We start from the raw sequence: 460,066 nt of genomic DNA, 5'->3' as shown, positions 1-460,066 counted from the left end.
ACGTTTATTATACGGATAAATTCGCCCGCGGCGATGAAGCCAAGCACGGGATCCGCTTGTTTTCCGGCAACGTCAGGGCCTTGTTGCCGGAGTTGTTCGCCCGCTATGACGGACTCATTTGCATCATTTCGCTCGGCGCTGTCGTACGGATGATCGCTCCGCTGTTAAAAGACAAAAAGACCGATCCTGCGGTCGTGGTGATCGATGATAAGGCTGAACATGTGATCAGTGTTCTTTCCGGCCATTTGGGCGGAGCGAACGAACTGACGCGGCGCGTTGCTGCCATTTTAAGCGCCCGCCCGGTCATTACGACCGCTTCTGACGTGCAGCAGACAATCGCCGTCGATCTGTTCGGTCGCCAGTTCGGCTGGGAATGGGAATCAGCTGACAAGCTGACGCCGGTGAGCGCCGCGGTCGTGAATGAAGAGCCTGTCGCGATCGTGCAAGAGTCGGGGGAAACCGGCTGGTGGCCGGAAGGGCGGCCATTGCCCAAAAACATTGCCGTGTACGGCTCGATCGCGGAAGCGCTCGCTGCCCGCCCGGCGGCCGCGCTTGTGGTCACTCATCGCTTGCTTGCGCCGGAAGAAGAGGCCATTTTGCAAAACGGCGTTTTGTATCGCCCGAAAGTAATCGCGCTTGGCATCGGCTGCAACCGCGGCACATCGGCTGACGAAATCGAAGCGGTCATCCATGAGACGCTCAATGAGCTACGCTTTTCGATGAAAAGCGTCAAAGCGGTGTGCACCATTGATTTGAAAAAGGATGAACAAGGACTTTTGGAGGTAGTCAACAAATATAGATGGGAATTGGTTGCGTATACGCCAGAAGAGCTGAACACGGTGTCGATCGAAGCGCCGTCGGAAACGGTGTACCGCTACACCGGCGCGTATGGGGTGAGCGAGCCGGCGGCGAAATTGTACAGCGGGGCCGATCGGCTGGCGCTGGTGAAAAAGAAGTCCGGCAATGTGACGATTTCCGTGGCGCTCATCGATCATCAAAAGAAAGCGACCATGCAGGGAAAGGGGAAAGAGGCATGCGACGGCTTGTCATCGCCGCACCGGGAAGCGGCGCCGGCAAAACGACCGTGACGCTTGGATTGATGGCGGCCATGAGGCAGCAAGGATATACGGTGCAAGGGTTTAAATGCGGCCCGGACTACATCGACCCGACTTACCATACGGCTGTGACCGGCCGGCCGGCGCGCAACTTGGACAGTTGGATGATGGGAAGCGAAGCGGTCAAAACGGTGCTCGCCAACGGTTGTCAAGGGGCTGATATCGCCATCATCGAGGGGGTGATGGGGCTGTTTGACGGGAAACAGCCGCTTTCTGACGAGGGGGCGACGGCTGAAATCGCCGTATTGACCGAAAGCCCGGTGCTGCTTGTCGTCGATTGTTCCGGCATGGCCCGCAGCGCCGCCGCCATCGTCCATGGGTTTCAAACGTTTCGCCCCGATGTGCGCCTCGCCGGCGTATTTGCCAACCGCGTCGGCAGCGAAGGGCATTTTCGGCTCGTCAAAGCGGCAGTCGAGCAAACGTGCGGGGTGCCGGTCGTCGGGTTTCTCACGCAAGACGAAGCGTTGGCGCTGCCAGAGCGCCATTTAGGGCTCGTGCCGTCGGTGGAGCGCGGCGAACTGGATTCGTTTTTTGCCGATCTGGGGAGAAAGGTGGCGCGCACGATCGATTGGGAGACGCTCCTTTCGATTGCAGAAGCGCCAGCCCTTTGTTCTCCGGCGCCGCTCATTCGCCCTTCGCGGCCGTATCGCGTGCGCGTGGCGGTTGCCAAAGATGCCGCCTTTCATTTTTACTATCCGGAGAATCTGGAGATGCTTTCTGCCTGCGGCGCGGAGCTTGTCTACTTTTCTCCGCTCGCCGGCGAGCCGCTTCCGGATGGGGTGAACGGATTGTATATCGGCGGCGGGTTTCCGGAAGAGTTTGCCGCCGAGCTCGCCAGGCAAGCCGCTGTCAAACAGTCGATCCGCGCCGCCATCGAACACGGGTTGCCGACGTTGGCCGAGTGCGGCGGGTTTATGTTTCTCACCGAACAGCTTGTTGCGACGGACGGTTCGGCCTATGAGATGGCGGGCGTCATTCCGGGGAAGGTCGTGATGAAGACGAAGCTCGCGGCGCTTGGCTACCGCGAAGTGCGCGGTCGAAATGGAAATTTTCTATTGCCGGAAGGAGAAACAGCGCGCGGCCATGAGTTTCACTACTCCGTTTATGAGCCGCGCGGTGAGACGCCGTTTGCCTACGAAACGAGCGGCCGGAAAGGAACGAAGCCTGACGGTTATTTGGCGCACCGGCTTGTCGCTGGCTATGTCCATTTTCATTTCGCGTCCGCCCCGGCGATGGTTGAGCGGTGGCTCGCCGAATGCGAGAAGGTGACCATCAATGGCTAAGGCGCTGCCGATTATGTTTCAAGGCACCCATTCTGATGCCGGCAAAAGCGTCATCGCCACCGCGTTTTGCCGCATGTTCGCCCAAGACGGCTGGAAGACGGCGCCGTTCAAGTCGCAAAACATGTCGTTAAACTCCTACGTGACGCCGGACGGAAACGAAATCGGGCGGGCGCAAGGAATTCAGGCCGAAGCGGCCGGAGTGGCGGCGCGCGCTGAGATGAATCCGATTTTGATTAAGCCAAGCCGCGAGCATGAATCGCAAATCGTTGTGCTTGGCAAACCGTACGGCAATATGCAGGCGTTCGCTTACCGGAACGAGTTTTTCCACCAAGGGCTGGCCGTCATCCGTCAGTCGCTCGAAACGTTGATGAACGAGTATGACCGGATTGTCATTGAAGGAGCGGGAAGCCCGGCGGAAGTAAACTTAAACGACCGCGAGTTGGTCAACATGCGCATCGCCCGTCTCGCCAACGCCCCGGTCGTGTTGATCGGCGATATTGAGCGGGGCGGGGTGTTCGCGAGCCTCGTTGGAACGCTGTCGCTGCTTGAGCCTGAGGACCGAAAGCGGGTCATTGGGGTCATCATTAACAAGTTTCGCGGCGATGTGGCGCTGCTTAAGCCGGGGCTCGATTGGTTTGAGCAGCACACCGGCGTGCCGGTGCTTGGCGTCGTTCCATATTTGCCTGATTTGGCGATCGATGCTGAAGATTCGCTGTCGCTTGAGCGGTTTGCTTCATCTGTCGGGGGAGAGGAAGCGATTGATGTCGCTGTCATCCGCTGTCCGAAAATCGCCAATTTCACCGACATCGACCCGCTGCTGGCAGAACCGGACTGCCGCGTCCGGTTGGTGACGCACGTCGACGAGCTTGGAGCGCCGGATGTGATCGTGCTTCCCGGCAGCAAAAACACGATCGAAGACTTGATTTATATGAAGAAAAGAGGACTCGCTTCCCGCATTGTGTCGCTTGTCAATGAAGGAAAAGCGAGAGTCGTCGGCTTATGCGGCGGCTACCAAATGCTTGGCGCTGTCATCCGCGATCCGTATGGAGTCGAGACGCCGCTCCCCGAAGTAAAAGGACTTGGTTTGCTGCCGATTGAAACGACGCTTGAGCGGACGAAAATCACGATCCGTACGGAAGGGATGCTTACGTGGGCGGGCGAGCGGTTTTCGGTGCAAGGATACGAGATTCATATGGGCCGCTCGGCGCCGCTTCCTGGCTATGCGCCGCTTATTGAGGCGGACGGCCGCCATGAAGGGGCGAAGCACAGTGATGAGCGGGTGCTGGGCACGTACATGCACGATTTGTTTCATAACGATGCGTTCCGCACCGCGTTTTTCAACAACATTCGCCGCCAAAAAGGAATCGCTCCTTCTGGCGTCCGACTCTTTCGCTCGCTCAAAGAAAAGGCGTTCGACCGGCTTGCCGCTCATGTCCGCCAGCACGTGGCGGTCGAGCGGATCGAACAGATGATGCGTCAATTTGGCTGTCGCGATCACAGTTGAAGTCCAACAACGGGAAGACACCAAGGCAATGGGCGTTGATTTGGGACTTCGTTATATCGCCGTTGCCAGCATTGGAACGAAATCGTTGTTTTTCAAGGACAGCCAATGCGCTTTCATTCGCCGACGATATGCGGCTTTGCGGCGAACGTTGGGCAAAGCGAAGAAGCTCCATATGATTCGCACAATCGGCCGTAAAGAGTCCTGCTGGATGAAGGATATAAACCATAAAATCAGCCGTCAAATCGTCCGTTTTGCCCTCGCCAACGGTGTTGGCATGATTCGGATGGAAAAGTTGACGCGTTCCCTCAATCATAGACGAGAAAGGAGGAAGCGCATATTCCCGCTTGATGGGGGATATTGTGCGCCCATGATGAATGTTTCCATCCCACCGATCCACCGTGAAATGGTTGAACAAGCGCGTGCCTATATCGATCAATTGACCAAACCGCCCGGCAGCCTCGGCCGTCTTGAAGAAGTGGCGACAACGCTTGCCGGCATGACCGGGGAGCTGCTTCCACGCGTCACTCCGCCCGGAGTGCTCGTGTTTGCGGCCGATCATGGCGTCACGGAAGAAGGGGTGTCTGCCTATCCGGCCGAAGTGACGGCGCAAATGGTGTACAACTTTGCCAACGGCGGAGCGGCGATCAACGCCTTCAGCCGTCAAATCGGCGCGTTGCTTCAGGTGATTGATGTCGGTGTCGCCGTGCCGATTGCTGATGAGCGCGTCATTCAGAAAAAGGTGCGCCCGGGAACGAACAATTTCGCGGAAACGGAAGCGATGACGCCGTCCGAGGCCGAACAGGCGCTTCATGTCGGTTACGAACAGGCGGCGTCCATCATTGAACAAGGCGTCCGCACGCTCATTGTCGGCGAAATGGGCATCGGCAATACGACCGCCGCGAGCGCCTTATTGGCCACGTTGACCGATGAGCCGCTTGAGCGCATCGTTGGCAAAGGAAGCGGCATTAAGGAGGAAATGCTTGCCCATAAACAGGACGTGATCCGACGGGCGCTCTTGCTTCATCGGCCGGATCCGGCGAAGCCGCTTGAATGGCTTTCGAAAATCGGCGGGTTGGAGATCGCTGCTATGGCCGGGGCGATGCTGGCAGCCGCCGAACGGCGCATCCCGATTTTGCTTGACGGTTTTATTTGCACGGTGGCTGCCCTTGTGGCCCGCCAGTTTGCCGTGAACGTCACAGACTATATGATTGCCGGCCATCGTTCGCAAGAGCCGGGGCACAGTATAGCCCTTCGTTTGCTAGAGAAGGATCCGCTTTTGGATCTCGGCATGCGCCTTGGCGAAGGAAGCGGCGCGGCGGTAGCGTTTCCGCTCTTGATTTCAGCAATGGCGATGGTGAACGAAATGGCGACGTTCGCCTCGGCGGGCATTTCCACGGCCAATGCGAAAGGGGAGAAGGGGCGATGACCGTCGGCAAAGTGTATTTAGTCGGCGCTGGGCCGGGTGATGAAAAGCTCATCACGGTTTACGGCCGCGAATGCCTAGAACGGGCGGATGTCATTATTTACGACCGGCTCATCAACCGTAAGCTGCTGCGCTACGCGAAGCCGGACGCTGAGCTTCTTTACTGCGGCAAAGAGCCGGGAAAACATGACACGGTTCAAGAACAAATTCATGAGCTGCTCGTTTGGCATGCGCAACAAGGAAAAACGGTCGTCCGCTTAAAAGGCGGCGATCCGTGCATTTTTGGCCGCGTTGGTGAAGAGGCGGAAGTGTTGGTGAAAGCCGGAATTCCGTTTGAAATCGTTCCAGGGGTGACATCCGGCATCGCTGTGCCGGCGTACGCCGGCATTCCGGTCACCCACCGTGATTACGCCGCCTCGGTGGCGATGGTCAGCGGGCATCGGAGTGAGCGGATCGATTGGGAGGCGCTGACTCGAGGATGCGATACGATCATTGTCTACATGGGAGCGGCCAACTTGTCGGATATTTGCGGCCGTTTGATGGCGGCCGGAAAGCCGTCGGATACGCCGGCGGCCATCATTGAATGGGGGACGACCGAGCGGCAGCGCACGGTGGCGGCGACGCTTTCGACGCTGTCAGACGAGGCGGAACAGGCGGGCATTTCCCATCCGGCCATCATCATCATCGGCGATGTCGTTCGTCTGCGTGAGACGCTCCAATGGTTTCCGGAGCGGCAAGGGGGCGTGGTCGATGCCGACGCCTCGTCGTAGCGGGCGTGTCATCGTTTATACGGGCGACGGAAAAGGAAAAACGACGGCCGCATTGGGGCTTGCCCTGCGTGCCGTCGGCCGGGGAATGAACGTCGCGGTTTTGCAGTTTTTGAAATCGCCGGAACGAACATACGGCGAGCAGTTGGCCCTAGAGCGCCTTGGCGTCGACGTCCGTCAGCTCGGCGCCGGCTTCACATGGACGAAAACGCCGGACATCCACCGGGAAACATTGAAGCGTGCCTGGGCGGTGGCCAAAGAATATGTGTATTCCGGACGGTATGATATGATTGTGCTCGATGAACTGAACAATGTGTTGGTCATTGACCGCTTTCCCGTTGAAGATATCGTATCAGTCAGCGAGGTGCTCGAGCTGATCCGCACGCGCCCGCCGTCGCTCCATCTTGTCATCACGGGGCGCGCGGCGCGCCCTGAGCTGATGGCGGCTGCCGATATCGTTACGGAAATGAAGCTCATCAAGCATGACTATGAACAAGGAAGGACCGCGATGAAAGGGATTGAATTTTAGAAGCAAAAAAGCGGCTAAAAAACGGCCGCTTTTTTGCAGGTTAGGCATTTTCATCGGTTTTGTCATTTTGGATTTTGTTTTGCCGACGTCCTTTGCTGTTATCGCCGGAAACCGGGCCGCGAAGCAAGGCCATCGGATCTTGCGTTGGCGCGTTTTGATTGCGGCTGCCGTTGTTTGGGCGTTTCGTCATGAGCTCCACCTCCTTTGGCTGCCGTTGTCATACGTTTAGCATGGACGATGCCTTCATTCCTATGCATGGTTGTCTACAGCCCAGCATAAAAAAAGCGGGAAGCGTTCGTGTTCCCGCTTTCCCGCTGCAAGCCGGCCGGATGCTGGCAAACACGGCGGCCGGATGAAGGCAATCAGTGATTTCGGTTAGTAGGCATATCCGCCCAAGCAGGCACATCCAACAATAATCAACAAAATAAACAGAACGACAATCAACGCAAAGCTGTTTCCATGCCAAGCGCCCATCATGTTCACCTCCTGGTGGAATCTATCGTATTGTATGTCAAAAAAAACTAAAAGAACAGGGCGATTGTCGAAACACGAAAACAATCGGCCAAAATGAGAAAAACGCCTTGCATATGTTTCAGCAAGGCGTTTTTTCGGGATGGTTCAAGTGAAATGATTGCATATATTGATTTCATTCCCATTCATAAGGCGTTTCTTGATACACGTAATAGTTCAGCCAGTTGACAAACAGTAAATTGGCATGCGAGCGCCATGTGTTCAGCGGCGGCTGGCTTGGGTCATCATTGGGAAAGTATGATTCTGGGATGTGAATCGGCAGCCCTTTCGCCAAGTCGCGTTCATATTCTTCTTTGAGCGTTGTCGCATCATATTCTGGATGACCCGTTAAGAAAATGCGGCGCCCGTCGTTCGATGCAACGAGGCAAACGCCGGCTTTGTCGGACATGGACAAAATTGTGAGATCTGGCACTTTTTCGATGTCTTCGCGCTTGACGTCGGTATGGCGGGAGTGCGGCATGCGGAACACATCGTCAAAACCGCGCAATAGTTTCACGTTTTTCGCTTCCACCGTATGGTTGAACACACCGAAGCATTTTTCCGGCAATGGGTATTTCGGAATGCCGTAGTGATAGTATAAGCCAGCTTGTGCTCCCCAACAAATGTGCAACGTTGACGTGACGTTCGTTTTCGTCCATTCCATGATATCGGTCAGCTCATCCCAATACGTAACTTCTTCGAACGGCAATTGCTCGACCGGGGCTCCGGTGATGATCATTCCGTCGAACTTGCGATGGCGGATGTGCGGGAAAATCGTGTAAAATTGTTCTAAATGATGTTTGCTTGTCGTTTTCGGCTCATGGGTCGCCGGGCGCAAAAAGGTGACGTTCACTTGCAGCGGCGAGTTGCCAAGCAGCCGCAGCAACTGTGTCTCTGCTTTTTCTTTTTCGGGCATCAAGTTTAAAATGATGATGTTGAGCGGCCGGATGTCTTGGGAGTAAGCCCGTTCTTCGTCCATCACGAAAATGTTTTCCTGTTCGAGTATTTCTTTCGCCGGCAAGTCTTTTGGAATGTTGATTGGCAATGGTGTCCCCTCCGTTTCTGTCTCGTTACTAAATACCTTAATTATAAAAACTTTGTCAACATTCTTCAATTGATTTTTTTGACCTTAAACAGCTGGTGAACAAAAAGGGGGAATTCCGATTGGATCCGACAGCCTTTGACAATTTAAAAACGGTGTTGGAAGGGGCGGTATATGACGCGGATTTGCAAGGGCGCATTGCCGTGGTCGAGCGCCGCGACCTTGTCGATTTGGCCCGTTTGTTTCGGGAGTACGCCATTTCATTTCGGCTGAATGATGCGCCCGATCCGCTCGTCGTCTGCACCGCGCGGCTTTCGCTTGATTTTGCTGAGCTGGTCAATGAGCGGCTCTATCACGGCCGGGCCGGCTGTCGGCTCGCTCTTCTGTTTACCCTTCCGGTTCGCCGCTCGTCCGTTTGTGCGCTCATTGAAGGAACGCTGCGGACGATTTGGGGGGAGGAGCGAATCATCCGGCAAACGCTCCGCTTTCCATTTCCACATGAACGCGGCCCGTATGAAAATGAAGCCGTGGTCGAATTTGCACGCCTCATTTATGAGGAAAACGCCGCCGATTTGCCGGAGATGGTGCCGTATATGGTTTCATCACTTGAACAATTGCAGCTGTTCGCCGGGCAGTAACGATGCAAAAAGTAGAAACAAACCATGAAATCCGCTATGATGGAGATGAGGTGAAAAATCATGAGTGTATATGAATTCAGCGCCAAAACCATTCGCGGAGAGGAACAACCGCTTTCCGTCTATCGAGGCAACGTGCTGTTGATTGTCAACACGGCGAGCCGTTGCGGCTTCACCCCGCAGTATAAAGAACTGCAGGAGCTGTATGACGAATATCGCGATCGCGGGTTTGTTGTGCTCGGCTTTCCGTGCAACCAGTTCGGCGGCCAAGAGCCGGGGACGGAAGAGGAAATCGAGCAATTTTGCCAGTTGAATTATGGTGTGACGTTCCCGCTGTTTGCGAAAGTGGATGTGAATGGCGATCACGCCCATCCGCTGTTTCAATATTTGAAAGAAGAGGCGCCGGGGGCATTGGGAACAAAGGCGATCAAATGGAATTTCACGAAGTTTTTGGTCGACCGCAACGGCAAGGTTGTAGCTCGTTTCGCACCGCAAACAAAGCCAAGCGAGCTGAGAAAGGAAATTGAAAAGCTGCTGTAAGGCAAGGAGGGGTAACGCTTGCGCATTCAAGCGATTGAGCCGACGCCAAGCCCGAACACGATGAAAATATTGCTTGATGAAGAATTGCCTTCCGGCACGCGCCATAACTACAAACCGGACAACATCAGCGAAGCGCCGCCGCTTATTCAAGCATTGATGCGCATTGACGGAGTGAAAGGCATTTACCATGTCGCTGATTTTTTGGCTATTGAACGCCATCCGAAATACGACTGGCGCGACATTTTGGCGAAAGTGCGCGAAGTGTTCGGCGAGAAAGTGGATGACGGCGCCGAGACAAAGCCGAAAGGAAACGAACATTTCGGCGAAGTGAAAGTGTTCGTGCAAATGCTGTACGGTCTGCCGATGCAAGTGAAGCTTGTCGATGGGGAGCGCGAACACCGCGTCGGGCTGCCGAAACCGTTTATGGACGCGGTCATTGAGGCGCAAAAATACGCAGGAAATGTTGTGCTTGAGCGCAAATGGGTCGAAAAAGGAGTGCGCTACGGCACGTTTGAGGAAATCGGCCGCGAAATAGTCGATGAGCTGTCGGCAGCCTATCCGCCCGAGCGGCTGGAGCGGATCGTCAACATGTTCCGCCGCGGCGAGCAGGAAAAAACGGTGCAAAAGCGTCCAAGCCTCAAAGTGACGAGCGAGATGCTCGATGACCCGGATTGGCGCAAACGGTATGCCGCGCTCGAACAGATGGCCGAGCCGACCGAGGACGATATCCCGGTGTTGGCCAAGGCGCTCAAGGATGAAAAAATGGCGATTCGCCGCCTGGCGACGGCGTATCTCGGCATGATCGGCGGCAAAAAGGTGCTTCCGTATTTGTATGAAGCGTTAAAAGATCCTGCTGTCGCTGTCCGCCGCACCGCCGGCGACTGTTTGTCCGACATCGGCGATCCGGAGGCCATTCCGGCCATGATCGAAGCGCTAAAGGACGAAAGCAAGCTCGTCCGTTGGCGCGCGGCCATGTTTTTGTACGAAGTCGGCGACGAATCGGCGCTGCCAGCGTTGAAAGCGGCGGAAAACGATCCGGAGTTTGAAGTGAGCTTGCAAGTGAAAATGGCCATTGAACGGATCGAAGGCGGCGAAGAAGCGAAAGGGTCTGTGTGGAAGCAAATGACGGAGAGCCGGAAGAAAGAAAACGAAACAGAACAGTAAACCAGGCGCGCCCATCGGTGCGCCTGTTTTTATGATCGAAAAGAGTACGGCTGTTACGTCGTCACAGTAGTGTTGGAGCTTGGAGCGAATTGGACAATTTCGAGCACAACCGGGGTGTTAGCTGGAATCGAGCCGCTTCCGGTCGGGACGGTAATGGACAGTGACCCGACGCCGGTAGCTCCTGGGGTGTACGTCGATATCCCTTCCATTTGCAAAACGCCGTTAATGTACACGTTAAAGTAGCTATTGTTAGTTGCCAATGCTGGCAGCTGTGTCGCTTGGCTGCCGTCGTCTTGCAAAAAGCTGGCTGCGTCGATCGTTAAGGTTGCTCCTTCTGCTGTTTCAGCTGTTGTGATGTAAAAAAATCTTGCGACGTCTGGTGCAACCTCTGTCGTGGTAGTAGCGGCGACAAACAATTTAATTAATTGCAAAGCCATACAATCTCCCCTTCTCCATTTTGTGTTTAACATGCTGTGGCCCCGAAGCTGAGCCAATTATCATCCGTTCTTTTTAGTATCTGGAACTCTGTTGGCAATCAGCCGGTGCCATAGGTTCATTTTATTGTATGGATTAATTACAGAGGATGGCTCGGCGATTGCCGTAATGGGAGAAAAATGATGTTTTTGCCCTGCTATACCAGCCTGTTTTACCAGTGAATTTGAATTATGAAACAAACATTTTAAACGAATTTGGTCGTTTTATGATCCTGTTATAATAGACGGAATTAAGTGGAATATAGTGATTTTTTACTACCGTTCATTAACCTGCCATTTTGTTTGCTATTCACTTTGAAGATGGGAGGTGAATATACTAATGCAAAATATCTTGCGGAGTGAAATGATCACGAAACAATATGGTGTGTTTGGGTGAGCAAACGAATGAAACGGACATCTTCAACAGCAAAACATGTGATTGCTGCTTCCAAAGTATACGATTGGACCCATGCTGTACTGACCATTCCCCTCCGTGTGGCGCTCCACTTCCCTCCGCGTGTCTTGCAGGCGGAAACGTACCAGTATAACACCATATCAGACGGAGTGAAAACCGTCTATACAGACGGCGATGAACTGAGAGAGTACGGCGACCGCGGTATTTTAGATCCGAAACATGTATCATGGATCAACTTGTTTATTAATGGGGTGCTGCAACCGGAAAAACTGTATGAGGTGGAAAAGGGGAAACTGACGTTGAAAACAGCCGAGCCGCCGCCAAAAGGTGCGCCGATTATTCTTCAATTTATTACCATTAAAATGGGCTTCTAAATTTTTTTGCCCCTCCAGCTGCGGATTTGGTTCTTAGAAAAGAGTGTTTTCAACAATGGTGAAGCCTTGGAGAGAGCTCCAAGGCTTGGCTCGTCATCCCCTGAAATATTGTTCGATAAAATCTTTAACAAGAGGAGAGAGTTCGTTTGGCAATTCATGAAAAGGGAAGAATTTCACTTCCAGCGATTCTTCCCCGTCTTCTTTCAGTTCTCCACCGCGGATATCACGGGTGAGATAAACAACAGTGACTGGGTAATATTGATCTCCATTAGGCAGCCGAACAAAATATTTTTTTCCAGAAAACACATCGACTAGTTCCAGTTTGCCGATTTCCAGCCCTGTTTCTTCCCACACTTCCCGCCGGGCTGCTTCTTCTGCGGACTCCCCCAACTCCAACAAACCGCCGGGCAGTCCCCATAAGCCGTCGCGGCGTTTCTGCAATAAAATCCGCCCGCATTCATCGGTGACAGCGACCCCGGCTCCCGCCAAGATGATCGGCCGGGTTCCAATGATTTTTCGCAGTTCTTCAATGTATCCCATGTGCACGCTCCTTTCATGGCCATCGATGGCATAGTATATGTTTGGTCGCTGACAATGGCCGCGGCGGTTGATAGAAAGCGAAACGAAATCGCTCGTTTGATGGCGGCCAAACGGGTGCGTTTAGCCCCGTTTGTTCTGAATGATGCCGTTTAGAGACATGCGGCCGTGGACGGTTCTCTTCATTGATTTTTCAAACGAAAATATAGTATGCTGATAGCGCAGCGATGATGAATGTGGAGGGATGAGGGCAATGTCAATGGCTTACGAAGACTATATGCGCCAACTCGTGCAGCCGATGCGCGATGAACTTGTCCGCGCCGGTTTCCGCGAATTGCGCACAAGCGAAGAAGTCGAGCAGTTTATGAAACAAGTGGAAGGAACGACGTTTGTTTTTGTCAACTCAGTGTGCGGCTGCGCCGCTGGATTGGCGCGCCCCGCGGCGACGCAGGCGGTGTTGCGGAGCGAGAAAAAGCCGGACCATTTGGTGACGGTGTTCGCTGGCCAGGATAAGGAAGCGACAGCGAAAATGCGCGAGTACTTTGTCGGTTATCCGCCGTCTTCGCCGTCGATGGCGCTCTTAAAGGGGAAAGAAGTCGTTCACTTCATTCCGCGCGAAGACATCGAGTTTCACTCGATGGAGGACGTGATGGAAAATATTTTGGCTGCGTTTGACAAATATTGCGGCTGATGCGGTGCGAGCGAGGAGCGAACCGCTTGCGTTGATTCGCTTTCGTTCCGCATACAACGGCGCGTTGGCGGGAACGATAAGGGCGGAGGTGATCGGGCGTGCCGAAGCGGAAAAAAGATCGTTCGAAAACGGGCGTCAGCGCCCCAGATGTTCGAGGGCAAGGCACGACGGAGACGGAGACAGGCGCGTTCGAGCTTGACTCTGCCCGCAAAAAAACAAAAATCGATTAAAAAGGAGCTCCCGATGCGGGGCTCCTTTTGTCGTTTTCATGCGCAAACTCCCTTCGCATCCAACAGAATGCCAAGGGAGCTGGATGGATCGCCAAGAGCGTTTAGGCGTTGGCGATACAACTATAAATAAAGTAAAGCAATGTAATGAGGCTGGCCGCAAAAAAGATCGTGTTCATGTTTCATTTTTCCCGCCTTTCTGTCTATATTTTCGCTGAGAATCTATGATACACTATTCATGTGAACTACCCCCACTTCGCTTTGCTTGAAGTGGGAGCTTCTCAGTTCCACGACGAAAGCATTCTTTCGTCTCCCTGAGCGTGACTTCGGGTCGTCCCAACCCTAGGCATCCGACGATTCGGAGTTCTTTCGCGCCTTGGATATTTTACGCATGGAAGGCTTTGCTTGGTTTTCGCATTGGATATTCTCCATGCAACCCCCTATATCCAGTTCACAAAGAACATGATATACCTTGATTTTATCATGTGTTTTGGCTGACGCCAACCGACATCCATTTGTCGCTGATCGCTGGGCTGCAACCTTCACGCGGTTGAAGCGGGTGTCTTCTTTCGGAACTATGATAAAAGTATATACCAACAAAAGCAAAAAGAAAATGCAGTTTTTGTCTTGTCAAGGGAGAGGAAGACGAAATGAAAAAAGCGAAACGAATGAACGCGTTTTCGGCATCGATTTTCGCCGAGTTGACGGCGTATCGTCAAAAGCAGCGCCACCTTCATGACGAGTGGATCGACTTGAGCGTTGGCAGCCCGGATTTGCCCCCGGCGCCGTTTGTGCGTGAGGCGATCGCCCGCTACGCCAACGAGCCGAATGCGTACGGCTACACATTAAAGGGCATTCGCGAGTTTCATGAAGCGGTCGCCGATTATTATCGGACGGCGCATGGCGTTGTGCTCGATCCAGAGACGGAAGTGACGTACGTGATCGGGTCACAAGACGGGCTCGTTCATTTGCCGATGGTGTTCGCTGACCCGGGGGATGTCATTCTATTGCCGGATCCCGGGTACCCGGCGTATGCGGCGGGGGTGGCGATGGCGGAAGCGATGCCGTATTTTCTGCCGCTGAGGGAGGAAAACAGCTTTTTGCCGGATTTGCGTGCGATCCCGGAGGACATCGCCAAACGGGCGGCGATCATGTTTCTTAACTTTCCAGGGAATCCGGTGCCCGCCGTAGCGACAGAATCATTTTATCGCGAAGTGGTTGAGTTTGCGAAGCGGTACGATATCCTCGTTGTTTCCGATTTTGCTTACGGCGAGCTGTATTATGACGGAAACAAACCGGTGAGTTTTCTTTCTGTTCCAGGCGCAAAGGACGTTGGCGTGGAGATCAATTCGTTGTCAAAAAGCTACAACATGGCCGGCTGCCGGGTCGGCTACTTATGCGGAAATGCCGAGGTGATTCGTGCGTTTGCCGAGTTTAAGTCCAATTTGGATTACGGCATTTTTTGGCCGCTGCAAAAAGCGGCCGCGGAAGTGCTCCGCCATGGCGCCGGCTTTTGCGCCCAGAGCCGCATGATGTATCAAGCGCGCCGCGATGTGCTCGTGGATGGACTCGCTGACATCGGTTGGACGGTTGACCGTCCGCAAGCCGGCATGTTCGTGTGGGCGAAAATTCCGGACGGATGGACGTCGCTTTCGTTTGCGAAGGCGCTCATCGACCAAGCCGGCGTCGTTGTGACGCCTGGGCACGCGTTTGGGCCGAGCGGCGAAGGGTATGTGCGCATCGCCCTTGTCCAGCCGGAAGAAGTGTTGCGCCGGGCGGTCGCAAAATTAAAAGCGACCGGCTTGTTCGCGTCTCCGGCCGCTGATCGGCGGTAGCGGGAGGTGAAGGCGATGAAGCTGCCGTCTTGGCTTCGAAAAACGCTTGTTGCCGCCATTACCGTCTGCACGTTTGGACTCGTCACACCGCCCGCTTCGCTGCTCGCGGCCAAAGATCCGCCGTCAGATGATGCATCGTCTTCCGACTGGCAGCACAGTCCAACAAGTCGTGCCGAGGAAGCGGTTTCGTTGACGCGAGCTCAATTCATTGAGCGGACGATGGAAAAGGCCGTTGCCCAGTCCCATGAAAAATTCGGCCGCAAAATCGCTCCGGTCATTGAAGATGAGTTTCGCGCCGTCATTTTGCCGCGCATGGAAGAAGTGATCGCCGAGCTTGCCGATCGTTATCCGGAAGAGGAGCTCCGCTATTTGGCTGTTTCGGAAAATCCGTCTGGCGGGCAAGGAGAACGCATTTTTCATTTGTATCGGGCGGATACGGGAGAGGATTTGATCCGCTTTCACGTCCGCCGCGAACATCCGCCGCAAGACGGATATTGGTTTCAGTTTCACTATCATACATGCGATGATGGGTTTCAAGCCCATCATGAACTCGGGAAAATCTACTGGTCAAAAAATACGCCGCCGAACTGGCGGACGTAGCAGGCCGCGGTTCTTTCCTTATTTTGCGCGTTTTTTCCCGCTTCGTTCTATGATATGATTTTCATAGATTGAAAGAAGCGGGGGAACCACGATGAAACGGCTGTTCACTAGTTTGTTGGCGGCGCTGTTCGCCGTTCCGCTTCTATCGTTCTCACCGTATCCGGCTGCCCATGGCGTGCTGCTTGAAGAAAGCAGCCTTGGTCTTAGGGGTGTTCCGTCTCATGATGTGCTTGGCCGCATCATCATCGTGCCGGAGACGGAGTTTTCCGCCTCTGAAGCGAATGAAATGATCCGGACGCTCGCCCGCATTGATCGCACGATTTTAGAGCAGGCGGCGGACCACCATATTTACATCCAACTGTTGACCGGCCCGATCACCGATGAGCCGACGGCCCGCCATTTGCGCGGAAAAACGCCGCGCGGTTATATGCCGGGTTCGAAAACATGGGATGACGTGCCGGGCATCGGTGGGTCGCATTTAGTGCTTGTCCGCCTCGGCCATAGCGAAAAAGGAAAAGGGCATGGCTCGGTCAATTTGGAGCTGCATGAGTTTGCTCATTCGCTCGATTACATCGTATTTGACCGCATTCATGAAACGGACGAATTTCAAGCGATTTGGCGGGAGGAGGCGCCGCGGCTCTTTCCTGGCGAATATTATTTTTTGACTTATCCGGAAGAGTATTTTGCCGAGTCGTTTGCCTATTATTATGCAAGCGACAAGACGCGGCAAACGTTGCGGGCGGCAGCGCCGAGAACATATGCGTTGATCCGCGGATTGGCGGAACGGGCCTCGTAAAAGGCTCGTTTTTTTATGGACAAGTGGTTCACCATGCGTTGCTTTATGGTATGATAGAGCGTGAGGTGAGAACATTGCGGCAATATTTGCAGCTTTTGGAGGATATTTTGGAAAACGGCGTCGAAAAAGAAGACCGCACGGGCGTCGGCACGCTGTCGGTGTTCGGCCGCCAGCTCCGCTTCAACTTGCAAGATGGATTTCCGCTCGTGACAACGAAAAAATTGCATATCCGCTCCATCATTTATGAACTGCTTTGGTTTTTAAAAGGCGATACGAACGTCCGCTATTTGCAGGAGAATGGCGTGACGATTTGGGACGAGTGGGCGGACGAAAACGGCGATCTCGGCCCGATTTACGGCGCGCAATGGCGCTCATGGAAAGGGGCGGACGGGAAAACAATCGACCAGATCGCGTGGGTCGTCGAGGAGATCAAACGAAATCCGAATTCACGCCGGTTGCTTGTGAGCGCTTGGAACGTAGCGGAATTAGACGAGATGAAGCTGCCGCCGTGCCATTATGCCTTTCAGTTTTATGTCGCGAACGGTCGGTTGTCGTGCATGTGGCAGCAGCGCTCCGTTGATACGTTTTTAGGGCTGCCGTTTAACATTGCCAGCTACGCGCTGTTGACGCATATGATCGCCCAGCAATGCGATCTCGATGTCGGCGAACTCATTTTCACCGGCGGTGATGTCCATTTGTACAAAAACCATCTCGAACAGGCGAAACTGCAGCTGACGCGCGAGCCGCGCCCGCTGCCGAAGCTCGTGATCAAACGGAAGCCGCCGTCCATTTTCGATTACGAATACGACGATTTTGAAATTGTCGGCTACAACCCGCATCCGACGATTAAAGCACCGGTGGCTGTGTAAAGGAGAGGACGCGATGATTTCGCACATTGTGGCAATGGATGAAAACCGGGTGATCGGCAAAGACAACCGCTTGCCTTGGCATTTGCCGGCCGATTTGGCGTATTTTAAACGGGTGACAATGGGCCATGCCATCGTGATGGGGCGCAAGACGTTTGAAGCGATCGGCCGGCCGCTTCCCGGCCGCGATAACGTCGTTGTCACGCGCAACCGCTCGTTTCGTCCGGAAGGCTGCCTTGTGCTTCATTCGCTCGAGGAAGTCAAGCAATGGATCGCATCGCGCGCTGATGAAGTGTTTATCATCGGCGGGGCCGAACTGTTTCGGGCGACGATGCCGATTGTCGACCGGCTGTATGTGACAAAAATTTTTGCTTCCTTCCCCGGCGATACGTTTTATCCGCCCATTTCTGACGATGAATGGGAAATCGTTTCCTATACGCCAGGAGGGAAAGATGAAAAGAATCCGTATGAACACGCCTTTATCATTTATGAGCGGAAAAAGGCGAAATAGATGGGACACGGGCATGGATATGCGTTTGTCGTTGGCGTACGAAACGTTTGCGAGACGCCCCCAAAAACGGGGCGTCTTTTTGTTTGAGATCGGAACATTTTGAAAACGTGTTTCTGCATAGAAGCGGGGCGAAAAAGGAACGATAATCAATAGAACCACAATGGAAATGGAGGAAGACGATGAAACATATCGTTCCGTTTGTCGTCAAGCTCGCTGCTTGGAGCGTCGTCTTGTTTTCGATGTTTACGATCTTCGATGCCCCGCTTTCCTTGATTTCACTCATGACGATCGTGACGGCGCTTGTTTCTTATATGATCGGCGATCTGTTCGTGTTGCCGCGCGTCGGCCATTTTGTCGCTGCCGCTCTTGACGTGCCGCTTTCCTTTTTGCTTATTTGGCCGGTCAGCTTTGCCCTCATTGCCCCGTCCGTCAACATGGCATACGGCGCGTTTTTCAGCGCCTTGGCGATCGGGGCGGTTGAAGCGTTTTTCCATTTGTATATGGAAAACCATGTGCACGAAGAAGCAAGACGGGAAGAAGCGCACCGCTGGTATGATGAAGGAAGATGGGCGACGGAATTTGCCGAGGAAGAAGAGTTCAAAAAAGAGGACGACCGGGCATAGCGCCGGTCGTTTTTTCTGTCCGCTTGCGCATGAAGAAGTAGTTCGCTGTACATATGCTGCACAATTCGCCGCGTTGCCGTCTGGCAGGACGGCTAGGGAGAGGTTTCGAGCAGGAAGGATGACGCTCATCGGATGGCGTCAGGCCAAAAGCGTGAATCCGGCCGGCGGAAGCGTCCAGTATCCGGTAAAGCGGGGCCATCGCGATGTTCACGAGCCCGCTTCCCTTCATCCTCATAAAACTTTTCGAAAATTCCCTTTTCTTTTTGCGAATTTGTGATATAATCTACAAATCAAAGACAACTTAGAAAAGAAAGGGAACGAGAACATGGAACAACAGCTGAAACGGAAGCAAGGGGCAGTATACGTCGAGGACATTTTGATCGCGTATCATACGCTGAAGGATGTTGTTTTCCATACGCCACTGCAAAAAAATCCGCTGTTATCCGAACGCTACGAGTGCAATGTCTACTTAAAGCGCGAGGATTTGCAAGTCGTGCGTTCGTTTAAGCTGCGCGGGGCGTACAACCGGATGAAGCATTTAACCGATGAGGAGCGGAGAAACGGGGTGGTATGCGCCAGCGCCGGCAACCATGCCCAAGGGGTGGCCTATTCATGCCGGGCGCTTGGCGTGCATGGGAAAATTTATATGCCGGCGACGACGCCTCGGCAAAAAGTGTCGCAAGTGCAGCTGTTTGGCAAAGACATGGTCGAGATCGTGCTTGTCGGCGACACGTTTGACGATTCCTACAACGAAGCGGTGAAGTGCGCCGAGGCGGAAGGGCGGACGTTCATCCATCCGTTTGATGATGAATACGTCATCGCCGGACAGGGGACGATTGGCGTCGAGGTGCTCAACGACTGCGATGAACCGATCGACTTTTTGTTCGCCAGCATCGGCGGCGGCGGATTGATGGCTGGGCTGGGGACGTATGTGAAAAGCATTTCTCCGTCCACCAAAGTCATCGGGGTTGAGCCGGCCGGCGCCCCATCGATGAAAGCGGCGCTCGAGCACGGACATGTGGTGACGCTCGATGAAATCGACAAGTTCGTTGACGGCGCTGCCGTCAAGACGGTCGGGGAAAAGACATTCGCCTTATGCCGCGGGGTGCTTGATGACATCGTCGTCGTTCCAGAAGGAAAAGTATGCACGACGATTTTGGAGCTGTACAACGAAAACGCCATTGTCGCTGAACCGGCAGGGGCGCTGCCGATCGCTGCGCTTGATTTTTACAAGGAACAAATCCGCGGCAAGACGGTCGTTTGCGTGGTGAGCGGCGGCAACAACGACATTGACCGGATGCAGGAAATCAAGGAGCGCTCGATGATTTACGAAGGACTGCAGCACTATTTCATCGTCAACTTCCCGCAGCGGGCTGGGGCGTTGCGTGAGTTTTTGGATGAAGTGCTTGGGCCGACGGATGACATCACCCGGTTTGAATACACGAAGAAAAACAACAAAGAAAGCGGACCGGCGCTTGTGGGCATCGAGCTGAAACGGCGCGAAGACTACGCGCCGCTCATCGAGCGGATGAAGAAAAAAGGCTTCCCGTTCCAAGAGGTCAACAAAGACCCGAACTTGTTCCATCTATTGATTTGACGAAAAAAGTCGGAACAAATTCGCCGCATTCCGACATACTTTTTCACCGGATTGGTGTATAATAAAAGTAAATCGGTGAAAAAGAGGATTGATATTTTGCTATTCAAAAGCCTCGAGTTCAAAAACGCATATGGACAGAAGGTCAAGATTATCGAAATTCCTGTATTGGAGGAAGAGAACACATACCGATTCATGATCCAACTGCGCTTGGAGGCGTTTATTGCAAAGGTGTACCGATCGAGAACGAGCCGTTCTGTGTATTCGTTCCGCGAACATTTGAAGAAAGTGCTGAAATGGCCTGTATATGAACAGATCTTTAAAGAAACGGCGTTAAAGCATAATGCATGACTGTTGTTGTTTTGCCCTTGGCGGCAAAACAACTTTTTTTTGGTGGGATTTTCGCCGGTTTCATTATATAATGGAAACGAGATCATCAGTATTAGGAGTGAACGAATGAAATCAATCAAAATTGTAACCGACTCAACGGTCGATGTGCCGGCGGCGGTGCTTGCCGAGCACGGCGTTGAAGTCGTTCCGCTTCATTTGACAGTGGATGGGGAGGCGTTTATCGACCGGGTGACGATCACCCCGGAACAATTTATGGCGAAAATGAAAGCGGCGCGCGAACTGCCGAAAAGTTCGCAGCCATCGGTGGGAGAATTTCTCGCCGTTTACGACCGGCTCGGAGCGGACGGCAGCGAGATTGTGTCGATCCATATGGCTGGCGAGCTGAGCGGTACGGTCCGTGCGGCTGAACATGCGGCCGCTTTGACAGAGGCAGCGGTCACCGTCGTGGATTCACAATTTATTTCCTGTGCGTTGGGGTTTCAAGTGCTCGAAGCAGCACGTTTGGCCAAGGCGGGCAGAAGCGTCGCCGATATCATCCGGCGGCTTGACGAAATACGCCGTTGCACGCGGCTGTATGTTGTGCTTGATACGCTTGAGCATTTGGTGAAAGGCGGCCGCATCGGCCGCGGCAAAGCGCTCATCGGTTCGCTTTTGCGTATTAAGCCGATCGCCGCTCTGGTTGACGGGCTGTATACGCCGGTTGCCCAGGTTCGCAGCTTTTCGCAAGCGGTGTCCCATTTGGCGGGCCGTCTTGTCGAGGAACAAGGGGCCAAACGGGTAGAGAAAATCGCCATCGCCCATGCCGATGCTCCTCGGTGGGCGGAGCGGCTCAAGGAAGCGGTGACAGACATCATCGGCTATTCGCCGATTGACATCGTTGAAACAACGCCGGTCATTTCCATTCACACCGGTCCCGGGGCGCTGGCGCTCATGTACTACGCCGAGGAAGCGCCGCTTGATGAATAAACGCCGTTATTGGCGGCATCAACATATTTTGGTCGAAAAGGAAGGACCTATCGATGTGGAAACGAATCGCACTTTTTCTCGTTGTTCTTTTGCTGGCGGCGTGCGGAAAAACGATTCCGGACGCCAAAAACTGGCCGGTTGAGGACTTTACGTTTGTCGATCAGTCTGGTCAGCCGTTTGGACTTCGCGACTTGAAAGGAAAAGTGTGGGTCGCCGATTTTATTTTTACAAATTGCGAAACGGTTTGTCCGCCGATGACGGCCCATATGGCCAAGCTAAAGCAAATGGCAAAGAAAGAAGGACTGGATGTCGAGTTTGTCTCCTTCAGCGTCGACCCGGAAGTCGACACGCCGGAAAAACTGGCGGCGTATGCGAAGCAATTTACAGATGATCTAGCAAACTGGCATTTGCTGACTGGATACAGCCCGGCCGAGATCAGCGAGTTGGCGCAAAAAAGCTTTAAAACGATCGTGCAAAAGCCGGCCAATGACGACCAAGTCGTGCATGGCACCAGTTTTTATTTGGTCGGGCCAGACGGAAAAGTGGTTCAGACGTACAGCGGCGTGCAAGATGTGCCATACGAAACAATTTTAGAGCATATCAAAATCGTGCAGTCGTCGCAATGAGGCAAAAACGGCTACCGCCTTTTTGCCTTCTTTTCGTCTTTCCCCTTGTTGCGGCAAAAGGCAGGTGTCAAACAATGAGACGGTGGGGATGGTTGTTGTGCTGCTGGCTGCTCGCCGGATGCGTGTCGCTTTCGGCGGGCGGAAAGCCGGAGCGCCCGCATGAAGCCGCCGTCAAGCAGACGGAAGCAAAGCCGCTTCCGAAAGATATACATTTGGTCGCTTTAGGCGATTCGTTGACGGAAGGAGTGGGGGACGGCGAAAGGAAAGGCGGGTATGTCGGCCGCCTTGTCCCGCTCCTTTCGGCAGAAGACGGGGTGCGGACAGTCACCGTAGCGAATTTCGGGAAACGCGGCCGGCGCATCGCTGAATTGGAACCAGTCATTCACGCCCATCAAGCGGAGCTCGGGCGGGCTGATATGATCTTGATCACCATTGGCGGCAACGATGTGATGAATGTCGTCCGCTCGCACTTTTTAGACTTGTCGCGCCAGCGGTTTCAGCAAGCCACGGAAATATTTGCCGACCGACTGGATCATCTATTGATCTCGCTTCGCACGATCAATCCGGATGCGGTCATTGTGCTTGTGGGTCTATACAATCCGTTTTCCACGACGTTGCCGAATATTCCGGAAATCAATGATGTCATTACCGAGTGGAACAAGGCAAGCCAGGCGGTGCTTTCCCGTTATGACCGAACGATTTTCGTTGATATTCAAGACATCTTCATCGACCGCGACGAATTGCTTCATCGCGACGAATTTCATCCGAATGCCGCAGGATACGAACAGATGGCCATGCGAGTGCATGAAGCGTTAGATCAACAAAAAGAGTGGTGGGTAGGGAGCTTATTGCAATGAATTGGAAACGAGCGTTTTGGATGTTGGCGGCTGTCAACGCCGCGGTTCTTGTTTGGACTGTCGCCTGGCTGTTCGAACCCACTTCACCGGTGAAGCGGCCGGCGCGCCCAAATGTGGAGGGAGCTTCGTTTACAGTATACTCGAAGAAGGAGCATTTGAACGCCGTCATGAACGACTATTTGGCAGAAAAAACGAAAGGCCATCCGCTGCAATACCGCGTTTGGCTCGCCGATCGCGTCTATGTTTCAAGCGAAATCCCCATTTTAGGCCGCTCGGTCGAACTTGTCGTCTCGTTTGTGCCCAAAGTAATCAAAGGAGGGAATGTCGAGCTCACGGAGCCGACGATTTCGCTCGGCGACTGGAAGCTGCCAGTGACGTATGTGCTTCGCTACTTGCAAAAGCACGCCCCGCTGCCGGATGAAGTGGCGATTGACCCGGAGCACACCCGCGTCTACGTCGCGCTCACGGACATTCGCTTTGGCAACGGCTATCAAGTGGCGGCAAAAAAAATCGATTTGGCCGCCGATGAGATCGTGTTTACCTTAACAATTCCGACGAAGCAGCACCAGTAAAAAAGACTGTCCGCGTGTGCAGGACAGTCTTTTTTGCGGTTAGGAGCTTCTTTGTCACCCGCTTTTCCGATGCTTCAGATGAGACGGAGCCCTTTTGGATAAAAGTTTTTCACCGTTCCTTTCACTTCTTTCCCCCAGGCGAACGGAAATCCATCCACGGTCACAAGCAGCCAACCGCGGTCGCCGCCGGTGGAAAGCGTCTCGCCGCGCCAATATTGGACGATTTCGCGGCTTGCGCTCGATAGGTCAAGCACATGTTTCGCTTCCTCTGTCCGCAGCGCCAAGGCAAGGGCATGGTTCGGCTCAAACCGCTCTTTTTTCACATCCCCTAAGTGCAACCCGGCGCGGACGATTTTCAAACCGGACAAATCCGGGCAACGCTCGGGCAACACAGTCAAATGGGCGCCAAATGACACGAACGTGCCGTCTCGCTCTGTCCGCAATGCCTCTTGTTCAAACTGGCGATACAGGCGGATAGCGGCTTTTGGCGCGCTCGATTTCGCCCACCGCCCTCGCCAAGGTGAGGTGGGCCGCTGTTTTTGGAGTTTGGCGACAAAATGCCCTTCCCCTTTCAGACGGTGCGGCCAAAGGCGGGCGGCGTGGACGAGATCGGATCGATTGGTTTTCGTCCATTCCGGCCGCCCTGGCTCAAGCCCTCCCGCTTTGGCGATCGGCAACAGCCGCAAGTCATCGTGCGCCTCAAGCAGCCATTCAATCGTTTGCTCGTTTTCCTCCGGAGAGAACGTGCACGTGGAATAGACGAGAATGCCGCCTTCTTTCAGCATCGCATAGGCGCTTTCCAAAATGCGCCGCTGTCTGGCCGCACATTCTTCCACATAAGCCGGGCTCCAAAACGAAGCGGCCTCTTCATCCTTGCGAAACATGCCTTCGCCGGAACAGGGGGCGTCGACTAAAATTTTGTCAAAAAAGCCCGGAAACCGCTCGGCAAGCGCCTCGGGAGTTTCATTGACGACAACGGTGTTCGTCAAGCCGAACCGTTCGACGTTCTCTGCGAGCGCTTTGACCCGTTTCGGGTGGATTTCGTTGGCGACAAGCAGCCCTTTGTTTTCCATCATCGCTCCAAGCTGGGTCGTTTTCCCACCAGGGGCGGCGCACAAGTCGAGCACTGTCTCCCCAGGGGCGGGACGCAGCGCTTCGGCGACCGCCATCGCGCTCGGTTCTTGAATGTAATACAGGCCGGCCGCATGGTACGGATGCTTTCCCGGCTGTTGGTCCGGCTCATAATAAAACCCGGTCGGGCAAAACGGCACCGGGGAAAGGGAAAAGGGCGCCGTTTTTGCCCATGCGCCCGGGTCGGTTTTCAACGGATTGACGCGCAAGCCGTTGATTTTTTCGTTTTCATAAACAGCGAAAAACTCGTCTGCTTCTTCATCAAGCAGCTTCTTCATTTTCGCGACAAATGCTTCCGGCAATCTCAACGCAGCAAATCTCCTTTCTCCGTCCGTTGTCATGAGCGTTTGCCTGGCCATTTCACTTTTGGCTCCGTTTTGTTCAAGATGCGCTTGATGTTGGCGCGATGACGATAAAAGATAAACGAAGCCAGCAACAACACTGCCACCGTCAATGGAATGTCGTCCGTGAAAAAGACGGTGTACACGACCGCGTACAGCGCCGCGGCCATCGATGACAGGGAGACGTAGCGTGAAACAGCCAAGACGACAAGAAACACGGCGATGAGCGACAAAAAGAACAACGGCGAATAAAACAGCATCACCCCGCCCGATGTCGCCACCGCCTTGCCGCCGCGGAACTTGGCGAACACCGGATACATATGGCCGACAACTGCCACCGCCCCGGCCAAAAGCGGATGCACGGGGACGGAAAAAAGCATCGGCAAGCTCGCCGCCAGCGTCCCTTTTAGCATATCGCCGACAATGACGATCGTTCCCGCTTTCGCCCCAAGCACGCGGAACGTGTTTGTTCCCCCAAGATTGCCGCTTCCATGTTCGCGGATGTCGATCCCGTAGCCGATTTTCCCGACAAGAAGGCCAAACGGAATCGAGCCGAGAAGATAAGCAAGAAGCAAAATGAGTGCGGTCATCGAATCAAACACCCTTTACTCAACAAGTTTGTGCATGTTTCTATTTTAACATGCATGAGCGAAAACGGTAGACAGGAATTTTGCATTTCAAGGACATAGCCGCTAAACTGAAAAGAAGAAACGGGCTGTCGGAACGTCCGTCCGACCCCGGACCGATGAGAAAGGAGCGACCATGATGAAAACGACGGTTGTATGGAACGGAAACATGTCATTCAGCGGCCAAAGCGCTTCCGGTGTCACCATTCCGATCGACGCGGCCAAAGACGTCGGCGGCAACGATTCAGGCGCTCGGCCGATGGAGCTTTTGCTTCACGCCTTAGCCGGCTGCACCGGCATTGACATCGTTTTGATCTTGCGGAAAATGCGGCTTGATGTCCGCGCGTTTTCGATGGAAGTCGAAGGAACGCGCGCCGATGACCACCCAAAGCGGTTTACAGAGATTCATATTCATTACGCGCTCGAAGGCGATTTGCCGGAAGACAAGGTCGTCCGCGCCATTCGGTTGTCAAAAGAAAAATATTGTTCCGTTTCCCATTCGTTAAATGCCGCCATTACAGCGAGCTATTCGATCAACGGCGTGCGCGGGAAGGAGACGATCTAACAAGGAGAAGGGCTTGACGTTCATGGCCGTTTCGCGTGGCATAGCGCCGAATGACGCTGGCTGTCCACCGAGCTAAAAGGGAAAGACTGTCCGATCAACAGACTCTATCGGGCGGTCTTTTTTTGTTTCTGTTGTTCTCAACAGTCAGTTGTGAATTTACAAAATATTTACGAAAAATCATCCTTTCTTCTCTATCATTGTATGGACTCGCAAGGATATAATGGGAGTGAACGAGAAGGCGAGAGAAAGGGGAACCGGGAATGAAGAATTCCAAACGATGGGGAAGACGGGTGCTATCCGCATTGGCTGCTGCAGCGGTGCTGGCCGCAGTTCCAGTTGGGGCGGCAGGGAACGGGAAAAGCAAGGGGAAGCCGCCTGCTTCCTCGCACCGTTATATTGAGGTGCAGCTGTTAGGCATTAACGACTTCCACGGTCAGTTGAATGTGACGAGAAAAGTCGGCGGGCGGGAAGTCGGACGGGCTGATTATTTGGCCGCTTATTTGAAACAGCGGGAGGCGGAAAACAAAAATACGCTGCTCGTCCATGCCGGCGATGCGGTTGGCGCCAGCCCGCCGGTATCGGCGTTGCTGCAGGACGAGCCGACGATCGAAGTGCTCAATAAGCTCGGCTTTGACGTCGGCACCCTTGGCAACCATGAGTTTGATGAAGGAGTAGCGGAAATGCTCCGCTTGATCCATGGCGGCTACCACCCGGCGACCGGTGACTTTGCTGGAGCGGATTTTCCGTACGTGAGCGCCAACGTCGTTGATGCGCAAACAGGAAAGCCGATTCTCCCGCCATATGTGATTAAGCGGGTCAACGGCATGCCGATCGGATTGATCGGCGTCACGCTCACGGAAACACCAACGATTGTGACGCCAAGCGGCGTCGCGGGAGTCAAGTTCATCGATGAAGCAACAGCGATTAACAAAGCGGTCCGGGAACTGAAGAAAAAAGGAGTGCAAACGATCGTCGTTCTCGCCCATAACCCAGGCGTATCCAATCCGGATGGGACAAACGCAAGCGGGGAAATTGTCGATATCGCCAAAAATGTCGATGATGAAGTCGATGTGATTTTCGCCGGTCATAACCATGCCTATTTAAATGCGGTTGTGGACGGCAAGCTGCTCGTTCAGTCGTATTCGTACGGCACGGCGTTTTCTGATGTCGATTTGAAAATCGACCCGCGCACGAAAGACGTCGTCGCCAAAAAAGCGGAGATCGTGACGACCTATCATGACGGCATCACTCCGGACCCGGAAATCCGTGCCCTCGTCGAAAAATATGAAGCGAAAGTGGCGCCGCTTGTCAATCAAGTCGTCGGCACAGCAGTCGAAACGATCACCGATGAACAAAACGAAAGCGGCGAGTCCGCCTTGGGCAATTTGATCGCCGATGCCCAGCGGGCGGCGATGAAAACCGATTTTGCCTTTATGAACCCGGGCGGCATTCGCGCCGATATTGAACAAGGCGAAGTGACGTGGGGCGAATTGTACAACGTTCAGCCGTTCAACAACCAGCTCGTGAAAATGACGCTCACCGGCGCGCAAATCCGCCAGCTTTTGAATCAACAATGGCAGCCAACCCAAACGCGCATGCTGCAAATCTCCGGCCTCCGCTATACATGGAGCGCCAGCAGGCCGGTCGGAGAAAAAGTCATTGACATTCAGCTTCCTGATGGGACACCGCTAAAACCGGACGCCGAGTACACGGTGACGGTCAACAGCTTTCTCGCCGACGGCGGCGATGGGTTCACGGTGTTGACGCATGGGACAAACCGCGAGGTCGGCCCGGTCGATTTGGATGCACTTGTCACTTACATCCGCCAGTTGTCACAGCCGTTTTCGGCACAAATCGAAGGGCGGATCACAAAACTGCAATAGGCGGAACAATTATGATGTTTTTAGAAGCGAAAAAGGGATGCCGAAAACCATCGGCTCCCTTTTGGCTTTAGGAAGTTTTTTGCTCGAACAGCTTGATGATCTCCACGATCACTTCGGCCGCTTTCACCATATTGTCGGCGGAAATGTATTCGTAGCGGCCGTGGAAGTTTTCGCCGCCGGCGAAAAGGTTCGGCGTCGGCAGCCCCATGTAGGAGAGCTGCGACCCGTCTGTACCGCCGCGGATCGGTTTCACCTTTGGTTCAATGCCCAAGTTCGTCATCGCTTCGTGGGCGATGTCAACAATGTGGCGCACCGGCTCGATTTTTTCGCGCATGTTGTAGTATTGATCGTTGATTTCGAGCGTGATTCGGTCGTTTCCATATTTTTGCGCAAGCGAAGCCGCGATCTCTTTCATTTTCGCTTTGCGAGCCTCGAACTGTTCGCGGTCAAAGTCGCGGATGATGTAGTGAAGCTTCGTTTCCTCTACACTGCCTTGGAACGAAAGCAAATGGTAAAACCCTTCATATCCTTCCGTATGCTCAGGCGCCTCATCGGCTGGCAACTGCTGCTCGAACTCCATGGCGATTTTGATCGAGTTGATCATTTTTCCTTTCGCTGTGCCCGGATGGACGTTTTTTCCTTTGATCGTGATTTTCGCTTCGGCAGCGTTAAAGCTTTCATACTCCAATTCGCCCAGCGGCCCGCCGTCGACCGTGTAGGCAAATTGGGCGCCGAATTTGGCAACGTCAAATTTATGCGGCCCGCGGCCAATTTCCTCATCCGGCGTAAAGGCGACGCGCACTTTGCCGTGCTTGATTTCCGGGTGTTGAATGAGATAGTTCATCGCGGTCATAATTTCGGCGATTCCGGCTTTATCATCGGCGCCAAGCAGCGTCGTCCCATCGGTCGTGATGAGCGTATGCCCTTGGTAGTGAGCGAGCTCCGGGAAATCGTTTGGCGACAAGATGATGCCTTGTTCTTTGTTTAACACGATGTCCCCGCCGTCGTACTGTTCGATGATTTGCGGGTTGACGTTGGCTCCCGTAAACTCCGGAGCGGTGTCCATATGAGCCAAAAAGCCAATCACTGGCACGTTTTTGTCCGTATTGGCCGGCAACGTCGCCATCACGTAGCCGTTGTCATCGATCGTCACATCTTCCATGCCGATCGACTTCAGCTCTTCGACGAGCATTCTCGCCAGCTCCCACTGTCCCGAAGTCGATGGGCACGTATGGCTGTTTGGGTCGGATTGAGTGTTGACTTTCGCGTAGCAGATGAAGCGTTCGATGAGTTCCTGTTTCATTGGTTCATCTCCTTATGTATAAGTTTTTCTGGATCAACGAATCATTCCGCCGATGCAGTGAGAAAAAAGAGGCGGTTTCCGTTTTATTTTACCATATGCGGCTTCAAACGGTAAAAAAGAGGGGGGACCATTTCCTACTTGGCGCTATGATGCCCCAAAGTTGGCGTACGGACGCTGCCATTACAGGCGCCGGTGGCAGAGGACGGTTATGGTATAATGAAAAGGCCAGTGCCTCGTCCAAAACGCGAAAGTAGGTGCTTCCTGCCTCGTGCGGATGAAACAAATGGAAAGGAGAAGCCAAACCATGTCATTCAGCTACGTGTCTCATCTGTATTGTCCGAAGTGTGAACGTACATACGATGTCGACCAAATCCATCAACTTTGCGAATGCGGTTCGCCGCTTCTGGTCGCGTACGATTTGGAGTTGATGCGCCAAGAAGTGAAGCGGGAGGCACTTGCGGAGCGAGAACCGAGTTTATGGCGGTATCATGAGCTATTGCCGGTGAAACATCCTGAACATATTGTCTCTTTAGGGGAAGGAATGACTCCGCTTGTGCGAATGCCGCGCCTTGGCCGGAATATCGGCATTGACTCACTCTATATGAAAGACGAAGGCGTCATTCCGACCGGGACGTTTAAAGCCCGCGGCGCGGCGGTTGGGATTTCGAAAGCAAAGGAATTGGGCGTCAAACGACTCGCCATGCCGACAAACGGCAACGCCGGCGCGGCATGGTCGCTATACGCGGCGCGGGCGGGCATTCAGGCGACAGTCGTCATGCCGGTTGATGCACCGGAACTGACGCGAAAGGAATGCGCCATCGCTGGGGCGGAACTGTATTTAGTCAACGGCCTCATTAGCGATGCCGGGCAAATCGTCGCCAAAGCGATCCGCGAATACGGATGGTACGATGCGTCGACGTTGAAAGAACCGTACCGGATTGAAGGGAAGAAAACGATGGGACTGGAGATCGCCGAACAGTTCTCGTGGCAGCTCCCGGATGTCATTTTGTATCCGACCGGCGGCGGCGTCGGGTTGATCGGCATTTACAAGGCGATCAAAGAACTGCAGGCGCTCGGCTGGGTGGACGGCCGCATGCCGCGGCTTGTCGCTGTGCAGGCCGAGCATTGCGCGCCGATCGTCAAGGCGTGGAAGGAGAAAAAACGTGAATCGGAGTTTTGGCCGAACGCCCATACAGTGGCGTTTGGCATCAATGTGCCGAAAGCGCTTGGCGACTTTCTTGTTCTTGAGGCGGTGTATGAGACGGACGGTTGCGCGGTTGCCATTGGCGATGAAGCGATTTTGGCTGAACAGCGGACGGCAGCCGAACTCGAAGGGGCGTTCATTTGCCCGGAAGGAGCGGCGGCGTTTGCGGCGGCACGAACGTTGCGCGAGAGCGGTTGGATTCGCGACGGGGAGACGGTCGTCGTATTAAATACCGGAACCGGGCTGAAATACGCCGATACGGTGGACGTCCATCCGCCGGTGCTCGAGCCGGGGGATATGCTTCCAAAGGAGAATTGACAAGTTGGCGGAGTAGGCGCCAAACATAAAACATATGGGAAAAAATGATAGACAAACGAAAAGAGGTATTGTATACTAAATTCATCGGAATAATAAAAATGTATAAGCGATTCATCTTCGGGGTAGGGTGAAATTCCCGACCGGCGGTGATGAGGCGCTTGGCCTCTCAGCCCGCGAGCCGCAAGGCAGGATCCGGTGCGAGTCCGGAGCCGACAGTATAGTCTGGATGGGAGAAGATGAAGGTTTGCCGGCGTTCGTTTTGGCGCATGCGAACGTCTAGTTGCGCACACCCTTTTTCTCCCTTAAGCCTCGTTCGGTTTAAGGGAGTTTTTGTTGGCGCTCGCGGCGGCAGCCTTCTTCTTGTGAGGATGAATCACGAGAAGGGGAGGAGAACAAGCATGAAACGCATTTCCATCCGCGCCTTTGTCGGCATCGGAGTGTTGGGCGCCATGGCGCATGTGCTCATGATGCTCAACTTTCCGCTGCCGCCGTTTCCGAACTTTTTGCTTGTCGACTTCAGCGACATCCCGGCGCTTGTCGCCGCGCTGTTGTACGGCCCGCTCGCCGGCGTGGCGGTCGAACTCTTGAAAAACGTGTTGAACTACGTTTTTGTCGGCAGTGCGACCGGCGTTCCGATCGGCCAAATCGCCAACTTTACCGCTGGGGCGGCGTTTATTTTGCCGGTTTCCTATATTTATGGGAAAGCCGCATCGAAAAAAGGCTTGCTGCTGGGGTTGGCGGCGGGAACAGTGACGATGGCGCTCGTCATGAGCGTGCTCAACTACTACGTCTTTCTGCCGGCGTACACGCTTTTCCTCGGCGCTCCGCAGATGAGCGCGCCGGAAGCGAAGGCGTTGGTGGTATCGGCGATTTTGCCGTTTAACGCCGTCAAAGGAGCGATGGCGGCCATCGTATTTCAGCTTCTCTTTTGGCGCCTTCGTGCTTGGCTTGAGAAACAAGCGGCATCCCGCCAAGCCGCTTGATGAACAAAAAGCGAGGGTTTTTCCCTCGCTTTTTTGCGTTTGTCAAAAGCGAATCCGCGGCACCCACTCGGCAAACCGCTCCTCTTTAAACGGATTGGCGGTCATCGAATAACCGCGCTCCTCCCAATAGCCCGGCTCATCTTCCTTCATAAAGCGGATGCCCGACGCCCATTTCGCCCCTTTCCATAAGTAAAACGTCGCTGGCGGGATGAACCGGAGCGGATAGCCGTGCTTCGGCGAGATGTCCTGCCAGTCGTGATGCTTGTCTTTCCATCGATAGACAAACAAGGCATCGTCGCCCATGAGCGCCTCAAGCGGCAAGTTCGCCGAATAACCGAACCGGTCGCCGTTTAAATATCCGTAAATTTTCACGTATTTCACATCAGGATCTAGCTCCACAAAGCGCAAAAACTCGCGGAAGGCGATGCCTTCAAACGTCGTGTCGAATTTTGACCATGTTGTGACACAATGCATATCGATGGTTGAAACCGTCTTCGGCAGCTGCATCACTTCTTGATACGAAAGCGACACTTCCTCTTTCACATCGCCGAACAATCGGAAATTCCACGTCGCTTCATCGAATTGGTACACATCTCCTTCATGCAAAATCGGCCATTTTTCCGTTTCGAATTGGCCGGGAGGGAGTTGTTTCGGCATGGTGTGCTCCCCTTTCTATGTATTCGTTTATGTATACCATGATAAGGGGAAAATAAAGCGTGTGCAACTTGGCTATGGTTTTAATGCATCACAATATTGAGGACAGTCATGTAAGAATGGAATAATTTTCTTCTTATTGCACATCGTATTCAATAGGGATTTCATGGCCAAGAACAGCTATGGCGGGAGCGTGATGCCGATGGCCGAACAAAGAGAACGATGGCTCTTCCTTTTGGCACTTTGCCTCATCGCCCTTTACGTGTCCCCGCTCTTTCTCCTTGGCGAGAACGCCCATATTCGCGTCCACGATAATTTGGATTCCAATATCGCTTGGTATAAGGTGCTCTCCGAAAGCGGAAAAATCACCGGGCCGCTTGACGCGAAGATTCCGCAAATCGCCAACGGCAAGTTGTCAAGAAATGCCCTCGGTTCGGAGTTGACCGGCATCGTCTGGCTGCACGCGTTATTTCCCACGATGACTGCTTATGCGCTCAGCCAAACGATCACAAGGGTGGTGGCATTTTTGGGCATGTATTTGTTGTTGAAAACGCATTTCCTGCCCGAGCCGCGTTGGATGGCTGTTCGCATCGGCGTGGCGCTCGCATTTGCGCTGACGCTGTTTTGGCCGTCGGGGATGTTAAGCACGCTCGGCATGCCGCTTGCGCTCTGGGCGTTTTTGAGCATCCGGAAAGGCGAGGGGGAGTGGAAACATTACGTCGCGCTCACGCTTCTCCCGTTTTATTCCAGCTTTGTGCTCGGGTTCTTTTTCTTTCTTGCCGCCATGGGCACTCTTTGGCTTTTGGATGTGCTGCGCGGGAAGGGGTGGAACATCCGCTTTTTGACTTCCATCGCTTACATGACGCTGTTGTATTTGCTTGTCGAGTACCGGCTTGTGTACTCGTTTTTATGGGAAGACGAGCCGACAAGCCGGGATGAGTACTTCCATGCCCGGTTGTCGTTTTGGCATTGCGTCCGCTTGACGTGGAAAAACTTTATCCTCGGCCACCATCACGTCATGACCGAGCATACCTTTTTTATTTTGCCGGCCTGGTTGATGGCCTTGTATCTTGTTTTCATGAAAAAACGATGGAAGCAAGAACGGTTATTTCTTTTCCTATTCGGACTGAATTTCGCCCTGTCGGCGTGGTATGCATTTTGGTTTTATAAAGGGTGGCTGCCGCTTACCGAGCGGTTTCATTTTTTGGACACGTTTAACTTTGCCCGCTTTCATTTTTTGCGCCCGCTTGTCATTTATGTGCAGTTTGCGCTGGCGCTGAAAATCGTATGGCAATACAGCGAAAAAGGAGAAAAGTGGGCGAAGCGGCTGCTAGCGGCCCAAGTGATCTTGGTGTTTTTGATTAACGAAGAAATCGTCTTCCGCTACGAGCCGACGGTGAAGCAATTTTACGCGGAAAAACAGTTCCAAGAAATCAAGCAATACATCGGGCTCCCGGTGTCCGACTACCGCGTCGTCAGCATCGGCATTCACCCCGCCATCGCCCAATACAACGGGTTTTACACGCTCGATACGTACAACAACTTTTATCCGCTGTCATACAAATACGAGTTCCGCAAAATCATTGAACGTGAACTGGAAAAAAGCAAAACGATCCGCACATATTTTGACGAATGGGGCGGGCGTTGCTATATTTTTACAGCAGAACTTGGAAAACGGTATATGTTTACAAAACAGTCGAAAAAACGGCTGAAGAACTTGCAGCTGAATACAGAACAGTTGAAAAAAATGGGCGGCCGCTATATTTTCTCGGCGGTTCCGATTGACAATGCGGCGGAAAATGGACTCGTGTTGGACCGTGTATTCACGTCCGATGAGTCGGCGTGGACGATTTATTTGTATAAGGTGAATTGAAAACAGCGGCTTCTCTTGAAAAGAGAAGCCGCTGTTTTACGAGCCTAGCTATGGGGCTGATCCAACCGCGCAAGTTGCCGGTCGTGCCACCTTGAGAGCAGCCATAGGGCAATCAGTGTCCCAATCAATGTGCATACCATATCCCATTGGGTGTCCCAAATATCGCCTTGTGTGCCCAAAAAGTCTTTCGATGCCTTTCCTCCTTTGGAGATGATGGAGACGAGCCATTCGATGATTTCATACAGGGCGGCGATGGCGAGCGACATGCTTGTGACGATCGTGAAAAGCCAAGGGCCGCGCGACAGCGGCGTTTTCCGCAGCGCAATCTCCCTTAGGACGATGGCGAACGTCCCTTTGAGGAAATGGCCAAACCGGTCGTAATGGTTGCGTTCGAAATGGAACGCATCTTTGATCCAGTTAAAAAAAGGAACTTTGGAGTAAATATAATGGCCGCCGATCAACATGAGGACCGCCAGCATGGCGATGATGACATACGACATCGTTGTCAGCCGGAAGCGTTGATACAGGGCCATCACGATCACAAGCCCCACAAGCGCTGGGGCGACCTCAAGCGCCCACACCGCATAGCTGGTTGGACGAATGGCCGACCAAACGAACACAGCAGCGACGATCAGCAACAACAGCCCATGAATGCGGGTTTGCCTTGCTTGTTCCACCTTTTTTCCTCCTTGGAACAGCGAGATTCGTCTATGATCATTATTCGGAAAAACGCGGATTTTATGCGCTTGATGAAAACGTCGGAGTTTCAGCGGGCTATAAGAACCAGAGAGGAAGGGGCCGTGAAGATGCGGCGCGAAGTAACAGGCAAGGTGGGGGGATACCTCGGGTAGGGAAACATTCCTAATTTTCAACGAGGACGCGAATGTATATTCGCATTTGTTTGATTTGATGGTATAATGAAACATGCACAGCCATATGCAGGGTGGGCAGTGGCCACTCCCTGAACGAAAGGGGGTGGTGCTGATGATGTCGATTGCCGACGCGCTGACGCTCATGATTGCGTTTGCGTCACTCATCGTCGCGGTGATCGCCGTATCCAAAGACAAAAAGTAACCCACCCTGCTAGGCCGAGGCGAGGGTAGGTTACGATGCCCGAGGCTTGGGCCACTGCGCTTCTTGCAGCGGCTGTGTATGGACAGGGCATTGGTGGCCGCCAATGCCCTGCTTTATTGTACGTTCCTTCTTCTTTATTATACGCGTATAAAGAAGGGGATGACAAGAACTTTAGAGAAAGGGACAGTGAAGATCGAAAAAAATGAAAAAGAGGGTTGACTCTTTCATTTTTTTATAGTAAATTTTACATTGTCGTTCCGATTCTGAAGGAACTGAAATATAAAGATACAAAAAAACTTGACAAACTTTTGGATTGCTTTATAATAGAAATCGTCGCCATTGCCTAGTGGTGATAGCGGAGGGGAAACACCCGTTCCCATCCCGAACACGGAAGTTAAGCCCTCCAGCGCCGATGGTAGTTGGGGCCAGCGCCCCTGCAAGAGTAGGTCGCTGCTAGGCAAACAACGTGGAGTATTAGCTCAGCGGGAGAGCACCACGTTGACAGCGTGGGGGTCACTGGTTCGATCCCAGTATACTCCACCATCATGGGGCGTTAGTTCAGGGGGAGAACGCTTCGCTGGCAGCGAAGAGGTCAGGGGTTCAAATCCCCTACGCTCCATTGTATGCGGTCGTGGCGGAATGGCAGACGCGCTAGGTTGAGGGCCTAGTGGGGGCAACCCCGTGGAGGTTCAAGTCCTCTCGACCGCATCGCTCCAAACAGCTATGGAGGAGTACCCAAGTCTGGCTGAAGGGGTCGGTTTCGAAAACCGATAGGGGTGTCACAGCCCGCGGGGGTTCGAATCCCTCCTCCTCCGCCATAAATATTGACTTAGCTCAATTGGTAGAGACGAGCACCTGCTTCGTCGAGTCGGCTTCGAGTTGCCTCGACGCATCCTGCTTCCTCGAAACAGCTTGTAGAGGAAGAGGCACAGAGCACAACAATGAGCCACCTTCTTGCATTTATTTTATGCCGACTTAGCTCAATTGGTAGAGACGAGCATCTGCATCGTCGAATTTGCTTCGAGTTGTCCCGACGCATCCCGCTTCCTCGAATCCGCTGGGAGAGGAAGGGACACAACAAATGAACAATGAGCCACGATTTATATCATAATTATGCCGACTTAGCTCAATTGGTAGAGCAACTGAATCGTAATCAGTAGGTTGCGGGTTCGAGTCCTGCAGTCGGCATCACGATTACGGAGGGGTAGCGAAGTGGCTAAACGCGGCGGACTGTAAATCCGCTCCCTTTGGGTTCGGCGGTTCGAATCCGTCCCCCTCCATTTTTATTTCTTATAAGCGGGCCTATAGCTCAGCTGGTTAGAGCGCACGCCTGATAAGCGTGAGGTCGGTGGTTCAAGTCCACTTAGGCCCATCACTTATGATGGACGACAAGAATGATTCTTGTCGTCTTTTTTGCGTTGTCGCTAAAGGCATAATGTGCTCTACCATCTCCATGGAGAATCCTCTGACTTTCACATGTCAACGAAAGGGTGCCCCCGTTCAGACACCCTCCCTTGGTTTTTACTTGAAAGTGGTTTTAGCAGAGAAACTTCCGCTTCAAACAAAACTAGAAGCCGTTCACGGAACGATAGTCCGTTTGCCTAATGGACGTACTTCCCATAATCAGGGGTAGCGATACGGTCAAAATTACGGGCGAGTTTTGTCAACCCTTCACGCAGCTCTTTGCCGGCGACAGGAGCACCGTGTCCGGTGATGGCGACTGACGGAAAGAGTGCGGCTAACTTGCGCACCGACTCGCGGGCGGCGCGCCAATCGATGGTATAATAGCGCGGCGGGCCGCTGATTTCGATTTGTTGGGTCAACACTTTATACAGTGAATCTTGGCGGACGGTGACGAACACGTCGCCGGCGATTAAAGCGGCGTCGCGCGGCCGAAATAACGAAATGTGGCCTGGCGTGTGCCCCGGTGTGTGGATCCAGCGGAACTCCGGCAAGTGCGGAACGGTGCCGTCCTCTGGCAGCGGATGAACGCGATCGCCCAGTTGAATCGGTTCATTTGGGAAAAACGGTGATATTTTGGCGATGAAGCCGCCCTCGACGGAAGCGTCAGGTTCAGGATAGCTCGCCTTTCCAGTCAAATACGGCAGTTCAGCCGGATGGGCATACACCGGGACATTCCAATGCTTGACAAGCTCAACAATCGCTCCAACGTGGTCAAAATGGCCGTGGGTTAAAACAATGGCTTGCGGGCGGCTGCCGCTGCCAAAGCGGTCTTCCACGACTGAAACAATGTCATCGGCTGATCCCGGCATGCCAGCGTCGACCAATACAAACGCGCGGTCGTCCGGGCGGCCGACAAGACAAATGTTCACGATTTGGATCGTATGGCAGTACAAATCGGGCAGCATGCTGACTCCGAGGCCGCTCGCTGCTGACGTCGCAGGTATGAAACGATAGTCTTCTCCGTAGTGCAGTTGTTCCTCTGCCATGGGAACTCCCTCCTTGCACGAATGGATAGCCCATCGATAGGATTCCTTATCGAGAAGCGGGATATGCAACGCTAGGTTCGAACGGAAAACACCTTCCGCTTTTTCCTCTTTGGCCGCTTGCTCGACATGCCCCGCCAAATAATGGTACTATAAAGGAAAGGAGGAAAGGAGGAAAACAGGATGAGCATTTTGAAAAAAGGATTGGCGTTCGGGCTTGGGCTTGCGATCGCCAGCAAAGAACAAGTGGAAAAAATCATTGACGAGTTAGTCAAAAAAGGGGAATTGTCGCTTGACGAATCGAAGGAAGTGATCGATCAATGGAAACAGCAGACCGAAGCGCGGAAAACGGAAGTGCAGCGGCTTGTACGCGAGCAAATCAAGCAGGTGATCGATAAACTCGACTTGGCGACGAAAGAAGACGTGCGGCAGCTCGAGGAGCGAATCCGCCGTCTTGAAGAAAAGGAACAAAGCGGGCAGTAAACCGATGCGGCCTGTCCGCTCGCTTTTTGCCGCCTTAGGAGAGATGTCTCGATGATCGGAAAACGGATGCGCCATATCGGAAGGTATCACGAAATCGCCGCCTCCTTGCTTCGGCACGGATTCGGGATGATCGTCGATGAACTCGGCTTTTCGTCGTTTCTTTCGTTGCCGCCGCGATGGAAAGCGGAGCAAGGGAAAAAGGAAGGAAAAACGGTTGGGGAGCGGCTCCGCCTTGTGCTTGAGGAGCTCGGCCCGACGTTCGTGAAGCTCGGGCAAATTGCCAGCACACGGCCGGATTTGATTCCCGCTCCGATCATCAGTGAGCTCGAAAAGCTGCAAGACCAAGTTCCGCCGTTTCCGTTTGCCGATGTCCGCCGGATTGTCGAAGCGGAGTTTGGAAGTTCGCTGGAAACACTCTTTCGTTCATTTGAGGAAATGCCGCTCGCTGCCGCTTCGCTTGGACAAGTGCACCGGGCGGTTCTTCCTTCCGGACAGGCCGTGGCGGTGAAAGTGCAGCGCCCGCACATCGCTGCGCGGGTGGAGACGGATCTGGAAATTTTGCAAGATTTGGCCGTGCTGGCGGAACGCCGTCTCGATTGGGCGGCAACCTACCAATTGTCTGAGATTGTCGATGAACTGGCGCGTTCATTACGGCAGGAGCTGGATTATACAGTCGAGGCGCGCCATGCGGAACGGTTTGCACGGCAGTTTGCCGGCGATTCGTCGGTGTATGTCCCGAAGGTGTTTTGGGATTATACGACGAAAACAGTGCTCACGATGGAATATGTCGAAGGGATCAAACTCGGGGAGATCGAGCGGTTGAAAGCGAACGGCCACTCCTTAAAAACGATCGCCGAGCGTTTGGCTGAAGCAACCTTTCAACAAATGTTTGAGCATGGATTTTTTCATGGCGACCCTCATCCTGGCAATGTATTTGTTCTTGACGATGGAACGCTTTCCTTCATTGACTTTGGCTTGATGGGCCGCCTTCGACCTCATGTCAAACATCATCTTTCTTCACTCATCATCGCCTTAATGCGGCAAAACACGGATGGGGTGTTGGGTGCGATTTACGGTTTAGGAATTGTTCCTGACGGAGTCGATGAAGGAAAATTGCGCGATGATATTGACGAGTTGCGGGAGAAATACTACCGCGTCCCGCTCGGTGAGATCAGTCTTGGGGAAGCCGTCGAGGATTTGCTTTCGGTGGCATTTCGCCATGGCATTCGCATCCCAAGCGATTTGACGCTGTTAGGGAAAGCGCTGTTGACGGTCGAAGGGGTCGTGGAGACGCTTGATCCGCAGTTTCGCATCATGGATGTGGCCGAACCGTTTGGGAGAAAGCTGATGAAAGAGCGTCTTCGGCCTGACCGTGTAGCGGAAACGGCGTGGAAACGGATTTTCGACTACGGTGAATGGCTGCTTCGCTTGCCGGACAGCGTAAAGGAATGGACGAAAATGATGCGGCACGGCAAGCTTCGGCTGGAAATCACGGCGCCTGATTTGGAAACGCTGCTAAAGAAGCTCGATCAGATTACGAACCGGCTGTCGTTTAGCATCGTTCTTCTTTCGCTGAGCATCGTCCTTGCCGGGCTGATGATCGCTTCCTCGCTCGGGCGGCCGTCGACGCTGCTGTGGAAGATTCCCGCTGTTGAAATCGGATTAGGCGCGTCCGCTTTTCTGTTCGGTTGGCTGCTTTACTCGATTTTTCGTTCGGGAAAATTTTAGCGTTTGTTGCGCAATGATTTCTTTTTTCGGAGATTCTTGAAAGTTTGATGCAGTCCGATCCATGAAAGGGGCTGACCCAAAAGGCGATATATAGTGTGACAGAGAAGCGGCTGGTGCTTATATATAGCGATGAGAGAGGGTGTCCCAGTCCTTTTGGGACACCCCCTTTTTTCATCAATAATAATAAATTTGCACGAAGCACGTTTGTTAAGCCATGCTAGACAGCTTGATGGGGTGGAAAGCCGGTGGGGGCGCCGGAATAAATTCCACACTTTGAATTATACTAACAGTGCTGTCTGAGACTGCGTTTAGGGAGTGGGAAATGGGTTAGGGAGGATCGATGATGACGGTTTCTCTTCCTGTTGTTTGGATGGTGGAATTGGCAGCGGTCATGTTGAGTATAGCGGGAAGTTTTTGGATCGCCAAACGGCATATACGGAGATATGCGGTTTTGTATGCATTCAGTGCGGTGACAGGCATCGTTCTTTGCCTTGCGTTTGTCTATGCAGGCTTTTACTCCTTCCCTGTTAAGCTCGTTCCTTATACACCGATTCCGCTCGTTGAAATGGCAACCGTCATTCCGTTTTTCGTTTTGTTTGGAGTCAAGTACAGTCCGGAAAGCTGGGCATGGAAGTTGCCGTTTTACTTTGCGATGGTGCAGTTGATTATGTTGTTCGAGTTGGTTGCTCTTGTATCGCCGCTCCCTCTGATTGATTATAAGGAACAGTGGGATGTGTGGGATTCATACACCGCCTGGTGGCTGTATTTGCTTTTCTTTGAGTGGATGGGCGGAAAAATCGTCCCCCAAAAAGCGCGCTCCCCGCTTGCGGCTTCCTCTTTCCGCTACGGCCGGTGGGGATGGATGATCGTCCATGCGATTGCCATGACTACCGTTTTTTTAGCTGGAGTGTACGCCGGGTGGAACATAAAATAACTGGCAGCAGGCCATCCATGTTCGGACAGCCAGCAAACAGAATGTCTGGATGCGGACGAGAAAGCGGATCGATGCGTAGGCGATGAATATGATGTTCAAGTTTGCGTCTGTTGTGGCCGGCCTAGGGTGTGTGGGCGCTGTGCAAAAAAGATCGATGATTTTTTCCTTTTTCTATTGGCTGGGCAGGATTTTGATCTGGCTGGAGCGAAACTATATAGATGCAACGAAATCGTTTCACATATCCTTGACGGAAAAGTGGCTCATCCATTTTTGACTGTCGAAGGCAAGCCATAGGCTTGCCTCCGTCACGCTAAGGCGTGACGGAAGACCGAACAACGACTCGCTTAAAGACCCATTCATGGGTCTTTAAGCGGTGTTGTTCGGTCACTCGACAGTCGGATGAAATGATCGGTAAAAACGAAAAATGTTAAAGCTTTAAATTGCATCTATATAGTACAGCAAAAAGGAGAATAAAGGAGGGAGAGACCTCGATGTCCATTGTCAACCCAAGCCGGGAAGAAATCGGTGAAATTTTGCGCAAGGCGAAACGGATTGCCGTCGTTGGGTTGTCCAACAATCCGGAGCGCGAGTCGTATATGGTGGCGAAAGCGATGAAAGACGCTGGATACGAAATCATTCCGGTCAATCCGATGATCGATGAGTGGGAAGGCATTCCGGCGGTTGATCAACTAACCGATATCGAAGGCCATGTCGACATCGTCGATGTGTTCCGCCGCTCTGAGCATTTGCCCGAGCTGGCCCGCGAGTTTGTGCAAATCGATGCCGACGTGTTTTGGGCGCAGCTTGGCGTCGTCAATGAGGAGGCGTATCGCTTTTTGAAAGAAAAAGGCTACACGGTCATTATGGACCGCTGCATTAAAGTGGAACATGCGCTCACCAAGCGTGCTTAATCTTAATCCATGAAACGGCCATCTTGTTCGAGATGGTCCTTTCGTTTTTTTGTCGCACTTGTCCGAATTTGTCGGGGGATGTCAAAAGGCAATGGACAGTCGGGAAGTTTGTGGTACAATAGAAACAGGTGTTCTTGTTTTTGTAGGAAGGGGTGGCCTTGTGGCAAAGCATGCGACATACGAATATAACGAAGATGCCATTCAAGTGTTGGAAGGGCTCGAGGCAGTCAGGAAGCGGCCGGGGATGTACATTGGCAGCACCGACAGCCGCGGCTTGCATCATCTTGTCTATGAAATTGTTGACAATTCGGTCGATGAGGCGTTGGCTGGATACGGAAACTACATTTTCGTGCAAATACATAAAGACAACAGCATCACGGTTTTGGATGAGGGGCGCGGCATGCCGGTCGGGATGCATAAGCTCGGCAAGCCGACGCCGGAAGTCATTTTGACCGTGCTTCATGCCGGCGGCAAATTCGGCCAAGGCGGCTATAAAACGAGCGGCGGCCTGCACGGAGTCGGGGCGTCGGTTGTCAACGCCTTATCAGAATGGCTGGTCGTCACGATTCATCGCGACGGCTTCATTTACCGGCAGCGGTTTGAGCATGGAGGCAAACCGGTGACGACGCTAGAGAAAATCGGCACAACGAACAAAACCGGAACCATCATTCAATTTAAGCCGGACCCAACGATTTTCAGCACGACAGTCTTCGATTATGAAACATTGAGTGAACGGCTGCGCGAATCGGCGTTTTTGTTAAAAGGGCTGAAAATCGAACTCGTTGACGAACGGACCGGCATGCGCGAGGTGTTCCACTATGAAAACGGAATTGAAGCGTTTGTCGCCTATTTGAATGAGGAGAAAGATGTGCTCCACCCGGTCGTTTATTTTGCTGGCGAGCAAAACGGCATTGAAGTCGAGTTTGCGTTCCAGTTTCATGACGGTTATTCGGAAAACGTGCTGTCGTTTGTCAACAACGTGCGCACAAAAGACGGCGGCACGCATGAGGCGGGTGCGAAAACGGCGATGACGCGCGTTTTTAACGAATACGCCCGCCGTGTCGGTTTGCTCAAGGAAAAAGATAAAAATTTGGAAGGAACCGATATTCGCGAAGGGTTGTCCGCGGTCGTTTCGGTGCGCATCCCAGAGCACTTGCTGCAGTTTGAAGGGCAGACGAAAGGAAAGCTCGGAACGAGCGAAGCGCGTTCGGCCGTCGATGCGGTGGTGTCCGAGCAGCTGATGTACTTTCTGCAAGAAAACCCGGACGTAAGCGCGATGCTCATTAAGAAAGCGATCCGGGCCTATCAGGCGCGTGAAGCGGCCCGCAAAGCGCGCGAAGAGGCGAGAAGCGGCAAAAAGCGGAAAGGGAAAGAGGCGCTCTTAAGCGGCAAGCTGACGCCGGCGCAAGGGCGCAATCCGCAAAAAAATGAGCTCTATCTCGTTGAAGGCGATTCGGCGGGCGGTTCGGCGAAACAAGGGCGCGACCGTCGATTCCAGGCGGTGCTTCCGCTGCGCGGAAAAGTCATCAACACGGAAAAGGCGAAACTTGGCGATATTTTGAAAAACGAGGAAATCAATACGATCATCCACGCCATCGGCGGCGGCGTCGGGGCTGACTTTTCGCTCGATGATGTCAACTACGACAAAGTGATCATTATGACCGATGCCGACACGGACGGCGCCCATATTCAAGTGCTGCTTTTGACGTTTTTTTACCGCTACATGCGTCCGCTGATTGAAGCGGGAAAAGTGTACATCGCCTTGCCGCCGCTTTACAAAATCAGCAAAAAAAGCGGCAAAAACGAAATCGTCGAATATGCGTGGACGGACGAGCAGCTGAAAGAAATTACGAAAAAAATGGGCCGCGGCTATACGATTCAGCGCTATAAAGGGCTCGGCGAAATGAACGCCGATCAATTATGGGAAACGACGATGAACCCACAGACGCGTACGCTCATCCGCGTGCGCATTGAAGATGCGGCCCGCGCCGAACGGAGGGTGACGACGCTCATGGGCGACAAAGTCGAGCCGCGCCGCAAATGGATCGAAACGCACGTCGCCTTCGGGCTCGAAGAGGAACCGGGATGGATCGGCTGATGGCGGCGTGAAAAGGCGCCGCCTTTTTGGCGCTGATGTGTTAGGAAAGGAGAATGACGATGGCAGAACGATTGCTGGAAATGCCGTTAGAGGACGTGCTTGGCGACCGCTTTGGCCGCTACAGCAAATACATTATCCAAGACCGGGCGCTCCCGGATGCGCGCGACGGGCTGAAGCCCGTGCAGCGCCGCATTTTGTATGCGATGTACATGGATGGCAACACGGCTGATAAACCGTTTCGCAAGGCGGCGAAAACGGTTGGAAACGTGATCGGCAACTTTCATCCGCACGGCGACTCATCGGTGTATGAAGCGATGGTGCGGATGAGCCAAGAGTGGAAGCTGCGCAACGTGCTGGTGGAGATGCACGGCAACAACGGCAGCATCGACGGCGACCCGCCGGCGGCGATGCGCTACACGGAAGCGCGCCTGTCGGCGATTGCCGCCGAATTGCTTCGCGATATTGACAAAGAAACTGTTCCGTTTGTGCCGAACTTTGACGATACGACCGATGAGCCGACCGTCCTGCCGGCGATGTTTCCGAATTTGTTGGTGAACGGCTCGACCGGGATTTCGGCCGGCTATGCGACCGACATTCCGCCGCATGCGCTTGGCGAGGTGATCGACGCCGTCTTGATGCGGATCGACCGGCCGGATTGCACTGTTGACGAGCTGATGACGGTTCTTCCTGGCCCCGATTTTCCGACCGGCGGCATCATCCAAGGGAAAGACGGCATCCGCAAGGCGTATGAGACCGGCCGCGGGAAAATCATCATCCGCGCCAAAGCCGCCATCGAGCAGGGAAAAGGCGGGAAAAAGCACATTGTCATCACGGAACTGCCGTATGAAGTGAACAAAGCGAATTTAGTGAAAAAAATTGACGAGCTTCGCCTCGACAAAAAGCTCGACGGCATCGCCGATGTGCGCGATGAAACGGACCGGAACGGGCTGTCGATCGTCATCGAATTGAAAAAAGACGCCGATGCGGAAGCGATTCTCAACTACTTGTACAAAAATACGGATTTGCAAGTGCCGTACAGCTTCAACATGGTGGCGATCCATGAACGCCGGCCGAAGCTGATGAGCTTGCCGGAGCTGTTGGATGCCTACATCGCCCACCGGAAAGAGGTCGTCACCAACCGCTCGCATTTTGAGCTGAAAAAAGCGAATGAGCGGAAGCACATCGTCGACGGCTTGATTCGGGCGCTTTCCATTTTGGATGAGGTGATTGCGACGATTCGTGCTTCAAGCGACAAGCGCGACGCCAAAGAACGGCTGATGGCTCATTACGGATTCACCGAAGCGCAGGCCGAGGCGATCGTGACGCTCCAGCTGTATCGGTTGACGAACACCGACATCACGGCGCTGCGTCAAGAAGCGGAAGAACTGGATCAAGCGATTGCGGAACTTACGGGGATTCTCGCAGATGAAAAGAAGCTGCTTGGCGTCATCAAAAAAGAGCTGAAGGCGATGAAAAAGCAATATGCCGATGAGCGGCGGACGGTGATTGAAGAGGAGATTGAAGAGCTGAAAGTGAAGGTGGAGGCGCTCATTCCGGCGGAAGACGTGATCGTCACCGTGACAAAAGAAGGATATGTGAAGAGGACGAGCTATCGTTCATACAGCGCCTCAAACGGTCAAGACATGGGCATGAAGGAAACGGATCGGCTGCTCGCCCAGCTCGAGATGAATACGACCGATGTGCTCTTGCTTTTCACCCGCCGCGGTTATTATTTATACTGCCCGGTGCATACGCTCCCTGATATCCGTTGGAAAGAGGTCGGCCAGCACATTTCCCATCTCATTCCGCTTGAACGCGACGATGAACTCGTCGCCGCTGTTCCAGTCTCTTCCTTTGACACCGGGGAGCAGCTCATCTTTGTGACGAAACAAGGGCTCGTAAAGCGAACGGAGCTCGCTCAATACCAAGTGCAGCGCTACACCCGCCCGCTTGTGGCCGTCAATGTGAAAGAGGATGATGACGTCATCGCCGTCTACGCGACGGATGGATGCGGCCATCTTTGGCTTGCGACGCATGATGGACATGCGCTCTTGTTTGCCGAGGAGGAGATCAGCCTTGTTGGCGTGCGCGCGGCTGGCGTGAAAGGGATTCAATTGAAGGAAGGGGACTTTGTCGCCGCTGCGTGCCCCGTTCGCCTAGAAAAGGGGGGCTCGTTCGTCGTCGTGACGCAGCGCGGAGCGGTGAAAAAAGTGGCGATGAGCGAGTTTGAGCCGTCCTCACGAGCGAAGCGCGGCGTTGTGATCGTACGTGAAGTGAAATCCAACCCGCACCGAGTTGTCGGCGCCGTCTTTGTCAGCAACGATGAGGAAATGGTCGGATTGCGGACGGAAAAAGGGGTGGTCGAGACGATCGAAGCCGCTTCCCTTCGTCTCTCCGACCGCTACAGCACGGGTTCGTTTGTCGTTGACACTGACGAAGCCGGGATGGTGGTGGATGTCTGGAAAGAACCGACGAAGCTGCTTGGAAAAGGGGAGGAAGGATGAGGTTTAAGCGTCAAGAACCGTTCCGGTATCAGTTTGGCCGGCCGCTCCCGGCTGAACTGCGCACAGCCGATGGTGAGCGCAGCGTCTACATTCACGATCTAAGTCCGCACGGGATGAAAATCGAAACGGAAGGCCGCCTTCCCTTTTCAACAGGGGGAACGCTGGTTGACATCTCGTTTTGGCTAAACGCTGCCCCCTTTACGCTGCGGGGGCAGCTTGTCTGGGAAAGACCGTTTGTCCACGCCTACTATTATGGCGTCCGCCTCCATGTCACCAAACAAGAAGAAGCGCACTTGATCGAAGCCATCAAACGACATGCGGCCGAGAGCCGCCGAATATGACGCAAAAAGGGGCCCGAGTTTTGGCGGGGCCCTTTTTTGATTTTTGACGGAGGTATGGCGCATCCAAAACGGGTGCCCTTGTCACATGGATGCCAAAATCGTCTTCACCAAAACTTCCACCATTTATTTGCCCGTGTTCGAGCAGCGCTGGTGCTGGCAGCGGTTTGCCGAAACGACAACACGAGCTCGCGAAACGCTTTTTCCCGTTCTAAAATGCGCAGTTCGAGCTGTTTTCGCTCCTCTTCCTGCCTTGCCTTTTCCTCGTGACAGAACGCGACGACCGTTTCCAAATGTTCATGCAGCTGTTCCGTTTTTTGCTGCCATGCGTCCTCGTAATCGCGGAGTGAACGGCGCACCGTTTCGGCAGCTGCCGTCGTTTGCTCCTCGATGTAGTCAAGGCGGCCTTTCACCTCATCCATCGCTTGCCGGACCGTGGCTGTCGTTTCCTGTTTCAAGGCGTCGACGATATCGTCTTTTAAGCGGGCCGCCAACTGCTCGGCTATGTATGGCATCCCTTGATGCAGCAGGCGGGGCACATCGATGATTTCCCCTTCCATGACGGCTGTTTCCACTTGAGCGGCTGTCTCGTTGGCTCGCTCTGCCGGTTGTCCGTCCATTTGCCTGATCATTTCAGCCACTTCGCGCGGATGGCGGCCGTCCTCAAGCCAAGTGCGGATATGGCGAAACCGGTCGATCAGCTCGTCGGTGTACATGCGTGCCCCCTCGGTTGTGCGTGGGACGGCAATCGATCCGGCGAACTGCTTTTCCCATTGTTTCAAATCGCGGGCGGTGACCCCGATTTTTTTCGCTGCTTCGCGGAGTGTATAGGTTTTCATCGCATTCCCTCATCCTTTCTCGTCTTTTGGCATTGATTTGCGTTATGTTTTATTTTCCTACTTGGTCGTTGATTTTCCTGCCGCTTGACAAAACATAACAAAAGAAGTGGAAGTTAGCAAAAAAAAAACAACAACTATTGTCGAAAAATGAAGGCGGTCATCGAAAGATGTTGACAAACTTGTATATACAAGATAAAATGAATTCAGGTTGTATATACAAGTTTGTTTGCAACCGGTTGCTGAAAGCGATTTAACGCTATAGCGGTCGTTAAGGAAAGAAAAGGGAGGCGTTCATCATGGGGGCATACCAACAAGCAGCCGCGCAAATCGTTGAAGCCATCGGCGGCAAAGAAAACATCGTCGCCGCCACGCATTGTGTGACCCGGCTTCGGTTTGCGCTCAAAGAGGAAGGAAAAGTCAATAAGGAAGCGCTTGAGCGCATCGATGTCGTCAAAGGGTCGTTTTCCGCAAACGGCCAGTTTCAAGTCGTCATCGGCCAAGGGCTTGTCGATAAAGTGTATGACGACCTCATCGAGCTGACGAGCATCGGCCGGGCGACAAAGCAGGAGATGAAAGACGCTGCGGAAGCGAAGCTCAATCCGCTGCAACGCGCGATTAAGACGCTGGCTGATATTTTCATTCCCATCTTGCCGGCGATCGTGACGGCCGGTTTGTTAATGGGGATTAACAACGTCTTGACAGGCCCAGGCATTTTTTACGAAGGGAAATCGTTTGTCGAGGTGCACAAAGAATGGGCCGATTTGGCGAACATGATCAACTTGATCGCCAATACGGCGTTCGTCTTCCTGCCCGGTTTGATCGGCTGGTCAGCAGTGACGAAATTCGGCGGCAGCCCGCTCTTAGGGATTGTCCTTGGTTTGATGCTCGTCCACCCAGATTTGCTCAACGCTTGGGGCTGGGGAGCGGCGAAAGAAAAAGGAGAGATTCCGGTTTGGAACTTGTTCGGCTTTGAAGTGCAAAAAGTCGGCTACCAAGGGCAAGTGCTGCCGGTGTTGGTGGCTTCCTACGTGCTGGCGAAGCTTGAGCTGTTTTTGCGCAAGCGCATTCCGGATGCGTTTCAGCTGTTGCTTGTCGCGCCGCTTGCGTTGCTCATTACGGGCTTTTTGGCGTTCATCGCTATTGGGCCGGTCACATTTGCGATCGGCAATGCCATTACCCACTTGTTTGTCACGATTTTTGACACGGTTCCGGCTCTTGGAGGATTGTTGTATGGAGCGCTGTATGCGCCGCTTGTCGTCACCGGGATGCACCATACGTTCTTGCCGGTTGACTTGCAGCTGATTGCCAATACCGGCGGCACATTCTTATGGCCGATTTTGGTCATGTCCAACATCGCCCAAGGTTCGGCAGCGTTGGCGATGATGTTTGTCGCGAAGGAGGAAAAGCTGCGCGGTTTGTCGTTTACGTCGGCTGTTTCCGCGTATTTAGGCATCACAGAACCGGCGATGTTCGGGGTCAACTTGCGCTTTCGTTTCCCGTTTATCGCAGCGATGACCGGAGCGGCGATCGCCGGCATGTTTATTACGCTCAATAAAGTCATCGCTCCGTCGATCGGTGTCGGCGGCCTGCCGGGTTTCTTGTCGATCGTACCGCAAAAGTGGACGCCGTTCTTTATCGGCATGGCGATCGCGATTGTGGTGCCGTTTGCGCTGACGTTTGTCTTTGGGAAAGTGCGTAAAGCCGCCCGCTCATGATTGCCGTGTGTTGACGCAAGAGAACGATGTGCGAAATCATCCATTTACCACCATACCATTGGCCGCCGATGCCAATGGTATGTTTTTATCCTGACGAACGAGGTGAAGAGAGATGCGAGCAACCCCTTGGTGGAAAAAAGCGGTCGTTTATCAAATTTATCCGAAAAGCTTCTACGACACGAATGGAGACGGCATCGGCGATTTGCCGGGCGTGATCGAGAAGCTCGATTATCTACAAGAACTGGGCGTCGATGTCATTTGGCTGACGCCGATCTACGCGTCGCCGCAGCGCGACAACGGTTATGACATCAGCGATTATTTCCGCATCCATCACGAATACGGAACGATGGACGATTTTGACCGTCTGCTTCACGAAGTGCATGCGCGCGGCATGAAGCTGGTGATGGACATGGTCGTCAACCATACCTCAACCGACCATGAATGGTTTAAGCAGGCGCGCTCCTCGAAAACGAACCCATACCGCTCGTTTTACATTTGGCGCGACCCGAAGCCGGACGGCGGAGCGCCGAACAACTGGCAATCGAAATTCGGCGGCTCGGCGTGGGAATACGACGAACAAACCGGCCAATATTACTTGCATTTGTTCGATGTGACACAAGCGGACTTGAACTGGGAAAACGAAGAGCTGCGCCGCCGCATTTATGACATGATGCATTTTTGGCTCCAAAAAGGAGTGGACGGCTTTCGGCTTGACGTCATCAACTTGTTGTCAAAAGATCAGCGCTTCCCGGATGACGACGGTTCGGTGCCGCCGGGGGACGGGCGCAGCTTTTATACGGACGGACCGCGCATTCATGAGTTTTTGCAGGAAATGAATCGAGAGGTGTTTTCAAAATACGACATCATGACAGTGGGGGAAATGTCGTCGACGACGATCGATCATTGCATCCGCTACACGAACCCGGAAAACCACGAGCTCAATATGACGTTTAACTTCCATCACTTGAAGGTCGATTACCCGAATGGGGAAAAATGGGCGGTCGCCCCGTTTGACTTTCTAGCTTTAAAACGCATTTTGTCCGAATGGCAAGTCCGGATGTATGAAGGTGGGGGCTGGAATGCGCTCTTTTGGTGCAACCACGATCAGCCGCGCATCGTGTCGCGCTATGGCGATGACGGGACGTATTGGAAAGAATCAGCCAAAATGTTGGCGACGACGATCCATTTAATGCAAGGGACACCATACATTTACCAAGGCGAAGAAATCGGCATGACCGACCCGAAATTCACCGATATTCGCGACTACCGCGACGTTGAGTCGCTCAACATGTACCGGATTTTGCGAGAACAAGGCAAAAGCGAGCAAGAAGTGATGGAAATTTTGCAGCGAAAATCGCGCGACAATTCCCGCACGCCGATGCAATGGGACGACAGCCCGCATGCCGGTTTCACGTCTGGGACGCCGTGGATTCGCGTCGCCGACAACTACCGGCGCATTAACGTGAAACAGGCGCTCGCCGACCGCGACTCGATTTTCTACCATTATAAGCGGCTGATTGAGCTGCGCAAACAGTATGATCTCATTACGACCGGGCGCTATGAGCTGTTGCTTGCGGACGATCCGCATATTTTCGCCTATATGCGTCATGGCGATGGAGAAAAGCTGCTTGTTGTCAACAATTTTTATCCAGTCGAAACGACGTTCACGCTGCCGAAAGAAGCGGGAGCCGATGGCTATACGGGAGAACTGCTGCTTGCCAATTATTCGGACGCGCCGGCCGATTTTCGCCGCATGCAACTGCGCCCATACGAATCGGTTGTTTATCTTTTGCGCCGGCCGTGATACAATACAAGCGGTGATTCTTATGCATGAAAACAAATATTTAACCATTTACCATGACCTCATTTCCCGCATCCGCCGCGGAGAATGGAAGGCGTACGACAAGCTGCCATCGGAACACGAGCTGGCCGCCCGATATGAGACATCGCGCGAGACGATTCGCAAAGCGCTCCATTTGTTGTCCGAGCACGGCTATATCCAAAAAATGAAAGGAAAAGGATCTATCGTCCTTGACGTCGGCAAATATGACTTTCCCGTATCCGGATTGGTCAGCTTTAAAGAACTGGCGCAGACGATGAAGCAGCCGGTGCGGACGATCGTGCATGAACTGGCGATCATCAAGCCGGATCGCGAGCTCAGGCAGCATCTGCGCGCCTCAAGCAAAGACGAAGTCTGGAAAGTCGTGCGCGTCCGTGAAATCGGCGGAGAGCGGATTATTTTGGATAAAGACTTTTTTCTGAAAAAGCATGTGCCGCTATTGACGAAAGAGATTTGTGAAGACTCGATCTATGAATACTTGGAAACGAAGCTGCATTTGCCGATCAGCTTTGCGAAAAAAGAAATATCGGTCGACGAAGCGACGGACGAAGACCGGCGCTATTTGGATTTGCATGGCGATGACCGCGTCGTTGTCGTCAAAAACTACGTGTATTTAAGCGATGCTGCATTGTTTCAATACACGGAATCGCGTCACCGGCTCGACAAGTTCCGATTTGTCGATTTTGCGCGCCGGAAATGACAACGCCTTCTGTGCCCCAGATTGTTTGGGAGCCAGCCCGGGGCGGATGGAAGTGTGGGCCACGCTGCAAACTGCAGCGCGGCTTTTTTTGTTTGCGCGGGCAACATAAATTTTATAAATAAAACTATGTTCTAAATCTTCAATGAAAATCATAAAAAAACTGCATTATGGCTATCCTTCTTGGTAACAACATCATCGCAAAGGAGGCGCCGACGTGGAAGGAACATGGTGGTCGCTGTTGCCTTTTCTGCTCATCATTCCGTTGGCGGTATGGCTGAAAGAAATTTTGCCCGGCCTCGTGGCCGGATTGCTCGTCGGAGCGTTTTGCCTTGAGTGGTCGGCTGTCGGCGCGATTGAGCGCGCTGTTTCCGCTGTTCTTCACGCCCTGACCGATCCGGAGCATATGAAGGTGGCCGCGTTTTTGTATTTGTTCGGTTCGCTTGTCGGCATGATGCAAATTACCGGCGGGATCAAAGGGTTTGTCGAGAGACTCTCCGGCCGCATCCGCTCGAAGCGGGGGATTTTGTTGTTCGTTTGGCTGACGGTGCCGGTGACGTTTTTTATGCCGATGTTTCGCATTATGCTCCTTGGACCAGTGATGAAAGCAGTCCTTCGCCAGTTTCGCATCGACCGCCGCCGCATGGCGTACATGATCGACGTCTCGACCGAGCCGATCATCGTGCTTTTGCCAGCGGCGACAGCGTTCGTCGGCTTTATGACTTCTGTTGTCGCCGCGGCGCTTGAGCAAAACGACATTCACGAATCGCCGTATGACGTGTTTTTGCGCAGCCTGCCGTACAACTTGTTTGCGATTGTCGCTCTGGCCGTCGGGGTGTTGACGACGATGTTGAACATCCGGATCGGCAAACCGCGGGCGAAAAAAGGAGAAGGGGAAACGAATACACTGCACGGGCTCGGATTGCGCAAGGAGCTGGCGCTGATCAACGGGGAGCCGTTGCACTTGTTTGTCCCGCTGGCGCTGTTAATCGCGCTGACGTTTGCCTTTTTCGTGTACGACGGCAGGAAACGCGGGGCAGAGAATTGGTGGGAGGCGTTTTCCGCGGCCGATGCGACATGGGCGATGCTGTTGGCGTTGTTTGTGACCATCCTTTTGTCGATGGCGTTTTATTTATGGCGCCGACAATCACTTTCAGAGCTGACGTACCATTTTTTTGCTGGGGGTAACGAAATGATGGCGCCGATCGGCATGCTCGTTCTCGTATGGGCGGTCTCGGCGGTGGCAGGGGAACTCGGATTTGCGGAGTACGTGTCGTCGACGTTCGGCACATGGCTGCCGGGGGCATTCGTGCCAGCGGCCGTGTTTTTGGTCGGATCGTTTTTATCATACTTTATCGGTTCTTCATGGGGAACGTGGGGCATTTTGATGCCGCTTGGCGTCACGCTTTCCCATGCGACCGGGGCGCCGCTCGAGGTGACAGTCGGCGCCGTGTTTGCGAGCGGGACGTTTGGCGCCTTTGCTTCGCCGCTTGGCGATACGACGATTACAACCGCAGCCATTATGGATATGGACTTGATGAGCTATGCGAAATATAAACTGCGCATCTCTCTCCTTTGCGCCGGCGTGTCGCTCGTTGGATACGTTCTTTTGCCGCTTTGGGCCGGTTGACCGCAGACGCCCCGTCTGCCCTCGCCGGGCTTTTTTTATCTACCCTGAAAATGTCAAAACTATATAGGTTCCAATAAAGAATTTCCAATTTGTTCGTTACCATTTGCACTTCGATACATGCGGATGCAATCTAATGTGTTAGGCAATCGGCGAAGTGTAAACCAAAAATTCAACTTAATTGAAGGAGATTTTCATCCTTTCGCGGCGACGTACTGGATTCGTCACAACATTTTATATCACAAACAATGTTCTAAATAATCAATAATCCAAAACAAAACAATTGCATATCTAAATCAACCGGAGTATGATAAAAACAACATACTGACTAGTTGGTAGCTACAAATCGAACTCAGTCACGCCCCATGCTCACCCAAACGAATATTGTGGGCGAAAGGGGCAAAAAAAAGGCAAGAAAGGAAGAGGGAGAAATGAAGACGCACATCATTACCGTCAACCCACGCTTTTGTGAAACTGATGCGCTCGGACATTTAAGCAACATTAGCTATTTTATTTATTTAGAAGAAGCGCGCACCCGCCTGTTTGATGAATTGCGTTACGTCGGGCGAACGGAGGACTGGCATTTTATTTTAGCTTCCACCAAGTGCGATTTTATCAACCAAGGATTCTTCGGACGACGATTGCGCGTGGAAACCAATGTCTCCCGGATCGGCAATAAAAGCTTTCAATGCATTCATCGCATCATGGAAGAGGAAACAGGAAGACTGATCGCCATCGGAGAGGCAGCGGTCGTCCATTTCAATTTCCAAACCCAAACGAGCGAACCGTTGCCTGATGACTTGCGGACCATGCTTGCCGAATACCTTGTGCCGTCCGTGGGGGAAACGATTTCGCCGTTATCGTGCAAAAAAAGGGAGTGAATACCATCCGCCTGTACGGCGGATTTTTCATTTTCAACTTTCCCACGTTTTTTGGACCGAACCACCGAAGGCGACATACTTTGTAAATAGACGAAATGGCGGAAAGGGGGAATCAACATGGCCATTCACGCTGTGATCGGCAATGCGGTGTATACATGCCGCGGGGAGCTTGAGACGTATTTTCAGCCGTTTCGCGATGGAACGATCGGCCGCTTTCATCCGTTTTCTACGCCGTTTGGCAAACAGCGGCTTATTTACGCCGACTGGACAGCAAGCGGGCGGCTGTACCGGCCGATTGAAGAGAAGCTGACGCATGAGCTCGGTCCATTTGTCGGCAACACGCATACGGAATCGAATGTGACCGGAACGAAAACGACGCTTGCCTATCGCTATGCAAAAGAAATCATCAAACAGCACGTTCATGCCGGGAAAAACGATGTCTTGATTATGCAAGGCGCCGGGACCACAAGCGCCGTCAACAAGCTGCAGCGTCTGCTTGGCTTGCGCGTACCGGAACGGTGGAAGCGCCGCTTGTCCCTTCATGATGAGGAGCGGCCAGTCGTTTTTGTCACCCATATGGAGCACCATTCAAATTTATTGCCATGGGTGGAAACCATCGCGGAAGTCGTGGCGGTCCGTCCGACAGAAAACGGGGATGTCGATCTTGACCATTTGCGCGAGCTGCTGGAGCGCTACCGAGATCGACCGCAAAAAATCGGTGCCTTTACTGCTTGCTCGAACGTCACGGGGTTGGAAACCCCATATCATAAGCTGGCGAAAATCATGCACGAGCATGGCGGCCTTTGCTTTGTTGATTTTGCTGCTTCCGCTCCGTACGTCCGCATCGATATGCATCCGGACGACCCAATGGAGCAGCTTGATGCCATTTATTTCTCCCCCCATAAGTTTCTCGGGGGGCCGGGAAGCGCCGGCGTGCTCATCTTTGACAGCCGGCTTTATCATCAGCACGCTCCGGATCACCCCGGCGGCGGGACGGTGTACTGGACTGACCCGTGGGGGAACTATGAATACATCCAAGCCATTGAGGAACGCGAAGATGGCGGAACACCGCCGTTTTGGCAAACCATCAAGGCAGCGTTGGCCATCCAGCTGAAAGAGCAAATGAACGTAAAACAGATGCGCGCCCGCGAAAAGGAACTTGTTTCCCTTCTTTTGCCGGCGCTAAAAAGCACTCCCGGCGTTCGCGTGCTTGAAGGACATCGGGACGACCGTCTTGGCATCATCTCATTTGTCATAGATGGATTGCATTACAACCTTGTTGTCAAACTGCTGAATGATCGCTTCGGCATTCAAGCGCGCGGCGGCTGTTCCTGCGCCGGACCATACGGCCACTATTTGCTTGGCATCGACAAGGAACAATCCGCTATGTTGCTTCAAGAAGTCAAAAACGGCAATCCTCTCGCCAAACCAGGATGGGTGCGTCTGTCGCTCCATCCTACGATGACGAACGAAGAAGTGTATGCGATCATCCGCGCCGTCCGTCAAATCGCCCGCTATGGCCGCCGCTGGCAGGAGGAATACGAGTACGATGCTGGGAAAAATGAGTTCGTCCACCGTGACGATGATCGGTACATTCGGCATTTCTTTCTCTTTTAAGCTTCCGAGAGCAAGGACGGTCATTTTCCCGTGCGTTTTTGTTTTCAGTCCTAGCCAGAACTCGGTACAATAAAGGCATCTTGACCAAAAGAAGGGGAGAACCGATGAACGAATTGTACCATTTGCTTGTGCGGACCGATCGGGAGCAACAATTGTACAACCAAGCGCGTCGCCTTGCGGAACGGTTTGCGGAAAGGGCGGCGCATGATGACGAACAGGCAACGTTTCCATTTGCCGATTTTGCCGATTTAAAAGAGGCTGGATTCCTTTCCTTGACCGTCCCGACTGAATACGGCGGCCAAGGGGCGTCGCTTTATGAGCTCGTGCTCGTGCAAGAGACGATTGCCCAAGGTTCTGGGGCAACGGCATTGTCGTTTGGTTGGCACGCCAGCATTCTCATGCGGCTGTTTTTGCTTCGCCGCTGGCCGGAGCCCGTTCTCACCCGTTTGGCGAATGAAGTCGTTTGCCGCCACGTGCTCATCAACAGCGCCCACTCTGAACGGACAACTGGCAGCCCGGCGCGCGGCGGTAAACCGGAAACGACGGCCGTCTTTCGCCATGGCCGCTTTGTGCTTCGGGGGCGAAAGACATTTGCATCGTTAGCCCCTGCGCTCGATTACGTCTTAATTTCCGCCACGATGGAAGACGGTCGGGTCGGTGAATTTCTCGTGCCGATGTCTGCTTCAGGCATTCGCATCGAACCGACGTGGAACACGCTTGGCATGCGGGCGACGCGCAGCGATGATCTTGTTCTTGAAGAAGTCGAAGTCGACCAAGAGGCGCTCGTAGAGACGCTTGGAGAAGCGAACGAAGCTGCTCCGGCGCAAGGATGGCTGTTGCACGTGCCGGCTTGTTACTTAGGCATCGCCATTGCGGCGCGCAATGAGGCGCTTCGCTTTGCCAAGACGTACCAGCCTAATACCCTGCCTCACCCAATCGCCTCGACGCCCGAAGTACAGCGGAAAATCGCTGAAATGGAATGGCGCCTCACCCATGCGCGCCATTTCCTGTACGCGGTCGCCGATTTATGGGATCGCTATCCGGAAAAACGGATGGAAATGAAAGAGGAGTTGGCAACAGCCAAATTGGTCGCCACCAATACCGCGCTTGAAGTCGTCGATTGGGCGATGCGCATTGTCGGCGGACAAAGCTTGTTTGCTGACAATCCGCTTCAGCGGCATTACCGTGACGTCCGCGCTGGGCTCTACAACCCGCCTGCTGACGACTTGACGCTTCAATGGCTTGCTAAGCGGGCATTGTCTCACAACCCACCTGCTCCATAAAACAGAACGGATTCAAGCAACACGAAAAAGCTGTCCCTGCTTTGTGGGGGACAGCTTTTTTGATGCCAAGCGGTTATTCCACCTCAAGCGCCGAACGCAAAAATGCCGGCAACGCGAAACATTGGCGAAAGATCCCATCGTTCACATATTTCGTGTCATTTGGAATGGTAGTCTGCACCGGAAAATCGAGCGGCCGTTTCGAGCCGATCGTAAAGCTCCACAACCCTCCTGGATACGTCGGCACCACGGCGGTGTACACAAGCACATGCGGGAACAGTTCGCGAATATTGCGGTACGTCCGCTTCAAAATATCCAGATGGAAAATCGGCGACTGGCTTTGGCAGACCATCAGCCCATCCGCTTTCAACGCGCGATGGACGTTGGCGTAAAACTCCGGTGAAAACAAGGCTTCCGCCGGGCCGACTGGGTCGGACGAGTCGATCATAATGACGTCGTAGACGCTTTCCTTCCCTTGCACAAACTTGACGCCATCATCATAAACAAACCGCACGCGCGGATCCGATAAGTTGCCGGAGACGGCTGGCAAATGCTCTTTGCACGCCCGGACGACTTTTTCGTCGATTTCCACCATGTCGATGGCTTCAAGATGAGCGTATTTCGCCGTCTCACGAGCTGCGCCGCAGTCGCCGCCGCCGATGATGAGCACCCGCTTCGCTTCCGGATGAAACTGCAGCGGCACGTGCGAAATCATTTCGTTATAAATATGGCCGTCAATCGAGGTCGTTTGCACGACGCCATCGAGTACGAGCATGCGGCCAAAATCGTACGAATCCAAAATCATCACATGCTGGTACTCGGACGGCTCGGCAAAAATCACCTCTTTGATTCGATAGCTGATTTTTAAGTTGTCGCGATCATCTTCGGTGAGCCAAAGCTCTCCATTGTCCATATGCAAGTAAGGTGGCAAAGCGTTTCCTTCGTGTTTCATTGTGACCTCCTTTAGTCATGCAGATGTTTTCACACCTTTCTAATCTTAATATATTCTTCGTCTTGTGGCAAACAAAGGGGATGTGATCGGCCGGTGCCGGACGTATTCATCCCGCCGCCCATGTTTGACGACTGGTTTCGTTTTTCCAACTGATGATCGTTCTTGCCGCCACATCCCGCGCAAAGGCCGAGCGCCAAGGTGCCAATCGCCGCAAAGGCCGCCATCGGTTTCGCATCATCCCGCGTCTTCCTTCCGTAGAGCGATGCTTAGTGATCGTGTGCCTGCCAAACGCCAAAAAACTCTCCAGCTTATAGCCAGAAAGTTTCCTCAACCGCGCCGCTCTTTCAATAAAGAACGAAGCGACGCTCGGTCTTCAAGCAAGTCGGCGAGCGTATACGCATCCAGCACACGCAAAAACGCCTCTAACGCCTCGTGAAGTGCGAAGCGAAGCCGACATACCGGCGTTAAGACGCACTCATTGCCGTGGGCGGCAAAACACTCGACAAGCGACAAGTTTTCCTCCGTTTCGCGAACAACCGCGCCGATGACAATCTCCGCGGGGCGTTTCGCAAGGCGGATTCCACCGTTGCGCCCACGGATCGTTTCAATGTAGCCGAGTTTGCCAAGCTCATAGACGATTTTGCTTAAATGATGCTCTGAAATGGAAAAGGCAGCGGCAATGTCTTTGATGTTTGTTTTTTCTTCTTCATCAAGCGCGCCTAAAAACAAGAGGACGCGCAAGGCGTATTCCGTATAGTTCGTCAACTGCATCGTGATTCACAACCTTTAAGCGACATTCTTGATCCCATTGTACCACACCTGATTCGAACGGAGAATTGTGAACAATTTATTAAAGATGTATTTGAAATATTGCTTTTTTCGCAGTGCTCATGGTTGAATAAAAGATGTATTAAAAATACATGTTTTACAAGGGGATGAAATCATGACAACGACAACGAAATTGCATCCAAAAACGATTGAAATTGTGAAATCAACGGTGCCTGTCTTGGAAACACATGGCGAACAAATTACGAAGCGGTTTTATGAACTCATGTTTTCCAATCATCCGGAACTGCTCCATATTTTCAACCACGCCAACCAAAAGCAAGGGCGGCAGCAACGCGCCTTGGCCGCAGCCGTGTATGCGGCAGCGCGCTATATCGACCAGCTTGATGCGATTTTGCCGGTTGTGCGGCAAATCGGCCATAAACACCGCAGCTTAGGAATCAAACCAGAACAATACCCGATCGTCGGAAAGCATTTGTTGCTGGCGATCAAAGACGTGCTCGGCGACGCCGCCACCGACGAAGTGATCACGGCTTGGGCGGAAGCATATGAAGCCATTGCGTCCGTTTTCATTCAAGTGGAAAAAGAGCTCTACGATGAGGCAGCGGCCAAACACGGAGGCTGGCGTGACTTTCGCCGATTTGTCGTCGTGAAAAAGGTGAAAGAAAGCGGCGTCATTACTTCGTTTTATTTGGAGCCGGAAGACGGCAAGGCCATCAGTGATTATTTGCCGGGTCAATACGTGAGCGTCAAACTGTCGATTCCGGGCGAGACGTATACGCATATTCGCCAATACAGCTTATCGGATGCACCTGGAAAAGGGTATTACCGCATCAGCGTCAAACGGGAAGCAGCTACAGCGGACAAGCCGGCCGGCATTGTTTCCAACTATTTGCATGATCATGTCCAAGAGGGCGACGTGCTCGAGCTTAGCGCTCCAGCCGGCGATTTTACGCTTGATTTGTCCAAAACGACGCCGGTTGTGTTCATCAGCGGCGGCGTCGGCATCACTCCGCTTTTGAGCATGGCGCATACGTTGGCCATCCGCCAACCGACCCGCCCAGCGGCGTTTTTGCATGCTGCTTTGAATGGCCGCGTGCACGCGTTTGACGAGGAGCTTCGGATGTTGGCGGAACGCCCGTCATTTTCTTATCATATTTGTTATGAGTCGCCATCCGACGAGGACCGCCTCCATCCACATTTTGGAAAAGAAGGGCGGATTGACCTTGCATGGATGCAATCCGTGATCCCGACGAAAGACGCAGACTTTTATTTCTGCGGCCCGGTGCCGTTTATGAAAACCGTCTATCGCGCTCTAAAACAATGGGGTGTGCCAGAGGAGCACATCCATTACGAATTTTTCGGCCCGGCCGGCGATTTGACGAAAGACTGAGAGAGGTTTTTCGCTTGCCAGGGGGCTGACCCCAAAGGGTCATTTTCCTTAACAAAACACAACATATTGTTTCTTAATGATTGTTTTATACCTATATACGGTAATAAGAAAGGGTGTCCCGATCCTTTTGGGACACCCTCCTTTTGTTATCTTCCCTGTTGGCAAGTTCATGAATTTTTTGTATGATGAATGGCAAGGAAAAGCAAGAAAAGGGAGAGACAACGCATGACGACATTTCGCCAACATCGCTGGCAATCATTTTTGCAAGGTTACGAGCAACGCGCTCGAATCCTTATTTCCTGCCCAGATCGCCCGGGCATCGTCGCGGCGGTGACGTCGTTTCTGTACGAACAAGGGGCGAATATCGTTGAATCGAGCCAATACTCGACTGACCCTGAGGGAGGGACGTTTTTTCTCCGCTTGGAGTTCGACTGTCCGAACATCGCCGAGCGAAAAGAAGAGATCGAAGCGGCGTTCGCCCCGATCGCTGCTGAATTTCAGATGCGTTGGCAGCTTCGGCTGCACAACGATATTCGGCGAATCGCGATTTTTGTCTCCAAAGCCGAGCATTGTCTGCTTGAACTTCTTTGGCAATGGCAGGCGGGAGAGCTGATCGCCGACATCGCCCTTGTCATCAGCAACCACCCCGACTTGCGCGAGACGGTCGAGTCGTTTGGCATCCCGTATGTGCATATTCCGGTGACGAAGGAAACGAAAGCGGACGCCGAAGCCGAACAAATCCGTCTGCTTCGTGACTATCAGATCGACACCATCGTGCTTGCCCGCTACATGCAAATTTTGTCGCCGGCGTTTGTCGCTGAATTCCCGGGACGGATCATCAACATCCACCACTCATTTTTGCCCGCCTTTATCGGCGCGCGTCCGTATGAGCGGGCGTATGAGCGCGGCGTCAAATTGATCGGCGCCACATCGCACTACGTCACCGACGATTTGGATGAAGGGCCGATCATTGAGCAGGACGTCGCCCGCGTGGATCACCGCCACCATCCGGACGACTTAAAGCGGATCGGCCGACTGATTGAAAAAACGGTGCTCGCCCGGGCGCTTCGGTGGCATTTGGAAGACCGGGTCATCATCCACGGAAACAAAACGATCGTGTTTTATTGAAACCAAGCGGGAGAGGATTTTTCCTTTCCCGCATGGTATAATGAAGACAAGCAGGATTTCGCCGCCCAAAGAGCGAAATTTCATCCGTAGGGAAGGAGGGAAAAAGCCTGCCTATGGGAGAAAAACGGACGCCCAGCGGTTTTCTGTTAAAACAACGTGCGTTTTTAAAATTGTATTTGATTACGCTCACCGAACAGGAGCGGCTCTACGGGCTGAAGCTGCTTGATGTATTGCGCCAAGAGTTCAAGCCGTTCGGCTACCGGCCGAACCACTCCGAAGTGTATAAGGCGCTGCACGATTTGATCGAAGACGGCATTTTAAAACAAGTGAAACAGAAAAAAGAGGGAATGAAGTACCAAGAAGTCGTCTACTATCGGTTCGCCGAGGGCGGACAGGAAAAGGCGAAGCTGTACAAACGCCAGCTCAAGGCGGAGCTTGATCGGTGCGCGGCGCTCATTCGCAAGGCGATTGAGGACAACTTCGGTTGAGAGCGCCTCGTTTTTTCTTTGTTATATTTACATAATATATTTATGGTCTAGTTCTTTTGTTTTGCGTCCCGCCGGGCGATCTAGTAGAATGAGAGGGGAAGATCGCCACAGAGAGGAAGTCAGAAGATGGGAACATGGCCGTTGACGGTCACGAAAGAAATGGAAAAGCGAAAAGAACTGTTCCGCCGCGATCCGGATCGCGCGTTGATTGGAGCGGGCGGGTACAAGGCGGCAGATGAGGCGATCGTGCACGATGCCGCCATTGCGCTCGCGCTTGGGAAAAACGTGCTCTTAAAAGGCCCGACCGGATCGGGAAAAACGCGGCTTGCTGAAACGTTGTCCGCTTTGTTTGGTCAACCGATGCACAGCATCAACTGTTCCGTGGACTTAGACGCCGAAGCATTGCTCGGTTTTAAGACGATCGTGCACAAAAACAGCCAGGCGGTGATCGAGTACGTGCCCGGACCCGTCATCCAGGCGATGACAAAAGGGCATTTGCTATACATTGACGAAATTAATATGGCGAAACCGGAAACGCTGCCGATTTTAAACAGCGTCCTTGACTACCGGCGGCGGCTCACCAATCCGCTGACTGGCGATGTCGTACAGGCGAAACCGACATTTGGCGTCATCGCCGCGATCAATGAAGGCTATATTGGCACCGTACCGCTCAATGAGGCGCTCAAAAACCGGTTTGTCGTCATCAATGTGCCGTATGTGCAAGGAGAAACATTAAAATCGGTATTGTTGGCGCAAACTACATTAACGGATGAAACGTTGATCGATCGTTTCGTCGCCCTGTCGGCGGATCTGCTTGCGCAGGTGCGAAACGGACAAATCGCCGAGGAAGCGGCTTCGGTGCGCGCTTTGTTGGATGCGTGCGATTTGGCGGCATACATGCCGCCATTGCGGGCCATTGAGCGAAGCATCGTCGATAAGCTTGACGATGAACGGGAACGGGCGGCGGTGCGCAACATCGCCGAAACGTGGTTTGACGAATAGGAGGCTCGGCATGGAGCGGTTTATGATGTTCAATGACCGAACGGTCGACTCGAGTTTGGTCATGCAGCTTTCTGACCTCGCCCAAACGCTCATGCGCCGCCGCGACGTTGCCATCCAGTTCGCCGCCCATTCCGGCGTGCATTGTGTCAAGCCGGTCGTTTACGTCAGCCATTTTTGGGATGGGTATCCACCATTGGAGCGAGAAACGGCAATGAAAAGCGACGTCGGCTTGCGCATCATCGGCACGTATCGGCACACCGACCGATTGGCGGTTCGCGCCTTCCGACATGCGGTGGAATCCCGACCGCTCTCCAAGCTTTCCAAACAGCTGTTTACATTCGCTGAAGATCTTCGCTTGGAAGCCGTCTGCGAGCGGGAACGTCCCGGGATGAAGCGATGGTTCCGCACGCGCCGCCGCATGTACCGCCGCTACTTCACTCAGCAATGGCAAGCAAACAGGACGCGCGGCGCTTGGGCTGATCAGTTTTTGGCGGGGATGTATTTGCGGCTCACGGCCGATTCGCCGCTTGATGATGCGCCGCTGGCTCCGATGGCGGATGAAGCGGTGCAGGCGCGCCTTGAAACGTTATGGCCGCAATTTTTTGATGCTTCCTCGACAGCCGAGGTGGCGGACTGGGCGTTCGCCGTTGTGGAACTGATGGAGGACGTGCTGCCTCATGATATGGTCAATGCCTATACATCGCTGCCAATCGTTGAGGATGGTGCGGACGAGAAAACGATGACGCTTCAAGATCTCAAACGGACCAACCCATTGGAAAACCGCGATGCCCTTCAAGAGTCGGATGGAGAGGCCAAGCGGCAAGTGCTGCCAACATGGCATCGGGAAACGAGCCGGGCGGGTGGAAGCTTTCTCCGCTTTGAGCTCGAACGAGGCAGCCGCACCGAGATCATCAGCGATGAGGCGAGGCCGGGTGAAGACGGCGATCAGGCTCTGGCCGTCGTGAAAGGAACGTCTCGGCCGACGGCGCGAAACGAGTATGGCCTGGAAGCGCAAGCATCCTTCAGCGAACAGCCGCCGATTGGAAACCGTGCGCCGTATGGCGAGGCCAACCGCCAAGCCGATCTTGTGCTTCTTCCTTCGTCGTCCAACCTCGCGCATCTTGAGCAATACCGCGCCAAACAGGCGGCGGTGGCGCCGTACCGAAAACGGCTTGTGCGCATCATGGAACAATGGCTTGAACACAAGCGCTCCGCTTGGCGCACGAACTTGCCCGTCGGTCGGCTGCGCAAACAATTGGTGTCGTTTTTCACGGATGAGCGGCCGCGCTTGTTTTACAAAAAAGGCGAGCCGACGCGGCGGTTTGATGCGGTCTTCGGCCTGCTTGTCGATTGCTCAGCTTCCATGCATGACAAAATGGAAGAGACGAAAACCGGGCTCGTTCTTTGCCATGAGGTGCTGAAAACGTTGCGCGTGCCGCACCAAATTGTCGGATTTTGGGAAGATGCGAACGAAGCAACCGCTTCGCGTCAGCCGAACTATTTGCAGATGGCGGTCTCATTCCATCGCTCGCTTGAGCCGTCGAGCGGCCCGGCGATCCTGCAGCTCGAGCCGCATGAAGATAATCGCGATGGATTGGCGATTCGCTGGATGACCGAACAGCTCCTCAAGCGCCCGGAAGCACAAAAAGTGCTGCTCGTCTTCTCTGACGGCGAACCCGCCGCGTACGGATATGAACAAAACGGCATCATCGATACGCACGAAGCAGTCGCCGAAGCGCGCCGCCGCGGCATTGAGGTCGTCAATCTCTTTTTAGGCCACGGGGCCGACGATGAGTCAACGCGGCGGACGATTGAAAACATCTATGGTCGCTTCCGCGTCTTTGTTCCGCATGTGAGCGAGTTGCCGGATCGGCTGTTGCCGCTCTTGAAAACGTGGTTGCAAAAAAGTTTGTGACAAAAAGGTGGGACCCCATGATCAAATTATTCACTGACAGCGATCTAGACGGCATCGGCTGCGGATTGCTCGCGAAGCTGGCGTTTGCCGAGGTGAACATTTCGTTTTGTTCCTATCGCAATTTGGATGAACGGGTCGTCCAATTCTTGCAAAGCGACGAGGCCAACGGCGCCATGTTGTTTATCACCGACTTGGCCGTCGGCAAGGAAGTGGAACAGCAACTCGCTGAACGGGCGGCGCGCGGCGGCCATGTGCAAGTGATCGACCACCACGTGACGGCGCTTCATTTCAATGACTACCCGTGGGGACAGGTGGTGCCGGTGAGGGATGATGGCAAAAAGACGTGCGCCACCTCGCTCTTTTACGACTATCTCGTCCGCGAGGGAAAACTCGCACCTAATGAAACGCTAGATGGGTTCGTCGAGCTCGTCCGCCAATACGACACGTGGGAATGGGAAGAGAATGGGAATTTGCAAGCGAAGCGGCTGAATGATTTGTTGACGATTTTCGGGCTTGACGGCTTTTGGGAGACGATGAGCGAGCGGCTCGCCTCCAGAGAACCGTTCTCCTTGACCGAGACGGAAGAGCTGCTTCTCGATATGGAAGAGAAGAAAATTCAGCGTTACATTCGGCAAAAGCAAAAACAGCTTGTTCAGCGCTGGCTTGGTGACTATTGCATCGGCGTCGTCTTTGCCGAGCGCCATTTGTCGGAATTGGGCAATGCGTTATCCAAGCGTTATCCTCATCTTGACTTGATCGCTTTAGTCAACATGGGGACGAAACATATTGGCTTTCGCACCATTCATGATGACGTCAACGTCGCTGAGTTTGCCCAGCAATTCGGTGGCGGCGGCCATCCCAAGGCGTCCGGCTGTTTGATCGATGATACAACATTTCCGCTGTTTGTCGTCGAGACGTTCCCGCTTCTGCCGGTATACGGTGATGCGGAACAAAACCAATTGAACAAAAAAGACGAGGCCGAAGGAGTGTTTTGGACAAATCACCATGGCCAATGGTGGCTGAGTCGCAAAACCGCTCAAGGTTGGAGCGTGTATGCCGATGGGGGAGAGACCCATACGTTCCCAGAGGAAATCGCCGGCGAACGCTGGCTGAAGCGGCAGTTTGCCGCTGGCCTTGCCCATGATGCAGCTGTGCTCGACTTTTTAAGCGTTCGGCTCGGACGAGACAAAGATGCCATTCAAGCCGACTATAAAGCGGCCGTCAAACAATACAAGCAACAAACCGGCATTGAATCATGATGCCGCCGCTGTGGACGGCACGGTCGTTCGGTATGGGTGGAGTGAACTCGGTGGCTGGCGGCTGACCATTCGGACAAAGATGCGCAAAAAGAAAAAAGGTGTTCCGATCTCTTTTAGGAAGGATTGGGACACCTTTATTTGTTGCGGAAACGCCGAAGAGAAAATGTTAACATAATTGTAACAGTTTTTGTGTTTAGGAAAAACAGTCTTTGATTATAATAATAATAGGGAGGTGAAGACGGTGAAACAGTATGTCTTTTCCTTCTACACAGTCCAAGGGAAAACGATTGTGTGGGAAGAGGCCATTCCGGCATCTGGGATGATGGAAGCCTTTTCAAAAGCCCAACGGCTTCTGGTGAAGCATAAGCAAGAAAAAGGCGTGCCAGTTCGCGTTCGGTATAAAGGCGTCCGCTATCGTCAAACGGATATTGCCTAAACGAAAGGAGAAAGGATGAGATCATGCGGTCCCTGCAGCTGCCGACGCGCAGTGGGTAACGTGCAGCTTCTTGAATGAGAATCAAGAGGCTGCGCGTTTTTATTTTATTTTAGGTGGCGTGTCGATGGGCGTTTTTTTGTTTTGTCTCACTATTATGAGATTACTTGTTATCGAAACAGACTCTTTCATAACTTCTTATAATTTATATTATGTCGACTAGATAATTTCCGCCTGAATTGAGGGTTTCTTCCCTCAAGTGCCCATAAAATCAATTATCCGGAACTTGTTAACCTAAGTTCCTCATAATTTTTTGTGTCTACGAATTATCATTTTTTAAACGAATTATCATTATTTTTTTACCGATTATCATCGATCGTTGATTATCAACTGGAGGTGTTTTTTATGTTGTTTCGACAAGCCATTGATGAATTTCTTTTGTACTTGCAAATTGAAAAAAACTATTCACTTAACACCGTTGATGGTTATGCGTATGATTTGAGATGTTTCGAAAACTTCTTAGTTCAACATGGTTATTCTGTACAACTTAATGACATTACAAAAACACATGTTCGTCGCTTCATCCAGCATCAGATTACAAAAGAAAATGTCAAGCCTAGAACGATCTATCGGAGAATTTCTTGCTTAAAATCGTTCAGTAAATACTGTGTCAAAGAAAATCTAATCGACAGCGATTTTATGATCGGAATTGATACTCCTAAAACGGATAGCAAATTACCGACTTATATGTCTTTGTCTGAACTACGAAAACTGTTTCATTTTTTAGAGCAAGACAATAGCCGAATGGCGATGCGAAACCATCTTCTGTTTAAACTGTTAGCCACTACGGGTATGCGAAGATCTGAAATTGTTGAACTAACTTGGGAACAAATTGATTTATCTAACAACACGATACGTATTTATGGGAAAGGAAAAAAAGAGCGCTTACTCCCCCTTCATCCTATGGTTGTCCCTTTAATAAAAAGCTATATGGAAAGTTTAGAGGAATATCAGCTCCATCCTTCCCAACCGGTATTTTTAAATAAAAACGGCAAAAAACTGAATCCGCGTGGTTTACATAAGATATTTAAAGAAATCTTACAAAAAGCTGGTCTGCCACCTCAACGGTTCTCACTCCATCATTTGCGGCATACGTTTGCTACCTTGTTGATACAAGAAAATAAAGAAAATGTTGATTTGCGTACCGTACAAGAACTACTCGGTCATGAAAGTTTAGTCACGACGCAAGTATATACGCATGTTGACTTTGAGCAAAAGAAAAAAGCGATTGAAACATTTAACATATTTTGAAACCTGCTTAGTACGGAAATAACTACCCTAGCCGGGTAGTTATTTCCCCATGTGAATATGAGTTGGCGGATACAAAGGCACTGAATGCGTGAGATCGTATGGCATTGGGTTCATTCCATGAGTTTGCTGATAAGGCATTGGAGCATGTGCAAAATACCCCTGCTGCGCCATCACAATCTGATTATAAAGTTCTGGTGCTTTAAATGTGAAATAATCAGAATAATTATTCCCTGATTCCCTAAGTATTTTTTGCTGTAATGCTGTAAATGCATACTTTACGAGATGTTCTTTAAACAGATTGATGTAATTTTTGTTTTTCAATTGATTCCTAAATACATTAGGAATTTCATCATAAATTTCTTCTAAGTTTAGAGTGATATTATAAATTTAGCACACATAAAAATATTAATCTTGCGTTATACTACCCGTTAGCGAACCAAGAAGCGAGCTTCACCACAGATGATGGAAGTTAATTCGTTCTTCCATCGAAGTTGAACAAGAACATTTTTTATATTTTCTTATCTTGCAAAAAAGCTTGTGGAATTTTTCCTCAAACTTTTAAAGTCATTGCCACTATTCAACTACAGAACCCCATTAGCGGAATAAACATACTTTCACAAAAGATGACTAAATCCACTTTTCCATGAATATTAATTCATCCGTTTTAAAACCCAACTTTTCATAAAATCCTTGAACTTTACAATTATCCTTCTCAATCAATAGATTTACTTTCTCACACCCAAGTTTCTTAAACCGTTTTTCAAGTTCCATCATGATTTCCTTGCCTATATTTCGTCCTTGATATTCTGGGTCAACAGCTAAATGATTTATCCATCCTCTTCTACCATCGTAACAACCCATTACTGCACCTATAATTCGTCCATCTTCCTCTACCACAAAAAACAATTCAGGATCTCTTTTTAATTTTTTTTCAAATCCTTCTATCGTATCAGAACGCGATAAAATTAAACCTGCTCTTTTCCATAAATCAATTACTGAATCAAAATCATTCAATGTAAAGTCACGATATTTCATAAAACATTCATCCCCCTTTTTAGATAAATGTACAAAATAATACAAAATAGGTATATAAGCTTTTTATGAGTTACAATGTACTGATATCGAAGAGGCATGCCGCATTCGCAGCGAAACGGCCGATTTCCGCGCCCTCCACTAATATTTCAACTAAAATCCAATCGTCCACTGCTTCTACCAGTTGTTCGGTATCCATATCTTCAGTCACGATGACTCCTTTTTTAATGCTAAAACTTCTAACCACTTGCTTTTTTTGCTTCGTTTTGTAAAATCATCCATATATTTGCGCTGTTTCGGTGTCAATAACTGATAAATCTCATCTACTTCTGCTTCAGTTAAAGGTGTATGGAAATTCCTCAAACTCATATTTACACCTTCCTTAAAACAAGGTAAATCAGACATCCATTAACCAAAATTCGACATTTACATCTAAAAACCTTCAACAAATTCCAAAAAACAGAAAAAGCCTCCATTCAATCTTTGCTAAGTAAACTGGTTGAAAAAATATTAGAAAAATATTAAACAGGCTATCTGAATATGAACAGAGATAGTTTGTTTACTATGTTAACTAGTCAGAATTTTTTGGTTCATCACTCTCAATTATCTCGCCTTTTCACCAAAAAAAGAACGTAAGAACCATTTTTTTCTTTGCCGAAAATACCGATAACACTAATTTACATTTTTATCACCCATTAAGAAGGAACGAAGCCGGTTCCCCTCGAAATCAATCAGTAAGACAAATGAAGGAAAAGGAAGCAAATAATGGTGTCCATTCAAATCCAAGAGAGGTGTTGTAAATGGATTTCGCACTAACCATGTCCTTTTTAGGAGTGGCGATATTGCTGACGTTAATGCCCGGGCCAGATATTCTGTTTGTGATTACTCAAAGTATTTCACAGGACAAAAAAGCGGGAATCGCAACAGCGCTGGGACTTTGTTCAGGTCTTATTGTACATATCACGGCTGCAACGCTTGGGATTTCCACAATCATTTATCAATCCGCTCTGGCTTTTACCGTCATAAAATATACGGGTGCGGCCTATTTGCTGTATTTAGCATGGCAATCATTTAAGGAAAAAGAAACAGGCTTTACGATTAACCATAACAAGCCTTTAAAGTATCCATCATTGTATAAAAAAGGAATTCTCATGAATCTGCTTAATCCAAAAGTATCATTGTTCTTTTTAGCATTGTTGCCTCAATTTGTAAATAAATCGATGGGACACATTACGTTGCAGATGTTTATTTTGGGGATTATTTTTCTGGTTCAGGCTTTAGTGATTTTTATCGCTGTCAGCGTGTTTTCAGAGAAACTGCGCCATGTCCTGCTTACCAATTCGTTCATAGCGAAGCGAATGAACATTGTAAAAGGTTTGTTATTAGGGCTGATTGGTATACAGATTGCGTTTAGTGAAAAGTGAAATCGTTAGAGTGTTATCTTTTAATAAATGTCTCTGTTAATTTTAATGTTGATTTTAGGCCACAGAAAAAGACCGAAATTGATCGGTCTTTTTTGTATGTCCTGTTCAACAGGCGCCAACCGTTAGTTGAACAAGCTCATCATTAAATTAACCTCTTCACAAATAAAACTCTATCTTGATTTGGTCCATCATAATCAGTATGTACAGAAACTCCGTCTACTTTTTTATCTCCGTTTTTTTCGATTTCAAATCCCATTTTCGTATGAAATGCAATGGAAACTTTGTTCACTGGTGAAGTTACACAACGGACAATATTCCGACCATTCTTTTTAACAATATTAAAAAATTCATTGTACAGTCGTTTTCCAATACCGTGTTTCCTATAATCCGGATGAACTCCAACAAAGTGTATATATGCTTCTTCTGGATACGCTTGGGATAGAAAACCTATCAAAAATCCAACGATTTTTCCATCTTTTTCGGCAATGAAACTTGTATTTTGAAAATGGTCGAAGAATAATTTTGGCAATTTATCAGACATTTGTCTTCCGCCCCACCACTCATTGATTAGTGGAGAGATGACATAGTAATCTGACCCTTTCACTGAACGAATTTCCATCTTAATCCCCCTTCATTTGTAAAAGTATGACTATCATAAAAGCAAATTTAGTGCTATTCTTCAACTAACTCGTTAGCCAACCATGAAGCAGGCTTCTCCACAGATGATGGAAGTTAATTCTTTCTTTCATGGAAGTTGAACAAGAACATTTTTTATATTTTCTCATCTTGCAAAAAAGCTTGTAGAATTTTTCCTCAAACTTTTAAAGTCATTGCCACTATTCAACTACAGAACCCCATTAGCGGAATAAACATACTTTCACAAAAGATGACTAAATCCACTTTTCCATGAATATTAATTCATCCGTTTTAAAACCCAATTTTTCATAAAATCCTTGAACTTTACAATTTTGACGGTCCATTCAGGTTCTTTAACACGATTTAATAAATCCCAAGGCAAAAACACATCAATATCGGTAAAATCATCAAAAGCTACAATTGCAATTTCCATTAAATATCCTCCCCAAAATCTTAGCCCTTTTACTTAATATACTCTTCTTCAATCTGTCCTGTTATCCAGCCATAAAGCGAGCTTCCCCACAGATTATGCAAGAAGTTCTATCCTTCCACGGGAGCTTAGTAGAGTTGACATTTGGTTTGATGATGATTTAGCAAAATATCATTCAAGAAGAAAGACTTCATCGCCTACATGAATTTCACCTGTTTTTATAACAGAAGCATAAACGCCAAAATGATTATTTCTTTGTTGTACAAGAGTTTTAAGCAAAGACGAATCTTGTTCTGCATTATCAGGATTAACAGTAATAATCATGCACCGTTCACAATGTCTTTTTAATTGAATCTCCACTTCTCGTCCTATTTTAATCCTTCTGCCAAACCACGTTTCTTCAATAAATGGGACTTTCTCTTTTAATGATATAAGCAAATTAGGGCGAAAACGTTGATAATTGACCTCTTTTCCCCATATTTCTTTTAATTTAAGCAAAGAAGCATCCGTTACCAATTGAATGTGTTCTTCTTCAATTGCCCCTAAAGGTACATAAGAGGGAGTATATTTTACAAGAGAAACTTTCCGTTTCGATTTGTTTTCTATTTCTCTAATTAGGTCTTCATCCCCCCAATCAACAACCTTACCTTCAGGTGTCGTTATTTCGACTCTGGGGTATTCTTCCATTAACTCTTCCCCAACAAATCTTGCTTTATATCGAACCATTTCTGGGAATTGTGTTATTGTTAAAAACTTCCCTGATCTTGTTTCATCTAAAAAATAAAAAAGCATGACTACGGTCGCCATACAAACCATATTCCATTACTTTAGTTTTTTGTACACTCTCTCCACGGAAAGATTTCACAGGGTAACGGACAATTTCCTTGATATGGCCGATTAACATTTCATTCTCTCACCCGTGGTGCTAGATAAACTTGATCAAGCATAAAAATAGCCCTTGCTGGCGGATCTCCAGTAGAATGAAAGTGTCACCCAACATTCGAAAGGAGAGATCCCCCATGCAAGAGCACTTTCATTTTACTACAGATCCAGCCAAACTTCAAAAACAATATGCCGCTATTTTCTGTTTTGTTTCTGCCCAACTGTCGTTGATTCAAATGTATCTTCATCGCCGCAACCGTCACTTGGTCAAGCAAGAAGACGAAGTGGTCATGGCGGTTCACCTTTTGGGGAAGCTGCTGGGCTTTTCTTCCGAACGAGCCTGGCATCGTTTTGTCACGGGAAATTTGTTCACAAACGGCTCGTTTCTTGAACGCTCCCGATACAACCGCCGCTGCCGGGCGCTTGGTTTCGCCATCAAATGGATCCGTCATGAGCTGGCGAAACGCGGCCAACACCATGCTTATGCGGTCGTCGACAGCTTGCCTCTTCCGTTGTGCCATCCCGCAAGAATGCAGCGCGTCAAGCGGTTTCGAGGGATCGCGGATATGGGGTATTGTGCTTCCAAAAAGCAATGGTACTACGGTTTCAAGCTGCATCTTCAAGTGACCAATCAAGGGCTGGCCATGGGCTATGTCGTGACGGAAGCGTCCTGCCACGACGTCAAAGCCGCTGAAACGGTGATGACTCAAATCCCTCATCCCTACAACTTTGGGGACAAAGGGTACATCAGCCACGCTCTTCGAGAAAAGCTGTACGAAGAACACCAAGCCGCGTTCTGGACACCGTCTCGACACAATCAAAAGCACGGCCCATCCAAGGCATGGGAAGAATGGATCCAAAAAAAACGCAAAGTCATCGAGACGGTGTTTTCGATTCTCGTAGACCAATACCGGATCACCGACATTCGAGCGAATTCCATGGCCGGGTTTGAAGTGGCACTCGATGGCATCTTGTTGGCTTATTCCTTGGTCACACTAGGGCTGGTTGAGCGCTGACACTCAACTAGCACCACGGGTTTCATTCTCTCCTTAAATTTTAAATTAATTTTTGTCTACCAAAATTATACAAAAATCTACTCATTCATCACTTCCGTGACACCACAGATGATAGAAGTTAACTTGTTCTTCCATGAGAGTTGAATAAAGGATTATTCTTTTTAAACTCATTCCATTCCTCACGAAGAATACCCATCCGAATCGAATCATAGTATTCGCCATTATAGTAGCGGCATTTTCTCATTCTCCCTTCTAATCGCATTCCTAATTTTTCCGCACATCTGATCATTCGTGGATTTCCAGACCAAGTTGTAAGCCCTACTCTCTCGATGGTTAGATTTTCAAAGAGATAGTCAATCCATAAAGATAATGCTTCCGTTCCAAATCCACCATTCCAATGTTCAGGAGAATATATGACGATCCCAATTTCAAGCCATCGTGTACGCTTATCCTCCCAATAATAGCTAACCATACCTATAATTTGACCTTGATATTCTATAATCATTTGACTTGGTACATCCCTAAAATTCATTTTTTCTTCCATTCTCTTAGAAAACTTTTCAAAGGTGCAAAATTCAAGCGGATAATAAGGAGCATCGTATTTTTTCCATTCTGGATTCTCCACACCATATATCAGGTTATATAGAATTGGCAAATCATCCTGCGTTGGTGTCCGCAGAGATATTCTTTTTCCTGTCAGCAACAACTTTTGTCTCACATTTCGCACCCTAACAAGGTCAAAACAAAGGATTTTTTATTTAGTTTTTCAGAATAACTTTTTGACCAACACGACGAGCGATGGCTATCCTTTTTTTACCATCGCTGGTCGTTCCGTATGACGTTACACGTAAATGCTCTCATCCAGCCCCAACCCCTGCAGAATCCTTCGTTGTTCAGGGGTGAGGGAGCGATCCAGTGAGCGTTGGATGCGTCCATCCGGCAGCTCCAGGAGGACGACGTTCACATATTGAAACAGCTGGAAAATCGCCTGCCCCGTCGGTCGGGTCAGCTTGCGGCCTCCGGCGCCCTTTAATGGGTGTTCGGGTGTGATGAACTGGCGCACCCGGCGCTGAAAGACGCGGTAAATGGCCAAGGCCAAGAGAAACAAATAGCCCAATACCGCAACTCGTTCTGGCTTTTTGACATAGATCTCATCCGTGAAAAAAGGGTCTTTCAAAAAAGCGAAGTTCATTTCCACCGAGATCTGCCCTTTATACAGCTTCAAGATCTCTTGGGCATCCATTTGTTGGCCCTTCCATTCCTCCGGAACGGTCGTGACGAGGACAAACCGGGACGCTTTCCGTCTTGCCTGTTCCCACGCGTTTTGGTCGAATTCGACGTCAAGGCGCAAGAGATACCGCGTCTCCATCTCGGGTTCCGCCCCTTTTTTCGGCCGTCCGCGCCGTTTTTTCGGGCGTACGATCTCTTCGACCGCGGCCTCAACCCGATGAAACCGTGGGCGAAGGGACGTCTTGAGGGACGCCAAGGCTTGTTCAGCGTCTTCCCGGCACGAGAAAGGGTGGCGCTCCCAATGGGCTTGTTCCTCGCGAAGAAGCTCCGCTTCTTTGGTTCGTTCTTTTTCAAGCGTCTTTCCTTTTCGCTGGTCGAGCGCGCTCGATTCAACAACGATCAGCCGAACGGGGTGGCCTTCATAGGTGGAGGATGTTTCCCATACCCGGTACGTGGCGCCGTTTCTCTCCGCCAACGTAAAGGGATCGCTCCACGTCGTGTCCTCAGCATCCGCTTCGGCCAGCGCGGTTTTCACGATCCGGAGCGACGAAGGGCCTCTGGTGATCAAAAAGGCGTTGGCCGCTTTGGTTTGCGCCAGGGTCTCTTTCGTCATCGCGGCGGAATCGGCCACGTAAATCCATTCGTCTTCGATTTTGGCCTGCTTCAGCTGTTCATGGACACGAGACAGCACCTCGGGATTCCATGTTTTATCGGGCAGGTTGCCGTCGTGCACATCGCCGTAAAACGGGATGCCGTCCTCGTTGCCGACCAGTCCGAAGCCGATCTGTTTTTGCCAACGATGATGGCGGTTATAGCCATGTGTGATCTGCAAAGCCTCTAATGAGGCCGATTCATACGCGCCGTAAACCGTCTTGTCCGTCGTATCGGCGTGAAAGGCTCGGAGGGAAAGGCCTTCTTTGCGATAAATGTGAATCAAGCAAGTGCTGATCACCTTGTGAATGTCGGCCTCATACAAGCGGTCGAGATGACGAGCCAAGGCATCGTCGTTCAACCAGGAAGGATGGAGACCGGGACGGATGAGTTTCTCTAGATCGATCTCCTGAGCCCATCGTTCCACGTGAACGAGGGCTTGCCGGCCGTCAAACAGATTGTAGATGATGGCCTGAACGGCATCGCTGACTCGAGTCTGGCACTGTGGATCAACGGGAACGAGATGGTCAATCAATTGGGGCAGGCCCAGTTTCTTGAATAGGGCACTTATTATATTCAAATAATCATTACGATAGACCTTTTTGACTTGAACGTTCATGAGAGAAAAACTCCTTCACTTTCCTTGTGTGTCAAGGATTCATTCGACGATGGACACAAAAAATCCTCCCGATTTTCGTTGGGAGGGTGCGAAATGTGAGTTTTGTAACATATATCCACCCCCTATCTTACAGAATTCAACAACCCGTGCTATTATTCCTTTTCTAAAAGGCTCTATTATCGTTAATGGTTGGTTTTCGACCAAATGAAAAGCCACCTTATGATGATAAGGCAGCTTTTTTGTACATATTTTTTTATTTAACTATCGCACCATTCGTTCAATATAACCCTTCGTTACCTTCTTTAACCCCCGAGTAAATATAATGGTTCTTACCGAAAATAAATACTTCTTTTTCCTTAGTGAAACCAATCTTCTCTGCCACACGAATGGATGGAACATTTCTTGGATCAATAATACTGATCAGCTTATTTAAACCCAATTTATCAAACGCATATTCCTTGCACGCTTTAGCCGCTTCTGTTGCAAACCCCTTGGACCAATATTTTTTATTCATGTGGTATCCAATCTCTACTTCTATACTGCCATTTATTTTTTGTTTAACCAGACCACAATCACCGATCAATTCATTCGTTTCTTTCAAACAAACCGCCCATAATCCATAACCATCATTCCGATATCTATCTTGATTTCGTTTAATCCAGTCTTGAGTTTGCTCAAAACTAAAGGGAGCCGGATAAAACTTCATGGTTTCTGGGTCAGAAAAAATATAATGTAGAGAAGTAATATCTTCATCTTTATACTGTCTTAATATCAACCTTTGTGTTTCAAGAACAACCATTCCCCCATACCCTTCCTCTTTTGTTTAATATCACGTTTAATATTATTTGATTTAAGATTGAATTCCTTGCTCCTTCAATCTTTTCTGCCCCCTTAGCCAACCATGAAGCAGGATTCAGCACAGATGATGGAGGGGAACTCGTTCTTCCATGGGAGACAACCATGCCGCATAATTGCGATACCATCAAATGAAAAAGGATAGCTTAACAAAAAACTACTGGATACACTAACTGATTTCATAAACTAACCATTCAGACAATTGACCACCCATTTTGTTGTAAAGAGATTGAGCAATGAAATTATCCTTTGCAGTTTCCCATGTCATGTAGGCAAAATCATTCTCTCTTATATAAGACAAGCATGTTTGAAACAGTTTCTCGCCTAGTTTTTGCCCTCTTGCTTCTGGTATCACAAACAAGTCATTTAAAATAGCCATTTTTTTCACCTGAAGAGTGCTAAAGGAGAAATACAAGGTTGCAAAACCTAATAATTTCCCATCTTGTTCTGCAACAAATTGTATTCCACTGGCGGGGTTATTCAGTAGAAACTGTATCAATCCTTTAAGTGACTTTTCCGTTGGTTTAGGTCTTTTATAAAAATCCACAATGTATTGATACATTAAATTTAAAAGTTGCGGAATATCTTCTTGATTAGCTGTTCTTATCGCTAAATCCTCCATCCCTTTCCCCCATTGTACTTTATGTATAAAGGAATTTAATCTTAAAAAATTGATTTTGCATCCTGTGGCAATTCTTTTACGTGTTTTAGAAACTCTAGTGCTCTTTTACATTCTTCTTCAGGAAAGTGAAAACCATATACTTGTCCGACATGTTCAGCCGTTTTTTTGAATAAGTCATGAAATATGAATAACGAATTCCAAATATTATCATAATTAGCATCTGTATACGTCTTCTCAAATTCATTCCAAATTTCAGGTTCCAAGAACTTTTTCAAATGTCTTCCTCCTTTGCCAATCGAGTATTTATAATCTGTTTTAATCCCTATATGCCATTCAAGCATTTGAATTAATGGCTCACGTAAAACAATATCTATTAAACGCATTAACAATGGTAATTCTTGTCTCCAAATGGTTTTTGGAATATGAGATCCTAATCCCCATATAAAACTATTACAACAATCGTTATATAATTTTTCCGTTGGTTTTTTTATAAGATAACTTTGTTCACTTGGAGGTGGGATATCTGGAATATTGTGGTCTTTGTCTAATAAAACCTTTGTCAAACTATCCTTAATTAGTTCATCCACTTTACTTATGTGAATAAATTGCATATCAATTCGGTTTCCATCCATAAATTGCATTAAATATGTATACCGACCATCGCCAATGGGAGGTGGAAAAATTTTATCTTCGGGTTTTTCCATAAGCATTACTTCCCCAAAGTGAGACAAAATATAGTTTTCATCTTTAAATGGTTCAACACTTGTAACTAAATATACAATATCATAGTCTTGAAATATATCTTTTTTTATGTTTGGATTTACACGAGAACCGTTCATTAGCACTCCACGTATACGATGATCTTGCTTAGCAAATGTAATGATTAAATCCAACATTTCTTGTTCTGTTCTCATTTTCACATATGTCACCCTTTCCTACTTTTATCCTCAATACGAGTGGTGAATGACTCTCCCCGTCGGTTGTTCGATGTTGAGAACTCTTTGTAAGGCTTTGATGACCAACTTCTCCTCACTTATAATTTTTGGTTAATATTACCGTGGGATATTTTACGATGAAAGTTGTTTCTTTATTGGAATAAACTGTCCCGTTCCCATAAAGCGAGTTTCACTACAGATGTTGAAGTTAATTCGTTCTTCCATATCGGCTTAACAGGAACCTAAAAAATTCGTCTGAAGCTCTTCTTCTATCACCTTCATCACCTTGTTATCCAAATAAACTTTATAAGCCTTTGCCTTTGGTCTAGAACTAACTATATTACTTATGTTTTGTTCGATATAATGGATGGCAACTCCGTCATCCGCTGCAATACCAGCTTGTATGTCTCCAGAATAAATTAGTTTATGATACGAAGGTCTTCTATCTGACTCTCCATCATAATGCGGACAATTACTGCCCTTTAGAAAGCCTAAGCATTTAATTGGTTCTAATCCCTCTCCAAATGAATCTGTGACGCCTTCCTCGAACCAACATATAGAACCAGCACTAATGCCAGCTAAAACAATCCCTTGGTTCCAAGCTTTTCTCAAAATATTATCTAACCCCCACTCTTTCCATAAAACTAATAAGTTTCTTGTATTTCCCCCACCAACATATATAATATCCTTCTCCAGTATAAATCCTTCTAAATCCCTTGTTGGCGGTTTAAATAAAGATAAATGAGAAGGTTTGCAATTTTGTTTATTAAAGAAGTTATAATACCTTGATATATAATGATCTGAATCTCCGCTAGCAGTGGGGATAAAACAAATCTTTGGAGTAGTTTTCTTGGCTTGTTTCAATATGTAAAGATCTAATAACGGGTTATCCGGTTCCATTGAGAACCCTCCACCGCCTAGAGCAATGATTTGTCGCATCTTATTACTTCCTTTCTAAAAAGAACTTTTTCCACATCGATAATTTCTACAAATTAAAATCAAATCCTTTTTCAACTAACCTTCCCCATTAGCCACCCATGTCGCATTTCACAGCACCACAGATGATGCAAGAAATTCTATTCTTCCACGGAAGACAACTGTACCGCATAATTGCGACACCATCAGCAAGGTTGAAAATATTCACTTTCAGGATAGACTTCCATGCCGCATTGCGTCACCAACAAATGATGAAAATGCTAATTTTCGGGATAGTTAAAAAATGGTTGTAAACAAAACACCCGCGCATTTTGCGGGTGTTTTGTTTAAATAGCCATATCAATAATTCCATTTATCCATTCAAGATTTTCTTCGATTCCGAGCTTATTACAAAGATTTTTATGGACTCTTTTAAATTCTGGAACTATACTTTTCATCACATTCATAATTTCAAGGGGATTTCTGCCACATTCCCAACTTTCAAGGAGGGATAGTTGCCAAGCTTGTAGTTTGCTTCTTTCACCTTCGTATTTTGCCCAATCGCCAAACGTATTTGGTTGAATTCCTGCTTCCATATACCAAGCTGTTGCCATTGATAAACGTAAGCTGTCAATACATTTCAAAGCATAATAATACTCTTTTCTCATTACTCTGCGATAAGCTTCATGAAAATACGCAAAAAATTTTGTTCGCCAAAGCTCAAATGATGATGTATAAAATTTTGTGTAAAGCATTTTGCTAGACCAAAAGAAAAAAGGTAGGGTATTCTCTGATTGGACCAAAAATCTTAGAGAAAGGAGAACCCTACCTATGTCTAAAAGTATACCGAATGTAGACTGGGCAAATCAACTGGAAAGTGTTATTCGTCAGTTTGTAAAGGAAAAATTAGAACTGATCATGCGGGAAGAAATTAAAAATTTCCTCGAAATTGAACAGGCTGGAACGTCGAATATGAGAAACGGCTACTATCAGCGAAATCTATATACATGCAACATAAAGAGTTAACTTCTCATCCTGCACACCCTAAGCGTTGCAGCACTTCCTCCGGACGTTCGTGGATGTAGTGGACAAACCGAGTAATGGCTTGAATGATATCGTTGCGATCCTTGTGAAAGACATTGGCAATCACCATATCTTTCAACCATTTCCATAAGCGTTCAATCGGGTTCAGCTGTGGCGAATAGGGAGGAAGGTAAATAAAGTGAAAACACTGCCCTTCTTCCCGCAAAAACTCCTTGACCATCTTGGCATGGTGAATGCGGGCGTTATCCAACACCAAGACCATGAGACGGTCTGGATAGCGCTCTTTGAGCATTCTCAAGAAATCCAAGAACGTCGCAGCATTGGCGGCAGTCGTTTGATGAAGCACCGTTTCACCATCATGGACGTTGACCGCGCCAAACAGCGATACGTGGGCATGATGGCCAAACGTCGGCACTTGTTTTTGGCGGCCGACTTCCGACCATGTGGACCGCAAGACATGGTAAGAGCGGATATGGGTTTCATCGATGTACAGAAGAACAGCATCTTCTGTCTCCTTGGTGATCAAGTTTTTTTTTATCAGATCCATTTGTTTTTCAAATTGCTTTTGCTCATCCGGATTTCCTTTCGCCAGTGTGTACGTCGGTCGTGTCCACGACAGCCCTTTGCGGTGCAGGAGTTTTCGCAACGCTTCGCGGGAAATGGAAACACCGAATTGCTTTGCGACATAGGATTGCAGGAGTTTGGTGTTCCACGCCGAAGCGACGTCCCAGCCCAGTTCCGCGGGAGTGGTGGTCAATACAAGCTGTTTGATCTTTTCTTGCTGTTCTTCCGTGAGAAACGGCTCCCGCCCGGGGGCGAAATCCCGATGAAGCAGGAGTTCAAGGCCGCCTTCGTTGAACAGCGACACATAATGGGAAACGGTTTGTCGGCACACGTTGACCATGGAAGCCGCCTCTTTGCCCAAATAGCCTTCCATGACCAGGCGGACGGCCATCACACGTTGGCGGAGATGAGCGTTTTTGATCTTCCGTTCCTGCTTGCGGAGTTTCCGGGGCGTCCATCCATGGTTGTCGGTGATTTTGAGGCGTTTCATGCAGAATTCCGCTCCTTTTCCATGTTTTTCATTAGGAGCAGTATAACCAGAGTGGGCACCGCTTATGCGAAGGTTAACTTTTCAATGAGCATGTATATAGATACGCAATACGGTCGGATTGAAGGTCTTTTGGTCCCTAGAGACCGAAACGGAGAATTTCAAACGCAGCTGTTTGCCCCTTACCAACGCCACACGGGCTGGCTTGAGGAAGCCATCATCAGGATGTATCAAAGTGGCATGAGCACACGTGAAATTGGCAAGTTTATTGAACGAATTTTAGGCAATGCTTATTCTCCTGCAACGATCAGTCGTATTACCGATGTAGTGAAGGAAGACATCGAGAAATGGCACACTCGTCCACTGCACAAGCGTTATTCCGTCTTATATTTGGATGGTTTATACGTAAAACTTCGTCGCGACACCGTGGAGAAAGAAGCCATTTATGTGGTGTTAGGGGTGAATGAAGAAGGATATCGCGAAATTCTTGATTTCTTTGTGGGGGGACAGGAAAGCGCCTATGTATGGCAGGAGATTCTTCAACAACTATACAACAGGGGCGTAAAGGAAGTGCTTCTGGGCGTATTCGATGGACTACCGGGGTTGGAGGAAGCCTTTAAGGCGGTTTATCCGAAAGCCGATGTGCAACGTTGTGTCGTTCACAAAGTCCGCAACACGCTCCATCGTGTTCGGAAAAAAGACCAATTCGAAGTGGCCGAGGATCTCAAGCTGATTTATCGCGCGCCGAATAAGGAGATGGCGTTACAAATGTTTCAACAGTTTGAGTCGAAATGGTCCAGCAAATATCCAAGAGAAGTTCAATCGTGGGCCAATGAGTTGGATGTCCTCCTTACATTTATGGATTATCCAAGCAGTATTCGAAGTGTGATTTACACGACCAATGCCATCGAACGAACGATCAAGGAGATTCGGAAACGCCTAAAACCGATGAACAGTTTGAATAGTTTAGAAGCCGCTGAAAAAATCGTGTATTTGACCATTCAAGATTTTAATGAGAAATGGGCAGGGCGAAAGTTGCGAGGATTTGCCGAAGCGCATGAAGCCCTCGAACGAATGTTTGAAGAACGTTATCATTAACCAAATACTGTAAATAAACAAAATAGGGGGATTCTCCCTTTCCACACAGGAGACTGAATATTCAGTCTCCTGTGTGGAGAAAATCAGTCCCCTATCAATTCAAATCCATTTCAGAGAAACCCTACCCCATTACATTACACAAAATTCTTGACGGTACCGCTCAAATTCCTCAATTGTTGGTTCATAGGATAAAGCCATTGATTTATCTAAAATATCCGCCAACATTCCATCCGTATCTTTTATAATTTTTATATTTTTCAACCATACAGAAGGCTGAATGTCTTCAGGTTTATAATAAAATGTATCCACTTTAACAAAACAATCATAGTGAGCGATTGAATAAGTTACAAACGGACCTAAATCCTCAAAATAAAGAACATTTCCCCATTTTTTAGGGCGATTTTTTTTGTTCGAGATAAATTCTTGAAATTTTTCCGGTAATACAACGATGCGGAGGTCAATATCGGAATATAAATCCATGTTTTCATTTCCGATTGAACCACCATAAAAAGCCGCTAATACATCATCGTCATTGAACAAATCTTTTTCAATTGCAGTCATTAAATCTTGACGGTGCTTTGGAATTTCTAAATCTCTTTCTTTGTGTCTAGTTACAAATCCCACACATTGAATAACAACTCCTCTAAAATATATTTTTAGAATATAAATCCATATTGATTTTATAGGCTCTTCACCACAAGTTGTACTTGATCATTGAAGATCGGTGTGCATAGAGAAAATAGAGGGTACAAAAAATGCGAATTTTCCTGTATGGTAAAGGTGTCCAAACCAAACCATTGGAGGAAAATTCGCATGTACGCTCAGTTTATCAAAGAACTCATCGATTTACCAGATGTTTTGATTCAAAAGGTGCGAAAAGAAGAAGAACGTTGGATTTTCGAACTTTCTCTTCCCGAACAATGCCCGTTATGTCCTGTTTGCTTGAAACGCACGATCAAAATGACAGGAAAAAAGAAGCAATGGATGCATGGGTATGCTCAACGGATCGGCATCTTTTGGGTGGAACTCCCTGTGGAGCGTAGACGTTGTTGTACATGTGGCATGACATTCAGCACGTCTTATCCCGGAATTTCCCCTCGAAGTGCAGCGACGGATGCGTTTCAGCAATGGGTGGCGCAATCTTGCATCGGAACATCCATTCAGGCGGTGGCTCGTATGCTCAAGCTTCCGTACACGACCGTTGAACGCTGGTTTTATACCCATGCCCCTTCCTTCCTATCGAATGACATCCAACCAAAGGCAGTTTGTGTCGATGAGTTTGCGTTTCGAAAAGGACATGATTACGGAGTGGCAGTCATGGAGGCCGAAACGGGAGAAGTGTATGCCGTTGAAGCAGGAAAGAACGAGGAAGCCATTGGACGTGTGTTGGCTCCTGTGTCTGGTTCTGTTCAGTATGTCGTGAGTGATTTGGCTCCAGCCTCACATTTCGCACCCTCTCGACGAAAATCGGGAGGATTTTTTCGTTCCGATGTCGAATGAATCCTTGACACACAAGGAACGTAAAGGAGTTTTTCTCTTATGAACGTTCAAGTCAAAAAGGTCTATCGCAATTCTTATTTGAATATAATAAGTGCCCTATTCAAGAAACTGGGTCTGCCTCAATTGATTGACCATCTCGTGCCCGTCGATCCGCAGTGCCAAACGCGAGTCAGCGATGCCGTTCAGGCCATCCTCTACAATGTGTTTGACGGCCGGCAAGCCCTTGTTCACTTGGAACATTGGGCTCAGGAGGTCGATTGTGAGAAACTCATCCGTCCCGATCTCCATCCTTCCTGGTTGAACGACGATGCGTTGGCCCGTCATCTCGATCGCCTGTATGAGGCTGGCATTCACAACGTCATCAGCACTTGCTTGATTCATATTTATCGCAAAGAAGGCCTTTCCCTCCGAGCCTTCCACGCCGATACGACGGACAAGACCGTTTACGGCGCGTATGAATCGGCCTCGTTAGAGGCCTTACAAATCACACATGGCTACAACCGCCATCATCGTTGGCAAAAACAGATCGGTTTCGGACTGGTCGGCAACGAGGACGGCATCCCGTTTTACGGCGATGTGCACGATGGCAACCTGCCCGATAAAACATGGAATCCCGAGGTGCTGTCTCGTGTCCATGAACAGCTGAAGCAGGCCAAAATCGAAGACGAATGGATTTACGTGGCCGATTCCGCCGCGATGACGAAAGAGATCCTGGCGCAAACCAAAGCGGCCAACGCCTTTTTGATCACCAGAGGCCCTTCGTCGCTCCGGATCGTGAAAACCGCGCTGGCCGAAGCGGATGCTGAGGACACGACGTGGAGCGATCCCTTTACGTTGGCGGAGAGAAACGGCGCCACGTACCGGGTATGGGAAACGGCCTCGACGTATGAAGGTCACCCCGTTCGGCTGATCGTTGTTGAATCGAGCGCGCTCGACCAGCGAAAAGGAAAGACGCTTGAAAAAGAACGAACCAAAGAAGCGGAGCTTCTTCGCGAGGAACAAGCCCGTTGGGAGCGTCACCCCTTCTCCTGCCGGGAAGATGCCGAACAAGCCTTGGCGTCCCTCAAGGCGTCCCTTCGCCCCCGGTTTCATCGGGTTGAGGCCGCGGTCGAAGAGATCGTACGCCTGAAAAAACGGCGCGGACGGCCGAAAAAAGGGGCGGAACCCGAGGTGGAGACGCTGTATTTCTTGCACCTTGACGTCGAATTCGACCAAGACGCGTGGGAACAGGCGAGACGGAAAGCGTCCCGGTTTGTCCTTGTCACGACCGTTCCGAAGGAATGGAAGGGCCAACAAATGGATGCCCAAGAGATCTTGAAGCTGTATAAAGGGCAGATCTCGGTGGAAATGAACTTCGCTTTTTTGAAAGATCCGTTTTTCACGGATGAGATTTACGTCAAAAAACCAGAACGGGTCGCAGTATTAGGCTATTTGTTTCTGTTGGCCTTGGCTATTTACCGCGTTTTTCAGCGCCGAGTGCGTCAGTTTATTACTCCAGAACACCCGTTGAAGGGTCCTGGAAGCCGCAAGCTGACCCGGCCGACGGGACAGGCGATTTTTCAGCTGTTTCAATATGTGAACGTCGTCCTGTTCAAGCTGCCGGATGGGCGCATCCAACGCTCACTGGATCGCTCCCTTACCCCTGATCAGCGAAGGATTCTGCAGGGATTGGGCATGGATGAGAGCATCTACGTGTAACGTGATACGGAACGACCAGCGATGGTAAAAAAAGGGATTGCCATCGCTCGTTGTGTTGGTCAAAAAGTTATTCTGAAAAACTAAATAAAAAATCCTTTGTTTTGACCTTGTTAGGGTGCGAAATGTGAGTCCAGCGATGAAAAAAGCCATTCAAGGGGTGTGTCCGGAAACGAAGCATGTGGTCGATTATTTTCATGTGATTCAATTGTTTACGGAAGCGTTGGATCGATGCCGCCAATCCTTCGGAAAAGGGAACAAGAAACACGGGCATGTTCGGTATGTTTGCCGCTTATTGACCCAGTGTCCCGAGAAACTCACCGAGGAGGAGCGCCAAACGGTGCGGGAGTGGCAGAAAGAGAGCGATTCCTTGCAGGCTGTCTATCAATCCCTTCAACATTTTCGTTATGTATCCAAAAGCCAAAGCGAGCGACAAGCGAAACGTCGTTTGAACGCCTGGGTTCATCGGTATTTGTTTTGTCCTTGTTCTGCTGTTCGCGCCATCGCAAAATCACTCGTCAAACGAACAGACGAAATCATATCGTGCATTTTATCCCCTTATTCAAATGGGAAAATGGAGGGAACAAATAACAAGATCAAGCTGATGAAACGTCGGGGATACGGATACAGAAATATCCAGCGTTTTGCATTGCGGGTTCGGCTAGAAACAGCTAACATACTTTCATGACAGGTGCAAGTACAACTTTTGGTGATGAACCATTTTATATATTAGATATTTAACATTTGATTCCTTCTTTTCTATTTTTTATCTAGACAAATAAGAGCACATGCGCTAATATTTACATATATTAACTCAATTATTTTTTGAATACAATTATCATTTTTTTATACGATTTATCAAAGTTTATACTCTATTATTAAGTTAATTTACTGTTTTATCATTTTTTTATCCTTCACTTTATATTATGTTAACTTAAGATGGGAAAAAGAGAGAAAGGAACGTCACGATTCCCTCTACTCCCCCCTCGACTCGCTGCAACCGCAGCGCAGTGAAAAGCAGAAAACTATATGTAGTTCAATATTTCACGAGGCGCAAAGTTGTCGATTTTCTGCAATTCGTCTTTGCTCCACCATTTGAGTCCTTTCAGTGTGTCTTTTTCGTTCTTTGTCATATGTTCGATAGACAACACCGTATCGGATTGGATCGTAACGTGATAATAAATTTCCCGGCTAATAAAAGAACCTTGTTTTCCTTCAATCCATACATCCAGTTGGAATATGGGGCCACCGAGAAGATCAACCACTATGCCTAGTTCTTCGTATAATTCCCTTTTTAAAGCTTCAGCTGGGGTCTCGTTTTCTTCAATGCCCCCTCCTGGAGTAACCCATAACACTTTGTTCCCTACTACATCCCGAAATTCAAATTGCTGAAGAAGAATTTCGTTTCGCTCATTGATGATCACTGCTCTAGCACATTTGCGTATCCTCATCGGGCGCTCCTTTCCAGATCTATTTTACAGATGCAGCCGGCCATGACTGCCGAACTCGGGTTTCATAAATGGCCCGAATTCGAACGTCCATGATGGGAAAACTCCTTCTTTTCTTTGTGTGTCAAAGATTCATATTTATTGACTGTAGATGAGCATTTTTCATTACAATAATTTCCATGGTTAGAGAGACAAACAGGGTCCCCCTTAGGCGACATGGAGCTGTTTTTTGATCACATCAATGGGAATCTCTTGCTTCGCGGCGTTATAAATGAACTCGACGACGCTGTGGCCTTTCCGTGATCGAAGAAGCTCCAGTCCAGCGGAAAGGTTTTGTTGGGATTCGGCGATGCTGTACACGCAGGCCAAGAGCACCACCGCCCAATACCGTTTCACCGCCCGAATGTGGCGAACGCGGTATCCATCCAGCTTCAGTTGATCTTTCGCCTGCCGGAAAAAGCATTCGATTGTCCAACGCTGGGCATAGTAACGCAAGATGTCTTCGTCCCCGAGCTCCCGGTCGGTGCTCAAGACGCAATGGAGATGTTCCGGTGTCATCGGCTGATCCGCCTTCCAAGCCAGCAGCACCACCGCGTCATCGAGGCCATGGATCGCCCCCTCATAGCGATACACGCGGTAACGCTCCTGACCCACCGTGACGAGGCGGGTGTCTTGGGGCTCGATATAGCGGGCGAACTGCTTGGCTTGGACGGCGATGCCTTTCGGATAAAGAATCCGGTTCGCCTTGAGCATGGCGATGACATGGAATCCCTTGCTCAAGCAGGTTTCGATGAGCGTTTTGGACGGGTACCACGAATCCATGAGCACATACACCGGCTGAGTCAGCTTCACCTTGATCGAGGAAAGCATCTCCATCGCCAGGTCGATTTTGCTTCTTCCGGCCTTCTTGTCATACAAGCGGAACGCGAACGGAAACGCCTGCGTGAAGGTGTGCACCATCAGCCAAACGAGCGAATGCCCCCAAACCGATTGATGATCTTTATGCGAGTAGTGCCAATCACACCCTTGAATGGCGTGTGCAGCCCGTGACGAAGGCTTCGTTTTTTGGCAAATCGTATCATCAATTGAAACAAAAAGGGGTTGATGTTTCCGTTTGGCCAGTCGTTCGACCTGGGAAAGGATCCACTCTTGAAGCTTTCCAAGCAGCCTTTCCTCATCCCAAGGGCTTTTCGTGAAAAAGTGACGGAGTGTCGTTCGATGATTCGGATGAAAGCTCCAGTGATGGACATCGGTCAACGTTCCCGAGAATCCCTTGGTGGTCAAGGCATCGACAAGGTGAACGAGGTGCTTCAAGACCGGTTTGGAAAGCTGCAGCGTCAACCCCAGCGTGAAGAAAAACTTGTCGATTCCTTGGTGATGTGCTAATCTATTCATGAGACATGAACCTCCTTGTGGGTAGTTGTGAGCACATCTATTTTATCCAAGGAGTCCGGTTCATGTCTCCTTTTTTGTTTGGTTGTCAATTTATGTTAGTGAATTTGCTCATCTACAGTTATTGATAAAAAAAACTAACTAAGAGAATCATAAAATAGAATAATTCCTACCCCGCCCTTCAATCTGATCCTTGTATCCGATCAGTGTGTTCTTCATGGTATTCGGATAGCCTGTCTTGAGTCTAAGCTCTTTTAGAGGCATCGCTGGATTCTCAACCATGATCTTTTGAATTCGTATTATTTCTTGTGAATCATATGCTGCTTTATAAGCCATAAAAGGTGATACATAGTCGCTGATATTGACAAAGGTGAGTTCTTCGTGTCCCGTCCATTTATATAGTTTGATTTGCTGTTGAAACTTCATTAAGTTATTTCCTTCAATAAGGAACCGGTATATTAAATCACTTTTTATCTTGGCAGTATTGGACGATTCAAGATAATTTTGTTCCAACAAAAATATAACCATCCCCATAAATGTATCCACTATTTGCAAAGGTATTGATTTAACAGAGTTTTGAGAAAGGACATTAACAACGCGGTAATTTTTATTGCGATAAGCCGAATGTGCATTCATCTGTTCAATGATTTTCGTTTCAAGAAAAAGCTTATCATACTCATCATTCTGGTCTACCTTAATCTTCACCTTAATCGTTCCAGATTCTTGACTTGATAAATCCCGAGTCATTCCATAAAATAATCTTTCCGGTATTTTGATATAGAATAAGTTTCTTAGTTCAGTCGCCGTTAATCCGATTTTCTGTGCCGCATACAAAGCATCCCTATTATTAACGGTTAGAATATTAATCTGTACATTCTCATTAATAACCGTATGAAGAGTTTGAAAATATTTCTTGACAAGGTTGTCTTTCGTATACTCTCGAAAATGAAGTTCACTAAAAGAATTACACTGTTTAAAGATGTTTCGAACTTGCTTAACAACCCTTGCCATTGCGGCATCGGTTCCTCCGTAAGCCCCATAGTAAGAATAGTTAGCGTTAAACTGGTCGAGTTTATTGCTCTCATCAAAATAGATTAAGTAGTGCATATTTAAAGTAAACTCCTTTACTTTCCATACATAAATTCATTTTGTGTTGACTAAAACACGTTTATACCTTACAATCATAAAAAGAAGGTGTTGTTTTCCCCGCCGCCGTTGGGCAGGGCTGATAACATCTCAACGTACGGAAGGATAGCTTTTCCCCGCCACCGTTGGGCAGGGCTGAGCTGTCTTTTTATTTTGACGTGAATGTTTGTCCTGTCCCTTTCCCTATGCTATTTGATCTTGATTTGATTCTGCCGCAATCATACTGAAAAACACATAATTTGTCAATAAAATACATACTATTCTCAAAGATTCTCCGAAGGCTCTTTTCTTTCTGCAAATCTCTGACACATAAGCATAAAAACAGGTAATTGAGCGCTCTAGTTTCCTTTCAACGAATCTTTCCCTTTTGATCCACAACAAGTCTAAGAAAGAATCCCTGGATATGAATATAAAAAAGCAGCTTGCCCCTTAAACGGACAAGCTGCTTTTTTTGTTGGTTAAACTGTGACCGACTCTTTGGCTTGTTTCAAATGAATGTCAAAGCGGTCGGCGTTCATCACTTTCACCCATGCGTTGATAAAGTCGCGGACGAATTTTTCGCGGTTGTCGTCTTGGGCGTAAAATTCGGCGTACGAACGAAGGATCGAGTTGGCTCCGAAAATAAGGTCAACCCGGGTGGCCGTCCACCGCACTTCGCCCGTTTTCCGGTCGCGGATTTCATAAATGCCGCTGTCTGTCGGCACCCATTCATAGTTCATGTCGACTAAGTTGACAAAGAAGTCGTTCGTCAGCACCCCGATGCGGTCGGTGAAGACGCCGTGCGGCAGATCGCGGTAGTTGGCGCCCAACACCCGCAAGCCGCCGATGAGCACGGTCATTTCTGGAGCGGTCAATCCAAGAAGCTGCGCTTTGTCGATGAGCAGCTCTTCCGGACCGACGCTGTACTCTTTCTTTTGATAGTTGCGGAACCCATCAGCGAATGGTTCGAGCACTGAGAAGCTCTCGACATCGGTTTGCTCTTGCGTCGCATCGCCCCGTCCCGGAATAAACGGCACTTTGACATCAAAACCAGCGTCGCGCGCCGCCTTTTCGACCGCTGCGCTGCCGCCAAGAACGATGAGATCGGCGATGCTGACTTTCTTCGGCAGCTCGCGCTGGATGTCTTCATAGACGGAAAGCACTTTAGCGAGCCGCTCCGGTTCGTTCACTTCCCAATCTTTTTGCGGCGCGAGGCGGATGCGGGCGCCGTTGGCTCCGCCGCGCTTGTCGGAGTTGCGGAACGTGCTGGCTGCCGCCCATGCCGTCTTGACGAGTTCACTGACGGTCAGACCCGAGTTCAAAATTTTCGCTTTGATTTCTTCGATTTCGGCATCGCTCAATTCATAGTCGACCGTCGGAATCGGGTCTTGCCAGATGAAGTCTTCTTTCGGCACTTCTGGACCTAAGTATCTCGTTTTCGGCCCCATATCGCGATGCGTCAGTTTGAACCAGGCACGGGCGAACGCATCCGCAAACTCTTCAGGATTTTCATAGAAACGGCGGGCGATTTTTTCATATTCCGGGTCAAAACGCAACGCTAAATCTGTCGTCATCATCATCGGCGGCACTTTGACATTAGGGTCTTCTGCATCAGGCGCTAAATCTTCTTCTCTCAGATTTACCGCTTCCCATTGATAGGCCCCAGCGGGACTCTTGGTCAGCTTCCATTCATATTCGAAGAGCAATCGGAAATAACTGTTGTCCCACTGCGTCGGCGTCGGCGTCCATGCGCCTTCGATGCCGCTCGTAATCGTGTCGCGGCCTTTCCCTTTTCCGTACGAGCTGACCCAGCCCAATCCTTGCGCTTCAATCGGGGCGGCTTCCGGTTCGGGCCCGACGTGCGAGGCAGGGCCTGCGCCGTGCGCCTTGCCGAACGTGTGGCCGCCGGCGATCAAGGCGACGGTTTCTTCGTCGTTCATTCCCATGCGGCGGAATGTTTCGCGAATGTCGCGCGCCGCCGCTTTCGGATCCGGCTTGCCGTCAGGGCCTTCCGGGTTGACGTAAATGAGCCCCATCTGCACAGCCGCAAGCGGATTCTCAAGTTCGCGATCCCCGCTGTAGCGTTCCGAAGCGAGCCACTCTTTTTCCGCGCCCCAATAAATGTCTTCTTCTGGATGCCAGACATCTTCCCGGCCGCCGCCAAAGCCGATCGTTTTGCCGCCCATCGATTCGATGGCGACATTGCCGGCCAAAATCATCAAGTCAGCCCAAGAAATTTTGTTGCCGTATTTTTTCTTGATCGGCCACAATAGCCGCCGCGCTTTATCCAAGTTGGCGTTATCCGGCCAGCTGTTTAACGGGGCAAAGCGCTGCGTGCCGGTCGAACCGCCGCCGCGGCCGTCGCCGATGCGGTACGTCCCTGCCGAATGCCACGCCATGCGGATGAACAGCGGACCGTAATGGCCATAATCGGCCGGCCACCAGTCTTGGCTTTCGGTCATCAGTTTGCGCAAATCTTCTTTTAACGCCCAGTAGTCGAGTTTTTGAAACTCCTCAGCGTAGTTGAACTCTTCATCATGAGGATTCGTTTTTCGGTCGTGTTGATGGAGAATGCTTAAGTTCAGCTGGTTCGGCCACCAGTCTTTATTGGTTGTTCGGTTTGAGTTGTAGCTTGTGACGCTGCCGTGATACGGGCATTTGGAAGCGTTGTGTTGGTTTTGGTTTTTCATTTCCTCTTCCCCTTTCCATATTCAAATGTCACCATTATCTTTCTAGTTGCTTTTTCTGGCAACTAGAATTGATAATGATTCGTACATTAAAATTATAATAAATTAATATTTAGTAGTAAAGGATAAAAAATATTTTTTTACATACAATATTTCTTTCTATACTTCGATCACATCACCGTATCCAATCAAGACACACCATTCCAATCGTATAGAACAAGACTTCTCCTACTAATCTTGACAAAATTCTCCTGATCAAAGATAATACAAAAGACAGGAACGTACATTCGTTTTTTGTTGGTTTGCGGCTGGCGCTTGGCCAACGAAAAAGGAGCAGAGGTCAAATAAGCATGGAAACGGGTTCATTTCATAAAAAGGAGGATATACAACTGCCATGACAGCAACCAGTCCATCCATGGGTTCGCTTTTGCGAAACGGCTTTATTCAAACGATTATGACGGCCGGATTATTCATTCAAATCGGCATTTGGATTCGCAACTTTGCGATTTTATTGTTTGTGACGGAGAAAACAAACGGTAATGTAAAAAAATATCAGAGGTGATGTTATGACGGATTATTCTAAAAAGTCTAATTATGAATTGGAGGAATTATACAAATCAGGAGAGTACTCGGACAGTCTGGAAAGTGAATTGATAAGACGAGGATACGAACAAGATAAAAATGGTTATTGGGAATTTGAAGAAAAATATAATCCTTCTGAAGCTTATGGGGATTTTGAATTTGGCCTTGATGTGTTTAAGGTAGTATTAATTATCGCTTTGGTCGTGGCACTTTTATGGGGTGGTATTACCATAGCCCATATATTTATTGGATATGCAGATCGTTATGCTACATTAATTTATTCAGGTTTTGGTCTTTCATTTTTATTGATGTATTATTTCAAAGGAAAGTCTAAATTCGCTAATTTTATCTTTTATTTAGGGAACTTTGCATTAGCAACCAGAATGTTTACTTTTATAATATGTAATATAGAAAATAAAAAAGACTTCGCAACATACTTCTTTGACGCAGATCTTGGAACATTAACGAAATATACAATTATTTATATAATTTATATTTTGATTGTTCCTAAAATATCAACGTCGATAATAACAGGTATTACTAGAAAAATAATAGAATCAAAGTATGGGAATGGGAATTTAACCATAAATAGTTAAAGAAAAAATTTGAAATAAAAAACATCCATGAGTAAGCTTTTACTCGCCACCCAAGCATGAAAATAACCGCTCATGGATTCATTATTTTCACAGAAAATGGTGAAGAACCTTTTTATATTTTTATCAAAGTAAAAGATGATAATAAGATTATCTCAGACTGGAAAGCTCGGCAAATAGCCGAGCTTTTTGTCATTGTCATTTTTATTGTCAAAATAACAAAAATTCTTATCTTATTACTCACATTTCGCACCCTTCCGACGAAAATCGGGAGGATTTTTTTGCATCGATGTGGAATGAATCCTTGACACACAAGGAATGCAAAGGAGTTTGTCCACCATGGATGTTCAAATTTGTGAGATTTATGACAGTTCCTATTTGAATATAATAAGTGCCCTTTTCCAAGATCTTGACCTTCCCCAGCTCATCGATCGGCTGGTTCCGGTGGATCCCCAATGCCAAACCCGAACCAGCGATGCGGTCAAGCTGATCCTTCTGGATATCTTGAGCGGACGACAAGCACTCGTCCATTTGGAGCGATGGGCGCATGAGATCGATTTGTCGAAGCTGATCCGGCCGGGGCTGAAGCCTTCTTGGTTCAATGATGATGCGTTGGCTCGTCATCTCGACCGCCTGTATGAGGCGGATATTCACAAGGTGATCAGCACTTGCTTGATTCACATTTATCGGAAAGAAGGCCTTCCTCTCCAGGCCTTCCACGCCGATACGACGGACAAGACCGTTTACGGCGCGTATGAATCGGTCTCGTCAGAGGCCCTGCGGATCACGCATGGCTACAACCGGCATCATCGCTGGCAAAAACAGATCGGTTTCGGGCTGATCGGCAACGAGGATGGCATCCCGTTTTACGGCGATGTGCACGACGGCAACCTGCCGGACAAAACGTGGAATCCGGAGGTGCTGTCCCGTGTCCACGAACAGCTCAAACAAGCCAAGATTGAAGACGAATGGATTTACGTGGCCGATTCCGCCGCCATGACGAAAGACACTCTGGCGCAGACGAAAGCCGCCAACGCCTTTTTGATCACGAGAGGCCCATCGTCGCTCCGAATCGTCAAAGCTGCTCTGGCGGAAGCGGATGTCCAACCCGATCCAGCGTGGAGCGACTCCTTTTCGTTGGCCGAGAAAAACGGCGCGGCGTACCGGGTATGGGAAACGGCCTCGACGTATGAAGGCCACCCCGTTCGGCTGATCGTCGTCGAATCGAGCGCACTCGACCAGCGCAAAGGAAAAACGCTCGAAAAAGAGCGGGTCAAAGAAGCGGAGCTTCTTCGCGAGGAACAAGCCCGTTGGGAGCGTCACCCCTTCTCCTGCCGCGAAGACGCCGAACAAGCCTTGGCGTCCCTCAAGGCGTCCCTTCGCCCCCGGTTTCATCGGGTCAAGGCCGCGGTCGAAGAGATCGTGCGCCCGAAAAAACGGCGCGGCCGGCCGAAAAAAGGGGTGGAACCCGAGGTGGAGACGCTGTATCTTTTGCGCCTGGACGTCGAATTCCACCAACAGGCATGGGAACAGGCAAGACGGAAAGCGTCCCGGTTTGTCCTCGTCACGACCGTTCCGAAGGAATGGAAAGGCCGAACGATGGATGCTCGAGAAATCTTGAAGTTGTATAAAGGGCAAATCTCGGTGGAAATGAACTTCTCCTTTCTCAAAGATCCGTTCTTCACCGACGAGATTTACGTCAAAAAGCCAGAACGGGTGGCGGTGTTGGGCTATTTATTTCTCTTGGCCTTGGCGATTTACCGCGTCTTTCAGCGCCGGGTGCGTCAGTTCATCACACCAGAACGCCCGTTAAAGGGCGCCGGAGGCCGCAAGCTGACCCGACCGACCGGGCAAGCGATTTTTCAGTTGTTTGAGTATGTGAAAGTCGTCCTCCTCAAGCTGCCGGATGGACGCATCCAACGCGCGCTAGGAAAACCGCTCACCTACGAGCAGCGAAGGATTCTGCAAGGATTGGGAATGGATGAGAGCATTTACGTGTAACGTCATATGGAACGACTAGCGATGGTAAAAAAAGGATTGCCATCGCTTGTCGTGTTGGTCAAAAAGTTATTCTGAAAAACTAAATAAAAAATCCTTTGTTTTGACCTTGTTAGGGTGCGAAATGTGAGTTATTATGTTACTATTGACTCCCGTTAGCCACCCATGCATCGCTTCGCGACATCACAGATGATGGAAGTTCATTCGTTCTTCCATGGGTGTTGATTAAAGAAATATCTTTATCATGAAAAAAGGATAACCAAATGGCATCCCTTACATTTTTTGAACACAAAGTTTATTCTTTAACTTTTAGCAATCGCATGCTGTTTAATGTTACGATTAATGTTGCTCCCATATCGGCAAATATCGCTAACCATAGCGTTAACCAACCAGGCACAATTAACAGTAATGCCAATGCCTTAATCCCTAAAGAGAAAGTAATGTTTTGCTTAATAATCGCTAAAGCTTTGCGGCTCAATTTAATCGTATATGGCAATTTGCTTAAATCATCAGACATTAAGACAATATCGGCTGTTTCTAGGGCTGTATCGGTTCCAGCACCGCCCATCGCCACACCAACGGTTGAAGCTGCAAGAGCTGGTGCATCGTTCACACCATCTCCAACCATCGCCACGCTTTGATGCTTGTCACGAAGCTCTTTGATGAAATTCAGTTTATCTTCTGGAAGTAAATCGGCTTTAATATCGGAAACGCCGACTTGTTTTCCGATGGCTTCGGCTGTTCTTTGGTTATCCCCTGTCAACATTACCGTTTTTTCAATACCGACTTGATGAAGTTTTCGAATAACCTCTTTGGATGATTCTCTTATTTCGTCTGCCACGGCAATTAACGCCAGAATTTCTTTTTCCGTCCCTAATATCATGACCGTTTTCCCTTGTGTTTGAAGGGTTGTAATTTGTTCTTTTATTTCTGATTGGATGCCATTTGGAAGAAGTTCTTCAAAAAGACCTGGACTTCCGACATAATACATTGCGTTATTTACTTTGGCTTTGACCCCTTTACCTGTAATGGATTGGAATTCTTCAACCGATACATCATTAAAATTCAATCCATCTTCTTCTGCTTTTCTTATAATGGCGGAAGCAAGTGGATGTTGTGAGCCTTTTTCAATGGCTGCTGTAATGGTCATTAGTTCATTTTCATCGCCATTATAAGTGACCACATCGGTGACGGAAGGAACACCTTTTGTTAATGTTCCTGTTTTATCAAAAGCGATGACTTTTAGAGATCCTGCTTCCTCTAAATAAATACCACCTTTAATTAACACACCGTTTTTCGCTGCATTTCCAATGGCAGTTACAATCGAAACAGGCGTGGAAATAACCAACGCACACGGACAACCAACCACTAATACAGCTAGACCTCGATAAATCCATTCGCTCCAATCAGCACCCATAAATAATGGAGGAATAACGGCTAGTAAAAGAGCAAAAATGATAATGGCTGGTGTATAGTATTTGGCAAAACGATCTACAAACGCTTGAGAAGGCGCTCGTTCTGCTTGAGCTTCTTCCACTAAATGGATGATTTTCGAAAGAGTTGTATCTTCCACTCGTTTTGTCACTTTTACTTCCAATAACCCTTCTTCATTCAATGTTCCTGCAAAGACTTCATCACCGACTGTTTTGGTTACTGGAACACTTTCTCCCGTAATGGCAGCCTGATTTAATGTAGATGTACCCTTGATGACGATTCCATCCATCGCTAATTTCTGACCAGGCTTTACGATCATAATATCTCCGACTTGAATATCGTCAACAGGGACCATCATTTCTTCATTTCCGCGACGAATTAATGCTTCTTTTGGAGCAATATCCATCAACGATTCAATGGATTGACGAGCTTTATCCATGGAATAACGCTCTAAGGCTTCGCTAATGGCGAATAGAATAACAACCGTTGCACCTTCTCCCCATTCACCAATCGCTGCAGCTCCTAAAATCGCCACTGTCATCAGCGTATTCATATCAAAATTCAATCGAACTAGGTTTTTGAAACCTTTTATAAATAACGAATATCCACCGATTAAAATTGCTGCAGCATATCCAATTGTCGCAAAGATATGCTCTTCTCCGTATTGCTTCCCTAAAAACCAACTAATCACAAGCAAAACGGCGGAAATATACACTCTAATGTTCTCTTTTTGCTTCCAAAAAGGTTCACGCTTGACTGATTTTTCTTTATCTTCCCGAACCTTTAAGTTTTCAAAAGCTCCTGCTTTTTCTAATTCTTCGATGGTTGTTGTACCCCAAACGGTAATTTTAGATGCTCCAAAGTTTACTTTAGCATCTTGAACACCTGGCAATGCTTTTACGTTATTTTCAAACTTTGCCGCACAGTTTGCACAAGTAAATCCTTGAACACGGTAGGTTTTCGCTTCTGATTTAGATAATTTTGCTTGTTGTTCAGACACGGACTTTCACCTCTTTCTCATGTGCTAACGCAGTCATGATTAACTGCTTAATATGGTCATCATCCAGCGAATAAAATGCTAGCTTTCCTTCTTTTCGATACTTTACAATCCCTTGTTTATAAAGGGTGCGTAAATGATGGGAAGTTGTTGCAACAGAAGCCCCGATGATATTAGCAATATCACATACACATAACTCTTCATCTTGGCAAAGTGAATAGACAATTTTTGCCCTATTTTCATCTGCCAGTGCTTTAAACAACAGGACAACACTGGATATATCTTCTTTTTGCAATTCCCCTTGTATTCGATTGACTTTTTCTTCGTCATAACAATAAATTTCACATGTATCTTTCTTACTCATTCATTATCCCCCTTTCATATTCAAATTTCCGTTCGAATATATTATACCCCATTTCTTTTATTATTCAAGTATTTATTTGAATTAAAAACAAAAAACATCCATGAGTAAGCTTTTACTCGCCACCCAAGCATGAAAATAACCGCTCATGGATTCATTATTTTCACAGAAAACATCCATGAGTAAATTTTACTCCCCACCCAGGCATGAAAATCCATCTCTCCTTCCATAATGGAGGATGAACGCAAACAGTTTGGAAAGACGTGCTTTTTAATGGTGGTTCGACCCTGTACAAAAAACTGTTTGAGTCCATTTGGTGTTCCACCCATTGTAAGCCCTTTTCATTTGGAAAAGGTGACTACGAACAGAAAAATGCCTAACGAACAAGTGGACTCACTGTTTGCGAATTCATCAATGGAAGGAGTCCGGATCATGGATGTGCTTTATCATCGTTGCGCAGGTTTAGATGTTCATGCCAAAACGATTGTCGTTTGTGCGCTTTGTGTAAATTAGCACATTATTTCAGAATCACTTTTTCAAATTATTTCAGGCGGATTCGGAAATAATGTGCAAAATTTTTGCGGATTGTTCCGGATTTTGCACATTCTTTCGGAACGTTTGCACGCTCTTTCAGATAAAGATTTCCAGCGCGCCTGATGGACCGATGGAAAAGAAAAAGCACAAAAGAGGCCGATTCGGCCCCTTTCATGCTAATACCCCATTTCCTCTGCGGCCATGCGCACCACTTCTTCGTCAATGGCGTCCTTTTTCAGCTGATACCCGTATAACAGGCACGTCGTGGCCAACGTGTTGATCACCCGAGGCCATCCCCGCGAATGCAGGGCAATCGCCTCTAACGCCGATGGGGTGAAGATCGGGTGCTTCGCCCCGGCCTGTTTCATCCGATGCTTGATGTAGCCCGCCACCTCTTCCTTCTCCAGCGGCCCCATCCGGTATCGCATGATGATCCGCTGGTCGAGAGGGCGGTGCTGATTGAGCCGCAGCTTCCCCTGTAAATGGGGCAGCCCGGCCAAAATCAAGACAAATGGGTTGGTCGAATCCATCTCAAAGTTGAACAAGATCGCGATGTCCTGTAAAAATGCATCCTTCGCTAAATGCATCTCGTCCAAAATGAACACCGGCGTGATCCGCCGTTCATGATACAATCGCTCGATCGCCTGCTGGATTTGGCGGAAGAGGTCTACCTTGCGGTACTTCGGTTCCTCTCCTAATCCCAAGGCCAAACCACGGTAAAAATCCATCACGCCTCCGGTGGATAACGGAAAGTAGACGACATGATACAATGATGGATTCAATGATTCTTTCAGCGCCCGAAGGGCGAACGTCTTGCCCGCCCCCGGCTCTCCGATCAACAGCCCGATCCCCCGGGTTCGTTTCACGTACTCCAGCGCCCGCAACGCTTCCTGAAACGGCGCCCCTTGATACGCCTCGGACGGGTCTGTTTCTTTCGCAAACGGCTCCCGCGAAAGGGAGTAAAACGATTTATACACCGTGTTCTCCCTCCTTCGCCGGAATCGCCGCAAACGGGGACCGATGGCGTTTTACATAGGCGTTGTCCTCCAAACGAACCCGAACGGCCTCCGCCACCTTCCTTCCATCTTCGTACACATAGACGCCCCGTTCGTCATAGCGGAGTTCAATCGATTGCCCAATGAACCGGGGCGGCACTTCATACAGCTGCTTGTTCAAGGTGATCGTTCCATCGGCTTTGACCTTGCGGTACTCCCGCTTCAGAAAAATCGCATCCAGCCAATCGCTATCTTCGATGAACGACACGAGATGCACTTGCGATTGAAACACCTCATGCGGCGTTTTTCCGTCCAGCGAGGCGTGCGGTTTTCGATGATACTCCTCTTCAAGCCACCTCCAAAAGCGCTCGTTCAGCTCTTCGAGCGACTTCGGGGGATCCAACTCCAGCAGCGGATAAAACCGCGTCTGTACGGTGCGGAAGAACCGTTCGATTTTCCCTTTGCTTTGCGGATCATACGGCTGGGTGTGGATGAGCGTAATTCCCATCTCGGCGCACGCATACTGCAGCACCTCGGATCGATAAATTTTCCCGTTGTCCGAGTAAATGCGCTTCGGCTTCCCGCAACGAAGCACCGCTTCCTTCGTGACGATCCGCAGCCCGTCAAACTTCTCCGAAGGGAAACTATACGTACGGCACAAACCGCGAGCAGTCATCGATATAGGCGATCAAAAACGTTTTCTGGGCTTTCCCATTGACTCGAATCGTTGGTCCATGGGATAAGTCCCCTTGCCAAAGCTCATTGATCTGGTCATACGCAAAGCGCTTTCGCTCCGGCATGGGCAAGATTTCTTTCCCGACAAGGTTGTGTTTTTTCAACAATCGGTATATAGTAAAGTAAGAGGTATGATTTTCTGGGATTTCCCCCTGCTCGATCAGGTGTTCGTAGAACACCGTCACGGGCATGGTGGGATGTTCTTTTCTTAGGGCTAAAATATGATCCTCATCATCGGGCGACAGACGCCTTGAGTGGCCGCGGTCCGAACGGCGCTTCGGCTTTAAGGCGTCAAAGCCCCCTTTTTTGTATCGGGTGCACCAATCGAGGATCGTCTTGGCTGCGATTCGTTTGTCGCCCTGGTGGGGAACATGGTGCACTCGCTCGCTCACCTCTTTCAGATACGTCTTCGGTTCCACCTGCCCATTCACCAACGGAGCGATTAGCCCGTACCGAAACAGGGCAATGTCGTGTCTCATCGACTCATCCATTCGAATCTCCTCCTTGTCTCACTTGGAATCAGGACCGTTCCGGTCCGTCTGCCCTTATCGTACCGGATCGCTTTTTCTCCGTCGATAGGAAAGGTTTGTGGGAACCTCAACTATTTCCAATTTAGGATATGTATGTAAAATCAGGATCCCATTTGATTCGCAAAAGGGTGTCGGAATCCGTCCTCCCACATGTCTCTGATGACCGAATAGAGACCGTGTTTCTCCAACGTCCGGATCCACCAGGAAGCCCGTTCCTTTTCTTTTTTCACGATAGGGCCTATGATCCTCCACCGCCTCGCAAAAAAGCTGTGAAGGCTTGATAGGTTTCGGCAGAACCGTCGGACATAAAAGATGATGCCGTCCTTTGTCGGGAGAAACGGAGCCCGGTTCGTCCCCTCGGTCAATCCCAACTGCTCTTTCACGACTTGCCATATGGCGGACAACGTATACTGAAAATACGGGAGGAGAAAGGAAGGCAGCACACTCACCGTCTTCAAGCATTCCCGACAGCGATACCGGACAATCCAAATGCGATCATCACCATGTGGGGTCAATGCGTTTCGCTCATAGTAACCGTGGCGGTGCAACGGGCGCTTGGCCCGGCAATGCGGACACTTTTTCAGAAGAGGGAAGTCGTTTTCTTTTCCACGCTCTGCATACGTTTGGACGTCAATGCCAAAGTCATGAAATTGAATCACGTCCTCCTCCCCCTCCTCTGAACCGATGGATTTTCTCTTCCGAAATAATTCACAAAAAATTTAGCACATTCTTTCAGAAAAGGGGAGAGGGCTTTCTGAAGGAATGTGCAAAAAAATGGCTCTTTTGTTCCGAAATAAAGTGATAATTTACAATACCCGTTCTATCTCGCGGCGAAGCCCAAACAGCCATTGGCCAAACCTTGTTTTCAAAAAGACAGGGAGAACACGGCTATAGGCGTCTTTTCGTTCCTGGCTATTGCGGCGGTTGATAGGGGGGGACTCAATAGAATTCCTGACTGCTCTACTGTTTGGCGAACCGTTTCGCTGTCATAGCGAGTCAATATACCGAAATAATGCTTCTAAAATTGGATTCATTTCGTAAGACCATGCATGTTCGTTGTTTAAATTGGAAATCATGATCGTGTCCACCCCTTGGAAGTTTTTTGTGGTAATTATATATAATTTCCAAGATGGTGGATTTTTTATGTGCATTTATGCATTCGTTATGCGTTTTGTATCACGTTCTAGGGATTTTATTATCGACTTCAACACAAAGTAATATTTTCCTGATGATAATAAGTCTAATTATTTGACTATAAAAATTTATCGTGATAGTATTGGCATTGATCAAATTGAAATATATATTTGTAACCCAATGCGCAAAAAAGTCTCATATATTCTAAGGGGGTCTTTTTTATGCCACAAGAACCAATTGTTGTCAATGCAATTATTGACGGCGAAAAAATTGAATCAGAAAAAATGGCACCGCGAGAAAATCCGGCTCATCCGGATGAGATTGTCGGTTATTATCCAATTAACACACGTGAGGAAGCAGCCAGAGCCATTGATTCCGCTTATAATGCTTTTTCTGGTTGGGCTAAAACTTCCATAGATGAACGTATTGAACGGATGAGAAAAGCCATTCAAAAGATTAAGGACGCGACGCCGGAAATCGTAAAATTGCTCTCTAGAGAACATGGGAAACCCTTATATGATGCAGAGGGAGAAATCGCTGTTTCATTAATGTGGATGGAATATGCTTGTGACAATGCCAAAGAAGTTCTAAGAGATGAGGTTATCGAACATAATAATGGAAAAACTATTATTACAAGAGATCCAAAGGGAGTTATTTCAGCGATAACACCATGGAATTATCCGTTGTCACTCTCCACGATCAAAATAGCGCCTGCGCTTTTGGCAGGTAATACAATGGTTTTGAAACCAAGTCCATTTGCACCGTTAGCTGTAAGTAAGGTTGTTGAAATGATCGCCGATGAGTTTCCTAAAGGAGTGTTAAACCTTGTTAATGGCGACAGTGACATCGGTGTTGAATTAACAACGAATCCAAAAGTTGCAAAAATTGCCTTCACTGGAGGAACTCGAACAGCTACACATATTATGAAATCTGCAGCAGATACTATAAAAGACTTGACATTAGAATTAGGAGGAAATGATGCGGCTATTATCTTAAAGGATTTTGATGTGAATGATGAAAGAGCCATGCGTCGCCTCGTAATTTCTAATTTCTTAACGTCTGGTCAAATATGCATGATCGCTAAACGGGTATATGTGGATCGCTCGATTTATGACCAATTTGTAGAAAAATATATTGAAGTAGCAAACAAATGGATTAGAGTTGGCGATCCATTTAATAAAGATGTCACGATTGGTCCTGTAAACAACAGAAAACAAATGGAATATGTACAAAGTTTAATTGACGATGCAGCAAGTAAGGGAGCAAAGGTCATTAAATTAGGTAAAGTGTTGGATGAGGACATCTTTGAAACTGGATACTTCTTACAACCGACAGTAGTTTTAGGGGCCAATTATGATGACCCGATTGTTGTGGAAGAACAGTTCGGTCCGACCGTGCCTATCCTGCCTTTTGATGATGATAACCATGCCATTAAGCTGGCGAATGACAGTATTTATGGACTGACCAGTTCTGTTTGGGGAGAAGAGCAACATGCTTTAGAAGTTGCTAAACAAATTCAAGCCGGAACAACTATGATTAACACGGCAGCCGTACAGGGGTTAGATGTGCGTTTCCCGTTTGGGGGAGTTAAACAATCGGGAATTGGTCGTGAATATGGCAAAGAGGGCATTCTTGCCTATACCGATACACACGTTATTAATATACCTAAAGTTGGGGAGTTAGCTTACATTCCGGAGTAATTGTTTGAATAAATGAATCAGCAAAATCCATAACTAGCTGAAACTTAATAATAAATGAATTAAAGAGAATCCGGACAGCCATAAAAGTGATTGAAATATCTTTTATGGCTGTCTTTTATGTATGGCTAATGAAATGATGAAATTTATATTTTTAAGTAGTCATATAATATACATTATATGACTAACAATCTATTCTTTTTTATGGTATACTCGTCATATAATGTTATTTTTAAAAGCGATTATTTGCTCTTTGAATCGATTTAAACTCGTCGTATAAGTAAAAGGGTGAAAAAGATGTTAAATGAGTATGTTACCTATCTTCAGGAAAAAGGAGCTTCCCCAAACACCATCATCTCCTACACCAATGACTTAAATATCTTTTTCAATGATTTACATATCCGTCCGGGCGATTACGTCACGTCGGCTGATATCCGCAAATGGATCCAGCAAATGTTGAGCCCGGCCGAAGGAAAACCATTGGCCATCTCCACGATCAATCGCCGGCTCAATTCGCTGCGAAGCTTTTATGCGTGGGCGGTCGAACATCATAAGATCGAACAGAACCCAATGAAAGACATCCAGGATTTAAAATCAGCCGATGAAGAGAACGAAAAAATTATGTGGCTCACAGAAGAAGAATTTGAGGACTTATTGCATCGGATGCGGAAAAAACCGGTCCACAGCAGAGGGGTCGATCCAGAGGAAAAGTATCGCCGAGATCGCGCGGTAGTGTACTTGCTTACCTATGCAGGATTGCGGGTGGAAGAGTTATCAAATTTAAAATTAACAGACTTGGATTTAGAGATGAAACGAATTCGGATCGTGGGAAAAGGGATGAAGGTCCGGACCGTGCCGATTTCGAATATCTTGCTGGCAGAACTCGAGGATTGGCTTAAGTTTCGTGCGGAAATGGCGAAAAAGAAACCGCATGTCGCTCAATCGCCATACGTCTTTTACAGCCAACGCTCGCCGAAGTTTTCGGTCCGAGGCATTCAGCGAATGATCGAAAGCTACAGCCTGCCAAATAAAAAACTTACGCCCCATATGTTCCGGCATACGTTTTGTAAGTGGGTGTTAAAGGCGACGAACAACGATATCGAGAAAGTGCGGAGGCTTGCTGGTCATAGCAATATCGCTACAACGTCTCGATATTTAAAGGATAGCTATAGTGATCTTGCTGATGCCATGGAGGCGTTGCCGAAGTTCTAACCCAAATCACTTTATTCTGGAAAGGGGAAAACCAACCGAGATAGATCAATTGAAAGTCATTGACGGGTATTTTGTCGACTTATGCCGGATTTCCATTTGAAGGACGTTTTAAAGTCGCGGGTCTTCGTCCAATGGCAAGATTGATTGGTGACGATGTGCCTCTTTCGTTCATCATGGTGTAAATTAGCACATTATTTCAGAATCCCTTTTTCAAATTATTTCAGGCGGATTCGGAAATAATGTGCAAAATTTTTGCGGATTGTTCCGGATTTTGCACATTCTTTCGGAACGTTTGCACGCTCTTTCAGATGAAGATTTCCAGCGCGCCTGATGGACCGATGGAAAAGAGAAAGCACAAAAGAGGCCGATTCGGCCCCTTTCGTGCTAATACCCCATTTCCTCTGCGGCCATGCGCACCACTTCTTCGTCAATGGCGTCCTTTTTCAGCTGATACCCGTATAACAGGCACGTCGTGGCCAACGTGTTGATCACCCGAGGCCATCCCCGCGACTGCAGGGCAATCGCCTCTAACGCCGATGGAGTGAAGATCGGATGCTTCGCCCCGGCCTGTTTCATCCGATGCTCGATGTAGCCCGCCACCTCTTCCCTCTCCAGCGGCCCCATCCGGTATCGCATGATGATCCGTTGGTCGAGAGGGTGGTGCTGATTGAGCCGCAGCTTCCCCTGTAAATGGGGCAGCCCGGCCAAAATCAAGACAAATGGGTTGGTCGAATCCATCTCAAAGTTGAACAGGATGGCGATGTCCTGTAAAAATGCATCCTTTGCTAAATGCATCTCGTCCAAAATGAACACCGGCGTGATCCGCCGTTCATGATACAATCGCTCGATCGCCTGCTGGATTTGGCGGAAGAGATCTACCTTGCGGTACTTCGGTTCCTCTCCTAATCCCAAGGCCAGTCCACGGTAAAAATCCATCACGCCTCCGGTGGATAACGGAAAGTAGACGACATGATACAATGATGGATTCAATGATTCTTTCAGCGCCCGAAGGGCGAACGTCTTGCCCGCCCCCGGCTCTCCGATCAACAGCCCGATCCCCCGGGTTCGTTTCACGTACTCCAGCGCCCGCAACGCTTCCTGAAACGGCGCCCCTTGATACGCCTCGGACGGGTCTGTTTCTTTCGCAAACGGCTCCCGCGAAAGGGAGTAAAACGATTTATACACCGTGTTCTCCCTCCTTCGCCGGAATCGCCGCAAACGGGGACCGATGGCGTTTTACATAGGCGTTGTCCTCCAAACGAACCCGAACGGCCTCCGCCACCTTCCTTCCATCTTCGTACACATAGACGCCCCGTTCGTCATAGCGGAGTTCAATCGATTGCCCAATGAACCGGGGCGGCACTTCATACAGCTGCTTGTTCAAGGTGATCGTTCCATCGGCTTTGACCTTGCGGTGCTCCCGCTTCAGAAAAATCGCATCCAGCCAATCGCCATCTTCGATGAACGACACGAGATGCACTTGCGATTGAAACACCTCATGCGGCGTTTTTCCGTCCAGCGAGGCGTGCGGTTTTCGATGATACTCTTCTTCAAGCCACCTCCAAAAACGCTCGTTCAGCTCTTCGAGCGACTTCGGGGGATCCAACTCCAGCAGCGGATAAAACCGCGTCTGTACGGTGCGGAAGAACCGTTCGATTTTCCCTTTGCTTTGCGGATCATACGGCTGGGTGTGGATGAGCGTAATTCCCATCTCGGCGCACGCATACTGCAGCACCTTGGACCGATAAATTTTCCCGTTGTCCGAGTAAATGCGTTTCGGCTTCCCGCAACGAAGCACCGCTTCCTTCGTGACGATCCGCAGCCCGTCAAATTTCTCCGAAGGGAAAAATTGGGCATATGGCACTAACCGCGAGCAGTCATCGATATACGCGATCAAAAACGTTTTCTGGGCTTTCCCATGGACGCGAATCGTGGGTCCATGGGATAAGTCCCCTTGCCATAGCTCATTGATCTGGTCATACGCAAAACGCTTTCGCTCCGGCATCGGCAAGATTTCTTTTCCCACCAGGTTGTGTTTTTTCAACAATCGGTATATAGTAAAGTATGAGAGGGTGGTGGGAATGTCCCCCTGCTTGGTGAGTTGTTCGTAGAATAGGGTCACGGGCATGGTGGGATGTTCCTTCCTCAATGCTAGAATATGATCCTCATCATCGGGGGACAGACGTCTGGAGCGGCCGCGGTCCGAACGGCGCTTCGGCTTCAAGGCGTCGAAGCCCCCTTTTTTGTATCGGGCGCACCAATCCAGAATCGTCTTCGCCGCAATGGGTTTGTCCCCTTGATGAGGAATCGAATGCACTCGCCCGCCCACCTCATTCAAATACGCCTTGGGCTCCACCTGGCCATTCACCAACGGAGCGATCAGCCCGTACCGAAACAGCGCGATGTCGTGTCTCATCGATTCATCCATCCGGATCTCCTCCCTGTCTCCCTGTGATGTTGGACCGTTCCAGTCCCCTCTGCCTCCTATCTTACGAAACGGCTCGAGATTCGTCGAGAGGAAGGGTTTGTGGGAACATCAACCATCTCCATTTTTGGTGTTAAGTAGAAAATCAGGAAGCAATTTGATCCGCAAACAGATGCCACCTCTCGTTTGTCCATAGGTCTTGGATGATCGAGCCCACCCCCCGTCCCTCCAAGGTCTGCATCCACCAAACCGCCCGTTCTGTTCTTGCGTTCCCCACAGGGCCGATGATCCCCCACCTTCTCGCCGCCGCGTGATGCAAGCGGGAGAGATTCCGTCAAAATCGTCGGACATAAAATAAGATGACCTCCTTGGTGGGAAAACCAACCTGTTTGGTCTTCGCTCCTCGCCTTGGCGTTTCGAGCCACGTTTTGACCGCTTGCCAAATAACCGATCGTGTATATTGAACATACGGGAGGAGAAAAGAAGGCAGCACACTCACGGTTTTACGGCATTCTTGACAGCGATATCGTGCGATCCAAAGGTGATACTCCCCCTCTGTCGTCAACGCATAGCGTTGGTAGTATCCATGACGATGCAAGGGGCGGCGGGATGGACAGTGGGGGCATTGGTTCACGTCAGGAAAATCGTTCCCTTTCCCACGATCCGTATACGTTTGAATGTCAATGCCAAAGTCGTGAAACTGGATCACACTTCCTCCCCCCCTGAAACGAAAGGAAATCTTCGTCCGAAACAATTCACAAAAAACATCCATGAGTAAGCTTTTACTCGCCACCCAAGCATGAAAATAACCGCTCATGGATTCATTATTTTCACAGAAAAATTAGCACATTCCTTCAGAAAAGGGGAGAGGGCTTTCTGAAAGAATGTGCAAAAAAATGGGTGTTTTGTGCTGAAATAAAATGATAATTTACAGCAAACTGTCCTTTCCGAATATCAGCATTAAATTCTTCTTCAAGTTCCCGTATGACGTTATCCTCATTACTTGTTTGTTGTGTTTGTTCCTCTTTTTTCTTAGTTTCTTTCTTGTCTTTATCCCTGTTCATTAGAAACCTCCGTATGAATGCAGTTTATCGATCGATTCAAAATGACCACTTTTTATTGTTCGTTTTCGATTTCATTTTTAGCATCCTTCTTGTTACGTTCTGTATACCATATCATCTTCACATTTTAATTGTGTCACATCCGCTTTCATACTTTTAGTGATGTCTTGAGTTCTGATGAAATAACATCGTTTTTGATAAAAAACTCCCGAAAGAACCATTTTTGGATTATTTTCTCTACACATCCGCTAGATTATTCTTTGGGATAACATACAAAAAGGCACAATTTAACATAACGGGTTCGGTTGTTGAGTATAAACTTGAAAAAAGTAATACAAAAAGGAGTTCAATTCGCATATGAATTGGACTCCTTTTATTTGTTGATATATCAATGTTTTATTGAATTTATCACCATTAATCGCATTATAATTAGCAAGTGACTGCTGACCAACAGACAGTATTCCAAATATGTGTTAAAATTGATGCTAATTGGACATAAATTCATTGATGACTTCCCTTTATCGTGTATTTGCCAAAGAAATTCGCTTATCTAATGCCCACCATTTTCTTTGTCAAACGGATAAAACAAAATCTCGGAAACAAGCTCGTGAGGAATTTATTCAAGCAGGAGTGGATTTAATCAACTGGGGAATTAACTTTGGTTATGATTACAAGTTCTTTGCAGAAATTGGATTTTCTGAAACTGGAAGAATTATTTCATACACACCAATTTCATAAGAAAGTCATTTCAGGTGGCAGCAGTCATTATGAATACGCTGATAATTCGCTTGAACATCCACTTGCGACAATTGACAGAGGATTTCGATGAATTGATTGTACAACCAATCTTTCATCATTCGAACCAAAGGACATTGCTAATCGTGAATGACAACACCACGAATACCTTTATCCAGCACATTCGAAGACGGCTATCTATTTTAGAAAGACCATTGATAACAACTCGTGGTGACGGAAAAAGCTATATCTATTCAAACTTTAACTCAAAGTATGCTCAAATGGCTCTTACCATACTTCGGACTTACTACAATTTTTGTTTAGCATACAAAACAAAGGAGACAGTAGGAACACCTGCTCAACGATTAGGCATTGCAAAAAAACAATTTGATTTAAAAGAAATAATCTATATGCAATAACCTTAAGGGATTTGATATTTTATAAGACCAAATCAGTATACGATTTGTTTTTTTATTTTTCGCTGAAATATCAATATTTTTTGACTAAATCCTTTTTAATGATTTTGGTATTTTATGTTAAACCTCACATTTCGCACCCTCTCGACCAAAATCGGGAGGATTTTTTCATCCCGGTGTCGAATAGGTCCTTGACACACAAGGAATGCAAAGGAGTTTTTCCATCATGGACGTTCGAATTCGGGCGATTTATGAAAGTTCCTATTTGAATATAATAAGTACCATTTTCAAAGATCTTGGCCTCCCTCAGCTGATTGACCGGCTGGTTCCGGTGGATCCTCAATGCCAAACCCGAGCCAGTGATGTGGTCGGGCTGCTTCTCTTGGATATCTTGAGCGGCCGGCAAGCCCTCGTTCATTTGGAACGGTGGGCGCATGACATCGACTTGCCCAAGCTGATCCGGCCAGGATTGGATCCGTCTTGGTTCAACGACGATGCCATTGCTCGCCATTTGGACCGGCTGTATGAGGCCAATATCCATCAAGTCCTTTCGTCTTGCCTGGTGCAAATCTACAAGAAAGAAGGCCTCCCTCTCCGTGTCTTTCACGCGGATACGACGGACAAGACGGTTTACGGTGCGTATGAATCCGATTCGTCGGATGGGTTGCACATCACCTATGGCTATAACCGCCATCATCGCTGGCAAAAGCAGATCGGATTCGGCCTGATCGGCAACGAGGACGGCATCCCGTTTTACGGCGACGTGCACGACGGCAACGCGCCGGACAAAACGTGGAATCCCGAGGTGCTCTCCCGTGTCCATGAGCAGCTGAGGGAAGCGAAGATCGAAGACGAATGGATTTACGTGGCAGATTCCGCTGCGATGACGAAGGACACGCTGGCGCAAACGAAAGCCGCCAACGCCTTTTTGATCACGAGAGGGCCGTCGTCGCTCCGGATTGTCAAAACGGCGCTTTCGGAGGCGGATGCCCAACCCGATTCGGCGTGGAGCGCCCCCTTTGCGCTGGCCGAGAAAAACGGCGCCACGTACCGGGTATGGGAAACGGCCTCGACATATGAAGGCCAGCCCGTACGACTGATCGTCGTCGAATCGAGTGCGCTCGACCAGCGAAAAGGAAAGACGCTCGAAACAGAACGAACCAAAGAAGCGGAGCTTCTTCGCGAGGAACAAGCCCGTTGGGAGCGTCATCCTTTCTCTTGCCGGGAAGACGCCGAACAAGCCTTGGCCTCCTTGAAGGCATCCCTTCGTCCCCGGTTCCATCGAGTGGAGGCCGTCGTCGAAGAGATCGTGCGTCCGAAAAAACGGCGTGGACGGCCGAAAAAAGGGGCGGAACCGGAAATGGAGACGCTGTACACCCTTCGGCTGAGCGTGGAATTCAACCAAGACGCGTGGGAGCAGGCGAGACGGAAAGCGTCCCGGTTTGTTCTCGTCACGACCGTTCCGAAGGAATGGAAGGGCCAACCCATGGATGCCCAAGAGATCTTGAAGCTGTATAAAGGGCAGATCTCGGTGGAAATGAACTTCTCCTTCCTAAAAGATCCGTTCTTTACGGACGAAATTTACGTCAAAAAACCCGAACGAGTGGCGGTATTGGGCTATTTGTTTTTGCTGGCCTTGGCCATTTACCGCGTCTTCCAGCGCCGAGTGCGTCAGTTCATCACACCTGAACGCCCGTTAAAGGGCGCAGGAGGCCGGAAATTGACCCGGCCAACCGGACAAGCGATTTTTCAATTGTTTTGGTATGTCAGAGTCGTCCTGTTGGAACTGCCGGATGGGCAAATCCAACGCAGGCTGGGGAAACCGCTCACCCCTGATCAGCGAAGGATTCTGCAAGGATTAGGGATGGATGAGAGCATTTACTTGTAAAGGTTATACGGAACGACTAGCGATGGTAAAAAAAGGATTGCCATCGCTTGTTGTGTTGGTCAAAAAGTTATTCCGAAAAACTAAATAAAAAATCCTTTGTTTCTACCTTGTTAGGGTGCGAAATGTGAGTTAAACTGAATATATAGATTACTCAGAAAGTTATCAAAGGGAAAATTAACCCACGAGGGGGAAGTGTATGAAAAAGTTTTTAATTACATTATTAGTATTAATTGCGTTAGGCATTGGGGGGGATTTTGTTACTGGACTATTTAGTGCTAAACCACCTTTACCAATCATAACTGTTGGAGAAAAAAAGGTAGAAGTGGCACAAGGTTCGTATTGTTGGAATGGATTACTTAATTCTGTTTGTGCCGATACAAGTTCTCCGCCAGAACTCATTAAAAATCAAGAACTAAAACCTGTGATTGTACCACCAGATTCCCAATTGAAAATAGAATTCAAAGATGAGCCTAAAGAAAATACATTAGTAGTAAATAGATGGCTTACAAATGAAAAAACAGAAAATGTTCCAATAAATGATAATGTGATACTATTACCAAAAGAAAAAGGTGTATATGTGTATGATGTTTCAGCGAGATGGGAAAAGGGAGATTCAAGTTATGCCTTTGTAATTGAAGTACGGTAGTAACCTTTTAGTAACAGTCTTAATTGAACAAGTCAATATAATTTTAGTTTAAAACGCTTGGAATAAACCCAAGCGTTTTAATGTGCTTTTTACTTTGTTAAATTTGGTTCGAATTTTGTGCTAATTACGCTGTTATTTGTACTGTTTTTCTTGATTTTGTACTTCTGAACCGAACCCGTTAACTTAACATGCACCTTTTTAGTAAAGTCTTTTATAGAAAAAACAAGTAAAATGAAACCAATACAAAACCGATTACAGCCATGATAACGCAGTATATTTTGGTAGATGTGCGTAAAGCTGTTCCAAAAATTTCTTTTCCCGTCACGGAAAGCATTACCCCCATCGCCAATGCGATAATCATTGCTACTAGCCAAGGGACACCCATCCCATAATTACTTCCGATGAAGGCTCCAACTCCTATGGGGGCGGAGGCTATGGTTGCCCCAAGTATGATGCTGATAATTCCAAACCCAGCCATCAGCAAGGGAGTAAAAACAGCAATCCCTTCTGGAATATTGTGAAGCATGATCGCAGTCATCATTGGTTTAGTCAATGAATCGTGAGTATTGGCTCCAAGTGCGATGCCTGTTGGAAAATTGTGTAGGGCAATACTGAATGTTAAAAATAGACCAGAATGTACAAATAAGTCTTTTTTAGCGTCATTGGTAATAATGATCACATGATGGGAAACCTTTTCTAGATGCTTATAAATAAAATAACCAAAAATCAATCCGACAATAGCAATAAACCAACCTCCAATTTCTATGCTTTCAGGCAAAATTTCCATCGCGACCAGTCCAAATATCATACCACTACATACTGAAAAAATGGTTGGCGTTCCTTTTTGCCAGCCTTTAAACAACCAAGCAATCACTCCGCCAGATAACATTCCAATAGCAGAAGCAGAAAACCCTAAAAGCCAAAGTGAGTTCATCCATCATCCCCCTTGTATGTTTTTTGCAAGCAAAAAATGCAGAGAAGTGCAAGAAAAAATACATAGGCTTGCCAGCTCAAGACTTAAGGTTCCAGACCGGGGGCAGAGGACGGCTGGATCGCGGAGAGAGCGTTCCGCAGTCGATAGCTCTCTCCCGTGAAGGCCAAGATGTGGGCATGGTGAACCAAGCGATCCACTAACGCTGCCGTCAAACGGTTGTCCCCAAACACCCGATTCCACTGTCCAAATTCTAGATTCGATGTCACCATGACGCTTTTTCGCTCGTAACAGTCGGCGATAATATGAAACAACAGTTCCGATCCTTGCTTTTGAAACGGCACATAGCCGAGTTCATCCAAAATCAACAGTTCGCATGGGTCGAGGCTTCGTTTCAGCCGTCCGAGCGTGCCGTTTTTCAACGCCTCTTCCAGCTGGGCGACAAGATCCGCGACGCGGAAAAACCGAACCTCATGGCCTTGTTGGCACGCCTGAATGCCAAGTGCTGTGGCGATATGGGTTTTCCCCGTTCCAGGTGAACCTAAAAGCAGAACGTTTTGCTTTCGCTCCAAAAAGCGAAGGTCACACAGTTCCTCCCTCGATGTCGTGGCTGGCCAATGGATATGACCCGACCATTCGTAATCCTTCAGCCATTTCAACTCCCGAAACTTGGCTTTCTTGATCAGCCGAGCCTGTTTCGCTTCTTGGCGGCACGACAGTTCCAGCGCCAATACATCCCGCAAAAACTGTTCTTTCGTTTCGAATCTCACCTCCTCGAATCGATCTGCGATATAGGCCAAATGCAGCGCTTTACAAATCTCTTTCACCTCTGCTCTCATTTCTGGACACTCCCTTCCCGAGCGGGATGAAGACGTTGATCATACACCGTTAAATCCGTTTCATAGTCGATTAGAACGGAAGGGGTGTATGATTCTTCCCACTTGTCCGGGTAATAGGAGTGCTTCGCTTCCATCAACACGCCGATTTCATGAGGAGTCAAGTCCCATCGCTGACTCTCCTCGAGCCACTGGGCGATTTCGTAAAGCGTGTGCCGATCCAACAGCGCTCGCAGTCCTTTTAAACGGGCCACCACCTGGGGCGGGGGGCCAGCCAGATACATTCGGATCGCCTCCGGCAAGTACGTCCGGTAGCGGGAATGTCCGACAACCCGGGGTTTGGTCTCCCACTCAGCGAAAATCTCTTTCCAAGGGATTTCGCGTTTCACGTTCGTATACGGCCTTGGCGCTTCAAGATGGACGTCTCCATCGGAAGAGAACACAACGAAACGATTCCATTCTTTCTTCACCAACACCCGGTTGGGGACGGACAGGCCATGGACGACGAACGCCTTCCCATCCACCATTACTTCTCCGTATTTATTCACGTAAGCGTGATCGAGGGAGAAGATCGGAAGATCTTGTTCCGGCAACGCCAACAGCTCTGGTTGCTCTTCCTGCCATAGTTCCTCGATCCACCGCCCCTTTTCATAATGAGGACGGTTTCGGTCCTCGACCATCTTGCGATGCAGCCACTCCACCAGCTCCGGATCCGACTCCATCAATGGAGCGGGGATGAAACAAAGGTTGCGAGTGTAATAGACTTTTCGCTCCGCATTTCCTTTCTCATGTCCGCTGTATGGATTGCACACTTGTACATCAAACCGATAGTAGAGTTGGAATTTCTCAAAAGCCTCGGTGAATCGGCGTTCTCCCCCTTTTCGAATCGACACAATGGCCGCGGACAAATTGTCAATGCGCAATGCCTTTGGCACTCCCCCAGCCTGACGAAACAGCTGCGTCAACCCGTGGAGGAAGCATTCACTGTTTTCCGCCGGCAGCGGATAAGCAAACGCAGCGTTGCTATAGGGAAAGCTCATGATCAAAACCGATCGCTCTTCTTCCTTCCCCTCCTTCGTCACCACCGTCATCTTCCCGAAATCCACCTGCGCCTCGCCTGGCGGGTGCTCCAGTCGTTCATAGCGCTGTTCTTTCTCGAGCTTGAGCTGCGGTCTTCGTTTTTGCACGTACGCGCAAACGGTGCGATACGAGCCTTGAAATCCATGGTCACGACAAAGCGCTTCAAACATCGTCTTGTTCGTTCGCCGTTGTTTTCTCGGCAGCTTGGCATCCTCCTCCAACCAGTCATCAATGATTTGCCCGTACCCTTCTTCCTCCATCATCCCCTTTTTGCGTTTGATGGTTGGTTGGACAGAAATGTCTTCATCTGCGTATTTCTTGACCGTTCTCCAGTTATATCCCGTTTCACGGGAAATTTCCGCAATCGATAACCCTTTCTTTTCACGCAGTTTTCTGATACGATTAATTTCGGGCATTGCCAGCATCCTTTCGCTCCTCCACTGTTTGGTTATGTGTTCACAACTTCCACAGTAGAGGAAATGTTAGAGGCTGGCAAGCCTTTTTTTCTTTGCCTTCAGCTCTGCACTTTTCGTTGCAGAACTCTGTATTTTTATTTTGCAATAAACACTTGTACTAAGTTGTCTTTACAGGCGTGTTGATTATCCAATAAAATCCAAAGGGTATAGAAAAAAGAGCACCTTTCCTGTAGAATGTGAGTAGCGACACAAACAAACCCAGGAGGTGCTCTCTATGAACAAGCATACCACACTCCCGAATTTGATGCAAAAACTTGTTTCGGATGAAGAGATTCAACGGATTGCCGAAGCGGTTGGGTATCGTGATTCGTCTCGAACCTTTCCGTTGCGCGAGTTGATTCACTTCTTCCTGCTGGCCGCCATGCATCAATGGAAAAGCTTTCGCCACGGAGCCGATGTGGGGCCTCTGTATGGATTGCCGCGATTCCATTATTCAACTGTATCCAAGAAAGCGAAAGAAGTTCCCTATGACATCATGAAACGCTTGTTGGCGTTGATCATTTCCAAGTGCAACCGCCAAACCCGCCGTTCGCTTCGGTTTCCCAAACCGCTTCGGGTGGTGGATTCGACGACCGTCACGGTCGGGAAAAACCGCCTGCCATGGGCGCCGTATCACGGCGAACGCGCCGGAGTGAAGCTGCACGTCGCGTATTCGCCGGAATCCTCGTTGCCGGCAGACGTGGTGGAAACCATCGGACTGCGTCATGATGGCCCGGTGGGAGAACAGTTGACGAACGCTCAACAAGTGCTGGTGGAAGACCGGGCGTATTTCAAAATCGAACGCCTCGATCGATTTGTGGAGCAGCATCAGCTCTTTGTCATTCGGATGAAGGACAACATCGAACTTCATCAGAAAAAAGCTTGAAACGCCTTTCCAGCACATCCTCATCGGTTCAAGCCGACTTCACGTGCCAGTTGGGGACGAAACAATGCCGCTCCACCAAGCGTCACCGGGTGGTGATCTTTCGAGATGCGAATGGCCGCGACATTCGGGTCGTGACGAACCTCTTCCATGCGTCTGCGGAAACCATTGCCGACATGTACCAACAACGTTGGACTGTTGAGGTCTTTTTTCCGTTGGGTGAAGCAATATCTGAATGTCCCGACCTTGTTTGGCACGACGGAAAATGCGGTATACAACCAACTGTTTGCGGCGTTCATCGCGTATGTGTTGCTGCGATGGCTGTATGATCAAACCAAAAAACAGACGAACGTCTCTCTTTCCTTCATTTCGTTCGTTCGCCGTTTTTTCTCTGGGCAACTTCCTCTCGATTGGAAATCCGGGATGGCCGCTGCTTTGTTTGAGTATGCCCAAATTTATGGAAGGCGTATGTATAATTTTGGATAATCAACACTCGTGAATATATATATTGAATTATGTAATATATATTGTTTAAAATGTAATATATAAATTACATTCAGGGAGGGGTCGTTGGAATTGTGAGAAACAATCTTAAAGTTGCCCGTATCCAAGCAAACCTGACCCAACAACAACTGGCAGAAAAAGTCGGGGTAACTCGACAAACGATCAGTTTAATCGAAAAAGGAAAATACAATCCTACTTTAAAATTGTGCCTCGAAATTTGTTATGCGCTTAATAAAACGTTAGATGAAATTTTTTGGGTAAAAAAGGGAGAGTGGTGAAATTGCAAAAAATAAAAGACGAACGATTACTATTAAAAAATCTGCAAAATTTACGAATCGCCTACATGTTACAGACGATTGGCATCATCGGAATCTTGGGCTATGACTTCATCACAAAAGGACTAGATGGAATGAGGAAAAATCCGTTATGGTTTGTGTTTATCCTGACAACCGTTGTATCGGCTTTTTTATCAATGAACATTAGTGTAGAATATGAAAGTCGGAAAAGGTCATCTAAACAAAGCTTCCTAATATCACTTGTTGTATTAACATTGATTTCAACTATAATAGGAATCCTTACATCATTCACTGAAGGATTTACTGCAATGAATGGTGTTTTCATTGCCGGAATCGTTTTTCTATGCGGAGTCGTTCCGATTTCTTATGTATATTATTTGAGAAAGAAAATAGATAATCAGGCAGACTGACGGAGCAACCAATTAGGAAAGCTTGTAAAAAACTTCAGTGACATATAGAGGATTCGTTATTTTCGGGAATACAGTGATGAACTGGATTATTGGGATCGCAAACCGTTTTCTCAACCAAAAAATAGTAACCAGTAAGTTCTGTCGAAAAAAGAACAAGCAATGTGCTGATATTGATCAACACATTGCTTGTTCGCGCACTCCATCTTAGACATGCTGCTTCATCCCCTGTTCACTCCAACTAAAATATCCAAATCCACGGTGATCTTCGCAAAATCCCGATGAAGAAACGCATCAATGTGTGCTTGATCCGCAGACCAAGCAAGCGGCGTCATTTGGACTAAATGTTCAAGTTCGGCATTATTAAGTTCTTTTGTATAACATAAATGGAATACATCCAGTAAATGGAGCTGTTTTTGAAAAAGCGACACGATTTCATCATTCTTATAGACCTTTTTCTCCTTGTCATCAAAGAGTGCTTCTCGTAGCTCTCTTAGATAATTCGGGCGAGGAATCACTTTAATCACGAGTCCATCTTTAACTAAAATCCTCTTGAATTCCTTATAATTGGAAGGAGATAAAATATTAAGAATCACATGAAACGATTGATCCGCCAGCGGCGATTTTGCCAAGTCACCGACTAGCCAAATTTGGTCTTCGTATCTTTTAGCAGCCATAGCGATGCCTTCTTTTGAAATATCGAGGCCAACGCCAGTCATTGACGGAATCATACATTCGTCCAAAATCCTTTGTAAGTGAGAACCTTCTCCGCATCCTAAATCTATAACCATAAAAGGGTTAAGCGAAACATCCATATACTCCTTTATTACTTTCGCAATCGTTTCATGCATGGAAGTGTATACGTTGCTTTCCATAATGATTTTGTGTCTTGCTTCAAACAATTCCTTCTTGTAATGGCTATGAGCGGGACGAGTCATCAAGTTGACATATCCTTGTTTTGAGAAATCAAACGTATGGTTTTTAGCGCATACGAGGCTTTTCAGCTCCTCAACCCTCATCGCGCTTTTACAGAGTGGACATTGAAATGCCGCTACAAATTGACTAACCCGTTCTGCACTTTTGGTTTTTTTGGTCATGTGCTTTCTTCCTTTCGATATAAAAAATCACAGCGGAGGAGGAAACGTTCGTGACAGTCTTTTGGCTTAACCAGTTGCGCCATTTGCTGTTATGATTTCTGAAAAACATATCAACCCCTTTCTCCTTTATAACGAGAATTCTCTCTGATAAAAGGCTCCTCGACATGTTCAGAAATTAGGAGCTTGTATTTCTGCGGACAGCGGTATGCGTTGCCATGTATTTCCCGACTTCGATATTCTCTCATTTCTTGAATCGGAAAATCAGCTATATAAATTCCTTCTCGCTCTCCCGCTTCAATAATCAGTGTATCTCTTGAACCCTTTTCTGAAGGTCTGTATGCCATCCCATCAAATGCAGTAGAATGTCCATTGCAGTTGGGATGACCAATCGGATAATTGACCGTGGCAATACCGACCATATTTTCATAAGCCCGCGCTCGCAGCTGTGAGATTCGGTTGATCTCCATCGGGCAGGCGTTTGGCACCAAAATAATCTCAGCGCCTTTCAGCATCAAAACCCTGGCGCTTTCCGGAAACTCTCTATCATAACAAATCATCGCCCCGACTTTTACATTGCCTTGCAAGGTGTTTAAATCTGCCACGAAAAAGTCATCCCCAGGCGTCAAATTACATTCAACATCAAAATCACAAGTATGTACTTTTGCGTATGTAAAGATCTTGTTGCCAAAGCGGTCAAAGAGGCAGAGCGTGTTCCTTGGCAATGGATCGTATTTTTCAAGAAAAGTGATTCCTATTGTTGCTTGTCGCCGTTTTTCCACTCTATTTAACCGTTGTTTACCGAATGACCATTGGGCGGGTGAAGTATTCATGGAAAGTGTGCGTGAGCGTGGCTGCATCTGGGCTCGGTATCTTGTATTGGATCATTCCCGCTCCGCTTCGCGAGCAATACAAGGTGATCAAATATGTTTTTTTCGTAATGGAAGGCGGGATCATTCTAATCGAATTATGGATCGCTTGGTATATCGTTCGAAACCTCGGGGCACTCATTCGCACCTTTCGCGCTGAAAAAACGAACCATTTTTATTTTTTAAGCACCTATGCGCATACCATTGAAGCCGTGTTCAAGCGTCCGGTCTTTTTGCTGCGCCTCCTCACAACAGAGGCCGCTGCTTTGTATTACTTAACATATCGCAAAAAAACACGCCAATTGTCATTGCCATATCCCACCTATTCCTATCATGAGAAAACGGAATATTTTGGTTTCTTTTTAATGCTCGTGCATGCGATGCTGATTGAAATTATTGCTGTTCATATTTTAGTGATGAGATGGAGTGAAATCGCTGCTTGGGTGGTCACGTTTTTTGATGTGTACTTCCTGCTCCTTCTTATTGCCGATTATCGAGCGATTACCCTATCCCCGGTCGTGTTGGCGCCTGATAAACTCCATATCCAATTGGGCATCCGCAGTTTTGTCGAAGTGGAATACACCAACATTGAGCAGATCACAAGGGAAGTGACCGCGAAACAAAAACGAAAAAAAGAAACTGATGCTTATTCAGTGACATTGCCTAGTTTTTTTGAAGAAGAACCAAAACTAGAAATCCGCTTGAAGCAGCCGGTGGAAGTGACAGAACTGTTCGGCCGAAAAAAAACGGTGCGAAAGCTATATGTTACAGTTGATGACATCCATGGCTTTTATGACAATTTGTTGGAAAACACCAAGCGATTGCTTCACATGAATAAAGAAATCGGCTCCGCGAATCCGCGATGAGCCGATTTTTTTGATTCGACTAACCTTTTTTCATCATGTAGTGCTCCATGGCCTGCTGCAGCCATTGTCCCTCTTTCTTTGTGAAAGGAGACGGCATCCAGTTGAGCACTTCGGCATCTCGCCCCATCTCCTCCACACGTTCAAGTTGTCCAAGCGTTTGCGTCATATCGGGACCAACAAACGTCAATCATATACTGTTCGATTCATGTTTTCACCTCTGGATGACCCACAGGAATGCCTGGCAACTGCTTTGTTTTTTGGATCAGGTGAACCCATTCTTGATCTATAGCCCTCATCTCTGCCTCGGACTGATGACATAACGACTGGATCAGTTCTTTCGGCACATATTGTTCGAGCCACTGCCGCTGTTCTTTCACCGTTTGCAGGTTATGGATGAGGTCCATCATCATCCCAACGAGAAGAACCCCATCGTTTTATATGTAGTTCAATAGTTCACGCGGCGCAAAATCATTGCTGTTCTGCAATTCTTCCTTACTCCACCATTTTACCTGTTGCCATGCCTCCTTTTCCTCTTTCGTCATATTTTCGAACGATAATCTAGTGTCCGATGGAATCACAATTTTGTAATAAATCTCACGACTAATAAAAGGACCTTGTTTCCCTTCGATCCATACATCCAGTTGGAATAGGGGCTCGCCGAGAAGGTCGACAACAATGCCTAGTTCTTCGTATAACTCCCTTTTTAACGCTTCCCCCGGCGTCTCGTTTTCTTCAATCCCTCCCCCTGGAGTCACCCATAACACTTTGTTTCCTACCACATCCCGAAATTCAAATCTCTGAAGAAGAATTTCATTCCGTTCATTGATGATTACGGCTCTAGAACATTTGCGTATGTTCATGAAACGCTGCCCCCTATATCAATGATCATTTTCAGCTAGACAAAGTCATCAGTCTCATGGTGAGAGAATCGTAGCATGGCACTCGCGATGCATAGAATTCCATCGTATTCTCCATTGTCCTTCATTATTGTTCTCGCAACAAGACACGAATGGCCCAAACCGCGACATCCTGATTCACTCGTGAGTGTTGATTCCGTTTTGATTTCCTCATCCCCAGCTTTATGTTATCTCCTTTTGATCTAGTACTATTTTATCCTATTTAGTAATATTTCCCCTAGCTCTTCGCAAAATCAGTTTTTACGGTGAAGATTTTCTTTGCCTATGCAGCCGTTTGGTATTCTACAAAAACGAGGCAGAGGGAATCTTCTCCCTCTGCCTTGTTTTTCTTCCCTTTATTAAGCGGTGACCGATTCCCTTGCTTTTTTCACCAGATCAAAGCGGTCGGCGTTCATGACTTTCACCCAAGCGTTGATGAAATCACGGACAAATTTTTCTTGGTTGTCGTCTTGGGCGTAAAATTCCGCGTAGGAACGAAGAATGGAGTTGGATCCGAAAATGAGATCCACCCGGGTCGCCGTCCACCGCACTTCGCCCGTTTTCCGGTCGCGGATTTCATAAATGCCGCTGTCTGTCGGCACCCATTCATAGTTCATATCCAACAAGTTGACAAAGAAGTCGTTGGTCAGCACCCCGATGCGGTCAGTGAAGACGCCGTGCGGCAGATCGCGATAGTTCGCGCCCAATACCCTCAGACCGCCGATGAGCACGGTCATCTCAGGTGCGGTCAACCCTAGAAGCTGCGCTTTGTCGATGAGCAGCTCTTCCGGACCGACGCTGTACTCTTTCTTTTGATAGTTGCGGAAGCCATCGGCGAACGGTTCGAGCACCGCAAAGCTCTGGACATCGGTTTGCTCTTGCGTCGCATCGCCCCGTCCTGGAATAAACGGCACTTTGACATCAAAACCAGCGTCGCGGGCTGCCTTTTCCACCGCAGCGCTGCCGCCAAGGACGATCAAGTCGGCGATGCTGACTTTCTTCGGCAGTTCGCGCTGGATGTCCTCGTAGACGGACAGCACTTTGGCGAGCCGCTCCGGTTCGTTCACTTCCCAGTCTTTTTGCGGCGCGAGACGAATGCGGGCGCCGTTGGCTCCGCCGCGCTTATCCGAGTTGCGGAACGTGCTGGCCGAGGCCCAAGCTGTTTTCACAAGTTCACTGACCGTCAGTCCGGAGTTCAAAATTTTGGCTTTGATTTCTTCAATTTCCGCTTCTGTCAATTCGTAATCGACTTCTGGAATCGGATCTTGCCAGATGAAATCTTCTTTCGGAACTTCCGGACCGAGATATCTCGTTTTCGGTCCCATATCCCTATGGGTAAGCTTGAACCATGCCCGGGCAAACGCCTCCGCAAATTCTTCTGGATTTTGATGGAATCGGCGGGCGATTTTTTCGTATTCCGGGTCAAACCGAAGCGCCAAATCGGTCGTCATCATCATCGTCGGAACTTTTTTCGACGGATCCTCGGCATCCGGAGCCAAGTCTTTTTCATCCGGGTCGACCGCCATCCATTGCCATGCCCCGGCTGGGCTTTTCGTCAGCCACCAGTCATAGCCAAACAGCATGTCAAAGTACGACGTATCCCACTGGGTTGGCGTCGGCGTCCAAGCGCCTTCAATGCCGCTTGTGATCGTATCGCTCCCTTTCCCTTTTCCGTAAGAGCTGATCCATCCCAGCCCTTGCGCTTCAATCGGGGCGGCTTCCGGCTCGGGACCGACGTGCGTGGCAGGGCCGGCGCCGTGCGCTTTTCCGAACGTATGACCGCCGGCGATCAAGGCGACCGTTTCTTCATCGTTCATCCCCATACGGCGGAACGTCTCGCGAATATCGCGCGCCGCTGCTTTTGGATCCGGCTTGCCGTCCGGCCCTTCTGGGTTGACGTAGATTAACCCCATTTGCACCGCGGCGAGCGGGTTTTCGAGCTCGCGATCACCGGAATAGCGTTCAGAGGCGAGCCACTCTTTTTCCGATCCCCAATAAACGTCTTCTTCCGGATGCCAGACGTCAACGCGGCCGCCGCCGAATCCAATCGTTTTTCCACCCATCGATTCAATAGCGACATTGCCCGCCAAAATGAACAAATCGGCCCAAGAGATTTTGTTCCCGTATTTCTTTTTGATCGGCCATAACAACCGCCGCGCTTTATCCAAGTTGGCGTTGTCCGGCCAGCTGTTTAACGGGGCAAAGCGCTGCGTGCCGGTCGAAGCGCCGCCGCGGCCGTCGCCGATGCGGTACGTGCCAGCTGAATGCCAGGCCATGCGGATAAACAACGGCCCGTAATGGCCATAGTCGGCCGGCCACCAGTCTTGGCTTTCCGTCATCAGTTTGCGCAAATCTTCTTTGAGCGCCCAATAGTCTAGTTTTTGAAACTCCTCAGCATAGTTGAACTCTTCATCATGAGGATTCGTTTTTCGGTCATGTTGATGGAGAATGCTTAAGTTCAGCTGGTTCGGCCACCAGTCTTTGTTCGTCGTTCGATTCGAAGACTGATTCGTTACGCTTCCGTGAAACGGACATTGGGCTGCATTCTGACGATTTTGATTTTCCATTCTCCTGTTCTCCTTTCCCTTAATTAACAAAAAATAGAAATTCAATCATTACCATTTCTAACTGTTTTGTTTCCAGTCAAAAATGATAATGATTTGTACATTAGAATTATACTAAATTTATATTTGATAGTAAATAATAAAAGATACCTTTTATTATTTTTATTTGTGTTGCTATACCAGTCCAAGGTATGCCACTATTAATTTATGTTTCAATTGATTTAGAATTCAGTTATTTTTTAATATAAAGACGATGGCTTGTTTCATGAAAAACGCCGCTAGCTGAAAAAGGCAAACGCCGCACTAAGAACATCGTTGACGATTCAATTGACGCTAAAAGATGCCGCTCTCCGCCCGGCGTTAGCCGTGCTTGATCCGGAGCTGACGTTTACGATGCGGAAGCCAGTGACTGCAGCAACGGGGGTGGATGCCTTGCGTCAGAAATAGCTTGATCATACGCTATTTTCTTATGAAAGTACCGCTCAACGGACAACCACTGCCTGCCGGAAAGAATATACGATGCCCTGGTATAATCGTAATAAGTATAAAAACATTTCAACCACTTACATGATATATAGTCAAAAACCGGTCATTCATCTCCTCATGAAAATGAGGGGGATTCTGACCGGTTTCTCCTAAAGCGGACACCGTTAAGAAGGGAAATAGAGCTCTACAGCCCGATGCTGGCCATAAAACCGATAACGCCTCGGGAAATCGTGTACGATCTCATAGCTTGGGTAGTCATCCAACCGAATGGACCAGCGAATGCGCCCATCTTTGATGAAAGATAGCAGACCGTCTGATCGTTCGATGCCATCAAAGAAAAACCCGTCACGCGCCACCAGCTCGTCTTCTTCATAGAAGTTGACGACAACTTGGCGATGGCGGTATTCCGTCAGCAAAGAAAGCAAGTCACCCACGTTTTCTCTCTCCCTTACACGTGATTAGATCGGCCAAAATAGATGAAGGAGAAACAAACCGGCAAACAGCAAGGCAGAGACAAGATGAAACGTTCTTCTCCACCCTGACGCTTTTTGCCGCCGAAGGACACCTGCAAACAAGGTGATGGCCAACATCGCGAGGCTTGCATAACCGGTCACCAGTTTCCCATGGCCAAAACCGATCACCGCTCCGAGTTTCCATGCCATCACCACTCCGTGAAAGACAATCAAACTCGTTCCGACAACCGCGAGCGGGATGTGGGCTTTCATCATGCTTCTTGCTATCCGCGCTAACGTGACTTTGACCTTCCGGATTTTTGTTTTGCGGATGACAAGGAAGATAAAATACATATTGACATTGACCAAAAACAGCAGCACCGCCACTTGTGCCAGCCATTTTCCTGCCAGCACCGCAGCTGAGTCGTTCGGGCGAAACAGCCAGATATAAACCGCCGTGCCGATCACCAACAGCGCATTAATGATCATCCAAACATAGTGGGCCATACATCCTCCATGGTTGTTCCGTTTACCATCCATTTTACCCCAAAAAACCATCCCGTCGGAGTGAGGATCATCACACCACAAACGCAGGGGCACTTCCAATACCTAGGTGCTTCCCCTCATTGACGGAAAGCCGTAGGCCGACTTTTTCACTCAACCAAAGCCAATCGGTTCATCCCATGTCGAAGAGAGCGACGCTCTGCCTGAGATGAACCGATGGCTACTTTGTCACCAGGGCTCGATTGTCCATAACCGTTTGTCTCTAAATGGTGCCGCGGCATCTAAACTCGACGGCGGGCATCGTCTTTCGCTTGTTATAACACTAGATATACCCCGATTCCCGCCGCTAGCACAAGGGACAACCCGGCATAAATCAACACTAGGCGGGTGAGATTGCCTTTGGTTGCTGATGTGTACTGTTCGTCCCCCCGCCCCGACAGCGCGAGCGTGCCGATGAGGCCTGCAAGCATCACGACAGCCGCGGCAATCATTGAGATCGTCAACGTTCTTCCCCCTCTTTCGTTTGCCTGTCGGATGAAAGCGGCTCAACACCTATCTGCAAGGCACGGGCGCCAAACTTCGCCTGCAGCTGTTCAACCGTTTTCCAAAGCGCTTCCAATTTCGCGTCCTCTTCATAGTGAAACAAATCGAGCTGCTTTCCTTCTTCCCGCTCATCAAACACATGAAGCGCAGCAACGCCAAGAAGCCGCACTGGACGACCATCCCAATGCTTTTGGAACAACCGTACAGCATAGGAAAAGATGTCTTCCGCATCCCATAACGGATCCATTCCGGTTTGGCTACGAGTGATGGTTTGAAAATCGTAGTAGCGAATGGTCAGTTGAACGGTCCGCGAGACAACCCGCTTTTCGTTCATCCTTGCACTGACAGACTCAGCCAACTGGCGCAAGACAACGAGCAAGTTCTGTTCCTCATCCATATCGTACGGCAACGTTGTTGAGTGTCCGATCGATTTTCTCTTTTCCGCCGCCACTGGATCAACCGGACGCAGGTCGATGCCGTTCGCTTTCTCTTGAAGGCGCAAACCATAGATGCCAAACGTCTGACGAAGACGCTCGCGGTCAGCTTTGGCAAGATCGCCGATCGTATGGAGGCCAAGCGCATGCAGCTTCTTCGCTGTTTTGTCGCCGACGCCATGCATGTGTTCGACCGGAAGCGGCCATAGCACGCGCGGGACATCGCGTTTGCGCAGCACGGTGATGCCAAGCGGCTTTTTCATGTCGCTTGCCATTTTCGCCAAAAACTTATTCGGGGCGATGCCAATACTCACCGGAATCGACAACCGCTCAAGCAGTTCTTGTTGGATATGGTGCGCCAAAGCGAGCGGGTGAACCGTTGGCGTCCGCCCGGTCATGTCCAAATAGCCTTCATCAATGGAGGCGCGCTCCAATACGGGCGAGAAACGCTGTAAGCATTGAAACAAGCGACGGCTTACTTCGCGGTATAACGCGAAATCCGGCGGCCGCACGACGAGCGATGGACAGCGTTTTTTCGCTTCCCAAAGCGGCATCGTCGTATAGATGCCAAACTGTTGTTTCGCTACATAGCTGGCCGCCAGCACAATTCCTTTCCGCTCTTTCGGGTCTCCTGCCACAACGACCGGTTTTTTCTGAAGCGATGGATCACGGACGATCTCACAGCTAGCGAAAAACGAATTGGCGTCTACATGAAAAATGATCCGCCCATGCGATTCGCGCTCCGTTTGCATCTTTCTTCCCTTCTTTTCTTTCGTTGTTTCCTATTTTAGCAGATCATTTGTTCGTTGAGAACAACTCAGGTCGCTTTCAAGGCGGCAAAAGCGATTTGTTTGCGGGGCGGAAACCGTTCCGCCGCTTCGCTTTCGCCTGTTGCAGGCTCGCTCTTCCATGTACTCCAGCCCATATACAGCCAAAAAAGAATGCCAGCCCCCATCACGGCTGTTCTCAGCCAAGCGGAACCAAGCCAAACGAGCGAGACGCCCAAAATGGCGAGGAAAATCAACAACGTATCACACAACGACGCCGTCAGCACCGCCGGCAAGGCATGCCGCCAACGCCGCTGGACTGCTCCTTGGGTCAAAATGAACACGTTTTGCATCCCCAATGGCAAAATGAGTCCAAACGCAAGGATAAGCCCGTGAAGAAAGGCCTTCATCATGTTTGGTCCCCCTTTTCCCCTTGCAGCCAGCGATAGATCGAAGCGGCATCTTCTTCATCCACATCCACGACACGGGAGCGGGTGCCGACCGGCATGACGGAAGCCGAGATCGTCACCAACTGTTTTTTTCTTTGCCACCATGTCGTTGCGATTTCCAACGATTGGACGTGACGCTTTAACAAATGCGCGGTCGTTCGCCGAAACCAGCCGTTGCGGAGCGACAGCTGCTTCGAGGAAAGCGCCCAGCCGGCCGCTTGATAGCGCCGCGCCCCGATCCACAGAGCAAGCGGCAACACAAACAAAAGCCCTGCTCCCCATGGACGCTCCATATACGCGGCAACTCCAACCGGAATCGTCAACCAATAAAGCGGGCGAAGCATATATCGACTTTTTGCACGCTGAGGAAGCGGACAAAATGGCACATCGAGGCGATACTCGGGCAAACAAGCCTGAACAATGGGGACGATGCGATGCTTTTTGACCAGCGGGCAAAGAACGACTTCCCCTGACGGTCCGCCATCGAGCGCTCCGCCGGCATGAATAATGGATACAGAGGCGTATCCGAAAAAACGGCGCAGCCAATTCTCATGAATCACGATGCCTTGGACGCGGGCAACTGGGACGGACACCGCTTTTCGTTCCAACCATCCGCGAGCAATCACAATCGTGTCTTCTTGTTTCCGCACGACAAACGAAGCGTACCGGATCATATTTTGCACGATGGCCACTCCATAGGCGGCCAAGAGAATCGACAAGATCAATAGAGCAATATACCATCGTCCATGTCCGTTCCATGTCGACTGAATATCACGGACAAGCGCCTCATACGGAATGAAGTCGCTAAATTGCGACAAAAACGCACATAAAGCGGCGACCACGCCAAGCGCCCCACCGCTTGTCAACGAAGCGACCCATACTTCTTTCATCGATAAGGTAAACAGAACAGGATGTGGGCGGTTCGCGAGTGGCTCCGGATGGGAAGCGTTTTCCGCCTTGTGTTTCGCCTGTTCCACGCATCGTTGCAGGCGGCGGGCTTCTTCCCTTGATATGGCCCGAAGCGTCACTTCTGCTTCACCGAGGGCATCGCCCGCCGTCTCAATATGCACTTGGACGACCCCCGCCATCCGCTGCCAGATTCCCTCTGTCACCGAAATCCCATGAATGCGCTCCAACGGAATGGAACGTTTTTTGCGAACAAACACCCCTTCTTCAACGACCAAGCAAGTGTCATCCCACTCATATGTAAAACGAAGCCAAGAAAGAACGCCCATGACCAGCGTGTAAATGAGGGCGGCCAACGGCACAAGAATATCGGTCCATGAAAACCCATGGCGACTGCCGGCTGCCATGATGACTAGAAGAGGAACGACCATATTTTTTAATTCTTTTCCTAGCCCGGCCATAATGGCAATCGGATGGAGGCGGCGTCTTGCTTTACGCGTCATTGTCATCCGCCACCTTCGCCCACTCCGCAATCAAGCAGCAAAGCCGTTCTGCTTCTTCCATCGGAAGAGCGGGAATTTCATGAGCGGCCGCCGCCGTGAACACCGCAATGGAAGCCAACCCGTACCGCTTGAGAAGCGGACCTTGCCGCACATCGACATACTGAACGCGAGCCATCGGGATCAAAGTCCGTCTCGTAGACCAGACTCCTCGCTGAATGTCAATCTCTTCTTCACGAATGTCATAGCGCCAACGTCTTTGGCGCAACGGCGGGAGCCAGACGACCCATACAATGGCTTGCACCATCCAAACGCCGGCCAACACTATCAATAGCCAAGGAGGAGCATGGAACTGCGAGAGCAGCCATATGATTCCCCCGATCGCCACACCGGAAGCCAATGCCACAAGCGCCCCCGTGAGACGCCACACGGTGACCGCTTTTGATGAAATGGGTTTGCCTCTATGAGGAAGCATTCTCTTAATCTCCTTTTTGCACATCATTTCTGTTTCCAGTATAACAAAACATTTCCATGTTGGCGATGCCTTTTTTCGACAATCGTTGACAGAACAACTGAACTATTATATTCTGAAATTATCTTTTTTGCTTAACCGCATAAAAGCAAAAAAGCACATCTATGAATCAACATTAGAGCAGAAAGGTTGTTGTCAACATGGAACAATCCCGTCCTCAGCTGCAAAAAGGACTATTGCCCCGCCACGTTCAGCTGATCGCGTTAGGAGGGATGATCGGCACCGGCATTTTTAAAGGAAGCGCCGAGGCCATTCATATCGCCGGACCAAGCGTCGTGCTCACGTACTTGATCGGCGGCGTGCTGTTGTTTTGGATTATGGCTGCACTGGCCGAGATGGCGATCGCGTATCCGGGTTCGAACGTTCAACATTTGATCCGCCGGGCGTTTGGCTTTCGCCTGTCATGGATCGTCGGCTGGCTGTATTGGATCAATTGGACGTTGGTCACTGTTGTCGAACTGCTGGCTGCCGGCAGTTTCCTGAGCTATTGGTTTCCGTCTGCGCCGTTATGGCTGCTTGCCCTCCTGTGCGCGTGTCTGATCATGGGGTTGAATCTTTTCCCTGTGAAGTATTACGGGGAAGCGGAATTTTGGCTGGCCGGCCTGAAAGTGGCGGCGCTAGTGGTGTTTATCGTGCTCGGGGCGGGCGTATGGGCTGGCGTGATCCCAAGCGGCATAAGCGGCTCGTTTCCGTCTGCCGGCGACGGCGGATGGTTTCCGCACGGGTTTGCCGGAACGCTCAGCGCCTTGCTTATCGTGATGTTTTCCTATGGCGGAGCGGAGCTGATCGGGGTGGCGGTGACGGAGATGAAAGACGCCGAGCAGGTGCTGCCGCGCGTCATTCGCACCACAATCTGGCGGGTTGTCGGCTTTTATCTTTTGCCAATGGCCATCATTTGCGGCATTATGCCATGGAACACCGTTTCGGAAACGAACAGCCCCTTTGTCCAAGTGTTGGAAGCGATCGGGTTGCCCGGCGCGGCCCATGTCATGAACGCGGTGTTGCTCATTGCCGTCTTATCGGCGGCCAATACAGGCGTCTATGCGACTTCTCGGTTGCTGTACACCATGGCTGAACAAGGAGAAGCAAGCCGCCGCTTGCAGCGGACGACGAAACACGGGGTTCCGCTGTACGGGATGGGCATGGTCGCCATCTGCATCGCCGCTGGCGTGATCGGCGCCTACTTGGCGCCCGGGCGGATCATCGGGGAATTGATGACGATTCCTGGGTTTACCGTGCTCATCGTTTGGATGATGATCGGCGCCGCTCAGCTGAAGCTGCGGCCGCACTACAAAACGAAGCCGTTTTTCCGAACGAAAGGGTTTCCGTACACAACGATGGCGGCGGTCGGGGCGCTCGGGGCGATTTGGCTTGGCTTTTTGCTTCAAAGAGAGCATCGAATCGGTTCGCTTCTCTGCGTGGCCGTCTTGGTTCTCTTATTCATCTATTCCACTGTCAAAGAAAAGCAGCATCAAGCAACAAAAGCGCCCGGGCGAACGGCGTAACCAAACCGCCTCTTTTCGCTCGGGCGACAGCTAGAGACGGGCGTCCTTTCATCATAGACGGCGCCCGTCTTCCTTTTTTCGTGTCCAACCGTTCCCACGATATTCGTCCCATGCCCGCCAGGCCATGGTCGCCATGCCGAGCGCGAGAATCAGCGCCTGTCCGTCCATCCGGTGTTCCGTCCATAAGTGATGCCCTGCCGCTCCGATGCCGTAAAGCACCCAAACTACTGAAAACCACATAACTCCCAACCAAAATCTCCGCATCGTTTCTCCCTTTCTTTCTCCCGTTTTCCCGATCGCTCCGTAAGACTCAGGCGAAGCCGCCTATATTGTCTATTTTTTGAAAAAATAGGGGATTTTCGTATAATTATACCACAATTTTCACTAATGAGCCGAAAAAAACAAGCCATTCCCCTATGCTCCAAGGGAAATGGCTGCGCGTTTTGCGGAAACACCGATGATGATTCGTTAGTTGGCCGGCGACAGCTCGTCTTCGGTCACCCATTTGTGGTTGGTCACTTTTTGACCAGTTTCCGTATCGATGTAATCGACCATATACACCGTCGTTTGTTTCGCCGAATCAATGACTGCTTTGGCCCCTTTCATCCCTTCCATGTGATCGGCATTCAAGACGACTTCATCGCCCGGCTGGAACGGTTTGTCTCCGGCGTTTTCGATTTCTTCGTGAATGACCCATTTATGGTTTTTCACTGGGTCCCCGCCTGTAGTTGGGGTGTATGTGACCGTATAGACGATCGTGTCAAAGGCACCGGTGACAGTCGCCTTGGCTCCATCCATTCCCGGCATATGGTCGGCATGGATGATGACTTGGCTTCCAACCGGATACTTTGGTTGTTTCGCCTCCTTCAATCCGGCCGGCACCTCTTTGGAGCCCGAGTGATTCATTCCTTCATGCCCGGTGTGAGAAGCTGTATGTTCCTTTGGCGCTTTGTTGTCGTTGGCACCGGTGCAGGCCGATAACAAGAGCGCTGCCATAACTGAAGTTGTTCCCAATAACATTTTCCAGTTTTTCATCGTTTTCACCCTCCTTGCCTTGTTAGCATACCGGACATTTGTGCAGATTTTGTGGAGATGGCCTTGGATTTGCCGCTAAAGGCCGTATGGCGCCTAGGCTGACTGTCCTTTTGGGCGGGGGCTGTTTCACCCCGCTGCTTTTTGCCCTATCTTTCGCCAGACGAACCACAAAAGAACGATCGATGCAACAGCGAGCATCAGTTTGCCCGCCCAGGCGGCCTCGAGGAATTGATGGACGGCATACGCTTCCATCCATAAAGCCGGGAGCTTGCCGAGCGAGCTAGCCGTTGCAAACACAGAAAGAGACGTGCGGCCGATGGCAGCAACGAACGTCACCGCCCCGGATGGCACAAACGGCAACAGTCGAAGCGCGAAAATAAGCCCAAACGCCTCCTTGCCACTTGCATGAAGCAACGGCTTCACCTTGGGATGGGAAAGCCATGTCGTCTCGCTCCATCGGCGAAGTCCTTTTCGATACAAGACAAACGAGACGACCGCTCCGATCGCCTCGCCGGCAAACGACACCCAAAAGCCGGGCCAAAATCCGAAAACGGTCAAATTGGCGGCAGTTAAAAAGGCGCTTGGGACGACTCCGAGCACGCTGATCACCACATTGCAGGCTAGACTCAAGAAGTACGCCGCTCCGCCGTATGCTTGAAGGAACTCAATCATCCGTTCTTCCATTTGACCCAAACGCCTCTCTTTCCGAAAATGGTTATGACTTGCGCCCTTCCCATTTGTAGCCGACGCCCCAGACCGTCTGCAAATATTCGTCCACTGGGAACCCCGCTTTCCGCAATTTTTCGCGGATGTTTTTCATGTGGGAGTCAACGGTCCTCTCTTCCGTATCAGCGAGATAGCCCCATAGCGATGCGATGATTTGCCCGCGGCTGAACACCTGATTCGGGTGCTTTAACAGCAGCCCCAAAATGGCAAATTCTTTCGGCGTCAACGCAATCGGCTTATCTTCGTAGCGGACCGTATGTTCCTCTTCGTCCCATACAAGCCCGGCCGCGCGAATGGCGGAACGACCGCCAGCTGTACGGCGCAGCACCGCTTCAATGCGAGCAAGCAGTTCCGCCTCGTCAAACGGTTTCGTCACATAATCGTCCGCTCCGATTTTCAATCCTTGGACAATATCCGCCGTCTCGTCGCGGGCGGTGACCATCATAATCGGAACATCAGAAAACGAGCGGATGCGGCGGCACGTTTCCCATCCGTCGAGTTCTGGCATCATCACATCGAGCAGCACCAAATCGACGTGATGACGCCGCAAATAATCAATAGCTTCCGCACCGGAACGCCGTTTCACGCAGCGGTAGCCGTTCGGCGCTAAATACAATTCCAATAAATCAAGCATCCGTTCTTCATCATCGACCAACAACAACGTATACATCGTCATCCCTCCGGCAGCGTAATGAGGATAGTCGTTCCTTTTCCTTGTTCGCTTCGAGCGGCGATCGTTCCCCCGTGCGCCTCGACGATTTCTTTGGCAATGGCCAAGCCGAGTCCGGTCCCGCCGCTTGTCCGCGATCGCGATTTATCAACCCGGTAAAACCGCTCGAAAATCCGGGGCACGTCTTCCGGCGGAATGCCGATTCCTTGATTGGACACGGTAATGACGATTCCCTGCTTTTGCGAGTGAACAGCGACGGCCACCGTCGTGCCGGAAAACGCGTACTTTCGTGCATTATCCAGCACATTGACCATCACTTGCTCGAACCGCTGCCGATCGATCGCCGCTGTGACCGAACCGGGGCACTGACACACAAGCGACAGCGATTTTTCCTGAAACGCGGGGCGCAGTTTTTCACACAATTTCGCCAAAAACGAACAAAGATTTGTTGGCTGCTTTTCAATCTGGAACGAGTGTTGCTCCAGTTTAGCTAATTCAAACAAATCTTTGACCATCTTTTCGATCTTTTCCGCTTCTTCGTAAATGATCGCCATATAGTTCGCCCGTTGCTCCTCAGACAGATGCGGACGCCTAGCAATGTCGGCGTATCCTTTCACATACGTCAGCGGCGTGCGCAATTCATGAGAGATGCTCGCTAAAAATTCGCTCCGCTCTTGTTTCAAATACGCCAAATCGTTGGCCAGCGTTTGAATCGCTCTCCCGAGTTGCGCCAGCTCGTCGTTGCCTTTCATCTCGAGGCGGACGGAAAAATCCCCCCGGCTGAGCGCCTCGGTCGCCTGTTTCATGCGAAGGAGCGGCATCGTGATGGCGCGGGAGAAAAAGGCGATGGTCAACACGGTGATCGCCACCGACAGCACGCCAACGACGATAAAATGATGCTTCAGTTTATACACCATCGTCCGGATCGAGCGGGTGTCTTGAAACATATACACATATCCCCTTGTTTCACCCCTGATTTGAATCGGGCTGACGGCAGCGATATGCGACGCCCGCTTCCAGTCGGTTTCGACCATCATTCCCCGGCGGGGAATATGGCGGCCGTTCGTTAAAGGAATGATGCGCTTGGCAAACGGAACAATGCCGCTAGACGCCGATACAATCCGGCGCCGGGCGTCAGTGATGGCGACATCGGTTTCCGCCTCCGATTCCATCATCACGACATGCGCCAATGTCGTTCGATCGTTATTTTTCTCCAAGACGTTGCGGTGGCTGTTTCCCCGCGCTATAAGTTGCGCGAATTCTTCCTCAATGCGCGCATGGACGAGCGTAGCGTAGAGGGAAACGAACAGCGCCATTTCAATGGCCAAGACAAAGGCAAAAAACAGCATGCCGAGTTTCCATGACAGTTTTCTCACAGAATTCCTCTCCTCATTCATCCAGCCCGAATGTCATTTCAATTTTACTATTTTATTTGGCAAATGTGCAGAAAGTGTGGAGATGCGGCTTTGCGCCGCGCCAAGGCGTTTTGTCCTGTCAAGGAGACAACCCTTGGCGGATGCTTCTTTCCCATTCTTCCATTATACTAAGAAACAGACTGTACTCATTTGGAGACGACAGAAAGGAGTTTGTTTATGAAATCGCTCGTGTTAGCGGAAAAGCCGAGCGTCGCCCGCGACATTGCCCGCGTGCTCGGCTGCAAAGAAACGCATCAATCGTATATGGAAGGACCGCGCTACATCGTCACCTGGGCGCTCGGCCATTTAGTTGAGCTGAAGATGCCGGAAGACTACGACCGGAAATACGAAACATGGCGGCTGGAGGACTTGCCGATCATCCCAAAGAAAATGGGCTTGAAAGTCATCCGGCAAACGAGCCACCAGTTTCGCGCCATTGAACGGTTGGCGAAACGACCGGATGTGAAAGATGTCATCATCGCGACCGACGCGGGCCGCGAGGGGGAACTGGTGGCGCGCTGGATTTTAGAGATGATCGGTTGGACGAAGCCGATTTGGCGGCTATGGATCTCCTCGCAAACCGACCGCGCCATCCGCGACGGCTTCCGCCAACTCAAGCCCGGGGCGCAGTTTGACCGGCTGTATCAATCGGCCGTCTGCCGCGCCGAAGCCGACTGGCTGATCGGGTTAAACGTCTCGCGCGCCTTGACGACCAAATACAACGATCCGCTTTCCGCCGGGCGCGTGCAGACGCCAACGCTCGCGATGATCATCGAGCGCGAACGCGAGATCCAATCGTTCGTTCCCGTGCCATATTGGACGATTCGGGCCAAGATCGGTTCCATCACGGCCGTATGGGAGCGGCATGGAGGACATCGTCTGTTTGACCAAGACGAAGCGAAGCAGCTGCTCGCCCGCCTTGACGGTCAGCCGGCGCGCGTCGTGTCCGTCAAGCGGAAACGAAAAAGCGAGCCCGCCCCGCTGCCGTATGATTTAACCGAGCTGCAGCGGGACGCGAACAAGCGGTTTGGCTTTTCGGCGAAAAAGACGCTCTCGGTGTTGCAGCGGCTGTATGAACAACACAAACTCGTCACGTACCCGCGCACCGATTCGCGTTATTTGCCAAGCGATATGGAAGCGACGATGACCGAGCGGTTGTTGGCGATGAAATCCGGTTATGAGGACGTCATCGCTCCGCTCCTTGCCAAAGGCAAAGCCAAAGCAGCCAAGCGGGTATTTAACGATGACAAAGTGACCGATCATCACGCCATCGTTCCAACGGATGAGCGGCTCAACCTTAGCAGGCTGTCGACTGATGAGCGCAAGCTGTATGATCTCATCGCCCGTCGCTTTTTGGCGCTGTTTTTCCCGCCGTATGAATCCGAAACAACGACAGCTGTCTTTGACATCGGCGGCGAAATGTTTGTCGCCAAGGAGACGGCGGTTGTCAACGCCGGATTTCAAGCCGTTCTCAGCAAAGAAGACAACAAGGCCCAACCAACGTTGTTGCATCTCGCGGAAGGCCAGACGCTCCCATCAGTGCAACTTGAGCTGGAACAATCGTTCACGGAACCGCCTGCCCGTTATTCGGAAGCTGACTTGCTCGCGCAAATGGAGAAATACGGGCTCGGCACGCCGGCGACAAGAGCGGACATCATCGAACGGCTGGTTGAAACCGAAGTGGTCGAGCGAAAAGACGGACGGTTTTATCCGACAAAAAAAGGGAAACAGCTGATTGAGCTCGTCAATGAAGAGCTGAAATCGCCGGAATTGACCGCCCGCTGGGAGCGGGAGCTGGAGGCGATCGCCCGCGGGAAAGGAAATCCACAACAATTTTTGGCCAACATCCGCCGGCAAACGCAGCAGCTCGTTGCCGAAATTAAGCAAAGCGAGCAGGTATACAAAGCGCCAAACCTCACGAATCTGACGTGTCCAGAATGCGGCGCGCTTTTAAAAGAGCGGAAAACGAAAGACGGACGGATGCTTGTCTGCTCGAACTTACAATGCCGCTACCGCCGCCGGCGCGACCCGAAACTGTCGAACCGCCGCTGTCCGCAATGCCACCGGCGCATGGAAATGCATGAAGGAAAGGCAGGACTTTATTTCCAATGCCGCCCGTGCAATATTGTCGAAAAAGCGGACGAGACCAAACGCATCGCCGCCAAAGGCAGCGAACGGGCGCTTCTCAAAAAATACAGCGCGTCGAACGAATCGTTTGGAGTCAGTTTAGGAGAGCTGCTCAAGCAGGCATTGAGCCAAAAAGAGGAATGAGACTACTGCACGGCGCTGGGGGCTCATGCCCCTGGCGGTTTCTTTTTCATCTTTGAATCTGAAACCTCCCTCTCATTGCCTCGTATATATAGATAAATCTATCGCAAAGGAGCGATCACGATGTTGAAAAAATGGCTAAAATCCCTTTTCGGCCATCCCCATCATCCGTCGCACTACCATAAACATTACAGCAGCAGCGACCACCATTATTACAACCCGACGTATCACTCGCATCACCACCCGTCCCAGTATGGGCACCATCACTACAAAAAGAAACATCATAGCGGCAGCTTCTTCTCAAGCTTTTTCGGCAGCTGATGAAACGGTTTTTTGAACGCCATCCGTTCGTCTCCCGCTGGGTTGATCGGCCGCATCGGGGCGGGAAGGTGCTTTTGGGCCGCTATGAAATCATCGAAGAGCTTGGGATGGGAAGCTACGGCATCGCCTATAAAGGGCGCGACCTCCATACCAAGCGGTTTGTCGTCGTCAAGCAGGCGCGGCGGACAAAAGGAGAAGACGGCCGCCGCTTGCTTCAGCGCGAAGCGGATCTGCTTGCCCGTTTGCGCCACCCGCAAATTCCGAGGCTGTATGATCGGTTTGTGGAGCGCGGACAGCCGCATCTCGTGATGGAGTACATCGAAGGAGAAACCGTGGAAGACTTGATCTTCAAACGGGGAGTCACGTATACGGAACAGGCAGCGTTCCAGCTGCTGCGCGACGTGTTGATGGTCGTGTGCCACCTGCATACTTTGGGGATTGTCCACCGCGATTTGCGCATCCCGAACATCATCTGGCGCAATGGAACGGTGTTTGTCATCGACTTCGGCTTGGCCTGCCGCATCGGGGAATCGGTGGATGTGCGCGATGACGATCCAGTGGAAAAGCGACTGCGGCGCGAACCGCATCCACGAAGCGATTTCTATGCCCTTGGACACTTTACCTTATTTTTATTGTACTCGTCTTATGAACCGACAAGCGATGAGGAAAAAAGCTGGGAAGAAGAGCTTGCATTGTCGCCGCACGCCTGTCGGATATTGAGAAGAATGCTGCAGCTGGAGAGGCCATATGAAACGGCCGACCAACTGATGATCGATATCAGCCGGCTGCTTGACGGCCACCAACCGCTCTCCTCTGTCGTTCCAAAAGCGAAATAATCAAAAGGTGTCCCGCATCAATCAGGACACCTTTTCCATTCATTCGTCCATTGGCCGTACTGCCCGTTACTTTCCCTTGAACACCGGCTCCCGTTTTTCCTGAAACGCCGCCACGCCTTCCCGGTGGTCAGCTGTTTCCACCATCAGCCCCTGAACGAGCCGCTCTTCTTCGAGTATCTCCTCAAGGGAAGCGGTCATGGCATGGGTGATGAGCCGTTTTTGATGGCCGATCGCCTTCGTCGGTCCTTGGGCGAGCTTGACCGCGATCGTTTCGGCCGCCTCACGCAGTGTTTCCGCCGGAACGACGTCGCTTAAGACGCCAAGTTCATGCAAACGGCGGGCCGAAATGGGCTCAGCGGTAAAGAACAGTTGTTTGGCCAAATGTGGGCCGACAAGCCGCGGCAGCCAATACGATCCGCCGCCATCAGACACCAGCCCGACTTTGGCAAAGCTTAAAATGAATTGAGTGTCATCCGCCGCAATGATGAAATCGCAGGCCAGCGCGAGGTTAAACCCCGCCCCGGCGGCAAATCCGTGCACGGCGGCGATGATCGGTTTTTCGCATCGCTGCATGGCCAGAATAAGACGATTGAGTCGGCCGATATGATCGTAGGCTTGCTGGGCGTTGGACTGTCCCATCGTTTTCACATCCCCGCCGGCGCAAAACGCTCTCCCAGCGCCGGATAAGACGATGGCCCGCACACCGTCATCCACAGCGGCGCGTTCGATCTCTTCTGTTAATCCGGCCACCATATCGGGGCTGAACGCGTTAAGCCGCTCTGGGCGGTTCAATGTCAGCCATAACACTGAATGGGATCGTTCAACAAGCAAATGCGGAGATTCCGCCATGTTCCTTCTCCCCTTTCCACGTTTTCATTAACACCGCAAAACCGGCAAGGCTATGTAATCAGCCACCCTCCATCGACAAGCACATCAGAGCCAGTCATATACGACGCTTCCGCCGAGGCAAGAAAGGCGATGACATTGGCAATTTCCTCCGGCGCCCCCACCCGCCTTAAGGCGGTGTTGCGTTCGATGGCTTTCACAAACCGTTCGTTTTGCAGTCCGCGCTCGGTAAGCGGCGTCTCGACAAAGCCAGGTGAGACAGAGTTGACTCGAATGCCGTACGGAGCCAGCTCCAAGGCGAGCGATTTCGTCAAACTGATCACTCCCGCTTTCGCCGCACTGTAGTGCGGAATGTGCGCTCCAGCCTGATAACCCGACAGCGAGGCGACGTTGACGACCGCCCGGTTGGCGCGCTCTCGCTTTGCTCCCTCAATCATCAGGGGAGCGAGCGTTTGGGAAACAAGAAACACGCTTTTCATGTTCACTTGTTGCACGTCGTCCCATTCCTGTTCGGTCAGCTCAAGCCATTTCGTATGGGTCGAAATGCCGGCATTGTTGACCAGCACATGCAGATCGCCATGCTGGCGGCGCACATAGTCGGCCAGTCCTTTCACTTGCTCCCGGTTGGTGACATCCGCGACAAACACCTCTGCCTTTCCGGCTCCTTCCATCCGTTCGATCGTTTGAGCGGTTGTTTCGAGTTTCGCCGCCGTGCGGCCGACAAGAATGACCGTCGCCCCTTCCTGCGCCAGCCGAATGGCCGTCGCTCGGCCGATGCCGCTGCCCCCGCCGGTGACAACTGCCACTGCATTGGAAAAGCGCATCGCGTCCCCTCCCTCTTTGTTTTTGTTTTTATCACATCAAGCAAGCTAAAACGTCAGTCCGCCGCCGTCGACCGACAACGTTGCCCCGGTGATAAACGATGCCTCGTCGGACACCAAAAACAACACCGCATTCGCTACTTCCTCCGGCGTGCCGATGCGGCCGAGGGCGTTCGCTTTCGAGATGATCGGCCACTTGCGCGCGTCTTGTTTCCATGGCGTGATGATGTTCGTATCAATGACGCCCGGCGCGATGGCGTTGACGCGAATATTGAACTTGCCGTATTCAAGCGCCGCATTTTTCGTTAACAAAATGACTCCGGCTTTCGAAGCGTTGTACGCCGACTCGTATTTTTTTCCTTTAATCCCAAGCAAGCTCGATGTATTGACAATCGCACCGCCACCGGATTCCTTCAACGCTGGCACGGCATATTTGATGCCTAAAAACACTCCTTTTAAGTTGACATCGATGACCCGGTCCCACTCTTCCTCGGACAAGTCGGTGCTCCGCACTTCCGAATGGCCGATGCCGGCATTGTTAAAGAGAATATGCAGGCCGCCGAACGCCTCCACGGCCGTTTGCACGAGCTGCTTTACTTGCCCCGAGTCGGAAACATCGGCCTTGACAAAAATCGCCTCACCTCCTTTTTCCCGAATCCGCCGAACCGTTTCTTCCCCTCCTGCCTCATCGATGTCGCTTACCGCCACTTTTGCGCCTTCCTCTGCAAACCGCACCGCTGTCGCTCGGCCGATGCCGCTGCCCCCGCCGGTGACAATCGCAGATTTTCCGTTCAGCCTCACGTTCTCCCGCCTTTCCTTTTCTTCCGGATGAATCCGTTTTCAAAACACTGTATACCAACCGGTTGGTATGTCATTACTTTTATTATACAATGTATTTCGAATATTTGAAACATTTTTATTGACTTGATCAAGAAGTTTCTCCTGTTGCGGCGGAAGGGAAAGGAGGCTTTTTCCATTTGTATCGCCTCTCCAAACGGCCATACTGAGAATACGGAGGTGTTTGTTCATGAGAGAACCTTGGGAAGAACGCAGCGCCGCTTCCAACCTGCCGCGCTATACCCCGGGAATCGGCGTTCCCGATGAAATGAGTCCGATTCGCGATATCGCCCACGGCTTTGAAAACGGACGGCCGCCGGTCATTGAAATCACGCCCGCTGACGGCCGCCAACAAGTGGACGATATCGATTTTCCGCCCGTTGACCGGGCGTTTTGAAACGTCGAGCCACAAAAGAGGATGTCACGCTGTTTGGCGGACATCCTCTATGCGTTGATGGCGCTATGCGGGTTGAAAATTGAGAAACAGGTGGAGCTAGCATTATTTTGTATTAAATCACCAACCTCCTAGCGGCGGAGGAATCGGCCGGCTCAGCGGCGCACGGACGCCCACGGCCGCCCGTTCTCCCAATGAACGCGCATATGGAGGCGAAACGCCGCTGAAAGCCGCTCATCGGTCAGCACATCCTCTTTTCGCCCAGCGGCGGCAATGCGTCCGTCTTGCAAGAGCAGCACATGGGTGATCGATCCCACAATCTCTTCAATATAGTGGGTGACGTATAATACATGGCACGGACGGGACACGACCTGTTCGATCAAGGAAAGCACTTCTTCACGCGCCAATAAGTCTAGGCCAACGGTCGGCTCATCCAAGATCAGCAGCTTCGGATTTGCCATCAGCGCCCGGGCGATCAACGTTTTTCGCTTTTCCCCTTGCGACAGCGTCGCGTATCGCTTCCCTTTTACCGCTTGCAGGCGGAACGATTCCATCAATGCCTCCGCTTGATCCCGATCCTCGCTAGTTACTGCATCATACAGGCCAATCGTCGCAAACTTGCCGCTGATGATGACATCTTCAACCGTTTCCGTTTGCAGCGTGTCGTGAAATTGATCAAGGAGCGCGCTGCTGACAAACCCGATGTGCCGGCGCAACTCCGGCAGACTCGCCTGTCCAAACCGATAGCCTAATACTTCCACCTCACCGCGCGTCGGGTACTGATAGCCGGTGACGATATTGAGAAGCGATGTTTTCCCGGAGCCGTTTAGTCCAAGAATCGCCCATTGCTCGCCTTCTTTTACTTCCCAGTTTATATCGCGCAAAATCGTGCGCTCTCCTCTTGCCCATGACACATCGCGCATGCGGATGATGACGGTCATTGTTCCCCTCCCCTTTGTGGTTCGTATGGACGGTCCTGATAGAAAAAGTTGGGCAGCATCATCGTGTTGTCATACGACCGATGAAAAATGTGCGTTGTTGCTGGAGAAAGAGGCGGAATCAGCCATGTCCAATCGCCGGTGACATGGCGGCCGGCTGCTTTCTCTTGCTGTTCAAACAACTGAAATTGGCGCGCGGCGGTATGATGGTCCACGATGCTGACGCCCGCCTTTTTGTAGGAATACAAAACCGCGATATTCAATTCGACCAACGCCTTGTCTTTCCATAATGATGCGTTGGAGTTAGTGTCAAGCCCCATACAAGAGGCCACTTTCGGAAGCATGTTGTAGCGATAGTCGTCCGCCAAGTTGCGGGCTCCAATCTCCGTACCCATGTACCACCCATTAAATGGTGCTGCCATATAACGAATGCCGCCGATTTCGAGGCACATATCGGAAATAATCGGGACCGCGTACCATTTTACCTGCAGATCGCGAAACCACGGAAACGCCGGATGTTCAATCGGCACCTCAAGCACCAATTCTTTAGGGATCGGCGTCCAAACAGGCTTCTGGCCGCCTACCTGAATCACCAAGGGCAACACGTCAAAAGGCGTTTTCTCCCCCTTCCACCCAAGCTGTTCACAGGCGCGAGTGAATGTGAGGGAGGAGGAGTCGCCGATGATCCCTTCTTCGGTTTCATAACCGGCATAACGAATCAGTTGATGATTCCAAATGCGCACTTCCCCATTGGGACGGAAGATCGTGATCGTCGGCCGGATTTTCCCGCCATTGGTCGCAACCTCAATATGATGGAATAGATAAGAAAAAACCTCGTCTACGGTAACCGCCTCTCTCGCATCGATGACATGGAGCGATTGCCAAAACAAGCGGCCGATGCAACGGTTGCTGTGGCGCCAAGCCATCTTCGCCCCATAGCTTAACTCTTCGTACGTATGGCGGTACGTGCCGGTTTGTTCCACTTCCCAACGGATTTCGTTCAACCGCCGCCTCATTTCTTGCTCACTTTTTCCAAGCTCCCGATAGCTGGCCATGATAAACTGTTTCGCTTTTGTCATCAACTGCTCATCGTGCTGTCTGAGCTTATCGCTCTCGATCGTTACCATATATGCTTCTTTTTCCTCCACTTCGCCGTCATTCCAATTCCAATCAAGAGGCAAATGCCCCCGACCCACCACATTTGCTCGATAAACATCGAAATCGCCAAAAAAAGGAATGCAACACCAAGCAGTCGACGGATCGACACAATTCTCTCCCCTTTTCCCCGCCATTCGTTCTCTCATCTCGCAAAACGAGAAGCATGCATCCTACGGGGCCATTGAACAGGAAGCAACGCTCTCGTCCTTATTGTAGCAGATGCTTCCAAAAGAAAATAGAGAAAATGTTTCAATGAAACAACCCGCTTAGGGCGGCTTTCTCTTTCAGCACGCGCATCCATGGGCTTAACGGGCCTTTCAACACAAGCCCGGCCAAAAGGGCGGAAACGGCAAACAAGAGAAGCCGCTTGACATCATGCTCAACATTTTCCCATACGATCCCGCCGACTGCCTCGCGCATGATGTCAATGGCGTAGGTAAACGGCAGCCAAGGGTTTAATTGCTGAAAGAACGGAGGAATCAGCTCAATCGGATACGTGCCTCCCGCTCCGGCAATTTGCAAGACGAGCAACACAATCGCCATCGCTTTTCCCACATTGCCGAACAAGGAAACAAGCGAAAAAACCACCGCCATAAAGACAAAGCTGCACAAAAGGCCGAACGTCATGAACCATCCCGGCTCACGGACGAAAATATTCGGCAAGATGAAAGCCGCTCCAGCCGTCACGACCATCGCCTGCAAAGCATTCAGCGTCCAAAAGGTCAACAACCGTCCGGCATATCTTTCCCGCTCATTCGCTTCCGAAAACGAAGAAGGATCGGTCGACAAGACGGAAACAAGCAACAAACATCCTACCCATATGGCCAGCACCGTGTAAAATGGATTCATGCCTGAACCATAGTTCGGCAGCGGGAAAAGGCGGAACGTTTTGACGTCAATCGGGTGGGCCAAAAAGGCGCCTTTCGCCTGTGGATCTTGTTTCAACAAGCGAATCAGTTCGTCGATGTTGGTTTCTCTTTTGATTTTCGATAGGAAGGCGGCCAGCTCGCGGACCTGGCGGGAGAGAAATGGATATTGAGCCTGTGCGGTCTTTAGCGCTTGTTGCGCGGCCGCTAAATCACGATCTGTGTTTGACAACCATTGCTCTGCCTCATTTAACGCTTGATCCATGCGAAGAAGCGTTTGTTTCGCTTGTCGCACCTGTTCCCCTGTTTGATTCCATTTTGCCCGCAGCATAGGCAGCAGCCGTTGGCGATATGCTTGATCAAGTTGCTGCGCCTGTGCGTCCAATAAGGCCATTTGTTCACGCAGGTGAGTGATCTTCCCTTCGACGCCTGTTGGATGTTGTTTCACTAGCGCCGCTGTTTCTTGAATAGACGCTAGCGTCTGCTCGATACGGCTGATGGTGCGCTGCACAGGTTGAAGCGAAGAGGAATCAATCGTCCCCTCCCATGTTCTCAACGTTCGGCGCAATTGCTGAACCAATGGGCTCGCGTCTGTTGCAGCCTGTTGGATGAGAGTCGCCCAACGCGCTTGCTTTTCCGGTGTATCGAGGGACTGTGGCATCTGCTCCGCAACGGAATAGAGTACATGAACCACCATTTCCACCGGCTTTTCCCATAAGTGCGATGAAGCATTGACTTGCATGAACAACTTCTCAACGCGGCCTGTCCATTCTAAACCGCGCCGCACCGTTGCTCTGGCAGCCGGCAGAAGCTCGCGGCCTGTACGAACTAGTGATCTTGCCTCTCCCACATCGCGATCTAGGGCTTTCAATTGTCGTTGAATCGTTGGCAATTCGTTTTCCAAACGAAACACAAACGCTTCAACGCGGCGAATGGTGGGAAGCTGCTGTTCGAGCGTCACTCCCGCTTGGTGGAACAAGGAAAACAATGCGGTATTGACCACCCTCACAAACTCATCGCTGACTCGCGCTGACAATGTACTTGCTCCGCGCTCCGTGATTTTGGGAGCGATGGCGTTCCGTTTGTCGTTTTCATAATAGTAAATAACCGCCCTTTTCGGACGTTTCTGCACTACAGTGGCTAATTTAGCCGAGAAATCAGCCGGAATGACGATCGTCGCAAAGTAGTCTCCCCTCCGAACGCCTTCCATTCCTTTTTTCCGCGTGACAAATCGCCATCCCAACTGGTGGTTGTTTTTTAAGGTCTTGACGATCTCATCGCCGGCGCGAAACCGGTGACCGGTCAACTCCGCCCCTCGGTCTTCGTTCACGACGCCGACCGGTAAATCCTCTGTATGGGCATAAGGGTCAATCGAAGCCTCTACATTGATCCAAGCGTAAAGCGATGGAAGAACGATCAGACCGAGAGCCAATATGGATGCGGCCCAGTTGGTCGTGAGATGTTTCAAATCGCTCATATAAATGCGCCATGCCTGTTTCACTTTGATCCGCTTCCTTTCAAGTCGATCATGCTGTTGTTAGTATGAGCGGATCACGGAAAACTAAACCAACTTGGCCGGTCCTGTTGTTCATTTGCGGAAAAAAAGCCAAAGCGCCAAAAACAAACAGGCTATAGCAACGAGGCGCGTCATGTCAAACGGAATGCGCTGTCCCCCGAATAACCCGAAGTGATCAATGATCGAGCTCATGACGAGCTGGCCGGCGATCACGGCTGCCAGAGAGTTGGCGACGCCGACTTTCGGAACGATCAGCACCATGACAAACACATAAAAAGCGCCGAGAATGCCGCCCGTCAGCTGCCATTTCGGCACAGAAAACATGGCCAGCAATTCTCCTTTTCCGAAAAACAATTGCACTAAAAATAAGACGATCGTTCCGATTAAAAACGACACGAACGCCCCTTCCAACACACCAATCCGCTTGCCGAGGCGCCGTTCACTCCTGCCTGTACGGAGACAGCCATCCCGGCCGTTAGAGCGAGCAGCATCCATACCCACTTCATCGGCTCCCCCTCCTTTTGCCTTTATACGCCTGCGGATCAGGCGGCGAGCTTTCCTTTCAGCGCACAGCCCTATGCCATGCCGGCGCTCTTTTGTTTCTGCCGCCTCGGTATCGCTTTCACGCAAACGAAAACCATTTGATCAAGCCATCTATTTGCATCTGCCGGCTATTGCAACGGCAAAGCCAAACACGTCGTTGTCCATTTTCGGACGATCATGAAAAGCCGCCATCATGGTGCTTAGGGCGATCAGCTGAGCCAAGCGCGCAGCCATCCGCCGACGAATGAAACAAGGACGACCGCCCATGCTGGCCACTTCCACACAACAAGAAGAAGAAAAGCCCCAAGGGAAAGCGCCAAATCGGCCGGTCCCTTCACCGCTTTCGTCCAAATCGGGTCATACAGCGCTGCAAGCAAAATCCCGACCACAGCGGCGTTAATGCCGGCAAGCGCCGCTTGAAAGCGTGGATGACGGCGAAGCCAGTGCCAAAACGGAAACGCGCCAAGAACGAGCAAAAAGGATGGAAGAAAAATGGCTGTGGTAGCCACTAGCGCTCCCTTCCAGCCCAACGCCGCCATTCCAATATACGCGGCAAACGTAAACAGCGGCCCAGGGACGGCTTGGGCGGCGCTGTAGCCGGCTAAAAACTGATTGGCGGTGACCCACCCTTGCGGCACCACTTCCGCCTCCAAGAGCGGCAACACCACATGACCGCCGCCAAACACGAGCGCCCCAGCGCGGTAAAAGCTGTCAAACAGCGCCAAAAGCGGTGAATGGATCCAAGTGCGAATGAGCGGCAGCGCAACAAGCAACACGGCAAACAATGAAAGCAACGCCAAACCGGTGGAACGACGAATGGAAGGCGGGATGCCTGCCGCAGACGAAGAAGGTGCGACGTTTTTTCGCAATCCAACAGCGCCAATGCCCCCCGCTGCGGCGATGACGGCTACTTGGCTCCACGCGCCCGGCGCAAGAAGCACGGCGGCCGCCGCTATGATGGCGACCGTTGCCTCGAGGCGGCTAGAGGCGAATTTGCGCGCCATCTCCCATACGGCTTGTGCCACGACCGCCACGGCCGCCAACAGCAAGCCGTGCATCCAGCCGGCGTCACCCCAAGAATGGTGTTGCAGCCAAACAGCAACCAGGCTGAGGGCGACCGCCGACGGCAACGTAAACCCAAGCCACGCTGCCAACGCCCCCCAGACGCCGGCGCGCATCAGTCCGATGCCGATGCCGACCTGGCTGCTTGCCGGACCAGGGAGAAATTGGCATAAAGCGACCAAATCGGCATACGTTTTCTCGTCAATCCATTTCTTTCGTTTGACGTATTCTTCGTAAAAATAGCCAAGATGGGCCACCGGTCCGCCAAATGACGTTAAACCGAGGAGAAGCGCTGTTTTTCCGACTTCCCAAACCGATCGCCGCCGGCTTGTTGCTTGTTGATCCGTCAAGGTCAACGAGATTCACTTCCTTTCGTTCACTCGTTTGTCATGCTACAATCATATTATCACATCAATGCGAGGAGAGAACGTTATGAACATTCGGATCATAGCGGCAAATGGCTTGATCGCCGCCGTGTATATCGCTGTGACGGCGCTCATTCAGCCGTTTGGCTTTACGAACATTCAGTTTCGCGTCTCAGAAATGTTAAACCACCTAGTCGTATTCCGCCGAACATACGCCGTGGGCATCGTGCTCGGCGTCTTTTTGGCCAATTTGTTTTTCTCGCCGATCGTCGCGTATGACCTCGTATTTGGCGTCGGCCAGTCGGTGTTGGCGCTGCTCATCACGACCGTCTCTATGCGGTATGTCCGAAACGTTTGGGCGCGCATGACCGTCAATACGCTGTCATTTACTGTGACTATGGCCATTATCGCCTTCGAATTGAAACTGGCGCTCGGCTTTCCGTTTTGGCTCACATGGCTGACGACGGCCATTGGCGAGTTTGTTGTCATGGCGATCGGCGCACCGATCATGTATGCGGTTGGCCGCCGCTTGGCGCCGAAGATGTTCGATTCCGCCCATCGAAGCCGTTAGCAGCCCTCTTTCGCCTTAGGCAAGGGGTTCGCTTCATTCTAAAGGCGCATTCCCCGTACGCCCACACGGGAAGTTCTTGATCAATCGTACGGGCTTTCAACATCTATTTTGACTACGGCATCGAACAAACCGCCCATTCAATGATCAGCGACATCACAGCAAGCAAGATGACTCCCGCCGTCGTCATCTTCAGCGCCCTCCGCCATCTTGGCGATAGGTACCGCCCCGTCCGAAGAACAACAAGGCCGACTGCGATTCCGCCCACCCACATGCAAAGGCCCACCGGGGTGACAAGCTGACGCCAATCGCTGATCCAATAGTAGATGACGAACGTCTGGCAGGCAAGCAGGATGCACACGATGATTCTCATCGTTCCCCCCCTATGCGTTTGAGGCGCCGATCTGTGGAAATGGGCAGCGATGAGTGTTTCACTGTTCTTGTCGATTCGAAGCTATGCCAGCAAATCCCGATGATGATGACGGCCAAGCCAACGAATGCCCATCCGTTCGGAAGCGGAGCGGACAAGAACAGCACTTCGCCGATAACGGCAAAAATCACTTCCCCGGATTGCGTCGCTTCCACAGCGGCGAGTTTCCGTTCGTTCCCTTTTGCCCGATCGGTCGCGATAAAAAACAACGTCGTTGCGATGACCCCGGAACTAATGGCCACGATGAACGACTGCATCATTTGCCCCGCGGACGGCGCACCTGCTGTCAGCCAGCCAATCAACGCGACAATCAGCCAAAACGGCAGGCTGGCCATCGTCATTCCCCATACGCGTTGAAACGCATCAAGGCGCCCGGCGCAATGTTCGATCATTTTCCGGTTGCCAAGCGGGTACGCAAACGCGGCCATCAGCACGGGAAAGATCCCCAACCCGATTTCTTTCCAAGTGAGGTGGCTTGCTTGCTGGAACTGGATAAGCACGACGCCGGACAAAATCAACATGGAAATCAAGAGCGCCCGCTTTTCAATCGGACGGCGCACCAATACCGTTCCGTTTTTCGTTTCTCTTCGTTCTGTAAAGAGCGGGCTAAGCAGAACGCCGGCCACAATCGTGCACTGCCATGTCCCGGCCACCAGCCATCCGGGTCCGTAGGCGGCCGCGTAGGTGAGCGGCGCGTAAAACAAGCCGAACCCGACCGTCCCCCAGGTGATCCATGTCCACGGATGGCATTTCATGTCATGCCAAACCGGACCGAGGTTGCGGCGTGCCAAAAGAATGGCAAACAACAGCGGAACCATAAAGAAAAAACGAAGCGACGAACTCCACGCCCAGCTTCCACCCGCCAGCTCCATTGAGCGGTTCAATATGAATGTAACAGCAAAGAAGAATGAGGCGGCAAGGCCGAGGGCCATTTCCCTCATAATTCCCATCCCCTTTCCAATGTCACAGAACAGTTCTATTGTATCTTATTATTCGAAATTTTTCTATTTGTTTTATTGATTATTTAGAACATAGTTTTATTTAATAGAATAACGGTTATTTTGCTCATTTTTCTCAGCAGCAAGCCATAAAAAAGGCGCCCACGCAAGAAAGTGGGCGCGCGTTGATTATAGTTTGTTGGCAAACACCAGCGGGACGCCGTCATTTTAGCTCCAAATCGCCGGGAAGTATTTGAGCGGCACCGGACGCTCACCGACATACGGCGCAACTCCGATCGTAAATCCCGGCCGTTTGAAGCGCAGGACAAACCAGTCTTTATCGCTGCCGCCGCTCGGATTTTTTTTGCGGTTTGGCCAGCGCATACCGTGTCATTTTCGAAACAAGGAGCGCCAGCTGATAGTCGCACTTCGTCCGTGCGGCGTCCTGACGGAAATGCCAGTAAATAGATCGACTTATTTCTTTAGCTCGATCGGCACAACTTTGCCATTTTCCACTGCTGCAACGATAATTTTTGATTCAAAGCCGCCGTCCTCACCAACCTTCGGAACGACATACACTTGCTTGTCTTTCGGGATGTTTTTCAACCCTTCATTCATATGTTCGCGAATGGCGGCCGGATCATCAACCGTTCCGGCTGCCTTCATCGCTTCGACAAAGGCGTAAAGAGCCAAGTAGTTATAGGCAGACTCCGAGCTCGCTTCGGCATTGTACTTCGCCCGATAGTTTTCCACAAACTGCGGGGCTCCCGGCTCTTTGGACTCGACGAGCGGCATGACGCCGATCGCGCCCTCAAGCATCTCGTAAGAGCCGACGACCCGCTTCATTTCATCCAACTTCGCCTGGTCCATGACAATAAAGCCACCTTTAAAGCCGAGTTCGCGCGCCTGTTTCGCCACTTTCGCCGTCGGCTCCGACGGTCCGCCGATAAACAAGACATCCGGCTTTTCTTTTAACGCGTTCGTGATGATCGTGAAGAAATCGGTGTCTTTAGTGAAATCAATCGATGTGTTATAGACAACTTCTCCGCCTTGCTTTTCCCAATATGGCAACAGTTTTTCCGTCCAGTCTTTCCCGTATTGCGTCGCCGTCGGCAAGGCAGCCAGCTTTTTGCCAAACCGCTTCATCACATAATAGGTAAATGTCGGAATGTAGCCATCATAACGCGGCGGGATGCGGATTGTCAGCTTGTTTCCCGCCTGCGTGATTTTCGGCTCACTCGTATAGGCCGCGATAAGGAAATTGTCCGTTTGGTTGAACACTTGCAACGCCATGACCCCACCGCTGTGCGGAGTGAAAATGATCGGCGTATGATGTTCTTGGACAAGCCGTTTCGCATTGGCGGCTGTTTCATTTGGCAAATATTTATCATCTAACGACACAACATTGATTTGATAGGTCTTTCCATTGACTTCAAACCCGCCGTTTTTATTGATTTCGTCCGCCGCCATCTTCACGCCGTTTAACGTCCGTTCCCCGTAGTAGGCGGCCGGACCGCTTAGCGGTCCGCTGTAACCGATATTGACGACGTTGTCGCCTCCACCTCCATTATCGCTTTTGGCATTATTGTTTGTTGTCGGGCTGTTGCATGCCGCAAGCATCAACGCCATGACGGCCGTCATCATGGCCGCGATCGGCCATTTTCTTTTTTTCATTCCGCTCCCCCCTATTTTTATTCTAAAATATATTTGGATGAATAAGTGCCGCGACCGTGGTTCACCTCCTTTCAATGCAGGCGCATCGCTTGCTTTCGCCCGCGAAATACGCCATTCGCGGCAATCGCTTGTCATGTTCCAATGTACGCCTTGCGGACATCGTCGTTGGCGAGCAGCTCCTCCGCTGTTCCTGAAGCAACGATCGTTCCATTTTCAAACACATAGCCGTGATGAGCGATGGACAACGCCGCATGGGCATTTTGTTCGGCGAGCAAAATCGTCGTCCCTTCCTGATTGATTTGTTTAATCGTCGCAAACATTTGCTCGACAATGAGCGGAGCGAGTCCAACCGACGGTTCATCAAGCAAGAGCACCGCGGGACGCGACATTAAGGCGCGGCCGATGGCGAGCATTTGCTGCTGGCCGCCGCTTAGCGATCCGGCCGGCTCATTGCGCTTTTCCCGCAGGATGGGAAATAATTCATATACGTGTTCCAACGATCGGCGGATGCCATCTTTATCCTTTCGATGAACGTAAGCGCCCATCAGCAAATTTTCGTATACGCTCATGCGCGGAAACAGTTTGCGCCCTTCCGCGCATTGCACGACGCCGCGCCCGACGATGCGATCAGGCGGAAGTGAGTCGATGCGCTCACCGTTGAGGCGGATTTCCCCTTGCACAGGTTTGTGCAGTCCGCTGATCGTGCGGAACAATGTACTTTTTCCTGCTCCATTGGCACCGAGCAAAACCGCAATCTCTCCTCGCTTGACGGAAAACGTCACATCGCGAATGGCGGCAAAACTCCCATAGCGGACCGATACGTTCGCAACTTCAAGCAATGGCGCTCCCTCCTAAGTACGCTTGAATGACCGCCTCGTTGTTTTTCACTTCCTCCGGCGTTCCTTCTGCAATTTTCTCTCCATAGTTCAACACCATAATGCGGTCGGCGATTTTCATAATCATCGACATTTTGTGCTCAATCAAGCAAACAGTCAGGCCCCTTTGCACCATGTTGACGATCAATTCCTCAAGCCCTTCCGTTTCATCCGGGTTGATGCCGGCTGCTGGTTCATCAAGCAAAACGAGCTCCGGATCGGTCGCCAAGGCCAGCGCAAACGCCGCCCGCTTTTTCTGTTCCTGCGACAAATTGGCCACCACCCGATCCGCCACATGGGTTAGACCGACAAAGTCAAGCACTTCCATCGCCTTTTCTTTGCATGCCTGTTCCTCGCGGCGGTGCCGTTTCGTGCGCAAAATGGCATCAAATAAGTTGGATGACGTGCGGAGGCGATGACCGATGATAACGTTGTCCATCACCGTCGCCTGTTCAAACAAGTGAGTCGTTTGAAACGTGCGGGCGATGCCGAGCTTCGCCCGTTCGTTCGCTGGCAGGCGGGTAATATCGCGCCCTTTGAACGCAATCGTCCCCGACGTCGGCCGATGCAAGCCGCTGATGAGATTGAAAAACGTCGACTTGCCGGCGCCGTTCGGGCCAATGATTGCGTTGATTTTCCCTTGTTCAACAGAAAACGTGACATCGTTGACCGCCAGAAGCCCGCCAAATCGTTTCGTCAATCGCTCGACATGCAAAAACATGTTCAGCCCTCCTTGGCATATCGTTCGCTCCGCTCTTGGCGCGAGGCAGCGGCCAGTTCCGCGGACGCTTGTGTTGCTTCCAGCTGAAGACGGCGCGCTTCGCTCCGCTTCGCTTTCAAACGGATGATCCCCCCAGCAATGCCATGAGGGTAAAAAATGATGAGCAGCGTCAAGACAGGTCCGAAAATCAACATCCGATAATCTTGCAAAAACTGCAGCTGCTGGGACAAAAATGTAACCAAGAGCGTGCCGACGACCGGTCCGGCGAGCGTGCCGATCCCGCCGACAAGCAAATACGTTAAAAAGTCAAACATGACGCTGACGTACGCAATGTCTGGGCCGAGAAAACGGATGAACGACGCATACAGCGCCCCGGCCAGCGATGTAAAAAAGACCGAGAGAACAAATGAGGCGAGCTTGTTTTTCATCGTCGAAATGCCAAGCGTCAAGGCGAGCTCCTCGCTGTTGCGAATGGCAATGTACGTCCTCCCCGTCAGCGAATAAACAAGGCGATGCATGATCCAAACAACGACAAGCAAGAAAAACAACACCAAATAATATTGGGCGACAGGTGTTTGAAACGAGAGCGGACCGATGTCAGCCGGCGCCGGAATGCCGATAAACCCGCGCACTCCGCCGGTTAAACTGTCCCATTTGTCAATGATCAAATAGATGATGTAGCCGACGCAAAGTGTATAAATGGCGAAAAAGTGTTCTTTCGTTCGCAAGGCGACAAGTCCGACGAAAACGCCGATCAACGTCGTCAGCAAACACGCTGCGGCAAAAGCAAGCCAAAACGGCCAGCCGGCTTTTACCGTCAAAATGCCGAGCGTATACGCGCCGATCGCAAAAAATCCAGCGTGGGCAAGCGACAAATACCCCGTATAGCCGGCAAACAAGTTCAATCCGTACACCGCAATCATCCAAATAAAGGAAATAGTCATCATATGCACGTAATAGCCGTTGGCGACGAAAAGCGGAAAGAGAATCGCCGCAGCGATGAGGGCAGCGAGCCATAGGCGCCGTTTTTCCAAAATGGCCATCAACGTCCCTCCTTGGCAAACAGTCCGTTCGGTTTGACTGTTAAAATGATGACGAGAATGGCGAAGGCGATAATGTCCTTGTAGTCATTCGACACATATGTCGCCCCCAAGCTCTCGCTGAATCCTAAAATATAGCCGCCGACAATGGCGCCGGGAATGCTTCCCATGCCGCCGAGAATAATGATGACAAACGCTTTCAAGATGACGAGATGCCCCATGCCGGGAAACACGAGGTTGATCGGCGAAGCGAGCGACGCGGCAAGCGCAGCCAGGCTGCCGGAGAGGAAAAACGTCAACATGGCCACTTTGTTCGTATTGATGCCGACCAAATTCGCCCCTTCGCGGTTTTGCGCCATCGCGATGATCGAAGCGCCGATGAACGTTTTTTTCAAGAAGAGGTAAAGCAAGATCATGATGATGACAGCGGATGCGATGATGAGGATGCGTTGAATGGTCAATGTGAATCCGAACAACGTGACGACATCGCCATACGGAGTCGGCATCGTCTGATAGTCCGCCCCCCAGACAAACTGGGCAAACGCTTCCAAAAAGAGCAAGATGCCGATCGCCGCGATTTTATCATGGAGCGGCGGCGCATTGCGAAGCGGATAAAACACGAGCCGCTCCATCAAGACGCCAAGCAGCCCGACCGCCGCCATCGATGCGACGATCGCGATCCCATACGGCATCCCGAGCTTCGTCATGGCCGTCAATGTAACATAACCGCCCATCATATACAGCGCGCCGTGGGCGAAGTTTGGAATGTGCAAAATGCCGTAAACAAGCGTCAACCCTAACGCCACGAGGCTGTAAACGCTTCCAACAGTCAGCCCGTTTAACAGCTGTTGGATGAATAGCTCCATCCCGATCCCCCTTTTTGTGTGCCATTTGGCCAGACCATCAAAGCGGCCGATCTTTCATTCGGTCTGACCGTCCGAATTGCCTGGCTCCTCCTCATTTCGACCGCTTTCTCCAGCTCTTGGCGCCTTTATGCCGTGCAAAATGAAATCAACGAAAATATCCGTCAGTTCTTCTTCAGAGATGCCTTCGTCAGGCCGGAACCAATAATAGCTCCAGTTGGTGATGCCAAGCAGGCCAAACGTAATCATTTCTGCATGAAGCGACGGCTTGAATTCCCCGCGGGCGATCCCTTCTCGAACCAGCTGTTCATACCGCTTGCGAAACAACCGCCGCTTGGCGCGGATTTCCTCTAAATGGTCGTCCGCCAAATGCCGCATCTCACGGAAGAAAATGCGGGCGCTTTTCTTCCGTGTGCGGATATTGCAGATGACCATATGGACGATGGCCCGCAATTTCTCCGTGCAGCTTTTCTCAAGATCTTGGACAATGCAAGCTTGCTGCCGAAGCAAATCGTCCAGATAGGAAACACAAATATCACATAGCAACTCCTCTTTGCTTTTGTAATAGTAGTAAAAGGCCCCCTTCGTTGCCCCAACCGCTTCGACGATTTCCTGCACCGACGTTTCTTTGAACCCTTTCCGTTCGAACAACTCAATGGCGGCTTCTCTTAGCTTGTCTTTCATTCCCTATAGTCTCCGTTGCCTCATTCTCGTTCAATAATCGTCGCAATGCCTTGGCCGCCGCCGATGCACGCGGTAATGAGCGCGTATTTCCCTCCACGGCGCTTCAGTTCATACACCGCTTTTGTGATCAAAATCGCTCCCGTCGCGCCAAGCGGATGGCCGTGGGCAATGGCGCCGCCGTTGACATTCACTTTTTCCGGGTCCATCTCGAGCTCGCGGTCGCAGGCGATCACCTGGGCGGCGAAAGCTTCATTGATTTCGATGATGTCCATATCATCGAGCGTAAGCCCGACTTTTTCGAGCACTTTTCTTGTCGCCGGCACCGGGCCGATGCCCATGATGTTCGGGTCGACCCCGGCAACCGCATGGGCGCGGATGACGGCAAGCGGCTTTACGCCAAGCTCCTCTGCTTTTTCCCGCGACATGATGACGAGCGCAGAAGCGGCATCGTTCAGCCCTGAGCTGTTTCCGGCCGTCACCGTTCCCCCTTCCAAAAACGCCGGCGGCAGCTTCGACAGCGCTTCCATCGTCGTATTCGGGCGCGGATGTTCATCCGTATCGAAGACGAACGGCTCGCCTTTTTTCACCGGGACGGTGATCGGCACGATTTGTTCGTCAAACCGCCCTTCCTGCATGGCGCGCGCCATGCGCTGTTGGCTGCGCAAGGCGAATGCGTCTTGTTCTTCACGGCTGATGCCATACTTTTTCGCCAAGTTTTCCGCCGTAATCCCCATCGGCGGATCGCCGATTTCTTTCGGCGATAGCTGCGATTTGCGGAAGCTTGGCGGTGTTGAGCTGTACGGTTTTTCCGGGCGGTCCATCAAATACGGCGCGCGGCTCATGCTTTCCACGCCGCCGGCGATATACACGTCTCCGTCGCCGGCCCAAATGGCTTGCGCCGCTAAATTGACGGCGTTAATGCCCGAACCGCATTGGCGGTCAACGGTCAAACCTGTCAACTCTAGAGATAAGCCGGTTTGCAGCGCCGTCAGTCGGGCGATGTTGCCGCCGCCGCTTAGGACGTTGCCCATAATGACATCATCGACATGCTCCGGGCCGATATTCGCCCGCCGCATCGCTTCTTTGATCACTTCCGCGCCGTAAATATGCGCCGGCATCGTCGCCAAAGCGCCTCCTTGGCGGGCGATGGCTGTTCGTACGGCCGACACAATGACGGCATCCCGTTTCATCGTCATTCCCCCTTGTTCGTTGTGAACACATCCCCGCAAACGGGCTGGCCCCTCGCCCCGCTTACGGCTTCAGCTTTGGGGCCGCCCGTCTTTTTCACTCGTAAAGCGCAAAGACCGCTTCACCTTTGACGACTTCTTTGCCATGCTGATTGACGGCCGCGACGTCAAACCGAATCGTCTTGTCGCCTTTTTCCTTCACCGTTGCCTTTAAGGTGATGATATCATTTAAAAACACCATCGATTGAAAGCGGACAAAATAGTCCTGTACGAACCCTTCTTCGTAATACGGCGTAAACAGCTTGGCCAAGTTCCCCATCGTCCACATGCCGTGGGCGATAATGCCTGGAAGCCCTGCCTTTTTCGCCTCGTCGTCGATCGTATGAATCGGGTTGTAGTCGCCTGATGCGCCGGCGTATTTGATTAAATCGAGCCGGGACACCGGTGCGAGCGTTACTTCAGGAAGCGACTCTCCGACTTGCCATTTGCGGATGCTCGTCATACGCTCATCGCCTTTCTAACCGCCTCGTTGATAATGATCGTCGAGGTGGAAGTGAAAATGAGATTTCCGTCAGCGTCCTCGCCGTTGTTGGCGATTACTAAAAAACCGAGCAGGCCCATGCTGCTTTGTTTTTCGTAATAATCTTTCACTTCCGCATAGCAGTACAGTTCTTCACCGACAAACAGCGGACGCTCATAATGGAAGCGCTGCTCGCCGTGAATGAGCCCTTTGGCCGGCAATTTCAATCCTTCAATGACGCCGTAGTCAAACACGCGCGGAAACGTCGGCGGGGCGATGTTGCGCCCGTAGCGCGACCGCTTCCCCGTCTCCTCATCCCAATAAATCGGATGAGGGTCGCCGATCGCCTCCGCAAACTTTTTCACCGCTCCGTGTTCAACGGTGTTTTTCACTTTCGCCGACCGTTTTCCGATGTCATGCTGGTACATCCCCGTCCCCCCTTAACATTTCGGGCCGCCGGCCACATACAGCACTTGGCCGTTGACAAACGACGACCGTTCGTCGGCGAAAAACGCGACTGCATGGGCGATGTCTTCCGGACGGCCGCTGCGTCCGACCGGGATGTTGGCGACGCTCGCCTGAATGAGCTGCTCAAACGAAATGCCAAGCCGCTCAGCGGTTGCCTTTGTCATATCGGTTTCAATGAATCCTGGAGCGATGGCGTTCGTCGTAATGCCGAACTTGCCGAGCTCGATCGCCAGCGTTTTCGTAAACCCTTGAATGCCGGCTTTCGCCGCCGAATAGTTCGCCTGACCGCGGTTTCCGAGCGCGGAGGTCGACGAAATGTTGATGATGCGCCCGTACCCTTTTTCGACCATATATTTTTGCGCGGCGCGGGCGCAGTAAAACGCCCCTTTCAAATGAACGTCCATGACCGTTTGCCAGTCGTCGTCCGTCATTTTAAAGAGCAAGTTGTCGCGGATGACGCCGGCGTTGTTGACGAGAATATCGAGCGAGCCGAATCGTTCGACCACTTCTTGCATCGTCGTTTCCACTTGTTCGCGGTCTGTGACGCTCGCCACTTTGGCGTACACCTCATACCCTTTCTCCCGCAGCTCGGCAGCCGTCGCTTCAAGGGCTTCTGCATTTAAATCGATGAACGCCACTTTCGCCCCTTCTTCTGCGAAGCGGGTGACAATCGCCTTGCCAATGCCGCGGCTTCCTCCGGTCACAAACGCCACTCTTCCTGCAAACCGTTGACTCATCGTGTTCTCCTCCCTTTCGACAACGCTTTCATTTTTTAGATGAACTGTCCAAGCTTGACGTGCCCTTTGATCAAATTGCGGGCGATAATGAGGCGCTGAATTTCATCCGTGCCGTCGTAAATGCGCCACAATCTCGCTTCACGATACCAGCGCTCGATCGGCATTTCTTTCGTGTAGCCCATGCCGCCGTGGATTTGCATGACGCGGTCGACGACGCGGTTGCCCATGTTCGCGCCAAACAGTTTCGCCATCGAGGCTAAATGGCGGTTGTCCTCCCCTTGGTCAAGCGTAAACGCCGCGTTTAACACAAGCCATTTCGCCGCTTCGATTTCCACCGCTGAATCGGCGATCATCCATTGGATTGCTTGCCGCTCGGCGATCGGTTTGCCGAATGTGACGCGCTCCTTCGCATAGTCAATGGCCATTTGCAAAAGCCGCTCGGCCGCTCCGACCGCACGGGCGCCGACGACCCAGCGGGCGTAGCCGATCCACTCAAGCCCAAGCTTATAGCCGTGATGCAGCTCGCCTAAAATGTTTTCTTCCGGCACGCGCACGTTTTCGAAAATCAAGCTGGCTGGCGTCGACGGCCCCATCGTATAAATCGGTTCGGAGCGCCAGCCCATCTCGCGGTCGACGATAAAACACGTCACCCCTTCACGCCCGTTCGAAGCTTGGTGACGCTCTTTGTCGGTGATGGCGATGACCATGACGAAATCGGCTTCATTGCCGCCGGTGATGAACGTTTTTTCCCCGTTCAACACCCATTCATCGCCATCTTTGACCGCCGTCATTTTGATGTTGCGCGTATCGGACCCCGCCCCTGGCTCGGTCATGGCGAAACACGATTTTTTCTCGCCATTGATCGTCGGGATCAAGTATTTTTTCTTCTGCTCCTCATTCGCATAATACAAAATGTTGTCCGCCGACCCGCCGAACTGGAACGGAACGAGCGTTTTCGACACTTCCATTAGGACGATCGCCTGCATGACGTGGCCCAAGTTCGCGCCGCCGTATTCCTCCGGCGTGTTGATCCCCCAAAAACCCGCTTCTTTCGCTTTTAATTGCAATTCTTTCAATTTCTCCGGCGCAAGCCCGGGCTTTCCTTCCCGCTCATTGCGCAACACTTCGTTTTCAAGCGGCATTAACTCTTTTTCCACAAACTTGCGGATCGCTTTTTGCACCATGCGCTGCTCGTCCGTTAAGCGCAAATACATGATGGTCCCCTCCGTTTTCCGTTACGCCTTTATGCTCGGCTCCACTCATCAAAATACCAACCGGTTGGTATGTTATCTTTATTATATTCGAATGTTCTGAAAAGTACAATACCTTTTTTGATTTTTTGTCCAACGGGAAAACGCCATATGCGTTCTCCCGTTGGCATGGAATCTATCGATCTATTCCGCCTGTATTTGCTTGCGCACGCTAGCGACCGTTTCCCCGATTCCGCCATAAATGACAAGGTCAAACATCCCGTCCATTCTTGTCGCTGTTTTGTTGATCAATACTTTCCTTGTTGCCGGCGATTCGGCGGCAACATAAAACGGGATTTGATTCACGGGCGCCACTTCCAAACTTGTTCCCATGGCCAGAAGCAAGTCGCTCTCCGCCGCTCTAGCGAACGCTTCTTCGATACGAGGAACAAGCCCGCCAAACAAGACGACATCCGGTTTGACAATCGTCTGGCACTTTTCGCAGCGCGGCACCTCGTGGCGGTTGATAAACGACAGATCATACTTGTTGCCGCATGACGGGCATGTCGCCGTCTGCAACGTGCCGTGCAGCTCAATGACATTCGTGCTCCCTGCTTTTGTATGCAGCCCGTCAATATTTTGCGTCAAAATCGTCACCGTCTTGCCCATCTCCTCAAGCCAACGGAGAAACCGATGCCCATCATTCGGGGCAAAGCCGCCCATCATTTTTAATGAAAACATCCGCTTGAATCGACGCCAAAAATCAGCCGGATCTTTTTTGTAATAATGCTCTGACAAATAATATTCGACATGGTCCTCTTGGGCGTAAAGGCCGTTTTCGCTGCGAAAATCAGGAATGCCGGACTCCGTGCTCATCCCGGCCCCGGTCAGGACGGCGATTGTATTCGCCTCTTTGATCCATTGCGCCAGTTGCCGGATTTTGTCCACTCTCGTTCTCTCCTTTCTTACGAACCTCTTGGACTTCGGGAATGGGAGCTGGGGGCTCCCGCCTGCAGCGAGGCTACCGTAAATTGAACCCTTTCCCTTCCACAAACTCCTTCATGTACATCCGGACTTGGCGGCTGAGCATATCGGCCATCTGCCCGGTCCATGTGTCGCGGCGGCGGCCGTTTGTCCGTTGTTCATAATAGGTAGAAACGGTTTCATTGTAGCGCTGCAGCTGCGCGATGAATCGCGCCCGGTCTTGGTCGTATTCGTCCTCGTGATAAACGTGTTCAAACGGCAACCGCGGCTTTTGATCCGGCGTTTGTGCAGGATAGCCGACGGCAAGCCCAAACAGCGGAATGACCCGCTTCGGCACATTTAGCAGCGCACATACTTCCGGCAAGTTGTTGCGCAGCCCGCCGATATAGCAAATGCCAAGCCCCATCGACTCCGCGGCAATGGCGGCATTTTGCGCCGCAAGCGCCGTGTCAATCAGCGCAACCATAAACTTTTCCGTGCTCTCAAGCGATGGAAGCACGTCTTTTCCTTCTAGCTCGCCAATGAGCTCATGGCGGTGAAAATCAGCGCAAAAGACAAAGAAATGGCCGTTATGCTCGACGTACGATTGATTCCCGGCCAGTTCAGCGAGCTTCCGTTTTTTCTCCGGATCTTTCACGCCGATGATGGAGTACGCTTGAACGTAGCTTGATGTCGACGCCGCTTGGGCGCATTCAACGATCGTGCGGATTTGTTCGTCCGTGAGCGGCTGGTCTTCAAAACGGCGGATCGAACGGTGCTGGAGAATCGTTTCGATGACTTGGTTCATGACTATGTCCTCCTTGAACAGCCCAACGGCTTCTTTTTGTGAACATGATAACAAAAAAGAAAGAGCCATACAACGAATCGGCTCTTTCCCTTCCGTTATCGCCCAAACCGCCCTTCCTGGTAATCGCGAATCGCTTCGCGGATTTGTTCCGGCGTGTTCATGACGAACGGCCCGTAGGCGACGACCGGTTCGTTCACCGGCTCACCGGCGTAAAGAAGAAGGCGGAGTTTTTCGCGGGCGGTCGCGTTTAGCTCCGTTTCCTCGCCGCGGTTGTGGCGGCTGAAAAACAGCGCTTGCCCGGCCTTTCCTTCCGTATGGTCAGCTCCGAACGTGCCGCTCCCTTCTAAAATGTACAAAAAGCCGTTGTAATGCCCCGGCAAATCTTGCACGACCGTTGTTCCCGGTTCGACAATCATTTCCACCATCGTGACAGGAACGATGTTCTTCGTCGGGGCTTGCACCCCTTTGGATGACCCGGAAAAGACGCGGATCACCGCTCCTTCCTCTTTTCGCACCGGCATCTCTTCGGCGCGCAAGTTTTGGTAGCGCGGCTCGGTCATTTTATGCGTGCTCGGCAAGTTGACCCAAAGTTGCAAGCTGTGCACCGTCGAACCGGGCGCCGGATCTTCCTTATGGACGACGCCGCGGCCGGCCGTCATCCATTGCACATCCCCGGGGCCGAGCGTGCTGTGGCCGGCTTTGCTGTCGAAATGTTCAAGCTCGCCGCTGATCACATACGTGACCGTCTCAATGCCGCGGTGCGGATGGACGTCAAACGTTCCTCGCTCAAAAATGTCTTCCATCAGCAACAAAAACGGATCATACTCTTGCCAGTTCCCGGGCTCAAGCACCGAACCGCTCTGATGAATCGGGCTGTTGGTCGTCATTTGCACGGTTTTCACGCGACGAATGCGGCGTTGAATCGCCATAACCTCTCCTCCCTTATGTTGCGCAATCCCGGCCGTTGCCGGAAGGAGTGCAGCTCAATCGGCAAACCGCTCCCCCCCTTCATCGTACCGGATTCAACGAAAAACAGGCAAGCCATCCGCCTGAAAAATGGCGGCCATACCGCTCGCAAAAAACAAAAAACCTGCCGGCACTCGGCAGGTGGACGTTGGAAGAGGGATTCCAATCCCACCATAAAACGATTGATATTTCAAGGATGAATGGACATGCTCGTTCATCACGTGCAAAATTTGTGCAAAATAATCTCCAGTGTGTCAATCCATGCAAAAAAGCGGGACGATCCGCCTTCTTTTCGTTGCTCAACTCTGCCTTTTTCACAAAATATCCGAAGGAAGTCTCCCGCCTCAAGGAGCGTGAAGGGCAAAAATGTACGCAAAAAGTATGCTAAAAGTGAACAAAAGGCCAACATAAATGGCCTTTCACGAAAGAAAAGTATGAATCAGATCCAAGCAATCCGAAACAACTTCATTGGGCGCCCGTCCTACTATTTGAAGCTGTCGGGCGCGCCAATCTAAACTTTTGACCTGATCGGTTAAAATCACGCCTTCAACGGCCAAGCCTGATGGCAATTCCACTTCAAATGGATATCCTTTTTGTTGCCGGGTGATCGGGCAAAGCACCGCAAACCCTGTCAATTGATTGAACCGCTTTGGTGATAGAACGATGCCGGGCCTTTTTCCTGCCTGCTCATGCCCTGCTTGTGGATTGAAATTGACGTAAACAAGATCCCCACGATCCGGCGCTTGCATCAGAACAATTCATTCCCTTCTGTTCCAAAATCAATTTCAGCATGGCGATTTTCCGGCGTGATTTTAGCCAAAAGTTCCTCCAATGTCGGCTTCTTCTTTTTCGGGATCAACTTGATCGCTTGGTTCTCAACGATCATCTCCACTTCTGATCCTTGATGAAGCGCTAAACGTTCAGCAATCACGCTTGGGATACGAACCGCAAGGCTGTTTCCCCATTTTTGAACGGTTATTGTCATGATTGACACTCCTTTCTGTTTGTTTAATTCCATTATACCTCTCTCCTTTCATTTCGTATATACATAGTATATACATAAATTCAAAAAAAGATGCCATCGAGACGGTGTTTTCGATTCGAAACGAACGATTACGATTGATGATAAGACGCTGAACATGTTAAAAGATTTGAAGAAAAGTCAAAAGGATTCCCAAAAAATGAAAAACGACTGCCAACGCAGTCGTATCAAGGGTTTCATGATTTACAATTTGACAGGATCGGATATTAGAAATGGAGGAAGAGGGATTCGAACCCCCGCGGGCTGTGACACCCCTAGCGGTTTTCGAAACCGCCCCCTTCAGCCAGACTTGGGTATTCCTCCGTATGAAAATGGAGCCTATCGGATTCGAACCGATGACCTCCTGCGTGCGGGGCAGGCGCTCTCCCAGCTGAGCTAAGGCCCCATGTCTATAATGGTCGGGAAGACAGGATTTGAACCTGCGACCTCACGGACCCGAACCGTGTGCTCTACCAAGCTGAGCTACTTCCCGACATAGGCTGGTTTACCTTGCGACAATTCACATTCTATATGAACCTCAAAGGAAAGTCAATAGTTTTTTTATCTTTTTTTCGCCATAACGGATGAAAATTGATCTTTTTTCTGAAACGACCTGCATAGCTGCCGCTCCTTTTTTCCTATACTAAAAACACAGCAACCGTGTAAAGGAAAGGGGGCGCTTTGTGAAACTCATTCCGCCGGCGCGGCGCAAACGGGCGCATTTGTCGCAATTGACAACCACCCATTTCCATTTGCGTCATCCGCTTGTCGTCGCCTTTTTTTCCTTTTCGTTTCCGGGTTTCGGCAATTTGATGCAGCAACGCTACGCCACGGCCTTTATGTTAATCCTCTGGGAGCTGTTTATCAACACAAAAGCCCATATCAATACAGGTATATTATACTCGCTGCTTGGCGATTTTGAAAAGGCAAAAGCCGTTCTTGACGAACGATGGCTCATGTTTTATGTGGCCATCTACATGTACAGCATTTGGGACAGCTACCTCGGCTCCGTCGACATGAACAAGCTGTATTTGCTCGCCGACCGCGAAGATGCGCCGATCTCTTCCATACCGAATGGGATCGTGCTTCTCATCCGTTGCGATGAACAGCAATGGCCGGCCGTGGAGCAGTTGCTGCGGGGCCATCACGCGCTTGGACTCGCCGGCGTTCACGACAAGCAGCCGAATAGATAGGCATTTCATCCCCTTTCACTGAAAAACCCGAGGGAACACCCCCTCGGGTTTTCGCCGCTCTGCCGTTTTCAATAGACATCTCGCCGCATAAAGACAAAAAAAGCGACAAGAAGCCCTGCAAGCCCCCAGACAGCCAGCACGGCCATCGAAAAGCCAAGCGTCATCCCCTCAATCGGCGGAGCCGCTCCTTTTATGTAATCCGTCAGCCGCAAATTGACCATAAACAAATATTTTGCCGAATGCCACGACGACACCATGTTCGACAAAATCGCGCCAGAAATCAATGCTGCCAGCATGATGCCCATCACCGCCGCCGTGCTCCTAAGCAGCACGGAAAACATAAACGTCAGTGTGCCGACGACAACGCTCACAAACGCTGCCAGCCCGAGCTCGATCAAAATGTATTTCCATTGCGGAATCATGTGGACATTCGCTGTATTGAGATCCTCTCCTTGCTGGACAAATCCGGTCAATAGCGGCAGACGGAAGCCGCCATATCCAAACACGAGCCCGGAGATGGCATACGACAGCACCGCCACCATCAGCATAATGAGCGACACCGACAGGAGCAACGCGATATATTTGCTCAACAAAATTTTCCACCGCTTCACCGGCCGAACGAGAAGCAGCTTGATCGTTCCAGCGCTTGCCTCGGACGACACTAAATCGGCCGCAACCACCATCACTAAAAGCGGCAAAAACAAGTCGATGGCGTTTTCGATAAACGTGCGCATAAACGTCGGCGCTCCAGGGGCGGACGGATTAATGTTGTGCTCTAAGTAGTACTGCTGCTGCTTGAGGCGGATTTGCAAGTATTTCCGCCACTCCTCAGACATGCTCGGCGACTGCAAGCGGTTTTGCAAATCGACGATTTGCTGCTGCAGCTGCGTCCGCCAGTCGGTCGTGCCAAGCCGTTTTCGCAGTTCTTCCGTCTCGCGGTATTGGGCGTATGTAAACAAGGCGACGAGCACCGCAATGATGGCGGCGATCACCCATAGCCGCTTTTTGCGGACGATTTTCAACATTTCATTATACACGAGCTTACTCAATCGTTTCGCCCCCTGTCAGCTCGATAAACAAATCTTCGAGCGTCGGCAGCCGCGGTTCAATTTCCGACACCGAGACGCCGGCTTGGACAAGCTTGGCGTTCCAAGCGGCTAGTCTCGACGGCTCATATGGCGTGACGATCGTCTCTTCATCAGCGCGCAGCACCTCGGTTTCCGCCGCTAACAGCGCCCGCGCCCGCTCGATCGGAACGGCTTTCCAAACGACGCGCGCCTGCTGGTTTAACAGCCGCTCCACCGTGTCGACCGCCAAGAGCCGCCCTTTCGCCATAATGGCGACGCGGTCGCACATTAATTGAATTTCACTTAACAAATGCGATGAAACAAGGACGCTCAACCCTTCCGTTTCCGCCAAAAAGCGGATGAAGGCGCGCATTTCGCGAATGCCGGCCGGGTCAAGGCCGTTGGTCGGCTCGTCCAAAATGAGCACCTTCGGCTTTCCAAGCAGCGCCTGCGCGATGCCGAGCCGCTGCCGCATGCCGAGCGAATACGTGCCCACCCGGTCATGGATGCGCTGTTCCAGCCCGACGAGCTTCGCCACTTCCATGATCCGATCTGCACCAATTCCCGGCATCATGCGGGCGAAATGTTCAAGGTTTTCCCAGCCTGTTAAATACGGATACATTTCTGGGTTTTCGACGATGCAGCCGATCTGGCGGATCGCGTCGGTAAACTGGCGATGAAGGTCATACCCGCCAATTGCCACCGTCCCCGCCGTCGGCCGAATGAGCCCGACGAGCATGCGGATCGTCGTCGTTTTTCCCGCGCCGTTTGGCCCTAAAAAACCGAATACTTCCCCTTCATGCAGCTCAAACGAAATGCCTTTAATAATTTCCTTGCCGCGAATCGTTTTTCGCAGCTCTTTGACCATCAATGTCGCCCGTTTGGTCATCGCTCGTCCTCCTCCGTCAACGTGATGAGCGAGGCGACGCGCTCTCCAATCCGCTTGTACCCTTCTTTGTTTGGATGGAAATGGTCGCTATATAAATAATCATTGACATGCAAGGCAAACAAGTCAAACGTCGGCACCGCGACGATGTTCGGATAGCGGGCCGCCACTTCCGCTGATGCAAAATTCCAATCGCGCACAACGGCCGATGTCCGTTTGGCATCGTCTAAATCGCCAAACGGGTTGTACAAGCCGATCGCAAAAATGACCGCTTCGCTGTTGAAGCGGCGCAGCGCGGCGAAAATGCGGTCAAGGTTCTCCACATACCGGCGCTTCGCTTCATCCAGCTGCTTGGCGTTCAACCGAAGCGCTTCCCCCCCTTGAAACAAGTCGTTGCCGCCGATGGTCATCACGATCAAATCCGCCATGGCGACTTGCCGCTGAATCTCAGGCTGGCCAAGCTGGCGAAGCAGTCCGTCGGAGCGAAGGCCGCGAACCGCCAAATTCGTCACACGGATCGGCTTATCCGTTTGCCGGCGAAGCGCATCGACCATATAGCCGACATACCCTTTTCCGCTTTCATCGCCCGTTCCTCTCGTCAACGAGTCGCCAAGAGCAACAATATCCATTTTCTCGTCATGTTGCCTTGTTTCAGCCGTTGACGGCCGTTGTTCTTTCGTCGGCGGCTTGGCGGTTGCAAAAAACTGATCTTGCACCGCCAATGCCAGGCCGCCAAGCCAAAGCGCTCCGGACAGAGCGGCAACAACGATGAGAAACGAAACAGCTCTCCGTCTCATGCCACCACCTCATCTCTTTATTGGCTTTCTTCCAACCGTTCCTCTTTTTGCTTAACATCATTGGTTTGATCCAACCGTTGCCGATTTATGCGCCAATGCTTCGGATTCCAATACGCTTTCAGCTTCATCGCTGCTTCTTTTCCAGCCAGCAGCACCCCAAGCCAAAACAAGACTTCCGCCGCCGCAATGACCGTGGCGACAATCGTTGCCTTGACAGCGGCTGAAAACGGCAGAAACGGCGCGATCGGCACCGCCACCCAAACGACGAACGAGGCGATGATGAGGCCAATGCCAATGCGATACAGAACCGGTTTCTCTTGCTTCACGTCCCCACCTCCTTATGGCGTCGTGGTTGCGAACGAAGATTGGGATTCTGCACTCCCACTCTACCATATCCATCTCCCGTTCACGAAACGGCGCGCCTGAAGCCGTGCGTTTCGCCGCCAACCAACGCCTGTCTTGTTCCCAAACCGCAAAACGCACCGTTTGGAAGGAGAAAAACCGGCCTCATGGCATGAAACCAAGCAGACGGATTCGTCATCATCATCGTTATACGTATTAACAAAGAAAAGGTGTCCCTTTTATGCTTGGGACACCGTTCATTCACTCCTATCACCGCCGCTTATGCCAGTAATCGATCAACCCCATCGCGCACACCTGCAAATCCAGCTCGATCGCCGCATACACCGGCGACGAAGACGGGACGCCATATTCGTTCAAAAACGCTTCTACATCGCGGCGCAACCGTTGTGCAGCGACTTTCGCCTGCTCTGCGGGCGATGCTTCCGGATTTCGCTCGATCGCTTCTTTTCCTGCCGCCACAAATTTCGGCAGCCAAACGCGAAGCTGGCGGAACGCCTCCTGCGGGTCATCCAGCATGCCAAAATGGCCAAAATAAATGCGTTCCGGTCTCAGCTTCTCAAGTCTTGCCGCCGACTGCTTCATGGCCTCGGGATCAAATTGGTTCGGAGATGTTGAAGGCAGGCAAAACGTAAGCCCCGCTTCTTGCAGCTGCGGATAAAAAACGCCGATCGTATCGCCGGTGAACACGCCGCGGCTGTACGAATCATAAATCGAAACGTGATGGTTCGCATGCCCCGGCGTATCATAAAACACAAGCGTCCGCTCCGCACTCAACTTCAACGTTTCCCCGTCCTCTTTCACGATCAATCGCTCTTCTGGCACCGGAAGAATCGGATCAAAGAGCGACTCAAACTGCGCGCCGTACACCGCCTTCGCTCCAGCGATGAGGCGCGATGGATCAGCCAAATGCCGCTTCCCTTTCGGATGGACGACAACCATCGCATTCGGGCAATGCTGAAGAAGCAACCCCACGCCGCCCGCATGATCCAAATGAATATGGGTGACGATGATATAGCGAATATCAGACGGATCAATATGAAGCGCTTTCAACCCAGCAAGCAAATGCGGCACCGACGGGCTTGGCCCTGTTTCCACGATCGCCAAGTTCTCTTCGTGAAGCACGTATGTACCGGTGCGCTGCGGCATGCGCAAATCATACAAATCGATGAGTGAAATGCGGCGGCCGAGATCAAGCGGCTGTGCCATGTTCCCTCTCCCCCTTTGGTTGATGATGCAGAATATTTTAACATAGAAACCGGCTTCCCGCTACAGGGGTTGATAAAAAAGCAGCCCCTGCCCAGAGGGCAAGAGCCGCCTTCTCGTTTCAACTGTCGTCAACGGGGCAACAACTGCTCCGCGCGCTATTTTTGAGGGCAGGCGCTGTCGACCGTTGCCCTCCGCAGCACGAACAAGCTCCCTGATGCTCAACCCGATCGCATCCAACGCTGCCGCCAACGGAAAGACACTGTCGTTTGCCAAGCGCCCCCTAATGCTTACGACGCCAACTCCCTGCCAGTCGCCTTTCCTTTCCGCCCGTTTCGGATCGCCAGCCATACCGCCGCGGCCCAACCGATGACGATGAGGCCATAAACGGTCGGATACACCGGCGCAGGCGCCTCCCAAGCGTGCAGGAGCGTGCGGACGTTCGTCAAAATAATCAACCCGCCGACCAACACTCCAAGCAAATGGGACGGCAGTTTGCGCACAAGCCAAGCGGCGATCGGTGCAGCGACGACCCCGCCAGCCATGAGCGTCAGCACCCAGTGCCAGTTCACTTGTTCCCAACCAAGCGAAATGACGAATCCTAGCGTCGCCGACAGCGCGACGGCAAATTCGGATGTATCGACGGTGCCGACCACCTTGCGCGCTTCCATGCTTTTATTGGCCAACAACACCGGCGTCGCAATCGGCCCCCATCCTCCACCGCCGGTCGCATCAAGGAAGCCAGCCACCAATCCGAGAGGGACGAGCTGCTTATTGGACCACTGTTTTCCGGGCGTCGACGGCGCGCGGCCGTTCAACACTAAAAATCGATAAATAATGTAAAAGCCAAGCGCCAACAAAAACAAGGATACATATGGTTTAATCAAATCTCCCGGCAAATTGCTTAAAAAGCATGCTCCGACAAACGCGCCGACCGACCCGGGAATGATGAGCCTAAAGGCCATGCGGCGGTCGACGTTGCCGAACTTCCAATGGGAAGCGCCAGATGCCGCCGTCGTCACCACTTCCGCCAAATGAACGGACGCCGAGGCGACGGCCGGAGCAATGCCGAACGTCAATAACAACGTCGACGACGTGACGCCATACGCCATTCCAAGCGAGCCGTCAATCAGCTGGGCGATAAATCCTACAAACACAAAAACGATCAGTTTTTTCATTGGTTTCCCTCCGTTTGCAATGGTTGAGCGCGTTACTTATAATTTAAATCTCATTATTCATAGATGTCAACTATGAATTTTTAAAAAATAAAAAATGCGATCATTTATTTTAGTCCCTGCTCGCAAGATGACGTTGCGAACACCGACGGCTTGGCGGCCGACGGACGGAAGGCGCCGCGCGGCCGTCCATAAAGACAAACAGCCGCCTGCAGAAAAAAGGCGCCCCGAATATGGCGACGGGACACCTTTTGAATGCTGGCTTTCGATCAGAACTTCCCTTGATACCGCTCGACTTCCCAAGCGTGGACCGCCGTGCGGTAGCTGTTCCATTCGTCTTTTTTCATCGCGACGTATTCGTTGAATACGTGCTCGCCAAGCGTCGCGCGGCCGATTTCTCCGCTTTCGAACGCAGCGATGGCCTCGCCCAAGTTTTCCGGCAAGTTGTCAATGCCAAGCTCCGCACGTCGTTCTTCCGACATATGGAAGATGTCTTCATCAATCGGCGCCGGAGCGGTTAAACCTTTTTCGACACCGTCAAGGCCAGCGGCAGCGATGATGGCATACGCCAAATACGGATTGGCCGACGGATCCGGGCAACGGAGCTCAACGCGCGTCGCGACGCCGCGTTTGGCCGGAATGCGGATGAGCGCCGAACGGTTGGAAGCGGACCAAGCGATGTAGCAAGGCGCTTCATACCCTGGCACAAGCCGTTTGTACGAGTTGACAAGCGGGTTCGTAACCGCCGCGAAGTGTTTTACGTTTTTCAGCAAGCCCGCGATGAATTGGTACGCTGTTTCTGACAACTGGTTCGCATCGTTCGGATCAAAGAACGCATTTTCCCCATCTTTGAAGAGGGAAATGTTAACATGCATGCCTGAACCGTTGATGCCAAACACCGGTTTTGGCATAAACGTCGCATGGAGACCGAACTTGCTGGCAATCGTTTTGACAACCCATTTGTACGTCGTCGCATTGTCAGCCGCACCGAGCGCATCGGCATATTTGAAGTTGATCTCATGCTGGCCTTCCGCCACTTCATGGTGCGACGCTTCAATCGTAAAGCCCATCGCTTTTAAGGCGCGGTAAATTTCAAGGCGAACGCGTTCGCCCAAGTCTTTCGGAGACGGTTCGAAATAACCGCCGCCATCATGGAGCTCGAGCGTCGGATTGCCGTTTTCATCGGCTTTGAACAGGAAAAACTCCAGCTCCGGACCGACCGAGATCGTATATCCTTTTTCTGCCGCTCGCTCGATCGTTTTTTTCAGCACGTTGCGCGGGTCGCCTTCAAACAGCGTGCCGTCCGGATTGGTCACGGAGCAGAGAAAGCGCGCTTCCGCATAGCCTTCCTCGACCGTCCACGGCAAAACAGCAAACGTATTCAAATCCGGAAGAAGATACAAGTCGGAACGGTTGATCGGCGAGAAGCCTTTGATCGACGAACCATCAAACATGATTTTCCCTTCGACAACATCATCAAGCTGTTCAGCCGTCACGGTCACGTGCTTTAAGATCCCTTCAATGTCGACAAACTGCAAATGAAGAAGTTCAACGTTCTTTTGTTGGATCGTTTCTTTAATTTGTTCAAGCAATCCCGTTTGGGTGGAGGAAACGAACGTTTTTGACATGTAACATTACCTCACATTCTTACGTTTATTTTTCTAACATGCTTTTATTATAGAAAAAGAGTGGCCGTTTGGCAACACTTTTTTAGCAATTTTTCTGTATTTTTATAACGATTTTTTGCAATCGTTTTCATATTCATGTAAAAAATAAACAGCCCAGAGGATGACCGTTCCTCATAGGCTGTTTCTAGATGTTACATTTTCTCCTCACGCCGCCGCCATGATCCGGACGGAATAAGCGGCAAGCCGGCCGCTTTTTCCGGCGGATAGACGTACACATATCCTTCGATCGGTTTACGCGCGTCGCGAACCCACACCCGTTCGTATTCGTTATCGCGCCGCCCTTCAACGTAATCCTCGAGCTCATCCATTGCCTTGAGCCCTTCTTCCGTCACCGTCAGCCACTCCCCTTCCACTTCCCCCTCTTCTCCAAGCACAAGCGCAGGGTATGGGCCAACGTTGTATAAGCGGCCGTTTACTTTCCCTGAGCATACAGCGCGAACGTACGGAGCGACCACTTCATGGTTTTCTTCGCCAGTCAGCAGCGTGCCATACACAAACACCCGATATCGCCCTTCCGCCATCTCCTCGTTCTCCTTTTGTTTACATAACATAGATTATGAAAACTCAAGGAAAGGAAACAAAAACAATGGAAGCCCTTCCTCTCATCCATCCTTGCCGCTCCGAGGCGGCGCCAGTGTGAATTTGTTCAGTAGATCGCGGCCACAAAAACGCCGTGCCGGCTGCACTCGCAAGCCAACGGCACGGCGATGGCGATTCCGCAACGAACGAATGATGCTTTCTCCATCATACCCGCTTCACAATGAAAAGTCAAGCACATTGTTACAGTGCTTGTTTCCATTTAATGCTGCAGCCGATGCTCGGCTTTTGCTTTTCCGGCACCGGGCGGCCCTCCAACAAAGCATCCAGCGCGGTGCGGATCGACTCCCCGGTGACCGGGATGCCGTTGTTCGGGCGCGAGTCGTCCAACTGGCCGCGGTAGACGCATTTCAGATCCCGGTCGAAAATGTAAAAGTCCGGGGTGCAAGCGGCGTCGTATGCTTTCGCCACCTCTTGCGTCTCATCGTACAAATACGGAAACGGATAGCCGAGCTCTTCCGCCACCTTTTTCATGTTTTCGGGTGAATCTTCTGGATACTGTTCCGCATCGTTGGAGTTGATGGCGACAAACGACACCCCTTTGGGCATATAATCGTTCGCGAGGCGAACAAGCTCGTGCTGGACATGCTTGACAAATGGGCAGTGATTGCAAATGAACATAATGACGGTTGCGACGTCCGATTTCACATCCTCAAGACGGACGACGTTGCCATCGATGACATTCGTGAGGGAAAACGACGGCGCTTGTTTGCCGAGGGGAAACATGTTCGATTCGACAGCTGGCATCAACAACACCCTTTCTCCAATATTTTCTTTCATTATATCAAAAGGAAGGCGGGTGTCACAAATCCAGCGCCCAAACCGAACTGCACAGCTCGGCATATGATGCCACATAGACGACGGAAAGGAGGCGTTTGTGCATTGATTTATATGAATAAACACATGACCCCGCGCGTGTACGGGCCAGCTGCCGCACCGCCCGCATCCCACCCGATGTTTTATTATCGCCGCACCGCCGCGCAACAAATGCTCGAACAGCAAAAACAACAGTTCGATCAGTTGGCGGAACGGCTCGCCCAACTTGAGGACGCCATCGAAGAAGGGCAAAAGCACCAAGCGGAACAACGCGAACAAATGGCGGACATGTTCGCCCGCCTCGAACAGTCGCTTGCGGCCGGCTGGGCGCGGCAAAGCGGACGGCTTGCCGAGGCGCTGTCCGAGCTCGGACAAACGGTGACTGCTGGACAAGTAGCCCAAACCCATTATTACGAAGAAATGGCCGCCATAGTTGCCTCGCTTCAGCAAGCGGCCGAAACCGGGCAAAAGCAACAGGAAGCGCAAAGCGGGCAGTGGGCGGAAGCGCTCGCCCGCCTCGAGCGGCTGCTTATGGAAGCACAGGCGGGGCAAGCCGCCTTGGCCGGAACGCTCGAACGCCTCGAGCAGTCGGTCATCGCCCAGCAGGAGCGGGAGGAAAGGCGACAATTGCGGTGGGAAGAGCAGCTGGCCAAAGAAGAAGCGGCGCAGCAGGCCGTCATCGAAGCGCTCACCGTGCAAAGCGACACGATGCGCCGGCTCGAGCAGCGGACGGCTGAACGTGAACAGCTCGCCGAAGGAATGGCCGCCCGACTCGAAGGGCAGGAAAAACTGTACCAAAAGTTGATCGAGCAGTTCGAGCTGCAGCACGTGTTCCATGAGACGGTCATCGAACGGCTTGAAGCGCAAGAGGCCGCGCAGTACAAAGTCACCCGCCAGCTTGACAGTTTAAAAGAGGCGCTGTATGAACGGTGTTCGTTTATCGTCGACAGCGTCAGACAGCTGTTTCATTCCTTTTTCCCTAAGCGCGGCCCCAAACCCGACCGCCAGGCGGCTGAGCAAAAGCAGTCCGTCAGCTTGTGAACTGCCGCGCATCTTGACGAGATTGGCCGATCCGCCGACGGCGGATCGGTTTTTGCTAGACGGGTGGGCAAATGAATGGACAAACCGAAGCAAAACAGCGCATAATAGAAACTAATCATTTTTTCCACCGCTGCGGCGGAAGAAGGAGGAATCGCAATGGCGTTGCAACTGAGCGTCCTCGACCAGTCGCCGATCGCCGAAGGCATGACGGCAGAAGAAGCGCTCGAGAACACCGTCAAGCTCGCCCAACACGTTGAGCAGCTCGGCTATAAGCGGTTTTGGGTGTCAGAACACCACGATACAAACAGCCTTGCCGGTTCGTCGCCGGAAGTGCTGCTCGGACACATCGGAGCGAAAACGTCGCGCATCCGCATCGGCTCAGGCGGCGTGATGCTGCCGCATTACAGCCCGTACAAGGTGGCGGAAAACTTCCATGTGCTTGCCGGCCTTCATCCCGGCCGCGTCGATCTCGGCATCGGGCGGGCACCCGGCGGCATGCCCCGGGCGACGATCGCGCTGCAAGGCGACAGACGACGGTCGGTCGACCGCTATCCGGAGCAAATTGACGACTTGCTCGGCTATTTGTATGACGCCTTGCCGCCGGTTCACCCGCTGTATGGCGTCAAGGCGACGCCGATCGTGCAGTCCCCGCCGGAACTATGGCTGCTCGGCTCCAGTTCGGAAACGGCGAAGCTGGCAGCCGACAAAGGGCTGCCGTACGTGTTCGCCCAGTTTATCAACGGGGAAGGCGGCGAACATTATATGCGGCTGTACCGCGACCGGTTTGTTCCATCGCCGTATTTGGCCGAGCCGCGCGGAATGGTCGCAGTGTTTGCGATTTGCGCCGAAACGGATGAAAAAGCGGACTGGATCGCCGGCAGCCTTGATCTGTCGCTTCTTATGATCGAGCAAGGGATGGCGTTCAGCGGCACGCCAAGCCCGGAAAAAGCGGCTGCGTATCCATACAGCCCGTATGAGCGCAAACGGGTGGAAGACAACCGGCGGCGGATGATCGTCGGCAGCCCGGCGCGCGTCAAAGACGAGCTGTACCGGCTGAGTGAAGCGTATGAAACAGAGGAAATCATGCTCGTGACGATTACATACGACTTCGAGGATAAACTCGCAAGCTTCCGGCTCATCGCCGAGGCGGTATGGGGGTGAACCAATGCAAATTGTTTCGATTAATGTCGGAAAGCCGAAAACAATAGAGGTAAATGGCGAGCGGCTAGTGACCGGCATTGACAAAACGCCGGTCGCCGGGCCGGTCGCTGTCGGCAAGCTCAACTTGGTTGGAGATGGACAAGCCGACCTCGTCCATCATGGCGGCGAAGATAAAGCGATTTGCGCCTATCCGTCCGAGCATTTCGCCTATTGGGAAGAGCGATACGGCCGCCCATTTACGGCGGGGGCGTTTGGCGAAAACTGGACGCTTCTCGGTTTGACGGAAGAAGATGTATGTCTTGGCGACATGTATGCCGCCGGCACAGCGCTCGTGCAAGTGTCGCAGCCGCGCCAGCCATGCTCCAAATTGGCGTTCAAACATCAGCTGCCCGATTTGCCGAAAGCCGTCTGCCAGACAGGAAAAAGCGGGTTTTATTTCCGCGTCTTGCAAGAAGGCGTCGTCGAGCCGGGCGCGCCGCTCGTTCTCGTCGAACGGGGCGCAGGGGCGCTGTCCATCGCGTATATCAATCACATTTACTATTATGAGCGGGACAATGCCGTTGCCATGAAGCAAATCGCCAGCCATCCAGCCTTATCCGCAAGCTGGCGCGAAGCGTTTCAAAAGCGCCTCACCGCTCGGCCCCGGCCGTAAAGCACAAAGCGACGGTCCCATCTGTTTGGAGTGGCCGATGGACGAACGGGCAAGGCTTTGGCGCCGAAAGCAACCATCAAAAAGGCGCCCTTTTGCTTGGACGTCGCTACACATCGTAAAACAGGCGCTCGCGGAGGCCGATTCGCCTCACATCCCATGGAGCGCCCCCTTTACCTTGGCCGAACAAAACGGCGCCACGGATCTTCGGACATCCTATTCCGTAGCCTTATAGTAAAATGTTCTTATTCAGGAAAACACCAATAACCTTCTTAATTTTCTTTAGTGTAATACTTTATAAAACTTACTAATGAAATCAAAACTATGGCAATGATATTAGCCGCAACAGTAATCTGTTCCTTGTCAACAAACACGTTGAACAACCAAACAAGAAAGAAAATGACTAACAAAATATCTTTATACCCGTGGTGCTAGTTGAGCTTTAGCGCTCAACTAGCCCAAGTGTAACCAGGGAATAAGCTAACAATATACCGTCTAGTGCCACTTCAAATCCGATAATCGAATTGGCTCGGATCCCCGTGATGCGATAGTGGTCAACCAGAACCGAGAACACCGTCTCGATCACTTTGCGTTTTTGTTGGATCCACTGCTCCCATGTCTCAGACGCACGATGTTTCTGGTTTTTTCGAGACGGAGTCCAAAGCGCCATTTGGTATTCTTCGTACAGCCTTTTTTGCAAGTCACGGCTAATGAATCCTTTGTCCCCAAAGTTATACGGGTGGGGAATTTGGGTCATCACGCTTTCGGCTGCGATTCGATCGTGGCAAGATGCTTCCGTCACCACATACCCCATTGGCAGCCCTTGATCGGTCACTTGAAGGTGCAGCTTCAACCCGTAGTACCATTGCTTTTTGGAAGCGCAATACCCGATGTCGGCGATCTCTTGAAACCGTTTGACGCGATGCATTCTTGCCGTATGGCACAATGGGAGCGGCAAGCTGTCCACGACGGCATAGGCATGATGTTGGCCGCGTTTTGCCAGCTCATGGCGGATCCATTTGATAGCGAAGCCAAGCGCCCGGCAGCGGCGGTTATACCGGGAACGTTCGAGAAACGAGCCGTTTGTGAACAAATTTCCCGTGACAAAACGATGCCACGCCCGTTCAGAAGTAAAACCGAGCAGCTTTCCTAAAAGATGAATGGCGATGATGACAGCGTCCTCTTGCTTGACCAAATGGCGATTTCGACGATGAAGATGCACCTGAATGCATGAAAGTTGAGCAGAAACAAAAACGAAAATGGCGGCATATTGCTTTTGAATCTTGGCCCGATCTGTAGTAAAATGAAAGTGCTCTTGCATAGGGATCCTCCTTTTTAATGGTTGGTTGCACTTTCATTTTAAGGGGATCCTCATGCAAGGGCTATTTTTATGCTTGTTTGAGTTTATCTAGCACCACGGGTCTTTATATTTTTGTTTAATTGTTTTTTTCATCCACTCTTCCTTTCCTGAGCACTTGAGTTCGTATGGAGGAGATCACGCATTCATCTGAAATCCTCCGCAAACGTGAACACCATACAGTTATACCTGCTGCACACTGCGCAACCAATAGCGTTGATACAACTGGAAATAAAATCCTTTTACGGCCAACAGCTCTTCATGCGTCCCTTGTTCGATCACGTTGCCTTCGTTGAGCACAACGATGCGGTCGGCATGTTGAATCGTGTTCAACCGATGGGCGATGACAAAACATGTCCGCCCGTTCATGAGCCGGGCGAGCGCTTCTTGAATGCGCACTTCGGTCACTGTATCGATGTTGCTCGTCGCTTCGTCCAAAATCAAAATGGCCGGGTCGGCGATCATCGCCCGGGCGATCGCCAACAGCTGCCGCTGCCCTTGGCTGATCCCGCCTCCTCCCGAGGTCAAAACGGTGTCATAGCCGTTCGGCAGCTTCATAATAAACGAGTGGGCGTTCGCCTGGCGCGCCGCCTCCTCGACTTCTTCATCGGTCGCCTCAAGCCGGCCGTAGCGAATGTTGTCGCGGATCGTTCCGGCGAACAAAAACGCATCTTGAAGCACAAACGCCATGTGGCGGCGCAAACTTGCTCGCTTGATCGTCCGGCTGTCGCGTCCATCGATCAAAATGACGCCTTCGTCCGGATCGTAAAAGCGGGTCAACAGCTGCAATACGGTCGTTTTGCCGGCTCCAGTTGGACCGACAAGCGCGACCGTCTCCCCGGGTGAGACGGAAAACGTGACATCACGAAGCGCCGGACGCTGTTTGTCGTAAGAAAAGACGACTTGACGAAACTCAATGCGTCCATCAAGCCGGTCCAAGACCACCGCTTCCCGCTCGTCTTCCTCTTCCTCCGGCAAATCCAAAATTTCCAACACCCGCTCGGCGCCGGCCAACGCCGACAGCAGTGTGTTCCATTGATTGGCCAGGTCATTAAGCGGTCTGGTAAACTGGCGGGCGTATTCGACAAACACGACGATCGTCCCGACCGATATCGTCCCTTTCGCCGCCAGCCATCCGCCGACAACGGCAATCAAGCCGAAGCTCAAGTTGTTTAAAAAGTTCATCAGCTTCGGAATAAAGCCGGAATACGTTTGCGCCCAAAAACCGGCTTGTTTCAGCTCGGCATTTTTGCGCGCCAATTCCTCCTCCATCCGCTCTTCTTGGGAAAACAGCTTCACCACTTTCTGTCCGGAAATGACCTCTTCGATAAAGCCGTTCATCTCTCCGAGCGCCCGTTGCTGCTCACGGAAACGCACCCGCGTCCGGTTGGTGATCCAGCGCATGCCCACATACATGAGCGGCACGACAACAAGCGTTACGATTGTCAACACAACGCTTTGTGAAAGCATAACCACCATAGCGCCCATCAACGTCAACGTGCTCGAGACGACCTGGACAACCGTGCTGTTAAATGTCTGGCTCATATTGTCGATGTCGTTTGTAATCCGGCTCATGAGTTCGCCTTGCTGGCGTCGGTCAAAAAACGAAATCGGCAGCTCATGAAAATGATGAAACAACCGCTCGCGAATGCTGCGCACCGTCCGCTGGCCGACATCGATCATCCAATAGTTTTGCCAAAACGTCGCCGCCCCAAGGGCCAAATAAATGGCCAGAAGCAAAATGAGCGTTGCGAAAAATCCATCCGTTTTTCGTTCCACAATGTACGAATCAACCGCCCGGCCAACGACATACGGCCCAGCAAGCGCCAACGCCGAGCTGGCCATCACCATAGCCACGGCCGCAAACAGCTTTCGCTTTTGCGGAGCGATAAAGGCCCATAGCCGACGCAACGTGCCAACGCTGTTTTTCGCCCGCTGCGGACTTGCGCCAACACGCGCTCCGTGCGGACTATGCCGTAGTGACATCCACCGATCCCTTCTTTCCTTCCTGCGTGGCGACGATGCGTCGATACAGGTCGCTCGTCGCCAGCAGTTGTTCATGACTTCCTTGTGCGATCAGGCGGCCGTCTTCCAAAAGCAAAATCGTATCCGCCGCCATCGCGGTGCTCACCTTTTGCGTCACCATCACCGTCGTGCATGCATACTTCCGCAACGCTGCGAGCAGCTTTGCTTCCGTCTCTGCATCGAGCGCGCTTGTGCTGTCATCCAAAAGCAAAACGCGCGGTTGCCCCACCAAGGCGCGGGCGATCGACAGCCGCTGCTTTTGCCCGCCTGATAAATTGACACCCTTTTGACCGATCCGTGCGTCGTATCCATCCGGAAACCGAGTGATGGTTTCATGAATTTGTGCATCGCGAGCCGCTTGCACAAGTTCTTCCATCGACGCAGTGATGTTGCCAAAGCGGAGATTGTCCGCGACCGTCCCTGAAAACAGCAGCACTTCCTGCGGGACAAAGCGCACCGCCGTCCGCAGCTGTTCGGCGGAAAACTCGCGCACATCGACGCCATCAATCAACACGCGCCCGCCGCTTGGTTCGTACAACCGGGGAATCAGCTGAAGAAGCGTCGATTTGCCGGCCCCTGTCGCTCCTAAAATGGCGGCTGTCTCATGCGGACGGATGACGAACGACACGTCCGAAAGCGCCTCGCGCGGACTCGACGGATAACGGAACGAAACGTGCTCAAACCGGATTTCCCCGCGCTGAACGGCCGGACCACCGCCCGCATCCGCCCCGCTTCGCTCTTCCGGCACCTCAAGCAGTTCAGCGAGGCGGGCGGCCGAGGCGCGCGCCCGCGAGAACGCCATGGTAATAAACGTAAACATCGACAACGCCGCCGTCGCCCGCGTCGCGTAGTTGACGACGGCGACGACTTGCCCGGCGCTCGCCGTCCCGGACTCAACATCCAGGCGGCCGAAAAACAGCAGAGCGAGAATGGCCGTGTTCATCAAAACCAACAACACCGGGGTGATCGTCTCGATGAGGCGCAGCACGCCCATCGTCCGCTCCATGAGCGCATCGTTCGCCGCCGCAAATCGCTCCTCTTCATATTCTTTTCTCATCCATGCTTTGATGAGGCGCATGCCGGCCAAATTTTCACGCATCACGCCATTCACGCGATCGAGTGCCCGTTGGACGGCGGAAAAGGACGCCGCTGCCCTTTGCACAACCCACAATAAAAAAGCGGCGGAAAGCGGAACCGCGACCGCTAAAACCAACGCCAGACGAGCATGGACGACAAACGCCATCGCGACGCCAAAGACGACCAGAAGCGGTGCACGCAAGGCGATGCGCAAACTCATAAACAACATGTTTTGCACTTGGGTCACATCGTTCGTCATCCGGGTGATGAGCGAGGCCGGCGACAACTGCTCGATGCGCGCAAGCGAAAACGATTGGATTTTGGCAAACAGCGCCGTCCGCAGCGCAAATCCGTACTCCTGACCGACGTAGGCAGCAGCAAATGAGTTGGCGATGCCCGAGGCAAACGCCAACAGCGACGCCCCGAGCATCACGGCTCCCCACGTGAAAATGGCCGCAACATCCTGTTTCATGACACCATCGTCGATGATTTTCCCCATCAACAGCGGCTGCCAAAGCTCGATGATGAGCTCCGTCAACATAAACAACCAAGCCAACGCCATCCACTTCCAGTATGGCCGCAAATAGATAAGCACCCGCCCCATGTCTGCGCCACTCTCCTCTCCATTCCGATCGCGGGGCCCAGCCGCCGTTCATCGTTGTGTATAATTTTATTCTAAACCCGAAATATTTATTTGACAATGAGAATGCATTTGCAGAAGCGGAGATGCTCCCGGCCAAGAGGAACAAAACCCCCGAACGAATGTCTCATCGCTCGGGGGCCATCGGCGGCAATAGGGGAACAACTGGTCTGTTCAGTCGTTTCGATCGAGATGCCCGACTGGCGGGTGACTGAACAACACCGCTTCCAGACCCATGCATGGGTCTGGGAAGCAGGGGGTTATTCCGTCTTCCATCACACCTTGGCGCGACGAAGGCAAGCCTGTGGCTTGCCTTCAGCAGTCGAAAAAATAGACGACACGCTTTTGGGCCAGCGAAATGTGAAATCTTCCAGTTGATTCGGCATGAGAGCCATGTCTATGACGAACGCTGACGCCATGCCGAATAAAGCGCCTCCTGGCTAATATGGTCGAAAGAGCTTGGCGGTGCAAGGGACAACAGCTGTTGTTCATCGCCAACGATCGGCAACAGCCGGTCGAGCTTGGCCATCAGCAAAATCTTTTCTATAGCGGCGTTATCCCGGACGACGATGGCCATGACGCGGCTTTCGCTGACGATTTGCTTAAAAAAGCGGACAAGGAGCGCTAATCCAGTACTGTCCAAAAATCGAAGGCCGCTCACGTCGACAACGACAAGGCGGCGCTTGACAGCAGCCACCGCCGTCGCCAGCTTTTGTTCCGCCGCGAGCTGCGTATCATAGGCGAGCCGTCCAGTTAGCTTGATGCATTCGTATGCGCGTTCTACAACCATTTCCAATTCAAACGACAACCGATGCTGTTTCATTGTATCCCCCTATCGTTGACCAGCCATGCCTTGCCCTCGGCCACCACCCGCATTCGTTCCGATCACATGGGTGCATCATTGCACCAAAGCCAGTTATGTTGCATTCCGACTCATTTTCATGACAAGCATCCGACGGCCGCCCTTTTGCTCAACCCACATAACGTCATCCATAATTTCTCGGATGAATAGCAACCCTCGTCCCGATTCGGCGAGCAATACATCAGAGAGCGTCATTTGATCAAGCTGCTCGATCACTTCCGCCGGAACGCCGCCGCCCTCGTCTTCAACCGCCACGGCCACATCAGCGCTTGTGACGAAAAAGGAGAGCGAAATCGTCCCCGCCTCCATCCCCGCCCGTTGAACAGCTTTAACGGCATTGACGACCGCTTCATGCACCGCCAACACAAACAATTCCGCATCACGGACAGCAAACAACGAAGCAGCCTGCTCCGCAAGGAGATGGCAAACCAAAACCGCTTCCTCGTCCGCCCGGCAGCGCACGATCCATTCACACACCACCAAGCGTCCCGCCTATCCATGAACCGTGATGGACAATAAGCAAATGTCGTCCGAAGGGCTGACAAGCGGCGGACCTTGGCTGATTAAACGTTCGAGGAAGCGTTTATCCGGCAAATGGCGGCACATTTGCGTACATAAGCGAATTTTTTCAATGCTTTGCAAAATCGACGGATCGATCTCCTCTAAAATGCCGTCTGTATACAAAAGGAGGCGGGCCCGCTTGTCGTAATGAATCACCTCTTTTTCAAACGGCAAGGAAAACGGGCTGCCGATCGCCAAACCGCCTTTGTCCAACTCACGGACGCTTCCGTCGTCCAAAACGAGCAGCCCAGCCGGATGGCCGGCGTTGGTATATTCAATTTTCCGCTCTTTCGTGTCAATCACTAAATAAATCATGGAAAATAGGTGGCGGATGTTGTTGGCCTCATCAGGAAACAACGTTTGCACATGCTTCTCCAGCTCGCTCGCCACCGAGACCGGGTCAATGACGCGCACGATCAACCCGCGCAAAAGCGAGCGGAGCAACATGCTCACCAAGGCCGACGAAATGCCGTGGCCCATCACGTCGATGACGATCACCCCGTAGCGGTACAGGTCGATTTGATAGCAAGCGTAAATATCGCCTGACAAATCATCGGATGGAATATAGACGGCATCCATCGTCACCGCCTCGTTTTGAATGAGCGGCGTCAACAAGTTGTGCTGAATTTTTTTGGCCAGCTCGACTTGGCGCCGCCGCTCAGCCTCTTTTTGCTTTTGCTTCGTCTCATCTTCGACAAGGACGATATATCCGTCCGCCTGAAGCACGGGAATGACCGTATAGGCGACATTGGCGGACGTGCCGTCCCGGCGCTGCACCATCCCTTCGCCGCATCGCTGCTCTTTGGGAGGAAACGGAAGCCATGTTTGGCTGCCGCAACGAAAGAGCGACCATATCGGGCGGCCGACCGCCTCTTCTTTTCGGCGCCCAAACAGCCGCTCTGCACTAAGCCCCCAATCTTGCACGGTTCCGTCCGCCGCCACCGGAACAACAGCGAACGGGGCAGAATCGTAAATGACCTCAAGCAACTCAGACGGCGTCGGTCGATCAGCCGGAGGCATAGCGGTTTGTTCAACAAAATGCCAAACGAGCCATTCTCCCTCGCTGCCTGACAACCGATAGACGTTCATCCAGCTCATGTATGCTTTCCCGCTTTTCGCCACATGGCGCGCTTCTCCTTGCCAACATCCGTCCTTTTTTACCGCCTCGGCGATGCCGTCCAACAACGCGGCCGACCATTCGGCTGAAAACAGAACGCCGACCGGCCGCCCGACTAATTCGTTTTTGGCAAATCCGAGCCATCTTGGCGTCGGTTCGCTGACCGCAACAATCGAAAGTTGACGGTCGGTCATCACCATGCCGCTGCCCAACTGTTCCGCGTCTAGCTGATCGATCGCCTGTACATTCGCCTTCACCATCGTTCAACCCTTTTTCGTTATAATCAAAATCAATAGCCTTCAGCTGACACCGGCTTCCCGAAACAAAAACGCGCATCGGCGCCGGGTTGTTTCCACCCCGCCTTCGGGTTGCATGTTCAGCACCACATTTCGCCCATTGTTCCCATTGGGAACAGATTATTGTTGGTATTCGCGGTCTTTTGTTGATTTTCCTGCTCGCTGGCGCAGAAATCTTCTAGTCCGTTTTTCTTATTTTGCTGATTGTCCAAACCGCCGGCGAATCGCCGCAATCACAAGCAAGAGCACCGGAATGATGATTTGCAGCGGGATGTGCAAGTAAAAGGTGACGATCTTCAACCCCTCGTAAATGTGCTCTGCGTAGTTGCTGGCGATGGCGACAGACAAAAGCAGCACAAGCAATCCAAGCGGGTAAACGATCCGCTGGTGTCTTGATATGCCAAACAGGTGGGCCGCTCCGACGAGCCCGGCATAAAAAAAGATCGAGATTTTAAAAAAGCCGCCGATAATGAGCGCGATCATGAAAAAAACATCAAGCCGCTCGAAAAAATGGGCGACTTGCACGCGGCGGATCGTATCAAGCAGCGGAAACGCCGAGCGAGACGCAGCATCCGGGCCGAGAACAGCCATATTGATCGCGGCAATGACCGCCAAGTTCACCCCGGTGAACACCATGCCAGCGATGGCGGCCCGGTTCACTTTCGCGGGGTTGTTCGTATACGGAAACAACATCGTAAACACGATCATCTCACCAAACGGCACATACAACGTTTCCGTGAACACCGTTTTCCACACTCGGTTCCACCCTTCCTCCAGCACCGGCTGCAGCTGAGACAGATCGACGATCCCGGAAACCAATACGAGCACAAACCCCGACAGCGCCAACACATAAAGCAGGGTCAAAAACAGTTCGCCGGTGCGCGCCAGCACTTCCAATCCTTTATAGGCGCCGTACATGACAACCAGCGCCATAATGGCGTTTAAGACAAACAACGGCGTTTCCGGGTAGGCAAACGTCAACAACAACTCGCCGAAGTCGCGCAACACGCGAGCGGCAATGTAAAGAAAATACGTCACATATACGATTCCTAACAATTTGCCAAGAGGCGCCCCAACAATGCGCTGCATATAGACGATCAATGGCTGATCAGGATAATAGCGAAACAAACGCCCATAAACAGAGAATACAAGCAGCCCGAGCGCCAGTCCAAGCAAAATGGCGATCCACACGTCCTGTTTGGCGCTCGTGCCGAGCGGAATGACGATGGCGCTGCCGTGTTCGAACAATACGATTAAAACGAACATTTGGCGTGCATTGATTTTTATGCGTTCCAACTGAATTTCACCGCCTTTATCTGTTTGCGCGCTTCCCATCTCCCCTATCACAACGATTTATCCTCTCGGCGTATACGGTTTATTGCGCAATCCTGTGCGGCGAATATACATATCAGCGGTTACGGTGACGTCAAGCTCAGGAAAATAACGATCATGCCACTTACTTTCAATTTTTTTCCACAGGCGTGGGTCAGTGCGATGAACGGCCTCGCCAAATCCGAAAACATCCGTTTTGTCGCGTTGGGCTGTTTCGATCGCTTCTTCCACTTCTTGCTTTAAATTTTTCTTGATTTCTTTCTCTAGCTGGAACAGCATGCTGGCATCACTTAAATCAATGGGTACGCGAGTTTCAATCACGTCCCCTTCGGCCTGAATATGAACGGAAATCACCGGCCGACCGTCTTTTACCTTCGCCTTGACATCCGTTTTTGCTCGCACAACCTGGTAATTGATTGCTTCTTTCTTTCCTTTCCATGAAACGGTCAGATTAGTTTGTCGAATACAATCAAGCAACCAAAGCACACCCCTTGATGACGGTCCATCCACCCAATCAACGAGACGGTCGTTTTTAAATAATGCGAGTCCTTCCAATTTAATGCGGGCATCCGGCACGGACGACTGAACGTTTTCTTGCCGTTTTCCGCGCTTCAGATCTCCTTCGACTGTCACCCCAGTGATCACCAAATTGCGGCCTGCAGTCGCCAAGCAATGAATCGCTCCCCAAATATCAACATGAACCGTTTCTCCCCAATTTTTGCTGGAAAATTCAATAGTTTTAATAATTTGGTTGGCGGAAATTTTATCGATCGGCGTCAACACCGTCAACACGTCTTTCGCCAAATAGGTGCGGGCGATGACCAAGTGCGCTGTCGGCCGGAGCTGGTTGCCTCGTTCCATGGCATCAAGCACCCCACTCAGCCCTTCACGTGCCACTTCTTCACCGACAACAATCAAATTCGTATGGGCGTAATAAGGGAGACGTGACAGTTTTTCCGATGCTTTTCGACTCGCTTCAACCAACGTATCCCCTGTTGATGTATAAATAGACACCGGCACGCCCGCCGCTCCGCCGCCGCGCTGCGTCGCGCCGGCGACGTTGCCTGGGTTGACCACTTGAAATGTAACTAAGTATTTTCCATCTTCCGTTTTATCCAAGCCAATAGCAACGATAAACGCCAAATCAGTCAGTTCTTTTTGGCTCCAGCAGCCGGACAACAGCCCTGCGCAGATGGCAAGGGAAACAATGACAGTGATGGCTCGCCTCATGATCCGCCCCCCTTTTCTTGACGCGATGGCGCCGGCGGCTCTGGTTTTTGATCGCCCGACTGGCGGACGATGTTTTTCTGATTGATGAGACGCGGCCGCTCGCGGAACATCCATGTAGGCAGACGAAACAGCGTATCGCCCATGTTAGTCGGAATGAACGGGGCAAGCGGCGACATGTACGGCACGCCGAACGAACGCAAGCTGCACAAATGAATCGTCATCACCAAAATCCCCATCATAATGCCATAAAAACCGAACATGGCGGCCAAAAACATCAACCCAAAGCGGATGAGCCGCGCGGAGATGGCAATGGCAAACGACGGCGTCGCAAAGCTGGCGATGGCAGTAATCGACACGACAATGACCATCGCCGACGACACAAATCCTGCTTCCACCGCCGCCTGGCCGATGACCAAAGCGCCCACGATCGACACGGCTTGACCGACGGCGCGCGGCAGGCGGACGCCGGCTTCGCGCAAAATTTCAAACGTCACTTCCATGACGAGCGCTTCGACGAATCCCGGAAACGGCACCGCCTCGCGCTGAGCGGCGATGGCGATGACGAGCTGGGTCGGGATCATTTCTTGATGGAACGTTGTCGCTGCAATATAAATGGCTGGAGCGACAAGAGAAATAAAAAAAATCAGGACGCGCAAAAAGCGCAACGCAGTCGAAATATCAAAACGGGCGTAATAGTCTTCGACCGCCTGAAAAAATTGAATGAACAACGCAGGCGCAACGAGAACGAACGGAGTTCCTTCGACAAAAACAGCCACCCGCCCTTCCAATAAATTAGCAGCAACAATATCCGGCCGTTCCGTATGATATGTCGTCGGAAAGGTGGTAAACGTTTGATCTTCAATCAACTGTTCAATATAGCCCGATTCAAGCACGCCGTCGATGTCAATGCGGCGCAGGCGCGCCCTCACTTCCTTGACAATCTCGTCATTGGCGATGCCTTTGATGTACATGATCGCGACATCCGTTTGCGTCACGGTGCCGATTTGCATCGTTTCCAGCCAAAGATTGGGATTTTTAATGCGGCGGCGGATCATCGCAGTGTTCGCGCGCAACGACTCCGTAAATCCCTCGCGCGGCCCGCGGACGGCGATTTGCGTTTGCGGCTCTTCGATCGAACGATATTCCCCGCCTTTCGTACTCGCGCTGATGGCAAACGGCACCCCGTCGATGAGCATGACCGTCGCTCCGGAAAACAGCTCAAAAAAGAGCTTCCTCCAGTCAGAAATATGTTTCACACCGCCGACCGCGGCGAGCTTTTTCTCGATCCATTGAAACCGCTCTTTTTCCTCAAGCGCCAGCGGAAACGACGCTTGAAGCAGCGGCGTCAGCACAAACTCGTACACGTTTTTCTCATCAACAAGCCCGTCGACAAAAATGATAGCCGCCTTGATTTGCCATTCCTGGCCCAACGCAAAACGGCGAATGACAACATCGTTGCTCTCTCCGGTCTTTTGGCGAATGATGTCAATATTGACGGCCAGTTCAGCAGAAAGCGGCTCTTGCGGGACATCCGACGCCTCGCCGCTATGGTCCGGTCCTTCTTGCTTGACGTCCATTCGCTTTTTCTGCCGGCTCATCCCCCATTGAAACAGCATGCCCCTCTCCTCCTCGCTCCGCATCATTTTATCATCCATTATAGACAAGCGGCCAAAAACGTATACGACAGCGTATCGTTTCCTTCTTGCTAGCAAACACTAACCTCAAAAAGCGGCAGGTGTCTGGCGTTGAAAATCATTTTTGTCTCTCTCACCTTTCTCTTGCTTCTGATCACTACCGCCGTCGGAATGGACAGGCTGATGGGACTGACGTTATACCAATCGCTCCATAACGTCATCAATCCGTTTCGCGTCATGGAGACGCCTGAGCTGTTCATCTTATTTCTGTTCCTTCTTTTGTGGGTGCTCGATTTGTTGACCGTATGGCTTTGGCGGCGGAAAAAAACGGCTTCTTGACAAAAAATGAAACGGGCAGGAATCTTCCCCTGCCCGTTTGCCTGTCATTTTTCGATTTTCTCCCACATGTGCCGCTCTTCTAGCCATTGACGCACATGGAGGTTGTATTCATCGAGTGGGAGGCTGAATGAATCGCCGTCGCTTTGCAGCAATTCAATATTCCCCTGCCATGCGCGCCCCCCGCCGATGATGTCCTCCACCGGCTCATTCCATAAATCTTGTTTGAGCGCCTGGACAAACGACTCGATCTCCTTCGGCTCGGCAAGCACAACCTCTGCCCGCCCAGTTTCCACATTTCGGATCGTCACCTGACGGATCGGTGAATAGCCCCCTGGGCGAAGCAGCAAATAATATTGCTGCTTATATTCTTTTGAACCCATGATGCGCTGAAAATACGGCATGTACGGTTCAATCGGCACTACGTAGCGGCGGAGGAGGCGCGTGCCGTCTTTCAGCACATAGCCGATCACAACTGTCCGGATGTTGGCAAACCGAGGCGGCGACGGCTGATCGTGCACAAGCTGCTCATGGAACGCCCTTACAGCTTTGATGTTGTCTTGGCTGCGCAAAAACTGATCAACTTCTTGAAATGAGCGGCCTATCATTTCAGGATGTTCAAAATTCATGGTCGATTGGCCGAAATATACTTGTTTGATGTCCGCCAGCGCCGGCACGCGCTGTTCGTAACCGAGGGGATCCAAATGAACAAGCAGGCAGATGACCCCCATCGCTCCCGCAAACGCGATATATCCTTTCCAACGGTGAAAGACGCGCCACGTTTTCGCAATCACCATCTGGGCAATGGCATACCCGATCAAGGAAAAGCTGATATAGCCGAATACCGTCCAGCTCCACTTGCTTTCCACGTTTCCGAAATAGAAACCGCCAACAAGCCAAGAACAAAATGCCACTCCATACACAAACAGCGGGCGAAGCACTGAAAAGGCGAGCGCCTGCCCGGCCGCTTCCGTCGGCCGCCGCTCGTACAGCCAAATGGACAAACCGAAAAATAGAAGCGACAACAGCAACAACATCCCGATTTCTCCCGCACTCATCGCTTGATCCGTCAGCATCGCATAACGAATCGGCATCACCCACTGTTCCAGTTCGCTTGATAAATAGTACATATCCGGAAATCCGTATAATAATAGCGACAAGTTGCTAAACATAAGGACCATGATGCCGGCCGGAAAAACGAGAAAAATGTTTGTCAACACAATGTGAAGCACCGATTGGCCGACAAGCACCCCAATAACGATGCTAAAAGCAAAAATAACCGTTTCCATCACCAGCGTCTCACCGAACCAACGCCCTACATCCGCCGCCCCAATCGGCCACGGGAGATCGAGCCCATACAGGCATCCAATGGCGGCCAACGCTGTCACTGCAAGCGGCACAATCAAAAGCATCCAGCCAAATAGCACTTGCCCCACAAGCAGTTCGGTGCGGCGGATTGGCAAGCTATGGATGAAATCAGCCGACCGTTTCTCGTGCATGTAGCGAAGCACACCGGCCGCCGCCAAGATCGGGACAAGCCAAGCAATCAGCGTCTCAAACCCATTGGATATATAGTATACGTTCTTCCATTGCGGCACATTTCCGACTTTTGGATCATATTGCGAGTACGAAAGCCCAATCGGCAATACGATCGCCGCCAGCCATAACAGCAGATGAATGATGGCAATCCAGCCGATTTGGCGAACATTTTGCGTCCACATGGCGCGGTTAGCCGACAACCGTTTCGCGGACATCGACAACATCCCCCATTTCATACACAAAAATTTCTTCCAACGACAACGGCAAGACGTCAAGAATGAGCGGAGCAAACGAACTCACCGTCTCTTCGATGGATCGTTTCTCGCCGCGGACGACAAGAAGAACGATGCTGCCGCGCTCCTCGCGATGCACGATGTCAAGGCGTTCGGCCAACTCGCTCGGAAATCCGCCGCGAAACGCGACTTGAATTTTATGCATCCCGGCGCGCAGCTCGTTTAAATCGCGCTCCATCCGTACGGTCCCTTGCGCCATCAATCCGACGATGTCGCATAAATCTTCGAGCTCGCGCAAATTGTGCGACGAAATGACGACCGTCATCTCCCGTTCGGCCACTTCTTCTATGAGCAGCTGCTTCACATGACGGCGGACGAATGCATCGAGCCCATCAAGCGGCTCATCCATAATGAGCACATCCGGCTGGACGGAAAAGGCGAGCCAAAACGCCGCTTGGCGCTGCATGCCTTTGGAAAACTGCTGAATTTTTTGATCAACATCAAGCGAAAAAGCGGACCGCAATTCTGTAAACCGCCCGCGGCTGAACGACGGGTACAGTTGCTCGTAAAAATCCGCCATTTGCCGAATCGTCGCGTGCGGAAAAAAGTAGACAAAGTCCGGCAAAAACAAAAGGCGTTGCTTCACCCGGACATTTTCCCACACATCCTCCCCGTCCACTGTAATCGTTCCGCGATCTTGGCGGAGAATGCCGGCCATCATCTTTAGCAGCGTCGTTTTCCCGGCGCCGTTCGGGCCGAGCAGCCCGTAAATCGATCCTTTTGGCACCATCATGTTCGCGCCCTTGACAGCGGCAAATCGATCAAACATTTTCGTCACGTCCACAAGTTGAATCACGATTCTCCCCCTCTTTCTCTCCTTCTCGAACCCATTGCCATAACTGCTCATTTGTCACCCCTAAAAACCGTGCTTCCTTGACAAGGCGGACAAGCTGCTCACGGACCGCAGCGATCGCCTCGATGTTTGGTTCTTTCGAGCGCGGGGCAACGAAGCTGCCTTTCCCTGGAATCGAATAAATCCAGCCGTCGCGTTCCAGTTCGCGGTACGCTTTTTGAATCGTGTTCGGATTCACCATCAGCTGTTTCGCCATCGTCCTGACCGATGGCAGCTGATCGTGCGGCTGCCATAGTTCGCGGACGATCATTTCTTTCATTTTGTCAATCAGTTGTTCGTAAATCGGCTGGCGACTGCGGATATCAAGCTCAAACATCTCCCCTCCTCCTCTCATTGTCACAACCGTACTATAACTAATAGTACACACAAAACAGAAGAAAGGCAATAGTTTTTTCCAAAATGCTGTCTCGTTGTTATTGTGTCCAATAGTCTAATACAGTTGCACGACCACCTTTATAACGAATAAACGTCCATCGCTTGGAAATACTGTTAATGGAGATCAAATTCACAGCAGAAAGGGACTGGCGATGAACGGGCAGCCGCTGAATGTTCTACAGTTGTTATGCATGGTCATGCTGTCAACCGGGTTGATGAATCACGTCCTTGTGATCCCGATCTTGCTCGAAGCATCGCACCGGGATGCATGGATTGCTGCGGTTGGCGCTTTGCTCGCTCTTCCGCTTTGGCTGCCGTTTCTGTATTTTGCCATTAAACAAACAAGCAGGCAACGCCTGTTTGATTGGCTTCAAACCCAATACTCGCGCGCCGCTGCCTATCTATTCGCCTTCAGCAGCAGCATCTTTTTGTTAGTTCATAGCTTCGTGACATTAAACGATACGGTCACGTTTACGACAACATCGTATTTGACAGCGACGCCGAGATGGGCGCTTATCATCGTCATCGCCGCTCTTTGTTTTTATAACGCGTATCACGGCATTCACTCGATCGCCAATACCGCACTTGTTATTTTGACTTTCGTCACACTGTTTGGTTTTTTCGTCATGTTCTCAACGATGCCGCATAAAGACTACTCATTATTAAAACCAATGTTCGAACACGGATGGAAGCCTATTTTTCAGGGAATCATGTACGCAGGGGCAGGTTACGCAGAGGTCATTATACTTTTATTCCTTTCTCACCATCTGCCGAAAACATTTTCCATGAAGGCGCTCATCATGATTGCCATCTTGACCGGCAGCTTAAGCATCGGGCCGACGATCGGCGCAATTACGGAGTTTGGCCCCGAACAGGCGACGCGCCTTCGCTATCCGGCTTTTGAACAATGGCGGATGGTCAATCTAGGCACGTATATCGAACATGTCGATTTTTTATCCGTCTACCAGTGGCTGTCCGGTGCTTTTATTCGCATTTCCTTATTTACAGCTCTGCTTGTCGAGCTGTTCCCAGTGCAACACGAACAAACACGCCGCTGGATGCTCATTTCCATTTATACGATAATCATATTGGCGTCGCTCGTTCAGATCAGCGATGAACAATTTTTTCATTTCGTAAAATATTGGGTGTTGCCATCATCGCTCATCTTTTCTCTCGCTCTTTCTGTTTTGATTAGCGTGCTCGGGATGATTACTTATTTCAAAAAGAAGAGGGGGATGTGATAATGCCGTTGCCGATGCGAGCTGCCGAAAACAACGGATTGGCCGATGATTGCACCGTTTTAGAAACGGTGATCATTTCCGAAGAAGCATTGCGCACGATGTATGGAAAATGCCATGACGTCACAATCAAAGAAGCGGTGGTCCCATCGATCACGCCTGATAGGGTCGCCGTCCGTCTTTTATTCATCTACTGTGAAGGACTGTGCGATACACCGATGTTGCAAAAAGCCGTTTATCCGATGCTTCGCGACATGGGGGAACGATGCTCATTCCTATCAATTGACGAAATCGAGATGCATAAGCCGGCAACACTTGAATATATCGGGAAAGAAGTACGAATCGATGACTTGAATTTTCGCCTGTTCAGCGGCGAATTGCTGATTTATTTCCAAGAGGCAGACGCCTTGTATACAATGGCGCTGGCCAATCTACCGAAACGTGATCCAGACGAACCAAACACAGAAGTATCGATCCGCGGACCAAAGGATGGATTCGTTGAGGAAATCGGCAAAAATGTAGCACTCATTCGCAAGCGGATCCGTTCGCACCGCCTTGTTTACGAACCATTCATTATTGGAACGCGCAGCCAAACGCAAATTGGATTGCTCTATATCGATGATATGGTCAACTTAGACATGATTGACGAAGTGCGGAGGCGCCTATTGAATTTATGTGTAGACTCGGTCACAAGCGCAAATCAAATTGAACATTGGATTTCCGACCATCGTTTCACTCTTTTCCCTTTGTTTGGATATACGGGCCGGCCGGACTTTGCAGCTAGTTCGCTGCTCAATGGACGCTTTCTCTTGTTGATCGATGGAGCGCCGACCGCTTTAATCGGGCCGGGCAATTTGACCTTTTTATTGAACACATCTGAAGACAACCATACATTTTTCCTATTTGTTATTTTTCAGCGCCTTATTCGGCTGTTCAGCATATCGGTATCTATTTTTCTCCCCGGAGCATGGACAGCATTGACGTCGTTCCATCCAGACCAGCTGCCGTTCACCTTGCTGGCAACGCTTGTCCTATCCCGGCATGGAGTGCCGCTTCCTGTACCATTAGAAATGTTTATTATGCTCATTTTATTTGAAGTGTTTAAAGAAGCGGGTATGCGTTTACCCATTGCTGTCGGACAGACGCTGTCGGTCGTCGGCGGTTTGATTATTGGCCAAGCAGCGATCAACGCTGGACTGACCGCGTCGGCGACACTAGTCATAAGCGCCATCTCCGTTATTTCTTCCTTTACATTGGTCAATCAAAATTTATTGAACATGGTCTCCATACTTCGATTGTTTATTTTAATGTTTTCATCTCTTCTCGGGTTGTTCGGATTTATATTATCGCTCTTTTTCATTTTAACGTATGTTGTGAATTTGCGGACGTTCGGCGTTCCTTATGTAGCTCCATTAGCTCCTGCGTCGAACGATATCGGAAAGACGCTGGTCACAAGTGCATGGAGATTATTTCGCACACGCGCCCGCATTTTGCATCCAAACGATGCGACACCAAGAAAGGAAGATGATAAATGATCAAGCGGCTTTTTGCCCTACTTTTCGCCGTCGTATTGCTTAGCGGCTGCTGGGGGGTGCGCAATATTGACCATCTTCTTTACATTCATTCAATTGGCATTGATTACAAAGATGGGAAAATGGTGCTGTACGTTCAACTCATTAACTTCAGCGGGCTCGCCAAAGTGGAAGCTGGCGGAACAAGAGAACAAGCGACCGTTTCAGTCGGCAAGGCGACGGGTGAAACGTTCGATCTCGCCGCCCATAACTTATATCGATCGATTCAACAAATGGTTTCTTGGGGGCATGTCAAAAGCCTTGTCTTTACGAAACGGGCGCTGCGGCCTGACGTCATTCGCAATGTCATCGATTTATTGAACCGTTATAACGAGATTCGCCATACGATTTGGGTATACGCAACAGACACATCGCTAGAAAAGTTGTTCCAGTCAACTCCATTGTTGCTTGCCTCTTCCTATTATTCATTTTTATCCAACCCAGAAGAGCTGTTCCGGCAAAGCTCATTTATTCGGCCCATTCGGCTGAACCGTTTTATCGCCCATATCGATGAGCCGGCCATGACCACTCGCCTTCCTTATTTGTCATTGGCAAAAAAAGAGTGGACGGAAGATAAAAAGAATAAACCGATGTTAGTTCTTAAAGGAGCCTGTTTTTTGCACAATTACAAGTTGCAAGGCTGCGCCCGCATATCCGAAGTCAAAGGGATTCGCTGGGTGGAACAAGACATCCGCCGCACTCCCCTCGCGCTTAAGAAAAAGGGAAAAACGGCGGCGACTCTCATTATTCGGGAACCGCATGCCGAATGGGCTATGAAGCGGGAAGGAGGAGCTGATCGTATCCAGTTGCGCGTTCGTGCTGTGGGAACCATCATCGAACAAAACGAACCGCTATCGTGGCCGCAACTTGTCCGTTTGTCTAAAGAAGCAATCGAGCAGGAAATCCGCGGCACGTATCAGTGGGGAGCGGCGCGCGGCATTGACACATTGAACATTTCGGATGTGTTGTATCGAAACAACCTTTCTGAATGGCGGCGGTTATCGGTAAACGGAACCGTTCCGCTCGATGACGGTATTCTCCCCTCCATCTCCGTCGACCTTGCGATCAGCGCTGGAGGCAAGGAAAAAATCAATTACCGCGCCGGCGATTGAAAAGACAAAAAAATAAAGTATAATTAGGAATATTAAGATATACCCGTGGTGCTAGATAAAACTCAGACAAGCATAAAAATAGCCCTTGCTGGCGGATCTCCAGTAGAATGAAAGTGTCACCCAACATTCGAAAGGAGAGATCCCCCATGCAAGAGCACTTTCATTTTACTACAGATCCAGCCAAACTTCAAAACAATATGCCGCTATTTTCTGTTTTGTTTCTGCCCAACTGTCGTTGATTCAAATGTATCTTCATCGCCGCAACCGTCACTTGGTCAAGCAAGAAGACGAAGTGGTCATGGCGGTTCACCTTTTGGGGAAGCTGCTGGGCTTTTCTTCCGAACGAGCCTGGCATCGTTTTGTCACGGGAAATTTGTTCACAAACGGCTCGTTTCTTGAACGCTCCCGATACAACCGCCGCTGCCGGGCGCTTGGTTTCGCCATCAAATGGATCCGTCATGAGCTGGCGAAACGTGGCCAACACCATGCTTATGCGGTCGTCGACAGCTTGCCTCTTCCGTTGTGCCATCCCGCAAGAATGCAGCGCGTCAAGCGATTTCGAGGGATCGCGGATATGGGGTATTGTGCTTCCAAAAAGCAATGGTACTACGGTTTCAAGCTGCATCTTCAAGTGACCAATCAAGGGCTGGCCATGGGCTATGTCGTGACGGAAGCGTCCTGCCACGACGTCAAAGCCGCTGAAACGGTGATGACTCAAATCCCTCATCCCTACAACTTTGGGGACAAAGGGTACATCAGCCACGCTCTTCGAGAAAAGCTGTACGAAGAACACCAAGCCGCGTTCTGGACACCGTCTCGACACAATCAAAAGCACGGCCCATCCAAGGCATGGGAAGAATGGATCAGGAAAAAACGCAAAGTCATCGAGACGGTGTTTTCGATTCTCGTAGACCAATACCGGATCACCGACATTCGAGCGAATTCCATTGCCGGGTTTGAAGTGGCACTCGATGGCATCTTGTTGGCTTATTCCTTGGTCACACTAGGGCTGGTTGAGCGCTGACGCTCAACTAGCACCACGGGTAAGATATATTTTGAACGGGGGAGAACGATGAACACCCATACAGAACGAACGAGCGCCGTAGGCATAACCGTCTACCCGATTTTGTTCGCCATCAGCTTCAGCCACTTTTTGAACGATGCGATGCAGGCGGTCATCCCGGCGCTCTTCCCGATTTTGCGCTCGACGATGGAGCTGTCGTATACGCAAATCGGCTGGATCGCTTTTGCGTTGAACATGACGTCATCGATCATGCAGCCGGTCGTTGGCTTATGGACGGACCGAACGCCATCGCCGTACTTTTTGCCGCTCGGCATGGCGGCAAGTTTGCTCGGCATGGCCGGGCTCGCCTTGGCGCCGAATTTTCTCTTTGTCCTTCTGTCCGCGTTGCTTGTTGGGATCGGCTCGGCCGTCTTTCATCCAGAAGGGTCGCGCGTCGTCTATTTGGCCGCTGGAGCGCGGCGGGCGTTTGCGCAGTCGATTTATCAAGTCGGCGGCAACACAGGCAACGCCTTAGCCCCTCTTTTTACCGCCCTTATTTTCGTGCCGTTCGGCCAAAAAGGGGCGGCTTGGTTTACGCTCGCTGCCGCTCTTGGCATCACCGTGCTTTGGCGCGTCTCGCAATGGTACGGACATGAACTCGGCAGCCGACCGACGCCAAGCAAAGCGAAAAAAGCCGGGCAGCGAATCGATCACGGGCATTCGATCGTCTTTGCACTTGCGCTGCTCATCTTTGTCGTGTTCGCCCGCTCATGGTATTCGGCCGGCATCTCAAACTATTACCAGTTTTATCTGATGGAAACGACGCATATTTCCGTGCGCGAGGCGCAAGTGTACTTGTTCGCCTTTATGATCGCCGGCGCTATTGGAACGCTCGCCGGCGGGCCGATCGCTGACCGGTTCGGCAAACGGAACTTAATGATCTGGTCGACTGTTGGGACGGCGCCGTTTGCGCTCGCCCTGCCGCACGCGCCGCTTCCGCTCGCCTTGCCGTTGCTGCTTGTCGCCGGGTTTGTGCTGTCATTAAGCTTTGCGACGTTTGTCGTCTACGCCCAAGAGCTGCTTCCGAACCATGTCGGCATGGCGTCCGGGCTGATCGTCGGCCTGGCGTTTGGCATGGGGGCGCTTGGTGCGGTCGTGCTCGGCAAAATCGCCGACTTGTCGTCGCTCGGCACGTTGATGCTGCTTTGCAGCGTGCTGCCGCTCTTTGGAATCTTAGCCGTTTGGCTGCCGAAAGACCAGGCATAACAAAACGCACCGTGTCTTTCAACCAGGCAATGCGTGCTGTTGGACGTATAGAGCGCTATAAGCAACAAATCTATTTTTCTTTCAACCTTTTCCGAGTTATAATGGAAAACGATGATGTTCATTTAATTAGGAGATTTTTTGTATGGCGGGTTTATACATTAACCAGCACGTCCTAAACAACTTATTTTATATTTTAGTCACTATCTTTGCCTTTTCCTTTATTTATGACCATAGTCGAGCGATCCGGCAGCGCCCGCTCTATGGCCAGGCGTTGCTTGGGGCTTGTTTGGCGTTGGCGGCCGTTTTGTGCATGAAATTTCCGATTTACATTGATCCGCTGTGCGTCCATGATTTCCGGCAAATTCCGTTTTTGCTTGGGACATTGTATGGCGGCGGCGCGGTCGGGGCGGTGCTGTTTGTTGTCTTGATGCTGGCACGCACCGTTTTGTACGGATTTCAGCCGCTCACGTTGATCGTTTACGCCATCATGTTTGCCATAGCGGCGGCCGCTTCGCCGCTGTTTCGCAAGCTGCCGCAGCCGAGCAAGCTCGTTATGTCGCTTTGGCTGACGTTTTTGCTCGCGGTGCTGACGACATTTGTCGCCGTGATTGTTGCTGATTTTCCGGTAACGAAGCCATATATCGTGTATTTTATTATGATGCCGCCGTTCGTCATGATGTTCGCTGTCTATTTGATGGAGACGCTTCATGAGGCGCAGCTCGCTCGGGCAGAGCTGATGAAGATGGAAAAAATGCAGATCGTCAGCCAAATGGCGGCCAGCATTTCCCATGAAATCCGCAACCCGCTCACCGTCGTCAAAGGATTCATCCAGCTGCTGCAAACTGGTCGGCTGCCGCGCGAAACCGAAGAGCGGTACATTCGCATCGCCTTAGAGGAACTCGAGCGGGCGGAAGCCATCATCCGCGACTATTTGACGTTTGCCAAACCGGCGCCAAAAGAGACCGAGCCGATTGATGTCGCCACCCAGCTTCAGAAAGTGCTGCAAATGATTACGCCAATGGCGCATATGCATTCGATCCATGTATCCTCTTCCCTCGAACATGGTGTCGTCATCGGAAACGTACAATATTTCCAACAGTGTTTTCTCAACTTGTTGAAAAACAGCATTGAGGCGATGCCGAACGGCGGCACGCTCCATGTTGCGGCCGAGAACCGGGGGGCATCAGTCGTCATCACCATTTCCGACAACGGCGTTGGCATGACGAAAGAACAAGTGCGCCGCTTCGGCGAGCCATACTTCAGCACAAAAGAAAAAGGCACTGGGCTTGGTGCGATGGTCGCCGTCAAAATCATCGAACAAATGGGAGGAACGTGGACGATCGAAAGCGCCGTACAAAAAGGGACGACGTTGACGATCACGCTGCCGGCAAGCCGGTTGCGGCCGCCGACGGCGGAACAAAGCGCCGCCGGCTGATCGAAAAAACGGATGCCCTGTTTCGGACATCCGTTTTTTCTTGGCTATTGGCGCGATCACTTGACTTCCTCAAAATAATCTTTGTAAAACCCGCCGACTTTTCCGCTGTTGTCGATGACAAAATAAAACTCGTCCGTTTCGCTTTTCACTTCATATACTTTGCCCGGCGTCAACACATTGCTGACCATGTACTTTTCCGCGTTCGTGTGAACGCACTTTACTTTTTTGATCGTCGGCCGGGTCGCCCATGTGTGATGAATCATGGCGTCATCCCCTTATCTAGATGGTGTTCTCTTTTTTATTGTAGCGGGACGGCGCGCCGGCTGCAACTTGGAATTCCCGCTCCCTGCCAAACAGCGATGCCAATGATTGGCTGCAACAGGGGATCATGCTATCATGAGGATGTACCGACGATTCTGAAAGGGGAGATTTCGATGTTTTTGCCTTCGTTTCGCTTGGACGGAAAAACGGCGTTAGTGACGGGAGCCGGACGCGGCATCGGCCGGGCGATCGCGATCGGGTTCGCTGAAGCCGGGGCCGATGTGGCGCTCATCGCCCGCACGGAAGCTGATTTGCAAGAAACGGCAAGCCATATCGAACAGTTCGGCCGGAAAGCGTACATATATCCGCTTGATGTCATCGACCGGAAAGCCGTGCATGACGCCGTCGCCAATGTCAAACAACAAGCCGGATCACTTGATATCGTTGTCAACAACGCTGGCATGAACATCCGCACCCCGGCTTTGGATGTGACGGATCATGAGTGGGAAACGATTATGAACACCAACTTAAAGTCGGCGTTTCTCGTCTCACAAGAAGCCGGTCGCGTCATGAAAGAACAAAAGCAAGGCGGAAACATCATCAACATCGCTTCCGTCGCCGGCCATGTCGCCTTGCGCACCGGGGTTGTGTATGCGGCGACAAAAGCGGCGCTCATCCAAATGACGAAAGTGCTGGCGTTTGAGTGGGGGCGCTACGGCATACGCGTCAACGCGATCGGCCCATGGTATTTCCGGACGCCGCTCACCAAAACGCTGCTTGAGGACGAAGCGTATGTGAACGACATTTTGGCCGTCACGCCGCTCAAGCGGATTGGCGAGCTGCCTGAGCTCGTCGGCCCGGCTGTGTTCCTCGCCTCCGATGCGTCAAGCTATATAACCGGCCAAACGCTATTCGTCGATGGCGGCATGACGATCCACGGCTTTTGAGTAAAACACGCCTTGATGACGCACCCTATAAACGCAGCAGTCCATATCCACAAGGGGGTACCAATGATGGATGAGCAAGAAAGCAAACGGCAATTTCAAGACGATCTGGACCAATACCGAATGGACAACGTCATACACGCCCCGAAGCACTATGTGTACCAAGTCGGCTACGAAGCATCAAGCGGCAACCCGACCGGCGGCCATCGAGACGCGAAAAAAACGCGCGAATGGCCGCACAGCTAGACCGGGAAGGAACTCCCTTTCCGGTTTTTTTGGCTGGCCGATCTCCCCGCTTTGTATAGGCGGCGATCGTTGGGAAAAGAACTTCCTTCGCAATTTTTTGATGAATTCTCTTGCCCCTATAACCAGAGCCCGTCGAATCTGCGGCCGCGCCTTCAGCCTAAGGTGGAGCCAACAACCGCCCGTTATGGCTCATCGCGCACACCCTCAAATTCGATGATGCGCCCGCACGGCTCAACCATCGTTTCGCCGTTCGTTTCCACTTCGCGGAAAATCGGCTGCTCGATGCGGCGGACAGGGCGGTAGCCTTCCTGTTTCATTCGCGCTAAACAGGCGGCGATCGTTTCCCCTTCCGCTACAGTAAACCGTTTTTTCTTCATCGCTTTCCTGGCCAAAGAGGCGCGCCCTCCCTCCTCCCACTAGAAATGTTGACATATCAAGGCTTCACGGCCTTTCCTTATAACTATTGTACCCCAAAAAAGAAGCCGGATCGCTTCATCCGGTTCAGCATGTTTTCTGCACATATTTTCGGTACAGCCCGTACAGCTCCGCCGCCTTGTACGTTTCAATTTTTTTCCGTCCAACCGGATGACGGGCGATGCCCGCCTTTTTCAACTCAGCCACAAGCCATCCTTTCGAGCCGAAATGCGCCATGGGCGCTCCCCCTCCTTTTTCGTGCGGCTTGTCTTTATATATATGCGCCTAAACAGGGGATAAGAACGCCTTTGGCAACAGCTTATTCATGCTTGCCGCCATGCCCTTTTCCGTGCTTTTTTTCTTTTTTCTCTTTTTTGTTTTTTCCTTTTTCATGGCCGGGCGTACGCGGTTTTTCCTTCACCTTTGGCGGCACGGATTCAGGCGCCTTTGGCTCACGTTTTTTGTGTTCTCGTTCCGCTTGTTTCACAAGCGGCAGCGAGAAGCGGACGACAGGCTCGTCGGCCAGCGCTTTTTCCATCATATGGCGGAAAATGATGGCCGCCGTTTCCCCGCTCGTCGTCGTCAAATAATGTGTTTCGTCCGGCCGGTCATAGCCGAGCCAAAGCGCACCGACCAGCTGCGGCGTATAGCCGACCATCCATTGGTCTTTCACCCCGTCGATGCCGGGGATCGTCATTTCGGTCGACCCGGTTTTGCCCGCAAGCTCCCGCCCCGGGATGGCAGCGCGCTTCCCGGTCCCTTCGCGGATGACGCCTTCGAGCAAAAACGTCATTTGCTGCGCCACTTTCTTGGACGTGACAACCGTTCGCCGCGGCTTCCACTCCGCTACCTTGCGGCCGTAAGCATCAACGATTTTTGTAATGAGATGGCCGTCCAAACGGACGCCGTCATTGGCGAATACGGCGTACGCTTCCGCCATCTCGAGCGGCGAGACGCCGCGGGACATGCCGCCGAGCGCGATGCCGAGCTGGCGGTCCTCTTTTTCCAACGGCAAACCAAACCGGTGCAGCGCCTCCATCCCTTTGTCAAGGCCGATTTCGTTTAACAGCCAGACGGCCGGCACATTGAGCGAATGGATGATCGCCTCATACATCGTCACCGTGCCGCGGTGCGTGTGGTCGTAGTTTTGCGGGCGGTAGCCGCCGAGATTAAGCGGCTCGTCTTTGAGCAGCGAAAACGGCCCGTACCCTTGTTCGAGCGCCGGCGTGTACACGGCGAGCGGCTTGAGCGTTGACCCCGGTTGACGCCTGAGCTCTGTGGCGCGATTGAAACCGCGGAACACATGGCGGCCGCGGCCGCCGACAAGCGCCTTCACCCCGCCCGTTTTCGGGTCGAGCAGCACTGCTCCGCTTTGGACAGGCACACCGTCCGGGCTTGATGGAAACAGCGAATCATTCGCATACACGGCTTCAAGCGCTTGTTGCATGTTCGGGTCAAGCTCCGTGTAAATGCGGAGCCCCCCGGAAAGGACATCGCTTTGCGTCAGGCCGTATTGTGCAATCGCTTCGTGGATTAGTTCATCGACGTAGTACGGATATTTTCCGGCATACGGGTCGCGTTTTGGTTCCTGTTGAATGGCAATGTGCTCGTTTTTCGCGGCGATCCACTCTTGATCATCGATATAGCCTTGTTCTTTCATGAGCGACAAGACGACATTGCGCCGGGCGACCGCCTTATCGTAATGACGGACCGGCGATAAAGCGGACGGTGCTTTGATGAGACCAGCCAACATGGCGGATTCGCTTAGCGTCAACTCAGAAACGTCTTTGCCAAAGTACGTTTTCGCCGCGCTGGCCACCCCCCACGCCCCCGCACCGAAATAAATGCGATTGATGTACATTTCTAAAATTTCTTGTTTGCTGTACGTGCGCTCAATTTTTTGTGCGATCAACCATTCCTTCCATTTGCGTGTCAACGTTTTTTCATTCGTTAAAAAGACGTTTTTCGCCAGCTGTTGAGTGATCGTGCTGCCGCCCTCGACCCACGCCCCGACGCGAATGTTGCGCCACATCGCGCGCAAAAGCCCATAATAATCGACGCCATCATGCTCGTAAAAGCGGCGGTCTTCCGTCGCGACGATGGCCTCAAGAAAATAGTTGGGCACCCTGTCGATCGGCACTTCTTCGATGTTTGCCGCCGCGAGCTTGCTCGCGATGCGGCCGTGTTCATCATAAATGATTGTCGCTGCCGGCAACGGTGTTTCCAAGGCGGCAATGTTTTGTCGATCAATCGCCCACTCGAGCGCAGCAACAACGGCGGCCAAAGCCAAGGCGGCGACAACGAGCGCCTGCAGCCAACACCGTCTTCGTCTTGTTTGTCTCATTTGCTGCCTGCTTTGCGCCTCCACAATGTTCCCCCCTGTCTCTTCGTCACGATTATACGATTCGCAGCCGGCCGCCCGTTTTCGTCTCTTTTCCATGGCTCAAAACAAAAAAGAAGCGGCCGTGTGCGCCGCTTCCCTTGTTTACGCCGATGGCGATTTCTGCTTTTTTCCTTTTAAGAAAAACGCCATGACGAGCGCCACCACCGTTAAGCCAGTAGCGACGAAAAAGGCGTCGTTGATCCCCTCGACCGTTGACCGTTGCTGCACAAGTCCATACAACAGCTGAGCGATCGCCTCATCACTTGGGATGGCCTGTTTCAGTTGGCCGACAAGGCTCATGAACAACGGATTGTTTTCCGTCATTTCATTGCGATAAGCTTCCACATGGAATTTCGTCCGGTTGGACATGATCGTCACCAAGAACGCCGTCCCGAGCGAAGCCGCCACTTGACGAATCGTATTCGACATCGCCGTGCCGTGGCTGTACAAATGGCGCGGCAAGGCGTTCAACCCTTCCGTCATAATCGGCATCCCGAGCATCGACATGCCGAACATGCGGAAAATGTAAAGCCAAATCAACTGGCTGTATGGCGTATCCATCGTCAGCTTGCTGAATTCCCACGTCGTCACAGCGGTGATGATCAAACCGACAATAGCGAGCATCCGCGCGCCGATGCGGTCAAACACCCAACCAGAGATCGGCGACATGACCGCCATCACAATCGCCCCCGGCAGCAACAGCAAACCGGCATCGAGCGGCGTAAAGCCGCGCAAGTTTTGCAAATACACCGGAAGCAAGACCATGGCGGCAAACATCGCCATGTTAATGACCGAACCGATGACGGTCGCCAACGTAAACACTGGGTAGCGGAACACACGGAAATTGAGCACCGGATGCTCCGAGCGCAGCGAACGCCATGTGAACATGATGAGGAACAAGGCGCCGATGACAAGCGAAACAACCACTTCCGTCTCGCCCCATCCTTTGCTTCCGGCCTCGCTGAAGCCATACAGAACGCCGCCAAACCCGATCGTGGAGTAGACCGCCCCTTGCACGTCCAGCACTGGATTGCCTTTACGCGGCGTATGTTTCAGCCAGACGGAGGCAAGCACAATGTCTAAAATCGCGATCGGCAACACGACGTAAAACAACAGCCGCCATGTATAATGTTCAACGATCCAGCCAGACAGCGTCGGCCCGACCGCCGGCGCAAACATCATGGCGATTCCGACCGTTCCCATGGCCACCCCGCGGCGTTCCGGCGGGAAAATCGACAACATAATGACCATCATCAGCTGCATAATAATGCCGGCCCCGACCGCTTGTGTCAACCGCCCCGTGAGCATGACGGCAAACGACGGAGCGATCGAGCAGACAAACGCGCCGATGGCGAAAAACGACATGCCCGATAAAAACAACCGTTTCGCTGGAAACTTGGCGATTAAAAACGGGCTGATCGGGATGAGCACCCCGTTGACGAGCATATAGCCGGTCACGAGCCATTGAATCGTCGACGTTTCCACGTTGAAATCTTGCATCATATGCGGCAAGGCGACGTTGATCAACGTTTGATTCAAAATGGCGACAAACGCGCCCAGCATGACCGTCGCCACAACCTTGCCGCGGCTGCCGATATCCCCAAGGCCGCCTTGACCGGCCGGAGCGGCCGGACGCCCATCCGTTCCTGTCGACGGCTCTGCTTTCGTTTCCGCTAACGGTTGAGCGTTGGCTTCCGCCGCTTCATCCGCCGCCTTCCCTGCGGCTGAAGCCGGCTTGCGGCGGCGCAGCGCGATGTTGACCGCCGCCAAGACCAAAACGGCAAACACAATATAACCAATGACAAATGCTGTCATCCTCAATCACCTACTTATGGATGCGGACGGTGACGTTCATGCCCGGCACAAGTCCGGCTCCGCTGTAATTGTCAATGGAAATCGTAACGGGAATCACTTGGGTCACTTTCGTGTAGTTGCCGGTCGCATTGGAACTTGGCAACAGGCTGAACGTATTCGCTGTCGCGTTGCCGATTTTTTCGACTTTGCCGCTGAATTTGCGATCCGGATACGCATCGACATAAATATCGACGTCTTGCCCGATTTTCACGTCTTCAATATCCGTCTCTTCAATATTCGCCGTCACCCACAAATCGTTCAAATCAAACCCGCGGGCCAGCGGCATCCCCGCGGCGACAAACGAGTCCTTGACTGCGTTTTGCTGCACGATCGTCATCCGATGCGGCACTGTCACCGGAATCGTTGTTTTGCCGTCAAACACCTCGCCGATTTCTTCCCCAGCTGAGAAGGTTTTTCCCGTGTCGCCCCGCCAGGATGTCAGCTTCCCGGACAGCGGCGCAGCGACGGAGATGACCTGGCCGTCGATGCGGGCGTTGTCCGTTTTAATGTAGTTCGTTGCTTCATTCACATAGTAGTAGGCGGCAAAGCCTCCACCGACAAGCAAAATGAGCACAATGATGTTCAGCGCAACCAATCGTTTCACGTTCACCGTCTATTCCTCCCCGAGTAAAATCGCTTTAATTTTTTCATGAAGATGCAAAAACTGTTCAATCTCCTCTGGAGAGACGAGTTCTTGAATGCGGCCAAGCCGCCGGCGCAGCACCGACTGCTCGCCAAACGCTTCCGACACCGTCTCTTTTCCTTTTTCCGTCAAACTCAAAATGACCGCGCGCCGATCTTGCTTTGACGGCTCGCGGACAACAAGGCCGGCGCCGACGAGCCGGTCAACCGTGCCGCTGACATTGCTGTTGCTTAAGTTTAATTTTTCCGCCAAGTCATTCAGGCGAATATGCTCTTTTTTCAGCAGCGTATATAAGACGATCAGCTGCACCTCTGTCACCCCGACGCGGGCGGCGTCCTCGCGGATGAGGCGATAAAGCGCCTTTTGCGTCCGGAAGACAGCATACATGATGTCCCGGCTGATCCCTTCCATTCATCCCCCCTCCTTGCCTCATCTTTCTTGTTGGAATAGTTTCAATACGAATTATTCATGCGCGAAATATGATTATAACATGAAAACAGGGAAAATCAACTATATTGTTTCATGTCTTTTAGAGAAAACATACGCAACGAAAAAGAGTCCAACCGGATGTTTTGCATCCAGTTGGACTCTTTTGCCAACTCCTCATTCGTGAATCCGCGCCGCTGTTGCCGTTGGCTGAATGCAGTTTCTCAACCACGCTCCACCAGGTGGGTGTTCGCAGAAGCGTTCCTGCCGTCCTCCATCACGAATATTGAGGCATGACATTCCCGCTTCAATGTAGAACTCCCTTTTGATTGCCATCGGTTGAAACTTCATTCTACAACGCACAACGCAGCAACGGATTGGTGATTATTATGATACATGATCTGCCGTCCCTTGGCAAGAGGGACAGCCATCCATTTTTTCAAACTGGATACACCCCATGCTTCCGCTCAGAAAAGACCATATACTTGGACATATACGCGTCAAATCGGCGGATGAGCTCGTTGCGCAAATCGTTCGGCGCGACGATTCCGTCGACGACAAGCTCGGAGGCGAGACGGTAAATGTCGATGTCGCGCCGGTATTCCTCGCGTTTTTGTTCGACAAATGCCGCACGCTCTTCTGGCGGCAGCTCGGCAATTTTGTTGGCGTAGACGGCGTTGACGGCCGCTTCCGGCCCCATGACGGCGATTTGCGCGTTCGGAAGCGCCAGGCAGCAATCTGGTTCAAACGCCGGCCCGGCCATCGCGTACAATCCGGCGCCGTACGCTTTGCGAACGATGACCGAGATCTTCGGTACGGTGGCTTCCGACATGGCCGCGATCATTTTCGCCCCATGGCGGATGATGCCGACCCGCTCGACTTTCGTGCCGATCATAAAGCCAGGGACGTCGGCCAAAAACAGAAGCGGGATATGGAACGCGTCGCAAAGCGTGATGAATTTCGCCGCTTTATCAGCCGAATCGTGGAACAATACGCCGCCTTTGACGCGCGGCTGGTTGGCGATGATGCCGATCGGCTGGCCGGCAAGGCGCGCCAGTCCCGTAATGATTTCTGGCGCAAACAGTTTTTTGATTTCACAAAACGATCCTTCGTCAATGATCCGCTCAATCAAATCATACATGTTGAACGGCGCATTTTGGTTTTCTGGCAAAATGTCCTCGATCGTTTTGTCAAACGATTTCGGCGGCTTCGCCTCGACCACCGGCGGCTTTTCGCTGTAATTGGACGGAAAATACGACAAATAACGGCGTGCATAGGCAATCGCTTCTTCTTCGGTTTTCACGAGCACGTCGCCGCAGCCGGAGACGGTGCAATGCATGCGGGCGCCGCCCATCTCTTCGAGCGTCACTTTTTCCCCAATCACCATTTCCGCCATGCGCGGCGAGCCTAAGTACATCGAGGCATTGCCTTCGACCATGATGACGATATCGCAAAACGCCGGAATATAAGCGCCGCCGGCTGCTGATGGACCAAACAACAGGCACACTTGCGGCACTTTGCCGGACAGCTTCACCTCATTGTAAAAAATGCGCCCCGCCCCGCGCCGGCCGGGAAACATTTCGAGTTGGTCCGTAATGCGTGCGCCGGCCGAGTCCACCAAATAAATGATCGGGCAGCGCAGTTTTTCCGCCGTTTCTTGAATGCGGATGATTTTTTCGACGGTGCGCGCTCCCCACGAGCCAGCTTTGACGGTCGAATCGTTCGCCATCACGCAGACGGTGCGGCCATTGATTTTGCCGATGCCGGTCACAACTCCATCAGCCGGCAAATCGCCCGCCAAACAGTTGGCAAACAATCCGTCTTCCACTTCCAAACCGTTATCAAGCAGCAAGTTCAGCCGCTCGCGAACAAACAATTTCCCTTGGGCGGCGTTTTTTTCATGATATTTTGGCGCCCCGCCTTTCTTGATTTCCGCCGCTCTTTTCTCCAGCTCCGCTGCGAGCGTGTCTTGTTGATTGGCTGTTTCCTTCATCTCTTTGTTTCCCCTCCTTGTTTTGATGGATCTTGCTGTTCCATCCCGCTTGTTCGGCTGGAGCAAGGTTGGATGCCGTGTTTTATTTATCGCTGTGAAAAGGCCGATGCGGCGCAAGCGCTCCGTGCGGCTTCCTCCTTCCAAACCGCCCCCTCCTTGTCCAAGCGGGCTTACTCGCCTTTGTACACCGGCTTCCGCTTTTCTTTAAACGCCTGCAATCCTTCCAACCGGTCTTTCGTCGGAATGGTCGCCTCATAGGCGAGCTGCTCAATCGCGAGGCCCGTCTCCAAATCAACGTTGAATACGCTTTGGATCGCCCGTTTCGCCTGACGGACGGCTATCGGCGCATTGTCAGCGATTTGTTGCGCGAGACAAAGCGCACGCTCCATCAGCTCGGAGCGCGGCACCGCGTATTCGACAAGGCCGATTCGCTCGGCCTCTTTGGCGGTGATGCGCTTTGCGGCAAAAATCAATTCTTTCGCTTTTCCGAGGCCGACAAGGCGCGGCAGCCGCTGCGTCCCCCCCGCTCCCGGAATGATGCCAAGCGACGTTTCCGTCAACCCAAGCTGAATATCGTCGGCAGCAAACCGAATGTCGCAAGCCAAGGCAAGCTCCAACCCGCCGCCAAACGCCGAGCCGTTTAAAACGGCGATGACCGGCTGCGGCACTTTCTCGACCTCATTGATCGTTTTGCTGATTAAGGCAACGGTTTGCCGCACTTCCGTTTCATTCATCCCCGCCCGCTCTTTCAAATCAGCGCCGGCGCAAAACACCTTGTCTCCTGCCCCGGTCAACATGACAACGCGCACGTCTTTGCGAAATTTGATCTCCTGAAAGAGCGCGCCAAGCTCGAAAAGAAGCGCTCTTGAAAGCGCATTGGCCGCTTCCGGACGGTTTAATGTCACAATGGCGATGCCGTTTTCTTGTGTTTCAAACGATACAAGTGTGCTCACGTTTTCTCCCCCCCCTTATGATCAAACCGTTTGCAAATAGCGGCTCGGAAGCGGGCGGCCGATTTTGTCGCGGATAAACAAAGCCGCTTTCGTCAGCTGCTCGACATCGATGCCGGTTTCAATCCCCATGCCGTGAAGCATATATACTAAATCATCGGTGGCGACGTTTCCCGACGCTCCGGGAGCGTACGGACAGCCGCCGAGGCCGCCGAGCGAGCTGTCAAACGTCGTAATCCCCATTTCCATTGACACTAAAATATTGGCCAGCGCCGTCCCTCTCGTGTCATGGAAATGCATCGCGATCCGATCAGCCGGAAAACGGCGGAGCACGATTGTGAGCACCTCTTCGACTTGCTTGGGCGTCGCGACGCCAATCGTATCGCCAAGCGACAGTTCGTCAACCCCCATCGCCAACAACCGGTCCGCCACCATCAGCACTTGATCGACGGCGACAGGCCCTTCATACGGGCAGCCAAAAACGGTGGAAACGTAGCCGCGCACCGTTTTTCCTGCTTGTTTTGCCGTTTTCACGACCGCTTCCAGCACCGGAAATGTGGCAGCGATCGTTTTGTTAATATTTTTTTGGTTGTGCGTTTCGCTCGCTGACATGAAGACGCCCACTTCATCGACCCCGGCGCCAAGCGCCCGCTCAAGCCCCTTTTCGTTGGGGACGAGCGCCGCATACGTGACGCCGGCTTTTCGGCGAATGCCCGCTGCCACTTCAACGGCGTCCGCAAGCTGCGGAATCCATTTCGGATGGACGAAGGAAGTCACCTCAATGTACGACAGCCCCGTTTCTGACAATAGGTTGATCCAAGCGATTTTATCGGCGGTCGCGATCGGCGTTGCTTCGTTTTGCAGGCCGTCGCGCGGGCCGACTTCTTTGATCGTCACCTTCGCCGGCCATCGGCTCATGCTCTGCTCCCCCTTTTTACTCAATCTCGACAAGCACGTCGCCTTCGTTCACGAAATCTCCTTCCTGCACGTGGATGTGCTTCACGACGCCAGACGTTTCCGCGGCAATCGGAATCTCCATTTTCATCGATTCCAAAATGACGACATCTTGCCCTTCTTCCACACGGTCACCGACGGCGACGACAATTTTCCATACACTTCCTGCCATCGTTGCGGTTATTTGATTCATCATTTCTTCCCCCATTCATTTCTGCTTCATTTCGTTTTTATTGGTTTCCAATGTTTCGAAAGGAAATCGGTCGTCGTATCCCCCGCTTGAAACGCCGGATGGGACAACACGGCCTCAAGCAGCGGAATGTTCGTTTTAATCCCTTCAACGCGATAGTCTCGAAGCGCTTCGAGCAAGCGTTCAATCGCCGTTTGCCGATCCGGCCCTTTGGCGATCAATTTCGCGATCATCGGATCATAAAATGGCGTGACCGTGATGCCGCTTTGAACCGCCGTTTCATGACGAATCCATTCGCCTTGTGGGGCGGAAAACACCGTAATGCGGCCGGGCGACGGGTAAAACGTGTTCGGATCTTCGGCATAAATGCGCACTTCAATGGCGTGACCGTCGCGGCGAATCTCTTCTTGTTTATAGCGGAGCGGCTCGCCCGCGGCGATGCGCAGCTGCTCTTCGACGATGTCGATGCCGGTGATTTCTTCTGTCACCGGGTGCTCGACTTGCAGCCGAGTGTTCATCTCAAGAAAATAAAAATTTTTCTGTTCATCGACGAGAAATTCAATGGTACCGGCATTTGCATAACCGATGTAACGCGCAGCCCGCACCGCCGCCTCCCCCATCTTCCGCCGCGTCTCTTCATCCAAAAACGGCGACGGCGCCTCTTCGACCACTTTTTGGTGGCGGCGTTGGATCGAACATTCACGCTCCCATAAGTAAACACAGTTGCCATTTTGGTCGGCAAGAAGCTGAATTTCAATATGGCGCGGGCGTTCAATATATTTTTCAATGTACATCGTCCCGTCGCCGAAAAACGAAGCGGCCCGTTTTTGGCTCCCTTCAAACGCTTGGCGCAGCTCAGCTTCATCGCGAGCGATATGCATGCCGATGCCGCCGCCGCCGGCTGACGCCTTCAGCATGACTGGATACCCAATCGAAGCCGCCGCTTTGGCCGCCTCATCGGCGCCATCAAGCGCAAAGGAGACGCCCGGGACGATCGGCACGCCGGCTTTTTCCATCGTCCGCCGCGCTTCGATTTTGCTGCCCATCGCCGCAATGACGTCCGCCTTCGGACCGATGAAGACGATTCCTTCTTCCTCGCAGCGGCGGGCAAACGCTGGATTTTCCGACAACAGCCCGTAGCCGGGATGGATCGCCTCCGCTTTCGCCGTTTTGGCAACCTCAATGATTTTTTCGATATTTAAATAGCTTTCCGCGACGCGCGGCTTGCCGATCAAATACGCTTCATCCGCGAGCGAGACATGAAGCGAATCGGCGTCTGCTTCGGAATAAATGGCAACCGTTTGAATGCCGAGACGTCGGCACGTGCGGATGACACGGACGGCGATTTCGCCGCGGTTGGCAATCAACACTTTCGAAAACATCGTCTCACCCTTTCTTAAAAGTACAGGTGCCGGCGCCGGACGGTTCGTCCGCCCGGCGCGGCGGTTTAGGCTTAGGTTGTTAAGCCGAGGCGCTGTTTCGCCATTTCCCGCAATTTGAATTTCTGAATTTTCCCAGATGCCGTCATCGGGTACGAGTCGGTAAATTCGATATAACGCGGGATTTTATGCCGGGAAATGTTGCCGCGGCAAAACTCGCGAATCTCCTCAGCGGTCGCCGTTTCGCCGTCTTTTAAGATGATCCACGCCATCACTTCTTCACCGTATACCTCATCCGGCACGCCGACGACTTGAACGTCCAAAATTTTCGGATGTTTGTACAAAAACTCTTCGATTTCGCGCGGATAAATGTTCTCCCCGCCGCGGATGATCATATCTTTCAGCCGGCCGGTGATGCGGCAGTAACCGTTTTCATCCATCGTCGCCAAATCGCCGGTATGCAGCCAGCCGTCTTGGTCGATCGCTTCATTTGTCGCTTCCGGGTTGTTGTAATACCCTTTCATGACATGATAGCCGCGCGTGCACAGTTCCCCTTGCACACCCCGCGGCACTTCCTTGTTCGTGCCCGGCTCAACGATTTTCACTTCCACGCCCGGCAAGGCGCGGCCAACCGTTTCGACACGCAGCTCAAGCGGATCGTCGGTGCGCGTTTGCGTGATGACTGGGGACGCTTCCGTCTGCCCGTAGGCGATCGTAATGTCTTTCATCCCCATTTTCTCGATGACCGCCTTCATCACTTCGACCGGGCAAGGAGAACCGGCCATAATGCCCGTGCGCAGCGACGACAAATCGTATTTGGCAAAATCCGGGTCGTTGAGCTCGGCGATGAACATCGTCGGCACGCCGTGAAGCGCCGTGCACCGCTCCGCTTCCACCGTCTCGAGAACCCGCTTCGGATGGAACTCCACAACCGGCACCATCGTCGCCCCGACCGTCACGCATGCAAGCGTGCTCATGACGCAGCCGAAGCAATGGAAAAACGGCACCGGAATGCACAATCGATCGCCTTCGCCAAGTCCCATGCATTGCGCCACTTGGTGGGCGTTGTTGACGATGTTGTAATTCGTCAACATCACCCCTTTCGGGAATCCAGTCGTCCCGGACGTGTATTGCATGTTGATCACATCGTGCGGGTCGAGGCTCTCCATCCGTTCATCGAGTTCTTCTTCCGATACGTCGTGCGCCATCGCCAAGATGTCGTTCCATGTAAACATGCCCGGGTGCCGTTTGTCGCCAAGAAAGATCACGTTTTTCAACTTCGGCAGCCGTTTCGATTGCAGCTGTCCGGGCGCCGACGTGCGCAGCTCGGGAACGATTTCATATAAAATATCGATATACGACGAGTCGCGATATTGCTCAATCAAAAAGAGCGTCGTCGAGTCGGACTGCCGAAGCAAATACTCAAGCTCCGCCGCGCGGTAGTTCGTATTGACCGTAACGAGCACCGCTCCCATTTTGCCGGTCGCAAACTGGCAGGCGATCCATTCCGGGACGTTCGTCGCCCAAATGGCGACATGCTCCCCTTTTTCGATGCCAAGCCGCATCAACCCGCGCGCAACGAGGCGGCAATAGTCGTTAAACTGCCGATACGTCAGACGCAAGCCGCGGTCGGCATACACGACCGCCTCGCGATCCGCATATTGCCTGGCTCGCTCTTCCAACAATTTCCCCACAGTCACCGTCAACATCGGCCGTTTCCTCCCCTTTGTCCGAATTCATTGTTATGGATATGCAGGCATTTCCGCTTTTAGCATCCCAGTTGGCGGGCGATGACGAGCCGTTGGATTTCTGATGTGCCTTCGCCGATTTCCATGAGCTTGATATCCCGCAAATGGCGCTCAACGCCGTACTCTTTCATATAGCCGTATCCGCCGTGAATTTGAATCGCCTGGTTGCAGACGCGGAACCCCATTTCCGACGCAAACAGCTTGGCGAACGATGCTTCTTTTGTAAACGGTTTCCCTTGGTCTTTCAACCAAGCCGCCTTGTACACCATATTGCGGGCAAGCTCAATTTCCATCGCCATGTCAGCGAGCTTAAACTGGATCGCTTGAAACTTGGAAATCGGCTGGCCAAACTGAACGCGTTCTTTCGCGTATTGAAGCGCTTTCTCAAACGCCGCTTGCGCGATGCCGACGGCTAAAGCTGCGATGGAAATGCGGCCGCCATCAAGCGTGTACAAAAACTGTTTAAACCCTTTTTGCGGGTCGCCCAAGACGTTTTCTTTCGGCACGCGGACGTTCTCGAAAACAAGCTCGCACGTATTGGACGCGCGCACGCCCATCTTGTCGTAATTCGAACGGATCGTAAATCCTGGGGAGTCAGTTGGCACGATGAGAGCGGTGATGATGTTTTTGCCGCGCGCATCTTTGCCTGTCACGGCGGTGACAATGACTTGCCGCGCGTATTGGGCGTTCGTGATCCAGCATTTTTCGCCGTTGATGACATATTCATCGCCATCGAGCACCGCTGTTGTGCGCGTGCCCCCAGCATCGGACCCGGCGTTCGGCTCCGTGAGCCCAAAAGCGCCAAGCGTCTCTCCTTTGGCCATCGGCACGAGCCATTTTTGTTTCTGCTCCTCTGTTCCAAAGTAATAAATGGGACTCGCCCCAAGTGACACGGCGGCCGCATAGCTTAGCCCGGTGCCGCCGCAGGCGCGGCCGATTTCCTCAACGGCGATGGCATACGAAATCGTATCGCCTCCAGCGCCGCCGTATTCTTCCGGAAACGGCAAACCCAATAGCCCCAACTCGCCCATTTTGCGGAAGACATCCAGCGGAAAATGCGCCTCTTCATCCCATTTCGCCGCGTATGGGGCAATTTCCTTCTCAGCAAAGTCGCGAACCATTTCTTTAATCATTTGTTGCTCTTTTGTTAATGAAAAATTCATCCTGTCCCTCTCCCCCATAGAAAATGTTCTATCATTTGAACCGACTAGTCGGTTTTAGTAAGAAAACGAGTGTAAACGGTTTTGATTTTTGAAGCGTTTTCAAAACCGACTAGTTGGTCTGTATACGATCAACAACTTATTCGGCGGCCGGCCGCAACAAAAACCGCGCCGCCGCTGGGTTTTCTGGTGTGCGGAGCACCGCATGCAAAATGAAATCGGCAAAATACGCCGCGATCTCCTCAATTGACAACGGACCATCCGGATTGTACCATTTGTATGTCCAGTTGACCATGCCGATAATGGACATGCCAGTAATCTCCACCGACAGCTCCGGACGAAACTCGCCGGCCTCGATTCCCTCGCGGATGACGCGAAAAATAATTTGTTTAAATTCTTCGCGCTTTTCATTGATCGGTTCGGCGTATTCCGGTTTTAAGTACGTGCTTTCCTGGTAAAACACGGTGATGTGTGGTTTATACAAATGAAACACTTTGACAAACGACTGAACGATGGCGTACAAGCGCTCAGTCGGCGTAGGGAAGCCCTCATACGCCTCCTGCGCTTTTGTCAGCGCATACGTAATAAAGACGTCATGAATATGGTAAAGCAACTCGTCTTTTGATTTAAAATTATGGTAAAACCCGCCTTTCGACGTATCGCTTTCCGCGACGATGCGGTCGACCGTCACGCCATGGTAGCCATATTTCTCAAACAAATGAAGAGCGGTGTCGATAATGCGGTCTCGAAGCGGTTTCTCTGCCATAACAGTCTCCTTCGCCTGAACTGTAAAACATTTCGAAAAAAGCAAAATCTTCTTCTTGTTTATTAAGATACTCGACAGTTGCAGCCATTGTCAACAAAAATCGTTCCGGCGCCCGAAAAATGGAGGCGTCTTTCGCCGCACATCGTCCGATCGGCTGCGCGAGCCCTATCCCCTAGCCGCACGAACTGAAACAAAACAGATGACCTATACATAACCACGGCCGTTTTTCCAAAAGATAAAAACCGGAGGTGGCTTCCATTGGAACCGATGCTATGCCCAAACTGCAAAACGAACCGGACGCGGTTTCATCTCATTGAGCAGCACCCGCGTGCGGTCAAGCTCGATCCGCACACCGGCGACATCGAGCACGAATACACAAACGAAGCGCTCGAACCGTTCCATCTCCCATACCGCGGCCCGAGCTACCGCGTCCAATGCGGCGTCTGCGGGCTGATCGAAGATGCGGACATGTTCATTCAGCGCGCTAAATCGTCTCCATTGAGGTGATTCGATATGGCGAACAAAAAACAAACACCTTCTTCCATCGTAGACCAAAAACAGCTCGTCAACGACAAGGCAAAAGCGATGCAAGAGCGCGGCGGCGAGCACATTCGCCGCGGCACGCCCAACGGCGCAGACGGACAATAACCGCCAGCCTGCTTTTGTACACAAGCAAGCTGGCGGGACTTCCGCCCTTCTAACGGTACATCGCCCACAATCCGATATCGCGAAAACCAAGGCGATGGTAAATGCGGCCGGCGGTTGGATTGTCGTAAAACAAGCACGGCATCTTCCCTTCAGCGAGCAAATCGCAAACGAGCTTCGCCACGATGGCGCTCGCATATCCTTTCCCGCGATGTCCTTGATCCGTGCAGACGCCGACGATCATCGCCGACAATGAGTTTTCCGCTGATGTCGATGCGGCGGCCACCATTCGGCCGTCTTGTTCAATGTAGTACGTTCTAGCTGAATTGGTTTCCATCCCTTTCACTAGCATATCGCGGGACGACGGCCTCGTTTCAAATTCGGCAATGCGGCGCCGCAAGTCGAGAATCCGGTCGACATCGGCCAATTCGGCTTTTTTGACGGCGAACGCCCCCATTTCTTGACGGGCGTATTCATCCGTCCGACACTCGCAAAAGTAAAGCGTTCGCTTCTCCCCAAGCGGCAGCCGCTCTTCGAACTGCCTGGCAATGTCCGCCTTGCCGGACAGCTGGATGGACGATGATTGGGCTGTCTCGCGGATGAGACGAGCAAAGCCATCGGCATCAAAATCGCCAGGCGCGTACGGAATGTAGGAATCGTAATAACGGAGCAGCACCGCCTTCAGCGAGCCGGCATCGTCAAACTGCCCCCAAACGTCTTGGAAATCGGCGTCATAGCCAAACGACTCAATATCGCCGATGATAAATAAATTGAACGACGGATCTTGCCGCAAAAACGAAAATACTTGTTGATCGTCTTCGGCCGTTAACCGGCGAATCATAGAATTCCCCCGCTTTTCGAATGATATTTTTTCCATTATACTATGAATCATCCCTGTTGCCAATGGCATTTGTGGCGTCAAACCGAGAGGACTGCCGATGCCCCTAAGTCTGCATCGGCCAACTGCAAAGAAAGGAGGAAGCCCGCTCTCAAAAAAGCGAGGCGACGATGCCGATGAAGTTTACTGACGATCTGTACGAATACTATAAAGATCGACTGACCGGAGATGAAGAAGACGCCGAAGCGGTGGCGATGTCGATTTTGGATGAACTCGACCGCCGCGATGTGCTCAAGCTGATCGGTGAGATGACTGATGAAGAGCTGCTTGGCATGTTCGGTTTGTATGTCCTGGAAAGCTTGAAAGCGAAAATGGCCCGCGAAGGCCTCGGCGCGACGCGGCCGCAAGATGCGCCGCGCGTGCATTGACAAAACAAAACGGCTGTCCCCCATGTCATAAGGAACAGCCGTTATGTTGGGCAAATGATGGTTTCGTATTCATCCTATTTCGCGCAGGAGACTCCCACTTCAACGACCAAAGGGAGTAAGTGGGAGAGGAATGTGCGTTCCCCCTTTCTTTTGTGTATGATATAATAAAGGCATGGAGAAAACCGTTCAATAAAGGCACTCCAATAACGGCTGCTCGATGGATGGAGTTGGTTGCAGGAAACGTTGCAACCGTAAAACATCGAGCGTAGGTCTGTCTGTTGTGTGTGGAAGCCAAGTACTGCCAACAGACACACCGAGAGAATCGGTAACGATGCAGGCATGACCTGCGTCGTTGGGCAGTCGTCAACCTGCCCCCTGATGCAACCCCAAGTCAAGGAAGGAGGACGAAGTCCGTTTGCACTTCTGGGGAGTTGCAAGCCCCCACTTCAAGCGTTCGCGAAGTGGGGGTAGTTGACTTGGCAGCCCTGTGAACATGATTTCCAAGACGGCTTTTCCACTGTTTGCTTAACAGACAGTGGCGAAACACAAACCGTTTTCCATCGCGCGCTCATCGGTAAAACTGTACATCGTAGCCTTCTTTCAACAACACTTGGTAGATTTGCTGAATGTGGTCTTCGTTTTTTGTCTCGAGCGAAAAGTGAATTTCCGCCTGACCTGGCAGCACTTTGGCGCCGATGCGCTGATGATGAATCGACATCACGTTTGCCTCAAGCTCCGCAATAATGCGCAGCAGCTTGTTCAACTGGCCCGGCTTGTCGGAGATGACCGTTGTAAACGTAACGAATCGCCCGGCTTCGACGAGCCCCCGCTCGATGATGCGGGAAATGAGCGTCACATCGACGTTGCCGCCGCTTAAAATGGCGGCGACTTTTTTGCCGCGAAACGGCAGCTTTTGATACAACAATGCCGCCAGCGGACAAGCTGCCGCCCCTTCGATCAACAGCTTGTTCCGCTCGAGCACATACAGCATCGTCCGCGAAATTTCCGCCTCTTCCACGCATACAACGCCATCGACGTATTGCTCAATGTATTGGTACGTAATATTGCCCGGCTTTTTCACGGCAATCCCATCGGCGATCGTATTCGATGCGGCAATGGAGACGGGCTGTTTATGGCGTATGGCCGCCGTCATGCCGGGGCAAGCCGATGACTCAACGCCGTACACTTCAACCGACGGCTTCAGCTGTTTTAACGTAAGCGCCACCCCCGCAAGCAACCCGCCGCCGCCGACTGGACAAAGAACGACATCGACGTCGGGAAGCTGCTCGATCAGCTCTAAGCCGATCGTCCCTTGGCCGGCCATCACCGCCAAGTCGTCAAACGGATGAACAAACGTCATCCCCCGTTCACGCTGCAACTCTAACGCATATTCCAAAGACTCGTCAAACACATCGCCGTACAGCACGACTTCCGCCCCGTAGCTTTTCGTCGCTTCAATTTTGCTGAGCGGCGCGCCTTTTGGCATGACGATCGTGCACGGAATATGAAGCATGCCGCTCGCATAGGCGACCCCTTGGGCGTGGTTGCCGGCCGAAGCGGCGATGACGCCGCGCGCCCTCTCTTCTTCCGTGAGCGACATAATTTTATTGAATGAACCTCTTACTTTAAACGAGCCCGTTTTTTGCAAATTTTCGAGTTTCATATATACATCATTGCCAGACAGCCGGCTGAACGTTTGCGAATGCTCAAGCGGCGTTTGATGGACGATGCCTTTCATTTTCGCTCGCGCTTGTTCAATGTCTGCTAATGTCAACATCATCAAACCACCCTTTCTGATCGGCGATCGGTTCGTTTTCGCTCCGTTTTATTATATACAAAGCATTTCGCCGCCGACAAATGTTGCTTTTCTTTTGGATGGTCACTCTTTTTATTGATTATTTAGCACATAGTTTTTTATTATAAAATATATTGTTGAACGAACCCATCACTGCGATCCGTTGCATTTTGTCAGCTGCTTGAAGGTAGGGGATTTGACAAAAACCATCGCAAAACCGATTCTTTTCCAGTTGAGAAACTGTGTACAATCGTCTTCTCTTTTTTGACGAACTTTGGCATGGTATGCAAAAACCATTTTTGTTCATTCCATTGATGATTTAGCACATTGTTTTATCAATTAGGAAATTCGTCTTCATTTGGCTGTGATCCATCAAAACCTAATAGCGCCAATGGAATCCTTCGCCCGTTTGATGGGAGAAAGCGGTTGGGAAGATCCACGATAGGCAAATGCGAGCGAATTTGCTAATATGAAAGAAAAGCATTCGGAATACGAAAGGATGAAGCGATTGTGACTAAAAAGTTGTACTATACAGCGCCGGATGTTGCCGCGTGGACAACGGCGATGACAAGCGTCCGCCAAGGCGGCGAAACATATGTCGTCAGGATGTCCGCCATAGCCAACGGAGGGCGGTTTTTGTAAAATAAAAAACGAAATGTGCAGCTAAGGAGTTTGGAAAGATGAACGATCGACTCGTACAATCGCAAATCGAAGAACTCGAACGAAAGCTGCGCGCTTATGAGCGGCTCATCGAAAAGCTTCCGTTTCCGTTCACCTTTGCCGATTATGAAAGTGGAATCGCCATCGAAAAAAAGCGCGGCGACGTCCGGCCGCACCTTCGCACCATTCCGCCGTCCCTTGAAAAGGAAGCCAAATGGCAGTGGGATATTGACTTGCATCGCGACGTACCGTTTGAAAAAGTGGAAGCCTTTTTGACGCCGTTGCTCGATCTCGTTCCGCACCACATTGTCTTTGTCGACGCTCAAGGGATCATCACGCTTTGCAATTTGCAGGCGGCTGTTGACACCGGCGTGGATCGCGATGCCATCATCGGCAAACATATTCGCGAGCTGCTGAAGCTCCCTGATGAGCTGATCGCGACGCTCGAATCGCTTGAAAAAGGCGAGCCGCTTTACAATTACGAAGTGCTCGACCGATTTTACGGGATCGTCAACACCCGTTTTATTTACAACGATGACGGATCGATCAAACGAGTCATCAGTATGTTTCAGTCGCTCAATATGATGAAAGAAACAGAAAAGCTGGCGGTCGCTGGCCGCATCGCCGCCGGCATCGCCCATGAAATCCGCAATCCGCTGACGACGGTGCGCGGATATTTGCAACTATTGAAAAGCGACTTGCCGGATCGCATCGCCTCGCTCGTTGAGCGGCTTTTAATTCCTGAGCTCGACCGGGCGAACGACATTATCACGGATTTTTTGAATATCGCCAAGCCGGCGGACGTCAAAATGGAGACGTTCAACTTGCACCGCTTTTTGCGCGACGATGTCGGCGTCCTATTGCAAAGCGAAGCGCTATTGCATAACGTCGACGTCCATTTTGACCTTGATGACCAGCTTGACGATTACGAAATGAACGGCGACCGCAGCCAGCTTTTGCAAGTGTTTTTAAACTTATTTCGCAACGCCGTGGAAGCAAAAGTGGCGAAAACGATGAGGGTGTCGATCTGCAGCCGAAAAATCAACCATCTCGTTCAGCTTCGCTTCTGCGACGATGGACCCGGCATTCCGCCGTCGGTCATCGACCATGTTTTCGATCCGTTTTTTTCAACGAAGGAAACGGGAACTGGGCTCGGCCTGTCATTATCGAAAAAAATCGTCGAACTGCATCGCGGGACGATGAAAGTGCAAAGCGACGCGCACGGCACATGTTTTTTGATCGAATTCCCGCTTTGCAGCCAACCGCCGTTTCTTTCGTCATAAATCGCTTCCGAAGAGGGGGCCATCCCAGCTTCGGAAGTGGGGAGATTGATGATTTAGAACAATGTATCACTTTATCACAGAAAAGGAGGAGCCATTATGGCAACGACCGCTCCGCCCAACGGCAAATGGCGGCGCCTGTTCGCCTTGTTTCTTCCCATTTTTGTTTCGCAAACCGGTCAATATGCCATGAACTTTGTCGATGTCGCCATGTCCGGTCATGCGAGCGCCGAAGATCTTGCCGGCGTCGCGATCGGCTCAAGCCTATGGGTGCCGGTGTTTACCGGCGCCGGCGGCATTTTGCTCGCCCTGTCCCCGATCGTCTCACACCATTTCGGCGCCGGACGGCATGACTCGATCACTCGCGCCGTCGCCCAGGCGCTCTACTTGGCTGTCGCGCTTGCTGTCGCCATTGTCCTGATCGGCGCCGCTGCCGTGCCGTTTATCTTGAAACAGATGTCTTTGGATGAAAACGTTCGGCATATCGCCTTTCATTATTTGCGCGCCTTGTCGTTTGGGATCATCCCTCTGTTTCTTTATTCTGTGCTCCGCTATTTCATCGATGCGCTTGGGCAAACGAAAGTGACGATGTGGATTACGCTCACCGCCTTGCCGGTCAATATGCTGTTCAACTGGTTGTTGATTTACGGGCATGGCGGATTTCCGCGCCTTGGCGGCATCGGCACTGGTTACGCGACGGCGATCACGTATGCGTACTGCTTCGCGGCCGCTGCCTTTGCCGCTTTGAAATTTCGGCGCTTGGCTCCCTATCGTGTACTCGTCCGTTTCTACCGTCCGTCATGGGCCGCATGGAAAGAGTTGCTGAAAACCGGGGTGCCGATCGGGTCGGCCATCTTTTTTGAAACGAGCATTTTCGCTGCTGTGACGCTGCTTGTCGGCCGGTTTGGCGCGGAAACGGTCGCCGCGCATCAAAGCGCCCTCAACTTCGCTTCACTGTTGTATATGATTCCACTCAGCTTATCGATGGCGCTGACGATCGCCGTGGGCGTTGAAGCCGGGGCCAACCGTTATGAAGCCGCCAAACAATATTGCTTGATCGGCATCACCCTCGCCTTGGCCGTCGCCGCCGCAGCAGCGCTGTTCCTTTCCGCCTTCCGCAGCCATGTCGCCCGGCTGTATACAAACGATCCGACAGTGGCGGCGTTGACAGGGAAGTTTTTGCTCTATGCGATCTTCTTTCAAGTTTCCGATGCCATCGCCGCTCCCATCCAAGGAGCGCTGCGGGGCTATAAAGAGGTAAACGCCGTTTTTTGGTCCGCTCTTCTCGCCTATTGGGGCGTTGGGCTTCCGCTTGGCTGCGCGCTCGCTCTACTGACTGCCGCCGGGGCGTTCGGCTATTGGATCGGCCTGATCGCCGGATTGGCAACGGGCGCGCTGTTTCTCAGCTTTCGCCTGCGGGCCGTTTGGCGCAGACATGACAGCGGGCGTGCGCCATGCGCCTTTTAAGAGGGAGCGGTCGATAAACAAGGATGTCCCGCCCAGTTCTAGGGACATCCTTTTTGTTGCAGCATGATGGATCATGCAGTCGACAAGGCCGGTTTCCCTTAGCCGACCTCGTTAGGCGACGGCTGCTGCTTCATATACTGTAATACATCGAGGTCGATTTTTCCTTTCTCCACTTGGCGCTCCTCAAAATTTTCTGTATGTATATACACGGTCAGCGCCTCATGAAGCGCCTCGCGATCCGCCGAGCGCTCTTTCGACAAATAACCGAGACGGACCAAGTGGGCGGCCACCTCTTCCTTTACCGTTCCTTCAATCGCTGCCACTTTTTCGGGACGCGGTTTCTCAAAGTAAAGCTGGCGCAACTGATACAAGCGAATAAGCTCCTCGATCGGCCGCGGGTGATCATCGACGCGCAAGTCGATATAACGGTCATTGTAGCCGCCATATCCCCCTCCTTCTTTCACGACAAGCAAGGCGGCCGACTGTTGCCCGCGGCGGTCGCCCCCCGCTGCCTGACCAGCTTGAAGCGCCTTTAACAATCGCTCGGCGAGCGGACCTTTTGTCTGCTCAAACGCCCTTCCCATTGCCAGCACCGTTTCCTCGCCGGCTAAAATATTGCCTTGAGCCGCATAGTTCGGCCCGGTGATGCCCCCGGCCCACGGGTAACATTTTTTCCCGGTGAACGTCGCCGCCCGTCCTTTCGCATCCACGATGCCGACTTGGCGCAAATCGCGCTCACTGTCATCGGCAACGAGCAACTCAAGCGTTTCTTGCGCCGATTTCCCTTTTGCCATCCATTCGAGGCCGCGCGGTCCGTACGACGTGTTGGCGTACGATTGCGTCGCCACCGCTCCGACGCCCGCTTTCGCCCACGGAACAACCGCACCAACGCCTAAAAATTTCGATTGAACAGCGATGCCAAGCTCCCCGGTCGCCGGATCGAACGCGACGATCGAAAACGTCGCGACGATGTCTTTTGCAATATGTGTCATTTCCCCGTCCTCCATATGCTTTCCATTTTCTCATCGTTTATGATTTCTCCACTTCCTTTCGTTGTTCCTGCCTGTTCACAAAAAAAGCGGGGGAAACAGCCGTTGCCCGGCCGTCTCCCCCCGCATGCCCATCATCCGCCTAGCACCATGTTGCCCCGACGATAATGAGCAAAATAAACAAAACGACGATCAGCACAAAGCCGTAGCCGTAGCCGCCGTAACCCGGATAACCGAAGCCATAGCCGCCCCAGCCCCAGCCGCCATAAAAGCCATATGGCATATTCGTCACCTCCTTGCTAGCAAGTAAGAGGCATCAGTACACCCAACCACCGATACATGCACATCCGACAATAATCAACAAGATGAACAGAACGACGATCAACGCGAATCCGCCGCCGTAAGCTGCACCCATTTGCCAGCACCTCCTTCGTTTTTGTACTAGTAGACTATTCAGAAGCCGAGGAAATGGTTAGATGTTTCGGCAAAAATGGGTATTTGCCGCAACGTAAAAAAAAACGGTCCATCCGCGGACCGATGTTATGCTCCGAGCGAGTTTCGCTTCCATTTTTTCCGCCCCGGCGCTTGCTTGATTTGAACAGCGGAAAACAAAATAAGCGCCGTCCAGATGCAGCTAAACGCATAAAAATGCGCTTTCGTAAACGGCTCGCCGAACAAAAAGACGCCAAGGAGAAGGCTGATCGTCGGCGAAATGTATTGCAAAAAACCAAGTGTTGTCATTGACACACGCTTCGCCCCTTTGGCGAAATACAAAAGCGGCACGGCCGTCGCTGGCCCGGCTCCAGCCAACAGCGCCCATTGCCACCATTCGGCCGTCTTGACGAGGGCTGGCGTTTCGTTGTACACACATAATAAGTAAACGGCTGAAAGCGGCATGACGGCCATTGTTTCAAGCGTCAAGCCAATGGACGAGTCAACGCTGGCCAGTTTTTTCACTAAGCCGTAAAACCCGAACGTCAACGCGAGCGATATGGCGACCCACGGAAACGCGCCATATTCCGCCGTCATCGCCGCCACGCCGGCGGCGGCAAGAAAAACAGCGGCCCACTGCCCAACGCTCAACCGCTCGCGCAATACGATCGTCCCAAGCGCCACGCTGACAAGCGGGTTGATATAATAGCCGAGGCTCGTTTCAACGACATGATGATGATTCACCGCCCATATGTAGACAAACCAGTTGGCGCTGATGAGCACGGCAGCAGCGGCGATCCCCCATGCCTTAGCCGGCTTACGGCGCATCGCCCGAAGCTCCCGGCGGAAGGCGCCAAGCTGCCCATTCGCTGCCAGAAGGATGGCCATAAACACGAACGACCACACGATGCGGTGCGCCAAAATCTCAAGCGCCGGGCGCGCCTCTAGCAGCTTCCAGTACAGAGGCAATACTCCCCACAGCAAGTACGAAGCAGCCGTATACAAGATGCCTTGCTTTTCTTCGCTCCAATGCCCCACGTCGTCTTCTCCTTTTCCATGATCATTTCTGTTTCATTATACCGCCGCCGCTTCACTTTATCCATCAAAACACTCACCCGCATCGCTCGACGCGGTTGCCCAATGGAGAAGGGGCGCAGCTGAATATGAGCACCCGCCCCCTTCGCGGCCCGTTTGACCGCCGCCCTTTCTTATTTTTTCGCTCATCAAGCGACACAGGCACAGCCAACAATAATCAGTAAAATGAACAGGACGATGACGACCGTATAACCGCTGTTGACAAAACCGCTCACGGCGGGCACCTCCTTCATCGGTTCACAGGGCCATCATATGCGCCCGCCCGCCCAAACGGCCGGGCGAATGCCCAAATTTCTAGAAGATTGGTGAAAAACCGCGTTTTCTTCAAAAAGATTGGTCCACGAACGCACGGAAGAGCCGTTGATCCATTGGCGAAAGCTCCTTGCTGGAGCGTTTTCTCCGTTACATCACCGACCTTCCAGAAAAACGCCTATTTTTCTTTCGTCCCCGTCTCTCCCCACCAACCTTTTCGCTTAAAATAGAGGGCGATGAGCATCGCAACAGTTGCCATGAGCAACAAGGCAAACGGGTAGCCGTATCTCCATTTCAGCTCTGGCATAAACGCAAAATTCATGCCGTATACACCGGCGATAAACGTCATCGGCAAAAATATGACGCTCACCAATGTCAATGTCTTCATAATGACGTTCATATGATCTGATTTGAGCGACAGTTGCAAATCGAAAATGGCGGACAATGATTCCTTAAACGCGTCGAGCGCGGCGGGCACGCGTGAGAATCGCGACGCCACTTCCTCGATATACGGATTCGTCTCTTGATTGATATACGGCAAATCAGCGTGGCGGATCATTTTGATCGCTTCTTCCTGCGCCTCGGCGATTTGGCGCAGCTCATGAAGATGTGTTTTCATCCGATAAATCTCGCGCCCGATTTCGTTGGCAAACGGGGTCGCAAACACTTGCCGTTCAAGCGTCTGAATGCGGTCAGCGATCTGATCGATGACTTGCAAAAAACGGATGGCGGCCAAGTCTAAAAAGTGATACAGCACGTACCCAGGATACAGCGCCTGACCGCGATGGTTCAACAAACGTTCTTTCACTTGATCAACAAGCGGATCGTTTTCATCCATATAGCTGATCATATATTGGCTGCCGGCCAGCAAACGAACGTTCACTGTCCGGCCAGACGGACGAACGATAAACAGCGATAAGAAGAAACATCCTTCGTATTCGTCAAACGTGGGAATATCTGTCCCGTTCATCAGCCGCTGTTGGGCGAGAGGGTGAATGGACAGCGAAGAAAGAAGCTGCTCCAAATCCGGCTTGGCGGCGGCGGTGAAATGAAGCCAACACGACTGGCTGCCTGCCGGCGCATGGCGTTTGTACGTTCCGTCAACCGTCAAACGAAAGTTATGCTCGATCGCCATAGACTGACGTCCTTTCCATGCAAACGATTTTAATTGTATTGTTTGCTGTTTGACGCAAAACTACTCCCCTCCCGCCGCCAAAAACAAGCCAGTGGCAACGGTTTGGCCGCATCCGCTCGCTGTTGGCGACAAGCAACTTCTCCCGGCTGCATCCCGCCTGCAAAGCGTCACATCCCGACAAGTCATTCGCTGTCTATATAGATGCAACGAAAAAGTTTAACATATCCTTGATGGAAAAGTCACTTGTCCATTTTTCGACTGTCGAAGGCAAGCCACAGGCTTGCCTCCGTCACGCCAAGGCGTGACGGAAGACCGAACAACCACCCGCTTCACAGACCCATACATGGGTCTGAAAGCGGCGTTGTTCGGTCGCCCGACAGTCGATCAAATGCTCGGTAAAAGCTACAAATGTTAAAGCTTCAAATTGCATCTATATAGGCGCCTCGCCGCGTCGGCCCGCCAATGCGCCCGAAGCCAGTCAGCGCACCGCTTCCGGTTCCACATGGACGTGCGTCGCCCGAATGTTATGCCGGTTTCGCATCAAACGCTCGACTTCATCAGCGATTTCATGGCTTTTTGCCACCGTCAAATGCGAGTCAACGCGGATCGTCACTTCCAGCACAATGTCGTTGCCTAACATGCGCGCTTTAATGTCAGCGACATCGCGCACGCCGCTCACCGCTGCAATTTCGTCTTTATAAACGGCGAGCTGCTGTTCATCAAAACCGTCGGTGAGCGTATGCGCCGTCTCCATAAACACCTCCCACGCCGTCCTGCCAATCATCGCCCCGATCACAAGCGCCGCCAGCGGATCAAGCCATGGCCACCCAAGCCGCGCGCCGGCGATGCCAATGGCGGCGCCAATGCTCACCAGCGCATCCGATAAATTGTCTTTCGCCACGGCCGCCAGCGCCATGCTGTTCGTCCGCCGCGCCAGCCGACGATTGATGGCATAAACGCCAATCATAACGGCCGCCGAGGCGAGCGCAACCACAGCCGCTAAAACATCAGGAGCCGCTGCCTTTTCTTTGCCGAACAGCGAGCGGACGCCGCTTGTGATCACGTCAATGCCAATGGACATCATCAAAAAAGCAGCCAACAGCGAGGAGATGTTTTCCGCCCGCGAATGTCCGTACGGGTGGTTGCAATCACGTGGTTTTTTCGCGATTTTCATGCCAATATAGACTGCCGAGGAAGCGATAATATCACTCAAATTATTCCAACCGTCCGCTTCCACCGCATCCGAGCCGAACACCCCCCCAGCCAACAGCTTGCCGGCCGAAAGGAGAAGATAGACGAAAATGCTCAGCAATGCGCCCGCCTCGGCTCCTTGTTTTCGATCCACTTTCTTCACCAACCTAGCCATCTCATTTTTGCACGTATCAGTGTACCAGCTTGAAGCCGGTTGGGTCTACAGCAAGAAAATTTCCTCTTTTCATAAGAATAGGGACAAGCAAATTTTTTTGTCTAAAGGCAAAATTGATCGCATTTGCGTATGATAAACCAAGTCGAAACAAAAAAGGAGAGGAACAGATGTCTGCATATTTAGACTGGTTGGCGGACATGGGGATCGATGGCGCTCACCCAGGCGGTTTTGAGTTAACAAAACAAATCTTACGTAAACTTAAGATCGACCGTTCAACATCCGTGCTTGACGTCGGCTGCGGCACCGGACAGACGGCGGCTTATATCGCCGAACAGTACGGGGCCAACGTCACCGCCATCGACATCCACCCGACGATGATCGCCAAGGCGAAACAGCGTTTTGCCGCCAAGGCGGTCTCAGTCCGTTTGCATCGCGCCTCGGTCGAAGCGCTCCCGTTTCCCGCCGGGACGTTTGACCTCGCGCTTTCTGAATCGGTGCTTGCTTTCGTTTCATTGCCAAACGCGCTCGCCGAAATCCGCCGCGTGCTCAAAAACGATGGCCTATTCGTCGGCATTGAAGCGTGTCATGAGCGGCTGACCGCCGCCGAGCAAAAGCAAATCGCCGCCTTTTACGGCTTCCGTCAGCTCATGACATCAGCGGAGTGGAAAGAAGTGCTCGAACAAAGCGGCTTTGGCTGCCGCCAGTTTTCCTACGCGGCTGCAGCCGAAGCGCCAAGCCTTGGGGCACCCATCGTCATCGCCCTTCCGCCGACACCGGAGATGGCGAGCATGTGGCAGATGCACCAACAGTTGACATCTCAATTCGGCGACCGTCTTGGCTATTGCGTCTTTTGCTGCGAACCATAGCTGGCAAGAAAAACGGCGTCCTCGACGAGGCGCCGTTTTCACACTTTTTTCACTACTTTGAAATATTCTTCAAGCGTCAAGCCGCGCTTTTTGATCACCGCGGCCGCCTTCCGCCCGACATAGCGGAGATGCCACGGCTCATACTTGTAGCCGGTCACCGCTTCCTTTCCTTTCGGGTAGCGGATGATGAATCCGTACTCGTGCGCATGGGCGGCTACCCATTGCCCTTCTTTTGTCGCCCCGAACGATTCGGTCAGCTGACAGCCGGCCGAGCGGCTGCTGATATCGACCGCCAGCCCTGTCTGATGCTCGCTCTGACCTGGATGAGCGACCGCTTGAACCGCTTTTTCCCTCCCCTTTTGCCGCACTTCTTCAGCAAAAATCACCTGCTGCCGCTCGTATGAACGATAAGCGGACACGGCCACCAGCTCAATGCCATCGCGGCGTGCGGCGGCAAACATCTCCTCAAGCGCCGCGGCCGCTTCGGCCCGCATATGCCGCTTTTCCGCGTTCGGGTCAGCACACAAAAACGGCACGCGCGGCACGACCAAGTCCGCCGGCTTATAGCCAGGCGGGAGCGACTGTTCTTTATTGACGAGCACCAAAATGTTGTCAGGGTTTTGAATCACTTTTTGTCCGTTTTGCACCTTGACGATGTTCCAATATTTCGCCTCAAGCTGCAAATCGGGATCGACGGGGCTCTCGCTCGTTTTCCCCTGTTGTTGATGATCGCTTGGGTGCACCGCGCTTTCCGGCGGCTGGCCGGACGGGCCGGCCGCACCGTTGCTGCCGCTCTCCCCTGTTTGGCAGCCGGCGAGCAGCAGGCACACCAACATCGCCGCTTGCCATCGCTGGTTCATGTTCCTTCTCCTTTTCTGTTTTCCCAGGCCCAAGCGCCCGGCAGCCCAATCACGCGCCATTGCGGATCGCCGCTTCAAGCGCCACTTCAATCATCTCGTTAAACGTCATTTGCCGCTCCTCAGCCGTCGTTTCTTCTCCGGTGAGAATATGGTCGCTGACCGTCAGCACCGACAGCGCCCGGCAGCCGAATTTCGCCGCCAGCGTATAGAGCGCCGCCGTTTCCATCTCGACAGCCAATACACCGTAGCGCGCCCACGTTTCCCAATTCGGTTCATCATTGTAAAACATGTCGGCGGTGAACACATTGCCGACTTTTAGCGCCAGCCCTTTTTCCACCCCTACTTCATACGCCGTCCGCAGCAGATGGAAATCGGCGGTTGGCGCATAATCGCGGCCGCGGAAAATGAGCCGGTTCATGTTGGAATCGGTCGACGCGCTCATCGCCAAAATGACGTCGCGGACGCGCACATCCGGCTGAATCGCTCCGCACGTTCCGACGCGGATGAGCGTCTTTACGCCGTAGCTTTGGATCAGTTCGTTCACATAAATCGAAATGGACGGCACGCCCATGCCGGTCCCTTGCACGGAAATGCGCTCCCCTTTATACGTCCCGGTAAATCCGAGCATGCCGCGCACTTCGTTGTAGCATACCGCTCCTTCCAGAAACGTTTCGGCAATGTATTTGGCGCGCAGCGGATCACCTGGCAGCAAAATGCGCTCCGCGATCTCCCCTGCCTTCGCTCCGATATGTACGCTCAATGGGATTCCTCCTTTGGTTTGAACGATTGTTGTCGGGCCATGCCCTCGTCTATCATATCATATGTTTGCGGAAAATGGCAGTCTTCCTTCGAGTAGCCGAGGCGGCGAACGGGCATACTATGTGTGCCTGCCCGAGGAGAAAGGAGGAAAAGACCGATGAAAAAGAAACTCGAACAAGCGGTGGAATACGCCAACAAAACCAATCCATCGTCCAAATCAAACAATCAGCCGTCCACATCGAAAAAGGAAAAGACCAAATTCTAACATCATTCCGAAAGAAGTCTCCCACTTCGAAACGTGAAGGTGCACGAGCACCCGTCCATGTGGGAGATGAATGTTGGCCGGCAATCGCCGTCGGATCGAATCACATGTTGTTCAAACGGGCATCTTCGAAACGAAGGGAAGCGGAAAGGGTCCTTGTGCATTGTCGTTTGGCACATACGCAAATCGCTGAAAGCTCCCCCTGTGCACTCGCGGAGGTGGGTGAGACATTTGCGGGGGAGCCGCTCTCTTACGATGTTTTGGATCGGCGATAATCGCCCCGATGGCGGCGCGCCAAATACCGCTCATTGATATACAGCACCTTTTTGTCTTTGCTGCGCGTATATTTTTTCTCGCGCTCGCGCCGCCTGGCGACAAGCCAACAGGAAAACAAATACAGTGGAAAGACGAGCTGCATCGCGCCGGCAAAGACATACCAAAAACCGTTGATATCGGCCAAATCGCGCAAGTACACGTCGATGCCGCTGAGCCGATAGTACATGTCAGCAACGATGGCAGCGATGATGACGACGTTGACCGCATGGAGAAGGGGCACGCTTCTCCAGCGGAACAAGAGCCGCTCAACTTGCCCTTTGACCCAAAGCAATGCCGCAATCGAGACAACGCACACAAGCAGCGACAGCGCCAGTGCGGCCATCGTTTCGCCCCCTTCCCTCTTTTCTCCTGCGCCCGCCGCATGATGCCGCCTGCAAACATTTTCCGTCGATGAACCGCCGTCAGACCGCATACACTAACGACGACGACGGTTCAAGGAGGGAAAACGATGGGCAAAAAACACCGCAACCGCATTAACGGGCAGAAAAAGAACAACCATATTCCAAAAGAAGCATTGATTGCTGAAGATGAGGCGCATGCCAAAGAATATTCCGCCGCCGGCGGCCGGAAAAACGGTCCGGGCCATCACGACAATCCAGAATCGTGACAAACCGCAGAAACCCTTGTGCGATACAAGGGTTTCTATCGCGGTTCCGACGGCTCGGATTCGTCCCAAGCAAGCGTGACGACTTTTGTATATTCCCCGCGTTCAATTTCCTCTTTTGTCGCTCTTTCATTCAGCTCCTCATCGTCGTCGATGCCCGGGGCCACCATCGGCATGTCGCGCCGCCGTTCGTCATGTTCCATCAAGTCCGCCCCCTTTCCTTTCTTATCCGTTCCCGAAACAAGGGGGCTTTATTCATATTATATCATCTCTAGCTCTTGCTGGCGACTATATTTTCGAATATTCCGTCAACAGATGAGCTGACGTTCCACTTGTTTCCATCCGTCTGGACAAAGGCGATAGTACGTCTGTCCTTTCCGCCCTTCATCGATCAGCACAACGTCCCCAGTCCGCATAAATCGAGCTTGACAGTTTTTCGGCATCAGATCGGCGACATTCAACATCCGATACAACACCGCCAGCACTTCATCATGTCCGGCCGCCGTCACCGTCATGCGGCACACTTGCCGGTAGCCTTTCGTTTCCCCAAAGCGCGGTGTTTGAAAAACGACCGCCTCATATGCACGTTTTGTCATCCACATCCGTTTCCCCCATAAACGAACCATTGTTTTCCTCTCCCTTCTCCCAATAAATCGGCCCTCCGCGTCCCATACTATGGTTGATGTCGAATTCGATCGCGAATCGTCTTCGGAGCCGAGAAAAACGTGTATTGTACTTATTTGGTGATTTGGCGTGTCGATTCCTTCAGCAAACGAGCACTCCTTTTGTCGAAACGATCGCGGTCTTCTGGCAAAAGTCCACAAATGATGCAAAGGAGAGACAGCCTGATGCCGACTCGCCCGTTCGCTTGGCTGCGCCATCCGCTTCAGTATGCCTACCGCTCCTTTTTGTACCGCCATCCGGTCCGCCTCGCCGATGACGGCCTGCTTCGCCGGATGGCCGCCCGCACAACTGTCCCGACTGACGGACCGCTCAGCGCGGAAGAAAAGAGCATTGTTGCCGCCATTCGTCGGAAAACGGCGGAACATAACCGCAACAATGTGACGCGCACCGCCGCCTACTTAGCGTTTTTTGAGCGCCATCGGGAAATTCATTGGGCGTTTTTAGCCCATCTCGTCTCGCGCAACGGCGGTTGGAACATGACGGATTTGCGCGGCGGCCTTCTTCCGTTTTTGCTGCCGGAACAAATCATTGCACCCCTTTTTTTGTTTTTGGAGCGCGCCAATGCCCTCATTTTTCATGATGCCTATCCGCAGCTTCTGCTGTACGAAGAAAGCAAACGGAGGGAGACGCCGCTGTTTCATTTGTTGCCGGCGCTAGCGGTGTCTTCGTTTATGAAGCCGATGTGGGAACATTTTTGGGAAACGGGGAATGCCGCGCTTCTTACGGTTGCTCTGATCATCAACGAGCAGCAGTACATCCAGCTTCGCGTCATCGAACATCCGTTTTTCCGCACCCGCGTGCTGTCAAGCTGGCCGTTTATTGTCGAGCAATGGCTCGGGTTCAACGATGTGCTCATCCCATATGCCAAAGGCCGCCGCGTAGCGCTTGCCGGAACGACCGTGCGCGATTTCGCCGACGTCCACCACCGCATCCATATAGGCAAAACGCTGTACAGTCTGCTGCTGTTTGACGCCCGGCTGTTTCGCGGCGCCTGCCGCTTTGCCCGCTGCGTCCCCCACAGCGGCTCACGCGCCGACTTCTGGCCGCAATCGTTCGCTGAAACGCCTGATGGGCGCCGCTTTTACAGCCCCCGCCTTGAGGAAGCTTGGCCGGATCTTGCGCACCCGTTCCACGATCATCGCGATTGGTTCACCGATGAGGCGATCATGCAGGCGCTTGAAACGCTCCCGCTTCCGGCCTCGGGCGACATGACCAGCCGCTACGAGCGGCATTTGGCCATGATGAAAACAGCCGCCATCGCGGCGGCCAAATCAACTTCATCATAAAACGACGAGGACTACTCCCCATCGATGTCAATCTCTTCATCAATGATGCATTTTTCAAGCAAATAGTCAAACGTAATATCCGCGAGCTCCTCAAGCTCCTCTTGCGTTGGCACAAAGCCGCGGCGGATGAGTTCTTGGTAAAAAAACTCAGCGATTTCTTCCGTATCGATAATCACTTCAATTTCCTTCACCGCATCTCGCCCCCTTTGTAATGTTGTATGTCGCCGCCTTCCGTTTTATGTCAAAAATCATGTTGTACTATTTTTTCAGTCTCCCCCATACATATGTACCAACAAAACAAAAAACACGGAGGCGGACAAAATGGACAAATTCACTGCGATCGATAAAATGATGGAAACAGTTGTCAATGGATTGGGCGCGATCGTCATTTTCGCCGGCATTCCTTATTTTCTTTTTATTCTTTATCAATTTCTATCCTGGTGATCGGCGATTGTCCGCAAACGTTTTACAACTGTTTCCATCATCCGTTGGTACTGTTCATCGCCGAACCATTCATATAACGCTTTATAATCGTTGTACATGTCAAGGAGCTCGTCGACCGACGGCCCTTTCTCTCCGTTGTCGGCCGGCGGCAATAGAAGCGACGCTTTCACCGGCGCGGCGATGACAATATCTTGCACGAGCGTAATAGACGTCTCCTCTCCGTCGGCAAGCGGAATGATGTCTTCCAGATGGACTTCAATCTCCCAACCATCCATCAGCCGTTTCAATTCGTAAATCGTCTCTTCCCATCCTTCCCCGTAGTAGCGGTAAATTTCTGTCCGCACCCCGACAATTTTGAACAAATGGCCGCCATAATCGCGGACGCGGACAATTTCGCCAAGAAAAAACGGCAACTCAATTTCAATCTCTTCCGCGATCCATAAATCACCCGCAAACTCAGACAATAAAATGAGCGCTTGCTCGGCAAACAAGCTATGGCCATGGTTGATTTCGTATAAAAACGTACCGTCAATCTGCTGAATATCGGTGATCGTTCCGACCGTTCCGTACAATGTATTGACGACGATGTCGCCGACGGAAAATTTCGGGCGTTTCGGCGCGCTCATTGGCCTCTCCCCCCTTTTGGAACAAATGGTTAGTATAGTATATGCATGCCAAGAAGGGTGGACACCTGCAACCGCGCGGAAAAAAGCTATTTGAAAGCGCTCCCAATTTATGAAATGGGAACGCTCCCTTAGTTATGCTTCATGCAAAAATTGCTCCCATAGCTCATCAAACACAACCATACTTTCCAAATAGTCACCGTTAAGCTCCAAATAGCCGCTCAGTTCTTCATAGTCCGTCGACCCTTTTGGAAAGCTGTGGTCTTCATACGCTCCGTTCGCAAACCGGACGACCGGATCTTCCTGGTGTCCATGGCGGAAGCGCAGCAAGTAACGGTAGAATGACTTTGCCATGTCCCCCATCCTCTTCCTTTCCTTTTGTTGCTATTATAATGAGCTTTTGGCTGTTTGTGAAGCCTTTTTTCGCCGCTTGTATTCCCATCGTACGCGTCGGGTTGGCTTTTCATGCCAAAAAAGCGCGTCAAACGGCGCAATAGGGGTTCAATCCGCTTTTCACGTCAGAGCATAGGCAGGCCAAGTCCACCGTCTTATCATGCGCTCCGCTTCTCGCCAAGGCTTGCGATGCGCCATCGTGGCGTCCCATCTGAAACCGCATGGCGCCTCCCATGCCTCCCGCTTCGCTAGGTATTGTCCTCGGTGAGCGCACATACAAAAAGCCGCCATCTTCCGGCGGCATCGTTCATGATACGACTCCGGCTTGCGGAGCCGGGGCAAATTCGATTTCAAACCCAAGATCCCCAAGCATTTGATAATCGGCTGACTTTTCTTGCCCGGCGGTCGTCAAATAGTCGCCGACAAAAATCGAGTTGGCGGCATACAGGCCAAGCGGCTGAAGTGAGCGCAAATTCACTTCTCGCCCGCCGGCGATGCGGATTTCTTTGGTTGGATTCATATAGCGAAAAAGGGCCAGCACCTTCAAACAGTAACGCGGGTTTAATTCGTTCGTGCCAGCCAGCGGCGTGCCGTCGATCGCATGCAAAAAGTTGACTGGAATGGAATCGGCGTCAAGCGCCCGCAAACTGCGCGCCATATCGACGACATCCTGCTTCGTTTCTTTCATGCCGATGATGACGCCGGAACAAGGCGAAAGACCAGCTTCTTTCACCGTTTCCACCGTCCGCACCCGGTCGTCGTATGTATGGGACGTCGTAATGTTCGGATGGTGCTGTTTTGACGTGTTAATGTTATGATTGTAGCGATCGACTCCCGCCTCTTTCAGCCGCGCCGCCTGCTCCGGCTTTAAGATCCCAAGGCAGGCGCACACTTTCAGCCCGAACCGCTCTTTAATTTCCTTGACCGCAGACACAACGGTGTCGATCTCTTTATCGCTCGGCCCGCGGCCGCTGGCGACGATGCAGTACGTCCCAATGCGCAAACGGTGTGCTTCTTCCGCGCCGCGCAACAACGTCTCTTTGTCGACCATTTTATACGTTTTCACCGGCGCCGTCGATACGGCGGACTGCGAACAGTAGCCGCAGTTTTCCGGACAGAGGCCGGATTTGGCGTTGATGATCATGTTCAGCTTCACTTTGTTTCCATAATAGGCGGAGCGAATCCGGTACGCCCCTTGCAGCAAAAGGAGCAACTCCTCGTCCGGACAATCCAATATCGCCAATGCTTCCTCATCGGTCAGCTCGTGGCCTCCCAACACTTGCTCGGCCAACACCAGCCAGTTTGCCATCTCTCCTCTCCCCTTTCCATATCATTACATTTATCGTAACGGACCAGCCGCATATTTGTCAACTATATTTTCATTTCAGTTTACTTTTTAATCCGTCCCTAGGCAGACAGCAAAAAAAACAGGCCCCCGTTTGAAGGGGCCTGCCCTCGGTTCCTCACCTAATGCGTCAATTTCTCGACGATATCGCGGGCGATCCAGACGCCGCAGGCGCTCGCCTGCGCAAGGCCGCGCGTAATGCCGGCGCCGTCGCCGCCGACATACAGCCCGGCGATTTCGGTTTCAAAGCGGTCGTTCAGTTTCGGACGTGCCGAATAAAACTTCGCTTCCACCCCATAAAAGAGCGTATGCTCAGAGGCAAGCCCCGGAGTAACATGGTTGAGCGCTTCCGTCATTTCGATCAAGCTTTTCATCGTGTTGTACGGCAAAACGAGGCCTAAATCGCCCGGCACCGCTTCTTTTAGCGTCGGTTCGATGAACCCTTCTTTGATCCGCTTTTCCGTCGATCGCCGTCCTTTTAAAATGTCGCCGTATTTTTGCACGATGATGCCGCCGTTCGACAAGGCGTTCGCCAGCCGGGAAATTTCATGGGCGTATTCGTTCGGCTTGTCAAACGGATCGGAAAACTTATGTGAAACAAGAAGGGCAAAGTTCGTGTTGTTGCTGCCGAGCTTTGGATCTTTGTACGCATGGCCGTTGGCGAGCATGATGCCGGAATGGTTTTCGACGACGACATGTCCGGACGGGTTGCTGCAAAACGTGCGCACTTGCGTCCCAACCGACGTGTTGAAAATGAATTTCCCTTCATACAGATGTTCGTTAATTTCTTGCATGACGATGTTCGATGTTTCCACGCGCACTCCGATGTCAACCTGATTGTTGATCATCCGCAAACGGCGCTTGCGCAAGATTTTGCTCAGCCAAACCGAGCCATCGCGCCCCGGAGCGATGACGACTTTTTCCGCTGTCAACGTTTCGCCGTTTTTCAGCACAACGCCTTTCACTCGATGGCCGCTCTCCGTCCGCTCGGTCACGATATCATCCACTTCCGTTGTAAAGCGCATCGCAATCCGCTCGCGCAAATATTCAAAAATGCTTTTCAAAATTTCCAAATTTTGCTCTGTACCCAAATGGCGGACGTACGCGCGCAATAGCTTCAGCCCGGCCGCATAGGCGCGCCGCTCGATCTCTTTCACTTTATCCGTCATCGGGTCGGTGATCGATGTCGTCGCTCCGTGCTTCAAGTTGATCTCATCGACATAGCGGATGAGCTCAAGTACGGTCGAAGCCGGCAAATAGTCGGTCATCCAGCCGCCGAATTCGCTCGTGATATTGAATTTGCCGTCCGAATACGCCCCCGCTCCGCCGAATCCATTCGTGATCGAACAGGCCGGCACGCAGCCGGCATAGTCTTTTTTGCCGGCCGGCGGCGGACACTTTTCAATTTTTTTTTGCAAAATCGGACAATTGCGTTTATAGATATCGTGCCCTTTATCGATTAAGAGCACGTTCGCTCCAGGGAGTTTGAGCGTCAGTTCGTAGCAAGTGAAAATGCCGGCCGGCCCGGCGCCGACCACGATCACATCGTAATGATTGTTCATGATCCATCCCCCATTTCCCATGTTCCATTCGAAAGTATACGGAACATTTGGCAGTTCGTCAAGAAAAACACGAACTTTCTTGCCGAATATAACGAAAAACGTTCGATATAATAGAGAGTTGTATAAAGCCAAAAAAATTGGTATGGTGGTAGAGAATGAATAGCGGGGAGGGAAAGGGATGCGTTTTTTCGTGAAACATTTTCTAAACGGCATGCTGACGATCGTGCCAATTTTACTCGCCGTCTATGTGTGCTACAAAGTGTTCACCGTTTTGGATGGGCTGCTTGGCCAATACGTCCGTCCGTATTTGGATGGCCGCTACATTCCCGGCCTAGGCCTATTGGCGACTGTCGCGCTGATTACCGTCTGCGGTTGGCTGTCGACGCAATACGTAAGCGGCCGCCTCATTCGACTGATCGACCGGTTGCTTGAAAGCATTCCCTTGATGAAAACGGTTTATTCCGTCGCCAAAGATACAATCGCTTCCTTCGTCGGGGAAAAACGATCGTTTTCGCAAGTTGTGCTCGTTACAATGCCAGAAAGCGGCTGGAAATGCCTCGGCTTCATGACAATGGATGATGTCGGCGCTTGGCACGATCCTCTCGCCGACTACGTCGCCGTCTATATCCCGCAGGCGTTTCAAGTCGCCGGGCTCACCCTGCTCGTCCCGAAAAAGCAAGTGGAAGTCGTCGACATCTCGCCGGAAGAGGCGATGAAATTCATCTTCTCCGGCGGTGTGGCCGTCCGAAAGCAAAAGCGGCTGCCCCAATGACAGGGCAGCCGTTCGCATGGCCATCCAAAACGCGCCTGGCCGTCAAAAGTATCGCTTTTTCCAAAAGATGTACGCCGTCGCCGCTGACAGTGAACCGGCGAGCGCCATCGCGATCAAAAAGGCGTACGGAGAGTGTTGGTACGGAATCGGTACGTTCATGCCGTAGAAACTCGCCACCATCGTCGGCAGCGAAATGACGATCGTAATGGCCGTCAAAAACTTCATCACAATGTTTAAGTTGTTTGAGATGACCGAAGCGAACGCGTCCATCATGCCGCTTAAAATGCTGCTGTATACTTCGGCCATTTCAATCGCCTGCTTGTTTTCAATAATGACGTCCTGCAGCAAATCCTGGTCATCTTCGTACATGCGCAAATAATTGAGGCGCATGAGCCGCTCCATGACGATGTTGTTTGCTTTGAGCGACGTCATGAAATACACTAAGCTTTTTTCCATGCTGAGAAGCGAAAACAGCTCCTTGTTTTTCATCGATTGGTGCAATTCTTTTTCGATTTCGCTCGTCCGCCGATTGATTTGCTTCAAGTAGCGCAAATAATACGTTGAAATCATGTACAGCATTTGCAACGCAAACCGCGTCTTCATAAACGTGTAAAAGTTTTTGATTTTGTTTTTGGAGAATTCTTCGAAAATCGGATTCTCCTGCAAGCAAACCGTAATAAAACACGTGTTCGTAATGATCATGCCGATCGGAATCGTCTCGTAAATCGGGCCGTCCACTTCATCATGGGCGACAATCGGAATGTCGACGATAATGAGCACATGGTTGTCTTCCTTTTCGACGCGCGACCGCTCCTCGTCATCCAACGCGTCTTTGATCGAATCGATCGGAATGTCCAAATGGTGGGCGATGTAGCGAATTTCGTCTTCCGTCGGGGCAACGAGATTGATCCAGCAGCCATTTTCAATATGATCGATTTCGCGCATTTTGCCGCTGGCATCGGACAAATACATTTTCATCATCTGGCATCCTTCCTCCTTTTCACGCGAGGAAGGCGGCGCCTCTTCCTTTCCGTCCGGAGCCCGTTTTCGTATGATGAGCAGCCGGCAAGAAAAGGAACAGGCCGCGTTCCCCGCTATATTCCGGTTCCGGTTCGTTCGGGCTTGAACTACTCATATACGAAAACGCCACTCCTTTCGAAAAAGATATCCCTCAAGTAATGATAGCGCGGACCGGCCCGTTTGTATAGTAGGTGCCATAAAAAAAAGCAGCCTACTGGCTACTTTATTCACAAAACAGCGCGATGTTCAACCATCGCCCGTTCGATTCGGCTTTTTTATTCGCTCGATGGCGTCGTGTTGAAAAAATCAGGCGCTTGTTTGCCCGTTTGCCGGCTGTCCGAGCGGCGCGGATGCTTTTCATTGCTTTTCCCCATCAGTCCGTCGGATTCGTAGCTGAGCGGAAACGTCCGCTTTTTGCCCACCGCCCTCACCCCCTTCGCTTTTACTGTTTGCCGCCAGCCAGCGTTTTACTCCAACCGATGAAAACAAGGACACCGCCACTTTATGGAAAGCGTTTTATCCTAAAATTGTCAGCTAATGTTCACACAATCGTTTTACCGGCGCCGTCCATTCACTTATAATAAACAAGTGAGGAGGGGAAGCCATGAACATCATGATTACAAAAAAAGCGTTTGATTGGTACAAGCGGGAGCTCGGGCTGAAGCCGGGCGATGCGATCCGCTTTTTTGCCCGCTACGGCGGGTGCAGCACCGTGCAAAAAGGGTTTTCGCTTGGCATGGCCAAAGACGAACTGGTCGACAAGCCGGCGGCGCAGACGACGGTTGACGGCGTGACGTTTTTTGTCGAAGACAGCGACCAATGGTATTTTGACGGCCGCGATTTGACGGTTGATTTGGACGAAAAAAGCGGCGAACCGGTGTTTTTGCTCCATTAACCAGCGAAAAAAGCTAGCCGTGACGCTAGCTTTTTCGAATAATGGCGATCGTGCAGCGGGAGATGCAGACGAGCTCCCCTTGTTCGTCCGTAATGCGCACATCCCACACCATCGTCGTCCGGCCGCGGTGCAACACCGTCCCTGTCGCCGTCACCGTCCCGCGGCGAACGGCGCGGACGTGATTGGCGTTGATTTCCAATCCAACGACGTTTTCCGTGTTGGGGTCCACAAGCGCGTACGCGCCGATGCTGGCGACCGTCTCCGCTAAGGCGACTGAGGCGCCGCCATGCAGCAGCCCAGCCGGCTGGTGCGTGCGCCAGTCGACCGGCATCGTCGCGACGACGCGGCCTTCGCCAATCTCAACAATTTCGATGCCGAGCGTATCGATCAACGTATGTTTCGACATTTCCTTCACAACGGCCAAATCGATCATCATTCCTTCTTCCCCCGTTTCGTGAATCGTTCCAGTTCAAACAGCCGTCCTTCCTGCTGCAAAATGCGCGTTTGCGTCTCACCGAGCAAATCGAAATGCGGAAACTCACCGCGCCGGTCGATCCACTCTTCCTTCAGCCCGTACTGCCGCCCCCAAGCGGCGAGTTTTTCGACATCGGCGCAGCCGACTTTCGTCACTGTCGTGCAATGCGGAAACCGTTCGTCGTACCAATAGTGGGTCAAAAAGGCGATTTCACCGCGCTTCACTTTCTCTTTCCATGCCGCGAGCTCATGTCGGCGGATGCCAAACGCCATCGCACCGCTCCCCTTTACCGCTTCGCCCGCTCATATGCTTCATGCCAGTCAGGAAAATATTTGCGGATCACGATCGGCCGAAACGTATCGCGCTTGACGCAAACGTGCTGCGACTTTCCGGTCACCGCCACCTCGCCGTCCGGGGCGAGAATCTCGTAGCCGTATGTCACGCGGATGCCGTCATAGGCGTCAATCCATGTGCGGACAGTCGCGGTTTCCCCATAACGAAGCGGCTTTTTGTACGACACTTGCAAATCGACAACAGGCGAAATGATGCCTTCTTTCTCCATGTCAGCATAATGAAAGCCAAGCTGTTTGATCAATTCCGTGCGCCCGACTTCCATCCAAACTAAATAGTTCGCGTGGTAGACGACGCCCATTTGGTCTGTTTCCGCATAACGCACTTCAATTTGTTTTTCTGCCACTTTCACGTTCGTTCTCCCTCCATTTTTTACCGGGCCTCCTCTTCTATGTTACCATTCGCCCGTCGGCTCGCTCAAGCGGTAGACAAAAAAACGAAGCCGCCCCCCGCATGAGGGCTGCTTCGTTTACTGGTAGCCGTGCTCCCGTGCAGCGGCTTCGTCTTTAATTTCCGCGCGCATGGCCGCGATCGCTTCTTCGCGGCGGCGGTTTTTCGCCCGGATCTTCTCCTGCTCCTCCGGCGACGCAAACTGCATCGTTTCTTCGGCTTTTTCTATGTTCTCAATGGTGTTTTGCACCATTTCTTGCAGCTTTTCCACATTGTCGCTGCGGTCATCCGGTTTCGGACGCGGCATGAATGCTTCCTCCTTTGCGCGAGTTTCCGGCTATTCGCCCTTCGTTTGGATGACTTGGGCGTGCTGGCCGGACTGGTCTTGCATTTGTTTGCCCTTGTTTCCTCCTGCGGCGCGAGGCTGTGTGCCGATATGGTTCGGCACGAAATGCTTGCGGCTTCCTTTCGGATTGCTCATTGTCTTCGCCTCCTCGCCATCTAGTCTGTCCGCCCGGAGAACCGCTATGCATGGGTCATTCTGCTTTTTTGAGCATCCGCTCTTCCAGCTTTTTCTCGATTTTTTCGAGCGCTTCCCGATCGTTCAACAATTGCCGTTTGTTCTCGCTGATCAGTTCTTGGAGAGTCATTTTGCGGGATCGTCTCATCGCTTCAACCTCCCCTCACTTTTATTGTAATCTTATTCATGCCCAAAAAAGATAAAAATTATGACAACTTTTTGAAAAATAACGAACCACGAAGAAAGCGCCTTTCGCTGCAGCCATCTGCTCAACGAAAAAGCGCTGTTTCCTGCTCGAGCCGCTTCGCCGTCACCGGGCCGACAATTTTTCGCCGAATGACGCCGTTTGGATCGATAATATACGTCGTTGGAATCGTTTGGATTCGATATTGACGAAGCGCTTCGCCGCGCACATCGAGGCCGACTGGAAACATGAGCCTGTTCGCTTTCGCAAACCGCTCAGCGTTGTCCAACGTATCTTGCGTCGTCAAATGAACGGCAAGGAGCGCAACTTCGCGGCCATGCCGCTCGTAAAACTTGGCAAGCTCCGGCATTTCCTTTTTGCACGGCGGGCACCACGACGTCCAAAAGTTGAGGACGACCGCTTTGCCGCGCAAATCAGACAGCCGGACGGCTTTGCCGCCAAGCGTCGGCAGCGTCAAATCAGGGGCCGTCTGGCCGATGCCCGGGCCGCTTTCTATTTCGTCTGTTTCCTGTTCGTTCCCGGCAGCCATCGCATTCCAAAGACCATAGCCGGCAACGGCCAAAAACAATAGGACGACGAACCATTTCCGCACGCATTTCCCTCCCTGCCGGCCGGCGCCCTTTCTTCCATCCAGCGCCCTCCGCCGCTCTGCCCATCATTATAGCACATACGTTTGTGTTTGCCAACGTTGACGTCTAAGGACGAAAAAACGAGGGGCGAGCCCTCGTCATTAACGGATGTTTTTATGGTCGTTTTTCAGTTTCTCGGCTTCCACCTCGGCGTACGAAGCAAACTCGCTCGTCCATTCATTGAAGCCGTTTTTCTTTTTGGCGTTGTTGTTTCGTTGGGCATTGGCATTGCCAAGCTTTGTCCGGCCCATGCGTCTCCTCCTCTGCTTCCGTCGGTTCACCTATAGTATCCGCCGGCGGCCAAAAAACTATGCATACAGCGGCTTCAACCGACGGCCGAAACAATGGAAGAAAAGCGAAACAAACACTAGGTGAAAATCGTTGAAAATCAACAACGCTTCGACCTCATGCGGACCGAAAAAAGAAAACGAAAAGGAAACAACGGTTCCATCCGACAACACTGAGGCGTCGAATGATGTTTCAGCCCGAATCGGAGAAAACTAAGCATCGGATGACGGGTCACCCGTTTCAATCGGGTTGTCCGGATAGGAAATCCAGTCGCTGAAACTGCCGACGTACAGCCGAACGTTGTGATAACCAGCTTCGTGGAGCGCCAACACGTTCGGGCAGGCGGTGACGCCGGAACCACAGTAAACGATCAACGGCTGCCCACGGTCAAAATCGGCAAACCGAGCCGCCTGCTCGACAGCGCTTTTCCAGTAGCCGCCTTCCGTCATTCCGTCTTTCCAAAACCGGTGCACCGCTCCTGGGATGCGGCCGGCTCGGCGGTCGATCGGTTCTTCCAGGCCGGCATATCGCTTCCATTCACGCGAATCAATGAGCACAGCCGAGCGATCGCGGACGGCGGCGCGCACATCCTCAACCGTCGCCAGCCATGACCGATCCGGACGCGGCCGAAACGGGCGGGACGCCACAGCAGGGACGACGTTCGTCACCGGATGCCCTTTCTTCTTCCATTCACGATAATTGCCGTCCAATACGTATGCGTGGGCATGGCCGAAATAGCGAAGCAACCACCAGCAACGCGCCGCCATCGCCCCGTCTTGGTCGTCGTAAGCGACAACGGTCACCGTTTCATCGATGCCGACCCGGCCAAACACGTCCGCCGCTTGCTCGGCCGACGGAAGCGGGTGGCGGCCGCCGTGCTCTCCGACTGGGCCCGACAAGTCGCGTTCCAAGTCCATATACACGGCACCGGGAATATGATCTTCCTGGTAAACGGCCGCTCCTTTCGCAGGATCGCCAAGCCAAAACCGACAATCAAGAATGCGCGTGTTTTCGTCGTGCAAATGGCGAAGGAGCCATTCATGGGAAACAAGCGACGCCATATGTCCTCCCCCTTTTTGTTTTTGCTGACGCCAAACGTTGTTTCTTGATCGGAACGGAAAGCAGCCAATCATCAACAGGACGCCGGCGGCGCCGACACGCTCAGCCAGCGCTCGCCATCGTCACGACCGCTCTTTCCCTTCAAGCCGGCTCACGTACTCGCGCACCATCTCCGGCGTCACGCACCGGCGCGCCGGCACGAGGCCGCTTTTGGCCAGTTCGTTCATCCGCTTCGTCACTTCATTGATCCCATCAACCGTAAACGGCTCGCCGCGGCGGCACCGCTCGACCGCTTCGTCGATGAGCCGCTCGCGCTCGGCGTCGAGCATAGCAAATTGCTTCAAGATGGTATGCTGTTTTTGCACATGGGCAGTGATCGCGTGATGCACTTCGCTCAATGGTCCTCGTCCTTTCCTGCTTCTTTTTCCATCAAACGCCGGACGTTCGGTTTCGGCGTCCAACAGTTGAACCGATAGTTCGGTTTCGTCGCATAGCCGAGCCGGCGGCAATACGTGTACAGCCCGTCGGCTCGCTTTTCTATACGGTAGTGGATGCATGTAGCGCAAGCGTGAAACCGGTTCATCAACGCGCCTCCCCGCCGCGGCCCGAAAGAAGGCCGCGAAGCGCCGCTTCGATGCGGGCGAGCGCCTCATGATCCGCCGTTGCGGAGAGCACGGCAAGCAAGCCCTCCATATAGCTGTCGACTTGTTCCGCGAGAGCGGCCGAAAGTGCGGCGACGGCAGCCTTGTATTGTTCTGCGTACGTCGCCACAAGCCGCTCTTTTTGCTCAGCCAAATAGGCGTCGATCGGCTCGACAAGCGCTGCCTCAATTTCCTCTTTCATCCGCCGCTTTTCGTCGCGCTCAAAAAATGATTTGGCGTTTTTATACAGCGAAAGCGCCTTGGTAAACCGCACCCGGTCTACATCCCCAAGGGCGTTGGCAAACTCCGGCGCCGAAAAGGCAAACGGCTCAGGCGGCGTGAGCGCGAGCGCATCATCGAAACGACGAAGCTCATGGAATAGGCGCGAGAACTGCTCGGCCAGCTGTTTGTGCAAAAACGACTCAACACGCAAGCTCGTCGCCCGCAACTCTTGGGCCAAATCAAAGCCAACCGATGCGAGCAACTCGTCGAGGCAACGCTCAAGCGCCCGACGCGCCGGGCCTTGGTCGTCGCGGAGCACCGCCGGGTTGAACGCCTCCTTAAACACATCGTTGAGGCGGAAAAAGACGCGCTGCTTGACGTAATAGAGCAATTCGTCGACTTCTTGGCGAAGCGCCTGCCGGCCGTAGGCATCATCAATGCCAGCAAGCACGGCGTGCATCTTCGTTTTCACCGCCTCAAGCGCCTGCCGTTTCCCCGCTTTTTCCGCTTCGCTTTGCCCGGCGGCGCGCGCGAATTCCTCTGCCGTCCGCCGCGCCCGCTCAAGCTCGGCATATGCGCTCTCGACGGCAACTTCCGCCAGTTCTTCCGTTAAGAAGCGGAAGAAGTCGGTTTCAAAGGCAGACAAGCCGGAGTCCGCCAAGACGCCGCGCGGACCGGGCTCGGCCCCCGTTTTTTCCGCCAGCGCCAAGCGGCTTGAGAGCGCATAAAGGCGCGGAAAGCGGATGCCAAAGCGCGCCAGCTCTCCGTTCATATAGGAAATGACGGCCTCAAGCTCCTCTTTCGACTGGGCCAAATCAGCCGCATTGATGACGAAAAACATTTTATCAAGCGCAAACGTGTCTTTCACGCGCCCAAGCTGAAGCAAAAACTCGCGGTCTGCTTTCGAGAACGCATGGTTATAATACGTCACAAACAACAACGCATCAGCATGCTTCATGTAATGAAACGCCACTCCCGTATGGCGGGCGTTAAGTGAATCCACCCCCGGAGTATCCACAAGCGTCACCCCTTGGCGGGTGAGCGGACAGTCGGCGTACAACACGACCTCATCTAAGAAACATGACACCGCTTCGTCAGCGACATACGTCTCGAGTTCTTCCCAACCGATGGAGACGATCTCCCCGAATCGACCGTTCATCCGCTCATAGCCGGCCGCGGCAGCTGCCAAAAAAGCCACATGCGGCTTTTGCGCCGGATGTTCGGCTCCCGATTCGGCCAGGCGGGCGCAAAGGCGGAGCGCTTCATCCCATGTATCCGCCTCATGGCCGCACTGCCGAAGCGACGATTGCACATCCGCCCAAATTTTCGGTTCGCTTTTCACCTTGACCACCGCCGTGCCGTGCGGATGCTTGTGATCAGGCGGGGCGATTTTGCTGATGGCGGCGGTTGTCGGGTTGGGCGACGATGGCAGAAGCGGGGCGCCGAGCAAGGCGTTCGCCAGCGACGATTTGCCGGCGCTGAAGGCGCCAAACAAAGCGACGGTAAACGATCGCTCGCGAAGCCGACGCGCCTTGTCGCGCAACGGTCCAGCGAAGCGGCCAAGCATTTCGGACCGTTCAAGCCAAGCCGCCGCCTCCTCAAGCCGATCGGCCGCCTCTTCGCTCCGCTGTTTTCCGCCGCTTGAAAGCGTCCGAGCTTCGTCCGCTCTTTCGCTCACTCCGAGGCCGGCCGCTTCCTGACCGAGCGCTTGCTCTTTGACGGAAAGACGGCTTGTTTCCGCTGGCTTGAATGCTGCTTGCGGTTTTGCCGCCTCGGCATGACACGCTTTCCGGAAGACCGGCGGCGCCGTCAACGCGGCGAGACGGTTTTCATCAAGCGATGCAGACTCGCATGGAGCAGCGATCAGCTGCTCGAACGCACGCCGGCGCTCGTCCCGCTCGGCTCTGAGGCGGGCGAGGCGGGCGGCGAGCTCCACTTTTTCGCGCGCCGCCGAAAGCTGTCCGTTCAATGTTTCTGTTTGGGCGGCCGCCCGTTTGGCGATTTGTTCCTTCAGTTCGGCAAACAAGGCGAGCGCCGAGTCGCGGTAGCGTTTTTTCAGCGCCGCCGCCACCTCATCCGTATAATTTAATAGCGCGGCGCCGCTTGATTCCGCCCCTTGTTTGACGAGGCCGGCAAGCATCGTCTCATCCCACTCCGCCGTCCATTGCTGGCACTCGCTGAACCAATCGTCATCAGCATGCCATTCTTTCCCAAACTGAACAAGGAGCTGGCGGACGTGCCATTCAATTTGCGCCGCCGCTTGCGCTTTGACGCTTTCATAAAACGCCTCAAGCCGCCGCTTGCGCTCTTGCTCCGTTTTTGTCTTCGCGAACAACAAGCCCACTTTGAAATTCGGCTGCATCGCCTGCAAGTACGCCTCAGCCCGCTCCCTCGTCTCAAACGGCATCACGTACGCGTTTTGCAGCACGCGCTCAAGCTCCGAACGGAACGCCTCCTCCGCCCGCGACGGCGCTGTTTGCCAATCGGCAAGCTCCGCCTCAAGGCGATCGAGCTCCGCGATGGCAGCCGCCTCGTCATCGGCGCCGCCAAGCGCCTCGAGGCGCGCCTCAATCTTTTGCTCAAGCGGCTCGTGCCGTGCGCGGAGATGCTCAAGATGGCCGTCGGCGATCCGTTTTAACGCCGATTCGGCGCCGCGGACGAGCCATTCCTCCTTGTCGGCAAACAACCGGCGCAAACAAGCGACAAGCTCATGCCATTCGTTGTGCGGATGTGACGGGTCTTTCAGCGACAAGAAAAACAAACGGGCCGCCTCAACCCCCCAACGCCGGAACGCCTCGGCGGCCGAGGCGCGAAATTCAGCGAACGGCAGCTCGTCGTCGCGATGTTTATCGATTTGGTTGATGATCAAATAAACGGTCTTTCCTTCATCTGTTAATTGTTTTGTAAATTGGAAGTTTAATTCCGCCTGCACATGGTTATAATCCATGACGTAAAAGACGACATCCGCCAAATGAAGCGCTGACTCCGTCGCCAGCCGGTGGGCGTCATCGGTCGAATCGATGCCCGGCGTATCGAGGATCGCAACCCCCGGCGGGATGGCGTCCGTCGTTCGGCTGATTTCAATCCATTCGATCGTCTCCCCGTCCCGGCATTGGGCGCGAATCAAGTCCGGGTCGTACGGCGGTTCATACTCGACCGGCTCATCGCGGTGGAAAAAGACGCGCACATAGTCCGGACCGGCTTTCACTTTGACGAGATTGGCGCTCGTCGGAATCGGGCTGGACGGCAGCATCGGCTCGCCGAGCAACGCGTTGATCAAACTCGATTTGCCGGCGGAAAAATGGCCGCAAAATGCGACAATGAGCTCACCGGATGCCGCTTTTTCGATGAGCTGCTTCACTTTGCCCGCATGCTCCTGGTCATCCGCGGACTGAAGCTGATCGTGCATGTCGATCATTTTCGAAAGCCACAGCCGCAATGACGGCCGCTCAATCGCAATATGCCCCATGACCAAAACCCCTTTGTTTCCGTCAATGTCATTTACATTCATTTTACTGCATTTCGCCCCGTTTCCCAATAGAAAAAAAGAAAAATCCCGCCGTAACCCGACAGGATGACATAGAGAAAGAGGCAACGCCCTGCCGCCGCCCGCAGGCGAACGGCGAACAGATGCCATCATAGACGGCTCAAGGGCTGTTTTTCATTTGTCCGCTGCTTTCAGCTTGCCGCATCTTGCGGATGGCAACCTCCCCCCTTAACCGGGGCAAAAAACGCGGCCGCTCCCGAAACGCCTCCCGGTAGTCGGTGAGCGCCGCCAGCGCTCTTTCCTCAACCGCGATGCGAATCGACAGCAAAAATGCGTTCAAAAGCGAAAAGACAAGCGCGGTGATCGGCGCTTGAAACAAAAGCGGCAACAGCGCGATCTCTAAGGCGACAACCACATAGTTCGGGTGGCGAAGCCATCGGTACGGCCCTTTTTTCACTACTTGGCCGTTTGGCACGATCAAAATTTTCGTATTCCAAAAACGGCCGAGCGACCCAATTGTCCATACGCGCAGCCCTTGCACGACAAGAAAAAGCGGAAACAAAAGCGGCCAGCGGCGCGACGGGCGCGCGCCTTTTCGAAGCGCCTCAACAGCCAACGACAAAAAGAAACCGACATGCATCAATACGATCAACGGGTAATGGCGAGCGCCGAACTCCCGCGCCCCGAGCGCTTTCACATACTGTTCGTTCCGTTTTGCAAGCCGAAGCTCAATGACGCGCATGCCGGCAACCGCCAAAAACACGAACCAAAACCGCACGATCATCCCCCCCATTGAAGCAGCACCATTTCCGCACTAAAGCCCGGGCCGAGAGCGATAAGCAGGCCGTGCCCGGGCGAAAGCGGCTGCCGCATCATCTGTTCGAGCACAAAATACACGGTGGCCGACGACATGTTGCCGTAGCGGGCGAGCACGTCTCTAGCGGCTTTTGTCTGTTCCGGACCGAATCCGAACGCCTCCTCGTACGCTTCAATGACTTTCCTCCCGCCCGGGTGGGCGATGAAATAATGAAGATCCCCAAGTCCTAACCCATGTTCCTGCAAAAACGACTCGACTTGCGGGCGCAGCCAAGAGCGAACAATCGCCGGAATGTCTTTTGAAAAGATGACAAACAAACCTTCGTCACGAACATCCCAGCCCATCACGTCTTCCGAGCCGGGCATGAGCACCGAGCGGGCGGCGATGACACGCGGCGCGCCAGCTGTCGGCGCCGCTCCGTCGCCGGCCACAAGCAAGCACGCCACGCCGTCGGAAAAAAGCGACGTACCGATCACATTGCTTTTGGACCAATCATTGAGTTGAAACGTCAAACTGCAAAACTCAACGGCGATCACAAGCGCCTTGGCATTCGGAAACGCCCGGCAATAGTCGGCTGCCCGGGCGAGCCCAGCCGCCCCTCCCGCACAACCGAGCCCCCAAATCGGCACTCTTACGGCATGAGGGGAGAACGGCAATACGTTCATCAGCCGCGCCTCGATGCTCGGCGTCGACAGCCCTGTCGTTGAGATGTAAAACAGCGCATCGATCTCCTCATGCAAAACAGGGCCGGACGAAGCCTTGCGCAAACAGTCATTGACCGCCTCTCGGCTGTAGCGGACGGCACGGTCGATGTACACCCGATTTTTTTCACCGAAACCGCGCGGCGCGCTGTACCAGGCAAGCGGTTGGACAAACGTGCGCGTATGAATGCCGCTGTTGTCAAACGCCTGCAGCAGCCGCTCCGCACGCGCCATTCGACCGGCGAACAGCCTGGCGACATGCTGCTTCACCTCGTTTTGGGAGGCTGTATACGGCATCCTTGCTGTGCCGACGGATAAAAGAACCGGCATACAAACACCTCGGTCTGTTCCTCTTTATTCTATTAGGATGCGCAACAAGCCAAACTATATGCAATGGAAAATATGTTTGTACACCCGTTTTTTCAGGAACAGCGGATGGATCTCTATATAGATGCAATTTGAAGCTTTACCATTTGCAACTTTTACCCAGTATTTGATCGACTGTCGGGCGACCGAACAACGCCGCTTAAAGACCCATATATGGGTCTGTGAAGCAGGCGGTTGTTCGGTCCTCCGTCACGCCTTGGCGTGACAGAGAAGCCTGTGGCTTTCCTCCGACAGTCGAAAAGAGGCCAACCGCTTTTCCGTCAAGGATATGTTAAACTTCTTCGTTGCATCTATATTAGTTTTCGCAGCCAAAAAAAGTTGCTGCAATCAAAAAACAGGCGCGGACAAAACCGGCCTGTTTTGGAAGGAACATGATCATCAGCGAGGATGTACAATAGGAGAGGTTCGTTATTTATCTCGCTTTTAGCGCGCGGATTTCACTTTCATGCTCGAGCAAGTGCAAAGCGAGGGATTGAAGTACGAGCTCTTGCCGCGCTTGTCCGGCAATGACTTCATTGACTTTTTGTTGCATTTTTGTGAGGGTTTGTTTCATCGCCGAAATTTCATGGAGCGTTTCTAACGTTTCCACGACAGCTTGCCGAATAAACGGCAATTCAGCAACGTCCTCTTTCGTCGCCATCGTTTGTTCCATGCGCCCAATCCGGCTGTCGAGCGCCGCAATGTCGTCTCTGTTGGCCGCCACGGTCTCTTCAAGCTGCCCGATGCGCCCATCCAGCGCTGCGACATCCTCTTTCGTTGCCATCGTCCGCTCGATGGTCCCGATGCGCCCATCCAGCGCTGCGACATCCTCTTTCGTTGCCATTGTCCGCTCGATGGTCCCGATGCGCCCATCCAGCACTGCGACATCCTCTTTCGTTGCCATCGTCCGCTCGATGGTCCCGATGCGCTCATCCAGCACTGCGACATCCTCTTTCGTTGCCATCGTCCGCTCGATGGTTCCGATGCGCCCATCCAGCGCTGCGACGTCTTCTCTCGTCGCTGCCACGGTCTGCTCAAGCCGCCCGATGCGATCATTCATCCGGACAACGTCTTCTCTCGTCGCTGCCACGGTCTCTTCGAGTTGCCCGACGCGTCCGTTTAACCGCGCAACATCCTCTTTCGTCGCGCTCACCGTTTGTTCAAGCCGATCGATGCGATCATTCATCCGGACAACATCCTGTTTGGTCGCCATCTGATTCCGTATTTGCCGCAGCTCATCGAAAAGGCGCTCCACCCATTCATCCATTGTTTCACCCCCTTTCCTATTCGCTTTCCATTATACCATCATCCCTCCACCAGTTTCTATCATTTTCTCTGTCAATCGACACGCCAATAAAAAAGCCACCCCCATTTCCCGAGCAGTGGCCGGAAAACGAAGATGGCTATAAAAGCGATCAACACCATTATGAAATTTTTTGTTCCTGCAGCGGCAGGGCAACTGATTTTCTCGCTTTGCCTAGATGGAAGACGGCGTTTAAGAGGATGGCGGTCATGCTGCCGGCGACGATGCCGCTGTCGGTTAAAATGCGCAAGCCGGTCGGCAGCTCGGCAAACAAGTTCGGCACCGCCGTCACCCCAAGCCCCACGCCGACCGAGCAGGCGATGATCAGCAAGTTCTCTTGCACAGTTAGGTCAACTTGGCCTAACATTTTCACACCGTAGGCAATGACCATGCCAAACATCGCGAGCATCGCCCCGCCTAAAACTGGAGCTGGTATGATCGTCGCCACTGCGGCGATTTTCGGCACGAACCCAAGCAAGACGAGGAAGGCCGCCGCGGCGTAAATGACGCTGCGCGTTTTCACGCCCGACAATTGGACAAGACCGACGTTCTGCGAGTACGTCGTGTACGGAAATGCGTTCAACAGCCCACCGATGATGATAGCCAATCCCTCGGCGCGGTAGCCGCCCGCCAAATCCTCATCCGTCAGCCGGCGGCGGCAAATGTCGGATAAAGCGAAGTAGACGCCGGTCGATTCAACAAGGCTGACGATCGCGACGAGCACCATTGTGAAAACAGCGGGGCCATGAAACGACGGAGCGCCGAAGTAAAACGGCTGCGGCCAATGAACCCACGATGCCTCAGCGACCGCTGTCCAGTCCACTTTCCCCATCATGGCCGCTGCCGCCGTGCCAGCTGCCATGCCGAGCAAAATGGCAATGGAGCGAATGAACCCTTTGAAGCAACGGTATAACACGATAATGAGTGCAAGCACGCCAAACGACAACGCCAAGTTAGCCGGATCACCAAAGTCCTTCGCCCCTTGTCCGCCGGCCATATTGTTCACCGCTGCCGGGATGAGCGTCAAGCCAATGACGGTCACAACCGAACCGGTGACAACTGGCGGAAACAACGTCCGCAGAGAGAAAATGACGTCTTCATCATTTTTTCACAAACGTCACCATTTGTTCACACTTCCAGCATCGTTTTTGTGAGAAAAGTCACTGTTGCCTCAGTTTTGTACAGTTATGATAGTGTCAAAGCAGGGAAATTGGCCGTTTGGCGCACCTGCTGAATGGCTGTTATGGGGGATGAATCCAACAAAGAGGAGGGATACGGCATGGCAAAACTGATCACAGCGGCCCGGCAAACGAAACAGGAAAAAGAGCCGGCGCTCAAAGGCACGCTGGCCTCTGTGTTTCTGCTCGGCTTTTTCGTCATTTTTTCTTGGGTCAGCGTCTACTTTTTATTTTTGCACCGCCTGTAAGCGGCAAAGGAGGGAATCGGTATGCACATCCATAAGTATGAAAAAATTTGGCTTGCGTTTGGCATCGGCTGTTTGATCGTTTTTTTGACGGTCGTCGGCGTAAGTGCATTCGCCGCCGGACAGCAGCCGCCGAGCTGCCTGACAACGATCGATCCAGAAAAAGTCGATTCGACCCCGCCGTTTGATCATCCGGGGCTCGTCAAAAAAGGAGACAAGGAATACGAGTTGAACATCGTCGTCGCCGCGTTTTCTTTTACACCGAATGCGATCGAAATTCCAAAAGGAGCGAAAGTGACGATCAACGTCACTTCGAAAGACGTCATCCACGGATTTGAAATCCCGGGAACGAACGTGAACATGATGGTCGAACCCGGTTATGTGAACAGCTTAACAACCACGTTTGACAAACCGGGCGAGTATACAATTCTTTGCAACGAATATTGCGGCGCCGGCCACCATATGATGACGGCGCGCATTAAGGTGGTGGAGTAACATGGCACAACCGTTGGAAAAAGTCGATCGCCGCGATGCGAAACTGGCGCTTGCCCATTTGTTCGTCGCCTTTGCCGCCCTCGCGCTCGGGGGGTTCGCCGGCCTATTGCAAACATTAGTCCGTTCCGGCAAGTTTGAGCTCCCGGCTGGGATCAGCTATTACACGATTTTGACGACGCACGGCGTCTTGCTTGGGCTTGTGCTGACGACGTTTTTCATTATCGGCTTCCAGTTTGCCGCCGTCAGCCGCACGACCGGAGCGCTCTCGGACGGTTCGCGCCGGCTCGGCTGGATCGGTTTTTGGATGATGACGTCAGGGACGGCCTGCACAGCCTTTTTCATCCTAACCGGCCAGGCGTCTGTCTTATATACGTTTTACGCGCCGCTTCAGGCGCACGCTGGCTTTTACATCGGCTTGGCGCTTGTCGTCGTCGGCAGCTGGGTGAGCGGCTTTGCGATGTTCGCTCATTATGCCCGCTGGCGGAAAACGCACCGCGGTCAAGTGAGCCCGCTGCTGGCGTTCATGTCAGTGACGAATATGGTGCTATGGCTCGTCTGTTCGCTTGGCGTCGCCGCCACCGTTGTCTTTCAGCTCATTCCATGGTCGCTCGGGCTCACCGACCGGGTGAACGTGCTCTTGAGCCGGACGCTGTTTTGGTATTTCGGGCATCCGCTCGTCTACTTCTGGCTATTGCCGGCGTATATGGTTTGGTACGCCGTCATTCCGAAAGTGATCGGCGGCAAAATGTTCTCCGATTCACTCGCGCGGCTGGCATTTATCTTGTTTTTGCTGTTTTCGATTCCGGTCGGCTTCCATCACCAATTGCTTGAGCCGGGGATTTCGCCGTTTTGGAAATACGTGCAAGTCGTCTTGACGTTCATGGTCATCATTCCGTCGCTCATGACCGCGTTCGCCATGTTTGCGACGTTTGAATCGTACGGCCGCTCGCAGGGAGCGACCGGCTTGTTCGGCTGGCTGCGGAAACTCCCGTGGAGCGACGCCCGCTTTTTCGCTCCGTTTGTCGGAATGCTGTTTTTCATTCCGGCCGGCACCGGCGGGATTATTAACGCCTCGCACCAACTCAACCAAGTCGTCCATAATACGATTTGGGTGACCGGCCACTTCCATTTAACGGTGGCAACGACTGTCGTCCTAACATTTTTTGGTGCGTCATACTGGCTCATTCCGCATTTGACCGGCCGTGTGATGACGAAAGCGATGAACCGGCTCGCCATCATTCAAACGATCGTTTGGGCGGTTGGGATGACGTTCATGTCCGGCTCGATGCATTTTGCCGGTCTGCTCGGCGCACCGCGGCGCTCGGCGTTCTCAACGTACGGCAATTCGCCGCAAGCGCTTGAATGGATTCCGTACCAAATCGCGCAAGCGGTCGGCGGCACCATCTTGTTCATCGGCATTATTTTGATTCTCGTCATCGTGATCAACTTGGCCTTTTTCGCCCCGAAAGGCGAAACGGAGTTTCCGGTCGCCGAGGCAGCTGCTCCGTATGAACGGGCTGCACTGGCGCTTGAAAACTGGAAGCTTTGGATCGGCCTCGTCGTTGCGCTCATTTTGATCGCCTATACGGTGCCGATCATCGACATCATTCAAAACGCTCCGCCGGGGTCGAAAGGATACAAATTATGGTGAAACAAGAAGGTGTCCCCAAGCGATCGGGACACCTTCCTCTTTATGTGCATAAAACCGAGACATAATAGGACTTTGTCGACAGAAAAACGAAACGAACAGCGTAAGAACGATGTTTGCACTGACGCGCCTGTTCTATAATCGATAAAGCGCCTTATATTTTTCTTCTAAATATTGAATAAGATAATCGGCTTTCAGCGTTTCGCCCGTCGCATCGCGCACAAGTTCGAGCGGCTTTTTCATTTTTCCAAACTGGTGGATATGAACGGTCAACCATTCACGGATCGGTGCGATGTTCCCCTCTTCAAGCAGCCCAGCTACATCCAACTCTTTTTCCATCGCTTGCTTGAATTGCGCCGCATACATATAGCCAAGCGCATACGATGGGAAATAGCCGAAGCTGCCGCCGGACCAATGGACGTCCTGCAACACGCCGACCGCATCGTTGTGCGGGCGGATGCCAAGGTATTGTTCATATTTCTCATTCCATACATCCGGCAAGTCGATTGCTTCCAGCTCCCCAGCAAACAGCTGCTTTTCGATTTCATAGCGGATGATAATATGGAGCGGATACGTCAGTTCGTCCGCTTCAATACGAATGAGCGACGGCTTCGCTTCATTGATCGCCCGGTAAAACGCATCAAGCGAAACGTCGGCGAACTGCGTGGGCGCGTATTGCAAAAGGCGCGGGTAATGCCGCTTCCAAAACGCATAGTGGCGTCCGATCATATTTTCAAAAAAGAGCGACTGCGATTCATGAATGCCCATAGACGCCCCGCTTGCAAGCGGAGTGCCGACAAGCGACTCGGAAATGTGTTGTTCATACAGCGCATGGCCGCATTCATGGATCGTGCCAAACACCGCGGTGCGGAAGTCGCGCTCGTCGTAGCGCGTCGTAATGCGCACATCGTTCGGGTTGAGCCCGATCGCAAATGGATGGACCGTCTCATCAAGCCTCCCCTTGCCAAAATCATAGCCGAGCTCTTTAAGCAACTCAAGCAGAAAAGCGCGCTGCTTTTCTTTTGGAAACGGCGCGAACAAAAAGGACACATCCGGCTTGTTGGACGCGGCGGAAATGGCGTGCACAAGCGGGACGATGCGTTCGCGCAGGCGGCTGAACAGTTCGTCAAGCAAATCGACGGTCATGCCCGGCTCGTATTGATCGAGCAGCGTATTATACGGGTGTCCTTCATACCCCCAATAACGGATAAAGCGGCGCTGAAACTCGATGATTTGCTCCAAATACGGGCGAAACCGGGCGAAATCAGCAGCCGCTTTCGCTTCTTCCCAAACGCTTTCCGCTTTGGAACAAAGCACGACAAACTCTTTGTATTCATCCGCTGGAATTTTTTTATTGCGCTCGTATTCTTTTTTGCATTCATCAAGCGTTTTCTTTGTCACATCATCGAGCTCTTCATAGACGGCTTTGGGCGACAGCTTGGCAATAAAGGCCGCCATCTCCTCGGATGTCGACATGCGAAACACTTCTTCTGACAGCATGCCGATCACTTCTGATCGCTGCTCGACCCCTTTTTTCGGGGCGCCAGTCCGCAAATCCCAATACATGAGGCCAATCGCTTCGCGGTAGCCCGTCATTTTTTTCACGTATTGCAAAAACTGCGCTTCGATTGGTTTCACTATACTCAGTCCCCCTATGTATTTCATGGCCGTATCATCATTTCCATAACAAGGTGCCATTTTCCTGCTTGCCAGCGAGAAAATGCTATTTTTGTGGAAAATGAAAAAGGGAAGAATATCATTCTTCCCTCACCGCTGTCGGCAACACGTCTTTGATCGCCGCAATGACCCGTTCATCTTCCCTGTCGGTGACGAAAATGGAAACGATGCCGCAGTCGTCGCGCGTGCGGATGAGCCGTCCGACTCCTTGGCGAAGGCGAAGAAGCATATACGGCACATCGACGTCCCAAAACGGGTTGCTATACGCTTTTCGCTTCGCCTGAAACACCGGATCATTCGGCGGATACGGCAGCGACCAAATCATGACGTTCGACAGCGACGGCCCCGGGATGTCCAGCCCCTCCCATAAATGTTCAGAACAAAGCACCGTCTCTTCCTCGCGCTGAAATTCAGCGACCAAATCGCTGATTTCGCGGTCGCCTTCAAACAAAAACGAAAATGGTTCGCCGGCTGCCGCCTCTTTAAACTGAAGAAGCTCCTCGCGCGTCGGGAACAAGATGAGCGCCCGGCCTCCGGTTTCGCGCAATTTTTCAAGCGCATATGCGTATTTTTTGGCAAACAGCGTCTCATCCGCGCGGAACGTCGGCATAAAAATCGTCATCTGTTCGTCGTAATCAAACGGCGACGGCACGCTGAACGATAAATAGTCATCAATGCCTAAGCTTTGCGCTATATATTGGAATGATTTTCCGTTTGATAGTGTTGCCGATGAAAAGACAAACGGCATGCGTTTCGCGAACACTTTTTCGCGCAACACTTCCTGAACGGTGCGCGGCATGACGACAAACGTCGCCTCTTGACGCGACGACTCAAGCCACGTAATGGCGTCGGCGTTTTTCAAAAACAAATCGAGTGAATACTGGATTTGATCCAAATATTCATCCACAATGTTCAGCTGGTAATGATCGATCGTATACGTCTCGCTTTCAAACACAAGCTCGTTGCCGATTTCGACCATTTGGCCGCGGAGCCGCTTCGCCCATTGTTCAAGACGCGGCGACGGCAAAATTTCTTTCCGGTTCGAACCCGGAACGTCTTTCGCGCACGCTTTCAGCTCATCAAAAAAGCGCGTGCTCGTCTCCAGCGTCTCCTCAATTAAATAGGCGAGCTCTTCACGGATGTCGTTTTCAAGAAGACGTGTCAGCAACGTCTCAAGCGTCGTCTCTTTCATTCGATATGTCAACGCCTTTTGCGCAGCGAACTCCAATAAATGCCCTTCGTCAAACACGACACAGCTCGCTTCCGGCAACAGCGGCAGCTGTCCTTCCCGCTTGCGCGCTTCATACGTCCAAACATGTTCCATATAAAAATCGTGCGAGCAGACGATCAAATCCGCCGCCTTCCGGTAATAGTCGCGCCAAAGCGTCTGTCCGCAGCGATGCCGCTTTTCGCACGTGAAACAGTCTTGAAACGGATCCCAGGCGATTTTTTTCCACTGTTCATCAGTCAGGTGGGCGTATTCTTTTCGGTCGCCGTAGCGGTAGAACGACTGCAACGGTTTGTTGTCATGGACGAAGGCCGGAAGTTCATCGTAAATTTGCTCATACAGCTCGATGTCGTCATCGTCATACGTCGTTACTTCTTCCAGTTTATTCAAACATAAATATTGATCTGGCGATTTCGCCAGCCGGACGTCGATTTCCAGCCCGAGCACGTTGGATAGCTTCGCAATATCGCCTTCCTTTTTGACGAGCTGCTCAATGAGCGTCTCATCGGCGCAGGCGATAATGGCCGGCTTGCCGGTATAGCGGGCGTAGCAGACTGCATACAGCAAATACACGATCGTTTTCCCTGTGCCAACTCCCGCTTCGGCGAAGATCACCTTTTTTTCTCGAAACGCCCGCTCGAGCTGAAACGCCATATAAATTTGCTCGTCGCGCAGCTCAAAGCCGGCTTCCGGCAAAATGTCATAAAAAACATCGCCGATCCACTGGCTCAACTTATCAAAAAAGTTTTCATTTTTTTCTACAACAAACGGATAACGTTCATGGCCCATCGTCGCCACCCCTCCAATTGGCATAAACTCCCCCGGCATATCATGCATAAGCGCGCAACAAGTTTGTTGCGCGCTCGATCCCTAGTAACAAAACAATATTATGATCGATGGCCGCCGAGAAGTCAACTTCGAGCTTCGCGCGGCGGCCGCGGCCCCCAGTACTGGTAGTAATGGGTTTCAATAAAGCCGTTAAACAGTTTGCGCCGCTTCGTCGCCGGGCGGCCGTAATGCGTTTCAAAACCGCGGTGGGCGGTTAAAATGTACACCGACCACGTATCCAAGGCGGCGAAGGCGCGGCCGATGGCGCGATAGAGCGCTTCGACCTCCCGTTGTTCGCCAAGCCGTTCGCCGTATGGCGGGTTGCCGACGATCACCCCGTATTGTGCATCGGTCCGAAACTGCTCGGCGCGGCCCTCCCGAAAAGAAATGAGATCGGAAAGCCCCGCTTCGGCTGCATTCATCTTGGCGATCTCGACCATGTGCGGGTCAAGGTCAATCCCGCAAATATCAAGCGGTTGGTCGTAACGCGCCATCTGTTCCGCCTCTTGGCGCGCCTCTTCCCATACCGATTCCCCGATCCACGGCCATTGCTCCGAGACGAAATCCCGGTTAAACCCTGGGGCGATGTTTTGGCCGATCAGCGCCGCCTCAATGGCAATCGTGCCCGACCCGCAAAACGGATCGACGAACGGGCGCTCGGGCGTCCAATTGGTGAGCAACACTAAGGCGGCCGCGAGCGTCTCTCTTAGCGGCGCCTCCCCTTGGCGAGCACGGTAGCCGCGTTTATGCAGCCCGGCGCCGCTTGTATCGATCGTCAACGTAGCGATATCTTTGTGAAGCGCCACCTCGATCCGATACAACGGCCCGGTTTCCGGGAACCACGACAAATGATAGCGCGCTTTTAAGCTTTCGACGACTGCCTTTTTCACAATGGCTTGGCAGTCGGAAACGCTGAACAGCGTTGATTTGACCGACTTCCCGATCACCGGAAACTCGGCATCTTTCGGCAAGTAATCGGCCCATGGCAACGCCTTCGTTTGTTCAAACAACTCCTCAAACGTCGTCGCTCGAAACTCACCGACTTTCAGCTTCACGCGGTCAGCGGTGCGCAGCCAAAGGTTGGCCCGGCAAATGGCGAGCGCATCGCCTTCAAACGTCACTTTGCCGTTCTCCACTTGGCACTCATAGCCAAGCCGGCGCACTTCTTCCGCGACGACTGATTCGAGCCCCATCGCGGCCGTGGCAATCAGCGAAAACGAAGTCATCCTGTTCCCCCTATCTGATAGATGTATGTATCCTCATTCATGGCCTATACTTCCATTATAGTCATATGGAAGGAAAACACACAAAAGAGAAAGCCCTCCTTCCTGCAGGAGGGCTTTCCCACGATTCCAATCACCGCGTTAATCATGTTCTGTAAGCCATGTTCTGTACCTTCGTACTGCAAGCGGCTTTCGCCTCGTACTCCGGCGGTAATCATCTATCTACAGGCAGCGTACGCCGCCTGTCCTTCCCTCCGTTCATTTCCTTCGGGAAGGTGCCCCTACCATCATTTGGGTTTCTCGCTCGTGGGGTTTACCGCGTTCCACCTCTAAGGTTTCCCTTAGAGCTGCGTCACTGTGGCACTTTCAGGGTAATCGAACCATATCCGCATGCGGACGTAGGTTCTTTCCCCGCCGTCAGCCCAGCCGAAGCCAGACTGCCCTAGCTTATGGATTCGCTAGGCACGAACACTACGGGCATCTCAGCACCGTGCGAGCATGGACTTTCCTCTACGGCCGAAACCGGCCGCAGCGATTACCCGAACATGATTAACGCTGCGAGCATCTTACAGTATAGCTGATCTTGGTGTGAGAATCAAGAAGAAAAAATTAGAAATCCCTGCATCAACTTCGCCCTGCCGGCTGGTTATTCATACAGTTTCCGGCCAAACACATGCTTTTCTAAGTTGGAAAGGCGCTGCAAAATGTCGTAGTTCGTCGTTCCCGCCGACATCGCCGGCCGTTTTTGAAGCTCCTCGACTTGCCGCTTCAGCCGGGCGTTTTCCTGGCGCAACTCGTCAATTTCTTGCTGAAATGCTTCATAATCTTTAATAATGAGATCCAAAAATTGATCCACTTCGTCTTGGTTGTACCCCCGTATGCTTACCTTAAATTCCTTTTCTAAAATGTCTTTCGGCGTCAGTTTCACTTGATGGGCTGACATGGCTTTTCACCTCAATCCGCATTCAACGATCATCTTCTCTTTATTTTTTCAGAAATTCAGCCGGTTGTCAATTGACGGTTGGCTTGCCGCATCGATCGGGAAGCCGCATGGCGCCCACGCAGACTTCCCGGCGGCGCCGAAACGCCGTCCTCCCGCCCAAACGCCGCCGGCTGCCGGCGTTTTCCATCCGTAAAAAAACAGAAGCCGACAAAGCGGCTTCTGTTTTTGGCCCTTACTATCGCAGCGGAAACGGCGGAAATGGCATCGGTCCCGGACCCGGGCAGTACAGATGGCGATTGGCAGCCTGAGCCACCGCCGATTCCGTATGCGGGAAATAATGTTGATGTTCATACAGGTGATGATAAACATGCATCGTATGCGATGGATGGATATGCGGCACAATCGTTGCTTCGAAATGATGCAAAACGTTGCAACGAGGCGGATGAACGATCGGCGCCGTTACATTCGGCAGGCAATGCATCATATTCCTCTCCTTTCATCAATTTAGGCTGTTGCTTGACAATACTAGCCTATGATGAACGGAGTGGACTCGTACTAGTATAAACACCCATTTTGAAGAGCCATTCGCGCCAACAATCTACCGGCTCTCTCGCCCCCGGTGCTTCGGACGTTTTGGCATCGTCATTCGTCTTTTTGAATCCGTTATGCGGCGCCGGCCTCTCTGACGTTCATTAATAGATATAATTGAACACGACAAACGTCAAACCGACGACAATAAAAAAGAGATACAAAATTTTTTTGTACATGCTCCGCATCGTCTTCTTCTCCCTGCCATCGTTTTCGTTCATTCCGATGCCATTGTACACGTTTTTTCTTTTTTCTACAAGATTCACAACAAAAAGACGAAACATTTTCGTTTTCTGTCATATTTTGCGCTTGCCAGGGAAATGGACGAGTTCTCACCCGTTTTTCTTGCGTTCAAGCCGCGCGAGCCGCCTGCGCCATTCCGCTTCTTCTTTCTCGCTATGTTGTCGGCTCATCCTAGCGAGCGACCGCCACGCTTCATATGCCATAACGGCATAACGGTGCGCTTCGGCCGCATCCCGGAAATAATGTTCATACACCTTCGCCAGTTCAAGCCCGGCCTTCGCCTTCCAATAGCCATTTCCGTGGATCAACAAGTCGCGCCAAAGGAGAGCAGCCTCTTCATATCGTTTTTCTTTTCGGTATAAAAGCGAAAGCTGCCATTTCGCCGCCTGCGCTTCCTTCGCCCCTTTGCCGCTCGCCTCCTCGTACACCCCCCTTGCAGCCGCTGTTTCCCCGACCGCTTCGAACCAACGGGCGGCGGCCAACTGCTCCTTGGGGTCAGCGAGCCGGTCCGCTTCAAGCAGCTGAACGGATAGGTGAATGTAGAGAGCAATGAGCGACAACACGTCGCGCTCGTTATGGCGCAATACTGGCATGAGCCGGTCTGGATGGGGCGTTTGCAAAAACTCCTTGTACATCATCGGCGCCAAAAAGCCCGGCACATCATCGCCCCGCTCGACATGGAGAATGTGCCGCTCCACTTCCGAAAGGCGCAGCGAATCCAATTTGTCTTTCCATAAGCGGCGGGCGGCGTGATACAAATCAAAATGACCGAACGCTGGCAATTTTGGCACCATGTTGCGGACAAGCGCATGGCGCGTTTTCAGGCGCGGCCAGTCGAACGCTTTTCCATTATAGGTAACAAGCGTCGTATAATCGACGTCAGACAAAAAACTTTGATAGAGCGCCACTTCCGCCCCTGGGTATGGCAGAAGATGCTGGCGGATGGTGACGAAATCGCCAAGAATGCGGGCGTGGCCAAGCAAGAACATGATGTTTCCCGCCCCGCTTGAAAGTCCCATCGTCTCCGTGTCAAAAAAGAATAAGTCGCGAACGGCAAAGCCGCGGCAGGAGAGCGGATGGGAAAACGGCGCTTCCTGCCATCTTTCGTGCACTTCATACAGCGCTCCGAGCCGATAGCGGCCGTGCTGATAGTCAAGCGGATACACCGTTTCCCGAATGAGGCAGTAATCGCCGGCAAACCAATACGGCTTGGCGCCGTACTCCCGCCAAACGTCGGCATACGGCACGTCCGTCACAGGTCGTCCGTCCGGTTTCTCTTCTTCTTTTTCTTCATCGTTCTCCTTTTTATGCCGGGCGGCAAGCAATTCTTTCCATTGCGCCAACTTCGGCTTCATCCGTTCACCCCCTCCTTGCTTGACGTCGGCTTGCTTCTATAAGTTGATTCTCCCACACTCGGCAAAAACACGCATGACGACGCTTAAACGGACGGACCGGCCCAAACGGCAAGTTGTTCGTCCAAAAACTGGACAAGTTCGCGCTTCAACGACGGTCCGTCAGCGCTTGAAATGCCGATGCACGATGGGCAGCCGTCCGCACACGGGCAACGTTCGACCCATTCTTTCACATGTTTCATGATCTCTTCATACCGTTCAAACACCGCCTCCGACAGGCCGACTCCGCCTGGATAGCGATCATAAAGGAAAATCGTCGGCCGTCCGGAATGCGGCGCCTTAAGCTGCGGCACGACGTGAAGATCGGAGCGGTCGCACATGACAAACACCGGCACGAGATGACCAAGCACATTGGCGATGCCGACAAGGAGTTGTTCAAACAGCGCCGGGGAAAACCGTGACGGCACCGCCTCCCACTCGATCCACGCCGCCGATGTATGCAGCGTTTCCTCGGGAAGCCGGATCGGCCCTGATCCGATGTTTTCAAACGTCGACAGCTTCAGCTTTTTAAAAATCGTCGCCATCGCTCGGACCGATACATCACCGTAACGCACCGCCATTTGTCCGCGCGTTTCGCTCCGGTCTTCCGACAGCACATCAAGCCGGACAGCCAAATTGGCGTCCGTAAAATATTCCACATCCACTTGGCGGACGTACGCCTTTTTCTCCTCCCAGTCGAGCTTTTCGACTTGGTATTGTGCTCCTTCGTGCAAATAAATCGCTTCATCATGAAGCAGCGTCATCGCGCTGAAGCGGTCCATTTCGCCAATGACGCGATGGCGGGCGGTGTCGGAAATATCGATGATGACGACGTTTTCCTGAGCTGCGGAGCGCAAACTGATATCATGCGCCGGAAACGCGTCGCTCATCCAATGCCAGCGCCCAGCGCGTTCGTTTAGCACCCCTTGCTCGGCCAAAAAGTCGAGCACCTCTTCGACCTCGACGCCGCCGAACGTCTCGCCGCGCCGGAACGGAAGCTCATAGGCGGCGCATTTGATATGATCGACCAAAATGAGCAGATTGTCCGGGTTGATGCGCGCCGCCTCCGGCGAGCGGGCGAAAAAGTATTCTGGATGGGAGATGATGTACTGATCGAGGGGGCTTGCGCTTGCGATCATCACAACGAGCGAATCGCCCTGGCGCCGGCCGGCGCGCCCGGCTTGCTGCCACGTGCTGGCGATCGTTCCCGGATACCCTGTTAAGATGCACGCTTGCAATTGGCCGATATCAACACCGAGCTCGAGCGCATTCGTGCTCACCACACCGATAATCTCCCCGCTGCGCAACCCTTTTTCAATGGCGCGCCGCTCGTTCGGCAAGTAGCCGCCGCGGTAGCCGCGGATCGTCGTATCGCCGATTCGTTCGTTCACCACCGCCTGCAAATGGCTTAAAATCAACTCGACACGGACGCGGCTGCGGGCGAAAACGATCGTCGGAATGCGGTTGACAAGCAGCTGTCTTGCGAGCTCAACGGCCGTTTTTGTCGCGCTTTGGCGGATGTTCATCGTCCGCTCGACAACCGGCGGATTGTAAAACACGAAATATTTCCGCCCGCGCGGCGCCCCATTGTTGTCAATAAGCGTCACCGGTTCGCCGATCAGCCGCTCCGCCAACTCTTTCGGATTGGCGATCGTCGCCGACGTGCAAATAAACGTTGGTCGACTCCCGTAAAAGGCGCAAATGCGCTTTAAGCGGCGGATGACGTTCGCCACATGGCTGCCGAATACGCCGCGGTATGTATGCAGTTCATCGATGACGACGTAGCGCAGCTGTTCAAAAAGAGAAATCCATTTCGTATGGTGCGGCAAAATGGCCGTATGGAGCATATCTGGGTTGGTGATGACAATATGGCCCGCTTGACGGATTTTTTGCCGCAGCGCCGGCGCCGTGTCGCCGTCGTATGTATGGCTGTAAATCGACACCCCCATCTCGGCGATGATCTCGTTTAGTTCATTTCTTTGATCTTGAGCGAGCGCCTTCGTTGGAAAGATATACAGGGCGCGGCTCGATGGCTCTTTGGCAATGGCATCGAGCACCGGCAAATTGTAGCAAAGCGTTTTCCCTGAAGCGGTCGGCGTCACGGCGACAATGTTCCGCCCGCTTTGGACCGCGTCATAAGCGGCCGCCTGGTGCGTATACAACGAAGCGATGCCGCGCGCTTTGAGCGCCGCGCCAAGCCGCGGATCGAGTTCGTCTGGAAACGGAACGAAATTCGCTTCTTTCGGTTCGATTTCATGCCAATACACGACATTCGGATCTTGGCGAAGCTGTTCGATCCATTCCGAAAGCGTCTGTTTTCTCACGTCGCATATCACCTCGTTTCTATTTTACATGCATTCCGTTTGTTTGCACTACAAAAAACGCCCACCCAGAGGCAGTCCTGTCTCGTTTCAAACTGGCAGACAACCGATATATCGGAGCCGGCCGAACGACAGAACGTTCGATTGTATCTGAACAGTTTTGGAAAAAGGATGCCTTCCTCTCATCTTCCCCGCCAAGGCGGCATCCACATGGGTCATTCTTCTTGGCACAAAAAAACGTCCAGCCGCTACAGCTGGACGGAATGGGCTCCACGATAGCCGAGCCTTGCCGACAGTTCTTTGCCGATCTGCCGCATGCGCACAGTGAGCGATGTGATGCGGTCGTCCGTCATGCGGATCGTCGGGCCGGAAACGCTGATCGCCGCGACGACGCCGCCGGTATAGTCAAAAATCGGAACGGCAACACATCGGATACCGTACTCGTTTTCTTCCAAGTCAAGCGCATACCCGTTTTGCCGGACGGTCTCAAGTTCGCGGAAAAATGCCTCGCGGTCGGTGATTGTCCAATCGGTATGCTTCGGCAGTCCTTTCCGATCGATGATCTCTGCAGCCACCGCGGGCGGCAAATGGGCTAAAATGGCCTTGCCGACCGCCGTGCAATGCATCGGAGCCCGCTTGCCGACTTTGGAGTGCATGCGCAGCGTCTCCGTTCCTTCCAATTTTTCAATATAAATGACTTCCCCTTGATCATAGACGACGAGGTGGATGACCTCGTTCGTTTCTTTTTCGAGCACGCGCAAATATGGCTTCGCCTCTTGGCGCAAATCGATCGAATCAAGCAGCCTTGAGCTGAGCTCTAAAAACTTGTAGCCGAGCTTATACCGCTCCGTTTCCGGATGTTGTTCGATATAGCCGTATTGGGCAAGCGTCGTTAAAATGCGGTACACCGAACTTTTGTTGATGTCCATTTGTTTCGCGATTTCCGTCACGCCCAGCCCGTCCTTTTTCGTGCTGACGATTTCGATAATTTGCAGCGCCCGGCGGACCGATTTGACCGTGTTTTCTCGTTCCATCGCATTCACCTCGATTTGTTCTCTCCGCTCGCCATTATACACGAACAGCCGGGCTTTTGCAGGCGGGAGAGCAGCGCAGGCGCGCATGGCAGCGAGCGCCGCCTTAACGGACGGAACGTATTCACCGTCAGGACGCGCCTGATGCCTTGTTTGGCCCAGAGATGCCGCAGGTTCGTTATGAACGTCGGATGGAAACGGCTGGCGCTTTGGCGGCGACGAACGTATTGCGGAGCGTGCCGATGCCGTCCACATCGCATTCAATGACCGTCCCCGGGCCGACAAGCTCGGCGCCGACCGGGCTTCCCGTCAAAATGACGTCGCCCGGTTGCAGCGTCATGACATGAGACAAATACGAAATCATTTTGCTGATGGAAATGATCATCAGCTTGGTCGAGCTGTTCTGCTTTTCTTCACCATTGACCCGCGCTTTCACCGATACAGCCCGAGGATCGAGCTCTGTTTCAATGACCGGGCCGAGCGGTGTAAACGTATCGAACGATTTTCCGATCGTCCAATGGCCGTCCGGGTGGAAAAACTGCGGCGCGGTGACATCGTTGGCGACCGTATAGCCGAAAATATACGACCACACGTCTTCTTCGCTCACCTGTTTTGCCTCTTTGCCGATCACAACCGCCAGCTCGGATTCAAATTTCACTTCACCAACCCCGCTCGGAATGACCACCTCCGCTTCCGGCCCGACGACCGACGAGGATGGTTTAAAGAAAAAGACAGGAATATCTGGCAGTTCCACCGGCAGCTGTTCACTGGAGGCCACATAGTTGGCGCCAATGCCGATCACATGGCGCGGCGCAAGCGGCGCCACGAGCGAAACGCGATCATAGCGAAATACGTTTCCCGTATAATCCCAAGCGGTGAACATATTTCCTTCGATTTCGCGGATCACTTCACCGTTCACCACACCGGCGCGAATCGCGCCATCAGCGAAAAAACGGGCAAATTTCATCGATGGCTACCCCTCTCTGACACGATTTTGTTCCTCAACTTTTTCCTTGACTCGAGCCACCCCGGTCTCCATGGCGGCACGGGCGACGGCGGAAGCGACGGCCTCGACGACGCGCCGGTCAAACGGGTTCGGGATGACATACTCTTCCGTCAGCTCTTCCGGCTGGATGAGCCCGGCGATGGCTTCGGCAGCGGCAATTTTCATCGCCTCATTAATTTGCGTCGCCCGCACATCGAGCGCGCCGCGGAAAATGCCAGGGAACGCCAACACGTTGTTCACTTGGTTCGGCAAATCCGACCGGCCGGTCGCGACCACGGCGGCGCCGGCGGCTTTTGCCTCATCCGGCATGATCTCAGGCACCGGATTGGCCAAGGCGAATACGACCGCCCCGCGGTTCATCGTCCGAACCATCGCCGGCGTCAACGCCCCAGCAACCGAGACACCGATAAACACATCCGCGCCTTGAATGACGTCCGCAAGCGTCCCGGAGATACGGCGGTGATTCGTTTGCCGGGCGATTTCTTCCTTGATAGCGTTCATCCCATGCGAGCGCCCTTCATAAATCGCTCCTTTTGTGTCGCAAACGATCAGTTCGCCGACTCCGATCGACAGCAGCAATTTGGCGATCGCCACCCCGGCAGCGCCGGCGCCGTTGATGACAACCCGGCAATCGGCAAGCTGTTTGCCAACCACTTTCAAGGCGTTCGTCAGCCCAGCGGCCACGACAATCGCCGTGCCATGCTGATCATCATGAAACACCGGGATCGCCATCTCTTGGCGAAGACGCTCTTCAATGACAAAGCAGGCGGGGGCGGCGATATCTTCCAAATTGATGCCCCCAAACGCCGGTTCCAGCAACTTGACCGTTTGAATGATTTGTTCCGGATCTTCCGTATCGAGGCAAAGCGGCACGGCATCGATCCCGGCGAACGCTTTGAACAAGGCGGCTTTCCCTTCCATGACCGGAAGCGCCGCCCGCGCGCCAATGTTGCCAAGCCCAAGCACCGCCGTGCCATTCGAGACGACGGCGACAAAATTTCCCTTCACTGTATAGTTGTACATTTCGTCTTGGTCGACGTAAATTTCTTTGCACGGTTCAGCCACTCCCGGCGAATAAATGAGACTTAAATCATTGGCATTCACGACCGGCACTTTCACTTCAACTGACAGCTTTCCTCTTGCCTGCCGATGGACAAGCAACGCTCGTTCTCGCAAATGTTCCATCACTGATCCCTAGCTACTAGCCTTCCCCATCCCCTTGTACCGCCTTTTGTGCTGCTTTGCGTTTGACAACCGGCCAATAGTAACTAGGAGCTGCCTCCTTTCTCTATTTATTTTCTTAATTTTCTGATCAAAATAGATAGGAAGGAACAAGGTCATCCATCCCTTGTTCCTTATACAACTTTTGGCGTTTATTGCTGAATGGCGGCAAATTTCGCTTTTGCTTCTTGACGGCGGCGGTGCAAAATCGGCTCGGTATAGCCGTTTGGCTGTTCATAGCCGCGGAAAATGAGATCGCACGCCGCTTGGAACGCCACCGAATCATCGTAATTCAGCGCCATCGGACGATAGTTCGGATCGCCGACGTTTTGTTCGTCGACGACTTTCGCCATCCGCTTGAGCGTCTCAAGCACTTGCTCTTTCGTGCAAATGCCATGATGGAGCCAGTTGGCGAGAATTTGGCTCGAGATGCGAAGCGTCGCCCGGTCTTCCATCAGTCCGACGTTGTGAATGTCCGGCACTTTCGAGCAGCCGATCCCTTGGTCGATCCAGCGGACGACATAGCCTAAAATGCTTTGGCAGTTGTTGTCGAGCTCTTCTTGAATCTCTTCCGCTGTCCATTGCGGATGGTCAACGACCGGGATTTGCAACATGTCGTCGCGATAATCGTTCCGATCGTTCGCCAGTTCGCTTTGCACAGCGGAGACGTTCACTTGATGGTAATGAAGCGCATGGAGCGTAGCCGCCGTCGGCGACGGCACCCATGCCGTATTGGCGCCTGCTTTGAGCTGCGCTCCTTTTTGCTTCAGCATTTCTGCCATCAAATCCGGCATCGCCCACATTCCTTTGCCGATTTGCGCCCGGCCGCGGAAGCCGGCGGCAAGCCCAACGGCGACGTTCGATTTTTCATACGCCTGCAGCCAAGTCGATGATTTCATCTCGTTTTTGCGCAGCATCGGCCCCGCTTCCATCGACGTATGAATTTCGTCTCCGGTCCGATCGAGGAAGCCGGTGTTGATAAAAATGATGCGGTCGCGCACTTGGTAGATGCAGTTTTTCAAGTTGAGCGACGTGCGGCGCTCCTCGTCCATCACGCCGATTTTAATCGTATTCCGCTCAAGGCCGAGCATATCTTCGACACGGTCAAACAGCTCGTTGGCAAACGCCACTTCCGCCGATCCGTGCATTTTCGGCTTGACGATGTAGATGGAACCTTTGCGCGAATTCAAGTAGCGTGTATTGCCGATGAGCGAATGTTTCATAATCAAGCTTGTAATGACGGCGTCCATGATCCCTTCATGCACTTCCTCGCCATTCGCATGCAAGATCGCGTTGTTCGTCATTAAGTGCCCGACGTTGCGCACGAACATGAGCGAACGGCCCGGCAGCACGAGCTCCCCGCCATCCGGCGTTTTGTATACGCGATCCGGGTTCAGGGAGCGCGTCATGATTTTGCCGTTTTTCTCAAATGTCGCTGTCAAATCGCCTTTAACGAGACCAAACAAGTTGCGGTAAACGAGCACTTTGTCTTCGGCGTCAACGGCCGCCACCGAATCTTCACCGTCCATGATCGTTGTCACGGCCGCTTCTAGGACAATGTCTTTGACCCCGGCTTGATCCGTTTTTCCGACCGCATGCTCGCGGTCGATTTGAATTTCAATGTGAAGGCCATTGTTCTTCAGCAACACCGCTGTCGGATGTTGCGGGTCGCCTTGGAAGCCGACGAATTTTTCCGGCTCTTTCAGCCCCGTCGTCGCCCCGCCTTCTGTCGTCACGACAAGCTGGCCATCAACAATGGCGTACTGGACAGCGTCTTTATGGGAATATTGCGCCAGCGGCACCGCTTCATCTAAAAACTGCCGCCCGTAGGCGATGACTTTCGCCCCGCGCACCGGGTTGTACGACGAACCGCGCTCGGCGCCGTCTTCTTCGCTGATGGCATCGGTGCCGTACAGCGCGTCGTACAGGCTGCCCCAACGGGCGTTGGCAGCGTTTAATGCATAGCGGGCGTTCGTCAACGGAACGACGAGCTGCGGCCCGGCTTGCACGGCAATTTCATCATCGACATTGTCGGTCGTAATCTCAAAGTCCTCGACTTCCGGCTCCAAATAGCCGATGTCTGTCAAAAATGCTTTATATTCGTTAAAATCAAAGCGGCCGCGATGCGCTTTATGCCACTCATTCAATTTTTCTTGAATTTCGTCGCGGCGGGCGAGCAATTCTTTGTTGCGCGGCGTCAAGTCGGAAATGAGCGCGCCGAAATCGCTCCAAAACTTGTCTTGATCCAACCCGCTGTTCGGCAGAAGCTCCTCGTTGACAAAGTCGTACAACACTTTGGCGACTTGGATGTTCCCTTTTTGTACGTATTCGCCCATTATTCTCTTCCCCTCTCTTGTTTCTTATTACGAAACATCGTTTCTCAATTTCTCTAAAAAGATGATACCATGAAACGAAATGACTGGCAATCGTTTTCAAAAAATTTTCATTTCACTGTCGACGGCGTCTTTGTCTCTACACAACGCCCCGGCGTCGGGAACAGCTTGCCGGCGTTGAGCAAGTTTTTCGGGTTAAACACGTCGCGGATTGCCGTTTGCGCCAAAATTTCCTCATCAGTGAAAATGAAGCGCATCTCTTCTTTTTTCTCAATGCCAACGCCATGTTCCCCTGTAATTGATCCGCCGACCGCCGCGCACGCCTTGAGGCATTCGCTTCCGGCGGCAAGCGCCCGCTCCGTCTCCCCAGGCTTGCTCGCATCAAACAGCACAAGCGGGTGCAAATTGCCGTCGCCGGCGTGGAAAATGTTTGCGATTCTCAGTCCATACTTGCGGCTGATATCGGCGATTTCCCGCAGCACTTCCGGCAGACGGCTGCGCGGAATGACGCCATCTTGCACTAAATAGTCAGGCGAAATCGCCCCCATGGCGCCAAAGCCGGTTTTCCGGTTCGCCCACCAGCGGGCCCGTTCTTCCTCTGACTGGGCGACTTTCACTTCGCGCACATGATGGCGGCGGCAAATCGTTAAAATATCGTTGATTTGTTCGTCGATCCCGGCGGAAATGCCATCCACTTCAATGAGCAACAGCGCGGCGATGTCTTTCGGATGCCCGACCGGAAACGCGGCCGCTTCGACCGCCTCGATGGCCGTTTGGTCCATCATCTCGAGCGCCGCCGGCACGATTCCAGCGGAAATGATGTCGGAAACGGTCTGGCTCGCATCTTCCACTTCGTCAAAATAGGCGAGCACCGTCTGTTTGGCCTCGGGATTTTTCAACAAACGGACGGTGATTTTTGTCACGATGCCAAGCGTCCCTTCCGACCCGGTCAGCAGCCCGAGCAAATCGTAGCCTGGCGGATCGGGAACGCCGTTTCCGCCGATTTCAATCACTTCGCCGTTCGGCAAGACGACTTCAAGCCCTAAAATATGGTTCGTCGTCACTCCGTATTTTAAGCAGTGGGCGCCGCCAGCGTTTTCAGCGACGTTGCCGCCGATCGTGCAGCAATATTGGCTTGACGGGTCGGGCGCATAGTAATAGCCGCGGTGGGCGACCGAGTTCGTCAACTTCAAGTTGACAAACCCCGGCTCGACGACGGCGCGCCGGTTTTCGAGATCGACGTGCAACAGCCGCTTCATCCGCGTTAGGCTGATGACGACTTCGCCGTTTAGCGGAATCGCCCCGCCGCTTAACCCCGTGCCGGCGCCGCGGGCGAGAAACGGAAGATCATGCTCATGGCAGTATTTGACGACCGCCGCCACTTGCTCCGTGCTGTTTGGAAATACAACCGCCCTTGGCAAATGGCGGTGGACGGTGAAGCCGTCGCAGTCATACGCCATTAAATCTTCTTTCCGGTATAAAATCGCCTGTTCCCCAACGATGCGGGCGAGCGCTTGGATGTGCGGGTCGTTCGTTGCAATCGGCCGTTTTCTCATATGCGCACGTCCTTCCCTTCTTCTTTTTGGTACGCCCAATCGAGCAGCTGCACCGTATGGACGATTTTTTGGTTTCGTCCATGTTTCATGACGCCAAGCGCCATTTGCAGCATGCAACCTGGATTGCCCATCGAGATCAGCTCCACCTCTTGCGGCACGTGTTGCATTTTGCTCTCAAGCACCGCTTGTGCCATCTCCGGATGGGTGAGGTTGTAAATGCCGGCGCTGCCGCAGCAACGATCGGCGTTTGGCATGGCGACCATTTCCACCCCCGGAATGCTTTCAATCAAAGCGCGCGGCTCTTGGCGGATGCCCTGGCCATGGGCCAAATGGCACGCATCATGGTAGGTGAGGCGCACGTTCAATTCCGCTTTCGGTGGTTTGAAGCCCGTGTCATGCAAAAATTTGGACACATCCTCAACTTTGGCGGCAAATTGCTCCGCCTTTTCATGCCATTCCGGGTCATGGCGGAACAGTTCCGGATATTCTTTCAACATGCAGCCGCAGCCGGCGGCGTTAACGATGACATGGTCGACATGTTGAAACGCCTCAATATTTTGCTTGGCGAGCTTCCGGCCGGTTTCGCGGTCGCCGGCGTGAACGTGAAGCGCCCCGCAGCACGTCTGGTTCGGGACGATGACGACATCGTTGCCGTTATGGGTCAATACACGGATCGTCGCTTCGTTAATATCACTAAACATAACATCCATGACGCATCCGGTCAAAATCGCGACGGTTCGCTTTGTTTCCCCCTTCGCCTTAATGAGCGGCTGATGTTTATACTTTCTCCGAACCGGCGTACCGACCGCTGGCAAAATCGCCTCCATCTCAGCCAAGTGATCGGGCATGACACGCAGCAGTCCGGTTTTGCGCGCCACCGTCTGCAAGCCGCTTTTTTGGTACCATTTCAGCAGGCGGCCGAGCCAATCGAGGCGCGACGGATGCGGAAAAATGCCTTTTAAGAAAACGTCGCTGACAAGCGCCTTCCAACCGGTGAGCGGAACCGCCTGGCGGAGCTGGCCGCGCACTTGTTCAATGAGCCCACCGACATCGACATCGGCCGGGCAAGCCGTCGTGCATGCACGGCAATCCAAGCACGTAAAAATCGGATCGAGCAAATCAGGCGTCAACTCAAGCTTCCCTTCGCCGACCGACTTCATCAAATGAACGCGGCCGCGCGGAGAGTGCTGTTCTTCACCCGTCTGTTCGTACGTCGGGCATGATTCTAAACACATGCCGCAATGAACGCAATCAGCCCACTTGCTCGGGTCCGGCAAATCGTGAAAACGATAGTTGCCAAGACTCGCGGTCGCACACGCCGGGCTGTCCGCCCGTTCATTGGTCATCGTGCTCATCATTAAATCCCCCCAATAAAGCGTTGATCGTTGACCGTTTTGTTCGGATCGATTTTCCGCTTAATGCCTTCGAGCAAGAAAAAGTACGACGGCTTTCCGCCCCAGACGTCGACGCGCTGGCGCAGCGAAAGCGGCAAATGTTTCACAATCGCGTAGCCGCCAAGGCGAACCGCCGTTTGGCGCAGCTCCTCGATTGCGGTCAACACTCCCTCTTCGCCGCCGTGCATATACGCCTGACAAAGCCCGTGGCCCAATCCGCCGTGCGCCTCGATGCGGACATGGCAACGGTCAGCGATTAAAACGCTTTCACGCAAGATGGAGAGTACATCCAAGTTGACAACCCCGATTTTCACTGCCGCTTCAACACCGTTTTCCGCCTGCTCCAGACGCCCGTTCGGTGCCATCGTGTAAAACGTCCGCCAAAACGCCGCCGTCTCTTCGCCGGCTAAAATGGACATTTCCACCGCTTTCGGCCGCAGTCGTTCAACCCAATGCTCTTGGTAATGGACGGCGTTTTCCACATCTTCAAACCCGATCACAAGCGTATAAACCGGCCGTCCCGTCAGCCGCTCGGAAAGCGCCGGGTTGAGCAGTTCAAAACAAATCGGCTCCATCATTGTATCAAGGAACGAAACGGCAAACGAGCGAATGTCATGAAGATCGCCGCTTGGGAACGACAGCAACACAACGCTTTCATATTTCGCGAGCGGTCGAAGCTTGAGCGTAATCTCGCTCAGCACCCCGAGCGTCCCCATCGCCCCAATGAACAACTTATTCATATCGTAGCCGGCGACATTTTTTACCACTTTGCCTCCGGAACGAATGACGGTCCCGTTCGGATAGACGACGCGCAACCCGATGACCGAATCGCGCGCTGCCCCATAGCCGAGCCGCTTCGGACCGCTATCGTTCGCGGCAATGACCCCTCCGATCGTCGCTTCCTCCGGCCAAAACGGGTCCAAGGCGACCTTTTGCCGATGCGGAGCGAGCGCGCGCTGCAAATCACCAAACACCGTTCCGGCTTTGACAGTGACCGTCATATCGGCGGCCGCATGTTCGACAATGCCGGCATAGTGTTCCAACGACAGCAAGATGTCCGCCTGTTCCCGCTGCCCGCCAAACCCCCGTTTTGTGCCGCGTCCAGCGATGACGACTTTTTTGCCATGGCGGTCGGCATAGCGGAGCACCGCAGCGATTTCTTCCTCTGTTCGCGGATAGACGGCCACCGCCCCATCATTGCCGAGGGGGTGGAACGATTCATTCCGTTTGATCTGTTCTGGATGCAAAAACGCCTGCAGCTCCTCAATCCATGTCAATGAAAGCATGAGCGCCCTCCTCCGTTTCGTAATAAGAAACATCGTTTCTTTTTATCAGTAAAAAAAAGCGAGCCGCTCGAACCGTTTTCTTTATCAGGCGGAGGGTGTCCCAAAAGAATCGGGACACCTTTTCCGATCACCGTCATATATACAAGTGATTTAGCCCAAAACAACCTTTGGGGCCAGCCCTCCTGCTACTTCTATTAAACCATCGCTCATCCATTTTTTCAATGAATTTTTTGAATTTAGGGATCATTTTGTTCATTCCGTCTCTTCCACCACCACTCCGACCCGCTGCTCGAGCGGCTGAATGACCGCGGCCATATCCAAGTCGGCAAGGCCTGCGGCGATCGCTGCGGCAAACGCTTCTTCTGCTTGAATGCCGAGTCGGCGGCCAAGGCCGATTTCATCCATCAACTCGTTCGCCAAGCGCACATCTTTATGTACATACTTGACCGCCCCGCCAGGAGTGAATCGACGCGGCAACACGAACTGCTCCATATGGCGGCGCAACATCCGGCTGTCTCCATAGCTTTCTTTTAACAGCCGATACAGCTTCCCGGCATGAAGCCCATAAGCGACGCCAGCGACCATCGCTTCCGCCGCGGCGACCGAATGGACGGCGACCAAGTACTGGTTGATCGCTTTTGCCGCGCTGCCGGCGCCGCTTTCTCCTAAATATTCAACCGTTTTTCCTAACACCCGAAGCAACGGACGCACCCGCTCCCATGCTTCTTTCGCCCCGCCGACCATGATCGTCAGCGCCCCTTGCTCCGCCCCTTCCGGCCCGCCGCTTACCGGCGCGTCCAAATAGGCGACGCCGTGCTCATCGGCGCGCCGAGCGACAAACCGGCTTGTTTTCGGACCGACGGTTGTAAAATCAAGGCAAATCGTCCCCGGATGGGCCGCGCTAAGGACGCCGCCTTCACCTGTATACACCTCGATGACATCATCCGGCATCGATAAGCACGTGCAAATGATATCCGCCTCGCCAGCCAGCTCTGCCACTGTCGCCGCCTGTCGGGCGCCAAGGTTGACAAGCGGAACCGCTTTTTCTGTCGTACGGTTGTACACCGTGACATTGAATCCCGCTTCAAGCAGCCGTCTAGCCATGCGCGAGCCCATCACGCCCAATCCGATAAAGCCGACGCGTGTCATCGTCCGCCTCCCCCTTTCATTCCGCGGTATTCCTCATACCAGACAAAACTTTCGCTGCTTTTCCCTGATGGAATGTACTCAAGTCCAATCGCTCCATTGTAGCCGTGCTCTTGCAAAAATGCGAAAATCTCGCGATACGGAAGCTCTCCCGTCCCCGGCTCATGCCGCCCGGGGGCATCAGCGAATTGCACATGCGCGATGAGCGGTGCGTAGTCGGCAAACATCGCTGTCACATTGCGTCCGAGCCGAGCCATATGATAGACGTCATATTGCAATTTCACATTCGTCCGGCCGAGATCGCGGATGATCGCCGCCGCTTCCTCAATATCGGTTAAAAAGTAGCCGGGCATATCGAACGGATTGATCGGTTCAATCGTCAGCGTCAAACCATGAACAGCAAGCGTTGCAGCCGCTTCGTCAATGCGGCGCATATACGTCTCCTTCGCCCGCTCGCGCGGCAAGTCCCTTGGCAACACTCCGGCCATGCAATGAAGATTCGGTACACCGAGCGCGAGCGCATAACGCACTCCTTCCTCCAGTGCACGCCGGAATTCATCATGACGGTCAGAAAAAATGGCGAGCCCGCGCTCCCCCTTTTCCCAATCGCCAGCGGGCAAATTCAGCAAAACAAGCGACAGCTCAAGCTGCTCGAGTTCATCAGCAATCGCCTCAGGAGCCACCGAGTACGGAAACTGGCATTCAACGTGCGAAAACCCGTGCTGCTTCGCCTTGGCAAACCGGGCAAGAAACGGCGCTTCCGTGAAAATCGTCGAAACATTGACGGCAAACTTCATCATGAGGCCCCTTTCTTCTCCATTTCTTTCTTTTATTCGCCCCACCATTTGCCGATTCCTGCCTCACCGCGTTTCACCTTTAATGCCGTAAAAAAACAGCCGCACCATTTCGACTTGCCGCTTTGATCTGTGCCATCGTCATAGAAAAAGGGCTGCTCCTTTTGGCAGCCCTTTTTGGCACTCAATCCTCATCGCTGGCGAAAAAACGCAAAATGTAGACAAACAAGTTGATGAAATCAAGGTAAATATTGACCACAATCATCGGGATGTCCGCTTCCGTAAAGCCATAGCGGGCCAAACGGTTGATGTCGTAAATCGTAAAGCCAAGGAAAATCAGAATCCCCAAAGCGGCGATGCCCATTTGCCCTACGCTTGAGAATGGGATGAACCATTGGATGATCAGCAAGCCAAGGAGCGCAAACGCGCCCAGCATCAAAAACCCGCCGAGGAACGAAAAATCTTCTTTCGTTCTCGCTGCGTAAATGGCAACGCCGGAAAACGATACAACGGCCAGCGCAAACGCTTTGAACACCGCCGCCGCGCCGATGACGGACAAGTAATAGCCGATGAGCGGATAGAGCGTCGCCCCCGAGACAAACATAAACGCAAACATAAGCGGATAGCCGACAGCTTTTTTCACGCGGGCGAACATCATGACCAACAGCAGCACAAGTTCAAGCCCGTAAAGGGGCAAATACAGGCCAGCCGGCACCCATTGCCCGGCATACAGCCCCGCCGTCGCGACGGCCAGCGCCGCTAAAAAGGAAACCGCCAACTTCGCCACCGGGCTGTGCGGACGATAAACGGTCGAATGGTTCATGGCAACCCCCTCCTTTTTCTTTCTAGTTTAGCATATATTTGTTTCTTGTCACAGCCCTTTCTTTTGGATTGACGCAGACGGCATGACCCATCGTTCAATCGATCGAAACCAGCGGGCGGCAAACCATTTTTTCAGCACCGGCGGAACGACAAGCAAAATGAAAAAAATGCGGAACATTTGATAACTTGTCACAACAGCAAGATCGGCATGCGCTTCCCGCGCCAAAATCCCCATTTGATCCATACCCCCCGGCGCCAAAGCGATGAACGCTGTCAAATACGGCACGCCATGCAAAACCGTTAAGACAAATGCGGAAGCCATGGAAAACAAAATGAGCGCAAGGCCGGTGGCCATCGCGGCCAGCACCGCTCTTCCTTTTTCCGCGATGCGGGCCGGTTTCAGCATGACGCCTAGGTAAGCCCCCATCGCGATTTGCGCGATATCCAACAAAGGAGCAGGCAAAGGCGGCGCCGGCACCCCGGCCATGACCAGAGCCGCTGTTCCGATGATCGGGCCGAGCAAATAGGCAGTCGGCAGTTTGATGCGTCTTCCGATGATCGCGCCGGCGACTGTGACGATCACATACAGCCAAACAAGACCAACGCTCCAATGCGCCTCTTGTCCGCTTTCTGCGCCCGTCCCTGCCTCAGCGCCGCCGGAAAAGAACGGGCTTAAGGCGATGAGGGGAACGAGAAATACAACGCCCATCAGGCGCATGACTTGAAAAAACGTGACAATCGTGGCATCGACACCGTCGAGCTCTTCGCCCAACACAAGCATTTGCGACAATCCGCCGGGGATGCTGCCGGTGACGACTGAACGGAGCGGAATCTTTGTCCATCTCGCGACAAGGCAAGAAACAAGGAAGCTAAACAGCAAAATCAACACCGTCGCCAGCAACATCACCGGCAATTGCCGGCCCATCTCCACAAGCGTTCCTGCCGTCATCGATGCCCCTAGCGTATAGCCGATCGGAATAAGCGCAGCGTTGCGAATGCCGACCGGCCAATACAACGCTCCCTTCCAAAAACGGCCGACCAAAAGCAACGCGGCGGCTGGGCCGAGCATCCAATGGAGTGGAATGCGGAACAAGGCGAAAATAAAGCCGCCGAGCGCCCCAATCACCAGCGTCAACGCGATGCGCGCCATGTTGTTCCACTTCTCTTGTCTTTTCGAGGCCAAGCGAACACCTTCTCTCTTCCTTTCACAACGACTTTCACCGAATCAACCATTCTCTGTGCTCTCCCTCATGCACATAGCGAAAGCCTTCAGCCGTCCATCGTCAATCTATAGTCAACACACAGCGATGAGACCGTGCCAACAAGAGGAAAAATATGAAAAAACAAAAAGGGTTATTGGTATCATATTGTCTGATTTATCAAAAATGGAGGAATTCGAAATGGTTCATGAAATCCGTCACTGTTTTTATCATTCCGACCATGACGCAGCGCTGCGCTCGTTCGATCTGCCAAAAGAACAGCAACGATTCACCGCACTCCCCGCTGAGGCGCTCAACGCATGCGCCAAGGAACCAGAAAGAAAGCCGATTGTTATCCTTCATCAAGAACGACCGGTCGGTTTTTTTGTTCTCCACACCGGCAAACGATCAAACAAAAGCATTCCTCTTTGTTTTGCAGAGAGGAATGCTTCACTTCCCAATGAAAGGCAAGAAATCCTCGCTTTTTTCGTCGATCGACGTCCGCTTAATCGGCGAATAAATCGGATGACAAATACCGCTCGCCGGAATCGGGCGCCATGCAAAGGACGCGTGCGCCTTTCGGGAGCTGTTTTGCCACTTTGATGGCGTAATAAGCGCTCGCCGCCGCTGAGGCGCCGACCAAAATGCCTTCCTTGGCCGCCAGTTGGCGCGCCATTTGCTGGGCATCCTCATCTTTGATCAAAAAAATGTCATCGTAAATCGAGCGGTTTAAAATTTTCGGGATAAACCCCGGACCCGTGCCGGGAATTTTGTGCGGCCCCGGCTTCCCGCCCGACAACACCGGCGAACCGTACGGTTCAACGACGTAAATGCGCAAATTTGGGATGCGCTTTTTCAGTTCCTCCCCTGTTCCCGTCACCGTCCCGCCGGTGCCGGCGGTGAGCACGAACGCATCGAGCCGCCCATCAAACGCCTCGTAAATTTCCACCGCCGTTGTATGGCGATGCGCATCCGGATTGGCCGAATTTTCAAACTGCATCGGAATGAAGCTGTCAGGGATTTCGCCAGCCAGCCGGTTCGCTTCATCAATTGCCCCTTGCATCCGCTTCTCCGCCGGCGTCAAATAAACTTCGGCTCCGTACGCCTTTAAAATTTTCACCCGCTCCACCGTCGCATTGTCGGGCATCGTGATGATGCAGCGATACCCGCGGGCGGCGCACACCATGGCCAACCCGATGCCGGTGTTGCCGGACGTCGGTTCGATGATCGTGCTTTTTCCAGGCGTAATTTTCCCTTCCGCCTCTGCCCGGCGGATCATTTCCCAAGCCGGCCGATCTTTGACGCTGCCGCCTGGGTTGAACGATTCGAGTTTTATATATACGTCCGCTCCCTCCCGATCCGGGAGACGGTTGAGCTTCACGATCGGCGTGCCACCGATCAAATCTAAAATCGAGTCATACAATTTCACGATCGTCCCCAACCTTTTGCAAAATATTTGTTCGTCCCATTCATTATAAATGATTTTTCCGTTTTTGTTCAAACCACCCGCCTTTTTCGCGGAAGGAAACTAGTTTTCTCGGATATGCAGCCATTTTCCCTCTGTTCTAGTTCGATGTTCCCAATTATAATAAAAATAAACGACAGAAAGCGAGGTGGCTTTGTTGGCATCTGCCGCACAGCAGCTTGTCACCCATTTGGAAACCCATTTGCCGGACTTCCTCGCCTATTGGCGGCAGCAAATGAAAATTGCCGACGATGACAAATATATCGACTGTGTCGAACAAAACGGCTTGGCGGTGTTCACCTTGGTCAAAGAGGCGCTGCTGCAGTCGCGGCCCGGCGAGATGGTTGAACGGCTGGCGAACAAAATCGCCAAAGAACGGGCGGAGATGAACGCCGGCATCGGCGCCCTTGTTTACAACGTAAACTTGGGACGGCGCCTGATCATCAACCATGCGTTGGCCGCACCGCTGTCCGTCGATGAGCTCGCCCCGCTCATTGACCATATGAACGAGTTGTTTGACCAGTTTTTGTTTCATGCGGTCACCAAATACAATGAGTTAAAAGAAAAGGAGCTGCATGAGAAAAATGCGCTCATTGCCAGATCGCATCAAGACCAGCTGACGCTGCTCGGACAAATGTCATCGAGTTTTGTCCATGAGTTTCGCAATCCGCTTACGGCTATTATTGGTTTTATTCAATTATTGAAGTTTGAGCATCCGCATCTTCCTTATTTAGACATTATCGACCATGAGTTGCAGCAGCTGAAATTTCGCATTTCGCAATTTTTGCATGCCTCACGCAAAGAAATTGTTGAAAGCGAAAAGGAAACGTTTTCGCTTTGCCAGCTGTTGGAGGAAATTATCGAGTTTTTATACGCCACGATCGTCGACAGCGATGTCGACCTTTCGGTGGCGATCGATGAATCCATACATATATTTGCCTATAAAGATCAGCTGCGCCAGGTGCTGGTAAATATTTTGCTCAACTCGATCGAAGCGTTGAAAGAGAGGGAAAAACCGCGGCGGATCAACATCGCCGCCCGTTGCCAAGACGGAAGCACCATCATCGAAATCGCCAACAACGGTCCGTCCATTCCGGCCGACATTGTGGAAACGATTTTCGAGCCGTTTTTTACGACGAAAAAACTCGGAACCGGCATCGGGTTGTACATTTGCAAAAAAGTGATTGAAGACCACGGCGGAGACATCCGCTGTTCATCCAATGCCGCCAAGACGACGTTTTCCATCCGCCTGCCCGCATAACAAAGGGCGAAAATGGGCATGCTGGATGTAAAAAAGGATGATGTCGATGACACCGTCATGGAAACATTTGCTGGAACAGACGGCAGCCGCCATTCGCGAATGGCTTCAGCGGGAAAACCATTCGTTTGCCGAGCTGGCGGAGCTGATCCGCCATCATCCGGACACCGTCCGGTCCGAGCGCACTTGGCTCGGTTTGACGTACCGCTTTTACTCGCTGACACTGGCGGATGCGGCGCTGAGGATGGAAACAAAAGTCGCCCGCAACGGGAACGAGCGCATTTTATCGTTGTCGCTTCATGCTCCGCGGACCAAAGCAGCCGTGTATCGTTCTTATGACGAAGAGAGCGACTTGTCCGATGTCGTTACCACCCCTCCGCTCGCGGAAAAAACCGCACCGTAACCGAACCGGTGCGGTTTTTTTAGCCTTTCATGCCCTGCAGCCATTCTTGGTAGCATTCCGGACAAAGCGCTTCCTCGCGTTCTTCATCGTTCGCATGGAACGAGACGTAATGCACGTTGTCGTCGCACTCGCATTGGCAATAGAAACACGTTTCGTTCATCGATTGTCCCTCCTTGTCCGTTAGTGTGGACAATCCGAGGAACGTCATTGCAAGGAAAACATCCCCAAAAGCGATCAGCACGACGTGTGCGACAACAAATAGTCTAAGACGGCCTTTTGCTCTTCCTTCGTAAACCCGGCTTGCCGGTCGATCCAATATCGATGCCCCTCTCCTGTCACATGCACCGCCTTTAAAGCAGGATCGGCGCGGCATTCGTGGCCATGACGCGCTCGCGCTACGTCCGGTCAATGAGCGCCCACAGACTGTTGCGCGCATCAAGGGCGATGCCTTTTTGAACGGTGCTCGAAAGCCCGAACTCACCTTCGGCCCAACCGCCACGCCACCATCGTGCAAATACGAAGTGCTCCACGCCAGGCCGATGAGGCTCAGCACCTTATAGTCGACCGGTGAATTGCCGTAGGCGAACGACAGGCGGTTTGGTCCGCACCGCTCTGGACAAAACTTGAGCGCGCAGGCAGCACTTCTTGTTGGGCGGTCCAGCTGCCCGAACATCATCGCCCATCTTTTCCAAAATTCCCTATCTATACGTGAGACGGCCGAGCACATACTATGTCACGGAAGGTGGTGAAAGAGATGAAAGCGACAGGAACACATGAAACGCTCGAGCTGCACGAACTGCTCATGTTCAAAAACACGTGCCTCGCCAAAAGTGCCGCCATGCAGCAAATGGCGAGCGACCCGCAGCTGAAATCGCTCATTCAACAAGACATGCAAAAAACAGAGCAGCACATCCGCGACTTGCAAAACTTATTATCGTAACGAACGGAGGAGGGACAACGATGCAGGCAACGATGACGCCGACCGGCGTATTCAATGATCAAATGATCGCCGCCGACTATCTCATTGGGGCGAAAAGTGCGATCAAAGCGTGCGCAATGGCCATTGCCGAAGCAACAACCCCGGAAGTGCGCAATACGCTGAAGCAACATGTGAACTACCCACCACCTACGCTTCGCTTGGAGGTGGGGGCTTCAAGCGACTTGTGCGTGTTCGCCGAACGGTAAGCCACACACAAGAACCCTTTACGCTTCCCTTCGTTCCGAAGGTGTCCGTTCTAGCCATATTCTATCCTATTCGTTGGCTAACGCCAACCGACATTCATCTCCCACTTTCACTGGTGCTGGCGCACCTTCACGTTTAGAAGTAGGAGACTTCTTTCGGAGGGAAGTTAAATGACGCGATTGCGTTTCACGAGCAAATTAGCCAATACATAATCAACAAAGGATACTATCATCCGACCAACGTCCAAGAGCAGCTGCGCGTCGATATGCAAACGGCGCAGCAAGTGTTGCAATCAGCCGGCCGCTGAACGCACAAATGGGATTCGCCCGCTGCAAGTGGAATCCCATTTTTCATGATTTGCCCTCCATTCGCCCATCCTAACAACAAGGAGGTGAACAGCGTGAAACGCCGATACCGAATATGGGCCGCGACCAGCGCGGTTGTTGCTCTACTCGTTGCCGCAGCCGCCTTGGGGCGACCGGCTCTAGAAGAAAACACCCCGGCTCCACCACGGCTGAAGCCGTTTGACGCCGAGGTCGCACCCACCCATCCAACCGTTGTCGCCTTAGACAGCTTAAGCGCAGGCGAACAGCTGAAACAGCAGTTGAACAAGCACCCGCGCATTCGGGAAATCCTCCATAATCGCCGCGGTGACCGAAGCCATTATTTCGCCAATGAGATCGTCGTCCGCTTTCGGGCATTGCCATCGGAAAGCCGTCTTCAACAAATGGAGGCAGCCATCGCCGGCCAGCTCATCAAGCAGGTCGACCACGTGTTTGTATTCCGTTCGCGCGGGCAAACGTACGAAGAGATGCGCCGCTATTTCCGATCCCTTCCGATGGTTGATTATTGCGAACCGCACTACATTTACATGCAAAATGAGTGGAACAAGCCGGCGCTGATCCCGAACGATTCGTTTTACGCCCGCTACCAGTGGAACTTGCCGGCCATTCATACTGAAGACGGCTGGACGTTGTCGCGCGGCAAACAAACCGTGCCTGTCGCCATCATTGACAGCGGGGTCGATTTGACCCATCCCGATTTAATCCGCCGCCTTGGTCCCGGATACAACGTATTGGCCGACGACCGCTCTCCGAATGACGAAAATGGCCATGGCACCCATGTCGCTGGCATTATCGCCTCACAGCCGAACAACGACGAAGGAGTCGCCGGCATAACATGGTTCAACCCGATCATGGCCGTCAAAGCATTAAATGCGGACGGCTATGGAACGAGCATCGACGTGGCGAAAGGCATCCGCTGGGCGGTCGACCACGGGGCAAAGGTCATCAATTTAAGCCTTGGCAACTACCAACCGTCCTCGGTGCTTGAAGAGGCGATCCGCTACGCCGACGCCCATGATGTCGTGCTTGTCGCCGCTTCCGGCAACGACAGCACATCACAGCCGAGCTTTCCGGCCGCGTATCCAGAAGTGATCAGTGTTGGCGCTGTCAATCCGGATCTTTCCTATGCACTTTATTCCAACTACGGCGACTATGTGGATGTCGTCGCGCCTGGAACGAACATTGCCAGCACGTTTGCCGGCCACCGGTACGCCGCCCTTTCCGGCACGTCGATGGCCGCGCCGCACGTCACCGCACTCGCCGCTTTGATCCGCTCCGTCAACCCGCGGCTTTCGAACGATGAAGTGCGCGACATTATTCTCGAAAGCGCTGACGATTTGGGAGAGAGAGGAAAAGATCCGTATTACGGCTATGGGCTGATTAACGTCTACCGCGCGCTCGAGCTGGCTAAGCGATAACCGATGCTCCTTCCGCCAATGATTGGGGAACTCGTCGCTGGGAAAGGTCAAACGGACAAAATTCTCATCTCCTGTGCGAACGATGTTAAAACTCCCCCACAGCATCAATCAGCAAACAGCCGGAAACGGCGCCTTCGGTGCCGCATTCCCATAGAGGAGCGCCTATCTGCTGAAACGAAAAACGATGGGGATTCGAGCTATACCCCCATCGTTTTTTCGCGCGTCAACATCGTCGTCACCGCCCCGACGACCGTGACAACGACAAGCGAGTGGACAAACGGCACTGAGTCGATGATCATGCTCCCAGCTGAAATAATGCAGGCGTCAATGACAAAAATGATGATCCCGACGTTCCAGTTCGTCCATCTAGCGATAAACTGGGCGAGCAGGTCGGTCCCGCCCGTGCTCGTCTCCTCGCGCAGCATCAAGCCGATGCCCGCGCCGACCAGCACCCCGCCGATGACCGCGCTTGGAAGCGAATCCAACACCACCACGCCGCGCAAAACGGACAATACGTCAATCATCCATGAGGAAAATAAAAGTCCGTGCAAGCTGTTGTAAAAAAACGGGCGGTAGTAAAACCATGCGGCTGCATAAAGCGGAACGCTTAAGACGATCATCGTCAACCCAGCCTGAACGTGCCACACGTATTTGGCGATCAGCCCGAGCCCGATCATCCCCCCATCAAGCAAATGGTGAGGGACGAAAAAGACGTTGATGCCAACGCCAAGAAGCAGACTGCCGACAATCACCGCCGCCATTTTTTTGATCATCACGAAACCCCTCCGCCACGGCTTATCCCAACGAGCCAACATACCTCCATATATATGTATATGGCGCCCCTTGACAGAGCTTGTCTCTTTTTTGCCGCATCGCGGAGGAAATGGCTAGTCACGGACGAAATACAAAAATAAGAGGCCAGGCCTCTATGCCCAACCTCTTATTTTTGCGCTTTTGTCGTCTCGTCATCGTCGATGATGCCTTTTGTCGCATTCTTAAATTCGCGCAACGTTTTCCCGGCCGCTTGTCCTAACTCCGGCAGCTTTTTCGGTCCGAAAATGAGCAAAGCGAAAAAGACGATGAGCGCAATTTCTCCAAAGCCGATGTTCATGTTTGTCACTCCAATGTTCAAGCGTCGTTTCTTGAATCATTATACCATAGAAGAACGGACGGTGTCATCGTCTTTCCCTTGACAAAACGGCGACAATTTGCCCATCTCTCATTGTTCCTCAAGCAGTCGCACCGGTACGTCTTGTTCGTGTTCCGGCTCATCGGTGAAATAAACGCGAGCCATTTCGCGCTCATCATCGACGTGCTGAATCACCACTTGTTTCCCTTTATACATCACCGGAACGATCTCCCCAGCTTCAGCCATTCGCTTCGCCCGCAACAGTTCCATCTACTCCCCTCCTTTCGCACTGTCCTCCGCCTGCGCCCGCAAGCTTTTCCAAAACAACTCGTCGCTGCAGACGATCTCATGAAGCTCTCCTTCGTCTCCTTTGGCGTTGATGATTTCAAGCAACTGCGTCATATCGTCCATTTCGCGCCGATCGTTTTTCACCGAATCATCCCCTTTCTTTGGCAAACTGATGACAGCGGCCATCCCATCGCTTCGTTTCCTGCGTTGACTCCCTCAAAAAGAAGGAGTATGATTCGAATTGGTGTGTATAGAAAGGAGGAAACACTATGAAGGAGCGGGACTATTATTTTGACAACGCGAAATGCGCGCTCATGCTCCTCGTCGTGTTTGGCCACTTTCTACGCCCGTACATTGACGGCGTCTTATGGGTGCACAGCTTGTATACGTGGATTTTCTTTTTCCACATGCCAGCGTTCATTTTCATTTCCGGCTATTTCGCCAAAAAATTCCATGAGCACGGCTACTTGCAAAAAATCACGAAAAAATTGCTCATCCCGTACGTTCTGTTCCAGCTGCTGTATTCGATCTACTATTTCTTCCTGTATGACAAACAGTCGCTGGAACTTGACTTATTGACCCCGCATTGGAGTTTATGGTTTTTGCTCAGCCTGTTTAGCTGGAACGTGCTGCTGTTATGGTTCGGCCGGCTGCCAAAGCGGATCGCATTGCCGATGGCGCTTCTTCTCGGCTTGACCAGCGGCATGATGGAAGCGGAAAAATGGCTGAGCTTGTCGCGGACGCTCACGTTTTTCCCGTTCTTTTTGCTTGGATTTTTCTTTCAAAAGTCGGCGATCGAGCGCTTGTTTGCCGCCCCAGTGCGCCTCGTTTCGCTATTTGTGCTTGTTAGCATGTTTTTCGTCATCCATTTCGGGTTTCCGGATTTGCCGCAAGATTGGCTGTACGGCTCGAAATCGTACGATACGCTCGGCGTCTCGGAACCAGCCGGCATTGCGAGCCGCCTCGCCATTTATGGGGCGAGCCTGCTCATGATGTTTGGCTTTCTGTCGCTCATCCCGAGCCGTCGCTTCTCCTTTTCCGTGCTCGGGGCGCGCACGTTTTACATCTATATCTTGCACGGGTTTATTTTAAAATATTTGCACGAGACGCCATTCCCAGACTTTATTATGGATGTGCACGGCTATCCGCTTCTGCTTGCACTGTCGGTTGCCATGATGCTCATCCTTGGAAGCAAGCCGGTCGTCCGGCTCGTGCGGCCGCTGTTGGAATGGCGATGGCCGAACTGGCGGCAGACAACGACCTAGCCGTCAAAAAAGAAGGTGTCCCGAACTATCAACGGGACACCTTTTTTCATTTATGGCGCTTTGCCTACAAGTGGAAACCGACTTTTTCATTCAGCGCGTGCGAGCTGCCCGCACCGCTTCCGCTAAGGCGGCGGCCGCCGCCTTTGGCGACGGAGCCGAAGCGATGGCGCTGATGACGGATACCCCATCCGCCCCGGCTTCCACAACGGTTTTGGCGTTCGCAGCCGTAATGCCGCCAATGGCGACGATTGGAATGGTGATGCCGGCTTCGCGCAAGCGGCGGAGAACATCCGGTCCTTGCGCTTCCTTTGCATCCTCTTTCGAACTGGTCGGGTAAATCGGGCCGACGCCGAGGTAATTGGCGCCCGCCTCAACGGCCGCCATCGCTTCTTCGACGTTGTGCGCTGAGACGCCCAAAATTTTATCGCCGATTTTTTCCCGCACGCGCCGCGCGTCCTCATCGTCTTGACCGACGTGGACGCCGTCGGCATCAATGGCGAGAGCCAGCTCGACGTCATCGTTGACGATAAACGGTACCCCATAAGCGCGGCAAAGGTGCTGCAGCTGCCGGGCGAGCTCCTCTTTGTCCGCCCCTTTTAAAGCGCCCGGCCCTTTTTCGCGGAATTGAAACAACGTCACACCGCCGTCAAGCGCTTCTTTCAGCACATCGGCGGCCGGACGTTCGCTGTTTTGGCTTCCCATAATGAAGTAAACAGCCAGCCGCTCCTTCATTTCACCGCTCGCGATGCGCGCCATCGTTCTCACTCTCCGTATTGGCGGTACGCCCAATGGTTCGTCGGCCCATGGCCTTGGCCGATGCCGAGCGGATGGGCAATCGCCGATTGCACAAACGCCTTCGCCGTCGCGACAGCGTCGACAGGATGCCGCCCTTTCGCCAGCTCAGCGGCGATCGCCGCGGCAAACGTACAGCCGGTTCCGTGCGTATGGCGCGTGTCAATTCGCTTGCTTTTAAAATAGGAAAATTCGCTGCCGTTATACAGCAAGTCGACGGTTTCTTCGCCATCATCGTCATGGCCGCCTTTCACGACGACATAGCGGGCGCCCATCCGGTGGAGGAGGCGCGCGGCTTCACGGCGGTCATCCATCGTGCGGATGACAACGCCCGTCAACGCTTCCGCTTCTGGAATGTTCGGTGTAATGACAAGCGCCATCGGCAGCAGCTCTTCTTTCAGCGCGGCCACCGCCTCTTCTTGCAACAGCGGAGCGCCGCCTTTGGCGATCATCACCGGGTCGACGACCAGCCGCTCCCATTTCTGTTTTTTCACTTGTTCAGCAACCGTACGAATGATCTCGGCACTAAAGAGCATGCCGGTTTTCACCGCATCCGCGCCTAAATCGGCGGCCACCGATTCGATCTGGGCGGCGACTGCTTCCGCCGACAGCGGGTAGACGCCTTGCACGCCAAGTGTGTTTTGCGCCGTCACCGCCGTGATCGCTGACATGCCAAAGACGCCGAGCTCCTGGAACGTTTTGAGATCGGCTTGGATGCCGGCGCCGCCGCCGCTGTCCGACCCGGCAATCGTCAACGCTTTGTACACCATCGTGTTTCTCCTCCCCTTTTACCGTTGTTCCACCCGGCCATACCGTTTGACATCATCGACGCTTGTATACGCCAACGCGTCCAAAAACGCCGTCTGGAAGCTGCCCGGTCCGCGCTCCCCGGCTTTGGCCGCCGCCTGCTCCGCTGCGACGCCGTAATACACAAGCGCGGCCACCGCCGCTGCCGCCGCATCGCGCTCAACGGCCGCAAACGCTCCGACAACCGATGTCAGCAAGCAGCCCGCTCCGGTCACTTTTGTCAACAACGGATGGCCGTTCTGAATCAGATACGTCGTCTGTCCGTCCGCAACGACGTCCTCTTTTCCAGTAATCGCGACAACGGCGCCGAGCTGCTCCGCCGCCCGTTTGGCCAACGCCACTCGATCGCCGCTTCCTCCGCCGGCGTCAACTCCTTTAATCGCCCACGCCTCACCGATCATATTGGCGATCTCCGCCGCATTGCCACGGATCACGGCGAGCTTGACTTGTTCCGCGATGCGGCGCGCCGTCTCCGTCCGGTAGCGCGTGGCCCCGGCCCCGACCGGGTCGAAAATGACCGGCACGCCGGCTTCATTGGCCGCCTGGCCGGCGACAAGCATCGCTTCCACCTCTTTGTCATTCAACGTCCCAATATTGAGGACAAGCGCTCCAGCGAGCTTCGCCATCTCGCCCACTTCCTCTTTCGCATACGCCATCACCGGCGAAGCGCCAAGCGCAAGCAGCCCATTTGCCGTAAAATTCGTCACAACGACATTCGTGATATTATGGACGAGCGGATTCTCCTCTCTTACCCGCTCGAGCAGTTCCGCCCATTCATGCCAATTGGCCATTTCCGGTTTCTCCCCTTTCCAAGCCTTTTCGCCGGCCATACACTGACTTTCGCCGTATTTTCGGCCAATGGAATGATCCATTCTCCCCATCCATCAGTCTACTCTTTCTTTTTTTGAATTGCAAGACAAAGAAAAAAGGCGGCCGCCAAAGCGCACCTCCCTTTTTGTTCCATTACGAACGCGGCCATTCGGCCGCGCCTCCCTCTTCGGGCGGCGCCGCCGGCGACAGCCGCTGCGGCAGCGGCCAATTCCACAAATCCAAATCGATGATATAACGCGGCCTCCGTTTCGTTTCTTTGTAAATTTTTCCAATATATTCACCAATCAGCCCGAGCGCCATCAGCTGCAAGCCCCCTAACAGCCAGATGGACGTAATGAGCGACGTCCAACCCGTTTCCGTATGCCCGACCCATTTGAGAAAAAGAAAATAGGCGCCAAACATCAAGCTGACGACAAACGAGAGAAACCCAACGAGCGAAATGAAACGGATCGGGGTGACGCTGAACGACGTCACGCCGTCAAGCGCAAAGGCGATCATTTTTTTCAGCGGATATTTCGTTTTCCCGGCCGGCCGCTCTTTTCGGTCATAATAAACCGTCGCCGACCGAAAGCCCAAAAGTGGAACGATGCCGCGCAAAAACAAGTTCACTTCCCCGAACTGTTCAAGCGCGTCCACAGCGCGCCGGCTCATAAGGCGATAGTCGGCGTGATTGTAAACGATATCGACGCCAAACGCCTTCATCAACCGATAAAACCCTTGCGCCGTATGGCGCTTGAACCATGTATCGGCATCGCGCCGCCGGCGCACGCCGTAGACGATGTCATAGCCTTCGCGAAACTTTTGCACAAATTCCCGAATCGCCGCTACATCATCTTGCAAATCGGCGTCGATCGAAATGAGGCAATCGGCATGCCTTTTCGCGGCGAACAGCCCAGCAAGCAGCGCGTTTTGATGCCCGGCGTTATGCGCCAGTTTCAGCCCTTTCACTTCCGGGTGGCGCAAACTCGCTTTGTATATGATCTTCCATGTGTCATCACAGCTGCCGTCATCGACGAACAAAAGCGCGCTGTTGGATGAAATGAGCTGCTCTTCAATCAATTGTTCGCGCAACTCCCGTAAGCGGCGGATCGTCTCCGGCAGCACCTCTTCTTCGTTGTAACACGGCACAACAATAGCCAACGTCGGTTCGAACATGTCACCTTCCTCCCTCCGGCACGACTTTGTATAAATAGATGGTCCACGCGGACTCTTTGGAACGGAACACCCGCTCAAGGCTCAAGGCGTTTTTGCTGGCATTTTCAATCGGCAGCGCTGAAAAAATGTAGCGCCCGCCCATGTCATAAAACACGTTTGTGTTCAATTCCAAGTTGCGAATCGTCCGCTTCGAGTTTTTCTGAAACATATACCGCTTGCCCAGCTCATCGACGAACAAATAGCAGCGCCCGCCCCATTCATCGAAATACTGGCGCAGTTTTTTGTTTTTCGCGAGCTCCTTGGCGATGATGCGGCGAAACCGATGCTTGTATTCGAGCGGATAAAAGTTGTTGTACGTATCGAGTGTGTAAAAGCCGTTGTATTGAGCGATCGCCGGGTGGATGCCGATGCTGGCGACACGGTATGTATGCACCGGGCGGCCGATATAGCGGCGAATGGCGGCAAACTGCTTTTCCGCGTAAAACTCGCGAAACGACGGCTTGTCGCGGTAGACGATTTCCTCATTGCATAAAGCAAGCACGACAAGCTGCAAGACAATGGCCGCCGCACCGACCGCCCGCCACCTTCGGCCTTCCTGCCAAAAAATTTTCAGCGCCAGTGCAAACAAGACGTAAATCACCATTGGCCGCAAAAAATGGTAGCGGGCGAAATTGAACTTATCGAGCAAATCAAACCGTTCGGTGAGCGGCAGCCATCCTTTGTAAAACCAAAACGCATACCATGTCGACAACGCGAAGTTCAACCCGTGCAAAATCAAAAACAGTTTCTCCCGCCGCCAGCTTTTCCGCTTCCATACAATGTACAAGGCAACGAGCGTCACCGGTAAAATGACGAGCCCATGCACGGTCATGACGTGGGTGTGGCCGAGCACATAGTTTTTGAACGTCAGCCGGATGACGCGCCAAAGCGGCAGACGGGCGTGGAAATATTCGTCGCGGCTTGTCGGCTCATTGGAAAACAAGAGCGAATGGACAAGCCGGTAATCGACCGCCAAATAGAGCATCGTCATATAGACGATGGCCGCCAAAAACCGCCAATTCCAACCCTTGCCGCGGATGACATCAATGAGCCACCAAATCCCAAGCGCGCTCAAGAAAAAGAAAAATCCAAGCACGAAGCTCGAATAGAGCGGCAAAAGCGTCAACACCGCCCAGTTCACCCATGAACGCTCGCCGCCTCGAATGTTTAAAAACGCCCAAAGCGCAAGCGGCATCCCGAGCGTACTTAACATTCCCGATGGCCAAAACGGCGTCAAGGCAAACGTCAACGAAGAGCCGATGCGAATCCATCCCCAGCGCTCGCCCGGCAGCACATGTTTTCGCAGCAGCAAATACATGCCGATGAACGCCAATACGCGGGTTGCGGCTTGACTGAGCCCATAGGCGTAAATGGATGGAAACAGGGCGTGAAGCCAAACGATGCCGCTGAATTCTGTGCCGAACGCGTTGCGCGGCAGGCCGTTGATGATTTGCGGAATGACCCCATCGACCGGTCCGAACAGCTCACCGCTTCGAGTGAGCACCTTATACCAAGCGATGTTGGAATCCAAATTGTCATGAACGCGCATATGCGCATCTTCACCGAGCACAAAGTACGGCGACACGTACAAGGCGATGGCAACGAAAGAGAAGAGCAGGAGTCTCTTTTCGATGGACGGCACCTTTTCTCCCCCTTTCGCTTTTACTCATGTCTTTCCTTATTGTTCAACCCAACAGGAAAATTATTCATGGGAATGGAAAAAAACGGACTCCCGTCCAAACAAAAAAAACCGCCGTCGGCCAATTGAAGCCTGATGATGGCGGTTTTCTATTCACCTTTTGAACAGCCTTTTGCAGGCAACACAACGTTGCCCAAAAAAGCTGGTGATGGAACGAAAAAACGCGCGAACCATGGAGATTTCGCTCTTGAGCTCTTGAACGCTCTCCCACCTACGCTCACGCGTGGAAGTGGGGGTTTTCTCGGTTCAGGATGATCAACAACCGCTTTTCCGCGCGTTCGCAACAACGATTTTGCAGAAAGCGCGGTTTTTACCGACCTTGCAAACGGCGTCAAGCCGAGAACAGCGCCGCCGGATTGCCGATGAACATTTGCTCAAGCACTTCGTCGCGGATTCCTTCATTTTTCAGCGCGGGAATGAGGTTCACAAACAAATGCTCGACATGCCAATTTTTCATCATTTCCGCAAACGGCTCCGGCAGCGTAAACGGCCGGCCAAGCCAAACGTTGACAGTGTCATGCGACAGCATAATTTGTTTCTCGTACCCATCGCGGAGCAGAGCAAGGAGCGTCCGCACCCGCTCCTCATCAGTCGGCGCGCCGACCATCCCTTGGATGCCGAAGCGGTCAAACGCAATGTAAACGCCGTAAGCAAGCGTCTTTCGATGATAGTCCGGGTCCGTGTTGCCGCACATATGGCCGATGACAATTTTTTTCGGATCGGCGCCGTGCTCAAGCAAATAGGCGGCTTGTTCCGGCCCCATCGTTCCTTCTTGCGTATGGGTGATGATGACCGCACCCGTCTCTTTTTGCGCGCGGGCGGCAGCGCGGAAGAACATCTTTTCGTACTCGGTGATGCACCCTTTGCTCGAGGCGAGCTTGATGACACCCGCCTTGATTCCGGTATCGGCAATGCCCTCGGTCAGCTCGGCCATAAACATGTCGTAAATATCATCTTCCGCTGTTCCGAGAAGCCGGCGGAATTGGAAGTACGGCGGCGCCCCTTCCCCTTCATAATAATAGCCGGTGGCGCAAATAATGTTCAGTCCCGTCTCTTCAGCAACGCGCCGCAAAAATGCCGGGTTGCGCCCGCAGTCGTTCGGCGTCGGATCGACAACCGTTTGAATGCCGTGCCGCTTCATCTTTTCCGCCGCCTCGACTGCGACGCGAAGCGCCTCGTCTTCGCGGAACGTGCCGCGCGTCACATCGCCTTGAAACCCTGGATAGCCGAAGAGGAAATGCTCGTGGATGAGCGTTTTGCCAAGCTGTTCCACCGGCACTGGGCCAAGGACGGTTTCGACCGTCTTCGCCATCAGGCGTTCACCCCTTTCCCCGCTTTTTCATATTCCTCTTCCTGCAATTTTCGCCAAAGCAACTTGCCGCTTGACGTCATCGGCAGCGACGAGCGGAATTCGACGAGGCGCGGATATTTGTACGCCGCCATTTGCGTCTTGGACCATTCAATGATCTCTTCTTCCGTTACTTTGCCGACATACTCGTCATGAAGGACGATAAACGCCTTCACCGTTTCGCCGCGGCGCGGATCCGGCACGCCGACGACGCACGCCTGCTGAACAGCCGGATGTTTGTACAAAAGCGACTCGACTTCGGTCGGCCACACTTTGTATCCAGAAGCGTTGATCATCCGTTTGACGCGGTCGACGATGAAAAAGTAGCCTTCCTCATCCATCCGCCCGATGTCGCCGGTGCGGAAAAACCGCTTGCCGTCGAGCTCGATGAACGCTTCTTCCGTTTCTTTTTCACGCCGGTAATAGCCGCGGAACACTTGCGGACCACAAACGACGATCTCCCCGACTTCGCCGACGCCAAGCTCCCGCCCCGTCGCCGGGTCGATGATGCGCGCGTCGACGTCAAACGACGGAACGCCGAGACATTGCAATTTCGGCCGGTCCGGCGGATTGAAATGCGTCTGCGAAATCGTCTCCGTCAGCCCGTAGCCTTCAAAATAACGGACGCCGGTGAGCTGGAACAATTTTTCCCCGACCGCTTCCGGAAGCGCCGCTCCGCCGCCGGAAATGCTCGAAAGCGAGGAAATGTCATACCGGCCAAGCGCCGGGTTGGCCAAAAAGTCGATCAGCATCGTGCTGATGTTCACCCAATGCGTGCAGCGGTGCAATTCAATCAGTCGGGCGGCCGCGTCCCGATCCCAGCGCGTCATCAACACCATGGCGGCGCCGGCGAAAATCGGCGTATGCATGCTATGGACCATCCCCGTGACATGGAAAAACGGCAGCGTCGCCAACGCGACCGAATCGCTCGTCACATCGCCCCAGTGGTAGGCGCCGACGATGTTGGCGTTCACCGTCCGGTGCGGGTGGATGCAGCCTTTTGGCACCCCGGTCGTCCCGGATGTGTATGGCAAGACGGCGATGTCATCAACATGGCCGTTGTATGGAAGCGGCGGCAATTGGGCGCCGAGGCAGTCCGCCCATAAAAGAATGCGCTCATCCCCAATGGCCCGCCGCGGCGCCGCCACTTCAGCCGGAAGCGAAACCGGCGATTCATCGGAAGCATAATCAGAATAAGCGGCGACGATGATTTGTTCCAACGCCGTTCGTCCAAGGAGCGGGGCCGCTTTGTCAAGCAGCTCCTGTCCAACGATGGCGACTCTCGTTTCGCAATCATGGACGTAAAAGGAAAGCTCCTCTGAGGTGTTCATCGGATTGATCGGCACGACGATCGCTTCAGCGCGCAAAATGGCATAGTAGGAGATGACAAACTGCGGAGAATTTTGCATGTACAAGAGAACGCGGTCGCCCGGTTTGACGGACAGCTTTTGCTGCAAATAGCCGGCCAACGCGTTCACTTCATCGAGCAACTGTTTGTACGAATACACGGCTCCGTAATAGTAAATCGCCGTTTTGTTCGGATAGCGCTTCGCCGTTGTTTCCAAATGGTCGACCAGCGTCGTCTCCGGCACAGCCAGCGTTTTTGAGAGCCGTTTCGGCCAATACGGGTAATGTCTCATATTCATTCCGTTTTCCTCCTCCTTTTCACGCGATCGTTCACTGCGGCAGCCTCCACGCAAGCAGCATTGGATAGCTTTTTTTACTGACCAGTTGGTATATAGCCGACTATTTTTTATTGTACACGCTTTCATGAATATTTTCAATAATTTTCTGAATATACAAAACAAAAAATACACCGCCTACAACAGGCGGCAGACGATCGCTTTGATGTCTGCTCCGTGCATACCGTTTCCCCTTTCTTGGCCCGTCATCATTTGCTTGTTCGTTTTTGGTTGATAGACAAAAGCCAATATGGCAAAATATGATTCTAGAAAAGCTTACCATTATGTTGCAAAGAGGAGGAACACATGATGAGATTCGTGATCCCGCTTGTCCTTTCCTTTGCGCTCGCAGCCAGCTTTTTCTTCGACTCGTTCCGTTCGGCCGAAGCGGCAGCCAAAATCAAAACGTATCCAAACTGCACCGCGCTGAACAAAGAGTATCCAGGGGGCGCGGCCCGCTCCGCCTCTGTCAAAAACAAAGGAGGTGGCAAATTCATTTCCCTCGTCCAATCTCGGTTCGTCGACGACTGCACAAGCCGCCTTTCCTCGCCTCGTTTCACAAGTCGGACCGTCTCCCGCGGAACCCCAAGCCCAATGGCCACTTCTGGGCATACAGGCACAAGCCGAGCAAACTCCCCTAAACGAGAGACAAACGAATTGTGAATGATATCGCCGTTATACCGGCAGGCAGAAAAGCCGAGGCATTCGCTGACCACCACTGTCGGAATGGCGTAGTGCATCCTTTTGTACTCCTTTCTCGTTCCGTCACCTCTCTTTGTTATTGTAACCAATTGAAGATCGACTGTCATGAAGGCCATTTCATTGAGCCAGCCAAAAAATCGGTATAAGTTAGAAGAAGCAATAAACAGCTCCAAATGAAAACAGCGCCCTAAGCGAGTTTCCTGCTTAAGGCGCTTATTCGGCAGCTGCTGCATGGCAGTGCACACGCCCATATACACCATTAAAGAAGACGGCAAGGGCGCCAAATATGGTGTTCCGGCTTTCTTCATCGTCTTTCCTCTCGGCGCGGCGCCTGAATGGCGATGCCTTCGTTTTGCAAGGCTTGATAGAGCCGCTTGGCAAATCGCACCGCCTGTTCATTGTCGCCATGGAGACAGACGGTGTCGGCTTCAATCGCCACGTCCGTCCCTTGCACCGAGCGAACGCGCCGGTCGCGGATCATCATAAGCACTTGCGTGACCGCTTCGTCTTCATCCGCGATGATGGCGCGCGGATCGCTTCTTGGGGTGAGCGAACCGTCCGCCTGATACGTCCGGTCGGCGAACACTTCGCTCGCCGTACACAAGCCGTAGGCGCGGCCGGCGCGGATGAGTTCGCTTCCCGACAAGCCGTATAAGACAAGCATCGGATCGACATCATGCACCGCTTTGGCGATCGCTTCGGCCAGCGCCGCGTCTTTCGCCGCCATATTGTACAAGGCGCCGTGCGGCTTCACATGCGTCATCACGCCGCCTTCCGCCTTCACAAACGCAGCCAGCGCGCCGATTTGGTAGACTACATAGGCGTATACCTCCTCTGGCGAAACGGCCATGGCGCGCCGTCCGAAGCCAAGCAAATCCGGAAACCCCGGGTGGGCGCCGATGGCAACGCCATGCTGGATGGCGAGTTGCACCGTCCGCCGCATGACGAGCGGGTCGCCGGCGTGAAACCCACAGGCGATGTTGACAGAGGTCACGTACGATAAGATTTCTTCCTGCCCAAGCCTATACACCCCAAAGCTTTCGCCGAAATCGCAATTCAAATCAATCGTCCTCACCGTTCTCCCTCCCATTGACGGCGAATGGCCGCAATCCATCGAGCCAGCCGTTGCTGTTGTTCCTTATAAAGCCACATCGCTTCTTCCGGCCCGATCGGCTGAAATTGGATAAAGTCACCCGGGCGAGCCTGCGCGAGAATCGGCAAATCCACAGCCGCGACTTGGGCGATGCGCGGGTAGCCGCCGGTCGTCTGGCTGTCCGCCATCAATACGATCGGCTGGCCGGATGCTGGGACTTGCACCGTGCCGAAAACGACCGCTTCCGAGACCATCTCCCGCTCGCGCACAAGCGCCAACGTTGGACCGGAAAGCCGATAGCCGATCCGATCGGACTGCGTCGTCACCTCATAGCGGGCGGCGAAAAACTGGCGGCGGCTCGCCGGCGTAAATTCGTCATACTCCGGACCGGGAACCGCGCGCACCGTTTTCGTTTTCCCACCGATATAGCGGCGGGCGGCCGAAGCAAGACCCCAACGCATCCGGCCGATAACACGACGCCCATGAGTAACGCCGACCGGCAGTGCATCGCCCCGCTGCAACGGGCGGCCTGAAAGCCCGCCAAGCTGGGCTGGAACGTACGTGGAACGGCTGCCCATCACGGGCGGGACGTCGATGCCGCCTGATACAGCGATATACGCTCGAAACCCCGTCCGACACACCCCTACTTCGAGCACATCGCCCGGCTCAACAGCCATCGGCTTCCAAAGTGCAAACGTCCGCCCATTGAGCGTACACGGGAAATCGCCGCCGCATACCGCAACGACGGCCTCGACGCGAAACCGAAGCGTCGGTCCGGCCATCGTCGCCTCAAGCACCGCCTCATCACCGTTGTTGCCGACAAGCGCATTAGCCAGGCGATACGCCCACGCATCCATCGCCCCGCCCGCCGGCACGCCGGCATGCCGGTAGCCAAAACGCCCGCCATCTTGCACGGTTGTAAACAACCCAGAGTCAGTCAAGACTTTGTGGAGAACATTTTTTCGGTTCACTACGGGCGTTGTCAATCACTAGTTAGCGAACCATTTTCAGGAATTAATATCGTAAGCGCTTTCGGACTCTCATCCCTCATCTTGAGGCGATGATACGATATTCCATTTTTTTACACCCAACCACCATCCCGGAGCGCCGACAACGCTTGATGGATCGGTGTCCCGGATGACCGCTGCAGACACGGTAGATTCTGACGCACCACATCTGCCCATAACCGTCCGGCCTTCCGTTTGGCCTGTTCGATCCGCTTGGACTTTGTTGAGGCCGAGGCCGCCGTTCGGGTCTCTTCTTCCTCCACCAACTGCCCATTTCTCCGCCAAATCCCGTCGATTCGGGCCGCCATCGCCCTCAGAAACGCCCGAAGCCCTTGGTCTTTCCAGCTGCGGCGGGATTTCACCCGATGCGCAAACCGGCTCATCACGCTCTCGGCGTGGCCCATCGGACGCATGCCGGTCGTCTCCACCCCTTGCTCCGACAGCCACTCCCGATAGTCCCGGATGCATCCCGGCATCGACTCGATCCGGCGGATCATGGCAGCCATCTGCTTCTCTTTCGCTTCGTCCTCCAACGTGCCGACCGCGCTGTTCAGCTCCACGAGAAGCCCCTCTTCGTCTTGTTTCGCCAGCTTCTTCCGCACCTCCCGCCAACGCGGATGGCCGGACAGACACTGACGCAGCTCCCGCGCCACATGAAATCGATCCAGCTGAAAGCACGCCCGCTTCCCAAAATACTCCCGGCAGGCCGTGATCCACGACGCCGCGTCGCCGTTGATGATCAACAGGTCCCGGCACGGATCATAGGCATATTCGTTCATCAGCCACTCTTCGAACCGTTCCCACACGTCTCCCTCCCCTTCATGGAGGTAGTGGCGCCGGTTCACGAGCTCGAGCTGCGAACCGTTTCGTTTCCATCCCTCGTGAACCGCCAGGATTTTCTCTTCTTTCGCCCGTTTCCCTTTCCCCTGGCGGGAAATAAACAGTCCATCCGCCTCCACAAACAGCACCCGGCCGTGCCGTTGGGAAACAGGGCGGTGCAGCGAGACAGGGGCCTCCAGCACCAGTTGGCGAATCGCCTCGTGGCTCATGACCGCATACCCCACGATCGACTCCAACGTACGGGCCGCTTTGCGGTAGGAAGAGCACTCTACGGCCAACTCGACCGCCGTTTCCTCGAGGCAAGGACTGATCGATCGGGCCCCATCAAAGCCTAATTCGGCATCCAGCAAGAAGGTATAGTTCCCCGTTTGCCGGTCATAGTAGTAGTTCCGTCGAAACGTCACTTCTCCAAACAGCGTTTGGATCGTAGTCGGCCGTTTGTCTTTCAGCTGATACCGGCGCTTGTCCCGCGCTTCCGCCAGTTGTTGATCAATCTCCTCCAAAAGGGCCGCCAACAAGACAGCGAACACCTTTTGAAGAGTTCTGACTAATTGTTCCTCCAGCTCTTTTAATAAAGGCCATTCTGTGGTAAGATGTTTCATGGACTCTCTCCCTCCTGTTTTCGGTTGATGTTGACAATCACCATCATAGCAGGGAGAGAGTCCTTTTTGCATGACATTTGCTTTTTTCTACCGCGCTTCGCTTGGTGGCCCCGACGAGCGTCGCGAACAAAAGTTCGCAACCCTCGTCGGGGATCATTTCGGAATGTCACCCACAAATATTTTACTCACACAACAACCCAGCCTCGATGACGTCAATCATGTTCCTCGCTCCAACGTGCAAATTCATCAGCCCCAATCGGCTGAAACGCGACGATATCACCAGCCGCAAGCAAACTTGGCTTCTCTCGGTGCGGGTCAAATAGCTTCAGCGGCGTTCGACCGATCAGTTGCCAGCCGCCCGGCGTCGCAAGCGGGTAGACGCCCGTCTGTCCGCCGGCGATGCCGACCGAACCGGCAGGCACTTTTGTGCGCGGCACCGACCGCCTTGGCGTCGCCAAGCGCGGCGACAACCCTCCTAAATAGGCAAATCCAGGAGAAAAGCCGATCATATAAACTCGGTAGCGTCCGGCCGAATGGAGCGCTACCACTTCGTCTTCTGTCATCCCATGGAAACGAGCGACATCCGGCAAATCCGGACCGAATTCGCCGCCGTAACAGACGGGAATGACGACCGTCCGCGCCGAACGCCGCACCGCTTGTTCAGACCGCCTGATGTTTTTCCTTAGCCATGCGCCTATGCCGATGTAATCGATCATCAATGGATCATAGTAGATGGTGAGCGACGAAAACGCCGGCACGATCTCCTCGATGCCTTCTTTTCGCTCGGCCTGAAGCCGGGCGGCCGTTTGGTGGACGATATCATTCACGTCCTCGTCAATGCGGTCTGAAAACCGAACCGTCACCGCATATTCGCATAATGGAAACAACGTATACTCCACCGTCATCCCTTCCCCCGAAAGCCGAGTTCGCGCGAAATGTCCATCGCCGCCTGCTTCAATCGCGGAACGATGCGCGCCACATCATCTGGCGAAAAGCGTTGTTCCGGCCCGGCGACGCTCAGCCCGGCAACCGCCGTCCCTTCATGGTTGAAAATCGGCACCGCAACGGCGGCCGAATAGTTTTCCAGCTCAGAATAGCTGACCGTATAGCCGCGGCACCGGTCTTCTTCCAACAACCGGCGAAGCGCTTCTTTGTCGGTCACCGTATGTTTGGCGATTTTAACAAGTTCGACTTGTTCTACATAACGTTCCCGCTCCGCCTTGTCCATAAACGCAAGCAACACGCGGGGACACGCACCGGCGTACAACGGAGCGCGCCGCCCGACTTTCGTATAGACGCGCACCGGCTCGGACGTCTCGACTTTTTCGATATACAGCGCCTCATCACCGTCGCGAATGACAAGATTCACCGCTTCGTTCGTCTCCTCTTTCAGCCGCTTCATCACGGGCAGCGCCGCCCGGCGAATATCAAGCCGCTCGGCGACGAGTGCGCCAAACGTCAAGAAGGCTAAACCGAGCTCATAGTGATCGTCTCGTTTTTGCAAAAAACCGAGGACAACAAGCGACTGGGCCATTCGATACACCGACGTTTTCGGCATCCGAAGCCGTTCGACCATCTCCGGCAATGTCAACCGTTCGCAATCGAGAAACAAATCAAGCAGTTCTTTTGTTTTTAACACCGTTTTGTTCATCGTCGCCCCTCTGTTCCGAATATCAGAATATCAATTCCAAAATACGACCTATATATTTCGTATTATAATGAAAAGTGGGACAACTTTCTACTCCAAAAATGAAAAGCGTCTGCTGAACAGACGCCGTTGGATTCAACTCGATAAGCGTTTCAAAAACACATAACTGACTTTTTCATATTCCATTTTTTCCTCATAGAAGCGATGGGCGTCAATCCGCTGCAAGCCGGAGGAGAGCGAGACAATCCCGTAGCCGTGCTCCTTCGCCCACTCGTGTACATAGGACAGCAACGCTTTTCCATACCCTTTCGAACGTTCGCTCGAAGCGGTCACCAAATCGCACACCCAAATAAAGCGGCCGTTATAGAGCGTGATCATCGGCATGAATCCGACAACGGCAACCATTTTGTCCTGATCATATAACGCCGCAAGCTTATACCCTTCTTTTTCTTGCGCTTCCCGCACAAGCGCCGTGTATGTTTCCTCATCCAAATGGGTGCGCAGCTCGCGCATCACCGGAAAGGCGCTTCTCACTTCTTCCTCCGTTTCAAGCCAAACGAATTGCGGCACGATTCCCATCTCCCTTCTTCTATTTCTACATTCATTATAGCCATGTTTGTCCAAAAATGGAACTGCCGCCTTTCCGCAACGTTTATCATCGTTTCGAAAGAAGACTCCCGCTTCAAGCGCGTGAAGGGCGCAACCCAGCGATCAGCGAAAGCTGAATGTCGGCTGATAAACCAACCATTACAGCCGCAGCCGCAAATACGGCCTCAGCGGTTTGCGCCCGAACCGCATGCCTTATGCGCAGGAAAAAGACAACGCCAGCCGGTCATCGCAAACCGGCTGGAATCGTGTTCATCCCCCAGCGCTCCTTTCATTGAAGCGGTTGATCACGTCAGCGAAGCAAGCACAGCCGGCAAGGCATCCACAACGTCCGACGCCAATACATCCCAGGGCGAATGACCGTGTTGAACAAGCCTATCAGCAGCCTTTCCATGCACGAACACCGCATTGCTCACCGCCGGCTGCACCGCCTCGTGCTGCAGCAAAAACGCCGCCACGATGCCCGTCAACACGTCGCCGCTCCCGCCTTTCGCCAAAGCCGGGTTGCCGGTCGTGTTGACATATTGCGATCCATCCGGCGCCGTCACAATCGTATACGGCCCTTTCAACACGACATACACGCCATATTCCATCGCCAGCCGCTTCGACACGCCAAACCGGTCGCGTTCCACCTCGCTGACCGGGCGGCGAAGGAGGCGCGCCATTTCCCCCGGATGCGGCGTGATCACCGTCGGCGCGCTCCGTTCGCGCACCAGCTCGGCGTAATCGCCCCAAAAAAACAAGGCATCGGCGTCGATGACAAGCGGCACCGGCTGGCGCACAAGCTCATTGACCAAGCGGCGAACCCCTTCCGTCCGGCCCATCCCTGGGCCGACAGCGATCGCATCGATCTCAAGCCCATCCCAATCGGCCGCGCCGGCAAACGCGCCGCCCTCGGCCGGCCATGGTCGGCACATCGCTTCCGGCACGCGGTTGGCAACCGCCTCATACACCGTTTCCGGAACGGCGATCGTCACCAGCCCCGCCCCGCTGCGAAGCGCCGCCTTCGCGGCGAGCGTCACCGCTCCGGCCATCGCCTTGGACCCGCCGACGATGAGCAACTTGCCGTACGTTCCTTTATGAGATGACCGTGTTCGCTTCGGCATCGTCCGCACCACATCGCTCTTTTCCCACAAAAACCGAGCAGCCGCCTTCGCCTGCACCGCCGCCGGCGGAATGCCGATATCGACAACAGCGATTTCTCCGTAATAATCGGCTGCTGGGAACGTATACGCCCCAAGCTTTGGGCATTGAATGGTAAATGTCACATCCGCACGTACCGCTGCAGTCACATCCCCACCACCGGCCGGCACTCCGCTTGGCACATCGATGGCATATACAACCGCCCGCGAGCCATTCACTTGTTCAATGATGTCTTTGTACGGCTGGCGCACATCCCCTTTGACGCCGATGCCAAGCAAGGCGTCAATGATGATGTCATAATGCGGCAAGAGCGCCGCCAACTCCCGCTCTTTTCCTTCATAAGCGATCCATGCATAACCGGACCGCTCGTACACCTCAAGCGCCGTGCGCGCCGCCCCTTTCACCTTTTCCTTTGGCGGAACGAGCCAGACATCGGTTTCATAGCCATAACTTTTCAACATGCGCGCGATGACGAACCCATCGCCGCCGTTGTTGCCCGTGCCCGCGAGCACCGCCACCTTGGCAGCGGGCGGAATCCGCTTCTTCAGCGCCCAAAACAGCGCCTGTCCGGCGTTTTCCATCAACGAGTCAGCGCTGATGCCGATCCGTTCTGCCACTTCCCGGTCAATGGCGTACATTTCCTCAGCCGTTACGATCGGAATCATATACGTTGCCCCTTTCGATTGTTCTTCCCATACATATAAATTGTACAATTTTACCAGGAAACTTCGCAAAAGAATACCACTTAGATCTTTTAGAGGCCATCGTTGCACCGACCGCCCCGATGGGCATTGACTCGGACAAATTCAAATCTCACCAACATCTGCCGCCTTGCGGGCGGCGGGTGTTTCTTTTTGTAGACGATCAATCGGGAAAAGCAGTATAGTAGAAAGTAGAAATGTTCAGTCTTCGTTCACTCGAAAAAAAGAGGCGACCGACCTTGACATACATCGAAAAGGGAAGCATCACCTATCTGAAAGCAAGCATATCGCTCTTTTTCGGCGGGTTTGTGACGTTTGCCGTGCTGTATACACCCCAGCCGTTGCTGCCGATTTTCGCCAAACAGTTTCACGTTTCGGCCGCAGCGGCGAGTTTAACCGTATCAGCATCGACCGGCGCACTTGCCGTCGCGATGCTGGCCGCGGCCAACTTGTCGGACCGGATCGGCAAAAAGCGGGTGATGGCCGCCTCGATGTGGCTGACATCGCTGTTGGCCATCGCAATGGCGTTCAGCCCGGATTTTCCGACGCTGCTTGCGGCGCGCACGCTCGTTGGCATCACGGCAGCCGGCATCCCTTCCTTGGCCATGGCGTATGTCGCCGAAGAGTTCCATCCGGCCAGCATCGGCAAGGCCATGGGGCTCTATATTAGCGGCACATCGATCGGCGGCATGGCCGGGCGGATTTTGACGGGCGTACTGACCGATCTTTTTTCCTGGCGCTCGGCGCTGATCACGATCGGATTTCTATCATTGGCGCTTTCCCTTGCCTTTACCGTCTTTCTGCCCGCACCAAGACAGGCCGTCCGGCGGCGGAACAGGGAAACGCTGCGGCAGGCATACGCCGTCCACCTTCGCAACAAGCCGCTTATGGCGCTCGTAGTGCTTGGCTTTTTGTTCATGGGCGGGTTTGTGACGCTGTACAATTACATCGGCTTTTTGCTGAGCGAGCCTCCGTATTCATTCCGACAATCCGTGCTCGGCTTTTTGTTTATCGTTTACATATTTGGCGGCATCGGCTCTGTCTATATGGGACGGCGGGCGGATCTTCGCGGCCACGCCTGCACCTTGCGTTTGTCGGTCGCTTTGACGGCGCTCGGGGCGCTCGCCACGCTCGCTCCGTCCGTGCTCGTGAAAATAGCCGGTTTGGCGCTGTTTACGTTTGGCTTTTTCGGCTGCCACTCCATCGCCAGCGCCTGGATCGGCGAACAGGCGCACGTCTATAAGGCGCAGGCGTCTTCCTTGTATCTTCTTTTCTATTATTTAGGGTCAAGCCTTGCCGGAACAGCCGGCGGCTACGTCTGGACGCATTTCCATTGGAGCGGTGTCATCGCTTTTGTCATCACACTCCTCGCTCTGTCCGGCCCGCTTATCTTCTATGCGGAAAAACGGCGGCCATCGCCTTCGCGATGACCGCCGCCTCCGTCATGATTGCTTGGCGATCACTTGCAGCCCAAACTGCAGGCAATCGTCGCAAATCGCCGCCAGCGGACCTTTGGCCAGCCTTGGTTTTTCTTTGAGACAAAACGAGCAGCGGACGCCGCCATGCGCCTCTTCCGTCTCCATGGCCAGCGTTTCCTCAAGTTTTTCCAATGAGAAGACAGCCAACGCCTCGTATACATTATCAAGCAAATGATCATCAATATAGGCACATTTTCCTTCCCAACGGAGCGCGATGAGTTTCGCCGCCACCGCCATCCCTTCGTAAAACCGGCGCCGAGCCTCGTCCTCCCTTTGCTCGGCCATAGCGATCAATTCATCGGCAAAACGCTCGAGCGCCCGAGGCGTGCATTCATCAAGCCATCTTGTTGTTCCGCTTGTCATGCACATTTCCCCTCCCTCGTTTCTTTCCCTTTTCAATACGACAAACGGGCGTATTTTCCTTCTTCACCGCGGCCATTCATCAAGAAAACGGGATCGCAGCTCAAGCGGCGGCAGCTGACAATGATCACGCTTTGGAACGAGACGATGCCGACGATTGGCAATCGCGTCATACATATGATCGCGCAACAGCCGAGGGATGAGAAACCCAGCCGCTGCCATCCAATTCCACGGCCAAGCTAGACGCCGGCCGATGCGCAGGACAGCCTCGGATTTTACATAACAGCACCCGTTCTCGATGAGGACGACGCTGTCTTCTGCTGACATCTCCTGCTTTGCCAGCAACGCTTGGCCAACGATGCTCTGTTGCGCCGCAAAGCGGAACACCGCCTGGCGGTCGCGGGCGGCGATCCAGTGCGCGCTCGCATGGCAAAACAGGCAATCGCCATCAAATAAGATGACAGGATGCATCACGTTCCCTCCATTGACCGGCTGTCGACCGGCTCGATGCAGGCGATCACGTCGTTTTTCGGCGAGTTGACCAGCGGCGCCACTTCGTACATGCGCATCTCGCCGCTCGGATACGGCAACAACAACGATTTCAAATACTCGCTGTCATCAAAGCTTGCATCAAGCCAGTCGTCATGCCGCTCGGGAGGCAATATGACCGGCATCCGGTCGTGAATGGGGGCGATGAGCTCGTTCGCCCTCGTCGTCATGATCGTGCACGTCTCAAGCGGCCCGCTCGGCCCTTTCCAACGCTCCCACAGTCCGGCAAAGGCAAATGGCTCGCCCGTTTTGAGGGTGAACCGGTACGGCACTTTTTTCGTTCCTTCCTTTTTCCACTCGTAAAACCCGTCAGCTAAAATGAGGCAGCGCCGCCGCTTGAACGCATGGCGAAAACTCGCCTTTTCATCGACCGTTTCCGCCCGGGCGTTGATCATCTTGGCGCCGATGCGGGCATCTTTCGCCCAAAACGGCACAAGCCCCCAGCGCATCATTTTCCCGACTCTTTCTCCCCCCTCGGCGACGATGGTCAACACATCTTGACCCGGAGCGATGTTGAACCGGGGCGCGAGCAGGCCTTGATAACGGAAACGAAACAGCGTCTGCAATGTTTCCGAATCAGCGGTTAACGTAAACCGGCCACACACAGCATTCACTCCTTGACCAGTTGGCCGATGCCATCTTGATCCTCTATTGCATCCATTATAATACAAAAAGCGGCCGAACACGAATCGCAGCCGTCTCTAGGAAGCAGTCTTTTCCAATGAGCGCAAAAACACCAACACCCGTTCTACATACTCATCGCTGTAGAGAGAAAAACTTTTCACATGATCCGCTTTGTCCGTCAGCCATAGCTGAAACGCATCCGGATGGGTTTTGTACAGTTTTACGCTTTCTTCATACGGAATCGAACGGTCGTCTTTGCTGTGAATGAACAAAATCGGCCTCGGCGCGACACGATCGACGGCATGGATGGGCGAAGACACGCCTAGATCCAAATCGGCCAGCGCCGGAACGATCGCCAAAATCAAATACGTAAACGGCACGTTCGGCAGATGCGTCCATACCGGCATATTGGCTCGCAAATACGATTCGAGGTCGCTGAACGGGCTGTCCGCAATCACCCCGCGCACGTCATTGTCTTCTGCCGCCGCCAAGATCGATGTCGCCGCTCCCATCGAAACGCCGTATAAGGCGACTGGCTCGCGATAGTGCCGCTTCGCGTAATCGATGACGCCAAGCAGATCGTCTTTCTCTTTGACGCCGATCGTAATCATATCGCCTCCCGACTCGCCGCTCGCACGAAAGTCAAACAAGATGATTCGATACCCTTTGTCAACAAGCCGCTTGGCGAGCGGCAAAAACGGCACGTTTTTCTGAATCCGGTTGCCGGCATACCCATGGGCAAAAATGACCGTCATCTTCGCCGCTCCTTTAGGCGGAATGATCCAGCCTTCGAGCGCCGTTTTCCCATCTTTGCTTGTAAATGTCGCACTTTCATACGCCATGCCATAGTCTTTCGGCGTCATGGTAATCGGCTCGCGCGGTTTATGCGTCAGCTGCCAGCCGACATAAACGGACAAACCGACGCAGGCGAGCACCCCCAACATCACGACGCCAATGGCCGCCGAAATCCACACGCGCCGTTTCGTCCGGCGCGGCGTGCGCACCAATTCCATGCGCATTTCCCCCTCTCGCTTTTCCCTTTTCTTTCATCCTACTTGTTCCATTGCTCATTTGGCAATCAAAAAAAGAGATGTCCGCCCAACACGAACATCCCTTTCGCTCACGGCCCGCTTCATGCCGCCAATTTACGAATGGGCAAGCGGGGCAGACGCTCCTTTACATCTGACGATCAAGTCAAACTCACGCACCGACGTCATGCGTTCATCGACGAGCCCGCGCTCCCACACATGACGCACAAACAGCTCGGCGATCCGCTGATTCCGATCGTTTTCCTGTCCGCGTTCAAGGGCGATGATGCTCAAATACAGATCACACATTCGATTGGCAATCGCTTTCGCGTGGAACGTCTGCACCTCATCCGCTTGGCCGCCAAGACGGGCGAGCGCGGCCACCAACTCCTTCAACCCTTCTTCAACCGGGCGGGCAAGCGGCTTAACCTCGGCCGTCAACCGCTCAAGGCGCTCCTGCATCTCGGCGGCAAACCGTTCGTGGATGCGATATTTGCGCATCAAACGCAGCACCTCGAGCGCCAAAATGTTCGCCGTTCCCTCCCAAACGGTCAGCACTTGGGCGTCACGAAGCAGGCGCGGGGTGACAAAATCTTCGATATATCCGTTGCCGCCGTGCAATTCAATCGCCTCATGGCTGAACGCGATCGCCTCTTCGGCGGTGCGCATCTTAAGGAGCGCAATCAGAAGCCTGAGCCATGCTTTCTCCGCCTCGCTCGCTTCATGCGGCGCAGTCATGACGCGGTCAAACAAGGCGATCATGTCAAAGCAGGCGCTCGTTTCCACTTCCTGTCTCGCCGTCAAATTGGCAAGCGTCTCACGCACCATCGGGTAATCCGTCAACACATGGCCAAAGGCAGTGCGCCGCTCGGCGTATTGTTTCGCCTCTTCAAGCGCCCGCTTCATGATGCCGACGGAAGCAACCGCATTGCAGACGCGCGAGAGATTAAGCGCTTCCATCATATAATAGAAGCCTTTCGCCGGATCGCCGACGACATACGCCTTGGCGCCGTCAAACACGACTTCGGCGGACGGCACGGCGCGCACCCCTAATTTATCCTTTAAGCGGCGGATGGTGATGCCGTTTAATGTCCCATCCTCGTTGCGCCATGGGACGAGAAACAAGCTCAGCCCTTTCGTCCCCGGCCCGCTCCCGTCGATGCGCGCCAACACGAGCGCCACGCCGCAGCGGCCGGCGTTGCTGGCAAAATATTTTTCCCCGTATAACTGATAATGATCGCCGCACGGCACGGCGCGCACCGCATTGGCACCAACGTCCGACCCGCCTTGGCGCTCGGTTAAAAACGTCGCTCCTTCGTACAACTCGACTTCCCCGGTGGAGATGACATGGGGCAAATACGTCGCCTTCAGCTTTTCATCGGCAAAATGCTCGAGCACATAGGCGGTCGCCATCGTCAGCGTCACCGGGCAGTAAAACCCAGGCTCGGCTTGGGATAAGATATACCCTTGGGCATATGAATAAACATAGTTTCCTTTTCTCCCAAGCTCGGGAATCGGCTTGTGCACATAGCCGACAATCCCCGTTTCGTACGTCTGTTTTGCCGTCTGCTCGTATCCTTCGTTCACCCACACTTCAGAAATGTCGTTTCCAAACCGGTCGTACTTAATGAGGCGCGGCTGCCCTTCGCGGTCGGTATGCACAGCGCGGCGGTCGACGTCCGTCAAACAAAACTCGTAAAACGACGCGAGCTTTTCTTCCGCATACCGGTACAATTCGTCATCCAAATGCCGTTTCAAATTCGCCAACAAATTCGGATCAACTTCACGAAGCGGTTTCATCGTCTCTCCCCTTTCTTCGATTTTCGTCCCCCCACAATTTTGGAACTCTATCAAGACGGCTAGGCGATCGATTGCGCCGCCCCCAACGCTCCCTATCTTCCTTGCGCCGTCGTCTCCCGCGTCCGCAGCACTTGTTTCAACACTTTTCCCGTCGCATTGCGCGGCAGCTCCGCGATCGCCTCATACAGACGCGGAATTTTATAGTCAGCCAGCTTGTCAGATAGGAAGCGCTTGCACTCTTCCGCAAGCGGTTCGAGCGGTTGGCTCAATACAACAAACGCTTTTGCCGTTTCGCCCCACTCCGGATGCGGCACGCCGATCACGGCAACATCGGCGATCGCCGGATGCGTCCGCAGCACATCTTCGACTTCCTTTGGATAAATGTTGACACCGCCGGAAATGATGACATCTTTTTTCCGGTCGACGATCCAAATGTAGCCGTCTTCATCGCGGCGCGCCAAATCGCCGGTGTACAGCCAGCCGTCTTTGATCACCTCGTTCGTTTTTTCTTCGTCCTTATAGTATCCTTTCATGATGCTCTCCCCGCGCAACACGATCTCCCCGACCTCGCCGGGCGCAACTTCCTGTCCGTTCTCATCGACGATGGCCACCTCGCAATGAAGAGCGGCATAGCGGCCGACGCTTCCCGCTTTTTCGCCATGCTCCTCAGGGGACAAGTACGTGCCGTTCGGGCCCGCTTCAGTCAAACCGTATAAACCCATCATCCGCCCGGCGCCAAAACGGCTGGCGACAAACTTCACTTCCTCGCGCGACAGCGGCGCCCCGCCGTACATCCAGCAGCGGACCGAAGAAAGGTCGTATTCGTCAAAGCGCGGGTGCTTTGCCGTCAACAAGTACGCCACCGGCGCGCCAAAAAAGTGGGTGATCTTATGGCGCTCAACGAGTTCAAGCAAGGCATCCGGGGAAAAGGAAGGAGCCAAGACATGGGTCGCGCCGACATACGTGCCGCCTATGAAAAACAAATGAAGTGGCGCCGAGTGGCTGAGCGGCATGAGATGCAGCAGGCGGCTTTGACGGTCGATTTTCGTTTCGATCACGATCATGTCCGCAACCGTGATCACATTGCGATGCGTGAACAACACCCCTTTTGGCCGCCCCGTTGTCCCCGATGTATACAAAATCGTCGCCTCATCATCCTCTTTGGCTGGGCAGACGATCTCTTCTGGATCACCCGAATCGATCAACTCCTCGAGCGACAGCCAACCGCCTTCCGCCTTCCCGGTCTTCATCCAGATCCCATCGCTTCCACCGACAAGCGGAGCGAGCACTTGATGCACCGAATCGTGCGCAATGAGCGCCTTTGCCTCGCTATGGCCGAGAATATACTGCACCTCAGCCGCCGTCAAGCGCGCGTTAATCGGCACAACCACGGCGCCGAGGCGCAAAACGGCAAAGTACGAAACGGCAAACTCTTTGGTATTGGGCATATACAGCGCGACTTTATCGCCGCGTCCGACACCAAGCCGAGCCAATGATGAGGCCAAGCGATTGACCATGCGGTTGACCTCGGCATACGACAGCGCTGATTCTCCTTCGATGACCGCCGTTTTCTCTGGAAATTTCCTCGCATTCCGGGCAAGCAGCTCTGAAATGTTCATCCATCCGATCCCTCCCATTGTCGCAATCGCTGTTCAAAATCGGAAAGCAGCGCTTCCATCTCCGCCTTCAGCTGCAGCAAATCCTCAATCCGCTCGCTCACCTCCTTCAATTTCCGCCGCCCGTATTCGACCGTTTTTTCAAGCTGTTTCTTCCCCGTGCGATCCTCATCAAACAGCGCAATCATCTCATGAATTTCATCGAGCGAAAAGCCGAACCGTTTGCCGCGCAAAATGAGCTTGAGTTTCGCCCGCTCCTTTTTCGTATACAGCCGCTGCCCTGACTCGGTCCGGATTGGGGAGAGCAATCCACGTTCTTCATAATAGCGGATCGTCCGTGTGCTCACATCAAACTCTTGCGCCAAATCGGAAATGGTGAAATAGTGCATGGCCATCCCTTTTCTAGAAGTAATATTCTGAATTTTATTTTAATTGACGTTTACGTAAAAGTCAACGAATATGAAAGCAAAGAAACAGTCATCCTCCCCCTTCTCCGTGTCCATTCTCTCCGCCATCCAACCATCAATATGGAAAAAATGGATCTGGGAGTCGCCGGCGAAAGGAGAGCATCCCGAGCCAATGCAAGGAAAGAAACAGTCAACCGAACGCTCGAGTCATAAACACTGGAACGCTTCCCCATCATTCACGGCGGCCAGAAGCGAATCGAGCGGCATGATGCTCGTCGATATACTGCCGATCACCGTCGATATCTTGGCCAAATAGCCATGACTAAAGAAAAAAAGCCCCCGTCTAGGGAGCCGTTTCCTCACCCGCCCGCCCCGGTGTAAAAGCGCAAGGCAAACCGCCAAAAGCGACGGGCCAGCCATAAAAAGAGAATGGCCGCAGCCAAAGCCGCCAGCACCGCAGCCATGCTCCATTTCCCAAGCAGCGCCAAAGCCGGCGTATTGGTGATCAACACCGCCGGCAGAACGTACGTAATCACGAAGCGCACCGCGCCGCGGTACATGCTGCCCGGGAAGCGGGCCGTGTCAAAAAACGAGTCGAAAATAAACGACAAATCATCAATGCGCACCACCCAAAACGACGTCGTCATGAGCATCATCCATAACGAATAAATAAGCAAGAGTGACGCGGTCATCACGACGAAAAACATCAAGACGTCCGCCGCCGACGGCACGTAGCGTTCGACATACAAGCCGTAGCCGATGACGCCGAGGCCAAGCGCTACATCGATCAGCCGCCAAAAGACAAGATGGCGGAAGCTGACGTAAAACATGCTGTCGACCGGCTTCGTCAAAATATAATCGAGCGTGCCGCGCCGGACATGCTCAAGCAGCCGCGGCATGTTCGGGCGGAGCGCAAAGTCAATGAATCCGCGCAGCGTATTAAAAACGCCGAGCAGCACAAGCACTTCCCCATACGTCCAGCCGCCCAAGCGGTCCGTCTGGTAAAAAAAGATATGGACGGTGAGCAGGGCGATGCCGACGCCAAAAAAGCTGGCGATAAAATTGCCGAAAAATTCGCTCCGGTATTCCATTTCCTCGACCAAACAAGCGCGGAAAAACTCGCGGAACACCCGCCCGTATCGCCGCATGTTCATCCACCTACCGCCTGGTTTTTTCGCATTCCTGCTTTCCAAAGCCACTGCACCCCCGCGACAAACACGGCCATCCACCCGGCCGCCACCGCAAAGCCGCGCGCCAACTCTCCTCCATCCACCGCCCCGGTGGCGATTTCAATCGGAAAACTGATCATATAGCGGAACGGCAGCCATTCGCTCCATTCGCGAAGCGCCGGCGGCAGCATTTCAAGCGGCGCAATTCTGCCCGATAAAAACAACGAAATGACATCGATCACGCCGTACACCGCCGCCACCTTTGTGACCCAAAACGCGAGCAGCCCGCACGAGTAGCTCAACAAAAACCGAAGCGCCGCACCCAATACGACCGCCGCCAAAAACAGCACCGCTTGCCCTGCCGTCATATGCGGGCGAAGCGCCGGCCAAAATACCGCTGCCACTACCCAGACAGGCACTAAAATGAAGGCAAACAGCCATTTGTAAACGATATTTTCCGCGATCGCCCAATGGATCGGATGAAGCGGCCTAAGCAGCAAATTCGAAAACGTCCCTTCGCGGATTTCACGGTCAAGCTCCCATACATCCCACGCGCTCGTCATTCGTTCGACAAAAATGACGGCCATAAAATAGAATAGAAACGACTCGCTCTCTTCCGGATGAATGTTCATCCAGACAAACATCGTAATGAGCGGCTGCGTGATGGCGCCCGTCATCCAGACGAACGTCGCGAGTCGATACGCGAGCATTTCGATATATTTCATCCGCAACAGGGCCATGTATTTGCGAATCATACACGATCCTCCCAAAACGCGCGCGCAATCACTTCCTCAAGCGGCGGGTCTTCGATGTTGATATCGCGGACGTCAAATCGTTCCAACAACCGCGCTGCTGTCTCCGCCGCCGTCTCGCGCGCCACCCTGAGCACAATCGTCCCTTCTTCGATTTCCGCCACTTCGCCGTACTCGCTCCAATCGACATTTGGCAGCCGAGAAAACCGAACCTCGAGCCGCTTGTACGGCGCCAGCTTCTCCGTCAGCACCGACAGATCCCCGTCGTAAATCAATCGCCCGTAGTTAATGATCATCACCCGGTCGCAAAGCGCCGCGACATCCCCCATGTAATGCGACGTCAACAAAATCGTCGTCTCGTGCTCCCGATTGTAGTCCACGATAAAGCGACGCACGTTTTCCTGCGTATGGACGTCAAGCCCGATCGTCGGCTCATCCAAAAACAGCACGTGCGGCCGATGCAACAGCGCCGCCGCCAGCTCGCAGCGCATCCGCTGGCCAAGCGACAGACTGCGCGTCGGCTTGTCAAGAAGCGGCGCCAAGTCGAGCAGTTCCGTCAATTCCTCGAGCGTCTGGCGGAACGACCGATCGTCGATGTCATAAATCGCTTTATTGACCAAAAACGTCTCCATTGGCGGAATGTCCCAAATGAGCTGGCTTTTTTGCCCCATCACCAAGCTCATCATTTTTTTAAACTCCGGCTTTTGCTCAAACGGCACAAACCCGCCGACCGTGATCTCCCCTGACGTCGGATGCAAGAGGCCGGCCAACATTTTCATCGTCGTCGTTTTCCCCGCCCCGTTTGGCCCTAAAAAGCCGACGATTTCCCCTTTCTCAATCGTAAACGAAACGTCCTTCACCGCCTCAATGACGCGATAGTCGCGCCGCCATAAATGACGCACCGCCTCAAGCCATCCCGCATCGCGGCGATGGACGCGGAACGATTTATGCAAATGGCTGACACGGATCACAGTGCCCATCCTCCAATAGTGTACTGTTGACATTCTTTTGTTATATCACATCGAGGGGGCGCGCCGCAAAGAAAAACATTTCGCCATCTTTTCTCTATCGTTCCCATCTTTCGTCATGTATAATAGAGAGAGAATCGAACGAGAAAGGAGATTGTCGAATGGGGGATATTACAAATGAAATGATTTGGCAAGCCATTAAAGAACTTGCCGAGCAGCTGCAACAAACGAACGGACAAGTGCAGCAACTGGGCCAACAGGTGCAACAAACAAACGAGCAAGTGCAGCAGCTCGGTCAACAGGTGCAACAAACAAACGAGCAAGTGCAGCAACTGGGCCAACAAGTCCAACACCTTAACAGCCAAGTGCAGCAGCTGAACCACCAAGTACAGCAAACTCATGAGCAAGTCGACCAGCTCGCCAAACAAGTGCAGCAAACGAATGAACAACTCAGCCAATTAAGCCAGCAAGTGGCCGACATGGACAAACGGCTCACCGATGTCGCCAACGGCCAAAACATTTTGGTCGAAGAGCTGTTTGAAAACAAAAAGGAGATCAAGCGGGGCAAAACGGCATTGAATATGTATTAAAACCCCCGTGTCTTGTCGAATTTTCTTTTTCGTTACCCGACGATCCATCAGCTTGCCTTCCCCCTACTCAAAACTTTCACTACTACGCGCAACTCCACACTCGGCATGCAAAGAGCCCTGGCAGCCTTACCAAACAATAGCCAGGGCTTTTCTACGTGAACTACCCACCACCTACGCTTCGCTTAGAGGTGGGGGCTTCAAGCGACTTGTGCGTGTTCGCCCAATGGCAAGCCACACACAAGAACCCTCTATGCTTCCCTTCGTTCCGAAGTTGTCCGTTTGAACCATATTCGATCGTATGGGTTGCCTAAAGCCAACCGGCATTCATCTCCCGCTTTCACTTCGTTTCGAAGTGGGACACTTCTTTTGGAAAAATGTTAAAAGTCAAAACTGTTTTTAGTTGTTCTATATCAGCGTTTACTCTCTACTGCACCGTAGCAAGGGTACACAAACATGTTCGACAACCACCTAAATAACGACAAATTTTCGATTAACTATCCCTAATGGCCAATGGCCGCTCTCCAACACAGAAACAAGATAAAGAAATGGGTTTTCCTTCCATCCTTCTAGATCAGATAATACCTCCCATGCACAAGCCATTCCACCGATGTACATCATATACCCAACCGCAGTGGTCACAACCTTGTTGCCATACGGTCTTAATACCTCGAAGATCGCATCAAAACTATGTTGGAAAATAACAGCTGGAACTTCATCAGCAATCGCCGAAAGCAATCTCGACCTCCCTGTTTGCTCAGTTTGCTGTCTCAATTGTTCGGGAATGTGTCTTAACACTCTCCAACTATCATCGTTTTCAAGGCGGATCTCCTCAATGAAAGAAACCAGTTCGTTTTTCTGCAACCATCTGATTCCTATACCATCAAGGCCGAAAAAATGAACAAACTTGTGAAGCGCCTGCTCCACTTGATCATCTCCTTGCCCACCAAAAGAAGATAACCAATTGACTGCTTCAAGACGGTCAAGTAAATAACAGAGCGACATATTCTCCTCACGGATTACATTTATATTGTTTGCAGCAATGGAACTCATCCATTTCCCTCCTCCACACCTCATCATTACGCTAAATAATTACTTGACTGTTCAAGCCAACGCTGACTATACTTCTCTTGAACGAGCCAAATTGCAACAGCGGATACAAGACAAGGGAGTGCAAAAGCCAAAAAGTTTCCATATAAGGAAAGATGGTGGTTTAATAGAATACCGCCCATCACAGGTCCTGCAATCCCACCAATTCTGCCCACACCAAGCGCCCAACCGATTCCTGTCGAACGCATCTCTGTTGGATAGTATTGAGAAACATAAGAATTAGCCACAATTTGTGTACCTGTTGTTGTTCCTCCAGCAATGCCAATAAGTATATAAAGAAGGATCACATTTGGTTTTAGACTTAATGACATTAATGTCAAAAAGGCGATAACAAAAAAGAGAATTAAGATTTTGCGTGCACCGAAAAGATCAGCTAATCTTCCACCAATAATAGCACCTATTACAGCACCACTATTCAAGGTAACTAAAAATGTTAAACTGGATCCAAGCGGATATCCAGCCTCTTGCATGATTTTAGGCAACCATGTGCTTAATCCATACATGACAAGCAAACACATAAAAAACGAGACCCAAAACATCGCGGTGCTCCATCCTCGATGTTCGCGAAACAAGCAAGTCACTGGAAAACTTGTTTTCTGCTCGCCATTCTCCACCCATTGAATTTGTTCATCATCCGATATCATTTGTTGAGTGAGGCGACGAAATACCGAGAGCAACCGATCGGTTTGGTGATGGCGAAGATAAAAATAAACAGATTCTGGCATCTTCCGATAGAAAAATGGAAGAAAAACTAGAGGAATCAATCCTAACCAGACGACTGCCCTCCACCCAAGATGAGGAATTAAATAAATAGCTCCCGCAGAGGCAATAATGCCACCAAACGCATGGCCGCTAAACATAATGGATACTAGTGTACTTTTCCATTTGCTTGGAGTATACTCTGTCATTAGTGCAATAAGATTAGGCATTACCCCGCCTAATCCCAGCCCAGCAAAAAAACGCTGAACTCCAAATGATGTGCTGCTTTGGGAAAATCCGGACGTAAACGTAAATAAGCTAAAGAGGCAAAAACATAGAAGGATCACATTTTTACGTCCAAATCTGTCTGCTGACGGTCCAAAAATCATCGCCCCAATCATCATGCCGATCAACGCATAGCTGTTCAACGCCCCCGCTTCAACTGGTCCTATCCCCCACTCCTTCATGAGAGACGGGACGATGGCACCAAACATAAACATATCATAACCATCAGCAATGATAATCAACATACACATAAACAATAAACTTATGTGAAACCGATTTAACGGTTGCTCATCAATCCAGTGATTAATGTGAATTTCCCTTGCCATCTTTCCATTCCTTCTTTCAAAACAAATTAAGGGAAATCCCCTGTAGCAATTCACAACCACAGGGGAACAATGATCTAGCTACGCACTACCTCCGCCTCAAACTCCCCGACGACCGATTGATATCCGTTGTTATTCGGGTACGCTTCTTCACGCTGCAATCTGAGCTTTTCCATGATCGGCAAATCGTTGGCGCAGAAGAGAAGCGCATCCTCTTTGGATGTGTTCACATGTTCGTGCCAAGCCCAGTTCGGGATGACAAAATAATCGCCTTTTGTCCAGTTGAACCGAATACCGTTGATGACTGTATATCCTTCGCCTTTGAACACGTGGTAAATCGCCGAATACGTGTGGCGGTGCGCCTTTGAATGGTAGCCAACCGGCAGTTTTTGCATCCATGCACCGATGTTCGGATTGGCTGTCTGACCATTGGACGGATTGATGTACTCGACCGCAATGCCATCATACGGATCCGGTTCAAAATCGCTTAACCCTTCCAACGCCGCTTCGGTCTGTTTCCACTTGTACAATCCAAGCGGTGCGACTTGCGGCTTTCGGTCGCCGATCGGCCGAACCATGCCGCCGCGATACTTGCGCGCCGAGTAGTCATCTGGAAGCGACGGCGGCTCAATGCCATCCGGATAAGGTTCAAAAAACGTTCCACCTGTGGCGTAAATAAACGGAATATCCAAGCAATCCATCCAAAACATCGGTCCTTCTCCTGGATGACTGTGGCCGTGCCATAATCCGCCCGGAGTGATAAGAAAGTCGCCTTCCTCCATGAACAACCGCTCTCCTTGGACGATCGAATACGCCCCTTTTCCGTCTGTGATAAACCGCATCGCATTTTGCGTATGACGGTGAGACGGCGCCGTTTCACCTGGCAAAATAAGCTGGACAGCCGCATATAGTGTGTTAGTCGTTGACGCCCATCCCCACGGCTGGCGCTGTTTAAGCCCTGGGTTTTGCAAGTAAATTGCCCGGCGCTCGCCGCCACGTTCCGGCGTGAAAATTTGCGTCGCCTCCAAAAGCAGCTTGCGGATCGTCTCTCCTTTCCATAAATACGGCACTGCTTCCGGTCTCGGCTCTTTATGCATCAAGTCCGGAATCGCTTCCCAAAGCGGACCTAAATGGTATTGTTCAATTTTTTTCGTAAACTCTTTCACTTCTTTGCTTTGGAAAAAAGGATTTTTTTCCGCCACATGAATTTCCCCTTTCTCATTGTTTTGATTGAGCGGCCTTATGTTTGCCTAAATTTCGTTCAATTTGCCGCAAATGGCCGGCCAAATGCTCGGTCAAAAAATGCTCGACTAAAAACGTCATCGGCTTGACGCCAAATTTCGGGTTGCGATGTGGGGCTTCAAGAGCCAACTGATCATCTCTCAACCGTTCCAGCTGTTCATCCGCAAATTTCGCTGCTTTCTTAATCCCATGGATGACGTCGCTGACAGTGCGAGAGTCTGCTTGACGAACCGCCGCCAGCCTCGCTTCATCATTGAGCCCCCGGCCCCACTCCCCGCCGCCGGCTTGAATGACGCGTACAAGCTCCCTTGTCCAATAGCCGATCACTTCTTCGACGTGGCAAAGAATTTCCATGATCGACCATTCATCAGCAGACGGCTTCCAGCGGATCACCTCCTCCGTCAATGAGCTGACTTTTTGAATGATCCTCTCCACGGTTTCTTTGATTTCTTGCCGATATTGCTCAATCAACGGCATGACGACTCCACCTCCACCTGACTTGGCACGGCGGCAACGCGATTTTCGAGCACGCCAATGCGCTCTACCTCAATGCGCACGACATCGCCGTGCTGCAAAAAGACTTGCGGATTGCGGGCGACCCCGACACCGCCCGGCGTTCCTGTGCAAATGACATCTCCTGGTTCAAGCGTCATGATATGCGACAAAAACTCTACCAGATAATGAACATTAAACACCAAGTTTTTCGTATTCGACCGTTGCCGCTCTTCCCCGTTAACGCTCAATGAAATTTCGAGCGAATGCGGATCCGGAATTTCGTCCTTCGTGACAAGCCACGGTCCCATCGGCGCACTCCCATCAAGCGTTTTTCCTTGCAGCCATTGGATCGTCCGCCGCTGCAAATCTCTTGCTGTCACATCATTGACAATCGTGTACCCGGCGACATACTCAAGCGCCTCCGCCTGCTTGACATTCCGCGCCCGCTTGCCGATGACGAAGGCAAATTCCGCTTCGTAATCGAGCTGACTCGTGATCGGTGGCAATGGAATGTTATCTTCCGGACCGATGATCGTGTTGCTAAATTTGGCAAAGATGACGGGGTATTCCGGCAGTTCCCGTTTCATTTCCAAAATGTGTTCACGGTAATTGTGACCGACGCAAACAATTTTGTTTGGTTTTAATATCGGCGCTTCGATTTTGACGTTGGCCCGGTCGATCACCAGCCCGTTTTCCAAAGCAAATTCCACCGCCTTTTGCGCCTCTTCTAGACTTTTTTCCCCACCTTCGAGCAGCTCGATCGTATTGGGTGGAACAAGCGCCGCGGCGAGCTGTTCGGCACGCGGGCATCCCTTGGCTCGAAGCCGCGCTACATATGCTTGATGAAGGTCGATGACTTGATTATCCACAATGCATCCAGCACACACCACATCACCTAATCGGTAGTTGATCATTTTCATCATGATCCCTCCTTGTATCTGATCATTGCCCCTTCTCTTTTCATCTTTTCGCGAAGCTCGGCTGGAAGGGGAGCCGCTTTCGGTCTGTCTCCGGCAAACGTCGTCCACACGCGCACTTCATATCCTTCAGCCACAAGCTGGCCTCCTCGAAAAAACTGATGGTGGATGCGAAACGATTTCTCCCGCAGCTCAGCGACTGCCGATTTGACACAAACTTGATCCTCGAAAAAGAGCGGGGCATGAAATACGCATTTTGCTTCGACAATCGGCATGCCGATTCGCTCTTCTTGAAACAACTTCCACGTCGAACGCCCAAGGCTGGCGAAAAAGTGGTGCGTCGCTTCGTCCATCCATTTATAAAAATTCGGGTAAAAAACAATGCCAGCCGCATCCGTATCTCCCCAATGGACTCGGAAAGAATACTCCATCGCAATTCCTCCTCGTCAATATTTCGTTGACAGCTGCGGCGGCCCCGATTTCGGCCCGTACGGTCCTTCATCAAGCCATTTGCCAAGACGCGGCAAAATCGGCGCCAATGAAGCGGCCACTTCGCGTTTCATATTGATCGCTGGATCCGTTCCTTGAATGTGCTCCAACGCAATCCCCGCACAATCGCGGTTGTATCGCGCTGCGATCAGACGCTCATTCGCAGCGGCCGCAATGGCTGCTTTTGCTTCTTCGCGCGTGTTGGCCTGAAGCGCCGTCTGAATCGCCTTGGCCGCCATAATCGCATCCGGCACGCCGGAGTTCATGCCGCGGGCCCCTAACGGAGCAAACAGGTGGGCCGCTTCGCCAGCCAACAGCACACGGTGATGGCGGTCAGTGAGCGACTTCGCAACCACCTGGAAAAAGCGGTACGTCGACACCCACGTAATACGGTCCGCGTATTTTTCCGGCATCACTTTCGGCAGCCATTGCTTCACGCCGTCCACACTGCCGAACTGCTCCGGATCATCGCCGTCAAGCAATTGCAAATCAATGCGCCACCCGCCGGCAAACGGTACAAAGAGAACGTTGCGGCCACCCACAGCCGGATGCTGGTAATGAAACACCCGCTCAAGCGGCAGCGGATCGGCTTCATCTTCTTTGACATCCACGACGACAAAGTAGTCTTTCGTCCGCGGCCCTTCCATTTCGATGCCGACCGACTGGCGGACAGTCGAACGAGCCCCGTCAGCCGCAATGAGATAATCGCACGACCATTGTTCGCCAGATGCCGTGATGACAGTGGCTCCTTCCTCATCGGTTTTGACATCGGCAACCGGCGTCTCCCAGACGAATTCGACCCCTGCCTCCAGGCAGGCTTGATACAAAAACTTCTCCGCCTCGACTTGCGGCAAGCTTGTAAACGGTGGAAGCGCATTCGGATCAGGAGCCGGATACCGCTTCATATACACCTCCTTGCCACGGAACAAGGTGCGCTTGATCGGCCATACGACGCCGTGTTTGGCAAAGGTCCTGCCCAACCCAGGGAAAATATCCTCTAAATGTTGCAACGTCGCCTTATGGAAGTAGATCGCCCGGCTCCCCGGCCGAAGGCGGTCTTTTGGCTCCGCCTCGATCACCGTCGCCGGCAGTCCGAAATGACGCAATGCCAAGGCCGCAGTTAATCCGATCGGTCCTGCCCCGACAACGAGAACAGGGCGCCGTTGAACGTTTGGTTGGTTCATCGTCTCTTCTCCTTTCCATTTTCCTATCATGGTCAGCTCACTTGTTGCGGACGGTTGCGCTCGTCAATGACCCGTTTCGCTTTCATGGAGAAACGTGGCAATGATCCCGACGGGACCCGTTCGACATCAATTCGAATGCCAATCCGTTCTCTGAGACGGTCGGCTAAACGCCGCCCGACATCCTCTTCCGACTCGATTTGCACTTTTACTTGATTCATTTCGTGCTCTGTGTAATAGACAATGCGAAATTCTTTAATCTCCATAAATTCCCTAACAATCGTTTCAATCGACGATGGAAAAATGTTAACGCCACGAACAACAACCATGTCATCAGCCCGTCCAATAATCCCACCAGGTAAAAAGCGATACGAATTGCCACAAGAACATGGCGCTGACGAACAAAGCACGATATCTCTCGTCCGGTAACGAATAAGTGGGTAACCGTAACGGCTGAAGTTGGTAAGCACAAGCTCTCCGCGCTCCCCTTCCTTCACCGGCTGCAATGTTTCCGGATCGATGATTTCCGCCAAAAATTGTGCTTCGTTAATATGAAGCCCGTTGCGAGCCGAACATGAGTAGCCGTACGCTCCCATTTCCGTCATCCCGGCATGATCGTACACGGCCGCTCCCCAGCGTGTTTCAATTTGCTCCCGCGTTGACGGCACCGATCCCCCCGGCTCTCCTGCGGTGATGATGGCTCTGATCGGCGTCGATGGTAAATCGATGCCCATTTCCTCAGCCACTTCGGATAAATGAAGGGCATAGCTCGGCGTGCAAAGCAATACGGTCGCCCGGTTTTCAATCATGCTGTACAACCGCTCCTTCGACGACTGGCCGCCTCCGGGGATGACAAGCGTTCCCATTTTTTTCGCCGCCTCATAGGCAGACCAAAAACCGATAAACGGTCCGAACGAAAACGCCAAAAACAGGCGGTCGCGGTTTGTCACTCCGCTTGATTTCAATACTTCAACCCAACAATCCCGCCACCAGTTCCAGCTTTCTTCCGTATCCAAAATTTTCAGCGGCTTGCCGGACGTGCCGGATGTTTGATGATAGCGGACATAGCTCGTTTCCGGGTAGCAGTGGTTCCGGCCAAACGGCGGGTAGAGCTGTTGGTCTTGCACAAGCTCTTCTTTCGTTGTAAAAGGCAACTTCCGAAAATCATCCATGGTTTGGATTGGCAAGCAAATATCGCGAAACTTCTCCTTGTAAAACTCATTAAACTGAGTGACAAAAACAAGCAATTCATTGATTTTATGAAGCTGATACTGTTTCAAACTCAGCTCCATCTCTCGAACCGACAACTCCATTCGCTTTTCGATCCCCTCTTTCTATTTTCTTTAATCACATTTACAATATTTAAAACGTTCTGAAAGTTATGTTATACTATTATTGTCCCGTATAAAAGTTTTGTATTCCTCTATACGAAACATGGTAAGATTTTTTGAAAACGATTTCTTATTAAACGAAGGAGGCAGAGCAACTCGTGGAAGTTCGCAAAACTCGAACGTCTTTTTCGTCATTAGAAAATGCCTTGAGACTGCTGCAACTATTTTCGATGGATGAAACAGAACTTAGCATCACCGATATTTCCGAAAGGCTGAATATCAGCAAAAGCGCCGCCCATCGGCTGCTGCAAACGTTAAAAAGCGAGGGATTTGTCAAAAAAGACGCGAAAACCAACCTATACTCCCTCGGTGCTTCTTTATTGGCAATGAGAAAAATCATTCATTCCCGATTTCCGATTTGCCAGATCGCTCTCCCTTTCTTGCAAGAACTTGTTTCGCTATCAGGAGAAAGCGCACATATCGCCACCCTGCACGGCGCTGATGTCATTTATTTGCACAAAGTAGAGTGCGATCACCCGATTCGTCTTCTTTCTTACGTCGGCAAAAAAAACCCGGCGTTTTGCACGAGCACCGGTCAAGCCATTCTCGCTTATCAACCAAGAGAGACGATCGACCGCATCATCGCCCGTGGACTCCCAGCGTTTACACCAAGAACGATCACCTCACCGTCTACACTTCTAGAAAAACTCGCACAAGTCAAACAACAAGGCTATGCCATCAGCCGAGAAGAACTTCATGAAGGGGTGACGTCAATCAGCGCCCCAATCCCCCACCGCAATGGGGAGGTGCGCTATTCTGTTTCGATCGCTGGACCGATCCAACGCATCAACGACCGTTCCATCCCTCATCTCGTACAGCTTGTCATGCAAACAGCCCATGCGATTTCTGCCAAACTGTAAAGCTGTCCGCCAAATTTATAGAGCAAGCACAGATGGCATGAAAACCAAAAGGAGGTGTCTTACTTGGAAAAAGCGGCGGATACTCTTTCCTCTGTTAAAAACGGGATGCGCATTTTGCGCTTATTTTCTGTTGAAACACCGGAGCTGGGCGTTACAGAGATGGCGCAACGACTTGGGCTGCACAAGACGACCGTTCACCGACTAGCCACCCTATTAGAAAAGGAAGGATTTCTCGAGCAAAACAAGAAAACACGCAAATACCGCCTTGGCCTTTCTATTTTGCATTTAAGTGGAGTGATTGATCTGCATACTGAAATATTTAAGGACGCTGTTCCGATCCTGGAATCATTGATGAAGGAAGCTAATGAAGCTGTTCATTTATCTGTGTTGGAAGACGACCGAATCGTTTACTTATACAAAATCGAATGTCCACACCCAGTGCGCCTGCTCTCTCATATTGGCCGAAGCAACCCGTGCACGTGCACAAGCTCAGGAAAAGTCATTCTAGCGTTCAGTCCGAAATCGATAGTAGAAAGCATTCTCCGCCGCGGGCTGCCAAAATACGGACCGAACTCGGTGACTGACCGTAACGAGTTCATCCGCCAGTTAGCCACCATCCGCCAGCAAGGGTACGCCGTCTGCATCGACGAACTGCATGAAGGAGCGACAAGCATCGCCGCTCCGATCCGTGACTATTCCGGTGATGTCGTCGCCGCCGTCAGCATCGTCGGGCCGAATCAGCGGATCACTCAAGCAAACATTCTCCGGCTGGTTGAGCTCGCCTGCCAAGCCGCCCGAGACATTTCATTGCTGCTCGGATATTATGACTAAAGGGTTCTCTCCCTCTCTGCTAAATAAGTGCAACCAATGACCAAAAGATGAACAGCTGCCGTATCATCACAAAAAGCCTGGAAGATCCGACTAAACCCGATCTCCCAGGCTTTTCTCTATTAAAACGGATACGTTCTTGCCTTCGTCTGCACGGACACCCATTTCACCGTCGTAAATTCATCGACCACCCATGGGTTTCCAAAACGGCCTAGGCCGCTTGCTTTATTGCCGCCAAACGGAATGTTCGGAGCGTCATTGACCGTTTGATCGTTAATATGTGTCATACCGCTGTCAATTTGCAGCGCCCATTCTTTTCCTTTTTCAACATCACTTGTAAAAATGGCGGAACTGAGCCCATATTCCGTTTGGTTGGCGATAGCGATCGCCTCTTCGTCTGTTCTCGCCTTAATCACCACAGCAATGGGGGCAAACAACTCTGTTTGGGCGAGCTTGCTCGCTGGATCGACATCCACAAATACATACGGGGTCAGCACATTACCGATTCGCTTTCCTTCCAAAGCCATTCGAATACCTTCTCGTTTTGCTTCTTCGATCATTTGCAACGCCTTTTGCATTTGCTTTTCGTTGATGATCGGTCCGATCACAGTGCTCGGATCGCGCGGATCGCCGCACGGGAGCGCAGCCGCTCTTTGCACGAACTTCTCAACAAATTCGTCATACTTGCTCTCGTGGACGATGATGCGATTGATGATCATGCAAATTTGTCCTTGGTGAATGAATTTTCCGAAAATAGCTGCATTAACCGCTTGATCTACGTCGGCGTCAGATAAAACGACAAATGGGCTGTTTCCTCCTAATTCCAACGCCACTCGTTTTAACTGTCTGCCGGCGATCTCCCCAATTCGTCTGCCTACCGCCGTCGACCCCGTGAAGCTGATGAGGCGTGGGTGTGGGTTGGTCAACATCTCATCACCAATCTCATCAATGTCGGTTAACAAAACGTTCAATACCCCTTTCGGCAGCCCGGCATACTCAAACGCTCGGGCGATCACCACTCCCCCGACAAGCCCGACTTGAATATCAGGTTTATGCACAACAGTGTTGCCCAGAGCGATCGCCGGCACAATCGTTCGCAGCGATAAGTTTAATGGAAAGTTGAAAGGAGAAATGGAAGCAATCACACCCAATGGCAATCGGTAGATGTAGTTGACTTTCCCCTCTATATTCGAAGGCACCTCTCTCACAGTCCGCACTTCATCGACATAATGCAACGCCTCTTCGAAGAGCTCGAGAGCCAAATGAAACTCGACATTCGCCTTCAATAAAGTGCCCCCTGTTTCGCGAACAATCAAATCGACGATCTCCTCACGATTTGCTTGTAAATATTCCATCGCTTTGTGCAATACTTCTTTTCGCTGAGCAGCTGAGGAGCGCCCCCACTCCTTTTGCGCTTCACCTGCCGCTTCAAACGCACGGTGAAGCTGTTCAACTGTCGCTAACGGGACAGAGGCAACAACCGACCGATCATACGGATTCAAAATATCATAGGTGCGGCCGCTTTCTCCTTCTACCCATTCTCCATTAATAAAGCTTTTGTTCCATTGTTCGTAACGTTCCATTTTTCTTTCACTCCTTAGCAAATTATCTCAAGCCGAAACCCCCAAATACTTATGCTGGACATCTTCATTGACCATCAATTCATCCGGCGAACCGCTCCATACGATTTTTCCTTTATTCATAATTAAGATTACATCTGCTGCCTTGCAGGCTAGGGAGATGTTTTGCTCCACAATTAAAATCGATAACCCCGCCTCTTTCAACTGAACGATAATCTCCCCAACTTGGTCAATGATGACCGGAGCCAATCCTTCAGATGGTTCATCCATTAATAAAAACTCTGGATTGGTCATCAGCGCCCGCCCGATGGCCAGCATTTGCTGCTGGCCGCCTGATAACTGCGTGCCGAAGTTGTTTTCCCGTTCCTTTAAGACAGGGAACAATTCATAAATTCTCTCCAGCCCCCAATGGCCGCGGCCTTCCTGCTTTCGTTTCCGTGCCGGCATCGTCAAGTTTTCTTTTACCGTCAGCGACGGAAAAATTCTTCTCCCCTGCGGCACGAAGCCAATGCCAAGGCGGGAAATTTGATGGGGAGGAAGCGATTCAATCGGTTGATCTTTAAACCGGATGCTTCCTTGTTTTGCTTTATGCAACCCGACAATTGTATGGATGGTGGTCGTTTTCCCTGCTCCGTTTCGCCCGAGCAGGGCGACGCATTTTCCCTGTGGAACAGAAAAACTCACTCCTTGAAGAATGTAGCTTGTTCCGTAATAAGAATGAACATCTTGAAGCTCAAGCATGTTGTTTCGCTCCTCCCCCGAAGTAAATTTTCTTAACCATCTCATTGTTTCTAATCTCGTCTGGCGATCCGCTTAAGATAACTTCCCCATGATGCAGAACCGTGATGCGGTCCGCAATGGAAAAGACGACATCCATATCATGTTCCACCACCACTAGCGCTATAGAACGGGGCAATTTTTGAATCATTGCCGCTGTCTGCGCCGTTTCCGCTGGCGACATTCCGGATGTCGGTTCGTCAAGCAAAAGAACTTTCGGGTTGCTGGCCATGGCCAACAACACTTCAAGCAATCGCTGCTCCCCATAGGAAAGATGTTTCACCTTTACATGACGGCGATCGGCAATTTCCCATTGCTCCAAAATATCGTTTGTTTCCTTGCGTATATCGGACCGGACGGTCAGGGGCGAAAAAATATCGTACCGATACGGTTTTTTCGCTGCGAGCGCCAAATGAATATTTTCTTCCACCGTCAAGTCGCCAAATAGGTTGTTTTTTTGAAACGTCCGCGATATCCCTAAATGGACAAGGCGGTGGGCAGGAAGTTTGCTGATCTCTTTTCCGTCCAAATACACAGCACCGGCATCAATAGGCAGAATGTTCGTTATGCAATGGAAAAGAGTCGTTTTCCCTGCACCATTTGGACCGATGATGACATGGCGCTCTCCAGGGCCCACCTCCAAAGAAACGTTGCGCAACACTTGCAACGTTTTGAACGATTTGCTAATGTTTTCTACTTTAAGCAGACTCAATGGACTGCCTCCCCCTTCTTTACCGGTTGTTGCGAAACCGCTTTACCTGTCTGTTTGCGGAAAACCAAAAAATGCCTTCCGTGTTGCAGCCAATGAATAAGTCCTCCTTTTCCAGCAAGAACAAGAGCGACAAGCAGTCCCCCCATGATCATCGGCCATCGTTCGGTATACGTGCTCATAAAATTTTGCAAGTAAACAAAGACGCTGGCCCCAAGCGCCGGTCCAAGCAGCGTGCCGACTCCACCGATAATCACCATCACCATCACTTGCCCAGAAAACATCCAGCTGGATAAATCCGGTGAAACAAAGACGTTAAAATAGGCATAAAGCGCACCAGCCAGTCCCGCCAATGATCCCGACAATGTATAAACGAGAAGTTTGTAGACTCGAACGTTATAACCGAGAGCGCTCATCCGTGCCTCATTTTCCATTACACCTCTCGTAATCTTTCCGGCCGGTGATCCCACAAACAGATACAAAAGAAAGTAAGACATGACAAAAGCGATCCCCATCACATAATAGAGAGCATTTGGAGACACAATTTCTCCAAAACCAAAATTCATGACAGCGGAAACGGACATTCCATCTGCTCCGCCTGTCCAAGGCTTTAATTGCCAAAACAAAACATACAGCAATTGTCCAAATGCGAGGGTAATCATCAAAAAGTAAAATTTGGACGTACGGATAAACACAGCTCCGGTGACCAAGGCAATCAGCCCGGAAATGACAACGGACAACAGAAGCAGCAAGTATGTGTTCGCTACATGCTGACCAATGACCGCAACCGTATAAGCGCCGATGCCAAAAAAGCCGGCATGCCCAAGCGACACCATTCCCCCATAGCCCATGATCAACCCGAGGCTCATTGCAAAAATCGCCATGATATAAATCTCCGTCGCCAAATTGATCCCGAAATCGGACAGAACAAGCGGCATAGCGAAAACAAGAGCAATCAGCAACACAACGCCAAGCAACAGCTTTTTCACTCTATGCCACCTCTCTTCCGAACAATCCTTGCGGACGGATGATGAGGACAATCATCATGATGAGAAACACCGTCAACATCGATAAAGACGGGAACCATACCTTTCCGAGCGTTTCAATCACTCCGATGGCAATCGCTCCAATAAACGAGCCCTTCCATGAGCCTAAACCGCCGATAACGACGACAATGAGAGACGTGACGAGAATCTCACTGTCCATTCCCGTATACATGCCGATCAACGGCCCGCCCAATACGCCGCTCAATCCTGCCAGCGCCGCCCCAAACGCAAATACCCCGGTAAAGACGAGCCCAACATTGATGCCAAGGGCGCTAACCATGGCACGGTCGTCCACACCTGCACGAATGATCGCCCCAATACGCGTTTTCGTTTCCAAGTACCATAGCAACAAAGCCAATAGGCAGCCAATAAAGACAACAAATAGCCGATAAACCGGAAACGCCGTGTCTCCAATGGATAATGATCCGCTCAACAAATCTGGTACAGGAAGCGTGTGCATCTCCGTTCCCCATATCCATTCAACAGCATCGGCAATGATGAAACTTAACCCAAAGGTCAGCAACACTTGTTCAAGCTCTTTGCCATATACATGCTTAATCAGCCATTTTTCCAGGAATAATCCGAATATAGCTGTCAGAAAGACAGCTAGAAATAAGGCAATCCAAAAATTTAGTTCTTCATTGATAAAAGTAAACGCAATATAAGCGCCAAGCATAAACAACGTTCCATGGGCAAGATTTACGACATTCATGACCCCAAGGATAATCGTCAAACCAGCAGCAATCATGAAATAGAGCATCCCATAGGCCACTCCTGTCAACAACTGTGCTGAAATGGCGGACACCCCTGATCCCACCTTTTTCTCTAAATTTTTAGCATCTTCATTCAGAAGTTGTACTTGACTGTTTCAAAATATGTCATACTTTGTTCAGAAAAAATTAAGTTCCATCACTAATTTTTTAGCAAGGAGGAGACGATCATCTCCTCCTTGTTGATGAATTAAAACGGCGAGGCCTCAGGCATCTTTACATTCTCTACCGTCTCAAGTATTTGAGGAACAATTGCACCGTCTTTTAAAACATTTTTTGAAATATAGAAATTTTGAATCGGGTTATGTGTTGCCGGATCGATCGTAATTTTGCCACGCGGACTATCGAGAGAAATGCCTTTCAAGATTTTAATCAAATCCTGAGAGTTTAAACTCCCAGCTTTATTTATTGCTTGATCAATCGCTGCTGCTGAGTCATATCCTTGGACAGCAAAAATATTTGGCAATTTCCCATATTTCTCTTTATAAGCTTCAACAAATTGTTTGTTTTGTTCATTATCCAAATACGGTGAATAGTTGATGCCGGCAATGATTCCTTCAGCCGCTTCACCAGTCGGCTGAGTCAAAAGCTCATCCCCAAACTCCAGGGGGCCTGTCAACGGAATCTTCCCTTTTAAACCAAATTCTTTATACTGGGTAATAAACCGAATACCGTCGCTTCCAGTAAAGAACGCGTAAATGAAATCCGGCTTTTCCGCTGATGCCTCTTGAAGATACGGAGCAAAGTCGTTCGTGTTCAATTTCGGATAAATTTCTTTCAAGACTTTTCCGCCCGCCGCTTCAAAGGCAGCCTTGAACGCCCGAAGCACTTCCTTTCCGGCTGGATAGTCCGGCGCAAGGATAACGGCTTTTTTGCCTACTTGTTCTGCTAAATATTTCGCGGTGCTGCTGCCGTTTTGCCAGTTCGAGAACGAGACACGATAGACGTAATCGCTCTTTTTGCTCCACGAAAGGTCATCACCAGCAGCGTTGGCATCGATTAGCACTTTTTTATCCTTTTCGACTTCATCACGCAATGCATACGCAACCGCTGAAGAAATCGGCCCTACCAGGATATCAACTTTTTCCCCATGAACGAGTTGCCGATATTTGCGCAAAGCCACCTGTGGGTTCGCTTCATCATCTTCTACCTTCATTTCGACTTTCTTCCCGCCAAGCATCCCGTTATGCTGCTCCAAATACAATTGGAATCCGTTTACAATCCCCTCGGACAGAGGCGCAAACGTACCGGTTTGGGAAAGAATAAAACCAATTTTGACCGATCCCCCCGAACCTCCTCCTTTATCATCCGAACCGGATCCGCTCGATGTGCTGCTTTGCGCGCATCCCGTTGTCATGAGCAGGGCGGCCATCGCCATCACCCCTGCTGCCCGTTTCCAAATCCCTTTCGTTTTCCTCATTCTTCTCGCCCCCTTTGTTATTAAAGCGTTTTCATTTTTTGTCAAATGAATAGATTGCAATCAAAAAATCGGAATCCCTCCCTAGCGCAGGCCACGTAATATATTGTAAATATTTAAAAGATTACAACTATTATATTAATGCAAAAGTTGTTGCATATGAAAGCGTTGTACTCCTCTATATGAAACAAAATGAGTTTGCTTTTTTAGTAGAAAACCTAATGAAGCTACGTTCACGAGTGCTGTGTAGTCTGTTGAGGAATGTACACCATCTTGTACTGAGCAGGAGCAGGTTCAAACGTCATCACGACATTCCCGCTGCCGGATGATTGACCATACCCATAATAACGGCTTTGATAGTTTTCTTGAATGACACCGAGCAAGGCAGCCAGGTGGCGCCCTCCGGATTCAACACCCGCTGCACGCGCGTACTGTGGAAGCATGTTCCAGGCGGCTTGCACATTATTGCTTTGTAAGTATTGCAAAAATTGCCGATCCAATGCCTGCTCGGCCAATGTCGGCAGCGCCTCGGGCCGACGGACGAGATTATGCGCCAGTGCACCACTACATACAAACATCGTCTTTTTTTTGCTTTCGCGCAGCACTTTGCCGATTACTTGCCCCCATGTGTACGTTTCTTCCAAGTTCGCCGCCCACGTCACCGATAGGCTGATGACGGCGATGTCCTCATTCGGCGCTAAATAGCGGAGCGGAACAACCGTCCCGTAATCCCAAATGTAGGTCGGGTCATTGACTTCAACGACCCGCAGCCCGGCTTCTTTCCCCGCCTTTACAAGTTGTTTGCCAAGCTCTTCATCCCCTGGATAATCATAAGGGACATCGGCAATCAAATCAGGACATTCTACGGCGGTCAATACCCCCTTATGTCTTGGTGTAGCATCGACAAAATGGTCGAAGCTTGACATCCAATGGCAAGAAATCAAAACAAGAGTATCCGGTTTGACTTGCTCGATGATTTTCGCCACTTCGTGCATCCCTTTGACGAGTTCATGTTGAAACTCAGGAGTTCGATCCTCAAAACACATTCTCGGCGTATGCGGCACAAGCATGGCTAATTCCAAACTCATCGTGATTTTTCCCCCTTTTCATTTTCGTTGTTTATCTGACATTGGGATGCCGGCGACACCCCAATGAGATTTCGGCACTTCTGATACGATCACCCGCACGTTTTCCTTTGGCGAGCCTAAAACAGTGCTGATTGTACCGGTTACTTCGCGAATCACTTCTTTAATCTTTTCTTCCGGCCTTCCTTCGAGCAGATGAATATGAACAATCGGCATGCGGCTCATCCTTTCATCAATCTGTCGATCGGAACGAAACCGTTCCTAATTGGTCAAACTGGGCAAACACAACATCCCCTGCCACAAAGCGGACAGCTTCCGTCATCGCTCCGGCTAAAATGATTTCCCCCGCTTTCAATCCTTTTCCTTTTCTGGACAACATGTTGGCTAGCATGGCAATCGCGTTGGCCGGATGCCCCAACACCGCCGCGCCAGCGCCGAACGCCTTCCCTTCACCGTTGATGGATAAACTCACTCCAAGCAAGTCGAGTTCAAGGGAGACGGGAGGAACGAGGCGGTTTCCGAATACGACCCTAGATGAGGAAGCGTTGTCGGCAATCACATCCGGCAAGGCAAACTCGAAGTTAGCATAGCGGCTATCGATAATTTCCAGCGCTGGGATGATATACTCCGTTGCCGCTAAAATGTCCGTCGCGTCAATATCCGGCCCTTGGACATCCTCTTTTAAAATGAAGGCGATTTCCGCTTCCACCTTCGGATGGATCAGTTCGTTCATGGCCACCGTCCCTCCGTTAGGGACGATCATATAATCAAACACATACCCGTAGATCGGCTCATTCACCCCCATTTGCGCCATTTTCGCAGCGCTCGTCAATCCCATTTTCGGGCCGATGATCCGATAGCCGTCTGCCTGTTTCATCGCCACGAGTTGTTCTTGTATAGCGTACGCTTCCTCGACCGTCATATTTGGATATTGGATTGTGAGACGAACCATTTCTCTCTTCTCATGCTCAGCGTTCAAAAGCTCCATAGCGAGTTTTTCGTAGTCAAGAGAAGTCACCTTACTCCCCCTCTCCTACAGCCGCTTTTTGACGCGCCATTTCCGCAGCGACGTCGACGATCATATCTTCCTGCCCGCCGACAACCTTCCGCCGGCCGAGTTCAATTAAAATATCGCGAGCATCGAGGCCAAACATTCGGGCGGCGCGCTGCGCGTGAAGAAGAAAGCTTGAATAGACGCCAGCATATCCGAGCGTCAAACTGTCACGCGTAATCTCTTGGGCTTTTGGCAAGATCGGCGCCACAAGCTGCTCAGCTAAATCCATCATTTTATACAAATCAATGCCGGTCGGAATGCCCATCCGATCCAACACCGCGACCAGCACTTCCGTCTGTGTGTTGCCGGCACCGGCCCCCAGGCAGCGGACACTGCCGTCAACGCGCGTCGCTCCTTCCTCAATCGCGGCCAATGTATTGGCCATCGCCAATGATAAATTGTTATGAGCGTGAAAACCGACTTCAATTTCAAGGCTTTCCCTTAATGCTCGAACGCGCTCTTTCACTTCATGCGGCAAGAGAGCACCGGCTGAATCGACGACATAGACGACGTCCGCCCCGTAGCTTTCCATAAGCCGCGCTTGATGAACAAGCATCTCGATAGGCGCCATATGCGCCATCATTAAAAACCCGACTGTTTCCATACCAAGCTCTTTTGCCGCGGCAATATGCTGGGCCGAAATATCCGCCTCCGTCACATGGGTCGCGATGCGCGCCATTTTCGCTCCTAGGCGGGCGGCCTGCTTCAATTCCTTGACCGTCCCGATGCCTGGAAGAAGGAGCACCGCAATTTTGGCCTGCCGGCAAACCGCCACAGCTGTTTCAATCAGCTCAAATTCATCGGTCCGCGACAAGCCATACTGCAGCGAAGATCCCCCCAAACCGTCTCCATGTGACACTTCAATATACGGAACGTTCGCTTCATCGAGCGCTTTGGCGATCGTGGCCACTTGTTTTGTTGTATATTGGTGGGCGATGGCATGGCTGCCGTCGCGCAATGCCACTTCTGTAATGGTAATGGCTCGCTTCATCGTTTCCCCTCCTCAGCCAACAACTTCGATAATCGATGCTTCGCCACTTCCTCCGCCACTTTCACCGCAGCGGCGGTCATAATATCCAAGTTTCCAGCGTACTTCGGCAAATAATCACCCGCTCCTTCCACTTCAACCATGACCGTCACCTTATTTCCTTCAATGATCGGACTCGTGCGCAGCCGATAGCCGGGAACGTACGAGCGGATCGTTTCTACCATTTCCTCGATCGAGTCGCAAATTTCCCGCGCCGCTGCTTTCTTCCCTTCGACAAGTGCGTATATTGTGTTTCTCATCAAAATGGGCGGTTCAGCCGGGTTGAGAATAATGATGGCTTTTCCGCGCTTCGCCCCACCGATTTTTTCGAGCCCTCGAGCAGTCGTTTCTGTAAATTCATCAATGTTCGCTCTTGTTCCCGGCCCTGCACTTTTGCTTGAAATCGTCGCAACAATTTCAGCGTAAGCGACCGGCTGCACGCGCCCAATGGCATGAACGATCGGAATCGTCGCCTGTCCACCGCATGTGATGAAGTTAATGTTGGTCTCTTCCAAATGTTCCGTTATATTGACAGGCGGCACAACAAACGGTCCAACGGCCGCCGGAGTCAAATCAAAGACGACCTTCCCAGCCTGCTTCAACAGTTTGGCATGACGGATGTGCGCTTTCGCCGACGTCGCGTCGAAGACGAAATCAGCCCATTCGGGATGCTCCAAAAACGCTTGGATGCCGCTGTCAATGACGTGATACCCTTTCTCTTTTGCTAGACGCAGCCCTTCCGATTGAGGATCGATCCCAATTACTGTTGTCAACTGCAACACATCCGAACGTTCAAGCTTCAACATCAAGTCAGTCCCGATGTTCCCAGAACCAAGAATTGCTACATTGATCTTCTCCACGGTTTTTCCTCCCTTGTTTATGGCGCAAACTCGACCCGTACTTCCCCCAAATGGGCAAAGCGAGCGAAAAACACGTCGCCGGGCTCGGCGCTCACCGCTGCCGACAAAGCTCCGGATAAGATCACTTCTCCCGCCTTCAACTCTTTTCCATATTCATAGAGCTTATTTGCCAGCCAAGCGACGCAAAACGCAGGATGCCCGAGCGCTGTGGCCCCAACACCGGTGTTGGCCAGCTTACCGTTTCGGTAGAGCGCCATGCCGATTTGCGCAATATCAACAGCATGGACAGACAACCGTTTTTCCCCCAAAACGTAAAGTCCCGATGAAGCGTTATCGGCGATTGTATCTTCAAGACGGATGTTCCAATCGGCAATGCGGCTGTCAACGATCTCCAGCGCCGGAACGATATAATCCGTCGCCAGCAGCACGTCAATGACAGTCACGCGCGGGCCAACTAAGTCACGTTTTAAGACAAACGCAATTTCTGCTTCCACCTTTGGCTGCAGCACCCGCTCCCACGAAACAACCCCGCCGTTTTCCACCGCCATATCATCAAGCAAATGGCCGTAATCCGGTTGGTCAACCCCAAGCAGCTGTTGCATCGCCTTAGAGGTCAATCCGATTTTCTTGCCGACAATCCGGCGCCCTTCCTTTACTTTTTGTTTGATCGTCCGCAATTGAATTTGATAGGCGTCATACACGGTCAGCGCCGAATCGAGTGTCGTCAAAGGAGAGAGAGGACGTCTCTCCCTCTCAGCAGCCAGCAGCAACTCGGCGCAATCGTCCCACTTCTTCACCGTCATCACCTCTTTCGTCCATCGCGGCTAAAGCTTAATGCAAATGTTCGTCAATTCTGTATAAAACTCAAAGCTATGCATGCCGCCTTCGCGCCCGATGCCGCTTTGTTTCATACCGCCAAACGGTGTGCGCAAATCACGTAAAAACCACGTATTGACCCAAACGATTCCGGCTTCAATGCGCGCCGCCACCCGGTGCGCCCGACGCAAATCGTTCGTCCAAATCGTCGCGCTCAATCCGTAGTGGGTGTCGTTCGCTTGGGCGATCACTTCCTCTTCTTCGTCAAACGGCATGACCGTCACGACCGGTCCGAACACTTCTTCGCGGACGATGCGGCAATTTCGGTTGACACCGACAATAATCGTCGGTTCAAGATAATATCCTTGATCCAAGCCGTCCGGCCGCTTTCCACCGGTTAAAATACGACCGCCTTCCTCCTTCGCCAGCTCGATGTAGCTCATCACCCGTTCGTAATGCTCTTCGCTGATGAGCGCGCCGACATTTGTTCTCGGATCAAACGGATCGCCGACAACGAGTTCTTTCGTTTTGGCCACAAAATTTTGCAAAAATTGTTCATAAAGCGGCCGCTCTACATAAATTCTTGACCCGCACAGACACACTTCCCCTTGGTTCATAAAACTCGATTTCAACGTCGTCTCGATCGCTTCGTCCAAATCCGCATCGGCGAAAATGATGTTCGGATTTTTCCCTCCCAACTCGTAAGACAGCTTTTTCAATGATTTCGCCGCCGCCGCCATAATGACTTTTCCAGTTGTTGTCTCTCCAGTGAACGTAATGGCGTCAACATCCGGGTGCTCAGTCAACGCCGCCCCTGCCGAATCCGGACCAAAGCCATGAACAACATTCACAACGCCATCCGGCACCCCGGCTTCTTTGCAAATTTCGGCCAATACAGTTGCGGTGAGCGGCGTCCATTCCGCCGGCTTGATGACGGCCGTGTTCCCGGCTGCCAAACACGGGGCGAGCTTCCACGTCAACAACAGCAACGGCAAATTCCACGGATTGATCAGTCCGACGACCCCGACCGGTCGGCGGATCGAATAGTTGATGGCCACCTCATCGGTCTGATACGCTTCCGTGCCGACCGATCGCAAGTAGTCGGCGAAAAAGTGGAAGTTATACGCTGCCCGCGGAATATCCAACGTGAGGGAGAGAGAGTATGGCTTCCCCGTATCGAGAGACTCGAGGCGAGCCAGTTCCTCTTTGCGCTCTAAAATGAGATCGCCGATACGGCGCAAAACTGCGATCCGCTCCCCAGTCGTCATTCTCTTCCACGGTCCGCTAAGCGCCCTTTTTGCAGCGGCCACCGCCAAATCAATCTCTTCTTTCCCCCCTTCACAGACGGTGCCGATCACTTCCCCCGTAGCGGGATTAATGTTTTGAAACATCTTGCCGCTTTGTGAAGGCAAAAACCGCCCGTTGATGAAATGTTGGCAATCAAATGCCTTTACTTTCTCGCTGGCTACCACTTCTGTTTTCATTCATCGTTTCCTCCTTCATCAAGTCTGCAGAAATCGAAAAATTAGAAATCTTTTATCCCCATCATAACAACCTATTGTCCCGTATACAACATTGATGTTCTTATATATGAAACTATCAAAAAATTTTTTTATTTTTTCTCCGTAAATATCTGAAAATACCTTCTTAATATGTTATGATATAAGAAATATTGTTCTTTTATATGAAACTATCAAAAAGGGGATAGACTCAATGAAGCACACTGCCGAAGACTATTTGCTTTCATCCGTCAAAAATGCTCTTCGCATTTTGCGCAGCTTCTCACTGGATGAACCGGAAAAAAAAGTGACGGAATTAGCCTCTTCCCTTGGATTGTCAAAAAGCACGGTCAGCCGTCTTCTTCACACATTGGCCAGCGAAGGGTTCGTGACAAAAGATCCGGAAACGCAAAAATATCGGCTGGGCTTGACCATTTTGCAATTGAACACGGTGTTGACATCTCATTTAGAAATCAACCGGGAAGCGCAACCGATACTGGAACAGCTAGTTGATGACTTGCAGGAAACGGCGCACCTTGCCATGCTTGACGACCAGAGCGTGATCTACATCCACCGAGTCGAAAGCCGTCAGCCTGTCCAAGCTCTTTCACACGTCGGCCGACGAAATCCGCTTCATTGCACAAGCTCAGGCAAAGTGTTGCTCGCCCACCAAAAAGAGGAGGACATTGAGGCTTACATCCAGCATGGATTGACCCAATTCACGTTGAACACGATGACGGATCCTCGCATATTGCGCGAGGCATTGCATGCCATTCGCCGGCAAGGCTATGCCATCAGCATCGAGGAACTCCGCGAAGGGGTCGCTTCCATCGCAGCGCCGATCCGCGACTACACTGGAAAAGTCGCCTACGCTCTCAGCGTGATCGGACCAGTTCACCGTTTTCATCCATACGATCCTACAGTCATCGCCAAAGTAAAACGCGCAGCAAGTGAGATTTCAGAAAAAATCGGCTACTGGCCGTCGTCCTCATCAACAAGACAGTCGATATAATGGTTCTAGAGAACCGGTGATTTAACAGAGAACCATCAAATACTTTCTCTATTTCTCTAATAACTGAAAAACAGTGCAGAAAAAGTCTTTGGTTTGTAATCATGAACCGATGATTTTCAAGAAATTATTGTTTTTCACCAGCCTTTTTCTAGAAAGGAGAAAAAGCTATGGGAAAATGTTTTGATATCCATACGCATTTCATTCCCCCCGAAGTGATGCGGTGGCTGAAAGAGGAACAAACCCATATCTCTGTTCATTGGGATGACAAGGAAAAGATGTTGACCATCAACCGTCAGTGGGGGTTTCGCCTAAAGGAGGAATTCATCGATCTTCATGCTTATCTCGAGGCGCAGCGGCGGGCGGGCGTTTCCCATTCGCTCCTCTCTCCCATTCCGCAGCTGTTTTTATATGACGCGGAAGCCGCCGTCACCAACGAACTGGCGCGCCTTTACAACGATGCGCTATGCCGATTGGCCGCAACCCATTCTGATCGCTTATCGGCCTTGGCGACCGTGCCGCTCAATGACCCAGAACAGGCAGCTTTAGAATTACGGCGAGCGATGAAAAACAGGTTAAAAGGGGCGATCATCGGACCATCTGTCGAACAGAAGCTTCTCACCGATGATTCGTTTATTCCATTTTGGGAAGAAGCCAATGCACTAGGCGCTATTCTGTTCATTCATCCGCTTCTTTGCGACGACCCACGCCTAAAAAGACGGCGAATGGCAAATTTGATTGGCGTCCCTTGGGAAACGACCATTTGCGCTACTGACTTGCTGCTTGGCGGCTGGCTCGATCGCTACCCGCACGTCCGCATTTTATTGGCCCATGGCGGCGGCTTTCTTCCTTATCAAATTGGACGGTTACAAAAAGGGTATGACGTATGGCAACCGGTGGCTTCTTTACTGCAAGCCCCACCAACCGACTATTTGCGCCGCTTTTGGTTTGACACCGTTGTTTGGGATTATCGCGTGCTGCAACTATTGATTGACCTCGTCGGCCAAGATCGGGTGCTTCCAGGCTCGGATTTTCCGTTCGACTTATCACAATGGCCGCCTGTACAGCCAAGCCTTGAATCCATCCAAGCTTTCTTAAGCTTGTCATAGTAAAAAAACAAAAGGGGGCAGATGTTCGTCTCGCCCCCTTTTGTGCTGCGGCTATGCGTCGCCTAAAGCCTAAAATAGATATAATTGTTCATCACCCATGCCTAACGGGCAATGCCCATATTCAAATACGCGCAGAAGCGCCCGAAACGGATTTGATCCCCATCCGTCAAGGTCGGCAACAGATTCCCAGGCGCAAGCCATTCCACCGATATACATGACCGAGCAGACAGCCGTCTTTACCACTGATGAGCCGTATTGATGGAAAGCACGATACGCCGCATCAAAACAATGATGAAATAAACGGGCTGGAACTTCGTCGACCAGCCTAGTCAAACATCCTTCTCTCCCTGCAACAGCCGTCGCTTGCTTCATGTGCTCCGGGATGGGAAACAAAGAGCGCCATAACGGGCTTTTCGCCAAGTTCATCTTTGCTAAAGAAGGGACAATCGTTCCTTCTTCTAGCCAATGGATATGATAATGATACTGCTTCAAATCAAAACTAGCCATCCATTCACGAATCGCTTCTTCTGCCTCTTTCCGATAATGTGGAGTGCCTGCATTAACAAACCAATCTATGTTTAACAGTCCAGAAAGGACAGAAATCACTTGCTCAGTCCGCGGGCCATATTTCTCTTTTTCCATCTGCCACAACGTAGTCATGATTCTCCTCCTAGTTGTTTTAGAACTATGTCTGAGACTCTACTGAACGAGAAGACAACTGTTCAACCAACACTTGTTTCACATTAGTAGGAATCGGAACAGCTTTTGGCCTCCCATCAGCAAATGATGCCTATGCTCTCATCTCATACCCAACAGCAACCACTGTTTCATGTTCATAAAACTCGTGGACAATTTGAAATACCTTCTCCCGCACTTCCGTAATCGATGAACCAATACGGACTTCTTCACCAAACACTAACGGGAAGCGAAACTGGCATTTGGCCTCCAAAATCGGCAATCCTATCTTCTGTTCAAATAGTTATTGTTGTTGGATAGCCAAGTTCAGCAAAAAAATGATGCGTCGCTTCGTCCATCCATTTATAAAAATTCGGGTAAAAAACAATGCCAGCCGCATCCGTATCTCCCCAATGGACTCGGAAAGAATACTCCATCGCAATTCCTCCTCGTCAATATTTCGTTGACAGCTGCGGCGGCCCCGATTTTGGCCCGTACGGCCCTTCATCAAGCCATTTGCCAAGACGCGGCAAAATCGGCGCCAATGAAGCCGCTACTTCCCGCTTCATATTGATCGCTGGATCCGTTCCTTGAATGTGCTCTAACGCCATCCCCGCACAATCGCGGTTGTATCGCGCCGCGATCAGGCGCTCATTCGCAGCGGCCGCAATGGCTGCTTTTGCTTCTTCACGCGTGTCGGCCTGAAGCGCCGTCTGAATCGCCTTGGCCGCCATAATCGCATCCGGCACGCCGGAGTTCATGCCGCGGGCCCCGAACGGAGCAAACAGGTGGGCCGCTTCGCCAGCCAACAGCACACGGTGATGGCGGTCAGTGAGCGACTTCGCAACCACCTGGAAAAAGCGGTACGTCGACACCCACGTAATACGGTCCGCGTATTTTTCCGGCATCACTTTCGGCAGCCATTGCTTCACGCCGTCCACACTGCCGAACTGCTCCGGATCATCGCCGTCAAGCAATTGCAAATCAATGCGCCACCCGCCGGCAAACGGCACAAAGAGGACGTTGCGCCCGTCCACAGCCGGATGCTGATAATGAAACACCCGCTCAAGCGGCAACGGATCGGCTTCATCTTCTTTCACATCCACGACGACAAAGTAGTCTTTCGTCCGCGGCCCTTCCATTTCGATGCCGACCGACTGGCGGACAGTCGAACGAGCCCCGTCAGCCGCAATGAGATAATCGCACGACCATTGTTCGCCAGATGCCGTGATGACAGTGGCTCCTTCCTCATCGGTTTTGACATCGGCAACCGGCGTCTCCCAGACGAATTCGACCCCTGCCTTCAGGCAGGCTTGATACAAAAACTTCTCCGCCTCGACTTGCGGCAAGCTTGTAAACGGTGGAAGCGCATTCGGATCAGGAGCCGGATACCGCTTCATATACACCTCCTTGCCGCGGAACAAGGTGCGCTTGATCGGCCATACGACGCCGTGTTTGGCAAAGGCCCTGCCCAACCCAGGGAAAATATCCTCTAAATGTTGCAACGTCGCCTTATGGAAGTAGATTGCCCGACTCCCCGGACGGAGGCGGTCTTTCGGCTCCGCTTCCAATACGGTCGCAGGAAGCCCAAAATGACAGAGCGCCAATGCGGCGGTTAATCCGATCGGTCCGGCTCCGACAACGAGGACAGGGCGTTTATTTGTTTTTTCTGTCATGCAAATATCTCCTTTCGTCAACTTCAATGGTTTACATCTGTTTCTTGGGCGTTTATTACAGTAGTTAGTCTACCTTCTAAACTAGGCTTTACAGCAATGACAAGCAGTAAGCTCGCTGACATTAAAATACCATCAAGCAACAATGCACTTCCCCAGCTTCCTGAATGATCGCGCATGGCTCCTGAAATCACCGGCGCTAATAACGCTCCAATTTCGGAGAACAAATTCAGCATCCCAAACGCCGCACCTTTATATTTTGGCGGAGCAAAGTCAGCTGTAAGGGCATGGTTGACCGGTTGAAGCGCGAAAAAGAACACCCCGGAAGTAAATAAAATAAGAGACATGATTACCGGATTGCTGCCCCCTGACATTACATAAAAGGCAAAGATGAAAATGAAGACAGTCAGCAGCCCCGTCAACACTGCCAATACATTACGTTTTCCGTTGACTCCGTCAGCAAATCGGTCAGCTAATCTCCCCCCAAGTGGAAAGCCGATGAGACCTGCAACAGCATTAAACGAAGCAATTAACGCCGCTGAAACGAGCGTGCCTCCCCCAAAATCTTGCACAATCGCCACTGACCAAAATCCATAAAACCATAGATGCCATAATACCGGAATGAACGAAAGATATAGAAACAATAGGTTGCGGCTTTTTAGGATCGGCCCGACTTCTTCACTCTTTGCTTTATAAATATACACGATATACAGCACCGCCAGCGCCGTCAAAACGAGGCCGATCGTCGCTGGCGATAATTGCATAGCATTCGTGGCATAATACAAAGTCATAATGATGATCAAGAATAAGAAAGAAGTTTGCAACAGTCGCCCCACTGGTGGACCGTACGACTCCGATTGCACTGCAAAACCGTCCGGCCTCATCCATTTGTACATCATAGCGCCGACGATAAGCGTAATGGCTCCCATAAGCAAAAACGGCGCTTTCCATGCATGCGTCCCCATCAGTGGCTGAAACATCTGAACGACATATGGGGTCGCAATTGTTGCGATCGTTAATCCGAGCGTCAGACCAGTCAATACGACACCCATCCCAAGCCCGACTTTTTCCGGTGGCGTCACTTGGGTGATCAAGGAACGGTCGTTCGAATAAAAGACACCCTCCCCAAGCCCGGTAAGCACACGCAAGGCGATAAACGCCACCAAACCACCGACCAATCCAGTCAACAGCGTCGTCACACCGGCCCATACAATGCTGATGACGACAATGACACGATAGCCAAACTTGTCGCCGAAATATCCGCCGGGGAATTGCGTAAGCATATACCCGGCGAAAAACAAGCTGCCAAGCAAACCTCCAAGCGCGTGGGGGTTGGACGATTCCGCCAAAAACTCAACTTTGTTTTCAATCATCCATGTGACGACAGGTCCCGTCAATGTTCGATCAATGTAGGAAACAACCCATCCCAAAAAGAGCATTAACCACACAGTATGGTACCGCTTCCATCCTCTTTCCATGAACAATCCCCCCTTACCTTTATCGCAATGCAGCCGTGCGGGAAGCCAAGGCGACGTGGACGGAATAACCCCCGATCCCCTCAATCTCCATGCGGATGACATCCCCGTCATGAATCGGTCCGACGCCATCCGGCGTCCCTGTCGTAATGACATCGCCCGGCTCAAGCGTCATAACGCGCGAATAAATTTCTATAAGCTCAGCAATAGAACAAATCATCTCTTTTGTATTGACTTTCTGCCGAACTTCTCCATTGACTGTCAGCACCATATTGACGTTGTTCGGGTCGCCAATCTCCTCTTTCGTCACGATCCACGGCCCCATCGGAGTGAATGTATCAAACGATTTGCGCAAACAACGTTCCTCATGATGCACATCATCCGGGCGCAACGTGACATCAATCAACCCTGTGTAACCAAATATATACTCGTAGGCATTTTCCGCCTTGACGTTTTTCGCCGTCTTTCCGATAACAAATGCGAGTTCCAACTCATGGTCAAAACGGCGGTTCGGATCGGGCAAAACAATCGTGTCACCAGGTCCGATGATGGAAGAAGGCGCTTTCAAGAAAAAACCGAGCCCCCTTGCCGTATGCTCCACTTTCATTTCCTTTTGGTGGGACACATAGTTGACGGGAGCAGCCACAATTTTCCCCGGCTTCTTCACCGGCTGGCGCAGCCGGACATCTGCTAGTGCATAAGCCGGGCATTCGTGCAAATGGTTTTCGATTTCTGGACGATAGACATCAAACTCAGCAATCAGCTGCGTCATCGGACAGAAACTGACACCTTGATGAAGATGCCCGAACAATCGGCTCCCAATCTCATAAATGACATCATCGACAATAACTCCGAGTTGAAAGTCATTAAACAGTGCTAGTTTCATATCATTTATCCACTCCTTTTCTCTACTTGACTTCCATCTGGGCATATTGCTTCCGCAACATTCCTTTGCTTACTTTTCCTGATGCTGTCGTCGGCAGCTCATCAACGATTTTTAAATATTCTGGCAATTTGTATTTTGCCATTCCTGCCTCAAGCAAATATTGTTGCATGTCTTCGAGCGAAAATGTCGTTCCTTCTTTCAAAGACACGATCGCACAGCCGCGCTCTCCGAGCCGTTCGTCTGGAACTGCGATCACTGCTGCTTGGCGAATATGCGGATGCGAAAGCAACACTTCCTCAATTTCTGCGGCATGCACTTTCAGTCCACCACGGTTGATAATGTCCTTTTTTCGGCTGACGTAATGAACGTAGCCTCCCTCATCTTTCCATCCTAAATCCCCAGTGAGGAAAAAACCTTCTTTCGTCATGAATTGCTGAGTTGCGACTTCATTTTTATAGTATCCTTTAAACAGCGAACGACCGCGAAAACCAATCTCCCCTACTTGCCCGTTTGGCAATGGCCTGTGGTTCTCGTCAAAAATGCCGATTTCCCCCGTCGGGCACACCCGGCCGACCGTATCAGAAGCGAGATGTGGCGCATCATTCGGTCGCGTAAACGATCCCGCTCCAATTTCCGTCATCCCCCATTGGGCAACGATGCTACAACGGAAACGCTGACGGAACGATTCGACCATCCAAGCCGGAATTTTTGTCCCCCCTGTTAGGACTAGACGTAGTTTTGATGGATATACCTTTGTCTCATCCGTTCCTTTTAATATATCAATCAAATGGGCAGGTGCAGCTACACAAAAGGTGACTCCATGCTGGCTGAAAGCATCTAAAACACGCTCAACCGAAAATTGCGATAACATCACTTGAGTAGCTCCGCTATAAAGGCCCATTAAAATCATCGGCAAAGAAAACATATGACTCATCGGCGTCAAACAAAGCATGACGTCATCACCCGTCAATCCATATTCCTGCCCATTGTGCAAATGGGCAGGAATAAATGTCTCATACGTATGGATGACGGCTTTCGGGTCAGACTCCGTTCCCGATGTAAACAACATCATCATTGGATCGTCCGGGGAAACCTCGCCATGATCCGCCGAAAGTCCGTTTCCTGTCAGCATCGCATCGAAGCTATAATGATCGGGCTGCTTTCTTCTCCCAACGACGATAACGTGTTGCAACGTCGGAATCATCTGACGGAGCGATTCCATCATTTCTGCATGATCGAATCCTTTCCATTGATCAATGGAAATAACTGCTTTTACATGGGCAAACGAAAACATAAACGATAGCTCTTTTTGTCGATACACTAAGTTCACAGGCACCATGATGGCTCCAAGGCGCGCCAAAGCTAAATGGGCCACAGCAAACTCCCAGCTGTTCGGCAATTGCACTGCCACTGCATCGCCTTTCTGCACGCCCAAATCTCTCAACCGCTCAGCCAGTCGCAAAGACCGTTCGTTCACTTCCACAAAAGACAGTGCATGTTCGCCATCGATTATGGCGATCTTCTTCCCATAATGAACCGCCGCGTGTTCAACAATGTCCTCCGCCATATTCGGCATTTGACCCCTCAACCGTACAACCTCCTCTTTTTGATTGGTGCATGCAAACGCAAATCCTCCTAATCATTTAAAATCGCTAGGCGTCTCATGGGAAAGTGGTGTATATGTTAGACTTGGGAGAGTGGCTCGAATACATCAATGATAGATTGATAGCCGCCGTTTTTGTCATACGCTTCTTCTCTCTCCAAATCAAGCCGCTCCATGATCGGCAAATCATTAATGGAGAATAAATGGGCGTCTCCCTCTCCTGTATTGACATGCTCATGCCAACTCCAAGGCGGCAAAATGAAGAAATCGCCTTTCGCCCATTCAAATTTGACCCCGTTGATTATCGTGTATCCTTCACCGTCAAGAACGTGATACACGGCGCTGTGAACATGGCGGTGCGCCTTTGTGTGCATGCCAGGGGTTAATTTTTGCATCGTCGTTCCAATGCGCAAATCCGCTGATCCCCCAGTCAACGGGTTAATGTAATCAACCGCATAGCCGTCATACGGATCAGGATCAAGCTTGGACAAGTTCTCAAGCACTTGTTTCGTTGTTTTCCATTTATAGGCGATCAACGGAGAAGGATAGCCTTTTCGCTTCCGGTCGGAAACCGGACGTAACGCCCCCGTTGCATATTTAAACGTTGAACCGTTGTGAGGACCAGAAACAGGAAATACATCTTCAGAATACGGCTCAAAGAACGAACCAGCAAAGTTTCTTACCAGCCCAACATCGAGGCCATCCATCCAAATAACCGGTTCCGTCCCTTCATGGCCGTGATCGTGCCACGTCCATGCCGGTGTCAAAATCAAATCTCCGCGCTCCATATATGTTCGTTCGCCATCGACGGCCGTATAGGCCCCTTCTCCTTCAATAATGAATCGGATCGCCGATTGACTATGGCGATGCGCAGGCGCCACTTCGCCTGGCAACAACAGCTGCACTCCGACGTACAGTGTGTTGGTCGAGTAACCAATTAGACCTTGTTTCAATAGCGATGGATTTTGCAAATAAATGACTCGACGCTCGCTCTCTCTCCCTAAGCGAAGCAACTCTCCAGCCTCGAGCAAATACTTACGGATCGTCTCCCACTTCCACAAATACGGCATAACCTCGTGATCAGGCTCAGGCGTCACCATTTTGCCAAGCTTCTCCCACAACGGCCCTAAATACACTTTCTCCAATTCTTCATTAAGACGGTCAAGCGCTTTCATTTTTGTGTCCTCCATTATCCCCTCTCCCCTCAATTCGTATAGTGAATTAATAATTCATTTTTGCAATTTAAATAATACAACAAACCCAAATATTTGTCAAACTATTTAAAATATAAAAATAAATAACACTTCATCTTCTCTCTAACCTGGGCATCGGCTATCTCTTTATGTTACAATGAGTGTTGAAAACGAAATCGCTACAGAGGAGCACAATCATGAGAAAGGTAAATGTGGAGACGATTCGTTCAGTGGAACGCGCGGTTCAAATCTTGAACTGTTTTAGTTTTGAACGCCCTGACCTCTCTATTGAAGAGATTGTTACGAAAACAAAACTAGCGAAAGCCACTGTTTACCGCCTGTTATGGACGCTCGAAACGCAAGGACTGATCCATTACGATCAAAAGGAAAACGTATACCGCCTCGGTTATAAAATGCTCGAATACGGTGGAATCGTTCTCGAAAACCTGGACATGCGACGCGAGGCGGAACCGTTTTTGCATGACTTGCAGTCCCAAACAGGCTATACAGTCCTATTTGCTGTGCGCCAACAAGACAGCTTGCAATACGTCATCCGCCTTGACAGCGACGAAGGCTTTCAGCCACGCTCATATATCGGGCGCCGGCGCGTCCTGCATTACGGGGCGCTTGGAACAACCATCATGGCATACTTGCCCGATGAAGAGGCAAAGGCGATTCTCGAAAAATATCCATTGGAGGCCCATACGCCGAACACGATCGTGGACAAGCATCAATTTCTTGAACGTTTGCGTCTCATTCGCAAAGACGGATTTTTTGTCGATAAAGACGAAACATTTATCGGTTTTACGGCGGTCGCCGCGCCCGTTTTTGATCGAACTGGCATCATCGGCGCCATCGGGCTGGCCGGCGCCACATTTAAAATGGTGGAAACACTGCCTGAGCTGATCCGCCAAACAGTCAGCACAGCCCAACATATATCGAAACGACTCGGGCATCTTTCCTATTCCCCTTCCTAATAGGAAGCTGTTTCTCGTCCCCGAAATTAATGCAACAATAAAATACGGCGGTTTTTCCTGTTGCATATGGAAAAACCGCCGTTGCGATCATTTGCTCCTCGACTGCCCTTGTAAAAGCACTGTCCTGTTCTTTTTGTGTTTATCTCTTAACCCATTACAGTCTTTCCCAGATCGCAGCAATGCCTTGGCCACCGCCGATGCATAGTGAAGAAGCACCGTATTTCTTTCCTCTTCTTTTCAACTCATAAACGAGTGTCAACGTGATGCGCGTTCCTGAAGCTGCCAATGGATGGCCAAGCGCGACCGCCCCACCGTTGACGTTGCCTTTGTCATCATCAAATCCCAGTTCCTTCTGGCAAGCCAAATATTGGGCTGAAAATGCTTCGTTGATTTCAATCAAGTCGAGGTCATCAATTGATAAATTCGCTTTGTCGAGCGCCTGGCGAATCGCTGGAACCGGACCGATTCCCATATACTGCGGTTCAACGCCGACGATGCCCCACGAAACGAGACGGGCGAGCGGTTTCAATCCGCGCTTGGCGGCGTAGTCCCCCGAGGCGACAACAACCGCGGCCGCACCGTCGTTCATCCCGCTGGCATTGCCTGGTGTCACGACTCCGTTTTCGAGAAAGCGCGGTTGAAGCGCCCTTAACTGCTCCAAACTGGTCTTCCGCGGATGCTCATCGGTGTCAACGATCGTTTCTCCTTTTTTTCCTTGCACGGTGACGGGGACAATTTCTTGACGGAAATACCCATTGGCCATCGCCGCAAGAGCCCGCTCATGGCTGCGGAGGGCGTGTTGGTCAGCCTCTTCGCGCGTAATGTGATACTTTTTTGCCAAGTTTTCAGCCGTCATGGCCATGCTGCAGCCGCCAACTGTGTCATACAGCCCATCCCACACCCAGTCCTCCACCGTCGGGCTGCCTAATGGCGTTCCCCAGCGCATTCCTCGAATGACATGCGGCACTTGGCTCATGTTTTCGGTACCTCCTGCCAGCACCACTTCCGCTTCCCCGGTTAAAATGAGGCGCGCGGCCATGATAATCGTCTCGAGTCCCGTTCCGCACAACCGGTTCACCGTCACAGCCGGCACGTCGATGGGCACCCCGGCCTTCAAGCCGACGTGGCGAGCAAGCAAGTGAGCATCCCGGCTTGACTGCTGGACATTGCCAAATACAACATGGTCGATTTCTTCTGGCTCGATTCCTGCTTTTTTCATCGCTTCCCGCGCCGCAATAGCTCCTAAATCGGTCGCGGAGATTTCACGAAACGAACCGCAAAATTTAGCAAATGGCGTTCGTGCTCCTTCAATCAACACAATATCCGTCGACATATTCTCCCTCCCAAATATTCAATATTCTTTTAACATTGCTTTTAATTTCCCCTTCTGAATTTTTCCGCTCGCCGTCGTCGGGAATTGATCAACAAAAACAACTTTGTTTGGAAGTTTATAGTCCGCAACCAATGGACGTAAAAACTCGATGATGTCCGCCTCGGTTATATGAACGCCTTCCTTGGGTTGAATAACAGCGCAAACTGATTCGCCTAATACTGGGTCAGGCAAGCCGACTACTGCCGAGGCGAAAACGACAGGGTGCTGCTGCAAAATCATTTCGATCTCTTTCGGATAAATGTTGTATCCACCACGGATGATAAGCTCCTTTTTCCGTCCGATAAATCGAATATATCCGTATTCATCCATCATCCCAAGGTCGCCGGTATAATACCAGCCGTCCTCATCAAGCACCTCGGCGGTCTGTTCCGGCATGTTGTAGTATCCTTTCATGACACCAAACCCTCGGCAGGCAATTTCCCCAATTTCCCCTGGTGGAAGCGTCTCTCTCCGTTCATTGACAATCTTCACTTCATTTCCTTCCAGCGCTTTGCCGACCGTTTCAAATATTCGATCTTCTTCTGCCTCAAACGGAGTGATCGTAACAGAGCCAGTCTCCGTTGTCCCGAACGATATGCATAACGTCATTCCCATTTTCTCACGTATCGCTTTTACCGTCTCCAACGGACAAACATCCGCTCCCGTCATTCCTGCGCGCAATGACGACAAATCGAATGACTCACTATTCAATACGTTTAACTCCATATGAAGCATTGCCGGCACAGCATGATGAATGGTTACTTTTTCTTTTTCGATAAGCCGCAGCGCCTCTCTTGGGCTGTACCTTTCCTGCAGCACCATTTTTGCCTGGCTGTATACAGCGGACATCAAGTTGCACGCCATGCCGAACACATGGAAAATCGGCGTACAAATAAGAAACACATCATCTTGGTTGCACCTCAAGCTGTCGGCAATCGCCACACCTGATTGGACGATGCCGCGATGAGTAATCATCACTCCTTTTGGCGCTCCAGTCGTACCAGACGTGTATAAAAGACAAAACAGGTCATGTTGCGGATCAATCGTCACCATGGGAAACGATTGATCAGTTGCATAGGCCATAAGCTGTTCCAAAGAAAGGAAGCCTGATTTGACAAACCGAACCGTAATAATTTGATCAACGCTGGTTCCAATGAAACTCAATCCGATATGCTTTTCGATTTCCTCACATACAAAAACAGCTTTCATTCCAGAATTTTTTATAATATGTTCAACTTCGTGCTGTCGATATTTCGGATTAAAAGGAACAACAATCGCTCCAATTTGGGAGATGGCAAAAAATAGTTGGACCGTTTCCAACCAGTTCGGCAAACAAACGCCCACCCGATCCCCTTGCTTGATGCCGAGCGAGACTAGAGCTGATGCCAACTGGTGGACTTCCTTGTGCAAATCACCGTAGGTGATTCGGCGCCGCAGGTCATAGATGGCCTCTTTGGATGGATTGTCCACCGCCGCTCGTTCCAATAGTTGAGGAACAGACAAAACACGAACGGTTTCCATCTCTCCCCGTCCCTCCGTTTCCCCAAAGTTAACCGGCTTGATAAAACGTGATTTCCACTTCCGTTGGCTTTCGAATTCCTTCCCCAACAAACACCATTTTATTCAAAAAATCATATCGTCCGCTTTTCACTTCAAAAATAGGGGTCGTTTTAAAATAATAAGAGTCCCGCGGCACATCTTCGCCGCGGAATATTTTATCGATGATTTCTTTCGACCCGTGTCGGTATCCTTTATTGACAACATAAATAGGCACCCCGTCATCCGTCTCGATCACATAATGGGCGAGCAGCTCTGCTACCCCATCTCTCCGAATCAATTGATAGTCCGCCCCTCCAGGCAACACCTTTCCCCGCATTAAAGGTCCCTCAAAACTTCCACCGAGAATGGGGATCACTCTTCGGTGCCCATATCCGACATCTCCTATTTCAATCGGTTTTCCAACCTCAATGTAAACAGTAAATATATGTTCAAGTCGGATGGTTGTTCCCTTCTTTCTATGAAATTGACCTTCTCCGTCTCTACAAAGCAATTCTGTTCATGAAACAGTCACTTGCCCATTCCCTGTCTTCGCTTGCTCGTTGCGATAGATTGCATACTTTTCTTGCACGAGCAACACGGCAAGACCCCCTAATACCGCAGCGCTGGCAATAGCAGCAAAATTATATTGAGGCGGCAAGTTAAAGGACAGCAAAACCCCAACAAACGTCGGTGCAACAATGCCACCGATTCTGCCGAACGCCATCGTGCTCCCTAAAGCAGTGGACCGCATCACTTCCGGATAGTATTGTGAAACAAATGCATTGGCAATGTTTTGGACACCTACTGAGGCGGCTCCAATAATGGCAATCAGTGCAAAAGCAACAATTGTACTGCTCATAAAACCAATCAGCGATAAAGCGACCGCTCCACAGAAGAACAAAGGGACAAGCACCCTCTTAAATCCCCATTTATTCACTAACGGACCGAAGACTACAGTACCAATGATCGCCCCAATTTGCATCACGGCGGTAAATGCAAGGCTGGAGCTCAAATCATAGCCTGCTTTCATCATCAGTCGGGGAAGCCATGTGTTCATTGAGTAAATGAGAACAAATGAACTGAAGCAAGATAACCAAAACATCACGGTGCTAAACGCCCGATGCTCCGTGAATAATTTCACGATAGGCAAAGAAACTTGAGTCTTTCTTTCAGGCTTGACTAGTTCAACCACACCATCATGACTAATATGAGGATCAATCAAAGCAAGAACTTTTTGTGCTTCCTCTTCCCTTCCCTTTTCTAGAAGAAAACCAACCGACTCGGGAACACCTTTCATTAAAAATGGAAGGAATAATACCGGAACACCTCCGATCCAATAGATGGACTCCCACCCAACCGTCGGCAAAAGCGCCCGGCTCGTCAATGCAGCGGCAATAGCCCCAACTGAATAACCACAAAAAATCGAAGCAACAATGGCTGTACGAACTCGTTTGGGAAACATTTCTGTCGCTAGTGCGATGACATTAGGCATAACGCCGCCAAGACCAATCCCAGCAATGACCCGAGAGATGGTAAATAAAATTGGATTTGGAGCGAAACCGGCAAGGAAGGTAAAAAAGCCAAATAAAAATGTAGTCAACAAGATAATTTTTTTGCGCCCCATTCGATCGGCCAGCATGCCAAACAATACCGCTCCAATCGCTGTTCCAATGACTGTATAGCTGCCGATGGCACCAGCTGTGACATCTGAAATCCCCCACTCTTGAATCAATAAAGGAACCGAAGCGCCATAAATGACAACATCATACCCATCAAGCGTAATCACGAGAAACAGCCAAATCATAAGCCAAATATGGAATGAACGGACTGGGCTATTGTCAATCACATCAGCCGGATGAATTTGTTTCACATGGGTTCCCTCCCTAATATATTTACGTTTTTGCTCTTGTCATCCACCGCTTTGGGATGCTAGTCAAGACCGGATTCGTTCCCCAAAGGCAGTGAACATCTATCCGGGTCAGAACTTGCTTAATAACCCTGTTCTCCGTTACTGACCATATCTACTTTCCACTAAACACCGGCTTCCGCTTTTCGGCAAACGCCCGCATTCCTTCTTTCCGATCCTCGGTCGCAAACGCGTTCCCGAAGCAAGCCGTTTCCACGATCAGCCCTGACTGCAAATCCACATTGACTCCCGTGTTGACCGCTTCTTTCAACATGCGCATGGCAATGGCTGGCTTTTGCGCCAATTTTTCAGCCCATTCTTTCGCTGCTGGCAAAAGTTCGTCAGCTGGAACGACTTTATTTACCAAATGAATGGCAAGCGCCCGCTTGGCATCGATCATTTCACCGAAGTACAGCAATTCTTTCGCCACCCCCTGACCGACGATGCGCGGCAGCCGCTGCGTCCCGCCGCCGCCCGGGATAATGCCGAGGTTGACCTCTGGGAAGGCAAACTTGGCATTCTCTGAGCAAATGCGCAAATCGCATGCGAGCGCCAACTCGCAGCCCCCGCCGAGCGCTAGCCCGTTCACCGCTGCGATTACCGGTTTGGAGGCGTTTTCAATTTTTAAAAACGCGATTCGTGAAATTTTGTTCATTTCCATCATGCCGGCTAAATCCAAGTCCATCATTTCACGAATATCGGCACCGGCGACAAACGCTTTTTCCCCTGTTCCCGTAATGATGATCGCCCCTACTTGTTGGTTGGCTTCGAGCTCATCGATCAAAGCAGATAGCTCTTGAAACACTTTTGTATTCAACGGATTGAGCGGAGGGCGGTGGATGGATACAACCGCCACTCGGTTTTCGATTTCACATTGCAAAAATTCATAGTTCACGGCTCATTCCTCCTCCTAGAATTTTTAACGACGTAGTGGTGGCGTACAATGAGCATCGCCGCTCCGCCCTTATCGGGCATCACCGTAATCGTAAAACCCGGCTCCCGTTTTTCGACCGAGCCTTCCTGCCCGGACAAGCTGTCTCAGCAATAAAGGCGCCGCAAATCGGTCATCCTTAAACTCTTGATAAAAATAATCCATGACATGAAGGCCGATATCGACCCCGGCAAAATCTTGCAACGTAAACGGCCCCATCGGGTAGTTCAAGCCGAGCGTCACCGCTTTATCGATGTCTTCCATCGAAGCCACTCCCTCCTCAACAAGGCGGATCGCTTCGATGAACTGAGGGATCATAATGCGGTTGACGATGAATCCCGGGGAATCTTTCTTCACCTCAACCGGTTCTTTGTTCAGCTTTCGGGCAAGCTCTTTCGCCTGTTCGACCGTTTCATCGCTTGTTTTGTATCCGCGTACGACTTCAACGAGTTTCATCAGCTGCGGGGGATTGAAGAAATGCATGCCGACAACTTGGCTTGGACGGTTAGTGGCAGAAGCGATTTCTGTGATGGACATCGATGACGTGTTCGTCGCTAGGATGGCGTGTTCTGGCGCAATGTTGTCCAATTGAGAAAAAACTTCTTTTTTCACCTCCATGTTTTCGATGACCGCTTCAATGACAACATCCACCTGCTTCATGTCATGCAAATCGGTCGACGCCTTCACCTTTTCCAGCGCTTCATGTTTCTGTTCGACAGTCAATTTTCCTTTGGCGACGCTTTTCTCCATGAATGCTTCCATCCGCGAGCGTGCTTTTTGTAGCATGCGTTCGTCGATGTCTACTAATATGACATCAAATCCCGATAAAGCGGCCAAGTTGGCAATGCCGCTTCCCATCGTGCCTGCTCCTACGACTCCGATCGTTGATGGCATTCGACAAGTCCTCCTTTATTTATTTTTAGAATTTTCTATATTATCTTTGCTATTGATTATAAAGAAGGTGAAAATAAAAAAATACCTGCATGATGCAGGAAAACATGCTTATTTTTTCAGCATTTTGGCGGAAGGCAGACCGTATAAGTCGTATAATTTCAACGCCATCATCAAGTTGAACCGCTGCTCTGCACCCTGCAAAGAAAAACCGAGCATTTCTTCAATCTTTTCCAAACGATATTGAAGGGTGCTGCGGTGAATGTACAGCCTTTCAGCAGTTTCCGTTAAATGGCCGTTGCAATCAAGGAAAACGCGAACTGTTTGCAGCCAGTCGGCATTCCGCCCCACGGAATGCCGGAGCAACGGACCAAGGTATTTGTCGACAAAAAGCTTCGCGGCCTCTAATTCTTTTAAATGGTGCAATACCGTATACGCCCCGAGTTCATCAAAAAACGCCACGCTTTTTCCGGGAAAATTGCGGATCATCACTTGCAGCGCCTGCATCGCCTGCCGGTAGGAAACATAATAATCTCCAATCGACGAGGCCTTTCCACCGATCCCTAAAAAGACACGGTACGACGTCTTCTCTTCGTTGATCCATCGGCTTATCCGCTGATGCCATTCGCTCCAATATTTCTCCGGCTTCTTTCTTTCTCTTGCCGCTGGGGCGATCAAAATATATTGGTCTTCAACAGCTCCGTACAACAAGCTGGAGTCCTCGGCGGCAATTCGCACTTTCAGCCGGTTCCAGAGCACCGTCTTCTCCGCATTTTGTTTGACTAAATCAACCGTCCCGTTCGATTCATCCATCTGCAAGTGCAACACAGCAAGCCGATGCTCTTCGAAAATGTTCCATTGAAATACATTGGCGTACTGGATGATGCTCTCTTCATCTTCGATTTCCGCGGCCAACAACTTATGCAAAAAACTGTCTTTCAGCTGCTCTTTTGTCTCAAACACGAGCTTTTGTTTCATAAATTGGATCGAAAAAATATTGCGGGCCAACTCGACGCCAAGAAGAAAAAAATCATCCATTTCGTTTGGAGATGCCTCAATGGCCAAATAGCCGACCGCATCTCCGCCATTATGAATCGGCCAAACCACAATCGACAAATCTGATAATCCTTCGAGCTGAATATGTCCGCCCATACGGCTTTTCCCTAGCACTTGATTGAATACCTGCTTCGCAATTTGCCGTAGCTGTTGCCCGCTCAGCCCACTTCGTTCATGTGCAATTGGCCTCATAAAACGGTCAAACACGATGACCGCTTTATCAAACATGTGGCTTACTGTTTTTGTAATACCGTGAAAATCTTCATGTCGAATCGTTTCTTTCATCAATTTTTGTTGGTATTGAAGCAGGAAACGCAAGCGGTTGGTATGATCCCGCTCCTGTTGGTACAGCCGGACATTTTCCAGCATCACGGCCACGTAGTTCGCCAGCATGTCCAAGATCTCGACATCTTCTTTTGTAAATGTCCCTTCGTTTTTCCGTTCGACGTGCAAGACGCCGATCGTTTTGAAGTTGACGACCAGCGGCACCGTTAACTCGTCTCCGCCTGGTCTCTCCAAGAAGGGGAAATAATCGCTGACCCGATAGTTATTTTTCATCATCACTTGTTTCGGACTCGCTACTTTGCCGTATAAAGGGGGATGAACAACGAAGCTGTTGTCCTCTTCTCTGTATAAATACATACAGGCGCCGCCCGCATTCGTCCCCTTGCCCGCCCGTTCAACGATTTTGTCGACAAACTGCTCAAGCGGCGTATCCAATGAAACATGCTGCGCCAGCCACTGGAGGCCGACCATTTTTCGCCGTTGGGTTTCTTTTTGCCTGGCGACTGTAACAGCAAGGGCAACATCTTCTCCAAAATCGTCAAACAACTGCCTCGCCTCAGCCAGCAAAGAAACATAACGGCGAAATCCGATCATGCAAATGCCATATTCGCTTTCTTGATCCTTAATGGGAACGCTGAACCACGTTTTAATACCGTTTTTCCTCAACAATTCGATCAGCAAACACGGGCTGTCCTCTTCCACCTCTTGAAATGTTGTGCTTCCTTCAAACAGCCGCGGCAAACAATTGGCCATTGCGATCGGGGGATGGGGGATTCCGCGCTGAAAATCTCCTTGATATAACGTCGGAACAACATGGTCTCCTTCCTTTAGCACAATCGCAATCAAGTCGCACTCTAGTTCCTCACGAAATGAGTTCACCAAGTATTGCAGCGCTTCCCCTTCCGTATTAAACTTCACCAGTTTCCGCGCTGTTGTCCGCAAATGATTTTCAATTTTTTTCATCAGTTTTTGCCGCTTGTTTTCGTCCATGGTGCTTGCCTCCTCCTAGAAATATTGATGCATTACATTTTTGCGTCCTCTCAAGAAAGTCTTCCGGCAACATCAATGGCTTATCTTATGAGCCAAGGAGTGTCTTAGACATAGAAAGGTTGTTATTAAGCGTCACCACTTAATAACAACCTTTCGCACGCTTCCAAAAAGGGACTTCAGCTTATCTGTGTCTTTGCCGCCAGTGTCTTCGCCAGCTCGAGGAAAAAGTCGAGCGCCTCTGGATTGGCCATTGAGCCCGGGTTGACTGCCTTTTCGAGCGGGAAGCCTAAGAGCAGCTTGCGGATCGGAATCTCCATTTTCTTTCCGTTTAGCGTTTTCGGAATTTGCTTCACCTCGTAAATTTCATCTGGAACAAAGCGCGGCGAGACGTGTTGCCGAATCGATTGGCGGATGCGTTCTTTCAGCTCGTCATCGAGCGCCACGCCCGGCTTGAGGACGACAAACAGCGGCATGAACGATTGCTTGCCCATCATTTCCAAGTCAACCACAAGACTCTCGAGCACCCCGTCGACCGCTTCGACCGCACGGTAAATTTCGCTCGTGCCCATGCGGACGCCGGCTCGGTTGATCGTCGAGTCGGAGCGTCCGTAAATGACGCATCCCCCTTGTTCGTCAATTTTAATCCAGTCGCCGTGCTTCCAGACGCCCGGGTACGTGTCAAAATAGCTGTTCCGATACCGTTCGCCGTCCGGGTCGTTCCAGAAAAAGAGCGGCATCGATGGCATTGGTTTTGTGATGACAAGTTCGCCGACTTCATTGACAAGCGGCCGACCGTTTTCGTCAAATGCCTGCACATCGGCGCCCAACGCGCGGCACGAGAGGACGCCGGCGCGCACCGGCAAAATGGGGGAGCCGACGACAAACGCGGTGCACACATCCGTTCCCCCGCTGCATGATGCAAGGCAAATATCCTCTTTCACGTTTTCATACACCCATGCGAACCCTTCGACCGTCAGCGGCGAACCGGTCGAGAGCACGGCCTCGAGCTTTGACAAGTCATATTGCTCTTTTGGCTTCAGGCCGAGCTTCATGCAGATGTTGATAAACGCCGCGCTTGTGCCAAAATGGGTGATGCCTGCTTTCTCCGCAAGATCCCATAAGACATTGCCATCCGGGTACGTCGGGCTGCCGTCATAGAGCACGATGGTCGAGCCGGCAAGCAACCCGCCGATCAAAAAGTTCCACATCATCCACCCGGTCGTTGTAAACCAGAAAAACGTGCTGTCTTTCGTCAAGTTTTCGGAAATCGTCAATGCTTTCAAATGTTCAAGCAAAATGCCGCCATGCCCCTGGACGATCGGCTTCGGCAAACCGGTCGTTCCCGAAGAATACAAAATCCAAAGCGGATGGTCAAACGGAACGTCTTCATAGACGAGTTCCGCCTTGTCCGCCACGACATCATCCCACAGCACGACGCCCTCATCCGGTGCTTCCATCTGCCCGCGCCAATACGGAAGCAGCACCGTCTTTTTCAATGACGGCAATTTGGCGCGCAATTCGGATACGACCGGCATTTTGTCAAATTCTTTGCCGTTGTATTGGCAGCCGTCGACGGCAAACAAGACAGTCGGCTCGATTTGCGCGAACCGGTCAATGACGCTGCCAGCGCCAAAATCCGGCGAGCAGCTTGACCAAATGGCGCCGATCGAGGCGCACGCCAAAAACGCCATCACCGTCTCGGGGATATTCGGCATATAAGCGACGACGCGGTCGCCGCGCTTCACTCCCATCGCTCGCAATGCTTTGGCGATCGCCGCCGTTTTTTCGCCGAGCTCCTGCCATGACACTTCCCGGTACGGCACGCGTTCCGAGCTGAAAATGATGGCCGGGCGGTCGGCGCGCGCATGCCGGAAAATATGTTTCGCATAGCTGAGCCTAGCGCCTGGAAACCACTCCGCCCCTGGCATCTTCCGCTCCCGCAGCACACACTCATACGGCGTTGCCGCCTGAACACCACAATATTCCCAAACCGTTTCCCAAAATGACTCAAGCTCGTCGACCGACCATGTCCACAGCTCGCGGTATGAAGAGAAGGAGAGCCCTTTATGTTCTCTCAACCAATCCATATATCGATGAAGGTTGGAGCTCTTGATTTGTTCCTCCGTCGGCTGCCAAAGAATCGTCCCTTCCGTAATCGCTTTCATTTCATCGTGCGTCAATGGACGCCGTCACCGCCTTTCTGCCGATAATTTGTTCAGACTATTCATATGATAACATGATTTCCTACTGTTTTGAATAGTTGTTGGTTCGACAACTCTGTCAGAAAAAGATGAAACAAATTTGTTGACAACAGCGAGGCAACTGGAATATGATAAATTCAAAAGTTGGTCTAAGCAAAAAAAATGTCTTTAGTAAAAAATATTAACCGGAGGGAAACTTTTATGGCACAAGGAAAACGTTGCCGCCTCTCCGATATGAAACCGGGCGATCGATTTCGCATCGAAAAGGTTGATGTTCCTGATCCTATGTTAAAAAGGCGGTTGCTTGATTTGGGATTTGTACCAGGCGGGGAAGTGAAGGTTGGACAAAGAAGCCCGCTTGGCGACCCGACCGCCTATCGCGTTTGTGGAACGACGATCGCATTAAGGAAAGAAGAAAGCGACTATATTTACGGGGAGAAGATCCACCATGACTGATATGACGTATACGATTGCCTTAATGGGAAATCCGAACACCGGCAAAAGCACGTTGTTCAACGTCTTAACGGGCCTGCGCCAACATACCGGCAACTGGCCCGGGAAAACGGTCACTCATGCCGAAGGAGAATGCCGCCACCGCGGCACATTGTACCGGATCGTCGACTTGCCGGGAACGTATTCGCTCTATTCCAATTCAGCCGATGAAGAGGTGGCGCGGGATTTTCTCCTGTTTCAACGTCCTGACGTTACGATCGTTGTGGTCGACGCTACGGCATTAGAACGCAACTTGAATCTAGCGCTTCAAGTATTGGAAATGACCGACCGCGTCATTATCGCTATCAATTTGATGGATGAAGCGAAAAAGAAAGGCATTCATATCCATACAAAAAAATTAGCCGCCAAACTCGGCGTGCCGGTCGTGCCGATCTCGGCCCGCAACCGGGAAGGAATCGATGCACTGCTTGATACAGTGGATGCCATGGCGCATGGCCGCATCAACACCAACCCGCTTTCCATCCGGTACAGCCCGGAAATCGAACGAGGCATTGCCAAACTTCTTCCACTCGTGAAAGACGTGATGGGAGACACGTATCCTGCTCGCTGGATCGCTCTTCGTCTCCTTGACGGCGATACATCGCTGCTTCAAGCGCTGAAACAACCGCCGCAACCATTGATCAAGGAGGGGAACGCGTATGCCTGCTGCGGATCTGTCAAATCAGTTTGACCAGCTAATGAAAGAAGCCAAGTCATTAGCACCGGCTGACACGCGTGAACAGATCGTTTCTGCCATTTTCCAAACGTCAGCTGCGCTTTCTCAAGAATGTGTCACGCATACAGCGGTCGCAAAATGCGATCGAACGGAACAAATTGACCGGATCGTCACGTCGAAGCGATGGGGATTTCCAATTATGCTGGCGCTTCTCGCCGCTGTCCTTTACATGACGATCGCCGGCGCCAACGTATTTTCCGATTCGCTCGCCCGCTTGTTCGGAACGATCGAAACGTATCTCACCATGGCCTTTCAAGCGATTCACGCCCCCGACTGGTTGCACGGCCTTCTCATACTTGGCCTGTATCGCGGCACCGCCTGGGTCGTCAGCGTGATGTTGCCGCCGATGGCGATTTTCTTTCCGGTGTTTGCGCTTCTTGAGAATTACGGCTACTTGCCGCGCGTCGCCTTTAATATGGATCGGCTGTTTAAAAAGGCGGGCGCACACGGCAAACAGTCGTTGACGATGGCGATGGGCTTCGGCTGCAACGCGGCGGCCATCATGTCGACGCGCATTATCGAATCACCGCGCGAACGAATGCTGGCCATTTTGACCAACAACTTCGTCCCCTGCAATGGACGTTGGCCAACGCTGATCCTGCTTTCCTCCTTATTTATGGCAGCCGGCTATACAGGCGGATGGAAAACGTTCGTTACGGCGGGTGTGGTCGTCGCCATGGTGTTGTTTGGCATCGTCGTCACGTTGACCGTTTCATGGGTCTTATCCAAGACGGCCTTGCGCGGCATTCCGACCCATTACACGTTGGAGCTGCCGCCGTACCGACGCCCGAAAATCATGGAGACGATCATCCGGGCCACCCTCGACAAATCACTCTATGTGCTGAAACGGGCGGTAACGGTTGCGGCGCCGGCCGGCGTAATCACATGGATTCTCGCCAATCTTCATATCGGCGACGCAACCGCGCTGGCCGCTTTCGCCCACTGGCTTGACCCATTTGCCAAAGCATTGGGATTGGATGGCTACATTTTGATGGCGTTCATTTTAGGCTTGCCAGCCAATGAAATTGTCGTGCCGATTTTGCTGATGGGCTATTTATCCGCGGGGGCGCTCACGGAAGTCGATGGCCTGCATTCTCTAAAACAAATTTTGCTCGACCACGGCTGGACGTGGCTCACCGCCCTCAATATGATGCTGTTTTCCCTGCTTCACTACCCATGCGGCACGACGCTCGTCAACATTTACAAAGAAACGAAAAGCGCGAAATGGACGTTCGTCGCCTTTGCCTTGCCGACAGCGATTGCCATTGCGGTCACCTTTACGACCGCACAGCTGGCGAGATGGCTCGGGCTCGTATAAACGGCGCAGCCCCGCTTCCCGATCGAGGGAAACGGGGCTGTTTTTTTGGACAACTAGACTTGATAAGAAAAAGCAGTTCTTCACCAAACGTTGTACTGGAAGGCGCCCACTCATGTCTTTCATCCATTTCTTGAATCATGAATGAGGTTGCATGATGGCGCAAGAAACCGATCCGATTGGCCAAGCGCATATTATGGCGATGAACCGAAGAAACAGCGCCGCCTCCAATTCTCCATCCTTCTTCCCTATCTATACTTCCTTGACTTCTTCTAGATGGGAAACATCGCCTTCCACAACCAGGTGAAACACGTCCGCATTCACCTCCACAATCGTCACGCTCGTGCCGTACATATACGGCGGCGCCCACAGCTGGTCAAGCGGCGCGCCCTTGAACGCCGCCATAAGCGTTTTCAGCACGACGCCGTGGGTGACGATTAACACCGTTTCTCCCTCGTGCCGCTCGATGATGCGCCGCACCGCTTCAAGCGCCCGCTGCTGCACGTCGCAAAACCGCTCGCCTCGCCTTGGAGCGTACAGATGGGGGGCGTTCCAAAAATGGTCGAACGCGATCGGATCCATTTCCCGAATCTCGTCATGCGTCTTGCCTTCCCAATCGCCAAGACGAATCTCGCGCAGCCGCTCGTCTTGATAGATCGGAATGAGCCGCCCGCCGCGGACGAGCTCGGCCGTTTCCAGCGCCCGGCCGCTTGTGCTTGTGTAAATCGCGGCCAATTCCACCGCTTCAAGCCGCTTTCCAAGCCGCATGGCGTCTTGCCGCCCTTTTTCCGTGAGCGGCGAGTCTTGCCAGCCTTGCATCCGCTTTTCGACGTTCCACTTCGTTTCCCCATGTCTGGTCAAATACAAGGTTGTCCCCATGTGTTCCTTTGCTTCTCCTCTCTATTCATCTATCGATCATTCAACCGCCCGCTCAGGCAAGCTAGCCAAAAAAGCGCTCGCTGCATCGTTGCAGAGAAGCGATCGCATCGTGAAGCGGCGGAAGCGCTGTGCTGCCGATGAGCTGCGCCTCGATCGCATACGCGCGCCGCTGCAGGCGCAGCACCATAGCGGCCATTTTTTCATCTGCTATGCGGAGTTCCGCAATCATGCTCCTCTCCCTTTCGATGGCGAAAAAGCGGCCGAGCCCGGCCGCTTATCATGAATGAATCACTTCCTCCATCGCCTCTTGCAACGAATGAAAGCCTTTTTTCTCCCGACCGTCTTTTCGAACGGTCCATTCCTGCTTCTCAAGCGCCAGTTCACCGCGTTCGTTTTTGACAAACGGCATGTGAATGGTGATCATCTCGTCGTCTTTGTTGATCGTATAACCGATATAATAGCGATTGCCTTCACCATGCTCTTCAAAAATGCCGACTTGGTCGAGGCCATACGCTTCCATCATCGGCTCAAGCGTGTCGATAAACTCGTCGATCACGACGCTTCTTGGCACAAATTCCATCTTCTTTTCCTCCTCTTTGCCCATGCTCAATGTTAGTGTGCGGCAAAACGAGGAAAAGAATGAACGGAAATGATCGGCTACGCCGGCGGTTCGCCGCAAGCGTTGCGGTTGTGTTCTTCTAGCCATTGTTGCAGCTTTTCCGCTTCAAGCGAACGGCTGAAATAAAATCCTTGCGCGTAGTCGCAATCCATTTGCGACAGAAGCGCCACTTGCGACTCCGTCTCGACTCCCTCCGCCAACACTTCAATATCCAAACTTTTGGCTAAATGAATGATCGTATCGACAATCGTCGCATCTTTCGAATTTTCCGCAATGCCTTGAATAAAACGGCGATCAATTTTCAACAGCGACACCGGCAAATTGCGGATATACGCGAGCGAAGAGAAACCGGTGCCAAAGTCATCGATCGCCGCCTGTACGCCAAGTCGCTGCAGTTCGGTTAAAATGTGCCTGCCGGTCTCAATGTTTTCCATCAATCCACTCTCCGTCACTTCCAAAATGAGCCGGTTAGGCGCAAGCCCCGTCTCGCGCAAAATGCGCTTCACATGCTCGATGAGCTCCGGACGATTGAGCAAAAACGGCGACAAATTGACGGCAAGCTTGAGGCCCGGAAATTTTTTTTCCCACTCTTTCACTTGGCGGCACGCCTGTTCCAACACCCATAATGTAATTTCAAAAATAAACCCGCTTTCCTCCGTCAACGGAATGAAATCGAGCGGTGGAATGTCGCCAAGCGTCGGGTGGCGCCAGCGCAACAGAGCCTCAACCCCCATCGCCTTTCCTTTCGCGAGCTGCACTTTCGGCTGATAGCATAAATACAACTGCCCGCGCATAATAGCAAACGGCAAATCTTGCTCGATCACCGCCTGCCGATGCTCGGTCGGGCGATAAAAGGCATAGCCGTTCCGCCCCCGCTCTTTCACTTCGTACAGCGCTTGATCAGCGTATTTCATCACTTGCTCGATCCGATCGCTGTCTTTCGGGAAAAAAGCGATGCCGATCGATAAGGTCGATTGGATGAGCTGTTTGTCGTAATAAAACGGCTCGTGAAACGAACTGACAAGCCGCTCGGCCAAGGCGGTCATCTCCGTTTTCGTGATGTTTGGCAGCAAGAGAACAAACTCATCACCGCCGATGCGGGCAAAAAAGTCGCCGGGACGCAACGCCCGCTCGACGCGCTTGACCGCCTCGCGCAAAAAATAATCGCCGGCTTGATGGGAAAAATGATCGTTGATCCATTTGAATTTGTCAAAATCCAAATAACAAAGAGCAAACGGCGTCTGACTCGCGATCAGCTCATGAATATGCCGCTCGAAATAGCTGCGGTTGGCGATGCCCGTGAGCGAATCGAAATAGGCAAGCTGACGGAGCTTTTCTTCGTACCGCTTCCGCTCGCTGATGTTTTTCACGGTCACAATGACGCAATCGAGCGTCCCCGCTTCATCGATGATCGCCTTCCCTTGCGCCTCCATCCAAACCCATTCGCCTTTCTCGCCTTGCTTGCGAAATTCGGCGGATTGCGTTTCGTATGTATCGTACAGCTCAGCCAATTTTTGTGCCACGACCGGGGCGTCATCAGGGTGGACAAACGTCAGCACCTCTTCGTATGACACTGGAAGACGCTTGTTTGTTTTTCGCTTCCATGACGGCGGAATGTATGACAATTCACGATTAGGAGAAAAAATCAACACGTAATCGTTCGAATGCTCAACAATCAGCTGCAGGCGCCGTTCCGCTTCGGCAAGCCGCGCTTGCAGGCCGCGCTCCTCCGCTTGGCGGCGAAGAACGCATAGGACAGCGGCCGTCTGTCCGTTTTCACCGATGATCGGCGACACGCCCGCAACCAATAAGCCGTCAAGCAACTCCCAGCGAAAGGCAGCCGGGCGCTGTTTCACCCGTTCAACCAACGCCCGTCCTTCGACGGACAGCGTCCTCTGTTCTTCTTCACTCAGCGCCAAGCCGGCAAAAGCCGGATTGTTGTAAATGATCACGCCTTGCAAATTCAAGATGACCACTGCTTCTGTGAAGTGATGGAAAAAGGCCGTATATTTGTCCATGCAAGCTACCTCGCCGTTTCACCAAAATAAGCGATGTCCACACTTCCATTTTCACGAAAATCACGGCAAAAATCAACAAATTTCGCAAACATTTTGTCAAAAATATGGAACTGCCCGCCGGCGGCCTTCCGGTCACCCGGTTTGCCGTTGGCGGGCGCGAATGGGACACGTTTGACAGCACGTTCCCCCATTTGTTTTCACGTACAGGCAGCACGTCGTCCGCTGCATGCCGCTCGCGCCTTTCCAAAAGCGGCGGAGCGGATTGTCCTTTTGGCCAAACAGGCGGCCGTCGGCTTCATGAACGAGAAAGCGGAAATCGTCCCGCAGCCGGTCGGCGACCGGGGCAAGCGACTCATCCTCAAGCCAACGTTCATATACCCAGTACACATAAATCGCGACATTTTCCCATAAGACGAGCGGCGATACACGCGTCAGGCGCCGCAACCGGACGATGAGCGGAGCGAACAAGCCGGCGAACACGTCGCGAACGGCCTGCTCGCGCCAACCGCTGCGCTCAATGCCGCACATCTCCGCTTCCGGCGGCGCAAGGCGAAAGCGCGGCATCCACATTTCCCCTTCGCCGTCCGTATCAAGCCAAATTCGCTCAGGATCGAGCACAAGCCGCTTGTTCCACACCGACACGGCGTATAAGGCCATCGGCGCCAAAAAGCTTAAGCGCTTGACAAGCATCGACGCCGCAACGGCGTCGTTTGCCGCCCCCATCTCGGCGCGGACGTGCGCCACATACTTCGCGAGCTGCCCGTCATCATTCAGCAGCCGGGCCAACAACATCGATGACGAGACATCAGCAGCTTCGCTCGAAAAACGGTACGTTTCCAACGCTTTCACTTCTTCTTCACTTAACCTCATCACGATACGCCTTCTTTCTGTAGGATGCGCCGCCCTTTGCCGTACGGAATGCAAAGCGGAGTGCCAAAGAGCGGATCGTACGTAATTTGACAGTCCATTTGGAACACATCTTTCACGAGCTGGCGGGAAATGACATCCTCCGGCTTCCCTTCGGCGTACACCGTTTTGTTGCGAATGGCGACGAGATGATGCGCATAGCGGCACGCCAAATTTAAATCGTGAAGCACCATGACGATCGTCCGCTGTTCTGTTGCATTGAGTTCGAACAATAAATCCAAAATATCAATTTGATGCGCCAAATCTAAGTAAGTGGTCGGCTCGTCAAGCAAGATGATGTCCGTTTCTTGCGCCAGCGTCATGGCAATCCATGCGCGCTGGCGCTGGCCGCCGGACAGCGAATCAACCGGCCGCTCGGCAAGCTCTGTCAGTCCTGTTGCTGACAAAGCGCGCGCAACGGCGCGCTCATCTTCGTCGCTCCATTGCTTGAACCACGTTTGATACGGGTAGCGCCCTTGCTTCACAAGTTGCAAAACGGTCAGTCCTTCCGGAGCCGTAGGCGACTGCGGCAAAATGGCCAAACGGCGGGCGATTTCCTTGGTCGGCTGCTTGGCAATCTCTTTTCCATCAAGCAAGACAGCGCCGCCTGCCGGCTTCAACAGACGAGCCAAGGCGCGCAGCAACGTCGACTTGCCGCAGCCGTTCGCGCCGATGAACACCGTGATTTTCCCTTTTGGAATCGTCAAGTTCAACCGATCGATAATGAGCGCATCCCCGTACGACAATGTCAATTCTTTCGCCTGCAGCGCGTGCATGTTTGCCCCCTCCTTCATTTATGGTTTCCGGGTTCGGTACAACAAATAAATAAAATATGGCGCACCAAGTGCGGCCGTAAATACGCCGGCCGGAATTTCCGTCGGCGCCAAAAGCAGCCGCCCGGCGAGATCCGCCCCCATGACGAACACGCCGCCTAACAGCGCAGCGGTCGGAAGAAGAGCGCCAAACGCCGAACCGACAAGGCGGCGCGCCATATGCGGCGCCATCAGCCCGACAAAGCCGATGCCGCCGGCGAAAGCGACCGCGCCTCCGGTGAGCGCGGTGCTCAGCAGCACAAGCCCGAGCCGCTGCCGTTCGACTGCACTGCCAAGCCCAACCGCCAGCTCGCCTCCTAACTCCTGCACATTGACGTGTCGGGCTGCGAGCATGGCCATAAGGAGCAGCCCAATGACCAATGGCGCCATGAGCGAAACGTGCTGCCAAGATGCGCCATATACGCTGCCGGTGATCCAAACGTTCGCCTGGCTCGCCCGGTAAATCGGCCCGACGATCATGAGCAGCGTCGTCACTGCCTGCATGAGCGCGGAAATGCCAATGCCGATCAGCACAAGCCGAAGCGGGGCGAGACCGTTTTTCCACGCGAGCATATACACGAACCAAGCAGCGGCCGCAGCGCCGAGAAAGGCGGCAAGCGGCAGCCAGTGGATGCTGACGGTCAAAGAGTTGTTTTCATCGCTAAACAGCGCCAAAAAGCCAACGACCGCGGCCGCCGCTCCGCCGGTGATGCCGAGCACATCCGGCGAAGCGAGCGGATTGCGCACCATTCCTTGCAAAACCGCGCCGGCGACAGCCAGCGCCATTCCGGCCAGCCAGGCAACCAATACGCGCGGCAGGCGGAACGTCACAATCACCGTCTGATGAATTTCCTCTCCGTATCCGAACAGCGCGGCAGCGGCCTCAAGCGGGGACATGCGCATTTCGCCGCTGCCAATGCTGATAACGAAAAGGAAAACGGCCGCTGCTATGAGCGCGGCGAGCACCGCAACAGCTTTTTTGTCATAGAAAAACGAGATGTGTTTTCCCATTCGGACCGTGATGTATTTTTTCATTTTGCGGCGATCCCCCTGCGGGCAATGTAGATGAAAAATGGAACACCGAGCAAGGCGGTGACGATGCCGACCGGCACTTCGCGCGGCATCAGAACGTAGCGCGCCCCAATATCGGCCATAAGAAGCAAAATCCCGCCGAGCAAGGCGCAATACGGGAGCAGCCAGCGGTGGTCGACGCCGGCAAGCGCCCGCGCCATATGCGGCACCATCATGCCGATAAAGCCGATCGGACCGGCGACGGCGACCGATCCGCCAGCCAGCAGCACGACTAACAGAGCGGCGGCAGCCTTGATCAAATTCGTTCGCTGTCCGAGTCCTTTCGCTACATCGTCTCCCATCATTAAGATGTTGACATGGCGCGCCAGCAGCATGGCCCCAGCCCAGGCGGCCGCCAAATACGGAAAAACGGCCGTCAACAACTCGAGCTTCCGGCCAGCGACCGACCCGGCCAGCCAAAAGAGCACTTCTTCAAGCGCTTTTTCATTCATCGCCAGCATTCCTTGCGTCAGCGAGGCAAATAAAGCCGCGACCGCCGTGCCGGCAAGCGTCATTTTGAGCGGCGTCAGCCCGTCTTTCCCCGCGGCGCTGATCACAAACACGATCGCCGCCGCGGCAGCCGCCCCCATAAATGCGACCCAAGACAACATTTGCAATGAAGAAATGGAAAAAAAGGTGACCATCACAACAATCAAAAAACCGGCCCCGGCGTTAATGCCGAAAATGCCTGGCGAAGCGAGCGGGTTTCGCGTCAGCGCTTGCATGAGCGCCCCAGCCATCGCTAGGCTTGCGCCAACGGCAGCCGCAATCAACGCTCGCGGCAGCCGAACCGTCGCCACGACTAAATGGGTGTTCGATCCATTATTGTCGATAAGAGCCGCCACCGCCTGCCGCCAACTCGTGTCGGTATATCCACAAACGATGCTCATCCACATGGCGGCAAGCAGCACAATCAGCAAACCGATAAGGCCAATCATTTTTTGACGGTTTGTCGCCAGCATCTCTGAGATCTCCCTTGCTTCATTCTCTATATCTCTATCGTCAAGTCTATTTGATAATGACTCTCATCGTCAATGTTTTTTCGCATTTTCTTATGATTTTTTTATCATTTTTTCATTTATAGTTGACAATGATTCTCAATCTTATTTATTATATCAACGTAAATGAAATTCATTATCAAATTCAAAGGGGGATTAGCTAATGAAATCAAGGCATCTCACCCTTCTTTCCGCCTTCATCCTTTCCCTCCTGCTTCTTGCCGGCTGCGGCGGAAAGCAGGAAGAAAAAACAGCCAAACCAGCGGAAAACAATGGGGCGAAAGCGGAAGTGAGCTACACGGTCGAACACGCCATGGGCACGGCCGAAATCAAAGGAACGCCAAAACGAGTCGTCATTTTGACGAACGAAGGAACCGAGGCGCTCCTCGCGTTAGGCGTGAAACCAGTCGGCGCCGTCAAATCGTGGACGGGCGATCCGTGGTACGACCATATTAAAGATAAAATGGAAGGCGTCAAAGAGCTCGGTTTGGAGTCAGAGCCGAACGTGGAAGCGATCGCCGCCTTGAAACCAGATTTGATTATCGGCAACAAACTGCGCCATGAAAAAATTTATGAACAGTTGAACCAAATCGCCCCGACCGTGTTCTCAGAAACGCTGCGCGGCAACTGGAAAGACAACTTTATGCTGTATGCGAAAGCTGTGAACCAAGAGGAAAAAGGGAAACAAATCATTGCTGAATATGACAAACGCATTGAAGACTTAAAAGCAAAACTCGGCGACAAGCTGAAGATGAAAGTATCGATCGTCCGCTTTATGGCCGGCGACGTGCGCATTTACCATAAAGACTCGTTCTCCGGCGTCATTTTGGATCAACTTGGCTTCGCCCGCCCGGAATCGCAAAACGTAAACGACTTTGCGGAAACCGGCGTGACGAAAGAACGCATTCCAGCAATGGATGGCGACATCCTGTTCTACTTTACATATGAGACGGGGGACGGCAAAGCGAGCGAACTTGAAAAAGAATGGATCAACGACCCGCTCTTTCAAAACTTAAACGTCGCGAAACAAGGCAAGGTGTACAAAGTGAGCGACACGATTTGGAACACGGCTGGCGGAGTACTTGCGGCCCACTTGATGTTGGATGATATTGAAAAATATTTTCTGCAAGGCCAGTAATGCAGTGAAAGGCGATGCAAAGCCTCTTCTTCCTTTGCATCGTCTTCTTTTTTCTTATGAAAACGCACTGCCTTGATCAGCCATTTTTATGCCGGAATGGTGAGCACAGCGCGCCTAGCTACAAGATGGTTGCCGCCCAAGACAAAGTATGATACATTCAAACTGTCAATAACCGAGCCAGGAAACGACCAAAAAGAAAGGAAGAAGAAATTTGAGACGTCCAGTATGGATGGCGGCATGTATGTTGTCGTTTAGCGTTCTTCTGTCAGGCTGCGCAGATGGCAACAGCCAAGAACAAAGCCATTCGCATATAACGAAAACCGCCACTGGCGATATTCGCGAAACAACAAAATCGATCGAGCATTTGCCAAGCTTTTTGAGCGCGTTTGAAGAAGAGATGGCGGTCTTGTACCAGCAGGCAGCCGAACACCGCGAGCTGCTTGAGAATATCCCTTGCTATTGCGGCTGCGGGCAATCGGCTGGCCATAAGAACAATTATGACTGCTTTGTCTATGAAACTAAAAAAGACGGCTCGGTCGTCTGGGATGATCATGCGACCAAATGCGGCGTCTGCCTCGACATCGCCGCTGAATCGATCGCCGCTTACGATCAAGGGAAATCGATCAAAGACATTCGGCATATGATCGATGAAAAATATAAAGAAGGCTACGCCGAACCGACGCCGACAAAGCCGCTCTAATACGAATCGAGTAGGAGAGGGTGACTAACCCTCGTCCTCTCACACCACCGTACGTACCGTTCGGTATACGGCGGTTCCATTAAGTCTGACGCAGAGATTCATATCGTTGATAAAGACTCTTCAGCCCTTGGCTCTCCCAATAGGAGTTGCCAAGGGCTTTATGCAGGATGGGACTGGCGGCCACTCTCCAATATTTCTTCCGAGTGTTTCCCCATTCATATGCTTTCTGCTTGGGCACTCCTAAACTTTGCAGTTTTCGGACTCTGGTTCTCGGAAGTTTCCACTCTTTCCATTGGCACGTGCGCAGCCTTCGTCGAATCCATCCATCTAGTTCTTTGAACACACTTGGGGTCTCTGCTAGCGAAAAGTATCCACACCATCCCAGAATGTATTGATTGAGCTGTTCGATTCGTTCGGGCATGGGAATCGGTTTCGATCGGCTCGTCATGGTGCGTATCCTTTGCTTCATGCGCCGAATGCTTTCCTTTGCAATTCGGATTTTTGGCTCCTTACTTGGGGTGAAGCTAAAACCGAGGAATTTTCTCCTCCACGGACGATCCACTGCCGATTTGGTTTCGTTGACTTTCAGCCGGAGTTTCTTTTCGATGAATGCCGTGATCGATTTCATCACCCGTTCCCCGGCCTTCTTCGTCCTTACGTAGATATTGCAGTCATCCGCATACCGTACAAACTTGTGCCCTCGTTTTTCCAATTCTTTGTCCAGCTCATCCAGGAGAATGTTGGACAGGAGTGGACTGAGCGGCCCTCCTTGTGGAGTCCCCTCTTGTGTTTCCATGACCACCCCGTTGATCATGACCCCTGCCTGTAGATACTTCCGTATCAACTTTAGGAGGATTTTGTCTGGAATTCGTTTCGCTAATATCCCCATCAGTTTGTCATGGTTGACTCGATCAAAGAACTTTTCCAAGTCGATATCTACCACCCATGTATATCCTTCCTGAATATACTGCTTCGCCTTTTTCACCGCGTCGTGTCCTCTTCGACCGGGACGAAACCCGTAGCTGTGTTCCGAAAAGGATGGGTCAAAGATCGGCGTGAGCACTTGGGCGATGGCCTGTTGGATGAACCGGTCTGTCACGGTCGGGATTCCTAGTAACCTGACTCCTCCGTTCGGTTTCGGGATTTCGACCCGTCGGACCGGGCAAGGTTCGTAGGTCCCTTCTTCTAAAGCGTGCCGTATCGCGTCCCAATGTTCCACGAGGTGTCTTCGCAGGTCTTTGACGGACATTCCATCGGTTCCATGGGACCCTTTATTCTTTTCCACTTGTTTGAGTGCTCGCAGGAGATTCTCCCGTGACATTACCTGTTTCATCCACATTCCGATTCTTCCTCTCTACGTGAACGGTCCGTTCTATTTGTGCCATCTTCTTCTCCACCCTCTTGAGGTTCCCCATGGACTTCACCATTTCCCCCCTCAAGCAGGCCCTTTCGGGTTATCTGCTTCATCAAAGAAGATGAACGCCTAGTGGCCGTTCTCCTTCATGGTTCGGTCCTTCCCCTTCTATCTTAAGCTAGACGGGTACTATGACCTCTGCTGACTTCTGTCCGTTCAGCGTTGGATCGCTCCAACGGTTGCCAAGCGCACTTGGCTTCCCGGACAGACCTCCCCGGGTAAGAGTGCAGTCTTTCCTTCCATCCATCTGCTTCATTTACTCGGTATCACCTTCGGCAGAAAGGGCTTCGTTTTGTCGTGCAAACTCACCCAATGATACCCAGCCTCCTATGAAGTTCGTGTTCCTCAGACCGGAAGTTTGCCGCCCGCTTCCTTCAGATTCTGCGTCGCCGCAGACACCCTTGCGTTAAGCTAACTGCTACTTCTGCCTTCGCAGTTCGGGACTTTCACCCTATAGACTGCACCCATGCCGGGCGCACACGAAAAAAAGCGCCAAATCCGGCGCTTTTTTCACTGCAACCAGCCCCCTTTGCCTGCAAACCCCTTTTTGCCCCGCCGAGCGCCCACTGCTTTTCGATCAACAGAAACAGGCTGCTTAAACTGGATTTCGCTCTTCTCAAGGAGAGTTCACAAAGGCTTCGCACAGGCAACATCAACACCGGCTGAGCGCGGCGTACAGATCATGCAGCGTGTCGATGCCGCGCTGGCGGAATTCATCGAGCAAGATCGCCCATAGCTTCGCCATCGCTTCGACGTCACCATCCGCCGTATGGCGGCGCGGGCAACGGATGCCATAACAAGCTAACGCATCGTCAAACGTCGGGCACGAATGGCCGATCAGCGTCATCATCGGCTGCAAGTCGACAAAACGTCCGCTCCATTTTTGCCGATAATGACGCCAAAGGGCATGGCGCAAAAACGCCAAATCATGACCGATATGATAGCCAATTAAGACGCCGGCGGCAATAAACGGCACAAACGTGCGCAGCGCCTCGGCAAGCGGCGGAGCGAACACCACATCCTTCGCCTCAATCCCGGTCAAGGCGGAAATATGTTCCGGAATCGGCTTTTCCGGCTTGACGAGCGTCATGTACGCATCGGTCACGACTCCTCCAACCGTTTTCGCCGCCGCCATGGCCAAAATTTCATCGCCTTGCTCCGGGGAAAAGCCGGTCGTTTCCATATCGATGATGACAAACGGGATGTCAGTCAAACGGTCATGCCAATCGATGATGTGCTGTTTTTCCTTTTGCAGCGAGCGAAGCCATGTTTCCTGTTGCAGCGAATGGTCATGCCCAAATAAGGCGGATGATGCCTCGCGCGGAACGCCGAGCGACAACAAGCGGAGCGCCCGCTGCCAAAAACGGTGCCGCTCATGCATGAATGTTAGCCACCCGCCGGGCGACAAAGCGCTGCAACCGTTTTGCGGTGCGCATCGCTTGCTTCAGCTGCTTTTGCTCTGTCCGCTCAAGCGTCCGCCATAACACATATTCACGCCCGTCCCCCGCCTCGGTGCTGTACTTAAGACGAATCGAATAGTAAACAGACAGCGCCTCGCAAACGGCGGCGGAAAGCGGCGCCGTCAATACGCCAGCCGCCTCAAGCGTCCGTCGCCGCTCAGCCGTGTCCGCCGCCGGGACGCGCGCAAAACAGGCCAACCATTTTAAGGCATTGGTGAGCTGCACGTAGCCGCTTTGTTTCATATGAACGGCCCCGCTGTGCGGCCCCCATCGCTCCGTTTGCACGTTGCCCAGCCAACCGAGCGGAACCGGAGGAAATTGAACGTGCTCCCCCATGCGCGCCAACAGCGGCGGCCGTTTGGCCACCGCCGAAAACAGCATCCTCCTGCCCTCCTCAGCCAATTCCGTCTCGCCATAAAGCGGACGCATATCCATCGCGATCAACAAAAAGCGAATGTCGTTCGGCCACCCGCTGTCTAAATAGGAAGAAAGTTGTTGCTCCCAACCGCGGACCGACTGCGCCCACCGCTTGTTCGTCGCCATCACGTAACCGGAGCAGTAGGGATACCCAGCCTCATGCAACATGTCCACCCCAACCGCCGCCATATGGCGGATGAATTCATAACAAGCCGCCTCCTCTTCCTCAGGACAGTCGAATAAAATGCCGTGGTCCTGGTCCGTCCAAATCGTCGGCTCACGTCGGCCGATGCTTCCCATCACATACCAGCACCACGCCGGGGGACGAATGCCGACCGACCGTTTCATCGTCTCCCGCTCCGCAAGGAAAAACGCGCGGCGAAGGATGGCTTCATGCACGCAAACGACGTCGCCTGCAAGCTGCTTCATTTGTTCAGATGCCAGACAGCGCCGCAGTTCGCGCGCCAGTTCATCATGACAAAAACGAAGTTCGGCGGCCGACTCGGCTTGGTTGAGCCGCTCGACCACCTTTGCCGCCAACGATTCCATCACCTTTCCCCTCCTGGCTACTGCTGGGCGAGGGTCTTGGGCTGATACGCCGGATCGAGCTGTTCCGGATAGCCATAAGAACCGTGCTCGCTAATATCAAGACCTGAAATTTCTTGTTCCGCCGTGACACGCAGCCCGATCGTTTTCTTCATGGCATATAAGATGACAAACGAAACAGCAGCGACATACACCGCAGCGCCGAGCACCCCGACCGTTTGCACAATCAGCTGATCAAATCCGCCGCCGTAAAACAGTCCAGCCTTCCCGATGCCCGTGATCTCGACTAAACGCGGCGAGGCGAAAAACCCGGTTGAAATCGTGCCAATAATGCCAGCGACACCGTGGACGGAAAAAGCATAAATCGGATCGTCAATCCCTTTGCGTTCAAAGTAGATGGATGTCCAGAACGTAAACGACCCCGCCACTGCGCCGATCACAACCGCCGCCCACGGTTCGACAAACGCGCACGCGGCGGTAATGGCAACCAAAGCCGCGAGCACGCCGTTGACCATCGCTGGAATGTCCGCTTTGCCGACCAAAATTTTCGCCGTCACAATCGCGGCGACCGCTCCCGCCGCGGCGGCCAAATTCGTCGTCAGCGCGACATAGCCGAAAAATCCGTCGCCAACCGCCATCGTGCTGCCAGCGTTAAAGCCGAACCAGCCGATCCATAAAATCAATCCGCCAATGACCGTATATACTTGGTTATGCCCAGGAATGACGTTCGGAGTCTTGTCTTTATTGAACTTGCCGATGCGCGGCCCAAGCAAAATGGTAGCCACGAGCGCCGCAATCGCTCCTTGCAAGTGGACAACGGTCGAACCAGCGAAATCTTGCATTCCCATTTTTCCAAGCCAGCCGCCGCCCCACACCCAATGGCCGATCACCGGGTAAATGGCGATCGTAAAAATCGTGCCGAAAAGAAAATAAACAGACAGTTTCGCCCGCTCAGCGAAGCCGCCCCAAGCGATGGCCAGCGACACGCCGGCAAAGCCGAGCTGGAATAAAAATTTGAGCTCGAGCGGCACATTCGCCCACGACAACGAGTCAAACGTTCCTTTTCCTTCTTTTAAAAACCATCCTTCCGTCCCGATGAAGCTATTCCCAGCCCCAAACGTAATAGCAAAGCCGAACGCCCAAAACGCCAATGAGGCGATGGCAAAGCTTAAAATTTGTTTGCCAGCCACATGCCCGGAGTTTTTCATGCGCGTTGATCCAGCCTCAAGCAAAGCAAACCCTGCCTGCATACCGATGACGAGCACCGCCGAAAGCATGACCCAGAGGGCATCCAGCCCAAGCGTCAACGTTTTTTCATCCATTTACGCATCCCCCTTTTTGTTATTTTTCATTCCTTTTATATGTCATAATATATAACAAAAATGCACCAAAAGCAATGTCTGTTTTTGGTTGTAATCGGTTTCATTCACAAAAAACTTGTTAAATTTCCTAACAAAAAGAGAATGCCCTTCATCACGAAGGGCATTCCTCACAGTGTTACGCCACGCGAATCGGCTTGCCAAACGGCACGCGCGGCATATAATCGTCCGGCACAAGCCAAAACACTTCATAGTCGACTTCGAGTTCTTCATAAAAATAGCCGGTTACATCGGTGATGTAAAACAACGTATCGATTTTTTGCGCAGCGGCCCATTCCAGCACTTCGGTGTACGACGATTTCCCGTGCTTGAAATATTGAATCGTCGCCACGCCAACCGGAGATACATCGCGAATTTTAAAATCCGCTTGGACGAGCAGCGTGTCCGGGCGCAGCTTTTCAAACAGCTTCACAATGTTTTGAATGAGCATTGGCCGCTCCGGACGGTTTGATGTGTCGATCGCCAACGCGATGGAATGGTCTTTCCGCTCTTTGAGCAACGCCAATAAAGCCCGCTGCCATCTCACGATGATCATCCCCCTTATATCGGTGAATCGCCGTGCGCACTACTAGTATAGACGACGATGGGGGAAAGTACGAACTGTTTTTCTTTCCTTTTTCCCCTCCCGTTTCACAAACATCAACCAAAACGCCAAGGAACAGCTCCTTGACGTTTCTTACTACTGCGAAAGGGGGATGTTCGAACCATTTTCTTGATTCACTGCCGCCTCAATCGTTCCTTCTGCATACACATCGCTTACCTGTTCGCGCGTCTCAGAGAGCGCCTCATACACAAACGACTCGTCCCCGCCATCTGCCGGATCGTATTGCTGCCCCGCAATCGCAACGGGCCGTTTCTTTTTCGTCATCCACCATTCCTCCTACATGAATGCTGTTTCGTGATTAGTGTGAAAACAAGAGCGAAAAATGAACAGAGGAAGTTTATGGATGATGAATGCATATAGAAAGGCAAACGTGGCAAACTAACGAATAAACAACGATCAAGAGAGGATGATAGCCCCGATGAGAAAGCCAACACGAAACGACAGCGTTGAACAGCAACAAAAAAAGCAGCAACCGGACAAAGAGAGGGAAAAACAGCCGGGGTACGGCGATAAAAAACTAGAAGGTCCAAACCATCCAGCAGAATAAAGGCGGCGAATCCCAATGAGACATTTGCTTGCGTTAGTGCTGAAATATTTGCTGACCGCCACGGTGATGTTTGCCATTTTACCGCTGTTTTTGCGCATTTCATCGGCAGAGATTTTATGGTTTAGCCTTTGGCTGACGCTTGTCGCCTATGCGCTCGGCGACTTGTACGTTCTGCGGCGCCTTGGCAACGTCTCAGCGACGATCGCCGATTTTGGTCTTGTGTTTGTAGCGGTATGGATCGGCATCGGCGCGTTTTATGACATCGCCGGCGCCGCCATATTAAGCGCGGCGTTTTTCTCTGCTCTGCTTACAGCGTTCGGAGAATTGCTGTTTCACGCCTATGTGCTGCGATTTGTCACTGTCGAGCACGGTGAAAAAGACGCCCCGCTCATCGGCCGCCAATGGCAAACGGAGGCGGCAGAAGAGTTTGATGTCCGCGCCGCCCGCCCGGACGGCAACGATCGTGAACGAGCGGAACAAGAGGATGAACAGCATCATCAAGAGCCTCCCCATCCCCCCATCCTATGAAGGAGGAACAAATGTTGGCGGCTGCAGTCCGAGACGCCAGCCTCTTCCCCTTCCTTCCAAACAGGGCTTCAACGTGAATGACTCCACCTTTGTTTGGAACATTCAATGGCCGCATCTCCACTTCGTTTTGGGTTGCGCCCTGTACAAAAGGGAAGTGGGGGAGCTTCAATTGGGAAATCATAAAACAGATGGCGAACGAAAAAACGGGTGTCTTCTCGTTCGCTAGACACCCGTTTCGCATGAGGATCTTTGGTTTTTCGGCGCTTTCTTCTACAGCCATGGTCGGATCCATCGGACGTTTGGCCGCAAGCCGAAACAGGACGATCTCCTATCCGCCCTTATTGCTCCGGTCGCTTCAGCGCAAGCAGCGTCTGTTTCAATTCCGCTTCCATCGCCGCCAGCTCGCGTTCGGCCTGCTGCCGTTTTAATCGGCCTTCCGCTTGGATTTTCAACGTTTCTTCGAGCGTAGCGATCAAATTTTCTTGTGTTCGCTTCAACGTTTCGATATCAACCAAGCCACGCTCGTTTTCCTTGGCGATTTCAATGCTGTTTGTTTTTAATATCTCCGAATTGCGCAATAACAGCTCATTCGTCGTTTCGGCGACCTGCTTTTGCGCCGCAGCCGCCCTTTGCTGCCGAAACAGCGTCAAGGCAATCACGACTTGATTTTTCCAAAGGGGGATGGCATGCAAAATCGACGATTGAATCCGCTCGACAAGCGTTTCGTTCATATGCTGAATCATGCGGATTTGCGGTGCCGTTTGAATCGTCACTTGCCGGCTGAGCTTTAGGTCATGCACCCGCTTCTCAAGCCGCTCGGCAAACTGCCGCAAATCCTGTACATCCTGCCATGCCATTTGGTCGCCGGAGCGCTCCGCTTCCGCTTGCTTTTCTGGAATCGTCTTCGTCCGCAGCTCTTCGAGTTTGTATTCCGCTGCCGCAATATAAATATTGAGCGCTTCAAAATAGTCTTTGTTTTTTTCATAGAGCGTCTCAAGCATCATGATGTCGCGAAGCAACAAATGCCGGTGCTTCTCAAGCCGATCAGCGATTTTGTCAATTTCAACGCCGATTTTTTGGTATTTCGCCACCATCTCTTGCAGCGGCTTGGCCACTGCGCCGAACAAGCGGGACAGCCACCCTTTTTTCGCCGGCATTAGGTCATCGGGGTTGACCTCCTTAATTTTGGCCATCAGTTCGCTGATCACTTCGCCGACCGGCCCAGCGTCTTTCGTTTGCACATGATGCAAAATCGCATGAGAAAACTTCGACAGCTCGGCTTGCGCCGCCACACCGTATTGCAAGACGGCCTGATGGTTGGCCGGGTCGATTTGTTTGGCGAGCGCAAGCGCTTTTTCCCGATGCTCAGGCTTCAACGCATCAAGCGCGCGCGCCGGCTTTTCTTCCTCCTTGAGCCGCGGTTCGGCCGGCGAAGAAAACGGCTTTGCAAGCAGCTCATCAAGGGAACTTGTCCGTTCCAGCCCTTGCAGCCAATCCGTCGATTCCATCCCGTGATTCCGTTCGTCCATCGTCATTCTCCTTTCTTTGACAGCGGCAGACGAAGCCCATCCGATTGTCGGAGTGATCGCTCGAGCCATTTCGCTTCCGTTTGCAGCGACCAGATGTCGTTCGATAACACCTCAAGCAACTGCCGTTCAGCCGCTGAAGTCAGCTCGTCAAGCACTCTTTCCGTCTCCTGCAACGCTTTTGCCATATCGGCGCTTTGCACCGGCTGCTGCGCCAAATAAACGTATTTCTCCACCATCTCCACCGCCGTCGGCCATTCGTTTAAGAAAAATGGCTGGGCGAGGCGCAGTTGATGTGGTTGTTGCTCGATGGCGCGAATGATTCGATCGACGATGGCACTCAACCGGGAAACCGTTTGCCACATCACCACAGAACGAAGCCGATAGCGAGCGCGACGCAGCCGCTTCCATAACGCGCGCGCTTCGCCAAGCTGGCTGCGAACGTAGACAAGCTCCTCAGCGGACACATCAGCCGGCAGGCGATGATGCCGCCTTTTCATGATGGCGGACACCCCCCACATCGCCCCCATTCCGGATAAAATCGAAGGCCAAAAGCGAAAATCAGCAGTGATGAATACGATCACCGCGACGATGACCCCTGCGTTCCATGAGACAAACCAACGCCATATCGTACGAAGCAGCTGCTTCATTGTCCCTCTCCTTCTTTATCTTTTCTTTCATTATAGCATGTCCATTCCATGATACGTACAAGCGCCCAAAGAAGTTTCATCGCCAACTGGACGGCGCGCATAGGACAATGGCCGTTTCGAATAGGCTATAGTAACAGGGCCATCGAAAGGGGAATCGGGATGAAAGCGATCAATTGGCAGCTTGTCTCCTTTGTCGCGATCTCGCTGTTGAAAGAATATTGGTGCTATGCCGGACTGCCGCGCGTCTACTATTGGCAGGCGGCGGATGATGACAAAAAAACTGCCTAACAGCAGAAGGAGGGAACACGATGCAGCCTTGGCACCGCCCCACACCGCCAACCGCCTCCCGCGCCGCACTGACCGTCACCGGCCAAGGGACAGTCAGCGCCAAGCCAGACACCGTCCTCATTGCGATCGGGGTGCGCACCGAACACGTCCATATTCAAGAAGCGCTTGCTGACAACGCGAAACGCACCGACGCAGTCATTGGAGCACTCAAGGCGCTTGGCGTGCAAACAGAAGATTTGGAGACGACGGCGTTTTCCATCTATCCCCAATACGAACATCACAATGGAGCCGACGTATTATCCAGCTATAGAGTCGAACATTGGCTTGAAATCACCGTCCGCGACCCTAAAAAAGCCGGCGCCATTTACGAGGCGGCCGTTGCCCATGGAGCAAACCTCGCCCGCGGCTTGGAATTCCGTCTAGCAAACGAACAAGCCCATTACCAGCAGGCATTGGCGTTGGCCGTGAAAAACGCCAAAGAAAAAGCGCTGGCCATCGCCCGCGCTCTCAGCTTGCCTCTTTATGACACGCCGATTGAACTGAAAGAACAGTCATCGATCCGGCCGTCGCCATACGGTCCGGCTGTTCTCAGCGTTTCCTCATCAGCGCCGCCTGTGCAGACGCAAGATGTTGTCATTACCGCCGTCGTGGAAGCGGTATTTGCTTATTCGTTCATTTCGTGATATCGACTTCATGGACGCGGGCGCCGCCAAACAGCTCGACGCGGACGGTTTTCTTTTTCCCATTCGAATGGACGACGGTTACAGCGTACGCGCCCGGCAAATACGGGCCGATTTTTTTGACAAATGGGTCTTTCGTCGCCTCCTCTTCCGTTTTCACCCCATTGACGACAAGCAACGCCTCCGGATCATCGACGCGCACATGGAGAAAATAGAGGGCTGGCTCAAACACATACCGGTCCTCAAACACGTGAATCGTAAACACCGGCGGGTGAGATGTCAATCCTTTAATATACACGTGGCCGCTCTTGCGCTGGCGGGCAAACTCCCGATCTAGCTGTTCATACGCTTCTGGGTGCCGTTCCACATACGCGAACAACGGCGCCAACGTTTTCTCGTTGATCGGCACGCTTTCCGCCGTCACCCGCAGCATCGCCTGCAAAGCGGCCACATCGCGGTCTTCGATCGCATCTTTTAAGCGCATAATCGCCATTTCTCGGCTCGCGGCCGTCTTCAACGCCCCATACCCGCTCCAAAGAAGCGTGCTCGCCCCCCACAGAACGACGATGGCGACAAGCAGCCAGCCGATGAGACGGTATTGCTTTTTTCTCCTCTTTTCCCGAGACAAAACGCGCGCCTGCTGCCTCTTTTCGCTGCGCGCCAACGCCGCGGCGCCGTTCTGACCGCCGCGGCTTCCCGTTCCCCCCTCAATGGCATCCGGTTCGAACACGCGCGGTTTCATGAGCGCTTCCCCTCTCCTTCTCGCTGTCTAGTTCCACTTTATGTCAGAGACAGGGAATATATGTTACACGAACAACGGTGCGCTTTTTATTATACCCGCCTGAGCGAAAAACGGATAGCCGTTTGCACCGCCCATTATCGCAAAAACGAAGCGTTCGGTCGCTCCATTCGCCGCCCGACTTGTTGAAACATCCAGGCGTATAAGGCCGCGCTTCCTAGCGCCAGCATCCCAAGGACAACGAACGTCCATGCATAGCCGATCCATTCCGCAGCGACGAGCGACAGCGGCGCCAACATCCGCCCGATCGTAAAACGGAGACTGGCGGCGGCAAAATATTGGCCGCGCATCACCTCCGGAGCCAAGCGGGAAATGAACGACTGCTGCAAGCCAGCTGTCATCAGCTCAGCCAGCGTAAACAGCGCCATGACCGCGATCAATCCGAGCAGCGAAGACGTTTGACTAAACAGCCACATCGAAATGCCGTATAAGAGGGATGAACCGACAAACGCCTGCCGCTCCGAGTAGCGAGACATCCAACGCGTCACAGCCACCGTGCATAGTGCGACCAACAGACCGTTTTCGGCAATGAGCCAACTAAAGGCGCTCGCGCCGTCAATCGTCCATCCTGCCCATGTTTCGGCTTCGACCGTTTCTTTTGTATATACCGGGATCAGCAAGTCAAGCTGTGTAAACGTTTGTGCCACCAACACTCCAGCAACGATAAACAGGAAAAAGACACGGTCGCGGACAATGATGGCATACTGCTTGAACTGCGTGCGCAAAAAAGACTGCCATGTCCCTCTCCTTTGTTGGCCGGCTGCGGCTAGAGGCGCCGTCTCACGCAACGTTTTGGAGAGCAGTGTTGCCATCGCAAAACATGAACATGCCGCCAAAAGCAATAAGGCAAACCGATGCTCAGCATAAAAAAGACCGCCAATTGTCGGGCCGATGACAACCGAAATATTGATGGATGTGTAAAACACAGCAAACACATCGCTCCGGTCTTTCTCCGGAACCACATCGGACACCATCGCCTGGCTCGCCGGCCAATAAAATGACCCGCAAATGCCAGCCAGCGTAAAACTAAGAAATCCAACAAACGGCGACGACCACCAAGGGGAGCTGGCCAAGGCGAAAACGAAAAACGCCGCCCCCTGTCCATAGGCGGATAACACCATCATCCGCTTGCGTCCGAATACATCAGCACAATAGCCGCCCATTAAATTGGTGATGACCGAGAACAACTGCGAAACAATCAACAACAACCCCGCTGTCTCTTTGCCAAAGGCATCGGCAAAATAAATCGATATAAACGGAAAAAACATCCAAAAGGTCGTATTCATGAGCGCCTCGCCAAACAGGCGCACTTTTAGGTTGCGGTCCCAATCGCGTATTCGCATCCGCTGTCCCCCTAATCTTTCGTCTTTCGAATTTCTTTGGAAATTATATCATATTTTGATAGGGGATCGGAGAAATATTTTTCAAATAAAAAAGGGCTGAACCAAAAGGGTGTTTTTCCTTAAACGAAACACAACATATTGTTTCATGACTATATAAAAAAGGTGTCCCGATCCTTTTGGGACACCCTCGACTTGCATTTCGTTTGTCTCTTACTTGCGGATGAATTGCTGTGTCCAAATATATCCATTTTCTTCAAAACCAACGCCGATATGCGTAAAGTTTTTGTTCAAAATGTTTGCCCGATGGCCTTCACTGTTCATCCACGCATTGACCACTTCTTGCGGGGTGCGTTGGCCTTTGGCAATGTTTTCCCCGGCAGCCGTGTACGAGATGCCGAATTTTTTCATCATCTCAAATGGAGAACCGTACGTCGGGCTGTTGTGCGAGAAGTAGTGGTTCACCGCCATATCGCGCGATTTTTCGCGGGCGACTTTGCTGAGGGCCAAGTCAACTTGAAGCGGCGGCAAGCCGTATTTTGCCCGCTCTTTATTCGTCAGTTCAACGACTTGTTGCTCATAGGCGTTTAAGCCAGTTGCTTTTTGCGGCGCTGCTGTTGGGGCCGTCGCTGGCGTTTTTGCCGATGCTTGCGTATTCGCAGCCGGTTTCGTCGCTGGCTGTTTGACCGTTGCCGGCGCCTGCGGTTTTGTCGTTGGCTGTTTTGCCGCCGGTTGTTGGGTTGCCGGTTTTACCGGTTGGAACGACACGAACGGGAAGTATTGTTGCAGCCATTTCTCAAAATCTTGAACGTTTGTGCTGACATATTTTACTTGATACGCATTCGCTGTCGGACACGTCGTCCCAGCTGCTTCCGTTTTCGTTGCCGCGAACGAAGCGCCGGCGAGCGCGACCGAAGCGGCGATGGTTGCTAACGTTTTTTTCTTCATCGGAATTCCTCCTTGTATCCTCTATTTGAAAGTTTCAGAGATCTTGCGTCCGTCAGTCATGCCTACACGATGAGATTCGAAGAGGAACGGTTTCGTTGTTCCCTTGCCTTCGCCCTCATTATAACACGGGTTTTTTGTAATATTTTTGGGCTAAAATGGAAAAAAACGCAGGCTGGCAACACCCGGAAAAACAAGCGCTTGTTTTCATTGCCAGTTGGCTGCCCATCACGGCAGTTGCAACGATTGGAAGCGGCATCCTTTCACTAACTGCCCTTCCTTTTTCCCCTCTATTATTCTAGCCACCCACATTTTTCTAGGAAAAAGGGAGTTGACAGCCTCTTTTTTGGACCATTTCGTTTAACAATTGTTACAGCTGTGTTACAAAACAGATGATCATGTTTCTCCTGTTGTGTCAAACAGAAAAAGCCGGGGTTGCAAGCCCCAGCTTTGATGACCATTTTATTCTTTATCAACGACAAGCACGGTTTGCACTTCGTTCGGTTTCACCTCGACCACAAACGTTCCGCATTCGTCCGCCGCGAGCGAGTCAAGCAGCTCCTCGTTGAGATTCGTGCGAAAAACGCCCGAGAACGGCTTGTTCCATTGGAACGCCGCCGTCGTTATCGTTGGCGTTGAATTGTAAAAGAGGAGCTTATCGGCATACAGCCGCACCCGTTCGTCAAAGCGCATCGATCTCCATCCCCCACCGTCTCATCGTTTGCTACTATTTTAACAAGAACGGATGGCGATTGGCTATAGAGCGCCTCTTCTATTGCGATAGTTGATGCCCCTCAACCAACACCGGAATGCGCGCTTTATACTTCTCCACCCATCGGCGGTTATGTTCATCCGCCCCCTCAATGTTGCCGCTTAAAAAGACGGGCGGCTCAAATCCATTTTCCACCATGAGGACAATCGCCTCGGCGAAAACGGCGTTTAAAATCGCGCTGCCGATCACGGTCGAAGTAGGGGCAAATGACGGAAACATTCGGATGAGCTAAAATCGCGTCTCCTCTCACACAATGATTGTCAATCACCAAGTCCACCACTTCATACAATAACCGACCGCTCTTATGCCGCGACGGTTGACTCTTCGAATATTCCAAAGATGTAATCGCGATCGTATACGCTCCTTTCTCTTTTGCCGCCAACGCCACATCAATCGGAACCGGATTGCGCCCCGATGTGGACAACACAAAAAACACATCTTCAGGACGGATATCCTCATGATTGATAAAATGTTGTGCGAAATCATTCATTCTCTCCAACATGGACGACCGCACCGCCCCTTCGTGAAGCATCAGCGGCTCGACAAAGATCGGTTTCACCGGAACAAGCCCTCCCGCCCGGTAAAACACTTCCTCTGCTAAAATATGAGAATGGCCGCATCCGAATAACTGAACGATTCCGCCGTTTTGAATCGCTTCGCTTACCATATGGGCGGCCTTTTTTAGATTGTCCTTTTCATGGCTTAAAACGAGTTCCAGACGTTCATTGATTTTTTGGAAATATTGATCGATCATCGGCCATTCGCCCCTTAAGCGCTTGGTTTCCTATCCCTAAACTAGATTTAGCCCGCCGCAGCCACGGTTAGACCCGCTCCTGCAGCCAAAAAAACGGCTTCCCCTATATAAGGAAGCCGTCCGTCGGTTCCATCGCATTCCTTGCTTTACTGCCCTGTATATCCGCCAACCGGGATATTGTCCTTCCGCGCCACCCCAGTGCGGTAAGCGGCTTCGATGACCGCTTGTCTGACGCGTTCAACGACTTTGCTGTTGAAGACGCTCGGGATGATGTATGTTTCGTTCAATTCATCCTCCGTCACGACAGAGGCAATCGCCTTCGCGGCAGCGAGCTTCATTTCCTCGTTAATTTCTCTCGCCCGGCAGTCGAGCGCCCCGCGGAAAATGCCCGGGAAGCAAAGGACGTTGTTAATTTGGTTCGGATAATCAGAACGTCCGGTCGCCATAACGCGCACGTACGGTTCGGCCAGCTCCGGATCAATTTCCGGAATCGGGTTGGCCATCGCAAACACGATCGGGTCGCGCGCCATTTTTTTCACATCTTCCACTTTTAAAATGCCGGGAGCTGAGACGCCAATAAACACATCTGCGCCGGCGATGACATCGGACAAGCTTCCTTTCAGATTATCCGGGTTCGTGATTTGCGCATATTCTTGCCAATACGGATTTTCATACGTTTCATCGCGATGGATGGCGCCATGACGGTCGACCCCGATAATGTTGCGTACGCCGGCCGCAAGCAAAATTTTCGTGCAGGCGATGCCAGCGGCGCCAATGCCGGTGAGAACCACTTTAATGTCCTCGAGCTTTTTGTCGACGATTTTCAACGCATTAAGCAACCCGGCCAAGAGCACGACCGCCGTGCCGTGTTGGTCGTCATGGAACACCGGGATGTCAAGCTCTTCCTTCAACCGCTTTTCAATCTCAAAGCAGCGCGGAGCGGAAATGTCTTCGAGATTAATGCCGCCAAACGCCGGAGCGATCGCTTTCACAATTTGGATGATCTCTTCCGTATCTTTCGTGTTCAAGCAAATCGGAAACGCGTCCACTCCGGCAAACTCCTTAAACAGCATCGCTTTCCCTTCCATGACCGGCATCGCCGCATACGGGCCGATGTCGCCAAGCCCGAGCACCGCCGTGCCATCCGAGACGACGGCTACCGTATTCCGTTTAATCGTCAGCGAATACGCCTTGCGCGGATCCTCAGCGATGGCCGTGCAGACGCGCGCCACGCCCGGCGTGTACACTCGCGACAAGTCATCACGCGTTTTCACTGGGATTTTTGAATTTGTTTCAATTTTCCCCCCGATGTGCATCAAAAACGTGCGGTCGGAAACGTTGATGATTTTGACGCCTTGAATTTTTTTCAGCGCCTCAATGATCAAATCGCACTGCTTCGTGTCGAGCGCGCTGACGGTGATGTCGCGCACCGTATGGACTTTGCTTGATGAAATGACGTCAATCCCGACAATGTCCCCGCCCGCTTTGCCAATCGCGGCGGCGATATCGCTGAATGAGACGATATCTTTTTCGAACTGGAGACGAATCGTAATGTTCATTGCTGCCCCGCCTGGTAATGCCATAGATAACCGCCTTCCTTTTCTCTATTTCATGGTAAGACACTCTATGGTACAAATGTTATCTCATGAATGGGAAAAAGACAACCCTTATCCTCCATCAACCTCTTTTCCGCGGCCGCTTCTTGCTTACCGCCGCATTGCGTTTAGGCTTGGGGCTATGCGGTCCATTTTCGAATTCGCCACCGGTGCGGCCATCCCATTCGGCATCTATTGGGCAATCAAAGCACGGAACAAAATGGAGGTCGCCAAGCAACCATCTGTCCTGCCGCCCCACACGGTTGGTCTGAACGGCAAACGGTCGGGAACACAACAAAACAACGGCCTCCCTTCCTTTCACCCAAAGGGAGGCCATTCTCTTCCACTTATTGAAGCAAGCGGAGAAATTCACGCATAAACGCCGGCAAATCCGGCCACGCATGAGCGGAGACAAGGTTGCCGTCAACATGGACCGTATTGTCAGACACATACGTTGCTCCGAGCGCTTCGACACCGGGTTTGCAGGCAATATACGCTGTCAAGCTCCGTCCTTTCAACAAATCCGGCATCGTTTCAAAAATGAGCGAGGCGTGGCAAATTGCGGCAATCGGCTTATTCGCTTCAAAGAAATGGCGAACGATTCGTTGCACGTTCTCATCAAGGCGAATGTATTCCGGAGCGCGCCCGCCCGGAATGACCAATCCGTCGTATTGCGCCGGGTCAACCTCGGGGAACGACGCATGAGCGTCGATCAAATAGCCTTGTTTTTCTACATACGTATCCCAATCGGCAAAATCATGAACGACCGTGTGCAGTTTCTTTTTCTTCGGCGCGGCAATCGTCGCTTCATAACCTTCTTCAAGCAAACGGTAATACGGATAGTATACTTCAAGCGCCTCAACAGCATCACCCGCGATGATCAGCACTTTTTTGCTCATGGATTCCCGCCTCCTTGTCCATTTTTTTCTTTCATTTCTATCATACTGGAAACGAGTGAAAAGGAAAAGTAAAATGATTGGTGGAAAGGTATGAAGCAGCAGAAACGAGAGTCGCTATGGTTGCGACAGTAAGGAGGGAAACAGAATGACCATCACCTCATGGCTGGCCGCCTCGCGCCACACCGTCGTGCTGACCGGCGCCGGCATGTCAACCGAAAGCGGGCTGCCCGATTTCCGCTCGCCGCGCACCGGGCTGTGGGCGCGTTTTAACCCGAGCGAACTCGCTACCATCGATGCGCTGTACCATCGCCGTGAATCGTTCGTCGAGTTTTACCAATATCGCATTCGCACATTGCAACAGTGCCAACCGCATGACGGACACCGCTTATTGGCCGATTGGGAGCGGCGCGGGATCGTGCAAACGATTGTGACGCAAAATGTCGATGGCTTTCACCAAGAAGCGGGAAGCCGACGCGTCATCGAACTTCATGGCTCGCTCCGCACCGTCCATTGTCAGCGGTGCGGGCAATCAAAGCCCAGCTTTGTCTATTTGCACGGTGTGTTGACGTGCGAATGCGGCGGAGTTTTGCGCCCGTCGGTCGTGTTGTTTGGCGAGCCGTTGCCGGAGAAAGCCATCACGGAAGCATGGAAGGTTGCCCAACAGGCTGATCTATTCCTCGTGCTCGGCTCCTCCCTGCAAGTGTCGCCGGCCAATCAACTGCCGCTTGTCGCCAAACGAAACGGTGCGAAGCTTGTCATCATCAATTGGGAGCCGACTGACTTGGACGATCTCGCCGATGCTGTCATCCATCAGCGAAAAATCGGTGAAGTGCTGAACGAGCTCAATGAGCAATTGGCGGAGGTGAATCCATGACTAAAGAAATCATGTTGCAAATGGCGCTCGAATCGATCGGCGACCACTCCCCCATCCGCCATTGGCGCCGCGTATCAGGCGGCGACATCAATGACGTCTATCGCGTCCAAAGCGGCAAACAAACGTACTTTATCAAAATGCAACGTTTCCCGCCGAGTGGATTTTTCGCTGCCGAACAGATGGGCCTCGAGCTGATCAGGCAAGCACGCGCCATCAACGTTCCGCATACCTTCGGCTTCGGGGAAGCGGACGGCTGGGGCTGGCTCGTCTTGGAGTGGATCGAAGGAACAGAAACGGAACAGACGGCCGAACAGCTCGGCCGCGGCCTTGCCCGCCTCCATCAATGCCGCGGACCGGCGTTTGGCCTTGACCGCGATACCTATATCGGCATGCTGCCGCAGCGCAACGGCTGGTACGGCCGCTGGCCCGACTATTACCGCGACGCCCGCCTTAGACCACAAATGACGCGAGCGGCGGCAAGAGGCCTCCTGCCCGCCAAGCGGCGCAAACGTCTCGAATGGCTGCTCGAGCGGCTTGACCAATGGCTCCCAGATGACTGTTTTCCGTCGCTTTTGCATGGCGATTTATGGAGCGGCAACTGGATTCCAGGGCCAGACGGAGTGCCGTATTTGACCGATCCGTCTGTTTTATATGGCCATCATGAGTTTGAGATCGCGTTTACCGAGCTGTTTGGCGGCTTCCCATCCCGATTTTACGACAGCTATCGCGAGCTTATGCCGCTCTCGGCTGATTATCATGACCGAAAACCACTCTACCAGCTGTTTTACTTGCTCGTTCATCTCAATTTATTTGGCGAAACATACGGCAACGCTGTTGACCGCGTGCTGGATCGTTACGCGGGGGAGTAGTTTTTCCTGCTTCCCCCGCCATCCTTATTCAGCACGGATCGCTTCGAGCAGCGCATCACCGTTTTCGCTCACGCGCACATAGGCAAACCGAACATTCTCTTGCCGTTTCATCCCCGTTTTTTCCGGAATGAAATACGATTCAATGCCATACACGACTTGCGGGCCGTGAAACGTACCGGTGATGATCACGTCCCCCGGTTGCGGCGTGTATCCCGGCCTTTTTTCCCCATTGACCATATATACGCCAGCCAAACGGTGCACCCCGTCCTCTCCTTTTCGCAGCCCGACTTGCACCCGTCCGCTTCCGTCAAGCGACGGAATGGTGGAAATATCGTACCGAAGCTGAATATAATCCCCTTGCAGCATGGAACGTGGATCGATCGGCTCAAGCTCCAGCTTTACGACGTCACCATATCGCAGCAATCGCTCTTTTTGCCACACGGTATAGCCTAAAAATGAAAATTGAGCGATCACGACTATGAGCGTCAACAACGAAACGCGCCGCCCCCAGCGCACGCCCCGCCCCCATGTGAAGCCATTTCGTTTCTCAAGCCATACCGCCCATGCGAGCAACACCGCTCCCGCCGCCAGCAAACTGACCGATTTATGAAGCAAATTCCATGCGAGTTCATAATATTTCAGCACGAGATAAAGCGCTGTGTACACCCAAGCGGTCTTCCGCTCCAGTTGCCGACCGCGGAAAAGAAAGAAGGCAAGCGCCAAAATCATGGCGATATTCAACGTCACGTACAGTCCATCAGCCGCAAACACATCAACGCTTGTCGCGATCCCAAGCGCGCCGAACGCCAAGACAAGCGGAGTGAGAAACGGCGTTCCGCGAAAGCGGCCATACGCATACAACCCGCCGCTGACCAAAGCCAAGGTGAGCAACACCTTCCGGCCGTCATCCATCACCGAACTTAAGGCGATCCCGAAATAGACCGTCAGCGCCACCGTCGTCAACCGGCGCACTCCGCTGTCTGATGATCCGATGACGCCAATCGCGAGCCCAATGGCATAGAGGAACAGAGCCGACCGCGAGACCTCCCACGCCATCGCCACCCCGAGCCCATAGCCAACAGCCAGCAGTGTATAACGAACGACCGGATTCCAACGCCGACCAAATGAGGCAGGAACGACAAACCCAAAGATGGAAATGAAAAAGAGCACGTAAGGAGACCATGACTCTGTCCAAAGGAAATACAAGCCAAGCAGGCTTTGTATGGCCAACGCCGAAGCCGCGAGCGTGACAATCGCTTGAAACACCGCCAAAAACCGCCTTCCAGCTTTCGTCTCCGCTGAAAACAGCCCAGCCCGCCGCAATAGCACAACGCCGCCGTATAGCACTGCAGCGGCTGCCATAAGCCCAATAAGAAGCAACCACGTTTCAAAATGATCAGCGAGCAGGCGAATGTATTGAATCAACAAAAACAGCCCGGCAAACAAACTCGTCAACAACACATACAGCCGCTGCTTGGCGATGACAAGAAAATAATAAAGAAGCCCAGCAAGCAACGCCGCATAAACGTATGGCCACCATGCGTCGCGCCCATAGGAAAAACCGGTTACATCAATCACAAGCAGCCAACCTTGCATGGCCATGTAAGCCAAGCAAGCCATGAGCGGTGTCCGAACGAAAATAAAAAGAACACCGTTTACGATCACGAATAACGATAGCACGCCAAACGAAGACCATTCCGTCCACTCAATCCGATAAGCGGACGGAAAATAATAAAACCAGCACGCAAGCTGCAGCAACCCAATCGCGATCACAGACAGCACCCGTTCTTTTGTCAGTGACGCCAGCACAGCAGTCGGCGCAAGCCAGGCAAGAAACAGCCAATAACTGTCAGCATGCGAATTGTAAATTTGGCCGAGCAGCGCCAACGCAATGCCAAATGACAACACCCCGCCGATCAGCATCCAGCGCCCTAAGAAACGATGGCGGCCCCAAAGCGCCGCGCTTGCGATGTAAAATGCCGCCATCACGCCGATGCTGATCCCGACTTTCACCTCTCGCCCCATCTCCGGCCAGTTGGCGGCAAAAAAATACACAATGCCGGCAATGATGCACAAAAACGCCAACGCATACCCCGTTTTTACGATACGGGCCGCCATATCGCTTCCCCCTTGTGACTTGATCTTTTCTATAACATATGCTGAAAAAGCTGTCTAGAAGACCAGTGAAAACACGCCTTATTCCATCGCATTTTCCTAGTTACCACCGGCCTTTTAGACTTTTTTCTTTGTTGCGGTGAAGAACATTATGGTTGGAGATAATTTTTTAAGTGGAAAATTTCCATATCATGCTCTGCGACTTTTTTCATCAAATAATCGATGGATGCCTGTTTAGAAGAGAACTCGCGCGAAGCCATATCAAGAGCGGCCTGATGCTTATGAAGCATGTTCTCGATGTGGCGAAAATGGCTCCGCATTTCTGTTGTGAGGTTGTCAACTTTTTCTTCGACCCGTTCAACTTTCGCTTCAAGCCGTTGTTGCCCTTCTTTGAGCGTTTGCACGTCGCCCTTGATCATGTCCATGTCCGCTTTCAACGTTTGCACGTCGCCTTTGACCGCGTCCATGTCCGCTTTCAACGTTTGCACGTCGCCTTTGACCGCGTCCATGTCCGCTTTCAACGTTTGCACGTCACCTTTGACCGCGTCCATGTCCGCTTTCAACGTTTGCACGTCGCCTTTGACCATGTCCATGTTCGCTTTTAATGTGCGCACATCCTCTTCCACCCGGTGAAGCCGCTGTTCCAAGCGGGCTTGTCCCTTCTGTAACAACTGCACTTCATCTTCCAGCCGCGCCTGTCCTTCCTTGAGCGCTTGCACCTCGCCTTCCAAGCGCGCCTGTCCTTCCTTGAGCACCTGCACTTCTCCTTCGAGGCGTGCTTGCCCTTCTTTGAGCGCCCGCACCTCGCCTTCGAGGCGCGCCTGCCCTTCTTTGAGCGCCTGCACCTCGCCTTCGAGGCGTGTCTGCCCTTCTTTGAGCGCCTGCACCTCGCCTTCGAGGCGCGCCTGTCCTTCTTGAAGCGCTCGGACATTTCCTTCGATCCGATCGAGCCGCACGTGGATGGGATTGAGCTTTTGGTCAAGCAGTTCGGCCATCATTTGCACGAGTTCGGCTTGCTCCATCGTTTCACCTCCTTTTCCCCATTGTATCATTGTCTCGGTCAACGCGATAGTATAGAAAAAGAGATTTTCTCCCTAATTTCGACAACGGCAAAGCTCAACACAAAGCCGCAAAATTTGCTTTTCACCGCGCGAAATCAAAACAAAAATCGTTTTTTGTCCATGTTCTAAAATCCGCTTCAGCGAGTGAACCTACGGTAAAGAGCCAGGCAGGCTGATACATAGGCAACCCCGAGCAAAAACCCACCAAGCACATCAGATGGATAATGCACTTGCAGACTTAACCTGCTTAAGCCAGTCAACAGGGCAAGCGCTCCAAAAACGCCGTAAATCGCGGCCCGCTCGCCGCGCTTCGGGCGCGTTTGCGCCAAAAAGTACGCCAAAATCAACAAGTAAATCGTCCCGATCATCGCGTGGCCGCTTGGAAAACTAAATCCACCGATTTCAGCATGAGGAGGTCGAGGCCGTCCAATGATATGTTTTAGCCACTCATTGATGCCATATCCCCCGCCAACAGCGGCCACAACCAACACCATTCCGTAGACGTCGCGGCGAAAAAACCATAAACCAATGACAAGCATAATGCTGATGGTGCCAATCGTCTTTCCATTGCCAAGAAACGTAAACGGGTCAAGCCAATTCCAATAATCAAACAGACGCAGCCCCTCTTCATCCATTCTCTCCGTCCATCCAGCGGCCACGCCTGTCCAAACAAGCAAAAAAAGGCCCAGACTCATAGCCGCAGTGATCCATAATCGTCGATTCATGCTGAGCATCACTCTCCTCCTTATATCTTCTTTTCCAGAAAAACAAAAAATCCTCCTTAAAAAGCGGTGCTTTTTAAGGAGGGATCCATCACCACGGCAACTTCGTCTCTCCCATCAGGAACCGATCGACTTCACGAGCCGCCCCTCGGCCTTCATGGATGGCCCAGACAATTAAGCTTTGGCCGCGGCGGGCGTCGCCGGCGGCAAACACGCCCTCGATGTTTGTTGTATATTTGCCGTATGGGGCTTTCACTTTGTTGTTGGCCGTTTCAACGCCAAACTGCTTCAACAACGGCTGCTCTGGCCCTTCAAACCCGATGGCGATAAACACCAAATCGCACGGCCATACTTGTTCCGTCCCCGGAATTTCTTTAAAGATCGCTTTGCCGTTTTCATCGATGATTTTTTCCATTTGAATCGTATGCAGCTCTTTCACGCGGCCGTGCTCGTCGCCAACGATTTTCTTTGTTTGAATGCAATATTGACGCGGGTCGGCGCCGAATTTCGCTTTTGCTTCTTCATACGCGTAGTCAAGCGTAAAGACGAGCGGATATTGCGGCCACGGATTATCGTCCGGGCGCTTGTCCGGCAAGGCAGGGTGTTTGCCGAACTGGACGACGCTTTTGCAGCCTTGGCGCAGCGCGGTCGCCACACAGTCGGCCCCCGTGTCGCCGCCGCCGATCACAATGACACGTTTTCCCTTGGCATCGATAAACTGGCCGTCGGCAAAATTCGAATCCAATAAACTTTTCGTCACGCCGGTCAAATAATCCATCGCAAAATGGACACCCTCAAGCTCCCGGCCTTCAATGGCCAAATCGCGCTGCTTTTGCGCACCGATGCACAAGACGACGGCGTCGTACTGAGCACGCAGTTCGTCAGCCGTAATATCTTTGCCGACTTCGGTGTTCGTAATAAACGTGATGCCTTCCTCTTCGAGCAGACGCACCCGCCGCTCGACCACTTCTTTTTCCAACTTCATATTCGGAATGCCGTACATCAATAAGCCGCCGATGCGGTCAGCCCGCTCATACACCGTCACCGAATGGCCGGCTTGGTTGAGTTGGTCAGCGCAGGCCAACCCGGCCGGGCCGGAGCCGACGATGGCCACCTTTTTCCCCGTGCGCGTCTTCGGGATGCGCGGTTTCACCCATCCCTCGGCAAACCCTTTATCAATAATGGCCCGTTCGATTCCTTTAATCGCAACCGCTGGGTCGGAAATGGCCACCGTGCACGATCCTTCGCACGGCGCCGGACAGACGCGGCCGGTAAATTCTGGGAAGTTGTTGGTCTTTAAAAGTCGGTCAAGCGCTTCTTTCCAACGGCCTCGGTACACCAAATCGTTCCATTCTGGGATCAAGTTGTGCACCGGACACCCCGAGGTAAGGCCGTTTAGCTCCAATCCCATATGACAAAACGGCGTGCCACAGTCCATACAGCGGGCGCCTTGGCGGGCCAGCACCTCTTCCGAAAACGGCTGTGTATATTCTTTCCAATCATCAAGACGGGAAAGCGGGTCGCGCTTTTTTTCTTCCTCGCGTGCATATTCCATAAACCCTGTTGCTTTTCCCACGATGGTTCCCCTCCTTCTTTCCGTACACGTCCTCTCTTCTCCCCGATGCGGCCTTCCCGCCTGTTAGGCCAGTTAAAAAGCGAGCCCCGCGCGGCCGCGGGGCCAAAGCGGCGCCGTCGCCCTGCGGCCGTCCGCAAGCTGCGGCGTTACTTCGCTACCGCCTCGAGCTGATGGGCGCCGCCGACAGCCGCCGCTTTTTTCCGTTTCGCCACCGTTTCAAACGCCGCCATGACGGCTTCTTCATGTGAAAACCCAGATTGCTCGAGCGTTTGAATCGTTTCCATCATCAGTTTATAGTTGCGCGGAATGACTTTGACAAACCGGCGGACATACGCATCCCACTCTTCGAGCACTAACGCCGCCCGCGGGCTTCCCGTATAGCGGTAATGGTTTTCGATCATCCGACGCACGTCGCGAATTTCTTCCTCGTCTTCGAGCCGCTCAAACGAGACGAGCTCAAGGTTGGCGGTTTGCTGCCAGCTGTCTTCGTCAGCGAGAACGTAAGCGATGCCCCCGGACATGCCAGCGGCGAAGTTTTTGCCAACCGAACCGAGGATGACGACGCGGCCGCCGGTCATATATTCACACCCGTGATCGCCGACTCCTTCGACAACAGCATGGACGCCGCTGTTGCGCACACAGAACCGTTCACCGGCGCGGCCGCGAATGTACGCCTCGCCGCTCGTCGCCCCGTAGAAAGCGACGTTGCCGATAATGACATTGTCCGCTGCGGCAAACGGCGCCTCATGCGGCGGACGGACGATCACTTTGCCGCCGGAAAGCCCTTTGCCGACGTAGTCGTTCGCGTCGCCGACGAGCTCGAGCGTCATCCCTTTCGGCACAAACGCCGCAAAACTTTGCCCGGCCGATCCGGTGAAATGGAGGCGGATCGTATCATCCGGCAACCCTTCCTCACCGTAGCGTTTCGAAATCTCGCTGCCGGTCATCGCCCCGACCGTGCGGTGGACGTTGCGGATGGCGAGGTGAAGTTCGACCGGCTCCTGCCGTTCAAGCGCTGGCTGCACCGCCGGCAAAATTTCTGTATGATCAAGCGTCTCTTCCAAACGATGGTTTTGCCCTTTGATGCAAGTGCGCGGGCCATCGACTTGGTACAAGAGGCGGGACAAGTCAAGATGTTTCGCTTTCCAATGCGCTTTCGCCCGTTCGCTCACTTTCAAGACGTCAACGCGGCCGACCATTTCGTCGATCGTGCGGAAGCCGAGCTCCGCCATAATTTCCCGCACTTCTTGAGCGACAAAGTACATAAAGTTGACGACATGTTCGGGCTTCCCGGTAAATTTCTTGCGCAGCTCCGGATTTTGCGTCGCCACGCCGACCGGGCACGTATCCAAATGACAGACGCGCATCATGACACAGCCTAAAACAACGAGCGGGGCGGTCGCAAACCCGAATTCTTCGGCGCCAAACAGCGCCGCCATCACGACATCGCGGCCGGTCATCAGTTTGCCGTCGGTTTCTAGAACGACGCGGTCGCGCAACCCATTGAGCATGAGCGTCTGGTGCGTTTCCGCCAATCCAAGCTCCCACGGCAGGCCGGCGTGCTTAATGCTCGTTTTCGGCGAAGCGCCCGTGCCGCCGTCATAGCCGCTGATGACAATGACATCGGCGTTCCCTTTCGCCACGCCAGCGGCGATCGTGCCGACGCCGGCTTTGGCGACGAGCTTCACGCTGATGCGCGCATCTTTGTTGGCGTTTTTCAAGTCATAAATGAGCTGGGCCAAATCTTCAATCGAGTAAATGTCATGGTGCGGCGGCGGGGAAATGAGCTCGACTCCCGGCGTTGAGCCGCGCACTTTGCCGACCCACGGATACACTTTGTTGGCCGGAAGCTGCCCGCCTTCACCCGGTTTTGCCCCTTGCGCCATTTTGATTTGCAATTCATCGGCATTGACCAAATAATGGCTTTTTACGCCAAAACGTCCGGATGCCACTTGTTTGATCGCGCTGCGGCGCCAGTCGCCGTTTTCATCTTTCACATAGCGGGCCGGGTCTTCGCCGCCCTCGCCGCTGTTGCTTTTTCCGCCGATCCGGTTCATAGCGATCGCCAGCGCCTCATGGGCTTCCTGGCTGATCGAGCCGAACGACATCGCCCCGGTTTTAAAGCGGCGGACGATCGACTCGACCGGTTCGACTTCGTCAATCGGCACCGGTGTCCGGTCCGGATCGAAGTCGAACAAGTTGCGCAAGAACGTCAACTGTTCTTCATTCGCCAGTTTGGAATATTGTTTATACAAATTGTAGTCGTTTTTCCGGCACGCCCACTGCAGCAAATGGATCGTCTTCGGGTTGAATGCATGATGTTCGCCGTTGCGCCGCCATTGCAACTCGCTGCCCGTATCGAGCACATCGTCTTCATGCCGCGCGCCGAAAGCGGCTTCGTGGCGCATTTTCGCTTCTTTTGCAATTTCCGCAAGCCCGATGCCGCCAATTTGCGACGCCGTGCCGGTGAAGTATTCCTCAATGACATCGTTGCCGATGCCGACGGCCTCAAAAATTTGCGCGCCGCGGTAGCTTTGCACCGTCGAAATGCCCATTTTCGACATCACTTTGACGACACCGTCAACAGCCGCCTTGATATATGTTTTCACCGCTTCACGGTAAGACAAGGCGATCGTGCCGTTTTCTGACGCTTGGCGGATCGTCTCGAGCGCCAAGTACGGGTTGATGGCGTCCGCCCCGTAGCCGATGAGCGCCGCAAAATGATGCACTTCACGCGCTTCGCCGCTTTCGACCAGCAGGCTGACGTTCGTGCGCGTCCCTTTGCGGACAAGGTGTTGATGAAGCCCGCTTACCGCCAGCAACACCGGAATCGCCACATGCGTTTCATCGACGCCGCGGTCGGACAACACGAGGAGCGCCGCGCCGTTTGCAATGGCTTCATCCGCTTTGGCAAACAGCTCATCAAGCGCCTGTTTCAAGTCATCCGTAAACAGCGTCGGCAGCACCACACAGGCAAACTCCGGATACGGATTGGCTTTTAACGCCGCCAGTTCCTCGTTCGTCAACAGCGGCGTCTCAAGGCGGATGCGCCGCGCCGCTTTGGCGTCCGGATGCAAAATGTTCCCTTCTTTGCCAAGCAACGTCATCGTTGACGTGACGACATATTCGCGAATCGCATCAATCGGCGGATTTGTCACTTGGGCGAACAGCTGCTTGAAGTAGTTGAACAAACTTTGCGGCCGCTCCGACAGCACGGCAAGCGGCGCGTCCATGCCCATGGCGCCGGTCGGATCTTTTCCTTCCGCCGCCATCGGCAAAATCGTTTTTTCCACATCTTCAAACGTGTAGCCGAACGCTTTTTGCAGTTTGACGAGTTGCTTCGGCGCTTCGACGTCCTCCGGAATTTCCAGATCGCCAAGCGTGATCATTTGCTCGTTGATCCATTGGCGATATGGCTTTTCATGAGCCATTTCTTCCTTGATTTCCTGGTCGGAGATGATGCGCCCTTGCTCGAGGTCAACCAAAAGCATTTTCCCCGGGCTCAGCCGTTCCTTATATAAAATGTTGTTCGGGTCGACATCAATGACGCCGACTTCGGATGAGAAAATAATGTAGTCGTCTTTGGTGACGTAATAGCGGGCCGGACGCAAGCCGTTCCGGTCCAAAATGGCGCCGATTTGCTTGCCGTCGGTGAACGAAATCGCCGTCGGTCCATCCCACGGCTCCATGAGACAGCTATGGTACTCGTAAAACGCCTTTTTCGCCCCGTCCATCTGCTCATCCCAAAACCACGGTTCCGGAATGAGCATCATCGCGACATGGGCCGGCTTCCGGCCAGCAAGAACGAAAAATTCGAACGCATTGTCCAAAATCGACGAGTCGCTGCCGTTCGTATCCAAAATCGGCACGACTTTTTCCAAATCCGCGCCGAACGCTTCGGACACAAATTGTTTCTCGCGCGCCGCCATCCAGTTGACGTTGCCGCGCAGCGTGTTGATCTCGCCGTTATGGATCAAGTAGCGGTTCGGATGGGCCCGCTCCCAGCTCGGAAACGTGTTCGTGCTGAAGCGCGAGTGCACGAGAGCAAACGCCGAACGGAACCGTTCATCTTGCAAATCCAAATAAAACGCATCGATTTGTTCCGGCGTCAAAAGCCCTTTATACACGATCGTTCGGCTCGAGAAGCTCGCTACATAGCACTCGTTGTGTTCCACACATTTTTCGAATTGTTTGCGGATCACATACAGCTTCCGTTCAAACGCCAACTCATCAGCCACGTCATCACTTGCCGCGACAAACACTTGACGGACGAACGGCTTGCTTTGCCGCGCCAGTTTGCCAAGCTTGTCGTTGTCAACGGGCACGGTCCGCCAACCGAGCAGGCGCTGCCCCTCTTTCGCAACGATTTCATTGAATTTCGCTTCGTAATACGCCCGCTTCTCTTCCTGTTCCGGCAAAAAGAACATTCCGACCCCGTAGCGCCCTTTTTCCGGCAAGTTCATCCCACCGCACACCGCTTGAAAGTACTCATGCGGAATTTGCGTCATAATGCCCGCGCCATCACCTGTTTCCGGATCGCTTCCTTGTCCGCCGCGGTGTTCAAGCTGGCGAAGCATATGGAGCGCTTTTTCGATAATGTCATGTGACGGTTTTCCTTTCAAATGAGCATAAAACCCGATCCCGCATGCATCATGTTCAAATTCCGGGCGATACAGCCCTTGTGCTTCCGGTAATCCGTAGTGTTTCATGCTGCCTTCCCCTCCCGTTCCGAATTGTCTGTAATATTCATTGTAGTTTTCAAAATTAATATAAACAATATATAATTTAGATAAAATCCATCTCTTTTTGCGATCAATCAAAAGGAGGGAGAAAAATGGAGCTGCGGCAACTGCAATATTTCGTGGAAGTCGCCCGGCGCGAACACGTCTCCGAAGCCGCCGACGCCCTCCATGTCGCGCAGTCGGCGATCAGCCGGCAAATTGCCAACCTCGAAGCGGAGCTTGGCGTGCAGCTGTTTGAACGGGAAGGGCGAAACGTGAAGCTCACCCCGATCGGCCGCCATTTTTTGCCGCACGCCGAAGCGGTGTTAAAGGCGGTCGAGGATGCAAAGCAACAAATCGAAGAGTATTTGGACCCGGAACGCGGAACGATTAAAATCGGGTTTCCGACAAGCCTGGCAAGCCACATGATGCCGATGGTCATCTCCGCCTTTAAAGCGGAGCACCCAAACGTCTCGTTCCATCTCCGCCAAGGGTCGTACTATTATTTAATCGAAGCGGTGAAAAAACGGGAGATCGACCTTGCCTTTCTCGGACCGATTCCGGTTCGTGAAATCGGCATTAAAGGAGAAATTTTGTTTTCCGAACCGTTTGCCGCCCTCCTGCCGAACAGCCATCCGCTCGCCCGCCGCGACCGGATCGTATTGAACGAACTGCGCCATGATCCATTTGTAACGTTTCCAAAAGGATACATTTTGCATCAAATCGTTATTGACGCTTGCCACCAAGCCGGATTTTCGCCCAACATTTCATCGGAAGGCGAAGATCTCGATGCCATTAAAGGGCTTGTCTCCGCTGGCATCGGCGTGACCCTCCTGCCGGAAAGCGCCTTGTCGGAAAGCCTTCTTCGCTACGCCGCCAAAGTGCCAATCGAGATGCCGCAAGTAAAGCGCAACGTCGGCATTATCATTTCCGACCACCACGAACTCGCTCCGTCGGTGAAAGTGTTTTACCGGTTTGTGAAAGACTTTTTCGCGGAGCTCGAGCGGTATCAATTGCGGGGATGAACGCTCCCCCGCCTACGCTCACGTCGAAAAATGGGTTCGAGATCACAAAAAAAAGACGCAGGTGCTTCCCCCTGCGTCTTTCCTTTCTTCTTCTGCACACTTCCCCTTTCCGTCGCCTTCACTCATCAAGGATCATTCAAAAAGAAGATGTGGAGAGCACCAAGTTCGGACGCTGCTTCCGTTCGATTGCGTCCGAACGTCATCCTAACCGCACGACCGTCCGGCCGCGCAGCTCGCCGCGCAAAATGCGCTCAAGCGCTTGCGGCAATTCAGCGAGCGAAATTTCTTGAACAATCCGCTTCAAATCCGGCTTTAAGTCGCCAGCGAGCCGCTCCCAAATGCGCAAACGCAAATCCATTGGACAATAGACGGAATCAACGCCAAGCAAGCTGACGCCGCGCAAAATGAATGGATGGACGGTTGTCGGTACCTCGACGCCGCCTGTCAACCCACTCACCGCCACCGCTCCGCCGTAGCGGATGCGGCTTAACACCGTCGCCAGCGTCCGGCCGCCGACCGGGTCGACCGCCGCGGCCCAGCGCTGCTTATCAAGCGGACGAATGCGTTCAGCCGTGACGTCTTCGCGCGTCAACACTTCCTTGGCGCCGAGGGCGCGCAAATAGTCGTGCTCCGCCGTTTTGCCTGTGCTCGCTTCCACCGTGTAGCCGCGCTTCGATAGCATCGACACAGCCAGACTCCCGACGCCGCCCGTCGCCCCCGTGACAAGCACCGGTCCGCGTTCCGGCGTCAACCCATGCTCCTCAAGCCGGTGAATGGACAATGCCGCCGTGAACCCAGCCGTGCCGATCGCCATCGCTTCTTTCAACGTCAACCCTTTTGGCAGCGGCACGAGCCAATCGCCGTGCAGGCGAGCATATTCACTGTAGCCCCCGAAATGCGTCACACCGATTTCATATCCGGTCGCGATCACCTCGTCCCCTTCGCGGAAGCGCGGATGTTGCGACGAGACAACCACCCCGGCCAAATCAATTCCCGGCACGAACGGATACGTTTTCACAATTTTGCCGTCCGGAATGGACGCCAATCCATCTTTGTAGTTGACGCTTGAATAATGGACGCGGACAACGACGTCTCCTTCCGGCAAATCATCCATGGATATCGTCTGCACGCCGGCGGTAAATTCTGTTTCGGTTTTGTTGACGACAAACGCTTGAAATGCGGACATCATTCCTCTCCCTTTCTTCATGCATTCTTCTCTCATGTCATTCGACAACCAAACGCCAGATTCCTTTCTGAACCAAGAAAACCCTCGCTTCCGGTTGTGAGCGTAGGCGGGTGATGAATAAATGTCTCATGAAAGTCCTTCCTACACTTCCTTGACTTCTTTATGTTAAACTGTAAACAAACATATCTTTAAGATGAAAGAAGGTGAAACAGTGGGTAATACCCCTGACTCGAACAAAATTTACACGTACGCTGACTGGAAAACATGGGAAGGCCGCTGGGAACTGATAAATTGAAAAGCACCCGTGGTGCTAGATAAACTCAAACAAGCATAAAAATAGCCCTTGCATGAGGATCCCCTTAAAATGAAAGTGCAACCAACCATTAAAAAGGAGGGATATCACCATGAGCGACAATGGCATTATAAGGTGTATGTGGTGACCGATATCCCAAAGGATTTGGATATTGAAGAAGTATGTCTTACTCTGAAAGAAACATTTTTGCCAACGGTTTATCCATATCGTTTTTTGAGATGTGATTACTCTACAAAATATGAAGGGTGGGTAAATAAACACACTTTCCATATTCCTATAGGTTTGTATGTCATCATATCATCGTATGAAAATCCTCCGTGAGATAGGCATCACGAGAGATTTTCGAATATAACTAAGGATTTCTTGTTTGTATTTATCAAAATATGGTAAAATAAAACAAGATGTAAAAGTTAACATTAATTTTCTCTTGGGAGGAGGTTTTATATGAATAAATTTTGGGCGTTATTGTCTATCATAGCCTTATCAATGTCAATTTCAACTGGATTTCAACATTATGTAAAAGGCAAGGAACATAATTATACATCAGATGTCATTAGAATAGTTGATAACGAAGATAAATTTTCGAACATTAAAGAAGTTAAGAACAGCATGAAAATTGAGAGGATAAATGAAATTTCAGAAGAAATAGAATGGTCAATTGACATTCAAAAACCTAAAAAAGAACCTAACTATAGCTTTTGGTTGGAACATAAGGGGAGTAATGATAGAGTAAAAAATTATGACATTTGGTTTGACGATAATTTTGCTATTATTTTTGATAAAAAAAATGGAAAATATCACGAGTGTTGATTATCCAAAATTAGACATACGCCTTCCATAAATTTGGGCATACTCAAACAAAGCAGCGGCCATCCCGGATTTCCAATCGAGAGGAAGCTGCCCAGAGAAAAAACGGCGAACGAACGAAATGAAGGAAAGAGAGACGTTCGTCTGTTTTTTGGTTTGATCATACAGCCATCGCAGCAACACATACGCGATGAACGCCGCAAACAGTTGGTTGTATACCGCATTTTCCGTCGTGCCAAACAAGGTCGGGACATTCAGATATTGCTTCACCCAACGGAAAAAGACCTCAACAGTCCAACGTTGTTGGTACATGTCGGCAATGGTTTCCGCAGACGCATGGAAGAGGTTCGTCACGACCCGAATGTCGCGGCCATTCGCATCTCGAAAGATCACCACCCGGTGACGCTTGGTGGAGCGGCATTGTTTCGTCCCCAACTGGCACGTGAAGTCGGCTTGAACCGATGAGGATGTGCTGGAAAGGCGTTTCAAGCTTTTTTTCTGATGAAGTTCGATGTTGTCCTTCATCCGAATGACAAAGAGCTGATGCTGCTCCACAAATCGATCGAGGCGTTCGATTTTGAAATACGCCCGGTCTTCCACCAGCACTTGTTGAGCGTTCGTCAACTGTTCTCCCACCGGGCCATCATGACGCAGTCCGATGGTTTCCACCACGTCTGCCGGCAACGAGGATTCCGGCGAATACGCGACGTGCAGCTTCACTCCGGCGCGTTCGCCGTGATACGGCGCCCATGGCAGGCGGTTTTTCCCGACCGTGACGGTCGTCGAATCCACCACCCGAAGCGGTTTGGGAAACCGAAGCGAACGGCGGGTTTGGCGGTTGCACTTGGAAATGATCAACGCCAACAAGCGTTTCATGATGTCATAGGGAACTTCTTTCGCTTTCTTGGATACAGTTGAATAATGGAATCGCGGCAATCCATACAGAGGCCCCACATCGGCTCCGTGGCGAAAGCTTTTCCATTGATGCATGGCGGCCAGCAGGAAGAAGTGAATCAACTCGCGCAACGTAAAGGTTCGAGACGAATCACGATACCCAACCGCTTCGGCAATCAGTTGAATCTCTTCATCCGAAACAAGTTTTTGCATCAAATTCGGGAGTGTGGTATGCTTGTTCATAGAGAGCACCTCCTGGGTTTGTTTGTGTCGCTACTCACATTCTACAGGAAAGGTGCTCTTTTTTCTATACCCTTTGGATTTTATTGGATAATCAACACGCCTGAAGGGAGAATATTATGAATAAAATTCTTTTACACCTAGAAGGGGTAGCTATCCTATTGTTAAGTCTTTATTTTTACTCTTATAATCAATTTAGTTGGCTTTTGTTTTTCGTTTTGTTATTAGCTCCAGATATATCAATGATAGGTTATTTATTCAATAATAAGGTTGGTGCAGTGCTTTATAATTTATTTCATACATATAGTTTACCAATTGGAGCTGTTATCTTAGGAGTATTGTTATCAAACGAAGTTGTTTTAGAGATAGGTTTAATATGGTCTGCCCATATCGGAATGGATAGGATGATTGGTTATGGATTAAAATATCCAACACATTTTAAAGACACGCATTTAAATCGTGTTTAAATAAACTATTCAACTAAAGGATGTGTTGGTCAATAGGTACCGTCAAGAATTTTGTGTAATGTAAATGGGGTAGGGTTTCTCTGAAATGGATTTGAATTGATAGGGGACTGATTTTCTCCACACAGGAGACTGAATATTCAGTCTCCTGTGTGGAAAGGGAGAATCCCCTTATTTTGTTTATTTACAATATTTGGTTAATAATAGCGTTCTTCAAACATTCGCTCGAGGGCTTCATGCGCTTCGGCAAATCCTCGCAACTTTCGCCCTGCCCATTTCTCATTAAAATCTTGAATGGTTAAATACACGACTTTTTCCGCAGCTTCTAAACTGCTCAAACTGTTCATCGGCTTTAGACGTTTCCGAATCTCCTTAATCGTTCGTTCGATGGCATTCGTCGTGTAAATCACACTTCGAATACTGCTTGGATAATCCATAAATGTAAGGAGGACATCCAACTCATTGGCCCAAGATTGGACTTCTCTCGGATACTTGCTTGACCATTTCGATTCAAACTGTTGAAACATCTCCAGTGCCATTGTTTTATTCGGAGATCAATAAATGAGTTTCAAATCTTCCGCCATTTCGAATTGGTCTTTTTTCCGAACACGACTGAGCGTGTTACGGACTTTGTGAACGACACAACGCTGTACATCGGCTTTCGGATAAACCGCCTTAAAGGCTTCCTCTAGACCCGGTAGTCCATCGAATACGCCCAGAAGCACTTCCTTGATGCCTCTTTGGTAGAGGTGTTGAAGAATTTCCTGCCATACATAGGCGCTTTCTTGTCCTCCCACAAAGAAATCAAGAATTTCGCGATATCCTTCTTCGTTCACCCCTAACACCACATAAATGACTTCTTTCTCCACGGTTTCGCGACGAAGTTTTACGTATAAACCATCCAAATATAAGACGGAATAACGCTTGTGCAGTGGACGAGTGTGCCATTTCTCGATGTCTTCCTTCACTACATCGGTAATACGGCTGATCGTTGCAGGAGAATAGGCATTGCCTAAAATTCGTTCAATAAACTTGCCAATTTCACGCGTACTCATGCCACTTTGATACATCCTGATGATGGCTTCCTCCAGCCAGCCGGTGTGGCGTTGGTAAGGAGCGAACAATTGGGTTTGAAATTCTCCGTTTCGGTCTCTAGGGACCAAAAGACCTTCAATCCGGCCATATTGCGTATCTAGATTTCGTTGATAGTAGCCGTTTCTCATATTTGATGTTCCGGCCTGTTCTATTTCGAGGAAATTCTTGATTTCTTCCCGCATGATCAGTTCTAATTTTTCCTTTACAAACTGACGAATGACACTTTCCAGTTGATTTGCCCAGTCTACATTCGGTATACTTTTAGACATAGGTAGGGTTCTCCTTTCTCTAAGATTTTTGGTCCAATCAGAGAATACCCTACCTTTTTTCTTTTGTTCTAGCAAAATGCTTTACACAAAATTTTATACATCATCCGTGTCCGTCTAGAGACCTCTATCACATTTTAACATAAAAATCAAGTACATCTTTTGGTGATGAACCTTATAAAAACCTTAATATATAAAAGGAGGTAATACCCTATGTTTGTTTTTTTATCTTCTCTTCGATGTGCTTGTAATCAATAATACGAATTTTGTCAAAATCGATTTCAAGTGTTATTATATCAATTCCGTAAGGAGGGTTGTGAGCCCCTTTAAATGTTTCTACACGAATTTTGAGTAAGAATTTATAACGACTCCCGGGTTCTAAATTTTTAATCTCTAATATTTTAGGCTTCCACCACTGAATTCCAGATGGTTTTCCATAATAATCCTGTACTGCTTTGGTTATATAAGGCGTTAAGAAGTAAATTGAAAGGTCCTCTAAATCATTTTTATTAACCACTAATGTAGTTGTTGACTCTGTTTCATAAATTTTTGATTTGGCGACAATTTTAGTCCCGACACCATACATTCCGAATAATATTATCAAAAAGAGGGACATTACTCCTATAAATTTCCTGTTCATATTTGAATTCCTCCCACGAGGGCGATGCCTTTTTCAGGAAGCTGCTATTTTCCCTTGTCAATCCTGCCCCCAACCTTATCTACGCTTGGCATACAAAATGACAATTTTTCGAACTTTCCACAACATCTATTATATCGACAACGACTACGTTATATACTGACATTGAGAATGATTTCACAAGTTAGGAGGACTTAAATAATGATCGTCCACGAACTGACAGACATCGAACATCTATTCACTGAACAATTGCAGGAAGGCTACTACGTGATTCGCGAAACATACCAAAACATACTCGTGGAGCCGGAAGACGGCGACACCATCCGACAAGTGGACGCTGGAACGGAAGAAGTCGTCACCATCGTATTTGATCCCGGCGACGAATACTCCCTCATTTGCCTTGACACCTACACGTTCGCCGACGGCATCCCGTCTTTAGCGGAGCTCAAAGAAACGATTGCCGCGGAGTACGACGTCTTTGTCAACGACCGTTGGGCTGCGGCGTCATTGTAAAAAGCGCCTGAAACGACGGACATCAGGGACTCGGAACATAGACGCAACGCCTGTTTTACCAAAGCGCTTTTCATCAGCCGAATCGAAAAGCAGCCCGTCCACCTAGCGAGCGGGCTGCTTCGATTTCTTCTCGAACCGAAACACGCGAAAGCCAATATCAAGCTCTGTCTTTCCCGTTTCACGGACGATTTTCTCCCCCGCGCGGCGGATGCGCTCGCGGCCGATGTCGCAAATCGTCCGAAACCCCACCCGATACGCCTCGGACGTTTCCGCAAGCGGCTCGGGAAGCTGCACCATTATAAACGACCGCCGGCCGCCGTCTTCAGCGTTTTGCTGCATGACGGCATGGGCTGTTGTCGCCGAGCCGGAAAAAAAGTCGAGGATGATGTCATTGTCCTTCGTTGTCAACGCCACCATGCGCTGAATGAGCTTCACCGGCTTCGGGTAATCCATCACCGCCAGCCCATCGAACAGCTCCTTCAGCTCTTTTTTCGCCTCCTGCGAATGGGACACCTCATCATGCGTCCAAATCGTAAGCGGTGTCACCGTCGGCTTCACTTCGCTTAAAAACCGCTTCAGGCGCGGCACCCCGTTGCCGTCTTTGCCAAACCAAATGCGGTTGTCTTCCACCAGTTCGGTGAAGCGCTCTTTCGTCACCCGCCAGCAATACCCGTTCGGCGGGGAAACGACCCGGCCGCCTGGCGTCACGATGTCATAAATTTTTTCCGGAATCGGCGGACCGACCGACAAATCGCCTGACGTCCATGGACCGCGCGGGTCATTGTCTGGGTTGGCATACCGCCCATCCGCTTCCGGATGGCGCGGCAAGCCGTACCAAGCCAGGCGATCGATGTTTTTCGCATAACATAAAATGAAATCATGGTTGCGCGAGGCGAACTTGTTCATATTCACGGGCGAAAACGCCCGCTGCCAAATGAACGTGGCGACAAAATTCCGCTCGCCAAAAATTTCATCGCACATTTTTCTCAAATTCGCCTGCTCCGTATCATCAATGGAGATAAAGATGGCCCCCGTCTCGGCCAACAGCTCCCTCGCCACCCAAAGGCGCGGGTACATCATGTTGAGCCAGCCGGCATGGGCACGCGCTTCTTCCTGGATCCCGCTAGAAACAACGGCTTTCCCCTTGCGCCAATTGTCTTTGTACGTGAGCACTTTTCCTGTATTGTACGGCGGGTCGATGTAAATCATTTGGATGGCCCCTGCATGCGACGTCCGCAGCAGTTTTAATACTTCTAAATTGTCTCCTTCAATATACCAATTGTTTGTTGTCTCCCACTGCTTGCTCGCTGCCTGATCCGGCCGCAATACTCCGGACGCAGGCGTTTCAGCGAGCCGCCTCGCCTCTGCCTTCCCCGGCCACATGAACTCATATGCTTCCTGCCGTTTGTGACCGCCAAACACTTTCTTCAGCAACTCCCAATCGATGCCCCCATCTACAACCGCTTCCGGAAAGAGCTTTTTGATCGCCTCAAGCCTTGCATCCGACACCGGTCTTCTCCCGCCGACGTTTGCCATGGCACGCCCCCTCTCTTGTCGCGTATTCCTAGCACAGTGCTTCTTATCGACAAATCTTATTTCCATTATTTCTCCATGGCTCGGCGGTTTCCTTCCTTAATTTTCTTATCAACTATTCACCGTTCGCACATCAATACCCATTCCGTCCAAAAAAATCGCCATGCCCTCCCTCCTCCGGCACAGAAAACAAAACGAGCCAACAAACGGAGAAGGCGGCATGGCGGATGGCGACTGTTTATGCGGTTTTTGAGCAAGAAAATGGGGGATTCTCGGATGCATCAAAGAATTTCTCAAGTTGAACAGCGCCTTGATTCATCCTTTTTTCCTGTCAAACTCAGCAGCTTCATAGAGTGTCCATCTTTTCCATCTTTGGACAACTGACTCGGTACATTCGCAGCGCGACACCGTCGACCATAAACGTTTGCGTTTCCCCACGCCGTGAAGCGTAGTGCTCGAGCCCGAGCATAAAATTCACTCCTTCACGGTATTCCTCGTTGCCGATCACCTGAAGCGACGGCGACATCAGTTGGCGCGAGAGGAAGAGGATCGTCTTTTTCCGCGCCCGTGTAAGCGAAACGTTGAGGCGGTTCAAACTGTAGATGAACTCCCCTTCCATCACAGCCAGTTCAGGGTCGGCGACGCCGTAGCTAATGATCGCCGCATCCGCCTCTTGCCCTTGCATTTTATCAACCGTATCGACGAAAAACGGCGGGCGCAATCGTTGGTGTTCAAGGGCACGGCGGATGGCGCGGATTTGCGCCCGATGCGGCGAGATGATAAACAGCCCGCGGCGCCAAAACGCTTGGTCGCCTTCTGATGAGTCATCGTACCGTTTCCCCTCGCTGTCGAGAAGCCGTGCCCGCAACACCTTCGCGATGCCCGCCACCCAGCGCGCTTCGGCCTCATTTTCTTGCGTGCCGTGCGCACCATCATAAATGCAAACAACAAGCGGATAATCGGGGTCGATCGCCGCTTCCACCCATTCATCGGCAGTTGGAGCGTCGACGAGCGCCAATGTTTGCTCGGCAATTTGGCGGTTGAACGCTGTATAGTCACGTCCATAAATCCGCTCGGCCGGGTAGCGGCAAAGCGCCTCGTTCATGCGGAAATTGTCCGTCAGTTGGCGGGTATACCGCTTCTCGACATCGGCGTCAAACAACAGGTGGAAAATCGAGTCGAACAGGTGCGGTTCCCCTTCCGCGGCCGCATACGTCCCTTGAATGATTGGCGGCAGCTGGAAATGGTCGCCGACGATAAGCAGCCTGCCTGCTTTTTTGACATGGCGCAACGCCAACAGTGAATCGGCCACGCGGATTTGCGACGCCTCATCCAGAATGACGACGTCAAACTCTTCTAGATAGCCCTTTTCATACGCCCTTTGAATGCCGTACAGCGTGGCGCCAAGCACCCGATGGCCGCCGCTGCCAAACCATCCGAGAAGGTCACGGTCCGCCACCTCGGCGATTCCTTTGGCGTTTTCCGTCTGAATCTCACCAAGTTTCGCGATATGGACGCTGCGCCGCGGCGCAAGCTCCTGAATTTTGCGCAGAACGTTTTCGATCGCCGCATGGGTGAAACCCGAAACAAGAATGGCAAGCCTTCGCCCCCGTTTTTCATACATTTCCATCAGCAACCGAAGAGCAACGGCAATAAAATGCGTTTTCCCGGTGCCAGGCGGCCCCCAGACGAGCGTCAACGTATGGCGGAGAAAGTGGAGAAACGCCTGACGCTGGCTTTTCGTCAGCCTGCTTTGGCGGAGAAGCGCCTTGACTTCCTCTGCATCCCAGTTGGGACGAAACGTTTTCCGATAGCGAATCGGATCGCGAATCAAGTCCAAGATGCGATGATTGTCCTTATCCAACTGTTGCAACGCCTGCAAGACGCGCGGGGTGGTAAAATCCGCATGCCGAAGCGACAGCCAATACTCCTCTCCTTCCACAAGCGGGAACCGATCGAGCCATTTGGGCAACTCGAGCTTGAGTTCAGCTGTCTTGCCATTATCTTCGATGGCGCGAATGCGGACAAAATAGACATTGGCCCATTGGGGCGGCTTCCATTCACTGGCGTACTTATGATCAGGAAACGTCTGTTGCGCCTTTTCTCCTTCCTCATTGCACTCCGTCAAAAGCCAGCTCGCCTTTAGATCGATCGTTTCAAGCGCCTGGCGGTTGTTCAATCGGAACCGATCGCCGCCAAGGTACGTGACATGAAGCGTCACTCCGTTCTCAAGCCGCTCCGAAAGCGGGAGCAGGCGCTTTTGGCGAATATCCAAGTAGTTTAATAGCGCCTCGTAGCGCGCCATAAACGCCAGCTTGGACACAAGCGGATCACGGTAATCAGCCGAATGAGGAAACGCAAATTTTTCCGGCCAGACCATAAGCGGCGAAGGATGGACGCTCTCGGCCCACGCACGGATGCCTTGAATGATGCTGTGAGCGGCCCAAAGGCGGCAGCTCAGCTCCTTCTCGACCGCTTGTCGTTTTTCCATGTCCCCTGTTTGCCAGGCATCATGCAGCACATCCAGTTTCATGGCGTTTGTCAAGCGGAACGAAAAGCGCTCGCTCGCCGAGTACAGAAACGGCGAATCATGGTAGGCCGCAATATACCGCGACAAGTCTTCAAGACGGTACGCAACATGCGTCGGCAAGGCGAACAGCTGGCTCACGGCCGTTGTCAGAACAACGACAGGAAGCGGAACGATTTCATCTGGATGATCGTTGGCACTTGCTAGTGAGCTGCTATGAAAATACGACAGCAGCCGAACAGCTTTTTCGTTATAGTCTGGATCGAACAAAAGCGCTTGAAGCAGCTGCTGCACATTGTCCCATTCATAGTTGTCGGCGACATACGCCTGCACCGATTTTTGCGCCCGCCACTCTCGCGCTCGGTTGTAATCGTGCACCGTCTGAAGCAGGCGGTCCAGCGCATCGGCAAACGTTCGGCCGACCGCGTCGCATTCTTCCAGAGAACCAGCAATAACATGATGCATTTCCGATCCCGTTCCAAACACATCTGTTCCACCAACACGGTACAACGATGCCGCCGCAATCTTCCCCGTCAACGGATCGCGTTGCGCGGTGAGAATCAGACGGATGTCTTCCCATATCGGCATATGCGTCACCGCCTGGTCATACGGAACGACCTTTTCCTCCGCAATCGCCTCAAGCTGCGCTTCAAGCCGCCGAAGTTGACGCGCCAATCCAGCGTTTTGTTTTAGGACGTGTCTCGTTTCTTGACGCTCAAGAAGTTGGCGAAACTCATCGATCGTCTCCGGAAGCTGCCGCTCGCGGATAAAGCGGGACGCATGACTCGATAAGTACGGAACGAGGGAAATATGCGACTGTTTCCGCGCTTTGTCGAAACAGTAATCATAGAACGGGCACCATTCACAGCGATAATCCAAATGCCAAAACAGCTCATCAAGTTGCTTCCCAGCCAGCGCCGTCAATTCGCTAGCCAAAAACTGCTCAAGAAACGGAAGCAGCTGTCCGATATCTGTCAGCTGCGGCTGCTCGGTTTTGTACGTCCATATCCCGGCTTCGCGCAAATCGACGCTGCCCTTAACACCGTGCTCCTCTAACACCGAGGACAACATCAACGCGTACAGCGCCGTTTGCACGCGGTGGGAAATCTTTAACACATCTGATGATTTGATGTCGATGATGCGGAACACAAAGCCGTTTTGCCCCGGAATGCACTCAATCAAATCCGGACGACACGCCGCAAATCGGATCACTTTCAGATCCAACCCGTACCGTTCGTAAAAGCGCGGCGGCGCGATCAATGTCGGCTGGTATAAATAGCGCTTGCTCGGCTGCTTCAGCTCGCGGATCGTCTCCTCTCCATCCAAATAGCAGTGGGAAATCGGTGCGCCAGGCTCTCGCTTCCCCATCTGCACTTGGCCGGCCAAATAGGTCGTAATCACTTCCTCTTCCCACTCAACCCCTCGGCGCAGCACGCTCTCATGAACCGCAGGCTGCTCAAACAGCTCTTCCGGCACATCGAGCTCGCTGCGCCGTTCTTTCGCCAACGACTGAAAATAAAAATTCCGCTCGCACTCGTGATAAAAATAGCTTGCGATTTTGGCAGGAGAAACGTAAAGCATACATCGATCCCTTTCTAAAAACATACTAGCCGACATCCGCACTGGGACTTGTCAGTTTGTTTCTTCATTGTATCATATGTTTGTACGCTTTCCTATATACACCATTCGTGCTTGTCCGACAAGAACATATGTGCTATAATGAAGGAAATTAGAATGAAAGAGGGGCCAACCATGAGCGAAGAGATCCTCTTGCAGTTGTTCAACCGCCTTGGTCATATCGAGAACACGCTGCACCTCCTCGTCGAAAGCCACAAACGGCTGGAAGCAGAACAACAAGAAATCCGAAAAGAACAACAGGAAATCCGAAGAGAACAACAAGAAATGCGAAAAGAACAGCAGGAGATCCGTAGAGAACAACAAGAAATGCGAAAAGAACAGCAGGAGATCCGTAGAGAACAGCAAGAAATACGGAAAGAGCAACAGGAGATCCGTAGAGAACAGCAAGAAATGCGAAAAGAACAGCAGGAGATCCGTAGAGAACAGCAGGAAATGCGCAAAGAGCAAGAAGAATTCCGGCGGATCCAGCAAGCTCTCCTTGAAGGCCAAAAGCGGTTAGAAGAAGAACAAGCCCATATCAAAGCCGGCCAAAAAGAACTGTATGATCTGATGTCTGCCCTGCTTCACCGCCAGGATGAAACCGACGCCGCACTCGACGCCCTCGCGATGGACGTGCACAAACTTCACGGTGAAGTTTCTTCCATCCACCAAAGACTCGACTCCTTAGAGAAAAAAGTCGATTCCCATGCCCAATCATTCAATGAACAGCTGAACAACATCAAACTTGACATCACCTTCCTCTCGAACAAAGTCATCGAACACGAACGGGAAATCTACAAAATTAAGAATATCATTTTATGACGATAAAGCAGGCGGGCCGCCTAAGCCCGCCTGTCCTTTTATTTCAATCCTTCTTCCACCTGTTTGATCATTTCCGACACCGACGTCAATCCGCCGCCTGAGAGATACCAATAATTTGGATCCAAGTAGACAATGTGGCCGTTTTGATATGCTTTCGTCTTTTTCACAAGTGCATTTTCAATCGTTTGCTTCGCTGTCGGCTTTCCTTCTACAACGGCGTCGCGGTCAATGACAAACAAGTAATCCGGGTTTTTCTTGGCAATGTACTCAAATGATACGCTTTGTCCATGAGGATTCGTCACTTTCAAATTCGGGTCTGCGGCTGGCACGCCGAGCACATCATGGATGAGCCCAAAGCGCGAACCTTTGCCGTACGCACTCACTTTCCCACCGGTCGTCAAAATGATCAGCGCTTTTTTGTCTGCAGCCTTTGTCTTCACTTCTTCGATTTGTTTTTCAATATTGGCCAGTTCCTCATCTACTTCTTTTTCTTTGCCAAACATTTGCCCGATCAGCTTCATATTGTTTGTAAATGAATCCCAATAATGTTGAGTGTCAATCCCTATATACACGGTTGGGCCAATCTCTTTCAACTTGTCATACAAATTTGCTTGACGACCGGAAATAAAAATGACATCCGGCTTGATTTCGCTCAATTTTTCAAAATCCGGCTCCTTCAAGCTGCCGACGTTTTGGTAGTCGCTGCTTTTATATTTCTCCAAGTATTTCGGCACGTTCATCTGCGGCAAAGCTGTCACCTTCACCCCTAGTTTATCAAGGGTGTCCAGCACTCCAAAATCAAAGACAACCACTTTCTCTGGATTTTTCTTGACTTTCGCCTCTCCAAGCTGGTGCTTGATCGTCATTTCCTCGGCCTGTTCCGTTTTCTTCTCGTCATTCTTCCCACTCGCTCCGTTGCTTGCATTCTCCTTATTGCCGCAAGCAACCAGTACGACAAGAAGCAAAGCAACCACTACCATCAGCCAACGCTGTTTCATTGGCTATACCCCCCTTTGGAAATTCAAATTATATGTTGACGGCTTTCGTATTCACTCGACAAAGGGCGCCCTTTCTTGCCGATGTCAACATGAAAGCCGGCTCAACCATTTTTTACTTAATTGGAATCTTCTTCATCCTATTTCGCGCAGGAGACTCCCACTTCAACGACCAAAGGGAGTAAGTGGGAGAGGAATGCGCGTTCCCCTTTTCTTTTGTGTATGATATAATAAAGGCGTGGAGAAAACCGTTTAATAAAGGCACTCCAATAACTGCTACTCGATGTATGGAGTTGGTTACAGGAAACGTTGTAACCGTAAAACATCGAGCGTAGATCCGTCTGTTGTGTGTGGAAGCCAAGTACTGCCAACAGACACACCGAGAGAATCGGTAACGATGCAGGCATGACCTGCGTCGTTGGGTAGTTGTCAACCTGCCCTGATGCAACCCCAAGTCAAGGAAGGAGGACGAAGTCCGCTTGTACTTCTGGGGAGTTGCAAGCCCCCACTTCAAGCGTTAGCTAAGTGGGGGTAGTTGACATACTTGACTTTGATCGCGTCTCCCCGTCCCATGTTTGAATCCGAGACGGAGCTCTTCACCAAGCATGCCCATAGGCTTCCACAGCCCGCTTTTTCACTAGTCAAGATAGACGCTTTCTCATGGGAGATTGCTAAAAATACACACAGATGCGCCGATTTTCAATCGTCTGCACGCGCACATCCAAATCATAAATGCCGCGAAGCACTTCATCGCTCATGATCGATGAAACATCCCCTTCACAGACGACCGCTCCATCTTTTAACGCGACCATATAATCGGAGTAACAGGAGGCAAAGTTAATATCGTGCATCACCATCACGATCGTTTTGCCAAGCTCATCGACCAGCTTGCGCAACACTTTCATCATTTGCACGGCGTGTTTCATATCCAAATTGTTCAACGGCTCGTCCAAGAAAATATAATCCGTATCTTGCGCCAACACCATCGCGATATAAGCTCTCTGCCGCTGTCCGCCGCTCAACTCGTCCATATAGCGGTCTTGCAATGGCTCCAGCTCCATATAGCGGATCGCCTCACGCACATAGTCGCGATCTTGGCGCGTCAAGCGGCCGCGCGAATACGGAAAGCGACCGAACGACACCAATTCGTGTACCGTCAAGCGAGCCGCAATGTGGTTGGATTGCTTCAAAATGGAAATTTTTTTCGCCAACTCTTCTGTCCGATAACGAGCAATTTCCTTTCCTTCAATCCAGATTTCCCCGCCATCTTTTGGAATTAAGCGGCTCATCATGGACAAAAGCGTGCTTTTCCCCGCCCCGTTCGGGCCAATGAGCGATGTGAGCTTGCGGCGCGGAACAGATAAAGATACACGGTCAATCACGGTCTTCCCGCCGTATCGCTTCAATACTTGTTTCACCTCTACCATGCTTTTCGCTCCTTTAACAAAAGGTATAGAAAATAGACGCCTCCGACCATGTTGACAATGACAGACAACGTCGTCGAAAAGGTGAACACTCGCTCGACTACCAGCTGGCCGCCAACGAGGGCGATGATGCCGAACAGCGCCGCTCCTGCAAGCAAATAACGATGTTCATACGTTTGAAAAAACGCATACGCCACATTGGCGACTATCAATCCGAAAAACATGATGGGACCAACAAGCGCGGTCGAAACCGACACCAACACCGCCACAATCATCAGCAGCCGTTTGACGACCGTTTCATACGCCACGCCTAAATTGATCGCATGATCTTTGCCGAGCGACAGCACGTCCAACTCGTGAAGATGACGGTATGTATACAATGTCGCAGCCGCAATGAGCAGGCCTGCCGGCCAAAGCAAGTCTGTTTTTATATTGTTGATGCTCGCAAACATTCGATCTTGAATGATGGAAAATTCATTTGGGTCAATCAAATATTGCATGAAAGACGTCAAACTTTGGAAAAACGTACCGAGAATCATCCCAACAAGCAAGATGAAATATAAATTTTGCCCTTCACGGCGAAACAAAAACGAATACAATAAAACTGAAAAACCGATCATCGACCCAGCAGACAAGAGAAAGTGCAAGGTGTTGCCCATCATGGTCAACGTCGTCGAACCGAACAAAAACACCACAGCAGTTTGTACAAGCATATAAACGGAATCAAGCCCGATAATGCTTGGAGTTAAAATACGATTATTGGTCATTGTCTGAAATAAGACGGTCGAAACCGCCCCCGCCCAACCGACAAGCACCATCGCGACAATCTTTTCGCTCCGCGAGCACAACACATAGTCAAAATCCCCTCGCAAGTGTGCAAACAAAAACAGCACGATCAATCCGAGCGCCAATACCACGAGCACAACCACTTTCATCCGATTAGACATACTGCTTCGTTCTCCTTACGAGCAAATATAAAAAGGCGCCGCTTCCGATTACTCCAACCGTCAAGCCGATCGGAATTTCGTATGGATAAATGGCGACTCGGCCAAATACATCGCAAATCAGCACAAACAAAGCGCCAAATATGGCTGTCAACGGCAATACTTTGCGCAAATGATCCCCATAATACATCGTGACGATGTTCGGAACGATCAGCCCTAAAAACGGCAGCGTCCCAACCGTCAACACCTCAACAGCAGAAACAACAGCGACAATGAGGAGACCAGTGTAGACAATCGAACGGTAGCGAACCCCTAAGTTCGTCGCCATCTCCTCCCCCATGCCGGCGATCGTAAACCGATTGGCGTATACATAAGCGATTGCCATGAGCGGAACGCTCACATACAGCATTTCATAACGTCCTTGCATCATAACGGAAAAATCGCCGTGCATCCATGCGGACATCGATTGAATCAAATCATATTTATAAGCCAAAAACGTCGTGACAGAACCGACAATATTGCCAAACATCAAGCCGATGAGCGGAATAAAGATCGAATCTTTATACTTCACACGATCTAAAACCGTCATAAACAGCAACGTCCCGACAAACGCAAACACAACGGCAATAGCCGCCTTCACAAGCGGCCCTGCGGCAGCGAATGCAATCATGGACACCAACAGGCCGAGCCGCGCCCAATCCATCGTTCCCGCCGTCGTCGGCGACACAAATCGGTTTTGGCTCAACTGCTGCATGATCAAGCCGCAAATGCTCACGCTTGACCCAGCGATCAGAATGCTGATAAGCCGCGGCAAGCGACTGATCAAAAACACTTCCCACGCCTCACGGTCGCCGGCAAACAGCTCGCGAGGCGATAAATCATGCACACCGACAAACAATGATGCCGCAGCCAAAACAACAAGAAGCACCATCCATTTTTTCATGTTTTCTCATCCTGTCTTCCGTTCTATCCCATCATACAAGTCGAATGACGATGCCATGTCCAGACTCAATTGCTTTACAGGTGCAATTATGATATTGATTATCTTTACCAATTAAAAAGATAAATTCTGCTTGTGTGAGAAGCAACTAGCACCGCCAAGATGGCTGGCATCTCCTCAATCGTTGCTCTTTTCAAGCCAAACCATTCTGTCCACATGCGGCCACCACATCTCACTCCATTCTTTTGAAAACCATGTCCCCGCCCAAACCTCTAAAAAGAGAAGGATTATCATTTTCACATATCATATTTTAATTGATAAAAATTATCATTGTCAATATTTTCATCATTTTTTTTCTGTTTTCTTATTTTTTCTTCATTTATCGACAAAAATAAGGTTCTCTTTCGTTTGAGACACCCTTCCTCTAGAAGGACGATGGTGGGCAAAAGAGGGGCGAAATACGTTCAGCCTTCTAAAATTCCTGCACCTCTCGAGGTTGCCAATTTCGGCGCAGCATCCATTGTTGACCAGCAAGATCGGAAGGCTGGAAAATGTTGTACAACATGCTGTTGGTCCCAACATCTTTTTCATCTTGTATAATTCAGCTTTTTCTCGCGAAAATGCTGCCGATTTGTATGCAACAGCATGTTTTGTCCAGCCTTCCCGTATCTAGACTTATATTCCTTTCTGCAACTCAATCTCCATCTCGAGCAAAGCATAGCTTAACGTTTTGCCATGCGGGTCAAGGGCCAATGAGGTAGTGACGCCGCCTTCAAGCGCATCTTGACAGACAAATTGCAAGGAGGCGATGTTGGGAAGTTCGTATCGAACCACATCCCCTTTCACAATCGAGCTCAAATGCTCCTTCACTTTTTCTGCGGTTACCATTTGGGACAGCAGAGGATAATCCGTTTCCCGAAAAGGAATAAGCGACAAGATTAACGTATTTCCTTTGTCCCCGGCCCGGCAGTGGGCCAAATCATACAACTTCACTCTCATCGTCGTCACTCCCGGATCGTTATTTGTACATTGACCATTTGGCGTGGAATCAATGTCGAAATAATGCCAATGACCTCATGCACGTATTTCCTTGCCCCGCCGCCGCCTGCCGGGCCGTTTGTGTACAGCGATTCCACTTCCTCACCAATCAGTTCAGCCTGTTCTTTTGTATCCGCTTTCCCTGCCACCCGCAACCGGACTTCATACGGCTCGCCGCCCTGTCCTAAAAATGACCGATGGGCTGATGATAAGCCAATATAGTCCACCTTCAGATTCACAAAACAGTCTTTTAACCGCTCATACACAATTTCCCCGGCAAGCTGCGCCCGCCGCAAAGCGTTCGGCCCCGCATACGAAATTTCGCCTTCCCCGACAAAACCGCCATGATAGCCAATGCTCACCTTTAACATATCTGGTTTTGTTTTGCCACTTCCTCCGGTGATCTCAACACGGTCCGGACCGATTTCGCGCAGTTGGACTGTTGTCAAATCAACAACCACATCAGGGGTGATATAGGCTGTCGGGTCAGTCACTTCATATAACAGTTGCTCTTTGACAGTCATCGGGCAAATGATCCCTCCTGTCCCGTCTACCTTGCTGATCACAGCCGTACCGTCAGGCATCACATCAGCAAACGGAAACCCAAGTCTAGCCATGCCAGGGACGTCTTTCTTTCCCGGATCCGCAAAATAGCCGCCGGTAATTTGTCCGGCACACTCGAGCAGGTGACCGACAATCGCTCCCTTAGCTAAACGTTCTGTATCATCAAGCGGCCATCCATAATGGTAAATCATCGGCGCAAGAAATAACGACGGATCCGCTACACGGCCTGTCACGATTACGTCTGCCCCCGACTGCAGCGCAGGCAGGAGCGCATCAGCACCAAGGTAAGCATTCGCGGATAATATCGTTCCGTAGCTATCGATCGGTTTCCCTGACTCAATTGCCAACATTTGTTTATCAATCTTTTCCATTACATCATCCCCGATGACAGCCGCTACTTTTATTTTTAGTCCCTTCTCCCGCGCCATAGCGGCGATGCGCTCCGCTGCCGCTACTGGATTGGCAGCCCCCATATTCGTAATCAGGCGGACGCGGTGCTTCACAATGAGCGGAAGAAGCAGTTCCATTCTTTTTTCTAATAACGGGTCATACCCGCGGGAAGGGTTTTTCCATTTTTGTTTTTGCGCCAAAGCAATCGTTCGCTCCGCCAAACATTCCAAAACAAGATAGTCCAACTGTCCCTTCTCTACTAAAATCGCGGCAGGCTCCAACCGATCACCGGAAAATCCTGCTCCAGCTCCTATTCTGACCATTTTCTCGCCTCCGTTTGCTTTCTTGTTACATTCCTTGTTATTATCAGAGAGAAATCGCCCCCGTAGCTAAAGCGACAATCGTCATCACAATAGTCGTTCCGAACGCCCATTTAAAAATAAATCGTTGGTGGGCACCAAGATCGACACCTGACAAGCCGATAAGTATAAAGGTGGATGCCGTCAGCGGGCTGAGCGGAAAACCAGTTGTCATCTGTCCCAAAATGGCAGCGCGCCCGATTTCGACGGGATCGATGCCGAATGAAGCCGCCGTTTCGCTTAAAATCGGCAAAACTCCAAAATAATACGCATCAGGGGTAAAGACAAGACTTAACGGCATGCTTGTGACCGCCACTATAAGCGGCAAATAAGATCCCATCGCGTCAGGAATGATCGAAACCATCGCTTTCGCCATCGCATCAACCATTTTTGTACCGGTTAAAATGCCAGTGAAAATGCCGGCTGCGAAAATCATCGTCACCACCAATACAACATTGCTCGCATGAGACGTGAGCCGCTCTTGCTGATCCTTGACATGCGGATAATTAACAAGCAAGGCAATCGCAAACGCAAGCATAAACAAAACCGGAAGCGGCAGCCACCCTTTAATTAAGGAAACGAGCAACACAATCGTCAAAATGACATTAAACCAAAATAAGTTAGGCCGTTTCGCCTCTCCCCCGTCAAGTGACGGTGTCAGTTGTTCCGTATCCAGTTCGACGACTCCCACTCGTTCCCGTTCCTTTTTGCCGAGCCAATAAGCAGCAAACAACACCCAAACAATCCCCGCCAACATCGCTGGAAGAACAGGGTTAAACAACTCGGTTGAATCGACATGCAGTGTTGCCATAGCTCTAGCCGTCGGACCACCCCAAGGAATCATGTTCATTACTCCAGCCCCTAAACAAACGACACCCGATAGTGTAAGCGGATTCATTCCTAAACGCCGATAAAGAGGAAGCATCGCCGAAACGGTAATCATAAAAGTCGTCGCCCCGTCGCCGTCGAGGGCAACCAGCAATGTTAGCGTTGCTGTGCCGATGACAATCTTTAACGGATCACCTTTTACTAAACGAAGGATGCGCGAAACAATCGGATCAAACATGCCGCTGTCGATCATCAACCCGAAATATAGGATGGCGAATGCAATCATAATCCCCGTCGGAGCTACTTTTTGAATTCCTTCCAACATCATCGTTCCCATCTGCGTCCCAAACCCGCCGATCAGCCCAAAAACCACCGGTACAAGCACTAAGGCAATCAATACCGAGATTTTTCTTGCCATGATTAAAGCCAGAAAAACACCAATCGTTAAAAACCCCAATAACGCCAACATTATCCCATTCCCCCTTCAAAATTGTTTCGTTCTATTTTCTTGCAAAATAAGTGCCAATGCCAAAAACAAAAACATCCGCTTTACATTCAATACAGCGGATGCGCCTTTTCTTATTCTTTAGAAAATGAATGGCTAAAACATGAATGCACTCCTTGTTGCTGCTCATTTCTAAAAAACTAGAATCGTTTCTAGGAAATTAAAAAAGACAATGAGCGATTGATTGCCAAAAAAGAAAAACCTTAACAGGCAAGGTTTAGTGGATAGCGCTTACAAATCAAGAATATTTGCTTCACCACAGCTCCCCTCTAATATTTATCATCCGTTAGGAGCAGAAGAAGGCAAATCCTCGGAAATCCCTAACTTTTTCAATTTGTTATACAACGTGGCGAGTGACACGCCAAGCTCTTTAGCCGCTTGTTTCTTCCCTTGTACATCGGTGCCAAACTGACGAAGCGCTTCGACAATCAAACGCTTTTCTGTTTCTTCAAGCATCTTTCGTAACGGTTGGATCGATGTAGAGGAACGGAAAACCTCCGGGTCTTTCATGATCGATGGGGGAAGATGATGCAGATCAATTTCCATTCCATCAGTCATGCAAATGGCATAATCAATCACGTTTTTTAATTCTCTTATATTTCCAGGCCAATCGTATGATTGCAACAAAGCCATTGCAGCCTGGCTGATTGAGCAAACAGGACGCTGTCCCCCACCACCTGAGGCTTGTATTATAGAATGAGCCAAAAGAGGGATATCTTCCTTCCGCTCACGGAGCGGGGGGAGATGAAGCGTAATTACATGAAGGCGATAAAACAGGTCTTCCCGAAAATACTGCTTTGCTACAAGCTGGCGCAAATCCTTATTTGTTGCGGCAATGATGCGCACGTCAATCCTCCTTTCGTGTGTATCTCCAACTTTGCGAATTGTCTTTTCTTGCAGCACACGCAATAGCTTTGCTTGCAAATCATACGGAAGATCCCCGATTTCGTCCAAAAAAATCGTTCCCCCGTCCGCCAGTTCAAACAGCCCGATTTTCCCTCCTTTTTTCGCATGTGTAAACGATCCCTCCACATAGCCGAACAATTCGCTTTCCAGCAAAGCGGCAGGAATGGCCGCACAATTTACAGGAACAAATGGATGTTCAGCACGCGGACCCTCCTGGTGAATCGCCTGAGCAAACAGTTCCTTGCCGGTTCCACTTTCCCCCATAATTAACACTGGCAAGTCCGACTCTGCCGCCCGTTTCGCGATACGGATCATTTCCTTGATCTTGTCATTATGGCCGATGATATGCGCAAACGTATAAGTAGCCCGATAAATCGAATAGACGGTCCTTTTCAATTCATTCAATCTTTCTTTGTTTCGCTTCAGCTCCTGCGTCAATTTGTGCACTTCCGTCAGCCCTTTGCAAACTGATACCGCTCCAATCACTTGGCCATGGACAACAATCGGTGCCATATCAACGACATACTCATTGGAACCTTCCTTGCGGTACACCCCGGTTCTCACTTTCCCGTCCTTCAACGTTTCTGGGAGAAGGGCGTTAGGCCGCACATCGCGCAGCCGTTTACCTATAATCTCGTTTTCCTTCACACCTGTTATGCGTGTATACTCCGGATTGACAAGGCGCACAACCTCACAGTCATCGATCACTAGTACGCCGTCATGGACGGACTGAAGAATGGCGAACAGCCATTGCGCTTGTCCATCAGCATCTTTGACGAGCTTGTCGAAACGACTCACCACTTTCATTCCCCCTTCCACAAAGAAAAAAGCTATTTCTCCCCTTTGTCTTTGATTTCTAAGCGTTTCTATCAGCCAAGCAACAGCAGACTTCTGGAGCGAAACGTGTTTGTTGTTATTTTGTATGCAGCTTCACCGCTCTTCACGACGTCAAAAACGCAAAAATCTCCTTCACGGAAAAGCGCACCTCGGGAAACGTGGTCGATGCAGCCGCCCCGTTGGCTGCATCGTACACGTCTTCTAGCTGAAACGCTCCCGATTGCCAAACGTATTTTTCCATCACCTGGTGCTGATAATCGACAATCCAATACTCACGGACTCCCGCCTTCTCATAATAATGGCGCTTCAGCAGCCGGTCGTTGCGGGCGGTGCTTGGCGACAACACTTCCACCACTAGGTCGGGGGCGCCGTAACACCGACCTTGGCACAGTTTCGTTCGATCACCAATAATAGATAGGTCGGGCAGCACCGTTACATTTTTCGTTCCTTTTTGTTCATCTTCAAACAAAAGGACGACTTGGAGGTTGCTGCCGAACACAAGACAAGGACTTCCTTTTAACGCCATGCGAAACTCGGCAATCAAATTGGCGACCACCCCTTCATGCTCATAAGGAGCTGGGGACATCAACACAATCGTTCCTTCGTACAGCTCCATCCGCTCATCTCCAGCCAAAGAAAAAAACTCGCCGAGCGTATACCGGCGTTGTTCGCCTGGTTGGCTCATGCCGTTCTCCCTCCCTGCACATGCTCTTTCTTCTATTGTAAGCAAACCGTTTGCTCGCCGACAATCGCCTTCACCAATGGCTTGACGCTAAAAAAAAAGCGCCCTGCCTAAACGGCAGCGCACTTTGCTCCATTTCTTATCCTTTGACCAACACCGTTTTCATCGCCGTGAAAAACTCGATGGCTGCCCGCCCTTGCTCACGCGAGTGGGAGCTCGACTGCTTCATCCCGCCAAACGGCGCTTGCAGTTCGACTCCTGCGCTTTCTTCATTGATCCGGACGAGCCCGGCCTCGATGTCTTGGATGAACGCGAGCATCTTGCCGATATTTTGCGTGAAAATCGAGGCGCTCAATCCAAACGGTGTGTCATTGGCGAGAGAAAGCGCTTCTTCCAGCGAATCCACTTTGATTAACGCCAACACCGGCCCGAAAATTTCCTCGCGAGCGATCGTCATGTCGGGCGACACGTTTTCAAAGATGGTCGGCTGCACATAAAACCCTTTTGCCCGTTCCCCATCCGTCAAACGTTGGCCTCCGTAAACGAGCGTCGCCCCTTCTTCGATTCCTTTTTGGATATAAGAAAGGACCGTCTCGAGCTGCTTTTGGCTGGCGCACGGCCCCATCCAAACGCCGTCCTCGAGTCCATTGCCGATGTTCAGCTGCTTCACTTTTGCCAACAATTTTTCCTTAAATTGATCATAGACGGTGCGCTGGACGAACACGCGGCTTGTCGCCGTGCATTTTTGTCCCGTGGAGCGCAGCCCGCCGCTGATCGTTGCTTCGACGGCGCGATCAAGATCAGCGTCCTCGAGCACGATCACCGGATTCTTTCCGCCCATTTCCAGCTGGTATTTCGCCCCTCGGGCCACCGCTTTTTGGGCGATCGTTTTGCCGACTTCATTGGAGCCGGTGAAGGTGATGCCGTGAATGTGAGGGTGTTCGGCGATCGCATTGCCGATGACCGATCCTTTGCCTGTCACCAAATTCACCACACCGGCCGGCAGCCCCGCCTCGTCAAAGCATTCCACGATTTTCGCTGCCGTGACCGCCGTTTCCTGCGCCGGCTTAAACACCACCGTGTTTCCATAGACGATGGCGGGTGCGATTTTCCAAATCGGAATCGCGACTGGAAAGTTCCACGGCGTGATGACCCCGACCACGCCAAGAGGCACGCGCGTCGTAAACATCAACGCTTCGCTGTCCGTGGATGGAATGACCTCACCGATCGATCGCATCCCCTCTCCAGCGTAGTAGCGCAAAATATTGACTCCCCGCTGCACCTCCCCTTTCGCTTCCGGGAGCGTTTTTCCCATTTCCCTTGTCATCGTTTCCGCGATCTCGTCAAGCCGTTTCTCAAGAACGTCAGCCGCGCGGAACAAATACTCTCCGCGTTTCGGGCCGGATAACTTCCGCCATGCCGCCTGCGCCCGCCGCGCCGCCTCCACCGCGGCGTTTACATCTTCCGCACTAGACTCTTGGACATAGCCGACGATGTCATCGATGTCGGCTGGGTTGAGGCTCGCTTCTGTTTTCCCGGATGCAGAAGGGACCCATTGTCCGTTGATGTAGTTCAAGTATGTTTGTTGCTTTGTGCGTACCGTCATTGCACCTTCTCCTTTCCATAAATAAGATTGCTACCGTATATGATTTGAGAAAGAATTTTCGTTCCTGTCATGTTTCGGAAATATTGCCTCGCTTCCTGTTCACAATCAAACTCAAACATTTTGAAACTGCCATCCGGTGCGTACAAGGTAATAATCCACATTTAGAACACTCTCCACATCACCGTCATGAACGTTGCCCTACTTTTTTTGGGAATCGTTCAAACGCGGTTTGAATGATCGCTTCTAATTGCCGGTAATGTTCCTTTTCCACGCGGACGATAGGCGGACGGACATATGGCCCGACCGGCAGGCCGACAATTTCCATCCCCGCTTTGACAAGAGCGACTTCGTATCCTTTTCGTTGCTTCCGAATGCGATGGATCGGAAGGATAACATGCTCATAAAGCTCTCCTAACAACGCCTTGTCACCGTCAAGCAGCGCCTGATAAAACAACCTAGAAATATGAGGAATGTAATTGGAAATCGCTGATGAATAGCTGGTAAATCCTAGCTGAATATAAGCGGGCATCGTCACCTCTGCCATTGGCATGCCGTTCAAATAATGCAGCCGTGAGCCGATCGTTTGAGTGATTTCAATGTTCAATTCCATATTTCCCGTGCCGTCTTTCAAGCCGACAATTTGCGGATAGTGAAGCAATTTTTGGAGCGTCTCGACTGTTAATACACTATTGGCCCGCTGATAGACAATGGCGTTGAGCGATGTGCTTTTGACAATCGCAGAAATATATTCGTATAGCCCTTCCTGATGGGGTTCAATTAAATAAGGCGGCAAAATCAAATATCCGTCTGCTCCTTTCCTTTCGGAAATCTCCGCCAATCGAAGTGCATAGATAATATTTCCTCCAACCCCCGTATACACAGGAACCTTCCCACCAACGATCGACACGGCTGCTTCCACCATTGCCTCGTACTCTTTTTCGCTAAGCGATTGAAATTCTCCAGATCCACAAGCAATGAAAACGGCGTTTAACCCCTCTTTAAGTAAAAATTGGATATTCCGCTCCAAAGCTTGGAAATCTATCTCTCCATTTTCGCGCATCGGTGTAACCGGAAATCCTAAAATTCCATTTGGTATGTGTTTATTCGCGTTTCTTGCCACTGATTCCTTCCCCTCTCCACAAAACATATTTATATTACAATTTTATTGTAAGACAAATTTAATATAATATCAATCTATATTACGTCAGCGGGGCTGGATTAAATAAACATAAATCATTGTGTATGCCGTGCTGTTCTGCCTTTGTGCGCTTTCCGCTCGCGGTATCAATGATAAAACGGAAAATTTCCCATCCAATCTCTTCTATCGTTGCTGTTCCCGTGGCAATTCTTCCGGCATCAATATCAATTAAATCATGCCATTGCGTCGCCAATTCCGTCCGCGTCGCCACTTTAACGACTGGAGCCATGGCTAAACCATAAGGCGTTCCTCTTCCTGTTGTAAACACATGCACATTCATTCCAGCTGCCAACTGTAGCGTTCCGCATACAAAATCGCTGGCCGGAGTGGCCGCAAACACAAGACCTTGTTTCTTCACCCTTTCGCCAGGGGGCAACACATCAACAATAGCGCTGCTTCCCGATTTCGCAATCGATCCTAATGCTTTTTCCACAATATTGGAAAGTCCGCCTTTTTTATTTCCAGGCGACGGGTTGGCGCTTCGGTCAGCTTCTCCCCGTTGCAAGTATCGGTCGTACCATTCCATTTCTCGAATGAGCGCATGTCCTACTTGTTCATCGACAACTCTTGGTGTCAGCAAATGAACCGCGTCTCTGACTTCTGTCACCTCGGAAAACAGTACAGTCGCTCCGGCGCGAACAAGCAAATCGGCCGCGTAGCCGACCGCAGGATTCGCCGTCACACCGGAAAAAGCATCACTGCCGCCGCATTGCAGTCCAACCACTAACCCAGAAAGAGGACATTCCTGACGTTGACGTTCATTTAACCGTTTTAGCCGCTCCTCTGCTTTTCTCATAATAGTCTCAATCATATCCGCAAATCCTTGATAATCCTGCAAAACGACAAGACTGTCCTCTTCTCCTTTGGCATTGAGCGACTGCGGCGATAATTTCTCACATCCAAGCCCGACGACGAGCACTTCGCCGCCAAAGTTAGGATGGGTCGAAAGGTTTTGCAATGTGCGAATCGGGATCACGGCTTCCGGCGCATGGATGGCTACGCCGCAACCGTAATGATGCTCCAATGCCACGACATCGTCCACATTTGGATATTTGGGAAGCAACTCCTTCTTGATTCGCTGCACTGCAATATCCAACACCCCTGCAACACATTGAACACTTGTCGTAATACCTAAAAGATTGCGCGTGCCAAAACTGCCATCAGCATTCCGATAACCTTGAAAGGTGTACCCTTCTAACGGTGGTAAAGCGACAGGCGTTTTCGTCGCGATGGGCAACTGGTGCAAATCTGGCGGATGTGGAAGACGAATGGACGATTCTTTGACCCATTCTCCTTTTTGAATGCGTTTTTGCGCGTAACCGATCACTTCCCCGTAGCGGACAATGGGATCGCCTTCACGAAAATCTGCTAAAGCAACTTTATGCCCTTGAGGAATATCTTCCATCAGCGTCAATCCACACGGAAAACGCGTCCCTTTCGTCAATCCGCCGGCATTGGCTACAATAGCAACATTATCCCGATCATTCACCTTAATATAAAGAGGCATTTGTTTCACCATCGAACATCCCTCCATAAAAAATGGATTCCTAAAGGCCGTGGATCATCCATGACCTTTAGGAAAAATGATCGCTAGCGGACGAGACAAGGCTTTTTCGGATGAAAGGTCCATCCAGGAATTAAGTACTGCATAGCCATGGCGTCGTCGCGAGCTCCTCTTCCCCATTTTTGATACAGCTGATGCGCTTCTTCAATTCGCTCCATATCAATCTCAATCCCTAAACCTGGTCGATCGGGAACATCAATCAGGCCATTCACAATTTGAAACGGCTCTTTCGTTAATCGCTGCCCATCTTGCCAAATCCAATGCGTGTCAATCGCCGTAATCTCTCCCGGCGCCGCAGCAGCAACATGGGTAAACATGGCTAACGAAATATCAAAATGGTTGTTGGAATGCGATCCCCATGTCAATCCCCATTCATGACACATTTGCGCCACACGGACGGAACCTTGCATCGTCCAAAAATGCGGATCAGCCAACGGAATATCTACGGCATGAAGCTGAATGGCGTGCCCCATTTGCCTCCAGTCCGTAGCGATCATATTTGTTGCTGTCGGCAAGCCGGTCGCTTTGCGGAATTCCGCCAATATTTCACGCCCAGAATAGCCGTTTTCAGCACCGCACGGATCTTCTGCGTAAGCCAAGATATGATGCATATTCCGGCATAAACGAATAGCTTCTTCCAATAGCCATGCCCCGTTTGGATCCAAGGTGATTCGCGCTTTAGGAAACCGTTTGGCTAGCGCCGCAACAGCTTCTATTTCTTCCTCTCCCGGCATCACGCCGCCCTTTAATTTAAAATCCGAGAATCCGTACTGTTCATAGGCGGCTTCTGCGAGCTGAACAATCGCTTCTGCTGTCAATGCTTCTTCATCCCGCAAGCGGAACCATCCATCCCGGTCTTGCGGTTCCCGATATGGCAAATCCGTTTTCTTGCGGTCTCCAATATAGAACAAGTAACCGAGAACTTTCACCGACTGCCGCTGTTGCCCTTCACCCAGCAAAGCTGCAACTGGGACTTCCAAAAACTTCCCTAACAAATCAAGCAGTGCGGCTTCGATGGCTGTTATGGCATGTACGGTTGTCCGTAGGTCAAAGGTTTGGTTTCCCCTGCCGGTTTTATCTCGATCGCCAAAAGTTTCGGATATCCGACGCAAAATGTTTTTGTAATCGCTGACCGCTCTTCCCACAACAAGAGGTTTCGCTTCTTCTAGCGTTTTTTGAATCTTTTCTCCCCCCGGCACTTCTCCGGCTCCTATATTTCCATAGTTGTCTTTCAACAAAACAATGTTTCGTGTGAAAAATGGTGCATGAGCTCCACTTAAGTTAAGGAGCATGCTATCATAGCCTGCAACCGGGATGACGATCATTTCCGTGACAACAGGAACGTTCCTTTTCATCAACGCTTCGACTCTCCCTTTCCAATTAAGCGTTTACACTTTTCGCTGTTTGCCCTTGCTCATGCGGAAGCTGCAAACGCTCCACTTTGTTGACGATAAACATATAGGACAGTGCGCCAATCAACAACACAACGCCGATAAACAGCAGTGCGTAGCTGAACGAATGGGTATGTTCAAGAATAAAGCCTACAACAATGGGAGTGACAATCCCCGCCAAATTCCCAGAGGTGTTAAATATCCCTGCACTGAGCCCAATGATCTCTTTTGGCGACATATCCCCGACCAGCGTCCATGTCAGTCCTGCCATCCCTTTGGCGAAAAACGAAACACATAAAATCAAAACAATGAGCGCGGGCGAATTTGTATAGTTCGCCAATAAAATGCAGCTTGATAGCAGGAAACCGATGATGATCGGTGTTTTTCGGGCCACCGCCAGCGATTTGCCGCGCTTCAGCATCGAATCCGACCAATAGCCGGCCAATATTCCACCCAAGAAGGCAGCGGCATATGTGAGCGATGTAACGAAACCTGCTTTCAAAATGGATAAATGCTTTTCTTGCACAAGATACGTTGGAAGCCATGTTAAGAAAAACCATACGATCGTATTTAAGGAAAACTGGGCAATGTAAATGCCGATCATTTGTCGATTCGTCAGCAACAAGCGAGCGTGCGACCATTTAATAGGCGATTTTTGTTCACTCGCATCCACTAAGGCTCCGCTTTGTTCGATATACTCAAGCTCTTTTTGATTGGCCAGCGGATGGCGCTTTGGATCATGGATCAGCTTAAACCAAACAAACGTCAAAATGATCCCCATTCCCCCTGCCACATAAAAGATGGCTGGCCACCCATAAACATTGAGGAGAGAAGCTAAAACGGGAGTGAATAAAGCGAGCCCGAAATATTGAGACGAATTGTAAGTGGCCACCGCTTTCCCCCGCTCATTGGTTGGAAACCACATCGTTGTCAGGCGGCTGTTGCCAGGAAACGAGGGAGCTTCGGCAAGCCCGACAATAAACCGGAATAAAAACAACATGGCAAACCCAGTAACGAGCCCTTGCAGTCCCGTAAACAGCGACCATGTAAACAACCCTATGCCATACACAAGTCGTGTGCCAAAACGATCAAGCAGCCAGCCGCTTGGAATTTGCATAAACGTATACGCCCAGTTGAACGCTGAAAATGCAAACCCTAAAGCGACCGCATCCAATGCTAAATCTTCCTTCATCACCGGAGCGGCGATGCTTAACGCTGAACGATCAATATAATTGATAGCGGTTACAACAAATAAAATCGCTAAAATAAGATAGCGAACTCTCGTCCTTTTTACCGTCTCCCCCATTGTCTGACCCTCCCTAATCGTTTTATCCTGCAAACTCAACCAACGCCGCCAACAGCGCTTTCATATATCCAATCGAATAGGCATAACCAACATTGTTGTAACTCCAGTGGATGCATGTGTTGGGCCAAGAAGGATGCTCTGTATATGCGGCTCCTTCTAAAATCGGAACATGATCTGGATTTAAGCAACCACGAAAGCCTACTTTATATAATTCTAGCAAGATTCTGCACATATTCAGATCGCCGTCATCGAGCAACGCCTCTTCAAACGCTTTTGTCGTCGGCAAGCTGCCGCGGACATTGCGGAAATGAACGAGGAAAATTCGCCCTTTTCTCCCATAGTGGCGTATTTCATCATAGACGAGCGAACTCCCTCCCTCTTCTGCCCGCGTCCCGATGCAATATATATAGCCGACATGCCGGCTGGGAAATTCATCAATAATTCGCTGGTAGCCAAGGCCGCCAAATAAAGTGCCGGGATGAGGAACATCGGATGGATGCATGCCAATGGACACCCCATACTCCTCAGCAATCGGCACAAGCCGTCGATATGCTTCACAAAAACGCTTCCAATTTGTTTCAAACGACTTTACCAATTGTTCACCATTCATCTCGTTCGTCAGAAGCATTTCGCCGCGCGCGATGGCTCCTCCCCTGTGCAAAGCTCGATACTTTACAGTTAGATGCGGAAATGTATCTCCTTCAAATCGCTGTCTAACAATTGGAATACCTGCTTCGCCAAATACTTTCAGCGCCTGAACAGAATTTTCCAGCTCTTTTTCACCATCATGGTTCCCTTCCATAAAATTCTTTGTTAAATCAGGAAGTGTGACACGGTTGATGTCAAGTCCAAAAGAACGCAAACGCCGCTTCAGTTTCAGCAGTTCGTCAAGATCCGGGTATCCTTGTTCTTTCACCCCTCGAAATGCCGATCCGCTGCCAAAGTCAATACAATCGACGCCAAGCTGACTCAACTGTCTCAATTCCGCATCACTCAAATCCGTTGAATAAACCGTCACTGAAATTTTCATCATCGTCGCTTCCTCCTTTGCGTATGAATCGAAATGTCCTCTTCGATATAGCCTCCCCTCTAAAAATATGTAATATTGTATTCATGTAAAATTGTAATACAAATTTATTTTATAGTCAATTCCGAAAATAAAAAATAAAAGGGCAAAAGCCCTTTCCCCTTACATTGGATCGCTGGTCAAAACTGTTGTGTTTTCTAACCACTGTTGCTCGTAACTCAAAAGTTTTTCCCTTACAAAGCTTAAATGCCGATACATTTGCGCAAAAGCCTCATATGGGTCTCGCTTCTTTAAAGCATGATAAATGGCCAAGTGATGTTCAACTGTTATCTCACGATCGCGCGTCCGAATGAGCCGATCCATTTTCTCATGAGTGATGAGCAAAGAAAAAATCATGCCTTCTACGACAGGATTGTTGGCGCTTAGCGCAATAATTTTATGGAAACGCTTGTCGTACACTCCATAATTATCATCTTCGCTATCCGCGATCATATCAATCGTTTCTTTCAATTGCTCGAGCTGCTCATCGGTGATTTTTTCTGCAGCTATTGTCACAAGCCCCAACTCTAACGCCATTCGAGCTTCAATAATAGCAGGCAAATTGTCGATCGACAATGCCAACATCACCGAAAATGGCTCACTGCCGATTTTGTCGTTAAAATACGTCCCGCCCCGCGTCTTTCGTGTAATCACCCCCATTGTCTCAAGCGAGCTCAACGCTTCGCGCAGTACAGGCCGGCTGACCCCTAACTTCTCCATCAATTCCATCTCTGGCGGCAATTTATCGCCTGGCTTCACTTGACCGCTTGCCAAAAGCTGAACAATCTGTTCAATGACCTGTTTGGACAACGTATTTCGATTTACCGATTTTACAAATATGTCGTGTTCACTCATGTTCCTCACCTTCCCTTCACTATATTATGATTGTAAGACAAATTCGAACGCTTCACAATATAGAAATTACAATAAAAACCAGCCCCTCCTTTTCATTTTCGCCAAGGAGAAGCTGGTTTTGATCCATTATTCGCCCTCAATCATGAAAATTCGTCCCATCCGTCACTTCTTTGACGATGCCGGCGCGGATGACGAAGTCGCCGAAATGTTCACCGTCAAGACGCTCTTTCGCATAGCGGGATAGGAGAACGCGCAGTTCGCGCAAAATTTCTTCTTCGCCGATGTTTTCGCGGTACAGTTTGCCAAGGCGCGTGCCGTTGAACGCAGCGCCGAGGTACATGTTGTATTTTCCGACCGCTTTGCCGACGAAGGCGATTTCTGCGAGCACGTGGCGGGCGCAGCCGTTCGGACAGCCCGTCATGCGGATCGTGATTTCTTCGTCACGCAAACCGTTTTCATCGATAATTTCCTCGATTTTATCGAGCAGTTTCGGCAAGTAGCGCTCCGCTTCCGCCATCGCCAAGCCGCACGTCGGCAAGGCGACACAGGCGAGCGCGTTGCGGCGCAAGGCGGTGTACCGGCGGCCGTCGGTCAAGCCGTATTCGGCGATGAGTGCCTCGATTTCCGGCTTTTTCTCGCTCGTGACGTTAGCGATGACCAAGTTTTGGTTTGGCGTCAGCCGGAAATCGCCCGTATGGACTTTAGCGATTTCGCGCAGGCCGGTCATCAGCTTGTAATCGTCGTAGTCTTTGACGCGTCCGCCTTCGACAAAGAGTGTGAAGTGCCATGTCCCATTGACGCCTTCGACCCAGCCATAGCGGTCGCCGCTATGCTCGAAATGGTACGGGCGCGCTTCGCCGAGCTTCCAGCCAAGGCGGCGCTCAATTTCTTCTTTCACCGTTTCAAGGCCAAGGCGGTCGATCGTGTATTTAAAGCGAGCGTGTTTGCGCGATGAGCGGTTGCCGTAGTCGCGCTGAACGGTCATAATTTTCTCCGCCACCTCGACCACTTGATCCGGCCGGCAGAAGCCGATCACCTTGGCAAGCTGCGGATACGTCGTTTTGTCCCCATGGGTCATCCCCATGCCGCCGCCGATGGCGACATTAAACCCGGCAAGCTTGCCGTCTTCGACAATGGCGATGAACCCGATGTCTTGCGAGAACACATCGACGTCGTTCGACGGCGGGACGGCGATGCCGATTTTAAACTTCCGCGGCAAATACGTCGGTCCGTAAATCGGCTCTTCTTCGCCGTCAACCGCCGGCGTGCCCGCCACTTTCTCGTCGTCCAGCCAAATTTCGTAGTACGCCCGCGTCCGCGGCAACAAATGGTCGCTGATCAGCTTTGCCCACTCATATACTTCCGCATGCACTTCCGATTGGTACGGGTTCGGGTTGCACATGACGTTTCGGTTGACGTCGCCGCAGGCCGCAAGCGTCGTCATCAGCGCGTTGTTAATGGCTTGCATCGTTTTTTTCATGTTCCATTTTAAGACGCCGTGCAATTGGAACGCTTGGCGCGTCGTCAGCTTCAACGTGCCGTTCGCATACTTGCGGGCGAGCTCATCCATGACAAGCCACTGCTCCGGCGTCGCCACCCCGCCCGGCGTGCGGACGCGAACCATGAACTGGTATGCAGGCTCCAGTTTTTGTTTTTGCCGCTCGGTGCGCACGTCGCGGTCGTCTTGCAAATAGCTGCCGTGGAATTTCATCAACCGGTTGTCATCCTCTGGAATTCCTGCGCTGAGCGGGTCTTCCATCGTTTCCGCGAGCGTGCCGCGCAAGTAACGGCTTTCCTGCTTGATGCGCTCCACATCGCTTGGCGGTCCGTCCGGCGCTTTTAACTCGACTTTCGCCATTTCCGATTCCACTCCTTCTTTGAGATTAATAGACGTCGCGTTGGTATCGTTTTTGCTTTTGCATCTCCGTGACATACGCTTCCGCCTGTTCACGGCTCATTCCGCCTTCTTTTTCGATAATCTCGATCAACGTCTGATGGACGTCGCGCGCCATGTGTTGTTTGTCGCCGCATACGTAGACGACGGCGCCATCCTCGAGCCAGCCGAACAGCTCTTTGCTTCGCTCGAGCATCCGGTGTTGAACGTATATTTTTCGCTCCGTATCGCGCGAGAAGGCGACGTCCATTTTAGTCAGCACACCGCTTTTCAACCATGCGAGCCATTCCGTTTGATACAGGAAGTCGGTCATAAAATGTTGGTCGCCGAAAAAGAGCCACGATTTTCCGTTGGCTCCTGTCGCCTCACGCTCTTGCATAAAAGCGCGGAACGGCGCGACCCCAGTGCCTGGACCGATCATAATGATTGGCGTCGATGGGTCTTTTGGCAGCTTAAAATTCGGGTTCGGCTGCACAAAGACCGGCAACGTATCGCCGATTTGGACGCGTTCGGCGCAGAACGTCGAGCACACCCCTTTGCGCAGGCGGCCGTGCGACTCATAACGGACCGCGCCGATCGTCAAGTGCACTTCATCTGGATAGGCCGCTAAGCTGCTCGCGATCGAGTACAGGCGCGGCGGCATTTTGCGCAAAATCGAGATGACTTGTTGCGGCGCCGCATCCCATGGGCCGAAGTCGCGGAACGCATCCAATAAGTCGCGGCCTTTGGCGTATTCTTTCAGCTTCGCCTCATTGCCTGGGGCAACGAGCGCTTGAAGCTCGCTGTTTTTCGACAGCGGCGCAAGCTTTTGCAACAGCGCTTTGGTCAACACAGTGATTTCAAAATGGGACGTGAGCGCTTCTTTGAGCGACCGCACTTCCCCGTCTTTGTCGATCGTCACCGTTTCTTCCGGGTTCCATTTCATTTCTTGAATGATGAGATCGACAAGCTCCGGATCGTTTTTCGGGAAGATGCCAAGCGCATCGCCCGGCTCATACTTCAACCCCGATCCTTCAAGAGACAATTCGAGATGGCGCGTTTCTTTGTTCGATCCGCGGCCGTTTAAGTTGATGTTTTCCAGCACCTCAGCCGGGAACGGATTTTTCCGCGAATAGACGACCGCCGGTTCGGCTTTCGGCACGGCCGCAGCGGCCGACAACACTGGCGCGGCCTCGGCATTGATCCCCTTGCTCAGCTCGGCAAGCACGCCGTCAAGCCATTTCGCCGCCGCTTCCTCGTAGTCGACGTCACAGTCGACGCGCGGATAAAACCGCTCTCCCCCAAGCTCCTCGAGCCGCTTGTCAAAATCTTTCCCCGTCTGGCAAAAGTGTTCATACGACGTATCGCCGAGCGCCAAGACGGAAAAGCGCAAATGATTCAGCTTCGGCGCCCGTTTGCTGTGGAGAAACTCGTAAAACGACACCGCGTTGTCTGGCGGATCGCCTTCCCCATGCGTGCTCACGACGATGAGCAGCGTCTCGACTTTCTTCAATTCATTCGGCTTAAAGTCAAGCATGGACGACACTTTCGCCTCGAATCCGCGCTCCTTAAGCGCCTTGCCTGCTTTTTCGGCCAGTTTTTGCGCATTGCCGGTTTGCGAACCGTACAGAACGGTCACTTCTTTCGAAACCGGTTTCCCGCCCCCGACAAGCAGTGCGGGCGCTTCGGCGTCAAGCACAGCAGCGGCCGACTCGGCGGCGGCCAAATACCCGCTCAGCCAAAATTTTTGCGCTGGCGTCAACGTCGGCAACAAACGGTTCAAGAGCTCAATCTGCTCCTGGCTAAACGGACTGTTGGTTACTTGCAGCTGCAACGGTGTCCACCTCACAATATAAAAATAAGATGGAATCGATTGGCGTTGCTTAACCCGCCATCATGGGCGGACGCCAAATTCCATTAATCCCTATAAACAAAGTATACTTTATCCAAAATATCATATTTACACTTTACCGCAAAACAAAACATTAGTAAAATAAATATAAATTATTAAAACTATTAACATCACTAATAATGATCCGCAACAAAACAGTCAGGCTGCATGCGAGGGGTTGGCCAATGTATTACGACGAGTTGAAGACGTTCATTACGTTAGCAGAAGTGAAAAATTTCACAAAGACGGCGGAAATTCTCCATTTATCCCAGCCAAGTGTCAGCTTGCACATTAAAAATTTAGAGAAGGAGTTCCAGACGAAACTGTTCATCCGCTCCCCGAAGCGGCTGCGCATGACGCCGACAGGTGAACTTTTGTACGATCGCGCCAAACAAATGATGGCGCTCTATGAACAAACGAAGCAAGACATTTTGGAGCACCATCACTCAGTGAAAGGCAAATTGACCATCGGCGCCAGCTTTACGATTGGAGAGTATATTTTGCCCCCGCTTTTGCCCGATTTCCAAAAGCGCTATCCAGAATTGGAGCTTGAGGTGATGATCGGCAACACGAAAGAAATTGTCGAACTCGTCAAATCGTATCAAGTCGACATCGGCTTGATCGAAGGGCAAACGAACGAAAAAGAATTGTCCGTCCACCCGTTTATGCAAGACGAGCTCGTCATCGTCGCCTCCAAGCGGCACGAGCTAGCGCAAAAAGGCGAAGTCACGATCGGCGAGCTGCAAAACGAGGCGTGGGTGGCGCGCGAAGTCGGGTCGGGAACAAGGGAATATTTCAACCATTTCATCCGCTCGAACGGGCTGAAAATCCAATCGCTCATGATCATCAGCAGCAACCAAGGCATTAAAGAAACGCTGATCAACGGCAACGCCCTGTCCTTGCTGTCGCGCAGCGTCGTCGCCCGCGACATCGAGCACGGCCATCTGTCCATCGTTCACTTGAACCATCCACCGTTTTACCGAATGTTTTCCTATATTTGTGCACCGATTATGGAAAACAAGCAAAATGTACGTATCTTCCTTGAAACGTTGCAACACAATTGTAGATCCTAAAAAACACGGGGAGAAGCTTGGCAGCCCTCCCCTATACTTCCATCTCCCCATGGCGAATATGCGGCATTTCGATTTGAATCGTCGCATGGCGAATGTGAAAGCGCGTCTCGATCAAATCAATCGCCCGTTGCAAAACCGCCTGCCCATCGCAACCTTCCTCAATGAGCAAATGGCAGCTTAACGAATCAAGCCCCGAGGTGATCGTCCAAATATGCAAATCGTGCACATCGATCACGCCATCAATGCCGGAGAGCGCCGCTTTTACTTCCCCATGGTCAATCGCCGCCGGCGTTCCTTCCATTAAAATATGCACCGTCTGTTTCACCACGGCCAACGCCCCTTTTAAAATCAGCACCGACACCGCAATGGAAATGAGCGGATCAGCCGCGTACCAATCGAACAGCCAGATGACAAGCCCCGCCGCGATCGCCCCGACCGAGCCTAACGCATCGCCAAGCACATGAAGATAGGCGCTGCGGACATTGACGTTCTCTTTGACATCCCCTTTGCGCATTAACACCCAAGCGCTTGCCAAATTAGCCAGCAACCCTATGACAGCAATGGCCATCATCGGCCCGCTCGCGACAGCAGGTGGATTCACAAACCTCGCGACCGCTTCCCAAATAATCCAAGCGGCAATCCCCACCAACGCAACCCCGTTTACGAGCGCCGCTAAAATCTCGAACCGGTAAAATCCATATGTCCTCTTCGGCGACGCAGGCCTCGCCGCAAACCACACCGCCAACAGACTTAACAAAAGCGAAGCAGCATCGCTCAGCATATGCCCCGAATCCGAAAGAAGAGCAAGGCTGTTCGTCACAAGCCCGCCGACAAACTCCAGAACCATAATCCCAACGGTAATGACAAGAGCGGCCGCCAACCCTTTTTGGCTCCCCTCTCTGCCCAAGCCATGATGATGCCCGTGATGGTGGCCGCAATGGCCGTGTTCATGATGATGCATCGTTCTTCTCTCCCTTTTATGGATGTTGAGCGTGATCAATCGCCTGCCTCAGCAGCGAAATGACATGATCGTCATCGCACGAATACACCAGTGATTTCCCTTCACGGCGATATTTGACAAGCCGCAGCGCCCGAAGCAGCGCCAGTTGATGGGAAACGGCCGACTGCGACATGCCGAGCACTTCCGCAATATGGCCGACATGGCATTCTTCCTGCGACAACAAATACAACATCTTCATCCGCGTCGGATCCGCCAACGCTTTAAAGATTTTCGACACTTCCTCCACGACGCTTTCATCTAAAAACAAATGATCTTCTGCCTTCATCATCGTTCCCTCTCATTTTAACATATGAGCATTTGTTCATATATGTGAATCATAACCCTCTTTTTTTCCTCTGTCAATCCTCTTTCAAGCTGCCCAGCTCCATGAACATCCGTCATGCACGAGCAAAGAAAAAAGCAAAGGGCGGAGCACCCTCTGCTTTTGTTCTTACGATCTCACCCGCGCCGATGCAACAGCTGCTTCGCCTAAATGTTCACGGCGTCCTCGGAGGCGGTTTAGCCACCCCTATTCCGCAATGGCAGTGAATGGACTGAGAAGAAACAATACATTTTTTGTCATAACTAAAAAAATGAGTTGATCAACCTCGGCCGACAGATGAACATCAAGCTGTATGCGAAAGACACAAAGAAAAGGCTCATCGAGTCGATCCTCTAGCATTACAGCTTTATCCAGCTGCACGCCCAAATGGCTAACCGGAAACACTCTGCAGAAATGGATATGTTCATTAGTCATCGTACTGATTAGAGGCCCCCACGCCGTCGACCGCGGGGGCTGCTTGCATCCGCCCGTTCAACGATCACAGATACCGAGCGTTGATTTGTTCTTTCTGGTTTTGTTCAAACTCCTTGATCATCGAACGGGCGACGACCATGCGGTGAACTTCGTCCGGGCCGTCATAAATCCGCGCTGTTCTCGCTTCGCGGTAAAATCCTTCAAGCGGTGTGTCTCCGCTCACGCCAAGGGCGCCGTGCACTTGAATCGCTCGGTCAATCGCACGGTGCAACACGTTAGCTCCGAAAAACTTGATGATGGAAATTTCTTTTTTCGCTTCTTGCCCGTTGTCCATCAGCCACGCCGCCTTCAGCGTCATTAGACGAAATGCTTCGATTTCCGCGACCGAATCGGCGATGAAATTCTGGATCGTTTGGTGGTCCGCCAGCCGTTTTCCGCGCGTTTCTCGTTTCAAAGAGTAGGCAATCATCAAGTCTAGACTTCTTTGGGCGATGCCGACCCAGCGCATCGCGTGGGTAATGCGCCCAGTTCCAAGCCGCAGCTGCGCCAGTTCCAGCCCCGCCCCGCGCGGACCCAACAAATTTTCCTTCGGCACGCGGCAGTTCGTATACCGGACTTCACAATGACCGCCTGCAAAATGGTCGCCGATCACCGGAATTTCCCGAACGATTTCAAATCCTGGATTATCATGTTCAACAATCAGCAAACTGAACTGCCGGTGAGGCGGTGCGTCGGGGTCCGTCTTGACCAAGACGATCGAAAAGCTTGAACCAACCGCCCCCGTGGTAAACCATTTATGCGCGTTGATGACCCATTCGTCCCTATCAAGCACTGCAGTGGATCGAAGTTGCTTTGGATCCGACCCGGACACTTCCGGCTCGGTCATGGCAAAGCAGGAGCGAATGTCCCCGTTGACGAGAGGGTACAAATATTTCCGCTTTTGTTCCTCCGTTCCGGCATGCCATAATATCTCGGCGTTTCCCGCATCCGGGGCCATGCACCCAAATACGTAAGGGCCAGCTGGACTCCGCCCTGTGATTTCGGACAGCAACGCCAACGAGACAAAACCAAGCCCCGCTCCCCCGGCCTCTTTCGGCATATGGGCGGCCCACAGCCCCATCTCTTTCACCTTTTGCTGAAGCGGCTTCAATATTTCTTCCGGCAGTCCCCGATGCGGGACGAAGTGCCGCTCATTCGGATACACATATTCCTCCATAAACGCACCGGCTTTTTCAATCATGTTCTGCTGTTCCGCTGATGGCCGAAAGCTGTACATTACACACTCACTCCTCTCCCTCTTTCCCCCGTTTTTGCATGCATGTTCTGTGCCAGCCAAGACGAGCTTCACGCACTTTTAGGACATGCAAAATCGATGAAAAAATTCATCAGAACAGTTATAATATTGTAAAGATTGTAACAATTGAATTCTAGTAAAGAGGAGGGATCGTTATTACAGAACTGGCGCAACTGCAAGCCCGCATTCGCGAACTGGAGGCCCTAGTTCATGAACTGAAAGGAAAACTGGCCTTGTACGAAAACGTAATCAACGCGAGCTATGATCCGATCTTCATCGCCGACAAACGCGGCTACGGAATCAAAATGAACGAAGCGTACACCCGGGTGACCGGCATTACCGAGGATCAGTTGATCGGTCGACATCTAAAAGATGTTGTCAAAGACGGCATTATATCCGAATCCGTTTCCCTGAAAGTACTGCAGGAAAAACGCCGCGTGACGATCATCCAACATGTCAATGGGAAAGATTTGTTGGTAACCGGGAATCCGATTTTTGACGAAAACGGCGATGTATCCTATGTGGTGACGAACTTGCGCGACATATCAGCGCTAAAACATTTGGAGCAGGAATTGATGAAGACAAAGGCGCTGGCCGATCGATATTTGCAACAAATCAAAGTATATCAGCACCGCGAGGACACAATCCGCCATGAAGGGGTGATCGCCAACAGCCCAAACATGCTGCGGGTCATCCATTTAGCCCAAAAAATCGCCCCATTCAACTCGACTGTGCTGCTGCTTGGGGAATCGGGCGTCGGGAAAGAAGTCATCGCCAACTTAATTCAAAAATGGAGCCCCCGCTCCGATAAACCGTTCATTAAAGTGAACTGTGCCGCCATTCCGAAAGAGTTGATTGAATCAGAACTGTTTGGCTATGAAAAAGGCGCGTTCACTGGGGCAGACAGCCGGGGCCGTCCAGGCTTGTTCGAGCAAGCGCACACTGGGACGATCTTTCTCGACGAAATCGGAGAAATGCCGCTTTCGCTCCAAGGAAAACTGCTTCGTGTGCTGCAGGAGTTCGAAGTGACACGAATCGGCGGGCGGAGGACGATCAAAATTGACGTGCGTGTCATCTCTGCGACCAATCAAGATTTGGAGTCTCTCGTCAAGCAGGGGAAGTTTCGCGAAGACTTGTACTATCGTCTGAACATTATCCCGATTCACATTCCGCCGCTGCGGGAACGCCAAGAAGACATTCCTTTGCTCGCCCATTATTTTTTAGAGCGAGTTAATCAAAAATATCGCCTCCATAAACAATTCACCGATGATGCACTGCTAGCCATGAAGTCGTATGCATGGCCAGGGAATGTCCGGGAAATGCAGAACTTAATCGAACGGCTCGTCATTACAACGGAAACCGATCACATCACAGCTCTACACTTGCCTTTTTCCCATTCCACATCATTGGAGATGAAACAAGCGTCAAAAACACTGAAAGACATGGTCCGCAATCTGGAACGAGAACTGATTTTGAAAGCGATTTCCGAATACAAGACGACACGAAAAGCAGCCCAAGTGCTCGGCATCAGCCAGTCCGCCTTGGTGAAAAAGATGCAGCGGCTCGGCATTTGACAACGTTGATTCGTTTTTTCATCACTGATTCCGTCTGGAATCGTCCGACAGGACCGGTATGAACCAAAAATAGAACAATTTTGTGAACATTCCTGTATTCTTTGTGATTGGCATGCAAGTTGCAAATATATGGGTGGAGACCGAAATTCTCGACCATGGAGAGAGGTGTTGTGGATGGATATAAGCCGCCTTCCGTCCTTCCGTCTTGACGGCAAAGTTGCCCTTGTCACCGGCGGCAGCAAAGGCATTGGTTTCGCCATGGCGTGCGCCTTGGCCGCCCATGGAGCCCACGTTGTCATTGCCAGCCGAAATATGGCCGACTTGCAAAAAGCAGCAGAGGAAATCACCGGTCAAGGGTTCTCCTGCTCCTGGGTTCAAGCCGATGTCACCGACAAAGAAAATGTTCAGCGTATGGTTGACTGCGTCATCGGGCAGCACGGCCGCCTTGACATTTTAGTAAACAACGCCGGCATGAATATTCGCAAGCCACTCATTGACATCGAGGAGGACGACTGGGACCGGGTGTTAAACACGAACTTAAAAGGCATTTTCCTTGTCGGCCAGGCCGCCGCCAAACAAATGATCAAACAGCAATATGGGAAAATCATCAACATCTCATCCATTTTCGGCGGGGTCGGAATGCCGTTTCAAACGAGCTACGCCGCCAGCAAAGGCGGCATCAACCAATTGACAAAAGTATGGGCGAACGAGCTTGCCCCTTACAACATCAATGTGAACGCCATCGCCCCTGCCTACATCCGAACGCCGATGACCAGCGCTTGGCTTCAAGATGAAGAACGGTACCGAAATATCGTCAACAGCACAATGCTCAACCGCGTTGGCGAGCCGGAAGATGTCGCCGGACCGGTCGTCTTTCTCGCCTCCGACGCCGCCAATTACATCACCGGGCACATTTTGTACGTCGACGGCGGCTGGACAGCGAAATAATTTGCAGGGAGGGATTCGATGATTGTAGAAGGACGTTTATATGGACGGACTGTCAAGCTGTTTGCTGAACGGCCGGCAAACGTTTACGAGATGCTCGCCCGCTCGGCCGCCACATTTCCCGACGGCGAAGCGCTCGTAAAAGGGGAAACACGGCTTTGTTATGCCGAACTGAAGCAGCTCGTCGACCGAGCAGCCAGCCGCCTCGTGGAACAAAACGTGCGCAAGGGCGATCGCGTTGCGCTGCTGCTCGGCAACGACATCGAATTTGTGCTCACCGCATTGGCTTGCGCCAAAATCGGGGCCATTTTCGTGCCACTGAACACGAGGTTGACCGCCAACGATTTGATTTACATGATGACCGATGCCGGTGCGAAAATGCTGATTACGAACCGGGAATTCGTGCGCCCGCTTGAAGACTGGCTGGCCCGCGACCCATTGATCCAATATTGCTACTTGACTGATGGACATGATCCTGAGAAGCGCCTGTATTCCTTCCATGAAGAGCTGCTCCAGCGCACAGCCGGCGAAACGCAGCTTGATACGCCGCCAGAGGAAACCGATCCGCTTTACATTATGTACACGTCCGGAACGACCGGGTTGCCGAAAGGGGCGGTCGGCAGCCATATTAACGCCATTCACAGCTGCCTCAGCTACCAATTTGTCTTGCAAACCGACCATACAACACGCACGCTCGTCGCCGTTCCACTCTTTCACGTGACCGGGTTGATCGGGCAATTGTTGCATATGCTGCTTGTCGGCGGAACAGTTGTCCTGATGGAGCGCTACCAAACAGAGACTGCCATCCGGCTCATCCAGCAAGAGAACATCAACTTTTTGTTTAATGTACCGACGATGTACATTATGATGATGTCGCATTCGTTGTTTCATACTTTCTCCTACGATTTCGTGCGCATCGTCGCCTACGGCGGAGCCCCGATGTCAAAAGAAACGATCGGCGGGCTGCGGCGCTGCTTCCCGAACGCTTTCTTACACAACGCCTACGGGGCGACAGAAACCACTTCGCCAACCACGATCATGCCCAAACAGTATCCGGACGATAAAACCGACTCCGTCGGCGTGCCCGTGCCCGTTGCCGATATCAAAGTCGTCACTGAAACCGGCGAGACGGCCAAGCCAGGAGAAGCTGGTGAGCTGTACATTAAAGGGCCGATGGTCATCCAACAATATTGGAACCGCCCGGAAGCAAACATCGCTTCATTCACCGAAGACGGCTACTGGAAATCAGGCGATATTGCCCGTATAGACGAAGATGGCTTTGTATACATCCTCGACCGAAAAAAAGACGTGATCAACCGCGGAGGAGAGAAAATTTACTCCGTTGAAGTCGAAAACGTGCTATACGCCCATCCGAAAGTGCTCGAAGCTGCAGTGGTCGGGGTAAAAGATCCTGTATTCGGCGAAGAGGTAAAAGCGTACGTCGTCGCCAAACCGGGAAACACGCTGACCGCCGAGGAGCTCATCGCTTTCGCCCGCCAGCGCCTTCCGAAATTTAAAACACCCAAACAGGTTGAGTTGATCGACCAGCTCCCGCGCAATCCAGGGGGGAAAGTTTTAAAGAACAAGCTGGTGGAAATGTCGTTGACGGACCAACAAAAATGAAGAAACAGGCAGTGTGAAAGGCATTGTTTTGAAAGCGTTACCAAATTTGCTGTTGAATTTGTTTCATCTTGTTGCTCCGTCCCTTATAAACGTTTTCGCCGTAAAGAGCGGAACGAATTATACATTTGTGAAGGAGGCTGACGCCGTATGGAAGCAAAAGCACAGACGAATGTCGGGATCGAAAGGCAGGACAACAATTGGATGGCCAAACTGGCACTCTTTTTCGCAAAAATCGCCGAACGCTGGCTCCCCGATTCGTTCGTCTTCGCCGTTGTTCTGACGTTTGTGACATTTTTAGGCGGAATATTGATCAACGGAAAAAGCCCGGCCGACATGATCACCTATTGGGGTGAAGGCTTATGGGGGCTGCTCGCCTTCACCGCCCAAGTCATTACCACCTTTGTCATGAGCTATGCTTTGGCATTGACAAAGCCTGTTTCCCGGCTCCTCGAAAAAATTGCCGGCAAATGTCACTCGCCCAATTCTGCCATTTTGCTTGTCACGTTTACATCGCTTGCTGCTTCATTCATCAGTTGGGCGTTCGGCCTCGTCGTCGCCGGCATTATCGCCAAGCTCGTGGCAAGGAAAGTGCGGGATGTTGACTATCGCGTGCTTGTTGCAGCTGGATACTCCGGATTTGTCATTTGGCAAGGCGGCTTGTCATCCTCTGCCGCTTTATTCGTCGCCACCAAAGGGCATGTGTTTGAGAAACAGATTGGCATTATCCCAACATCGGAAACTATTTTCTCAGCGGTCAATATGGCCATTATTCTCGTCGTCTTTTTCACGTTGCCTTTTATCATGAAGATCATCCACCCTGCCAGAAAAGAAGATCGTTTTCTTATCGATCCAGCCTTATTGGAAGATTCGATTGAAGAGCCGCAAGAACAAGCCAACTTCATCAACGACAAAATTGAAAAAAGCCGTTTAATCACGCTGGCTGCCGGCATTCTTGGGCTCGTGTACTTGATCATGCATTTTTCAAAAAACGGCTTTTCTCTTGATTTAAACACCGTCAACCTTATGTTTTTAACATTCGCTTTGTTGCTGTTTGGAAATGTGCGCGAACTCGGGGTAGGCCTTGTCAAATCGTCTAACAGCGTCAGCCAAATTATTTTGCAATACCCGTTTTATGCTGGAATCATGGGCATGATGTCGTCGTCCGGACTAGCGCAATGGCTTTCTGATTTCTTTACCAAGTTTTCGACAGCTGAAACGTTGCCGCTATTCACCTTTTGGTCAGCCGGATTCTTGAACTTGTTCATCCCATCGGGCGGCGGCCAGTGGGTCGTACAAGCGCCGATCGCTCTTCCCGCCGCCTTGGAAATGGGAATCGATCCAGCCAAAATGGTCATGGCCGTCGCTTGGGGCGAGTGGAGCAACATGATCCAGCCGTTTTGGGCTATCCCGCTTCTCGCCATCGCTGGCCTGCGCATCCGTGACATCATGGGCTTTACGACAATCACTTTCATCTATGTCGGCATTATCGCTTCTATCTTTCTGTATTTACTTTGATTAACAACAGCCCGCAGCCAACTTATTGAGCCGGCTGCGGGCAGCGTTTTTTTATCCTTAGCAAACATGAGCACCCCCTAGCAGACGCCGCCCTCAAACCTCGCGCAGGGGACCAGAGGAAATCGCCAACATCGCCCTGTTTTTAGCTTCCGATGACGCCAGTTTTCTAAACGGCGCTGTGATCGTCGCCGATGCCGGATGGACGGCGTATTGACGCGCCGCCCCCTTCCGCTTTTCCGGTTAGGGGAGAGAGGCACCTTTTGAAGACGAAATCGAAAAGAAAAAGCCGCCCCAACACGTTTCGTTCCCCGTCGAGACCGGCTTTTTTCCTTTTGTCAGCCGCGAACCATTTGGTACACATGCATTACCAAAGCAACGACCGCCGCCACTCCAACAAACGACACCAAATACAAAATCGGCGACCCCGTGTGGCCAAACACCACTTCATTTTGCAGCATGGCCGCTTTCTCCCAAGCATTCTCCACATCGGGCTTGTAAAGCTTCGTTTTCCAATACCCTATGCCGATGGTTGATGCCAAATACACGACATGAACGATGATCGAAATGACGAAAGCGTGAATAACGGTTTTCATGAACATCCCCTTCTCACCTGTCGGAAATATGGACGGTCCTCCATTGGAGGCGTCGGCGCAAATGTCCATCCATTGCATCCGCATTCCGATACGATCTTCTATCATTTTATCATACAAGTTGCGCAAAACCATCCCCTGCATATTTCCGAATCGTTCCTTTTGATCAAACGTTCAATCCCCCAAAAGAGGGGATATTCACAGACGCTTGATTGAAGTAAGCTTAACTGTAGCATCGCTTTTCTCCATCCCATCAAGCACATGATGGGTGTGAAACGCCAACAAAAAATGAATGAACATTCATTCTGTTGTGGTATAATGGTCACAACATCCTCACACCAATAAGGAGGCCCGTTCGCCATGCTGATCGAGAAAGTGATCAAAAAACGGTTTGAAACAGAAGTGGTTCAAAACGTGCATATCGCCAAAGGAACGGCGACGTTTCAAGGCGTCCGCCTCACCGTCCGCTGCTTTGTCATCGATGGGGTGCTGATTGACACCGGCGCCAAATCAATGGAGCACGAATTCACCTCGTTTTTTCAACACCAAGACATCGATCAAGTCGTCATCACCCACTATCACGAAGACCATACCGGCTGCGCGGCATTTTTGCAGCGAAAGATGGGGCTGCCCATCTACATGAACGAACCGATGATCCATTATTGCCAGCAAAAGGCGGACTATCCGCTATACCGAAAAGTGTTTTGGGGCAAGCGCGACCCGTTCGTTGCCAAACCGATCGGCGCGACGTTTTCCTCGCGAAGCGCAACGTGGGACGTCATCCCGACGCCAGGTCATTCCATCGATCATGTGGCGTTTTTGAACCGCGAAACGGGGCAATTGTTCAGCGGCGACTTGTACTGTCAGGAGAAAACGAAAGTCATCTTGCGCGAGGAAAACATCCCGGCGATCATCGCCTCCTTGCAACGCACGTTGACATACGATTTCGGCGACGTCTTCTGCGCCCATGCCGGCTATCTCCCAAACGGGCGCGAGGCCTTGCAGCGAAAACTTGATTACTTGCTTGAACTTCAAGGCAACATCATCGATTTATACGAAAAAGGCATGCCGCCGAAACAAATTCAAGAAACGCTTTTCCCGAAAAAATATCCGATCGTCTTTTTTTCGGCGAAGGAGTGGGACTCCCTTCACATTGTCCGGTCGGTCATTCAAGAATATCAAGCGAAACGGGCAAGCTGAAGCGGACGCTTCCCGGAAATGGCCATAGACCATTAGGGCAAGCCCATATTCCGTTTTCTTCCATTTCAAATGAAAAATTACTATCTTCGCCAGCAACGGGACAAATTAAGAAAAAACGAAAGGATGGGTCCCGTCGATGAACGAAACACCGCGCGTCAAGCTGCACGGGTTCAACAACTTGACGAAATCGCTCAGCTTCAATATGTACGATATTTGCTATACGAAAACGGCGAAGGAGCGGGAGGCGTATATCGAATACATTGACGACGTGTACAATGCCGAACGGCTGACGAATCTTTTAAAACGTGTCGCCGACATGATCGGCGCCCATGTGTTAAACATCGCCAAGCAAGATTACGTTCCGCAGGGCGCGAGCGTGACGATGCTCGTTTCCGAGGGGCCGGTCGTCGAGGTGCCCGAAGATGACGGCCCTTTGCCGGAGGCGGTGGTGCTTTCCCTTGACAAAAGCCATATCACCGTCCATACATACCCAGAATATCACCCGAATGACGGAATCAGCACGTTCCGCGCCGATATTGATGTCGTCACATGCGGGGAAATTTCGCCGCTCAAAGCGCTCGACTATTTGATTCATTCATTTGACGCCGACATTATGATCATCGACTACCGCGTGCGCGGATTTACGCGCGACATTCACGGATACAAGCTGTTTATCGACCATGACATTACGTCGATTCAAGATTATATCCCGGAGCACATTCGCGAAAAGTACGATATGATCGACGTAAACATTTACCAAGAGAATATTTTTCACACAAAATGCAAGTTGAAACAGTTTGACTTGGACAACTACTTGTTTGGCTATGCAAAAGAGGATTTGAGCGAACAAGAAGCGAATGAAACAACCGCCAAGCTGAGAAGGGAAATGGATGAGATCTTTTACGGAAAAAATATGCCGAACACCGTTTGACGCGGGCGCCTTTTTGACGCCTGCCGGCTTTCGGGCCGGCCCACACCGGTTCCCGATTGGCGCCGTCTATGGTATGCTAGTAGAAAAAAGGAAAAGGTGTTCATGAATGAAGTACATCATCGTCGGAGCCGGCATTTTAGGGGCCTCGACCGCTTACCATTTGGCCAAGGAAGGCGCAAACGTGATCATCATCGACCGCGGCGACAAAGGGCAGGCGACCGGTGCGGCGGCGGGGATTGTCTGCCCTTGGCTGTCGCAGCGCCGCAACCAAAAATGGTACCGATTGGCCAAAAACGGAGCGAAGTTTTACCCCTCCCTCATCGAAGAACTGCAAGCGCTCGGGGAAACGGACACCGGTTATGCGCGCGTCGGCGCCCTATGGCTGCACACGGACGAACAGAAACTGAAACAAATGGAGGAGCGCGCTCGCAAACGGCGCGAAGACGCGCCGGAAATGGGAGAGATCGTGCGGCTTCATCCCCATGAGGCGAAGGAGCTGTTTCCGCCGCTTGGCGGTGAGCATCATGCCCTATATGTGAGCGGCGCCGCCCGTGTGAACGGCCGGTCGGTGCGGGACGCCCTCACAAACGCGGCCCAAAAGCTTGGCGCCGCCTACATCCGCGGAAACGCCCAGATCCTGTTTGAAGGCTCCCGCGTCATCGGCGCGAAAGTCAATGGAGCGAAATACACGGCCGAAGCGGTCATCGTCACAGCCGGCGCATGGGCTGGCGAACTGCTCGAACCGTTGGGCGTTCGGTTTGCCGTCAGCCCGCAAAAAGGACAAATCGTTCATCTCGAATGGTTGGCAGGCGAGACCGACCGATGGCCGGTCGTCATGCCCCCGAACAATCAGTATATGCTCGCCTTCCCTGGAGGGCGAATCATCATCGGAACGACCCATGAAGATGAAGCGGGGATGGATGTCCGCGCCACCGCCGGCGGCATCCACGAAATACTGGACAAAGCGCTCGCCGTCGCGCCAGGGCTGTCGGCGTGCACCTACGTGGAAACACGGGTCGGGTTCCGCCCGCGCACGCCTGGATTTCTCCCTGTCTTCGGGGCTCTTCCCGGTTTTACCGGCCTTTACGCAGCCAACGGCCTTGGCTCTTCCGGGCTCACCGTCGGGCCATATTTAGGCGCAGAACTTGCCAAGCTTGTGCTCGGCCGCCCGACTGAACTTGATTCGTTCGACTACAACGTCGCCGAGGCCATCATCCCGCCTTCCTGACGCTGCCTCACGGTGCAACACTAGCACTCCCACCCGATGCCCAACTGCCGCGTTCAGCGGCCAGCGCCGGCTGCGGGCTTGCCCCATGCAGGCCCGCAGCCCGTTTAGCTGTTTTGTCCTTCGTATTTTTTCAACTGTTCCGTCAGCTGTTGAAACAACGCCATATCTTTTCGGTCAAGCGCCTGGTCAATTTGCATTTTCAACACCGATAGTTCATGACGTTTCAGCGCCTCATCCAACACTTGCTCGGCCGCCTTCGCCATTTTCTCATGCCGCTCGTGCCGCCTGACATTTTCAAACGCTTGGTGATCAATAAGCCGAAGGTACGAAAAATTCCTTGCCTTTCCTGGAAAATGGAGCGTCAAATAGAGCGTCTCGTTCGGATGCAGCGCCAAATCGCCCATAATCGAGGCAAGGCTCGTGCTTTTTTGACCGCGCCGATAAAAGACGAGCCCTTCCTCTTCCGCCATCGCAGTCGAAATGATCAGCCACCGCGCCTGCTTTTGCTCGGTTTCCGTAAAATGGACGTTCTCAAGCAAATGGGGGTGTTGAAGCAAGTATTGCAGCACAAATCGGGCATCGGGATGCTTCAAACGATGCTGCTGCAAAAACGTTGTTAAGAACTGCCGCTTTTCTGAATAGGACACCCATCTCGTCATAGCCTCACCCCCTTCAACTGCTTCTCCATGGAAGATAACAGCGGCCGCAGCGCAAGATCGTCTCAACAAGCCTCGATGATCCATTGCTATTCCATTCACGTCTTTGTTTTCCAGTATACTTGATTGCGCCCCGCCGTGCATCTGAAAACCACAGGGCAAGGCCCCTTTCATTCCGACACCAAGCGGCAAACGAAATAGAAAAACAGCCGCCCTTCATTTCCAGGCGGCTGCTCCTTCTAAGCAACGGGCTCTCGGCTTTCCTTTCCATTGCTAAGACCTATGGCCTACGCCAACTGCATCGCAAAGTGGCCGTTCAATCCGAGCGCTTCGGCTGTGGATGCTTGCACTTGCCGCAACAGCGCTTCGTTTTTCATCAACGACTCGCCGTAAGACGGAATCATCTCTTTCACTTTCGCCCGCCATTCGTTCATCCGTTCTGGGAAGCACTTCTCCATCACTTCAAGCATGACATGAACCGCCGTCGATGCCCCTGGCGACGCGCCGAGCAACGCCGCGATCGAACCATCAGCCGCATGGACGACTTCCGTGCCAAACTGCAGCGTTCCTTTGCCGCCAGCTTCCGTGTCTTTGATCACTTGCACGCGCTGACCCGCCACGACGATGTCCCACTCGTCGCTTTTTGCCGTCGGGACGAATTCCCGCAGCTCTTGCATGCGCTGTTCTTTCGACAACAGCACTTGCTGGATTAAATAGTTGGTCAAGGACATATTTTTCACGCCCGCCGCCAAGATCGTCAAGACGTTATGCGGCTTGATCGAGGTGAACAAGTCGAGCATCGAGCCGTTTTTCAAAAACTTCGGCGAAAACCCGGCAAATGGCCCAAACAGCAGCATCTTTTGATTGTCGATAAACCGCGTGTCCAAATGCGGCACCGACATCGGCGGCGCGCCGACTTTCGCTTTGCCGTACACTTTCGCATGGTGCTGCTCGACGACCTCGGGATTGTTGCACACCATAAACAACCCGCTCACCGGGAAGCCGCCGATTCCCTTCCCTTCCGGAATGCCGGACTTTTGCAACAGATGGAGGCTGCCTCCCCCGGCCCCGATGAAGACGAACTTGGCCGCATGAAGCTCCACCGCGCCCGTGTCCAAATTCCGCACTTTCAGCTCCCATAAGCCGTCGCTTGTCCGTTTGATATCCTCGACATGATGGCGGTAGCGGATCTCCACGTTCTTCCGTTTCAAATGTTCAAACAGTTGGCGCGTCAACGCCCCGAAGTTCACGTCCGTCCCCGATTCGATGCGGGTCGCCGCGATCGGCTCGTCCACCACCCGTCCTTCCATCATGAGCGGCACCCATTCGGCCAGCTTCTTCGGATCATCTGTGAACTCCATCCCTTTAAACAGCGGATTGGCCGCCATCGTTTCGTGCCGCTTTTTCAAAAACGCCACATTGTCTTCCCCTTGCACAAAGCTCATATGCGGCAGCGGACGGACGAAATCTTTCGGGTCACGAAGAATACCACTGTTGACCAAATAAGCCCAAAACTGCAAAGAGACGTAAAACTGCTCATTGATTTTAATCGCTTTGCCGATGTCAATCGACCCATCGGCCTTCTCAACCGTATAGTTCAACTCACACAGCGCCGCATGCCCCGTCCCGGCGTTGTTCCACTCGTTGGAGCTTTCCGCTCCTGCCTCTTCCAGTCTTTCAAAGACGACAATGTCCCACTCGGGCGCCAATTCCTTCAAGAGCGTCCCCAACGTCGCGCTCATAATGCCCGCGCCGATTAAGATGACATCCGATTTTCCTTGTTTGTTGCCCATGTTTACCATCCCTATCCTCTCATATTTGTAAAAACGGTGAGCGACCGCTCGAAACGATTTCAGCACTCCCCCTCGCCGCTTGGGGGAGATGACAAGAAATATTATAACACATTTAACTTATAGTATATCACTTTTATTCACACTAAAAAAATATACTTATATAATAAAGTATTTTACTCCACAATTATGGTATCAATAGTGGAAACCTACGCTCACCTACATATTTAATTTTACAAAATAGTTGAATATTTCGCCACCATCTGTGGAGAAAAAATGAAGAAATTTTGAACTTTAGGGATGGGCATGCACCGCCTTCTCATAAGATGTCATCAAACTTGGAAGCGGATTTGGCTGTTGGCTGAACGAGCCCTTCCAATAGCGGCGACGGTTCATGTTGATAAAATATTTTCAACTCATGCTGGGCGCGGGTGACCAGAACATAAAGGAGACGGGCATGCAAATCGTCATTAGGAAAATGTTCTCCATTCACGTTGGCCAGCATCACCGCATCAAATTCCATTCCTTTGCTATGGCAAATACTCATCGAACACCATGACCGGCTGCATCTGCGATTCGTATCGTTCCTTTATTCCTTCGACAAACCAGTCAAGCAGCCGCATAAAAGACAACGAACCTTTGAACTCAATTCGTTTTCGCTCTAGTTCATCATCATCAAACAAAACGCTTTCAAAATACCAGTGATGCGACCGATCAAGCTGGCCCTTCGGCAAGAAAGGCAAAATCATCAAGGCCAGCTGTTGAAACGTCATTTGTTGAATGCCCTCTAAATTCAAATCCGGAAGCAGCCCTTGGAACGAACTGATAAACATTTTCGAAGGACCTAAAATCAGCACATTTTCCGGCTTTATATAAATGAAGCTGAAAAATCGTCTGTTCCGTCGGCAGAGCCTACTTCCCATTCCTGTAGCCGTGAGAAACCGTCATCATAATGAACAACCGTGCCGAAAGACGGGCAAAACCTCTAAACAAGACGCAAGGAGCGGCGCAATGTGCAGCGCCGCTCCCCCTTTTCCCCTTTATTTTTATTACACTAACACGTTCCAAAAGTGCATTTTAGTTCAAATTAACTTCAAATTGAAACGGTTCGATAGTAATGTCATAGTTTTCTGAACTTCCCTCAAAATAAAGTTTAATCGTCTTTTCATTCTGGTCAATTGCAGGAAAAGGAATAATCGCATCAACTGTTGCTTTCGGCAAAATATCCGAAGGAATTTCTGGATAGCCTGCTTCAAAGTTATCCGCTTTTTCATGCTGTGTATTCCCTACTAACAGCTTTGCATTATGCTCCCAGAAGTTAATTTTAGCGTTGCTTTGATTGGAAATCGTCACATACGCCCTTGTTTCATCCTCGGCAACCTCAACTTTGCTTAATTTAACAATGTAGCCATGCTGATTAATTTCTTTGTTCACCTCAATTGTTTTCAAAGGCTTTGAAAACGCTGTTATATAGTCCGTTTTTTCTACTTTTTCTGCATCAATGACAGGAGCAGTCACGGTTCCACCTAATGCATTTTCTCCTTCAAATGATTCTCTCACTGTTCCAACAACATGAATAATATCCTCATTTTTCACATCCGTTTTCGGATCCGCCACCACAATCACGTTCTGTTCACTATTTTTTGGATCGGCGAACGCCTGAATGTAAACGCCGTCATCGCTCCTTTCCGGTTCAACAAAAATTTTCGCATAGAAGTCTACTTTCGAGCCTTTGTATTGATCCGGATCGGAAATCATTTTTGCAAACTCTTCCTTCGATAGCGGTGCCTTCGTTTCTTGCTTTTGGCTTTCTTTTTTGTCACCGGAAGATGGGGACGATGATTCCGATGAACAGCCTGCCGCCGTGGAGAACAACAATGCTAGTGCCAAAAAGAATGATAAGCGTTTTTTCATACTTTATCTTTTCCCCTTCCCAATAACTGATCTTTGTTCGAGATTTATCGGTGGTTCTAGTTCTAATCCTCTTAGCACACGAAAAAAGCTCATAGGCAACGTGTTGTCGCTGTCTGTATGAAAGTCAACAAGGCGTTTACATTATTATAGAAAAATCATTTGCCTACATCGTTTCACCTGCAAGACTAGCGGCTCATCCCCTAGCATGAATTCGTCAAACGTATTCTTGCCGATAATTCCCCAGCATCTCTTCAATCGTTCTTTTCATCTCTTCGCGAAACTCTTTTGGCTTGATCACCTCCAAATATTGCGCCTGGCTTAGCAGCCACATTTTGATACCGCGCCCGTATACTTCAGCCTCAATGACAAAAGCATCTCCATCTTTCCCTATAACTTTCGCGGTAGGAAGACGGTCCAAAATCGCCTGCAAAGACGAACCCCAAAAGCGAAAGGTGATTTTTGTCAATTCCCCAGCATGCATAAATTGCACCCGTTTCCGAAACTCCCCCTCTTCAAAACGATTTTTGTAATCATAGTGAAAATGTTCGTCAGTTATCGTATAGCGGACAATACGGTCAATGCGATAAATCGTTGGAAAGTCAAAATCATAATCTTCCGGAAAGGCAATCAAGTAAAAGTAATAGTCGGAAAAAATAATGCCTACCGGTTTGACTTTCCGGGCAACGGGGGCATCGCTCCCTTCCTTTTTGTAGTCGATTAAAACAATGCGTTTCGTATGTACAGCGCTGCTTAACTCCCAAATGATTTCAATAAGCGGTTGGTTATGCTGCAAAGGAACATAGTGAAAACGTTCATTTTGGATCACTTCCTGAATAAACCGTTGATTTTGCGGATGGGATTGAAAAATGAGTTTTTTCAATATTCGATCCATCTCTTCCTTTGGCAGCGAACGACTTTCCAGCAGTATTTTAGAGACAACCAAAATTTCTTTGTTTGTCAACCATCCTTCTTCGTCCTTCTTCAGCACATAACCATTTTTCTTCCGATCATACTCCAATTCCATTAAACCTTGGAACATCTCGGCAATGTACGCACGCAACTCATCGAGATCACGCTGAATGGTTTTTTCGTTGACGCTAAACCGTTCCGCCTCCCTCTTTTTTGAAATCGCCTCCCCTTTGCGAAGCCTCTCATAAATGGATAGAACCCGCAATGACTTTGGGTGCTGATCATCCACGCTCATCCCCCCATTGTACTGTCGAAACGCCGATCAGCCCAAATTACTATAATACTCCTAAAATGGTCCCATTATGAATCCCCAACAATATATTACCATCTCCACTTGGACATTATATGTACTTCAAAAAAATTTTGCATTCTCTTTAAAGATATTCCACTACTAACATTGTCATTCAGCATGATGCGCAAGGAGAAGGGCGAAAAAGAAAGATTGAACGAGTGAACATTTCCAAGGGCAAATAGGAGTTCTGAAAAAAGCGGATCGTGATCCATCCACCTTATTAAGAACGGGAGGCTTCCAGAAACTTGGTCAACAAAAACAAAAGCAGCCAATTATGCATTACGCACAACTGGCTGCTTGTTCTTTGCCTAGCAGCGACCTACTCTTGCAGGGGCGCTGGCCCCAACTACCATCGGCGCTGGAGGGCTTAACTTCCGTGTTCGGGATGGGAACGGGTGTTTCCCCTCCGCTATCACCACTAGGCCATATGAGGTTGTCAGGAATTCGTTCCCTGAAAACTAGATAACCGTTTTGGGAAGAAGCCGCGGCGAACCGCTCGCCTGCGCTTTTCTTTGTCCAGTTCCAGCGCCTAGCTCTCTTCTGCCAAATAACCTTCCCCCTCGGGGTGCAAGCACCCCTGCGGGTGAAGAACATTTGGCTTCGAGAGCTAATCGCGGCGCTTCCACTTTTCTAGGTTAAGCCCTCGATCGATTAGTATCCGTCAGCTCCACGTGTCGCCACGCTTCCACCTCGGACCTATCGACCTCGTCATCTTCGAGGGATCTTACCCGCCTGACGCGGTGGGAAATCTCATCTTGAGGGGGGCTTCACGCTTAGATGCTTTCAGCGCTTATCCCGTCCGCACATAGCTACCCAGCGGTGCCCCTGGCGGGACAACTGGTACACCAGCGGTGCGTCCATCCCGGTCCTCTCGTACTAAGGACAGCTCCTCTCAAATTTCCTGCGCCCGCGACGGATAGGGACCGAACTGTCTCACGACGTTCTGAACCCAGCTCGCGTACCGCTTTAATGGGCGAACAGCCCAACCCTTGGGACCGACTACAGCCCCAGGATGCGATGAGCCGACATCGAGGTGCCAAACCTCCCCGTCGATGTGGACTCTTGGGGGAGATCAGCCTGTTATCCCCGGGGTAGCTTTTATCCGTTGAGCGATGGCCCTTCCATGCGGAACCACCGGATCACTAAGCCCGACTTTCGTCCCTGCTCGACCTGTCCGTCTCGCAGTCAAGCTCCCTTGTGCCTTTGCACTCTCCGAATGATTTCCAACCATTCTGAGGGAACCTTTGGGCGCCTCCGTTACCTTTTGGGAGGCGACCGCCCCAGTCAAACTGCCCGCCTGACACTGTCTCCCACCCCGTTAAGGGGTGCGGGTTAGAATTTCAATACCGCCAGGGTGGTATCCCACCGCCGCCTCCACCGAAGCTGGCGCTCCGGCTTCCCAGGCTCCCACCTATCCTGTACAAGCGATACCAAAATTCCATATCAGGCTGCAGTAAAGCTCCACGGGGTCTTTCCGTCCTGTCGCGGGTAACCTGCATCTTCACAGGTAGTATAATTTCACCGGGTCTCTCGTTGAGACAGCGCCCAAGTCGTTACACCTTTCGTGCGGGTCGGAACTTACCCGACAAGGAATTTCGCTACCTTAGGACCGTTATAGTTACGGCCGCCGTTTACTGGGGCTTCGGTTCGCACCTTCGCTTCCGCTAAGCGCTCCCCTTAACCTTCCAGCACCGGGCAGGTGTCAGCCCCTATACGTCGCCTTTCGGCTTCGCAGAGACCTGTGTTTTTGATAAACAGTCGCTTGGGCCTTTTCACTGCGGCTCGTTCGGGCTCTTCACCCAAACGAGCACCCCTTCTCCCGAAGTTACGGGGTCATTTTGCCGAGTTCCTTAACGAGAGTTCTCCCGCGCGCCTTAGGATTCTCTCCTCGCCTACCTGTGTCGGTTTGCGGTACGGGCACCTCTTCCCTCGCTAGAGGCTTTTCTTGGCAGTGTGAAATCGGGGACTTCCGGATGACTCCGTCGCCATCACCGCTTGGCCTTACAATCCGCGGATTTGCCTACGGATCAGCCTTGCGGCTTGGACAGGCTCTTCCAGCCGCCTGCTCGCCCTATCCTCCTGCGTCCCCCCATCGCTCAAACGGGAAGGAGGTG

General features: G+C 51.7%; 443 protein-coding genes, 10 tRNA genes, 3 rRNA genes, 2 other RNA genes, 18 pseudogenes and 1 riboswitch (2 of these 477 only partly in view). Of the genes and pseudogenes, 159 read left to right on the top strand and 317 right to left on the bottom strand.

Annotated elements, in window-relative coordinates; all coding sequences use genetic code 11:
- The 6 genes from GHH_RS09065 to cobO form a co-directional block, all read left to right on the top strand.
- A protein-coding gene (locus tag GHH_RS09065) for a cobalt-precorrin 5A hydrolase (RefSeq protein ID WP_008880161.1) crosses the window boundary here: on the top strand, positions 1 to 1,088 show its 3' portion. 112 nt of this gene lie to the left of the window's left edge; 1,088 of the gene's 1,200 nt are visible here — the last part of the coding sequence; the start codon falls outside the window, past its left edge; it ends in the stop codon at positions 1,086 to 1,088.
- Positions 1,034 to 2,398, top strand: a complete 1,365-nt coding sequence (locus tag GHH_RS09060; RefSeq protein WP_015374898.1) for a cobyrinate a,c-diamide synthase — start codon at positions 1,034 to 1,036, stop codon at positions 2,396 to 2,398. The genes GHH_RS09065 and GHH_RS09060 overlap by 55 nt, the downstream gene beginning before the upstream one ends.
- Positions 2,391 to 3,902, top strand: a complete 1,512-nt coding sequence (locus tag GHH_RS09055; protein ID WP_015374897.1) for a cobyric acid synthase — start codon at positions 2,391 to 2,393, stop codon at positions 3,900 to 3,902. Before GHH_RS09060 ends, GHH_RS09055 begins: the two co-directional genes overlap by 8 nt.
- Positions 3,903 to 4,269: 367 nt before the next feature.
- On the top strand, positions 4,270 to 5,328 hold the full coding sequence (cobT, locus tag GHH_RS09050; RefSeq protein WP_078172627.1) for a nicotinate-nucleotide--dimethylbenzimidazole phosphoribosyltransferase: 1,059 nt from the start codon (positions 4,270 to 4,272) through the stop codon (positions 5,326 to 5,328).
- Positions 5,325 to 6,095 carry a uroporphyrinogen-III C-methyltransferase gene (gene cobA, locus GHH_RS09045; protein WP_008880165.1) on the top strand — a complete coding sequence of 257 codons (771 nt, stop codon included), beginning with the start codon at positions 5,325 to 5,327 and terminating at the stop codon, positions 6,093 to 6,095. The genes cobT and cobA overlap by 4 nt, the downstream gene beginning before the upstream one ends.
- On the top strand, positions 6,076 to 6,621 hold the full coding sequence (gene cobO, locus GHH_RS09040; protein ID WP_015374896.1) for a cob(I)yrinic acid a,c-diamide adenosyltransferase: 546 nt from the start codon (positions 6,076 to 6,078) through the stop codon (positions 6,619 to 6,621). Before cobA ends, cobO begins: the two co-directional genes overlap by 20 nt.
- 40 nt (positions 6,622 to 6,661) lie before the next feature.
- Here cobO and GHH_RS19160 read toward each other — a convergent pair whose 3' ends face one another.
- The 3 genes from GHH_RS19160 to metA all read right to left on the bottom strand — a co-directional run bounded on the left by GHH_RS19160 (position 6,662) and on the right by metA (position 8,176).
- Positions 6,662 to 6,811, bottom strand: coding sequence for a hypothetical protein (locus tag GHH_RS19160; RefSeq protein ID WP_011231282.1), 150 nt, complete (start codon positions 6,809 to 6,811; stop codon positions 6,662 to 6,664).
- Between the two features lie 185 nt (positions 6,812 to 6,996).
- Positions 6,997 to 7,095: a YjcZ family sporulation protein gene (locus GHH_RS18245; RefSeq protein WP_011231280.1), complete on the bottom strand. Its 99-nt coding sequence runs from the start codon at positions 7,093 to 7,095 to the stop codon at positions 6,997 to 6,999.
- A 172-nt stretch (positions 7,096 to 7,267) separates the two neighbouring features.
- Positions 7,268 to 8,176, bottom strand: coding sequence for a homoserine O-succinyltransferase (metA, locus tag GHH_RS09030; RefSeq protein ID WP_014195890.1), 909 nt, complete (start codon positions 8,174 to 8,176; stop codon positions 7,268 to 7,270).
- A 119-nt stretch (positions 8,177 to 8,295) separates the two neighbouring features.
- On the opposite strand from metA, the gene GHH_RS09025 reads away from it, so the two are divergent.
- From GHH_RS09025 to GHH_RS09015, 3 genes are read left to right on the top strand one after another with little or no spacing between them, the layout of a single operon-like run.
- On the top strand, positions 8,296 to 8,811 hold the full coding sequence (locus GHH_RS09025) for a hypothetical protein (protein ID WP_014195889.1): 516 nt from the start codon (positions 8,296 to 8,298) through the stop codon (positions 8,809 to 8,811).
- 60 nt (positions 8,812 to 8,871) lie between these two features.
- The gene (locus tag GHH_RS09020; protein WP_014195888.1) at positions 8,872 to 9,348 is read left to right on the top strand and encodes a glutathione peroxidase; all 477 of its coding nucleotides are present in this window, start codon (positions 8,872 to 8,874) and stop codon (positions 9,346 to 9,348) included.
- A gap of 18 nt (positions 9,349 to 9,366) precedes the next feature.
- Positions 9,367 to 10,512, top strand: coding sequence for a conserved virulence factor C family protein (locus tag GHH_RS09015; protein ID WP_015374895.1), 1,146 nt, complete (start codon positions 9,367 to 9,369; stop codon positions 10,510 to 10,512).
- Positions 10,513 to 10,565: 53 nt separating this feature from the next.
- Here the strand turns inward: GHH_RS09015 and GHH_RS09010 are convergent, their stop codons facing one another.
- On the bottom strand, positions 10,566 to 10,949 hold the full coding sequence (locus GHH_RS09010; RefSeq protein WP_011231275.1) for a DUF4183 domain-containing protein: 384 nt from the start codon (positions 10,947 to 10,949) through the stop codon (positions 10,566 to 10,568).
- Positions 10,950 to 11,390: 441 nt separating this feature from the next.
- On the opposite strand from GHH_RS09010, the gene GHH_RS09005 reads away from it, so the two are divergent.
- Positions 11,391 to 11,774: a DUF4183 domain-containing protein gene (locus tag GHH_RS09005; protein WP_015374894.1), complete on the top strand. Its 384-nt coding sequence runs from the start codon at positions 11,391 to 11,393 to the stop codon at positions 11,772 to 11,774.
- A 93-nt stretch (positions 11,775 to 11,867) separates the two neighbouring features.
- Here the strand turns inward: GHH_RS09005 and GHH_RS09000 are convergent, their stop codons facing one another.
- The gene (locus GHH_RS09000) at positions 11,868 to 12,314 is read right to left on the bottom strand and encodes an NUDIX hydrolase (RefSeq protein WP_011231274.1); all 447 of its coding nucleotides are present in this window, start codon (positions 12,312 to 12,314) and stop codon (positions 11,868 to 11,870) included.
- A gap of 250 nt (positions 12,315 to 12,564) precedes the next feature.
- Here GHH_RS09000 and GHH_RS08995 point away from each other — a divergent pair, with 250 nt between their 5' ends.
- The 14 genes from GHH_RS08995 to GHH_RS08935 all read left to right on the top strand — a co-directional run bounded on the left by GHH_RS08995 (position 12,565) and on the right by GHH_RS08935 (position 23,426).
- The gene (locus GHH_RS08995; RefSeq protein WP_011231273.1) at positions 12,565 to 13,002 is read left to right on the top strand and encodes a BrxA/BrxB family bacilliredoxin; all 438 of its coding nucleotides are present in this window, start codon (positions 12,565 to 12,567) and stop codon (positions 13,000 to 13,002) included.
- Positions 13,003 to 13,100: 98 nt separating this feature from the next.
- A complete protein-coding gene (locus GHH_RS18240) occupies positions 13,101 to 13,232 on the top strand; it encodes a YuzL family protein (protein ID WP_011231272.1) in 132 nt (43 codons plus the stop codon).
- Positions 13,233 to 13,879: 647 nt separating this feature from the next.
- Positions 13,880 to 15,064, top strand: a complete 1,185-nt coding sequence (locus GHH_RS08990; RefSeq protein ID WP_011231271.1) for an LL-diaminopimelate aminotransferase — start codon at positions 13,880 to 13,882, stop codon at positions 15,062 to 15,064.
- 21 nt (positions 15,065 to 15,085) lie between these two features.
- Entirely contained in the window at positions 15,086 to 15,664 is a 579-nt protein-coding gene (locus GHH_RS08985; protein ID WP_031213148.1) for a YpjP family protein, read from the top strand.
- 91 nt (positions 15,665 to 15,755) lie between these two features.
- On the top strand, positions 15,756 to 16,460 hold the full coding sequence (locus tag GHH_RS08980) for a hypothetical protein (protein WP_011231269.1): 705 nt from the start codon (positions 15,756 to 15,758) through the stop codon (positions 16,458 to 16,460).
- 74 nt (positions 16,461 to 16,534) lie between these two features.
- A complete protein-coding gene (gene thyA / locus GHH_RS08975) occupies positions 16,535 to 17,329 on the top strand; it encodes a thymidylate synthase (RefSeq protein ID WP_011231268.1) in 795 nt (264 codons plus the stop codon).
- 13 nt (positions 17,330 to 17,342) lie between these two features.
- Complete coding sequence (locus tag GHH_RS08970; RefSeq protein WP_011231267.1) at positions 17,343 to 17,837, top strand: dihydrofolate reductase; 495 nt, start codon at positions 17,343 to 17,345, stop codon at positions 17,835 to 17,837.
- 179 nt (positions 17,838 to 18,016) lie between these two features.
- Positions 18,017 to 18,460, top strand: a complete 444-nt coding sequence (locus GHH_RS08965; protein ID WP_011231266.1) for a YndM family protein — start codon at positions 18,017 to 18,019, stop codon at positions 18,458 to 18,460.
- 325 nt (positions 18,461 to 18,785) lie between these two features.
- Positions 18,786 to 20,057, top strand: a complete 1,272-nt coding sequence (ilvA, locus tag GHH_RS08960; protein WP_015374892.1) for a threonine ammonia-lyase IlvA — start codon at positions 18,786 to 18,788, stop codon at positions 20,055 to 20,057.
- A 96-nt stretch (positions 20,058 to 20,153) separates the two neighbouring features.
- On the top strand, positions 20,154 to 20,405 hold the full coding sequence (locus GHH_RS08955) for a YpmP family protein (RefSeq protein ID WP_015374891.1): 252 nt from the start codon (positions 20,154 to 20,156) through the stop codon (positions 20,403 to 20,405).
- A gap of 105 nt (positions 20,406 to 20,510) precedes the next feature.
- On the top strand, positions 20,511 to 21,371 hold the full coding sequence (locus GHH_RS08950; protein WP_011231263.1) for a DegV family protein: 861 nt from the start codon (positions 20,511 to 20,513) through the stop codon (positions 21,369 to 21,371).
- A gap of 53 nt (positions 21,372 to 21,424) precedes the next feature.
- Positions 21,425 to 21,997 (top strand): SCO family protein, encoded by a 573-nt coding sequence (locus GHH_RS08945; RefSeq protein WP_011231262.1) that lies wholly within the window; start codon positions 21,425 to 21,427, stop codon positions 21,995 to 21,997.
- Between the two features lie 74 nt (positions 21,998 to 22,071).
- Entirely contained in the window at positions 22,072 to 22,854 is a 783-nt protein-coding gene (locus GHH_RS08940) for an SGNH/GDSL hydrolase family protein (RefSeq protein WP_011231261.1), read from the top strand.
- Positions 22,851 to 23,426: a YpmS family protein gene (locus GHH_RS08935; protein WP_011231260.1), complete on the top strand. Its 576-nt coding sequence runs from the start codon at positions 22,851 to 22,853 to the stop codon at positions 23,424 to 23,426. The genes GHH_RS08940 and GHH_RS08935 overlap by 4 nt, the downstream gene beginning before the upstream one ends.
- Positions 23,427 to 23,500: 74 nt before the next feature.
- On the opposite strand, the gene GHH_RS08930 is transcribed toward GHH_RS08935, so the two are convergent.
- Both GHH_RS08930 and plsY read right to left on the bottom strand, forming a co-directional pair.
- The gene (locus GHH_RS08930) at positions 23,501 to 24,865 is read right to left on the bottom strand and encodes an RsmF rRNA methyltransferase first C-terminal domain-containing protein (protein WP_015374889.1); all 1,365 of its coding nucleotides are present in this window, start codon (positions 24,863 to 24,865) and stop codon (positions 23,501 to 23,503) included.
- A gap of 29 nt (positions 24,866 to 24,894) precedes the next feature.
- Positions 24,895 to 25,488 carry a glycerol-3-phosphate 1-O-acyltransferase PlsY gene (gene plsY / locus GHH_RS08925; protein ID WP_015374888.1) on the bottom strand — a complete coding sequence of 198 codons (594 nt, stop codon included), beginning with the start codon at positions 25,486 to 25,488 and terminating at the stop codon, positions 24,895 to 24,897.
- Positions 25,489 to 25,663: 175 nt separating this feature from the next.
- Here plsY and GHH_RS08920 point away from each other — a divergent pair, with 175 nt between their 5' ends.
- Both GHH_RS08920 and GHH_RS08915 read left to right on the top strand, forming a co-directional pair.
- Positions 25,664 to 26,089, top strand: coding sequence for an OsmC family protein (locus GHH_RS08920; RefSeq protein ID WP_015374887.1), 426 nt, complete (start codon positions 25,664 to 25,666; stop codon positions 26,087 to 26,089).
- A 260-nt stretch (positions 26,090 to 26,349) separates the two neighbouring features.
- Positions 26,350 to 27,972: a bifunctional UDP-sugar hydrolase/5'-nucleotidase gene (locus GHH_RS08915; protein WP_015374886.1), complete on the top strand. Its 1,623-nt coding sequence runs from the start codon at positions 26,350 to 26,352 to the stop codon at positions 27,970 to 27,972.
- 67 nt (positions 27,973 to 28,039) lie between these two features.
- Here GHH_RS08915 and pepT read toward each other — a convergent pair whose 3' ends face one another.
- A complete protein-coding gene (pepT, locus tag GHH_RS08910; RefSeq protein ID WP_015374885.1) occupies positions 28,040 to 29,275 on the bottom strand; it encodes a peptidase T in 1,236 nt (411 codons plus the stop codon).
- 304 nt (positions 29,276 to 29,579) lie between these two features.
- Between pepT and GHH_RS08900 the strand changes: the two genes are divergently transcribed.
- Entirely contained in the window at positions 29,580 to 30,797 is a 1,218-nt protein-coding gene (locus GHH_RS08900; RefSeq protein ID WP_015374884.1) for a threonine synthase, read from the top strand.
- 109 nt (positions 30,798 to 30,906) lie between these two features.
- Positions 30,907 to 31,039, top strand: a riboswitch (FMN riboswitch).
- Between the two features lie 126 nt (positions 31,040 to 31,165).
- Entirely contained in the window at positions 31,166 to 31,780 is a 615-nt protein-coding gene (locus tag GHH_RS08895; protein ID WP_122983937.1) for an ECF transporter S component, read from the top strand.
- Between the two features lie 42 nt (positions 31,781 to 31,822).
- Here the strand turns inward: GHH_RS08895 and GHH_RS08890 are convergent, their stop codons facing one another.
- On the bottom strand, positions 31,823 to 32,437 hold the full coding sequence (locus tag GHH_RS08890) for a sulfite oxidase-like oxidoreductase (RefSeq protein ID WP_015374882.1): 615 nt from the start codon (positions 32,435 to 32,437) through the stop codon (positions 31,823 to 31,825).
- Between the two features lie 199 nt (positions 32,438 to 32,636).
- Between GHH_RS08890 and GHH_RS08885 the strand changes: the two genes are divergently transcribed.
- Entirely contained in the window at positions 32,637 to 34,307 is a 1,671-nt protein-coding gene (locus GHH_RS08885; RefSeq protein WP_015374881.1) for a DUF6044 family protein, read from the top strand.
- 44 nt (positions 34,308 to 34,351) lie between these two features.
- Here GHH_RS08885 and GHH_RS08880 read toward each other — a convergent pair whose 3' ends face one another.
- Positions 34,352 to 34,984: a DUF2238 domain-containing protein gene (locus GHH_RS08880; protein ID WP_015374880.1), complete on the bottom strand. Its 633-nt coding sequence runs from the start codon at positions 34,982 to 34,984 to the stop codon at positions 34,352 to 34,354.
- A 307-nt stretch (positions 34,985 to 35,291) separates the two neighbouring features.
- Between GHH_RS08880 and GHH_RS19515 the strand changes: the two genes are divergently transcribed.
- The 9 genes from GHH_RS19515 (at position 35,292) to GHH_RS08840 (ending at position 36,753) form a co-directional block, all read left to right on the top strand.
- Entirely contained in the window at positions 35,292 to 35,381 is a 90-nt protein-coding gene (locus GHH_RS19515) for a putative holin-like toxin (RefSeq protein WP_021322622.1), read from the top strand.
- Positions 35,382 to 35,723: 342 nt separating this feature from the next.
- A 5S ribosomal RNA gene (gene rrf / locus GHH_RS08875) occupies positions 35,724 to 35,840 on the top strand.
- 9 nt (positions 35,841 to 35,849) lie between these two features.
- Positions 35,850 to 35,924: transfer RNA gene (locus GHH_RS08870), tRNA-Val, on the top strand.
- Positions 35,925 to 35,928: 4 nt separating this feature from the next.
- A tRNA-Ala gene (locus GHH_RS08865) sits at positions 35,929 to 36,000 on the top strand.
- Between the two features lie 6 nt (positions 36,001 to 36,006).
- Positions 36,007 to 36,089 (top strand) — tRNA-Leu (locus GHH_RS08860).
- A gap of 17 nt (positions 36,090 to 36,106) precedes the next feature.
- Positions 36,107 to 36,199: transfer RNA gene (locus GHH_RS08855), tRNA-Ser, on the top strand.
- Positions 36,200 to 36,496: 297 nt separating this feature from the next.
- Positions 36,497 to 36,569, top strand: a tRNA-Thr gene (locus tag GHH_RS08850).
- Positions 36,570 to 36,579: 10 nt separating this feature from the next.
- Positions 36,580 to 36,661, top strand: a tRNA-Tyr gene (locus GHH_RS08845).
- A gap of 18 nt (positions 36,662 to 36,679) precedes the next feature.
- Positions 36,680 to 36,753 (top strand) — tRNA-Ile (locus GHH_RS08840).
- 229 nt (positions 36,754 to 36,982) lie between these two features.
- On the opposite strand, the gene GHH_RS08835 is transcribed toward GHH_RS08840, so the two are convergent.
- Positions 36,983 to 37,831 (bottom strand): MBL fold metallo-hydrolase, encoded by an 849-nt coding sequence (locus tag GHH_RS08835; protein ID WP_015374879.1) that lies wholly within the window; start codon positions 37,829 to 37,831, stop codon positions 36,983 to 36,985.
- A gap of 180 nt (positions 37,832 to 38,011) precedes the next feature.
- Here GHH_RS08835 and GHH_RS08830 point away from each other — a divergent pair, with 180 nt between their 5' ends.
- The 7 genes from GHH_RS08830 (at position 38,012) to GHH_RS08795 (ending at position 46,827) form a co-directional block, all read left to right on the top strand.
- Entirely contained in the window at positions 38,012 to 38,311 is a 300-nt protein-coding gene (locus tag GHH_RS08830) for a phasin family protein (RefSeq protein WP_011231247.1), read from the top strand.
- A gap of 51 nt (positions 38,312 to 38,362) precedes the next feature.
- The gene (locus GHH_RS08825; RefSeq protein ID WP_011231246.1) at positions 38,363 to 40,039 is read left to right on the top strand and encodes an AarF/ABC1/UbiB kinase family protein; all 1,677 of its coding nucleotides are present in this window, start codon (positions 38,363 to 38,365) and stop codon (positions 40,037 to 40,039) included.
- Between the two features lie 343 nt (positions 40,040 to 40,382).
- A complete protein-coding gene (locus GHH_RS08820) occupies positions 40,383 to 40,973 on the top strand; it encodes a CBO0543 family protein (protein WP_015374878.1) in 591 nt (196 codons plus the stop codon).
- Between the two features lie 491 nt (positions 40,974 to 41,464).
- A complete protein-coding gene (locus tag GHH_RS08810; protein WP_011231244.1) occupies positions 41,465 to 41,884 on the top strand; it encodes a CoA-binding protein in 420 nt (139 codons plus the stop codon).
- Positions 41,885 to 42,044: 160 nt separating this feature from the next.
- Positions 42,045 to 43,982, top strand: a complete 1,938-nt coding sequence (parE, locus tag GHH_RS08805; protein ID WP_011231243.1) for a DNA topoisomerase IV subunit B — start codon at positions 42,045 to 42,047, stop codon at positions 43,980 to 43,982.
- Between the two features lie 59 nt (positions 43,983 to 44,041).
- A complete protein-coding gene (parC, locus tag GHH_RS08800) occupies positions 44,042 to 46,486 on the top strand; it encodes a DNA topoisomerase IV subunit A (protein ID WP_015374876.1) in 2,445 nt (814 codons plus the stop codon).
- A complete protein-coding gene (locus GHH_RS08795; protein ID WP_013145319.1) occupies positions 46,483 to 46,827 on the top strand; it encodes a PilZ domain-containing protein in 345 nt (114 codons plus the stop codon). The genes parC and GHH_RS08795 overlap by 4 nt, the downstream gene beginning before the upstream one ends.
- A gap of 104 nt (positions 46,828 to 46,931) precedes the next feature.
- Here the strand turns inward: GHH_RS08795 and GHH_RS08790 are convergent, their stop codons facing one another.
- The gene (locus GHH_RS08790) at positions 46,932 to 47,663 is read right to left on the bottom strand and encodes a MerR family transcriptional regulator (protein ID WP_014195851.1); all 732 of its coding nucleotides are present in this window, start codon (positions 47,661 to 47,663) and stop codon (positions 46,932 to 46,934) included.
- Between the two features lie 296 nt (positions 47,664 to 47,959).
- On the opposite strand from GHH_RS08790, the gene treP reads away from it, so the two are divergent.
- The 7 genes from treP to GHH_RS08755 all read left to right on the top strand — a co-directional run bounded on the left by treP (position 47,960) and on the right by GHH_RS08755 (position 57,323).
- Complete coding sequence (gene treP, locus GHH_RS08785; RefSeq protein ID WP_015374875.1) at positions 47,960 to 49,378, top strand: PTS system trehalose-specific EIIBC component; 1,419 nt, start codon at positions 47,960 to 47,962, stop codon at positions 49,376 to 49,378.
- A gap of 112 nt (positions 49,379 to 49,490) precedes the next feature.
- Positions 49,491 to 51,182: an alpha,alpha-phosphotrehalase gene (treC, locus tag GHH_RS08780; RefSeq protein WP_015374874.1), complete on the top strand. Its 1,692-nt coding sequence runs from the start codon at positions 49,491 to 49,493 to the stop codon at positions 51,180 to 51,182.
- A gap of 22 nt (positions 51,183 to 51,204) precedes the next feature.
- Entirely contained in the window at positions 51,205 to 51,918 is a 714-nt protein-coding gene (gene treR, locus GHH_RS08775; RefSeq protein WP_013523771.1) for a trehalose operon repressor, read from the top strand.
- A gap of 214 nt (positions 51,919 to 52,132) precedes the next feature.
- The gene (locus GHH_RS08770; protein ID WP_013523770.1) at positions 52,133 to 53,545 is read left to right on the top strand and encodes a Na+/H+ antiporter NhaC family protein; all 1,413 of its coding nucleotides are present in this window, start codon (positions 52,133 to 52,135) and stop codon (positions 53,543 to 53,545) included.
- Positions 53,546 to 53,973: 428 nt separating this feature from the next.
- A complete protein-coding gene (locus GHH_RS08765; RefSeq protein ID WP_015374873.1) occupies positions 53,974 to 54,423 on the top strand; it encodes a thioesterase family protein in 450 nt (149 codons plus the stop codon).
- Between the two features lie 117 nt (positions 54,424 to 54,540).
- A complete protein-coding gene (locus tag GHH_RS08760) occupies positions 54,541 to 56,040 on the top strand; it encodes an aminotransferase class V-fold PLP-dependent enzyme (protein WP_015374872.1) in 1,500 nt (499 codons plus the stop codon).
- A gap of 104 nt (positions 56,041 to 56,144) precedes the next feature.
- Positions 56,145 to 57,323 (top strand): acyl-CoA dehydrogenase family protein, encoded by a 1,179-nt coding sequence (locus GHH_RS08755; protein WP_015374871.1) that lies wholly within the window; start codon positions 56,145 to 56,147, stop codon positions 57,321 to 57,323.
- Between the two features lie 73 nt (positions 57,324 to 57,396).
- On the opposite strand, the gene speE is transcribed toward GHH_RS08755, so the two are convergent.
- Together speE and nsrR are read right to left on the bottom strand one after the other, a co-directional pair.
- Positions 57,397 to 58,272, bottom strand: a complete 876-nt coding sequence (gene speE, locus GHH_RS08750; RefSeq protein ID WP_015374870.1) for a polyamine aminopropyltransferase — start codon at positions 58,270 to 58,272, stop codon at positions 57,397 to 57,399.
- 327 nt (positions 58,273 to 58,599) lie between these two features.
- Positions 58,600 to 59,043, bottom strand: coding sequence for a nitric oxide-sensing transcriptional repressor NsrR (gene nsrR, locus GHH_RS08740; protein ID WP_011231230.1), 444 nt, complete (start codon positions 59,041 to 59,043; stop codon positions 58,600 to 58,602).
- Positions 59,044 to 59,215: 172 nt separating this feature from the next.
- On the opposite strand from nsrR, the gene hmpA reads away from it, so the two are divergent.
- The 8 genes from hmpA to GHH_RS08700 all read left to right on the top strand — a co-directional run bounded on the left by hmpA (position 59,216) and on the right by GHH_RS08700 (position 67,987).
- Entirely contained in the window at positions 59,216 to 60,451 is a 1,236-nt protein-coding gene (gene hmpA, locus GHH_RS08735) for an NO-inducible flavohemoprotein (protein WP_015374869.1), read from the top strand.
- A gap of 225 nt (positions 60,452 to 60,676) precedes the next feature.
- The gene (purU, locus tag GHH_RS08730) at positions 60,677 to 61,579 is read left to right on the top strand and encodes a formyltetrahydrofolate deformylase (protein ID WP_013523764.1); all 903 of its coding nucleotides are present in this window, start codon (positions 60,677 to 60,679) and stop codon (positions 61,577 to 61,579) included.
- Between the two features lie 113 nt (positions 61,580 to 61,692).
- Complete coding sequence (locus GHH_RS08725) at positions 61,693 to 62,067, top strand: helix-turn-helix transcriptional regulator (RefSeq protein ID WP_011231227.1); 375 nt, start codon at positions 61,693 to 61,695, stop codon at positions 62,065 to 62,067.
- 126 nt (positions 62,068 to 62,193) lie between these two features.
- A complete protein-coding gene (locus tag GHH_RS08720) occupies positions 62,194 to 63,069 on the top strand; it encodes an AAA family ATPase (protein WP_015374868.1) in 876 nt (291 codons plus the stop codon).
- Between the two features lie 10 nt (positions 63,070 to 63,079).
- Positions 63,080 to 64,984 (top strand): nitric oxide reductase activation protein NorD, encoded by a 1,905-nt coding sequence (locus tag GHH_RS08715; protein WP_015374867.1) that lies wholly within the window; start codon positions 63,080 to 63,082, stop codon positions 64,982 to 64,984.
- A gap of 17 nt (positions 64,985 to 65,001) precedes the next feature.
- A complete protein-coding gene (locus GHH_RS08710; protein WP_013523761.1) occupies positions 65,002 to 66,243 on the top strand; it encodes a DHH family phosphoesterase in 1,242 nt (413 codons plus the stop codon).
- Positions 66,244 to 66,484: 241 nt separating this feature from the next.
- Positions 66,485 to 66,679: a hypothetical protein gene (locus tag GHH_RS08705; RefSeq protein ID WP_011231223.1), complete on the top strand. Its 195-nt coding sequence runs from the start codon at positions 66,485 to 66,487 to the stop codon at positions 66,677 to 66,679.
- Between the two features lie 402 nt (positions 66,680 to 67,081).
- Positions 67,082 to 67,987, top strand: a complete 906-nt coding sequence (locus tag GHH_RS08700) for a tyrosine-type recombinase/integrase (protein ID WP_015374866.1) — start codon at positions 67,082 to 67,084, stop codon at positions 67,985 to 67,987.
- Positions 67,988 to 68,614: 627 nt separating this feature from the next.
- On the opposite strand, the gene GHH_RS08695 is transcribed toward GHH_RS08700, so the two are convergent.
- The 3 genes from GHH_RS08695 to GHH_RS19505 form a co-directional block, all read right to left on the bottom strand.
- Positions 68,615 to 69,022, bottom strand: a complete 408-nt coding sequence (locus GHH_RS08695; protein ID WP_015374864.1) for a GNAT family acetyltransferase — start codon at positions 69,020 to 69,022, stop codon at positions 68,615 to 68,617.
- A gap of 70 nt (positions 69,023 to 69,092) precedes the next feature.
- Positions 69,093 to 69,230: a hypothetical protein gene (locus tag GHH_RS19510; RefSeq protein ID WP_015374863.1), complete on the bottom strand. Its 138-nt coding sequence runs from the start codon at positions 69,228 to 69,230 to the stop codon at positions 69,093 to 69,095.
- The gene (locus GHH_RS19505) at positions 69,227 to 69,388 is read right to left on the bottom strand and encodes a hypothetical protein (RefSeq protein WP_015374862.1); all 162 of its coding nucleotides are present in this window, start codon (positions 69,386 to 69,388) and stop codon (positions 69,227 to 69,229) included. Before GHH_RS19505 ends, GHH_RS19510 begins: the two co-directional genes overlap by 4 nt.
- Before the next feature lie 431 nt (positions 69,389 to 69,819).
- Between GHH_RS19505 and GHH_RS08690 the strand changes: the two genes are divergently transcribed.
- A complete protein-coding gene (locus GHH_RS08690; RefSeq protein WP_015374861.1) occupies positions 69,820 to 70,443 on the top strand; it encodes a LysE family translocator in 624 nt (207 codons plus the stop codon).
- Between the two features lie 142 nt (positions 70,444 to 70,585).
- Here GHH_RS08690 and GHH_RS08685 read toward each other — a convergent pair whose 3' ends face one another.
- From GHH_RS08685 to GHH_RS08680, 3 genes and pseudogenes are all read right to left on the bottom strand, one after another.
- The gene (locus GHH_RS08685; RefSeq protein ID WP_015374860.1) at positions 70,586 to 71,062 is read right to left on the bottom strand and encodes a GNAT family N-acetyltransferase; all 477 of its coding nucleotides are present in this window, start codon (positions 71,060 to 71,062) and stop codon (positions 70,586 to 70,588) included.
- Between the two features lie 342 nt (positions 71,063 to 71,404).
- Positions 71,405 to 71,512 (bottom strand): annotated as a pseudogene (locus tag GHH_RS18925) (ThiJ/PfpI family protein); the annotation flags it as partial.
- A gap of 168 nt (positions 71,513 to 71,680) precedes the next feature.
- Positions 71,681 to 72,413 (bottom strand): annotated as a pseudogene (locus GHH_RS08680) (MOSC domain-containing protein).
- A gap of 115 nt (positions 72,414 to 72,528) precedes the next feature.
- Here GHH_RS08680 and GHH_RS08675 point away from each other — a divergent pair.
- Positions 72,529 to 73,407, top strand: coding sequence for an IS982-like element ISGsp1 family transposase (locus GHH_RS08675; RefSeq protein ID WP_015374857.1), 879 nt, complete (start codon positions 72,529 to 72,531; stop codon positions 73,405 to 73,407).
- A gap of 118 nt (positions 73,408 to 73,525) precedes the next feature.
- Here GHH_RS08675 and GHH_RS08670 read toward each other — a convergent pair whose 3' ends face one another.
- The 7 genes from GHH_RS08670 to GHH_RS08640 form a co-directional block, all read right to left on the bottom strand.
- A complete protein-coding gene (locus GHH_RS08670) occupies positions 73,526 to 74,125 on the bottom strand; it encodes a GNAT family N-acetyltransferase (protein WP_015374856.1) in 600 nt (199 codons plus the stop codon).
- Positions 74,126 to 74,248: 123 nt separating this feature from the next.
- Positions 74,249 to 75,907: an IS1634 family transposase gene (locus GHH_RS08665; RefSeq protein WP_015374528.1), complete on the bottom strand. Its 1,659-nt coding sequence runs from the start codon at positions 75,905 to 75,907 to the stop codon at positions 74,249 to 74,251.
- A 277-nt stretch (positions 75,908 to 76,184) separates the two neighbouring features.
- Positions 76,185 to 76,706, bottom strand: coding sequence for a GNAT family N-acetyltransferase (locus GHH_RS08660; protein WP_015374855.1), 522 nt, complete (start codon positions 76,704 to 76,706; stop codon positions 76,185 to 76,187).
- A gap of 225 nt (positions 76,707 to 76,931) precedes the next feature.
- Complete coding sequence (locus GHH_RS08655; protein ID WP_015374854.1) at positions 76,932 to 77,384, bottom strand: GNAT family N-acetyltransferase; 453 nt, start codon at positions 77,382 to 77,384, stop codon at positions 76,932 to 76,934.
- Positions 77,385 to 77,425: 41 nt separating this feature from the next.
- Positions 77,426 to 78,298, bottom strand: coding sequence for an aminoglycoside 6-adenylyltransferase (locus GHH_RS08650; RefSeq protein WP_041470705.1), 873 nt, complete (start codon positions 78,296 to 78,298; stop codon positions 77,426 to 77,428).
- Between the two features lie 252 nt (positions 78,299 to 78,550).
- A complete protein-coding gene (locus GHH_RS08645) occupies positions 78,551 to 79,258 on the bottom strand; it encodes a Type 1 glutamine amidotransferase-like domain-containing protein (protein WP_041470484.1) in 708 nt (235 codons plus the stop codon).
- Between the two features lie 323 nt (positions 79,259 to 79,581).
- Positions 79,582 to 79,989, bottom strand: a complete 408-nt coding sequence (locus tag GHH_RS08640) for a hypothetical protein (protein ID WP_371198496.1) — start codon at positions 79,987 to 79,989, stop codon at positions 79,582 to 79,584.
- A gap of 76 nt (positions 79,990 to 80,065) precedes the next feature.
- On the opposite strand from GHH_RS08640, the pseudogene GHH_RS08635 reads away from it, so the two are divergent.
- Positions 80,066 to 80,242, top strand: a pseudogene (locus GHH_RS08635) (IS256 family transposase); the annotation flags it as partial.
- 22 nt (positions 80,243 to 80,264) lie between these two features.
- Here the strand turns inward: GHH_RS08635 and GHH_RS08630 are convergent.
- A complete protein-coding gene (locus tag GHH_RS08630; RefSeq protein ID WP_015374850.1) occupies positions 80,265 to 81,332 on the bottom strand; it encodes an IS630 family transposase in 1,068 nt (355 codons plus the stop codon).
- On the opposite strand from GHH_RS08630, the gene GHH_RS08625 reads away from it, so the two are divergent.
- On the top strand, positions 81,249 to 82,427 hold the full coding sequence (locus GHH_RS08625) for an IS256 family transposase (protein WP_371198495.1): 1,179 nt from the start codon (positions 81,249 to 81,251) through the stop codon (positions 82,425 to 82,427). The genes GHH_RS08630 and GHH_RS08625 overlap by 84 nt on opposite strands.
- A gap of 129 nt (positions 82,428 to 82,556) precedes the next feature.
- Here GHH_RS08625 and GHH_RS08620 read toward each other — a convergent pair whose 3' ends face one another.
- A complete protein-coding gene (locus GHH_RS08620) occupies positions 82,557 to 83,051 on the bottom strand; it encodes an aminoglycoside 6-adenylyltransferase (RefSeq protein WP_015374848.1) in 495 nt (164 codons plus the stop codon).
- Positions 83,052 to 83,240: 189 nt separating this feature from the next.
- Here GHH_RS08620 and GHH_RS08615 point away from each other — a divergent pair.
- The 3 genes and pseudogenes from GHH_RS08615 to GHH_RS08605 form a co-directional block, all read left to right on the top strand.
- Positions 83,241 to 83,867 (top strand): annotated as a pseudogene (locus GHH_RS08615) (helix-turn-helix domain-containing protein); the annotation flags it as partial.
- A gap of 99 nt (positions 83,868 to 83,966) precedes the next feature.
- Positions 83,967 to 85,625: an IS1634 family transposase gene (locus tag GHH_RS08610; protein ID WP_015374846.1), complete on the top strand. Its 1,659-nt coding sequence runs from the start codon at positions 83,967 to 83,969 to the stop codon at positions 85,623 to 85,625.
- Positions 85,626 to 85,740: 115 nt separating this feature from the next.
- Positions 85,741 to 86,310: pseudogene (locus GHH_RS08605) on the top strand (transposase); the annotation flags it as partial.
- Between the two features lie 337 nt (positions 86,311 to 86,647).
- On the opposite strand, the gene GHH_RS08600 reads toward GHH_RS08605, so the two are convergent.
- The 4 genes from GHH_RS08600 to katG (GHH_RS08585) form a co-directional block, all read right to left on the bottom strand.
- Positions 86,648 to 87,073: an NUDIX hydrolase gene (locus tag GHH_RS08600; RefSeq protein WP_015374844.1), complete on the bottom strand. Its 426-nt coding sequence runs from the start codon at positions 87,071 to 87,073 to the stop codon at positions 86,648 to 86,650.
- A 204-nt stretch (positions 87,074 to 87,277) separates the two neighbouring features.
- Positions 87,278 to 88,465 (bottom strand): IS701 family transposase, encoded by a 1,188-nt coding sequence (locus GHH_RS08595; RefSeq protein WP_015374843.1) that lies wholly within the window; start codon positions 88,463 to 88,465, stop codon positions 87,278 to 87,280.
- A gap of 147 nt (positions 88,466 to 88,612) precedes the next feature.
- Positions 88,613 to 89,569 carry a DUF3800 domain-containing protein gene (locus tag GHH_RS08590; protein WP_015374842.1) on the bottom strand — a complete coding sequence of 319 codons (957 nt, stop codon included), beginning with the start codon at positions 89,567 to 89,569 and terminating at the stop codon, positions 88,613 to 88,615.
- A gap of 497 nt (positions 89,570 to 90,066) precedes the next feature.
- Positions 90,067 to 92,277 (bottom strand): catalase/peroxidase HPI, encoded by a 2,211-nt coding sequence (gene katG / locus GHH_RS08585; RefSeq protein ID WP_015374841.1) that lies wholly within the window; start codon positions 92,275 to 92,277, stop codon positions 90,067 to 90,069.
- 391 nt (positions 92,278 to 92,668) lie between these two features.
- On the opposite strand from katG (GHH_RS08585), the pseudogene GHH_RS18920 reads away from it, so the two are divergent.
- The 3 genes and pseudogenes from GHH_RS18920 to GHH_RS08570 form a co-directional block, all read left to right on the top strand.
- Positions 92,669 to 92,815, top strand: a pseudogene (locus tag GHH_RS18920) (MFS transporter); the annotation flags it as partial.
- A 25-nt stretch (positions 92,816 to 92,840) separates the two neighbouring features.
- Complete coding sequence (locus GHH_RS08580) at positions 92,841 to 93,452, top strand: hypothetical protein (protein WP_015374839.1); 612 nt, start codon at positions 92,841 to 92,843, stop codon at positions 93,450 to 93,452.
- A 336-nt stretch (positions 93,453 to 93,788) separates the two neighbouring features.
- Positions 93,789 to 95,450: an IS1634 family transposase gene (locus tag GHH_RS08570; protein WP_015374838.1), complete on the top strand. Its 1,662-nt coding sequence runs from the start codon at positions 93,789 to 93,791 to the stop codon at positions 95,448 to 95,450.
- A 292-nt stretch (positions 95,451 to 95,742) separates the two neighbouring features.
- On the opposite strand, the gene GHH_RS08565 is transcribed toward GHH_RS08570, so the two are convergent.
- From GHH_RS08565 to GHH_RS19725, 6 genes and pseudogenes are all read right to left on the bottom strand, one after another.
- Complete coding sequence (locus GHH_RS08565; RefSeq protein ID WP_015374837.1) at positions 95,743 to 97,881, bottom strand: heavy metal translocating P-type ATPase; 2,139 nt, start codon at positions 97,879 to 97,881, stop codon at positions 95,743 to 95,745.
- Positions 97,874 to 98,242 (bottom strand): metalloregulator ArsR/SmtB family transcription factor, encoded by a 369-nt coding sequence (locus GHH_RS08560; RefSeq protein WP_015374836.1) that lies wholly within the window; start codon positions 98,240 to 98,242, stop codon positions 97,874 to 97,876. Before GHH_RS08560 ends, GHH_RS08565 begins: the two co-directional genes overlap by 8 nt.
- 707 nt (positions 98,243 to 98,949) lie before the next feature.
- Positions 98,950 to 99,750 carry an ExeA family protein gene (locus GHH_RS08550; protein WP_015374835.1) on the bottom strand — a complete coding sequence of 267 codons (801 nt, stop codon included), beginning with the start codon at positions 99,748 to 99,750 and terminating at the stop codon, positions 98,950 to 98,952.
- A pseudogene (locus GHH_RS08545) lies at positions 99,743 to 100,994 on the bottom strand (IS481 family transposase). Before GHH_RS08545 ends, GHH_RS08550 begins: the two are co-directional and overlap by 8 nt.
- Positions 100,995 to 101,134: 140 nt before the next feature.
- Positions 101,135 to 101,692, bottom strand: coding sequence for a DUF6431 domain-containing protein (locus GHH_RS19500; RefSeq protein ID WP_015374194.1), 558 nt, complete (start codon positions 101,690 to 101,692; stop codon positions 101,135 to 101,137).
- 153 nt (positions 101,693 to 101,845) lie between these two features.
- Positions 101,846 to 102,024 (bottom strand): annotated as a pseudogene (locus tag GHH_RS19725) (ISNCY family transposase); the annotation flags it as partial.
- Positions 102,025 to 102,388: 364 nt separating this feature from the next.
- On the opposite strand from GHH_RS19725, the gene GHH_RS08535 reads away from it, so the two are divergent.
- Together GHH_RS08535 and GHH_RS08530 are read left to right on the top strand one after the other, a co-directional pair.
- The gene (locus GHH_RS08535; RefSeq protein ID WP_015374832.1) at positions 102,389 to 103,867 is read left to right on the top strand and encodes an aldehyde dehydrogenase family protein; all 1,479 of its coding nucleotides are present in this window, start codon (positions 102,389 to 102,391) and stop codon (positions 103,865 to 103,867) included.
- 294 nt (positions 103,868 to 104,161) lie between these two features.
- Positions 104,162 to 105,076, top strand: a complete 915-nt coding sequence (locus GHH_RS08530; RefSeq protein WP_015374831.1) for a tyrosine-type recombinase/integrase — start codon at positions 104,162 to 104,164, stop codon at positions 105,074 to 105,076.
- A 384-nt stretch (positions 105,077 to 105,460) separates the two neighbouring features.
- On the opposite strand, the gene GHH_RS08525 is transcribed toward GHH_RS08530, so the two are convergent.
- From GHH_RS08525 to GHH_RS08515, 4 genes and pseudogenes are all read right to left on the bottom strand, one after another.
- Complete coding sequence (locus tag GHH_RS08525; protein WP_011230283.1) at positions 105,461 to 106,261, bottom strand: ExeA family protein; 801 nt, start codon at positions 106,259 to 106,261, stop codon at positions 105,461 to 105,463.
- Positions 106,254 to 107,504, bottom strand: a complete 1,251-nt coding sequence (locus tag GHH_RS08520; RefSeq protein WP_015374830.1) for an IS481 family transposase — start codon at positions 107,502 to 107,504, stop codon at positions 106,254 to 106,256. The genes GHH_RS08525 and GHH_RS08520 overlap by 8 nt, the downstream gene beginning before the upstream one ends.
- 142 nt (positions 107,505 to 107,646) lie before the next feature.
- Positions 107,647 to 108,210 (bottom strand): annotated as a pseudogene (locus tag GHH_RS19495) (DUF6431 domain-containing protein).
- 145 nt (positions 108,211 to 108,355) lie between these two features.
- Complete coding sequence (locus tag GHH_RS08515; RefSeq protein ID WP_015374828.1) at positions 108,356 to 108,565, bottom strand: hypothetical protein; 210 nt, start codon at positions 108,563 to 108,565, stop codon at positions 108,356 to 108,358.
- A gap of 501 nt (positions 108,566 to 109,066) precedes the next feature.
- Between GHH_RS08515 and GHH_RS19490 the strand changes: the two genes are divergently transcribed.
- From GHH_RS19490 to GHH_RS08500, 4 genes are all read left to right on the top strand, one after another.
- Positions 109,067 to 109,300, top strand: a complete 234-nt coding sequence (locus GHH_RS19490; RefSeq protein ID WP_223810909.1) for a hypothetical protein — start codon at positions 109,067 to 109,069, stop codon at positions 109,298 to 109,300.
- Positions 109,301 to 109,314: 14 nt separating this feature from the next.
- Positions 109,315 to 109,716 carry a hypothetical protein gene (locus tag GHH_RS19485; protein ID WP_236612604.1) on the top strand — a complete coding sequence of 134 codons (402 nt, stop codon included), beginning with the start codon at positions 109,315 to 109,317 and terminating at the stop codon, positions 109,714 to 109,716.
- 223 nt (positions 109,717 to 109,939) lie between these two features.
- Complete coding sequence (locus GHH_RS08505; RefSeq protein WP_015374826.1) at positions 109,940 to 111,601, top strand: IS1634 family transposase; 1,662 nt, start codon at positions 109,940 to 109,942, stop codon at positions 111,599 to 111,601.
- Between the two features lie 196 nt (positions 111,602 to 111,797).
- On the top strand, positions 111,798 to 112,247 hold the full coding sequence (locus GHH_RS08500; protein ID WP_015374825.1) for a hypothetical protein: 450 nt from the start codon (positions 111,798 to 111,800) through the stop codon (positions 112,245 to 112,247).
- A gap of 211 nt (positions 112,248 to 112,458) precedes the next feature.
- On the opposite strand, the gene GHH_RS08495 is transcribed toward GHH_RS08500, so the two are convergent.
- The 3 genes from GHH_RS08495 to istA all read right to left on the bottom strand — a co-directional run bounded on the left by GHH_RS08495 (position 112,459) and on the right by istA (position 115,519).
- A complete protein-coding gene (locus tag GHH_RS08495; protein ID WP_015374824.1) occupies positions 112,459 to 113,181 on the bottom strand; it encodes a ZIP family metal transporter in 723 nt (240 codons plus the stop codon).
- 83 nt (positions 113,182 to 113,264) lie between these two features.
- The gene (gene istB, locus GHH_RS08490; protein WP_015374823.1) at positions 113,265 to 114,017 is read right to left on the bottom strand and encodes an IS21-like element helper ATPase IstB; all 753 of its coding nucleotides are present in this window, start codon (positions 114,015 to 114,017) and stop codon (positions 113,265 to 113,267) included.
- Positions 114,014 to 115,519 carry an IS21 family transposase gene (gene istA / locus GHH_RS08485; protein WP_015374822.1) on the bottom strand — a complete coding sequence of 502 codons (1,506 nt, stop codon included), beginning with the start codon at positions 115,517 to 115,519 and terminating at the stop codon, positions 114,014 to 114,016. Before istA ends, istB begins: the two co-directional genes overlap by 4 nt.
- Positions 115,520 to 115,784: 265 nt before the next feature.
- Here istA and GHH_RS08480 point away from each other — a divergent pair.
- The 3 genes and pseudogenes from GHH_RS08480 to GHH_RS08470 all read left to right on the top strand — a co-directional run bounded on the left by GHH_RS08480 (position 115,785) and on the right by GHH_RS08470 (position 117,642).
- Positions 115,785 to 116,918 (top strand): annotated as a pseudogene (locus GHH_RS08480) (IS4 family transposase).
- A gap of 92 nt (positions 116,919 to 117,010) precedes the next feature.
- Positions 117,011 to 117,214 (top strand): helix-turn-helix transcriptional regulator, encoded by a 204-nt coding sequence (locus GHH_RS08475; RefSeq protein WP_015374821.1) that lies wholly within the window; start codon positions 117,011 to 117,013, stop codon positions 117,212 to 117,214.
- 2 nt (positions 117,215 to 117,216) lie between these two features.
- The gene (locus tag GHH_RS08470; protein ID WP_008879128.1) at positions 117,217 to 117,642 is read left to right on the top strand and encodes a hypothetical protein; all 426 of its coding nucleotides are present in this window, start codon (positions 117,217 to 117,219) and stop codon (positions 117,640 to 117,642) included.
- A gap of 218 nt (positions 117,643 to 117,860) precedes the next feature.
- On the opposite strand, the gene GHH_RS08465 is transcribed toward GHH_RS08470, so the two are convergent.
- Positions 117,861 to 118,736 (bottom strand): putative RNA methyltransferase, encoded by an 876-nt coding sequence (locus GHH_RS08465; protein WP_015374820.1) that lies wholly within the window; start codon positions 118,734 to 118,736, stop codon positions 117,861 to 117,863.
- Positions 118,737 to 118,846: 110 nt separating this feature from the next.
- Positions 118,847 to 119,515, bottom strand: a complete 669-nt coding sequence (locus GHH_RS08460) for a carbon-nitrogen hydrolase family protein (RefSeq protein WP_236612603.1) — start codon at positions 119,513 to 119,515, stop codon at positions 118,847 to 118,849.
- Between the two features lie 38 nt (positions 119,516 to 119,553).
- On the opposite strand from GHH_RS08460, the gene GHH_RS08455 reads away from it, so the two are divergent.
- Positions 119,554 to 120,468 (top strand): hypothetical protein, encoded by a 915-nt coding sequence (locus GHH_RS08455; RefSeq protein ID WP_236612602.1) that lies wholly within the window; start codon positions 119,554 to 119,556, stop codon positions 120,466 to 120,468.
- 203 nt (positions 120,469 to 120,671) lie between these two features.
- Here GHH_RS08455 and GHH_RS08445 read toward each other — a convergent pair whose 3' ends face one another.
- The 3 genes from GHH_RS08445 to katG (GHH_RS08435) form a co-directional block, all read right to left on the bottom strand.
- Positions 120,672 to 120,875, bottom strand: a complete 204-nt coding sequence (locus GHH_RS08445) for a hypothetical protein (RefSeq protein WP_223812632.1) — start codon at positions 120,873 to 120,875, stop codon at positions 120,672 to 120,674.
- Positions 120,876 to 120,902: 27 nt separating this feature from the next.
- A complete protein-coding gene (locus GHH_RS08440; protein ID WP_015374815.1) occupies positions 120,903 to 121,328 on the bottom strand; it encodes an NUDIX hydrolase in 426 nt (141 codons plus the stop codon).
- A gap of 395 nt (positions 121,329 to 121,723) precedes the next feature.
- The gene (gene katG / locus GHH_RS08435) at positions 121,724 to 123,931 is read right to left on the bottom strand and encodes a catalase/peroxidase HPI (RefSeq protein WP_015374814.1); all 2,208 of its coding nucleotides are present in this window, start codon (positions 123,929 to 123,931) and stop codon (positions 121,724 to 121,726) included.
- 321 nt (positions 123,932 to 124,252) lie between these two features.
- Between katG (GHH_RS08435) and GHH_RS18905 the strand changes: the two are divergent.
- Positions 124,253 to 124,363 (top strand): annotated as a pseudogene (locus GHH_RS18905) (iron-containing alcohol dehydrogenase); the annotation flags it as partial.
- A gap of 215 nt (positions 124,364 to 124,578) precedes the next feature.
- On the opposite strand, the gene GHH_RS08430 reads toward GHH_RS18905, so the two are convergent.
- The 7 genes from GHH_RS08430 to GHH_RS08400 form a co-directional block, all read right to left on the bottom strand.
- The gene (locus tag GHH_RS08430; RefSeq protein ID WP_014195798.1) at positions 124,579 to 124,848 is read right to left on the bottom strand and encodes a hypothetical protein; all 270 of its coding nucleotides are present in this window, start codon (positions 124,846 to 124,848) and stop codon (positions 124,579 to 124,581) included.
- A 24-nt stretch (positions 124,849 to 124,872) separates the two neighbouring features.
- Positions 124,873 to 125,373, bottom strand: a complete 501-nt coding sequence (locus GHH_RS08425; protein WP_014195797.1) for a hypothetical protein — start codon at positions 125,371 to 125,373, stop codon at positions 124,873 to 124,875.
- 311 nt (positions 125,374 to 125,684) lie between these two features.
- Positions 125,685 to 125,873 (bottom strand): hypothetical protein, encoded by a 189-nt coding sequence (locus GHH_RS08420; RefSeq protein WP_015374813.1) that lies wholly within the window; start codon positions 125,871 to 125,873, stop codon positions 125,685 to 125,687.
- Positions 125,870 to 127,099, bottom strand: a complete 1,230-nt coding sequence (locus GHH_RS08415; protein ID WP_015374812.1) for a DNA polymerase IV — start codon at positions 127,097 to 127,099, stop codon at positions 125,870 to 125,872. The genes GHH_RS08420 and GHH_RS08415 overlap by 4 nt, the downstream gene beginning before the upstream one ends.
- A 65-nt stretch (positions 127,100 to 127,164) precedes the next feature.
- Positions 127,165 to 127,527: a LysE/ArgO family amino acid transporter gene (locus GHH_RS08410; protein WP_014195795.1), complete on the bottom strand. Its 363-nt coding sequence runs from the start codon at positions 127,525 to 127,527 to the stop codon at positions 127,165 to 127,167.
- The gene (locus GHH_RS08405) at positions 127,524 to 128,972 is read right to left on the bottom strand and encodes a PH domain-containing protein (RefSeq protein WP_015374811.1); all 1,449 of its coding nucleotides are present in this window, start codon (positions 128,970 to 128,972) and stop codon (positions 127,524 to 127,526) included. Before GHH_RS08405 ends, GHH_RS08410 begins: the two co-directional genes overlap by 4 nt.
- Positions 128,962 to 129,444 carry a PH domain-containing protein gene (locus GHH_RS08400; protein ID WP_015374810.1) on the bottom strand — a complete coding sequence of 161 codons (483 nt, stop codon included), beginning with the start codon at positions 129,442 to 129,444 and terminating at the stop codon, positions 128,962 to 128,964. Before GHH_RS08400 ends, GHH_RS08405 begins: the two co-directional genes overlap by 11 nt.
- A 197-nt stretch (positions 129,445 to 129,641) precedes the next feature.
- On the opposite strand from GHH_RS08400, the gene GHH_RS08395 reads away from it, so the two are divergent.
- The gene (locus GHH_RS08395; protein ID WP_015374809.1) at positions 129,642 to 131,006 is read left to right on the top strand and encodes an amino acid permease; all 1,365 of its coding nucleotides are present in this window, start codon (positions 129,642 to 129,644) and stop codon (positions 131,004 to 131,006) included.
- 51 nt (positions 131,007 to 131,057) lie between these two features.
- Here the strand turns inward: GHH_RS08395 and GHH_RS08390 are convergent, their stop codons facing one another.
- The 5 genes from GHH_RS08390 to GHH_RS08370 form a co-directional block, all read right to left on the bottom strand.
- Positions 131,058 to 131,246 (bottom strand): hypothetical protein, encoded by a 189-nt coding sequence (locus GHH_RS08390; protein WP_231847818.1) that lies wholly within the window; start codon positions 131,244 to 131,246, stop codon positions 131,058 to 131,060.
- A 228-nt stretch (positions 131,247 to 131,474) separates the two neighbouring features.
- Positions 131,475 to 132,041 (bottom strand): YdhK family protein, encoded by a 567-nt coding sequence (locus tag GHH_RS08385; RefSeq protein WP_011231187.1) that lies wholly within the window; start codon positions 132,039 to 132,041, stop codon positions 131,475 to 131,477.
- 126 nt (positions 132,042 to 132,167) lie between these two features.
- Positions 132,168 to 132,725, bottom strand: coding sequence for a TVP38/TMEM64 family protein (locus tag GHH_RS08380; protein ID WP_015374808.1), 558 nt, complete (start codon positions 132,723 to 132,725; stop codon positions 132,168 to 132,170).
- Positions 132,726 to 132,756: 31 nt separating this feature from the next.
- A complete protein-coding gene (locus tag GHH_RS08375) occupies positions 132,757 to 133,437 on the bottom strand; it encodes a response regulator transcription factor (RefSeq protein ID WP_015374807.1) in 681 nt (226 codons plus the stop codon).
- 2 nt (positions 133,438 to 133,439) lie between these two features.
- Entirely contained in the window at positions 133,440 to 134,813 is a 1,374-nt protein-coding gene (locus tag GHH_RS08370) for a cell wall metabolism sensor histidine kinase WalK (protein ID WP_015374806.1), read from the bottom strand.
- 216 nt (positions 134,814 to 135,029) lie between these two features.
- Between GHH_RS08370 and GHH_RS08365 the strand changes: the two genes are divergently transcribed.
- The 3 genes from GHH_RS08365 to GHH_RS08355 all read left to right on the top strand — a co-directional run bounded on the left by GHH_RS08365 (position 135,030) and on the right by GHH_RS08355 (position 138,277).
- The gene (locus GHH_RS08365) at positions 135,030 to 137,123 is read left to right on the top strand and encodes a DNA topoisomerase III (protein ID WP_015374805.1); all 2,094 of its coding nucleotides are present in this window, start codon (positions 135,030 to 135,032) and stop codon (positions 137,121 to 137,123) included.
- Positions 137,124 to 137,243: 120 nt separating this feature from the next.
- Positions 137,244 to 137,441 carry a hypothetical protein gene (locus tag GHH_RS08360; protein WP_011231182.1) on the top strand — a complete coding sequence of 66 codons (198 nt, stop codon included), beginning with the start codon at positions 137,244 to 137,246 and terminating at the stop codon, positions 137,439 to 137,441.
- On the top strand, positions 137,441 to 138,277 hold the full coding sequence (locus GHH_RS08355; RefSeq protein ID WP_015374804.1) for a serine/threonine-protein kinase: 837 nt from the start codon (positions 137,441 to 137,443) through the stop codon (positions 138,275 to 138,277). The genes GHH_RS08360 and GHH_RS08355 overlap by 1 nt, the downstream gene beginning before the upstream one ends.
- Before the next feature lie 66 nt (positions 138,278 to 138,343).
- Here GHH_RS08355 and GHH_RS08350 read toward each other — a convergent pair whose 3' ends face one another.
- From GHH_RS08350 to GHH_RS08340, 3 genes are read right to left on the bottom strand one after another with little or no spacing between them, the layout of a single operon-like run.
- A complete protein-coding gene (locus GHH_RS08350; RefSeq protein ID WP_015374803.1) occupies positions 138,344 to 139,126 on the bottom strand; it encodes an enoyl-CoA hydratase/isomerase family protein in 783 nt (260 codons plus the stop codon).
- A 50-nt stretch (positions 139,127 to 139,176) separates the two neighbouring features.
- The gene (locus GHH_RS08345; protein ID WP_015374802.1) at positions 139,177 to 139,947 is read right to left on the bottom strand and encodes an SDR family NAD(P)-dependent oxidoreductase; all 771 of its coding nucleotides are present in this window, start codon (positions 139,945 to 139,947) and stop codon (positions 139,177 to 139,179) included.
- Between the two features lie 45 nt (positions 139,948 to 139,992).
- Positions 139,993 to 140,745: an SDR family NAD(P)-dependent oxidoreductase gene (locus tag GHH_RS08340; protein ID WP_015374801.1), complete on the bottom strand. Its 753-nt coding sequence runs from the start codon at positions 140,743 to 140,745 to the stop codon at positions 139,993 to 139,995.
- A gap of 226 nt (positions 140,746 to 140,971) precedes the next feature.
- Here GHH_RS08340 and GHH_RS08330 point away from each other — a divergent pair, with 226 nt between their 5' ends.
- Complete coding sequence (locus tag GHH_RS08330; RefSeq protein ID WP_015374800.1) at positions 140,972 to 141,178, top strand: hypothetical protein; 207 nt, start codon at positions 140,972 to 140,974, stop codon at positions 141,176 to 141,178.
- 152 nt (positions 141,179 to 141,330) lie between these two features.
- On the opposite strand, the gene GHH_RS08325 is transcribed toward GHH_RS08330, so the two are convergent.
- The 5 genes and pseudogenes from GHH_RS08325 to chrA form a co-directional block, all read right to left on the bottom strand.
- Positions 141,331 to 142,116, bottom strand: a complete 786-nt coding sequence (locus GHH_RS08325; RefSeq protein ID WP_015374799.1) for an ABC transporter ATP-binding protein — start codon at positions 142,114 to 142,116, stop codon at positions 141,331 to 141,333.
- The gene (locus GHH_RS08320; protein ID WP_015374798.1) at positions 142,113 to 143,240 is read right to left on the bottom strand and encodes a nitric oxide synthase oxygenase; all 1,128 of its coding nucleotides are present in this window, start codon (positions 143,238 to 143,240) and stop codon (positions 142,113 to 142,115) included. Before GHH_RS08320 ends, GHH_RS08325 begins: the two co-directional genes overlap by 4 nt.
- 280 nt (positions 143,241 to 143,520) lie before the next feature.
- Entirely contained in the window at positions 143,521 to 145,638 is a 2,118-nt protein-coding gene (locus tag GHH_RS08315; protein WP_015374796.1) for a YhgE/Pip domain-containing protein, read from the bottom strand.
- Positions 145,639 to 145,725: 87 nt separating this feature from the next.
- Positions 145,726 to 146,159, bottom strand: a pseudogene (locus tag GHH_RS08310) (DMT family transporter).
- 246 nt (positions 146,160 to 146,405) lie between these two features.
- Positions 146,406 to 147,614, bottom strand: coding sequence for a chromate efflux transporter (gene chrA, locus GHH_RS08305; RefSeq protein ID WP_015374794.1), 1,209 nt, complete (start codon positions 147,612 to 147,614; stop codon positions 146,406 to 146,408).
- A 76-nt stretch (positions 147,615 to 147,690) separates the two neighbouring features.
- Here chrA and GHH_RS08300 point away from each other — a divergent pair, with 76 nt between their 5' ends.
- Positions 147,691 to 148,194, top strand: a complete 504-nt coding sequence (locus GHH_RS08300) for a QueT transporter family protein (protein WP_015374793.1) — start codon at positions 147,691 to 147,693, stop codon at positions 148,192 to 148,194.
- A gap of 112 nt (positions 148,195 to 148,306) precedes the next feature.
- Here GHH_RS08300 and GHH_RS08295 read toward each other — a convergent pair whose 3' ends face one another.
- From GHH_RS08295 to GHH_RS08215, 17 genes are all read right to left on the bottom strand, one after another.
- Positions 148,307 to 148,564, bottom strand: coding sequence for a hypothetical protein (locus GHH_RS08295; protein ID WP_014195772.1), 258 nt, complete (start codon positions 148,562 to 148,564; stop codon positions 148,307 to 148,309).
- Positions 148,561 to 149,562: a multidrug resistance efflux transporter family protein gene (locus GHH_RS08290; RefSeq protein ID WP_014195771.1), complete on the bottom strand. Its 1,002-nt coding sequence runs from the start codon at positions 149,560 to 149,562 to the stop codon at positions 148,561 to 148,563. Before GHH_RS08290 ends, GHH_RS08295 begins: the two co-directional genes overlap by 4 nt.
- Positions 149,563 to 149,787: 225 nt before the next feature.
- On the bottom strand, positions 149,788 to 149,943 hold the full coding sequence (locus GHH_RS08285; RefSeq protein ID WP_020279656.1) for a peptidase M14: 156 nt from the start codon (positions 149,941 to 149,943) through the stop codon (positions 149,788 to 149,790).
- Positions 149,944 to 150,033: 90 nt separating this feature from the next.
- Entirely contained in the window at positions 150,034 to 151,233 is a 1,200-nt protein-coding gene (locus GHH_RS08280) for an ABC transporter substrate-binding protein (RefSeq protein WP_015374791.1), read from the bottom strand.
- A 131-nt stretch (positions 151,234 to 151,364) separates the two neighbouring features.
- Positions 151,365 to 152,072: an ABC transporter ATP-binding protein gene (locus tag GHH_RS08275; RefSeq protein WP_015374790.1), complete on the bottom strand. Its 708-nt coding sequence runs from the start codon at positions 152,070 to 152,072 to the stop codon at positions 151,365 to 151,367.
- Positions 152,065 to 152,829 carry an ABC transporter ATP-binding protein gene (locus GHH_RS08270; protein WP_015374789.1) on the bottom strand — a complete coding sequence of 255 codons (765 nt, stop codon included), beginning with the start codon at positions 152,827 to 152,829 and terminating at the stop codon, positions 152,065 to 152,067. The genes GHH_RS08275 and GHH_RS08270 overlap by 8 nt, the downstream gene beginning before the upstream one ends.
- A gap of 2 nt (positions 152,830 to 152,831) precedes the next feature.
- Positions 152,832 to 153,872 carry a branched-chain amino acid ABC transporter permease gene (locus GHH_RS08265; RefSeq protein WP_015374788.1) on the bottom strand — a complete coding sequence of 347 codons (1,041 nt, stop codon included), beginning with the start codon at positions 153,870 to 153,872 and terminating at the stop codon, positions 152,832 to 152,834.
- On the bottom strand, positions 153,872 to 154,735 hold the full coding sequence (locus GHH_RS08260; RefSeq protein ID WP_015374787.1) for a branched-chain amino acid ABC transporter permease: 864 nt from the start codon (positions 154,733 to 154,735) through the stop codon (positions 153,872 to 153,874). The genes GHH_RS08265 and GHH_RS08260 overlap by 1 nt, the downstream gene beginning before the upstream one ends.
- A gap of 54 nt (positions 154,736 to 154,789) precedes the next feature.
- Positions 154,790 to 155,416, bottom strand: a complete 627-nt coding sequence (locus GHH_RS08255; protein WP_015374786.1) for a TetR/AcrR family transcriptional regulator — start codon at positions 155,414 to 155,416, stop codon at positions 154,790 to 154,792.
- Positions 155,417 to 155,436: 20 nt separating this feature from the next.
- Positions 155,437 to 156,606 (bottom strand): thiolase family protein, encoded by a 1,170-nt coding sequence (locus tag GHH_RS08250; RefSeq protein WP_015374785.1) that lies wholly within the window; start codon positions 156,604 to 156,606, stop codon positions 155,437 to 155,439.
- 94 nt (positions 156,607 to 156,700) lie between these two features.
- Entirely contained in the window at positions 156,701 to 157,105 is a 405-nt protein-coding gene (locus GHH_RS08245; RefSeq protein WP_015374784.1) for a MaoC family dehydratase, read from the bottom strand.
- The gene (locus GHH_RS08240) at positions 157,102 to 157,551 is read right to left on the bottom strand and encodes a MaoC family dehydratase N-terminal domain-containing protein (RefSeq protein ID WP_015374783.1); all 450 of its coding nucleotides are present in this window, start codon (positions 157,549 to 157,551) and stop codon (positions 157,102 to 157,104) included. The genes GHH_RS08245 and GHH_RS08240 overlap by 4 nt, the downstream gene beginning before the upstream one ends.
- A gap of 12 nt (positions 157,552 to 157,563) precedes the next feature.
- Positions 157,564 to 158,328 carry a 3-oxoacyl-ACP reductase FabG gene (gene fabG / locus GHH_RS08235; RefSeq protein ID WP_015374782.1) on the bottom strand — a complete coding sequence of 255 codons (765 nt, stop codon included), beginning with the start codon at positions 158,326 to 158,328 and terminating at the stop codon, positions 157,564 to 157,566.
- 35 nt (positions 158,329 to 158,363) lie between these two features.
- On the bottom strand, positions 158,364 to 159,542 hold the full coding sequence (locus GHH_RS08230) for an acyl-CoA dehydrogenase family protein (RefSeq protein WP_015374781.1): 1,179 nt from the start codon (positions 159,540 to 159,542) through the stop codon (positions 158,364 to 158,366).
- 180 nt (positions 159,543 to 159,722) lie between these two features.
- Complete coding sequence (locus GHH_RS08225) at positions 159,723 to 160,466, bottom strand: NAD-dependent protein deacylase (protein ID WP_015374780.1); 744 nt, start codon at positions 160,464 to 160,466, stop codon at positions 159,723 to 159,725.
- A gap of 73 nt (positions 160,467 to 160,539) precedes the next feature.
- On the bottom strand, positions 160,540 to 161,289 hold the full coding sequence (gene nfsA, locus GHH_RS08220) for an oxygen-insensitive NADPH nitroreductase (RefSeq protein ID WP_015374779.1): 750 nt from the start codon (positions 161,287 to 161,289) through the stop codon (positions 160,540 to 160,542).
- A 95-nt stretch (positions 161,290 to 161,384) separates the two neighbouring features.
- Positions 161,385 to 162,218, bottom strand: coding sequence for a pirin family protein (locus tag GHH_RS08215; protein ID WP_015374778.1), 834 nt, complete (start codon positions 162,216 to 162,218; stop codon positions 161,385 to 161,387).
- Positions 162,219 to 162,253: 35 nt separating this feature from the next.
- Here GHH_RS08215 and GHH_RS19480 point away from each other — a divergent pair, with 35 nt between their 5' ends.
- Positions 162,254 to 162,643: a hypothetical protein gene (locus GHH_RS19480; RefSeq protein WP_223813666.1), complete on the top strand. Its 390-nt coding sequence runs from the start codon at positions 162,254 to 162,256 to the stop codon at positions 162,641 to 162,643.
- A 31-nt stretch (positions 162,644 to 162,674) separates the two neighbouring features.
- Here the strand turns inward: GHH_RS19480 and GHH_RS08210 are convergent, their stop codons facing one another.
- The 5 genes from GHH_RS08210 to GHH_RS08190 form a co-directional block, all read right to left on the bottom strand.
- A complete protein-coding gene (locus tag GHH_RS08210; RefSeq protein ID WP_011231143.1) occupies positions 162,675 to 163,004 on the bottom strand; it encodes a type II toxin-antitoxin system PemK/MazF family toxin in 330 nt (109 codons plus the stop codon).
- Entirely contained in the window at positions 163,004 to 163,273 is a 270-nt protein-coding gene (locus GHH_RS08205; RefSeq protein WP_011231142.1) for an AbrB/MazE/SpoVT family DNA-binding domain-containing protein, read from the bottom strand. The genes GHH_RS08210 and GHH_RS08205 overlap by 1 nt, the downstream gene beginning before the upstream one ends.
- A gap of 237 nt (positions 163,274 to 163,510) precedes the next feature.
- Positions 163,511 to 163,600 (bottom strand) — tRNA-Ser (locus GHH_RS08200).
- A gap of 9 nt (positions 163,601 to 163,609) precedes the next feature.
- Positions 163,610 to 163,682: transfer RNA gene (locus tag GHH_RS08195), tRNA-Ala, on the bottom strand.
- Positions 163,683 to 163,692: 10 nt separating this feature from the next.
- A tRNA-Pro gene (locus GHH_RS08190) sits at positions 163,693 to 163,769 on the bottom strand.
- Between the two features lie 190 nt (positions 163,770 to 163,959).
- Between GHH_RS08190 and GHH_RS08185 the strand changes: the two genes are divergently transcribed.
- A complete protein-coding gene (locus GHH_RS08185) occupies positions 163,960 to 164,469 on the top strand; it encodes a hypothetical protein (protein WP_015374777.1) in 510 nt (169 codons plus the stop codon).
- Between the two features lie 68 nt (positions 164,470 to 164,537).
- Here the strand turns inward: GHH_RS08185 and GHH_RS08180 are convergent, their stop codons facing one another.
- From GHH_RS08180 to GHH_RS08140, 9 genes are all read right to left on the bottom strand, one after another.
- The gene (locus GHH_RS08180) at positions 164,538 to 165,518 is read right to left on the bottom strand and encodes an ABC transporter permease (protein WP_015374776.1); all 981 of its coding nucleotides are present in this window, start codon (positions 165,516 to 165,518) and stop codon (positions 164,538 to 164,540) included.
- Entirely contained in the window at positions 165,511 to 166,425 is a 915-nt protein-coding gene (locus GHH_RS08175; RefSeq protein ID WP_015374775.1) for an ABC transporter ATP-binding protein, read from the bottom strand. The genes GHH_RS08180 and GHH_RS08175 overlap by 8 nt, the downstream gene beginning before the upstream one ends.
- On the bottom strand, positions 166,422 to 167,219 hold the full coding sequence (locus tag GHH_RS08170) for an SGNH/GDSL hydrolase family protein (protein WP_015374774.1): 798 nt from the start codon (positions 167,217 to 167,219) through the stop codon (positions 166,422 to 166,424). Before GHH_RS08170 ends, GHH_RS08175 begins: the two co-directional genes overlap by 4 nt.
- Before the next feature lie 17 nt (positions 167,220 to 167,236).
- Positions 167,237 to 167,545: a transporter suffix domain-containing protein gene (locus GHH_RS08165; protein WP_015374773.1), complete on the bottom strand. Its 309-nt coding sequence runs from the start codon at positions 167,543 to 167,545 to the stop codon at positions 167,237 to 167,239.
- Positions 167,546 to 167,831: 286 nt separating this feature from the next.
- Positions 167,832 to 168,788, bottom strand: coding sequence for an MBL fold metallo-hydrolase (locus GHH_RS08160; RefSeq protein WP_015374772.1), 957 nt, complete (start codon positions 168,786 to 168,788; stop codon positions 167,832 to 167,834).
- Positions 168,789 to 169,075: 287 nt separating this feature from the next.
- Positions 169,076 to 169,963, bottom strand: coding sequence for a sulfite exporter TauE/SafE family protein (locus GHH_RS08155; protein WP_011231133.1), 888 nt, complete (start codon positions 169,961 to 169,963; stop codon positions 169,076 to 169,078).
- A 266-nt stretch (positions 169,964 to 170,229) separates the two neighbouring features.
- On the bottom strand, positions 170,230 to 171,588 hold the full coding sequence (gene glnA, locus GHH_RS08150; RefSeq protein WP_015374771.1) for a type I glutamate--ammonia ligase: 1,359 nt from the start codon (positions 171,586 to 171,588) through the stop codon (positions 170,230 to 170,232).
- A 191-nt stretch (positions 171,589 to 171,779) separates the two neighbouring features.
- On the bottom strand, positions 171,780 to 172,169 hold the full coding sequence (locus tag GHH_RS08145; protein WP_015374770.1) for a gamma-glutamylcyclotransferase: 390 nt from the start codon (positions 172,167 to 172,169) through the stop codon (positions 171,780 to 171,782).
- A gap of 259 nt (positions 172,170 to 172,428) precedes the next feature.
- Entirely contained in the window at positions 172,429 to 172,992 is a 564-nt protein-coding gene (locus tag GHH_RS08140) for a thioredoxin family protein (protein WP_033012139.1), read from the bottom strand.
- Positions 172,993 to 173,127: 135 nt separating this feature from the next.
- On the opposite strand from GHH_RS08140, the gene GHH_RS08135 reads away from it, so the two are divergent.
- The 3 genes from GHH_RS08135 (at position 173,128) to GHH_RS08125 (ending at position 175,915) form a co-directional block, all read left to right on the top strand.
- Positions 173,128 to 174,102, top strand: a complete 975-nt coding sequence (locus GHH_RS08135; RefSeq protein WP_015374768.1) for a hypothetical protein — start codon at positions 173,128 to 173,130, stop codon at positions 174,100 to 174,102.
- A gap of 156 nt (positions 174,103 to 174,258) precedes the next feature.
- Positions 174,259 to 175,263 carry an LLM class flavin-dependent oxidoreductase gene (locus tag GHH_RS08130; RefSeq protein ID WP_015374767.1) on the top strand — a complete coding sequence of 335 codons (1,005 nt, stop codon included), beginning with the start codon at positions 174,259 to 174,261 and terminating at the stop codon, positions 175,261 to 175,263.
- Between the two features lie 4 nt (positions 175,264 to 175,267).
- Positions 175,268 to 175,915 carry an MOSC domain-containing protein gene (locus GHH_RS08125; protein ID WP_015374766.1) on the top strand — a complete coding sequence of 216 codons (648 nt, stop codon included), beginning with the start codon at positions 175,268 to 175,270 and terminating at the stop codon, positions 175,913 to 175,915.
- Between the two features lie 439 nt (positions 175,916 to 176,354).
- On the opposite strand, the gene GHH_RS08120 is transcribed toward GHH_RS08125, so the two are convergent.
- The 9 genes from GHH_RS08120 to GHH_RS08080 form a co-directional block, all read right to left on the bottom strand.
- Positions 176,355 to 177,233, bottom strand: coding sequence for an IS982 family transposase (locus tag GHH_RS08120; RefSeq protein ID WP_011230510.1), 879 nt, complete (start codon positions 177,231 to 177,233; stop codon positions 176,355 to 176,357).
- A gap of 219 nt (positions 177,234 to 177,452) precedes the next feature.
- Complete coding sequence (locus tag GHH_RS08115; protein ID WP_015374765.1) at positions 177,453 to 179,255, bottom strand: ABC transporter ATP-binding protein; 1,803 nt, start codon at positions 179,253 to 179,255, stop codon at positions 177,453 to 177,455.
- A complete protein-coding gene (locus GHH_RS08110) occupies positions 179,239 to 180,975 on the bottom strand; it encodes an ABC transporter ATP-binding protein (RefSeq protein WP_015374764.1) in 1,737 nt (578 codons plus the stop codon). The genes GHH_RS08115 and GHH_RS08110 overlap by 17 nt, the downstream gene beginning before the upstream one ends.
- A gap of 433 nt (positions 180,976 to 181,408) precedes the next feature.
- On the bottom strand, positions 181,409 to 181,834 hold the full coding sequence (locus tag GHH_RS08105; RefSeq protein WP_011231124.1) for an STAS domain-containing protein: 426 nt from the start codon (positions 181,832 to 181,834) through the stop codon (positions 181,409 to 181,411).
- A gap of 93 nt (positions 181,835 to 181,927) precedes the next feature.
- A complete protein-coding gene (locus GHH_RS08100) occupies positions 181,928 to 182,353 on the bottom strand; it encodes an ATP-binding protein (protein WP_014195747.1) in 426 nt (141 codons plus the stop codon).
- A 12-nt stretch (positions 182,354 to 182,365) separates the two neighbouring features.
- Positions 182,366 to 183,811 (bottom strand): SpoIIE family protein phosphatase, encoded by a 1,446-nt coding sequence (locus GHH_RS08095; RefSeq protein WP_015374763.1) that lies wholly within the window; start codon positions 183,809 to 183,811, stop codon positions 182,366 to 182,368.
- 228 nt (positions 183,812 to 184,039) lie between these two features.
- Positions 184,040 to 185,143 (bottom strand): GerAB/ArcD/ProY family transporter, encoded by a 1,104-nt coding sequence (locus tag GHH_RS08090; RefSeq protein ID WP_011231121.1) that lies wholly within the window; start codon positions 185,141 to 185,143, stop codon positions 184,040 to 184,042.
- A 57-nt stretch (positions 185,144 to 185,200) separates the two neighbouring features.
- The gene (locus tag GHH_RS08085) at positions 185,201 to 186,409 is read right to left on the bottom strand and encodes a Ger(x)C family spore germination protein (protein WP_011231120.1); all 1,209 of its coding nucleotides are present in this window, start codon (positions 186,407 to 186,409) and stop codon (positions 185,201 to 185,203) included.
- On the bottom strand, positions 186,406 to 188,025 hold the full coding sequence (locus tag GHH_RS08080; protein ID WP_015374761.1) for a spore germination protein: 1,620 nt from the start codon (positions 188,023 to 188,025) through the stop codon (positions 186,406 to 186,408). Before GHH_RS08080 ends, GHH_RS08085 begins: the two co-directional genes overlap by 4 nt.
- Positions 188,026 to 188,154: 129 nt before the next feature.
- Between GHH_RS08080 and GHH_RS19155 the strand changes: the two genes are divergently transcribed.
- On the top strand, positions 188,155 to 188,382 hold the full coding sequence (locus GHH_RS19155; RefSeq protein WP_041467851.1) for a hypothetical protein: 228 nt from the start codon (positions 188,155 to 188,157) through the stop codon (positions 188,380 to 188,382).
- Between the two features lie 44 nt (positions 188,383 to 188,426).
- On the opposite strand, the gene GHH_RS08070 is transcribed toward GHH_RS19155, so the two are convergent.
- Genes GHH_RS08070 through GHH_RS08060 form a run of 3 tightly spaced genes read right to left on the bottom strand, consistent with a single transcriptional unit; the run spans position 188,427 to position 191,380 of the window.
- Positions 188,427 to 190,133 (bottom strand): ABC transporter permease, encoded by a 1,707-nt coding sequence (locus tag GHH_RS08070; protein ID WP_015374760.1) that lies wholly within the window; start codon positions 190,131 to 190,133, stop codon positions 188,427 to 188,429.
- Positions 190,108 to 191,007, bottom strand: a complete 900-nt coding sequence (locus GHH_RS08065; protein ID WP_014195739.1) for an ABC transporter ATP-binding protein — start codon at positions 191,005 to 191,007, stop codon at positions 190,108 to 190,110. Before GHH_RS08065 ends, GHH_RS08070 begins: the two co-directional genes overlap by 26 nt.
- The gene (locus GHH_RS08060) at positions 190,973 to 191,380 is read right to left on the bottom strand and encodes a GntR family transcriptional regulator (RefSeq protein WP_015374759.1); all 408 of its coding nucleotides are present in this window, start codon (positions 191,378 to 191,380) and stop codon (positions 190,973 to 190,975) included. The genes GHH_RS08065 and GHH_RS08060 overlap by 35 nt, the downstream gene beginning before the upstream one ends.
- A gap of 211 nt (positions 191,381 to 191,591) precedes the next feature.
- Here GHH_RS08060 and GHH_RS08055 point away from each other — a divergent pair, with 211 nt between their 5' ends.
- The 6 genes and pseudogenes from GHH_RS08055 (at position 191,592) to GHH_RS08030 (ending at position 199,064) form a co-directional block, all read left to right on the top strand.
- A complete protein-coding gene (locus tag GHH_RS08055) occupies positions 191,592 to 192,680 on the top strand; it encodes an endospore germination permease (RefSeq protein WP_015374758.1) in 1,089 nt (362 codons plus the stop codon).
- A gap of 2 nt (positions 192,681 to 192,682) precedes the next feature.
- Positions 192,683 to 194,212, top strand: a complete 1,530-nt coding sequence (locus GHH_RS08050) for a spore germination protein (protein ID WP_015374757.1) — start codon at positions 192,683 to 192,685, stop codon at positions 194,210 to 194,212.
- The gene (locus GHH_RS08045) at positions 194,209 to 195,360 is read left to right on the top strand and encodes a Ger(x)C family spore germination protein (protein ID WP_015374756.1); all 1,152 of its coding nucleotides are present in this window, start codon (positions 194,209 to 194,211) and stop codon (positions 195,358 to 195,360) included. The genes GHH_RS08050 and GHH_RS08045 overlap by 4 nt, the downstream gene beginning before the upstream one ends.
- Positions 195,361 to 195,506: 146 nt before the next feature.
- Positions 195,507 to 196,384, top strand: a pseudogene (locus tag GHH_RS08040) (IS982-like element ISGsp1 family transposase).
- A gap of 48 nt (positions 196,385 to 196,432) precedes the next feature.
- Entirely contained in the window at positions 196,433 to 197,629 is a 1,197-nt protein-coding gene (locus GHH_RS08035; protein WP_015374754.1) for an MFS transporter, read from the top strand.
- Positions 197,630 to 197,771: 142 nt separating this feature from the next.
- Complete coding sequence (locus tag GHH_RS08030) at positions 197,772 to 199,064, top strand: HAMP domain-containing sensor histidine kinase (protein ID WP_015374753.1); 1,293 nt, start codon at positions 197,772 to 197,774, stop codon at positions 199,062 to 199,064.
- Between the two features lie 56 nt (positions 199,065 to 199,120).
- Here GHH_RS08030 and GHH_RS08025 read toward each other — a convergent pair whose 3' ends face one another.
- Entirely contained in the window at positions 199,121 to 199,327 is a 207-nt protein-coding gene (locus GHH_RS08025) for a DUF6501 family protein (protein WP_011231108.1), read from the bottom strand.
- Between the two features lie 171 nt (positions 199,328 to 199,498).
- On the opposite strand from GHH_RS08025, the gene GHH_RS08020 reads away from it, so the two are divergent.
- Both GHH_RS08020 and GHH_RS08015 read left to right on the top strand, forming a co-directional pair.
- Complete coding sequence (locus GHH_RS08020; RefSeq protein WP_011231107.1) at positions 199,499 to 200,272, top strand: SDR family NAD(P)-dependent oxidoreductase; 774 nt, start codon at positions 199,499 to 199,501, stop codon at positions 200,270 to 200,272.
- A gap of 66 nt (positions 200,273 to 200,338) precedes the next feature.
- The gene (locus tag GHH_RS08015) at positions 200,339 to 200,515 is read left to right on the top strand and encodes a hypothetical protein (protein WP_173400022.1); all 177 of its coding nucleotides are present in this window, start codon (positions 200,339 to 200,341) and stop codon (positions 200,513 to 200,515) included.
- 182 nt (positions 200,516 to 200,697) lie between these two features.
- Here the strand turns inward: GHH_RS08015 and GHH_RS08010 are convergent, their stop codons facing one another.
- From GHH_RS08010 to GHH_RS07950, 15 genes are all read right to left on the bottom strand, one after another.
- Complete coding sequence (locus GHH_RS08010) at positions 200,698 to 200,892, bottom strand: NETI motif-containing protein (RefSeq protein ID WP_015374752.1); 195 nt, start codon at positions 200,890 to 200,892, stop codon at positions 200,698 to 200,700.
- A 124-nt stretch (positions 200,893 to 201,016) separates the two neighbouring features.
- Complete coding sequence (locus GHH_RS18170; protein WP_011231104.1) at positions 201,017 to 201,166, bottom strand: YflJ family protein; 150 nt, start codon at positions 201,164 to 201,166, stop codon at positions 201,017 to 201,019.
- A gap of 82 nt (positions 201,167 to 201,248) precedes the next feature.
- Positions 201,249 to 203,297 (bottom strand): transglycosylase domain-containing protein, encoded by a 2,049-nt coding sequence (locus GHH_RS08005; RefSeq protein WP_015374751.1) that lies wholly within the window; start codon positions 203,295 to 203,297, stop codon positions 201,249 to 201,251.
- Between the two features lie 117 nt (positions 203,298 to 203,414).
- Entirely contained in the window at positions 203,415 to 205,127 is a 1,713-nt protein-coding gene (locus GHH_RS08000) for a DHA2 family efflux MFS transporter permease subunit (RefSeq protein ID WP_015374750.1), read from the bottom strand.
- A gap of 10 nt (positions 205,128 to 205,137) precedes the next feature.
- A complete protein-coding gene (locus tag GHH_RS07995; RefSeq protein ID WP_014195721.1) occupies positions 205,138 to 205,776 on the bottom strand; it encodes an HlyD family secretion protein in 639 nt (212 codons plus the stop codon).
- Positions 205,777 to 205,779: 3 nt separating this feature from the next.
- On the bottom strand, positions 205,780 to 206,220 hold the full coding sequence (locus GHH_RS07990; protein ID WP_011231100.1) for a MarR family winged helix-turn-helix transcriptional regulator: 441 nt from the start codon (positions 206,218 to 206,220) through the stop codon (positions 205,780 to 205,782).
- Between the two features lie 202 nt (positions 206,221 to 206,422).
- Positions 206,423 to 206,611: non-coding RNA, 6S RNA (gene ssrS, locus GHH_RS18165), on the bottom strand.
- A 63-nt stretch (positions 206,612 to 206,674) separates the two neighbouring features.
- Entirely contained in the window at positions 206,675 to 208,228 is a 1,554-nt protein-coding gene (locus GHH_RS07985) for an acyl-CoA carboxylase subunit beta (RefSeq protein WP_015374749.1), read from the bottom strand.
- 170 nt (positions 208,229 to 208,398) lie between these two features.
- Positions 208,399 to 209,181, bottom strand: coding sequence for an enoyl-CoA hydratase (locus GHH_RS07980; RefSeq protein ID WP_015374748.1), 783 nt, complete (start codon positions 209,179 to 209,181; stop codon positions 208,399 to 208,401).
- A gap of 21 nt (positions 209,182 to 209,202) precedes the next feature.
- The gene (locus tag GHH_RS07975) at positions 209,203 to 210,096 is read right to left on the bottom strand and encodes a hydroxymethylglutaryl-CoA lyase (RefSeq protein ID WP_015374747.1); all 894 of its coding nucleotides are present in this window, start codon (positions 210,094 to 210,096) and stop codon (positions 209,203 to 209,205) included.
- Between the two features lie 16 nt (positions 210,097 to 210,112).
- Entirely contained in the window at positions 210,113 to 210,325 is a 213-nt protein-coding gene (locus tag GHH_RS07970; RefSeq protein WP_011231095.1) for an acetyl-CoA carboxylase biotin carboxyl carrier protein subunit, read from the bottom strand.
- Between the two features lie 26 nt (positions 210,326 to 210,351).
- Positions 210,352 to 211,704: an acetyl-CoA carboxylase biotin carboxylase subunit gene (gene accC / locus GHH_RS07965; protein ID WP_015374745.1), complete on the bottom strand. Its 1,353-nt coding sequence runs from the start codon at positions 211,702 to 211,704 to the stop codon at positions 210,352 to 210,354.
- 71 nt (positions 211,705 to 211,775) lie between these two features.
- Positions 211,776 to 213,410, bottom strand: coding sequence for an AMP-binding protein (locus tag GHH_RS07960; RefSeq protein WP_015374744.1), 1,635 nt, complete (start codon positions 213,408 to 213,410; stop codon positions 211,776 to 211,778).
- A 59-nt stretch (positions 213,411 to 213,469) separates the two neighbouring features.
- The gene (locus GHH_RS07955; protein ID WP_011231092.1) at positions 213,470 to 214,612 is read right to left on the bottom strand and encodes an acyl-CoA dehydrogenase; all 1,143 of its coding nucleotides are present in this window, start codon (positions 214,610 to 214,612) and stop codon (positions 213,470 to 213,472) included.
- 136 nt (positions 214,613 to 214,748) lie between these two features.
- Positions 214,749 to 215,375 (bottom strand): TetR/AcrR family transcriptional regulator, encoded by a 627-nt coding sequence (locus GHH_RS07950; protein ID WP_011231091.1) that lies wholly within the window; start codon positions 215,373 to 215,375, stop codon positions 214,749 to 214,751.
- A 258-nt stretch (positions 215,376 to 215,633) separates the two neighbouring features.
- Here GHH_RS07950 and GHH_RS07945 point away from each other — a divergent pair, with 258 nt between their 5' ends.
- Both GHH_RS07945 and GHH_RS19645 read left to right on the top strand, forming a co-directional pair.
- Positions 215,634 to 215,882 carry a hypothetical protein gene (locus GHH_RS07945; RefSeq protein ID WP_013145420.1) on the top strand — a complete coding sequence of 83 codons (249 nt, stop codon included), beginning with the start codon at positions 215,634 to 215,636 and terminating at the stop codon, positions 215,880 to 215,882.
- 6 nt (positions 215,883 to 215,888) lie between these two features.
- Positions 215,889 to 216,023, top strand: coding sequence for a hypothetical protein (locus GHH_RS19645; protein ID WP_014195715.1), 135 nt, complete (start codon positions 215,889 to 215,891; stop codon positions 216,021 to 216,023).
- Between the two features lie 49 nt (positions 216,024 to 216,072).
- Here GHH_RS19645 and GHH_RS07940 read toward each other — a convergent pair whose 3' ends face one another.
- Positions 216,073 to 216,861, bottom strand: coding sequence for a GNAT family N-acetyltransferase (locus GHH_RS07940; protein ID WP_011231089.1), 789 nt, complete (start codon positions 216,859 to 216,861; stop codon positions 216,073 to 216,075).
- 167 nt (positions 216,862 to 217,028) lie between these two features.
- Between GHH_RS07940 and GHH_RS07935 the strand changes: the two genes are divergently transcribed.
- Positions 217,029 to 217,286: a DUF6154 family protein gene (locus GHH_RS07935; protein ID WP_015374743.1), complete on the top strand. Its 258-nt coding sequence runs from the start codon at positions 217,029 to 217,031 to the stop codon at positions 217,284 to 217,286.
- Between the two features lie 568 nt (positions 217,287 to 217,854).
- Here the strand turns inward: GHH_RS07935 and ilvA (GHH_RS07930) are convergent.
- Complete coding sequence (gene ilvA / locus GHH_RS07930) at positions 217,855 to 219,063, bottom strand: threonine ammonia-lyase (protein WP_011231086.1); 1,209 nt, start codon at positions 219,061 to 219,063, stop codon at positions 217,855 to 217,857.
- 528 nt (positions 219,064 to 219,591) lie between these two features.
- Between ilvA (GHH_RS07930) and GHH_RS07925 the strand changes: the two genes are divergently transcribed.
- The 3 genes from GHH_RS07925 (at position 219,592) to GHH_RS07915 (ending at position 222,488) form a co-directional block, all read left to right on the top strand.
- On the top strand, positions 219,592 to 219,723 hold the full coding sequence (locus tag GHH_RS07925) for a hypothetical protein (RefSeq protein ID WP_014195711.1): 132 nt from the start codon (positions 219,592 to 219,594) through the stop codon (positions 219,721 to 219,723).
- Between the two features lie 38 nt (positions 219,724 to 219,761).
- Positions 219,762 to 221,024: a nitrogen regulation protein NR(II) gene (locus GHH_RS07920; RefSeq protein ID WP_011231085.1), complete on the top strand. Its 1,263-nt coding sequence runs from the start codon at positions 219,762 to 219,764 to the stop codon at positions 221,022 to 221,024.
- Between the two features lie 96 nt (positions 221,025 to 221,120).
- Positions 221,121 to 222,488, top strand: coding sequence for an MATE family efflux transporter (locus GHH_RS07915; RefSeq protein ID WP_011231084.1), 1,368 nt, complete (start codon positions 221,121 to 221,123; stop codon positions 222,486 to 222,488).
- Between the two features lie 98 nt (positions 222,489 to 222,586).
- Here the strand turns inward: GHH_RS07915 and GHH_RS07910 are convergent, their stop codons facing one another.
- From GHH_RS07910 to GHH_RS07895, 7 genes are all read right to left on the bottom strand, one after another.
- Positions 222,587 to 223,480, bottom strand: a complete 894-nt coding sequence (locus GHH_RS07910; RefSeq protein ID WP_011231083.1) for a DUF1028 domain-containing protein — start codon at positions 223,478 to 223,480, stop codon at positions 222,587 to 222,589.
- A 139-nt stretch (positions 223,481 to 223,619) separates the two neighbouring features.
- Positions 223,620 to 223,760, bottom strand: a complete 141-nt coding sequence (locus GHH_RS18155) for a YjcZ family sporulation protein (RefSeq protein WP_011231082.1) — start codon at positions 223,758 to 223,760, stop codon at positions 223,620 to 223,622.
- 33 nt (positions 223,761 to 223,793) lie between these two features.
- Positions 223,794 to 223,892, bottom strand: coding sequence for a YjcZ family sporulation protein (locus GHH_RS18150; RefSeq protein WP_011231081.1), 99 nt, complete (start codon positions 223,890 to 223,892; stop codon positions 223,794 to 223,796).
- A gap of 125 nt (positions 223,893 to 224,017) precedes the next feature.
- A complete protein-coding gene (gene rarD, locus GHH_RS07905; protein WP_011231080.1) occupies positions 224,018 to 224,947 on the bottom strand; it encodes an EamA family transporter RarD in 930 nt (309 codons plus the stop codon).
- Positions 224,948 to 225,132: 185 nt separating this feature from the next.
- The gene (locus GHH_RS18145) at positions 225,133 to 225,237 is read right to left on the bottom strand and encodes a YjcZ family sporulation protein (protein ID WP_013145431.1); all 105 of its coding nucleotides are present in this window, start codon (positions 225,235 to 225,237) and stop codon (positions 225,133 to 225,135) included.
- A 197-nt stretch (positions 225,238 to 225,434) separates the two neighbouring features.
- Positions 225,435 to 226,391 carry a magnesium/cobalt transporter CorA gene (corA, locus tag GHH_RS07900; RefSeq protein WP_011231079.1) on the bottom strand — a complete coding sequence of 319 codons (957 nt, stop codon included), beginning with the start codon at positions 226,389 to 226,391 and terminating at the stop codon, positions 225,435 to 225,437.
- A gap of 478 nt (positions 226,392 to 226,869) precedes the next feature.
- Positions 226,870 to 227,757, bottom strand: a complete 888-nt coding sequence (locus GHH_RS07895) for a cation diffusion facilitator family transporter (protein WP_047753178.1) — start codon at positions 227,755 to 227,757, stop codon at positions 226,870 to 226,872.
- Positions 227,758 to 227,924: 167 nt separating this feature from the next.
- Here GHH_RS07895 and GHH_RS07890 point away from each other — a divergent pair, with 167 nt between their 5' ends.
- Positions 227,925 to 228,623, top strand: coding sequence for a class I SAM-dependent methyltransferase (locus GHH_RS07890; RefSeq protein WP_015374741.1), 699 nt, complete (start codon positions 227,925 to 227,927; stop codon positions 228,621 to 228,623).
- Between the two features lie 38 nt (positions 228,624 to 228,661).
- Here GHH_RS07890 and GHH_RS07885 read toward each other — a convergent pair whose 3' ends face one another.
- The 3 genes from GHH_RS07885 to GHH_RS07875 all read right to left on the bottom strand — a co-directional run bounded on the left by GHH_RS07885 (position 228,662) and on the right by GHH_RS07875 (position 231,162).
- Positions 228,662 to 229,483: a D-alanyl-D-alanine carboxypeptidase family protein gene (locus tag GHH_RS07885; protein WP_015374740.1), complete on the bottom strand. Its 822-nt coding sequence runs from the start codon at positions 229,481 to 229,483 to the stop codon at positions 228,662 to 228,664.
- 49 nt (positions 229,484 to 229,532) lie between these two features.
- A complete protein-coding gene (gene deoD, locus GHH_RS07880; protein ID WP_013145436.1) occupies positions 229,533 to 230,243 on the bottom strand; it encodes a purine-nucleoside phosphorylase in 711 nt (236 codons plus the stop codon).
- Positions 230,244 to 230,754: 511 nt separating this feature from the next.
- Positions 230,755 to 231,162, bottom strand: a complete 408-nt coding sequence (locus GHH_RS07875; protein ID WP_013145438.1) for a hypothetical protein — start codon at positions 231,160 to 231,162, stop codon at positions 230,755 to 230,757.
- Between the two features lie 126 nt (positions 231,163 to 231,288).
- Here GHH_RS07875 and GHH_RS19150 point away from each other — a divergent pair, with 126 nt between their 5' ends.
- On the top strand, positions 231,289 to 231,447 hold the full coding sequence (locus GHH_RS19150; RefSeq protein WP_008879283.1) for a hypothetical protein: 159 nt from the start codon (positions 231,289 to 231,291) through the stop codon (positions 231,445 to 231,447).
- Between the two features lie 35 nt (positions 231,448 to 231,482).
- Here the strand turns inward: GHH_RS19150 and GHH_RS19145 are convergent, their stop codons facing one another.
- Both GHH_RS19145 and GHH_RS07870 read right to left on the bottom strand, forming a co-directional pair.
- Positions 231,483 to 231,647 carry a hypothetical protein gene (locus GHH_RS19145; protein ID WP_015374739.1) on the bottom strand — a complete coding sequence of 55 codons (165 nt, stop codon included), beginning with the start codon at positions 231,645 to 231,647 and terminating at the stop codon, positions 231,483 to 231,485.
- A gap of 105 nt (positions 231,648 to 231,752) precedes the next feature.
- The gene (locus tag GHH_RS07870; protein ID WP_015374738.1) at positions 231,753 to 232,070 is read right to left on the bottom strand and encodes a YodL-like protein; all 318 of its coding nucleotides are present in this window, start codon (positions 232,068 to 232,070) and stop codon (positions 231,753 to 231,755) included.
- A 222-nt stretch (positions 232,071 to 232,292) separates the two neighbouring features.
- Here GHH_RS07870 and GHH_RS07865 point away from each other — a divergent pair, with 222 nt between their 5' ends.
- Positions 232,293 to 233,414 (top strand): DUF2515 domain-containing protein, encoded by a 1,122-nt coding sequence (locus GHH_RS07865; protein WP_015374737.1) that lies wholly within the window; start codon positions 232,293 to 232,295, stop codon positions 233,412 to 233,414.
- 11 nt (positions 233,415 to 233,425) lie between these two features.
- On the opposite strand, the gene GHH_RS07860 is transcribed toward GHH_RS07865, so the two are convergent.
- Positions 233,426 to 233,605: a YozD family protein gene (locus GHH_RS07860; protein WP_011231069.1), complete on the bottom strand. Its 180-nt coding sequence runs from the start codon at positions 233,603 to 233,605 to the stop codon at positions 233,426 to 233,428.
- A 130-nt stretch (positions 233,606 to 233,735) separates the two neighbouring features.
- Here GHH_RS07860 and GHH_RS19640 point away from each other — a divergent pair, with 130 nt between their 5' ends.
- Positions 233,736 to 233,858 carry a hypothetical protein gene (locus tag GHH_RS19640; RefSeq protein ID WP_013145441.1) on the top strand — a complete coding sequence of 41 codons (123 nt, stop codon included), beginning with the start codon at positions 233,736 to 233,738 and terminating at the stop codon, positions 233,856 to 233,858.
- On the opposite strand, the gene GHH_RS07855 is transcribed toward GHH_RS19640, so the two are convergent.
- The 4 genes from GHH_RS07855 to GHH_RS07840 all read right to left on the bottom strand — a co-directional run bounded on the left by GHH_RS07855 (position 233,840) and on the right by GHH_RS07840 (position 237,781).
- A complete protein-coding gene (locus tag GHH_RS07855) occupies positions 233,840 to 234,484 on the bottom strand; it encodes a hypothetical protein (protein WP_013145442.1) in 645 nt (214 codons plus the stop codon). The two genes, GHH_RS19640 and GHH_RS07855, sit on opposite strands and share 19 nt — an antisense overlap.
- 132 nt (positions 234,485 to 234,616) lie before the next feature.
- Positions 234,617 to 234,835: a YozE family protein gene (locus GHH_RS07850; RefSeq protein ID WP_011231067.1), complete on the bottom strand. Its 219-nt coding sequence runs from the start codon at positions 234,833 to 234,835 to the stop codon at positions 234,617 to 234,619.
- 346 nt (positions 234,836 to 235,181) lie between these two features.
- Positions 235,182 to 236,183, bottom strand: a complete 1,002-nt coding sequence (gene bioB, locus GHH_RS07845) for a biotin synthase BioB (RefSeq protein ID WP_015374736.1) — start codon at positions 236,181 to 236,183, stop codon at positions 235,182 to 235,184.
- Positions 236,184 to 236,341: 158 nt separating this feature from the next.
- Positions 236,342 to 237,781, bottom strand: coding sequence for an NAD(P)/FAD-dependent oxidoreductase (locus GHH_RS07840; RefSeq protein WP_013523669.1), 1,440 nt, complete (start codon positions 237,779 to 237,781; stop codon positions 236,342 to 236,344).
- A gap of 178 nt (positions 237,782 to 237,959) precedes the next feature.
- Here GHH_RS07840 and GHH_RS07835 point away from each other — a divergent pair, with 178 nt between their 5' ends.
- On the top strand, positions 237,960 to 238,553 hold the full coding sequence (locus tag GHH_RS07835; protein ID WP_015374735.1) for a DUF502 domain-containing protein: 594 nt from the start codon (positions 237,960 to 237,962) through the stop codon (positions 238,551 to 238,553).
- A 42-nt stretch (positions 238,554 to 238,595) separates the two neighbouring features.
- Here the strand turns inward: GHH_RS07835 and GHH_RS07830 are convergent, their stop codons facing one another.
- Positions 238,596 to 239,534 carry a magnesium transporter CorA family protein gene (locus GHH_RS07830; protein WP_013145444.1) on the bottom strand — a complete coding sequence of 313 codons (939 nt, stop codon included), beginning with the start codon at positions 239,532 to 239,534 and terminating at the stop codon, positions 238,596 to 238,598.
- A gap of 314 nt (positions 239,535 to 239,848) precedes the next feature.
- Positions 239,849 to 239,995 (bottom strand): hypothetical protein, encoded by a 147-nt coding sequence (locus GHH_RS19140; protein ID WP_013145445.1) that lies wholly within the window; start codon positions 239,993 to 239,995, stop codon positions 239,849 to 239,851.
- Between the two features lie 182 nt (positions 239,996 to 240,177).
- Here GHH_RS19140 and GHH_RS07825 point away from each other — a divergent pair, with 182 nt between their 5' ends.
- The gene (locus GHH_RS07825; RefSeq protein WP_015374734.1) at positions 240,178 to 240,468 is read left to right on the top strand and encodes a HesB/YadR/YfhF family protein; all 291 of its coding nucleotides are present in this window, start codon (positions 240,178 to 240,180) and stop codon (positions 240,466 to 240,468) included.
- Positions 240,469 to 240,493: 25 nt separating this feature from the next.
- Here the strand turns inward: GHH_RS07825 and GHH_RS07820 are convergent, their stop codons facing one another.
- The 16 genes and pseudogenes from GHH_RS07820 to GHH_RS07755 form a co-directional block, all read right to left on the bottom strand.
- Positions 240,494 to 240,901: a PaaI family thioesterase gene (locus GHH_RS07820; protein WP_015374733.1), complete on the bottom strand. Its 408-nt coding sequence runs from the start codon at positions 240,899 to 240,901 to the stop codon at positions 240,494 to 240,496.
- Positions 240,901 to 241,215, bottom strand: coding sequence for a hypothetical protein (locus GHH_RS07815; protein WP_011231059.1), 315 nt, complete (start codon positions 241,213 to 241,215; stop codon positions 240,901 to 240,903). The genes GHH_RS07820 and GHH_RS07815 overlap by 1 nt, the downstream gene beginning before the upstream one ends.
- Positions 241,216 to 241,229: 14 nt before the next feature.
- Positions 241,230 to 241,646 carry a thioesterase family protein gene (locus tag GHH_RS07810; RefSeq protein ID WP_013145448.1) on the bottom strand — a complete coding sequence of 139 codons (417 nt, stop codon included), beginning with the start codon at positions 241,644 to 241,646 and terminating at the stop codon, positions 241,230 to 241,232.
- Positions 241,647 to 241,763: 117 nt separating this feature from the next.
- Positions 241,764 to 241,991: a small acid-soluble spore protein Tlp gene (gene tlp, locus GHH_RS07805; protein WP_013145449.1), complete on the bottom strand. Its 228-nt coding sequence runs from the start codon at positions 241,989 to 241,991 to the stop codon at positions 241,764 to 241,766.
- A 30-nt stretch (positions 241,992 to 242,021) separates the two neighbouring features.
- Complete coding sequence (locus tag GHH_RS07800) at positions 242,022 to 242,165, bottom strand: acid-soluble spore protein N (RefSeq protein WP_011231056.1); 144 nt, start codon at positions 242,163 to 242,165, stop codon at positions 242,022 to 242,024.
- A 55-nt stretch (positions 242,166 to 242,220) separates the two neighbouring features.
- Positions 242,221 to 242,352: an FbpB family small basic protein gene (locus GHH_RS18135; protein ID WP_011231055.1), complete on the bottom strand. Its 132-nt coding sequence runs from the start codon at positions 242,350 to 242,352 to the stop codon at positions 242,221 to 242,223.
- Between the two features lie 121 nt (positions 242,353 to 242,473).
- Positions 242,474 to 243,001 (bottom strand): TlpA disulfide reductase family protein, encoded by a 528-nt coding sequence (locus tag GHH_RS07795; protein WP_015374732.1) that lies wholly within the window; start codon positions 242,999 to 243,001, stop codon positions 242,474 to 242,476.
- Between the two features lie 138 nt (positions 243,002 to 243,139).
- On the bottom strand, positions 243,140 to 243,289 hold the full coding sequence (locus GHH_RS19135; RefSeq protein ID WP_015374731.1) for a hypothetical protein: 150 nt from the start codon (positions 243,287 to 243,289) through the stop codon (positions 243,140 to 243,142).
- 249 nt (positions 243,290 to 243,538) lie between these two features.
- Positions 243,539 to 244,387: a sulfurtransferase gene (locus GHH_RS07790; protein ID WP_015374730.1), complete on the bottom strand. Its 849-nt coding sequence runs from the start codon at positions 244,385 to 244,387 to the stop codon at positions 243,539 to 243,541.
- Between the two features lie 120 nt (positions 244,388 to 244,507).
- A complete protein-coding gene (locus GHH_RS07785) occupies positions 244,508 to 244,783 on the bottom strand; it encodes a YpbS family protein (RefSeq protein WP_015374729.1) in 276 nt (91 codons plus the stop codon).
- Positions 244,780 to 244,968, bottom strand: coding sequence for a hypothetical protein (locus GHH_RS07780; RefSeq protein ID WP_013145453.1), 189 nt, complete (start codon positions 244,966 to 244,968; stop codon positions 244,780 to 244,782). The genes GHH_RS07785 and GHH_RS07780 overlap by 4 nt, the downstream gene beginning before the upstream one ends.
- Positions 244,968 to 248,717, bottom strand: a complete 3,750-nt coding sequence (locus GHH_RS07775; protein ID WP_041470470.1) for a dynamin family protein — start codon at positions 248,715 to 248,717, stop codon at positions 244,968 to 244,970. Before GHH_RS07775 ends, GHH_RS07780 begins: the two co-directional genes overlap by 1 nt.
- A 178-nt stretch (positions 248,718 to 248,895) precedes the next feature.
- Positions 248,896 to 249,519, bottom strand: a complete 624-nt coding sequence (locus GHH_RS07770) for an isoprenylcysteine carboxyl methyltransferase family protein (protein ID WP_015374727.1) — start codon at positions 249,517 to 249,519, stop codon at positions 248,896 to 248,898.
- The gene (locus GHH_RS07765) at positions 249,516 to 250,583 is read right to left on the bottom strand and encodes a type III polyketide synthase (RefSeq protein WP_015374726.1); all 1,068 of its coding nucleotides are present in this window, start codon (positions 250,581 to 250,583) and stop codon (positions 249,516 to 249,518) included. Before GHH_RS07765 ends, GHH_RS07770 begins: the two co-directional genes overlap by 4 nt.
- A 469-nt stretch (positions 250,584 to 251,052) precedes the next feature.
- Positions 251,053 to 251,886: a hypothetical protein gene (locus tag GHH_RS07760; protein WP_015374725.1), complete on the bottom strand. Its 834-nt coding sequence runs from the start codon at positions 251,884 to 251,886 to the stop codon at positions 251,053 to 251,055.
- A 157-nt stretch (positions 251,887 to 252,043) separates the two neighbouring features.
- Positions 252,044 to 253,003: pseudogene (locus tag GHH_RS07755) on the bottom strand (nucleobase:cation symporter-2 family protein); the annotation flags it as partial.
- Positions 253,004 to 253,201: 198 nt separating this feature from the next.
- Between GHH_RS07755 and GHH_RS07750 the strand changes: the two are divergent.
- The 3 genes from GHH_RS07750 to GHH_RS07740 are packed head-to-tail and all read left to right on the top strand — an operon-like array spanning position 253,202 to position 255,491.
- Entirely contained in the window at positions 253,202 to 253,348 is a 147-nt protein-coding gene (locus GHH_RS07750; RefSeq protein WP_015374723.1) for a cytochrome c oxidase subunit 2A, read from the top strand.
- Between the two features lie 21 nt (positions 253,349 to 253,369).
- The gene (locus GHH_RS07745) at positions 253,370 to 253,840 is read left to right on the top strand and encodes a cytochrome c oxidase subunit II (RefSeq protein WP_011231043.1); all 471 of its coding nucleotides are present in this window, start codon (positions 253,370 to 253,372) and stop codon (positions 253,838 to 253,840) included.
- A 1-nt stretch (position 253,841) separates the two neighbouring features.
- Positions 253,842 to 255,491 (top strand): b(o/a)3-type cytochrome-c oxidase subunit 1, encoded by a 1,650-nt coding sequence (locus tag GHH_RS07740; RefSeq protein WP_015374722.1) that lies wholly within the window; start codon positions 253,842 to 253,844, stop codon positions 255,489 to 255,491.
- A 132-nt stretch (positions 255,492 to 255,623) separates the two neighbouring features.
- Here the strand turns inward: GHH_RS07740 and GHH_RS07735 are convergent, their stop codons facing one another.
- From GHH_RS07735 to gpsB, 5 genes are all read right to left on the bottom strand, one after another.
- Positions 255,624 to 257,126: a carboxypeptidase M32 gene (locus GHH_RS07735; RefSeq protein ID WP_015374721.1), complete on the bottom strand. Its 1,503-nt coding sequence runs from the start codon at positions 257,124 to 257,126 to the stop codon at positions 255,624 to 255,626.
- Positions 257,127 to 257,244: 118 nt separating this feature from the next.
- Positions 257,245 to 259,182 carry an ATP-dependent DNA helicase gene (locus GHH_RS07730; RefSeq protein WP_015374720.1) on the bottom strand — a complete coding sequence of 646 codons (1,938 nt, stop codon included), beginning with the start codon at positions 259,180 to 259,182 and terminating at the stop codon, positions 257,245 to 257,247.
- Positions 259,183 to 259,304: 122 nt separating this feature from the next.
- Positions 259,305 to 260,447 carry a class I SAM-dependent RNA methyltransferase gene (locus GHH_RS07725; protein ID WP_014195686.1) on the bottom strand — a complete coding sequence of 381 codons (1,143 nt, stop codon included), beginning with the start codon at positions 260,445 to 260,447 and terminating at the stop codon, positions 259,305 to 259,307.
- Between the two features lie 147 nt (positions 260,448 to 260,594).
- Positions 260,595 to 260,991, bottom strand: an RNA gene (gene rnpB, locus GHH_RS18130) — RNase P RNA component class B.
- Between the two features lie 99 nt (positions 260,992 to 261,090).
- Positions 261,091 to 261,387, bottom strand: coding sequence for a cell division regulator GpsB (gpsB, locus tag GHH_RS07720; RefSeq protein WP_011231037.1), 297 nt, complete (start codon positions 261,385 to 261,387; stop codon positions 261,091 to 261,093).
- Between gpsB and GHH_RS07715 the strand changes: the two genes are divergently transcribed.
- Positions 261,386 to 261,580 carry a hypothetical protein gene (locus GHH_RS07715; RefSeq protein ID WP_014195685.1) on the top strand — a complete coding sequence of 65 codons (195 nt, stop codon included), beginning with the start codon at positions 261,386 to 261,388 and terminating at the stop codon, positions 261,578 to 261,580. The genes gpsB and GHH_RS07715 overlap by 2 nt on opposite strands.
- A 42-nt stretch (positions 261,581 to 261,622) precedes the next feature.
- Here GHH_RS07715 and GHH_RS07710 read toward each other — a convergent pair whose 3' ends face one another.
- The 14 genes from GHH_RS07710 to GHH_RS07640 all read right to left on the bottom strand — a co-directional run bounded on the left by GHH_RS07710 (position 261,623) and on the right by GHH_RS07640 (position 279,702).
- Positions 261,623 to 261,868, bottom strand: coding sequence for a CotD family spore coat protein (locus GHH_RS07710; RefSeq protein ID WP_014195684.1), 246 nt, complete (start codon positions 261,866 to 261,868; stop codon positions 261,623 to 261,625).
- A 439-nt stretch (positions 261,869 to 262,307) separates the two neighbouring features.
- Entirely contained in the window at positions 262,308 to 263,573 is a 1,266-nt protein-coding gene (locus GHH_RS07700; RefSeq protein WP_015374718.1) for a ribonuclease H-like domain-containing protein, read from the bottom strand.
- 83 nt (positions 263,574 to 263,656) lie between these two features.
- Positions 263,657 to 265,933 carry a DEAD/DEAH box helicase gene (locus tag GHH_RS07695; protein ID WP_015374717.1) on the bottom strand — a complete coding sequence of 759 codons (2,277 nt, stop codon included), beginning with the start codon at positions 265,931 to 265,933 and terminating at the stop codon, positions 263,657 to 263,659.
- A gap of 245 nt (positions 265,934 to 266,178) precedes the next feature.
- Positions 266,179 to 266,964, bottom strand: a complete 786-nt coding sequence (locus GHH_RS07690) for an IclR family transcriptional regulator (RefSeq protein ID WP_033025320.1) — start codon at positions 266,962 to 266,964, stop codon at positions 266,179 to 266,181.
- 175 nt (positions 266,965 to 267,139) lie between these two features.
- Positions 267,140 to 267,928: a fumarylacetoacetate hydrolase family protein gene (locus GHH_RS07685; protein WP_015374715.1), complete on the bottom strand. Its 789-nt coding sequence runs from the start codon at positions 267,926 to 267,928 to the stop codon at positions 267,140 to 267,142.
- 6 nt (positions 267,929 to 267,934) lie between these two features.
- Positions 267,935 to 269,152: an NADP-dependent malic enzyme gene (locus GHH_RS07680; protein ID WP_011231030.1), complete on the bottom strand. Its 1,218-nt coding sequence runs from the start codon at positions 269,150 to 269,152 to the stop codon at positions 267,935 to 267,937.
- Positions 269,153 to 269,340: 188 nt separating this feature from the next.
- Positions 269,341 to 271,524 (bottom strand): malate synthase G, encoded by a 2,184-nt coding sequence (locus tag GHH_RS07675; RefSeq protein WP_015374714.1) that lies wholly within the window; start codon positions 271,522 to 271,524, stop codon positions 269,341 to 269,343.
- A gap of 107 nt (positions 271,525 to 271,631) precedes the next feature.
- The gene (locus GHH_RS07670) at positions 271,632 to 273,077 is read right to left on the bottom strand and encodes an FAD-linked oxidase C-terminal domain-containing protein (RefSeq protein ID WP_013145472.1); all 1,446 of its coding nucleotides are present in this window, start codon (positions 273,075 to 273,077) and stop codon (positions 271,632 to 271,634) included.
- Entirely contained in the window at positions 273,074 to 274,435 is a 1,362-nt protein-coding gene (locus GHH_RS07665) for a (Fe-S)-binding protein (protein ID WP_014195676.1), read from the bottom strand. Before GHH_RS07665 ends, GHH_RS07670 begins: the two co-directional genes overlap by 4 nt.
- Positions 274,435 to 275,757 carry an FAD-binding oxidoreductase gene (locus tag GHH_RS07660; RefSeq protein WP_015374713.1) on the bottom strand — a complete coding sequence of 441 codons (1,323 nt, stop codon included), beginning with the start codon at positions 275,755 to 275,757 and terminating at the stop codon, positions 274,435 to 274,437. The genes GHH_RS07665 and GHH_RS07660 overlap by 1 nt, the downstream gene beginning before the upstream one ends.
- A gap of 252 nt (positions 275,758 to 276,009) precedes the next feature.
- A complete protein-coding gene (locus tag GHH_RS07655; RefSeq protein WP_011231025.1) occupies positions 276,010 to 276,906 on the bottom strand; it encodes an NAD(P)-dependent oxidoreductase in 897 nt (298 codons plus the stop codon).
- Positions 276,903 to 277,700 carry a hydroxypyruvate isomerase gene (gene hyi / locus GHH_RS07650; protein ID WP_081601528.1) on the bottom strand — a complete coding sequence of 266 codons (798 nt, stop codon included), beginning with the start codon at positions 277,698 to 277,700 and terminating at the stop codon, positions 276,903 to 276,905. Before hyi ends, GHH_RS07655 begins: the two co-directional genes overlap by 4 nt.
- A gap of 181 nt (positions 277,701 to 277,881) precedes the next feature.
- On the bottom strand, positions 277,882 to 278,520 hold the full coding sequence (locus GHH_RS07645) for a Bax inhibitor-1/YccA family protein (protein WP_015374711.1): 639 nt from the start codon (positions 278,518 to 278,520) through the stop codon (positions 277,882 to 277,884).
- 48 nt (positions 278,521 to 278,568) lie between these two features.
- Positions 278,569 to 279,702 (bottom strand): AbrB family transcriptional regulator, encoded by a 1,134-nt coding sequence (locus GHH_RS07640; protein ID WP_015374710.1) that lies wholly within the window; start codon positions 279,700 to 279,702, stop codon positions 278,569 to 278,571.
- Positions 279,703 to 279,854: 152 nt separating this feature from the next.
- On the opposite strand from GHH_RS07640, the gene GHH_RS19315 reads away from it, so the two are divergent.
- Positions 279,855 to 280,238 (top strand): hypothetical protein, encoded by a 384-nt coding sequence (locus tag GHH_RS19315; RefSeq protein ID WP_015374709.1) that lies wholly within the window; start codon positions 279,855 to 279,857, stop codon positions 280,236 to 280,238.
- On the opposite strand, the gene cysK is transcribed toward GHH_RS19315, so the two are convergent.
- A complete protein-coding gene (gene cysK / locus GHH_RS07630) occupies positions 280,224 to 281,147 on the bottom strand; it encodes a cysteine synthase A (protein ID WP_033009303.1) in 924 nt (307 codons plus the stop codon). The two genes, GHH_RS19315 and cysK, sit on opposite strands and share 15 nt — an antisense overlap.
- A 193-nt stretch (positions 281,148 to 281,340) precedes the next feature.
- On the opposite strand from cysK, the gene GHH_RS07625 reads away from it, so the two are divergent.
- Together GHH_RS07625 and GHH_RS07620 are read left to right on the top strand one after the other, a co-directional pair.
- Positions 281,341 to 282,444 carry a histidine kinase N-terminal domain-containing protein gene (locus tag GHH_RS07625; protein WP_015374707.1) on the top strand — a complete coding sequence of 368 codons (1,104 nt, stop codon included), beginning with the start codon at positions 281,341 to 281,343 and terminating at the stop codon, positions 282,442 to 282,444.
- A 46-nt stretch (positions 282,445 to 282,490) separates the two neighbouring features.
- Positions 282,491 to 282,844 carry a hypothetical protein gene (locus GHH_RS07620; protein WP_015374706.1) on the top strand — a complete coding sequence of 118 codons (354 nt, stop codon included), beginning with the start codon at positions 282,491 to 282,493 and terminating at the stop codon, positions 282,842 to 282,844.
- Between the two features lie 19 nt (positions 282,845 to 282,863).
- On the opposite strand, the gene GHH_RS19130 is transcribed toward GHH_RS07620, so the two are convergent.
- Positions 282,864 to 283,004: a hypothetical protein gene (locus tag GHH_RS19130; RefSeq protein ID WP_015374705.1), complete on the bottom strand. Its 141-nt coding sequence runs from the start codon at positions 283,002 to 283,004 to the stop codon at positions 282,864 to 282,866.
- Between the two features lie 594 nt (positions 283,005 to 283,598).
- Here GHH_RS19130 and GHH_RS07615 point away from each other — a divergent pair.
- The 3 genes from GHH_RS07615 (at position 283,599) to GHH_RS07605 (ending at position 285,789) form a co-directional block, all read left to right on the top strand.
- Positions 283,599 to 283,784, top strand: a complete 186-nt coding sequence (locus GHH_RS07615) for a hypothetical protein (protein ID WP_015374704.1) — start codon at positions 283,599 to 283,601, stop codon at positions 283,782 to 283,784.
- A 20-nt stretch (positions 283,785 to 283,804) separates the two neighbouring features.
- Positions 283,805 to 284,029: a spore coat protein gene (locus GHH_RS07610; protein WP_015374703.1), complete on the top strand. Its 225-nt coding sequence runs from the start codon at positions 283,805 to 283,807 to the stop codon at positions 284,027 to 284,029.
- Positions 284,030 to 284,427: 398 nt separating this feature from the next.
- The gene (locus GHH_RS07605) at positions 284,428 to 285,789 is read left to right on the top strand and encodes a S8 family peptidase (protein ID WP_015374702.1); all 1,362 of its coding nucleotides are present in this window, start codon (positions 284,428 to 284,430) and stop codon (positions 285,787 to 285,789) included.
- A gap of 197 nt (positions 285,790 to 285,986) precedes the next feature.
- On the opposite strand, the gene GHH_RS07600 is transcribed toward GHH_RS07605, so the two are convergent.
- The 4 genes from GHH_RS07600 to GHH_RS07585 all read right to left on the bottom strand — a co-directional run bounded on the left by GHH_RS07600 (position 285,987) and on the right by GHH_RS07585 (position 287,350).
- Positions 285,987 to 286,562 carry a YitT family protein gene (locus tag GHH_RS07600; protein ID WP_015374701.1) on the bottom strand — a complete coding sequence of 192 codons (576 nt, stop codon included), beginning with the start codon at positions 286,560 to 286,562 and terminating at the stop codon, positions 285,987 to 285,989.
- 167 nt (positions 286,563 to 286,729) lie between these two features.
- Positions 286,730 to 286,900 carry a twin-arginine translocase TatA/TatE family subunit gene (locus tag GHH_RS07595; protein WP_011231011.1) on the bottom strand — a complete coding sequence of 57 codons (171 nt, stop codon included), beginning with the start codon at positions 286,898 to 286,900 and terminating at the stop codon, positions 286,730 to 286,732.
- A gap of 108 nt (positions 286,901 to 287,008) precedes the next feature.
- On the bottom strand, positions 287,009 to 287,188 hold the full coding sequence (locus tag GHH_RS07590; protein WP_011231010.1) for an H-type small acid-soluble spore protein: 180 nt from the start codon (positions 287,186 to 287,188) through the stop codon (positions 287,009 to 287,011).
- On the bottom strand, positions 287,189 to 287,350 hold the full coding sequence (locus GHH_RS07585; RefSeq protein WP_223813664.1) for a hypothetical protein: 162 nt from the start codon (positions 287,348 to 287,350) through the stop codon (positions 287,189 to 287,191).
- Between the two features lie 125 nt (positions 287,351 to 287,475).
- On the opposite strand from GHH_RS07585, the gene GHH_RS07580 reads away from it, so the two are divergent.
- Positions 287,476 to 288,471 (top strand): acyltransferase family protein, encoded by a 996-nt coding sequence (locus GHH_RS07580; protein ID WP_015374699.1) that lies wholly within the window; start codon positions 287,476 to 287,478, stop codon positions 288,469 to 288,471.
- Positions 288,472 to 288,561: 90 nt separating this feature from the next.
- On the opposite strand, the gene thiE is transcribed toward GHH_RS07580, so the two are convergent.
- The 15 genes from thiE to GHH_RS07505 form a co-directional block, all read right to left on the bottom strand.
- A complete protein-coding gene (gene thiE, locus GHH_RS07575; protein ID WP_015374698.1) occupies positions 288,562 to 289,227 on the bottom strand; it encodes a thiamine phosphate synthase in 666 nt (221 codons plus the stop codon).
- Positions 289,228 to 289,232: 5 nt separating this feature from the next.
- Positions 289,233 to 290,033, bottom strand: a complete 801-nt coding sequence (gene thiD, locus GHH_RS07570) for a bifunctional hydroxymethylpyrimidine kinase/phosphomethylpyrimidine kinase (RefSeq protein ID WP_015374697.1) — start codon at positions 290,031 to 290,033, stop codon at positions 289,233 to 289,235.
- Between the two features lie 18 nt (positions 290,034 to 290,051).
- Complete coding sequence (gene thiM, locus GHH_RS07565; protein WP_013145495.1) at positions 290,052 to 290,861, bottom strand: hydroxyethylthiazole kinase; 810 nt, start codon at positions 290,859 to 290,861, stop codon at positions 290,052 to 290,054.
- A gap of 172 nt (positions 290,862 to 291,033) precedes the next feature.
- On the bottom strand, positions 291,034 to 292,056 hold the full coding sequence (locus tag GHH_RS07560) for a glycosyltransferase family 2 protein (protein WP_015374695.1): 1,023 nt from the start codon (positions 292,054 to 292,056) through the stop codon (positions 291,034 to 291,036).
- A 1-nt stretch (position 292,057) separates the two neighbouring features.
- The gene (locus GHH_RS07555; RefSeq protein ID WP_013523628.1) at positions 292,058 to 293,737 is read right to left on the bottom strand and encodes a DUF6044 family protein; all 1,680 of its coding nucleotides are present in this window, start codon (positions 293,735 to 293,737) and stop codon (positions 292,058 to 292,060) included.
- Positions 293,738 to 294,125: 388 nt separating this feature from the next.
- The gene (locus GHH_RS07550) at positions 294,126 to 295,106 is read right to left on the bottom strand and encodes a phosphotriesterase (protein ID WP_015374694.1); all 981 of its coding nucleotides are present in this window, start codon (positions 295,104 to 295,106) and stop codon (positions 294,126 to 294,128) included.
- On the bottom strand, positions 295,106 to 296,788 hold the full coding sequence (locus tag GHH_RS07545; RefSeq protein WP_015374693.1) for a long-chain fatty acid--CoA ligase: 1,683 nt from the start codon (positions 296,786 to 296,788) through the stop codon (positions 295,106 to 295,108). The genes GHH_RS07550 and GHH_RS07545 overlap by 1 nt, the downstream gene beginning before the upstream one ends.
- A 302-nt stretch (positions 296,789 to 297,090) precedes the next feature.
- On the bottom strand, positions 297,091 to 297,834 hold the full coding sequence (locus tag GHH_RS19720; protein WP_015374692.1) for a DUF523 domain-containing protein: 744 nt from the start codon (positions 297,832 to 297,834) through the stop codon (positions 297,091 to 297,093).
- Positions 297,831 to 298,601, bottom strand: coding sequence for a 5-oxoprolinase subunit PxpA (locus GHH_RS07535; RefSeq protein WP_015374691.1), 771 nt, complete (start codon positions 298,599 to 298,601; stop codon positions 297,831 to 297,833). The genes GHH_RS19720 and GHH_RS07535 overlap by 4 nt, the downstream gene beginning before the upstream one ends.
- Complete coding sequence (locus GHH_RS07530) at positions 298,598 to 299,590, bottom strand: biotin-dependent carboxyltransferase family protein (protein ID WP_015374690.1); 993 nt, start codon at positions 299,588 to 299,590, stop codon at positions 298,598 to 298,600. Before GHH_RS07530 ends, GHH_RS07535 begins: the two co-directional genes overlap by 4 nt.
- A 110-nt stretch (positions 299,591 to 299,700) precedes the next feature.
- The gene (locus GHH_RS07525) at positions 299,701 to 301,068 is read right to left on the bottom strand and encodes an ISLre2-like element ISGsp3 family transposase (RefSeq protein ID WP_015374689.1); all 1,368 of its coding nucleotides are present in this window, start codon (positions 301,066 to 301,068) and stop codon (positions 299,701 to 299,703) included.
- Positions 301,069 to 301,280: 212 nt separating this feature from the next.
- Positions 301,281 to 301,973: a 5-oxoprolinase subunit PxpB gene (gene pxpB / locus GHH_RS07520; protein ID WP_015374688.1), complete on the bottom strand. Its 693-nt coding sequence runs from the start codon at positions 301,971 to 301,973 to the stop codon at positions 301,281 to 301,283.
- Positions 301,970 to 302,719 carry an IclR family transcriptional regulator gene (locus tag GHH_RS07515; RefSeq protein ID WP_015374687.1) on the bottom strand — a complete coding sequence of 250 codons (750 nt, stop codon included), beginning with the start codon at positions 302,717 to 302,719 and terminating at the stop codon, positions 301,970 to 301,972. Before GHH_RS07515 ends, pxpB begins: the two co-directional genes overlap by 4 nt.
- A 132-nt stretch (positions 302,720 to 302,851) precedes the next feature.
- Positions 302,852 to 303,295, bottom strand: a complete 444-nt coding sequence (locus GHH_RS07510; protein ID WP_033006629.1) for a GNAT family N-acetyltransferase — start codon at positions 303,293 to 303,295, stop codon at positions 302,852 to 302,854.
- A gap of 314 nt (positions 303,296 to 303,609) precedes the next feature.
- The gene (locus GHH_RS07505; protein ID WP_015374685.1) at positions 303,610 to 305,130 is read right to left on the bottom strand and encodes a bifunctional ADP-dependent NAD(P)H-hydrate dehydratase/NAD(P)H-hydrate epimerase; all 1,521 of its coding nucleotides are present in this window, start codon (positions 305,128 to 305,130) and stop codon (positions 303,610 to 303,612) included.
- Positions 305,131 to 305,405: 275 nt separating this feature from the next.
- Here GHH_RS07505 and GHH_RS07500 point away from each other — a divergent pair, with 275 nt between their 5' ends.
- The gene (locus GHH_RS07500; protein WP_015374684.1) at positions 305,406 to 306,596 is read left to right on the top strand and encodes an MFS transporter; all 1,191 of its coding nucleotides are present in this window, start codon (positions 305,406 to 305,408) and stop codon (positions 306,594 to 306,596) included.
- Positions 306,597 to 306,608: 12 nt separating this feature from the next.
- Here GHH_RS07500 and GHH_RS07495 read toward each other — a convergent pair whose 3' ends face one another.
- The 7 genes from GHH_RS07495 to GHH_RS07465 all read right to left on the bottom strand — a co-directional run bounded on the left by GHH_RS07495 (position 306,609) and on the right by GHH_RS07465 (position 313,010).
- Positions 306,609 to 307,007, bottom strand: coding sequence for a hypothetical protein (locus GHH_RS07495; RefSeq protein ID WP_015374683.1), 399 nt, complete (start codon positions 307,005 to 307,007; stop codon positions 306,609 to 306,611).
- Between the two features lie 63 nt (positions 307,008 to 307,070).
- Positions 307,071 to 307,475 (bottom strand): thiol-disulfide oxidoreductase DCC family protein, encoded by a 405-nt coding sequence (locus tag GHH_RS07490; RefSeq protein WP_015374682.1) that lies wholly within the window; start codon positions 307,473 to 307,475, stop codon positions 307,071 to 307,073.
- A complete protein-coding gene (locus GHH_RS07485; RefSeq protein WP_015374681.1) occupies positions 307,475 to 308,158 on the bottom strand; it encodes an SOS response-associated peptidase in 684 nt (227 codons plus the stop codon). The genes GHH_RS07490 and GHH_RS07485 overlap by 1 nt, the downstream gene beginning before the upstream one ends.
- Before the next feature lie 96 nt (positions 308,159 to 308,254).
- Complete coding sequence (locus tag GHH_RS07480) at positions 308,255 to 309,196, bottom strand: alpha/beta hydrolase (protein ID WP_041470466.1); 942 nt, start codon at positions 309,194 to 309,196, stop codon at positions 308,255 to 308,257.
- 126 nt (positions 309,197 to 309,322) lie between these two features.
- Positions 309,323 to 311,005, bottom strand: a complete 1,683-nt coding sequence (locus tag GHH_RS07475) for an acyl-CoA dehydrogenase family protein (RefSeq protein WP_015374679.1) — start codon at positions 311,003 to 311,005, stop codon at positions 309,323 to 309,325.
- 92 nt (positions 311,006 to 311,097) lie between these two features.
- Positions 311,098 to 312,624, bottom strand: coding sequence for a class I adenylate-forming enzyme family protein (locus GHH_RS07470; RefSeq protein ID WP_015374678.1), 1,527 nt, complete (start codon positions 312,622 to 312,624; stop codon positions 311,098 to 311,100).
- On the bottom strand, positions 312,621 to 313,010 hold the full coding sequence (locus GHH_RS07465; protein ID WP_013523611.1) for a MerR family DNA-binding transcriptional regulator: 390 nt from the start codon (positions 313,008 to 313,010) through the stop codon (positions 312,621 to 312,623). Before GHH_RS07465 ends, GHH_RS07470 begins: the two co-directional genes overlap by 4 nt.
- A 70-nt stretch (positions 313,011 to 313,080) precedes the next feature.
- Between GHH_RS07465 and GHH_RS07460 the strand changes: the two genes are divergently transcribed.
- A complete protein-coding gene (locus tag GHH_RS07460) occupies positions 313,081 to 313,344 on the top strand; it encodes a hypothetical protein (RefSeq protein ID WP_020756589.1) in 264 nt (87 codons plus the stop codon).
- 43 nt (positions 313,345 to 313,387) lie between these two features.
- On the opposite strand, the gene GHH_RS07455 is transcribed toward GHH_RS07460, so the two are convergent.
- Genes GHH_RS07455 through GHH_RS07445 form a run of 3 tightly spaced genes read right to left on the bottom strand, consistent with a single transcriptional unit; the run spans position 313,388 to position 315,920 of the window.
- Positions 313,388 to 314,176 (bottom strand): ABC transporter permease, encoded by a 789-nt coding sequence (locus tag GHH_RS07455; RefSeq protein ID WP_041470464.1) that lies wholly within the window; start codon positions 314,174 to 314,176, stop codon positions 313,388 to 313,390.
- A 2-nt stretch (positions 314,177 to 314,178) separates the two neighbouring features.
- The gene (locus GHH_RS07450; protein WP_015374676.1) at positions 314,179 to 314,952 is read right to left on the bottom strand and encodes an ABC-2 family transporter protein; all 774 of its coding nucleotides are present in this window, start codon (positions 314,950 to 314,952) and stop codon (positions 314,179 to 314,181) included.
- Complete coding sequence (locus GHH_RS07445; RefSeq protein ID WP_015374675.1) at positions 314,949 to 315,920, bottom strand: ATP-binding cassette domain-containing protein; 972 nt, start codon at positions 315,918 to 315,920, stop codon at positions 314,949 to 314,951. Before GHH_RS07445 ends, GHH_RS07450 begins: the two co-directional genes overlap by 4 nt.
- Positions 315,921 to 316,078: 158 nt before the next feature.
- On the opposite strand from GHH_RS07445, the gene GHH_RS07440 reads away from it, so the two are divergent.
- A complete protein-coding gene (locus tag GHH_RS07440) occupies positions 316,079 to 316,507 on the top strand; it encodes a hypothetical protein (RefSeq protein WP_013523607.1) in 429 nt (142 codons plus the stop codon).
- 468 nt (positions 316,508 to 316,975) lie between these two features.
- On the opposite strand, the gene GHH_RS07435 is transcribed toward GHH_RS07440, so the two are convergent.
- The 8 genes from GHH_RS07435 to GHH_RS07400 form a co-directional block, all read right to left on the bottom strand.
- Positions 316,976 to 317,557 carry a hypothetical protein gene (locus GHH_RS07435; RefSeq protein ID WP_013523606.1) on the bottom strand — a complete coding sequence of 194 codons (582 nt, stop codon included), beginning with the start codon at positions 317,555 to 317,557 and terminating at the stop codon, positions 316,976 to 316,978.
- 26 nt (positions 317,558 to 317,583) lie between these two features.
- Positions 317,584 to 318,924 carry an aromatic acid/H+ symport family MFS transporter gene (locus GHH_RS07430; protein WP_013523605.1) on the bottom strand — a complete coding sequence of 447 codons (1,341 nt, stop codon included), beginning with the start codon at positions 318,922 to 318,924 and terminating at the stop codon, positions 317,584 to 317,586.
- Between the two features lie 74 nt (positions 318,925 to 318,998).
- Positions 318,999 to 320,123: a cupin domain-containing protein gene (locus GHH_RS07425; protein WP_013523604.1), complete on the bottom strand. Its 1,125-nt coding sequence runs from the start codon at positions 320,121 to 320,123 to the stop codon at positions 318,999 to 319,001.
- Positions 320,124 to 320,139: 16 nt separating this feature from the next.
- Positions 320,140 to 320,640 carry a DinB family protein gene (locus GHH_RS07420; RefSeq protein ID WP_015374674.1) on the bottom strand — a complete coding sequence of 167 codons (501 nt, stop codon included), beginning with the start codon at positions 320,638 to 320,640 and terminating at the stop codon, positions 320,140 to 320,142.
- Complete coding sequence (locus GHH_RS07415; RefSeq protein ID WP_015374673.1) at positions 320,631 to 321,578, bottom strand: fumarylacetoacetate hydrolase family protein; 948 nt, start codon at positions 321,576 to 321,578, stop codon at positions 320,631 to 320,633. Before GHH_RS07415 ends, GHH_RS07420 begins: the two co-directional genes overlap by 10 nt.
- Positions 321,578 to 322,006 (bottom strand): thioesterase family protein, encoded by a 429-nt coding sequence (locus GHH_RS07410; RefSeq protein ID WP_013523601.1) that lies wholly within the window; start codon positions 322,004 to 322,006, stop codon positions 321,578 to 321,580. The genes GHH_RS07415 and GHH_RS07410 overlap by 1 nt, the downstream gene beginning before the upstream one ends.
- A gap of 15 nt (positions 322,007 to 322,021) precedes the next feature.
- The gene (locus GHH_RS07405) at positions 322,022 to 323,248 is read right to left on the bottom strand and encodes an FAD-dependent monooxygenase (protein WP_015374672.1); all 1,227 of its coding nucleotides are present in this window, start codon (positions 323,246 to 323,248) and stop codon (positions 322,022 to 322,024) included.
- Between the two features lie 32 nt (positions 323,249 to 323,280).
- Positions 323,281 to 324,558, bottom strand: coding sequence for a phenylacetate--CoA ligase family protein (locus tag GHH_RS07400; protein WP_015374671.1), 1,278 nt, complete (start codon positions 324,556 to 324,558; stop codon positions 323,281 to 323,283).
- A gap of 176 nt (positions 324,559 to 324,734) precedes the next feature.
- Here GHH_RS07400 and GHH_RS07395 point away from each other — a divergent pair, with 176 nt between their 5' ends.
- Both GHH_RS07395 and GHH_RS07390 read left to right on the top strand, forming a co-directional pair.
- Positions 324,735 to 325,496, top strand: coding sequence for an IclR family transcriptional regulator (locus GHH_RS07395; protein ID WP_015374670.1), 762 nt, complete (start codon positions 324,735 to 324,737; stop codon positions 325,494 to 325,496).
- Between the two features lie 63 nt (positions 325,497 to 325,559).
- Positions 325,560 to 326,327, top strand: a complete 768-nt coding sequence (locus tag GHH_RS07390; protein ID WP_015374669.1) for an IclR family transcriptional regulator — start codon at positions 325,560 to 325,562, stop codon at positions 326,325 to 326,327.
- 119 nt (positions 326,328 to 326,446) lie between these two features.
- Here the strand turns inward: GHH_RS07390 and GHH_RS07385 are convergent, their stop codons facing one another.
- The 13 genes from GHH_RS07385 to GHH_RS07325 form a co-directional block, all read right to left on the bottom strand.
- The gene (locus GHH_RS07385; protein ID WP_013523596.1) at positions 326,447 to 327,907 is read right to left on the bottom strand and encodes an aldehyde dehydrogenase family protein; all 1,461 of its coding nucleotides are present in this window, start codon (positions 327,905 to 327,907) and stop codon (positions 326,447 to 326,449) included.
- Between the two features lie 27 nt (positions 327,908 to 327,934).
- Positions 327,935 to 328,645, bottom strand: coding sequence for an ABC transporter ATP-binding protein (locus GHH_RS07380; protein WP_013523595.1), 711 nt, complete (start codon positions 328,643 to 328,645; stop codon positions 327,935 to 327,937).
- Complete coding sequence (locus GHH_RS07375) at positions 328,638 to 329,393, bottom strand: ABC transporter ATP-binding protein (RefSeq protein ID WP_013523594.1); 756 nt, start codon at positions 329,391 to 329,393, stop codon at positions 328,638 to 328,640. Before GHH_RS07375 ends, GHH_RS07380 begins: the two co-directional genes overlap by 8 nt.
- Complete coding sequence (locus GHH_RS07370) at positions 329,390 to 330,379, bottom strand: branched-chain amino acid ABC transporter permease (protein ID WP_015374668.1); 990 nt, start codon at positions 330,377 to 330,379, stop codon at positions 329,390 to 329,392. Before GHH_RS07370 ends, GHH_RS07375 begins: the two co-directional genes overlap by 4 nt.
- Before the next feature lies 1 nt (position 330,380).
- Positions 330,381 to 331,241, bottom strand: a complete 861-nt coding sequence (locus GHH_RS07365; RefSeq protein ID WP_013523592.1) for a branched-chain amino acid ABC transporter permease — start codon at positions 331,239 to 331,241, stop codon at positions 330,381 to 330,383.
- Positions 331,242 to 331,396: 155 nt separating this feature from the next.
- Positions 331,397 to 332,626: an ABC transporter substrate-binding protein gene (locus GHH_RS07360; protein ID WP_015374667.1), complete on the bottom strand. Its 1,230-nt coding sequence runs from the start codon at positions 332,624 to 332,626 to the stop codon at positions 331,397 to 331,399.
- Between the two features lie 230 nt (positions 332,627 to 332,856).
- Complete coding sequence (locus tag GHH_RS07355) at positions 332,857 to 333,711, bottom strand: extradiol ring-cleavage dioxygenase (protein WP_013145539.1); 855 nt, start codon at positions 333,709 to 333,711, stop codon at positions 332,857 to 332,859.
- Positions 333,712 to 333,729: 18 nt separating this feature from the next.
- Positions 333,730 to 333,933: a 4-oxalocrotonate tautomerase gene (locus GHH_RS07350; RefSeq protein ID WP_223810902.1), complete on the bottom strand. Its 204-nt coding sequence runs from the start codon at positions 333,931 to 333,933 to the stop codon at positions 333,730 to 333,732.
- Positions 333,934 to 333,940: 7 nt separating this feature from the next.
- Entirely contained in the window at positions 333,941 to 334,726 is a 786-nt protein-coding gene (locus tag GHH_RS07345) for a 2-keto-4-pentenoate hydratase (RefSeq protein WP_015374665.1), read from the bottom strand.
- 1 nt (position 334,727) lies between these two features.
- Complete coding sequence (dmpG, locus tag GHH_RS07340; RefSeq protein WP_015374664.1) at positions 334,728 to 335,753, bottom strand: 4-hydroxy-2-oxovalerate aldolase; 1,026 nt, start codon at positions 335,751 to 335,753, stop codon at positions 334,728 to 334,730.
- Positions 335,750 to 336,649: an acetaldehyde dehydrogenase (acetylating) gene (locus GHH_RS07335; protein ID WP_013523587.1), complete on the bottom strand. Its 900-nt coding sequence runs from the start codon at positions 336,647 to 336,649 to the stop codon at positions 335,750 to 335,752. Before GHH_RS07335 ends, dmpG begins: the two co-directional genes overlap by 4 nt.
- Before the next feature lie 17 nt (positions 336,650 to 336,666).
- Positions 336,667 to 337,452 (bottom strand): 2-keto-4-pentenoate hydratase, encoded by a 786-nt coding sequence (locus GHH_RS07330; protein WP_033004686.1) that lies wholly within the window; start codon positions 337,450 to 337,452, stop codon positions 336,667 to 336,669.
- A gap of 21 nt (positions 337,453 to 337,473) precedes the next feature.
- Positions 337,474 to 338,949 carry a 2-hydroxymuconic semialdehyde dehydrogenase gene (locus GHH_RS07325; RefSeq protein WP_015374663.1) on the bottom strand — a complete coding sequence of 492 codons (1,476 nt, stop codon included), beginning with the start codon at positions 338,947 to 338,949 and terminating at the stop codon, positions 337,474 to 337,476.
- Between the two features lie 229 nt (positions 338,950 to 339,178).
- On the opposite strand from GHH_RS07325, the gene GHH_RS07320 reads away from it, so the two are divergent.
- Together GHH_RS07320 and GHH_RS07315 are read left to right on the top strand one after the other, a co-directional pair.
- A complete protein-coding gene (locus GHH_RS07320; protein ID WP_013523584.1) occupies positions 339,179 to 339,976 on the top strand; it encodes an IclR family transcriptional regulator in 798 nt (265 codons plus the stop codon).
- Positions 339,977 to 340,143: 167 nt separating this feature from the next.
- Positions 340,144 to 341,082 (top strand): amidohydrolase family protein, encoded by a 939-nt coding sequence (locus GHH_RS07315; RefSeq protein WP_013523583.1) that lies wholly within the window; start codon positions 340,144 to 340,146, stop codon positions 341,080 to 341,082.
- A gap of 69 nt (positions 341,083 to 341,151) precedes the next feature.
- Here the strand turns inward: GHH_RS07315 and GHH_RS07310 are convergent, their stop codons facing one another.
- The 7 genes and pseudogenes from GHH_RS07310 to GHH_RS07280 all read right to left on the bottom strand — a co-directional run bounded on the left by GHH_RS07310 (position 341,152) and on the right by GHH_RS07280 (position 348,569).
- Entirely contained in the window at positions 341,152 to 341,742 is a 591-nt protein-coding gene (locus GHH_RS07310) for a hypothetical protein (protein ID WP_013523582.1), read from the bottom strand.
- A gap of 25 nt (positions 341,743 to 341,767) precedes the next feature.
- Positions 341,768 to 342,194, bottom strand: a pseudogene (locus tag GHH_RS07305) (acyl-CoA thioesterase).
- A 15-nt stretch (positions 342,195 to 342,209) separates the two neighbouring features.
- On the bottom strand, positions 342,210 to 343,433 hold the full coding sequence (locus GHH_RS07300) for an FAD-dependent oxidoreductase (RefSeq protein WP_015374662.1): 1,224 nt from the start codon (positions 343,431 to 343,433) through the stop codon (positions 342,210 to 342,212).
- 23 nt (positions 343,434 to 343,456) lie between these two features.
- On the bottom strand, positions 343,457 to 344,908 hold the full coding sequence (locus tag GHH_RS07295; protein ID WP_015374661.1) for an MFS transporter: 1,452 nt from the start codon (positions 344,906 to 344,908) through the stop codon (positions 343,457 to 343,459).
- Between the two features lie 19 nt (positions 344,909 to 344,927).
- Entirely contained in the window at positions 344,928 to 345,791 is an 864-nt protein-coding gene (locus GHH_RS07290; RefSeq protein WP_015374660.1) for a fumarylacetoacetate hydrolase family protein, read from the bottom strand.
- Between the two features lie 22 nt (positions 345,792 to 345,813).
- Positions 345,814 to 347,367, bottom strand: coding sequence for a class I adenylate-forming enzyme family protein (locus GHH_RS07285; RefSeq protein WP_015374659.1), 1,554 nt, complete (start codon positions 347,365 to 347,367; stop codon positions 345,814 to 345,816).
- Between the two features lie 107 nt (positions 347,368 to 347,474).
- Entirely contained in the window at positions 347,475 to 348,569 is a 1,095-nt protein-coding gene (locus GHH_RS07280; protein ID WP_015374658.1) for a cupin domain-containing protein, read from the bottom strand.
- 215 nt (positions 348,570 to 348,784) lie between these two features.
- Between GHH_RS07280 and GHH_RS07275 the strand changes: the two genes are divergently transcribed.
- Complete coding sequence (locus GHH_RS07275; protein WP_013145554.1) at positions 348,785 to 349,564, top strand: IclR family transcriptional regulator; 780 nt, start codon at positions 348,785 to 348,787, stop codon at positions 349,562 to 349,564.
- 154 nt (positions 349,565 to 349,718) lie between these two features.
- Here GHH_RS07275 and GHH_RS07270 read toward each other — a convergent pair whose 3' ends face one another.
- The 8 genes from GHH_RS07270 to GHH_RS07235 all read right to left on the bottom strand — a co-directional run bounded on the left by GHH_RS07270 (position 349,719) and on the right by GHH_RS07235 (position 360,699).
- Positions 349,719 to 350,897 carry an acetyl-CoA C-acetyltransferase gene (locus GHH_RS07270; protein WP_015374657.1) on the bottom strand — a complete coding sequence of 393 codons (1,179 nt, stop codon included), beginning with the start codon at positions 350,895 to 350,897 and terminating at the stop codon, positions 349,719 to 349,721.
- Positions 350,898 to 350,915: 18 nt separating this feature from the next.
- On the bottom strand, positions 350,916 to 352,457 hold the full coding sequence (locus tag GHH_RS07265; RefSeq protein WP_015374656.1) for a class I adenylate-forming enzyme family protein: 1,542 nt from the start codon (positions 352,455 to 352,457) through the stop codon (positions 350,916 to 350,918).
- Between the two features lie 28 nt (positions 352,458 to 352,485).
- Positions 352,486 to 352,986 (bottom strand): DUF3237 domain-containing protein, encoded by a 501-nt coding sequence (locus GHH_RS07260; RefSeq protein ID WP_020754752.1) that lies wholly within the window; start codon positions 352,984 to 352,986, stop codon positions 352,486 to 352,488.
- A gap of 6 nt (positions 352,987 to 352,992) precedes the next feature.
- A complete protein-coding gene (locus tag GHH_RS07255) occupies positions 352,993 to 354,345 on the bottom strand; it encodes an aromatic acid/H+ symport family MFS transporter (RefSeq protein WP_015374654.1) in 1,353 nt (450 codons plus the stop codon).
- A 151-nt stretch (positions 354,346 to 354,496) separates the two neighbouring features.
- Positions 354,497 to 355,276: an enoyl-CoA hydratase/isomerase family protein gene (locus GHH_RS07250; protein WP_015374653.1), complete on the bottom strand. Its 780-nt coding sequence runs from the start codon at positions 355,274 to 355,276 to the stop codon at positions 354,497 to 354,499.
- A gap of 69 nt (positions 355,277 to 355,345) precedes the next feature.
- The gene (locus GHH_RS07245; protein ID WP_015374652.1) at positions 355,346 to 356,206 is read right to left on the bottom strand and encodes a 3-hydroxyacyl-CoA dehydrogenase family protein; all 861 of its coding nucleotides are present in this window, start codon (positions 356,204 to 356,206) and stop codon (positions 355,346 to 355,348) included.
- Between the two features lie 108 nt (positions 356,207 to 356,314).
- Positions 356,315 to 358,534: a helix-turn-helix domain-containing protein gene (locus GHH_RS07240; protein WP_015374651.1), complete on the bottom strand. Its 2,220-nt coding sequence runs from the start codon at positions 358,532 to 358,534 to the stop codon at positions 356,315 to 356,317.
- Positions 358,535 to 358,710: 176 nt separating this feature from the next.
- Positions 358,711 to 360,699 (bottom strand): acetoacetate--CoA ligase, encoded by a 1,989-nt coding sequence (locus GHH_RS07235; protein WP_041470692.1) that lies wholly within the window; start codon positions 360,697 to 360,699, stop codon positions 358,711 to 358,713.
- A gap of 237 nt (positions 360,700 to 360,936) precedes the next feature.
- On the opposite strand from GHH_RS07235, the gene GHH_RS07230 reads away from it, so the two are divergent.
- From GHH_RS07230 to GHH_RS07220, 3 genes are read left to right on the top strand one after another with little or no spacing between them, the layout of a single operon-like run.
- Entirely contained in the window at positions 360,937 to 361,191 is a 255-nt protein-coding gene (locus GHH_RS07230) for a FeoA family protein (RefSeq protein WP_013145563.1), read from the top strand.
- Complete coding sequence (locus GHH_RS07225; protein ID WP_015374649.1) at positions 361,184 to 361,918, top strand: FeoB small GTPase domain-containing protein; 735 nt, start codon at positions 361,184 to 361,186, stop codon at positions 361,916 to 361,918. Before GHH_RS07230 ends, GHH_RS07225 begins: the two co-directional genes overlap by 8 nt.
- Entirely contained in the window at positions 361,887 to 363,281 is a 1,395-nt protein-coding gene (locus tag GHH_RS07220) for a nucleoside recognition domain-containing protein (protein ID WP_015374648.1), read from the top strand. The genes GHH_RS07225 and GHH_RS07220 overlap by 32 nt, the downstream gene beginning before the upstream one ends.
- Positions 363,282 to 363,530: 249 nt before the next feature.
- On the opposite strand, the gene GHH_RS07215 is transcribed toward GHH_RS07220, so the two are convergent.
- The 8 genes from GHH_RS07215 to GHH_RS07180 form a co-directional block, all read right to left on the bottom strand.
- Entirely contained in the window at positions 363,531 to 364,157 is a 627-nt protein-coding gene (locus tag GHH_RS07215; protein ID WP_015374647.1) for a histidine phosphatase family protein, read from the bottom strand.
- Positions 364,158 to 364,218: 61 nt separating this feature from the next.
- A complete protein-coding gene (locus GHH_RS07210) occupies positions 364,219 to 364,386 on the bottom strand; it encodes a hypothetical protein (protein ID WP_015374646.1) in 168 nt (55 codons plus the stop codon).
- 48 nt (positions 364,387 to 364,434) lie between these two features.
- Positions 364,435 to 364,737, bottom strand: coding sequence for a DUF5634 family protein (locus GHH_RS07205; RefSeq protein WP_015374645.1), 303 nt, complete (start codon positions 364,735 to 364,737; stop codon positions 364,435 to 364,437).
- Between the two features lie 77 nt (positions 364,738 to 364,814).
- Entirely contained in the window at positions 364,815 to 366,794 is a 1,980-nt protein-coding gene (locus GHH_RS07200; RefSeq protein WP_015374644.1) for a bifunctional diguanylate cyclase/phosphodiesterase, read from the bottom strand.
- A gap of 132 nt (positions 366,795 to 366,926) precedes the next feature.
- Positions 366,927 to 367,664, bottom strand: coding sequence for an IucA/IucC family C-terminal-domain containing protein (locus GHH_RS07195; RefSeq protein WP_015374643.1), 738 nt, complete (start codon positions 367,662 to 367,664; stop codon positions 366,927 to 366,929).
- A complete protein-coding gene (locus tag GHH_RS07190; RefSeq protein ID WP_015374642.1) occupies positions 367,664 to 368,476 on the bottom strand; it encodes an ABC transporter ATP-binding protein in 813 nt (270 codons plus the stop codon). The genes GHH_RS07195 and GHH_RS07190 overlap by 1 nt, the downstream gene beginning before the upstream one ends.
- A gap of 18 nt (positions 368,477 to 368,494) precedes the next feature.
- Positions 368,495 to 369,547, bottom strand: coding sequence for an iron ABC transporter permease (locus GHH_RS07185; RefSeq protein ID WP_015374641.1), 1,053 nt, complete (start codon positions 369,545 to 369,547; stop codon positions 368,495 to 368,497).
- Positions 369,544 to 370,545 (bottom strand): iron ABC transporter permease, encoded by a 1,002-nt coding sequence (locus GHH_RS07180; RefSeq protein WP_013523561.1) that lies wholly within the window; start codon positions 370,543 to 370,545, stop codon positions 369,544 to 369,546. The genes GHH_RS07185 and GHH_RS07180 overlap by 4 nt, the downstream gene beginning before the upstream one ends.
- Positions 370,546 to 370,744: 199 nt before the next feature.
- Here GHH_RS07180 and GHH_RS07175 point away from each other — a divergent pair, with 199 nt between their 5' ends.
- Both GHH_RS07175 and GHH_RS07170 read left to right on the top strand, forming a co-directional pair.
- Positions 370,745 to 371,719, top strand: a complete 975-nt coding sequence (locus GHH_RS07175) for an ABC transporter substrate-binding protein (protein ID WP_013145575.1) — start codon at positions 370,745 to 370,747, stop codon at positions 371,717 to 371,719.
- A 229-nt stretch (positions 371,720 to 371,948) separates the two neighbouring features.
- Positions 371,949 to 372,419: a PCYCGC motif-containing (lipo)protein gene (locus tag GHH_RS07170; RefSeq protein ID WP_371198500.1), complete on the top strand. Its 471-nt coding sequence runs from the start codon at positions 371,949 to 371,951 to the stop codon at positions 372,417 to 372,419.
- 79 nt (positions 372,420 to 372,498) lie between these two features.
- Here the strand turns inward: GHH_RS07170 and ltrA are convergent, their stop codons facing one another.
- The 6 genes from ltrA to GHH_RS07140 all read right to left on the bottom strand — a co-directional run bounded on the left by ltrA (position 372,499) and on the right by GHH_RS07140 (position 378,503).
- On the bottom strand, positions 372,499 to 373,758 hold the full coding sequence (gene ltrA / locus GHH_RS07165) for a group II intron reverse transcriptase/maturase (RefSeq protein WP_015374639.1): 1,260 nt from the start codon (positions 373,756 to 373,758) through the stop codon (positions 372,499 to 372,501).
- A 727-nt stretch (positions 373,759 to 374,485) separates the two neighbouring features.
- Positions 374,486 to 375,214 (bottom strand): 3'-5' exonuclease, encoded by a 729-nt coding sequence (locus GHH_RS07160; RefSeq protein WP_013523550.1) that lies wholly within the window; start codon positions 375,212 to 375,214, stop codon positions 374,486 to 374,488.
- Positions 375,207 to 376,259 (bottom strand): DUF294 nucleotidyltransferase-like domain-containing protein, encoded by a 1,053-nt coding sequence (locus GHH_RS07155; protein ID WP_015374638.1) that lies wholly within the window; start codon positions 376,257 to 376,259, stop codon positions 375,207 to 375,209. Before GHH_RS07155 ends, GHH_RS07160 begins: the two co-directional genes overlap by 8 nt.
- 17 nt (positions 376,260 to 376,276) lie before the next feature.
- Positions 376,277 to 377,578, bottom strand: a complete 1,302-nt coding sequence (locus tag GHH_RS07150; RefSeq protein WP_015374637.1) for an ammonium transporter — start codon at positions 377,576 to 377,578, stop codon at positions 376,277 to 376,279.
- 175 nt (positions 377,579 to 377,753) lie between these two features.
- The gene (locus GHH_RS07145) at positions 377,754 to 378,161 is read right to left on the bottom strand and encodes a VWA-like domain-containing protein (RefSeq protein ID WP_015374636.1); all 408 of its coding nucleotides are present in this window, start codon (positions 378,159 to 378,161) and stop codon (positions 377,754 to 377,756) included.
- 153 nt (positions 378,162 to 378,314) lie between these two features.
- Positions 378,315 to 378,503: a YozQ family protein gene (locus tag GHH_RS07140; RefSeq protein WP_014195626.1), complete on the bottom strand. Its 189-nt coding sequence runs from the start codon at positions 378,501 to 378,503 to the stop codon at positions 378,315 to 378,317.
- A 154-nt stretch (positions 378,504 to 378,657) separates the two neighbouring features.
- Here GHH_RS07140 and GHH_RS19635 point away from each other — a divergent pair, with 154 nt between their 5' ends.
- Both GHH_RS19635 and GHH_RS07135 read left to right on the top strand, forming a co-directional pair.
- Complete coding sequence (locus GHH_RS19635; protein WP_015374635.1) at positions 378,658 to 378,786, top strand: hypothetical protein; 129 nt, start codon at positions 378,658 to 378,660, stop codon at positions 378,784 to 378,786.
- Between the two features lie 15 nt (positions 378,787 to 378,801).
- Positions 378,802 to 379,314, top strand: a complete 513-nt coding sequence (locus GHH_RS07135) for a YndM family protein (RefSeq protein WP_015374634.1) — start codon at positions 378,802 to 378,804, stop codon at positions 379,312 to 379,314.
- Positions 379,315 to 379,652: 338 nt separating this feature from the next.
- Here the strand turns inward: GHH_RS07135 and GHH_RS07130 are convergent, their stop codons facing one another.
- Together GHH_RS07130 and GHH_RS07125 are read right to left on the bottom strand one after the other, a co-directional pair.
- The gene (locus GHH_RS07130) at positions 379,653 to 380,843 is read right to left on the bottom strand and encodes a toxic anion resistance protein (RefSeq protein WP_015374633.1); all 1,191 of its coding nucleotides are present in this window, start codon (positions 380,841 to 380,843) and stop codon (positions 379,653 to 379,655) included.
- Positions 380,844 to 380,845: 2 nt separating this feature from the next.
- On the bottom strand, positions 380,846 to 381,490 hold the full coding sequence (locus GHH_RS07125; protein WP_014195622.1) for a 5-bromo-4-chloroindolyl phosphate hydrolysis family protein: 645 nt from the start codon (positions 381,488 to 381,490) through the stop codon (positions 380,846 to 380,848).
- Positions 381,491 to 381,649: 159 nt separating this feature from the next.
- Between GHH_RS07125 and GHH_RS19630 the strand changes: the two genes are divergently transcribed.
- A complete protein-coding gene (locus GHH_RS19630) occupies positions 381,650 to 381,778 on the top strand; it encodes a hypothetical protein (protein ID WP_013145587.1) in 129 nt (42 codons plus the stop codon).
- Between the two features lie 20 nt (positions 381,779 to 381,798).
- The gene (locus GHH_RS07120) at positions 381,799 to 382,461 is read left to right on the top strand and encodes an SIMPL domain-containing protein (RefSeq protein WP_015374632.1); all 663 of its coding nucleotides are present in this window, start codon (positions 381,799 to 381,801) and stop codon (positions 382,459 to 382,461) included.
- Here GHH_RS07120 and GHH_RS07115 read toward each other — a convergent pair.
- The 6 genes and pseudogenes from GHH_RS07115 to GHH_RS07090 form a co-directional block, all read right to left on the bottom strand.
- Positions 382,451 to 383,200 (bottom strand): hypothetical protein, encoded by a 750-nt coding sequence (locus GHH_RS07115; RefSeq protein ID WP_015374631.1) that lies wholly within the window; start codon positions 383,198 to 383,200, stop codon positions 382,451 to 382,453. The genes GHH_RS07120 and GHH_RS07115 overlap by 11 nt on opposite strands.
- A 134-nt stretch (positions 383,201 to 383,334) precedes the next feature.
- Positions 383,335 to 384,600, bottom strand: coding sequence for an MFS transporter (locus tag GHH_RS07110; protein WP_015374630.1), 1,266 nt, complete (start codon positions 384,598 to 384,600; stop codon positions 383,335 to 383,337).
- Between the two features lie 210 nt (positions 384,601 to 384,810).
- Positions 384,811 to 385,545 carry a CAP domain-containing protein gene (locus GHH_RS07105; RefSeq protein WP_015374629.1) on the bottom strand — a complete coding sequence of 245 codons (735 nt, stop codon included), beginning with the start codon at positions 385,543 to 385,545 and terminating at the stop codon, positions 384,811 to 384,813.
- Positions 385,546 to 386,004: 459 nt separating this feature from the next.
- Positions 386,005 to 386,235 carry a glycosyl hydrolase-related protein gene (locus tag GHH_RS07100; RefSeq protein ID WP_015374628.1) on the bottom strand — a complete coding sequence of 77 codons (231 nt, stop codon included), beginning with the start codon at positions 386,233 to 386,235 and terminating at the stop codon, positions 386,005 to 386,007.
- Positions 386,236 to 386,314: 79 nt separating this feature from the next.
- A pseudogene (locus GHH_RS07095) lies at positions 386,315 to 387,068 on the bottom strand (SIS domain-containing protein).
- A 146-nt stretch (positions 387,069 to 387,214) separates the two neighbouring features.
- The gene (locus tag GHH_RS07090) at positions 387,215 to 388,651 is read right to left on the bottom strand and encodes an NAD-dependent malic enzyme (RefSeq protein WP_011230936.1); all 1,437 of its coding nucleotides are present in this window, start codon (positions 388,649 to 388,651) and stop codon (positions 387,215 to 387,217) included.
- Here GHH_RS07090 and GHH_RS18865 point away from each other — a divergent pair.
- On the top strand, positions 388,620 to 389,042 hold the full coding sequence (locus GHH_RS18865; RefSeq protein ID WP_133051530.1) for a hypothetical protein: 423 nt from the start codon (positions 388,620 to 388,622) through the stop codon (positions 389,040 to 389,042). The two genes, GHH_RS07090 and GHH_RS18865, sit on opposite strands and share 32 nt — an antisense overlap.
- On the opposite strand, the gene GHH_RS07085 is transcribed toward GHH_RS18865, so the two are convergent.
- Entirely contained in the window at positions 389,011 to 389,562 is a 552-nt protein-coding gene (locus GHH_RS07085) for a DJ-1/PfpI family protein (protein WP_015374626.1), read from the bottom strand. The genes GHH_RS18865 and GHH_RS07085 overlap by 32 nt on opposite strands.
- A gap of 145 nt (positions 389,563 to 389,707) precedes the next feature.
- Between GHH_RS07085 and GHH_RS07080 the strand changes: the two genes are divergently transcribed.
- Both GHH_RS07080 and GHH_RS07075 read left to right on the top strand, forming a co-directional pair.
- Positions 389,708 to 390,436, top strand: a complete 729-nt coding sequence (locus GHH_RS07080; RefSeq protein WP_015374625.1) for an NAD-dependent deacylase — start codon at positions 389,708 to 389,710, stop codon at positions 390,434 to 390,436.
- Positions 390,433 to 391,305, top strand: a complete 873-nt coding sequence (locus GHH_RS07075; RefSeq protein WP_015374624.1) for a fructosamine kinase family protein — start codon at positions 390,433 to 390,435, stop codon at positions 391,303 to 391,305. Before GHH_RS07080 ends, GHH_RS07075 begins: the two co-directional genes overlap by 4 nt.
- Positions 391,306 to 391,329: 24 nt before the next feature.
- Here GHH_RS07075 and GHH_RS07070 read toward each other — a convergent pair whose 3' ends face one another.
- From GHH_RS07070 to gltB, 5 genes are all read right to left on the bottom strand, one after another.
- Positions 391,330 to 393,423: a GDYXXLXY domain-containing protein gene (locus tag GHH_RS07070; RefSeq protein ID WP_015374623.1), complete on the bottom strand. Its 2,094-nt coding sequence runs from the start codon at positions 393,421 to 393,423 to the stop codon at positions 391,330 to 391,332.
- A 146-nt stretch (positions 393,424 to 393,569) separates the two neighbouring features.
- A complete protein-coding gene (locus tag GHH_RS07065; protein WP_015374622.1) occupies positions 393,570 to 394,442 on the bottom strand; it encodes a hypothetical protein in 873 nt (290 codons plus the stop codon).
- Positions 394,443 to 394,618: 176 nt separating this feature from the next.
- The gene (locus tag GHH_RS07060; RefSeq protein ID WP_015374621.1) at positions 394,619 to 395,215 is read right to left on the bottom strand and encodes a phosphatase PAP2 family protein; all 597 of its coding nucleotides are present in this window, start codon (positions 395,213 to 395,215) and stop codon (positions 394,619 to 394,621) included.
- 79 nt (positions 395,216 to 395,294) lie between these two features.
- Positions 395,295 to 396,779 (bottom strand): glutamate synthase subunit beta, encoded by a 1,485-nt coding sequence (locus GHH_RS07055; protein ID WP_015374620.1) that lies wholly within the window; start codon positions 396,777 to 396,779, stop codon positions 395,295 to 395,297.
- Between the two features lie 146 nt (positions 396,780 to 396,925).
- Positions 396,926 to 401,488, bottom strand: coding sequence for a glutamate synthase large subunit (gltB, locus tag GHH_RS07050; protein WP_015374619.1), 4,563 nt, complete (start codon positions 401,486 to 401,488; stop codon positions 396,926 to 396,928).
- A gap of 125 nt (positions 401,489 to 401,613) precedes the next feature.
- On the opposite strand from gltB, the gene GHH_RS07045 reads away from it, so the two are divergent.
- Positions 401,614 to 402,525, top strand: coding sequence for a LysR family transcriptional regulator (locus tag GHH_RS07045; protein ID WP_015374618.1), 912 nt, complete (start codon positions 401,614 to 401,616; stop codon positions 402,523 to 402,525).
- A 199-nt stretch (positions 402,526 to 402,724) separates the two neighbouring features.
- Here the strand turns inward: GHH_RS07045 and GHH_RS07040 are convergent, their stop codons facing one another.
- Complete coding sequence (locus GHH_RS07040) at positions 402,725 to 403,711, bottom strand: acryloyl-CoA reductase (protein WP_015374617.1); 987 nt, start codon at positions 403,709 to 403,711, stop codon at positions 402,725 to 402,727.
- Positions 403,712 to 404,075: 364 nt separating this feature from the next.
- On the opposite strand from GHH_RS07040, the gene GHH_RS18855 reads away from it, so the two are divergent.
- Both GHH_RS18855 and GHH_RS07030 read left to right on the top strand, forming a co-directional pair.
- Entirely contained in the window at positions 404,076 to 404,345 is a 270-nt protein-coding gene (locus GHH_RS18855) for a hypothetical protein (protein ID WP_015374616.1), read from the top strand.
- Positions 404,346 to 404,468: 123 nt separating this feature from the next.
- A complete protein-coding gene (locus GHH_RS07030; protein ID WP_015374615.1) occupies positions 404,469 to 404,834 on the top strand; it encodes a hypothetical protein in 366 nt (121 codons plus the stop codon).
- Here the strand turns inward: GHH_RS07030 and GHH_RS07025 are convergent, their stop codons facing one another.
- The gene (locus tag GHH_RS07025; protein WP_015374614.1) at positions 404,835 to 405,968 is read right to left on the bottom strand and encodes an IS4-like element IS5377 family transposase; all 1,134 of its coding nucleotides are present in this window, start codon (positions 405,966 to 405,968) and stop codon (positions 404,835 to 404,837) included.
- Positions 405,969 to 406,084: 116 nt separating this feature from the next.
- Here GHH_RS07025 and GHH_RS07020 point away from each other — a divergent pair, with 116 nt between their 5' ends.
- Positions 406,085 to 406,432: a DUF4260 domain-containing protein gene (locus tag GHH_RS07020; RefSeq protein ID WP_015374613.1), complete on the top strand. Its 348-nt coding sequence runs from the start codon at positions 406,085 to 406,087 to the stop codon at positions 406,430 to 406,432.
- Positions 406,433 to 406,626: 194 nt separating this feature from the next.
- Here the strand turns inward: GHH_RS07020 and GHH_RS07015 are convergent.
- Together GHH_RS07015 and GHH_RS07010 are read right to left on the bottom strand one after the other, a co-directional pair.
- Positions 406,627 to 407,793, bottom strand: a pseudogene (locus GHH_RS07015) (IS256 family transposase).
- Between the two features lie 208 nt (positions 407,794 to 408,001).
- On the bottom strand, positions 408,002 to 408,430 hold the full coding sequence (locus tag GHH_RS07010; protein ID WP_015374612.1) for a DUF3888 domain-containing protein: 429 nt from the start codon (positions 408,428 to 408,430) through the stop codon (positions 408,002 to 408,004).
- 198 nt (positions 408,431 to 408,628) lie between these two features.
- Between GHH_RS07010 and GHH_RS07005 the strand changes: the two genes are divergently transcribed.
- Positions 408,629 to 408,940 carry a hypothetical protein gene (locus tag GHH_RS07005; RefSeq protein WP_015374611.1) on the top strand — a complete coding sequence of 104 codons (312 nt, stop codon included), beginning with the start codon at positions 408,629 to 408,631 and terminating at the stop codon, positions 408,938 to 408,940.
- 102 nt (positions 408,941 to 409,042) lie between these two features.
- On the opposite strand, the gene GHH_RS07000 is transcribed toward GHH_RS07005, so the two are convergent.
- Both GHH_RS07000 and GHH_RS06995 read right to left on the bottom strand, forming a co-directional pair.
- On the bottom strand, positions 409,043 to 410,476 hold the full coding sequence (locus tag GHH_RS07000; protein ID WP_015374610.1) for a site-specific DNA-methyltransferase: 1,434 nt from the start codon (positions 410,474 to 410,476) through the stop codon (positions 409,043 to 409,045).
- Between the two features lie 343 nt (positions 410,477 to 410,819).
- Positions 410,820 to 414,581, bottom strand: a complete 3,762-nt coding sequence (locus tag GHH_RS06995) for a bifunctional RecB family nuclease/DEAD/DEAH box helicase (protein WP_015374609.1) — start codon at positions 414,579 to 414,581, stop codon at positions 410,820 to 410,822.
- Between the two features lie 171 nt (positions 414,582 to 414,752).
- Here GHH_RS06995 and GHH_RS06990 point away from each other — a divergent pair, with 171 nt between their 5' ends.
- Positions 414,753 to 415,439, top strand: a complete 687-nt coding sequence (locus GHH_RS06990; RefSeq protein ID WP_015374608.1) for a hypothetical protein — start codon at positions 414,753 to 414,755, stop codon at positions 415,437 to 415,439.
- A 38-nt stretch (positions 415,440 to 415,477) separates the two neighbouring features.
- Here GHH_RS06990 and GHH_RS06985 read toward each other — a convergent pair whose 3' ends face one another.
- The 18 genes from GHH_RS06985 to GHH_RS06900 all read right to left on the bottom strand — a co-directional run bounded on the left by GHH_RS06985 (position 415,478) and on the right by GHH_RS06900 (position 438,544).
- Positions 415,478 to 416,437 (bottom strand): siderophore ABC transporter substrate-binding protein, encoded by a 960-nt coding sequence (locus GHH_RS06985; protein WP_015374607.1) that lies wholly within the window; start codon positions 416,435 to 416,437, stop codon positions 415,478 to 415,480.
- A 668-nt stretch (positions 416,438 to 417,105) separates the two neighbouring features.
- A complete protein-coding gene (locus GHH_RS06980) occupies positions 417,106 to 417,861 on the bottom strand; it encodes an ABC transporter ATP-binding protein (protein WP_015374606.1) in 756 nt (251 codons plus the stop codon).
- The gene (locus GHH_RS06975) at positions 417,855 to 418,805 is read right to left on the bottom strand and encodes an iron chelate uptake ABC transporter family permease subunit (RefSeq protein ID WP_015374605.1); all 951 of its coding nucleotides are present in this window, start codon (positions 418,803 to 418,805) and stop codon (positions 417,855 to 417,857) included. The genes GHH_RS06980 and GHH_RS06975 overlap by 7 nt, the downstream gene beginning before the upstream one ends.
- Positions 418,798 to 419,745, bottom strand: coding sequence for an ABC transporter permease (locus GHH_RS06970; RefSeq protein WP_015374604.1), 948 nt, complete (start codon positions 419,743 to 419,745; stop codon positions 418,798 to 418,800). Before GHH_RS06970 ends, GHH_RS06975 begins: the two co-directional genes overlap by 8 nt.
- Positions 419,746 to 420,417: 672 nt before the next feature.
- Positions 420,418 to 420,741, bottom strand: a complete 324-nt coding sequence (locus GHH_RS06965) for a hypothetical protein (protein WP_015374603.1) — start codon at positions 420,739 to 420,741, stop codon at positions 420,418 to 420,420.
- A gap of 5 nt (positions 420,742 to 420,746) precedes the next feature.
- Positions 420,747 to 422,057 (bottom strand): acyclic terpene utilization AtuA family protein, encoded by a 1,311-nt coding sequence (locus GHH_RS06960; RefSeq protein WP_015374602.1) that lies wholly within the window; start codon positions 422,055 to 422,057, stop codon positions 420,747 to 420,749.
- A 43-nt stretch (positions 422,058 to 422,100) separates the two neighbouring features.
- On the bottom strand, positions 422,101 to 423,390 hold the full coding sequence (locus GHH_RS06955; RefSeq protein WP_015374601.1) for a CitMHS family transporter: 1,290 nt from the start codon (positions 423,388 to 423,390) through the stop codon (positions 422,101 to 422,103).
- Between the two features lie 315 nt (positions 423,391 to 423,705).
- Positions 423,706 to 425,139, bottom strand: coding sequence for a sigma-54-dependent Fis family transcriptional regulator (locus GHH_RS06950; RefSeq protein WP_020278757.1), 1,434 nt, complete (start codon positions 425,137 to 425,139; stop codon positions 423,706 to 423,708).
- A 133-nt stretch (positions 425,140 to 425,272) separates the two neighbouring features.
- Complete coding sequence (locus GHH_RS06945) at positions 425,273 to 425,854, bottom strand: Uma2 family endonuclease (protein ID WP_015374599.1); 582 nt, start codon at positions 425,852 to 425,854, stop codon at positions 425,273 to 425,275.
- Between the two features lie 136 nt (positions 425,855 to 425,990).
- The gene (gene gucD / locus GHH_RS06940) at positions 425,991 to 427,457 is read right to left on the bottom strand and encodes an alpha-ketoglutaric semialdehyde dehydrogenase GucD (RefSeq protein WP_015374598.1); all 1,467 of its coding nucleotides are present in this window, start codon (positions 427,455 to 427,457) and stop codon (positions 425,991 to 425,993) included.
- A gap of 184 nt (positions 427,458 to 427,641) precedes the next feature.
- Positions 427,642 to 428,604 carry a 5-dehydro-4-deoxyglucarate dehydratase gene (kdgD, locus tag GHH_RS06935; protein ID WP_020755078.1) on the bottom strand — a complete coding sequence of 321 codons (963 nt, stop codon included), beginning with the start codon at positions 428,602 to 428,604 and terminating at the stop codon, positions 427,642 to 427,644.
- 52 nt (positions 428,605 to 428,656) lie between these two features.
- The gene (gene garD / locus GHH_RS06930) at positions 428,657 to 430,174 is read right to left on the bottom strand and encodes a galactarate dehydratase (RefSeq protein ID WP_015374595.1); all 1,518 of its coding nucleotides are present in this window, start codon (positions 430,172 to 430,174) and stop codon (positions 428,657 to 428,659) included.
- 71 nt (positions 430,175 to 430,245) lie between these two features.
- Complete coding sequence (gene gudD / locus GHH_RS06925; RefSeq protein ID WP_033005630.1) at positions 430,246 to 431,574, bottom strand: glucarate dehydratase; 1,329 nt, start codon at positions 431,572 to 431,574, stop codon at positions 430,246 to 430,248.
- Between the two features lie 25 nt (positions 431,575 to 431,599).
- Positions 431,600 to 432,916 (bottom strand): MFS transporter, encoded by a 1,317-nt coding sequence (locus GHH_RS06920; RefSeq protein ID WP_015374593.1) that lies wholly within the window; start codon positions 432,914 to 432,916, stop codon positions 431,600 to 431,602.
- A 22-nt stretch (positions 432,917 to 432,938) separates the two neighbouring features.
- Entirely contained in the window at positions 432,939 to 433,949 is a 1,011-nt protein-coding gene (locus GHH_RS06915) for a mannonate dehydratase (protein WP_015374592.1), read from the bottom strand.
- Positions 433,950 to 434,105: 156 nt separating this feature from the next.
- Entirely contained in the window at positions 434,106 to 434,837 is a 732-nt protein-coding gene (locus GHH_RS06910; protein WP_015374591.1) for a FadR/GntR family transcriptional regulator, read from the bottom strand.
- 136 nt (positions 434,838 to 434,973) lie between these two features.
- Positions 434,974 to 436,695 (bottom strand): assimilatory sulfite reductase (NADPH) hemoprotein subunit, encoded by a 1,722-nt coding sequence (cysI, locus tag GHH_RS06905; RefSeq protein ID WP_015374590.1) that lies wholly within the window; start codon positions 436,693 to 436,695, stop codon positions 434,974 to 434,976.
- Positions 436,696 to 436,720: 25 nt separating this feature from the next.
- A complete protein-coding gene (locus GHH_RS06900; protein ID WP_015374589.1) occupies positions 436,721 to 438,544 on the bottom strand; it encodes an assimilatory sulfite reductase (NADPH) flavoprotein subunit in 1,824 nt (607 codons plus the stop codon).
- A gap of 242 nt (positions 438,545 to 438,786) precedes the next feature.
- Between GHH_RS06900 and GHH_RS06895 the strand changes: the two genes are divergently transcribed.
- On the top strand, positions 438,787 to 439,674 hold the full coding sequence (locus GHH_RS06895) for a LysR substrate-binding domain-containing protein (protein ID WP_015374588.1): 888 nt from the start codon (positions 438,787 to 438,789) through the stop codon (positions 439,672 to 439,674).
- 31 nt (positions 439,675 to 439,705) lie between these two features.
- Here the strand turns inward: GHH_RS06895 and GHH_RS06890 are convergent, their stop codons facing one another.
- The 3 genes from GHH_RS06890 to GHH_RS06875 form a co-directional block, all read right to left on the bottom strand.
- Positions 439,706 to 440,635 carry a cation diffusion facilitator family transporter gene (locus tag GHH_RS06890; RefSeq protein ID WP_015374587.1) on the bottom strand — a complete coding sequence of 310 codons (930 nt, stop codon included), beginning with the start codon at positions 440,633 to 440,635 and terminating at the stop codon, positions 439,706 to 439,708.
- 16 nt (positions 440,636 to 440,651) lie between these two features.
- Complete coding sequence (locus GHH_RS06885) at positions 440,652 to 440,960, bottom strand: helix-turn-helix transcriptional regulator (RefSeq protein ID WP_025951296.1); 309 nt, start codon at positions 440,958 to 440,960, stop codon at positions 440,652 to 440,654.
- Positions 440,961 to 441,495: 535 nt separating this feature from the next.
- Positions 441,496 to 442,707, bottom strand: a complete 1,212-nt coding sequence (locus tag GHH_RS06875; RefSeq protein ID WP_015374585.1) for an acyl-CoA dehydrogenase family protein — start codon at positions 442,705 to 442,707, stop codon at positions 441,496 to 441,498.
- Between the two features lie 251 nt (positions 442,708 to 442,958).
- On the opposite strand from GHH_RS06875, the gene GHH_RS06870 reads away from it, so the two are divergent.
- The 5 genes and pseudogenes from GHH_RS06870 to GHH_RS18090 form a co-directional block, all read left to right on the top strand.
- A complete protein-coding gene (locus GHH_RS06870) occupies positions 442,959 to 444,299 on the top strand; it encodes a sigma-54-dependent Fis family transcriptional regulator (protein WP_015374584.1) in 1,341 nt (446 codons plus the stop codon).
- Between the two features lie 174 nt (positions 444,300 to 444,473).
- Entirely contained in the window at positions 444,474 to 445,247 is a 774-nt protein-coding gene (locus GHH_RS06865; RefSeq protein WP_015374583.1) for an SDR family NAD(P)-dependent oxidoreductase, read from the top strand.
- An 18-nt stretch (positions 445,248 to 445,265) separates the two neighbouring features.
- Positions 445,266 to 446,867, top strand: coding sequence for a class I adenylate-forming enzyme family protein (locus GHH_RS06860; RefSeq protein WP_015374582.1), 1,602 nt, complete (start codon positions 445,266 to 445,268; stop codon positions 446,865 to 446,867).
- 147 nt (positions 446,868 to 447,014) lie between these two features.
- Positions 447,015 to 448,382, top strand: a complete 1,368-nt coding sequence (locus GHH_RS06855) for a short-chain fatty acid transporter (RefSeq protein WP_015374581.1) — start codon at positions 447,015 to 447,017, stop codon at positions 448,380 to 448,382.
- An 89-nt stretch (positions 448,383 to 448,471) separates the two neighbouring features.
- Positions 448,472 to 448,596, top strand: a pseudogene (locus GHH_RS18090) (SDR family oxidoreductase); the annotation flags it as partial.
- Positions 448,597 to 448,717: 121 nt separating this feature from the next.
- On the opposite strand, the gene GHH_RS06850 reads toward GHH_RS18090, so the two are convergent.
- On the bottom strand, positions 448,718 to 448,975 hold the full coding sequence (locus GHH_RS06850; protein ID WP_015374580.1) for a hypothetical protein: 258 nt from the start codon (positions 448,973 to 448,975) through the stop codon (positions 448,718 to 448,720).
- 357 nt (positions 448,976 to 449,332) lie between these two features.
- Between GHH_RS06850 and GHH_RS06845 the strand changes: the two genes are divergently transcribed.
- From GHH_RS06845 to GHH_RS06835, 3 genes are all read left to right on the top strand, one after another.
- Positions 449,333 to 450,172, top strand: coding sequence for an MBL fold metallo-hydrolase (locus tag GHH_RS06845; RefSeq protein WP_015374579.1), 840 nt, complete (start codon positions 449,333 to 449,335; stop codon positions 450,170 to 450,172).
- 136 nt (positions 450,173 to 450,308) lie between these two features.
- Positions 450,309 to 451,103, top strand: a complete 795-nt coding sequence (gene speD, locus GHH_RS06840; RefSeq protein ID WP_015374578.1) for an adenosylmethionine decarboxylase — start codon at positions 450,309 to 450,311, stop codon at positions 451,101 to 451,103.
- A 106-nt stretch (positions 451,104 to 451,209) separates the two neighbouring features.
- Entirely contained in the window at positions 451,210 to 452,331 is a 1,122-nt protein-coding gene (locus tag GHH_RS06835) for an FAD-binding oxidoreductase (protein WP_015374577.1), read from the top strand.
- Positions 452,332 to 452,435: 104 nt separating this feature from the next.
- Here GHH_RS06835 and GHH_RS06830 read toward each other — a convergent pair whose 3' ends face one another.
- From GHH_RS06830 to GHH_RS06795, 8 genes are all read right to left on the bottom strand, one after another.
- A complete protein-coding gene (locus tag GHH_RS06830) occupies positions 452,436 to 452,990 on the bottom strand; it encodes a YpiB family protein (RefSeq protein ID WP_015374576.1) in 555 nt (184 codons plus the stop codon).
- A 284-nt stretch (positions 452,991 to 453,274) separates the two neighbouring features.
- A complete protein-coding gene (locus GHH_RS06825; RefSeq protein ID WP_015374575.1) occupies positions 453,275 to 454,789 on the bottom strand; it encodes a malate:quinone oxidoreductase in 1,515 nt (504 codons plus the stop codon).
- Positions 454,790 to 455,096: 307 nt separating this feature from the next.
- Positions 455,097 to 455,324, bottom strand: a complete 228-nt coding sequence (locus GHH_RS06820; RefSeq protein ID WP_080737831.1) for an ATP-binding domain-containing protein — start codon at positions 455,322 to 455,324, stop codon at positions 455,097 to 455,099.
- Positions 455,308 to 455,610, bottom strand: coding sequence for a hypothetical protein (locus GHH_RS06815; protein WP_015374573.1), 303 nt, complete (start codon positions 455,608 to 455,610; stop codon positions 455,308 to 455,310). Before GHH_RS06815 ends, GHH_RS06820 begins: the two co-directional genes overlap by 17 nt.
- 244 nt (positions 455,611 to 455,854) lie before the next feature.
- On the bottom strand, positions 455,855 to 456,691 hold the full coding sequence (locus GHH_RS06810) for a hypothetical protein (protein ID WP_041470455.1): 837 nt from the start codon (positions 456,689 to 456,691) through the stop codon (positions 455,855 to 455,857).
- 214 nt (positions 456,692 to 456,905) lie between these two features.
- Entirely contained in the window at positions 456,906 to 457,889 is a 984-nt protein-coding gene (locus GHH_RS06805; RefSeq protein ID WP_015374571.1) for a YafY family protein, read from the bottom strand.
- A 369-nt stretch (positions 457,890 to 458,258) separates the two neighbouring features.
- Positions 458,259 to 458,375: ribosomal RNA gene (gene rrf / locus GHH_RS06800) — 5S ribosomal RNA — on the bottom strand.
- A gap of 208 nt (positions 458,376 to 458,583) precedes the next feature.
- Positions 458,584 to 460,066 (bottom strand): 23S ribosomal RNA (locus GHH_RS06795) (it continues 1,445 nt past the right edge of the window).

It is taken from the genome of Geobacillus sp. GHH01 (assembly GCF_000336445.1).
Taxonomy (GTDB): Bacteria; Bacillota; Bacilli; order Bacillales; family Anoxybacillaceae; genus Geobacillus; species Geobacillus zalihae.
Note: the sequence above shows the minus strand (reverse complement) of the source record. Positions and strands in the feature narration are given on the sequence as shown.

Excerpts from the sequence above, each read along its gene's own strand:
- GHH_RS09060 (WP_015374898.1), top strand. The coding sequence starts at position 1,034 with ATGCGACGGCTTGTCATCGCCGCACCGGGAAGCGGCGCCGGCAAAACG.
- GHH_RS09055 (WP_015374897.1), top strand. The coding sequence starts at position 2,391 with ATGGCTAAGGCGCTGCCGATTATGTTTCAAGGCACCCATTCTGATGCC.
- cobT (WP_078172627.1), top strand. The coding sequence starts at position 4,270 with ATGATGAATGTTTCCATCCCACCGATCCACCGTGAAATGGTTGAACAA.
- cobA (WP_008880165.1), top strand. The coding sequence starts at position 5,325 with ATGACCGTCGGCAAAGTGTATTTAGTCGGCGCTGGGCCGGGTGATGAA.
- cobO (WP_015374896.1), top strand. The coding sequence starts at position 6,076 with ATGCCGACGCCTCGTCGTAGCGGGCGTGTCATCGTTTATACGGGCGAC.
- GHH_RS19160 (WP_011231282.1), bottom strand. The coding sequence starts at position 6,811 with ATGACGAAACGCCCAAACAACGGCAGCCGCAATCAAAACGCGCCAACG.
- GHH_RS18245 (WP_011231280.1), bottom strand. The coding sequence starts at position 7,095 with ATGGGCGCTTGGCATGGAAACAGCTTTGCGTTGATTGTCGTTCTGTTT.
- GHH_RS09020 (WP_014195888.1), top strand. The coding sequence starts at position 8,872 with ATGAGTGTATATGAATTCAGCGCCAAAACCATTCGCGGAGAGGAACAA.
- GHH_RS09010 (WP_011231275.1), bottom strand. The coding sequence starts at position 10,949 with ATGGCTTTGCAATTAATTAAATTGTTTGTCGCCGCTACTACCACGACA.
- GHH_RS09005 (WP_015374894.1), top strand. The coding sequence starts at position 11,391 with ATGAAACGGACATCTTCAACAGCAAAACATGTGATTGCTGCTTCCAAA.
- GHH_RS09000 (WP_011231274.1), bottom strand. The coding sequence starts at position 12,314 with ATGGGATACATTGAAGAACTGCGAAAAATCATTGGAACCCGGCCGATC.
- GHH_RS08995 (WP_011231273.1), top strand. The coding sequence starts at position 12,565 with ATGTCAATGGCTTACGAAGACTATATGCGCCAACTCGTGCAGCCGATG.
- GHH_RS08990 (WP_011231271.1), top strand. The coding sequence starts at position 13,880 with ATGAAAAAAGCGAAACGAATGAACGCGTTTTCGGCATCGATTTTCGCC.
- GHH_RS08980 (WP_011231269.1), top strand. The coding sequence starts at position 15,756 with ATGAAACGGCTGTTCACTAGTTTGTTGGCGGCGCTGTTCGCCGTTCCG.
- GHH_RS08970 (WP_011231267.1), top strand. The coding sequence starts at position 17,343 with ATGATTTCGCACATTGTGGCAATGGATGAAAACCGGGTGATCGGCAAA.
- GHH_RS08965 (WP_011231266.1), top strand. The coding sequence starts at position 18,017 with ATGAAACATATCGTTCCGTTTGTCGTCAAGCTCGCTGCTTGGAGCGTC.
- ilvA (WP_015374892.1), top strand. The coding sequence starts at position 18,786 with ATGGAACAACAGCTGAAACGGAAGCAAGGGGCAGTATACGTCGAGGAC.
- GHH_RS08950 (WP_011231263.1), top strand. The coding sequence starts at position 20,511 with ATGAAATCAATCAAAATTGTAACCGACTCAACGGTCGATGTGCCGGCG.
- GHH_RS08945 (WP_011231262.1), top strand. The coding sequence starts at position 21,425 with ATGTGGAAACGAATCGCACTTTTTCTCGTTGTTCTTTTGCTGGCGGCG.
- GHH_RS08940 (WP_011231261.1), top strand. The coding sequence starts at position 22,072 with ATGAGACGGTGGGGATGGTTGTTGTGCTGCTGGCTGCTCGCCGGATGC.
- GHH_RS08935 (WP_011231260.1), top strand. The coding sequence starts at position 22,851 with ATGAATTGGAAACGAGCGTTTTGGATGTTGGCGGCTGTCAACGCCGCG.
- plsY (WP_015374888.1), bottom strand. The coding sequence starts at position 25,488 with ATGACCGCACTCATTTTGCTTCTTGCTTATCTTCTCGGCTCGATTCCG.
- GHH_RS08920 (WP_015374887.1), top strand. The coding sequence starts at position 25,664 with ATGAAAACGACGGTTGTATGGAACGGAAACATGTCATTCAGCGGCCAA.
- GHH_RS08915 (WP_015374886.1), top strand. The coding sequence starts at position 26,350 with ATGAAGAATTCCAAACGATGGGGAAGACGGGTGCTATCCGCATTGGCT.
- pepT (WP_015374885.1), bottom strand. The coding sequence starts at position 29,275 with ATGAAACAGGAACTCATCGAACGCTTCATCTGCTACGCGAAAGTCAAC.
- GHH_RS08900 (WP_015374884.1), top strand. The coding sequence starts at position 29,580 with ATGTCATTCAGCTACGTGTCTCATCTGTATTGTCCGAAGTGTGAACGT.
- GHH_RS08895 (WP_122983937.1), top strand. The coding sequence starts at position 31,166 with ATGAATCACGAGAAGGGGAGGAGAACAAGCATGAAACGCATTTCCATC.
- GHH_RS08890 (WP_015374882.1), bottom strand. The coding sequence starts at position 32,437 with ATGCCGAAACAACTCCCTCCCGGCCAATTCGAAACGGAAAAATGGCCG.
- GHH_RS08885 (WP_015374881.1), top strand. The coding sequence starts at position 32,637 with ATGGCCGAACAAAGAGAACGATGGCTCTTCCTTTTGGCACTTTGCCTC.
- GHH_RS19515 (WP_021322622.1), top strand. The coding sequence starts at position 35,292 with ATGATGTCGATTGCCGACGCGCTGACGCTCATGATTGCGTTTGCGTCA.
- GHH_RS08835 (WP_015374879.1), bottom strand. The coding sequence starts at position 37,831 with ATGGCAGAGGAACAACTGCACTACGGAGAAGACTATCGTTTCATACCT.
- GHH_RS08830 (WP_011231247.1), top strand. The coding sequence starts at position 38,012 with ATGAGCATTTTGAAAAAAGGATTGGCGTTCGGGCTTGGGCTTGCGATC.
- GHH_RS08825 (WP_011231246.1), top strand. The coding sequence starts at position 38,363 with ATGATCGGAAAACGGATGCGCCATATCGGAAGGTATCACGAAATCGCC.
- GHH_RS08820 (WP_015374878.1), top strand. The coding sequence starts at position 40,383 with ATGACGGTTTCTCTTCCTGTTGTTTGGATGGTGGAATTGGCAGCGGTC.
- GHH_RS08810 (WP_011231244.1), top strand. The coding sequence starts at position 41,465 with ATGTCCATTGTCAACCCAAGCCGGGAAGAAATCGGTGAAATTTTGCGC.
- parC (WP_015374876.1), top strand. The coding sequence starts at position 44,042 with ATGGCAGAACGATTGCTGGAAATGCCGTTAGAGGACGTGCTTGGCGAC.
- GHH_RS08795 (WP_013145319.1), top strand. The coding sequence starts at position 46,483 with ATGAGGTTTAAGCGTCAAGAACCGTTCCGGTATCAGTTTGGCCGGCCG.
- GHH_RS08790 (WP_014195851.1), bottom strand. The coding sequence starts at position 47,663 with ATGAAAACCTATACACTCCGCGAAGCAGCGAAAAAAATCGGGGTCACC.
- treP (WP_015374875.1), top strand. The coding sequence starts at position 47,960 with ATGGGGGCATACCAACAAGCAGCCGCGCAAATCGTTGAAGCCATCGGC.
- treC (WP_015374874.1), top strand. The coding sequence starts at position 49,491 with ATGCGAGCAACCCCTTGGTGGAAAAAAGCGGTCGTTTATCAAATTTAT.
- treR (WP_013523771.1), top strand. The coding sequence starts at position 51,205 with ATGCATGAAAACAAATATTTAACCATTTACCATGACCTCATTTCCCGC.
- GHH_RS08765 (WP_015374873.1), top strand. The coding sequence starts at position 53,974 with ATGAAGACGCACATCATTACCGTCAACCCACGCTTTTGTGAAACTGAT.
- GHH_RS08760 (WP_015374872.1), top strand. The coding sequence starts at position 54,541 with ATGGCCATTCACGCTGTGATCGGCAATGCGGTGTATACATGCCGCGGG.
- GHH_RS08755 (WP_015374871.1), top strand. The coding sequence starts at position 56,145 with ATGAACGAATTGTACCATTTGCTTGTGCGGACCGATCGGGAGCAACAA.
- speE (WP_015374870.1), bottom strand. The coding sequence starts at position 58,272 with ATGAAACACGAAGGAAACGCTTTGCCACCTTACTTGCATATGGACAAT.
- nsrR (WP_011231230.1), bottom strand. The coding sequence starts at position 59,043 with ATGCAGTTGACGAACTATACGGAATACGCCTTGCGCGTCCTCTTGTTT.
- hmpA (WP_015374869.1), top strand. The coding sequence starts at position 59,216 with ATGACAACGACAACGAAATTGCATCCAAAAACGATTGAAATTGTGAAA.
- purU (WP_013523764.1), top strand. The coding sequence starts at position 60,677 with ATGACGACATTTCGCCAACATCGCTGGCAATCATTTTTGCAAGGTTAC.
- GHH_RS08725 (WP_011231227.1), top strand. The coding sequence starts at position 61,693 with ATGGGAGAAAAACGGACGCCCAGCGGTTTTCTGTTAAAACAACGTGCG.
- GHH_RS08720 (WP_015374868.1), top strand. The coding sequence starts at position 62,194 with ATGGGAACATGGCCGTTGACGGTCACGAAAGAAATGGAAAAGCGAAAA.
- GHH_RS08715 (WP_015374867.1), top strand. The coding sequence starts at position 63,080 with ATGGAGCGGTTTATGATGTTCAATGACCGAACGGTCGACTCGAGTTTG.
- GHH_RS08710 (WP_013523761.1), top strand. The coding sequence starts at position 65,002 with ATGATCAAATTATTCACTGACAGCGATCTAGACGGCATCGGCTGCGGA.
- GHH_RS08700 (WP_015374866.1), top strand. The coding sequence starts at position 67,082 with ATGTTGTTTCGACAAGCCATTGATGAATTTCTTTTGTACTTGCAAATT.
- GHH_RS08695 (WP_015374864.1), bottom strand. The coding sequence starts at position 69,022 with ATGAAATATCGTGACTTTACATTGAATGATTTTGATTCAGTAATTGAT.
- GHH_RS19505 (WP_015374862.1), bottom strand. The coding sequence starts at position 69,388 with ATGAGTTTGAGGAATTTCCATACACCTTTAACTGAAGCAGAAGTAGAT.
- GHH_RS08690 (WP_015374861.1), top strand. The coding sequence starts at position 69,820 with ATGGATTTCGCACTAACCATGTCCTTTTTAGGAGTGGCGATATTGCTG.
- GHH_RS08685 (WP_015374860.1), bottom strand. The coding sequence starts at position 71,062 with ATGGAAATTCGTTCAGTGAAAGGGTCAGATTACTATGTCATCTCTCCA.
- GHH_RS08675 (WP_015374857.1), top strand. The coding sequence starts at position 72,529 with ATGCAAGAGCACTTTCATTTTACTACAGATCCAGCCAAACTTCAAAAA.
- GHH_RS08665 (WP_015374528.1), bottom strand. The coding sequence starts at position 75,907 with ATGAACGTTCAAGTCAAAAAGGTCTATCGTAATGATTATTTGAATATA.
- GHH_RS08660 (WP_015374855.1), bottom strand. The coding sequence starts at position 76,706 with ATGGTTGTTCTTGAAACACAAAGGTTGATATTAAGACAGTATAAAGAT.
- GHH_RS08655 (WP_015374854.1), bottom strand. The coding sequence starts at position 77,384 with ATGGAGGATTTAGCGATAAGAACAGCTAATCAAGAAGATATTCCGCAA.
- GHH_RS08650 (WP_041470705.1), bottom strand. The coding sequence starts at position 78,298 with ATGAGAACAGAACAAGAAATGTTGGATTTAATCATTACATTTGCTAAG.
- GHH_RS08645 (WP_041470484.1), bottom strand. The coding sequence starts at position 79,258 with ATGCGACAAATCATTGCTCTAGGCGGTGGAGGGTTCTCAATGGAACCG.
- GHH_RS08640 (WP_371198496.1), bottom strand. The coding sequence starts at position 79,989 with ATGCTTTACACAAAATTTTATACATCATCATTTGAGCTTTGGCGAACA.
- GHH_RS08625 (WP_371198495.1), top strand. The coding sequence starts at position 81,249 with ATGAGCGTTTTTGATCTTCCGTTCCTGCTTGCGGAGTTTCCGGGGCGT.
- GHH_RS08630 (WP_015374850.1), bottom strand. The coding sequence starts at position 81,332 with ATGAAACGCCTCAAAATCACCGACAACCATGGATGGACGCCCCGGAAA.
- GHH_RS08610 (WP_015374846.1), top strand. The coding sequence starts at position 83,967 with ATGAACGTTCAAGTCAAAAAGGTCTATCGCAATTCTTATTTGAATATA.
- GHH_RS08600 (WP_015374844.1), bottom strand. The coding sequence starts at position 87,073 with ATGAGGATACGCAAATGTGCTAGAGCAGTGATCATCAATGAGCGAAAC.
- GHH_RS08595 (WP_015374843.1), bottom strand. The coding sequence starts at position 88,465 with ATGAATAGATTAGCACATCACCAAGGAATCGACAAGTTTTTCTTCACG.
- GHH_RS08590 (WP_015374842.1), bottom strand. The coding sequence starts at position 89,569 with ATGCACTACTTAATCTATTTTGATGAGAGCAATAAACTCGACCAGTTT.
- katG (WP_015374841.1), bottom strand. The coding sequence starts at position 92,277 with ATGAAAAACCAAAACCAACACAACGCTTCCAAATGCCCGTATCACGGC.
- GHH_RS08580 (WP_015374839.1), top strand. The coding sequence starts at position 92,841 with ATGACGGATTATTCTAAAAAGTCTAATTATGAATTGGAGGAATTATAC.
- GHH_RS08570 (WP_015374838.1), top strand. The coding sequence starts at position 93,789 with ATGGATGTTCAAATTTGTGAGATTTATGACAGTTCCTATTTGAATATA.
- GHH_RS08560 (WP_015374836.1), bottom strand. The coding sequence starts at position 98,242 with ATGAGTAAGAAAGATACATGTGAAATTTATTGTTATGACGAAGAAAAA.
- GHH_RS08535 (WP_015374832.1), top strand. The coding sequence starts at position 102,389 with ATGCCACAAGAACCAATTGTTGTCAATGCAATTATTGACGGCGAAAAA.
- GHH_RS08530 (WP_015374831.1), top strand. The coding sequence starts at position 104,162 with ATGTTAAATGAGTATGTTACCTATCTTCAGGAAAAAGGAGCTTCCCCA.
- GHH_RS08520 (WP_015374830.1), bottom strand. The coding sequence starts at position 107,504 with ATGGATGAATCGATGAGACACGACATCGCGCTGTTTCGGTACGGGCTG.
- GHH_RS08515 (WP_015374828.1), bottom strand. The coding sequence starts at position 108,565 with ATGAACAGGGATAAAGACAAGAAAGAAACTAAGAAAAAAGAGGAACAA.
- GHH_RS08505 (WP_015374826.1), top strand. The coding sequence starts at position 109,940 with ATGGACGTTCGAATTCGGGCGATTTATGAAAGTTCCTATTTGAATATA.
- GHH_RS08500 (WP_015374825.1), top strand. The coding sequence starts at position 111,798 with ATGAAAAAGTTTTTAATTACATTATTAGTATTAATTGCGTTAGGCATT.
- GHH_RS08495 (WP_015374824.1), bottom strand. The coding sequence starts at position 113,181 with ATGAACTCACTTTGGCTTTTAGGGTTTTCTGCTTCTGCTATTGGAATG.
- istB (WP_015374823.1), bottom strand. The coding sequence starts at position 114,017 with ATGAGAGCAGAGGTGAAAGAGATTTGTAAAGCGCTGCATTTGGCCTAT.
- istA (WP_015374822.1), bottom strand. The coding sequence starts at position 115,519 with ATGCTGGCAATGCCCGAAATTAATCGTATCAGAAAACTGCGTGAAAAG.
- GHH_RS08465 (WP_015374820.1), bottom strand. The coding sequence starts at position 118,736 with ATGACCAAAAAAACCAAAAGTGCAGAACGGGTTAGTCAATTTGTAGCG.
- GHH_RS08445 (WP_223812632.1), bottom strand. The coding sequence starts at position 120,875 with ATGATGGACCTCATCCATAACCTGCAAACGGTGAAAGAACAGCGGCAG.
- GHH_RS08440 (WP_015374815.1), bottom strand. The coding sequence starts at position 121,328 with ATGAACATACGCAAATGTTCTAGAGCCGTAATCATCAATGAACGGAAT.
- katG (WP_015374814.1), bottom strand. The coding sequence starts at position 123,931 with ATGGAAAATCAAAATCGTCAGAATGCAGCCCAATGTCCGTTTCACGGA.
- GHH_RS08425 (WP_014195797.1), bottom strand. The coding sequence starts at position 125,373 with ATGGCCCACTATGTTTGGATGATCATTAATGCGCTGTTGGTGATCGGC.
- GHH_RS08415 (WP_015374812.1), bottom strand. The coding sequence starts at position 127,099 with ATGCAAACGGAGCGCGAATCGCATGGGCGGATCATTTTTCATGTAGAC.
- GHH_RS08410 (WP_014195795.1), bottom strand. The coding sequence starts at position 127,527 with ATGATGAAGGCCTTTCTTCACGGGCTTATCCTTGCGTTTGGACTCATT.
- GHH_RS08405 (WP_015374811.1), bottom strand. The coding sequence starts at position 128,972 with ATGACGCGTAAAGCAAGACGCCGCCTCCATCCGATTGCCATTATGGCC.
- GHH_RS08400 (WP_015374810.1), bottom strand. The coding sequence starts at position 129,444 with ATGCTTCCTCATAGAGGCAAACCCATTTCATCAAAAGCGGTCACCGTG.
- GHH_RS08395 (WP_015374809.1), top strand. The coding sequence starts at position 129,642 with ATGGAACAATCCCGTCCTCAGCTGCAAAAAGGACTATTGCCCCGCCAC.
- GHH_RS08390 (WP_231847818.1), bottom strand. The coding sequence starts at position 131,246 with ATGTGGTTTTCAGTAGTTTGGGTGCTTTACGGCATCGGAGCGGCAGGG.
- GHH_RS08385 (WP_011231187.1), bottom strand. The coding sequence starts at position 132,041 with ATGAAAAACTGGAAAATGTTATTGGGAACAACTTCAGTTATGGCAGCG.
- GHH_RS08380 (WP_015374808.1), bottom strand. The coding sequence starts at position 132,725 with ATGGAAGAACGGATGATTGAGTTCCTTCAAGCATACGGCGGAGCGGCG.
- GHH_RS08375 (WP_015374807.1), bottom strand. The coding sequence starts at position 133,437 with ATGTATACGTTGTTGTTGGTCGATGATGAAGAACGGATGCTTGATTTA.
- GHH_RS08365 (WP_015374805.1), top strand. The coding sequence starts at position 135,030 with ATGAAATCGCTCGTGTTAGCGGAAAAGCCGAGCGTCGCCCGCGACATT.
- GHH_RS08360 (WP_011231182.1), top strand. The coding sequence starts at position 137,244 with ATGTTGAAAAAATGGCTAAAATCCCTTTTCGGCCATCCCCATCATCCG.
- GHH_RS08355 (WP_015374804.1), top strand. The coding sequence starts at position 137,441 with ATGAAACGGTTTTTTGAACGCCATCCGTTCGTCTCCCGCTGGGTTGAT.
- GHH_RS08350 (WP_015374803.1), bottom strand. The coding sequence starts at position 139,126 with ATGGCGGAATCTCCGCATTTGCTTGTTGAACGATCCCATTCAGTGTTA.
- GHH_RS08345 (WP_015374802.1), bottom strand. The coding sequence starts at position 139,947 with ATGCGCTTTTCCAATGCAGTGGCAGTTGTCACCGGCGGGGGCAGCGGC.
- GHH_RS08330 (WP_015374800.1), top strand. The coding sequence starts at position 140,972 with ATGAGAGAACCTTGGGAAGAACGCAGCGCCGCTTCCAACCTGCCGCGC.
- GHH_RS08325 (WP_015374799.1), bottom strand. The coding sequence starts at position 142,116 with ATGACCGTCATCATCCGCATGCGCGATGTGTCATGGGCAAGAGGAGAG.
- GHH_RS08320 (WP_015374798.1), bottom strand. The coding sequence starts at position 143,240 with ATGGTAACGATCGAGAGCGATAAGCTCAGACAGCACGATGAGCAGTTG.
- GHH_RS08300 (WP_015374793.1), top strand. The coding sequence starts at position 147,691 with ATGAACATTCGGATCATAGCGGCAAATGGCTTGATCGCCGCCGTGTAT.
- GHH_RS08295 (WP_014195772.1), bottom strand. The coding sequence starts at position 148,564 with ATGAGAATCATCGTGTGCATCCTGCTTGCCTGCCAGACGTTCGTCATC.
- GHH_RS08290 (WP_014195771.1), bottom strand. The coding sequence starts at position 149,562 with ATGAGGGAAATGGCCCTCGGCCTTGCCGCCTCATTCTTCTTTGCTGTT.
- GHH_RS08285 (WP_020279656.1), bottom strand. The coding sequence starts at position 149,943 with ATGCGCTGGCCAAACCGCAAAAAAAATCCGAGCGGCGGCAGCGATAAA.
- GHH_RS08280 (WP_015374791.1), bottom strand. The coding sequence starts at position 151,233 with ATGAAAAAAAGAAAATGGCCGATCGCGGCCATGATGACGGCCGTCATG.
- GHH_RS08270 (WP_015374789.1), bottom strand. The coding sequence starts at position 152,829 with ATGTTTTTGCATGTCGAGCGATTGACGAAACGATTTGGCGGGCTTCTG.
- GHH_RS08265 (WP_015374788.1), bottom strand. The coding sequence starts at position 153,872 with ATGGCCATTTTGGAAAAACGGCGCCTATGGCTCGCTGCCCTCATCGCT.
- GHH_RS08260 (WP_015374787.1), bottom strand. The coding sequence starts at position 154,735 with ATGGAGCTATTCATCCAACAGCTGTTAAACGGGCTGACTGTTGGAAGC.
- GHH_RS08255 (WP_015374786.1), bottom strand. The coding sequence starts at position 155,416 with ATGAAAGACAAGCTAAGAGAAGCCGCCATTGAGTTGTTCGAACGGAAA.
- GHH_RS08250 (WP_015374785.1), bottom strand. The coding sequence starts at position 156,606 with ATGAAACGGGATGCCGTCATTGTGTCGGCCGTACGAACAGCCATCGCC.
- GHH_RS08245 (WP_015374784.1), bottom strand. The coding sequence starts at position 157,105 with ATGACGAGCATCCGCAAATGGCAAGTCGGAGAGTCGCTTCCTGAAGTA.
- GHH_RS08240 (WP_015374783.1), bottom strand. The coding sequence starts at position 157,551 with ATGTACCAGCATGACATCGGAAAACGGTCGGCGAAAGTGAAAAACACC.
- fabG (WP_015374782.1), bottom strand. The coding sequence starts at position 158,328 with ATGAGTCAACGGTTTGCAGGAAGAGTGGCGTTTGTGACCGGAGGAAGC.
- GHH_RS08230 (WP_015374781.1), bottom strand. The coding sequence starts at position 159,542 with ATGTATTTGCGCTTAACGGACGAGCAGCGCATGGTGCAAAAAGCGATC.
- nfsA (WP_015374779.1), bottom strand. The coding sequence starts at position 161,289 with ATGAACCAAGTCATCGAAACGATTCTCCAGCACCGTTCGATCCGCCGT.
- GHH_RS08215 (WP_015374778.1), bottom strand. The coding sequence starts at position 162,218 with ATGGCGATTCAACGCCGCATTCGTCGCGTGAAAACCGTGCAAATGACG.
- GHH_RS08210 (WP_011231143.1), bottom strand. The coding sequence starts at position 163,004 with ATGCAAGCGCCGGATCGTGGGGATCTTGTTTACGTCAATTTCAATCCA.
- GHH_RS08205 (WP_011231142.1), bottom strand. The coding sequence starts at position 163,273 with ATGGAATTAAACAAACAGAAAGGAGTGTCAATCATGACAATAACCGTT.
- GHH_RS08175 (WP_015374775.1), bottom strand. The coding sequence starts at position 166,425 with ATGACCAAACGGGCGACATTGATGGTCAAAGAGCTGCGAAAAACGATT.
- GHH_RS08170 (WP_015374774.1), bottom strand. The coding sequence starts at position 167,219 with ATGAGACGGAGAGCTGTTTCGTTTCTCATCGTTGTTGCCGCTCTGTCC.
- GHH_RS08160 (WP_015374772.1), bottom strand. The coding sequence starts at position 168,788 with ATGGCACAGCCGCTTGATCTCGGCCGCCGCATTTCACTCATCGATTTG.
- GHH_RS08155 (WP_011231133.1), bottom strand. The coding sequence starts at position 169,963 with ATGAAAAAACTGATCGTTTTTGTGTTTGTAGGATTTATCGCCCAGCTG.
- glnA (WP_015374771.1), bottom strand. The coding sequence starts at position 171,588 with ATGTCAAAAACGTTCGTTTCCTCCACCCAAACGGGATTGCTTGAACAA.
- GHH_RS08145 (WP_015374770.1), bottom strand. The coding sequence starts at position 172,169 with ATGGCGGAAGGGCGATATCGGGTGTTTGTGTATGGCACGCTGCTGACT.
- GHH_RS08140 (WP_033012139.1), bottom strand. The coding sequence starts at position 172,992 with ATGCCAGCTGTCGAATCGAACATGTTTCCCCTCGGCAAACAAGCGCCG.
- GHH_RS08130 (WP_015374767.1), top strand. The coding sequence starts at position 174,259 with ATGGCGTTGCAACTGAGCGTCCTCGACCAGTCGCCGATCGCCGAAGGC.
- GHH_RS08125 (WP_015374766.1), top strand. The coding sequence starts at position 175,268 with ATGCAAATTGTTTCGATTAATGTCGGAAAGCCGAAAACAATAGAGGTA.
- GHH_RS08120 (WP_011230510.1), bottom strand. The coding sequence starts at position 177,233 with ATGCAAGAGCACTTTCATTTTACTACAGATCGGGCCAAGATTCAAAAG.
- GHH_RS08115 (WP_015374765.1), bottom strand. The coding sequence starts at position 179,255 with ATGTCACTACGGCATAGTCCGCACGGAGCGCGTGTTGGCGCAAGTCCG.
- GHH_RS08110 (WP_015374764.1), bottom strand. The coding sequence starts at position 180,975 with ATGGGGCGGGTGCTTATCTATTTGCGGCCATACTGGAAGTGGATGGCG.
- GHH_RS08105 (WP_011231124.1), bottom strand. The coding sequence starts at position 181,834 with ATGAAACAGCATCGGTTGTCGTTTGAATTGGAAATGGTTGTAGAACGC.
- GHH_RS08095 (WP_015374763.1), bottom strand. The coding sequence starts at position 183,811 with ATGGTGAAGGCGAATGTACAGGCGATCGATCAGCTAGACGCGGAACAG.
- GHH_RS08085 (WP_011231120.1), bottom strand. The coding sequence starts at position 186,409 with ATGAGGCGAGCCATCACTGTCATTGTTTCCCTTGCCATCTGCGCAGGG.
- GHH_RS08080 (WP_015374761.1), bottom strand. The coding sequence starts at position 188,025 with ATGCTGTTTCAATGGGGGATGAGCCGGCAGAAAAAGCGAATGGACGTC.
- GHH_RS08070 (WP_015374760.1), bottom strand. The coding sequence starts at position 190,133 with ATGTCCGCGAAACGGTTGTCGGCTAACCGCGCCATGTGGACGCAAAAT.
- GHH_RS08060 (WP_015374759.1), bottom strand. The coding sequence starts at position 191,380 with ATGTTTGAGCTTGATATCCGCAGTCGCCAGCCGATTTACGAACAACTG.
- GHH_RS08055 (WP_015374758.1), top strand. The coding sequence starts at position 191,592 with ATGAACGGGCAGCCGCTGAATGTTCTACAGTTGTTATGCATGGTCATG.
- GHH_RS08050 (WP_015374757.1), top strand. The coding sequence starts at position 192,683 with ATGCCGTTGCCGATGCGAGCTGCCGAAAACAACGGATTGGCCGATGAT.
- GHH_RS08045 (WP_015374756.1), top strand. The coding sequence starts at position 194,209 with ATGATCAAGCGGCTTTTTGCCCTACTTTTCGCCGTCGTATTGCTTAGC.
- GHH_RS08035 (WP_015374754.1), top strand. The coding sequence starts at position 196,433 with ATGAACACCCATACAGAACGAACGAGCGCCGTAGGCATAACCGTCTAC.
- GHH_RS08030 (WP_015374753.1), top strand. The coding sequence starts at position 197,772 with ATGGCGGGTTTATACATTAACCAGCACGTCCTAAACAACTTATTTTAT.
- GHH_RS08025 (WP_011231108.1), bottom strand. The coding sequence starts at position 199,327 with ATGATTCATCACACATGGGCGACCCGGCCGACGATCAAAAAAGTAAAG.
- GHH_RS08020 (WP_011231107.1), top strand. The coding sequence starts at position 199,499 with ATGTTTTTGCCTTCGTTTCGCTTGGACGGAAAAACGGCGTTAGTGACG.
- GHH_RS08015 (WP_173400022.1), top strand. The coding sequence starts at position 200,339 with ATGGATGAGCAAGAAAGCAAACGGCAATTTCAAGACGATCTGGACCAA.
- GHH_RS08010 (WP_015374752.1), bottom strand. The coding sequence starts at position 200,892 with ATGAAGAAAAAACGGTTTACTGTAGCGGAAGGGGAAACGATCGCCGCC.
- GHH_RS18170 (WP_011231104.1), bottom strand. The coding sequence starts at position 201,166 with ATGGCGCATTTCGGCTCGAAAGGATGGCTTGTGGCTGAGTTGAAAAAG.
- GHH_RS08000 (WP_015374750.1), bottom strand. The coding sequence starts at position 205,127 with ATGACAGCATTTGTCATTGGTTATATTGTGTTTGCCGTTTTGGTCTTG.
- GHH_RS07990 (WP_011231100.1), bottom strand. The coding sequence starts at position 206,220 with ATGGAAGGGATCAGCCGGGACATCATGTATGCTGTCTTCCGGACGCAA.
- GHH_RS07985 (WP_015374749.1), bottom strand. The coding sequence starts at position 208,228 with ATGAAGGAAACAGCCAATCAACAAGACACGCTCGCAGCGGAGCTGGAG.
- GHH_RS07975 (WP_015374747.1), bottom strand. The coding sequence starts at position 210,096 with ATGAGCCGATGGCCGGCGAAGGTGACGATCAAAGAAGTCGGCCCGCGC.
- GHH_RS07970 (WP_011231095.1), bottom strand. The coding sequence starts at position 210,325 with ATGAATCAAATAACCGCAACGATGGCAGGAAGTGTATGGAAAATTGTC.
- accC (WP_015374745.1), bottom strand. The coding sequence starts at position 211,704 with ATGTTTTCGAAAGTGTTGATTGCCAACCGCGGCGAAATCGCCGTCCGT.
- GHH_RS07960 (WP_015374744.1), bottom strand. The coding sequence starts at position 213,410 with ATGTTGACGGTGACTGTGGGGAAATTGTTGGAAGAGCGAGCCAGGCAA.
- GHH_RS07955 (WP_011231092.1), bottom strand. The coding sequence starts at position 214,612 with ATGAATTTTTCATTAACAAAAGAGCAACAAATGATTAAAGAAATGGTT.
- GHH_RS07950 (WP_011231091.1), bottom strand. The coding sequence starts at position 215,375 with ATGGCAGAGAAACCGCTTCGAGACCGCATTATCGACACCGCTCTTCAT.
- GHH_RS19645 (WP_014195715.1), top strand. The coding sequence starts at position 215,889 with ATGGCGAACAAAAAACAAACACCTTCTTCCATCGTAGACCAAAAACAG.
- GHH_RS07940 (WP_011231089.1), bottom strand. The coding sequence starts at position 216,861 with ATGATTCGCCGGTTAACGGCCGAAGACGATCAACAAGTATTTTCGTTT.
- GHH_RS07935 (WP_015374743.1), top strand. The coding sequence starts at position 217,029 with ATGCCGATGAAGTTTACTGACGATCTGTACGAATACTATAAAGATCGA.
- ilvA (WP_011231086.1), bottom strand. The coding sequence starts at position 219,063 with ATGTTGACATTAGCAGACATTGAACAAGCGCGAGCGAAAATGAAAGGC.
- GHH_RS07920 (WP_011231085.1), top strand. The coding sequence starts at position 219,762 with ATGAACGATCGACTCGTACAATCGCAAATCGAAGAACTCGAACGAAAG.
- GHH_RS07915 (WP_011231084.1), top strand. The coding sequence starts at position 221,121 with ATGGCAACGACCGCTCCGCCCAACGGCAAATGGCGGCGCCTGTTCGCC.
- GHH_RS07910 (WP_011231083.1), bottom strand. The coding sequence starts at position 223,480 with ATGACACATATTGCAAAAGACATCGTCGCGACGTTTTCGATCGTCGCG.
- GHH_RS18155 (WP_011231082.1), bottom strand. The coding sequence starts at position 223,760 with ATGCCATATGGCTTTTATGGCGGCTGGGGCTGGGGCGGCTATGGCTTC.
- GHH_RS18150 (WP_011231081.1), bottom strand. The coding sequence starts at position 223,892 with ATGGGTGCAGCTTACGGCGGCGGATTCGCGTTGATCGTCGTTCTGTTC.
- GHH_RS18145 (WP_013145431.1), bottom strand. The coding sequence starts at position 225,237 with ATGAAGGAGGTGCCCGCCGTGAGCGGTTTTGTCAACAGCGGTTATACG.
- corA (WP_011231079.1), bottom strand. The coding sequence starts at position 226,391 with ATGGCGATCGAGCATAACTTTCGTTTGACGGTTGACGGAACGTACAAA.
- GHH_RS07895 (WP_047753178.1), bottom strand. The coding sequence starts at position 227,757 with ATGGCTAGGTTGGTGAAGAAAGTGGATCGAAAACAAGGAGCCGAGGCG.
- GHH_RS07890 (WP_015374741.1), top strand. The coding sequence starts at position 227,925 with ATGTCTGCATATTTAGACTGGTTGGCGGACATGGGGATCGATGGCGCT.
- GHH_RS07885 (WP_015374740.1), bottom strand. The coding sequence starts at position 229,483 with ATGAACCAGCGATGGCAAGCGGCGATGTTGGTGTGCCTGCTGCTCGCC.
- GHH_RS07875 (WP_013145438.1), bottom strand. The coding sequence starts at position 231,162 with ATGGCCGCACTGGCGCTGTCGCTGCTTGTGTGCGTTGTCTCGATTGCG.
- GHH_RS19150 (WP_008879283.1), top strand. The coding sequence starts at position 231,289 with ATGGGCAAAAAACACCGCAACCGCATTAACGGGCAGAAAAAGAACAAC.
- GHH_RS19145 (WP_015374739.1), bottom strand. The coding sequence starts at position 231,647 with ATGGAACATGACGAACGGCGGCGCGACATGCCGATGGTGGCCCCGGGC.
- GHH_RS07870 (WP_015374738.1), bottom strand. The coding sequence starts at position 232,070 with ATGGTTCGTTTATGGGGGAAACGGATGTGGATGACAAAACGTGCATAT.
- GHH_RS07865 (WP_015374737.1), top strand. The coding sequence starts at position 232,293 with ATGCCGACTCGCCCGTTCGCTTGGCTGCGCCATCCGCTTCAGTATGCC.
- GHH_RS19640 (WP_013145441.1), top strand. The coding sequence starts at position 233,736 with ATGGACAAATTCACTGCGATCGATAAAATGATGGAAACAGTTGTCAAT.
- GHH_RS07855 (WP_013145442.1), bottom strand. The coding sequence starts at position 234,484 with ATGAGCGCGCCGAAACGCCCGAAATTTTCCGTCGGCGACATCGTCGTC.
- GHH_RS07850 (WP_011231067.1), bottom strand. The coding sequence starts at position 234,835 with ATGGCAAAGTCATTCTACCGTTACTTGCTGCGCTTCCGCCATGGACAC.
- bioB (WP_015374736.1), bottom strand. The coding sequence starts at position 236,183 with ATGGCAAACTGGCTGGTGTTGGCCGAGCAAGTGTTGGGAGGCCACGAG.
- GHH_RS07840 (WP_013523669.1), bottom strand. The coding sequence starts at position 237,781 with ATGAACAATCATTACGATGTGATCGTGGTCGGCGCCGGGCCGGCCGGC.
- GHH_RS07835 (WP_015374735.1), top strand. The coding sequence starts at position 237,960 with ATGCGTTTTTTCGTGAAACATTTTCTAAACGGCATGCTGACGATCGTG.
- GHH_RS07830 (WP_013145444.1), bottom strand. The coding sequence starts at position 239,534 with ATGATGAAAATGTATTTGTCCGATGCCAGCGGCAAAATGCGCGAAATC.
- GHH_RS07825 (WP_015374734.1), top strand. The coding sequence starts at position 240,178 with ATGAACATCATGATTACAAAAAAAGCGTTTGATTGGTACAAGCGGGAG.
- GHH_RS07820 (WP_015374733.1), bottom strand. The coding sequence starts at position 240,901 with ATGATCGATTTGGCCGTTGTGAAGGAAATGTCGAAACATACGTTGATC.
- GHH_RS07815 (WP_011231059.1), bottom strand. The coding sequence starts at position 241,215 with ATGGCGTTTGGCATCCGCCGACATGAGCTCGCGGCATGGAAAGAGAAA.
- tlp (WP_013145449.1), bottom strand. The coding sequence starts at position 241,991 with ATGCCGCGTCCGAAACCGGATGACCGCAGCGACAATGTGGAAAAGCTG.
- GHH_RS07800 (WP_011231056.1), bottom strand. The coding sequence starts at position 242,165 with ATGAGCAATCCGAAAGGAAGCCGCAAGCATTTCGTGCCGAACCATATC.
- GHH_RS18135 (WP_011231055.1), bottom strand. The coding sequence starts at position 242,352 with ATGAGACGATCCCGCAAAATGACTCTCCAAGAACTGATCAGCGAGAAC.
- GHH_RS19135 (WP_015374731.1), bottom strand. The coding sequence starts at position 243,289 with ATGGGCCGGACAAAGCTTGGCAATGCCAATGCCCAACGAAACAACAAC.
- GHH_RS07790 (WP_015374730.1), bottom strand. The coding sequence starts at position 244,387 with ATGGCGTCGCTTGTTTCCCATGAATGGCTCCTTCGCCATTTGCACGAC.
- GHH_RS07780 (WP_013145453.1), bottom strand. The coding sequence starts at position 244,968 with ATGAACCGGTTTCACGCTTGCGCTACATGCATCCACTACCGTATAGAA.
- GHH_RS07775 (WP_041470470.1), bottom strand. The coding sequence starts at position 248,717 with ATGGGGCATATTGCGATTGAGCGGCCGTCATTGCGGCTGTGGCTTTCG.
- GHH_RS07770 (WP_015374727.1), bottom strand. The coding sequence starts at position 249,519 with ATGATCGTGCGGTTTTGGTTCGTGTTTTTGGCGGTTGCCGGCATGCGC.
- GHH_RS07765 (WP_015374726.1), bottom strand. The coding sequence starts at position 250,583 with ATGCCGGTTCTTTTATCCGTCGGCACAGCAAGGATGCCGTATACAGCC.
- GHH_RS07760 (WP_015374725.1), bottom strand. The coding sequence starts at position 251,886 with ATGGATGAATGGGTGGAGCGCCTTTTCGATGAGCTGCGGCAAATACGG.
- GHH_RS07750 (WP_015374723.1), top strand. The coding sequence starts at position 253,202 with ATGGCAAAACTGATCACAGCGGCCCGGCAAACGAAACAGGAAAAAGAG.
- GHH_RS07745 (WP_011231043.1), top strand. The coding sequence starts at position 253,370 with ATGCACATCCATAAGTATGAAAAAATTTGGCTTGCGTTTGGCATCGGC.
- GHH_RS07740 (WP_015374722.1), top strand. The coding sequence starts at position 253,842 with ATGGCACAACCGTTGGAAAAAGTCGATCGCCGCGATGCGAAACTGGCG.
- GHH_RS07730 (WP_015374720.1), bottom strand. The coding sequence starts at position 259,182 with ATGGGCCATGAACGTTATCCGTTTGTTGTAGAAAAAAATGAAAACTTT.
- GHH_RS07725 (WP_014195686.1), bottom strand. The coding sequence starts at position 260,447 with ATGACTTCGTTTTCGCTGATTGCCACGGCCGCGATGGGGCTCGAATCA.
- GHH_RS07715 (WP_014195685.1), top strand. The coding sequence starts at position 261,386 with ATGGCTTTTCACCTCAATCCGCATTCAACGATCATCTTCTCTTTATTT.
- gpsB (WP_011231037.1), bottom strand. The coding sequence starts at position 261,387 with ATGTCAGCCCATCAAGTGAAACTGACGCCGAAAGACATTTTAGAAAAG.
- GHH_RS07710 (WP_014195684.1), bottom strand. The coding sequence starts at position 261,868 with ATGCATTGCCTGCCGAATGTAACGGCGCCGATCGTTCATCCGCCTCGT.
- GHH_RS07700 (WP_015374718.1), bottom strand. The coding sequence starts at position 263,573 with ATGAAGCCGAAGTTGGCGCAATGGAAAGAATTGCTTGCCGCCCGGCAT.
- GHH_RS07690 (WP_033025320.1), bottom strand. The coding sequence starts at position 266,964 with ATGGAACGAGAAAACACGGTCAAATCGGTCCGCCGGGCGCTGCAAATT.
- GHH_RS07685 (WP_015374715.1), bottom strand. The coding sequence starts at position 267,928 with ATGAAATTTGCCCGTTTTTTCGCTGATGGCGCGATTCGCGCCGGTGTG.
- GHH_RS07680 (WP_011231030.1), bottom strand. The coding sequence starts at position 269,152 with ATGGAACATTTGCGAGAACGAGCGTTGCTTGTCCATCGGCAGGCAAGA.
- GHH_RS07675 (WP_015374714.1), bottom strand. The coding sequence starts at position 271,524 with ATGGGCGAATACGTACAAAAAGGGAACATCCAAGTCGCCAAAGTGTTG.
- GHH_RS07670 (WP_013145472.1), bottom strand. The coding sequence starts at position 273,077 with ATGAGAAAACGGCCGATTGCAACGAACGACCCGCACATCCAAGCGCTC.
- GHH_RS07665 (WP_014195676.1), bottom strand. The coding sequence starts at position 274,435 with ATGATGAGCACGATGACCAATGAACGGGCGGACAGCCCGGCGTGTGCG.
- GHH_RS07660 (WP_015374713.1), bottom strand. The coding sequence starts at position 275,757 with ATGCTTTCATTGACATGGATTGAGGAGCTGCAGGCGTTTTTGCATCCA.
- GHH_RS07655 (WP_011231025.1), bottom strand. The coding sequence starts at position 276,906 with ATGACACGCGTCGGCTTTATCGGATTGGGCGTGATGGGCTCGCGCATG.
- hyi (WP_081601528.1), bottom strand. The coding sequence starts at position 277,700 with ATGAAGTTTGCCGTCAATGTTTCGACGATTTTCACGGAAGCGCCGTTT.
- GHH_RS07645 (WP_015374711.1), bottom strand. The coding sequence starts at position 278,520 with ATGAACCATTCGACCGTTTATCGTCCGCACAGCCCGGTGGCGAAGTTG.
- GHH_RS19315 (WP_015374709.1), top strand. The coding sequence starts at position 279,855 with ATGAAAAAACAAAAAGGGTTATTGGTATCATATTGTCTGATTTATCAA.
- GHH_RS07620 (WP_015374706.1), top strand. The coding sequence starts at position 282,491 with ATGACACCGTCATGGAAACATTTGCTGGAACAGACGGCAGCCGCCATT.
- GHH_RS19130 (WP_015374705.1), bottom strand. The coding sequence starts at position 283,004 with ATGAACGAAACGTGTTTCTATTGCCAATGCGAGTGCGACGACAACGTG.
- GHH_RS07615 (WP_015374704.1), top strand. The coding sequence starts at position 283,599 with ATGAAAGCGACAGGAACACATGAAACGCTCGAGCTGCACGAACTGCTC.
- GHH_RS07610 (WP_015374703.1), top strand. The coding sequence starts at position 283,805 with ATGCAGGCAACGATGACGCCGACCGGCGTATTCAATGATCAAATGATC.
- GHH_RS07600 (WP_015374701.1), bottom strand. The coding sequence starts at position 286,562 with ATGATCAAAAAAATGGCGGCGGTGATTGTCGGCAGTCTGCTTCTTGGC.
- GHH_RS07595 (WP_011231011.1), bottom strand. The coding sequence starts at position 286,900 with ATGAACATCGGCTTTGGAGAAATTGCGCTCATCGTCTTTTTCGCTTTG.
- GHH_RS07590 (WP_011231010.1), bottom strand. The coding sequence starts at position 287,188 with ATGGAACTGTTGCGGGCGAAGCGAATGGCTGAAGCTGGGGAGATCGTT.
- GHH_RS07580 (WP_015374699.1), top strand. The coding sequence starts at position 287,476 with ATGAAGGAGCGGGACTATTATTTTGACAACGCGAAATGCGCGCTCATG.
- thiE (WP_015374698.1), bottom strand. The coding sequence starts at position 289,227 with ATGGCGCGCATCGCGAGCGGTGAAATGAAGGAGCGGCTGGCTGTTTAC.
- thiD (WP_015374697.1), bottom strand. The coding sequence starts at position 290,033 with ATGGTGTACAAAGCGTTGACGATTGCCGGGTCGGACAGCGGCGGCGGC.
- thiM (WP_013145495.1), bottom strand. The coding sequence starts at position 290,861 with ATGGCCAATTGGCATGAATGGGCGGAACTGCTCGAGCGGGTAAGAGAG.
- GHH_RS07560 (WP_015374695.1), bottom strand. The coding sequence starts at position 292,056 with ATGTTCGAACCGACGTTGGCTATTGTTGTGCCGTGTTACAACGAAGAA.
- GHH_RS07550 (WP_015374694.1), bottom strand. The coding sequence starts at position 295,106 with ATGGCGAAGACGGTCGAAACCGTCCTTGGCCCAGTGCCGGTGGAACAG.
- GHH_RS07545 (WP_015374693.1), bottom strand. The coding sequence starts at position 296,788 with ATGAATATGAGACATTACCCGTATTGGCCGAAACGGCTCTCAAAAACG.
- GHH_RS19720 (WP_015374692.1), bottom strand. The coding sequence starts at position 297,834 with ATGAAGAAAGCCGGAACACCATATTTGGCGCCCTTGCCGTCTTCTTTA.
- GHH_RS07525 (WP_015374689.1), bottom strand. The coding sequence starts at position 301,068 with ATGAAACATCTTACCACAGAATGGCCTTTATTAAAAGAGCTGGAGGAA.
- pxpB (WP_015374688.1), bottom strand. The coding sequence starts at position 301,973 with ATGACGGTGGAGTATACGTTGTTTCCATTATGCGAATATGCGGTGACG.
- GHH_RS07515 (WP_015374687.1), bottom strand. The coding sequence starts at position 302,719 with ATGAACAAAACGGTGTTAAAAACAAAAGAACTGCTTGATTTGTTTCTC.
- GHH_RS07510 (WP_033006629.1), bottom strand. The coding sequence starts at position 303,295 with ATGGGAATCGTGCCGCAATTCGTTTGGCTTGAAACGGAGGAAGAAGTG.
- GHH_RS07505 (WP_015374685.1), bottom strand. The coding sequence starts at position 305,130 with ATGATTCCGATCGTAACGGCTGAGGAAATGTACGCCATTGACCGGGAA.
- GHH_RS07495 (WP_015374683.1), bottom strand. The coding sequence starts at position 307,007 with ATGACAAGCGGAACAACAAGATGGCTTGATGAATGCACGCCTCGGGCG.
- GHH_RS07490 (WP_015374682.1), bottom strand. The coding sequence starts at position 307,475 with ATGCATCCTGTCATCTTATTTGATGGCGATTGCCTGTTTTGCCATGCG.
- GHH_RS07480 (WP_041470466.1), bottom strand. The coding sequence starts at position 309,196 with ATGCGCATGGAATTGGTGCGCACGCCGCGCCGGACGAAACGGCGCGTG.
- GHH_RS07475 (WP_015374679.1), bottom strand. The coding sequence starts at position 311,005 with ATGAAACCGCTTCGTGAAGTTGATCCGAATTTGTTGGCGAATTTGAAA.
- GHH_RS07470 (WP_015374678.1), bottom strand. The coding sequence starts at position 312,624 with ATGAACATTTCAGAGCTGCTTGCCCGGAATGCGAGGAAATTTCCAGAG.
- GHH_RS07465 (WP_013523611.1), bottom strand. The coding sequence starts at position 313,010 with ATGCACTATTTCACCATTTCCGATTTGGCGCAAGAGTTTGATGTGAGC.
- GHH_RS07460 (WP_020756589.1), top strand. The coding sequence starts at position 313,081 with ATGAAAGCAAAGAAACAGTCATCCTCCCCCTTCTCCGTGTCCATTCTC.
- GHH_RS07455 (WP_041470464.1), bottom strand. The coding sequence starts at position 314,176 with ATGCGGCGATACGGGCGGGTGTTCCGCGAGTTTTTCCGCGCTTGTTTG.
- GHH_RS07450 (WP_015374676.1), bottom strand. The coding sequence starts at position 314,952 with ATGATTCGCAAATACATGGCCCTGTTGCGGATGAAATATATCGAAATG.
- GHH_RS07440 (WP_013523607.1), top strand. The coding sequence starts at position 316,079 with ATGGGGGATATTACAAATGAAATGATTTGGCAAGCCATTAAAGAACTT.
- GHH_RS07435 (WP_013523606.1), bottom strand. The coding sequence starts at position 317,557 with ATGAGTTCCATTGCTGCAAACAATATAAATGTAATCCGTGAGGAGAAT.
- GHH_RS07430 (WP_013523605.1), bottom strand. The coding sequence starts at position 318,924 with ATGGCAAGGGAAATTCACATTAATCACTGGATTGATGAGCAACCGTTA.
- GHH_RS07420 (WP_015374674.1), bottom strand. The coding sequence starts at position 320,640 with ATGCCGTTGATTGAGCAATATCGGCAAGAAATCAAAGAAACCGTGGAG.
- GHH_RS07415 (WP_015374673.1), bottom strand. The coding sequence starts at position 321,578 with ATGAAAATGATCAACTACCGATTAGGTGATGTGGTGTGTGCTGGATGC.
- GHH_RS07410 (WP_013523601.1), bottom strand. The coding sequence starts at position 322,006 with ATGGAGTATTCTTTCCGAGTCCATTGGGGAGATACGGATGCGGCTGGC.
- GHH_RS07405 (WP_015374672.1), bottom strand. The coding sequence starts at position 323,248 with ATGAACCAACCAAACGTTCAACGGCGCCCTGTTCTCGTTGTCGGGGCA.
- GHH_RS07400 (WP_015374671.1), bottom strand. The coding sequence starts at position 324,558 with ATGGAGTTGTCGGTTCGAGAGATGGAGCTGAGTTTGAAACAGTATCAG.
- GHH_RS07385 (WP_013523596.1), bottom strand. The coding sequence starts at position 327,907 with ATGGAACGTTACGAACAATGGAACAAAAGCTTTATTAATGGAGAATGG.
- GHH_RS07380 (WP_013523595.1), bottom strand. The coding sequence starts at position 328,645 with ATGCTTGAGCTTCAAGATGTTCATTCTTATTACGGAACAAGCTACATT.
- GHH_RS07360 (WP_015374667.1), bottom strand. The coding sequence starts at position 332,626 with ATGAGGAAAACGAAAGGGATTTGGAAACGGGCAGCAGGGGTGATGGCG.
- GHH_RS07355 (WP_013145539.1), bottom strand. The coding sequence starts at position 333,711 with ATGAGTTTGGAATTAGCCATGCTTGTGCCGCATACGCCGAGAATGTGT.
- GHH_RS07350 (WP_223810902.1), bottom strand. The coding sequence starts at position 333,933 with ATGAGCCGCATGCCGATTGTTCATATTCATCTGCTCGAAGGAAGGCCG.
- dmpG (WP_015374664.1), bottom strand. The coding sequence starts at position 335,753 with ATGAAGCGAGCCATTACCATTACAGAAGTGGCATTGCGCGACGGCAGC.
- GHH_RS07330 (WP_033004686.1), bottom strand. The coding sequence starts at position 337,452 with ATGACGGTGAAGAAGTGGGACGATTGCGCCGAGTTGCTGCTGGCTGCT.
- GHH_RS07325 (WP_015374663.1), bottom strand. The coding sequence starts at position 338,949 with ATGAAAACAGAAGTGGTAGCCAGCGAGAAAGTAAAGGCATTTGATTGC.
- GHH_RS07320 (WP_013523584.1), top strand. The coding sequence starts at position 339,179 with ATGAAGCACACTGCCGAAGACTATTTGCTTTCATCCGTCAAAAATGCT.
- GHH_RS07315 (WP_013523583.1), top strand. The coding sequence starts at position 340,144 with ATGGGAAAATGTTTTGATATCCATACGCATTTCATTCCCCCCGAAGTG.
- GHH_RS07310 (WP_013523582.1), bottom strand. The coding sequence starts at position 341,742 with ATGACTACGTTGTGGCAGATGGAAAAAGAGAAATATGGCCCGCGGACT.
- GHH_RS07300 (WP_015374662.1), bottom strand. The coding sequence starts at position 343,433 with ATGACAGAAAAAACAAATAAACGCCCTGTCCTCGTTGTCGGAGCCGGA.
- GHH_RS07295 (WP_015374661.1), bottom strand. The coding sequence starts at position 344,908 with ATGGAAAGAGGATGGAAGCGGTACCATACTGTGTGGTTAATGCTCTTT.
- GHH_RS07290 (WP_015374660.1), bottom strand. The coding sequence starts at position 345,791 with ATGAAACTAGCACTGTTTAATGACTTTCAACTCGGAGTTATTGTCGAT.
- GHH_RS07285 (WP_015374659.1), bottom strand. The coding sequence starts at position 347,367 with ATGCCGAATATGGCGGAGGACATTGTTGAACACGCGGCGGTTCATTAT.
- GHH_RS07280 (WP_015374658.1), bottom strand. The coding sequence starts at position 348,569 with ATGAAAGCGCTTGACCGTCTTAATGAAGAATTGGAGAAAGTGTATTTA.
- GHH_RS07275 (WP_013145554.1), top strand. The coding sequence starts at position 348,785 with ATGAGAAAGGTAAATGTGGAGACGATTCGTTCAGTGGAACGCGCGGTT.
- GHH_RS07270 (WP_015374657.1), bottom strand. The coding sequence starts at position 350,897 with ATGTCGACGGATATTGTGTTGATTGAAGGAGCACGAACGCCATTTGCT.
- GHH_RS07265 (WP_015374656.1), bottom strand. The coding sequence starts at position 352,457 with ATGGAAACCGTTCGTGTTTTGTCTGTTCCTCAACTATTGGAACGAGCG.
- GHH_RS07245 (WP_015374652.1), bottom strand. The coding sequence starts at position 356,206 with ATGCCATCAACGATCGGAGTCGTAGGAGCAGGCACGATGGGAAGCGGC.
- GHH_RS07240 (WP_015374651.1), bottom strand. The coding sequence starts at position 358,534 with ATGGACGAAAACAAGCGGCAAAAACTGATGAAAAAAATTGAAAATCAT.
- GHH_RS07235 (WP_041470692.1), bottom strand. The coding sequence starts at position 360,699 with ATGAAAGCGATTACGGAAGGGACGATTCTTTGGCAGCCGACGGAGGAA.
- GHH_RS07230 (WP_013145563.1), top strand. The coding sequence starts at position 360,937 with ATGGCACAAGGAAAACGTTGCCGCCTCTCCGATATGAAACCGGGCGAT.
- GHH_RS07225 (WP_015374649.1), top strand. The coding sequence starts at position 361,184 with ATGACTGATATGACGTATACGATTGCCTTAATGGGAAATCCGAACACC.
- GHH_RS07220 (WP_015374648.1), top strand. The coding sequence starts at position 361,887 with ATGCCTGCTGCGGATCTGTCAAATCAGTTTGACCAGCTAATGAAAGAA.
- GHH_RS07215 (WP_015374647.1), bottom strand. The coding sequence starts at position 364,157 with ATGGGGACAACCTTGTATTTGACCAGACATGGGGAAACGAAGTGGAAC.
- GHH_RS07210 (WP_015374646.1), bottom strand. The coding sequence starts at position 364,386 with ATGATTGCGGAACTCCGCATAGCAGATGAAAAAATGGCCGCTATGGTG.
- GHH_RS07205 (WP_015374645.1), bottom strand. The coding sequence starts at position 364,737 with ATGGAATTTGTGCCAAGAAGCGTCGTGATCGACGAGTTTATCGACACG.
- GHH_RS07200 (WP_015374644.1), bottom strand. The coding sequence starts at position 366,794 with ATGGACAAATATACGGCCTTTTTCCATCACTTCACAGAAGCAGTGGTC.
- GHH_RS07195 (WP_015374643.1), bottom strand. The coding sequence starts at position 367,664 with ATGAGGTTAAGTGAAGAAGAAGTGAAAGCGTTGGAAACGTACCGTTTT.
- GHH_RS07190 (WP_015374642.1), bottom strand. The coding sequence starts at position 368,476 with ATGCACGCGCTGCAGGCGAAAGAATTGACATTGTCGTACGGGGATGCG.
- GHH_RS07185 (WP_015374641.1), bottom strand. The coding sequence starts at position 369,547 with ATGAAAAAATACATCACGGTCCGAATGGGAAAACACATCTCGTTTTTC.
- GHH_RS07180 (WP_013523561.1), bottom strand. The coding sequence starts at position 370,545 with ATGCTGGCGACAAACCGTCAAAAAATGATTGGCCTTATCGGTTTGCTG.
- GHH_RS07175 (WP_013145575.1), top strand. The coding sequence starts at position 370,745 with ATGAAATCAAGGCATCTCACCCTTCTTTCCGCCTTCATCCTTTCCCTC.
- GHH_RS07170 (WP_371198500.1), top strand. The coding sequence starts at position 371,949 with ATGGCGGCATGTATGTTGTCGTTTAGCGTTCTTCTGTCAGGCTGCGCA.
- ltrA (WP_015374639.1), bottom strand. The coding sequence starts at position 373,758 with ATGTGGATGAAACAGGTAATGTCACGGGAGAATCTCCTGCGAGCACTC.
- GHH_RS07160 (WP_013523550.1), bottom strand. The coding sequence starts at position 375,214 with ATGCATGAGCGGCACCGTTTTTGGCAGCGGGCGCTCCGCTTGTTGTCG.
- GHH_RS07155 (WP_015374638.1), bottom strand. The coding sequence starts at position 376,259 with ATGGAATCGTTGGCGGCAAAGGTGGTCGAGCGGCTCAACCAAGCCGAG.
- GHH_RS07150 (WP_015374637.1), bottom strand. The coding sequence starts at position 377,578 with ATGGATGAAAAAACGTTGACGCTTGGGCTGGATGCCCTCTGGGTCATG.
- GHH_RS07140 (WP_014195626.1), bottom strand. The coding sequence starts at position 378,503 with ATGACGAAAAAGAAACGGCCCGTTGCGATTGCGGGGCAGCAATACGAT.
- GHH_RS19635 (WP_015374635.1), top strand. The coding sequence starts at position 378,658 with ATGAGAAAGCCAACACGAAACGACAGCGTTGAACAGCAACAAAAAAAG.
- GHH_RS07135 (WP_015374634.1), top strand. The coding sequence starts at position 378,802 with ATGAGACATTTGCTTGCGTTAGTGCTGAAATATTTGCTGACCGCCACG.
- GHH_RS07130 (WP_015374633.1), bottom strand. The coding sequence starts at position 380,843 with ATGGACGAACGGAATCACGGGATGGAATCGACGGATTGGCTGCAAGGG.
- GHH_RS07125 (WP_014195622.1), bottom strand. The coding sequence starts at position 381,490 with ATGAAGCAGCTGCTTCGTACGATATGGCGTTGGTTTGTCTCATGGAAC.
- GHH_RS19630 (WP_013145587.1), top strand. The coding sequence starts at position 381,650 with ATGAAAGCGATCAATTGGCAGCTTGTCTCCTTTGTCGCGATCTCGCTG.
- GHH_RS07120 (WP_015374632.1), top strand. The coding sequence starts at position 381,799 with ATGCAGCCTTGGCACCGCCCCACACCGCCAACCGCCTCCCGCGCCGCA.
- GHH_RS07115 (WP_015374631.1), bottom strand. The coding sequence starts at position 383,200 with ATGAAACCGCGCGTGTTCGAACCGGATGCCATTGAGGGGGGAACGGGA.
- GHH_RS07110 (WP_015374630.1), bottom strand. The coding sequence starts at position 384,600 with ATGCGAATACGCGATTGGGACCGCAACCTAAAAGTGCGCCTGTTTGGC.
- GHH_RS07105 (WP_015374629.1), bottom strand. The coding sequence starts at position 385,545 with ATGAAGAAAAAAACGTTAGCAACCATCGCCGCTTCGGTCGCGCTCGCC.
- GHH_RS07100 (WP_015374628.1), bottom strand. The coding sequence starts at position 386,235 with ATGCGCTTTGACGAACGGGTGCGGCTGTATGCCGATAAGCTCCTCTTT.
- GHH_RS18865 (WP_133051530.1), top strand. The coding sequence starts at position 388,620 with ATGTTCATTGCTGCCCCGCCTGGTAATGCCATAGATAACCGCCTTCCT.
- GHH_RS07090 (WP_011230936.1), bottom strand. The coding sequence starts at position 388,651 with ATGGCATTACCAGGCGGGGCAGCAATGAACATTACGATTCGTCTCCAG.
- GHH_RS07085 (WP_015374626.1), bottom strand. The coding sequence starts at position 389,562 with ATGAGCAAAAAAGTGCTGATCATCGCGGGTGATGCTGTTGAGGCGCTT.
- GHH_RS07080 (WP_015374625.1), top strand. The coding sequence starts at position 389,708 with ATGACCATCACCTCATGGCTGGCCGCCTCGCGCCACACCGTCGTGCTG.
- GHH_RS07075 (WP_015374624.1), top strand. The coding sequence starts at position 390,433 with ATGACTAAAGAAATCATGTTGCAAATGGCGCTCGAATCGATCGGCGAC.
- GHH_RS07070 (WP_015374623.1), bottom strand. The coding sequence starts at position 393,423 with ATGGCGGCCCGTATCGTAAAAACGGGGTATGCGTTGGCGTTTTTGTGC.
- GHH_RS07065 (WP_015374622.1), bottom strand. The coding sequence starts at position 394,442 with ATGGAGCAAGCCGAACTCGTGCAAATGATGGCCGAACTGCTTGACCAA.
- GHH_RS07060 (WP_015374621.1), bottom strand. The coding sequence starts at position 395,215 with ATGCTCAGCATGAATCGACGATTATGGATCACTGCGGCTATGAGTCTG.
- gltB (WP_015374619.1), bottom strand. The coding sequence starts at position 401,488 with ATGAAACACTACGGATTACCGGAAGCACAAGGGCTGTATCGCCCGGAA.
- GHH_RS07045 (WP_015374618.1), top strand. The coding sequence starts at position 401,614 with ATGGAGCTGCGGCAACTGCAATATTTCGTGGAAGTCGCCCGGCGCGAA.
- GHH_RS07040 (WP_015374617.1), bottom strand. The coding sequence starts at position 403,711 with ATGTCCGCATTTCAAGCGTTTGTCGTCAACAAAACCGAAACAGAATTT.
- GHH_RS18855 (WP_015374616.1), top strand. The coding sequence starts at position 404,076 with ATGAAAGTGCAACCAACCATTAAAAAGGAGGGATATCACCATGAGCGA.
- GHH_RS07030 (WP_015374615.1), top strand. The coding sequence starts at position 404,469 with ATGAATAAATTTTGGGCGTTATTGTCTATCATAGCCTTATCAATGTCA.
- GHH_RS07025 (WP_015374614.1), bottom strand. The coding sequence starts at position 405,968 with ATGAACAAGCATACCACACTCCCGAATTTGATGCAAAAACTTGTTTCG.
- GHH_RS07020 (WP_015374613.1), top strand. The coding sequence starts at position 406,085 with ATGAATAAAATTCTTTTACACCTAGAAGGGGTAGCTATCCTATTGTTA.
- GHH_RS07010 (WP_015374612.1), bottom strand. The coding sequence starts at position 408,430 with ATGAACAGGAAATTTATAGGAGTAATGTCCCTCTTTTTGATAATATTA.
- GHH_RS07005 (WP_015374611.1), top strand. The coding sequence starts at position 408,629 with ATGATCGTCCACGAACTGACAGACATCGAACATCTATTCACTGAACAA.
- GHH_RS07000 (WP_015374610.1), bottom strand. The coding sequence starts at position 410,476 with ATGGCAAACGTCGGCGGGAGAAGACCGGTGTCGGATGCAAGGCTTGAG.
- GHH_RS06995 (WP_015374609.1), bottom strand. The coding sequence starts at position 414,581 with ATGCTTTACGTTTCTCCTGCCAAAATCGCAAGCTATTTTTATCACGAG.
- GHH_RS06990 (WP_015374608.1), top strand. The coding sequence starts at position 414,753 with ATGAGCGAAGAGATCCTCTTGCAGTTGTTCAACCGCCTTGGTCATATC.
- GHH_RS06985 (WP_015374607.1), bottom strand. The coding sequence starts at position 416,437 with ATGAAACAGCGTTGGCTGATGGTAGTGGTTGCTTTGCTTCTTGTCGTA.
- GHH_RS06980 (WP_015374606.1), bottom strand. The coding sequence starts at position 417,861 with ATGGTAGAGGTGAAACAAGTATTGAAGCGATACGGCGGGAAGACCGTG.
- GHH_RS06975 (WP_015374605.1), bottom strand. The coding sequence starts at position 418,805 with ATGTCTAATCGGATGAAAGTGGTTGTGCTCGTGGTATTGGCGCTCGGA.
- GHH_RS06970 (WP_015374604.1), bottom strand. The coding sequence starts at position 419,745 with ATGAAAAAATGGATGGTGCTTCTTGTTGTTTTGGCTGCGGCATCATTG.
- GHH_RS06965 (WP_015374603.1), bottom strand. The coding sequence starts at position 420,741 with ATGAGAGTGAAGTTGTATGATTTGGCCCACTGCCGGGCCGGGGACAAA.
- GHH_RS06960 (WP_015374602.1), bottom strand. The coding sequence starts at position 422,057 with ATGGTCAGAATAGGAGCTGGAGCAGGATTTTCCGGTGATCGGTTGGAG.
- GHH_RS06955 (WP_015374601.1), bottom strand. The coding sequence starts at position 423,390 with ATGTTGGCGTTATTGGGGTTTTTAACGATTGGTGTTTTTCTGGCTTTA.
- GHH_RS06950 (WP_020278757.1), bottom strand. The coding sequence starts at position 425,139 with ATGAAAGTGGTGAGTCGTTTCGACAAGCTCGTCAAAGATGCTGATGGA.
- GHH_RS06945 (WP_015374599.1), bottom strand. The coding sequence starts at position 425,854 with ATGAGCCAACCAGGCGAACAACGCCGGTATACGCTCGGCGAGTTTTTT.
- gucD (WP_015374598.1), bottom strand. The coding sequence starts at position 427,457 with ATGACGGTACGCACAAAGCAACAAACATACTTGAACTACATCAACGGA.
- kdgD (WP_020755078.1), bottom strand. The coding sequence starts at position 428,604 with ATGTTTTGTGGAGAGGGGAAGGAATCAGTGGCAAGAAACGCGAATAAA.
- garD (WP_015374595.1), bottom strand. The coding sequence starts at position 430,174 with ATGGTGAAACAAATGCCTCTTTATATTAAGGTGAATGATCGGGATAAT.
- gudD (WP_033005630.1), bottom strand. The coding sequence starts at position 431,574 with ATGAAAAGGAACGTTCCTGTTGTCACGGAAATGATCGTCATCCCGGTT.
- GHH_RS06920 (WP_015374593.1), bottom strand. The coding sequence starts at position 432,916 with ATGGGGGAGACGGTAAAAAGGACGAGAGTTCGCTATCTTATTTTAGCG.
- GHH_RS06915 (WP_015374592.1), bottom strand. The coding sequence starts at position 433,949 with ATGATGAAAATTTCAGTGACGGTTTATTCAACGGATTTGAGTGATGCG.
- GHH_RS06910 (WP_015374591.1), bottom strand. The coding sequence starts at position 434,837 with ATGAGTGAACACGACATATTTGTAAAATCGGTAAATCGAAATACGTTG.
- cysI (WP_015374590.1), bottom strand. The coding sequence starts at position 436,695 with ATGGCGAAAGTCGAGTTAAAAGCGCCGGACGGACCGCCAAGCGATGTG.
- GHH_RS06895 (WP_015374588.1), top strand. The coding sequence starts at position 438,787 with ATGTATTACGACGAGTTGAAGACGTTCATTACGTTAGCAGAAGTGAAA.
- GHH_RS06890 (WP_015374587.1), bottom strand. The coding sequence starts at position 440,635 with ATGCATCATCATGAACACGGCCATTGCGGCCACCATCACGGGCATCAT.
- GHH_RS06885 (WP_025951296.1), bottom strand. The coding sequence starts at position 440,960 with ATGAAGGCAGAAGATCATTTGTTTTTAGATGAAAGCGTCGTGGAGGAA.
- GHH_RS06875 (WP_015374585.1), bottom strand. The coding sequence starts at position 442,707 with ATGTACAGCTTTCGGCCATCAGCGGAACAGCAGAACATGATTGAAAAA.
- GHH_RS06865 (WP_015374583.1), top strand. The coding sequence starts at position 444,474 with ATGGATATAAGCCGCCTTCCGTCCTTCCGTCTTGACGGCAAAGTTGCC.
- GHH_RS06860 (WP_015374582.1), top strand. The coding sequence starts at position 445,266 with ATGATTGTAGAAGGACGTTTATATGGACGGACTGTCAAGCTGTTTGCT.
- GHH_RS06855 (WP_015374581.1), top strand. The coding sequence starts at position 447,015 with ATGGAAGCAAAAGCACAGACGAATGTCGGGATCGAAAGGCAGGACAAC.
- GHH_RS06850 (WP_015374580.1), bottom strand. The coding sequence starts at position 448,975 with ATGAAAACCGTTATTCACGCTTTCGTCATTTCGATCATCGTTCATGTC.
- GHH_RS06845 (WP_015374579.1), top strand. The coding sequence starts at position 449,333 with ATGCTGATCGAGAAAGTGATCAAAAAACGGTTTGAAACAGAAGTGGTT.
- speD (WP_015374578.1), top strand. The coding sequence starts at position 450,309 with ATGAACGAAACACCGCGCGTCAAGCTGCACGGGTTCAACAACTTGACG.
- GHH_RS06835 (WP_015374577.1), top strand. The coding sequence starts at position 451,210 with ATGAAGTACATCATCGTCGGAGCCGGCATTTTAGGGGCCTCGACCGCT.
- GHH_RS06830 (WP_015374576.1), bottom strand. The coding sequence starts at position 452,990 with ATGACGAGATGGGTGTCCTATTCAGAAAAGCGGCAGTTCTTAACAACG.
- GHH_RS06825 (WP_015374575.1), bottom strand. The coding sequence starts at position 454,789 with ATGGTAAACATGGGCAACAAACAAGGAAAATCGGATGTCATCTTAATC.
- GHH_RS06820 (WP_080737831.1), bottom strand. The coding sequence starts at position 455,324 with ATGAGTATTTGCCATAGCAAAGGAATGGAATTTGATGCGGTGATGCTG.
- GHH_RS06815 (WP_015374573.1), bottom strand. The coding sequence starts at position 455,610 with ATGTTTATCAGTTCGTTCCAAGGGCTGCTTCCGGATTTGAATTTAGAG.
- GHH_RS06810 (WP_041470455.1), bottom strand. The coding sequence starts at position 456,691 with ATGAAAAAACGCTTATCATTCTTTTTGGCACTAGCATTGTTGTTCTCC.